Source organism: Clostridium moniliforme (assembly GCF_017873235.1).
Lineage (GTDB): Bacteria > Bacillota > Clostridia > Clostridiales > Clostridiaceae > Clostridium > Clostridium moniliforme.
Genome location: NZ_JAGGJZ010000002.1, coordinates 115343 through 519482, shown reverse-complemented (window position 1 = coordinate 519482; position 404140 = coordinate 115343). Strand labels below are relative to the sequence as shown.

At 26.5% G+C, this 404140-nt stretch carries 384 protein-coding genes, 2 other RNA genes, 1 pseudogene, 3 riboswitches and 4 other annotated features (1 of these 394 only partly in view); of the genes and pseudogenes, 72 read left to right on the top strand and 315 right to left on the bottom strand.

The window, feature by feature from the left end; translation table 11 throughout:
• From J2Z53_RS05805 to J2Z53_RS05745, 13 genes are all read right to left on the bottom strand, one after another.
• On the bottom strand, positions 1-189 hold a 189-nt coding region (locus J2Z53_RS05805; protein ID WP_209796342.1), incomplete at its 3' end, for an MBL fold metallo-hydrolase.
• A gap of 19 nt (positions 190-208) precedes the next feature.
• Positions 209-658, bottom strand: coding sequence for a D-aminoacyl-tRNA deacylase (gene dtd, locus J2Z53_RS05800; protein WP_209796340.1), 450 nt, complete (start codon positions 656-658; stop codon positions 209-211).
• A gap of 17 nt (positions 659-675) precedes the next feature.
• On the bottom strand, positions 676-2865 hold the full coding sequence (locus tag J2Z53_RS05795) for a RelA/SpoT family protein (RefSeq protein WP_209796339.1): 2190 nt from the start codon (positions 2863-2865) through the stop codon (positions 676-678).
• Positions 2866-2981: 116 nt separating this feature from the next.
• A complete protein-coding gene (locus J2Z53_RS05790) occupies positions 2982-3500 on the bottom strand; it encodes an adenine phosphoribosyltransferase (RefSeq protein ID WP_209796338.1) in 519 nt (172 codons plus the stop codon).
• A 45-nt stretch (positions 3501-3545) separates the two neighbouring features.
• The gene (locus J2Z53_RS05785; protein WP_209796337.1) at positions 3546-4403 is read right to left on the bottom strand and encodes a DHH family phosphoesterase; all 858 of its coding nucleotides are present in this window, start codon (positions 4401-4403) and stop codon (positions 3546-3548) included.
• Between the two features lie 143 nt (positions 4404-4546).
• Positions 4547-5416 carry a protein translocase subunit SecF gene (secF, locus tag J2Z53_RS05780; RefSeq protein WP_209796336.1) on the bottom strand — a complete coding sequence of 290 codons (870 nt, stop codon included), beginning with the start codon at positions 5414-5416 and terminating at the stop codon, positions 4547-4549.
• Positions 5417-5420: 4 nt separating this feature from the next.
• A complete protein-coding gene (gene secD / locus J2Z53_RS05775) occupies positions 5421-6671 on the bottom strand; it encodes a protein translocase subunit SecD (protein ID WP_209796335.1) in 1251 nt (416 codons plus the stop codon).
• Between the two features lie 290 nt (positions 6672-6961).
• On the bottom strand, positions 6962-7246 hold the full coding sequence (gene yajC, locus J2Z53_RS05770; protein ID WP_209796334.1) for a preprotein translocase subunit YajC: 285 nt from the start codon (positions 7244-7246) through the stop codon (positions 6962-6964).
• A gap of 151 nt (positions 7247-7397) precedes the next feature.
• On the bottom strand, positions 7398-8534 hold the full coding sequence (gene tgt, locus J2Z53_RS05765; RefSeq protein WP_209796333.1) for a tRNA guanosine(34) transglycosylase Tgt: 1137 nt from the start codon (positions 8532-8534) through the stop codon (positions 7398-7400).
• 30 nt (positions 8535-8564) lie between these two features.
• On the bottom strand, positions 8565-9590 hold the full coding sequence (gene queA / locus J2Z53_RS05760) for a tRNA preQ1(34) S-adenosylmethionine ribosyltransferase-isomerase QueA (RefSeq protein ID WP_209796332.1): 1026 nt from the start codon (positions 9588-9590) through the stop codon (positions 8565-8567).
• A gap of 19 nt (positions 9591-9609) precedes the next feature.
• A complete protein-coding gene (gene ruvB, locus J2Z53_RS05755; protein WP_209796331.1) occupies positions 9610-10638 on the bottom strand; it encodes a Holliday junction branch migration DNA helicase RuvB in 1029 nt (342 codons plus the stop codon).
• Positions 10639-10647: 9 nt separating this feature from the next.
• The gene (gene ruvA / locus J2Z53_RS05750; RefSeq protein ID WP_209796330.1) at positions 10648-11253 is read right to left on the bottom strand and encodes a Holliday junction branch migration protein RuvA; all 606 of its coding nucleotides are present in this window, start codon (positions 11251-11253) and stop codon (positions 10648-10650) included.
• Positions 11254-11423: 170 nt separating this feature from the next.
• The gene (locus tag J2Z53_RS05745) at positions 11424-11999 is read right to left on the bottom strand and encodes a hypothetical protein (RefSeq protein ID WP_209796329.1); all 576 of its coding nucleotides are present in this window, start codon (positions 11997-11999) and stop codon (positions 11424-11426) included.
• 252 nt (positions 12000-12251) lie between these two features.
• Here J2Z53_RS05745 and J2Z53_RS05740 point away from each other — a divergent pair, with 252 nt between their 5' ends.
• A complete protein-coding gene (locus tag J2Z53_RS05740; protein ID WP_209796328.1) occupies positions 12252-13757 on the top strand; it encodes an ABC transporter permease subunit in 1506 nt (501 codons plus the stop codon).
• Between the two features lie 13 nt (positions 13758-13770).
• Entirely contained in the window at positions 13771-14511 is a 741-nt protein-coding gene (locus J2Z53_RS05735; RefSeq protein ID WP_209796386.1) for an amino acid ABC transporter ATP-binding protein, read from the top strand.
• Positions 14512-14736: 225 nt separating this feature from the next.
• Here the strand turns inward: J2Z53_RS05735 and add are convergent, their stop codons facing one another.
• The 9 genes from add to hflX form a co-directional block, all read right to left on the bottom strand.
• Entirely contained in the window at positions 14737-15735 is a 999-nt protein-coding gene (gene add, locus J2Z53_RS05730; RefSeq protein WP_209796327.1) for an adenosine deaminase, read from the bottom strand.
• 57 nt (positions 15736-15792) lie between these two features.
• Positions 15793-15892, bottom strand: a riboswitch (purine riboswitch).
• A gap of 104 nt (positions 15893-15996) precedes the next feature.
• Positions 15997-16122 (bottom strand): hypothetical protein, encoded by a 126-nt coding sequence (locus J2Z53_RS12925; RefSeq protein ID WP_268835841.1) that lies wholly within the window; start codon positions 16120-16122, stop codon positions 15997-15999.
• 129 nt (positions 16123-16251) lie between these two features.
• Positions 16252-16389, bottom strand: coding sequence for a hypothetical protein (locus J2Z53_RS05725; RefSeq protein WP_209796325.1), 138 nt, complete (start codon positions 16387-16389; stop codon positions 16252-16254).
• A gap of 33 nt (positions 16390-16422) precedes the next feature.
• On the bottom strand, positions 16423-16590 hold the full coding sequence (locus tag J2Z53_RS05720) for a small, acid-soluble spore protein, alpha/beta type (protein ID WP_209796323.1): 168 nt from the start codon (positions 16588-16590) through the stop codon (positions 16423-16425).
• Between the two features lie 280 nt (positions 16591-16870).
• Positions 16871-17608, bottom strand: coding sequence for a YebC/PmpR family DNA-binding transcriptional regulator (locus J2Z53_RS05715; protein WP_209796321.1), 738 nt, complete (start codon positions 17606-17608; stop codon positions 16871-16873).
• Positions 17609-17723: 115 nt separating this feature from the next.
• A complete protein-coding gene (locus J2Z53_RS05710; RefSeq protein ID WP_209796319.1) occupies positions 17724-18371 on the bottom strand; it encodes a YigZ family protein in 648 nt (215 codons plus the stop codon).
• Entirely contained in the window at positions 18359-19771 is a 1413-nt protein-coding gene (locus J2Z53_RS05705; protein ID WP_209796317.1) for an aminotransferase-like domain-containing protein, read from the bottom strand. The genes J2Z53_RS05710 and J2Z53_RS05705 overlap by 13 nt, the downstream gene beginning before the upstream one ends.
• 13 nt (positions 19772-19784) lie before the next feature.
• Positions 19785-20678, bottom strand: coding sequence for a nucleotidyltransferase domain-containing protein (locus tag J2Z53_RS05700; RefSeq protein WP_209796316.1), 894 nt, complete (start codon positions 20676-20678; stop codon positions 19785-19787).
• Between the two features lie 164 nt (positions 20679-20842).
• Positions 20843-22642, bottom strand: coding sequence for a GTPase HflX (hflX, locus tag J2Z53_RS05695; RefSeq protein WP_209796314.1), 1800 nt, complete (start codon positions 22640-22642; stop codon positions 20843-20845).
• Positions 22643-22809: 167 nt separating this feature from the next.
• On the opposite strand from hflX, the gene hpt reads away from it, so the two are divergent.
• Positions 22810-23334, top strand: a complete 525-nt coding sequence (gene hpt, locus J2Z53_RS05690; RefSeq protein WP_209796311.1) for a hypoxanthine phosphoribosyltransferase — start codon at positions 22810-22812, stop codon at positions 23332-23334.
• A 54-nt stretch (positions 23335-23388) separates the two neighbouring features.
• Here the strand turns inward: hpt and yunB are convergent, their stop codons facing one another.
• Positions 23389-24033 (bottom strand): sporulation protein YunB, encoded by a 645-nt coding sequence (gene yunB / locus J2Z53_RS05685; protein WP_209796308.1) that lies wholly within the window; start codon positions 24031-24033, stop codon positions 23389-23391.
• Positions 24034-24133: 100 nt separating this feature from the next.
• Between yunB and J2Z53_RS05680 the strand changes: the two genes are divergently transcribed.
• Together J2Z53_RS05680 and J2Z53_RS05675 are read left to right on the top strand one after the other, a co-directional pair.
• Positions 24134-26590 carry a transglycosylase domain-containing protein gene (locus tag J2Z53_RS05680; protein ID WP_209796306.1) on the top strand — a complete coding sequence of 819 codons (2457 nt, stop codon included), beginning with the start codon at positions 24134-24136 and terminating at the stop codon, positions 26588-26590.
• A 224-nt stretch (positions 26591-26814) separates the two neighbouring features.
• Positions 26815-28218 carry an alanine/glycine:cation symporter family protein gene (locus tag J2Z53_RS05675; protein WP_209796304.1) on the top strand — a complete coding sequence of 468 codons (1404 nt, stop codon included), beginning with the start codon at positions 26815-26817 and terminating at the stop codon, positions 28216-28218.
• A 36-nt stretch (positions 28219-28254) separates the two neighbouring features.
• Here the strand turns inward: J2Z53_RS05675 and J2Z53_RS05670 are convergent, their stop codons facing one another.
• Together J2Z53_RS05670 and J2Z53_RS05665 are read right to left on the bottom strand one after the other, a co-directional pair.
• Complete coding sequence (locus J2Z53_RS05670) at positions 28255-28470, bottom strand: hypothetical protein (protein ID WP_209796302.1); 216 nt, start codon at positions 28468-28470, stop codon at positions 28255-28257.
• Between the two features lie 18 nt (positions 28471-28488).
• Entirely contained in the window at positions 28489-29079 is a 591-nt protein-coding gene (locus J2Z53_RS05665; protein ID WP_209796300.1) for a hypothetical protein, read from the bottom strand.
• Positions 29080-29305: 226 nt separating this feature from the next.
• Here J2Z53_RS05665 and J2Z53_RS05660 point away from each other — a divergent pair, with 226 nt between their 5' ends.
• A complete protein-coding gene (locus J2Z53_RS05660) occupies positions 29306-29695 on the top strand; it encodes a YtxH domain-containing protein (RefSeq protein ID WP_209796298.1) in 390 nt (129 codons plus the stop codon).
• Entirely contained in the window at positions 29695-30012 is a 318-nt protein-coding gene (locus J2Z53_RS05655; RefSeq protein ID WP_209796297.1) for a DUF948 domain-containing protein, read from the top strand. Before J2Z53_RS05660 ends, J2Z53_RS05655 begins: the two co-directional genes overlap by 1 nt.
• Before the next feature lie 22 nt (positions 30013-30034).
• Here J2Z53_RS05655 and J2Z53_RS05650 read toward each other — a convergent pair whose 3' ends face one another.
• Positions 30035-31120 carry a GNAT family N-acetyltransferase gene (locus J2Z53_RS05650; RefSeq protein WP_209796296.1) on the bottom strand — a complete coding sequence of 362 codons (1086 nt, stop codon included), beginning with the start codon at positions 31118-31120 and terminating at the stop codon, positions 30035-30037.
• 402 nt (positions 31121-31522) lie between these two features.
• Between J2Z53_RS05650 and J2Z53_RS05645 the strand changes: the two genes are divergently transcribed.
• The 5 genes from J2Z53_RS05645 to J2Z53_RS05625 are packed head-to-tail and all read left to right on the top strand — an operon-like array spanning position 31523 to position 35818.
• A complete protein-coding gene (locus J2Z53_RS05645; protein ID WP_209796295.1) occupies positions 31523-32062 on the top strand; it encodes a helix-turn-helix domain-containing protein in 540 nt (179 codons plus the stop codon).
• A gap of 33 nt (positions 32063-32095) precedes the next feature.
• The gene (potA, locus tag J2Z53_RS05640; protein WP_407927654.1) at positions 32096-33154 is read left to right on the top strand and encodes a spermidine/putrescine ABC transporter ATP-binding protein; all 1059 of its coding nucleotides are present in this window, start codon (positions 32096-32098) and stop codon (positions 33152-33154) included.
• Entirely contained in the window at positions 33147-33986 is an 840-nt protein-coding gene (locus tag J2Z53_RS05635) for an ABC transporter permease (protein ID WP_209796292.1), read from the top strand. The genes potA and J2Z53_RS05635 overlap by 8 nt, the downstream gene beginning before the upstream one ends.
• On the top strand, positions 33980-34762 hold the full coding sequence (locus J2Z53_RS05630; RefSeq protein WP_209796291.1) for an ABC transporter permease: 783 nt from the start codon (positions 33980-33982) through the stop codon (positions 34760-34762). The genes J2Z53_RS05635 and J2Z53_RS05630 overlap by 7 nt, the downstream gene beginning before the upstream one ends.
• Positions 34763-35818, top strand: coding sequence for an ABC transporter substrate-binding protein (locus J2Z53_RS05625; protein ID WP_209796290.1), 1056 nt, complete (start codon positions 34763-34765; stop codon positions 35816-35818). It abuts the gene before it with no gap.
• Between the two features lie 40 nt (positions 35819-35858).
• On the opposite strand, the gene ndk is transcribed toward J2Z53_RS05625, so the two are convergent.
• The gene (gene ndk / locus J2Z53_RS05620; protein ID WP_209796288.1) at positions 35859-36254 is read right to left on the bottom strand and encodes a nucleoside-diphosphate kinase; all 396 of its coding nucleotides are present in this window, start codon (positions 36252-36254) and stop codon (positions 35859-35861) included.
• A 153-nt stretch (positions 36255-36407) separates the two neighbouring features.
• Here ndk and J2Z53_RS05615 point away from each other — a divergent pair, with 153 nt between their 5' ends.
• Positions 36408-36680, top strand: a complete 273-nt coding sequence (locus J2Z53_RS05615) for an acylphosphatase (RefSeq protein WP_209796287.1) — start codon at positions 36408-36410, stop codon at positions 36678-36680.
• Positions 36681-36775: 95 nt separating this feature from the next.
• On the opposite strand, the gene J2Z53_RS05610 is transcribed toward J2Z53_RS05615, so the two are convergent.
• On the bottom strand, positions 36776-38143 hold the full coding sequence (locus tag J2Z53_RS05610; protein WP_209796284.1) for an alanine/glycine:cation symporter family protein: 1368 nt from the start codon (positions 38141-38143) through the stop codon (positions 36776-36778).
• 75 nt (positions 38144-38218) lie between these two features.
• Positions 38219-38312, bottom strand: a riboswitch (glycine riboswitch).
• Between the two features lie 2 nt (positions 38313-38314).
• Positions 38315-38399: riboswitch (glycine riboswitch) on the bottom strand.
• Between the two features lie 175 nt (positions 38400-38574).
• On the opposite strand from J2Z53_RS05610, the gene J2Z53_RS05605 reads away from it, so the two are divergent.
• From J2Z53_RS05605 to J2Z53_RS05590, 4 genes are all read left to right on the top strand, one after another.
• Positions 38575-39357 carry an HAD family hydrolase gene (locus J2Z53_RS05605; RefSeq protein ID WP_209796282.1) on the top strand — a complete coding sequence of 261 codons (783 nt, stop codon included), beginning with the start codon at positions 38575-38577 and terminating at the stop codon, positions 39355-39357.
• A gap of 193 nt (positions 39358-39550) precedes the next feature.
• Positions 39551-41056 carry a spore germination protein gene (locus tag J2Z53_RS05600; RefSeq protein WP_209796280.1) on the top strand — a complete coding sequence of 502 codons (1506 nt, stop codon included), beginning with the start codon at positions 39551-39553 and terminating at the stop codon, positions 41054-41056.
• Positions 41025-42116, top strand: coding sequence for a GerAB/ArcD/ProY family transporter (locus tag J2Z53_RS05595; RefSeq protein WP_209796278.1), 1092 nt, complete (start codon positions 41025-41027; stop codon positions 42114-42116). Before J2Z53_RS05600 ends, J2Z53_RS05595 begins: the two co-directional genes overlap by 32 nt.
• Positions 42094-43230 carry a Ger(x)C family spore germination C-terminal domain-containing protein gene (locus tag J2Z53_RS05590; RefSeq protein WP_209796276.1) on the top strand — a complete coding sequence of 379 codons (1137 nt, stop codon included), beginning with the start codon at positions 42094-42096 and terminating at the stop codon, positions 43228-43230. The genes J2Z53_RS05595 and J2Z53_RS05590 overlap by 23 nt, the downstream gene beginning before the upstream one ends.
• Before the next feature lie 168 nt (positions 43231-43398).
• Here J2Z53_RS05590 and J2Z53_RS05585 read toward each other — a convergent pair whose 3' ends face one another.
• Both J2Z53_RS05585 and J2Z53_RS05580 read right to left on the bottom strand, forming a co-directional pair.
• Positions 43399-44355 carry a D-2-hydroxyacid dehydrogenase gene (locus J2Z53_RS05585; protein WP_209796274.1) on the bottom strand — a complete coding sequence of 319 codons (957 nt, stop codon included), beginning with the start codon at positions 44353-44355 and terminating at the stop codon, positions 43399-43401.
• Between the two features lie 343 nt (positions 44356-44698).
• On the bottom strand, positions 44699-45562 hold the full coding sequence (locus tag J2Z53_RS05580) for a TraX family protein (protein ID WP_209796272.1): 864 nt from the start codon (positions 45560-45562) through the stop codon (positions 44699-44701).
• A 111-nt stretch (positions 45563-45673) separates the two neighbouring features.
• On the opposite strand from J2Z53_RS05580, the gene J2Z53_RS05575 reads away from it, so the two are divergent.
• Together J2Z53_RS05575 and J2Z53_RS05570 are read left to right on the top strand one after the other, a co-directional pair.
• Entirely contained in the window at positions 45674-46531 is an 858-nt protein-coding gene (locus J2Z53_RS05575) for a 50S ribosomal protein L11 methyltransferase (protein ID WP_209796270.1), read from the top strand.
• 274 nt (positions 46532-46805) lie between these two features.
• A complete protein-coding gene (locus J2Z53_RS05570; RefSeq protein ID WP_234925779.1) occupies positions 46806-47993 on the top strand; it encodes a 3D domain-containing protein in 1188 nt (395 codons plus the stop codon).
• Positions 47994-48134: 141 nt separating this feature from the next.
• On the opposite strand, the gene pdxT is transcribed toward J2Z53_RS05570, so the two are convergent.
• The 10 genes from pdxT to J2Z53_RS05520 all read right to left on the bottom strand — a co-directional run bounded on the left by pdxT (position 48135) and on the right by J2Z53_RS05520 (position 56713).
• A complete protein-coding gene (gene pdxT / locus J2Z53_RS05565; RefSeq protein WP_209796268.1) occupies positions 48135-48719 on the bottom strand; it encodes a pyridoxal 5'-phosphate synthase glutaminase subunit PdxT in 585 nt (194 codons plus the stop codon).
• A 1-nt stretch (position 48720) separates the two neighbouring features.
• A complete protein-coding gene (gene pdxS / locus J2Z53_RS05560) occupies positions 48721-49590 on the bottom strand; it encodes a pyridoxal 5'-phosphate synthase lyase subunit PdxS (RefSeq protein ID WP_209796266.1) in 870 nt (289 codons plus the stop codon).
• A gap of 195 nt (positions 49591-49785) precedes the next feature.
• A complete protein-coding gene (locus tag J2Z53_RS05555; RefSeq protein WP_209796264.1) occupies positions 49786-49986 on the bottom strand; it encodes a hypothetical protein in 201 nt (66 codons plus the stop codon).
• A gap of 277 nt (positions 49987-50263) precedes the next feature.
• Positions 50264-50606, bottom strand: an RNA gene (rnpB, locus tag J2Z53_RS05550) — RNase P RNA component class A.
• Positions 50607-50659: 53 nt separating this feature from the next.
• On the bottom strand, positions 50660-50893 hold the full coding sequence (locus tag J2Z53_RS05545) for a hypothetical protein (RefSeq protein WP_209796263.1): 234 nt from the start codon (positions 50891-50893) through the stop codon (positions 50660-50662).
• Between the two features lie 59 nt (positions 50894-50952).
• Positions 50953-51747, bottom strand: a complete 795-nt coding sequence (locus tag J2Z53_RS05540) for a Nif3-like dinuclear metal center hexameric protein (RefSeq protein WP_209796261.1) — start codon at positions 51745-51747, stop codon at positions 50953-50955.
• Positions 51748-51767: 20 nt separating this feature from the next.
• A complete protein-coding gene (locus J2Z53_RS05535; RefSeq protein WP_209796253.1) occupies positions 51768-52463 on the bottom strand; it encodes a tRNA (adenine(22)-N(1))-methyltransferase in 696 nt (231 codons plus the stop codon).
• Positions 52464-52571: 108 nt separating this feature from the next.
• Positions 52572-53696, bottom strand: a complete 1125-nt coding sequence (gene rpoD, locus J2Z53_RS05530) for an RNA polymerase sigma factor RpoD (protein ID WP_209796383.1) — start codon at positions 53694-53696, stop codon at positions 52572-52574.
• Between the two features lie 6 nt (positions 53697-53702).
• Positions 53703-55475 (bottom strand): DNA primase, encoded by a 1773-nt coding sequence (gene dnaG, locus J2Z53_RS05525; protein WP_209796251.1) that lies wholly within the window; start codon positions 55473-55475, stop codon positions 53703-53705.
• Positions 55476-55678: 203 nt separating this feature from the next.
• Complete coding sequence (locus tag J2Z53_RS05520; protein ID WP_209796242.1) at positions 55679-56713, bottom strand: deoxyguanosinetriphosphate triphosphohydrolase; 1035 nt, start codon at positions 56711-56713, stop codon at positions 55679-55681.
• A gap of 173 nt (positions 56714-56886) precedes the next feature.
• Between J2Z53_RS05520 and J2Z53_RS05515 the strand changes: the two genes are divergently transcribed.
• On the top strand, positions 56887-57951 hold the full coding sequence (locus tag J2Z53_RS05515) for a CotS family spore coat protein (RefSeq protein WP_234925777.1): 1065 nt from the start codon (positions 56887-56889) through the stop codon (positions 57949-57951).
• Between the two features lie 83 nt (positions 57952-58034).
• Here the strand turns inward: J2Z53_RS05515 and ppdK are convergent, their stop codons facing one another.
• The 25 genes from ppdK to J2Z53_RS05390 all read right to left on the bottom strand — a co-directional run bounded on the left by ppdK (position 58035) and on the right by J2Z53_RS05390 (position 84062).
• Positions 58035-60662 (bottom strand): pyruvate, phosphate dikinase, encoded by a 2628-nt coding sequence (gene ppdK / locus J2Z53_RS05510; protein WP_209796240.1) that lies wholly within the window; start codon positions 60660-60662, stop codon positions 58035-58037.
• A gap of 79 nt (positions 60663-60741) precedes the next feature.
• Complete coding sequence (locus tag J2Z53_RS05505) at positions 60742-61374, bottom strand: helix-turn-helix transcriptional regulator (RefSeq protein ID WP_209796238.1); 633 nt, start codon at positions 61372-61374, stop codon at positions 60742-60744.
• 314 nt (positions 61375-61688) lie between these two features.
• Positions 61689-62303 carry a DUF4342 domain-containing protein gene (locus tag J2Z53_RS05500; protein WP_209796236.1) on the bottom strand — a complete coding sequence of 205 codons (615 nt, stop codon included), beginning with the start codon at positions 62301-62303 and terminating at the stop codon, positions 61689-61691.
• A 6-nt stretch (positions 62304-62309) separates the two neighbouring features.
• The gene (gene recO / locus J2Z53_RS05495; protein ID WP_209796235.1) at positions 62310-63059 is read right to left on the bottom strand and encodes a DNA repair protein RecO; all 750 of its coding nucleotides are present in this window, start codon (positions 63057-63059) and stop codon (positions 62310-62312) included.
• Positions 63060-63068: 9 nt separating this feature from the next.
• Entirely contained in the window at positions 63069-63959 is an 891-nt protein-coding gene (gene era, locus J2Z53_RS05490) for a GTPase Era (protein WP_209796234.1), read from the bottom strand.
• A gap of 11 nt (positions 63960-63970) precedes the next feature.
• Positions 63971-64369 (bottom strand): cytidine deaminase, encoded by a 399-nt coding sequence (locus J2Z53_RS05485; protein ID WP_209796233.1) that lies wholly within the window; start codon positions 64367-64369, stop codon positions 63971-63973.
• Between the two features lie 99 nt (positions 64370-64468).
• Positions 64469-65170, bottom strand: a complete 702-nt coding sequence (locus tag J2Z53_RS05480) for a diacylglycerol kinase (protein WP_209796232.1) — start codon at positions 65168-65170, stop codon at positions 64469-64471.
• Positions 65171-65189: 19 nt separating this feature from the next.
• Positions 65190-65690 (bottom strand): rRNA maturation RNase YbeY, encoded by a 501-nt coding sequence (gene ybeY / locus J2Z53_RS05475; protein ID WP_209796231.1) that lies wholly within the window; start codon positions 65688-65690, stop codon positions 65190-65192.
• A 128-nt stretch (positions 65691-65818) separates the two neighbouring features.
• Complete coding sequence (locus J2Z53_RS05470) at positions 65819-67885, bottom strand: HD family phosphohydrolase (protein WP_209796230.1); 2067 nt, start codon at positions 67883-67885, stop codon at positions 65819-65821.
• Positions 67886-67925: 40 nt separating this feature from the next.
• On the bottom strand, positions 67926-69047 hold the full coding sequence (gene yqfD, locus J2Z53_RS05465) for a sporulation protein YqfD (RefSeq protein ID WP_209796228.1): 1122 nt from the start codon (positions 69045-69047) through the stop codon (positions 67926-67928).
• Positions 69044-69331, bottom strand: a complete 288-nt coding sequence (yqfC, locus tag J2Z53_RS05460) for a sporulation protein YqfC (protein WP_209796227.1) — start codon at positions 69329-69331, stop codon at positions 69044-69046. The genes yqfD and yqfC overlap by 4 nt, the downstream gene beginning before the upstream one ends.
• Positions 69332-69478: 147 nt before the next feature.
• Positions 69479-69934 carry a GatB/YqeY domain-containing protein gene (locus J2Z53_RS05455; protein WP_209796225.1) on the bottom strand — a complete coding sequence of 152 codons (456 nt, stop codon included), beginning with the start codon at positions 69932-69934 and terminating at the stop codon, positions 69479-69481.
• 23 nt (positions 69935-69957) lie between these two features.
• Positions 69958-70134 carry a 30S ribosomal protein S21 gene (rpsU, locus tag J2Z53_RS05450; protein WP_008429643.1) on the bottom strand — a complete coding sequence of 59 codons (177 nt, stop codon included), beginning with the start codon at positions 70132-70134 and terminating at the stop codon, positions 69958-69960.
• 117 nt (positions 70135-70251) lie between these two features.
• On the bottom strand, positions 70252-70596 hold the full coding sequence (locus J2Z53_RS05445; protein ID WP_209796223.1) for a histidine triad nucleotide-binding protein: 345 nt from the start codon (positions 70594-70596) through the stop codon (positions 70252-70254).
• Between the two features lie 35 nt (positions 70597-70631).
• Positions 70632-71939 (bottom strand): tRNA (N(6)-L-threonylcarbamoyladenosine(37)-C(2))-methylthiotransferase MtaB, encoded by a 1308-nt coding sequence (gene mtaB / locus J2Z53_RS05440; protein WP_209796221.1) that lies wholly within the window; start codon positions 71937-71939, stop codon positions 70632-70634.
• Positions 71939-72688, bottom strand: a complete 750-nt coding sequence (locus tag J2Z53_RS05435) for a 16S rRNA (uracil(1498)-N(3))-methyltransferase (protein WP_209796219.1) — start codon at positions 72686-72688, stop codon at positions 71939-71941. Before J2Z53_RS05435 ends, mtaB begins: the two co-directional genes overlap by 1 nt.
• 18 nt (positions 72689-72706) lie before the next feature.
• Positions 72707-73648: a 50S ribosomal protein L11 methyltransferase gene (gene prmA / locus J2Z53_RS05430; protein ID WP_209796218.1), complete on the bottom strand. Its 942-nt coding sequence runs from the start codon at positions 73646-73648 to the stop codon at positions 72707-72709.
• Between the two features lie 142 nt (positions 73649-73790).
• Positions 73791-74015, bottom strand: a complete 225-nt coding sequence (locus J2Z53_RS05425) for a hypothetical protein (RefSeq protein ID WP_209796217.1) — start codon at positions 74013-74015, stop codon at positions 73791-73793.
• 47 nt (positions 74016-74062) lie between these two features.
• The gene (locus J2Z53_RS05420; RefSeq protein WP_209796216.1) at positions 74063-74908 is read right to left on the bottom strand and encodes a carbohydrate ABC transporter permease; all 846 of its coding nucleotides are present in this window, start codon (positions 74906-74908) and stop codon (positions 74063-74065) included.
• A gap of 2 nt (positions 74909-74910) precedes the next feature.
• Positions 74911-75792 (bottom strand): carbohydrate ABC transporter permease, encoded by an 882-nt coding sequence (locus tag J2Z53_RS05415; RefSeq protein WP_209796215.1) that lies wholly within the window; start codon positions 75790-75792, stop codon positions 74911-74913.
• An 80-nt stretch (positions 75793-75872) separates the two neighbouring features.
• Positions 75873-77225: a carbohydrate ABC transporter substrate-binding protein gene (locus J2Z53_RS05410; RefSeq protein ID WP_209796214.1), complete on the bottom strand. Its 1353-nt coding sequence runs from the start codon at positions 77223-77225 to the stop codon at positions 75873-75875.
• A gap of 119 nt (positions 77226-77344) precedes the next feature.
• Positions 77345-78910 (bottom strand): response regulator transcription factor, encoded by a 1566-nt coding sequence (locus tag J2Z53_RS05405; RefSeq protein WP_209796213.1) that lies wholly within the window; start codon positions 78908-78910, stop codon positions 77345-77347.
• The gene (locus J2Z53_RS05400) at positions 78903-80627 is read right to left on the bottom strand and encodes a cache domain-containing sensor histidine kinase (protein ID WP_209796212.1); all 1725 of its coding nucleotides are present in this window, start codon (positions 80625-80627) and stop codon (positions 78903-78905) included. The genes J2Z53_RS05405 and J2Z53_RS05400 overlap by 8 nt, the downstream gene beginning before the upstream one ends.
• 142 nt (positions 80628-80769) lie before the next feature.
• The gene (gene gnpA, locus J2Z53_RS05395; RefSeq protein ID WP_209796211.1) at positions 80770-82926 is read right to left on the bottom strand and encodes a 1,3-beta-galactosyl-N-acetylhexosamine phosphorylase; all 2157 of its coding nucleotides are present in this window, start codon (positions 82924-82926) and stop codon (positions 80770-80772) included.
• 164 nt (positions 82927-83090) lie between these two features.
• Complete coding sequence (locus tag J2Z53_RS05390; RefSeq protein WP_209796210.1) at positions 83091-84062, bottom strand: N-acetylglucosamine kinase; 972 nt, start codon at positions 84060-84062, stop codon at positions 83091-83093.
• Positions 84063-84380: 318 nt separating this feature from the next.
• Here J2Z53_RS05390 and J2Z53_RS05385 point away from each other — a divergent pair, with 318 nt between their 5' ends.
• Positions 84381-85475, top strand: coding sequence for an ABC transporter ATP-binding protein (locus J2Z53_RS05385; protein WP_209796209.1), 1095 nt, complete (start codon positions 84381-84383; stop codon positions 85473-85475).
• Between the two features lie 114 nt (positions 85476-85589).
• Here J2Z53_RS05385 and dnaJ read toward each other — a convergent pair whose 3' ends face one another.
• The 10 genes from dnaJ to gpr all read right to left on the bottom strand — a co-directional run bounded on the left by dnaJ (position 85590) and on the right by gpr (position 96890).
• Positions 85590-86723, bottom strand: a complete 1134-nt coding sequence (gene dnaJ, locus J2Z53_RS05380) for a molecular chaperone DnaJ (protein ID WP_209796208.1) — start codon at positions 86721-86723, stop codon at positions 85590-85592.
• A 96-nt stretch (positions 86724-86819) separates the two neighbouring features.
• Entirely contained in the window at positions 86820-88685 is a 1866-nt protein-coding gene (gene dnaK, locus J2Z53_RS05375; protein ID WP_209796207.1) for a molecular chaperone DnaK, read from the bottom strand.
• Between the two features lie 64 nt (positions 88686-88749).
• Entirely contained in the window at positions 88750-89349 is a 600-nt protein-coding gene (gene grpE / locus J2Z53_RS05370; RefSeq protein WP_209796206.1) for a nucleotide exchange factor GrpE, read from the bottom strand.
• A 22-nt stretch (positions 89350-89371) separates the two neighbouring features.
• Complete coding sequence (gene hrcA, locus J2Z53_RS05365; protein WP_209796379.1) at positions 89372-90403, bottom strand: heat-inducible transcriptional repressor HrcA; 1032 nt, start codon at positions 90401-90403, stop codon at positions 89372-89374.
• Between the two features lie 173 nt (positions 90404-90576).
• Positions 90577-91704 carry a radical SAM family heme chaperone HemW gene (gene hemW, locus J2Z53_RS05360; protein ID WP_209796205.1) on the bottom strand — a complete coding sequence of 376 codons (1128 nt, stop codon included), beginning with the start codon at positions 91702-91704 and terminating at the stop codon, positions 90577-90579.
• A gap of 89 nt (positions 91705-91793) precedes the next feature.
• Positions 91794-92234, bottom strand: a complete 441-nt coding sequence (locus J2Z53_RS05355) for a hypothetical protein (protein WP_209796204.1) — start codon at positions 92232-92234, stop codon at positions 91794-91796.
• A 184-nt stretch (positions 92235-92418) separates the two neighbouring features.
• Entirely contained in the window at positions 92419-94224 is a 1806-nt protein-coding gene (gene lepA, locus J2Z53_RS05350) for a translation elongation factor 4 (protein ID WP_209796203.1), read from the bottom strand.
• 135 nt (positions 94225-94359) lie between these two features.
• Positions 94360-94731, bottom strand: coding sequence for a hypothetical protein (locus J2Z53_RS05345; protein WP_209796202.1), 372 nt, complete (start codon positions 94729-94731; stop codon positions 94360-94362).
• A gap of 60 nt (positions 94732-94791) precedes the next feature.
• The gene (locus J2Z53_RS05340) at positions 94792-95856 is read right to left on the bottom strand and encodes a stage II sporulation protein P (protein ID WP_209796201.1); all 1065 of its coding nucleotides are present in this window, start codon (positions 95854-95856) and stop codon (positions 94792-94794) included.
• A 59-nt stretch (positions 95857-95915) separates the two neighbouring features.
• A complete protein-coding gene (gene gpr, locus J2Z53_RS05335) occupies positions 95916-96890 on the bottom strand; it encodes a GPR endopeptidase (protein ID WP_209796200.1) in 975 nt (324 codons plus the stop codon).
• A 176-nt stretch (positions 96891-97066) separates the two neighbouring features.
• Here gpr and rpsT point away from each other — a divergent pair, with 176 nt between their 5' ends.
• Positions 97067-97330 (top strand): 30S ribosomal protein S20, encoded by a 264-nt coding sequence (rpsT, locus tag J2Z53_RS05330; RefSeq protein WP_209796199.1) that lies wholly within the window; start codon positions 97067-97069, stop codon positions 97328-97330.
• Positions 97331-97436: 106 nt separating this feature from the next.
• On the opposite strand, the gene holA is transcribed toward rpsT, so the two are convergent.
• The 12 genes from holA to J2Z53_RS05270 form a co-directional block, all read right to left on the bottom strand.
• A complete protein-coding gene (holA, locus tag J2Z53_RS05325; RefSeq protein WP_209796198.1) occupies positions 97437-98471 on the bottom strand; it encodes a DNA polymerase III subunit delta in 1035 nt (344 codons plus the stop codon).
• A 24-nt stretch (positions 98472-98495) separates the two neighbouring features.
• Complete coding sequence (locus J2Z53_RS05320) at positions 98496-100190, bottom strand: ComEC/Rec2 family competence protein (protein ID WP_209796197.1); 1695 nt, start codon at positions 100188-100190, stop codon at positions 98496-98498.
• A gap of 50 nt (positions 100191-100240) precedes the next feature.
• Positions 100241-100594 (bottom strand): stage V sporulation protein AE, encoded by a 354-nt coding sequence (gene spoVAE / locus J2Z53_RS05315; RefSeq protein WP_209796196.1) that lies wholly within the window; start codon positions 100592-100594, stop codon positions 100241-100243.
• A 19-nt stretch (positions 100595-100613) separates the two neighbouring features.
• Entirely contained in the window at positions 100614-101630 is a 1017-nt protein-coding gene (gene spoVAD, locus J2Z53_RS05310; RefSeq protein ID WP_234925776.1) for a stage V sporulation protein AD, read from the bottom strand.
• 19 nt (positions 101631-101649) lie between these two features.
• Positions 101650-102120 carry a stage V sporulation protein AC gene (spoVAC, locus tag J2Z53_RS05305; RefSeq protein ID WP_209796195.1) on the bottom strand — a complete coding sequence of 157 codons (471 nt, stop codon included), beginning with the start codon at positions 102118-102120 and terminating at the stop codon, positions 101650-101652.
• 112 nt (positions 102121-102232) lie between these two features.
• Positions 102233-102988: an RNA polymerase sporulation sigma factor SigF gene (sigF, locus tag J2Z53_RS05300; protein WP_209796194.1), complete on the bottom strand. Its 756-nt coding sequence runs from the start codon at positions 102986-102988 to the stop codon at positions 102233-102235.
• Positions 102989-102997: 9 nt separating this feature from the next.
• Complete coding sequence (gene spoIIAB, locus J2Z53_RS05295) at positions 102998-103432, bottom strand: anti-sigma F factor (RefSeq protein ID WP_209796193.1); 435 nt, start codon at positions 103430-103432, stop codon at positions 102998-103000.
• Between the two features lie 15 nt (positions 103433-103447).
• Complete coding sequence (gene spoIIAA / locus J2Z53_RS05290; RefSeq protein ID WP_209796192.1) at positions 103448-103783, bottom strand: anti-sigma F factor antagonist; 336 nt, start codon at positions 103781-103783, stop codon at positions 103448-103450.
• A 188-nt stretch (positions 103784-103971) separates the two neighbouring features.
• Positions 103972-106263 carry an AAA family ATPase gene (locus J2Z53_RS05285; protein WP_209796191.1) on the bottom strand — a complete coding sequence of 764 codons (2292 nt, stop codon included), beginning with the start codon at positions 106261-106263 and terminating at the stop codon, positions 103972-103974.
• Between the two features lie 195 nt (positions 106264-106458).
• Positions 106459-107133, bottom strand: a complete 675-nt coding sequence (deoC, locus tag J2Z53_RS05280; RefSeq protein ID WP_209796190.1) for a deoxyribose-phosphate aldolase — start codon at positions 107131-107133, stop codon at positions 106459-106461.
• A gap of 91 nt (positions 107134-107224) precedes the next feature.
• Positions 107225-108274: a DNA polymerase IV gene (locus tag J2Z53_RS05275; protein ID WP_209796189.1), complete on the bottom strand. Its 1050-nt coding sequence runs from the start codon at positions 108272-108274 to the stop codon at positions 107225-107227.
• A 10-nt stretch (positions 108275-108284) separates the two neighbouring features.
• Positions 108285-109256, bottom strand: coding sequence for a DUF4003 family protein (locus J2Z53_RS05270; protein WP_209796188.1), 972 nt, complete (start codon positions 109254-109256; stop codon positions 108285-108287).
• Positions 109257-109508: 252 nt separating this feature from the next.
• Between J2Z53_RS05270 and J2Z53_RS05265 the strand changes: the two genes are divergently transcribed.
• On the top strand, positions 109509-109928 hold the full coding sequence (locus tag J2Z53_RS05265; RefSeq protein ID WP_209796187.1) for a hypothetical protein: 420 nt from the start codon (positions 109509-109511) through the stop codon (positions 109926-109928).
• A gap of 35 nt (positions 109929-109963) precedes the next feature.
• Here J2Z53_RS05265 and J2Z53_RS05260 read toward each other — a convergent pair whose 3' ends face one another.
• Complete coding sequence (locus J2Z53_RS05260; RefSeq protein WP_209796186.1) at positions 109964-110254, bottom strand: Dabb family protein; 291 nt, start codon at positions 110252-110254, stop codon at positions 109964-109966.
• A 79-nt stretch (positions 110255-110333) separates the two neighbouring features.
• Entirely contained in the window at positions 110334-112871 is a 2538-nt protein-coding gene (locus J2Z53_RS05255) for a calcium-translocating P-type ATPase, SERCA-type (protein WP_234925788.1), read from the bottom strand.
• Positions 112872-113035: 164 nt separating this feature from the next.
• Between J2Z53_RS05255 and J2Z53_RS05250 the strand changes: the two genes are divergently transcribed.
• Positions 113036-114676, top strand: coding sequence for a putative manganese-dependent inorganic diphosphatase (locus J2Z53_RS05250; protein WP_209796184.1), 1641 nt, complete (start codon positions 113036-113038; stop codon positions 114674-114676).
• A 39-nt stretch (positions 114677-114715) separates the two neighbouring features.
• Here the strand turns inward: J2Z53_RS05250 and J2Z53_RS05245 are convergent, their stop codons facing one another.
• The 26 genes from J2Z53_RS05245 to gdhA all read right to left on the bottom strand — a co-directional run bounded on the left by J2Z53_RS05245 (position 114716) and on the right by gdhA (position 147111).
• Positions 114716-115354 carry an HAD-IB family hydrolase gene (locus J2Z53_RS05245; protein ID WP_209796183.1) on the bottom strand — a complete coding sequence of 213 codons (639 nt, stop codon included), beginning with the start codon at positions 115352-115354 and terminating at the stop codon, positions 114716-114718.
• A 140-nt stretch (positions 115355-115494) separates the two neighbouring features.
• Positions 115495-116688, bottom strand: coding sequence for a pyridoxal phosphate-dependent aminotransferase (locus J2Z53_RS05240; RefSeq protein ID WP_209796182.1), 1194 nt, complete (start codon positions 116686-116688; stop codon positions 115495-115497).
• A gap of 28 nt (positions 116689-116716) precedes the next feature.
• A complete protein-coding gene (locus tag J2Z53_RS05235; RefSeq protein ID WP_209796181.1) occupies positions 116717-117532 on the bottom strand; it encodes a PHP domain-containing protein in 816 nt (271 codons plus the stop codon).
• Between the two features lie 108 nt (positions 117533-117640).
• Positions 117641-117991 carry a DUF1292 domain-containing protein gene (locus J2Z53_RS05230; protein WP_209796180.1) on the bottom strand — a complete coding sequence of 117 codons (351 nt, stop codon included), beginning with the start codon at positions 117989-117991 and terminating at the stop codon, positions 117641-117643.
• Between the two features lie 142 nt (positions 117992-118133).
• Complete coding sequence (locus J2Z53_RS05225; protein WP_209796179.1) at positions 118134-118844, bottom strand: MIP/aquaporin family protein; 711 nt, start codon at positions 118842-118844, stop codon at positions 118134-118136.
• A gap of 100 nt (positions 118845-118944) precedes the next feature.
• On the bottom strand, positions 118945-120102 hold the full coding sequence (dhaT, locus tag J2Z53_RS05220; protein WP_209796178.1) for a 1,3-propanediol dehydrogenase: 1158 nt from the start codon (positions 120100-120102) through the stop codon (positions 118945-118947).
• A 76-nt stretch (positions 120103-120178) separates the two neighbouring features.
• Positions 120179-120604, bottom strand: coding sequence for a GlcG/HbpS family heme-binding protein (locus J2Z53_RS05215; protein WP_209796177.1), 426 nt, complete (start codon positions 120602-120604; stop codon positions 120179-120181).
• A 19-nt stretch (positions 120605-120623) separates the two neighbouring features.
• On the bottom strand, positions 120624-121142 hold the full coding sequence (locus tag J2Z53_RS05210; RefSeq protein WP_209796176.1) for a cob(I)yrinic acid a,c-diamide adenosyltransferase: 519 nt from the start codon (positions 121140-121142) through the stop codon (positions 120624-120626).
• Positions 121143-121163: 21 nt separating this feature from the next.
• Positions 121164-121526, bottom strand: a complete 363-nt coding sequence (locus tag J2Z53_RS05205) for a glycerol dehydratase reactivase beta/small subunit family protein (RefSeq protein ID WP_234925775.1) — start codon at positions 121524-121526, stop codon at positions 121164-121166.
• Positions 121527-121531: 5 nt separating this feature from the next.
• Positions 121532-123367, bottom strand: a complete 1836-nt coding sequence (locus J2Z53_RS05200) for a diol dehydratase reactivase subunit alpha (protein ID WP_209796175.1) — start codon at positions 123365-123367, stop codon at positions 121532-121534.
• A 25-nt stretch (positions 123368-123392) separates the two neighbouring features.
• Complete coding sequence (locus J2Z53_RS05195) at positions 123393-123812, bottom strand: diol dehydratase small subunit (RefSeq protein WP_209796174.1); 420 nt, start codon at positions 123810-123812, stop codon at positions 123393-123395.
• Between the two features lie 19 nt (positions 123813-123831).
• Positions 123832-124407 (bottom strand): propanediol/glycerol family dehydratase medium subunit, encoded by a 576-nt coding sequence (locus J2Z53_RS05190; protein WP_209796173.1) that lies wholly within the window; start codon positions 124405-124407, stop codon positions 123832-123834.
• A gap of 21 nt (positions 124408-124428) precedes the next feature.
• Positions 124429-126093, bottom strand: coding sequence for a propanediol/glycerol family dehydratase large subunit (locus tag J2Z53_RS05185; protein ID WP_209796172.1), 1665 nt, complete (start codon positions 126091-126093; stop codon positions 124429-124431).
• A gap of 364 nt (positions 126094-126457) precedes the next feature.
• Positions 126458-127204: a response regulator gene (locus J2Z53_RS05180; protein ID WP_209796171.1), complete on the bottom strand. Its 747-nt coding sequence runs from the start codon at positions 127202-127204 to the stop codon at positions 126458-126460.
• 28 nt (positions 127205-127232) lie between these two features.
• Positions 127233-128468 (bottom strand): sensor histidine kinase, encoded by a 1236-nt coding sequence (locus tag J2Z53_RS05175; protein WP_209796170.1) that lies wholly within the window; start codon positions 128466-128468, stop codon positions 127233-127235.
• Positions 128469-128639: 171 nt separating this feature from the next.
• Positions 128640-132152 (bottom strand): pyruvate:ferredoxin (flavodoxin) oxidoreductase, encoded by a 3513-nt coding sequence (nifJ, locus tag J2Z53_RS05170; protein WP_209796169.1) that lies wholly within the window; start codon positions 132150-132152, stop codon positions 128640-128642.
• Positions 132153-132452: 300 nt separating this feature from the next.
• Positions 132453-133532: an undecaprenyldiphospho-muramoylpentapeptide beta-N-acetylglucosaminyltransferase gene (locus J2Z53_RS05165; protein ID WP_209796168.1), complete on the bottom strand. Its 1080-nt coding sequence runs from the start codon at positions 133530-133532 to the stop codon at positions 132453-132455.
• A 91-nt stretch (positions 133533-133623) separates the two neighbouring features.
• Entirely contained in the window at positions 133624-135390 is a 1767-nt protein-coding gene (recJ, locus tag J2Z53_RS05160; protein WP_209796167.1) for a single-stranded-DNA-specific exonuclease RecJ, read from the bottom strand.
• 17 nt (positions 135391-135407) lie between these two features.
• Positions 135408-135956 carry a DJ-1 family glyoxalase III gene (locus J2Z53_RS05155; protein WP_209796166.1) on the bottom strand — a complete coding sequence of 183 codons (549 nt, stop codon included), beginning with the start codon at positions 135954-135956 and terminating at the stop codon, positions 135408-135410.
• A 15-nt stretch (positions 135957-135971) separates the two neighbouring features.
• Positions 135972-138881 carry a DNA topoisomerase IV subunit A gene (locus J2Z53_RS05150; protein WP_209796165.1) on the bottom strand — a complete coding sequence of 970 codons (2910 nt, stop codon included), beginning with the start codon at positions 138879-138881 and terminating at the stop codon, positions 135972-135974.
• A gap of 27 nt (positions 138882-138908) precedes the next feature.
• Positions 138909-140858 (bottom strand): DNA gyrase/topoisomerase IV subunit B, encoded by a 1950-nt coding sequence (locus J2Z53_RS05145; protein WP_209796164.1) that lies wholly within the window; start codon positions 140856-140858, stop codon positions 138909-138911.
• Positions 140859-140871: 13 nt separating this feature from the next.
• Positions 140872-141906, bottom strand: coding sequence for a tRNA 2-selenouridine(34) synthase MnmH (gene mnmH, locus J2Z53_RS05140; RefSeq protein ID WP_209796163.1), 1035 nt, complete (start codon positions 141904-141906; stop codon positions 140872-140874).
• A gap of 125 nt (positions 141907-142031) precedes the next feature.
• The gene (tpx, locus tag J2Z53_RS05135; RefSeq protein ID WP_209796162.1) at positions 142032-142517 is read right to left on the bottom strand and encodes a thiol peroxidase; all 486 of its coding nucleotides are present in this window, start codon (positions 142515-142517) and stop codon (positions 142032-142034) included.
• Positions 142518-142800: 283 nt separating this feature from the next.
• The gene (locus tag J2Z53_RS05130) at positions 142801-143967 is read right to left on the bottom strand and encodes an iron-containing alcohol dehydrogenase (RefSeq protein ID WP_209796161.1); all 1167 of its coding nucleotides are present in this window, start codon (positions 143965-143967) and stop codon (positions 142801-142803) included.
• A gap of 179 nt (positions 143968-144146) precedes the next feature.
• Entirely contained in the window at positions 144147-145535 is a 1389-nt protein-coding gene (locus J2Z53_RS05125) for a glycosyltransferase family 2 protein (protein WP_209796160.1), read from the bottom strand.
• A gap of 229 nt (positions 145536-145764) precedes the next feature.
• The gene (gene gdhA / locus J2Z53_RS05120; protein WP_209796159.1) at positions 145765-147111 is read right to left on the bottom strand and encodes an NADP-specific glutamate dehydrogenase; all 1347 of its coding nucleotides are present in this window, start codon (positions 147109-147111) and stop codon (positions 145765-145767) included.
• A 217-nt stretch (positions 147112-147328) separates the two neighbouring features.
• On the opposite strand from gdhA, the gene uvsE reads away from it, so the two are divergent.
• On the top strand, positions 147329-148567 hold the full coding sequence (uvsE, locus tag J2Z53_RS05115) for a UV DNA damage repair endonuclease UvsE (RefSeq protein WP_209796158.1): 1239 nt from the start codon (positions 147329-147331) through the stop codon (positions 148565-148567).
• 52 nt (positions 148568-148619) lie between these two features.
• Here uvsE and J2Z53_RS05110 read toward each other — a convergent pair whose 3' ends face one another.
• From J2Z53_RS05110 to J2Z53_RS05095, 4 genes are all read right to left on the bottom strand, one after another.
• A complete protein-coding gene (locus J2Z53_RS05110; protein ID WP_209796157.1) occupies positions 148620-149228 on the bottom strand; it encodes a hypothetical protein in 609 nt (202 codons plus the stop codon).
• A 23-nt stretch (positions 149229-149251) separates the two neighbouring features.
• Positions 149252-150229: a rhomboid family intramembrane serine protease gene (locus J2Z53_RS05105; protein WP_209796156.1), complete on the bottom strand. Its 978-nt coding sequence runs from the start codon at positions 150227-150229 to the stop codon at positions 149252-149254.
• A 146-nt stretch (positions 150230-150375) separates the two neighbouring features.
• Positions 150376-152172, bottom strand: a complete 1797-nt coding sequence (gene pepF / locus J2Z53_RS05100) for an oligoendopeptidase F (RefSeq protein WP_209796155.1) — start codon at positions 152170-152172, stop codon at positions 150376-150378.
• 48 nt (positions 152173-152220) lie between these two features.
• Positions 152221-152628 carry a DUF6762 family protein gene (locus J2Z53_RS05095; RefSeq protein WP_209796154.1) on the bottom strand — a complete coding sequence of 136 codons (408 nt, stop codon included), beginning with the start codon at positions 152626-152628 and terminating at the stop codon, positions 152221-152223.
• Positions 152629-152785: 157 nt separating this feature from the next.
• Between J2Z53_RS05095 and J2Z53_RS05090 the strand changes: the two genes are divergently transcribed.
• From J2Z53_RS05090 to J2Z53_RS05080, 3 genes are all read left to right on the top strand, one after another.
• Positions 152786-153169 carry a hypothetical protein gene (locus tag J2Z53_RS05090; protein ID WP_209796153.1) on the top strand — a complete coding sequence of 128 codons (384 nt, stop codon included), beginning with the start codon at positions 152786-152788 and terminating at the stop codon, positions 153167-153169.
• Positions 153170-153240: 71 nt separating this feature from the next.
• Positions 153241-153915 carry a metal ABC transporter ATP-binding protein gene (locus J2Z53_RS05085; RefSeq protein ID WP_209796152.1) on the top strand — a complete coding sequence of 225 codons (675 nt, stop codon included), beginning with the start codon at positions 153241-153243 and terminating at the stop codon, positions 153913-153915.
• Positions 153916-153929: 14 nt separating this feature from the next.
• Positions 153930-154724, top strand: a complete 795-nt coding sequence (locus tag J2Z53_RS05080) for a metal ABC transporter permease (RefSeq protein ID WP_209796151.1) — start codon at positions 153930-153932, stop codon at positions 154722-154724.
• 16 nt (positions 154725-154740) lie between these two features.
• Here J2Z53_RS05080 and J2Z53_RS05075 read toward each other — a convergent pair whose 3' ends face one another.
• Entirely contained in the window at positions 154741-155160 is a 420-nt protein-coding gene (locus tag J2Z53_RS05075; RefSeq protein WP_209796150.1) for a Fur family transcriptional regulator, read from the bottom strand.
• A 73-nt stretch (positions 155161-155233) separates the two neighbouring features.
• Entirely contained in the window at positions 155234-155779 is a 546-nt protein-coding gene (locus J2Z53_RS05070) for a manganese efflux pump MntP (protein WP_209796149.1), read from the bottom strand.
• 199 nt (positions 155780-155978) lie between these two features.
• On the opposite strand from J2Z53_RS05070, the gene J2Z53_RS05065 reads away from it, so the two are divergent.
• Positions 155979-157196, top strand: coding sequence for a 6-phosphofructokinase (locus J2Z53_RS05065; protein ID WP_209796148.1), 1218 nt, complete (start codon positions 155979-155981; stop codon positions 157194-157196).
• Positions 157197-157232: 36 nt separating this feature from the next.
• Here the strand turns inward: J2Z53_RS05065 and J2Z53_RS05060 are convergent, their stop codons facing one another.
• Positions 157233-157499, bottom strand: coding sequence for a hypothetical protein (locus J2Z53_RS05060; protein WP_209796147.1), 267 nt, complete (start codon positions 157497-157499; stop codon positions 157233-157235).
• Between the two features lie 24 nt (positions 157500-157523).
• Positions 157524-158825 carry an aminotransferase class V-fold PLP-dependent enzyme gene (locus J2Z53_RS05055; RefSeq protein ID WP_209796146.1) on the bottom strand — a complete coding sequence of 434 codons (1302 nt, stop codon included), beginning with the start codon at positions 158823-158825 and terminating at the stop codon, positions 157524-157526.
• A 147-nt stretch (positions 158826-158972) separates the two neighbouring features.
• On the opposite strand from J2Z53_RS05055, the gene J2Z53_RS05050 reads away from it, so the two are divergent.
• Together J2Z53_RS05050 and J2Z53_RS05045 are read left to right on the top strand one after the other, a co-directional pair.
• Positions 158973-159506, top strand: a complete 534-nt coding sequence (locus J2Z53_RS05050) for a hypothetical protein (protein ID WP_209796145.1) — start codon at positions 158973-158975, stop codon at positions 159504-159506.
• Positions 159507-159522: 16 nt separating this feature from the next.
• Positions 159523-160137: a DUF4397 domain-containing protein gene (locus J2Z53_RS05045; RefSeq protein ID WP_209796144.1), complete on the top strand. Its 615-nt coding sequence runs from the start codon at positions 159523-159525 to the stop codon at positions 160135-160137.
• A 34-nt stretch (positions 160138-160171) separates the two neighbouring features.
• Here the strand turns inward: J2Z53_RS05045 and J2Z53_RS05040 are convergent, their stop codons facing one another.
• Positions 160172-160780 (bottom strand): TetR/AcrR family transcriptional regulator, encoded by a 609-nt coding sequence (locus J2Z53_RS05040; protein ID WP_209796143.1) that lies wholly within the window; start codon positions 160778-160780, stop codon positions 160172-160174.
• A 154-nt stretch (positions 160781-160934) separates the two neighbouring features.
• On the opposite strand from J2Z53_RS05040, the gene J2Z53_RS05035 reads away from it, so the two are divergent.
• Positions 160935-162866: an ABC-F family ATP-binding cassette domain-containing protein gene (locus J2Z53_RS05035; RefSeq protein ID WP_209796142.1), complete on the top strand. Its 1932-nt coding sequence runs from the start codon at positions 160935-160937 to the stop codon at positions 162864-162866.
• Positions 162867-162951: 85 nt separating this feature from the next.
• Here J2Z53_RS05035 and dut read toward each other — a convergent pair whose 3' ends face one another.
• The 3 genes from dut to J2Z53_RS05020 form a co-directional block, all read right to left on the bottom strand.
• Entirely contained in the window at positions 162952-163389 is a 438-nt protein-coding gene (gene dut, locus J2Z53_RS05030; RefSeq protein ID WP_209796141.1) for a dUTP diphosphatase, read from the bottom strand.
• Positions 163390-163475: 86 nt separating this feature from the next.
• On the bottom strand, positions 163476-163850 hold the full coding sequence (locus J2Z53_RS05025) for a SpaA isopeptide-forming pilin-related protein (protein ID WP_209796140.1): 375 nt from the start codon (positions 163848-163850) through the stop codon (positions 163476-163478).
• A gap of 115 nt (positions 163851-163965) precedes the next feature.
• Positions 163966-165243, bottom strand: a complete 1278-nt coding sequence (locus J2Z53_RS05020; protein WP_209796139.1) for a uracil-xanthine permease family protein — start codon at positions 165241-165243, stop codon at positions 163966-163968.
• A gap of 355 nt (positions 165244-165598) precedes the next feature.
• Between J2Z53_RS05020 and J2Z53_RS05015 the strand changes: the two genes are divergently transcribed.
• Positions 165599-166309 carry a polysaccharide deacetylase family protein gene (locus J2Z53_RS05015; protein WP_209796138.1) on the top strand — a complete coding sequence of 237 codons (711 nt, stop codon included), beginning with the start codon at positions 165599-165601 and terminating at the stop codon, positions 166307-166309.
• Between the two features lie 96 nt (positions 166310-166405).
• Here the strand turns inward: J2Z53_RS05015 and J2Z53_RS05010 are convergent, their stop codons facing one another.
• Positions 166406-168166, bottom strand: a complete 1761-nt coding sequence (locus tag J2Z53_RS05010; RefSeq protein ID WP_209796137.1) for a putative bifunctional diguanylate cyclase/phosphodiesterase — start codon at positions 168164-168166, stop codon at positions 166406-166408.
• Between the two features lie 263 nt (positions 168167-168429).
• On the bottom strand, positions 168430-168624 hold the full coding sequence (locus tag J2Z53_RS05005; protein WP_209796136.1) for a DUF4250 domain-containing protein: 195 nt from the start codon (positions 168622-168624) through the stop codon (positions 168430-168432).
• A 241-nt stretch (positions 168625-168865) separates the two neighbouring features.
• Here J2Z53_RS05005 and J2Z53_RS05000 point away from each other — a divergent pair, with 241 nt between their 5' ends.
• Positions 168866-169735: a Cof-type HAD-IIB family hydrolase gene (locus J2Z53_RS05000; RefSeq protein ID WP_209796135.1), complete on the top strand. Its 870-nt coding sequence runs from the start codon at positions 168866-168868 to the stop codon at positions 169733-169735.
• Positions 169736-169792: 57 nt separating this feature from the next.
• On the opposite strand, the gene J2Z53_RS04995 is transcribed toward J2Z53_RS05000, so the two are convergent.
• Both J2Z53_RS04995 and J2Z53_RS04990 read right to left on the bottom strand, forming a co-directional pair.
• A complete protein-coding gene (locus tag J2Z53_RS04995) occupies positions 169793-170659 on the bottom strand; it encodes a tRNA 2-thiocytidine biosynthesis TtcA family protein (RefSeq protein WP_209796134.1) in 867 nt (288 codons plus the stop codon).
• A gap of 88 nt (positions 170660-170747) precedes the next feature.
• Positions 170748-171314, bottom strand: a complete 567-nt coding sequence (locus J2Z53_RS04990) for a DUF3867 domain-containing protein (RefSeq protein ID WP_209796133.1) — start codon at positions 171312-171314, stop codon at positions 170748-170750.
• Positions 171315-171561: 247 nt separating this feature from the next.
• Here J2Z53_RS04990 and J2Z53_RS04985 point away from each other — a divergent pair, with 247 nt between their 5' ends.
• The gene (locus J2Z53_RS04985; RefSeq protein WP_209796132.1) at positions 171562-171780 is read left to right on the top strand and encodes a hypothetical protein; all 219 of its coding nucleotides are present in this window, start codon (positions 171562-171564) and stop codon (positions 171778-171780) included.
• A gap of 95 nt (positions 171781-171875) precedes the next feature.
• Here J2Z53_RS04985 and J2Z53_RS04980 read toward each other — a convergent pair whose 3' ends face one another.
• The 3 genes from J2Z53_RS04980 to J2Z53_RS04970 form a co-directional block, all read right to left on the bottom strand.
• Entirely contained in the window at positions 171876-172934 is a 1059-nt protein-coding gene (locus tag J2Z53_RS04980) for an ABC transporter substrate-binding protein (protein ID WP_209796131.1), read from the bottom strand.
• A gap of 97 nt (positions 172935-173031) precedes the next feature.
• The gene (locus tag J2Z53_RS04975; RefSeq protein WP_327786699.1) at positions 173032-173673 is read right to left on the bottom strand and encodes a LysR family transcriptional regulator substrate-binding protein; all 642 of its coding nucleotides are present in this window, start codon (positions 173671-173673) and stop codon (positions 173032-173034) included.
• A gap of 89 nt (positions 173674-173762) precedes the next feature.
• Positions 173763-173954, bottom strand: a complete 192-nt coding sequence (locus J2Z53_RS04970) for a helix-turn-helix domain-containing protein (RefSeq protein WP_209796129.1) — start codon at positions 173952-173954, stop codon at positions 173763-173765.
• A 113-nt stretch (positions 173955-174067) separates the two neighbouring features.
• Here J2Z53_RS04970 and bsh point away from each other — a divergent pair, with 113 nt between their 5' ends.
• Complete coding sequence (gene bsh / locus J2Z53_RS04965; RefSeq protein WP_209796128.1) at positions 174068-175057, top strand: choloylglycine hydrolase; 990 nt, start codon at positions 174068-174070, stop codon at positions 175055-175057.
• 44 nt (positions 175058-175101) lie between these two features.
• Here the strand turns inward: bsh and J2Z53_RS04960 are convergent, their stop codons facing one another.
• The 17 genes from J2Z53_RS04960 to J2Z53_RS04880 form a co-directional block, all read right to left on the bottom strand.
• Positions 175102-175848, bottom strand: coding sequence for a sirohydrochlorin cobaltochelatase (locus J2Z53_RS04960; protein WP_209796127.1), 747 nt, complete (start codon positions 175846-175848; stop codon positions 175102-175104).
• On the bottom strand, positions 175849-177132 hold the full coding sequence (gene hemL, locus J2Z53_RS04955) for a glutamate-1-semialdehyde 2,1-aminomutase (RefSeq protein ID WP_209796126.1): 1284 nt from the start codon (positions 177130-177132) through the stop codon (positions 175849-175851).
• A 13-nt stretch (positions 177133-177145) separates the two neighbouring features.
• Positions 177146-178108 carry a porphobilinogen synthase gene (hemB, locus tag J2Z53_RS04950; RefSeq protein ID WP_209796373.1) on the bottom strand — a complete coding sequence of 321 codons (963 nt, stop codon included), beginning with the start codon at positions 178106-178108 and terminating at the stop codon, positions 177146-177148.
• A 5-nt stretch (positions 178109-178113) separates the two neighbouring features.
• On the bottom strand, positions 178114-179583 hold the full coding sequence (gene cobA / locus J2Z53_RS04945) for a uroporphyrinogen-III C-methyltransferase (RefSeq protein ID WP_209796125.1): 1470 nt from the start codon (positions 179581-179583) through the stop codon (positions 178114-178116).
• A 13-nt stretch (positions 179584-179596) separates the two neighbouring features.
• On the bottom strand, positions 179597-180466 hold the full coding sequence (gene hemC / locus J2Z53_RS04940) for a hydroxymethylbilane synthase (RefSeq protein WP_209796124.1): 870 nt from the start codon (positions 180464-180466) through the stop codon (positions 179597-179599).
• Positions 180467-180480: 14 nt separating this feature from the next.
• Positions 180481-181155: an NAD(P)-dependent oxidoreductase gene (locus J2Z53_RS04935; RefSeq protein WP_209796123.1), complete on the bottom strand. Its 675-nt coding sequence runs from the start codon at positions 181153-181155 to the stop codon at positions 180481-180483.
• A complete protein-coding gene (gene hemA / locus J2Z53_RS04930) occupies positions 181113-182312 on the bottom strand; it encodes a glutamyl-tRNA reductase (protein ID WP_209796122.1) in 1200 nt (399 codons plus the stop codon). Before hemA ends, J2Z53_RS04935 begins: the two co-directional genes overlap by 43 nt.
• Before the next feature lie 236 nt (positions 182313-182548).
• Positions 182549-183523 (bottom strand): sulfite reductase subunit C, encoded by a 975-nt coding sequence (gene asrC, locus J2Z53_RS04925; RefSeq protein ID WP_209796121.1) that lies wholly within the window; start codon positions 183521-183523, stop codon positions 182549-182551.
• A gap of 15 nt (positions 183524-183538) precedes the next feature.
• Complete coding sequence (gene asrB, locus J2Z53_RS04920) at positions 183539-184333, bottom strand: anaerobic sulfite reductase subunit AsrB (RefSeq protein WP_209796120.1); 795 nt, start codon at positions 184331-184333, stop codon at positions 183539-183541.
• The gene (asrA, locus tag J2Z53_RS04915) at positions 184323-185342 is read right to left on the bottom strand and encodes an anaerobic sulfite reductase subunit AsrA (protein ID WP_209796119.1); all 1020 of its coding nucleotides are present in this window, start codon (positions 185340-185342) and stop codon (positions 184323-184325) included. The genes asrB (J2Z53_RS04920) and asrA (J2Z53_RS04915) overlap by 11 nt, the downstream gene beginning before the upstream one ends.
• Positions 185343-185355: 13 nt before the next feature.
• Complete coding sequence (locus J2Z53_RS04910; protein ID WP_209796118.1) at positions 185356-186129, bottom strand: formate/nitrite transporter family protein; 774 nt, start codon at positions 186127-186129, stop codon at positions 185356-185358.
• Between the two features lie 53 nt (positions 186130-186182).
• On the bottom strand, positions 186183-186866 hold the full coding sequence (locus J2Z53_RS04905) for a Crp/Fnr family transcriptional regulator (protein ID WP_209796117.1): 684 nt from the start codon (positions 186864-186866) through the stop codon (positions 186183-186185).
• A gap of 262 nt (positions 186867-187128) precedes the next feature.
• Complete coding sequence (locus J2Z53_RS04900; protein ID WP_234925787.1) at positions 187129-188553, bottom strand: sensor histidine kinase; 1425 nt, start codon at positions 188551-188553, stop codon at positions 187129-187131.
• A complete protein-coding gene (locus J2Z53_RS04895; RefSeq protein WP_209796115.1) occupies positions 188540-189244 on the bottom strand; it encodes a response regulator transcription factor in 705 nt (234 codons plus the stop codon). Before J2Z53_RS04895 ends, J2Z53_RS04900 begins: the two co-directional genes overlap by 14 nt.
• A gap of 87 nt (positions 189245-189331) precedes the next feature.
• Positions 189332-190684: a sodium-dependent transporter gene (locus J2Z53_RS04890; protein ID WP_209796114.1), complete on the bottom strand. Its 1353-nt coding sequence runs from the start codon at positions 190682-190684 to the stop codon at positions 189332-189334.
• Between the two features lie 260 nt (positions 190685-190944).
• Entirely contained in the window at positions 190945-191760 is an 816-nt protein-coding gene (gene yidA / locus J2Z53_RS04885) for a sugar-phosphatase (protein WP_209796113.1), read from the bottom strand.
• A gap of 49 nt (positions 191761-191809) precedes the next feature.
• Entirely contained in the window at positions 191810-192298 is a 489-nt protein-coding gene (locus J2Z53_RS04880; protein WP_407927653.1) for a TVP38/TMEM64 family protein, read from the bottom strand.
• Between the two features lie 255 nt (positions 192299-192553).
• Between J2Z53_RS04880 and ytaF the strand changes: the two genes are divergently transcribed.
• Positions 192554-193174, top strand: coding sequence for a sporulation membrane protein YtaF (gene ytaF, locus J2Z53_RS04875; RefSeq protein ID WP_209796111.1), 621 nt, complete (start codon positions 192554-192556; stop codon positions 193172-193174).
• Positions 193175-193229: 55 nt separating this feature from the next.
• Here ytaF and J2Z53_RS04870 read toward each other — a convergent pair whose 3' ends face one another.
• The 9 genes from J2Z53_RS04870 to J2Z53_RS04830 all read right to left on the bottom strand — a co-directional run bounded on the left by J2Z53_RS04870 (position 193230) and on the right by J2Z53_RS04830 (position 202761).
• Positions 193230-193646, bottom strand: coding sequence for a DUF3785 family protein (locus J2Z53_RS04870; RefSeq protein WP_209796110.1), 417 nt, complete (start codon positions 193644-193646; stop codon positions 193230-193232).
• A 78-nt stretch (positions 193647-193724) separates the two neighbouring features.
• Positions 193725-194831 (bottom strand): iron-containing alcohol dehydrogenase family protein, encoded by a 1107-nt coding sequence (locus tag J2Z53_RS04865; protein ID WP_209796109.1) that lies wholly within the window; start codon positions 194829-194831, stop codon positions 193725-193727.
• A 208-nt stretch (positions 194832-195039) separates the two neighbouring features.
• A complete protein-coding gene (locus J2Z53_RS04860; protein WP_209796108.1) occupies positions 195040-196470 on the bottom strand; it encodes a DEAD/DEAH box helicase in 1431 nt (476 codons plus the stop codon).
• 178 nt (positions 196471-196648) lie between these two features.
• Positions 196649-197836 carry a [FeFe] hydrogenase H-cluster maturation GTPase HydF gene (hydF, locus tag J2Z53_RS04855; RefSeq protein WP_209796107.1) on the bottom strand — a complete coding sequence of 396 codons (1188 nt, stop codon included), beginning with the start codon at positions 197834-197836 and terminating at the stop codon, positions 196649-196651.
• A 15-nt stretch (positions 197837-197851) separates the two neighbouring features.
• Entirely contained in the window at positions 197852-199231 is a 1380-nt protein-coding gene (gene hydG / locus J2Z53_RS04850) for a [FeFe] hydrogenase H-cluster radical SAM maturase HydG (RefSeq protein WP_209796106.1), read from the bottom strand.
• Between the two features lie 41 nt (positions 199232-199272).
• On the bottom strand, positions 199273-200652 hold the full coding sequence (hydG, locus tag J2Z53_RS04845; RefSeq protein ID WP_209796105.1) for a [FeFe] hydrogenase H-cluster radical SAM maturase HydG: 1380 nt from the start codon (positions 200650-200652) through the stop codon (positions 199273-199275).
• Between the two features lie 10 nt (positions 200653-200662).
• Complete coding sequence (gene hydE / locus J2Z53_RS04840; protein ID WP_209796372.1) at positions 200663-201730, bottom strand: [FeFe] hydrogenase H-cluster radical SAM maturase HydE; 1068 nt, start codon at positions 201728-201730, stop codon at positions 200663-200665.
• A gap of 15 nt (positions 201731-201745) precedes the next feature.
• Positions 201746-201994, bottom strand: coding sequence for a TM1266 family iron-only hydrogenase system putative regulator (locus tag J2Z53_RS04835; RefSeq protein WP_209796104.1), 249 nt, complete (start codon positions 201992-201994; stop codon positions 201746-201748).
• A 254-nt stretch (positions 201995-202248) separates the two neighbouring features.
• Positions 202249-202761: a hypothetical protein gene (locus tag J2Z53_RS04830; protein ID WP_209796103.1), complete on the bottom strand. Its 513-nt coding sequence runs from the start codon at positions 202759-202761 to the stop codon at positions 202249-202251.
• A 189-nt stretch (positions 202762-202950) separates the two neighbouring features.
• Here J2Z53_RS04830 and J2Z53_RS04825 point away from each other — a divergent pair, with 189 nt between their 5' ends.
• Positions 202951-203838, top strand: coding sequence for a GGDEF domain-containing protein (locus J2Z53_RS04825; RefSeq protein ID WP_209796102.1), 888 nt, complete (start codon positions 202951-202953; stop codon positions 203836-203838).
• A 77-nt stretch (positions 203839-203915) separates the two neighbouring features.
• Here the strand turns inward: J2Z53_RS04825 and J2Z53_RS04820 are convergent, their stop codons facing one another.
• The 18 genes from J2Z53_RS04820 to J2Z53_RS04735 all read right to left on the bottom strand — a co-directional run bounded on the left by J2Z53_RS04820 (position 203916) and on the right by J2Z53_RS04735 (position 225566).
• A complete protein-coding gene (locus tag J2Z53_RS04820; RefSeq protein WP_209796101.1) occupies positions 203916-204812 on the bottom strand; it encodes a DUF368 domain-containing protein in 897 nt (298 codons plus the stop codon).
• Between the two features lie 152 nt (positions 204813-204964).
• Positions 204965-205969 (bottom strand): inorganic phosphate transporter, encoded by a 1005-nt coding sequence (locus J2Z53_RS04815; protein ID WP_209796100.1) that lies wholly within the window; start codon positions 205967-205969, stop codon positions 204965-204967.
• On the bottom strand, positions 205962-206588 hold the full coding sequence (locus J2Z53_RS04810; protein ID WP_209796099.1) for a DUF47 domain-containing protein: 627 nt from the start codon (positions 206586-206588) through the stop codon (positions 205962-205964). Before J2Z53_RS04810 ends, J2Z53_RS04815 begins: the two co-directional genes overlap by 8 nt.
• Before the next feature lie 273 nt (positions 206589-206861).
• Positions 206862-207404 (bottom strand): NADH peroxidase, encoded by a 543-nt coding sequence (locus tag J2Z53_RS04805; RefSeq protein WP_209795953.1) that lies wholly within the window; start codon positions 207402-207404, stop codon positions 206862-206864.
• A gap of 255 nt (positions 207405-207659) precedes the next feature.
• Complete coding sequence (locus J2Z53_RS04800; protein ID WP_209796098.1) at positions 207660-209459, bottom strand: aminopeptidase P family protein; 1800 nt, start codon at positions 209457-209459, stop codon at positions 207660-207662.
• A 166-nt stretch (positions 209460-209625) separates the two neighbouring features.
• Complete coding sequence (pepI, locus tag J2Z53_RS04795) at positions 209626-210507, bottom strand: proline iminopeptidase (RefSeq protein ID WP_209796097.1); 882 nt, start codon at positions 210505-210507, stop codon at positions 209626-209628.
• Between the two features lie 309 nt (positions 210508-210816).
• Positions 210817-212319, bottom strand: a complete 1503-nt coding sequence (locus tag J2Z53_RS04790) for a DUF1846 domain-containing protein (protein WP_209796096.1) — start codon at positions 212317-212319, stop codon at positions 210817-210819.
• Positions 212320-212472: 153 nt separating this feature from the next.
• The gene (locus J2Z53_RS04785) at positions 212473-213153 is read right to left on the bottom strand and encodes a response regulator (protein WP_209796095.1); all 681 of its coding nucleotides are present in this window, start codon (positions 213151-213153) and stop codon (positions 212473-212475) included.
• 4 nt (positions 213154-213157) lie between these two features.
• The gene (locus J2Z53_RS04780; RefSeq protein ID WP_209796094.1) at positions 213158-214693 is read right to left on the bottom strand and encodes an ATP-binding protein; all 1536 of its coding nucleotides are present in this window, start codon (positions 214691-214693) and stop codon (positions 213158-213160) included.
• Between the two features lie 120 nt (positions 214694-214813).
• A complete protein-coding gene (locus J2Z53_RS04775) occupies positions 214814-215812 on the bottom strand; it encodes a 2-hydroxyacid dehydrogenase (protein WP_209796093.1) in 999 nt (332 codons plus the stop codon).
• Positions 215813-215834: 22 nt separating this feature from the next.
• Positions 215835-216902, bottom strand: a complete 1068-nt coding sequence (locus J2Z53_RS04770; protein ID WP_234925774.1) for an AEC family transporter — start codon at positions 216900-216902, stop codon at positions 215835-215837.
• Positions 216903-217128: 226 nt separating this feature from the next.
• Entirely contained in the window at positions 217129-217821 is a 693-nt protein-coding gene (locus J2Z53_RS04765; protein WP_209796092.1) for a hypothetical protein, read from the bottom strand.
• A gap of 276 nt (positions 217822-218097) precedes the next feature.
• Entirely contained in the window at positions 218098-220644 is a 2547-nt protein-coding gene (locus J2Z53_RS04760; protein ID WP_209796091.1) for a leucine-rich repeat domain-containing protein, read from the bottom strand.
• 21 nt (positions 220645-220665) lie between these two features.
• A complete protein-coding gene (locus J2Z53_RS04755) occupies positions 220666-221448 on the bottom strand; it encodes an ABC transporter ATP-binding protein (RefSeq protein ID WP_209796090.1) in 783 nt (260 codons plus the stop codon).
• 1 nt (position 221449) lies between these two features.
• A complete protein-coding gene (locus J2Z53_RS04750) occupies positions 221450-222472 on the bottom strand; it encodes a FecCD family ABC transporter permease (RefSeq protein WP_234925773.1) in 1023 nt (340 codons plus the stop codon).
• Positions 222441-223328: a heme ABC transporter substrate-binding protein IsdE gene (gene isdE, locus J2Z53_RS04745; RefSeq protein WP_209796089.1), complete on the bottom strand. Its 888-nt coding sequence runs from the start codon at positions 223326-223328 to the stop codon at positions 222441-222443. The genes J2Z53_RS04750 and isdE overlap by 32 nt, the downstream gene beginning before the upstream one ends.
• Before the next feature lie 26 nt (positions 223329-223354).
• Complete coding sequence (locus tag J2Z53_RS04740; RefSeq protein ID WP_209796088.1) at positions 223355-224173, bottom strand: NEAT domain-containing protein; 819 nt, start codon at positions 224171-224173, stop codon at positions 223355-223357.
• A 22-nt stretch (positions 224174-224195) separates the two neighbouring features.
• Positions 224196-225566 (bottom strand): NEAT domain-containing protein, encoded by a 1371-nt coding sequence (locus J2Z53_RS04735; protein ID WP_209796087.1) that lies wholly within the window; start codon positions 225564-225566, stop codon positions 224196-224198.
• Between the two features lie 193 nt (positions 225567-225759).
• Here J2Z53_RS04735 and J2Z53_RS04730 point away from each other — a divergent pair, with 193 nt between their 5' ends.
• Positions 225760-226500: a helix-turn-helix domain-containing protein gene (locus J2Z53_RS04730; RefSeq protein ID WP_209796086.1), complete on the top strand. Its 741-nt coding sequence runs from the start codon at positions 225760-225762 to the stop codon at positions 226498-226500.
• Positions 226501-226589: 89 nt separating this feature from the next.
• Here J2Z53_RS04730 and J2Z53_RS04725 read toward each other — a convergent pair whose 3' ends face one another.
• From J2Z53_RS04725 to J2Z53_RS04665, 13 genes and pseudogenes are all read right to left on the bottom strand, one after another.
• On the bottom strand, positions 226590-227300 hold the full coding sequence (locus J2Z53_RS04725) for a phosphatase (RefSeq protein WP_209796085.1): 711 nt from the start codon (positions 227298-227300) through the stop codon (positions 226590-226592).
• An 85-nt stretch (positions 227301-227385) separates the two neighbouring features.
• A pseudogene (locus J2Z53_RS04720) lies at positions 227386-228764 on the bottom strand (MATE family efflux transporter).
• Positions 228765-228784: 20 nt separating this feature from the next.
• Positions 228785-229954 carry an aminotransferase class I/II-fold pyridoxal phosphate-dependent enzyme gene (locus J2Z53_RS04715; RefSeq protein WP_209796084.1) on the bottom strand — a complete coding sequence of 390 codons (1170 nt, stop codon included), beginning with the start codon at positions 229952-229954 and terminating at the stop codon, positions 228785-228787.
• Complete coding sequence (locus J2Z53_RS04710) at positions 229951-230433, bottom strand: Lrp/AsnC family transcriptional regulator (protein WP_209796083.1); 483 nt, start codon at positions 230431-230433, stop codon at positions 229951-229953. Before J2Z53_RS04710 ends, J2Z53_RS04715 begins: the two co-directional genes overlap by 4 nt.
• A 56-nt stretch (positions 230434-230489) precedes the next feature.
• Positions 230490-230759 (bottom strand) — a binding site (T-box leader).
• 64 nt (positions 230760-230823) lie between these two features.
• The gene (locus J2Z53_RS04705) at positions 230824-232137 is read right to left on the bottom strand and encodes a sodium-dependent transporter (protein WP_209796082.1); all 1314 of its coding nucleotides are present in this window, start codon (positions 232135-232137) and stop codon (positions 230824-230826) included.
• A gap of 441 nt (positions 232138-232578) precedes the next feature.
• Positions 232579-232968, bottom strand: a complete 390-nt coding sequence (locus J2Z53_RS04700; protein ID WP_209796081.1) for a hypothetical protein — start codon at positions 232966-232968, stop codon at positions 232579-232581.
• A 91-nt stretch (positions 232969-233059) separates the two neighbouring features.
• The gene (locus J2Z53_RS04695; protein WP_327786698.1) at positions 233060-234475 is read right to left on the bottom strand and encodes an aminotransferase class I/II-fold pyridoxal phosphate-dependent enzyme; all 1416 of its coding nucleotides are present in this window, start codon (positions 234473-234475) and stop codon (positions 233060-233062) included.
• Positions 234476-234539: 64 nt separating this feature from the next.
• Positions 234540-235751, bottom strand: coding sequence for a M16 family metallopeptidase (locus J2Z53_RS04690; protein ID WP_209796079.1), 1212 nt, complete (start codon positions 235749-235751; stop codon positions 234540-234542).
• Positions 235752-235788: 37 nt separating this feature from the next.
• Complete coding sequence (gene scfB, locus J2Z53_RS04685) at positions 235789-237144, bottom strand: thioether cross-link-forming SCIFF peptide maturase (protein ID WP_209796078.1); 1356 nt, start codon at positions 237142-237144, stop codon at positions 235789-235791.
• Positions 237145-237212: 68 nt separating this feature from the next.
• Positions 237213-237350, bottom strand: coding sequence for a six-cysteine ranthipeptide SCIFF (scfA, locus tag J2Z53_RS04680; RefSeq protein ID WP_035279055.1), 138 nt, complete (start codon positions 237348-237350; stop codon positions 237213-237215).
• Positions 237351-237436: 86 nt separating this feature from the next.
• Positions 237437-238477 carry a type 2 isopentenyl-diphosphate Delta-isomerase gene (fni, locus tag J2Z53_RS04675; RefSeq protein ID WP_209796077.1) on the bottom strand — a complete coding sequence of 347 codons (1041 nt, stop codon included), beginning with the start codon at positions 238475-238477 and terminating at the stop codon, positions 237437-237439.
• A gap of 371 nt (positions 238478-238848) precedes the next feature.
• Positions 238849-240180, bottom strand: coding sequence for an FAD-dependent oxidoreductase (locus J2Z53_RS04670; protein WP_209796076.1), 1332 nt, complete (start codon positions 240178-240180; stop codon positions 238849-238851).
• A gap of 219 nt (positions 240181-240399) precedes the next feature.
• Positions 240400-241308, bottom strand: coding sequence for a DMT family transporter (locus J2Z53_RS04665; RefSeq protein ID WP_209796075.1), 909 nt, complete (start codon positions 241306-241308; stop codon positions 240400-240402).
• A gap of 364 nt (positions 241309-241672) precedes the next feature.
• On the opposite strand from J2Z53_RS04665, the gene J2Z53_RS04660 reads away from it, so the two are divergent.
• On the top strand, positions 241673-243058 hold the full coding sequence (locus J2Z53_RS04660) for a tetratricopeptide repeat protein (RefSeq protein WP_209796074.1): 1386 nt from the start codon (positions 241673-241675) through the stop codon (positions 243056-243058).
• A 34-nt stretch (positions 243059-243092) separates the two neighbouring features.
• Here J2Z53_RS04660 and J2Z53_RS04655 read toward each other — a convergent pair whose 3' ends face one another.
• Complete coding sequence (locus J2Z53_RS04655; protein ID WP_234925772.1) at positions 243093-244142, bottom strand: polysaccharide deacetylase family protein; 1050 nt, start codon at positions 244140-244142, stop codon at positions 243093-243095.
• Positions 244143-244470: 328 nt separating this feature from the next.
• Here J2Z53_RS04655 and fba point away from each other — a divergent pair, with 328 nt between their 5' ends.
• On the top strand, positions 244471-245334 hold the full coding sequence (fba, locus tag J2Z53_RS04650; RefSeq protein WP_209796073.1) for a class II fructose-1,6-bisphosphate aldolase: 864 nt from the start codon (positions 244471-244473) through the stop codon (positions 245332-245334).
• Between the two features lie 72 nt (positions 245335-245406).
• Here the strand turns inward: fba and J2Z53_RS04645 are convergent, their stop codons facing one another.
• Positions 245407-245871: a L,D-transpeptidase gene (locus J2Z53_RS04645; protein WP_209796072.1), complete on the bottom strand. Its 465-nt coding sequence runs from the start codon at positions 245869-245871 to the stop codon at positions 245407-245409.
• Positions 245872-246003: 132 nt separating this feature from the next.
• Positions 246004-246327 carry a hypothetical protein gene (locus J2Z53_RS04640; RefSeq protein ID WP_209796071.1) on the bottom strand — a complete coding sequence of 108 codons (324 nt, stop codon included), beginning with the start codon at positions 246325-246327 and terminating at the stop codon, positions 246004-246006.
• A 202-nt stretch (positions 246328-246529) separates the two neighbouring features.
• On the opposite strand from J2Z53_RS04640, the gene J2Z53_RS04635 reads away from it, so the two are divergent.
• The 3 genes from J2Z53_RS04635 to J2Z53_RS04625 are packed head-to-tail and all read left to right on the top strand — an operon-like array spanning position 246530 to position 247577.
• The gene (locus tag J2Z53_RS04635) at positions 246530-246727 is read left to right on the top strand and encodes a spore coat associated protein CotJA (protein ID WP_209796070.1); all 198 of its coding nucleotides are present in this window, start codon (positions 246530-246532) and stop codon (positions 246725-246727) included.
• 21 nt (positions 246728-246748) lie between these two features.
• On the top strand, positions 246749-246997 hold the full coding sequence (locus J2Z53_RS04630; protein ID WP_209796069.1) for a spore coat protein CotJB: 249 nt from the start codon (positions 246749-246751) through the stop codon (positions 246995-246997).
• A 16-nt stretch (positions 246998-247013) separates the two neighbouring features.
• The gene (locus J2Z53_RS04625) at positions 247014-247577 is read left to right on the top strand and encodes a manganese catalase family protein (protein ID WP_209796068.1); all 564 of its coding nucleotides are present in this window, start codon (positions 247014-247016) and stop codon (positions 247575-247577) included.
• A gap of 61 nt (positions 247578-247638) precedes the next feature.
• Here the strand turns inward: J2Z53_RS04625 and J2Z53_RS04620 are convergent, their stop codons facing one another.
• Positions 247639-248847, bottom strand: coding sequence for a multidrug efflux MFS transporter (locus tag J2Z53_RS04620; RefSeq protein WP_209796067.1), 1209 nt, complete (start codon positions 248845-248847; stop codon positions 247639-247641).
• Between the two features lie 350 nt (positions 248848-249197).
• Here J2Z53_RS04620 and J2Z53_RS04615 point away from each other — a divergent pair, with 350 nt between their 5' ends.
• The gene (locus J2Z53_RS04615) at positions 249198-249353 is read left to right on the top strand and encodes a hypothetical protein (RefSeq protein WP_209796066.1); all 156 of its coding nucleotides are present in this window, start codon (positions 249198-249200) and stop codon (positions 249351-249353) included.
• Between the two features lie 65 nt (positions 249354-249418).
• Here the strand turns inward: J2Z53_RS04615 and J2Z53_RS04610 are convergent, their stop codons facing one another.
• The 7 genes from J2Z53_RS04610 to J2Z53_RS04580 form a co-directional block, all read right to left on the bottom strand.
• Complete coding sequence (locus tag J2Z53_RS04610) at positions 249419-249832, bottom strand: UDP-N-acetylglucosamine pyrophosphorylase (protein WP_209796065.1); 414 nt, start codon at positions 249830-249832, stop codon at positions 249419-249421.
• A gap of 127 nt (positions 249833-249959) precedes the next feature.
• Positions 249960-250763, bottom strand: coding sequence for a zinc transporter ZupT (zupT, locus tag J2Z53_RS04605; RefSeq protein WP_209796064.1), 804 nt, complete (start codon positions 250761-250763; stop codon positions 249960-249962).
• Positions 250764-250933: 170 nt separating this feature from the next.
• A complete protein-coding gene (brnQ, locus tag J2Z53_RS04600; RefSeq protein ID WP_209796063.1) occupies positions 250934-252283 on the bottom strand; it encodes a branched-chain amino acid transport system II carrier protein in 1350 nt (449 codons plus the stop codon).
• A gap of 105 nt (positions 252284-252388) precedes the next feature.
• Positions 252389-252651 (bottom strand) — a binding site (T-box leader).
• A 59-nt stretch (positions 252652-252710) separates the two neighbouring features.
• Positions 252711-255947: an MMPL family transporter gene (locus J2Z53_RS04595; protein WP_209796062.1), complete on the bottom strand. Its 3237-nt coding sequence runs from the start codon at positions 255945-255947 to the stop codon at positions 252711-252713.
• 413 nt (positions 255948-256360) lie between these two features.
• Positions 256361-258157, bottom strand: a complete 1797-nt coding sequence (locus J2Z53_RS04590; RefSeq protein WP_209796061.1) for an ABC transporter ATP-binding protein — start codon at positions 258155-258157, stop codon at positions 256361-256363.
• On the bottom strand, positions 258157-259884 hold the full coding sequence (locus J2Z53_RS04585; RefSeq protein WP_209796060.1) for an ABC transporter ATP-binding protein: 1728 nt from the start codon (positions 259882-259884) through the stop codon (positions 258157-258159). The genes J2Z53_RS04590 and J2Z53_RS04585 overlap by 1 nt, the downstream gene beginning before the upstream one ends.
• Positions 259885-260181: 297 nt before the next feature.
• Positions 260182-261345, bottom strand: a complete 1164-nt coding sequence (locus J2Z53_RS04580; RefSeq protein WP_209796059.1) for an AI-2E family transporter — start codon at positions 261343-261345, stop codon at positions 260182-260184.
• A gap of 314 nt (positions 261346-261659) precedes the next feature.
• Here J2Z53_RS04580 and J2Z53_RS04575 point away from each other — a divergent pair, with 314 nt between their 5' ends.
• On the top strand, positions 261660-262208 hold the full coding sequence (locus J2Z53_RS04575; protein WP_209796058.1) for a flavodoxin family protein: 549 nt from the start codon (positions 261660-261662) through the stop codon (positions 262206-262208).
• Between the two features lie 71 nt (positions 262209-262279).
• Positions 262280-262435 (top strand): hypothetical protein, encoded by a 156-nt coding sequence (locus J2Z53_RS04570; protein WP_209796057.1) that lies wholly within the window; start codon positions 262280-262282, stop codon positions 262433-262435.
• Positions 262436-262500: 65 nt separating this feature from the next.
• On the opposite strand, the gene J2Z53_RS04565 is transcribed toward J2Z53_RS04570, so the two are convergent.
• The 8 genes from J2Z53_RS04565 to J2Z53_RS04530 form a co-directional block, all read right to left on the bottom strand.
• Positions 262501-263883 (bottom strand): L,D-transpeptidase family protein, encoded by a 1383-nt coding sequence (locus J2Z53_RS04565; protein ID WP_209796056.1) that lies wholly within the window; start codon positions 263881-263883, stop codon positions 262501-262503.
• 229 nt (positions 263884-264112) lie between these two features.
• Positions 264113-264505 carry a DUF3887 domain-containing protein gene (locus tag J2Z53_RS04560; protein ID WP_209796055.1) on the bottom strand — a complete coding sequence of 131 codons (393 nt, stop codon included), beginning with the start codon at positions 264503-264505 and terminating at the stop codon, positions 264113-264115.
• Between the two features lie 99 nt (positions 264506-264604).
• The gene (locus J2Z53_RS04555; RefSeq protein WP_209796054.1) at positions 264605-265372 is read right to left on the bottom strand and encodes a YhfC family intramembrane metalloprotease; all 768 of its coding nucleotides are present in this window, start codon (positions 265370-265372) and stop codon (positions 264605-264607) included.
• Between the two features lie 12 nt (positions 265373-265384).
• On the bottom strand, positions 265385-266128 hold the full coding sequence (locus J2Z53_RS12835; RefSeq protein WP_234925771.1) for a sensor histidine kinase: 744 nt from the start codon (positions 266126-266128) through the stop codon (positions 265385-265387).
• A gap of 582 nt (positions 266129-266710) precedes the next feature.
• Entirely contained in the window at positions 266711-267418 is a 708-nt protein-coding gene (locus J2Z53_RS04545; protein WP_209796052.1) for a LytR/AlgR family response regulator transcription factor, read from the bottom strand.
• A gap of 190 nt (positions 267419-267608) precedes the next feature.
• Positions 267609-268112, bottom strand: coding sequence for a GNAT family N-acetyltransferase (locus J2Z53_RS04540; protein ID WP_209796051.1), 504 nt, complete (start codon positions 268110-268112; stop codon positions 267609-267611).
• Positions 268113-268338: 226 nt separating this feature from the next.
• On the bottom strand, positions 268339-269082 hold the full coding sequence (locus J2Z53_RS04535) for a hypothetical protein (protein WP_209796050.1): 744 nt from the start codon (positions 269080-269082) through the stop codon (positions 268339-268341).
• Positions 269075-269578 carry a hypothetical protein gene (locus J2Z53_RS04530; protein ID WP_209796049.1) on the bottom strand — a complete coding sequence of 168 codons (504 nt, stop codon included), beginning with the start codon at positions 269576-269578 and terminating at the stop codon, positions 269075-269077. Before J2Z53_RS04530 ends, J2Z53_RS04535 begins: the two co-directional genes overlap by 8 nt.
• A 183-nt stretch (positions 269579-269761) precedes the next feature.
• On the opposite strand from J2Z53_RS04530, the gene J2Z53_RS04525 reads away from it, so the two are divergent.
• Positions 269762-270226 (top strand): GreA/GreB family elongation factor, encoded by a 465-nt coding sequence (locus J2Z53_RS04525; RefSeq protein ID WP_209796048.1) that lies wholly within the window; start codon positions 269762-269764, stop codon positions 270224-270226.
• Between the two features lie 52 nt (positions 270227-270278).
• Here J2Z53_RS04525 and J2Z53_RS04520 read toward each other — a convergent pair whose 3' ends face one another.
• From J2Z53_RS04520 to J2Z53_RS04335, 39 genes are all read right to left on the bottom strand, one after another.
• Entirely contained in the window at positions 270279-271253 is a 975-nt protein-coding gene (locus J2Z53_RS04520; RefSeq protein WP_209796047.1) for a tRNA dihydrouridine synthase, read from the bottom strand.
• 151 nt (positions 271254-271404) lie between these two features.
• Positions 271405-273033, bottom strand: a complete 1629-nt coding sequence (locus tag J2Z53_RS04515; RefSeq protein WP_209796046.1) for a DUF2075 domain-containing protein — start codon at positions 273031-273033, stop codon at positions 271405-271407.
• Positions 273034-273044: 11 nt separating this feature from the next.
• Positions 273045-273359, bottom strand: a complete 315-nt coding sequence (locus J2Z53_RS04510; protein WP_209796045.1) for a nucleotide pyrophosphohydrolase — start codon at positions 273357-273359, stop codon at positions 273045-273047.
• 179 nt (positions 273360-273538) lie between these two features.
• A complete protein-coding gene (locus tag J2Z53_RS04505; protein WP_209796044.1) occupies positions 273539-274720 on the bottom strand; it encodes a NupC/NupG family nucleoside CNT transporter in 1182 nt (393 codons plus the stop codon).
• 545 nt (positions 274721-275265) lie between these two features.
• On the bottom strand, positions 275266-275619 hold the full coding sequence (locus J2Z53_RS04500; RefSeq protein WP_234925770.1) for a hypothetical protein: 354 nt from the start codon (positions 275617-275619) through the stop codon (positions 275266-275268).
• Between the two features lie 85 nt (positions 275620-275704).
• Positions 275705-275944 carry a DUF7662 domain-containing protein gene (locus J2Z53_RS04495; protein WP_209796043.1) on the bottom strand — a complete coding sequence of 80 codons (240 nt, stop codon included), beginning with the start codon at positions 275942-275944 and terminating at the stop codon, positions 275705-275707.
• A 102-nt stretch (positions 275945-276046) separates the two neighbouring features.
• On the bottom strand, positions 276047-277858 hold the full coding sequence (locus J2Z53_RS04490; RefSeq protein ID WP_209796042.1) for a DUF262 domain-containing protein: 1812 nt from the start codon (positions 277856-277858) through the stop codon (positions 276047-276049).
• Between the two features lie 3 nt (positions 277859-277861).
• A complete protein-coding gene (locus J2Z53_RS04485; RefSeq protein WP_327786697.1) occupies positions 277862-278950 on the bottom strand; it encodes a DUF262 domain-containing protein in 1089 nt (362 codons plus the stop codon).
• 9 nt (positions 278951-278959) lie between these two features.
• Positions 278960-279163: a DUF262 domain-containing protein gene (locus J2Z53_RS12830; protein WP_234925768.1), complete on the bottom strand. Its 204-nt coding sequence runs from the start codon at positions 279161-279163 to the stop codon at positions 278960-278962.
• Between the two features lie 333 nt (positions 279164-279496).
• Positions 279497-279857: a transfer-messenger RNA gene (gene ssrA / locus J2Z53_RS04480) on the bottom strand.
• A 333-nt stretch (positions 279858-280190) separates the two neighbouring features.
• Complete coding sequence (locus J2Z53_RS04475; RefSeq protein ID WP_209796041.1) at positions 280191-281912, bottom strand: N-acetylmuramoyl-L-alanine amidase; 1722 nt, start codon at positions 281910-281912, stop codon at positions 280191-280193.
• A gap of 177 nt (positions 281913-282089) precedes the next feature.
• Positions 282090-282638 (bottom strand): tryptophan transporter, encoded by a 549-nt coding sequence (locus J2Z53_RS04470; RefSeq protein WP_209796040.1) that lies wholly within the window; start codon positions 282636-282638, stop codon positions 282090-282092.
• A 118-nt stretch (positions 282639-282756) separates the two neighbouring features.
• Positions 282757-283018 (bottom strand) — a binding site (T-box leader).
• A 71-nt stretch (positions 283019-283089) separates the two neighbouring features.
• Positions 283090-284958: a glycerophosphodiester phosphodiesterase gene (locus J2Z53_RS04465; protein ID WP_209796039.1), complete on the bottom strand. Its 1869-nt coding sequence runs from the start codon at positions 284956-284958 to the stop codon at positions 283090-283092.
• Between the two features lie 172 nt (positions 284959-285130).
• The gene (locus tag J2Z53_RS04460; RefSeq protein ID WP_209796038.1) at positions 285131-286021 is read right to left on the bottom strand and encodes a DMT family transporter; all 891 of its coding nucleotides are present in this window, start codon (positions 286019-286021) and stop codon (positions 285131-285133) included.
• A gap of 257 nt (positions 286022-286278) precedes the next feature.
• Positions 286279-287673 carry an NADPH-dependent glutamate synthase gene (gene gltA / locus J2Z53_RS04455; protein WP_209796037.1) on the bottom strand — a complete coding sequence of 465 codons (1395 nt, stop codon included), beginning with the start codon at positions 287671-287673 and terminating at the stop codon, positions 286279-286281.
• 2 nt (positions 287674-287675) lie between these two features.
• The gene (locus J2Z53_RS04450; RefSeq protein ID WP_209796036.1) at positions 287676-288566 is read right to left on the bottom strand and encodes a sulfide/dihydroorotate dehydrogenase-like FAD/NAD-binding protein; all 891 of its coding nucleotides are present in this window, start codon (positions 288564-288566) and stop codon (positions 287676-287678) included.
• A 92-nt stretch (positions 288567-288658) separates the two neighbouring features.
• Positions 288659-289825, bottom strand: coding sequence for an iron-containing alcohol dehydrogenase (locus J2Z53_RS04445; RefSeq protein ID WP_209796035.1), 1167 nt, complete (start codon positions 289823-289825; stop codon positions 288659-288661).
• Between the two features lie 226 nt (positions 289826-290051).
• Positions 290052-291974 carry a sigma 54-interacting transcriptional regulator gene (locus J2Z53_RS04440; protein ID WP_209796034.1) on the bottom strand — a complete coding sequence of 641 codons (1923 nt, stop codon included), beginning with the start codon at positions 291972-291974 and terminating at the stop codon, positions 290052-290054.
• A 160-nt stretch (positions 291975-292134) separates the two neighbouring features.
• Positions 292135-292605 carry an SsrA-binding protein SmpB gene (gene smpB, locus J2Z53_RS04435; protein ID WP_209796033.1) on the bottom strand — a complete coding sequence of 157 codons (471 nt, stop codon included), beginning with the start codon at positions 292603-292605 and terminating at the stop codon, positions 292135-292137.
• A gap of 174 nt (positions 292606-292779) precedes the next feature.
• The gene (gene rnr, locus J2Z53_RS04430) at positions 292780-294999 is read right to left on the bottom strand and encodes a ribonuclease R (protein ID WP_209796032.1); all 2220 of its coding nucleotides are present in this window, start codon (positions 294997-294999) and stop codon (positions 292780-292782) included.
• 181 nt (positions 295000-295180) lie between these two features.
• Complete coding sequence (locus J2Z53_RS04425) at positions 295181-297193, bottom strand: sodium-translocating pyrophosphatase (protein WP_209796031.1); 2013 nt, start codon at positions 297191-297193, stop codon at positions 295181-295183.
• A gap of 164 nt (positions 297194-297357) precedes the next feature.
• Entirely contained in the window at positions 297358-297588 is a 231-nt protein-coding gene (gene secG / locus J2Z53_RS04420; RefSeq protein WP_209796030.1) for a preprotein translocase subunit SecG, read from the bottom strand.
• 115 nt (positions 297589-297703) lie between these two features.
• Positions 297704-298999, bottom strand: coding sequence for a phosphopyruvate hydratase (gene eno, locus J2Z53_RS04415; RefSeq protein WP_209796029.1), 1296 nt, complete (start codon positions 298997-298999; stop codon positions 297704-297706).
• A gap of 375 nt (positions 299000-299374) precedes the next feature.
• Positions 299375-299971, bottom strand: a complete 597-nt coding sequence (locus J2Z53_RS04410; RefSeq protein WP_209796028.1) for a serine/threonine protein kinase — start codon at positions 299969-299971, stop codon at positions 299375-299377.
• 207 nt (positions 299972-300178) lie between these two features.
• Positions 300179-301711: a 2,3-bisphosphoglycerate-independent phosphoglycerate mutase gene (gpmI, locus tag J2Z53_RS04405; RefSeq protein WP_209796027.1), complete on the bottom strand. Its 1533-nt coding sequence runs from the start codon at positions 301709-301711 to the stop codon at positions 300179-300181.
• A 167-nt stretch (positions 301712-301878) separates the two neighbouring features.
• A complete protein-coding gene (gene tpiA / locus J2Z53_RS04400) occupies positions 301879-302625 on the bottom strand; it encodes a triose-phosphate isomerase (RefSeq protein WP_209796026.1) in 747 nt (248 codons plus the stop codon).
• A gap of 103 nt (positions 302626-302728) precedes the next feature.
• The gene (locus tag J2Z53_RS04395; RefSeq protein WP_209796025.1) at positions 302729-303919 is read right to left on the bottom strand and encodes a phosphoglycerate kinase; all 1191 of its coding nucleotides are present in this window, start codon (positions 303917-303919) and stop codon (positions 302729-302731) included.
• Between the two features lie 110 nt (positions 303920-304029).
• Positions 304030-305031: a type I glyceraldehyde-3-phosphate dehydrogenase gene (gene gap / locus J2Z53_RS04390; RefSeq protein WP_209796024.1), complete on the bottom strand. Its 1002-nt coding sequence runs from the start codon at positions 305029-305031 to the stop codon at positions 304030-304032.
• A 55-nt stretch (positions 305032-305086) separates the two neighbouring features.
• A complete protein-coding gene (locus J2Z53_RS04385; protein WP_209796023.1) occupies positions 305087-306124 on the bottom strand; it encodes a sugar-binding transcriptional regulator in 1038 nt (345 codons plus the stop codon).
• 157 nt (positions 306125-306281) lie between these two features.
• On the bottom strand, positions 306282-307661 hold the full coding sequence (gene rpoN, locus J2Z53_RS04380; RefSeq protein WP_209796365.1) for an RNA polymerase factor sigma-54: 1380 nt from the start codon (positions 307659-307661) through the stop codon (positions 306282-306284).
• A gap of 124 nt (positions 307662-307785) precedes the next feature.
• Positions 307786-308856 (bottom strand): BMP family lipoprotein, encoded by a 1071-nt coding sequence (locus J2Z53_RS04375; RefSeq protein ID WP_209796022.1) that lies wholly within the window; start codon positions 308854-308856, stop codon positions 307786-307788.
• A 108-nt stretch (positions 308857-308964) separates the two neighbouring features.
• A complete protein-coding gene (locus tag J2Z53_RS04370; protein WP_209796021.1) occupies positions 308965-309810 on the bottom strand; it encodes a DegV family protein in 846 nt (281 codons plus the stop codon).
• 18 nt (positions 309811-309828) lie between these two features.
• The gene (locus J2Z53_RS04365; RefSeq protein ID WP_209796020.1) at positions 309829-310290 is read right to left on the bottom strand and encodes a tRNA (cytidine(34)-2'-O)-methyltransferase; all 462 of its coding nucleotides are present in this window, start codon (positions 310288-310290) and stop codon (positions 309829-309831) included.
• A 197-nt stretch (positions 310291-310487) separates the two neighbouring features.
• Positions 310488-311327 (bottom strand): Cof-type HAD-IIB family hydrolase, encoded by an 840-nt coding sequence (locus J2Z53_RS04360; RefSeq protein WP_209796019.1) that lies wholly within the window; start codon positions 311325-311327, stop codon positions 310488-310490.
• A gap of 135 nt (positions 311328-311462) precedes the next feature.
• Entirely contained in the window at positions 311463-312872 is a 1410-nt protein-coding gene (locus J2Z53_RS04355) for a VanW family protein (protein WP_209796018.1), read from the bottom strand.
• Positions 312873-313033: 161 nt separating this feature from the next.
• The gene (locus tag J2Z53_RS04350; protein WP_209796017.1) at positions 313034-313990 is read right to left on the bottom strand and encodes a glycoside hydrolase family 25 protein; all 957 of its coding nucleotides are present in this window, start codon (positions 313988-313990) and stop codon (positions 313034-313036) included.
• A gap of 113 nt (positions 313991-314103) precedes the next feature.
• Positions 314104-315627 carry a sensor histidine kinase gene (locus tag J2Z53_RS04345; RefSeq protein WP_209796016.1) on the bottom strand — a complete coding sequence of 508 codons (1524 nt, stop codon included), beginning with the start codon at positions 315625-315627 and terminating at the stop codon, positions 314104-314106.
• Positions 315617-316333 carry a response regulator transcription factor gene (locus tag J2Z53_RS04340; protein WP_209796015.1) on the bottom strand — a complete coding sequence of 239 codons (717 nt, stop codon included), beginning with the start codon at positions 316331-316333 and terminating at the stop codon, positions 315617-315619. The genes J2Z53_RS04345 and J2Z53_RS04340 overlap by 11 nt, the downstream gene beginning before the upstream one ends.
• A gap of 180 nt (positions 316334-316513) precedes the next feature.
• Positions 316514-317425 (bottom strand): D-alanine--D-alanine ligase, encoded by a 912-nt coding sequence (locus tag J2Z53_RS04335; RefSeq protein ID WP_209796014.1) that lies wholly within the window; start codon positions 317423-317425, stop codon positions 316514-316516.
• 177 nt (positions 317426-317602) lie between these two features.
• On the opposite strand from J2Z53_RS04335, the gene J2Z53_RS04330 reads away from it, so the two are divergent.
• On the top strand, positions 317603-318469 hold the full coding sequence (locus tag J2Z53_RS04330; RefSeq protein ID WP_209796013.1) for a DMT family transporter: 867 nt from the start codon (positions 317603-317605) through the stop codon (positions 318467-318469).
• Between the two features lie 218 nt (positions 318470-318687).
• Here J2Z53_RS04330 and nth read toward each other — a convergent pair whose 3' ends face one another.
• The 8 genes from nth to J2Z53_RS04290 all read right to left on the bottom strand — a co-directional run bounded on the left by nth (position 318688) and on the right by J2Z53_RS04290 (position 326350).
• Positions 318688-319323, bottom strand: coding sequence for an endonuclease III (nth, locus tag J2Z53_RS04325; RefSeq protein ID WP_209796012.1), 636 nt, complete (start codon positions 319321-319323; stop codon positions 318688-318690).
• Between the two features lie 10 nt (positions 319324-319333).
• Complete coding sequence (locus J2Z53_RS04320) at positions 319334-320041, bottom strand: lysophospholipid acyltransferase family protein (protein WP_209796011.1); 708 nt, start codon at positions 320039-320041, stop codon at positions 319334-319336.
• 56 nt (positions 320042-320097) lie between these two features.
• Positions 320098-321090: a tRNA epoxyqueuosine(34) reductase QueG gene (gene queG, locus J2Z53_RS04315; RefSeq protein ID WP_209796010.1), complete on the bottom strand. Its 993-nt coding sequence runs from the start codon at positions 321088-321090 to the stop codon at positions 320098-320100.
• A 31-nt stretch (positions 321091-321121) separates the two neighbouring features.
• On the bottom strand, positions 321122-321706 hold the full coding sequence (gene epsC, locus J2Z53_RS04310; RefSeq protein WP_209796009.1) for a serine O-acetyltransferase EpsC: 585 nt from the start codon (positions 321704-321706) through the stop codon (positions 321122-321124).
• A gap of 47 nt (positions 321707-321753) precedes the next feature.
• The gene (gene cysK / locus J2Z53_RS04305; protein WP_209796008.1) at positions 321754-322659 is read right to left on the bottom strand and encodes a cysteine synthase A; all 906 of its coding nucleotides are present in this window, start codon (positions 322657-322659) and stop codon (positions 321754-321756) included.
• A gap of 118 nt (positions 322660-322777) precedes the next feature.
• Positions 322778-323021, bottom strand: a binding site (T-box leader).
• A 165-nt stretch (positions 323022-323186) separates the two neighbouring features.
• A complete protein-coding gene (locus J2Z53_RS04300; protein ID WP_209796007.1) occupies positions 323187-323621 on the bottom strand; it encodes a methylglyoxal synthase in 435 nt (144 codons plus the stop codon).
• 192 nt (positions 323622-323813) lie between these two features.
• On the bottom strand, positions 323814-325082 hold the full coding sequence (locus tag J2Z53_RS04295) for a magnesium transporter (RefSeq protein ID WP_209796006.1): 1269 nt from the start codon (positions 325080-325082) through the stop codon (positions 323814-323816).
• A 386-nt stretch (positions 325083-325468) separates the two neighbouring features.
• Entirely contained in the window at positions 325469-326350 is an 882-nt protein-coding gene (locus J2Z53_RS04290) for a YegS/Rv2252/BmrU family lipid kinase (protein WP_209796005.1), read from the bottom strand.
• Positions 326351-326555: 205 nt separating this feature from the next.
• Here J2Z53_RS04290 and pssA point away from each other — a divergent pair, with 205 nt between their 5' ends.
• Entirely contained in the window at positions 326556-327092 is a 537-nt protein-coding gene (gene pssA / locus J2Z53_RS04285; RefSeq protein ID WP_209796004.1) for a CDP-diacylglycerol--serine O-phosphatidyltransferase, read from the top strand.
• 35 nt (positions 327093-327127) lie between these two features.
• Here pssA and J2Z53_RS04280 read toward each other — a convergent pair whose 3' ends face one another.
• The 8 genes from J2Z53_RS04280 to J2Z53_RS04245 all read right to left on the bottom strand — a co-directional run bounded on the left by J2Z53_RS04280 (position 327128) and on the right by J2Z53_RS04245 (position 334560).
• Entirely contained in the window at positions 327128-327508 is a 381-nt protein-coding gene (locus J2Z53_RS04280) for a hypothetical protein (RefSeq protein ID WP_209796003.1), read from the bottom strand.
• Between the two features lie 121 nt (positions 327509-327629).
• Positions 327630-327890 carry a hypothetical protein gene (locus J2Z53_RS04275; protein WP_209796002.1) on the bottom strand — a complete coding sequence of 87 codons (261 nt, stop codon included), beginning with the start codon at positions 327888-327890 and terminating at the stop codon, positions 327630-327632.
• A gap of 17 nt (positions 327891-327907) precedes the next feature.
• On the bottom strand, positions 327908-328444 hold the full coding sequence (locus tag J2Z53_RS04270) for a rubrerythrin family protein (protein WP_209796001.1): 537 nt from the start codon (positions 328442-328444) through the stop codon (positions 327908-327910).
• Positions 328445-328508: 64 nt separating this feature from the next.
• Positions 328509-329876: a SpoVR family protein gene (locus J2Z53_RS04265; RefSeq protein WP_209796000.1), complete on the bottom strand. Its 1368-nt coding sequence runs from the start codon at positions 329874-329876 to the stop codon at positions 328509-328511.
• Positions 329877-329882: 6 nt separating this feature from the next.
• Positions 329883-331064 (bottom strand): sporulation protein YhbH, encoded by a 1182-nt coding sequence (gene yhbH / locus J2Z53_RS04260; protein ID WP_209795999.1) that lies wholly within the window; start codon positions 331062-331064, stop codon positions 329883-329885.
• Between the two features lie 10 nt (positions 331065-331074).
• Complete coding sequence (locus tag J2Z53_RS04255; protein WP_209795998.1) at positions 331075-332997, bottom strand: PrkA family serine protein kinase; 1923 nt, start codon at positions 332995-332997, stop codon at positions 331075-331077.
• 247 nt (positions 332998-333244) lie between these two features.
• A complete protein-coding gene (locus tag J2Z53_RS04250) occupies positions 333245-333460 on the bottom strand; it encodes a hypothetical protein (RefSeq protein WP_209795997.1) in 216 nt (71 codons plus the stop codon).
• 212 nt (positions 333461-333672) lie between these two features.
• Positions 333673-334560: a LysR family transcriptional regulator gene (locus tag J2Z53_RS04245; protein ID WP_209795996.1), complete on the bottom strand. Its 888-nt coding sequence runs from the start codon at positions 334558-334560 to the stop codon at positions 333673-333675.
• A gap of 164 nt (positions 334561-334724) precedes the next feature.
• Between J2Z53_RS04245 and J2Z53_RS04240 the strand changes: the two genes are divergently transcribed.
• Complete coding sequence (locus tag J2Z53_RS04240; protein ID WP_209795995.1) at positions 334725-335543, top strand: nitroreductase family protein; 819 nt, start codon at positions 334725-334727, stop codon at positions 335541-335543.
• Between the two features lie 125 nt (positions 335544-335668).
• On the opposite strand, the gene J2Z53_RS04235 is transcribed toward J2Z53_RS04240, so the two are convergent.
• Together J2Z53_RS04235 and J2Z53_RS04230 are read right to left on the bottom strand one after the other, a co-directional pair.
• The gene (locus J2Z53_RS04235; protein ID WP_209795994.1) at positions 335669-337114 is read right to left on the bottom strand and encodes a PH domain-containing protein; all 1446 of its coding nucleotides are present in this window, start codon (positions 337112-337114) and stop codon (positions 335669-335671) included.
• Between the two features lie 2 nt (positions 337115-337116).
• Positions 337117-337626 (bottom strand): PH domain-containing protein, encoded by a 510-nt coding sequence (locus tag J2Z53_RS04230; RefSeq protein ID WP_234925767.1) that lies wholly within the window; start codon positions 337624-337626, stop codon positions 337117-337119.
• A gap of 686 nt (positions 337627-338312) precedes the next feature.
• Between J2Z53_RS04230 and J2Z53_RS04225 the strand changes: the two genes are divergently transcribed.
• Positions 338313-339716 (top strand): L,D-transpeptidase family protein, encoded by a 1404-nt coding sequence (locus J2Z53_RS04225; RefSeq protein ID WP_209795993.1) that lies wholly within the window; start codon positions 338313-338315, stop codon positions 339714-339716.
• 590 nt (positions 339717-340306) lie between these two features.
• Here J2Z53_RS04225 and J2Z53_RS04220 read toward each other — a convergent pair.
• The 3 genes from J2Z53_RS04220 to recQ form a co-directional block, all read right to left on the bottom strand.
• On the bottom strand, positions 340307-341542 hold the full coding sequence (locus tag J2Z53_RS04220) for an MDR family MFS transporter (protein WP_209795992.1): 1236 nt from the start codon (positions 341540-341542) through the stop codon (positions 340307-340309).
• Positions 341543-342027: 485 nt separating this feature from the next.
• Positions 342028-342378, bottom strand: a complete 351-nt coding sequence (locus J2Z53_RS04215; RefSeq protein ID WP_209795991.1) for a tRNA-binding protein — start codon at positions 342376-342378, stop codon at positions 342028-342030.
• Between the two features lie 114 nt (positions 342379-342492).
• Positions 342493-344256: a DNA helicase RecQ gene (gene recQ, locus J2Z53_RS04210; RefSeq protein ID WP_209795990.1), complete on the bottom strand. Its 1764-nt coding sequence runs from the start codon at positions 344254-344256 to the stop codon at positions 342493-342495.
• 269 nt (positions 344257-344525) lie between these two features.
• Between recQ and J2Z53_RS04205 the strand changes: the two genes are divergently transcribed.
• From J2Z53_RS04205 to J2Z53_RS04185, 5 genes are all read left to right on the top strand, one after another.
• On the top strand, positions 344526-344888 hold the full coding sequence (locus tag J2Z53_RS04205) for an SdpI family protein (protein ID WP_209795989.1): 363 nt from the start codon (positions 344526-344528) through the stop codon (positions 344886-344888).
• A gap of 164 nt (positions 344889-345052) precedes the next feature.
• A complete protein-coding gene (locus J2Z53_RS04200) occupies positions 345053-346012 on the top strand; it encodes a GTP-binding protein (protein WP_209795988.1) in 960 nt (319 codons plus the stop codon).
• Between the two features lie 3 nt (positions 346013-346015).
• Entirely contained in the window at positions 346016-346663 is a 648-nt protein-coding gene (locus tag J2Z53_RS04195) for a GTP-binding protein (RefSeq protein ID WP_209795987.1), read from the top strand.
• Positions 346660-347574: a permease gene (locus tag J2Z53_RS04190; protein WP_209795986.1), complete on the top strand. Its 915-nt coding sequence runs from the start codon at positions 346660-346662 to the stop codon at positions 347572-347574. The genes J2Z53_RS04195 and J2Z53_RS04190 overlap by 4 nt, the downstream gene beginning before the upstream one ends.
• Complete coding sequence (locus J2Z53_RS04185) at positions 347571-348320, top strand: TIGR03943 family putative permease subunit (RefSeq protein WP_268835802.1); 750 nt, start codon at positions 347571-347573, stop codon at positions 348318-348320. The genes J2Z53_RS04190 and J2Z53_RS04185 overlap by 4 nt, the downstream gene beginning before the upstream one ends.
• A gap of 82 nt (positions 348321-348402) precedes the next feature.
• Here the strand turns inward: J2Z53_RS04185 and asrC (J2Z53_RS04180) are convergent, their stop codons facing one another.
• The 4 genes from asrC (J2Z53_RS04180) to J2Z53_RS04165 all read right to left on the bottom strand — a co-directional run bounded on the left by asrC (J2Z53_RS04180) (position 348403) and on the right by J2Z53_RS04165 (position 352080).
• Positions 348403-349452 (bottom strand): sulfite reductase subunit C, encoded by a 1050-nt coding sequence (gene asrC, locus J2Z53_RS04180; RefSeq protein ID WP_209795984.1) that lies wholly within the window; start codon positions 349450-349452, stop codon positions 348403-348405.
• 15 nt (positions 349453-349467) lie between these two features.
• Positions 349468-350262 carry an anaerobic sulfite reductase subunit AsrB gene (asrB, locus tag J2Z53_RS04175; RefSeq protein ID WP_209795983.1) on the bottom strand — a complete coding sequence of 265 codons (795 nt, stop codon included), beginning with the start codon at positions 350260-350262 and terminating at the stop codon, positions 349468-349470.
• Positions 350255-351295 (bottom strand): anaerobic sulfite reductase subunit AsrA, encoded by a 1041-nt coding sequence (gene asrA / locus J2Z53_RS04170; protein ID WP_209795982.1) that lies wholly within the window; start codon positions 351293-351295, stop codon positions 350255-350257. Before asrA (J2Z53_RS04170) ends, asrB (J2Z53_RS04175) begins: the two co-directional genes overlap by 8 nt.
• 278 nt (positions 351296-351573) lie before the next feature.
• A complete protein-coding gene (locus tag J2Z53_RS04165; protein ID WP_209795981.1) occupies positions 351574-352080 on the bottom strand; it encodes a hypothetical protein in 507 nt (168 codons plus the stop codon).
• Between the two features lie 190 nt (positions 352081-352270).
• Here J2Z53_RS04165 and J2Z53_RS04160 point away from each other — a divergent pair, with 190 nt between their 5' ends.
• Positions 352271-352621, top strand: a complete 351-nt coding sequence (locus tag J2Z53_RS04160; RefSeq protein ID WP_209795980.1) for an SdpI family protein — start codon at positions 352271-352273, stop codon at positions 352619-352621.
• A gap of 103 nt (positions 352622-352724) precedes the next feature.
• On the opposite strand, the gene sdaAA is transcribed toward J2Z53_RS04160, so the two are convergent.
• Positions 352725-353603 carry an L-serine ammonia-lyase, iron-sulfur-dependent, subunit alpha gene (gene sdaAA / locus J2Z53_RS04155; protein ID WP_209795979.1) on the bottom strand — a complete coding sequence of 293 codons (879 nt, stop codon included), beginning with the start codon at positions 353601-353603 and terminating at the stop codon, positions 352725-352727.
• A complete protein-coding gene (sdaAB, locus tag J2Z53_RS04150) occupies positions 353603-354286 on the bottom strand; it encodes an L-serine ammonia-lyase, iron-sulfur-dependent subunit beta (protein ID WP_209795978.1) in 684 nt (227 codons plus the stop codon). Before sdaAB ends, sdaAA begins: the two co-directional genes overlap by 1 nt.
• Positions 354287-354547: 261 nt before the next feature.
• On the opposite strand from sdaAB, the gene J2Z53_RS04145 reads away from it, so the two are divergent.
• The gene (locus J2Z53_RS04145; RefSeq protein ID WP_209795977.1) at positions 354548-355030 is read left to right on the top strand and encodes a hypothetical protein; all 483 of its coding nucleotides are present in this window, start codon (positions 354548-354550) and stop codon (positions 355028-355030) included.
• 31 nt (positions 355031-355061) lie between these two features.
• Here the strand turns inward: J2Z53_RS04145 and J2Z53_RS04140 are convergent, their stop codons facing one another.
• Complete coding sequence (locus tag J2Z53_RS04140) at positions 355062-355403, bottom strand: hypothetical protein (RefSeq protein ID WP_209795976.1); 342 nt, start codon at positions 355401-355403, stop codon at positions 355062-355064.
• A 176-nt stretch (positions 355404-355579) separates the two neighbouring features.
• Here J2Z53_RS04140 and J2Z53_RS04135 point away from each other — a divergent pair, with 176 nt between their 5' ends.
• Together J2Z53_RS04135 and J2Z53_RS04130 are read left to right on the top strand one after the other, a co-directional pair.
• Complete coding sequence (locus J2Z53_RS04135; protein WP_209795975.1) at positions 355580-356065, top strand: DUF986 family protein; 486 nt, start codon at positions 355580-355582, stop codon at positions 356063-356065.
• Positions 356066-356189: 124 nt separating this feature from the next.
• Positions 356190-356687: a hypothetical protein gene (locus J2Z53_RS04130; RefSeq protein ID WP_209795974.1), complete on the top strand. Its 498-nt coding sequence runs from the start codon at positions 356190-356192 to the stop codon at positions 356685-356687.
• Between the two features lie 46 nt (positions 356688-356733).
• On the opposite strand, the gene J2Z53_RS04125 is transcribed toward J2Z53_RS04130, so the two are convergent.
• On the bottom strand, positions 356734-358392 hold the full coding sequence (locus J2Z53_RS04125; protein WP_209795973.1) for a nucleoside kinase: 1659 nt from the start codon (positions 358390-358392) through the stop codon (positions 356734-356736).
• Between the two features lie 177 nt (positions 358393-358569).
• Between J2Z53_RS04125 and J2Z53_RS04120 the strand changes: the two genes are divergently transcribed.
• Positions 358570-359343: a YetF domain-containing protein gene (locus J2Z53_RS04120; protein WP_209795972.1), complete on the top strand. Its 774-nt coding sequence runs from the start codon at positions 358570-358572 to the stop codon at positions 359341-359343.
• On the top strand, positions 359340-359720 hold the full coding sequence (locus tag J2Z53_RS04115) for a DUF4363 family protein (RefSeq protein ID WP_209795971.1): 381 nt from the start codon (positions 359340-359342) through the stop codon (positions 359718-359720). The genes J2Z53_RS04120 and J2Z53_RS04115 overlap by 4 nt, the downstream gene beginning before the upstream one ends.
• A gap of 63 nt (positions 359721-359783) precedes the next feature.
• Here J2Z53_RS04115 and J2Z53_RS04110 read toward each other — a convergent pair whose 3' ends face one another.
• Both J2Z53_RS04110 and J2Z53_RS04105 read right to left on the bottom strand, forming a co-directional pair.
• Positions 359784-360098 carry a DUF1540 domain-containing protein gene (locus J2Z53_RS04110; protein ID WP_209795970.1) on the bottom strand — a complete coding sequence of 105 codons (315 nt, stop codon included), beginning with the start codon at positions 360096-360098 and terminating at the stop codon, positions 359784-359786.
• Positions 360099-360212: 114 nt separating this feature from the next.
• Positions 360213-361250 carry a nucleoid-associated protein gene (locus J2Z53_RS04105; RefSeq protein WP_209795969.1) on the bottom strand — a complete coding sequence of 346 codons (1038 nt, stop codon included), beginning with the start codon at positions 361248-361250 and terminating at the stop codon, positions 360213-360215.
• Between the two features lie 186 nt (positions 361251-361436).
• On the opposite strand from J2Z53_RS04105, the gene J2Z53_RS04100 reads away from it, so the two are divergent.
• The 3 genes from J2Z53_RS04100 (at position 361437) to J2Z53_RS12915 (ending at position 362486) form a co-directional block, all read left to right on the top strand.
• Positions 361437-361682 (top strand): hypothetical protein, encoded by a 246-nt coding sequence (locus J2Z53_RS04100; protein ID WP_209795968.1) that lies wholly within the window; start codon positions 361437-361439, stop codon positions 361680-361682.
• Between the two features lie 411 nt (positions 361683-362093).
• Positions 362094-362219 carry a hypothetical protein gene (locus J2Z53_RS12920; protein WP_268835799.1) on the top strand — a complete coding sequence of 42 codons (126 nt, stop codon included), beginning with the start codon at positions 362094-362096 and terminating at the stop codon, positions 362217-362219.
• A 132-nt stretch (positions 362220-362351) separates the two neighbouring features.
• Complete coding sequence (locus J2Z53_RS12915) at positions 362352-362486, top strand: hypothetical protein (RefSeq protein ID WP_268835798.1); 135 nt, start codon at positions 362352-362354, stop codon at positions 362484-362486.
• Positions 362487-362565: 79 nt separating this feature from the next.
• On the opposite strand, the gene J2Z53_RS04095 is transcribed toward J2Z53_RS12915, so the two are convergent.
• Complete coding sequence (locus J2Z53_RS04095) at positions 362566-364170, bottom strand: Na/Pi cotransporter family protein (RefSeq protein ID WP_209795967.1); 1605 nt, start codon at positions 364168-364170, stop codon at positions 362566-362568.
• Between the two features lie 223 nt (positions 364171-364393).
• Here J2Z53_RS04095 and J2Z53_RS04090 point away from each other — a divergent pair, with 223 nt between their 5' ends.
• Positions 364394-364942 (top strand): class IV adenylate cyclase, encoded by a 549-nt coding sequence (locus tag J2Z53_RS04090; RefSeq protein ID WP_209795966.1) that lies wholly within the window; start codon positions 364394-364396, stop codon positions 364940-364942.
• 70 nt (positions 364943-365012) lie between these two features.
• On the opposite strand, the gene J2Z53_RS04085 is transcribed toward J2Z53_RS04090, so the two are convergent.
• The 18 genes from J2Z53_RS04085 to J2Z53_RS04000 all read right to left on the bottom strand — a co-directional run bounded on the left by J2Z53_RS04085 (position 365013) and on the right by J2Z53_RS04000 (position 385221).
• The gene (locus tag J2Z53_RS04085) at positions 365013-365756 is read right to left on the bottom strand and encodes an FAD-binding oxidoreductase (RefSeq protein ID WP_209795965.1); all 744 of its coding nucleotides are present in this window, start codon (positions 365754-365756) and stop codon (positions 365013-365015) included.
• 139 nt (positions 365757-365895) lie between these two features.
• Entirely contained in the window at positions 365896-367497 is a 1602-nt protein-coding gene (locus J2Z53_RS04080) for a Na/Pi cotransporter family protein (protein ID WP_209795964.1), read from the bottom strand.
• A 277-nt stretch (positions 367498-367774) separates the two neighbouring features.
• On the bottom strand, positions 367775-368788 hold the full coding sequence (gene aroF, locus J2Z53_RS04075) for a 3-deoxy-7-phosphoheptulonate synthase (protein WP_209795963.1): 1014 nt from the start codon (positions 368786-368788) through the stop codon (positions 367775-367777).
• Between the two features lie 70 nt (positions 368789-368858).
• A complete protein-coding gene (aroQ, locus tag J2Z53_RS04070) occupies positions 368859-369287 on the bottom strand; it encodes a type II 3-dehydroquinate dehydratase (RefSeq protein WP_209795962.1) in 429 nt (142 codons plus the stop codon).
• Positions 369288-369293: 6 nt separating this feature from the next.
• On the bottom strand, positions 369294-369806 hold the full coding sequence (locus tag J2Z53_RS04065; protein ID WP_209795961.1) for a shikimate kinase: 513 nt from the start codon (positions 369804-369806) through the stop codon (positions 369294-369296).
• On the bottom strand, positions 369790-370920 hold the full coding sequence (gene aroE, locus J2Z53_RS04060; RefSeq protein ID WP_209795960.1) for a shikimate dehydrogenase: 1131 nt from the start codon (positions 370918-370920) through the stop codon (positions 369790-369792). The genes J2Z53_RS04065 and aroE overlap by 17 nt, the downstream gene beginning before the upstream one ends.
• 2 nt (positions 370921-370922) lie before the next feature.
• Positions 370923-372002 carry a chorismate synthase gene (aroC, locus tag J2Z53_RS04055; protein WP_209795959.1) on the bottom strand — a complete coding sequence of 360 codons (1080 nt, stop codon included), beginning with the start codon at positions 372000-372002 and terminating at the stop codon, positions 370923-370925.
• The gene (gene aroA / locus J2Z53_RS04050; RefSeq protein ID WP_209795958.1) at positions 371980-373284 is read right to left on the bottom strand and encodes a 3-phosphoshikimate 1-carboxyvinyltransferase; all 1305 of its coding nucleotides are present in this window, start codon (positions 373282-373284) and stop codon (positions 371980-371982) included. Before aroA ends, aroC begins: the two co-directional genes overlap by 23 nt.
• Before the next feature lie 19 nt (positions 373285-373303).
• Positions 373304-374356 carry a 3-dehydroquinate synthase gene (gene aroB, locus J2Z53_RS04045; RefSeq protein ID WP_209795957.1) on the bottom strand — a complete coding sequence of 351 codons (1053 nt, stop codon included), beginning with the start codon at positions 374354-374356 and terminating at the stop codon, positions 373304-373306.
• Positions 374357-374371: 15 nt separating this feature from the next.
• Entirely contained in the window at positions 374372-375802 is a 1431-nt protein-coding gene (gene cls / locus J2Z53_RS04040; protein ID WP_209795956.1) for a cardiolipin synthase, read from the bottom strand.
• Between the two features lie 283 nt (positions 375803-376085).
• Positions 376086-378650: a DNRLRE domain-containing protein gene (locus J2Z53_RS04035; RefSeq protein WP_209795955.1), complete on the bottom strand. Its 2565-nt coding sequence runs from the start codon at positions 378648-378650 to the stop codon at positions 376086-376088.
• An 80-nt stretch (positions 378651-378730) separates the two neighbouring features.
• Complete coding sequence (locus J2Z53_RS04030; RefSeq protein ID WP_209795954.1) at positions 378731-379834, bottom strand: glycosyltransferase family 2 protein; 1104 nt, start codon at positions 379832-379834, stop codon at positions 378731-378733.
• Positions 379835-380075: 241 nt separating this feature from the next.
• A complete protein-coding gene (locus J2Z53_RS04025; protein WP_209795953.1) occupies positions 380076-380618 on the bottom strand; it encodes an NADH peroxidase in 543 nt (180 codons plus the stop codon).
• A gap of 211 nt (positions 380619-380829) precedes the next feature.
• Positions 380830-380982: a zinc-ribbon domain-containing protein gene (locus J2Z53_RS04020; protein WP_204596206.1), complete on the bottom strand. Its 153-nt coding sequence runs from the start codon at positions 380980-380982 to the stop codon at positions 380830-380832.
• 262 nt (positions 380983-381244) lie between these two features.
• Positions 381245-381787, bottom strand: coding sequence for an NADH peroxidase (locus tag J2Z53_RS04015; RefSeq protein WP_209795953.1), 543 nt, complete (start codon positions 381785-381787; stop codon positions 381245-381247).
• Positions 381788-382331: 544 nt separating this feature from the next.
• A complete protein-coding gene (locus tag J2Z53_RS04010) occupies positions 382332-382877 on the bottom strand; it encodes an NADH peroxidase (RefSeq protein WP_209795952.1) in 546 nt (181 codons plus the stop codon).
• Positions 382878-383324: 447 nt separating this feature from the next.
• Positions 383325-384278, bottom strand: coding sequence for a helix-turn-helix transcriptional regulator (locus tag J2Z53_RS04005; RefSeq protein ID WP_209795951.1), 954 nt, complete (start codon positions 384276-384278; stop codon positions 383325-383327).
• Between the two features lie 349 nt (positions 384279-384627).
• Positions 384628-385221 carry a hypothetical protein gene (locus J2Z53_RS04000; protein ID WP_209795950.1) on the bottom strand — a complete coding sequence of 198 codons (594 nt, stop codon included), beginning with the start codon at positions 385219-385221 and terminating at the stop codon, positions 384628-384630.
• A 412-nt stretch (positions 385222-385633) separates the two neighbouring features.
• Between J2Z53_RS04000 and J2Z53_RS03995 the strand changes: the two genes are divergently transcribed.
• Positions 385634-386560, top strand: coding sequence for a DMT family transporter (locus tag J2Z53_RS03995; protein WP_209795949.1), 927 nt, complete (start codon positions 385634-385636; stop codon positions 386558-386560).
• Between the two features lie 58 nt (positions 386561-386618).
• On the opposite strand, the gene J2Z53_RS03990 is transcribed toward J2Z53_RS03995, so the two are convergent.
• The 5 genes from J2Z53_RS03990 to J2Z53_RS03970 form a co-directional block, all read right to left on the bottom strand.
• The gene (locus J2Z53_RS03990; protein ID WP_209795948.1) at positions 386619-386840 is read right to left on the bottom strand and encodes a DUF2922 domain-containing protein; all 222 of its coding nucleotides are present in this window, start codon (positions 386838-386840) and stop codon (positions 386619-386621) included.
• A gap of 38 nt (positions 386841-386878) precedes the next feature.
• Positions 386879-387103 carry a DUF1659 domain-containing protein gene (locus J2Z53_RS03985; protein ID WP_209795947.1) on the bottom strand — a complete coding sequence of 75 codons (225 nt, stop codon included), beginning with the start codon at positions 387101-387103 and terminating at the stop codon, positions 386879-386881.
• Positions 387104-387496: 393 nt separating this feature from the next.
• Complete coding sequence (locus tag J2Z53_RS03980; RefSeq protein WP_209795946.1) at positions 387497-387706, bottom strand: hypothetical protein; 210 nt, start codon at positions 387704-387706, stop codon at positions 387497-387499.
• A gap of 189 nt (positions 387707-387895) precedes the next feature.
• The gene (locus J2Z53_RS03975; RefSeq protein ID WP_209795945.1) at positions 387896-388276 is read right to left on the bottom strand and encodes a hypothetical protein; all 381 of its coding nucleotides are present in this window, start codon (positions 388274-388276) and stop codon (positions 387896-387898) included.
• A 161-nt stretch (positions 388277-388437) separates the two neighbouring features.
• Positions 388438-388971: a hypothetical protein gene (locus tag J2Z53_RS03970; protein ID WP_209795944.1), complete on the bottom strand. Its 534-nt coding sequence runs from the start codon at positions 388969-388971 to the stop codon at positions 388438-388440.
• A gap of 203 nt (positions 388972-389174) precedes the next feature.
• Here J2Z53_RS03970 and J2Z53_RS03965 point away from each other — a divergent pair, with 203 nt between their 5' ends.
• Together J2Z53_RS03965 and J2Z53_RS03960 are read left to right on the top strand one after the other, a co-directional pair.
• Complete coding sequence (locus J2Z53_RS03965; RefSeq protein ID WP_209795943.1) at positions 389175-389978, top strand: MurR/RpiR family transcriptional regulator; 804 nt, start codon at positions 389175-389177, stop codon at positions 389976-389978.
• A 193-nt stretch (positions 389979-390171) separates the two neighbouring features.
• Positions 390172-390582 (top strand): universal stress protein, encoded by a 411-nt coding sequence (locus tag J2Z53_RS03960; protein ID WP_209795942.1) that lies wholly within the window; start codon positions 390172-390174, stop codon positions 390580-390582.
• Between the two features lie 50 nt (positions 390583-390632).
• On the opposite strand, the gene J2Z53_RS03955 is transcribed toward J2Z53_RS03960, so the two are convergent.
• The 7 genes from J2Z53_RS03955 to J2Z53_RS03925 form a co-directional block, all read right to left on the bottom strand.
• Entirely contained in the window at positions 390633-391721 is a 1089-nt protein-coding gene (locus tag J2Z53_RS03955) for a ribose-phosphate pyrophosphokinase (protein ID WP_209795941.1), read from the bottom strand.
• 340 nt (positions 391722-392061) lie between these two features.
• On the bottom strand, positions 392062-392580 hold the full coding sequence (locus J2Z53_RS03950) for a hypothetical protein (protein ID WP_209795940.1): 519 nt from the start codon (positions 392578-392580) through the stop codon (positions 392062-392064).
• Between the two features lie 88 nt (positions 392581-392668).
• Positions 392669-394507 carry a PRD domain-containing protein gene (locus J2Z53_RS12950; RefSeq protein ID WP_209795939.1) on the bottom strand — a complete coding sequence of 613 codons (1839 nt, stop codon included), beginning with the start codon at positions 394505-394507 and terminating at the stop codon, positions 392669-392671.
• Positions 394508-394586: 79 nt separating this feature from the next.
• Complete coding sequence (locus J2Z53_RS03940; protein ID WP_209795938.1) at positions 394587-395303, bottom strand: M48 family metallopeptidase; 717 nt, start codon at positions 395301-395303, stop codon at positions 394587-394589.
• Positions 395304-395439: 136 nt separating this feature from the next.
• The gene (gene fsa, locus J2Z53_RS03935) at positions 395440-396090 is read right to left on the bottom strand and encodes a fructose-6-phosphate aldolase (protein ID WP_209795937.1); all 651 of its coding nucleotides are present in this window, start codon (positions 396088-396090) and stop codon (positions 395440-395442) included.
• A 78-nt stretch (positions 396091-396168) separates the two neighbouring features.
• Positions 396169-398112: a KUP/HAK/KT family potassium transporter gene (locus J2Z53_RS03930; RefSeq protein WP_209795936.1), complete on the bottom strand. Its 1944-nt coding sequence runs from the start codon at positions 398110-398112 to the stop codon at positions 396169-396171.
• 177 nt (positions 398113-398289) lie between these two features.
• Positions 398290-398787, bottom strand: a complete 498-nt coding sequence (locus tag J2Z53_RS03925; protein WP_209795935.1) for a hypothetical protein — start codon at positions 398785-398787, stop codon at positions 398290-398292.
• Between the two features lie 626 nt (positions 398788-399413).
• On the opposite strand from J2Z53_RS03925, the gene J2Z53_RS03920 reads away from it, so the two are divergent.
• Positions 399414-399953 carry a hypothetical protein gene (locus tag J2Z53_RS03920; RefSeq protein WP_209795934.1) on the top strand — a complete coding sequence of 180 codons (540 nt, stop codon included), beginning with the start codon at positions 399414-399416 and terminating at the stop codon, positions 399951-399953.
• Positions 399954-399973: 20 nt separating this feature from the next.
• Complete coding sequence (locus J2Z53_RS03915; protein WP_209795933.1) at positions 399974-400222, top strand: hypothetical protein; 249 nt, start codon at positions 399974-399976, stop codon at positions 400220-400222.
• Between the two features lie 128 nt (positions 400223-400350).
• Here the strand turns inward: J2Z53_RS03915 and J2Z53_RS03910 are convergent, their stop codons facing one another.
• The 4 genes from J2Z53_RS03910 to J2Z53_RS03895 form a co-directional block, all read right to left on the bottom strand.
• The gene (locus tag J2Z53_RS03910; RefSeq protein WP_209795932.1) at positions 400351-401190 is read right to left on the bottom strand and encodes a MurR/RpiR family transcriptional regulator; all 840 of its coding nucleotides are present in this window, start codon (positions 401188-401190) and stop codon (positions 400351-400353) included.
• Between the two features lie 39 nt (positions 401191-401229).
• Positions 401230-402144: an N-acetylglucosamine kinase gene (locus J2Z53_RS03905; protein ID WP_209795931.1), complete on the bottom strand. Its 915-nt coding sequence runs from the start codon at positions 402142-402144 to the stop codon at positions 401230-401232.
• 12 nt (positions 402145-402156) lie between these two features.
• On the bottom strand, positions 402157-403311 hold the full coding sequence (locus tag J2Z53_RS03900; protein ID WP_209795930.1) for an exo-beta-N-acetylmuramidase NamZ family protein: 1155 nt from the start codon (positions 403309-403311) through the stop codon (positions 402157-402159).
• Between the two features lie 68 nt (positions 403312-403379).
• Positions 403380-404140, bottom strand: the 3' portion of a protein-coding gene (locus J2Z53_RS03895; protein ID WP_268835789.1) for a PTS sugar transporter subunit IIC. 529 nt of this gene lie beyond the right edge of the window; the window shows 761 of its 1290 coding nt (coding positions 530-1290); its start codon lies beyond the right edge, outside the window — the gene reads right to left on this strand; its stop codon occupies positions 403380-403382.

Sequence of the window (404140 nt, the reverse complement as noted above, 5' to 3'; positions counted from 1 at the left end):
TCCTACATGATCTAAATGTCCATGAGTTAATAAAATAAACTTTGGCTTTACATCTAAATCCTTTATTATTCCTTCAAGTCTTACATCATCTCCACCTGGATCTATTATGCAAGCTTCCTTTGTATCCTCATCAATTACTATATAACAGTTTGCATCATACATACCTGCTGGTATTGTCTTTATTATCATAAAAACATCTCCTTTAAGATTAAAATTGTTTAAAGCTATCAAGTAAAATTGTTACGGGTCCATCATTTTGTATATCTACTTTCATATCTGCACCAAATTCTCCCGTTTCAACCTTTAAATTTGTGTCTTTTAACATTTCTATAAATTTGTCATACAAAATTTTAGCTTCTTCTCCACCTTTTGCATTCATAAAATTAGGTCTTCTCCCTTTTCTACAATCACCATACAAAGTAAATTGGGAAATTGCTAAAATCTCTCCATTCACATCTAATAAAGATTTATTCATCTTGTCATTTTCATCTTCAAAAATTCTAAGATTTATTATTTTATCTTTTATATACTTTAAATCCTCTATTGTATCTTCTTTTGAAATTCCAATAAGAACATTTAATCCTAAATTTATTTTTCCTACTACTTCCCCATTAATTGTTACCTTTGAGGAAGAAACCCTCTGTACTACAGCTCTCAAACAGAACACTTCCTTTTTTAATTATTCATTCTATATACGTCCAATACCCCTTTAATCTTTCTTATAGCTTTCATAAATTCTTTTAATTGTTCAATTGAATTTATTTTAACTTTTACATTTATTAAAGCTACATTTCCCTTAGCCGAATTTGCATTTAATCCATTAAGAGGCAATCCTTTCTCATTTATAGTCATCATTATTTCAGATAAGATTCCCATTCTATCTTCTGTTTTTATTTGAATCTCAGCTAAATATCCTGAACCTTTAGCCTTGCCAAAGCTAGCTTCAACTATTTTTTCTGGTTCTGTTTCTATTAATGTTTTTAAATTACTACAGTCTTTCCTATGGATAGATACTCCTCTTCCTTTAGTTATGTATCCTAAAACCTCATCTCCTGGAACTGGATTACAACACTTAGCAAATCTAACCATAATGTTGTTTAATCCCTTAACTGTTATTCCATAATTTTTTTCTTCTTTATTTTTATCGCTTCTTTCGCTTTTTTGTATCTGTTCTTCAATATTTTTTTCTACAGTTTCTTTAGAATATTTTTCCTTTTCATCAGCATTATCTTCTTTAAGTCTTGCTACAAATGCTGATGGGCTTATCATTCCAATTCCTATGTTTGCATAAAGATCTTCTAACTGATGAATATTATATCTTTTAAGCATTTTTTCATAAACATCACCTTTAGCTATATCACTAAAAGTAACACATTGCTTTTTAAGTTCCTTCTCTAAAAGCTCCTTACCTTTATCAATGTTTTCTTCCTTCTTAACTCTTTTAAACCACTGCCTTATTTTGCTCTTTGCTTGATTGCTCTTAGCAATATTTAGCCAATCCATATTAGGACCTTTAGCTACCTTAGAAGTTATTATCTCTACTATTTCACCAGTTTTTAATTTATAATCCAAAGGTACTATCTTACCATTTACCTTTGCTCCAACACATCTATTTCCTATATCTGTATGAATTCTATAAGCAAAATCAATTGGAGTAGAACCGCTAGCTAAATTAATAACTACACCTTTTGGAGTAAATACAAATACTTCATCTGAAAAAAGATCTATTTTAAATCCTTCTATAAACTCCTCTGCATCTGAAGTATCTTTTTGCCATTCTAATATATCTCTAAGCCACGCAAGTTTAGTTTCAAAATCTAATCCTTTATCATCATCAGTACCTTCTTTATACTTCCAATGAGCTGCTATACCATATTCAGCAGTTTTATGCATTTCAAAGGTTCTAATTTGGATTTCAAATGTTTTTCCCTGCGGTCCAATTACTGTTGTATGTAAAGATTGATACATATTAGGCTTAGGCATTGCTATATAATCTTTAAATCTTCCTGGAATAGGTTTATATATTGTATGAACAATTCCAAGAACACCATAACAGTCTTTAACTGAATCAACTAAAATTCTTATAGCTGTCAAGTCAAAAATCTGCTCAATGCTTTTATGTTTTTTTACCATCTTTCTATATATACTATAAAAATGTTTTGGTCTTCCTTCAATGTCAGCATCTATACCTGAGTCCTCTAACTTTTTATGCAAATCTTTTATAACATCTGCAATATATTCTTCTCTCTCTCTTCTTTTTTCTGCAATTTTATAAACTAAATCATAATATTCCTCTTCATGTAAATATCTAAAAGCTAGGTCTTCAAGTTCCCACTTTATTTTAGACATACCTAGCCTATGAGCAAGAGGTGCATAGATATCTAAAGTTTCCTTTGCTTTTTCCTTTTGCTTTTCTTTCTTCATAAACTTTAATGTTCTCAAATTATGAAGTCTATCAGCTAATTTTATAATAATTACTCTAATATCCTTTGCCATTGCAAGAAGCATTTTTCTAACATTATCAGCCTGCTGTTCTTCCTTTGTTTTGTATTTTATTTTACCAAGTTTAGTTACACCTTCTACTAGATTTGCAATTTCATCATTAAATTCTCTTGCTATATCTTCATATGTATAATCTGTATCTTCGATTACATCATGTAAAAGTCCTGCTGCAATTGTACTAGTATCCATTCCAAGTTCAGCTAAAATACAAGCCACATCAATTGGATGTGTTATATAAGGCTCTCCTGATTCTCTACTTTGGTTTTTATGAGCTTCTTTTGCCAAATTATAGGCTTTTTTAATTATTTCAATGTCAACATTGTTACAATTTTCTTTTATAAGTTTAATTAAATCTTCTATCATTAGGATTACGCTCCCTTAAAATAGTTTTAAAACTATAATTACTAAAATCAAAGGCTGGTTTTTTAACCAGCCATTATCTAATATTATATAATATTGTCAAATCATTTTCAATAATTTTAAATATTGTATTTTGTTAGAGAATTAACGTCATACCCTTTTAGTTTATCTCTTCCATTTAAGTCTGTAAGTTCAATAACAAAATCTAATGATACAACTTCTCCGCCAGCTAATTCTACTAACTTAGCAACTGCTTCTATAGTTCCACCTGTTGCTAATAAATCATCAACTATTGCAACTCTTTGTCCTTTTTTTATAGCACCTTTGTGTAACTCTAAATTATCTGTACCATATTCTAAATCATAAGCTATTGATATAGTTTCTCCTGGTAATTTACCTGGTTTTCTAACTGGAATAAAACCTACGCCTAATGCATAAGCAACTGGAACACCAAATATAAATCCTCTAGCTTCTGGACCAACTACAACATCAACATTTTTATCCTTTAAATTTTCAACAATTTGGTTAACAGATTCTCTTAATCCTTCTCCCTCTCCTATTAGTGTAGTTATATCTTTAAAGCTTATTCCTTCTTTTGGAAAATTTTCAACTACTCTTATCTTATCTTTTAAATCCATATTAATTCCTCCAATATTTTAAGAATTTTAAATAATGATTATTTTTTATTTTTGACATATCTTTGTATTATATAAGTATTTTGATATTTGTTCCGCTCTGTCTTCATCATTTGTAGTAAGTAATTCTAAAACAATTCTTGCATTATTAATCATTCCAACAGCACTTGTAGTTGGAGTAATTAAATTTATCATCTTTTCTATATTATTATCATCAAGTTCTTCTATATCATTAAATTTAATTATTGCTCTAAGACCAATATTATTTGTATTATCTAAAAATTTCTTACCTTCTTTTAAGAAGACTGCATTTTCTCCATTAGTAGATACTCCTGCCCATTTTGTTCCAATTAAAATTAAATCTAGGTATTTATTAATACTTTTCATATTGTAATAAATAGCTATTGCTTGCATTAACTTGAAAGTTAAAGCACTAGTAGATAAATTTTTATATCTATACTGACAAATTTTTTGTCTAGGATTTATGTATATATAGTTTCTCTTTTCATCTGTTTTTTTATTTTCAAGAACAATTAAATCTATGCCAAGCCTTTCACATAATTCTACTTCTTCCTGTGAAAGAAGATCTAATCCTAATGTAATAAGCACTTCTCCACCCAAAAAATCTACCTTTGTTTTTATATCAAATGAATCTACTTTCTTACATTCTTCCAATCCATCGTGTATTAAATACTCTACATCTGCATTTAAGTATCTTAGCACTAAGCTTAAGGAAGCAATTGCACAAATACCATCAACAGTGTTTGTTCCATATATAATGATTTTTTCCCTATTATTAATAGCAGTAACAAGACGCTCAATAGATCTGTTCATATCTTTTAAAATAAAGGGATTATATCCTTTTATGTAATTAGGGCAATATATGCTCTCCCAAAACTTACGCATCACTTACTATCTCCTCCATAAAATTAGAAAACAATAATATTATAATTTAAAACAGTTAATTTGACAAATATTTATGAAAAAAACTTAAAAACCTTCAAAACAAAGTTTTGAAGGTTTTTTATTTTTCTATTAACTTAGTAAAATTATTCTCTTACTACCTTCTTTTTTGCTCCTCTTTTTTTAAGCCAAACCCACATTGGTGATGCTATAAATATTGATGAATATGCTCCAGTTGCTATACCAATTATAAGTGGAAATGAAAATTCCCTAACTGTTGGAACAAAAATATTAACTGCAACTATTGTAAATAATGTAGTAAGAGTAGTATTTATTGATCTTGACATAGTTTGAGTTAAACTCTTATCTGCTATTTCTGTTGGAGTACTTCTTCTCATAAATTTTGAATTTTCTCTTATTCTATCAAAAATAACTATAGTATCATTTATTGAATATCCTACAATAGTAAGTATTGCTGCAATAAATGGTGAATTAACTGTAATATTAAATATTGCATATACGCTTAATGTTATTAAAATATCATGAAATAATGCAGTTAATGCTGCTATACCAAATTTTATTTCAAATCTTATTGCTATATAGATAAGCATACATATAAAGGCTATTCCAAGAGCTAATAATGCTTTTTGAGTAAGTTCTTTTCCTATTGATGCTCCAATTTCATTTTGAGAAACTATAGCTTTATCACTTAAACCATAATCTTTCTTGAAAGTATTAAATATCTCATTAACTTTTTGAGAATCTAAATTTGCTGATTTAACTTCATACTCAGTTGTATTAACTGTATTTGTTACCGCATTAGGTGCATATGATTTAACAACCTTATCAACTGCTGTTTTATCAAATTCTTTACCAAAGTTAAAGACTACTTGTGTACCTCCCTTAAAGTCTATACCGAAATTAAGTCCTCTTGTAAACATGAAACCTAATCCAACAACTATAACTATAAGGGATAAAGTAATCCATATTTTTGCGTGCTCAATTATCTTTAGCATAGCTTTACCCCCTTTTCACTTTCACTCTAAAGTAAGATGGTTTATTTAATAATCCTGCATTTAAAGCTTGATTCATTAAGAATTTAGTAACAATAAGTGCTGTAAATAAACTTACAATTATACCTATCATTAATGTAATTGCAAACCCTTTAACAGATCCTGAACCTACAAAATAAAGAACTAAAGCTGCAATTATTGTTGTAACATTTGAATCAACAATTGATGAAAGTGCATTGTCAAATCCTCTTTTAACTGCTGCCTTTACTGAAACTCCATTTCTAAGTTCTTCCCTTATTCTTTCAAATATTAAAACATTAGCATCAACTGCCATACCTATTGTAAGTAAGAATCCTGCTATTCCTGGAAGTGTAAGAGTTGCTCCTATTTCTACAAATACTAATAAAACTAAAGTAGTATATAATGTTAGTGCTATACTAGCTATAAATCCTGGTACTCTATAATAAATAATCATAAATATGAATATTAAAGAAATACCTATTACTCCAGCTTTCATTGCATTAGGTAATGCTGTTTCTCCAAGCTGTGCTCCAACTGTTTGTTGTGAAAGTGCTTTTATTGTAACTGGAAGTGCACCTGAATTAATAAGTCCTGCTATATTCTTAGCCTCATCAACACTGCTCATACCAGTTATTACCGCTTCTCCATTAGTTATTTGACTTTGAACAGTAGGATTAGTTAGCTGTTGACCATCCATATTTATTGATATTTTTTGTCCTAAATATTTTTGTGTAGCTTCTGAAAACTTTTTAGTTCCTGTAGCATTTAATTCAAGAGAAACTACAGGTTTATTTGTTTGCTGATCAAGCACTGATGATGCTTTCTTAACATCTTTACCAGTTAATATAACATCTCCGTTTGGCGCTTTAAATGTAAGATCACCAGTTTTACTTAAGGCATCAACTATACCTTGAGAATTATATTCTCCTGGTATATCTACTCTTATTCTATCTTTACCTTCTGTTGTAACAACTGTTTCTGCAACACCAAGTTTATTAACTCTTAATTGGATTAAATCCTTTGTCTTTTGTAGGTCTTCATGACTTACATCCTTATCTTGAATTCCTAATAATACTGAAACTCCACCTTGTAAATCAAGCCCTTTCGTTATTGTTTCATTAAAGGATTTAACTTCCCATCCACCTATTTTAACACCTCTAAAACATACTACTGCAAGAAGTATAATTACAATAGTACAAAATGTAAAAATAAATGTACCTTTTGCTTTTCCTTTCATATTTATCCCCCTTCGGTATTTAATAAATTGATATATTATAATTTCTATATTCATATTATAAAAATTTCTCAAAGGTCCCCTTACAATTATTGGCATAAGCCTTTGTAAATCGTTTTTAATTATATCATATTATGAATTCTTAATAAAGTATTATGTAAACATACCATATAAATAAAAGGAATTTTATTACAATTTATTTCTTATAATTTATTTATTATAAGAATTATATTAAAAATCAAAAACCTTATAAAATAAAAAATATCCATCAACCTTGCTGATGGATATTTCTACTAAGCCTTTTTAACTTCTTCTTTATTTATTTTACTTGCTATGGAATTTCTTACTAACTTTATTTTTGTTCTATCTGAGCTAGTTTCTATAACTATATATTCATCATCCATTTGAACTATTTTACCAACAATTCCTCCTCTTGTCATAATTTCATCATTAACACCTAATGAATTCATCATTTGAGAATATTGTTTTTTTCTTTTCTTTTCAGGCATAATTATCATGAAAAAGAAAAGTACGAATATAGCTATTATAGGTAAAATTTGCATTAACATAGGTGACATTCTCATACTTCCTTTCGCTTTTAAGATTATTATTAATTGGAACTATATACTATTCCATAAAATGAGTTTACATTTTTTTCTTTTTGTTGTCAACAAACATTTTCTTATATATAAAATAGGCAACAACATATATAAATAATTAATTTTTTTATTATTTTATATTCCATTCTTTAAGTTTTTGCTCTTTAAACTCTTTATATCTATCTTCATCAATTGCTTTTCTTATGTCTTCCATAAGTTTATTATAGAAATAAAGATTATGAAGAACACAAAGTCTCATTGCAAGCATTTCCTTTGCTTTAAATAAATGTCTTATATAAGCTCTTGTATAATTTTTACATGCAGGACATTGACATCCTTCATCTATAGGTCTCTTATCTAATTCAAATTTCTTATTCATTAGATTGATTTTTCCTTCGCTATTAAAAACATGTCCATGTCTACCATTTCTTGCAGGAAGTACACAGTCAAAAAAGTCTACCCCTCTATCTACTGCTTCTAAAATATTTTCTGGCGTACCAACTCCCATTAAATATATTGGTTTATCCTCTGGAAGATATGGAACTACTGTATCAATAATTTCATACATTTCAGCATGAGTTTCTCCAACTGCAAGTCCTCCAATTGCATAACCATCTAAATCCATCTTTGCAATAGTCTTTGCATGTTCTATTCTAATATCTTTAAATGTTGCTCCTTGATTTATTCCAAAAAGCATTTGTTCTTTATTTATTGTATCAGGTAATGAATTTAATCTATCCATTTCCTTTTTACATCTTTCAAGCCATCTAGTTGTCCTTTCAACAGATTTTTCAACGTAAGGTCTTGGTGAAGGAATTTCTATACATTCATCAAAAGCCATAGCTATAGTAGATGCTAAATTACTTTGGATTTGCATACTTTCTTCTGGTCCCATAAATATTCTTTTTCCATCAATATGAGAGTTAAAGTATACTCCTTCTTCCTTTATCTTTCTAATTCCAGCTAGTGAAAATACTTGGAAACCACCTGAATCAGTAAGTATTGGTCTATCCCAATTCATAAATTCATGTAATCCACCAAGCTCTTTAACTACTTTATCTGAAGGTCTTAAATGTAAATGATATGTATTTGAAAGTTCAACTTGACATCCAATTTCCTTTAAATCCATACTTGAAACTGCTCCTTTAATTGCAGCTAAAGTTCCAACATTCATAAAAACTGGTGTTTCTATTGTTCCATGAGGCGTAACAAATCTTCCTCTTCTAGCCTTACCATCTTTTTTTAATAGGGTATATCTTTTGCTCAAAAATTTCACTCCTTAAAGTTTTATTAAATTTTATTTAATGAACATTGCATCTCCAAAGGAGAAAAATCTATATTTTTCCTTTACTGCTTCACTATAAGCATTTAATACATGTTCTTTTCCTGCAAGTGCAGATACTAGCATAATTAAAGTTGATTCTGGTAAATGGAAATTAGTAATTAAATTATCTACAACTTTAAACTTATATCCTGGATATATAAAAATATTAGTCCATCCATGACTTTCCTTTACCATTCCATTTTCATCACCAACAGTTTCTAGTGTTCTAGTAGATGTTGTTCCAACGGATATTATTCTTCCACCATTTTTCTTAGTGTTATTTATTATATCTGCTGTTTCCTTTGATATTTGATAAAATTCAGAATGCATTATATGATCATTAATATCTTCAACTTTAACTGGTCTAAATGTTCCAAGTCCTACATGAAGAGTAAGGTATGCGATATTTACTCCCTTATCCTTTATTTCTTTTAAAAGTTCTTCTGTAAAATGTAATCCTGCAGTAGGTGCAGCAGCTGAACCTTTTTCTTTTGAGTAAACTGTTTGATATCTTTCCTTATCTTCAAGTCTTTCATGAATATATGGAGGAAGTGGCATTTCTCCTAAAGAATCTAAAACTTCTTCAAAGATACCTTCATATTCAAATTCAACTATTCTATTTCCATTTTCTAAAACTTCTATAACTTCACATTTAAGTTTGCCATCACCAAACTCAAATCTTCTTCCTTCTCTTGCAGATTTACCTGGCTTTGCTAAGCATTCCCACTTATCTCCTTCTAATCTTTTAAGAAGTAAAAATTCTATTTTACCACCAGTTTTTTCTTTTGAACCTATAAGTCTTGCTGGCATAACTCTTGTATTATTTAAAACTAAAGTATCACCTTTATTTAAATATCCTATTATATCCTTAAAAATTTTGTGTTCTATTTCTCCAGTTTCTTTATCAAGAACCATAAGTCTTGATGTATCTCTTTTTTCTAATGGATGTTGTGCGATTAATTCTTCTGGTAAATAAAAATCAAAATCACTTACTTTCATGTCTTTTCCTCTCCTAACTTTAAAAAAAGCTCTTTTGTCTGCTTTCTTTATGCTTATTATTAAAATTTCTTCCTAAATGTTTATATGCTTTTTCTGTTGCAACTCTTCCCCTTGGAGTTCTAACTATAAAACCTCTTTGAAGGAGATAAGGTTCATATACATCTTCTAATGTTCCAAGTTCCTCTCCTATAAAATATGAAAGAGTTTCTATTCCAACAGGTCCACCTTTAAAATTATCAATTATAGCTTCTAATATTTTATTATCAACTCTATCAAAACCTTGACTGTCAACTTCTAATAGTTCTAAGGCCTCCCTAGCTTCTTTAAAACTAACTAAATTATCAGCCTTAACTTCTGAATAATCCCTTACTCTCTTTAAAAGCCTATTTGCAATTCTTGGAGTTCCCCTTGATCTTCTTGCAATTTCAGCTGCTCCTTCTTCAGTAATTGAACAACCTAAAACTAAAGCACTTCTTACTATAATATCTTTTAATTGCTCATCTGTATAATATTCCATAGAACATAATACTCCAAATCTATCACGAAGTGGAGATGTAAGCATACCAATTCTTGTAGTTGCTCCAATTAAAGTAAACTGTGGTAAATCTAATCTTATAGATTTTGCAGCAGCCCCTTTTCCAATAACTATATCAAGGGCATAATCTTCCATTGCAGGATAAAGAATTTCTTCTACATTTCTATTTAATCTGTGTATTTCATCAATAAATAAAACATCATTATCCTGAAGGGTTGTTAAAATAGCAGCTAAATCACCAGCCCTTTCTATGGCAGGTCCTGAAGTTACTTTTAAATTTCCACCCATTTCTGTTGCAATTATATTTGCAAGGGTAGTTTTGCCAAGTCCTGGTGGTCCATAAAGTAAAACGTGATCTAAAGCTTCTCCTCTATTTTTTGCAGCCTTAATAAAGATGTCTAATCTTTCTTTAACTTTATCTTGACCTATATATTCGCTTATTTTTTGAGGTCTTAAACTTAATTCTCCATTAAAGTCCTCATTTAGTTCATTTGGAGTAATAATTCTTTCCATTTAAATCACCTAACCCATTAATACTCTTAAACATTCTTTTATCATAAGCTCTACTGTATTATCTTTTTTAATATTTTTAATAGCCATATTAGCTTCTTTTTCACTATACCCTAAAGCTAAAAGTGCCCCTAATACTTCTGATATTTTAAGTGCATAATCATCATCTGAAGGAATTAACTTTGAAATATTTTCTTCTCCTTCTATTAATTCATCAGGTTTTAATTTATCTTTAAGTTCTAAAATAATTCTACCAGCTGTTTTTTTACCTATTCCTGGTGCTCTGCAAAGATGCTTTTCATCTCCAGTCATTATTGCATACTTTAAATTATTAATTCTACTTATAGATAATAAGGATAATGCTGCCTTAGCACCAACCCCATTTATACTAATTAGCATATTAAACATTTGCAATTCTTCCTTTGATAAAAAGCCATACAAACCTATAAAGTCTTCTCTAACAATTTGTTCCAAATAAAGTTTAACCTCTTCTCCAATTGAAGGCATTCCTGACATTGTAATACCTGAAGAAAATATTTTATATCCTATACCATTATTTTCAATAACAACATAATCCTTAATTATTCCTATGTAAATTCCTTTTATGTATTCATACATTAAGGGTTCCCCTCCTCTAAGCTTAGGTGAAAGTATGTTCCCATACAAGTCTACTTATTACTTTATCATTTTAATTGTAATCTTTCAAGAAATCCTATTATTTTTTAAAATATTTTAAGACCTAACAGATAAAAATGCTAGGCCTTAATTTTTTATTTATATATTATGTTTTAAGTAGTTAATTCAGTTATTTTATCTTCTACCTCTTGAAGATTACTACTATTAAAATATTTAAAATTTTTAAGTTTATTTATATCACTTTCTCTAAGCATATCAATTGTAATATCATCTGAATAAACTTTTTCTATACTTAAATTTTTCTTATCATCACTTTTATATATAGCTAAAAATCCATCACTTTCACCTATATAATAAGTATTTGGATTTAATGATTCCTCTTTTGTTCTCTTATATACAAAGGTATCATTAGATTTGTCAACTAATTTATAACCATTTTTATATACAGCTCTTGAAAGAACTTCTTCTGTTAAATTTCTTTGGATATTATACTCATTCATTAATTTACTTATTGTAACTGTTTTATCTCTATTTTTATCTGTATAAAAAGATACTTTAAGATCATCTCTAAGTTCCATTCCAGAATTATTAGTATAATTAATATCTTTATTGCTAGTACTATTATTTAAATTTCTACTTTTAATATCTTTTGAAACAAAATAATAGGTTATAGAAAACAAACAAATAATTGCAATAATCGAAAGAATAAAATATTTCTTTCTTCTCATAATCATCACTCCTTATTGGTTATTGTTTCCTTTTTTATGTTTTTTATGCAATAAAAATTTATTTTCTAGAAAAGAAATTTTTGTTTATACTACTATTATTCTTTTACCTTACTATTTAATTTTCTTTATATAGGTTATAAATTAATTTGAATAGAATTTAATATTCATTTAAATATTATTAATGTTGACAATTCAGATAGGAATTATATATAATCTAAAATAATTATTAATAAAGTTAAAGGAGAATGTTAAATGAAAAAAAGATTATTAATTATTATTACCTCATTAATGCTTATTGTTTTTGCATTTATAGGCTGTGAATCTAAAAAAAATATTAAAGAAGATAATATGAATACAAAAACAATTACTATTGGGACATCTGGTACATATTATCCTTTTACTTTCTTAAATAATGGAAAACTTGAAGGATTTGAAATTGATACATGGAATGAAATAGGAAAACATATTGGTTATAACATAGAATTTAAACCTGCATCCTTTAGTGGCTTGTTTGGAATGTTAGAAAGTGGAAAAGTAAATACAATAGCAAATCAAATAACTATTACTGATGAAAGAAAAGAAAAATATAATTTTACTAATCCTACTGTATATAGTGGTGCTCAGATAATAGTTAGAAAGGACAATAATTCAATAAAGTCCTTTAAAGATTTAAAAGGAAAAAAAGTTGGAGTTGACCTTGGTAGCAACTATGAGAATATAGTTAAAAGTAAAGATACTGATAAAAAAATAAATGTACTTACATATCAAAATACTGATGCAGCTTTTAATGAATTGCTTCTTGGAAGAATAGATGCTGTTGTTATAGATAAAGTTTCAGCTCTTGCTTCAATTAAAGAAAAGAACCTTAATTTAAAACTTGCTGGTAACCCTATTGATAAAATAGAAAATGCTTATCCATTTATTAAAAATAAAGAAAATACTGAACTTATAGCTAAAATAAATAAAGCTTTAGAAGATATGAAAGAAGATGGAACATTAAAGTCAATATCAGATAAATGGCTTGGAATGAATGTTACAGTTCCAAATAATAATGAAAATTACTCAAAGGCTAATGAATTAAAAAATAATTCTTCAACATATTTTGACTTTATGTATTCATTTAAACTTGTTCCTATGTTAATTAAAGCTTCTAAAACTACTCTTTCTCTATCTATTTTAGGTATGTTAATAGGACTTATAATTGGAACTTTTTTATCTATTGTAAGAATTTATAAATTCCCTATTTTAAAACAATTAGCTGAGATTTATATTTCATTTTTTAGAGGTACTCCCCTTTTAGTTCAATTGTTTTTATTATACTTTGGTATACCTCAAATAATACCTTCTCTCCAAAATATGAGTGCTTACACAGCAGCTCTTATTGGACTTGGATTAAATGCTTCAGCTTATATTGCTGAAATATTAAGATCAGCAGTAACTGCCATTGATAAAGGTCAAATGGAAGCTTGTCTATCTCTTGGTATGACAAAAGGAGAAGGTCTTAGACGAATTATTATGCCGCAGGCTTTTAGAATCGCAATTCCACCTCTTGGAAATATATTTGTAGATACTGTTAAAGGAACATCTTTAGCCTTTACTTTAGGAGTTGTAGAACTACTTGCTAAAGCACAAATGGCAGCTGCCTCTAGTTATAAATTTTTTGAAAGTTACATTATTGTAGCTATTATGTATTGGATTATAATAGAAATCTTTAATTATCTTCAAAAAATAATAGAGAAAAAACTTTCAGTATATTAAGGTAGGTGTTATGATGATAGAAATAAATGGACTTAAAAAAAGCTTTAAAAACTTACAAGTTTTAAAAGATATTAATATAAAAGTAAATACAGGAGAAGTTGTTGTTATTCTTGGACCTTCTGGCTCTGGAAAATCTACTCTTTTAAGGTGTTTAAACTATTTAGAAACTCCAGATGCTGGAGAAATACAAATTGGAGAAGTTAAAGTAAACACAAAAAATATTTCAAAAAAAGAAATATCAAATTTAAGAAAACAATCTGCTATGGTTTTTCAGCATTACAATTTATTTAATAATAAAACAGTTCTTGAAAATGTAACTGAAGCTTTAATAGTTGTAAAAAAACTAAATAAAGAAAAAGCAATAGAAATTGCAATGGAGGCATTAAAAAAAGTTGGAATGGAAGAAAAGATAAATTTCTATCCAAATACACTATCTGGAGGACAAAAACAGAGAGTTAGCATTGCTCGTGCTATTGCCATTAATCCAAATGTTATCCTTTTTGATGAGCCAACATCTGCTTTAGATCCAGAGCTTGTTACAGAAGTTTTATCTGTTATTAAAAACTTAGCAAAAGAACATAGAACTATGATTATAGTTACCCATGAAATGTCTTTTGCAAAAGAAGTAGGAGATAAAATAATATTTATGGCAGATGGAGTTGTTGTTGAAGATGGAACTCCAGATGAAATATTTAATTCTCCTAAAAATGAGAGAACAAAACAATTTTTAAATAGATTTGTAAGTGCCAATTAATTACTTATAAAATATAAAAACTATTTATATCCATTAAAAGAGAAAATTAAACTTATATTAAAGACTGTAGGAAAATTTGTGTAAAACATATTTTCTTACAGTCTTTTATTTAAATTTCTGTAATACTTTTATTTATTCTTTTTTGTTTAAATCTATATAATTTCCAACAGTTATTCCAAACTTTTTCCAAACATAATTATGAACTTCATCATATATTCCATAAATTTATACAATTTGTTTTAATAGCAACCTTTTTGTTTCTTCATTACAAAAAGCACCTTTTATACTATTTAAATATATTTTTTTAACATCTTTATAGGTTAATGAATGTACATCATTTATATTATTACATTCCTCTGTTAATGTTACATTAGAAACTGTTCTATTATCTGTACTTAAATTTACATATAAACCATCATTTAAAAATTTCTTTATTGGATGATTTTCATATCCTTTTACAGCCTTAGTTTGAACATTACTTTTAGGGCACATTTCTAAAATAATACTGTTATCCTTAACTAAGTTATAAACTTCTTTATTCTTTTCTATAGCAACTGCATGTCCTATTCTTTCTGCTCCTAAAATCTCTATTGCATCTTTTACATTACTTGAAAAACCAGTTTCTCCAGCATGAATTGTAACTTTATAACCATACTTTCTTGCAAGTTTAAAAGGTTCTTTAAACTTTTTTGCAAACCCTTCTTCTTCTTCTTCTCCTGCAAGGTCTAAAGCAACAACACCTCTTCCTATAAAATCTTTTCCATCTTCAATAACCTCATAGGTTGATTCAACTGACATATGTCTTAAAAGACTTAAAATCAAATTACTTTTAACTCCAAAATCTTCTTCTCCTTTTCTTAATCCTTCTAAAACGCTCTCTATTATTTCAGGAACTTCCATTCCCTTTTCCTTATGAAATAAAGGTGCAAATCTAATTTCAATATATTTTACATTCTCTTTACTTACATCTTCTATTAATTCATAAGCTATTCTTTTTAAATTTTCTTTATTTTGCATTAACTTTATAGGTAAGTCAAACCTTTTTAAATACACATCTAATGAAGGACAATCTTCTGGAACAATTAATGTACTTTTTATTTCTTCATATCCTTTATTATCTACTGCTATATTTTCTTTTTCTATTAAATCTAAAACTGTCTCTACTCTTAAACATCCATCTAAATGACAATGTAACTCAATCTTTGGTAACTTTTTAAAATTCATTATATTATCCCTCCTAAATTTTATAAAAAAAATCTTAACTACGAAGAAGGTATTTTGTACATTAAATATCTTCTTCGTAATCAAGATTTATTGGTTCTTGGTAGAAACTCCTTAACCTTATTTTAAGGATTATACGAATTGCTTTTTTTAAATTAAATCTATTTTAACACAATATTTTTATAAATCAATATTTTTTTAAATCTCAACAAAAAAATAAAAGCACCAAAATCTGATGCTTTTTAATAAAAATAATTGTTAAAATTAAATATTACTTTTTGCTTCTAGATTTCTAAGCTTTCTGTTAACCTTTGCAATCAATCTTGCATTATGAATACCTTTGTTCATTAATGATACTTTTCTAACTTCTAGTTCTAATATTTTATTCATTTAAAAATCCCCTCTCACCCATAAATATTTTAAATATGGTTTCTTCCATATTGATTACAATTCTACCATATTTTATAATTTATTCAAGATGATTGCATTTAGATTTTTAAATTTATCTCTTCTTATCTCTTAAACTTTAGATTTATCTCCTCTTTTGTCATAATTCTCATTTTTTCTATAATAATTTACTTCATTGGCTATTTGATACTCTAATTTATCTAATTGAGATAGTATATTTTTATTTTCGCTCTTCTTTTTTGAATTCATATATAATCCTCCTCTTTATAAAATAAAATTTATTTACTTTTTAAATGGATTTTTTCTCTCTTTATCTTTTCCAAGTTTTCTTGATTCCTTGGAATAACCTATTTCATTAGCTGTTTCCATTTTCATTTTTTCAACTTCTTTTCTAGTTTTTTGTCCTGATTTTTTGTTAGCTTTGCTATTTTTATTATTTTTATGTGACATAATATTCACTCCTTTAACTAAATGTATCATTTATATTATTTAGTTTTTAAGTGATATATATTCTATAAAAATCTTATATGCACTTGTAAATATTTTCTTCACATTTTTATATTTTGAACACAAAATATTGTTCCTATATAATAAATCACTTAACAAGAAAAAACACACTTTCAATACTTATATAATTTTATTATTATATATCAATATTAAAAGTGTGCTTTTTAAATTTTTTATGTAATTATCATTAATTTTTTTGATTTATAAGACTATTTAAAAAGTCCTATTCTTCCCAACCTTCAGGGAATTCAGCATTATGGTAAACCTCTTGAACATCGTCGTCATCTTCAAGTAAATCAAGCATCTTTTGAAATTTCTTAGCATCTGCTTCATTTAATTCTGATGTTGTATCTGGAATCATCTTAACTCCAGCATCTAGGAATTCTAATCCTTGTTCTTCTAAAGCTTCTCTAACTTCACCAAAATTTGCTGGATCTGTATAAATTACAAATACCTCATCTTCAGCTTGGAAATCTTCTGCTCCAGCATCTAATGCCATCATCATAACTTCTTCTTCGTCTAAATCGCCTTTTTCAATAACGATTTCTCCTCTTTCTTGGAACATGAATCCAACACAACCTGTTGTTCCCATATTTCCTCCACCTTTTGTAAAGGCACTTCTTACATTACCTGCTGATCTATTTTTATTATCTGTTAAAACTTCAACTATTACTGCAACTCCTGATGGACCATATCCTTCATAAACAATTTTTTCATAGTTTACTGCTGATAATTCTCCTGCTGCTTTTTTTATTGATCTTTGTATAGTGTCATTAGGCATATTAGCTGCCTTTGCTTTTGCTATTACGTCTCTAAGTTTAGCATTAGACTCAGGACTTGAACCACCATTCTTTACTGCAACAATTATTTCTTTACCGATTTTTGTAAAAATCTTTCCTCTTTTTGCATCCACTTTACTCTTTTTTGCTTGGATGTTATGCCATTTTGAGTGTCCTGACATGTCTATTCCTCCTTACATTTTTTTAAAACTATAAAAATTATACCATAAAATTATATCATATGGTTTTCACTTTATTCAACATATCCATTATTTATATTTTCTTTACAAATTTTAATTAAATCACTTTAAATAGTCTATTGTTCTCTTTAAAATATATTCCTTCTTCACCTTTTGAAATAATAGCTTTACCATTTGTAGCTTCTGTAACTTCTTTTTCAATTTTAGGTACTATACTTTTTTCTGCATATATATGCAAAATAACCTTATCTGTATATTCTGAATCTTCTATGTACCAGTTATTTTGTCCGCAAATATATTGTATCTTTCCAATTAAATCATAATCTATAGTAATTGAAACCTTAAAACCTAAAACTTTTTCTACAATTCCACTAGCCTTAATAGCTATACTAGCTCCCTTTGTATAAGCTCTTGTAAGACCACCTGCACCTAAAAGTATTCCACCAAAATATCTAGTAACAACTACAGCACAATCTGTGATACCTTGCTTTTTCATAACTTCTAATATAGGAATTCCTGCTGTACCTTGAGGTTCTCCATCATCTGAATATCTTTGAATACCATAATTTTCCCCAATAACATAAGCCCAACAATTATGTCTTGCTTGTTTGTGCATACTTTTTATTTCATTTACAAAAGCTTTAGCCTCTTCTTCACTTTCAACTCTCTTTGCATATCCTATAAATTCTGATTTTTTTTCTTCAAAACGGTCTTCCCCTATATCTCTAATGGTTATATATGCCATCTTTCAAATTCCTCCTTAATTATATCAAGTCCTTTTCTTATGTTATCACAATTTGTTTGAGAAAAACCTATCCTAAAAGACCTGTCCCCGTCTTTACTATCTCTAAAAAATAATACTCCTGGTGTTATATAAACTTTTCTCTTTTTTAATTTATAAAATAAATCTCTTGATGATATATTAATATCCTTAATTTTAAGATAATAGTTTAGTCCTCCATTTGGTTTATTACAATATACATAATCTGATAATTCTTCCCTTATTATTTTACCCATAAACTCATATCTTTTCTTATATTCAATAGATAAATTTTTAATATTACCTCTCCAATCCTTATTTGCAATATAATACTCAAGGGTTCTTTGCATAAGAGTTGAAGTTGTAATATCAGTATTAACCTTAGATCTTAAAAAATTATCTCTAAATTTTTCAGGTACTATAATGTATCCAAGTCTTATGCCTGGTATAAATATTTTTGAAAAACTTTTTATATATATTACTCTATCTTCTGTATCTAAATATTTGAAAGGAATATAATTAAAATCTTCATTGTAGATAAATTCTGATAAATAATCGTCTTCTATTATATAAAAATCATACTTATTAGCAAGTTCTAATATTTTCTTTTTTTTATCTAAACTATAAGAAATTCCAGTTGGATTTTGAAAATAACTCATTGCATAAAAAAGACTTATTTTATTCTTTTTTAATATTTCTTCAAAAACTTCAATGTTTATTCCATCATCCTCCATAGGAGCCTCAAAAAGATTTGCTCTTCTCCATTTAAATACTGATAAAGCACCTCCATAAGTTGGTTTTTCAATAATTACATTATCATTAATATTAAGAAGTGCTTTAGAAGCTATATCTATACCTTGTTGAGCTCCAGAAACAATAAGTATATCTTCTGTATTAATTTTACCATTCCAAAATACATCATTTATAGTTTCTCTTAGGGGATCATATCCAAATGTATTTTGAGAAAGTAACACTTCTTCACCATCTCTATCTAATACTTTGTTTACTATTTCTTTAAATTCCTTAATTGGGAAAAATATTTCTTTTGTTGTTTCTCCAGTAAAATCTATATATTCACAATCACTATTTTTAAGTATTTTAAATGTTTTAGAATAATCTCTTATAAATTGAGAATTCACTTCTTTTTTCTTTGCAAAAGTTCCACTTCCAACCTTTTGATAAGCAAATCCTTCATTCTCTAACTTTTTATAACAACTTACAATAGTTACTTTATTAACCCCAAGTTCTTTGCTAAGGCTTCTAATAGTAGGTAACTTTTCTCCATCAGCTATTTCTCCACTTTCTATTAACTTTTTAAACTTATTTGCAATTTGAATATACTTTGGTGTTTCATCTTCAAATTCAATTTTATTTATACTTTTCAAAATATATCACCTTTTATTCTATTCCATATACATTTTCATTAATTATAAAATTATTATCTTTATCAGTTACTTCCTTAATTTTATTTTTTATTATTCCTTTTAAAAGAAGTCTTTTTAATATTTGTTCTACTTTTATACTTTTGCCATCCATTCTTTTATCTTCACCTATTTCCGTAGAACTTAAGTAATCTTTTGTATTACTTAATATATCTATTATAACTTTTGATGCTATTAGTAAATTATCATCTACATATTTATCTATGTAATCAATTATTTCTACAATATCTTCTTCTTTAGTTACACTAAATAATTTATCATCAATTATCTTTTTAAATGAATCATTTAAATTAATAACCATTCTAATAGAATCTTTACTTATTGTATATCCATTTAAACTTAAATATAATTTAGAAAAGCTATCTAAACTTCTTATCATCATTTCATAAGCAGTATATATTCTATCTAATTGTATGTATTTTTTGCATATCTTTATATCTTTAATAACTTTACTTAAATATTCTAGGTTTTCTATATAATTTCCTTCTCCACCATATATAACTCTATTGTAAATTAAATTTATCTCATTATCTCTTGAAAAAACCAACTTTGAAAATTTTAATATTCCATTTAATATACCTTTACTTCCTTCCTTTTCATAGGAGTATAAAAAAGTCTTTTTACTTAATAGCTTAACATGAATTGGAATTCCATTAACTTCTGAATATAAATCTCTCATTTTATGAAAATCATCTTTGTATATAACAAAAAAATCAATATCAGATCCTCTCCAAATATCTCCTGATACCATACTACCAAAGGTAAATACTGAAATAACATTATCATTTCTTTTAAAATCTTTCATTATATCATTAAAGGCTTTTTGATACTCAATTATTACATTTTTCATTCAATTTTTTCCTCCACAATTTATTACTATCAATTATAACAAAACTGTTTTAATTGTTAAAATAGTATTTAAAATTAAAACTATTTTAAATAATATATAAAATAATAAAGATTCATAAAATATCATAAAGTCTATTTTACGAATCTTTATTTTGTTTCTATAATTTAGTTTAATATATTTATTATATATTCTTTTGTTCTGTTAAAGGCTTCATCATCAACTTCAACAGTTAATGCAGTTCCACTGTCTATATATTCTTCTTTTAATATTCTTCCATTTCTATGAAGGAAAGAAACCACATCACCTTTGTCATATGGAATTACATATTCAACTTTTTTTAAATTATAAGGTAACTTCTTTTCTATTTCATTTAACAGTTCCTCTAAATTTATTTCTTTCTTAGCAGAAATTTTAACTATATCATCATAATAGTTAATTTCTTCTTCTATTTTATTTAATTGTTCATCTGTTGCCTTATCAATTTTATTTAAAACAAGTATTGTTTCTTTGTCTATTGCACCAAGTTCTGATAAAACTTCTTCAACAGCTTTTATTTGTTCTAAAGCATCATCACTTGAAGCATCAACTACATGACATAAAAGGTCAGAATAAATAACTTCTTCTAATGTTGATTTAAATGCTTCTACTAAATCATGAGGAAGTTTTCTTACAAAACCAACTGTATCTGTTAAAGTTATAAGCCCTTTATTTTTAAGAATTATTGCCCTTGTTGTAATATCTAATGTAGCAAATAACATATCTGCTTCAAAAACTTCTTCTTTATTTCTATTATCCTTTGAAGCTGCAATATTACATAAAGCATTTCTTAAAGTTGATTTTCCTGCATTAGTGTATCCAACAAGTGAAACCTTAGGAATACTTTCTTTATTTCTTTTTTCTCTTTGAACTTCTCTTGTTTTCTTTATCTTTTTAAGTTCTTGATTTAAATCATAAATTGTTTCTCTTATATGTCTTCTGTCTGTCTCTAGTTTCTTTTCTCCAGGTCCTCTAGTTCCTATTCCTCCACCTGTTCTTGAAAGTATTGTACCAAGACCTTGAAGTCTACTTAACCTATATTTAAGCTGAGCTAACTCAACTTGAATTTTAGCTTCTTTACTCTTAGCTCTTCTTGCAAATATTTCTAGTATTAAAGTTGTTCTATCAATAACTTTAGCTCCTATTGCATTTTCAAGATTTCTAACTTGTGATCCTGATAATTCATCATCAAATATAATTACATTTGCTCTTTCTGTTTGTCTTAAATGAGCTATTTCAAGAACTTTTCCTTTTCCTATATAAAAGGCTGCATCTATTTTATTTCTTCCTTGATAAACCTTTGTTAAAACTGGAATATCACATGCCTTTGTAAGTTCTTCAAGTTCATCTAAACTTTCCCTTGTATCTGAACCAACTAATATTGCTTTTTCTCCATCATCTTCTACAACATCATTTTCTTTTACAAGATTTTCAATATATCTAATTTTATCTATTATGTTTATAGCCATTAATTCTTCAAAAGATAAATTATTAATTTCTTCATATACTAAACTGTTGTTATATACCATTAAATTAGCCATTGAAAAATCTATTATATTACCTTCATATATACCAATTGAAAATATTCCATCTAGTTTAAGCTTTAAAAGAGCAGTTAAATCTAAAGCTGAAAGATTACTTAATCCATTTGGATGAGTATGAATAACTCTAACTCCTGAAAGTCTTTTTTCATTAATATCTAAAACTGGAAGTTCTACTGATGTTGAATCTCCTATAGCAATTGATGTTACTTTTCCTTTTCTATCTATAGCAACACTTATTTCTCTCTCTATTTGAGAAGAAAGCCTAGTAATTGTTTCAATAATCTCCCTATTACAAACTTCTTGTTTTTGTGTTTTTACTCTATATAATTCATCTAATTCTGAAAGAACAGAATTTCTAATTCCATCTATATTGCCTTGTATCATTTAGTCACCCTCTTTTTTAATACTATTGTTAATTTGAATATAATTCTATACTAATAAAGATTAGTTGTAAACTATGATAAATTAAATTTGCACTTGATTTTTCTTTAATAATAAAGTATTTTATTTATTAAAGAATACGATCTAATTTTTACTTGGAGGTTTTATTAATGGAAGAAAAAAAACGTAATATTTTATTTTCAGAGGAACAAATTCAAAAGAGAATATCTGAATTAGGAAAAGAAATAACAAATGATTATAAAGATAAAAATCTTTATGTTCTATCCTTATTAAGAGGAAGTTTTATATATGCAGCTGATTTAGTTAGATACATAGATACAAAAGTTAAAATTGGTTTTATGACTACTTCAAGCTACGGAAATAATGAATCAAGTTCTGGAACAGTTAAAGTAGTAAATGACATTCCAGATAACATAGAAGGATATGATGTTCTAATAGTTGACGATATAGTCGATAGCGGCATAACTATGGACTTTGTTGTTAATCATGTAAAAAAATTAGGTGCTAAATCAGTTAAAACTTGTGTATTATTAGACAAACCTTCAAGAAGAAAAGTTGAAATTACTCCTAATTATTGTTGCTTTGAAATTGAAGATTTATTCGTGGTAGGATATGGTTTAAATTACGGAGACTACTATAGAAATGTTCCTTATGTTTTTAATTGGGAATGCTAAAATAAAAAATAATTTAAAAATAAGTAAAGTGACAAGGACTTAGTCCTTGTCACTTTACTTATTTTTAAAATCTATAGATGTGTCTGGTATATCTCCAACTACAATCGTTTCTGATAATGGAACTTTGGTATTTACTTCAATTTCCCTATTATACATTGGTATAATTATTTTAATTCTTCCATTTACATTTAAGTATATTTTATGTCTAGTCTGATTAATTCCCGCACTTTCAAAAGCAGTTTCATAACTAACTTCTATATTCCCAATAGGCTCTGCTTCTATAGTTACAGTAGGACCTAAATTATAATAAATACTTCTATCAGTCATCCATCCTAAAGGAACTTTAATTCCCTTTTCTCCAAGTTTATCTAATTCTTCGTTAGCTCTTATCGATATTTCACTAGCAATTTTATTTAATAAAAATGTATTTGCCTCTATTAGATTTATTTTGTTATTTTTATCTTTATTTATTATTATTAAATCATTATTTATTACTTCTTCATTAAAAACCTCTATGCTTATCTTATTTATTGTTTTTATAGTTTCTGTTCTCATATTGGTTTCAGCTATTGATAATACTGATGGCATAACCTTTTTATCAAAAACAATTATTAATAGATTAAAAAGAATAAATATGGTTATAATAACAATTAAAACAGATTTAGATCTTTTTTTTTGAAATTTTGTATAATAATCCATATATCACCTTTTTTATTGAGTTATTGCTTCACTCATATTATAATTATGCTATAATGGGTAAAAATATTATTCATTAATTTTAAAAGATTAGGAGGAAGAAATGGCAGATAAAAAAGAGTCAAAAAAAGATACAAACTTAAAAAATAGCCAAGCTTCAAAAACAAAAGAAAATAAACCTAAGAAGAAAAAAATATTAAAATGGGTTGGACTTAGCGTTTTATTTGCTTTTTTAGCAATAACTGTAATAGGCGTAGGTTACATAGTTGCTATAGTAAAAAACACACCGCCTATTGATGTAAATAAAGTAATTAATGTAGATCAAACACTTCAAGCTTACGACAATAAAGATCAATTTTTAGCGTCTCTTCATGGTAAAGAAGACACTCAAAAATCCACATCTGATAAAATACCTAAAAATTTAAAAAATGCAATAGTTTCTATAGAGGATGAAAGATTCTATGAGCATAATGGTATTGATATCAAAAGAATATTAGGTGCAGTAGCTAATGATGTTATATATGTAGTAACTGGAAAAGGTGGACTTCAAGGAGCTTCAACTATTACACAACAATTAGTAAAAAATACAATCTTAAATAACAAACAAACTATTGAAAGAAAAGTTAGTGAAATGTATCTTTCATTAGAACTTGAAAAAATGCTTACAAAAGATGAAATACTAACTGCTTACCTAAATCACTTTCCTGTAGGTGGAATTGCTTATGGTGCACAAGCAGGTGCTAGGATGTATTTTGGTACAGATGTTGAAAATTTAAATCTTATACAATGTGCTTATCTTGCAGGAGTTACTCAAGCACCTTCAACTTATAGTGCTTATAATCCTAATAATGAAAAGGATCCTAGTATTTATATAAATAGAACTAAAACTGTACTATCAAAAATGCTAGAACATAAATATATAACTCAAAATCAATATGATAAAGCTATAAAAGATTTAGATAACGGAAAACTTAAATTTAAAAAATCTATAAAAGATCATAAACTTCCATATGAAGATTTTATTTATGCAACTGTAGATCAAGTAAAAAAAGATTTAAAATCAAAATATAAATATAGTGATGAGCAAGTAGAAAATTTAATTTCAACTGGTGGACTTAAAGTTTATACAACAATGGATAAAAGCTTACAAGATTATACTCAAAAAGTATTAAATAATTATAATAATTTTAATATTCCAGGTGCTGATAAGCTAGATAAAGATGGTATTCCACTACTTCAAGCTTCAGCTACAGTTACAGATTATAGAAGTGGTAAAGTTTTAGCCTTAGTTGGTGGAAGAGGAAATCAAGGTGCCCGTTCTTTAAATAGAGCTTACGATTCTTTAAGGGCTACAGGTTCTTCAATAAAGCCATTTACTGTTTATGGTCCTGCTATAGATACTAAAAAGGCAACTGCAGCTACAGTTGTAGATGATGCTCCTATTCCAAAATCAATATCAACTTATAATCCAAAAAACTCACCAAATCATTATAGAGGATTAATATCCCTAAGAGAATCATTAAAATATTCAAGTAATGTTGGTTCAGTTTTAACTCAATTAAAAGTTGGAGATTCAACTTCTCTTTCCTATGGTGAAAAATTTGGACTTAAATTTGCTAATAAATCAAAAAATGTATCAACTTACGCATTAGGTCAATTTGAAAATGATCCTAAAGATCCAGATGGTGGTAATACTTTCATAATGGCTTCTGCTGTAGGAACATTTGGTAATGATGGTGTTTATGTAACTCCTAGATTATATACAAAAGTTGTAGATCAAAATGGAAAAGTAATTTTAGATAACACTAAACAAGATAAACGAATTCTTTCTCCTCAAGCAGCTTATATAGTATATGATATGATGAAAGGACCTATTTCATACAATGCTGGTCCTGCCAAATTTGGTGCTATGCCTGTTGCTGGTAAAACTGGTACTACTTCCTTTGGAAAAGATTATTGGTTTGTTGGATTAACACCTCATTTAAGTGGTGCTGTATGGGTTGGATATGATAATCAAAAACCAATTAAAGGTGGTGGATCTGGAATTACAACTGCTAACCTTTGGGGAAAAATAATGCAAAAAGCAAATGAAGGCTTAAGTACAACTGATATTAAAAAACCATCTGGTATAGTTGAAGTTCCTGTATGTATGGACTCAGGATTACTACCTACTGACTTATGTAAACACGATCCTAGAGGAAATAGAGTACGTACTGAAATGTTTATAGATGGTACACAGCCAACAAGTTACTGTGAAACTCATGTAAGTGCTGCTATTAATAGCTTAAATGGAAAACTTGCAACTGATAATACTCCTAAATCATTAATAGTAAATAGAGTATTTATTAAAAAAGACTATACAAATCCTCAAACAGAAGATTATAAATATGTTTTACCAACATCTACTGACAATATGACTTCAATACCAAACCTTGAAGAAAAAAAGGATAAAGACAAAGATAAGGATAAAGACAAAAATAATAATAAAGATAAGGATAAGCAAGAGGCTGACAATAATGAAAATACAAACAGCTCTAATGATGCAAAACCTAATGAATAAAATATAAAGAACCATTTTAATAAAATGGTTCTTTTCTTATAACTATGCATGAATTTTAATCATCTATTTCCTGCATATAATTTTATATATTACAATTTTTTCATTGTTTTAAACTATAAAATGTGTTTTTATGAATAAATTAAAATTAGTTCTTGCAATTTTTATTTTTCTATTATAAAATATAATAAATTGTTACATAGCGTAATTAAGGGAGGGGTAATATTTTGAAAGTATTAAATAATATAATTTTACAGTTTAATGATATATTGTGGACTTATATATTAATAGCAATGTTATTAATTTTAGGTGTTTATTTCAGTTTTAGAACAAAATTTGTACAGTTTAGATACATTAAAGAAATGTTTAGATTATTAGGTGATGGATTTTCATCAGAAAAAAAGAAGGGAAATATTTCTTCTTTCCAAGCATTTTGTATTAGTACAGCTTCAAGAGTTGGTACTGGAAACTTAGCTGGTATTGCTATTGCTATTTCAGTCGGTGGTCCTGGTGCAATATTTTGGATGTGGTTAATCGCACTCATAGGTGCTGCTTCAAGTTTTATAGAATCAACTTTAGCTCAAATCTATAAAGAAAAAAATGCAGATGGTTCTTTTAGGGGTGGACCTGCTTATTATATGGAAAAAGGATTAAACAAAAGATGGATGGGCGTTATTTTTTCAATACTTATTACAATAGCTTTTGGTTTAATTTTCAATTCAGTTCAATCAAATACAATAACATTAGCATTTAATGATGCTTTTGGAGTAGATAGATTAATAGTTGGTGTTATTCTAACTTTAATAACTCTTTTTGTAATATTTGGTGGAGTTCACAGAGTTGCAAAAGTTTCAGAAGTTATAGTGCCTATAATGGCATTAACTTATATTGCAGTTGCAGTATTTATATTATTAATAAATATTACTGAAGTTCCTTCAGTAATAAAATTAATATTTGAAAATGCCTTTGGATTTAAAGAAATTGCTGGTGGTACATTAGGTGGTGCTATGCTTATGGGAATTAAAAGAGGATTATTTTCAAATGAAGCTGGTATGGGTAGTGCTCCAAATGCTGCTGCTACTGCTACAGTATCTCACCCTGTTAAACAAGGACTTATTCAAACATTAGGAGTTTTCACAGATACAATAATAATTTGTAGCTGTACTGCTTTTATAATTCTATTATCAGGTGTTGATTATACTAACAATTCAATTACAGGCATACAACTTACTCAAAAAGCACTAAGTTCTCAAGTTGGATCTTGGGGTAATAGTTTCATAGCAATTTGTATTCTTCTATTTGCCTTTAGCTCTATAGTTGGTAATTATTATTATGGGGAATCAAATATTGAATTTCTAACTAAAAAGAAATCTTACGTATTTATATACAGAATTTTTGTTGTAGCTATGGTATTCTTCGGTTCAATTGCTGAGATTCAAATTGTTTGGAATTTAGCTGATGTATTTATGGGACTTATGGCTGTTGTAAATCTAATTGCAATAACATTACTTAGTAAACAAGCTTTTGCAGCATTAAAAGATTATAGTAATCAAAAAATGTCAGGTATAAAAGAGCCATTATTTAAAGCTTCATCAATACCAGAATTAAAAAATGTTTCAGAATGGAATTAATTATAAATAAAAAAGCAGATTTTTAATCTGCTTTTCTTATTCTACTTTTGTTTTCTTTACTGCATTACTAAATGCATTTATTAATTTTCCTGAATTAGAAGATATAAAATAAATCATATTTTCCTTACCATTTGAAACATTAACTACATAGGCAAGTTCTGATTTATATGCTGATTCTTTTTTATTACAAAATGCTAAATAAGACTTTCCTATAATTTTTCCATGACTACCAACATCTTTAAATAATTTCAATGCATTTTCTTCTGCATTTTATTTTGAAATATTTATTTTTATATCATTATGATTATCATCTTTAGTTTTATTTACATATCCTTGTAACTTACCATTATTTTTATTTATATTTATAATAACTTCTTCTGAATAATAAGGATATCCATCCTCATATTTTGAAAAAATAATTGAATAAAAAGGTGATTCATCTTTTAAATCATTTTTATTAACTTCTTTTACCCTATAGTCTCCATGACATATTTTTAATAAATATTCTTTTGCAATTGTTTCTCCTTCTTCTGGAGTTAAATTAATAACACTATTAGTTTTTATTTTATCTACAAAACTAATTACATCATAATTTTTATTTAAATCGATTCTATAATTATCACTTATCAAAGAGTAAATTTCATTATCTTTTTGTATTCCTGTTTTTTCTACAACCTGAAACTTTATATGCTTTCTATTTTTTTCAATAATATTTTCACTTTGTAATTTTTTTATAAAGTTATTTGCCGCAACAATTTGTTTTCTTCCTGGTCCATAGTAATTATATAAAATAATATGTATCGTTATCAAAAGCATTATTAAAATTAAGATACTTAAATATCTTTTCTTTCTGTTTTTCATATATCCCCTCCTATATTAAAAAATCACATATACTTATATATTAATTTTACACTATATATTTAATTTATCAAATATTATATTAAATGATTATGTACTTTTTACATAGTTTGATAAATATATTAATTTTGGTTTAATTACCCTTTTTTGGACTAGCCTTACTTTATACATTATAGTATAATTAAGCTAAGAAATTTATCAAATTTCCATATTATTAGGAGGTTATTGTATGAATTTATCAAGATTAATAGAACAAAAAAGAAGAGAAAAAGCTATACAAGCTAAAAAGAAAACTGCAAAAACATTAGCTACAGGTGCTACATTAGGTGTTATTGCTGGTGCTTTAAGTGGTTTACTACTTGCACCTAAATCTGGAAAAGAAACAATGAATGATTTAAAATATGCTACTAAAGATGCTCATAAAAAGTTTAAAAATAAAGCAAATATCGCTTCAACTAATTGTAAAAATAATATACTAGATGCTAAATCAAAAATTAAAGATTACTTAAATAATAAAAATATATCTAAAAAAACTGTTACAGAAGTTCCTGAAGAGATAAAAGAAGATATTAAAGAAACTATTGTAGAAGAAACAACTAATTCAGAGGACAACAAATAATGTATATTAGTGTTGTAGGTTTATTTTGGTTTATTGTAGGAATATTAGGAGCAGTTGCATTAGTATTTTTAATAATATGTTTAATCAAACTTTCAGGTGTATTAAGCAAAGTAGATAATCTTTTAGATGAAAACAAAAAAAATATTGATTCTACTTTATCAAATGTTAATGGTATAACAGAAAATGTTAAAGATATAAGTGATGTTGCAACAGAAGCAACTGCTGATGTTATAGTAGCAAAAGAAAATATAACAAATCAACTTAATACAATAAAAGATATAGTAACTATTATTGGAAATGTGTTTTTAAAAAAGTAAGTGGAAATATTAATATTTCCACTTACTTTTTTAATCCTATCTCATAAGCTAATTTTTCTTCTAAATCGTTACCACCTATTTTTTTAATTAAATTCAAATATAATTCTAAAGTTCCCATTATATTTGTACTTAACATCAGTTTACCATTATCAGTATAGTTCCTTTTTACTAATCTAAAATCATTTTTTTCAATATTTACTCCATCAATCCAATCTCCATAAGGAACTAATACTCCACTTAATTCACTACAACTTGCTAAATAATATATACCTTCATTAATAGCACATATAAAATCACAATCATTATAACAATTTAATACGCAATCGGTAATTTTTTTCTTACTCTCTTGAGATATCATATTTTTGCCACCAGGGATTATTAAAACATTAGGCTTCTCAACTTTATTATTATCTAATATTATAGAGATATTTTTACTTACCTTAAATTTATTATCAATATTTATTCCATAAATATTAAATAGAGTTTTTCCCAAAATAATGTTTGCTTTTTCAAAAAGTTCCTTAGCCATAGTATAATCATTCATATTCATATTTTTTATAATTAATATTCCTATGTTAGTTTTTGTTCCTTTATCAAAATTTAAAAATTCATCTTTTGTAATTCTAATAGTAGCTTTTCCACTAAACTTTCTTACTTCTTCAAAGCCTATTTTTTGAGCAACCTTTTCACCTTCAATAGTTAATACATTATCCATTAACATATCTCCACCAAACTCTAAAAAATAGTATTCAAGTAAAAGTCTTACTGCCTCTTCGCCATAACCTCTATTTCTATAATCCGAATGAATCTTAACATTAAATCTTGCAATTTTAGTAGCAGAATCATATCCATGAAAGCTAACTTCACCTATTGCTTTATCATTGTTATCATATACTAAACAATAAAAGTTTTTTCCATCTGTTGGATTGACCATTTTTTTATAAAACATTTCCCATTTATTTTGTGAAAAATTAAATACTCCCCCAATATCTTTCATTGTATCTTTATGGCTCCAAAGTTCTTGCACAAATTTTAATTCATCATACTCAGGCTGCTTTATATATACTTTTTTCCCATTCCTTCTATATAATCCTTCTCTCAGCTTCATTATAATCACCTTTTATTAAAATTTCACCCTTCTCTATTTTTGAGTTTTCTTTTATTATATCAAATTTTTATTACTTTTTATGTATTAAATCTTTTTTTATTGTTATAAAATTTTATTAATATTTCACAATTAATTCTTACCAACTTTTTCAATTTATTCACTTATTTTTTAAATATTTAATATTACTAAACTTTTTTTCAACTTTTATTAAACTCCTTTTATTATATTTCTCATAAAACTCTCTAATTGCAACGAAATTACATAATATTTTTTTTAATTTTTTTCATTAAATATATTGATTTTTTTCTATATACTTATTATAATTATTCTTGTTTGTTTAGTAATTTTAAACTTTGTGTTTAGTAAAAGTTATATTTATTGTAGAAATGGTGGTGTGAAGACATGGAAATCGGCGATAAGATTAGAAGTATTAGAATAGCTAAAGGACTTACCCAAGAAGAATTAGCCAATAGATGTGAATTATCTAAAGGTTTTATATCTCAAGTTGAAAATGATTTGACTTCCCCATCTATAGCTACTTTAGTAGATATTTTAGAAATTTTAGGAACTAACTTAACTGAATTTTTCAGTGAAAAAGGGGAAGAAAGAATAACATACAAAAATGATGATATGTTTGAAACTGAAGATGAAGATTTAGGATATAGTTTAAAATGGCTAGTACCTAGTGCTCAAAAGAATGATATGGAACCAATCATGTTAACATTAGAGCCTAATGGTAAATATATTGAGGAAGAGCCTCATGAGGGAGAAGAATTTGGATTTGTTTTAAATGGAAGTGTAATTCTTCATTTGGGTGATAAAAGCTACAAGGTAAAAAAAGGTGAAAGCTTTTATTTCAAGCCAAAATTAAACCATTACCTTTCAAATCCAGGCAAAACTATTGCTAAAGTTATATGGATAAGTTCTCCCCCATCATTTTAATATTTATTTTTAAATTCTAGAAAGAGGTGTTTTATTATGAACGATAATATTTTAATGCTAAAAGGTATAAGTAAAAAATATGGAGATAATGAAGTTTTAAAAGATCTTAATCTTAATATAAAGAAAAATGAATTTTTAACACTTTTAGGTCCAAGTGGTTGTGGTAAAACAACTACATTAAAAATTATTGCAGGATTTGAAACAGCTGATTCAGGTAAGGTAATTTTTGATGAAAAAGATATGGCAAGCCTTCCTTCTCATAAAAGACCTGTAAATACAGTTTTCCAAAAATATGCTTTATTCCCTCATATGAATGTATATGATAATATAGCTTTTGGACTAAAAATTAAAAAAACACCTAAAAATATAATTAAAGAAAAAGTAACTGAAATGCTTAAATTAGTTGCCCTTAGTGGATTTGAAAAAAGAAGCATTGATTCTTTAAGTGGTGGACAACAACAAAGAGTTGCAATCGCAAGAGCTCTAGTTAATGAACCTGAAGTTCTACTTTTAGATGAGCCTTTAGGAGCATTAGATTTAAAACTTAGAAAAGAAATGCAAATTGAACTTAAGAAAATACAACAAAGATTAGGAATAACATTTATATTTGTAACTCATGATCAAGAAGAAGCTTTAACTATGTCAGACACAATTGTTGTAATGAATAAAGGAGTTATTCAACAAATGGGTACTCCACAAGATATTTATAATGAACCTTCAAATGCATTTGTTGCAGACTTTATTGGAGAAAGTAATATAGTTGATGGTATTATGCATGATGATTTTAAAACTGAATTTTTAGGAAGAGTTTTTGAAAGTGTTGATAAAGGATTTGAAAAAAATGAAGCTGTTGATATAGTTATTAGACCAGAGGATATAAAAATGGTTAATGCAGATAGTGGAATGCTTAAAGCAAAGGTTATTTCCGTTATATTTAAAGGAGTCCATTATGAAATAGAAATTGAAATAGAAAATTGTCCTAAAAGATGGATTATTCATAATACAAAATCAGCAGAAATTGGATCTACTATAGGAATAGATATATATCCTGAAGATATTCATGTAATGAGAAAGGTGAATTGCTATGAATAATAAAAAAAGCAGTTTAGCTGCTTATCCATATATTGTATGGAGCGCTTTATTTATAATAGTTCCATTGTTAATGATTTTATTTTTTAGTTTAACAACAGATTCAGGATCAGGTTATCAATTTTCCCTTGAAAATTTTGAAAGACTTATAAACCCACAATATATAAAAATATTTGGTAGATCTATTTGTTTAGCACTTATTTCAACAGCTGTTTGTTTAATTATTGGCTATCCAGTTGCATATATTATTTCAAAAATGCCGGAAAATAAACGAAACTTACTTATTATGTTATTTATACTACCAATGTGGATGAATTTTCTACTAAGAACATATGCATGGTTGCCTATATTAGGTAAAAACGGATTAATAAACACTTTTTTAGGGAACTTCGGAATTTCACCAATTCAATTTCTTTATACAAATGGTGCAATACTACTTGGTATGATATATAACTTTTTACCATTTATGATATTACCAATTTATACTGTTTTATCTAAAATAGATAAAAACTTAATAAATGCAGCGTCTGATCTTGGTGCAAATAAAAAAGAAATTTTTATAAAAGTTATATTTCCACTAAGTGTTCCAGGAGTAATTTCTGGAATAACAATGGTATTTATGCCATCTGTTTCAACCTTTGTTATTTCTAGACTTTTAGGTGGTGGAAAGGAAATGTTAATTGGTAATGTTATAGAACAACAATTTACAACTATGAGTGATTGGCACTTTGGTTCAGCATTAGCAATAATATTAATGATTTTAATACTAATTTCTATGGCCTTAATGTCAAAATTTGATGAAGATATAAGCGAAGGTGGTGGAAACTTATGGTAAATAAATTTTATGAGTTTATTAAAAGATTTTATCTAGCAATAATTTTTATATTTTTATACGCTCCTATTGTTACTTTGATGATTTTTTCATTTAATAATTCAAAGTCAATGGGAAAATGGAACGGATTTACTTTTAAATGGTATGGTGAACTTATCCATAATGATACCTTAATGGAAGCTCTTTATTATACTATTTTAATAGCTATTATTGCTTCTGTTATTGCAACTATTGTAGGAACTATTACTGCAATTGGTATTGATAATATGAAAAAAAAGAGAAAAGCATTACTACTTAATATAAATAATTTACCTATTATTAATCCAGATATAGTTACTGGTATTGCCTTAATGAGTTTATTTATATTTTTAAAATTTGATTTTGGATTTAAAACAATGCTACTTGCACATATATCATTTGATATACCTTATGTAATACTTTCAGTACTGCCAAAACTTAGACAATTACCAGATAACACTATTGAAGCCGCTATGGATCTTGGAGCAACACCTTTTTATGCTTTAAGGAAAGTTATTATTCCTCAAATAAAACCAGGCATATTCGCAGGGTTTTTAATGGCTTTTACAATGTCAATTGATGATTTTGTAATTAGCTTCTTTACAACAGGACCTGGAGTAACAAATCTTTCAATTGAAATCTATTCTATGGCAAGACGTGGTATTAAACCTGAGATTAATGCACTTTCTACATTAATGTTTATAACAGTACTTGCACTACTATTAATAGTAAATAAAAAGAAGAAAGTAGAGGTGAACTAAATGAAAAAATTTAAAGTTTTAACTGCTATAGCTTTAAGTGTAGTTATAATAATGGGTTTTATTACAGGTTGTTCTAAAGACAAGGATAACGAAAAAACTACTTCAAAACAATTAAATGTTTATAATTGGGGAGATTACATTGATCCTAATTTAATTACTAAATTTGAAAAAGAAACTGGTATAAAAGTTAATTACAGCACTTATGATACTAACGAAACAATGTATTCAAAAATCAAAGATGGCTCTAGCAATTATGATATAGTAGTTCCATCTGATTACATGATAGAAAAAATGATAAAAGAAAATCTTCTTGAAAAAATAGATTATAAAGAAATACCAAATTATAAATATATAGGTAAGGAATTTAAGCATCTTCCTTATGATCCAAATGATGAATACTCTGTACCATATATGTGGGGAACTATTGGGATAGTTTATAATCCTGATATAGTAAAAAAACCTGTAGATAGTTGGAATATCCTTTGGGATAAAGATTATAAAGGACAAATTGCTATGTTTGACTCTGTTAGAGATGCTATGGCTATTTCATTAAAAAGACTTGGATATTCTATGAATTCAACAAATCCAGCTGAAATTAATAAAGCTGCTAATGAATTAATAAAAGAAAAACCTTTAGTTCAAGCTTATATGGTAGATGAAGTTAAAGATGCTATGGTAAGTGGCGAAATTGCAATTGCACCTGTTTGGTCAGGAGATGCTGTGTATATAATGGATGAAAATCCTAAAATAAAATATGTTGTTCCAAAGGAAGGTACAAATAAATGGTTTGATTGTCTAGCTATTCCAAAGGGAGCTAAACATAAAAAAGAAGCAGAACAATTTATAAACTTTTTATGTGATCCTGAAAATGCACTTACAAACGTTGAATATATAGGCTACCAAACTCCAAACACAAAAACTTTCGAAATGCTTCCAAAAGAAGTTCAAGAACAATATCCAACTAAAAAAGAACTAAAAAATGCAGAAGTATTTAAGGATTTAAATCATAAAGCACTACAAGAATATAATGATGCTTGGATTAAAATTCGTTCATAAAAAAAAAGCAATCAAGTATATTTACTTGATTGCTTTTTTATTAAAACCATAAACTTATTTCTCTTGCAGCACTTTCTTTTGAATCTGAAGCATGTACACAATTTTCTGTTAAATTTGTACCATATAAAGCCCTTATTGTTCCCTTCTCTGCTTTTTCTGGGTTTGTTGCTCCATTTATCTTTCTAATTTTATTAATAGCATCATCCCCTTCTAAAACAAGTGCACAAAGTGGTCCTCTAGTTATATAATTAATTAATTCGTTAAAAAATGGCTTTCCTATATGTTCACTATAATGTTTCATTGCAAATTCTTTATCTACTGTAAGCATTTTAAGTGATACTATTTTAAGCCCATTATCTTCATACATAGATAGTATCTTTCCTATAACATTTTGTTCTACTCCATCTGGTTTTATTAATACTAAACTTTTTTCCATATCCCTAAATAACCTCCATAAAATTCCTGTCCATATTATTTTATTATCTTTAAAATATAATTTCAACACTTTTCTTAATTTTCTGACTATTTATTCTTTTAATTTTATTTCTTATAATATATTTAATAATAATTATAAAAGGAGATGAGCTTTATGAATAGAATAGAAGTAATATTTTCTGGTCGTGTTCAAGGAGTAGGTTTTAGATATTTTGTTCAAATTAATGCAATAAATTATAATTTAACTGGTTGGGTAAAAAACCTCTCTAACGGAAATGTATTATTAGAAGTTCAAGGAAATAATGATACTATAAATAAATTTTTAAATATAATAAAAAAAGGAAATGGATTTTCTAAAGTTATAGATATGACTATAACTTCTCTTCCTGTAAATTTAAAAGAGAAAAAATTTAAAGTAGTCTATTAAATTAAAAAGCAAAATAATAAACATTTAAAATTCTATATAATTAATTTTTTAAAATTATATAGAATTATTTAGTTTATTATTTTGCCCTTTTATTTTTAATCTATTTCACAAATAATCTCTTTTATTTCTTCTTTACTTTCCTTATAAAACAATTTATCTGTTTCTTCAAAAATAATTTTTCTAAGTGCTATAATTGCAATCAGATTAGGTATTGCCATAAGTCCATTAACTATATCTGCTCCTATAAAAATAACATCTAAAGATATAAATCCACCTATTGCAACTAATGCAATATAAAGTATTTTAAAAGGAATAATAGCATTTTTACCAATTAAATATTCAACACATTTTTCTCCATAATAATTCCATCCAAGTATTGTTGTAAAAGCAAAAAATACTAATCCTATATTAACAACATATTTTCCAATTAAGGCTATTGGTAATCCAGCTTCAAAGGCTGCTGTTGTTAAGGCTGTTCCTTCTAGAGGAGAATTATACATTCCTGTAAGAACAATTACTATACCTGTCATTGTACAAATTACTATTGTATCAAAAAATGTACCTGTCATAGATATTAATCCTTGTCTTGCAGGTGAATTTGTCTTTGCAGCTGCTGCTGCAATTGGTGCACTTCCAAGTCCTGCTTCATTTGAAAAGACTCCTCTACTTACTCCTCTTTGTATTACCATAATTATAGATATTCCAGTAGCTCCTCCAAAAGCAGCCTCTGGATTAAAAGCACTTTGAACTATTAATTTTACTGCTTCTGGAACTTTATTAATATTAAATAAAATTACCATAACAACTCCAACAATATATAAAAGAGCCATAAATGGTACTATCATTTCTGAAACCTTAGAAATTCTTTGTATACCTCCAAGAGTTACCATAGCTACTAATATAGTAATTACAATAGCAGTTATAATTGTTGGAACATTAAAAGCTGTCTTTAAACCTTCTGAAATTGAATTAACCTGTGCAAAGGTTCCAATTCCAAATAAAGCAACTAAAACTCCACATAAAGCAAAAATCTTTGCAAGAAATTTATTTCCCATACCATTTTGTATGTAATACATAGGGCCACCCTTTACTACTCCATTTTCATCAAATTCTCTATATTTTATAGCAAGAACACCTTCTGCATATTTTGTTGCCATTCCAAAAAATGCTGCAATCCACATCCAAAACAAGGCTCCTGGTCCACCAGCTTTAATTGCAGTTGCAACTCCAACTATATTTCCAGTACCAATAGTGGCTGAAAGAGCTGTACATAAAGCACCAAAACTTGATACATCTCCCTTTGCTCCTTTTTCCTTCTTAAAAATAAAACTTAAAGCTTTAGAAAGTTTTCTAACTTGTAAAAATTTAAGTTTAAAAGTTAAATACACTCCTGTTCCTAAAAGAAGAATAAGAAGTGGCGGACCCCATACAATTGAGTCCATAGTTGTTAAAAATTTTTCCATAAAAAATTCCTCCTAAATTTTAAAATTATGGAGGAGATTAAATAAAGCTAAAAAATATATTTAACTTCAAAAAATCCCCTGTCCTTTTACCTGAGAGTTTCAGCATATAAAAATTTATATACCTTGCTCCTTCGGTGTTCAAAATAAAAATTTTGAATCTCTCCAGAGGCTCGTCCAATAGCGGTCCTATAACCTGAAAGATTTTCCCTCTTCGGTGGACTAACAAATAAGCTAATCACTCTCCCACTATCTTCATCCGAACACATATTATATTTTTATGATTTATTATATAATACAATCTTATTATAAATCAAGCTTATATTAATTTATTGTTCTCATTATCATTGTTATATAATTATCATTATTGTTAATAACATACTATTTGTGATATTATAATGTTTGTTAAAAACATTAAGAGAAAGGGTGATATTTTGATAAAATTAATCGCTTCAGATATGGATGGTACTTTATTAACGCCTAGTGGAGAAGTGCCTAAAGAATTTTTTGATATATTTAAAAAATTAAAAGAAAAAAATATAGAATTTATTGTTGCTAGTGGTCGTCCTTATAAAACTTTATATAGAGATTTTAAACCAATTTCTGATGAATTATCATATATTTCAGATAATGGAGCTATGGTTGTTGAAAATGGTAAGGTAACAGCCTTAGAGATTATTCCTAAAAATATAATAAAAAAAATTATTAATTCTTGCAATAAAGTCAAAAATATAACAGTTGTTTTTTGTGGAGTTAAAAGCTTCTATCATTTAAACTGTAATAAAAATACTTTAGAAGAAATTAATAAATATTATTTAGAAAAAACAATAATAGAATCTTATGATGACATAGATGATGACATATTTAAAATTTCTATTTGTGATATGGATAATGCATTAACTAATTCATATCCTATTATAGAAAAAGATTTAAAAAAATATTGTAAAGTTTCAGTAGCAGGAAGATTTTGGACTGATATAACTAATAAAAATGTTTCTAAAGGATCAGCTATTGCAAAAATACAAAAATTGCATTCTATTTCTAAAGAAGAAACTATGGTCTTTGGAGATTACTTCAATGATGTTGATATGCTAAAGCAAGCTTATTACAGCTATGTTATGGAGGACGCCCTAGATGAAGTAAAAGCCTATGGAAATTTCATAGCAAAAAGTAATAAGGAAAATGGAGTTCTTCAAGTAATAAAAAGTATACTTTAAAAAATTTTTAATTTAGGTTATCTTTTATTTTCGTGTTGATTTTAGATAGCCTTAATTTAATATATTAATACACATTTAAGCTATAAGTTTAGAAATTTAAAATTCTAACTTATAGCTTTATTAATTATTAGAATAAATCTAGTAATTTATGAGAAAAATATATTTATTAAAAATAATACTAGGAGAAAATATTATGGATGATAAATTTGTTAGTGAACTTATAAAAAGTGCAACCTCTACAGAATCCACTATTATAATTAAAGACTTATTAATAGATAAAAATAAATCTACACCTATAGTAATTATGTATTCAGATACAATGGTAAATAAGGAAATAATAAATAGGGATATTTTAACTCCCCTTATGTATAACTTTAATATTTTATTTCCTGATAATATTGATAAATGTGATTTTTTAACAAAAGTTGCTTTGCCAGTAAGTAATTGTTTGATAGAAGATTCTTTTTCAGAAATAGTTAACGCGTTGCGTTCTGGTAAAACTATATTAACTTTTTACGGATTAAGAAAAGCTATAATAATTGATACAATTTCAATTCAATATAGGAGTATTTCTACTCCAACTATAACTTCTACTATAGCTTCATCTAAGGAAGATCTTAATGAATCATTAGAAACTAATATTTCAATGTTTAAACGAAGAATAAAAGATAAAAATTTAATAATAAAAAGTATGAATTTAGGAAGAAGAAGCAAAACAAATATAAATATTTTATATCTTAAAGATGTTGCAAATGAAACTGTAGTTAAAAATGTAATAAAAGATATAGCATTATTAGATATAGATAATATTCAATCTCTTGGAGCTCTTCAGCAGTATATTGAAGAGTTTAGTTACTCAATGGTTCCTCAAAGTTACATAACAGACTCAGCAGAAAATGCAGTAGATAAATTAAGTGAAGGAAAAGTAGTAGTTCTTATGGAAGGCAGCCCTTATGCCCTATGTCTTCCAGCTTTATTAATTGAATTTTTTCATAGTCTTGATGATTACAATCAAAGAACTATAGTTGCATCATTTTCTAGATTACTTAGATTTATTGCAGTTTTAATAGTTATAACTCTTCCTTCATTGTATGTTATTTTAATCAAATTTAATCCAGAACTATTAATTGACAAATATGTTCAACCAATAGCTAATTCAAGACAAGGAATTCCTTTGTCTCCTTTTTTAGAAATATTCACTATGGACTTAGTTATAGAATTTTTAAGAGAAGGTGGTCTTCGTCTTCCAACAAAAGTAGGTCAAACTTTAAGTATAGTTAGCGGAATTATAATTGGTGATGCAGCTATTCAATCTAAAATTGTATCTCCATCTGCATTATTTATAGTTGGAATAAGTGTTGTTTGTACATTTCTAATACCAAATTATCAAATGGCACTTTCTATAAGACTTATGAAATTCCCATTTCTAATATTATCAAACTCCTTTGGAATATTAGGCTTTGTCATAGGCTCCTTCTTTTTATTATTATACCTTTTTAATTTAAATATATATGGAGTTGATTATGTATCTTTTTATTCTGATGACATGAAAGATACCTTTGCTAGAAGTAAACTTTCAAGTCTTATAAAAAGACCTATTATATCTAAAACAAAAGATAAAATTAGACTAGGTACTAATCATATAAAAAAGTGGAGTGAAAAATACAATGAAAAAAAATATTCAAATATCAACCAGTGAATTTATATGTATGCTTGTAGGATATTCTATAATTATAACTGAACTTAAATTTCCAGCTGTTATAAATACTTATGCAGCACAAGATGCATGGATAACTACAGCATTATCTGGTATATATCCAATTTTATTTTTTGCTATGTATGGATTTGTTTTTAAAACCTATCCTGATAAAAATATTTTTGAAATAAATAGAGAACTTCTCGGAAAAATTTTAGGAAATATTTTTAATATTTTTTTTATCATATATATTTTTTCATATAGCACTACTCACTTTGCAGGTTTTTCTATGATACTTGTAAATACAATACTTTGGTATTATACAACATATGAAACACTGATAATTATAATAATATCAGCAGCTATAGCTACATTTTTTAGATTTAAAGCTCAATTAAAATTAGGTCAATTTACTTTATATATTATTGTTGCAATATGTATTTTACTAGGTTTTTCTTTACTAAAGGGAAATAAACTAAATATAATGCCAATACTATCCATAAAATCTAATGAACTATTTAGAGCAATATATCATGGTATATATGTGTATGCAGGTTTTGAAATAATGTTGTTATATTTACCTTATTTAAAAAATAAAACAGATTACAAAAAAATAGCCATAACTACAACTTCTATATTAATATTAATAGTTACTTGGTTAGTATTTGTAGCAATTTTTCATTTTGGTCCTGATACTTTAAATTTATTTTATTTTCCAATGCTTGATATAATGGCTTCAATTAAAGTTCCACTTATTAATAGCTTTATATTAGTATTTATGTTTTGTTGGTCAATTCACTCTTTAAAAAATTCTGCATTATCAATTACAAATTTAATCAATATGTTACCACCTAACAAAAATACTAAATATAAAAAACTTTGGTTAATAGTTCTTATACCACTTTTTTATTTTGCATCAAAATTAATTAGTAATGTAATAGCTTTAATTTACTTTGTTAATTATATTTTCATTCCAATGATGATTTTACTATTATTTAATATATTTCTTTTATTTATATCTGTAATAAGGAGGAGAAAAAATGACCTGGAAAACCCTTCGTAGATATATTATATTATCAATTATAATTTTATGTTTCGCTGGAATATCAAATTTATATAAACATTTTCATTTTTCTAACATTGAAGATATTGATTTTGTTGCAGGCATAGGTTTTGATATAGAAACTTCTATGGATAAAAAAATTTTTTCAATACCTGTGTTGGTATATGATTTTACTAATACAAATGAAATAACTAGTCATATATTAGAATCAAAGGGAGTAACCTCAACTGAAGCTAGAATAGATAGACAATTTCATTCTGGTAGAAAATTCTCTCTTGGTTCTGAAAAAATATATCTTTTTTCAAAAAAGATATCAAAAGATGGAATAAATCCTTCTTTAGATGGTTTATTAAATAATACCCAAACAAATGGTTCAGCAATAGTTATTACAACATCAAATGACCCTAAAGATGTTTTAGAAATGAAAGTTCCAGGATATTCTACAGCCCCAGATTATATTGAAGGCCTAGTTAACTCTTTACAATCCTACTCTCATTTTTCTAATTTACAACAATTATATAATGCATATATTCAAAATAGTACAGAAGGACTTAAATTTATAACTCCTAATATAGATATAATAAATAATAAATTATACTTAACTTCTATGTCAGTATTTGATAAAGGAAAGTTCGTTGCTTCTATTCCTCAAGAACAATTTAGAAATCTTAATATGTTAAGAAATAACTTTAGTACTGGAATAACTACCTTTTTAGAAGATGATAATTCATATATATCTTTTAATACAATATGTAAAAGAAAAGTTGAATGCACTAAAAATAATGATAACACCTTTAATTTCGATATAAATTTAAAAATTAATGGTCAAATACTTAATAATAATAGTTCAAACAGATTAATAATTTCTCCATATGAACAAAAACAGCTTGAAAAAAGAATAAGTAATTATTTAAAAAAAATCCTTTCTGGATTCATATATACAATGAAATCCAATTATAAAATGGATTTATTAAATTTAGGATACATAGCTGCCACTAAATACGGAAGACATAAAATTACCAATTGGGATGAGGAGGTATTAAAATCTTCAATAAATGTTAATGTAGATTTTAATATAAATAAATTTGGAATAGGTAATTTATCTTTATACTAAATATATTTTTTAAATACTTAAATAAGTAAATTAATTTATTATTTAAAGTGTAATTTTAAAAACTAATTATAAATAAAAGGCAAAATAATAAAACTAAATTATACTTACCTATACAGTTTATTATTTTGCCCTTTATTAAAACTTAAAATATTACATTTTAATAAATTTTTATTCTATTCTATTTCTTCTTTCTCCTCTATTAAAAGCTCTTATATTTTCTAATAAATCAGTAAATAATCTATTTCTAGCCTCAACACTAGCCCATGCTATATGTGGTGTTAAAATTAATCTATCTTTATTTTTTACTGATAAAAGAGGATTATCTTCTTTTATTGGCTCAACTGAAAATACATCAATGGCTGCACCTAAAATCTTTTCTTCATCTATTGCTCTAGCTAAATCCTCATCTACGACAATTGGTCCTCTTCCCATATTTATTACAATTGCATTTTCTTTCATCTTACATAAATTTTCGTAATTTATTAAATTTTTAGTGTTATCATTTAAAGGAGCATGAATTGAAATTATATCTGATTCTTTTAAAAGTTCTTCTAAATTAACTCTTTTATACTCACTATTATTATTTTTTCCTGAAGTTGAATAATAAATTACATTAACTCCAAAAGCCTTACATACATTTGCAACGCCCCTACCTATAGCACCTAATCCAATTATTCCCCAAGTTTTTCCCATTAAATCATAGAAAGGCTTATCTAAACTTGTAAAAATATCTGCCTTTGAATATTCTCCTGATTTAACATAATTATCGTAATAACTTATTTTATCATACAAATTTAATGCTGTGGCAAATGTATGTTGTACAACTGTATTAGTTGAATATCCAGCAACATTAGTAACTGCTATTCCTCTTTCTTTTGCATATTCAACATCAATATTATTAAATCCTGTAGCCATTTCACATATAAGCTCTAAATTTTTTGCATTTTTTAAGTTATCTTCATTTAATATAACTTTATTAGTAAGAATTATATTAGCATCCTTTATTCTTTCTACAACTTCTTCCTTATTAGTAGTATCATATAATTTTAATTCTCCAAATTCCTTTAGTAAATTATAATCTACATTTCCTAAAGTTTTTCCATCTAAAACTACAATTTTTTTCATATTACTCTTCCCTTCTATTATATATCTCTTATTTTATTATAAAATCTTTTAAACTTTATTTCTATTATAATAAATATTTCTTATCAATTTATAATTAAAGAATATTTTTTTATTTATAAGCGTATAATTCTAATATAACAATACCTCTCTAAAAGTTAGAATTTCTATAACTATCTAATGATTTATCATTAAAGCCCAGTACAAAAAGCTACATTTTGTACTGGGCTTTTAATTAAGCTAAATTTTAAATAAGTTTAATTTTAGATAACCATTCATAATTTCAAAAAATGATCTTACAGTTCTATCTAAAATGAACAATAAATTAAAACATAGATATAAATTTTTATTTTATAAAATTAGTTAATAAGAAAAGTAGCCATATATGTACTGGATAAAATATGTAAAAGAACCATCTTAAATCTTTACCTTTATTTCCATTATATATCATAATTAAAGGTATTGAAAATACCATCATCCACTGTGGATAATTTAATAAAGATTCAACATTAAAACCTGAAAGAAATAATGCCGAAAAAACAACAATTGCAAGATACATATCCCGTCTATTATTAAAACATTTATAAAATATAAATGTAAGTGCTGGCCCTATTATTAAAGATTCTGTAAAGATTCCTATAGAAGCAGCAACTAAAACTTTAACAAAGGCTACTTTGAAGTTTTTAGTTCTAAATTGAACCATTCCATTTAACATAATAAATGCTGCAACCATTGAAAGGAATATATTATTTGATATTATATAAACCTTTGAATCAAATCCATAATTTAAAAGTAATTTACCTATTATCATTAAAAACGTAAATATAATTGCTTTCTTATCTGATATAATTTTTTGTTTAATGGTAATAACTATAAGTGCTACTGATAATATTATAGTACCTATTACAATTAAATAAGATAAAGGCTTAAAATCTCCATAAGATAAAGATTCTCCATTTATCCCCTTTAACATTCCAATGGAAATAATAATATTTCCTAAAAACATACTTTCTGCTGCCACTAATAATCTTTTTAAATAATTGTTTTTTGAAGATGTTTTAAAATACCCCTCAACTAAAAGATAAAAGAATATTGGCATAACTACTCTACCAACATAATTAAACCAAAATGGTGCTCCAGTAAAAAAAACTGCTATGTTGTTAAGTAGCATAAAAATAACCATTAGTATTTTAAGCTTAAATCTGTCCATTATTTTCTCCTTCTTATTTATTTTACATTTATAAATTATAACTCTTTAACCTTTACATTAAAAGCCTTTTGTAATACTATATCAAGTAGACAATTATAAAGAGGTGAAAATATGCATATTTTATCATACAAAGTAAAATATAATGAAGTAGAAGACATAATTACTAAATTACAAATAGAAGATATTTTTAATGTATTTTATGAAAATCCATTAGAAATTACAACTGATGAATTTGGTTATGGATATATTGAAAAGGAAGATGAACCAATAATATTAAAGGTAGCTTATGATGAAGATATAATAAATTTTGATTCTTTTAAAGAAAAAGTTTCAAATATTATTGGTAAAAAAGAAGGTTCAGTAGAAGAAATAAACTATGAATATGAAGAATTTTCAATGCCAGCTATACATATTAATGATGAATGGGTTCTAGCTTCACCTGATGAAGAAGTTAGTGATAAAAAAAAGATAAACTTTATATCACAAGGTGCTTTTGGAACAGGACTTCATGAAACAACTAGAGACTTATTATCTATAATACTTTCAAAAGACTTTTCAAATAAAAGAGTTTTAGATATTGGAACTGGTTCTGGAATTTTATCTTTAGCCACTGCTATAAAAGGTGCTAAGGAGGTTATTGCTTTAGATATTAGAGATGTAGAAGATGAAGTGTTACTTAATGCTTCTTTAAATGGAATTGAAACAATTAAAGTTTTAGTTGGAGATGCTCTATCTTCTGAAGTTGAAGTTAATGGAAAATTTGATTGGATATACATAAATATAGGTGGAGAAGAAACAGAAATGTTTATGGAATTTATAAAAGAACATTTAACAAACGATGGATATCTTTTAGTTTCTGGTTTAGTTGAATGGAGTTTTGACTCTGTAAAAGATATGATAGAATCTAACGGTTTTACTATGACTCAAAAATTCCAATCAGCTGAATGGTGTACTGCTATATTTAAATAAAAATAACTTACAAAATAAGGTATTGTATTTATAAATGTAGAAAATTTAAATACAGTGCCTTATTGTTTTTTATATTTTTCTATTTGAAAATAGTATTGTTTAAAACAAGTAAGATTATCTCAAATTTATTTATAATATGTTAATAAACAGTTATGTATGTATCATTTACATTAATATACTAATAAAAAATGCCCTTTTTTCTTTTCTCTTTTCTAACTGTTGTGCTATACTATTAGAAAATATCAATGTTTTTCTCTAACAAGGAGGTCTTTATATGAAAAAAATCTTGATATGTTTTTTTGTTTTTTTAGGTTTACTCCTAAATATTAGTTTTCCCGCTTTTGCTGATACTAAAGATGATATTCAAAAAAGCAAAGTACAATTTGATGAAATAAGCAATAAAATCCAAGATTTGGATAATAAAATATCAGCTTTAGATTCACAAATTAACTCACTTAACTCTAGTATACAAAATAATAAAGATAAAATGAATTCAATAGAAAAAGAAATTGACAATACAAAACTAAAAATAGAATCTACTAAAAAACAAGTAAATGAAGGACAAGCTATCTTAGCTAATAGATTAAGATCTGCTTATAAAAGTGGAACGTATTCATTATCCTCTTACATTGCTTTTGTATTTGAAGCTAAGGGATTAGGTGAATTTATTGGTAGAATTGAAGCTATAGGTAAAATTATAAACGCAGATAATGATATGATTAAAGAACTTAAACATAATGTAAGTTCACTACAAACTGATATAAAAAGTTTAAATACAAAAAAAGAAGATATAGTTAAACTTAATGATGAAAATGATAAAAATTTAAAAACTCTTGTATCTAAACAAAATGATTTAAAAGAGTCAAAATCTAAATTTGATTCTGAAAAATCACAAATTGAATCTGTTATTATAGAAAACGAAAAAAAACTTATAGCTCACCCTATTAAAGTAATTGATTCATCATCTTCAATTAGTAGTTTACAAGAGGCTGTTTCAACATTAAAACAATTATTACCTCAAATTTCAAACTCATCTGTTAAAGATATAGCTAATTCTTATATTTCAAAAGGTAATGATTTAATAAGTAAAAAACAATCTGAAGAGAAAAACAATTCTAACAAAAATAATAATTCTAATTCAAATAATAATCAAGGTAATGTTTCTGGTAAAAAAACTTTAACTATGGAAGCTACAGCCTATGCCGGACATACAATTACAGCAATGGGAACAAAGCCAGTTAGAGATCCTAATGGACTTAGTACAGTTGCTGTAGATAAAAATGTAATACCTTTAGGTAGTAAAGTTTATGTTTCAGGTTATGGATATGCAATAGCTTCTGATACGGGTGGAGATATAGTTGGTAATAGAATAGATTTATTTATGAATTCAGAACAAGATTGCTTAGCTTTTGGTAGAAGAACTGTAACAGTAAAAATTATAGCTTATCCTGATGAATGGTAATAAAAAAGAGTAACTTAAAAATTTTTAAGTTACTCTTTTTATAATTTATTTAAAAGATTATATGAAGCTTATTTAAAAATATTATATAATAAATACTTAATTTCAATAAATATTTATATTTTTTAAATTAAGTACTAAAGACTAATTATAATTCTTACTCTCTTTAATAAGGCTAATAAAATATTCTAAAAACCTTAAATCAGATGTTAATTCTGGATGAAAAGATGTAACTAACATATTTTTTTCTTTTGCTGCAACAATTTTATCATTTACTTTGCATATAACCTCTACATCTTTTCCTATATGCGTAATATAAGGTGCTCTTATAAATACTAGCTCCATTTTAGTATTTCCTATACATTCTATTTTTTCTAATGTTTTAAAACTATCTATTTGAGTTCCAAAGGCATTTCTTTTAACTGTAATATCCATGAGATTTAAATAATTTTTCTCATTATCTTCTATATTTTTTGCTAAAATAATCATTCCAGCACAAGTTCCCCATACAGGCAATCCATTTTTTATTCTTTCCCTTAAAGGGTTCATTAAACCTGTAATATTTAATAGCTTTCCAATTGTTGTACTCTCTCCACCTGGCAATATTATTCCATCAATATTCTCTAAGTCTTTTTTAGTTTTAACTAAAACCCCACAATGTCCAATCTTTTCTACACAATTTATATGCTCACAAACTCCTCCTTGAAAAGCTAAAACTCCTATTTTCATTTTACCAGCCTCTTTCTGCATACTTTGTTTCTATTTCTTCACAGGAACTTCCTTTCATTGCATCTCCTAAATTTTCAGAAACCTCAGCAAGCTTTACTGGATCATTATAAAATGTTGTTGCAAGTACTATTGCTCTAGCTCTTTTTTCTGGATTTTCTGATTTAAATATTCCAGAACCAACAAATACTCCTTCACTTCCAAGTTGCATCATCAAAGCTGCATCTGCTGGTGTTGCAATTCCACCTGCTGCAAAATTAACTACTGGTAACTTTCCATTTTCATGAACATATTTAACTAATTCATAAGGTGAATTAAAGTTTTTTGAAATAGTCATAAGTTCTTCCTCTTTAGCATTTTTTATTTCTCTAATTTGATCCATCATTGTTCTCATATGAGTTACAGCTTGGATAACATCCCCTGTTCCAGCTTCACCTTTTGTTCTTATCATTGAAGCTCCTTCTCCAATTCTTCTTAATGCCTCTCCAATATTTGTTGCCCCACATACAAAAGGTACTTTAAAATTATCCTTTTTTATATGATATTTATCATCTGCTGGTGTTAATACTTCACTTTCATCAATAAAATCAACATTTAAAGCTTCTAATATTTGAGCCTCTACAAAATGTCCTATTCTAACCTTTGCCATAACTGGTATTGAAACAGCTTCTTGAATTTCCTTAATCATTTTAGGGTCAGACATTCTAGCAACTCCACCTTCTTTTCTAATATCAGAAGGTACTCTCTCTAAAGCCATAACTGCACACGCTCCAGCTTTTTCTGCTATAATAGCCTCCTCTTTGTTAGTTACATCCATTATAACTCCACCTTTAAGCATTTGAGCAAGATTTTTATTTACTACTGATCTTTCCATATTAACATTCCTCCTAAAATTATATTCTTCTTGCTTTATATGGTAGTGCTATAAATTTTCTTTTGCAAATGTATGAGTACAATATAAGAATGCTTTTTTATAATTTTTTACATTTAATAATTTTTCATTTTTTAATTACGTTAAAATAAGGTAGCCAAAATTTATGGCTACCTTATAGCAAGTAATAAGCTATTATTAATTTTTATTTTCATCTTTATTTTTATATTTATTTAAGTAAATAGAACCAAAACATAAAGAAGCTGAACCTAGACATAAATAAACTACACCCATATGTTGGTTTTTATCAAAAAATCTAAGTATAGCCACAATATAAAATATAACTGAACTAAATAAATATAAAATTGATATTATTTTTGTCCCCTTTTCTTTTTTCATTATTCCTCCTATAAAATTTTAATTTGTATTTATAACATTTTTAATATTGTACCATTTTCAATTTGTTTTCCAAATATCCTAAGGATATCCTTTTTCATTATCTTACTATAAATAATAAAATAACTAATCTATTAAAATTTCAATTATAAAAAAATAAATTAGAATATGAAGAATAAATCGTAATTAAACTAACATTGTTGATAATATACTTAAAATAAAAAAAGTTGGCAAAATCTTGGCAAACGCCATTTCAATTTCACCAACCGTTAATTCAACTCACGCGAGATAAGCCATAAGCGGAGTTCTGTATTAAGCAATCATCTATCTAGGCTTACTATTGCTAGCAAGCTCAAGCGACACACCACGAAACGGAGCGGGCAACTCCAAAATGTTTCTATCTCGGTCTTGCTCCAGGTGGGGTTTACATAGCCATAATGTCTCCATTATGCTGGTGAGCTCTTACCTCGCCTTTCCATCCTTACCTAAAAACTTAGGCGGTATATTTCTGTTGCACTTTCCTTCGAGTCGCCTCGACTGGCCGTTAGCCAGCACCCTGCCCTATGGAGCTCCGACTTTCCTCTCCTAGCTCTAAGGCTAGCAGCGATTGCATGTCTTACTCGCAAGATTTATAATATCATATAAACTTTAATTTTACAAATATAAAATTTTCCATTTAGCAAACAAGTACAAATATTATAAGTAATAAAGCCATTATAATTATACCAGTAAATCCAACTCCTAAAAATAATAATGTTAAAAGCATTACTAATGCTACACAACATTTTGCAGGAGTAAGACTACTAAGAAAATTGGCTCTTCTTATAAAATCCCACGGAGAATTTCCTCTTCCTTTAAAATTTTTAAATCCATTAAAAAAGTTATTTCCCCTCACTCCTCTTTTACCCATAACACCATCCATTAAATATTATTATTACTTAATGTATGCAAAACTTTTAAATTTGTTAATTAAATAAATGTATATGGATCATCACTACAAGTTGAAGCTACAAACTCAATTTCTTTAAACTTTTCTTTAAGTGGTTTTATTGTTTCCAAAAAAACTAACCATTCTGTTTTAAAATGACCTGGATCAATTATGGTAATTCCTAATTCTTTATAATCTGAAGCAAAATGATAAGTTGTGTCACCAGTTATTATACAATCTGCTCCTAATTTTACAGCCTTGCTTATAAAATCTTGACCACTTCCATTTATTATAGCTAAAGTATTAACCTTATTTTTCCCAATAACAGTTCTTAAACTCTTAATATTAAGATTTTCCTTTATTAAAGAAACTAAATCTTTAACATCTATCTCTTCATTAAGTCTTACTATTCTTCCAAGTCCAGCTCCACTAAATCCATTTATTCTTGACTCTTCAATTATTTCATCTGATTTAAATCCTAACATTTTTACAATAGTATCATTTATCCCATTTTTTACAGAATCCAAATTTGTATGACTTGAATAAATTGAAATATCATTTTTTATAAGTTCTATTATTTTATCACCTAATAAATCTCCTTTTATAATTCTATTAGGTTTTCTAAAAATTAAAGGGTGATGAGTTATTATCATATCACAATGACTATTTTTAGCTTCTTCTATAACACTTTTTGTACAATCTAAAGCTAATAATACTTTCTTTACATTCCTTTCATAATCTCCTACCATAAGACCTACATTATCAAAGTCTTCCTTTAAAATCTCTGGTGCAATATTGTTCATAACCTTTGTAATATCTTTAACTTTTATACTCATATTTTCATCTCCAAATTAAATTATTTGCAGTAATTTTCTAAACTAGTTAATATATTTATTTTTTCTTCTAATTCTTTCTTTCTAATTAAAGCACTTTCTGTATCATCTTCTATAAAGCTTAAAATCTTTTCGTATTTCTCTTTTTTTGAATTTATATAATCTCCCATTAAATTATGCTTTTCTCTTAATAGCTTAGGACTTATTTCATAGTAAATAGGATCTAATTCTGTTTCTTCTCCATTTTTAACTCTAACTTTAAATAATTCATAATATTTATCTTCATCTATACATAAATCTTCTGCAATAACTTCATATCCAGTTGTATAAAGATATTCTCTTAAAACTTCTGGATTTTGCGCTGGTTGAAGTATCATGAATTTAAAGCTCTTTGCCTTGTCCTTGTCATTTTCTAGTATATCTCTTATTAAGTTTCCACCCATACCAGCTATAACTAATCCTTCTGCTTCTCCTTCTTCTATAGGTTCTAAGCCTCCACCTAGTCTTGTATCAATATTTTCGTCAACGCCTTCAAATATTGAATTTAATTTTGCCTTATCAAGGGGATCTTTGTTTATATCAGAAGCAATGGCATTTTTACATATTCCATTTTTAACAACATATATTGGAATATACCCATGATCTGTACCAACATCAACTAAAGTATCACATTCATCAATATGATCCACTATTAAACTTAATCTTTTACTTAATTCCATAACGTCTCTCCTATTTCTTAACTATGATTTTATTACATTTTTAAATATTTATTATATCATTATAATATTCAAAATAAAATAGCACCTTTTTAGGGTGCTATTTTAAGATTAATCTAAATAATCTTTAAGCTTCTTACTTCTTGATGGATGTCTTAATTTTCTTAAAGCTTTCGCTTCTATTTGTCTTATTCTTTCTCTAGTAACATTAAACTCTTTACCAACTTCTTCTAATGTTCTAGCTCTTCCATCATCTAATCCAAATCTTAATCTTAATACTTTTTCTTCTCTTGGAGTTAATGTATCTAAAACATTTATAAGTTGTTCTTTAAGCATTGTAAATGCAGCAGCTTCTGCTGGTGCTAGGGCATCATCATCTGGAATAAAATCTCCTAAATGACTATCTTCTTCTTCTCCAATAGGAGTTTCAAGTGAAACTGGCTCTTGGGCTATTTTTTGGATTTCTCTAACCTTTTCTACTGGTAAATCCATAACTTTTGATATTTCTTCTGGGAATGGATCTCTACCAAGTTCTTGAAGTAACTGTCTTTGAACTCTTATTAATTTATTAATAGTCTCTACCATATGAACAGGGATTCTTATAGTTCTTGCTTGGTCTGCAATAGCTCTTGTAATTGCCTGTCTTATCCACCATGTAGCATATGTTGAGAATTTATATCCTTTTCTGTAATCAAATTTCTCAACTGCTTTAATAAGACCTAAGTTTCCTTCTTGTATAAGATCTAAGAAAAGCATTCCTCTTCCAACATATCTTTTTGCAATACTTACAACAAGTCTAAGGTTAGCTTCTGCTAATTTTTTCTTAGCATATTGGCTACCTTCCTCTATTTTCTTTGCAAGTTCTATTTCATCTTCTGATGATAATAAAGGTACTTTTCCTATTTCCTTTAAGTACATTCTAACAGGATCATCTATTGCAATTCCTTCTGGAACGCTTAAATCTATTTTTTCCTCCTCTTCTTCTACTTCATGTGGTTCTCCACTAACTTCAATTCCCATTGATTCTAATACTTCATAAATTTTTTCTATTTGTTCTGGAGATAATTCAATATTGTCTATCTCATCCATTATTTCCTTATATGTTAAAGAACCATTTTTCTTTCCTTTTTCAATAAGAGTTTTAACAACATTCATCTTTTGATTTCTATCTTTCTTTTCATCTTTAACTTTCATCTTTGTTTTTCCTGCCATTATTTTGTTACCTCCTTCCGTCATGACCAATTAAACCCTCTCTCCCTTTTTAAGTGCATCATTTATTTTATTAAGTTCTAATGCAATTTTTATTGATTCTTCTATTAGTCCTTTTTGGGCCAAATCTTTTTGTTTATTTTTAAGTTCTTCTCGTCTCTGTATAAGTTTAAAACTTTTAATTTCTTTTATGTAATCCATTATTTGTCTTTCTTTATCTTGAGCCTTTAAAACTCTTAATTCTCTTATATTTACCCATTCTTTAGAAGAATTTACATCATCACACCCAGCCTCAACATGTAAATTAATATTCTTCAACCCTTTTTCCTTGCCATCTTTAATTAAATTAAAAATTTTCGCATGCGATTTAGAATTTAAGTCCTTTGATGAAATATTTGAATTTATATAATTATAACAATCATCTTCTAGCATTAATTTTATCAATGATTTTTCAGCTTTTATATAACCAGGTTCTACATATAATTTTGTTCCAATTTCTTCCTTTTTATTCATTAAATCATCACTTTTCGTATTTCTTGTCATAGCAATTAAGTCATATAATGACTGTTCTTTTATCCCAGTGTCTTCTGATATACTTTTTATATATACATCCTTCTCCACTGGATTTAAATTTGCTAATATTTCAGCAACCCTATTACCATACTTTATAAGTGATCCTTTATCATTAAAGTTTATTCCTTCTTTGGCTTTATTTAACCTATAAGATATTAAACTTTCTGCTTTATTTATTAATTTTAAAAAGGCATCTTTTCCATTACTTCTTACAAATTCATCTGGATCTTTTCCTTGTGGAATTTGTAATACTCTAACATCAAATCCTGCTTCTTTTAGTATTTCAAGTCCTCTAAGTGTTGCTGTTTGTCCTGCAATATCTGCATCATATGAAATAATAACTTTATCAGCATATCTTTTTAAAAGTCTTGCTTGATTAACTGTAAGTGCTGTACCTAAGGATGCTACAACATTTGTTATTCCATATTGATGAAGGGAAATTAAATCCATATATCCTTCAACAATTACAAAATATCTTTCTTCCATTTTGTTTTTTATAGCAAAATTTAAACCATATAAATTTGTTCCTTTTTGAAATACTAAAGTTTCTGGCGAATTTAAATATTTAGGTTTTGAGTCATCTAAAACTCTTCCTCCAAATCCTATAACATCCCCTTTAATATTAAAGACAGGGAAAATTACTCTATTTCTAAATCTATCATAAATTCTTCCCTTCTGGCTTCTTGATACAAGACCTGCTTCAAGCATTATGCTCTCGCTATATCCTCTTTTTTTAAGGTAGTTAATTAAATTTTGCCATCCATCCTTTGCATATCCAAGACCAAATCTCTTTATGGTTACTTCTTTAATTCCTCTATTAGTAAAATATTCTTTTGAAATTTTATCCCTTTGTAAATTTGAGAAAAAGTATCTTGCAGCCTCTACATTCACTTTATATAAAAGTTCTTTCTTTTTAACTAGTTTACTTTCTTCTCCATTTCCAAAGTCTAATGGAATATTTGCTCTTTCTGCTAAATATTTGCAAGCATCTATGAAATTCAAATTTTTTTGCTTCATTACAAATGTAAGTACATTTCCAGCTTCTCCACATCCAAAACATTTATATATTTGTTTATCTTGTGAAACACTAAAAGAAGGCGATTTTTCATTATGAAATGGACATAATCCCATATAATTTCGCCCTGATCTTTTAAGTCTTACTGTTTCTGAAATAACATCGACAATATCACTTTCTTGCTTAATTCTTTCAATAGTTTCCTCTGTAATACGCAAGGAGCTCTCTCCCTCCTCGGCTTTTTATGCAGCCTATATTATATTCGACATTTTTTTTGTTATTCCTTCTTTTATTTATATATAATTCTATAATAATATATTTTTATTGTTCTTTATAATACTATTCTTCTTAAATTCTTAAATTCCTTCTTTTTATCTAATAATTTTATGTTTCCTTATTTTGTATCTTTTTATTCCTATTTTTAATATATAACAAGCTTTGGTACATAAATTTCGTTAAACTTATTTAGACAATAATCGTCACTCATGCCTGCAATATAATCAGCTACTCCTCTAGGTAACCCCTCATTCTCAGCTATTTCTCTATAAAGTAATGGCATTTCTTCTGGATTCTTTACATAAAAATCTATAATTGACTCTAAAATAAATCTTGCTTTTTCTCTCTCAACTCTTAAAATTTCGCCTAAATAAATATTTTTAAACATAAACTTCCTAAGCTCTCTCATTGCTTCATCTTTTTCTTTACTTAAAGAAACTTTAAATACTCCATTATCTAAGTTTTTATTAGATTCACTTATAAAATCAAGAACTAATGTTTCTATTCTTTCAGAATGAGTTTTTCCAAGAACATTTCTAATTTCTTTTGGAATATCTTCTTCACTTAATAAATTTGCTCTTATTGAATCATCAATATCATGATTTAAGTAAGCTATTTTATCTGAATATTTAACAACTCTTCCCTCTAAAGTCATTGCTTCTCTATTTTCATTTTTAGAAAGTCCACTATGTTTTAGTATTCCATCAATGACTTCTTTTGTTAAGTTTAACCCTTTACCATCTTTTTCTAACTTTTCAACTACTCTTATACTTTGTTCATTATGTTTAAATCCTTCTTTAAGAAATGAATTTAAAACTTCTTCCCCATTATGTGCAAATGCAACATGACCTAAGTCGTGTCCTAATGCTATAGCTTCTATAAGGTATTCATTAAGGCCAATACCAACTCCAATAGTTCTAGCTATTTGAGATACCTCTAAGGTGTGAGTTAATCTATTTCTATAATGATCACCCTTTGTTCTTATATATACCTGTGTTTTATCTTTCAACCTTCTAAATGCTTTTGAATGTATTATTCTATCTCTATCAACCATAAAACAAGTTCTAATGTTCTCTTTTTTGCTTTCCTCTTTTTTTCGACCTAGACTCTCAAAGGAATGCTGCCCTTCATTTCTTAATGTCAATCTTTCAAAATTCTCAATTTTTTCTCTTATATTCATTTAAATTCACCTCATATGAAGCATTCTATATTTATCTTTAAAATCCTCTAATTATTACTCTAATTTATTATTTGCATTTTTTTTAATTTTATTATTTAAAACTATTATTATTCTATTTTATCTATCTAAATAATAGTATAGTAATAAGTAACTATTATAAGGAGGCATTCTTTTTGATTAAAAATAAGAATACTAAAAATTTCAACATATTCTCAGAAGAAAATATTAAAAAGTTTATATTAATTCATTATGGATTAGAAAAATCTTCTGTATCTATGGTAAAATTTAAAAACACAGATAAACAAAGAGCAGTATATAAAGTTCACTATAAAGATAAATATTATTGCTTAAAAAAAGTTTATTTTGATGAACAAAATTTACTTTTTGTATATTCTGCTTTAGAATGGCTTTCTAAAAATGGTATAAAAACACCTACTTTTTTAAATTCATTATCTGGAAATAAGTTTGTTAAATTTAATGATATGTATTTTGTTCTTACTATATGGATAGATGGTATAAAATGTGACTTTGATAATTTAGATCACATTATTACATCAATAAAACAACTTGCAGGTATTCACTCATGCTCAAAAAACTTTTCTCCAATAGAAGGTAGTTACATGCGAATAGGTTTTTCTGATTATTACATATCAATTTTAAAACATTTTAATCAGCTATTAACATGCTATAATACTGCCTTTAAAATTAAAGATAAATTTTCTAATGAATATATAAATAATTTTGATGATAATCTAGAACTTGCTAAATGGTCATTATATTTATCATCTAATATTGACAATAAAGAACTTTCATCCTCCTTGTGTCATGGAGATTATGTAAATAAAAATATTATATTTGATCTAAATTCAAAAATATGGGCAATAGATTTAGATAAATGCAAAATAGATTATTCAGCTCATGATTTAGGATATTTTCTAAGAAGACTTTTAAAACGAGGAAATACTAAATTTGATGTTGAACTTACATTAGATATATTAAGAACATATAATGAAATATCCCCTCTTACACCATCTGATATAAGATATGTTTTAGCTTATATATGTTTTCCCCAAAAATTTTGGAAATTATCAAGAGACTATTACAATAACATAAACAAATGTAATAAAGAAAGTTTTTTACATCTTTTAAAAAAGTCCAATGAAAAAACTTATTTTCAACTTAAATTTATTGAAGAAATTTATTTAAGAATAAAATCTGAATATAGTTTTAATCTATGAAAATAGAATAAACTAAAAATTCCCCTGCCAATTAGAAACAGGGGAATTTTAATTTTTAAATTATTTTTTATATTAAATTTTTACTATCTTTTATTTTTAACTTGTGCTTGAGCTGCTGCAAGTCTTGCAAGCGGTACTCTAAATGGTGAGCATGAAACATAGTCTAATCCTATGTTATGGAAAAATTCTACTGATGATGGATCTCCTCCATGTTCTCCACATATTCCAAGTTTAATATCATTTCTTGTAGATCTTCCTTTTTCTGCTGCCATTTTTACTAATTGACCAACACCTTTTTGATCAAGTTTTGCAAATGGATCTTGTTCATAAATTCCATTTTCATAATATGATGCTAAGAACTTAGATGCATCATCTCTTGAGAATCCAAAAGTCATTTGAGTTAAATCATTTGTTCCAAATGAGAAGAACTCAGCCTCCTCAGCTATTTCATCTGCTGTAAGTGCAGCCCTTGGAATTTCTATCATTGTACCAACTTTATAATCTATAGTAACTCCTTTTTCTGCCATTACTTCATTTGCTGTATTAACAACTATATTTTTAACAAATTTTAGCTCCTTAATTTCTCCAATAAGCGGAATCATTATTTCAGGTACTATATCATATCCTCTTTCTATCTTAACAGCTATTGCAGCTTCAATTATAGCTCTTGTTTGCATTTCTGCAATTTCAGGATAAGTAACCGCAAGACGACATCCTCTATGTCCCATCATTGGATTAAATTCATGTTTATCACAAACTGCTGCTTTTATATCTTCAATATCTACATTAAGTTCTTTAGCTAAAGATAGCATATCTTCTTCAGTATGAGGTAAGAATTCATGAAGTGGTGGATCTAAAAGTCTTATAGTTGCTGGCATTCCTCTAAGTGCTTCATATATTCCTATAAAGTCTGCCTTTTGCATTGGCAATATCTTATTAAGAGCAATTCTTCTATCTTCTTCTGTTTTAGCTATTATCATTTCTCTAACAGCTAATATTCTATCTTCTGCAAAGAACATATGCTCTGTTCTACAAAGTCCTATTCCTTCAGCTCCAAATTCAACTGCTTGTTTAGCATCTCTTGGAGTATCTGCATTAGTTCTAACCTTTAATTTTCTTATTCCATCTACCCATTCCATAAATGTAGCAAAATGTCCTGTTATTTCTGGAGTAACTGTTTTAATTTTTTCCCCATATATATTGCCTGTTGTTCCATCTATTGATATAAAATCTTTATCAGTATATACTTTTCCATTCACTTCTAAAGTTCTATTTTCTTCATTAACTTTTAACTCACCACATCCTGCAACACAGCAAGTTCCCATTCCTCTTGCTACTACTGCTGCATGAGAAGTCATACCGCCTCTTACAGTTAATATACCTTCTGATGCTACCATTCCTTCTATATCTTCTGGTGATGTTTCAAGTCTAACTAAAACTACCTTTTCTCCATTTGCTGCTCTATCTTTTGCTTCTTCTGCTGTAAATGCAATTTTACCGCAAGCAGCTCCTGGTGAAGCTGGTAATCCTTTTGCTATTGGATTTGCACTTTTTAAATCTTCATCATAAAAAGCTGGATGAAGTAATGTATCTAACTGTTTAGGCTCTACCTTAAGTATTGCCTCTTCTTTACTAATCATTCCTTCTTCAACTAAATCAACAGCTATTTTAAGTGCAGCTTGAGCAGTTCTTTTTCCATTTCTTGTTTGTAAAAAATACAGTTTACCTTCTTCTATAGTTATTTCCATATCTTGCATATCTTTGTAATGTTCTTCTAATTTATTAACAATATCAATAAATTCTTTATAAATCTTTGGGTTTTGTTCTTCTAACTTTCTTATTGGAAGTGGTGTTCTTATTCCCGCAACAACATCTTCACCTTGTGCATTCATTAAATATTCGCCATATATTTCTTTTTCTCCATTAGCTGGGTTTCTTGAAAATACTACTCCTGTTCCTGAAGTTTCTCCTTTATTTCCAAATACCATTTGTTGAACATTTACAGCTGTTCCCCATTCGCCTGGTATATCATTTAATCTTCTGTAAACTATAGCTCTTGGATTGTTCCATGATCTAAATACAGCTGTTACTGCTTCTATTAATTGTTCTCTTGGTTCTTGTGGAAATTCTTTTCCCATTTCTTTTTTGTATATCATCTTATATTGACTAACAAGCTCTTTTAAATCTTCTGTTGTTAACTCTGTATCAAATTCAACACCTTTTTTTGCTTTAATATCGTCAATTTTTGATTCAAATAATCTTTTTTCAATTCCCATAACAACATCTGAAAACATTTGAATAAATCTTCTATAAGAATCATAAGCGAATCTTGGGTTATTTGTAAGCTTTGCCATTGCTTCTACAGCTATATCATTTAACCCTAAATTTAATATTGTATCCATCATACCAGGCATTGAAACTCTTGCACCTGATCTTACTGAAACAAGTAACGGATTTTCTGTACTTCCAAATTCCTTTCCAGTTTCTTTTTCAAGTTCTCTCATGGCATTTTCTATCTCTTTTATAATTGAAGATGCTATAACCTTGCCATCTTCATAATACTTATTGCAAGCCTCTGTTGTAATAGTAAATCCATGTGGAACAGGAACTCCTAAGTTAGACATTTCAGCTAAATTAGCTCCTTTACCCCCTAAAAGATTTCTCATTGATGCATTTCCTTCTTTGAAAAGGTAAACGTATTTTTTATCCATTCAATACTCCTCCGTTCAATACTAATGTTATCTATAACTAACAGAGATTTTTAAAATTCCCTGAAGTCTACTAATTAAATTATTCATTTTCTCCAAGCTTAACAAATAATTTTGTAACGTTAGTTTTTGAAACCTTACCCACTATTTTGTATTGTTCTTTGTCATCTACTATAATCTTTTCTACGATTGGAATACTGTCTATTTCATGTTCTATAATTTTTTTTGCTATATCATAGGCAGGATCATCTGGAGTTCCGCATACAATGTTTGGCATTCTAGTCATTATTACTCCAACTGGAACTCTATGAATATCTGTTCCTCCAATTGCAATTTTAAGAAAATCTTTTCTTGAAACAGCTCCTGTTAAAAATCCAGAGTTTTCAACGAATAATGTGCCAACATCATTTAAGAACAGGTATACGATTGCATCGTATACTGTTGTTGATTCATTAACTATTGATGGTTTTGACATTATATTACAGACCTTAATTTCATTTATATACTCATGAACCAAACTACTTTTTGGTTTATTTGAATATACATATCCTACCTTTGGTCTTGCATCTAATGTACCTATCATTGTTAAAATTGCAAGATCTGCCCTAAGTGCAGCTCTGGTTACTCCAAGCTTTTCAGCCAAACATTCACTTGTAATTGGCTGTCCTTCCTTAACTAATCTAATTATTTCTTCTTGCCTATCTGACAATTTCAAAACTAATCCCTCTTTCCAAAACAAGGATAATTATTTGTTAAAGTTTCTCTTGACACGTTTATTATAGCACTTTTTTTATATACAGTATACCTTTTAATAAAATTTTTACATAAAGTATACTGTATATATTTATATGTGATATACTATTTCTACATATCATATTTTTTATTATTTAAACTATATTTTAATTATAAATACATATTAAATAATACGCTATATTGCATTTCTTCCATTTTTTAACAAATAATAAATTTATCTCTTGCTATATCATTTTATCTCTGCTACATATATGTTTTTCTTGATTTTTCTTCCATTTATTTCCTATCATCAAAATTCACAGTATATGTATATACAGTCTCATCACTACCATAAACTTTTTGCTTATTTGTTTTTTTATCTTTTAAATCATTTTTCTTATTGTTTATTTTTTCTTTTACTATTTCTGATACTTCTTGTGCTTTTCCTTTAACTCCATCTGCTGCCTTTTCAATATATTTATTTACTATCTCAACAGAACCATCACATTTAGTAATCTCTATAGTTACCTTTGTAGCAACTGCCGCAATAACTCCAAAAGCTAAAATAGGTGGCATAATAACTCCTATAACTGTTGCAGCTATTCCAGCATTTACTGGTACATCTACTAAAACAGAATTATCTTTTTTAATTTTTATTCTACTTATATTTCCTTTTTCTATTAATTCTTTAAGCCAAGCTTTAAATTGTGCTATTGTTTCTGTGGCTTTACATTCATTGCAATTTTTTGAAGATTCCTCTTCAGCAAATGGAACTACAACATTATTTTCTATATATATTAATGCCTCTAATAAGTCTCCATCATTAATTTCTAAAGCTTTTTTAGCCATTTCATAGCTAACTCCAGTTCTTTCTCTTATTTGATCAACCTTTTCTAAAGTAATTTCTTTCATAAATTATCACTCCTTTAAATAACTTAGCATTTCTAGACTCTTTGGTTTTTTTGAATAGTTTGAAGAAATTATAAATGTTATAACTCTTTCTATTTCTTTCTTTATATCTTTTGATAAATTAAGTCTAAATATTTTATCAGAACTTGTGTTAGTCAAAAATTTTAAAGCATTATAGGAACCTTTAGAAATATAAATTCCTTGTACTTTATTACAATCTTCACATACGCCTCCAAAATTAGATAAACTTATATAATTTGAAACATTAATCTTTTTATTGCAACTAACACAATGATCTAATATAAGACCATACCCAGTAGCTTTTAAAAGCTTTAGTTCAAAGGATCTAATAAGTAATTCATAATCTATAGCATCAGTATCTAAAAGATACAAAGTAGTAATAAATTCTTTATATAACCATTTATTACTTTCACCTTCTATTAATGCTATATCAATTAGCTCACATAAATAAGAAGAATATGTTAACTTATCTAAATTACTCATAAGACCTTGAAAAGAACTAATTATCTTACCCTCTTGAAGATTAGATAAATTTTTTCCTTTAAAAATCATATAATCTCCATAACAAAGAGGAAGGGTTATTGCAAATAGTTTACTCTTATTTCTTTTTGCTCCTCTTGCTATAGCTGTAATTTTGCCTAGTTTTTCTGTATACATCCAAACTAATTTATCATTTTCTTTATAGTCTTGTGTTTTAATAATTACACCATTTGTTTTTATTAAGGTCAATTTACACAACTCCCAAAACTATTTAAGCTTCTTATAACCTAAATCTTTTAATAATGTTTGGTTATCTCTCCATTCTTTTCTAACCTTAACCCATATTTTTATATTGACTTTACTTCTTAGGAATCTCTCTAATTCATATCGTGAAGCTTCACCTATTTTCTTTAAAGATTGACCATTTTTACCTATTATTATTCCTTTATGTGAATCTTTTTCACATATTAAATCAACTTCAATATGATATGTTCCATTTTCTTTTTGTTTCATTTGAATTACATCAACTGCAATTCCATGTGGAACTTCATCTCTTAAAGTTCTAAGTGCTTTTTCTCTAACTATTTCTGACACAACAAATCTTTCTTGAACATCTGTTATCATATCTTCTGGATAATATTTAGGTCCTTCTGGTAATTCTTTAACCATTAATTTTATTAATTCATCGACATTTTTTCCTTTTAATGCTGATATTGGAATTATTTCCTTAAAGTTAAATTCCTTTGAAAAATCCACAAGACTTTTTGCAACAATATCTTGAGTGAATTCATCTACTTTATTTAATACTAAAAATACTGGTGCATTTTTTGATTTTAATGATTCTAGTATAAATTTATCTCCTCTTCCTATTTCTTCTCCTGGATTAGTTAAGAAAAGAATTAAGTCAACATCATTAGTTGAATCCTTTGCTGAATTAACCATATACTCTCCTAATTTATGCTTTGGTTTGTGTATACCTGGTGTATCAACAAATATCATTTGATAGTCATTTGTAGTTAGTATAGTTTGAATATTATTTCTTGTTGTCTGAGGTTTATTAGAAACTATAGAAAGTTTTTCCCCCATTATATAATTCATTAATGTAGATTTTCCTACATTTGGTCTTCCTACTATTGATATAAATCCTGATTTAAACATTTTTCCTCCTATTACTCTAGATCCTTTTTTGTAAAGAATCCAGGCATTATTTCTCCTAAAGTTTTTTCTATATAGTCATTTTCATTTTTTATAATATAAATTTTCATGTCTTTACTTTCTGCAAATTCTGTAATTACTTGCCTACAAATGCCACATGGATAAGTGTAACCATTTGGATCTCCAATAAGTGCTAATTCTTTTAACACCCTATTACCATTTGATACTCCATTAAATATTGCTGTTCTTTCAGCGCAATTTGTTGCTCCAAAAGATGCATTTTCAATATTGCATCCAGTATATATATTATTGTCTTCAAAAAGTGCAGCTGCTCCAACTTTAAAATTTGAGTAAGGAGAATATGCCTTTTCCCTTGCATTAATTGCCGCTTTTATTAATTTATTATTTCCCATATATACATCCCCCATTTCGAAATTGTATAATCTATTTCTTATTGCGTGATATTTATTATAACACTAATAAATAATTTTCAAAAGTTATATATTAAAGCTTTAAATTTTAAGTAATACAAATATAAATAAAGTTATTAAAATTCCAAATAAAGCTCCTACAATAACTTCAAAAACAGAGTGAATTTCTGAATCAACTCTACTTTGTGCCGTAATTATAGCCATAATAAAACTTAGCATAATGCATATAGGTTCTTCTGTTATTAAAGATATTATTGTTGCTATTGAAAATGCAATGGCACTATGTCCACTTGGCATTCCGCCCTTTAGTGGTGTTCCTTCTCCAAATATTGCTTTTACTATTATTGTAGCTATAGATACAAAAACCAAAATAATAAATATAGTATGAGGCTCTGACATTCTTATTTTATGAATTAATATAAAGGATAACTCTGATAACTTATCCCAAAATATAATATACCCAACAACTACTGCATTTATAGCAGTTAAAAGAACTGCTCCTGCTGCAACATTTTTAGCTATTTTAGCTAATGGATGATAATGATTAGTATTCATATCTACAACAGCTTCTATAGCAGTATTTAGAAGTTCTGCACCAATTACCATAGTTATTGTTATAGCAAGAATTAAAAATTCACTTTTAGATACATTAAAGAAAAGGCACGCTATTAATACACCTAAGGTAACTACCATATGTATTTTCATGTTTCTTTGCGTTCTAACTGTATATATAATTCCATCTATAGCATTATTAAAACTATCAACCAATTTCTTTAACTTCATAAAAACCACCCTTATGTTTTTATCTTCTAATATTTAATTTAGAAAGTATATCCTCTTCTCTTTTTCTCATTATCTTTTTATCTAATTCTTCCATATGATCATACCCTAATAAATGTAATACTGAGTGAACAACTAAATAAGATGCTTCCCTCTCAAATGAATGATTATATTCTTTACTTTGTTCTAGTGCTCTTTCAAGAGATAATACTATATCACCTAAAACTAATTCTTCTCCATCCATGAAAGTTATATCAAAGTCTTTATCTTTATAAAGTTCCTTAAACACCTTTTTATCTTCATAATCAAGCATTGGAAAAGAAAGTACATCTGTAGCTCTATCTATTCCTCTTGTTTCATTATTTATTTCTCTTATTTCTTCATTATCAACAAAAATCATTGATATTTCAGAAGGAATTAAAACTTCTTCTTCTTTTAATGCAAATTCTATAACTTTTTCTAAATTTTCAATAAATTCTTTTGAAACTTCTATTTTATCTTGTCTATTATCTACGTAAATCATTAAAATTCTCCTAAATATTATTTTATTGTTAAACTGGTATTTTCTAATAAATATATAATAAAAATACCAATTTAAAGCATATGCTATTATTTAAATTAAATTATGGGGAGTTTCTCTCCCCATATAAATTATCCTTCTTTAACCTTCTTTTCCGTTGGATATTCTATTCTTTGATGATATATTCCAAGTAGTGCTTTAAGAAAGCATTTTCTTATTTTTTCTAAATCTTTTAATGTTAAATCACAATTATCAAGCTGTCCTGAATAAAGCTTATCTTTAATAATATTATTTACCATTTCCTCAATTTTGCCTTTAGTAGGTTCAGAAATTGATCTAACGGCGGCTTCAACACTATCTGCAAGCATTATAATTCCAGCTTCTTTGCTACTTGGTATTGGCCCTGGATATTTAAAATCTTCCTCTTTAACATCCTCTGGATTTTCTGCATTGTTTTTCATTGTATAATAAAAATATTTAACTAATGTTGTTCCATGATGTTGTTCTATAATGTCTTTAATTACTTCTGGTAAATTATATTCCTTTGCAAGTTCTACACCATCTTTAACATGTGATGTTATTATAAGTGTACTTAAGTTAGGACTTATTTTATCATGAGGATTTTCTTTTCCTATTTGATTTTCTCCAAAAAAGTATGGTCTTTTTGTTTTACCAACATCATGAAAATATGCTCCTACCCTTGCAATTACAGGACTTGCATTAATTTCTTCAGCTGCCATTTCTGCAAGATTTGCAACTAACATACTATGATGATAAGTTCCAGGTGCCTCCATTAAAAGTTTCTTTAATAGTGGATTATTTGGATTTGATATTTCAAGTAACTTTAATGTTGTTACAACATCAAAAGTAGATTCTAAAAACGGTAATATTCCAATTGCAAGAATTGCTGAAAAAATAACACCAACAGCTGCAAGTAAACTAACTATCATTATCTCTTTTAAATTATTTGAAAGTAAAACTCCTGTTGTAAAAGTTAAGAGAGCACTCATTACCATTAATGAAATAGATGAATAAAATATATCATTCCTCTGTTGCATTTTTCTAAGTCCTGTTGAACCAAGTATTGAATTTAATATTCCAACCATAATAATTTGTGGATTGAAATTAACTAAAGCACCTATTATAATTACGTTTATACTACATACAACAAGTGATAGCTTATAATCTATAAGAAGTGATATAAGTATTGGTGCACAAGCAAGAGGTATTGCAAAAGGTGACAATCCACCTATAACCCTTGCTAAAATAAAACTAAATATATTTATAATATTAATTAATATCATAAGCTTTGTATTTTTAAATACCTGTTTATGATTTTTTGCAATATAAATATATTGTGTAAAAAATACTATTAATGTAAATAAAGCAAGAACGGTATAAAGGATTAAAAATGAAGTTCCACCACTTTGATCTAACAGTCCTAAATCTTTAAGAATAGCTATTTGTTCTGCTGTGACTGGTTCTCCTTCACTTACAATAGTTTGATTCTTTTTAATTATTACTTTAGGTACATTTCTTTGTACTTCTTTAATAAGCTCCTCTGTTTTTTCTTTATCATAGAAAAAATTTGGTTTTATTTCTGGAATAACAAGCTTTTTAAGAACTTTCTTTGTATTAAATGAAGCATTAATGTCATCTATTCTTTTATCAGCTAAAGTAACAGCTTTTTTTAAACTACTATCATTTCCATCTTCTATGTTATTTTGATATACTTCTTTTATGATACCATTTATTTCAAATTTTATATCATTTAATGAATTTTGTGAAAGTGACAATAACTGTTTATAATCACTCTCAGTTAAATTTTTATTATTAAGCTTTGCAAGTTCCTTTAACTTTTCTTTATTATCTTCAACTGTAGTATTCAAATTTATTATTTTATTTAATACATCATCAACATTTTTTTCTACTTCATTTTCTACTTCACCCTTTAACGTATAGGGTTTATCTATTTTATCCGTGGCTTCTTTTATTCTCTCTTGAGTTGCAAGTTCATTAACAGTATCTCTTGGAGCCTTTATATCAATCCTTGCAATGTCACCCTCTTTTAAATCATATTGTTTAGGTGCTACTGCAGTTACAAGCAATATATATGTTATTAAAATAGTAATTGTATTAATTAAAAACCTTATATATTTTTCCTTAGGCTTAATATCTATCCGTTCCCTCTTTATCAAGTTTATCACCTTCTTATCAACTAATATCTAACTTCATGCTTTAAGATGCTATATTTTCTTCAACAGCAAATTGTGCAATCACTTTTATCTTTTCCTCGTTAACATCCAAAACATCATAGGTTTTACCTACAATCTTTGCTTCATTAGTTAAATCTTTCTTTAAAAACTCTTCAAGTTTTTTCATGGAATTTTCTACAGCCTTTTCTTTATTTAGATTTATTTTTTTACTCTTCATTTCATAATAATTAACAGATCTTAACATTCCGTCTTTATCTTCTATTTTATCATAGTTTTTAAAAGAATTTGTAGCCTTTTTTAAGTAAATTTTCTTGCCACCTAAATTTATATAAATATCACTATCCTTATTACCTGTTCTTTCTAATTTTTCTCCTTTTATTTGTATTTCTAAAGTTCTTTCATAAAATACTGTGGCAATTACTACTCCTTGTGGGTTAACTTCATACTTTTCATCCATATCTCCATCATAAGGATAAATCAAAGCATCTCCCTCTTTAACCATATCTCCTGGTACTACAGCAGGTGTTCCAAATTTAGTATAAATTCTTTTTACCTCACCATCTTTTCTAGCAACAACACCCTTGTTATAAGTATCTAATAATTTTGGTGGATTAACTTTTTCCTCTACTTTAATTTTTAAACTTGACCCTTCCATTCTAGCCCTAACCCATAATATTTCGGAACTATAATCTTCAATTTTCTTTTCTAAATCATAAACATTAATTTTTCTTTTACTCATTCCTTGATGAATTCCTAAATTATTAATCATTTTCCTAACTTCAAATGGTGAAACATTTTTTTCTGTTTCTATATCAATCGCCCATATAAACGTTGATAATAAAAATAATATTATTAAAAATATTCCGCCTCCAATTACAAATGATAATCTCTTTCTTATTTTAGATAATTTAACTATTGTTCCCTTTCTTTTTAATATTTTAATTTTTCCATTACATCTCTTAACTATCTTTTTTACATCCTCATAATCTTCCCCATATATGTTCATTGTAAGCGTAGCTGCATCAATTTTTCTTATATTATCAGCTCTTATATTATTTTTCCATAGTGCGTTTAACATCTGTTCTGTTTTTATAAGAGTTATTTTCACAGTTATTATTGTTAATTTTTTAGTATTAAAATTCATTTTTCTAAATCTCCATAATTAATTCCTAAAAATTTTCCTGAAACAACAATTGTTTCATCTGCTATATATAAAATTTCAAGGTTACTTCCTTCTACTTTAACTACGCCTTTTTTAGTTTTAATTTTTATATAATCATTATCAAAACTATGAATACCTTTATGATTTTCAATTGAAATCTCTCTATCTCCTATAACAGTTATTTTAGGTAAATCAAATATAACTTCCTTAGGCAAGTCTATTTTTTCTAAAAGCTTTTCTTTTTTTTCTGATAAATTCCCTTTCACTTCACATTCTCTCCCCCAATATTTCTATCATAGTAATTTATGATTTTTTTTAAATTTTAATACCAAAAAAAGAGTAACTTAATTAAAGTTACTCTTTGTATAAAATATAAACATAACAAAAAGGACTCTAAAAAGAGTCCTCTATTGCTATTTATTATTTATTAAATAATTTTTCACTATTTGACTTACAAGCTTGCCATCAGCTCTTCCAACAGTCTTTGGTCTAACTAATGCCATAACTTTACCCATGTCTTTTATGCTATTTGCACCCGCTTCTATAGCTGCTTCCTTAACGATTTGTACAATTTCTTCTTCGCTTAATTGCTGAGGAAGGTAATCTAGCAAGATCTTAATTTCAGCATTAGCTTCATCAACTAAATCTTGTCTGTTACCTTTTTCAAACTCAAGCACAGCTTCTCTTCTTTGCTTGACTTCTCTAGCTAATATTTCAATAACTTCACTATCTTCAACTTTTCTATTATCTGTTTTTTCAACTAATAAAATAGCTGATTTAGCAGTACTTAATACATTAGCTCTAAATTTGTCTTTTGCCTTTAAAGCAGTTTTCCAATCTTCTTGAAGTCTCTCTTTAATTGTTGGCATTTCCTATACCTTCTTTCAAAATACTACTTGAACTTTCTCTTTCTAGCAGCTTCTGATTTCTTTTTCTTCTTTACGCTTGGCTTTTCGTAATGTTCTCTCTTTCTAACTTCTGAAAGAACTCCAGCTCTAGCACATTTTCTCTTAAATCTTCTTAACGCACTTTCAAGTGTTTCGTTTTCTCCAACTTTTATTTCTGACATCTATTATCCCTCCCTCCGCTAGCTTAAATTATCAATTCAATCAGCTACGGGCTTAATAACACAAGCTATATTATACATTATTCACATTAATTGTGTCAATAATTTCTGGAAACATTTTTAGCCTGGTGGCCATTTTAGTTCTCTACCACCTAGAACATGGAAATGCATATGATCAACAGTTTGGCCTCCATCTACACCACAATTATTAACTATTCTATATCCATTTTCTGATATTCCTAGCTCTTTTGTAAGATTTCTTATAACTTCAAAAATATGTGAAATAACTTTTGAATTTTCTTCTGTAATTAAATTAACACTTTTTATATGCTCCTTAGGTATAACTAAAAAATGAACTGGTGCTTCTGGATTTATATCGTAAAAAGCATATACATATTCATCTTCATATATTTTCTTTGATGGAATTTCTCCATTAACTATTTTACAAAAAATACAATCTGACATAAATTCACCCCCTTTAAAGTAGAGTAATTACTATTTTATTTTATCACTTTTCCCTCTGCATAGTCACCCTTTGATTTTAAAAGTTTAACTTTAACTATATTTCCTATATCATTTTTTGATATTCCATCTACATGAACTTTAACAAAATTTCTAGTATATCCTTCATATATACCATTTTCACCTTTTACTTCTTGTTCAATTAAAACTCCCATTTCTCTTCCAATTAAACTTTCTGTAAAGCTTCTTTCATTTTTCTCATTAAGTTCAATTAAATTTTTACTTCTTTCTTCTTTCTTATTTCCATCAATTTGATCTTTCATATCTGCAGCTTTAGTTCCTGTTCTTGGACTAAATTTAAATATATGAGTTTTAGTTAATTTATTTCTTTTTAAGAATTCATATGTTTCATTAAATTCTTCATCTGTTTCTCCAGGGAAACCAACAATTACATCAGTTGTTATTGATGCATCCTTTAAGTTTTCTCTTAAAACATTAACTATTCTCTCATATTCAGCAGCTGTATATCTTCTATTCATTCTCTTTAAAGTAGCATCACATCCACTTTGAAGGGACAAATGGAATTGAGGACAAAGCTTTTTCATATTTTTAACCTTTTCTACTACATCATCTGAGAAAAAGGCTGGTTCAATAGAACCTATTCTAACTCTTTCTATTCCATCTATTTTTTCTATTTCTTCAAGAAGAGTTACTAAATTAACATTTCCTTCTAAATCAAGTCCATAAGATGCAGTATGTATTCCTGATAGTATTACTTCTTTAAATCCATGTTCTGCAAGCTTTCTTATTTCATCTAAAACGCTATTAAAATCCTTTGAACAAACTGCACCTCTAGTATAAGGAATTAAACAATATGCACAAAATCTATTACATCCATCTTGTATCTTTAAGAAGGCTCTTGTTTTATCTCTGTAATCTTCTATTTTTAATTCTTCAAAGTGTTTATTTCTAAGAACTCCACCAACTTGAATTTGAGGTTTTTTCTCATCTATTGCCTTATTTACATAATAAACAATATCTCCCTTATTTCTAGTTCCAAGTACAACATCAACGCCCTCAATTCCAGAAACTTCCTTAGGGGCAATTTGAGAATAACATCCTACAACTGCTATTATTGCATCAGGATTTAATCTTCTAGCTCTTCCTATAATCTGCCTTGATTTTTTATCTCCCATATTTGTCACTGAACATGTATTTACGACATAAACATCAGCAATTTCTGTAAAATCTACAACCTCATATCCTTCTCTTACAAATTTTTCAGTCATTGCTTCTGATTCATACATGTTTACTCTACATCCTAATGTAGCAAATGCAACTTTCATTAAATACTTCCTCCTAGATCTCCTAATTCATATTGAATTAATGAGGTAGCTACAAAACCTGCTGTTTCTGTTCTAAGAATTCTTTTCCCTAGAGTTATAATATAAGCTCCCCCATTCTTTAAATTTTTAATTTCACTCTCGCAAAATCCACCTTCTGGCCCTATAACTATACCAACTCTTTTTATATTTTCTATATTTATATCTTTCATAAGTCCTTTAATCCCATAGTCTTCTTTATTCTCATAAGGAACTATAACCAAATCAAAGGATTTTATTTCATTTATCAATTCCTCAAGCTTAATTGGATTCAAAACTTTTGGAATTATACTTCTCTTACTTTGTTTGCAAGCTTCAAGTGCTATTCTATTTAATCTATCTAGCTTTTTAAAATCACCTTTAAGTTTAACATCAACTCTCTCAGTTATTAAAGGTATAAATTTGCTAATTCCAAGTTCTGTTCCCTTTTGAACTATTAAATCCATTTTTTGAGCTTTAGGCATTCCTTGAAATAATACTATTTCAACATTGCTTTCATTATTTACATTTAATTTTTCAATTATATCTAAGGTAACTTCACTTTTTGTTATTTCTTTAATTTTTGCTAAATATTCTGTTCCTTCACAATTGTTTAAGACTACTTCTTCCCCTTCTGTTAATCTTAAAACTTTATAAATATGTTTAACATCTTCCCCTACTATTTTGCAAGTATCTTCAAATACATATTCTGATGGGGTAAAAAACTTATGCATCTAATTTTCACCTAACCTTTATTTTGCTTTTGCAATAATACAATTCCATTCTCCATCTTTATTAACTTTAATTACTTCAAAACCTGACTCTTCTAATTTGTCAGTAACCATTTTAACTCTTTCATGAATTATACCTGATGTTATAAACATTCCACCTGATTTTAAAACTCTCTTAACATCATCTATAAGAATACATATTACCTCGGCAATAATATTTGCAACAACTATATCAGCTTTTCCTTCTATTACTTCAACTAAATTTCCATAAAGAATTTCTATATTATCTAAGTTATTATATCTTACATTTTCTTTAGCTGATTCAACTGCTACTGGATCTAAATCTACTCCAACAGCTTTTTTAGCTCCAAGTTTAGCTGCTGCTATTGCAAGTATACCAGAACCTGTTCCTACATCAAATACTGTACTATCTTTTTCTACGTACTTTTCTAAAGCCTGAATACACATCTTTGTCGTTTCATGATCTCCTGTACCAAATGCCATACCTGGATCTAATTCAACAACTAAGTCTCCTTCATTTTCTTTATAGTCTTCCCATATTGGTTTAACAACTATATGTTCTCCAACCTTTGAAGGTTTATAATATTTTTTCCAATTGTTAGCCCAATCTTCTTCATGAGTTTTTGAAACTTCAACTTTTCCTTCTCCAACATCAAAGCCCATATTTTTTATTTCTTCTACTTTTTCTTTAACATATGTAATTACTTCATCTATATTATCTTCTTCTGAAAAATATCCTTTAACTACTGCATATTTACCTTTATGTTCTAAAACATTTATATCTGCAAAATCCCAAGTTAATGGTCCTTGTTCCCTTTCTAATATATCATTAGGATCTTCAACAGATACACCTTTACAATCTAATATATAAAAAATACCTTCTATAGGCTCAAGTGCCTCACTTTTAGTAATAACTTTTACTTCAATCCATGATCCTTCCATGAAATTCATTCCTTTCTTTTCATTAATTAATGAACTTAATAAATAATTTTAACCTTTTTAAATGAACTCTGTCAAGAAAAGACAAAATATTAAAGGCTTAGATGTATAAATCATCTAAGCCTTTAATATTGAAATTATAACTTTATTTTTTGTTGTCTTTTATACATTTATAAAAATTAAACAAAATTAGCATAACTAAAAAAACTAATATTATATAAATATAAGGTAATGAATTCATATAATAATCTATATTTATATTTTCAGGTAATCTAGAGTCATTATCTATTTTTATAGTAATACAAAAACTTATAAAAATTATTATTAATATTATAACATTAAATAAATGTGCTTTATTTATCCTTTTCATCCATCCTCCAATTATAAAGAATAATATATCAATCAACTACTATAAAATTAACCTTTTATTCCTCCTATATTAACACCTTCTGTTAATTTTTTATGGAACAATGTATAGACAATAATTGTTGGAACCATTACTATAACCATTCCAGCAAACATTGCACCCCAATCTGTTGCAAATTTATTTACTTCCATTAAATTTTGAAGTCCAACAGGTAAAGTTTTCTTTGAATTTGTTGTTATAAAAGTCATTGCCATTGCATATTCATTCCAAAATCCCATAAAATTAAATATTAAAACTGTAATTATTCCAGGCTTTGCAAGTGGAACTATAACACTTGTTAATGTTCTTGCATAACCACACCCATCTATCATTGCAGCTTCTTCATAGTCTTTAGGTATACTTTGCATAAATCCAATTAGTATATAAATTGAAAATGGTAACTGAAGTACTGCATAAACTAAACTTAAAGCTAATCTATTATTTAGCATATTTAAGTCATTCATTATTAAAAATAATGGAACTATTATATATACTGATTGAATAAATAGTCCTGCCATATAAGAATTTTTTAAGAAATTTGATCCTTTAAATTTATATCTAGAAAGTGCGTAGGCAGATGGAACTGCAAGTATCATTAAAAATGCTAAAGCTAATATTGTTACTATTATTGAGTTTAGAAAGTAATCTCCCATATTCGCCTTAGTAAATGCATTTACATAATTTTCAAACCTTAGTGTTTCTGGAAATGCCCAAGGTGCAGTTGTAAATTCTCTAGGTGATTTTAGAGAAGATAATACTGTCCAAATTAAAGGAATAATTACAAGAAGACTTCCAAAAATCAGTATTATTCTTAATATCCAAGTTTTAATTTTTTCTGCCTTATTTTCAACTCTCATATCTACTCCTCCTTAACCTTTGTTAATTTATTTAATAAAAGAGCTAGTCCGACTGCCATAATAAAAATTACAACTCCAATTGCCATTGCGTATCCATAATTTGAATTAACAAAAGCTTGTTTATACATATATGTTAATAATACTTCTGAATTTCCATCTGGTCCTCCATTAGTCATTACTTTTACAAATATAAAACTTAAATTAAATACTCCTGTTATAAAAAATACAAAGGTAACTCTTACTATTTCCCAAATCATTGGTAAAGTTACATATCTAAATTTTTGCCAAAATCCTGCTCCTTCTATATCTGCTACCTCATACAGTTCTGGTGGAATTCCATCTAAGCCTGCCATATAAATTACCATATAATAACCTACAGCTTGCCAAACCATAGCCATAGCTAAAGCCCATAATACTGTTTTAGGATTTCCAAGCCATACAAGTTGCAATCTATCAAGTCCTATACTTCCTAAAAAGGAATTAAGTATACCAATTGATGGATCATAAATGTATGTAAATAGAACTCCTATTACTACCATTGATAAAACATTTGGAAAAAAGAATATTAATCTATAAAAATTCTTTTCTTTTAATTTTCCCTGAGTTAAAAATATTGCAAGTAGCAACGAAAAAATTATTGTTACAACTGGAAAAACTACAAGTAAAAACGCTGTATTTTTGAGAGATTTAATAAAATATTCATCAGAAAATAAAGTCTTAAAATTATCAAATCCTATAAATTTAGCATTATTTGATAAACCTCCCCAACTATACATAGACATACTAAATCCCTTTATAATTGGATATACCATAAATAGAATAAATAATATTAGTGTTGGAATTATACACCATGCTATGAATATTTTCTTTTTATTATTTTTCATTCTATATCACTTCCATTACCCTATATTTAGTAATGGTTGGGAGTTATCCCAACCATTATCCATTGTTTTATAAATATTTATTATTTTGAAGCTGCTTCTCTTAATTTTGCATCTGCTTTTTCAAGTTTTTCAGCCCATTGTTTAGCTGTTAATTCTTTATTCATAATTGATGCTAATGGATTATATACTTCATCAGCTATATTAACTTCACTCTTAACTGTTTTAAAATCAACTGTTATTGGTTTTACACCCTCTTCAAAAATCTTAAAACATTCATAATTTGATTGATTTAGATTTTCTTTAGCAAGTTCTAAACCTTTCTTAATTGGAACAACTCCACCTGATAACTTAGAGTTTAACTTAACATTTTCATCTTCATATTGGAATGCTAAGAATTTCTTTGCTAAATCTTTATTTTTAGCTTCTTTTGGAATATACATTTGCTCTATCATAGTAGTTGCATATCTAGTATCCCCGCTCTTAAATACAGGAGGTGCCATAAATCCAAAGGAGAATCCTTCTTTTGGAATTGTTTCTTTCATTTCATCTTCAAACCAGTTACCATTTGGTATAAATAATGCTTTTCCATCTAAGAATGCTTGTTGAGCTAAAGTATGACTCATACCAACAGTTCCTTTTAATAAGTAACCATCTTTTCCAATCTTTTCAAATACTTCTAAAGCTTTTTTAGCTCCGTTGCTTTCCCAAGCTCCCTTGTCATAATTAAATATAGCTTTTAATTCTTTTTCTCCACCTGCTGATGCAATCATTGGCCATATTAAAGCTTCATTATATGATGGATTTAATCCTTGATAAGTAAATAAAGCTTTTCCATCTTTCTTTGCTTTATCTCCTAAAGCAAAGAATTGATCCCAAGTTTCTGGAGCTTTATATCCTTTCTTTTCAAAGTAAGTTTTGTTATACCACAGACCAGTTACATTGTAATAAAGTGGTGCTAAGAATACTTTTCCATCTCCATATGGAGCTGTAAGAGATGTATTTAAAAATCCATCTAAAATTTTATCCTTAAGCTTTCCTTCTCCATCTGGATTTTTTCCATCAAATACATCTGTTAAATCTTCTAGAGCATTATCTTTAATTAATGCATTTGCTAATCCTGATGGATCTGTTGATCCTAAGTATATAAAGTCGGGTGCATCTCCAGATGTTATTTTAGGTCTAATTATTTCACCAATCTTTGGATTAGCTTCTACATTTACCTTAACTCCTGGATTTTTTTCTTCAAATCTTTTACTAACCTCTTTCCAGTATTCTGATCCATGACCACCTTCAAATACTGCAATGTTTAGTACTTGCTCACCTTTTTTACCTGCATCACTTTCTTTAGGTTTACTTCCACAACCTGCAAATAATGAAACACCAATAGTTGTAGCAGCTAAAAGAGTTAGCATTTTAATACTTCTCTTTTTCATATTGTCTCCCCCTTTGAATACCTTAATTACTTATAATTAACTTACAATCTAATAGTAACATTAATCGTTTTCACTTAATATAAACGTAATTTACAATAATATAGAATATTTTTACGTAATTATTTGTAACATTTTTTCTTAAACTCACTTGGATTAATTCCATAGAATTTTTTAAACAATTTATTGAAATAAAATTGATCATCTATCCCTACCATAAGTGATGCTTCCTTAATCATAATAGATTTATCTGATAAAAGTTCTAATGCTTTATTCATTTTTCTTTCATTAATAAAATAGGTAATATTTTTACCTGTTTCATTTTTAAAGATTCTACTTAAATAGCTTTCATTCATATTAACTGTTTTTGAAAGCATTTTTAAAGATATTTTCTTTTCAATATTTTTGTCTATATAATTTATAATATCTTCCACTTCTTTTCTATATCTTCTATTATTTGCATCATTTATCCATGCTTCAATATTATTAAATTCTGAGTATAAGACAGATTCCAAAGTTTTAATATTATTAGTCTTTTCTATTTTTTCTCTAATTTCATCAAACTTGTCTACATTTTTAAAGCCCTTTTGTAACTCATTTCCTTCAATATTTGCAAATATAAATTGAAATAGTTCTTTAACATTTTTAGGATCTGATCTTTCCTTTATCATATACTCTATTATTTTATTTGATAATTCTCCATTATCACTAAATTTTCTCTCTTTTATATTTTTAATTATTTTCATTGAATATGGTATATCAGTATAATCTATATACTTAAATTCTTTAACATCATATCCATCTATAATAGATGCCTTTCCTAGATAAAAACTACATCTAAATAATTCCATAGTTTTATTAAATGCTAATTTAAAATTTTTCTTTTCTCTAAATTCCTTAGATACAGAAATTGATACTGTAATATTTAAATACTGATTTATATTTTTCATAATATTTTTATTTATATTTATTATATTTACATTACTACTTGCAAATATAATTATTCCACTATGATTTTTTATAAAAATAGTTTTATATTTTATATCTTTAGGAATACTTTCATCTATAATATTCTCAATATTTTTTTTTAAATTTGAATGTTCCTTTATTTTTTCTTTATATATTTTTTCTATATCATCAACTCTAAAATAGCTTACTCTATACTCATTATCTAATATTCTTAATTCATCATTATTTATACATTGCAAAAATTCCTCATCGTCTACTTCTTCATCTCTCATCATTAAAAGCAAATTATTTTTTAAATCACTTAAGTCAAATTTTTCTATATCTTTTTCAATTAATTTATAACTTTTTTTATTTTCTTTTATTTGATTTATTAAATCCTCAATATCTTTATCTTCAATTGTAACCTTTAATAAATAATCAAAAGCCCCCTCTTTCATAGCCATCCTAACTAACTCATAATCTCCATAATTGCTTAAGACTATTACTGTACTATTTAGCTTTCTTTTATTTATCTCTTTTATAAGTCCTATTCCATCTAAATTAGGCATTTTTAAATCAGTAATTATTACATCTGGAACATTTTTTTCAATTACTTTAAGTGCTTCTACTCCATCTTTTTCACATCCAATTACTTCACAATCCAATTCATTCCAATTAACTATATTTCTCATTGCAATTCTAATTAATTTTTCATCATCTACAATTAAAACTTTAAGCATTATTTTCATCATCCCCTTTATTATTTGTAGGAGTTAATATTCTAACTTCTGTACCATAGTCAATTATACTTTTTAAATCCATTTCGCAATCTGCTCCATAGGTTAGTTTAATTCTTTCAAAAACATTTTTATATCCAATTCCTGATAAATTTCCTTTATTCTTTTTTTTGCTTTCTTTAGAATCAAACCCCTTTCCATTATCTCTAATTATTATCTCTAAATATTTTTCCATTTTAGAAATGTATATATCTATTTTCTGATTATCTTTATCCTCATCAAACCCATGTAAAATACAATTTTCCACTATAGGTTGTAATATAAACTTTATTATTTTTAACTCATAAACGTCTTCTTTTATGTTATAATTAACATCAAAAGAATCTCCATATCTAAGCTTTTGTATAACTATATAGTTTTTTATGTTATCTATTTCTTCCCTAACAGTTATAAATTCCTTTGAATTTACTATTGTATCTCTTAAAAGCTTAGCTAATGCTCCAAGTCCATTTGAAACAGATGTATCTTCATTCATAACAGCTATCCATTTAAGAGTATTTAATGTATTAAATAAAAAATGTGGATTTATTTGCGCCTGAAGCATCTTTATTTCCGATTCTCGCTTTAAAATTTGCTCATGTTTAACTTCATTTAGAAGAGTGTTTATCTTATGTACTAATCCATTAAATTGTTTAGTTAATAAACTTATTTCATCATTTCCTTCATCCTTAACTTTAAAATCAAAGCATCCATCAACAACTTTATCCATTCCTCTAACTAGGTTATCTATAGGGTTGTATATACTTTTATAAATATATTTTGTAAATATAATTACAATTCCTATAGAAATTACAATATATATAGATAAAGTTAGTATTACATCTCCTATCTTGTCTAAAAAACTATTATAATTAACTAAATTAACAACTTTCCAATTTAATTTCTTTATTTCTTTATAAGATGCTATATACCTTGAACTATCTATAATAGTTTTATCGCCATTTAGTTTTATATGTTTTTTATAAGGAAAATCTTTTTGTCCAAATAAAAAATTATTATTTTCATCTAAAATTACAATAGATGTTGAATCTCCTAATGCTGCATTTAAAAAAGTTCCTCCAAAAGCATTTTCATTTAAAGCAACAAAAATATATCCATTAACTAACTTTGTTTCAGGATCTTTAATTGCTCTAGCCATAGATATAACACCTTGTCCATCTATTCTAGTATAAAACCAAATAGTTTTACCTGGAGTTTTTTTTGCAACATGTGAGTATCTTAAAACATCTGATTTTGAAAAATATTTAAATCCTTGAGTATATAATATAGATAAATCCTTTGTAAGTATTTCAACTTCACCAACACTAGATAGGAGATGTAACTTTGAATATAAAAAGTTATTTAAATTATTTGCAAATGTATATTCTTCTGTTTGATTCATTATTTTAGATTTTTGTAGACCTTCATAGATTAAATTAGACATTAGAACTTCATCTAACTGCTGTTCAAATTTTGCAATATTTAAATTTATATTTTCCTCTATAATATTTAACATTTCACTAGAATAGCTATCTATATTATCTTTTATTATATTTCTGCTTTGTTCCCAAGAAATAATAAAAATAAATATCATAGATATTATAGGTATAACTGCAAATCCTAGAATTAATCTTTTTTTAATTCCTATATTTCTAATCATATTTTTTTTTAGTTTTCTCATATTTTTCTCCTAAAACTAATTATAATAATATTTAAATTATATCATCTCTATAAAATATTTACAAAATTTACTTATTATTAATTTTCTATATTTAACAATAAAAGGGATAGTTATGTACTCCCCAAAACTATCCCTTTAATAATTATTTATATTCTATCCATTTCATTTCCATAGGTTTAAGTTCCAATTTTGAACTTAGTTTTCCATCTATAAACAATTCTGTATTTTGTATATCTCTTGTATTATTTATTACTGCTATTTTCCCTATATTTTCAAAAGCAGCACATTCTGTATTTACATTAGTAACATAATACTTTTTCATTTCATCTTCCTTATTTGCTGCAAAATAAATTGCCCTTAAAAGTAATCTACAATTTTGTGGAGTATATGGAAGTCCTGCAAAGTAAACACTTCTTCCCTTTCCAAAAGTATTTACAGCTAGCTGAGAATATTCTCTATCCATATTTAAAATTTGATAATTATCTCCTTTAGCATAAACTTTAGGCATTCCTTCGCCAAAATCTAATTCTTCTTTAATATCATAAAGTAAAAAATGCTCTTTATTTACTTCATTATATTTTCTTGTGCTAAGAGAAAATCCAATTTCTTTATCAACTCCTAATACATCATCTAATTGAAAATATCTTCCTTCATATTGGCATGCAGTAGGTTCTCCTACACCTATAAATCCTCCACCATTATAAACCCATTCTCTAATTGTAGTTACTAATTTTTCATCCTTCCAGTTGTCTCCTCCACTCCATGCTGTATATGCATCTCCTGCATTTATTAAAACTTTTATATCAGATGGAATTCCATTATCCTTTATATCATCAAAACTTATAAATTCTACATCTACTGGCATTCCACTTAAACATTCAATAACACCTACATAAGAATATATTTCTCTATACCAAAGAGCATGTGCTACTTGATTAGTTTGCCATGTTCTAAGTTTTCCCCAAGAATTTAGCACTCCAACCTTTAAAGATGTATAAGCCTTTTCACCTTTTATTGTTTCATGAATTTCTCTAAATTCATCACATATTTTAGAAACCTCATCTACAAACTCTGGAAACTCTTTAGTTAATCCTAAATATCCTCCATATCCTATTCTTTCAAGAGGTTTTCTAAGTATTGCACGTCTTGCTTGAAGCCAATTTTCTTGACCTTCTTTTACTGGATCTCCACCTTCTCTAAATACGTCTGGGAAAAAGTATGGTAAAAATCTTCCTTCTGTATATTTAACTCCAGGAATATCACTTATCATTCTCATTGTTGTTCCATTTCCAACTGAACCTACCACTGCATCTAACCCTATACTTTCAAAATATTTTCCATAAGGTTCTGTACCTATCCAGTTATCACCTAAAAACATCATTGCTTCTTTTCCTTTTTTGTGACACATATCTACCATTTTTTTTGCAAGACTTGCAACCCATTTAGATTGAAAATCTATATAATCCTTAAATGCCTTAGTTGGAACTCTAAAAGGAGAATTATAATACCCTTCATCTACAATATCTTCTGATCTTAATTTATAACCTTTATCTTTTTCAAAATCCTCCATAGCTTTAGGACTTACAGAAGAGCTATATCCAAACCAATCAACAAATTTCTCCTTACCTGTTTCATTAAAACACAAAGTAAAATGATGGAAAAATGTTGTAAATCTAACTACATCAATATCTTCATTCTCATCAAGCCATTTTTCTAAAAGTTCTAACATATGCTTTTGAGTTTTAGGTTGTCTACAATCATAAGGAATTTCATGAGGCTTATCCCCCCAATTGTTTGTAATATGATTGTACATTTCTGTAGGATCCCAAATCATATAAACTAAAAAATTAACTGTGTATTTATGCCAAGGATTCGCCTTACTTATTAAAACCTTTTCATTTCCCTTATCAAAACTCCAATTATTTATATTTAAAACCTCACCTGTTGTTCTATCTATAACTTCCCACCATTTTTTTTCATCATGGAATTTATCTATTATAAATTGCTCTTTAAAATATCCTTTTAATAAATCTATTTCAATATTATCTGAAGTTGCAACAACAGGCTCAGACATTAAATAAAGCTGTTGAACTTCATCCATATTTCTTTTAATAAATTCTTGGTCATTTCTTGTTGTTAGGTATGTACTATACTTTTTTACACCTAACCCATTTATTTCATTTCCAAGCTTAGTACCATCACAATCTCTAATAGCATCTGCTCCCCATTTTTCTATTATTTTCTTTATATAATCATTCATATTTTTATCAGTTGGTATTGTAACTCTTCCTTTTGTCATAAATCAAACCTCCCCAAAAATCATTAATTAAATTTTAATTTATAAAAATAATTTTTAGAATAGATGTTTTTTTTAGATATATATATTATTTTTACTTTTAAATAATATATAAGAAAACCTTTTAAAAATACGTAATAATAAGTTAATTACCAAATATAAATTATCTAATTTGTTACGCCTTTATTTAATCTTTCTTTATAATCTTCTGGTGGTATTTTTCCGCTTAAAGTATATGCCATAAGGGCTGCTCCATGCCATGGTTCTATTTCTGGTTCCTTAATTATACAATTAATGTTTTCTTCTTTAATCATTTTCTTTAAAGGCTCTAATATAAGATCACCTGCTTTAAAGACACCTCCTGTATATGAAACTATAAATTTATCATTAAATTTTAATTTTTCACTTAAAACTTTTATATGAAGAAATAATTCATAAGCTGCTTCTTCAAATATTTTTTTACATGCACTACATCCTTTTGATGCTGCAATAGATCCTATACTTGCAAAGGATGCTATTTCTGTTCTTGAAAACTTTAATTTATTAAATACAATATCAACAATTTCAAAATAATCTTTTATATTTAATTTTTCTTCTAAAGTATTAACTAAAACTGTCTCTTTACTTCTTCCATCCTTTTGTCTTGTATATTCATTTATAACCTTAAGTGCAATAAAATAGGCACTTCCATCATCACCAATTCCAGGACCCCAGCCTCCACAACGATCTTCTTCTCCTTCTTCATTTCTTCCATAAGCAATACTTCCAGTTCCAGCAACTATATTAATTCCATTAGTACATCCTGTACCAGCTGCCCATCCTGCAACACCATCATTTCCAATTGTATATGGTATTTCATTAAATATTTCTTCAACTAAATTATCTATTTTTCTTTTATCATTCTTACTTTCTCCATAACCTGGAACTCCTATAAATAAATATTTAATATCCTTCTTTTCTATTTTTACTTTTTTGCAAATTAATTGAAATGCTTCTTTTAATTCTTGTTTTAAATTTTCTTCCCCAATTTGATGAATATGAATAGTTCCTCTTTCCATATCAAAAACAACATTAAGATTTTCATCAATTAAAATATATATAGTTTTAGTTCCTCCACCATCTATTCCTAAATAATACATTTTATTTACCTCCTTATAATTTTTTGTAAACTTTATCATTTTTTATTAATTCTAACAATAGTTTCACTTTTAAGTCAACGTAAAAATAATTATTAAAAAAATAATATTATAAATTAAATTATTTATACATATTTATTAATGCATTAATTTAAATAAATTAATGATAACAAAAAAAGTAAATTATTTAATAATACTAGTAAAAATAATACATAGTGTTTAATCTAGTACACAATTATAATTAATTTATATTGAATTATAATTGTAAGATACTTAAAAGATTTAGTTAATAATATTAACTACATAAAGGAGAGTTTTGTTATGGCAGGATTAGTAATGAAAAATATTAACAAAGTTTATGAAAACGGTTTTAAAGCTGTTACTGATTTTAATTTAGATATTAAAGATAAAGAATTTATAGTTTTTGTTGGTCCTTCAGGATGTGGAAAATCTACAACTCTTAGAATGATAGCAGGGCTTGAAGAAATCAGTAGTGGAGAATTATACATTGGAGACACATTAGTTAATGATGTTGCTCCAAAGGATAGAGATATAGCTATGGTGTTTCAAAATTATGCCTTATATCCTCATATGACTGTTTATGAAAATATGTCTTTTGGTCTTAAATTAAGGAAATTACCTAAAGATGAAATTGATAAAAAAGTTAAAGAAGCTGCTAAAATATTAGATATTAGCCATCTATTAGATAGAAAGCCTAAGGCATTATCTGGTGGTCAAAGACAAAGAGTAGCTATGGGAAGAGCTATAGTTAGACATCCAAAAGTATTTTTAATGGATGAACCTTTATCAAATCTTGATGCAAAACTTAGAGTTCAAATGAGAATTGAAATATCAAAGTTATATAACGATCTTAAAACAACATTTATATATGTAACTCATGATCAAACTGAAGCAATGACTTTAGGTACAAGAATTGTTGTTATGAAAGATGGTATAGTTCAACAAGTTGCAACACCAAAAGAAATTTATGAAAATCCTGTTAATATGTTTGTTGCTGGATTTATAGGAAGCCCTCAAATGAATTTCTTATATGGAAATATTGATAAAAATCAAAATATAAAAGTATTTGATAAAACTATATCTATTCCTAATAATAAAGCATCTTTACTGAAAGAATCTAAAGATCCTAATGTAATATTAGGAATAAGACCTGAAAATATTTTTATAGATTATAATATTCCTAATGATGAAACTTTAATTAAATTTAATGGAATTGTTGAATTAATTGAAAATTTAGGTTCTGAAACTTATATTCATATAAAGAAAAACGACAGAAATATGATTATTAAAGCACCAGGTGCATTATCTTATGTAAATGGTGATAAAATAACTTTTGCTTTTAATACTGAAAAAATTCATGTTTTTGATAAAGAAACACAAAATACAATTTTTTAAATTATAGATTTTATCCCCCAAAATTATATTTAAATAGATAAAAACATAGGGTTTTATAAAAACTCTATGTTTTTTTATCAAAAATTAAAAGGCTACATTAAGTAGCCTTTTAATTTATTTAAATAAATCCTTAAATCCTTTTTTATGGTGCTTTTCAATTCCCTCAACATTTTCACCTGAAGCTTCCATAAACATTAATAAAGCTTCTTTTTGTTTTTCATTAAGTTTCTTTGGAATATCAACTATAACTTTAACATATTGATCTCCTCTTCCACCACCGTTAACTCTTGGGACACCTTTACCCTTTAACCTGAACAATGTTCCAGATTGAGTTCCTGCTGGAACTGTATATTTAACATTTCCATCAACTGTTTCAACTGTTATTTCAGTTCCAAGTGTAGCTTTACCCATTGAAATATGAGTATCTATATATATATCTACGCCTTTTCTTGTGAACTTTTTAGAAGGTGCAACAATTATATTTATATAAAGATCTCCAGCTGGACCTCCATTACTTCCATGTTCACCTTGTCCTCTAAGTGGCATAACATTTCCAGTATCTACTCCTGCAGGAATGTTTACTTTTATCTTTCTATTTTTTCTAACTTGACCTTTACCTTTACATGTTGAACATGGCTCTTCTATAACCTTACCAGTTCCTCCACATTTATTACAAGTTGTTGTACTTACAAAACTTCCAAGAGGAGTTTGTCTTTGTACTCTTATTTGACCTGTTCCATGACATGTTTGACATGTCTTAGGAGATGTTCCAGGTTTAGCTCCTGTTCCATGGCATGTTTCACATTCTTCACTTCTTGTAATTGATATTTCCTTTTCTACACCTTTAATAGCTTCTTCAAATGTTAGCCTTACTGTATATTCGATATCAGCTCCTCTTTTAGGTCCATTCCTTCTTGATGAACTGTTTCCACCGCCACCAAAGAATGTATCGAATATATCTCCAAAACCTCCCATATCTGAGAAGTCAAAGCCTCCAAATCCACCTGCTCCAAATCCGCTTCCGTCAAAATCAGCTGTTCCAAATTGGTCATATTTAGCTTTCTTATCTGGGTCTGAAAGTACTTGATATGCTTCATTAATTTCTTTAAACTTTTGTTCTGCTTCAGCATTTCCTTGATTTTTATCAGGATGGTATTTTATAGCTAGCTTTCTAAAGGCTTTTTTAATTTCAGCTTCACTTGCACCCTTCTCTAAACCAAGGATTTCATAATAGTCTTTTTGTGCCATCTATTTTCACCACCATACATTATAAAATTTACAAAAGGGAAGACGACATCTGCCTTCCCTCTTTGTATTATATAAGAAACATTAGTATTTTTACAACTATTTATCGTCTTCTACTTTGAAATCTGCATCTACAACATTATCATCATGTGGTGCTGATCCTTGATTTCCTTGTGCTCCACCCATGTTGTTTGGATCAAAGCCTTGACCTTGTGCTCCTTGTTGTGCTCCTGCTTCTTGATATATCTTTGATGATATTGCATAGAACTCTTGAGTTAATTCATCAATAGCCTTTTTAATACCTTCTAAATCATCGCTATCTTTTATCTTCTTAACTTCTTCTAATTTTGCTTGAACTTTTGCTTTATCATCAGCTGAAACCTTATCTCCAAGTTCTTCTAAAGTTTTTTCTGTTTGATATACAACTTGTTCAGCGTTATTCTTAACTTCTATTGATTCTTTTCTCTTCTTATCTTCTTCAGCAAACTTTTCTGCTTCTTTTACAGCCTTATCTACTTCTTCATCAGTTAAGTTAGTTGAAGCAGTAATTGTAATATTAGCTTCTTTACCAGTTCCCTTATCCATTGCAGATACCTTAACAATACCGTTAGCATCTATATCAAATGTTACTTCAATTTGAGGAATTCCTCTTGGAGCTGGTGCAATTCCTGATAATGTAAATCTTCCTAATGTCTTGTTATCAGCAGCCATTTGTCTTTCACCTTGAACTACATGAATTTCAACTGATGTTTGACCATCTGCAGCTGTTGAGAATATTTGACTCTTCTTAGCTGGGATTGTTGTATTTCTTTCTATAAGTGGAGTAGCAACTCCTCCTAAAGTTTCAATTCCAAGTGTTAATGGTGTAACATCTAGTAATAATACATCCTTAACTTCTCCAGTTAATACACCTGCTTGAATAGCTGCACCAATTGCAACACATTCATCTGGATTAACTCCCTTTGAAGGTTCTTTTCCTATAAAGTTTTTAACTGCTTCTTGAACAGCTGGTATTCTTGTTGATCCACCTACTAATAATATTTTATCAATTTCACTTAATGAAATTCCTGCATCAGATATTGCTTTCTTCATTGGTTCAATTGATCTTTGAACTAAATCATGAGTTAATTCATTGAATTTAGCTCTAGTTAAGTTCATATCTATATGTTTTGGACCATTTGCATCTGCTGTTATAAATGGTAAGTTAATATTTGTTTGAGTTGATGATGATAATTCTATCTTAGCTTTTTCTGCTGCTTCTTTTAATCTTTGAAGAGCCATCTTATCTTGTCTTAAATCAATTCCGTTTTGAGCTTTAAAATCTTCAGCTATATAGTCCATGATTTTATTATCAAAATCATCTCCACCTAATTTTGTATCACCATTTGTTGATAGTACTTCAAATACTCCATCTCCAAGTTCTAGTATAGATACATCAAAAGTACCACCACCTAGGTCATATACTAATACTTTTTCTTCTTTTTCTGTTTTATCTAATCCATATGCAAGTGATGCTGCTGTTGGTTCGTTTATTATTCTTAAAACTTCAAGTCCTGCTATTCTACCAGCATCTTTTGTTGCTTGTCTTTCAGCATCATTAAAATAAGCTGGAACTGTTATAACTGCTTGAGTTACTTTTTCTCCTAAATAGCTTTCAGCATCTGATTTTAATTTTTGAAGTATCATTGCTGATATTTCTTGTGGTGTATAATCTTTTCCTTCAACATTAACTTTGTAGTCAGTTCCCATATGTCTCTTTATTGAAATTATTGTTTTATCTGGATTTGTAATTGCTTGTCTTTTAGCAACTTGACCAACTAATCTTTCTCCATTATCTTGAAATGAAACAACTGATGGAGTAGTTCTTGAACCTTCTGAATTTGTAATTACAACAGGTTCTCCACCTTCCATTACTGCTACACATGAATTTGTAGTTCCTAAATCGATTCCTATAATTTTACTCATAATAATATATCCTCCTTACGCAAACTATCGTTTGTTATAAAATTCTAATTTATTTCAATATATTTTAATTTGCTACTTTAACAACAGAGTGTCTTATAACCTTGTCTCCTCTTTTATAGCCTTTCATAAAAACTTCAGCAACTGAATTTTTCCCAAAATTTTCATCTTCAATATGCATTACTGCTTGATGAATATTTGGATCAAATCCTTCTTCTGTTTCTATTTCTTCAACTCCTAACTTTTCTAAAGCTGATTTAAAGCCTTTAAGAGTCATTTCAACACCTTTTTTCATATCCTCAATGTTTCCTTCAGCTTCTAATGCTCTTTCTAAATTATCAAGGTTAGGCACAATTTCCTTTAATACATCTACACAAGCATCTGTATAAATTCCTTCTTTTTCCTTAGCTGTTCTCTTTCTGAAATTTTCATACTCAGCTGTTACTCTTAGAAGTCTGTCTTTTAATGCTTCAAGCTCATTGTTTAATTTTTTATTTTCTTCTTTGTATTTTTTAAACATGCTTAAATCATCCTCTTCTTTTTTTTCATTCTCATCAGCTTGAGGCTCATCTGAGGATTCTTCTAAATTTTCTTTTACATCATCATTTTCTTTAATTTCTTCCTCATTTTTAATTTCATTTTCTAAGTTATCTTTGTTATCTACCATCTTTTTAATACACCTCTTCTCTTTAACTTTTAGATTGTCCTTTTAAAGTTTTATTTAACTCTTTCATGACTTGTGCCATTATTGCGATTACTTTTGAATAGTTAATTCTTCTAGGACCTATTAATCCAATAGTGCCCTTTGCACTATCACCTAGAGAATACTCAGCTGATATAACACTACATTCTTTTGCTTCTGGGATATAATTTTCATCACCAATTTTTATTGTTATATCACTTTCAGGTTCTATAAGTTCAACAACACAATCCTTATTATGAAGAAGTGATAATATTTCTCTAGCTTTTCCTATATCATTATACTCTGGAAAGTTTAATATATTGGTAGCACCCTCCATAAAGACTCTTGATGTATCATCTTCTTTTAAACATTGATATAAGGCTGGAAGCATTGCATTAAATACTTCATCATAACCGTGTAAATCTACTTTTAAGTTGTTTATTACTTCTAAATTAATTTCATCTATTGAAAGATGTAATAATCTTCTGTTTAATGTTTCATTTATTTTACTTAAAACTTTAACTGGTGGTACTTTTTTGACTCTTATTATTTGATTTTTAATAAGACCTCCATCTGTAACTATTACTGCTAAAAGTGTTTTTTCATCAACATTAATTATTTGTATAGATTTTAAACAACTCATACTTATTGAAGGTGTTTTGACAACACATGTTAAATGTGTTAATTCTGAAAGTAATGTACTTGCATTTTTAACAATCTTACTAACTTCAAGCATTGCTGAATTAATAACATACTCTCTTATTTTCAAATCTTCTTCTTTACTTAAAATTGGTTTATCCATTAAACTATCTACATATAATCTATAGCCTTTACTTGATGGAATTCTACCAGCAGATGTATGAGGCTGTTCTAAATAACCCATATCTTCTAAATCCGCCATTTCATTTCTGATTGTAGCAGATCCAACTCCTAAGTCATGATTTTTTGCTATTGTTCTAGAACCTACTGGTTCTCCAGTTTTAATGTAATCATTGATAATAGCTTCTAAAATTTTTATTTTTCTATCATCAATAACCATATCATCACCTCTGCTTATTAGCACTCACTACTATCGAGTGCTAATGACTATAGTTAAATAATATTCTCGTTGAATATTTTTGTCAACGAGAATATTAAGTTTTTACTTATAATTAATTCATTTTAAACTTATTTATCTTCATTTTTCTTTAAATTGCTCTCAATTTATATTACTTATAATATAAATTCACTCATTACCCAATTAGATAATTCAATTCCTTTATCTGTAAGAAAAATTCTGCTATTAACATCTTTTAAAAGACCCTTATTTATATTATCCATTATTACTTTTCCATATACATCTTCTATATTTTTATTAAATCTTTTTTTAAATTCTTCTTTACTTATGCCTTTTATCATTCTAAGACCTAAAAACATAAACTCTTCCATATCTTCTTTTTCTGTATTATTAATTATACTCTCATAAACCTCTTCATTATTATTAATCTTTTTAATATAAGTTTTAATATCATCAATATTTTTTATTCTTTCCTCATTTATATAAGAACTTGCTGATACTCCTACCCCTAAATATTCTTTACATTCCCAATAAATTTTATTATGGATACACTCTTTATTTTTCTTTGAATAATTAGATATTTCATATTGATGATACCCGTTTTTCTCCAATATATTCTTAGTTACACTATACATATCTCTTTCTTCTTCTTCAGATGGAAGTTTAAGCAACCCTTTCTCAGACATATTATAAAAAGGAGTTCCTTCTTCTATTATTAAACTATAACAAGAAATATGATCAGGATCTAATTTTACAATATCCTCTAATGTTTCTTTGTAGTCACAAAAACTTTGATTTGGAAGTCCAAACATAATATCTATGTTTATATTTTTAAATCCTTCCTCTCTAGCTCTTTTATAATTTTCTTTAAATTCTTCTATAGTATGTATTCTACCTATTTTTTTCAACAATTCATTATTTGTTGTTTGAAGTCCCATACTAATTCTATTAATTCCATTTTCCCTCATTATTTGAAGCTTTTCTTTTGTTAATGTTCCAGGATTACACTCCATTGTTTTCTCTGCAAATTTATCTATATAATTTAATTTTTTTATAGTTTTTAGTAATTTTTCAATATTACTATCTTTTAAATATGATGGAGTTCCTCCTCCTATAAATAAACTTCTAATAACTTTATTTTTACACTTTCTATTAATCTCTTTAATTAACGCATCTATATAATCATCTTCTAAATTTTCTTTTCCTGCATAAGATGGGAAATCACAATATAAACATTTTTGCTTGCAAAAGGGAATATGAACATATAAACTAATCTCTTGCATTTATATCACCTTCTTTTAAATTATTTTTAATAATTATAACAAAAAAGAAGATTCTAATGTAAATTTACTTAGAATCTTCTTTTAATATTTTATAATAAAGCCTCTGCTTGTTCTTCTAAATGCTTTAATTCTTTTCCTTCTGTTTCTATAACTGAAAAATCATAGATTTCTTTAAAATTATAAAAGAAGTTTGCAAACGCAATTTTTTCTGATCTATTTATATCAAGGTCTATTGCAATTTTATCTAAATAATCAACTTCTTTATCTCCATAATTACCATCTACTAATGCTAGTCCAACTAATTCAAAGTAGGCTATTTTTTTTATTCTCTCTTTACTTTTCTTCAAAATATTTATAGATTTATCATAAGATAAATTATCTATTTCTATATTTTCTAAGCCAAGCTCTTTTATATAGTCCTTTATTAATCTTTTTTCTTCTTTTGCAAGTACATTATCTATATTTGCAAATCTATTTACTAAATTTATAAATGCAGTTGATTCTTCATTATTAAATTCTTTTAAAAACATAAAATACCCTCCTTTTCTTCTGTTTATTATACCTTAAATAAAAATTTTTTTCACTTCAATTAAAGAATTTTTAACTTTTTTCTAATAAGTCTATGTTAATTACATTATGGACTAATAAATTTCTTTGCAAAAAATAATTTTTATAAAAAAAGAAACCCTAAACTTAGGATTTCTTTAATATTCATTAATCTACTTTTAATATTGACATAAATGCTTCTTGAGGTACTTCAACTGATCCAACCTGTCTCATTCTCTTCTTACCTTCTTTTTGTTTTTCAAGAAGTTTTCTCTTTCTTGAAATATCTCCGCCATAACATTTAGCAAGTACATCTTTTCTCATAGCTTTTACAGTTTCTCTAGCTATTATTTTTGAACCTACCGCAGCTTGTATTGGCACTTCAAAAAGTTGTCTTGGAATAATTTCCTTAAGCTTTTCTGCAATTCCTCTTCCCTTATGATAAGCTCTCTCCTTTGGAACTATCATTGATAGAGCATCAACTATATCTCCATTTAAAAGAATATCAAGCTTGCAAAGATCTGCTCTTTCATATCCTTTAAATTCGTAATCTAAAGATGCATATCCTCTAGTTTTTGATTTTAATGTATCAAAGAAATCATAAACTATTTCATTTAATGGGATATCGTAATTTATTACCGCTCTAGTTTCCTCCATATATTGCATATCAATATAAGTTCCTCTTCTATCTTGGCAAAGCTCCATAACTGCTCCAACATATTCAGTTGGAGTTATAATTGCAGCCTTAACTACTGGCTCTTCCATATAATCTATCTCACTCATTTCTGGAAGATTAGTTGGATTTGTAATATCTAAAACTGTTCCATCTGTCTTTTTAATCTTATATATAACAGATGGTGCTGTTGTTATAATATCAAGATTAAATTCTCTCTCAATTCTTTCTTGTATTATTTCCATGTGTAATAAACCTAAGAATCCACATCTAAATCCAAATCCTAAAGCTACAGAAGTTTCTGGTTCAAAATTTAATGCCGCATCATTTATTTGAAGCTTTTCTAATGCTTCTTTTAATTCTTCATATTTTGCTCCATCGACTGGATATATTCCTGAATAAACCATAGGGATTGCTGGTTTGTATCCTGGAAGTGCTTCCTCTGTTTCTCTACCACTTTCTGTTATTGTATCTCCAACTCTAGCATCTTTAACATTTTTAATTGATGCTGTTATATAACCAACATCTCCAGCACTTAATTCATTAACTGGTAAAAAGCCTGGAGTAAACACTCCAACTTCAGTTACATCATAAACTTTATTAGTTGCCATAAATTTAATTTTTGTTCCTCTTTTTACTACACCATCTTTAACTCTTACGTAACTTACAACTCCTTTGTAAGAATCATAATATGAATCAAATACTAATGCTTTAAGAGGAGCTTTTTCATCACCACTTGGTGCTGGTATATCACGAACTACAGCTTCTAATACTTCCTCTACATTAAGTCCTGTTTTAGCTGATATCATTGGTGCTTCTTCTGCTGGGATTCCAATTACATCTTCTATCTCTTGTTTTACTTCATCAGGTCTTGCTGATGGTAAATCTACTTTGTTTATTACAGGAGTTATTTCTAAATCATTATCTAAAGCTAAATAACAATTTGCTAAAGTTTGTGCTTGAATACCTTGAGTTGCATCAACAACTAAAACAGCCCCTTCACAGGCAGCTAAACTTCTTGATACTTCATATGTAAAGTCTACGTGTCCTGGAGTATCTATAAGATTTAAAATATATTCTTCTCCATTTTCTCTCCTATAAATAAGTCTTGCTGCTTGAGATTTAATAGTAATTCCTCTTTCTCTTTCAAGCTCCATATTATCAAGTACTTGTTCTTCCATTTCTCTTTTAGTTAAAGTACCTGTAATTTCTAACAATCTATCTGCTAATGTTGATTTACCGTGATCTATATGTGCTACTATTGAAAAATTTCTAATAAATTTTTGTCTATCATTTTTCATATATAAAACTGCCCTTTCATTAATAAAAGCAGTTATTTCACCCCCATATATTAAAGTCAAGCTAAATTATATCACACTTTACACCTTAAGTGTCAATAATTTATGGGCTATTATAACTGCTCTTTATTATTTATTTTAAGGTACTATCTTCTGAAATAAACTTTCTATATTACTAATTAAATTATTAGTTATAGATTTTACTTTTAAAAGTACTTTTTTTGTTCCTTTTAATAAACTTGATTCTTCTTTAATTCTTATTTTGTTATCATTAATTGTAACTAAATATTCTCCGTTTGTTTCTTCATAAATTTTAATATTAGAATTATCTTGAATGAAACTTTTGAATTCATCACCAAATTCTGAATTAACTATTTTTTTATTATCATCTGTATTTCCAACAGGAGAAAGTGCTTTTGTATTTATAATATTTATCTTAACTAAATTAAAAATTGCAAATACTAAAACAAACACTGAAAATATTCCTAATAAGTATTTATTTTTTTTCATAAATGGTCACCTCTTTAGATTTCTATAATTATAATTTTGACCAATTTATGAAAAGCTTATTCAATTTTTGCCATTTATATATTCTGCTATTATTCTTCCTATATATTTTGCTGAATTCATAACTTCCTTTGATGTATTTATATTAGCACCTACTTCTATAAGTATTGAATTATTAAATATATCCTGATTAAAATGATTTATTCCATTAGGATATTCCACTGTACCTTTTAAAAAACTTGGATAAAGGGACTTAGTTATTTTATTTAATTCTTTTTCTACTTTTTTTGTAGACTTAGTATAATTTTTACTTCCCTTAGATACCACATAAGCTATTTTAGCTACATCTTCACCATTTATTTTTGTAGTAAATGCATTTTTAGTTCCTTGAGTAGCATTTTTACGATTAACGCCATCTCTATGAATATCAATTACAAGTTTAAATTTATCTCCTAATTTATCATAATACCTTTTTACAGTTTGCCTTGATCTATTATAACTATCATTATATGAATTATCATGAATAGTTTTATCATGTATTACTGATATTCCATACTTTTCAAGTTCTTTAGTTATTATATTTCCAACTCCTACTACATTATGATTAGGATCATTTGTGAAGTTTTTAGTTTCTGCATAGCCTTCACCTGTATGAGTATGATAAATTAAAACTTCTGGTTTTGACTTGTTAAGTTCTTTTTTTAGCTTAGGGTTATATAAATTACTTTTTTCTTCATCTGTATATTTTATTATTGAACTCTCATCTAACTCAAAAGGCTTATAATCTCCTATTTCATTATTTTTTGCTATTCTCTCATCTAATTTAAATATTGGATTTTCACTATTTACTAATTTTTGAGCACTTATATCATAAAGACCTACTGCTTGTAATGCTATATTTTTTAATGATAAATTATTTTCATAATATGCCCCTTCTTCATAAACTTGAGTTTCTACTAAAGGCATTGAAAAATTTAATAGCTCTACATATACAAGGCCTCCTCTTTCATTATTTTCTTTAAGAATATATATACACCTTCCAAAAAAAATAACTAAACATACTAATAATACTACTATTCCTATATCTAATGAATTACTTACACTTCTACCTTTAGTTTTTGATATCACTCCTAATCCCCTCCCTACTTTTTAATGTATATGAGGGAATTTACATAATTATTATATTTTTATCCTAGAAATTTATTTATATCTTCAAGTTCAAGATTTGGTTGAACTGCTATATTTATTCCATTTGCAATTATTTTTGATAAAGAATCTATTACTAAATCTACTTCTTTTGGTGTAACTATAAGATCTCCTACATAAGGATTTAATAATTCCTTTATAAGGATACTTTTTTCATTCTTATCTATACCTTTTATCATGTTGAAAAACTCTGAACCACTTTCTGATTTACGTATAAGTTCATCTATTACCAAATCTATACTATCATTTGCAATAGTTGAAGCATCTACAACTGTTGGAACTCCAATTGCTATAACCTTTACTCCCAATGTTTCTTCACTTATTTGCATTCTGTGATTTCCAACACCAGCTCCTGGTGATATTCCAGTATTACTTATTTGAATTGTTCTATTAACTCTTTCAATTCTTCTAGATGCTAATGCATCAATACATATTACTAAATCTGGTTTTATTTTTTCTACCAAAGCTTTTATTATTTCTACAGTTTCTATACCTGTAATTCCTAAAACTCCTGGTGCAATAGCACAAACTGGTATTATTGAATCATCAATAGCTTCTGGCATTACTTCCTTTAAATGTCTTGTAATCATTATTTTCTCAACTACTTTAGGTCCAAGAGCATCTGGAGTAACCTTCCAATTACCAAGACCTACTATAAGTGCAGTTTGTTCTTTTTTAATGTTAACTAATTTTTTTAATGTTTTGCCTACTGCCTTGGAAACATCATCCATAAGTTCACCATCATAAATTGTATGATCCTTAATATCTACTGTTATATAAGTACCAATTGGTTTTCCAAGTTTTTTTGCTCCATCTTCATTATTTATTGTTACTGTTGTAACTTTATTATTGTTTACAGTATTTTCATCTACAATTACTCCATCAATTTCATTTTTGTGAACTTTGGTATAATCCTCCTTAGCTTCTATTGCAAGATCCGTTCTAAAATTTAGCATACTCTCACCTCTTAACTTATTCTATCTTCATCATTATTTTTCCTTATTGTTTAAATTTAATACTTGAATATAATAAATTTCAATGCTATAATATGGTTTGTTGAATATAAACTCGTATGCAGATTCCCCAAAAAACTGCAATGAGGCCCTATAAAATTTAGAGGGGGTGAAAAGTAATGGCAAATATAAAATCAGCAAAGAAAAGAATTAAAGTTACTGAAACTAAAACTTTAAAAAATAGAATGATTAAATCAGCTTTAAAAACTGCTATAAAGAAGTTTGAAATGGCTATCGAAGCTAACAATGCTGAAGAAGCTAAAGCTTTATTCGTTAAGGCTACTAAGTCTTTAGATATGGCTGCTTCAAAAGGAGTTCTTCATAAGAACATGGTTGCTAGAAAGAAGTCAAGATTAGCTGCAAAGTTAAATGCTATGGCATAGTAACATAAACCGACCTTTTATGGTCGGTTATTTACTTTTTAAGATTATCTTAAATTACATAAAAAAGCATCTATTTTTAATAGGTGCTTTTTTATGTTATAAATATTTATCTTTTAACCATTGCTATACTAACTAAAAATAATTCAAGTTCAGACTTTTTATTACTTGAACTACTTTTTAAATTACCTTCTGTTTCTACACAAAACTTTAATATCTTTTCTAATTGTTTTAAGGTAAATTTTTTACTTTGAATAATTAATTTATCTAAAACAAATTGTGGAACTCTAAATTCACTAACAAAATCTTCTGCCCTTTTTCCTTTAAGAAGTCCAATCTTTAACTCGTAAAGTCTTTTAAATTGATTTTCTATTGTTGTAATTATAAGCATATGTTGATCTGCCTTAAATAAAAGTTCATTTAATATATCAAGGGCTCTTTCTATTTTTCTTTGAGATACTAAATCAACTAAATCAAATACATCATCTTCACTTTTATTTGGAATTAATAAGTCTATATCTTTTCTTTTAATTTCTCTATCCAAAGTATAATCTATTATTTTGGAAACTTCTTTGTTAGCTATATCCAAATTCATAGGAAGTTTCTCACAAAGATATCTAAGTTCAACCTTATTTATATTTTTACCACTTTTTTTAAATAAAGCTTCTACTCTCTTATAAAATCCATCCCTTTTAAGCTTATCAATTTGAACAACTGTTGTTATTTTATCTAATGCCATTATATTTTTATTTTTTCTTACAGTATCTCTTTTATCGCTAAGTACATGATATAAAACTAATATTGTATGCTCTGGAATATCTTTCAAATACTCTTTTATTCTATTATAAAAGCCTTTATTTTGAGCATCTAACTTTTCTTTTAAAAATGCACATCTATAAACTATAACAACCTTTTTTTCAGACATAAAAGGTAATGTTTCACAAGCATTTACAATTTCATCAAATGTACATTGTACTCCATCAAATTTAATAAAATTCAAATCTTTAAGTCCTTCATCAATATATGGATTAACTAATTTAGAAATAGCTTCTTTAATTAGCTCTTCGTCAGGACCTGAAAATACATAAGAATTTTTAATTTTATTAGATTTTATGTTTTTCTCTAACATTTCATAATTTATCAAAACTAATCACCTTTCAAATATAATTTACTTTATTAATAAATCATTATTTAATATAATAATCTCTCTTGCTTCATTCTCTTTGAAATTTATTATATCATATTTAATATCCTTTTTATTTAAACCATTTATATTTAAATAATAATTAGTTCCATTAAAATTTAATATATAATTTTTATCTTCTTTTATAATCCATGAATCCTCTTTTATTCTTATTTTTTCAAAATCTCTATATGCTCTAAAAGATAAAGTTTTGTTTTTTAATTTATTAATATTAATATTTTCGTTAGTTAAAGCTACTCTATCTCCTTTATGTGATATAACTAAACTACCTTCATTTCTATAAATTATTTTAGGATAAAAACTATATAAATCAATACATATATACATTATATAAAATATAGGTAAAAAAATAGCTTTAGCCATTCCATTTTTATATAAGTAGTAACAAAGTAATAAAACTATATAAAAATAAGCATAATACTCATTTATGCTAAAAATTTCTGGAATAAAATCTAATAAAAATTCAGTAACTTCATCTAAAGTATTTACTATGACTTTTAATACAAAACTAAAAAAATCAAATATTGAAGGAATTTTAACTATAAATATAGAAAAAACTCCAACAACTAATATTAAATTTATTAAAGGAATTAATATTATATTTCCTACAATAAATCCTAATGAAAATTCATTAAAAAATATTATTAATAATGGTAAGGTGAATATTTGAGCTGAAATAGATATACTAACAACACCCCTTAAAAAATTAGGTAGTTTATATAACTTACGATTTAAACCCTTGTTATAAAGTAATATTCCAAGAGTTGCTCCAAAAGATAATAAAAAACCTATATTAAATATACAGTATGGTGACATGAAAAATATTATTATTGAACTAACTGCAATACCTCCAATAGGATTGTATTTTTTTCTTAATATAAATCCTAAATTTGAGAAAAGTAACATTATAAAAGCTCTAATACTAGAAAAGGCCATTCCAGTCATAAAAACATATATTAATGTAAAACCTAATGATATTTTTTCATTAAATATTTTTTTGAAAATTAAAAAAATAATACCTATATGAAGACCTGAAACACTAAGTGCATGTATTATTCCAAATCTTTTCATATATTCTTCATCTTCATTTCCTAAGTTACTATCTCTTCCAAAAACTATTGATGTTATAAGACCAGATTTTCTATATCCAATATTTTCTTCAAGTTTTCTTTTAAATTCTTCTTTAATATTTGATAATTTTGTAAATATACTATTTTCTTTTATTTTTAACTTTTCAATCTTATACTCTCCAATAATTCCTTTTTCCTTATTTATATCTTTTTTAAATTTTCCTTTAGCTATTATTTCATAACCTTCTTTAAATCCCTGAAGCTTTCCTTTTAAATATATTTTTCTGTTATTTATTTTTCCAATTCCACCATAAGAATATATTCTTTCAATTATTATATTTTCATACTCTTTTACATTTAGATTATAATAATTAATATTAGTTAAAATTCCAATAAAAAATATAGATAATATAAATATAAAAAATTGAAATCCTTCTTTTAAAAATATCCATAAAAATAAAAGACTAACTAAAATAATAGCTAGCCAAAAATCTCTATCAAAATATCTATAATACAAACTACTAAAAAGAAATGTTATTGCTATATATACAATGGGTAATTTAACTTTACCTAGCTCAATTATTCTCATAAGTTTCCACCTCATAGATAATTATTGACAGGTTTATATTTTTTATTCTTTTACTTACTCTTTGGATTAAAAATAATAGCCATAATATATCCAAAAAATATTGAAGCTGTTATTCCAGCTGCAGTTCCTTTTATTCCTCCAGTAAATACTCCAAGTAATCCAATTTGATTTACTTCTTTTATTGCAGCTTTCGCAAGGGAATTTCCAAAGCTAGGTAATGGTATTGTAGCTCCTGCTCCTGAAAAAGCAATAAGTTTATCATATAATCCAAAAGCTCCAAGAACCGCTCCTAAAGTTACAAAAAGAACTAATATTCTAGCAGGAGTAAGTTTAGTTTTATCCATTAGTATTTGAGCTATAACACATATTAATCCTCCAACTATAAATGCTTTTACATACTCCATAAAAATTCTCCTTTCTTTGTTAATCCATCTCTATAGCAACTGCATGTGCTATACCTGGAATACTTTCTCCTTGAAGTGAAGATGTTGTACTCATAAGTGCACCAGTTGAAACAATCAATGCACTTTTAATTTCTCCCCTCATCATCTTTTTATATATGTATCCACAAGTAACTACAGCAGAACATCCACATCCACTTCCACCAGCTTCTGTTCCTTGAAGTTCATTATTAAATATCATCTCTCCACAATCTATATGATTTTCTCTTATATCATAACCATATTCTAATATTAAATCATCTAATATTTTTTTACCTACTTTACCTAAATCTCCAGTAGTAATTATGTCATAATCCTTTGGAGTTTTTCCTGTATCTTTGAAATGTTTATATATAGTATCTACAGCAGCAGGTGCCATTGCAGCTCCCATATTATTTGCATCTTTAATTCCATAATCTTTTACAACGCCTGTTGTAACATATGTAACTTTAGGAAAATTACCTTTTTTGCCAAGAATCATTGCTCCAGCACCTGTAACAGTCCATTGAGCAGTCTTACATCTTTGAGAACCATATTCTAAAGGAAATCTAAATTGTCTTTCTGCTGCACAAAAATGTGATGATGTTGATGCTACCACATTATTTGCAAAACCACCATCCATAATAAGGGCTGCAAGACCTAAAGATTCTGACATTGTAGAACATGCCCCATAAAGTCCAAAGAAAGGTATATTAAGTTTTCTTGCTGCAAAACCTGATGATATTATTTGATTTAATAAGTCTCCTGCAAACATATAGTCTATGTCTGTTTCTTTTAAATTAGCTCTTTTTATAGCTTCACTAATTGCTGTATACATCATTTCTGTTTCTGCTTTTTCAAAGCTTTCTTTCCCACAACTTTCATCAATTAGCACATCATCAAAATATTCTTTTAATGGCCCTTCTCCTTCTTTTGGACCAACTAAAGAAAATGTTGATATAATTGTTGGTGGATTTTTTAGTTTAATAGTTTGTCCTCCAATCTTTTTAATTTCACTCATTATTACACCTCCACTTTAATTAAAAAAGATCCTTTATATAATAAATTATTCCTATAATTACAGAACTACCAATTCCATATACTAAAACTGGTCCTGCTATTGTAAACATTTTTGCAGCAACTCCAAAAACAAACCCTTCTTTTTTAAATTCTATAGCAGGTGCAACAACAGCATTAGCAAATCCTGTTATTGGAACAACAGTTCCAGCTCCTCCGTAATTTGCAATTTTATCATATATACCAACACCTGTAAGAAGTGCTCCTATAAGAACCATTATTACAGATGTTATTGCTGAAACTTCATCTTTTGTAAATCCAAATCTCATAAGAATATTTGTTATTATTTGTCCTATCACACAAATAGCTCCACCAACTATAAATGCTCTTATACAATTTCTAGTAACTTGAGGTTTAGGTTCACTTTGTTCTGTAAGAGTTTTAAATCTTTTTTTTACAACTTCTTCTTTCTTCTTTAATTGATTTTTTTTCAATATAATTACCCCTTTCTATATTCATATAATTAGTATTTGTAAAATTTAAAATATAACACTGGAAAATAAAGTTAAATAAAAATAAGGAAAGAAATTATTTCTTTCCTTATTTTTATTCCTTTAATTTTTCTTTCATTTTTTTTAAAACTTTCTTTTCTATTCTTGAAACCTGCACCTGACTTATTCCAAGCATTTTGGCAACTTGAACTTGAGTTTTATCTTTAAAATACCTAAGCATTATAATCTGTCTTGATTTAGTATCTAGTGAACCAATAGCTTCTTTTAAAGCTATTCTATCAATCATTAAAGTATCATCTTCTCCCTTTTGGCTAATTTTATCTATAAGTAATACAGGAGCTCCATCATCTTGGTGAATAGTGTCATATAAATACTGCATACTTGAAGATGCTTCTATTGCCATAATTATTTCTTCTTTATCTATACTTGAATACTCTGCTAACTCATCAATTGTAGGCTCTCTATTAAGTTTTTTTGTAAGTTCTTCTTTACAATAATGAATTTTTTTAGCTAAGGTTTTAACATTACGACTTACTTTTATAATTCCGTCATCTCTTAAAAATCTTTTTATTTCTCCAATTATCATAGGTACTGCATATGTTGAAAATTTAACATTAAATGAATTATCAAAATTTTTAATAGCCTTAACAAGACCAATTGATCCTATCTGATAAATATCTTCATAATCATAACCTCTATTTAAAAATTTTTTACTAATTGAAGATACTAAAGGAAGATTCATTTCTATTAATCTATCTAAAGCTTTTTCATCACCATTTTTAGCTAAAGGTAAAAGCTCTGAATTATTATCATAATTAAATTCCTCTCTTTTACAATTCTCAATATTCATAATATTCCCCTACCATACTTCAATATCAAATTTTTTTTTCATAACCACCTTTGTCCCTTTTCCCTTTTCACTATAAACTTCTAAAGAATCCATAAAACTTTCCATAACAGTAAATCCCATCCCTGATCTTTCAAGATCTGGTCTTGATGTATATAATGGTTCTTTAGCTTTTTCTATATCCTCTATTCCTCTTCCAAAATCTGATATTACTATTTCAACTTCATTTTTTTCTATTAAAGCATCTATTTTAACTTTTCCATCTTCTCTATTTTCATAGCCATGAATAATAGAATTTGTTACCCCTTCTGAAACTGCAGTCTTTACATCTGTTAATTCTTCAATTGTTGGATCTAATTGGGAAACAAAGGCTGCAATTGCAACTCTTGCAAAAGCCTCATTTTGAGATTTGCTTAAAAATTCAATACTTATTTTATTATCATACATAACAAAACCCCTCCATTAAATGTACCTTACTGCCTCATCTACAGTATTAAATTTTTTTATAATTTTAAATAATCCTGATAATTCAAAAACTCTATTTACACTACTATTAACATTTGCCACACATATATTTCCGCCAACTGACAAAACCTTTTTATATCTTCCAACTACAACTCCAATTCCAGAACTATCCATAAAAGTTACTCCGCTAAAGTCTAATATAACTTTTCTTATGTTATCCCTTTCTATTCTATCATCAATTTTAACTCTAACTTCCTCTGCACTATGATGATCTAATTCCCCTATTAGATGAATAATTAAGCTTTTATCATTTTTTTTAAATTTAAGATACATATAAAGCTACCCTAAAAAATAATTTAGAGTAATTCACCTCCTAATATATATTTTCCCTTTATTTCTTCCATATTTTAACATATATTTATAATATAAGTCAATTCTATATTCATATTTTATAAACTTTTTGTTAAAATAAAATTATAAGCTATCATATATAATTTTATTTTATATACGATAGCTTATATTTACTTATTCTTATATTTATTTATTTCTTCCTTTATTAAATTATAAAAATCATCTAATTTTTCATTATCATCTAAAATTAAAGTCTCAATAGCATCATCTATTGTTTCCATTTCATATATATGAAAATCTCCATTTAATATTGCTTTTTCAACCTCTGGTTTTAATATTAATTCATCCTTATTAGAAGATGGTATTAATACACCTCTCCCTTTAACATCTCCAATTTCCTTACAAACATTAAAAAATCCTTCAATCTTTTCATTTACTCCTCCAATTGGTTGAACTTCTCCAAATTGATTTAAAGATCCTGTAACTGCAATATTTTGATTAACACCTTTTTTACTTATTGCAGATAGCATAGCAATCATTTCAGCAACTGAAGCGCTGTCCCCTTCAATCATTCCATAACTCTGTTCAAAGCTTAAGTGAATATTTATTGGAAGCTTCTCATAAGGTGATATCTTTTTATATAATAACCCTGTTAAAGTTTTAATAGATTTTTCATGAATTTTTCCACTTAACTTTGAATCCTTATGAATATCTATAATATGCCCTTCACCTTTTAAAACTAAACATGTTATTCTAAGTGGTTTTCCAAATCTATATATACCTGTATCTAATACAGCAAGACCATTTACATTTCCTATATTTTTTCCTTGAGTATTTATAAATATTTTATTTTCTTTATACATTGCCATATAATCATCTATTATATTATCTTTTTTATATATTATATTTTCAATACACTCTTTAGTTATTATATCTTCCTTATTTTCTTTTGCAATATTATCTGATCTAATCAATATATCACATATTTTATCTTCATCAATATTAATTTTTTTCCTATTTTCTGCTTCTCTAACTAGAAATCTTATTATTGATTTTATTCCATCTTCCTCTAAATTTAATAAATTATTTTTTTTAACTTTCTCTATAATAAATTGTTTTAATTTACTTGTTATATTTATATTATTTTGAATTTCATCTTTAAATTCACATCTTAATGGAAATAATTTTTTAAATTCATCATCATTATTATAAAGAATATTATAACTTTCATAATCTCCAATTATTATAACTTTAACATTTACAGGTATACCCTTAGGTTTTAATCCATTTATAGATAATAATTCTAAATAGTTTCTATTTCCTTCAAAAGTTAATTTTCCTGATAATAATACTTTCTTTAAATAATAATAACTATTAACATTTTGTATTAGCTTACTTAATCTTATAATTAAACATCCTTCATTTGCTTTTAAAAGTGACCCTGGAGTTATATAAGAAAGATTAGTAATATAATTACCATTTTGACTTTCATATTCAATATTTCCTAAAAGTTTTGTTAAATTTGGATCATCTTCATAAATAACTCTTGGATATTTATTATTAGAATTATCAATTAACACTTCTATATCATATTTTTCTAAAATTTCTTCTATTTTTCCTTCTTCATCTTCTAAATCAATATTATAATTTTCAATTAGATCTTCCTCTAAACTCTCATATAAATTTTGCAAATAATTATAAACATCATCATCATTTATAAATTCTAAAAGTAAATCATCTCTTACATCTTCCATTTTTTTATCTATATATTCTTTAAATATACTCTTTAATCTTCCAATAGAATTCATTTCTAAATCTTTAAGCTTTTCTAATATAACTTCTGCTTTTTGCTTAAGTTTAGTTGCCTTTTGAAGTATAGTTCCTCGCTCTTCAACACTCAAATCATCATATTCTTTTTCAGTCATTACTTCCCCATTATTTAAAGGAATAAATGCAAATCCTCCTGAAGTTGTTTTTACATCAAATCCGTCAACTTTAGAAGCATCAATAAGTTCTCCTATATACTTATTTCTCTTAAGATGTATATTATCTATAATGTTATCTTTTTCTTCTTCTGATGATGTATTAAAGAATTCTAAAAATGTTTCTGCATAGCTGTCCTTTAATTCTTCAATTTTCTTTTTTAATAAAGCTCCCTTTCCATTAGAAATAAATATAGGAAAAGGACTTTTATTATCTTTAATAGTAACATAACATATATCTAAAGGAGCATTTAATAATTTGTATTCATTATCTATAAAGTTAACTAATTCATCTATTTTCTCTTTTGAAAATGAATCTATTATATATAAGTTATAACCAGCTCTTTTTATATTAAGAGCTCTCTTTATTTCCTTATAAGGAGTTGTTATTTCTGGAATATCTTTAATAGTTACATTTTCCTTAGAATCTTTATATTCCACATTATAAATTATTTCTTTTAAATCTAATTCTTTTTTCATATAATGCATTTTCTCTAAATTTATTTTAAATAAATTTAGTTAATTCCTCCTAGTTTTATGGTTATATATTATATTAATATTCTATTTATTTTAATTTAGATATGGATTTTTAAATTTAATATAAATAATTTTATTTTAAAAGCAAAAAAAATTCCTAAAGATATTTAAATCCTTAGAAATTTTTTAAATTTAAAATTAATAATTACTATTTGATGTTTTACCTTCACAAATTGCAATTGATGCTGATGCTCCTATTCTTGTAGCACCATTTTCAATCATATCTTCAGCATCTTTTAATGATCTAACTCCACCTGATGCTTTAACTCCAAGGTCTGGACCTACAGTTTCTCTCATAAGCTTTATATCTTCCTTTGTTGCTCCACCTGTTGAAAAACCAGTTGAAGTTTTAACAAAATCTGCTCCAGCTTCTTTAGCTAACTTACATGCTATTACTTTTTCCTCATCTGTTAATAAACAAGTTTCTATAATAACTTTTGTTAATGCCTTTCCTTTTGCTGCTTCTACAACTGACTTTATATCTTCTTTTACAAAATCATAATCTTTATCTTTAAGTCTTCCAATATTTATAACCATATCAACTTCAGTTGCACCATTTGCTATTGCATCTTTAGTTTCAAATACCTTTGTATTTGTAGTTGTAGCTCCTAAAGGAAATCCTATAACAGTACAAACTTTAACTTCGCTACCTTTTAATATTTCGTAAGCTTCTTTAACTCTTGTAGGGTTTACACATACTGATGCAAACTTATATTCTAATGCTTCATCGCATATTTTTTTTACATCTTCACCTTTTGCTTCTGGCTTTAAAATAGTATGATCAATCATTCTTGCTAATTCATTTTTATTCATTCTCTGCACTCCTTTACATAAAACTCTGTAAAGTGATTATAGAACTATTTATTATTTATTGTCAAACATTATTATTTTTTGAAAAAATAATCTAAAATAATGATATCTGCTCCTCCTCTAATATTTCTTTAAAAGAAGATACACTTAACCCTATAAGTCTTATATTCTCCTTAAAGCTTTCTTCACTTAAAATTTCTTTTGCAATTTTAAATATATCATCCCATTTACTTATATAATCATTTAAAGTTCTACTTCTAGTATGACTTTCAAAGGAACTTGTTTTATATTTTAATGTTATTGTTCTTGCAATCTTTTCTTTTTCTAATAGTATACTAGATATACTTTTAGAAAAATCCTCTAAATATTCTAATAGTTCTTCCTTATCACTTGTATCTCTTTTAAGAGTTCTTTCTTTGCCTATAGATTTCCTATCTCTTAAAATGGTAACTTTTCTTCTATCTACTCCTCTTATTCTTTCATAAACTTCTATTCCTTGTTTTCCTAAATATTCATAGAAAAACTCTTTAGACAATGGATAAATATCCTCCACAGTAAAAAGTCCCATATTATTTAACTTCTTTACAGATTTATCTCCAAGTCCATATATTTTTGAAATAGATAAAGGAAATAATATTTCTGGAATCATATCTTTATTTATTATCATTATTCCATTTGGCTTATTCCAATCTGATGCTAGCTTTGCTAAAAATTTATTATAAGAAATTCCTATTGATAATGTTAATCCAAATTCTTTAAAAACTCTTTTTTTTATGTAGTAGGCTGCTTTTTTTCCATCCTTTATATTTCCTTCTGATAAATCTAAATAAGCTTCATCAATAGATAAAGGTTCTACTAAAGGAGTTACTTCTTTAAATATTTCAAATATCCTATTAGATATTTCCCTGTAACGAAAGTGTCTTACTTTAACAAATATTGCATTAGGACACTTTTGCCTTGCAATAAAGACAGGCATTGCAGAATGTATACCATATTTTCTAGCTTCATAAGAGCAGGTTGATACTACACCTCTTTCACTTACTCCACCTACAACAACAGGTTTTCCTTTTAAATTTTTATTATCCATTTGTTCTACAGATGCAAAAAAAGCATCCATATCAACATGTAAAATTACTTTTTCCATTAATTTTCTTTTAAGCTAATACCTCCTCAAAAAGTCCCTGTTTTTTACTAACAATAAAAGAATATATTGCAAAACATAAAAGTTCTTCTAAATATTCATTTTTAAAAGAGCTATTATTTCTTTCATAAATTTCTACTGTTACTATTGCTATTAAAGTTCTAAATGTTTTATCCATATAAAAAGTATATTCTCCTTCTTCATCACAAAGACATTTTATTACTTCTTTAACCTTTTTTATATACTTAAATATATTTTCTTCCCTAGCTACTGCTCCAATTAAAGGAAGAACTTCATCTCCTATTTTCATATCATTTTTATTAAAGTTTTTAATAAGTTCTTTTATTTCATAAGGAGCTGATGCACTATTATTTAGAAGAAGTGTACTAGCTACTCCTTGCAAATCATTTTTTGAATAATTATCTAAATCTGAAAGATAATCAAACATACTCTTTATAAATTTATTAATATCTCTTATCTCTGTTTTTGTTTTACTATTTTTTATAGCAAGAAGTGCACAAATTAAATAATCTTCTTCATCTGTTAAATCATTATATTCAATTTTTAATGATTTATATATTATTTTCATATCATTTAATATATTATCCATCTGACTTTTCTTTACATGTTTTGTTAAAGCATAAGATGAAAGTACTAAAAATGCACTATCTTTAAAACCATTATCCTTTAATATTTCGTTTGTTTCAATTAGTTTATCTGCAAAATTAATATAATCCTTTTCTTTACTAATAAGAATAGATATCATGTATAAAATATCCCCTCTAAAGCTTGACATTTTATTAGTATTTAATTTTATATACCTTCTAATTTCTTTAATTTTTTCTATATCAATATGTTCATCATCTTCTGCAAATATTAATGAAGCAAAATGATTTATATATTCCCCATCAAACCTTAAATTATTTTTTACTAGTTTATAGTTTTCTATTACATTGCTAGTAATTCCATATAATAGGCTATTCATTTGTTTTCCCCCTTAAAACTTTCTAATTATATTATAACTCATTTTTTACTTTAAACATTTAAATATTAATTACAAAACTTTGATTATTTTTATTATACTATTAGTTTATGTCAGTCATATGACTATAAAATTTTATAATATTTATGTTTATTAATTTCATATTTTACTAATTTTTTATTTATGTTATAATATTATTTGTTATACTGGACTTATCCATAAAAACGGACTTATATATATAAAGGAGATTTGTTTATGAGCTTTAGAGATAAATTTGATAAATATTTTAGAGACTCTTACTTTGAAAAATATGGCGATAGAATAACAAGTGCTGCAGGTACTATTATTTCAGTTAAAACTGAAGAAAAAAATTATATAATTTTTCATAAATTAATAGTTGACATAATACTTAAGCCAGATGCTGGTAGAGGTGCTGTTAAATGTAGATACAGAAAAAATAGATGGTTTAAAACTCCAGACTTTATACAATTAAATAAAGGTCATAAAGTTATGGTAATGGGACTTAAAGGTGTTAAAGGTAAGAAGGATTCAGAAGTAATCCAACTTCAAAATATTCTTAACTTAACTACTAAGAAAGATTTAATTCCAATAGATCATTCTCAAATTAAAAAGGCTAGACAAACAGCTTCAAGAATGAGACAAAGACAAATGTAATAAAAGCTACGTTTTTTAAACGTAGCTTTTATTATTTATGCTTCAAAATCAATTACTTTTCTATTTGTAGAAATATTTTTAACAAACTCCTTAACCTTTAAATGTTTTGGATGATTTTGATAAATATCCAAATCTTCTAAAGTATTAAATACTGAATATAAAACTACATCCATACTTGCATCACTATTATTTATATTTATCCCAACTTCTATTTCTTTTATTTCATTTATTTCTTCTTTTAGATTTTCTAATGATGCCTTTAATTTCTTTGCATTTTCTAATTTATTTTCATCTTTTAAATCCCACATAACTATATGTTTAATCATAAATATCACCTCATTTATTATTTACTATATATTATCATAAATTTATATAGTCTGTGGATTATACTTTAAATAAATATTTTTATTTTGACTTTATAAATAAATAAACACTATTTATAAATGCTATTACACCTGAGAAGAAAAGAACTAATGTCCAATGTTTAAGCATTAATGGAACTGTATGAAATATTCCACTTAAAAATGGAATGTATAATATTGAAATAAGCATACCTATAGATACTCCCACAGCCATAACCAAATAAGGATTAGTAAATAATTTTATTTCAAATATTGAATGTCTTTCTGATCTACACTCAAATACATGAAATAATTGAGACATTATAAGAGTTGCAAGAGCTATTGTTCTACAAGTTTTAAGATCCATTCCATAATATCTGCCAGCCATAAATGCAAGAAGTGTACATATACCTATTAAAGATCCTCTTATTAATATCTTTTCAGTAAGTCCTCTTGCAAATATACCTTCTTTTTTATCTCTAGGTTGTTGTCTCATAATATCATTATCTGGTGGATCAACTCCAAGTGCTATTGCTGGAAGTCCATCTGTTACTAAATTTACAAATAAAATTTGTATTGGAATAAGAGGATTTGGCATTGTAAATAATGTTGCTAGAAACATAGTTAATACTTCCCCTAAGTTACAAGATAAAAGATACCTTATAAACTTTCTAATATTATCATAAATTACTCTTCCCTCTTCTACTGCTGCTACTATTGTACTAAAGTTATCATCCATAAGAATCATAGAGGAAGCTTCCTTTGTTACATCTGTTCCTGAAAGCCCCATTGATATTCCAATATCCGCCTCCTTAATTGCAGGAGCATCATTTACTCCATCTCCTGTCATAGCCACTATATTCCCTCTTGATTTAAAAGCTCTCACAATTCTTAATTTATGATTAGGAGAAACCCTTGCAAATACTCTAATGTTATCTACTTTTTTATAAAGTTCTTTATCTGTCATATTTTCTATTTCTTTTCCAGTTAATACTTGATCTTCATTTTTGCATATGTTTAAAGATTTAGCTATAGAAAGAGCAGTATTTTTATGATCTCCTGTAATCATTACAGGTTTAATTCCTGCAAGCTTACATTTAAGTACAGCATCTCTTGCTTCCTTTCTAGGAGGATCTATACTTCCTGCAAAGCCTATAAAAATTAAATCATTTTCCAAGCTTTCACTTTTCACTAGATTATCAACTTTATATGCTGCACCAATACATCTTAATGCTCTAGAGGACATAGCTTCTAAGCCATTACTTATTAATTTTTTCTTTTGAAAAGTTAGTGGTTTTATAGATCCATCTTCATATATATAATTACTCTTTTCTAATATTTTCTCTGGTGCTCCTTTTACATAACATATTTCACTGCCATTTTCTTTAACTATTACTGACATCATCTTTCTTGTAGAATCAAAAGGTATGTCAAATATCCTCTCTACTTTATTACTAAATTCTTTTGCATCATTTACATTATTAAAAAACATTCTAACTAATGCTGTTTCAGTTGGATCTCCATATAAAGCTTTATCTAAATTTTTTAACTTTTTATCTATTTTACAATCATTGCAATGAACTAAAGCACTTTTTAATTTTTCTATGCCTTTTATTTTATTTAAATTATCTTTTTGTAGTTCAATTATTTTTCCATTTAAATAAATTTCCTTAACTGTCATTTTATTTTGAGTTAATGTTCCTGTTTTATCAGAACAAATTACAGAGGTACATCCTAAAGTTTCAACAGCTGGAAGTTTTCTAATTAAAGCATTTCTTTTTAGCATTTTAGATACACCAAGTGCTAGTGCTACTGTTACTATTGCAGCTAAACCTTCTGGAATGGCAGCAACTGCTAAAGAAACTCCAAGCATAAACATTTCTCCAATTTCATTACCTCTAATTATTCCAAAAACGGTTACTATAATACATATAATTATACAAAGTATAACTAGTATTTTTCCAAGTGAATCTAACTTTTCTTTTAAAGGTGATTTTTCATCATCAATATTTTGAAGAAGATTTGCAATCTTACCCATCTCTGTTTTCATGCCAATTTCTTTTACTCTAAAAAGACCTTTACCTTTTAAAACATTTGTACCCATAAAGCCTAGATTATTATCCTTATTGCAATCTTTATTTACACCAACTGATTCCCCAGTTAAAAGTGATTCATCAACAACAATTCCAGAGGCTTCCAAAAATTCTCCATCTGCTGGTATTCTATCTCCAGATTCTAATATTACAATATCTCCAATTGTTAAATATTTAGAATTTATAACTTTAATTCTTCCATCCCTATAAACTTTACAAGTTGGTGCTGCCATATCTTTTAAAGCTTCTAATGATTTCTCTGTCTTAAACTCCTGAAAAAATCCTAAAAAAGCATTTACTATAACTATAATAAGTATGGTTATTGCATCAGCTGTATCTCCCATAAATCCTGATATTATAGTTGCACCTATTAATACCCAAACCATAAAATCATTAAATTGAGATAGAAAAATTTTTATTGGAGATGATTTTTGTTTATGTTCAAGTTCATTTAATCCAAAACTTTTAATTCTTTTTTCTGCTTCTTTAGTTGTAAGTCCTGGAAGCATACTTTGTTCTTTTATCACTTAATAATCCCTCCTTTTTAATATTCTTATATATATATATTTAAAAGTTATTAACTTATGAAAAGTTTTGTTTAAAGTTAGCTTTACATTTTTTTATTTAGGACTTACAATTATACTATAATTTTATATATAAGGAGGTAATATATTTGAAGAACGTAATATATGTTACTGGTCATAGAAATCCTGATTCAGATTCAATATGTGCTGCTATTTCATATGCTGCATTAAAAAATAAAATAGGAGAAATACCAGCTATACCAGTTAGATTAGGAAACGTTAGTCGTGAAACTCAATTTATCTTAGACTACTTTAATGTTAAAGCACCTGAGTTTTTAGAGACAGTAAAATTAAAAGTTGAAGATTTAAAAATAGATAACATCAGTCCAATATCACCTGATATATCTTTAAAAATGGCTTGGAATATAATGAGAGACAAAAATGTTAAAACTATTCCAGTAGGAGATGCAAATGATCATCTTCTAGGAGTCTTATCAGTTTCAAATTTAACTTCATCTTATATGGATATATGGGATAATAAAATTTTAAGTAAAAGTGAAGCAACTATTGACAACATAATCGATACATTATCAGCAAAGGCTTTCTACATAAATAAAGATGTTAAAGTTTTCCCTGGTAAAATATGTGTTGCTGCTATGCAACCAAATTCATTAAAAGAACATATTGAAGCAGGTGACATAGTAATTGTTGGCGACAGACCAGAAATCCAAGAGGAAGTTATTAATGAAAATGTTTCTTTAATGATATTAATAGGTTCTACTACTTTAAGTGAAGAACTTTTAGAAAAAGCAAAGAAGGCTGGAATTACTGTAATTTCAACTCCTCACGATTCATTTACAGCAGCTAGACTTATAATTCAAAGTATCCCTGTAAGATACGTTATGATTAAAGATGATATAGTTTCATTCTCTACTGAAGATTTAGTTGAAGATGTTAAAGAAGCTATGCTTGAAAGTAGATACAGAAGTTATCCTGTAATTGATTCAGAAGGAAAAGTTATAGGAACTATTTCAAGATATCACCTTATTTCAAACTTTAAGAAAAAGGTTATTCAAGTTGACCATAATGAAAGAGCACAATCTGTTCCAGGTTTAGAGGAAGCTGAAGTTCTTGAAATCATCGACCATCACAGAGTTGCTGATATTCAAACAAACAATCCAATTTATTTTAGAAATGAACCAATTGGAAGTACTTCTTCAATAGTTTCTAAGTGCTATTTTGAAAATGGAATAAGACCATCAAAAGAAATTGCAGGAATTTTATGTGGTGCAATAATATCTGATACTTTATTATTCAGAAGTCCAACTTGCACTGAACAAGATAAATATCTTTGCAATAAACTTGCTGAAATAGCTGGAATAAATATAGAAGAATTTGCTAAAGAAATGTTTAAAGCAGGTACTTCACTACAAGGAAAAACAGTTGAACAAATATTCAACCAAGATTTCAAACCATTTACTATGGGAGATACTAAAATAGGTGTTGCTCAAGTAAATACAATGGATATTGAAGGATTTATGCCTTTAAAAGAAGAAATGTTAACATACATGAATAAGAAGGCAGACGAATCAGGATTTGATATGGTTATGTTATTATTAACTGACATATTAAATGAAGGTTCACAAATACTTGTAGCTGGAAAGAAACCTGAAATAGTTGAAGATGCATTCTCTATTAAATTAGAAGATTCAATGTCATTTTTACCTGGAGTTCTTTCTAGAAAGAAACAAGTAATACCACCACTAACAAGTTCAATAATGAGCAAATAGGAAAAATATTAAGCTGTGCTTTAAAAAAGCACAGCTTATTTATTTCCAGTTAAGTATTTCTATATCATTTTTCTTTTTAAAATTTATTAAATAAGGATGACCTACTAAGTCTAATAAAGGCTTATCTGACAATGAGTCTGAGAACATATAAGAATTTTTAAAATCTACCTCTATATTATCTTTTTTAAGTTCTTCCATTAATCTTTTTACTTTTTCCGCACCTTTACAATTATGTCCATCCATCTTTCTTAAAAATTTTCCATCTTTAAACTTAAATTTAGTTCCTATTATTTTATCTACTTCTTTATATTCATAAAATTCATTTAAGTAAAACTCTGGTGATGCTGATATTAAATATATTTTATATCCCTCTTTTTTTAAATCTCTCATCATTTTTATAGCATCATCATATAATATATTTTTTAAAACGTCTCTATAAAAATCTTTTACTATTTTAGTAAGCTTTTTTTCATCTACTCCATCTATAAATTTCAAAAAAGTTTCTTTAACCTTTTTCTCATCATAAATTCCTATGCTATACATAATTCCTGAAAATATAGCTCTTGGCAAAAATCTAATATTACTTTTATCCTTATACACCATATACTTAAAAAATTGCATTAAAGTTTCTTTTTTTGTTATTGTAAAATCTACGTCAAATATTGCTAGCTTTATCATTATTGCCTCCAAATATAATGTTTTATATAATATATATTATATAATATTTTTTATGTTAATTTCTATCTATACCTAAAAAAAGATGATTATCCCAAAATTTTGGTTAATCACCTTTTATAAATAAGGTTTCTTAATTTTTATTATTTAAGTTTTTTAAGAAACTCTTCTATTCTATTTAAACCTTTTTCTATATTTTCCATAGATGTTGCATAAGATAATCTTACATAATTATCTATTCCAAAGCCCACTCCTGGAACTACAGCAACTTTATTTTCTTCTAAAAGAAACTTTGAAAAACTTAAAGAATCTTTAATTAAGTTATTGTTTATACTTTTACCATAAAACTTGCTTACATCTATCATAATATAAAATGCACCATTTGGAAGTATATAATTAATATCTTTTATATTATCTAATCTATTTATCATATATTCTCTTCTCTTATTAAATTCTTTAAGCATTTTATCTGAACTTCCCTTAGAATTTTTAAGTGCCTCTATTGCTGCATATTGTGTTATTGAATTTATATTTGAAGTCATATGACTTTGAAGACTTGTCATAGCTTTAATTACTTCTTTATTTGAAGCTGCATATCCTATTCTCCATCCTGTCATTGCTGCTGATTTTGATAAACCATTTATTACAATTGTATTTTCATAAGCATAATCAGTTAAAGATGCTATACTTATATGCTTCTCATCATCATATATTAATTTTTCATACACTTCATCTGATATAATAATTAAGTTATGCTCTTTTGCAAATTCAGCTATTTTTAAAAGTTCTTCCTTTGAATATATTGTTCCAGTTGGATTATTGGGACTATTTAATATAATAGCCTTTGTTTTGTTAGATAGTTTATCTTCTAAAGATTTAATTGTGTACTTGTAATTATGCTCTTCCTTTGAATCTACAACTACAGGAACTCCTCCTGCTATTTTAACAAGTTCTGGATAACTTACCCAATATGGCATAGGTATAATTACTTCATCATCTTTATCTAATATTGCCATAAATGCATTAGCTAAACATTGTTTTGCTCCATTACTAACAATTATTTGATCTTTAGAATAATTTAAATTATTATCATCTTTAAATTTTCTACAAATTTCTTCTCTAAGTTCACTTATTCCAGATGTTTCTGTATATTTTGTCTTCCCTTCAATCATTGCTTTATATCCAGCTTCTATTATATTTGAAGGAGTATTAAAATCTGGTTCCCCAACTCCAAAACTAATTACATCTACTCCACTATTTTTTAATTCTTTAGCTTTTGCTGTAATCGCCAAAGTTATTGATGGTGATATTCCTGTTACTCTGCTAGATAAATTCATTTTTTTCGCCCCTTTAATTTTAACTTTATTATTTTTTATTACTTATTAAAATATTTAATAATTTTTCATTAATTCCTTGAAATCCTATTTTCATATCCTTATTAATATCATTATGAAAATCGCTTCCTCCAGTAATTAAAAGTTTATATTTTTTACTTAAATTATTAAATAAGTTTATTTGTTCTTTAGTATGACTTGGATGATAAACCTCAATGCCTCTTAATCCATAACATTTTAATTCTCTTATTATTTTTTCAACTGCCATACTCTTATATATCTTTCCAGGATGTGCAAGCACTGCAATACCATTAGCGTCATTTATTATCTTTAAAGCTTCTTTATAGTTTAATTTTTCACCCTTTACATATGCTGGTTTTCCTTTAAGTAAATACTTTAAAAATGCTGATTTATAATTTTTCTCATATCCACTTTTTACAATTTCATTTGCAATATGAGCTCTTCCAACTGAAGAATTATATTTTATAATATCATCTATATTCAAAATTATACCTTCATCTTTAAGTTTTTCAACAATTGATTTTACCCTGTTTATTCTTGATACTTTCACTTTATTTACTATTTCATTAAGATTCTTATTATTTATATCAATGAAATACCCCAATATATGAATTTCAAATTCATCAATTTCACTGCTTAGTTCAATTCCTGGTATTACTATAATATTACTACTATTATTTTCTATGATATATTGTGAATCAATTGAATCATGATCCGTTATAGAAATATATTTTATTCCTTTTTTTTCAGCATCTTTTAATATTTGTTCTGGTGTTAAATTGCCATCAGAAAAGGTAGAATGTATATGTAAATCTGCATATTTCATAATTTTAAACCTTCTTTACCTATATAATGACTATACCAATTTGATATTTTATAAATTTTAAAAGTTCTATATTATTTGCAAAAAAGAGTGGTAATACCACTCTCATTTTTATTCTTCTACTAATGTTTCATTATAATATGTTGAAACTCTTTCAAATTCATCTTCCTCTGGAACTACTAATTCTTCGCTTTCTTCTGAAGCTCTGAATAAATATACAGATTCATCATCCATATTCTTAGCTAAAACATATTCATTTCCTTCGAATTCAAAAGCATCTATAATTGGACATGATATAGTATTTCCTTCATCATCTACTAAATCTACAACAAAATGTTCGTTATGATCTTCACCACAACCGCATTCACATTCATGATCATGTCCGTGATCGTGTCCACCACATCCACATTCGTGATTATCTTCGTGATTTCCACATCCACATTTATTTAATTCTTTATCCATTTAAATTCCTCCTTATACTTAAGTTTCTTACTTAAACATTATATTCTATATTGTAACCTTATTTACTATAAAATAAAAGCAAAATTTAAAAGTTTTAAAGAAATGATTTTTTTTATTCCAAATATTAATTATAAATTATTAATTAAAATATTACTTTATAAACTAAAGCTCCTACTATAGCTCCTAATATAGGTGCTACAACTGGTATCCATGCATATCCCCAATTTGAACTTCCCTTACCTGGTACAGGTAATATAAAATGAGCAAGTCTTGGACCAAAATCTCTTATTGGGTTTATTGCATATCCTGTAGGTCCACCTAAACATAATCCAATTGCCCATATAAGAATACCTATTGCAAGTGGTTGTACTCCATCAACAAATGGATGAGCTGTAATTCCTATAATTCCAAATATTAATAAAAATGTTCCTATGAATTCAGTAACAAAGTTCCATTTTGGATTTCTTATTTCTGGAGCTGTACAAAATACTCCAAGTTTAGTAGACTTATCTTCTGTTGCTTCAAAATGATTATAATAAGATAATAAAACAAGAGTTGCTCCTATAAAAGCTCCTATAAGTTGAGCTAAAATATACATTGGAACTTGATTCCATGGAAATGCTCCAGTAACAGCTAAAGCTATTGTAACTGCTGGATTAAAATGTGCTCCACTTACACTTCCGAACATATATACTGGAATTGCAACAGCAAATGCCCATCCTGATGCTATAACCATCCATCCTGAATTAAATCCTTTAGATTTTTTAAGTACAACATTAGCTACAACACCATCACCTAATAAAACTAAAATCGCAGTTCCAATAAGTTCAGCCATAAAGTTTTGTAAATTCATATGTATTATTCCTCCTAGGTAAAGTAATATGTCCTCATTAAAAGCCCCTTTAAATTTAATAAAGGGGCTTTTGTTTTTAAATATATTTTTTTCTTATAATTTAGAATGCAGCTTTAAATATGTTAACTATGTCTTTTTCATTTCCTTTTCTTGGATTTGAGAAAGCATTTCCATCCTTTAATGCCATTTCTGCCATATATTCAAAGTCTTCTTCCTTTATTCCCATATCTCTAAGTCTTGCTGGAATTCCAATATCAGCTGAAAGTCTAAACATTGCATCAATTGCTTTTTGTGCAGCATCCATAACTGATAATCCTTCTATGTTTTCTCCCATAAATTCAGCTATATCTGCGAATTTTTGTGGATTTGAAATTAAGTTGTACTTTTCTACGTGAGGAAGTAGCATAGCATTTGCAACTCCATGAGGCATATCATATAATCCACCTAATTGGTGAGCCATAGCATGTACATATCCTAAGTTAGCATTATTAAATGCCATACCTGCTAATAATGAACCATATGCCATATTTTCTCTAGCTTCTAAGTTTTCTCCTAATGCAACTGCTTGTCTTAAGTTACTTGATATTAACTTAATTGCTTGAATAGCAGCAGCATCTGTTACAGGGTTAGCATCTTTTGATACATAAGCTTCTACTGCGTGAGTTAAAGCATCCATTCCTGTTGCAGCTGTAAGTCCAGCAGGCTTTTTAACCATTAATAGTGGATCATTAATTGATACAAGTGGTAAGTTTCTCCAGCTTACTATAACAAATTTAACTTTAGTTTTTGTATTTGTTATAACGCAGTGTCTTGTTACTTCACTTGCTGTTCCTGCTGTAGTATTAACTGCTACTATTGGAGGAAGTGCATTTGTTAATGTTTCTATTCCTGCATAGTCATAAAGATCTCCTTCATGAGTTGCTGCAATTCCTATTCCCTTACCACAGTCATGTGAGCTTCCGCCACCTACTGTAACTATCATGTCACAATTTTCATCTTTAAATATTTTTAATCCATCTTTTACATTTGTATCCTTTGGATTTGGTTCTACTCCATCATAGTAAGCTATTTCTATTCCAGCTTCTTGTAAGTATTTTGCAGTTAATTCTACTGCTCCACCTTCCATGCTTCTTAAAAATTTATCTGTAACTATTAGCGCTTTTTTTCCGCCTAATATTTTACATCTTTCTCCAACTACTGATATTGAGTTAGCTCCCATAAAATTAACACTTGGTACTAAATAATCGTACATTCTCATTTTTAAGTCCTCCTAAAATAATATTTTATATTTAATTAATTTCAAAAATATTTTTTGATTTTAATATTTAACTTTTTTATTTATTAAAAGCATCTACTGCAGCTTGTGCAATTGCCATATCTTCTTCTACAGTTCCACCACTTACTCCAACTGCTCCTATAACTTTTCCATCAACCATTATTGGGAATCCTCCACCAAATGGTACTATTCTACAGTTATTAGTAAGTTGTAATCCATAAAGACTTTCTCCTGGCTTAACAACATCTGCAACTTCATGGCTTCCTTGTTTTAAACATGCTGCTGTAAAAGCTTTATTTATTGCTATATCAATGCTTGTTATAAAAGCTTCTTCCATTCTGTGCATTAACATTAAGTTAGCACCCTTATCAACTGCTGCAAATACAACTGGAACATTCATTTCTAAAGCTTTATTTTCTGCAGCTTTAGCCATTTCCTTTACCATTTCTAAACTTAATTCTTTTACTTCATTAAATTTTTTCATAATAATTTAAACCTCCCATTTATAATTTTTCTTCTTCAAATCTTGCCATTGCAAATAAAGCATCTGACAAACGATTTATATACATTCTAACTTCTTCTCTTATATTTTCTTCCCTAGCAAGAGTTGATACTCTTCTTTCAGCTCTTCTAACTACAGTTCTTGCTATATGAAGAATTGATGATGTTTCATTTTTACCTGGAATAACAAATTCATTTATTGGACCTGTTATTTCCATATATTTATCTGTTAATCCTTCTAAAACTTCTACATCCTCTTTACTTATTAAATCTTTTAAATATTCCATTCCTTTGCTATCACTTGCAAGTTCTGCTCCTAAAACAAATAATCTCTTTTGAATATTTTTAATTTCATCTTTTAAAGAATCAGAATTTAATTTAGAATAAGCAAGTCCCATAATTGAAACAACTTCATCTACAGTTCCATAAGCTTCTACTCTTAAACTGTCTTTATCAACCCTACTTCCACCAAATAAAGAAGTAGTTCCTTTATCTCCAGTTTGTGTGTAAATCTTATACATAACTTATTTGCTCCTTAAAATTTATTTAAAGGCTATACCCTTAACTAATCTGCCTCCATTACATCCTAAATCTCTTAAAATATTAGAATTATCATCTAAGTATGCAGTAAAAAGTGGTTTATTTTTAGGTAATTTATTAAAGGTTAAATTTATCTTTCCCTCTTTACTAATTCCTATACCTACTGCTAATTTAGATTTAATAGAGGCTAAATGGCTAAGTTCCTCTGAATCATTACAATCTATTTTTTTTACATCATAAGGTATTCCTTCTTCTTCTATACCCAATAATATCTCATCAAATTTAGATGTATCTTCTAACATAGATGAATAATATACGTATATACAAGGTATTTCGTATTCATATCCTTTAACTACCATTGCCATAATAATTACTCCATTCCATTACAAGCTAATATAAGTCCAGTTGCAACAGCATTTCTTGGTCCTTCTGTTCCTCTAATGTTTCCACGACCAGCTACTACACCATATTGTGATAATGAGTCTGTAACTAATTGAGGTACTTCAAAATCTAATGAAGATCCTCCAACTAATACAACAAATTCAATATCTCTTATATTTCCTGTTGGTGAAACTATACTTAAAGCTCTTAAACAATTAGTTACAAAGACTTTCTCTTTTGCACCTCTCCTTATACTTCTTATCTTTTCTATTGAAGTTTGTCCATCTATTGGCACAAGCATTCCATCTTTTATTATTACAACCTTAGCAAAAACTGATGGATCTAAAGGCTCTTTAAAAAATTCAACTGTTCCATCTTCATGTCTTATATGGAATAAACTTTCAACTTTAGCTAATGGATATTTTTTAATATCTTCTGCTAAATTAAAAGATTCAAGTCCAAGTTCAGATTTTATAAGCATAGTTACCATGTTACCAGCACCAGCTAAGTGAATTGATGATATTTTACCTTGCTTATTTATTATTGAAGCGTCAGTAGAACCTGCTCCCATATCAAGTATTGCAAGAGGTGTACTACTTCCTGGAGTTGTAAGTGCACCACGAATTGCCATGTCAGCTTCTACTCCACCAACTTCTACTGGAACTTTAAGTTCTTCTTGAAGCTTATCTGCTATCATTTGCATTTGAAGCTTATCTGCTTTAACCATAGCTGCAATTCCTACTGCATTTTCAAGAGAAAACTCTTCTGCAAGACCACCTTTAACCTTTTGAGGAATAAAAGTATCAACTGCTAGCAAATCTTGTATTTTTATGTCACTAATTTTTTGCTTAGTAAGGTTTGCCATAACCTGTCTTACTCTTTCAAGCATTCCACCTGCATTAGTTCCAGCTTCTCCTTTAACGTCTTGTATTGGTACACATAATCTTACAGCATCCATTATTTTTTCTGCACCATGTTCAACATCAACACTTTCTTTTCTCTTTAATCCATCTATATTAATACAACCAGCTGGTATTTTCTTTTCCTTTACATCTCCCTTTGGAGTTTTAATAACTACAGCTGATCTATTTCCAATAAGTGCTCTAGATATAGGTACTATCATCTTAGTTTCCTCTGATGATAAGTTAAATACTGTTGCTATTCCATAAGGATTTGCTAAATTTTCAACTACATCTCCCTGTGCTGCAACTTCTACTGCAGCTTTCATTCCTACAGGAACTTTTTCTAAAAGCATAACTTCATCAACTATTGGAATCTTTATATCTAATCTATTATTTATAAGTACTCCATCATCTCTTTGAACTATTGCTGCTGTAATTTTAATTCCTCTTCTTGTAGCATGATTTATTCTAGCTGCTGCCTCTAAAAAATTAACTCTACTTAATATAAGTGGTATAAAAGCTTCATCCTCTTCTAAATCTTCACTATTTATATTTTCTAAATCTTCTATATATATAGTTTTTCCAGTTCCAATTCCTATTCCACCAGGAGTTTTAGGGTTGTGACCTATCATAGTAGATTCAGTTATTATTGTTTCTGTTATAGTTTCCATTGCAACATCACCAATAACTGGTGCAGCTTCATTTATTCTAACTAAATCTAAATCCTTAAGTTCTAAAGATACTTTTTTTAGTGCTTGTTTTAAAGAATCAAAAACACCATCTATATTTTCTTCAGTACCTTTTATTCCTGTTGTAGGAACTATACCACTTGAAATAAATTCAATTTCTTTATTATTGTTAACTCTTGATAATGCTACTTCCGTAGTAGCATTACCAATATCAACACCTGCAATTATTTTCATATTATCCTCCCAAAATTCGGGTAAATTAATCTTGTTTTAGCTTATTTCTTTTTTCGTATATTTCAACTGCTTCTCTTACAAAGTCTGCATTAACCTTTGCACCATATACATTTTCAAGTTCTTCTGCTATAGCTAAAAGTTCTTCTTTAGTTGAACGGAAAGGTCTTAGTGCATTATATATTTCAAGTATTCTATCATCTGGAACTTTTATAAGTTCTGCTGCTCTTCTAAAGTTTCTAGCAATAGCTTCTCTATTCATTCCTTCAGCTATTTGAGCTTGCATCTCTAAAGTTTCAGGTGATATTCTAACGTCTTCTGGTTTAATATCTCCACTTAAAATATTTTCTAAAGTTATATCCTTAAAATTCTTTCCTGTTGGTGTTTTTATATCATCAGATCTTTTTATTGCTAAAGGATAATCCTTAGGGCTCATTTTTTGTTCCATAACTTCTTCTCCTTACAAATTAGAATTTAACTTCTATTTCTATTGGTTTTGCGCCAACTTCTACGTGCTTAGTTTCTTTTATGTGGAATAATGCTGCTATTGCCATAAATTTAGGTCTAACCATTTGATCGTTCTTTGTTGGAACTGGAGTTGGTGATTCTCCCTTTGCATACTTTGCTGCATTTTTTCCTATTAATCTATATGTTTCTAATGTTAATAGTGGTGCTTGTGGAAATAGTTCTAAGTTATTTAATGGAAGTAAATCTTTTTGGTGTATTACTGTTGTTCCCTTTGATTGAATTCCTATTCCAATTCCTGATCCACTAAGTTTTGCTGCATCATTTGCTATGAAAGAAACATCTGAAGTTCTTACTATTCTAACAACTCTTGCATGTAATCCTTCTTCTTCTATTCCCGCTATAATTTCTCTTAAAATATCCGTATGCTTTACATTAACTAATGTTTTATGTTGAAATTTTTCAAATGCTGGTGCAAGTCCAATTACAACCTCATCTACTCTTGTTCCAACCTTTGCTTCTCCTACTTCTTTAAGAGTAAGTTCTGGCATAACAAATTTATTCTCTGTATTCTCCATTATTTTCACCTCTTCTAAGCCTTATTCAATATCTTCTGGTTTAATTACGTTAGGAATATCTTTAATTTCTTCCCATCTTTCTTTGCTAAGTCTATATCCAGTTCCTGGTCCTTTATAATCATTTATATCGTTAACAGCACTTATAACATCAAAGTCTTTATCAAGAATTGCTGATGTTTGAAGATAATCTCCAGTAACTCTTTGTTTAAGCATGTTTAATATATTGTTTGCAACATCATCAAATCCATTTATACTTAATGCTTTAACTATATCTAATCCTGATACTCTCTTTTTAAGCATTTCTTCTGCTGCCTTTAAGTCTTCAACTACATTTCTTTCTGGCATGTCCTTGCTTCCATGTGCATAAGTTGCAGCTTCTACTTCTTCATCAGTTATTTTAGGGAATCCTAATTCTCTAAATACTGCTTGTATAGCTTTTGCTGCTTTATTTCTAATTGCTATTGTTTCTTCCTCTGATACTGGTCTTAGACCTCCGTCTACCATTAAGTCTCTTTGTAAAACATTGTAGTCATCAAAGTCTTCAGCATCAAAATTTGAACCTGCAAACATGTTATCATAATTTGGAACTGCGCTATATCCTGAGAATATAAAATCTGTTCCTGGAAGCATTTGCATTAATGTTCTTGCTGTTCTTCTTATATCTGAGTGTGAGAATGTTTGGTCATTAGCTGATGCAACTTCTAAATCAAGCATTGCTGCTATTAAGTTTTCTCCAAGTACTGCTCTTATTCCTGATGGAACAGCTCCTGTCATACCAATACAACTAACAGCTCCATTTTGAAGTCCTTGAACTCCAGCTCCCTTTGTTATGAATATACATCTTGACTCTAGATAAAGCATTGACTTTCCTTCTGCATATCCCATTAATGCTTCTGAACCTGTTCCTGATGTATATCTCATCTTAAGTCCTCTTGAAGCATAAGCTGATGCTAAAAATGCTTTTGACCATGGAGTATCATCTCCATCTGTAAATACTGATTCAGTACCATATACTGAAACTGTTTCTGCATAGCTTGTAAGTCCTCTCATTCCAAGATCAAGTTCTGTAGCTTCTTCAACTGAACATTGTGTTAATACTCCACCTCTTCCAACTTGTGATCCTATAAGGATTGAAAGTGCATTAAAAGGTGCATATCTAACTATACCTACTGTAGTTTCTTGTTCTGAGAAACCTCTAATTGCAGCTTCTGCCGCATCTGCTGCAATTTGTACTGGATTATCCTTAAGATTTGTTACGTGACATTGATTTGATGGAGTTTTTCTAGCTCTCATTTTTTGTAGCGCCATCATCATTTCAACAACATTCATATGTGTCATAACTTCTACTGCCTTTGCAGGAGTTATTGCTGTTGTTATCTTTATAATTTCATCTCTGCTTACATTTATATCTACTAACTTCTTTGCTATTTCAACAGAATCTAACTTCATAGCCTCTTCTGCATTATCTAAATTTATTGCATAGTCTGCTATAAATTTATCTATCATATCAAAGTCTTCTCTTTTTTTGCTATCTAATTCTACTACAATACCATTTTCTATTTTTATAGATGATTTTGGATCATTAGGACTTTCTAATGCAATTAATCCCTCTTCTGGCCATTCACCAATTAAACCATCTTGATTTACAGGACGCTTTGCTAAAACCTCGAATCTTTTTGATTTCATCTTAAGTTTCCTCCCTTAAAATACTTTATACTTATTATTTTTACTTACTCTTTGATTGTTATTTTTTTATCTATGTATACATTTTAATTCAAAGTTCCTTCAAATCCATCAAAAATTCTTGTCTTTCTCTGTAACTATATTGCCTAATTTTTATCATATTAAAATACTATTTTTTTAACTTAATTAAATTAAAATATAAAATTTTAGTCATGTTTTTAATATTTAATCTAAAAATATTAAATTATTGTCTTGCTAATACAAAATTAAAACAATAGTTTCTCATTTTTAACTATTGTTTTAATTTCAAGCAAAAAAAATTCTCCTTCAACAAATATATTTTTGTTAAAGGAGCATCATTTTTTCTTTATTCATTTTTCTCTCTATACTTTTTAGGAGTAATTCCTTCTATATTTTTAAATACCCTTATAAAATATCCACAATCTTCAAATCCTAAATCTATAGCTATATTTAAAATAGGTATTTCAGTAGTTTTTAATAGTTTCTTTGCATGTTGAATTTTTTTATTTTTCAAATATTGACTAAAATTAACTCCTACCTCTCTTTTAAATAATTTACTAAAATAACATGAACTTAAATTGCATTTGTCTGCTATAGTATTTAAGTTAATATTATCCTTAAAATTTTCATCTATATACTTTAACGCCTTATCAATTGGACTAATTTCTTCTTTATATTCTTCTACAATAGATTTATTATCTGTATTTTCACCTTTATTGTTAATTTTATAATTAACAATAATATTATTAACTATATTAATTATTTCTCTAGGCCTTACTGGTTTTAAAATATAATCATTAACTCCTAATACTAATGCTTTTCTCACAAGTTCAAAGTCATCATGTGCAGTTACCATTATTATTATTCTTTCTTTGTTATTTGCTTTTATTATCTCAGCAGCTTTACATCCATCAAAACCTGGCATTTTTACATCCATTATTATTAAATCAGGATTATATTTTTTATCAAACTCTATTGCTTCTCTTCCATTACAAGCTTCTGCTATTATATTAACTTCTTTTAATTCTTTTAATATTACCTTTAAAGCTTTCCTTTCCAATTCTTCATCGTCAACAATCATTATATTAAACATTCAACTTCTCCTTTTAGTCATATAGCTTCTACTTTTTTAAAATAATTTTAACTAAAGTACCTTCTCTAACCTTGCTTTGAATTTCTATATTATAATCATCCCCATAATAATGGGCCATTCTTTTGTTAACGTTATTTATTCCAATTTTATCTAAATTATTATCATATTTATATTTTAAATCTTCTCTTATTTCATTTAATTTATCTCTTGTTATTCCAGTTCCATTATCTTTAATACATAAAATTAAACTGTCTTCATTTTCCTCTGAATATATATCTACCCTTCCTCCATCTTCCTTTAATTCTAATCCATGAACTATAGCATTTTCTACAAATGTTTGTATAGTCATAAATGGAATTTTTTTATCTTTTAACTCATTATCAATATCAATTTTATAATCTAATCTTTCTCCAAACCTAACTTTTTGTAGACTTAAATAAGATTCTATATAATCCAATTCTTCTTCAATTGGAAGAATCTTATCTACTTTTTTAAGTGTATATCTAAGTAGATTAGATAAATCATATATTACCTCTTGTGTTTTTGGTGCCTCTTCTATTATAGCAAGGGAAGATATACTATTTAATACATTAAACAAAAAGTGAGGATTAATTTGAGATTGAAGTGCTTTTAATCTACATGCTTCAAACTCCTTTTCAAGCTCTGCCTTTTCTTTTTTAGCTTCTATAAACTTTATATTTTTTTCATTTAATTCATTTTGAGCCATTTTAAGAACAGCTTCCTCTACTATGTAATTACTTATATGAAACATCATATTTGCTATAGATTTTATTCTCTCAAATTCAACTATAGGCAATTTTTTATATGCCTCTATTAACTCACTATTTTCATCACTATCTTCATTAAGTTCTATATTTTCTCTAGTTACAATATCCTCGAGTTCTATATCTTTTTCTTTAGGTAATATTTGTCCTGCCATAACCGATCCTAAATATTGTCCATTAACTATAATAGGAGTTGCAAAATCAATTAATCCTTTATGACATCTATAAATATAAGGTTTTTCTAATCTTGCTGCTTCTAGTCCTCCTCTTGAATCACATTTTTCACAAAGCTCAGCATACTTAGTTTTCTTTCTCATAAGAGTACAAAATTCACTACACTTACTATGTTTCGTTTCTGGCTTTCCTTTATAATCAACAGTTATAATGGAAACCCCTGTTGCCTCTGCAATATCATCTTGTATTTTTTGAAATACATCTATATCTATTACATCATTTAAATATAAAAATTTTTTAGGCATATTTATCTCCTTGATTCTACAATTTAAATATAAAATATTTAATTAGATTAAATATTTAATTTAATTATACTTTGTAAACTTTATAAAAAGCAATACTAGTTTTTAATATAACTTAAAGTAAAAAACTCAGATGAATAATATCATCTGAGTTCTTTTATTTAATGAACTATATTATTTTCCAGCTAATTTTTTGTAACCTTCTAATCTTTCCATAGCATCATTATAAGTTTTTTCAAATAAAGCATCTGCAGCTTCTGGGAATGCTTTAGCAAGAGATGCATATCTAACTTCTCCCATTAAGAATTCCTTAAAGTCAGCTGTTGGCTCTTTTGAATCTAGAACAAATGGGTTCTTTCCTGTTCCTCTTAATTGTGGGTTGTATCTGTACATTCCCCAATATCCACAGTCAACTGCCTTCTTAGCTTCTAATTGACTGTTACCCATTCCTATTCTTATACCATGGTTGATACATGGAGCATAAGCAATTATTAATGATGGACCTGGATAAGCTTCAGCTTCTGCTATAGCTTTAAGAGTTTGGTTCTTATCTGCTCCCATTGAAATTTGTGCAACATATACGTATCCGTAAGTCATTGCTATCATTCCAAGGTCTTTCTTCTTAGTCTTCTTACCTGAAGCAGCAAATTTAGCTATTGCAGCTGTTGGAGTTGCCTTTGATGATTGACCACCAGTATTTGAGTAAACTTCTGTATCAAATACAAATATGTTTACATCTTCTCCTGATGCAAGTACGTGATCTACTCCACCAAATCCGATATCGTATGACCATCCGTCTCCACCAAATATCCATTGTGATGGTTTTACTAAGAAGTCTTTTTCTTTTAATATTTCTTTTGCAATGTTGTTATCTAAACCTTCTAAAGCAGCTACTACTCTATCTGCTCTATCTCTAGTTCCTTCTCCAAGTTCAACATTTTCAACCCAAGCCTTAAGAGCTTCTTTAGCTTCTCCTTCTTCTAATGAAGTAATTGCTTCATTAGCTTTATCAACTAATCTTTCTCTTATAGCTTTTGCTCCTAAGAACATACCTAATCCGAATTCAGCATTATCTTCGAATAATGAGTTAGCCCAAGCAGGTCCGAATCCTTTATGATTAGTTGTGTATGGAGTTGAAGGAGCTGATCCTCCCCATATTGATGAACATCCAGTAGCGTTAGCTATCATCATTCTATCTCCAAATAATTGAGTTATAAGCTTAGCATATGGAGTTTCTCCACATCCAGCACAAGCTCCTGAGAACTCAAATAATGGTTGTTCGAATTGGCTACCTTTAACTGTGTTTTTGTTCATTGGGTTTTTCTTTGGTGAAACTTCATGAGTTACATAATCCCAGTTAGCTATTTCAGCTTCTTGAGTGTAAGCTGGCTTCATAACTAAAGCCTTTCCTGGTGCTGGACAAACTTGAGCACAGTTTCCACATCCAGTACAATCAAGTGGGCTTATTGACATTGAGTAGCTCATTGGTTCTTCAGTTTTTAATGCTTTAGCAGGAACTAATTTTAATCCTTCTGGAGCATTGTTCTTTTCTTCTTCATTTAATAAGAATGGTCTTATTACAGCATGTGGACATACATATGAACATTGGTTACATTGTATACATTTATCCTTATCCCATTCTGGTACATTTATAGCTATTCCTCTCTTTTCGAAAGCAGCTGTTCCTTGTTCAAAAGTACCATCTTCCATTCCGTTAAATGCTGATACTGGAAGGTCAAATCCTTCTTGTCTATTCATTGGTTCAACTATCTTAGTAACGAATTCAGGTTTTTGTCTTCCTTCTACCTTAGCTTCGTCCTTAGCTGTTTTCCATGATTCTGGAACATTAATTTCAACTATTGATTCTATTCCCTTGTCAATAGCAGCGTTGTTCATATCAACAACTTTTTGTCCCTTCTTACCGTATGAAGTTACAACAGCTTCTTTTAAGTACTTAACAGCATCTTCTACTGGAATAATGCTAGCTAATTTAAAGAATGCTGATTGCATTATCATGTTAATTCTTCCACCAAGTCCGATATCTTGAGCTATCTTAACAGCATTTAAAGTGTAGAACTTAATGTTGTTTTCAGCTATATATCTCTTGTATGAAGCTGGTAAATGTTCTTCTACTTCTTCTGGGCTCCAGATAGTATTTAATAAGAATGTACCATTCTTCTTTAATCCTTCTAAAACATTGTATTTATATACATATGATTGGTTGTGACAAGCAACGAAATCAGCCTTGTTTATTAAGTAAGGTGATTTTATTGGTCTCTTACCAAATCTTAAGTGTGATACTGTTATACCACCTGATTTTTTAGAGTCATATGAGAAATATCCTTGAGCATACATATCTGTATGGTCTCCGATAATCTTGATAGCACTCTTGTTAGCACCAACAGTACCATCTGATCCAAGTCCCCAGAACTTACAAGCTGTAGTTCCTTCTGGAGTTGCATCTATATCTTCATGAACTTCTAATGAAGTGTTAGTTACATCATCAACTATACCAATAGTAAATCCGTTCTTTGGTTCATCTTTAGTTAAGTTTTCATATACAGCAGCAATATGACCTGGGTTTGGATCCTTTGATCCTAATCCATATCTTCCACCGATAATTGCAGGAGCATTCTTATCTCCATTAAATGCACTCATAACATCTAAGTATAATGGTTCTCCATTACTTCCTGGTTCCTTAGTTTTATCTAATACAGCTATCTTCTTAACTGTAGCTGGAATAGCTTTCTTTAATCTTTCAACATCAAATGGTCTGTAAAGTCTTACTTTAACAACACCAACTTTTTGTCCGTTTGCATTTAAGTAATCTACTGTTTCTTCACATACATCTGTACATGATCCCATAGCAATAATAATTCTATCTGCATCTTTTGCACCATAGTAATCGAAGCAGTGATATTCTCTTCCAGTTAATTTTGTGATTTCAGCCATGTAACCTTCAACAATATCTGGTACAGCATTGTAGAATTTATTTACAGCTTCTCTTTCTTGGAAGTAAATATCTGGGTTTTGAGCAGTACCTCTAGTTACAGGATGACTTGGGTTTAATGCTCTATCTCTGAATGCTTGTAAAGCTTCCATATCAACTAATGGTTTTAAATCTTCTTGATCTAAAACTTCAATCTTTTGTATTTCATGTGAAGTTCTAAATCCATCAAAGAAGTTACAGAATGGAATTCTTGACTTAATAGCTGATAAGTGAGCTACAGCTGATAAATCCATTACTTCTTGAACTGATCCTTCAGCAAGCATTGCAAATCCAGTTTGTCTTGCAGCCATAACGTCTTGGTGATCTCCAAAGATATTTAATGCTGAAGTAGCTAATGATCTAGCTGATACGTGGAATACTCCTGGAAGTAATTCACCAGCAATTTTATACATATTAGGAATCATTAATAATAAACCTTGTGATGCAGTATAAGTTGTTGTTAATGCACCAGCTTGTAGTGATCCATGAACTGCTCCAGCAGCTCCTCCTTCTGATTGCATTTCCATAATCTTAACTGGTTGACCGAATATATTTTTTCTTCCTTGTGCTGCCCATTCATCAACGTGCTCAGCCATTGGTGATGATGGTGTTATAGGATAGATTGCTGCAACTTCAGTAAACTCATAAGATATATGAGCTGCTGCAGTGTTACCATCCATAGTTTTCATTTTTCTCATCGCGTGACCCCTCTTTCATTATAAAAACTAAAAATATAAATTTTTAAATTTTATTAATCATAAAAAACCTGAGAAAGTTTTTTATGTCTATATATAAAATAAAATTATATCTTGAGTAAACAACGTAAAATACAATTTTATTTAATATCTAAAATTACAAAATATATTAACTTTAAAAACTTTTTTTATACATAAAAAAAATCATCTCTTTTATTATATAACACAATTTTAAATTTGCAAGTTGTTAACTTTAATTAATATATATAAAATTTTCCTTTGTTATTATACATTTTTAAAAACCTACTTTTTTCTCTGAATGCTACTTTTTATCACATTTATAATTTCTTTAACGCCATCATTCATCTTGCTTTCATTCATATTTTTAATCAATTGCTGTTTACTTTCTTTTAACATTTTTATTCCTTTTAAAATACCTTCATTTTCAAGTTCTTCTTCTTGCATTACAAGTGAAAATCCTTCTTTTTTAAATGAGTTTGCATTTAAAATTTGATCTCCTCTACTTGCATTTTTTGAAAGTGGAATTAATAAAGTTGGCTTTTTTAATGCTAGAAATTCAAAAATAGAATTAGCTCCTGCTCTTGAAATTATATAATCAGCTGCATGCATTAAATGAGTTAATTCATCACTTACATACTCAAATTGTTTGTATCCATCAATATTTTTTAAGCTTTCATCTAAATTGCCCTTTCCACATATGTGAATAATATTATTACTTTTCAGAATATTATATATATTCTTTCTTATGGCGTCATTAATAACTTTAGACCCCAAACTTCCTCCCATGATAAGTATTATATCTTTATCATCAGTAAATCCACATATTTCTTTTCCTTTAAGTTTTGAACCTGTTAAAATTTCCTTTCTAATAGGGCTTCCAGTTAAAATTCCTTTATTATTTTTAACAAACTGTAAACTTTCTCTGAACGTAACACATAATTTATTGCAAAAAGGAGATGCTAACTTATTTGCAAGACCTGGAGTAATATCTGATTCATGAGCTACTACAGGAATCTTTTTCATTGATGCTGCTATAACAACTGGAACTGTTACAAAACCTCCTTTTGAAAATATAATATCAGGCTTTTCCTTTGATATAATTTTTTTTGCTTCATGAATACCCTTTAATACCTTAAATGGATCTGTAAAATTCTTTATATCAAAATATCTTCTAAGCTTTCCTGATGATATTCCGTAATACGGAATATTGTTGCTTGTTATAATATCTTTTTCTATTCCATCTTTGCTTCCTATGTATTTCACTTCAAAGCCTTCTTCTTTTAGTGAAGGAACTAATGCTAAATTAGGAGTAACATGACCTGCAGTTCCCCCTCCAGTCATTATTATTTTATATTTGCTCAAAAATATCCTCTCCTTAATATTTCTATTTTAAATTTTTCGTATTATACATTTTTATAATATATATTTTATTTTAAATTACAACTATTTTTAACTACAATCTAAAACTTTTTAAAGATAATTGTATGTTTTGTTTTCCATTAAATTCATTAATCTCAGGGTAATAAAGTATGTCCATCTTAAAATTACAATAACCTCTATCCTGTAAATTCATAAATTCTTCTTCTCCATATTTTTCAGAAAATAATTCTTTGAAATAATCATATTTATTAAAATTAACTCCATCTATAGTTTTGCCATCTTTCATTTGAATTTTAAATCTTAAAAAATTCTTTTCTTTTCCCATAAATATAACTCTTTTTACAAGTACATCTTTAACTGCAAATAAAGGGCTTCCATTTCCCTTTCCAAAAGGTTTCATTTCATTTAATTTATTAACTAAATCAAAATCAATATATTCTAAAGATAACTTTGCATCTATAATTACTTTTGGAATTATATCATTATCAGTTAATGTACAGTTATCATTTAGAGCTTTCCTTAATAAAGGTATATTTTCTTCCTTTAATGAAAGTCCAGCTGCCATAGGATGTCCTCCAAACTTCTCCATAAGATTTTTACACTTTGATAATTCAAGAAACATATTATATTCTTCAATAGATCTTCCAGAACCCTTTGGCATTTCTTTTCCTTTAGTTATAACTATAGTTGGTAAATTATATCTTTCCCTTACACGACCTGCAACTATACCTGCAATACTTTCATGAATATCTTCTTGATATACTAAAATAACTTTTTCATTAGTCTTTAAAGTACTTTCTACCTTTTCTACTACTTTTTCTGTACTGTCCATTGTTAATTCTTGTCTTTTTTCATTAAGTTCATTTAATCTAATTGCAAGTTCTTTAGCTTTTTCTTCATCTTCTGTAATTAAAAGTTCTACTGATATATCTGCAATTTCAAGTCGTCCTGTTGCATTAATACATGGTCCTAGTACAAATCCAAAGTGATATTCAGATATTTTCTTATCTTTTAAATTTTTAACGTTTATAAGTTCTTTTAATCCTTTAGTTTTTGTATTATTTATAAGTTCTAAACCCTTTTTAACTATTATTCTATTTTCATCTAATAAATCAACTACATCACAAACAGTTGCAATAGCAGCATATTCTAATAAATTTAGATTTTCTTCATTATTAATATTAAATTCTCTATATAACCCTTGAACAAATTTAAAGGCAACTCCGGCACCACAAAGACTTTTAAATGGGTATTTGCAGTCTTCCCTTTTAGGATTTATAACTGCATCTCCTTTAGGAAATACTTTTTTTCTTACACCATTTTCTTCAACATAAGGAATATCATGATGATCTGTTATTATAACAGTAAGTCCAAGACTTTTTGCATACTCGACTTCTTCAAAAGCTGATATTCCGTTATCACAGGTTAAAAGTATTTCTGCTCCTTCATCTTTTAAAATCTTTATTCTCTCTGAATTCATACCATATCCTTCACTTTCCCTATTTGGAATATGATACTCAAAATTAGCATTAAGTCTTTTTAAGCCTTTATATAAAATAGCAGTACTACAAACCCCATCACAATCATAGTCACCATATATAACTATCTTCTTCCCCTTTTCAATTGCATCTTTTATGATATCTACACCAAGCTTTAAGTCTTTCATTAAAAAACTATCATGCATATCATTTACTGTGCCATTTAGAAAAAGAGAAGCAGACTTTTTATCAGAAATTCCTCGGTTTGCTAATAATCTTAATATAAGACTATTTTCATCCATATCTTTAGCTAAACTTTGAAACTCATCTTTTTTATTTCTTATAAGCCACTTCTCTTTCATTTAATTCACCTTTCTATTTACTTTTTTATCATATAATATAGCATTCCATCTCTAACATCAATTTCTTTTGTAGGATTTAATTCTTTAACTATTGTATATGCAAATTCTAAAGCTGTTGCAGGACCTCTACTTGTTATTATATTATTGCTTACAACAACTGCATCTTCCTTATAGTTTGCACCTTTAAGTTCCTCTTCAAAACCTGGATATGAAGTTATATCTTCTCCCTCTATAACTCCTGCCTTTGCAAGGACAATAGGTGCTGCACATATTGCTCCTACCTTCTTGTTATCTTTAATAAGTTCTTGTATTAATTTTATAACTTTTTTATTATCTCTTAAATTTGTAGCACCTGGCATTCCTCCTGGTAAAACTACCATATCTATATCTTTAACTTCATCTATTAAAATATCTGCACTAACCTTTATGTTATGAGCTCCTATTACATCTTTTTTGTTAATTGAAACCATATCACATTGTATGTTTGCCCTTCTTAAAACATCTACTACTGTTAATGCTTCAATTTCTTCAAAGCCTTCTGCTAATAACACTGCAACTTTTTTCATAAAATCTCTTCCTTTCTAATTATATTGTACGTCACTTATTTCATCATCTAATGAAACCATCATTATATAAGTTCCTCTACCAGCTCTATTTTGAAGCTTAATATCAGTAACTTTAACTTTTTCTATGTTTTTCTTTAATGATGTTAATATAAATATTTTATCACTTTCACAAGTTATTGCTATTTCATCTTCATTCTTTTTTGATATATATTTTCCATATATAACTTCATCATCTTCTTTTAAACTTATTCCAGTAACTCCTGAAGCAATTTTCCCCATTGGATTTATATTAGAGGCTAAAAAGCGAATTGCCATTCCTTTTTTAGTTATCATTACTATTTCACCATTATTGTTATCATTTATTTCTACTGACATTACTTTATCATCTTTAAATTTTAATTTGTAATATTGAGTTAATGCAAAATCATTAGAAAATTCCTTTAAATTTGTTTTCTTTATTAAACCACTTTTAGTAATTGCATATACAGCTAAATTTTCCTCATAGTTTTTTAAAGATGTAATCTTTATTATTTTCTCATCTTTCATTAATCCATCAACAATATTTTCTATTTTAATATCATTTTTAACTACACCTTCTAATAAAAATGACTTTATTTTAATTACATTTCCCTTATCAGTAAATAATAAAATATCACTTAATGTATCTGTATGAGTTTTTAAATCATCATTTTTAGCAACCCTTGAAAATGCCTTTAAATTATTTTTTGCCGTTACACCAAGGGCAAATTCTTTATATTCTAAATTATTTACATACTCACACTCTGTGATTTTATCTCTATCTGTTATAGTGAATAATTGTGTACCAATTATGTTTCTTGGAGTGTCTAAAATTTCTGGTATTTCTAAATTAAATTCTAAACCTAATTTAGTTTTTACTTTTAAGAAATCTTTAGTTTCATTTTCATCTAATAATATAACATTTATTACTTTTTCATTATCCTTTAATTTTATAGCTTGTATTCTACTATATGAAGTTTTAAATTTATCTAATGAACTTTTCTTGATTATTCCTTTGTCAGTAATAAATTGAATATATTTATTAGGGTGTAGAGTTGTTACTGACATTGCATTAATTATATTTTCCTCATCTAAATTTAATGTTTTAATTAATGTATCTATTCTTTCACCTTTGTCCTTCCATTTACCTTCTGGAATATTTATTCCCTTTAACTGATACATATTTCCTTTATCAGTGAAAATTAAAATATTATCTCTAGTATTTGATTCAAATAAGAATTTAAGAGAATCTCCTTCTCTATATTCAATAGCATTAACATCTTGATTTGATCTAACATAATTTTTAGTTGGAATTCTTTTTATAAATCCATCCTTTGATAATGTAACCATAACATCTTCAATAACTATAAGTTCTTCTACATCAATTTTAGCTTCACTATCATCTTCTATTATACTTGTTCTTCTAGGATTTTTATATTTTTCAGTTACTTCTAAGAGTTCTTTTTTAATTACCTTTAAGAGTTCTCTTTCCTGTGATAATATTTTTTCTAAAGCTTTAATTTGCTTTTTAAGTTCATTATATTCTTTTTGGAATACTTTAATTTCAAGACCAGTAAGTCTATAAAGCATAAGTTCCAAAATTGCACCTGCTTGAATTTCTGTAAATCCAAAGTTATTAATTAAATTATCTGATGCATCTTTTTTTGATTTTGATGCTCTAATTGTTTTTATAACATCATCCATAATATCAATTGCTTTTATAAAGCCTTCAACAATATGGAATCTTTTCTTTGCAATTTCAAGTTCTTTTTTAGTTCTTCTAGTTACTATATCCTTTTGATGATTAACATAGTGCATTATTATAGTCTTAAGTCCCATAGTTTCTGGCTTACCATCTGCTAATGCTACCATATTAAAACTCAAGTTGCATTGAAGATCTGTTTTCTTAAATAAATATTTTAAAACCTTCTCTACTTCTTTATTATCACAAGATTTTTTAAATTCAATAACGGCTCTTATTCCATTTCTATCTGATTCATCTCTTATATCTGTTATTCCTTCTAAAACTTTTGCATGTTTTTTATCTGCTGTCATCTCTGATATAGTTTGAAGAAGTTTTGATTTATTTCTTCTATAAGGAAATTCATTAATTACAATTCCAAGTCTTCCATTTTCTAAAGTTTCTATATTAGTTTTAGCTCTATAAGAAACCTTTCCTTCTCCTGTTTCATAGGCAGACTTTAAGGAATTTTTTCCTATAAGAACTCCCCCTGTTGGAAGGTCTGGTCCTTTTATATATTCCATTAATCCATCCGTTGTAATTTCTGGATTATCAATATATGCTAAAACTCCTTCTGTAACTTCTTCTAAGTTATGTGGTGGTATATTAGTTGCAAGACCAACTGCAATACCAAATGTTCCATTTACTAAAAGATTTGGATATCTACTTGGAAGTACTGTAGGTTCCATTTCACTATCTGAATAGTTAGGTACCATATTAACAGTATCTTTATCAATATCTCTAATCATTTCCATAGCAATTGGAGCAAGTCTTGCCTCTGTATATCTCATTGCGGCTGCCCCATCACCATCCATTGAACCCCAGTTTCCGTGTCCATCTATAAGAGGTTCTCTAGTTGAAAAGTTTTGTGCCAAAATTACCATAGCATCATAAACTGATGTATCACCGTGTGGGTGAAATTTACCTAAAATATCTCCAACTATTCTTGCTGATTTATAGTAAGGCCTATCTGGAAAAGCTTTTAAAAGATAGGCTCCATAAAGTATTCTCCTATGAACTGGTTTTAATCCATCTCTTACATCCGGAAGTGCCCTATCCTTTGCAACTTCAATTGCATAAGGAAGATAATTATCTGGCATTGCTTCCTCCAGTGGAACTCTTATTATATTTTTATCCACTGGTATATTATTAACTTTCTTAGCCATAACCTTAATTACTCCAATCTTTTCTTTTTAAAATTCTCCGTATTTATACATATATTTTCTTCTAGGTTCAACAATATCCCCCATAAGAAGTGATACCATTTTTTCTGCTTTAGCTGCATCTTCTATTGTAACTTGAAGTAATATTCTACTTTCTGGATTTAAAGTAGTATCCCATAACTGATCTGGATTCATTTCCCCAAGTCCTTTATATCTTTGTATTAATGCACCTTTTCCTATTTTTTTCTTAACCTCTTCTAACTGTTCATCACTATATGCATAGCTACTTACTTCTTTTCCTTTTACCTTTTTATAAACTTTATAAAGAGGTGGCTGAGCTAAATACAAGTGTCCGTTTGCTATAAGTGGTCTCATATATCTATAAATATAAGTCATCCATAATGTTCTTATATGATATCCATCTACATCAGCATCACTCATTATTATTATTTTATTATATTTTAAATCTTCTTCATTGTAATTATCTAAAGTTCCTGTTCCAACTGCTGTATTAAATATTTTAAGTTCTTCTGAAGCTAGTACATTTTCAAGTTTTTGTTTTTCAGTATTCATTATTTTACCCTTTGAAGGCATTATACTTTGAAATCTTCTATCCCTTGCTTGTTTTACTGAACCACCAGCTGAATCTCCCTCAACTACAATAAATTCATTGTAACTTTTATCTCTTCCAGTACAAACTGCTACTTTTCCTGCAAGTGGTGCAGCACCTTTTCCTATTTTTTTCTTTTCAGCTTCATTTATCTTTTTTATTTTTTCTCTTCTTTGTGCCGCAGATAATGCGTTATTTATAATTTTACTTGCTAGTTCTTTATTATCTTCTATCCATTCTGAAAGCTTAGTATATGCAAGTTCATTCATCATAGTGTAAGCTTCATTATTGCCAAGTTTAGTTTTTGTTTGTCCTTCAAAAACAGGATTAGAAATTCTAATTCTAACTATTGCAGTCATTCCTTCTCTTAAGTCATCACCTTCAAATTCCTTATCCTTTTCTTTTACAAGTCCAAGTTTTCTTGACCATTCTTTAAATGCTCTTGTCATTCCTGTTTTAAATCCAGTTTCATGTGTTCCAGCTTCTGTTGTTGGAATATTATTTACATAACTTGCAATATTATCAGTAGTTGAATCTGTAAATTGCATACAAACTTCACCAATCATTGTAACTCCTGATATTTCCTTTTCGCCTTCAAATAAAATAGGATCTTTGTGTAAAGGTACTTTACTTTCATTTAAATATTCTATAAAGTCTAAAAGACCTCTTTCTGAATAATACTCTTTTTTAATTTGTTCTTCTTTTCTATTATCAATAAGCTCAAGTCTCATTCCTTTATTTTGGAAAGCTAACTCTTGAAGTCTTTCATCTATAATATCAAATTTAAATTCAGTTGTTGAAAATATTTCTTTATCTGGTAAAAATGTTACCTTTGTTCCTGTTTCTTTAGATTTTCCTACTACTTCAAGAGGTGTTACAGGAGTTCCTGGCATATTCTTTTTAAGTTCTTTATCGTAAGCATATTCAAATCTTTGTCTATATAGCTTTCCATTTTGACTTACATAAACTTCTACCCATTTTGATAAAGCATTTACAACAGCTGCTCCAACACCATGAAGTCCACCTGAAGTTTTATAGTTTTTATTATTAAACTTTCCTCCTGTGTGAAGTTCAGTATATACCATTTCTACTCCACTTTTTTTCTTTATAGGATGAATTCCTGTAGGAATACCTCTTCCATCATCAATTATTGTTACACTTTTATCTTTATTTAATATAACAGTAGCTTTTGTACCATACCCATTTGAAATTTCATCAATTGAGTTATCAAGAATTTCCCAAACACAATGGTGTAGGCCCTTACTTCCTGTAGAACCTATGTACATACCAGGTCTGATTCTTACTGGTTCTAATTTTTCTAAGGATGTTAAATCCGTAACATTATATGATGTATTACTTTCTTTTACCATTTTTACCTCCACCTTAAGCATTTTTGTTGTAAATATCTATTAATTTATTAATTGTTTCTTCTCTATTTTTGTTTGTTATTTTCTCATAAAAATTACTTACTTTAAAACTATTAGAATATAACGGATCATAATATTTAACCATAAGTTCTTCACAAACAGTTTTATAATTTCCTTCTTTTAAAAGAGTTTTATATTGTTCAATTCTATTATTATTTAAATATCTCTTTAGACTTTCTATACAGTTAATTAATTCATTAACACTATCTTTGCCTTTTATGTACTCTTTTATTAGTATTTCACTTCTATTTTCAATTGAATCTTCAATATAAATATTAATCCCTTTATTCATAGATTCAAAAATATATCCTGGAATTATTATATTCCCTATTCTTTTGCTTTCTCCTTCTACAAATACAAGATTACTTTTTCTATTTTTAAGTTCTTCAAAAATTTTAGTTTCAAACTTTTTTTGACTATTAGCATTGCCAAGAGATACTCCTCCTAAAAGAGAACCTCTATGGTTTGCCGCTCCTTCTAAATCTAATATATCAAAACCTTTTTCTTTTAAAGCTTTTAAATATTCAGTCTTTCCAACTCCAGTCTTGCCATGTAAAACTATATATTTAACATCTTTATTTACTTTTTCAAGATTTTCATTTATATATTTTCTATAAGATTTGTATCCTCCCTTTAATTTATAAACCTTAATTCCTAAGGAATGCAAAAGAAAATGTAAACTTCCACTTCTCATTCCACCTCTTGCACAAAAAAGAACTATTTTTTTATTTTTAGGATCATACATATCTTGTATTTTATTAAATATTTCTGGAAGCCTTTTAGAAATAAACTCTATTCCTTTACTTTTAGCTTTCTCAACACTTTCTTGTACATACAATGTTCCAACAATTTCTCTTTCATCATCTAAAAGTACTGGTATATTTATAGCCCCTTCTATAGTTGCTTCATTAAATTCTTTTGGCGTCCTAACATCAATTAAAATGCAATTTTTATCTTTTTCTATTTCTTCGTATTCTACTATATTAAACATATTTAAGACCTCTATATAATTTATTAACCATTCTATTCTAACACATTTTATTAAAATAAAAAAAGAAAAAAATCGTACATATGTTTGTACGATTTTTTCTAACTTATTTTTATTATAATATTAAACTACTTTTTTAAAACTTCTAAAACTTTATCGTAATCTGGGTGATCACTAATATCTTTACAATATTCTGTATAAATTACTTTGTTATTTTCATCTACAACAAATACTGCTCTAGCTAGGAAACCAACTTCTTCTATATATACTCCGTAATTTTCTCCAAAGCTTCTGTCCTTATAGTCTGATAAAGTAACTACATTATCTACATCTTCAGCTCCGCACCATCTTGCTTGTGCAAATGGTAAATCAACTGAAATTACATATATAGTTGTATCTCCAAGCTTTTCAGCTTCCTTATTAAATCTTTTAACTTCCATATCACATACTGGTGTATCTAATGATGGAACTGTTAAAAATACTCTTTTACCTGCTGTATCCTTTAATGTAACTGGTTTTAATTCAGTATTATATACAACAAAGTCAGGAGCCTCTTCTCCAACTCTTACTTCGCTTCCTCTAATTGTTACCTTTTCACCATTCATTGTAATCATAGTATCCACTCCTTAATTAAAATCTATTTATTTTTCAATAACTATTTTCTATTACTAACATTTATCTTTTGATAGTTATATTTTATACTTTTTAAAATTATTTTCAATAGCTTATATTTGAATATTTTATTAACTTACTACTATTATGTACATTTTATCTCTATTTAATTAATTTATTTTTAGTTAATTTATGATTTATATAAATAATTATTTTAAAAAATTTCTATCAAATAAACTAAAAAAGATAGCAAAGTTTATTTGCTATCTTTTTTTAAATATTATTTTATAGTGAAGCTTCAAATATTTTAACTACATCATCACTATTTAATGGAACATATCCATTTTTTAATCCACCAAATTTAACAGCCTTATCAGCCATAACTTTAAATTTTGAATCATCAATTCCAATATCCCTTAATCTTTGTGGAATTCCAAGAGTTTTAAAATAATCACTAGTTCTTTTTATAGCTAATTCAGCCACTTCTTTTTTATCTAAATTTCTATCTATATCCCAAACATTAACTCCAAACTCATAAAATTTTTCTAATGTATCTTCATTTAAAACATATCTCATCCAATGAGGAGTTAAAATTGCAAGACCAACGCCATGAGTTATATCATAAAAAGCACTTAATTCATGTTCTATAGGGTGAACTGTCCATACATCCTTTTTACCACATGATAGTATTCCATTTATAGCTAAACTTGATGCCCACATTAAATTTGCTCTAGCCTCATAATTATCTGGATCATTGTAAGCTATTTCTCCATATTTTATACAAGTTTTTAAAAGTCCTTCTGCCATTTTATCTTGAAGATATGCATCCTTTGTCCTACTAAAGTAAACTTCAAAAATATGGCTCATTATATCAGCTGTACCAGCTGCAGTTTGATTTTTAGGTACTGAATAAGTGTATTCTGGATCTAATATTGATGCTTTAGGTCTTAACATTTCATTACCTAAGCCAAGTTTTTCATTTGTATTCATATTTGATATTACTGCAAATGGATCCATTTCTGAGCCTGTTGCTGATAATGTTAATACTGTTACTATAGGAAGTACCTTTTTTATTTTTGAAGAATCTTTAACTATATCCCATGGATTTCCTTCATAAAAACTAGCTCCTGATATTGCTTTTGCACAATCTATTGTACTTCCTCCACCAACAGGTAAAATAACATCAATATTATTTTCTCTAACAAGTTTAACTCCTTTATCTACAGATTCTATTCTTGGATTAGGATCAACTCCACTAAGTTCTACACATTCTATATTATTTTTCTTTAAAATATTTTTTATATTATCATATAATCCAATTTTCTTAATACTTCCTCCGCCATAAACTAATAAAACTTTATTACCATATTTTAATAAAATTTCACCTAATTTGCTTATTTGTCCTTTTCCAAAATAAATTTCTGTTTTAATTGAATAATCAAAATTCTCCATCTAACTCCCTCCTAATATTTTATAAATTAATTTATACTTTTACTTTAAGTATACACCTTTAAATTATTTATTATCAATTAATCTAATTTTTAAAAATATTTTTATTATTAAAGTCTATAACTCAAAACTAATTATAAAAAAGGATTTAAGACTAAATGTTAGTCTTAAATCCTTAAACTTTATAAATCACATATTTCAACGTTTCTTACGTGTTTAGTGTGACTCCATTCTTTATTATTCTTATTTAATATACCTTGAATTGTAATTGGAATCCAAGTTATTGTATATAATCCATATAATAAGAATCTTATAAACAATAAAGTTCCACTTTTACCTAATGCTATAAATGCTACTAATAACATTATTAAATTAAATGCAAGTGTTACAATCCAAAAACCATAGTTGCTATCTATTTTAGCAGCTAATATTGGTAATATAAATACATTCATAGAATATATGAATATTATTGCAAAAAATCCCGTAGAAACCTTCTTTTCAAGTTTTAATACTAAAGGTGTAATTAGAAATTGACATATAATAAATACTTTCCATCCTATATCACTAAATGCACTACTTAGTACAAATATATCTGGTGTTCCAAAATTACCTTGAATTAAAGTTAAAAGTGCTGATGCACCAAGTAATAATGTTACAAAAGGTTGCATTACATATAAAGCACAATCAAACATGTACCATTTTCTTTGCTTTATTGATTCTTTTAATAATTTAAAGAAATACCTTGATGCAACATCTGTAAATCCTTGCATCCATCTTTTTCTTTGTGACCAAGATTGTTTTAAAGTTAGTGGCTTTTCATCAAATATTCTAGCATCATGTGCCCAACCAACTTTTTCTCCATTAGATACAAGCTTACATGTAAACTCTAAATCTTCTGTAAGGCAAGTTGCACCCCATCCTAATTCTTGTAACATTCCTGTATCAATTGCAAAACCTGTTCCACCTAATTGATTTGAAAATCCAACATTATTTCTAGCTAATTGGAACATTCTATTTTGTGACCAAAAGGCTATTGAATAAGATGTTGCAATCCAAGAATCATTTGGATTTTTGCTATCTATATATCCTTGTACAACTTTATATCCTTCTAGCATCTTTGAGTTTATTTCCTTCAAGAAATCTTCATGTACTAAATTATCTGCATCAAATATACATATTGCATCATATTTTTTATCCATTTTAAAAAGTTTATCAAACATCCACTCAAGAGCATAACCTTTTCCTCTTTTTTCCTTGTTGGAACGTTCAAAAACATTTACTCCATAACTTCTTGATATTTCTGCAGTTTTATCAGTACAATTATCTGCTATTACGAAAACATCGTATAATTCCTTTGGATAATTAAGTTTTGCCATGCTCTCAATAAGTTTACCTATAACTACCTCTTCATTATGAGCAGCTACAATCATTGCAAACTTCTTAACTGGCGTATAATCTTTCTTTTCTTTTTTTCTATATAATCCGAAGAAACCTAGTATTAAATAATACATAGTTATAAAAAATACGAAAAATTGAAACGCTGCTGTTACGGCATAAATTAAGTTTCCCATTAAATTCACTCCTAATGACAAATGGAAATTCTTCCCCATTTATTTTCTATTTTCTCTAAAAGTACGTCCTTTTAAATATAATTCAATAGCAGTTAAAAATCAAGTATATAAAAATTAAAAATATTTAAGAATTTCTAAATATACTCCCTTATATAATGTTTTATTTACAAATTTATATAAAATTTATTAAAGAGTAGACATAAAATTAAGTCTACTCTAATAATAAAATTTAAACTATTCCTTGAGCCATCATTGCATCTGCAACCTTTAAGAACCCTGAAATATTTGCTCCCATTAAAATATTTCCTTCTTCTCCATATTCTTTAGCTGCTTCACTTGAGTTTTTGTATATATTAACCATTATATTTTTAAGCTTTTGTAAAACTTCATCTTCTCCCCAAGATAATCTCATACTATTTTGTGACATTTCAAGAGCAGAACATGCAACTCCTCCAGCATTTGCAGCCTTTGCAGGACCAAACATAATATTATTTTCTTTAAATACTTTAATTGCTTCTAATGTTGAAGGCATATTAGCTCCTTCTGATACAGCTAAAACTCCATTATTTACAAGAACTTTAGCAGCTTCTTCATCTATTTCTCCTTGAGTTGCACAAGGAAGAGCTATATCACATTTAATCTTCCAAATATTTTTGCAACCCTCTTCATATTTGGCAGTATTTTTATATTGTAAATACTCTTTTATTCTTCCTCTTTTAACTTCCTTTATATCTTTAACTATATTTAAATCAATTCCATTTTCATCATATATATATCCATTTGAATCACTAAGTGCAATAACTTTGCCTCCAAGTTCACTTGCTTTTTCCGCTGCATATATTGCAACATTTCCTGATCCTGATATAACAACTTTCTTTCCTTTAAAGCTAGTTCCATTATCCTTAAGCATTTCTTCTGTAAAAAATACTAAACCATAGCCAGTAGCTTCTTTTCTTCCAAGACTACCTCCATAAGTTAAGCCTTTTCCAGTTAAAACACCTTGTTCGCTTGTATTTCTTAACTTCTTATAGTATCCATACATGTATCCTATCTCTCTAGCACCTACCCCAATATCGCCAGCTGGAACATCTATATCACTTCCAATATGTTTGCAAAGTTCTGCCATAAAACTTTGACAAAATCTCATTACTTCATTATCAGATTTTCCCTTAGGATCAAAATCTGAACCACCTTTACCTCCGCCTATTGGTAAACCTGTAAGAGAATTTTTAAACACTTGCTCAAATCCTAAAAATTTTATAATACTTTGATTAACTGATGGATGAAATCTAAGTCCTCCCTTATAAGGTCCTATAGCACTATTAAATTGAATTCTAAATCCTCTATTTACTTGAACTTTTCCATTATCATCAACCCATGGAACTCTAAAAAATATTTGTCTCTCAGGTTCAACCATTCTCTCTAAAAGTCCAGCTTCTATAAACTTTGGATTTTTATCAAAAACAGGTATTAATGAAGTTGTAACTTCTGTTACTGCATCTATAAATTCCTTTTCTCCTGCATTTCTTATTTTTACTTTTTCTAATACATTTTCAACATATTGTTTTCCATTCATAATTTAACGCCCCTTTATAATTAATTGCTAATTTAATTATATAATACAACTTTCTAATTAATTTTACTATTAAATTTAGTATTTTTTATATTTTTACTAGAATTCAAAATTTAATTTAAATAGACATATAGAATACAAATTTAAAATTTAATTATTTTATGTATTATTAAAATAATATTTTGTAAAACTAATAATACATATATTTAGGAGGTGTGTTATGAAAATAGGCTATGCATGTACGCCATTAAAACTTAATAATAGAACTACTAGAACTTTCACCTTAAAAAATTATTCAGAAGAAACATTAATTAATTGTATAAATTTGAACCTAAAAGATCTTATAAAAATATTAGAATATAATATTTCTAAAGGTATATTATTATTTAGAATAAGCTCTGATATAATTCCTTTTGGAAGTCATACAATTAACAATTTTAATTGGAATAAATATTTTAAAGATGATTTAAATAAAATTGAAAATTTAATAAAGACTAATTCTATAAGAGTGTCTATGCACCCTGGACAATATACAGTTATAAATAGTACAAATGCTAAAACAGTTTCAAAATCTATAATGGATTTAAATTACCACTGCTTATTTTTAGATAGCTTAAATTTAGATTTCTCATCTAAAATAATTCTTCATATAGGAGGAGTATATAATGATAAAGCTAAAGCTATAAATAATTTTATTTATAACTATAATCATCTTTCAAATAACATAAAAAATAGACTAGTAATTGAAAATGATGAAAAAAACTATGGAATTAATGATTTACTTTATATTAGTGAAAAGTGTTCAATTCCAATTATTTATGATAACCTTCATTATATTTGTTACGAAAATTCACAATCTGATAATTATTCTATATTAAATTTAATTAAACACACTTGGGGAAAAGATGATGGTGCAATTAAAGTTCATTTTAGTGAGCAGAACAAACTAAAAAAGAAAGGTTCTCACTCTAAAACTATAAGTTGTAATAAATTTTTAGATTATATTAATTCACTTAAAGACTTAGATATAGATATAATGACTGAAGTTAAAGATAAAGATTTTTCTGCTATTAAATGTATTAATTCTATAAAAGAACTTAATAATTCATTAAGCTACAACAATAAATTAAATGAATTATTATCATACAAATATTATTTAAAAGAAAAAGGAACTTATATTTTTGAAAAAGCAGAAGATATTTTAAACAGTAAAGGCATAATTGAATTTTATAAATTTATTGATCCCCTTATATATAAAGAACCTACTGAAGAAAATTATATTAAAGCCCTTAAAAGTGTCTATTATATTTTAGAAGATTCACTATGTAAAAGTGAAAAAAATCATTTTAATAAACTTTATAAAGATAAAAAATTTACTAACTGTAAAGATTATTTGCATAAAATCATAATAAAAAAAGATATTAAAGATATGATTTCAATGTATTATTTTTACAATTAAATATATAAATAAAAAACGATTAATATAATTATATTAATCGTTTTTCTATGTTCTATTCTTGTATTTCACTTATTATTTTATCTAGTAATTTATTCTTCTTTCCTTTTGAATATCTATATATAAAAATTGTCATAAGGATTCCTCCTAATGTCCCAAATATTATATCATACATAGTATCTTCTAATCCATTTTGAGCAGTTAATCCAAATAAACTATCTGTTGTAAATTCCCATATTTCCCATGCTCCTGCACAAGCTATACAAAACATTATTGTAAATATAACCATTGCCATAGGTTTTATATCTTTATTATTTTTTCCTCCAAATAAATAAGTATATATTACAAAGCCAAAAATTCCTATTAAAAATCCTGATGCAAAATGTAAAACTTTATCATACAACTCTATAGCATAAAAATTTAATACATTTGCTAAATACATTGAGAAAAATATAAATATCTCTATTGCTACATACATCACTTTTGATTTTTTTAAAAATGTATGTTTGAATATTAATTTTAGTATTATAAGAGTTACAAGAATTAATATTATTCTAGGGATTTTTTCTCCTCCTCTATAAATAATATCCCAAACAGTTGTAATAGCTAATACAATTAGAAATAAATAAGTTACAACTCTATCATAAGTCATATTTCTTTCCATATATCCAGTCCTCCGATGAAAATTTATCTTTTTTTATATAGCATTACAGAAAGTGTAAATCCTCCTATAAATCCTCCTATATGACCTAGATTATCAATATTAGATGATGTTAATCCTATAAAAAGATTTAATACTATAACTGCTATTATATTTCCCAAAACACCCTTTTGAAGATTTTCCTTTTCTTTTATTGCAAACCATAAAAATGCTCCTAAAACTCCAAAAATAGCTCCTGATGCACCTATTGAAATCATTTCTGGTCCTAAAAGATATCCTAAAAGACTTGATGTTATACTAGATAAAAAATATATTCCTAAATACTTTTTCCATCCATATATTTTTTCAACTACTGTTCCTACAATAAATAAGGAATACATATTAAGTGCTATATGTATAAGTCCACCATGTAAAAAGGCGCATGTAAGAAGTCTCCATATTTGACCTTTATTTATTAAATAATTTACTTTAGCTCCACATTCAATTAATACCATTGTATTAATATCCATTATACTTCTAGACATTATAGCAGTTATTATAAATATTATAATATTTATAATTATTAATGTACTAGTTACTGGACTTTCTTTAATTATATTTTTAATATTATAATAAATATTGGAAGAGCTTTTTTCTTCATATATTATCCTTAAACATTCCATTAATGGTTTGCAAGGTTCATCGCAATATATAACTTTATCTAATTTATTATTATAAACAAGCTTACTTTTATAATTATCTGTTCCTTTTATGTATTCCCCATTTGTTATTACTACACTATTTAATAAAAATCTTTTTTCTAAAGTACTTAAGTACTCATACCCTTCTTTAAAATCAATATCTTCTTCAGATTCTTTTGATATTATTACAGCATATATTCCATCTTCTAAATCTTTAATAGCAATCCATCTTTCTTCTTTATGAAATTTACTAAAATATTGCTGCATATAAAATCCTTGGTTATTTGAAAGAAAACCAAAAAGTCTCTCATTAAAATTATTCATATATCCTCCCACAAATTTTATATTTAAATACATTATAAAATATAGATTTAATCTTTTCAAAGAAAATGCAATTTTTAAAATAAAAAAGAAATTTAATGTTCTATTTAAATTAGAACATTAAATTTCTTTATACTTATTGTAATTTTTTATAATGTTTCTTCTAACATATCTAATAATTCATTAAATCTCTTAATTGTAGCTTCAAGAGGTTTAGAAGTTGTCATATCAACACCTGAATTTTTTAATATGTTTATTGGATAATCGCTTCCACCACTCTTTAAGAATAATTTATATTTCTCTACAGCATTTTCTTCATTATTTAAAATTGAATTTGCAAAAGCTGATGCAGCTGCATATCCAGTAGCATATTGATAAACATAAAAATCTGAATAGAAATGTGGAATTCTTGCCCATTCTATATCTATTTCTTTGTCTATTATTATATCATTACCAAAATATTTTTCATTTAATTCATGCCATTTTCTTGAATAATCAGATGCTGTAAGTGGATTACCATTTTCTACATTTTCATGACTATATAATTCAAATTCAGCAAACATTAATTGTCTAAATACTGTTGTTCTTATTTGTTCAAGTTCTTGATTTATTAAATATAACTTTCTGTTTTTATCAGTTTCTTTATCTATTAAATAGTGAATAAGTAATGCTTCGTTTGTTGTTGAAGCAACTTCTGCACAGAATAATGTATATCCTGCATAAAAATATGGCTGATTTTTATTTGAGTAATAACTATGAATTGAGTGTCCCATTTCATGTGCTAATGTAGATACATCATTTAATTCATAATTATAATTTAACAAAACATAAGGCATTGTATCGTAAGAACCCCAAGAGTAAGCTCCTCCCTTTTTACCCTTGTTTTCATATTTATCTATCCATCCTGATTTTATTCCTTCTTTAAATATGTTAAGGTATTCATCCCCTAATGGTTTTAATCCTTCAAGTACAATTTTTACACCTTCATCAAATTCTATATGTTCCTTTGGAGTTTCAACTACAGGTACATATAAATCATACATATGAATTTCATCTAGTCCAAGCATTTTTTTCTTTAATGAAACATACCTATGAAGAGATGATAAGTTGTTATCTATTGTTTTTACAGCTTCTTTATAAACTTCAACTGGAATGTTATTGGGTTTAAGTGAAGCTTCTAAACAAGATTTATACTTTCTAACCTTAGCATCAAAATAAAAGTTTTTAATTGATGAACTTAATGTTGTTGAAAAAGTATTTCTTAATTTATTGTATGTTTCAAATAAAGCTTTAAAAGCATCTTCTCTAACTCTTCTATCTTTAGATTTTATAAATGATGAATAATTTCCTTCTGTAAGTTCAACTAATTCTCCATTTTCATTTTTTATTTTTGGGAAAGTCATATCTGCATTACTAAGAATAGTATAAATTGAAGATGGTCCTTCTAAACAGTCTGAAACCTGTGCCATTAACTCTTCCATTTCTTTGGTTAACACATGTTCCTTTTCCTTTAATATGTTATCAAAAGTAAATTTATAAGCTTTAAGTTCTGGAACTTCTTCCATAGCTTTATTTATATATTCTTCTCCAAGTTCTAATATTTCTGGTACAAAATATGCAGAATAACTTGATACTTCAGCCATATATGCATCTATTTTACTCATTCTAGCTTGATTTTCATTGTTTCCTGTATCTTCATCACTCTTTAAATGAGCGTATATAAAAAGCCTTTCTAATAAACGTGAAACTCTTTCTGATTCTTTTAAATACTCCAAAACAACCTTTGGCTCATTTAATTTTCCCATAAAGTTTTTAAGAACTGGTGCCTCTTCTTTTAATTTATCAAGGTCTTTTTCCCATTCTTCTTTTGATGAATAAATTTTTTCTATTTTCCATTTGTCATCAGCTTTAATGTCACTTCTGTTTTTCAATATGTTTTCAGCCATTTTTTATCCTCCTTTTAAATTTTATTTATGTATATTTTTTAATATGTTCTAAATTTCTTCCTTATATTCTTCTTCTTTTCCATCTATATTTTTAAATACATTTTCCATTTCTAATTTTATTAATGAAATTATTTCGTTAACCTTTTCTTGCATTAAATTATGATCGTTTAAATAATCAAATTTTAAAATAAATGTTGGATTATATTCTTCTAAGTCTTCTTCAAGTATATATCCTTTTTCTCTAAATACATCTTCGTTAAATAAATCATATATTGCTGAATATTCCCATTCTAAAACATCCTTGTTTGTATCAAAATATACGTTAACCACTCCATCTTCTACATAAAACTTTTTAACAAATAAAGCTCCTTCATCTACGCTAAAGCTTCCTAATTCTTTTGAAATAAATCCTGTATTTTTATCTTTTTCCATTAAAACTAAACTTGAAAAATCCATATTAATCTTCCTTCCTAACTGTCCTTAAATTATCCTTTATTCTTATTATAAACCATAGTTACTATTTTATAAAATATTATTACCAAATATTATTTTAATTTTATTTTATGGTAAAATATGGTAATATTTTATTATAAAATTTTTAGGAGTGATTTTTTTGGTCAATAATAAAAATAAAAATCTTAATAGAAAAATTAGTAGAAAAAAACTTTTTAAAATTAATCAAAGAAAGAGAAGACGAATATCATTATGTATAATTTTATTATTAATATTATCATCTATATTTATAGCAAAAAAAACTTTTACTTATTTTAAATGCAAAAATATATCAACAGCAGTTGAATACATTATGACTACTAATGTAGACAATGCTTTTTTAAGAGTTAAGAATATGGAACTTAAATTTTCAGATGGCTCTTATGCAGTAGTTGAAGCTTTTGGTCTTTCAAAAGAAAAGCCTCATACTTCTCAGAAAGTTGAATGTCATTTAATTAAGAAAAATAATATTTGGAAATTAAATAATTCTTATCTGTTAAAATAAATTTATTAATCTTGCAAATCATTTGCACAAAAGTGTATAATAAATGGTAACTATTTTTAGGAGATGATAATTTGATTAATATAAAAGATCTTACATTTTCATATACAAATAAACCTCCTTATCTTATAGAAAATGTTAATTTAAATATACCAAAAGGAATTTACCTTTCTATAATCGGAGAAAATGGAAGTGCAAAGACTACACTCGTTAAATTAATACTTGGACTACTTAAACCTACTTCTGGAACTATTACTGTAAATGCTAAAGGAATAGCTTATGTCCCTCAAAAAGTTGAAAGTTTTAATTCTCAATTTCCTATTTCGGTTTATGAAATTTTAAAAACTCATGGCAATTCAATAGGTATTAAAAATAAAAGTGAAATTGAAAAAGCCTTAGACAAAGTAAACATGCTTGAATTTACTAACAAATTAATAGGGAGTCTTTCAGGGGGACAACAACAAAGAGTTTTTATAGGAAGAGCTCTTATGGGAAACCCAGAACTTATTATTTTAGATGAACCTTCAACTGGAGTAGATTTTAAAAATCAAGTTTCAATTTACTCACTACTTAGCAAGCTAAATAAAGAAAATGGAAAAACTATAATTTCTGTTGAACATAACGTTAATATGGCTTTAAAATATTCAACTCATATACTTGAAGTTATAGAAGGAAATCCAACTCTTTATACAATTGATGAATACTTAAAGCATAAAGATTCATTAAACAAAAAAATTCTTAATTTATAGAAAGGTTATATTTTATGTTTGAACTAGATTTTATGAGAAATGCTTTTATTGCTGGAGGAATAATATCAATATTATGCCCTTTTATAGGACTTTTTTTGGTTCTTAGAAGATATTCAATGATTGGAGATACTCTTTCACATTCTTCCTTTGCTGGAGTTGCCATTGGTCTTGTAATGGGAATAAATCCTATTATAACAGCTTTTTTATTTACTACACTTTGTGCTCTTATTATTGAATTTTTAAGAGATTATTATAAACGTTATGCAGAACTTGTAATGTCTATTGTACTTACACTAAGTTTAGGTATTGCAATAATATTAATAAGTAGTGGAAAAGCTTCTGCAAATGTTAATTCCTATTTATTTGGTAACATACTTACTGTAACAAAGGATGATATAATTTTAATACTTATAACAGGAATTGTATGTTTAATAACATTACTTTTTATTTATAATAAACTTGTATATGTTACTTTTGATGAAGAAGGTGCAAAAACAACTGGAATAAAAGTAAAATTAATAAATTATATTTTTACTATGTTAATTGGTGCAACAATATCAATGTCTATTCGTATAATGGGTATACTTGTTATATCTTCTATAATTGTTGTTCCTGTTGCAACAGCAATACAACTTAATAAAAACTTCAATAAAACTCTTATTTTTTCAATACTATTTGGTTTTATTGATATAATGCTTGGATTGGTTCTATCTTATTATGGAGATAGTGCACCTGGTGGAACAATTGCAATTGTTTCTGTAGTAACATTACTTTTAACTATAATAGTGAAAAAATTTATTCATAAATAAAAAAACATCTCAAAAATTATTTTTGAGATGTTTTTTTACATTCCTCACACACACCTTTTATTTCAATATTATGCTCAGTTAGTGTAAAACCAGTTTGTCTCTTAATTAACTCTTCTATTTGACCAATAGGACATGGTACTTCAACTTCCTTATGACATATATCACATTCTAATATATATTTGTGGGTGCTTTTGTGAAGTTTGTAAGAAGATACGCCATCTTCTAATATAAATTTATCAATTATTTTATGTTCATAAAAGGCATCTAATGTTCTATAAACTGTACTTAAATTTATATTTATTTGACTTTCTCTACATATGTCAAAAATCTCTTCTGCTGTCATTCCATCTTTATTATTAAGTAATATTGTTAGAATATTCATTCTAGCTTTTGTTACTTTCATATTTTTATCTTTTAATATATTTTGTACGTTCATTACTACTCCTACCCTATGTTCTAAAAGATTTTTATATAATAATATTAACACTTATCCTATTAATTTTAAATGGTTAAAAGAAAATCATTTTTAATGACATTATTATTAAAATTATCCCTCCAAAAAAGTTTGCATATTTTTCTACAAAATATATTTTCTTTATATAATCGCATACAATAATACCAATATAGCATATCATAAATGTTATTAGTCCTACTAAGATCGAATTAACAAATAAACATAGTAAATTTATATTACTCATTAATGTAAATCCTATAACCAAGGCATCTATACTTACAGATATTCCCAAAAATATGTTCATTGATTTTTTTAGTAATATAGAATTTTCTTTTTTATTAATTGCATCAATTATCATTATTATCCCAATTACACCGATTACCATTCCTCCTAGTGATTCTGGTATACTAATTAACATATTAAATAAATTTCCTATAAACCCACCTAAAAACATTAAAGCAAACTGAAAAAAACCAAAGGAAAATATATAAATATATTTACTTTTATTGTTTACATTAGGTAAAACTCCTATACTAAAAGTTACTCCTAATGCATCCATTGACAACGCAACCCCAATTAATATTATTAGTATTACACTCATTCTAAAACATTATCCTTCCTATAAAATACTTTACTATTAATTAATAGTTGTAACTTTAATAATTTATGCTATTTTTAAAATTTTTTTAAAAAAGTCTTTATTTTATATATTTTTTGTTGTATAGTATTAAATAGAGTAGATTAATATTAAAATAGTATAACACATATGCTAAATAAACACGTTCTAAAGGAGAGTATTTATGTCAAATTGTATTATTGCACAATCAGGTGGACCAACTTCAGTAATTAATTCAAGTGTTGTTGGTTTAGTCAAAGCAAACGAAGAACTAAAATTATATGATAAGGTCTATAGTGGATTAAACGGAATAGAAGGTATACTAAATAGAAAAATAATTGAATTATCCGCTATATCTGAGGAAGAATTAAATACATTCAAATATACTCCATCATCAGGATTAGGTTCTTGTAGATATAAATTAAAATCAAGTGAAGAATCTAAAGAAGAATATAATAAATTATTTAATATATTAAAAGAATACAACATTGAAGCATTTTTCTATATAGGTGGAAATGATTCAATGGATACTATTGCAAAATTATCAAAATACGGAAAAGAAATTAGATCAAATATTCAATTTATAGGAATTCCAAAAACAATAGATAATGATTTAATGTATACAGATCATACACCAGGCTTTGGAAGTGCTGCTAAGTTTATTTCAACTGTTGTACTTGAAACTTATCTTGACTCATCAGTTTATACTAACAACGGAATTTTTATAATTGAAACAATGGGTAGAGATACAGGATGGCTTGCAGCTTCTGCATGTTGTGCAAGAATGAATGGAAAACAAGTTGCAGACTTTATATATTTACCTGAAAAAGCATTTGATAAAGAAAAATTCTTATTAGATGTAAGAAAAAAATTTAATGAACAAAATCAAGTTTACATAGTAGCTTCAGAAGGACTAAGAGATGCTTCTGGAAAATTTATAACTGAATTTGAATGTGTTTCACAGGATACATTTGGACATACTCAATTAGGTGGTGTTGGTCAATACCTAAGAGAGCTTATATTAAAAGCTGGTATATCAACTAGAGTTAAGGCTTTAGAACTTGGTGTGCTTCAAAGATGTGCTATGCATTGTGCATCAAATGTAGATATTGAAGAAGCTTATCTTGCTGGATTTGAGGCATTAAAATATTCAAAAGAAAATAAAAATGGTTCTATGGTTTGCATTAAAAGAGAAAGTAGTTTCCCTTATAAGACTTCTTTCTTTGAAGTTGAAGCCTCAAAGGTTGCAAATAATGTTAAATATTTTCCAAAAGAATGGATTAATGAAGAAGGAAATAATTTAACTGAAGAAGCTTATAATTATTTTGCTCCACTTTTTGAAGGAACTCCTACTTTGTACTTTGAAAATAATATTCCAAAATACAAAGTTTTCAATAAATAATATGACCCAATAAAAGCACAGCTTAAAGCTGTGCTTTTATTCATATACATATAATAAAGGTCTAAATACTTTACTTGATAAATAAATCCATATAAAAATATATATTATTTTTACATTGTATTTAAATGGTAATATACTTATTAATGAAATTCCTAAAATAAGTAAAGAAATACTTAATAATTTAGATATTTTATTCACTTTTAATTTTTTTGAACAATATGGACATTTTATATTATCTAAATTTATTTCTTTAAATAAATACTTAATTGGAATTTCTCTATTACAATAAATACATTTTTTCATCTTTATCACTTCAAATTAATTATTTTACTTTCCACTATATTTTTTACATATATACTCAATCTCATTCAATAGTTCATATATTTCATATTTTGTATTATAAGATGCTAAACTCACTCTTACCATTCCTGGCATTTTGTCATTTTTATATTTTAAATATTCATCCAATTTATTTTCATCTATATTAATTAGTCTTCTACAATAAGGGTGTGCACAAAACATTCCATGTCTCACAGCTATCCCTTTATCTAAAGCAAGCATGGTTGCAACATCTTTGTGATATAAGTTTTTTATATTAAATACAGATATGCCTAATCTGTCATTTATATTTTCTGTATCTCCATAATTTATTACATTTGGTATACTATTTAATCCTTTATTTAAAATCTCAAATAGCATTTTCTCTCTATTTATTAATTTGTCAAATCCAATTTGATCTAAAGATTTTAATGCTTTTACCATAGCCATAACTCCAAAAAAGTTTGGAGTACCTGCCTCATTTCTCTCTGGAGTTTCTAAATATTTTACTTCGAAGTCCTTTACTAATTCTACAATTCCGCCTCCCTCTCTATCTGGAAAATTTTTATTAAAATCTTCTTTTCTTCCAATAATTACTCCACTTCCAAAAGGTGCATATAATTTATGAGCTGAAAACACTAAGAAATCAATATCTTCATTAGAAGACTTTCCTTTCATATCTACTTTAATGTGAGGAACCAATTGGGCACCATCTACAATTATTTTTCCACCATGGTTATGCACTAAAGCACTTATTCTATGAATATCATTTATATATCCTGTAACATTTGATGCTCCAGCTATACTTAAGAATTTAAATTTTCCACTATATTTATTTAATTTTTCATTTAATGAATCATAATCTAGCCTTCCCATCATATCTACTTCAACATAGTCTACCATACAATTAACTCTCCAAGGTAAATCATTTGAATGATGTTCCATTCTAGTTGTAAGAACTAAATCATCTTTACTAAGAAGTGTTTGTGCTATTTTATTTATACCATCTGTTGTGTTATTAACAAATATAACTGTATAATCATCTTTATTTCTAACATTAAAAAAATCTAATAAATATTCCTTTGAATCATTATAAAGTTCTGTTGTTTTAGTAGATTTTTGTCCTGTTCCCCTTCCAATTGATCCATAATATTTAATTAACTCATTTATATAACAAACTACACTTCTTAATGGAGGAGTTGTTGCAGCGTTATCAAAATTTATTTGACAAACCTTTTTTCCATTTCTCAATTTAATTTTACTTTCTATACCTAAAAGTTCCTTCCTTAAAATATTTTTATCCTTTCCCATTGTATATCCCTCCACTATATAATATTCATTTAAATTTCTATTGTTATATTTATTGTTCTATACATAAACTATTATGAATATTCATAGAAGTAACAAGACTATTTAGACTTCATATATTTAATACTATAGTATTCTTTGGAGGTAAAAATGAAACCAGATAAAAAATATATGTCTATTATTGATGAAGAAAATAATTTTGAGACTTTTAATGTAGCCTACCCTTTTAATAATTTAAATTCAGGATGGAACCCTACATTAAATTTTGACAATTTTAATCTTAATAATTCGAGAAATTCAGATTCTTTTATTAATCTTTCATCAACTATTACAGAAAATGAGATTGATTTAAGAAAACAAGTTATTAATGATGTTTTAGAAAAATCTACTGAATTATATTCATATAATAAAGGAGCTAATGAAGATTTAGATTATAATTATTCAGTTCCTACTCCAACTGATGTTTTAAGAGATTTTGATATGGATTTAAATGAAGATGAACTTTTAGGAAATTTAGAAAGATATCCTTATAAATGTAATCCTGAAGCAATATTTCAAAAAATAAGAAGAAATAATCCAATGATTTTAAAAACCTTAGAATCTTATAGAATTCCTTTTCCAATTGCTAAGACTTTAATTAAACGTATTATTGTTTTAACTAATAATTACTGTAATAGAGAGTAGGTGATTTACATTGTTTATGTTAAGAGATAGCCTTCCTGATTTAAAAGGCAAAATTAGATTTATTCATGCAGTTCCTAATACTCCTTCAGTTGATATATATGGTAACGGAACTTTACTTGCTTCAAATTGTAAATTTGGTGATTTAACAGATTATGTTGAATTGGCACCTTTAGAATATTTAATAGAAATTTATCCTACAGGAACATATGATACTCCTATTTTTACTGAAAATTTAACACTACTGCCTGGAAATGCATTAACTGTAAGTATAGTTACTAATAATTCTAGACTTTCTTTATTTAAACTAAAAGATAGTGCTTCAAAGGCTGGTACTAATATCTCTTTTTTAAGATTTATTCATCTTTCTCCAAATACTCCTTTAATTTCTCTTTCTACAAAAAATGGAGAAATGTTATTTAACCAAGTTGAATATTTAGAAACAACAGGATATTATCCTTTATCTCCTGGGTCTTATAATTTTGTTCTTTCCCTTTCAGGTGCAAACGCTATTAACAAAACAATTTCTAACCTTTCTATTGCACCTGGTGAGTTTCAAACTATATATGTACTTGGACTTTTAAATGGGGAACCTCAACTTGGATTTTTACTATCTAAAGATGGACGACAATAAAATAAAACCAAGCAATATATTGCTTGGTTTTATTTTATTTAAGCATAGCTTTTACTTTCTTAAATAATATTGGTTTTATTTCTTCAATATCTGCTGGTTCTTTTAATATTATAGAACTATAACATACGCTTCCTACTAGTTCAATTATCATAAATAAAGTTATATGACCTTCCTCTTCTGATAATCCTCTTTCTACTAATTTATTTACAAATGTATCTATAATCTCCTCTACTTCTTCACTCTTATCTAAAAGCTTTGTTTTAGTATGTATAACATAAGAAAAATTTTTATTTACTATTTTTAATAGAAGTTTATTTTCTTTAAAATAATCTATTATATATTCAGTAAAATAAAGCACCATATCTTCAAGTTCTTCAAAATTTTTTTCTTTAGTGGCCTTATACGCTTCTTTTATAAGTGTTGTACTCTTTAATAATATTAATTTATTTACCACATCATATTTATCTTTAAAATATAAGTAAAATGTTCCCTTTGCAACTCCTGCTCTCTTTACTATCTCATCAATAGATGTATAGTTTATTCCCTTTTCCTTAAAAAGTTCATAAGCAGAGCTATACAAACTAAATTCTTTTTTCTTTTTCTTTAAGGATACTTTCTCCTTTTTATCTTCGCTATACTTCATTCTACCCTCCAAATTATAATGCTTATATATTAATCTTATCACCTATTTAAAAATAATAAAACCTTTTACTATTCATAAAATTGATATAAACCCTTATAAATAGTATAATTAAACAATATGATAATTATTAAAATATATAAGGTGAGGATATATTATGATTGTTTTAAGTTGCAGAAATATTAAAAAAAGTTATGGTATTCAAGATGTATTAAAGGATGTGACAATATCAATTAACGAAGGTGATAAAGTTGGCATTATTGGCCCAAATGGAGAAGGTAAGTCAACCTTATTTAAAATTTTATCAAAAAATATTTCTCCAGACTCTGGAGACATTTTTATTGATAAAAATAAAACAGTAGGATATCTTTCACAACATTTAAATCTTGATTTAAATAGAACTATTTACGAAGAGGCTTGTAATGTTTTTAAAAATTTAATAGATTTAGAAAATAAAATTGCTTCTTTAGAAATAAAAATGAAAGAACCTTATGATGAGAATAATGCAGCATATCATGAAAAATTAATAAAGGATTATACTACATGCCAAGAACTTTATACTAACAGAGGTGGTTATACTTATAAGGGTGAAATAGCAAGAGTATTAAAAGGACTTGGATTTTTAGAAGATGACTTTAATAATGTAATAAGCACATTAAGTGGCGGTCAAAAAACCCGTGTTGCCCTTTGTAAGCTTTTACTTCAATCCCCAGACATATTACTTTTAGATGAGCCTACAAACCATCTTGATTTAGAAGCTATTGAATGGCTTGAGGAGTTTTTAAATACATATAAAGGCACTTTACTTGTTATATCCCATGATAGATATTTTTTAGATGCTGTTACTAACAAAACATTTCAAGTTATAAATGGTCATGTTAATTGTTATAATGCTCCTTATACTAAGTATTTAGAACTTAGAAAAAAAGATTATGACTCTCAACTTAAGGCCTACAACCTTCAACAAGCTGAAATTAAAAGACAAGAAGAAATTATTCAAAGATTTAGGTCTTTTAATAGAGAAAAAAGTATAAGAAAAGCTGAAAGTAGAGAAAAAGCTTTAGAGAAGATGGATAAATTAGATGTTCCTGATAAAGAAAAAGGTGCTTCTAAAATATCTTTTGAAACACTAGTTAAAAGCGGCTATGACGTACTTCATGTTGAGAATCTTTCAAAATCTTATGGAGATACAAAACTTTTTAGTAATGTTTCCTTTGACTTAAAAAGAGGAGAAAAAATTGCTCTAATAGGTGAAAATGGAAGAGGAAAAACTACTTTATTAAATATTATAATGGGAAAAGTTAAAAGTGATTCTGGTAAAGCAATTTTAGGTGCTAATGTTAATATTGGATATTATGATCAAGAACAATCTGATTTAGATTATAATAAAACAATATTAGATGAAGTTTGGGATTCCTTTCCAGAACTAACTACAACTAAAATACGTACTGCTTTAGGATCATTCCTATTTACTGGTGATGATGTATTTAAAAAAATCGAAACATTAAGTGGTGGAGAGAGATGTAGAATAAACATTTTAAAACTTATGCTTTCAAAAGCTAATTTTCTTCTTCTAGATGAGCCTACTAACCACTTAGATATTCCTTCAAGAGAAGCACTAGAAGACGCTATATTAAATTATGATGGAAGTATGCTTATAGTATCCCATGATAGATACTTCTTAAATAAAGTTATAAATAAGATAGTTGAACTTAAAGAAAATGAAATGGATGAATATTTAGGAAACTATAGCTATTATATAGAAAAGAAAAAAAATCCAACTCGCTTTGAAGAATATGAAGAAATACAAAACGGCAAAACTAAAACTAAAATAAAAGAAGAAAAGAAAAAAGTTAAACTTGCTCAAAAAGAAATAAGAAGTAAAAAAGCAAGACTTAGAGAAGTTGAAAATGAAATCTCCTCCTCTGAGGAACTTTTAGAAAAACTTAATAATGATTTATGTTTAGAGGAAATTTATTCAAATCCTAAAGAAGCTGAAAGAGTTAATAAAGAAATTTCACAAACAGAATCTAAAATAGAATCCTTGTATGAAGAATGGGAAATTCTAAGTGAGGAATTAAATAACTAAAAAGACTCCAATTATTTGGAGTCTTTCTTTTATAAATTAATATAATTATTTTTTAAATATTTAATTTAAATTAAACTTTCAAATTTTATAGTCCTGTTGAACCAAATCCATTTTCTCCTCTTTCACTATTTGAAAGACTTGAAACTTCCTCTACATCAACTCTCCAAACTGGCTTAACAACCATTTGAGCAATTTTCATACCTTCCTCAACTACAAATTCTTTTTTACTATGATTTATTAATATTATATTTATTTCTCCTCTATATCCTTCGTCTACAGTTCCTGGAGTATTTAATACTGTAATACCATGTTTTAAAGCTAATCCACTTCTAGGTCTTACTTGAGCCTCTGTATTTTTAGGTAACTCTATTTTAATACCAGTATGTACAAATCCACTTTCTCCAGGTTTTAATATAAGCTCTTCAATAGAATATAAATCTAATCCTGCATCTCCTTCATGTGCATAATTAGGTAGTTTTGCTTTTTCATTTATTCTTTCAACTTTAAGTTTAAATCTTTCCATTTAAAATTCTCCTTATCTATAAACTAATAAATTAAATTATATCAAAAATAAATAGACGAATCCATTTATTTTGGATTCGTTTATTTTTAGCTTTTATATAAATTTTTCTTTTTATTTATAACATATATTGTTTCTTCTTTACAATAATTTGAAATATTTATTTCATTCCATCTTATATAATTTGGTTTTTCATATATTTTTTTATCTATAATCTCGATTACTCTATAATTTCCATCCTCTATGTTTAAAAATTCAACTTTACCATTTTTATCGCTAAATTTACTCATTACTAAAAAAGGTGATACTCCGTTTATTATATATAAATTAACCTTTATTCCTTTTAACTTTTCTCCATTTAAATTATCCATTAATGTATAGACAGTTATTTTCCCTTTTTCTTTTTTAGATGTACTCTTCAAATTTCTTGAATATTCATTTTTACCTCTAATTTCCTTTTTCAAAGAAAAACCCCCTAAAATAATTTATAATATAAATTATGATTAATAGGTTAGAGTTGTGATTATTAATACAAAAACTAGAGAAAAATATTATAAATTTCTCTAGTTTAATAAAATTTTATTTACTTTCTTTTTTGTTAAATCCATTTAATAGTAAGTTTAAAATAACTCCAACTATAGCTGCAAAACTTAATCCAGATACTGTAACAGTCTCACTTACCTTTATTCCTATTATAAATCCAAAATTTTGCTCTAACATTGGGTTTATATATGGTGCTACTAATCCTACAAATAATATAGAACCTATAACTAAAGTATTTTTCCAATTAAATTTAATATTACCAGTCTTTATTGTTTTACATCCTATAAAAGTTATCATACTAAATAACATTATACTAATTCCGCCCATTACTGATTGTGGTATTGTTCTAATAGCCACTCCAAATTTTGATATAAAGCCAAGACATATTGCAAATATTGATGTTAATCTAAGTAGTGATGGATCATAATTTTTAGTTATTGCTAAAACCCCTGTATTTTCTCCATATGTTGTTTCTGCAGGTCCTCCAAGTAAAGCTGCTACCATTGTTGCTAGTCCATCTCCTAAAAATGTTCTATTTAAGCCTGGATCTTCAATAAAGTTTTTCCCTACTACAGTTCCATTTGTTGTTATATCTCCTATATGTTCCATAAATACTGCAAGAACAACTGGTGATATTATTGCAATTGCTCCTATATTAAATTTTGGTAATGTAAAGTTTGGTATTGAAAAAAATGCTGCATCCTTTATTGCATTAACATCTACAACCCCACTATATAATGCTACTGTATATCCTACTATTACTCCAACTAATATTGCTATTTGTTTAAAAAATCCTCTTCCAAAAAATCTTACTAATAAAGTTGTACCTAAAGTTACAACTGCTAAAACAACATTTTCACTTCCCATTTTTAATGCTGTTGGTATTAAAGTAAGTCCAATTACCATAATCATAGGCCCAACAACTTGAGCTGGTAATAATTTTTTTACTTTATCTGCACCAATTTTTTTAATTATAATTGATGCTAATATGTACATAAATCCAGCTACAAATATTCCTCCTTGAGCATATCTTAAATCTCCATATTGTGCCTTTACTACATTTATTACTGCAATGAAGGCAAAGGATGATCCTAGAAATACTGGAACCTTACCTTTAGTACATAAGTGAAATATTAAAGTTCCAAATCCTGCTGTAAACAAAGCTACTGAAGGATCTAACCCTGTAAGCATTGGTACTAATATTGTTGCTCCAAACATTGCTATTAAATGTTGAAGTGCCAAAATACATCTTGTAGCCCTAACTTTTAAACTCTTCTTTTCTACTCTTACATCATATGTTTCAAATAATTGCATAAAAATATCACTCCCTACTATTTGTTAGGAGAAATCTATTAAACCTCTCCCTTTTTCAGCCTCTCTGAACTGCCTTTAAAAGGTAAAAAAAACTTCTTACAAATACTGTAAGAAGATTTAATATCTCTAAATACTACTACATAAACCTAGCATATGTAGTTTTAAAATTATTTGCTTCTTACTAGTATCTCTGTACTAATTTAAAGATTACTTTTTTATTTATTAAATTATAACACAATTTAATTTTTTTTCAAAGCTTTATTGAGTTTTTTTATAAATTATCTAAATTTGTATAGATTTAAATATTTATGCTTAATATATATTTATTGATTAATTTTTAAAGAGGGTGATATAAATGAAAAAATTAGTTCTAAATACTTTAATTTTAATATTATTAATGTCTATTATGCCATCATTTAAAGCCTTTGCTGCTAAAAATTGCGAAAACAACGAAGAAAAAATAATTTATTTGACTTTTGATGATGGTCCTTCAACTAAAGTACTTCCTGATATTTTAGATACCTTAGAAAAAGAAGATGTTAAAGGAACTTTTTTTATAATAGGTAATGAAATAAAAGGGCGAGAAGACATACTAAAAAGAATACATAAAGATGGTCATTCTATAGGACTTCATAGCTTTACTCATGAAAAGAAAAAACTTTATTCTTCAAATGAGGAATTTTTAAATGAGATGCTTAAAACTCAATCTCTTATAAATGATATAGTTCATATAAAACCAACAATTTTAAGATTTCCATTTGGATGTAATAATACATACTATAAGCTTAATCCATCTTTAATTAATTTACTTCATAAAAATAATCTTAAAGTTTATGATTGGAATGTTGATAGTGGTGATGGTGCAAATCATAAAGCAAGTCCAAATACTTACGTAAAAAATTCTAAAAGTAATAAAAATTCAATAATACTTTTAATGCATTGCGGAACAATAAATAAAAATTCTGCTAAAGCCCTTCCTGAAATAATCTCCTATTATAAATCTAAAGGATATGTATTTAAAAAAATTACACCATCCTCACCAGAATATTTTAATTATATAAAATAAAAAAATTTATACCTCTATTTAAAACCTTACTAAATAGGTTTTAAATAGAGGTATATTTATCATATAATTATATTAAAATTTATTATTTAATAATAATTACTCAATTAAAAATTCCTTATTAAATAGATTTTTAATATTTGAAAATTCATCTGGTTCACTAAAATAATATCCTTGTATACTATCACAATTTATACTCTTTAAGTAATTTACTTGTTCTAATTCTTCTACACCTTCAGCAACTACACTTATTCCTAATTTGTGAGAAAGATTTATAATATTTTCAACTATACATCTGCTTTTAAAATTTTTCATCAAGTCTACCACAAAGCTTCTATCAATTTTTAAAACATCAATAGGTAACTTAGTTAAATAATTTAGAGAAGAATATCCTGTTCCAAAATCATCTAATGCAACACTTACTCCTAAATCTCTTATTTGATTTAGTATTTTAACATTTTTATCAAAGGATTTCATTAAAATACTCTCTGTAATTTCTACTTCTATGTATTTAGGAGGTATATTATATTTTTTTATAAGGTACTCAAAATCATTAATTACAGTATTATACCTTAATTGCATTTCTGATAAATTAATTGCAATTTTAAAATTTTCATATCCATCTATTAACAATTGTTTTGCTTTTTTAAATATTTCTTCGAGAATAAAAGTTCCAATAGGTAAGATTAACCTAGTAGATTCAGCTACTGGTATTATTTCATTTGGATGTACAAGTCCAAGCTCCTTGCTATTCCATCTTAGAAGTGCTTCCATTCCATGCATTTTTGAATCTTTTAAAGATATATTTGGTTGAAAAAGTAAGAATAATTCATCATTTGATATAGCATTTTTTAAATACCTTTGAATGCTATAAAACCTTTCTAGTTCGATTGAAAGATTACTATTAAACATTTTATACCAATTCTTTCCATTTCTTTTAGCACAATAAACTGCTGTATCTGCCGATTTTAAAAGTTCATTAAAGTTTATTCCATTGTGTGGATATATTGAAATCCCGATACTTGCAGTTATATTTAACTGATTTCCCCTAACTATTAGTTGTTCGTCAAATATATTTATAATTTCTTTAGCAAAACTTTCTGCTTCATCTACTGATTTAATATTAGGCTTAAATATTATAAATTCGTCTCCACTATATCTACATATAATATCGTATTCATTTAAAATTGATGTTAATTTATCAGCTATTAAAAATAATAATATATCTCCTACTTCATGGTCAAAGATATCATTTATAAGTTTAAAATTATCTAAATCTATTAATAAAAATGCTCCTATTTCTTCGTTTTTTTCAAATTCTAAAAGATAATTATCTACAACATCCTTCATAAAATACTTATTTGGAACTTTAGTTGTCATATCATATTCAATTATTCTATTATATTCTCTATTTTTTAGTATTTCCTCTGTCATATCATTTAATACTCCAATATATGAAAAATCCTCTCCATTTTCAATCACCTTTTGTAAAATACATCTAATCCAAATTGTATCATTATCCTTATTTTTTCCTATTAAGATCAATTCATTAATATCATAATTATCTTCATCATTAATTATATTTTCAAGTGCAATCTTACTAATTTCATCTAAACTTGATAAAAATTCATTTATATCTATTTCATTTAAGCCATTTTTCAAATTAAATATATTTCTAATTGGTCCACCTAATAATTGAATTGTATTTTCTTTTAAATTTATTTTTATAAAGGTGTCCTTTGTATAATTTGAAAGTTCCTTTATACAATCTAAGTTTTCCATAAAGAACTTTTTGTACATAGATAGCTTCTTATCAGAAACTATATTTGTATTTTTGATATCTTTATCATGATTTTTCATTGTGTATACCCTTAAGCTAAATTATTAAATTTTATCATTATTTAAGCTTTCCTCTTTTCTTTTTTTATCATTTACTAAAGTTGCAATTAAACTTGTTGTTGCTATAATAAAAACTGCTAGTTTACCTGTCTTTTTCATATTCATAAAAAATCCTCCTTTCTTTCCATTAAATTCTTTACTATATTATACCCTATACTAATACATCTATTCTATAAAAATAGAAATTTTAAATGCAAAAGATTATCATACTTACTGTAAATAAATTATAAACTCTTAAATTGATTTATTGATAAATCATACTTATAGTTTTTCTTTTGCAACCTTTCTATTAATATGTCTTTATTAATATCTAAATCATAACATAGCTCATCTAAATTATTATAAAAGTCTCTAAGTTTTAAATTTATTATACTTAAAAGTATATTTACATCCATATCTTTTATTTCTTCTGTAGTCATAAGCTCCACTCCTCTTTTTTCTAATATTTAATAATTATTTTTTTAATCTTTTTATTACTTACATATCTCTTATGTGTTAATTATTTATATTTTAATTTTTAATATATTTTGATTATATCACTATATTAATTTATCATTCAATTTTTTAACTAAAAACAACTAATATTAAATATTAATTGTACTTTTGAAAATTTTCTTAGTAAAATAATATTAGTTAAATATTTATTTTTAGGAGGATCTTATGAAATTAATTGCAACAGATTTAGATGGAACTTTACTAAATTCAAATCGTACTATAAGTAAAGAAAATATTTTAGCAATACTTGAAGCTCAAAAACAAGGAATAGAAGTAATTATTTCAACTGGAAGAACATTTAATAGTGCAAAAAATATAATAAAAACTGCTGGTATAAACACTCCTTATATTATTTCAAGTAATGGTTCTCAAATTCATAAAACTTGTGGAAAGGAACTTAAATCTTTCTCTATAAATATATCTGCTATTAATAAGATTTTACCTTATTTACATTATAATAATTTTTATTATGTTATCTCAACTGACGGACATATGATTGAACCTATAGATGGAAAAGAAAGATTAATTGCAGACTTTTATAAAGCTAAAGAAACTAATGGTTCTCTAAAAGAAAAAATATTAGATGATATTCTTGAAATGTTTTATAATTCTCATGATTCAGCAGATATAAAAAGAATAAACTCAATAAATGAAATAGCTAACTATCCTTGCTACAATATTGCTGTTGTATCACATGATAAGGACAAGCTAATGAAGGGAAGGTATGCTCTTAAGGATATTAATGATATATCTATTGTTTCATCCCATGAGAATAATTTTGAAATAGTAAGTAAATTTTCCTCAAAAGGAAATGCAGTTGAATATATTGCTAATTCCCTTAATATTTCATTAGACGAAGTTATGGCTATAGGGGACAACTTCAATGACCTTTCAATGTTTAAAAAAGTAAAATATAGCGTTGCTATGGGTAATGCAGATGATAAAATTAAAAAGATGTGCAACTTTGTAACTTTAAAAAATGATGAAAATGGAGTTGCCTATGCTATAAAAGAACATATTGAAAACTTAGCATAAAAAAATAACCCAAAATGTTGTTATTAACTAACATTTTGGGTTTGAATTATTTAATTTTTATTCTTCATCATAAAAATCTAAATAAGAATGTTTAACTCCATCCTTTTCCCATCCTAATATAGAATCCATATTTACATTTTCAGCTGCTTTAAATATTGACTTATCTACGCCATCAAAATTTTTCTTAAGATTTTCTATTAAATCCTTAATTTCATATCTCTTATTACCAATTTTTTTTGCCGCAACCATACATGCACAGTTAAGAGGCCATATTCCACTATAATTAATAAACCTTTTTATATAATCCTCTTCTATAAAATACATTGGTCTTATAAGTTCAAGGCCTTCAAAATTTGTTGACTTAAGTTTTGGAAGCATTGTTTTAAAATTTCCTGAATAAAGGATATTTAAAAGAGTTGTTTCTATAACATCATTATAGTGATGGCCTAATGCTAACTTGTTACATCCCATTGACTGAGCCTTTGCATATAATGATCCTCTTCTCATTCTCGCACAAAGATAGCAAGGATACTCGCTAGCTTTCTCATCTATAACTTTAAAAATTCCTGACTCATAAATATGTACTGGTATATTTAAATAATTACAGTTATCTATTAAAAGTTCTCTTATTTGCTTATGATATCCTGGATCCATGGCGATAAATTCTAAATCAAACTTTATTTGACCATGTTTTTGGAGTTCTTGAAATAATTTTGCCATAAGAAGGGAATCCTTTCCTCCTGAAATTGCAACAGCAATCTTATCTCCTTCTTCAACTAAGTTATATTTTTTAATAGCCTTAACAAATTTAGACCAAATATGTTTTCTATATCTTTTTACTATACTTCTCTCTATGTCTTTTAAAGGTTTTTTATCCCCTTCTGGGATTATTCTTTCACAACCTTGTCCTGCTATACCGCTCATTTCATCACCTCATTCATCAAAATATTATATCATTTTTCTAATAAAATTAAAATAAAAAAAGCCAAAGCTTAAAGCTCTAGCCTTAATTTTAATAATCATATACATTGCTATTTTTACAAATAGTAATTTTTAATACATCTCCATCTACCATTTTCTTATAAGAACACAAAAACTCATTTAATTCATTATCATTTAGGTCTATATTCCCTTCACTTATTAATACGACCTTTTCTTTATCCAAAATAATTTTAACCTTATTATTAGCATTTTCTATAAAATATTCATCAACAGGCTTTGTTACAACCTTTTTATTATATTTTTCTTGAAATGATGCTTTTTTTCTTAACATTTCATAATCACTATCTAAATCTACTGAATCTAAATCAATTCCCATACCCTTTAAACTTTCTTCCATTCCAGATGGATCAAAACCATACCTTTCCATAACTTTCTTTTGAATTTCAAAAAGTTTCTTTTGTGATATGTTATTCTCTACCATATATTTTGAAAGATTAGCAGAAAAATCCCCTAAAGTCATTTGACCAGTTTGTGTTTTATAAAGTAAATCATACATATATTCTTCAAATTTATCTATATCTTTTTCATTAACTCTATTTTTTAATTCATTAAAATCAATTACTCTTTTATCGCTCATAAATTTCAGCTCCTTTAATTAATTTTTTATCCTCTTATTAACATATTATATCATAATACTATTATCAATAATAATACTAAACATTTCAATTAAAATAGTAGTATTTTCACTAAATTAAAACTTTATTTTGATTTTTACAATATTATAACAAATATTATATCCATAGTTCTTAATTTTAATAAAAAGGAATATAAGTAAAAATATAGAATTAAGTATAAAATGAATCTTTTAACTTAAGGAGTAATTTATGTATAAAAAATTAGGTATTTTATTAATTAGCATTTCTTTATTAATTATCCCAATTGTTATTTCAATAAACAAAATTTCATTTACTTTAAAAGAAGTTGCTTCTGGAAATTTTGGTATTTCCTCCATTGTAACTGAAATACCATGGCTTAGTTATATGCCTATTCCTATAGTAATTATATTTGGAATAATATTAATTACAAAAGAAACTAATACTTAATATAAAAATGCACCTCCAAATGTAATTTATTTTGTTTAACATTTGTGGTGCATTTTATAATATTTATATTTAATTATTCTAAATAAATTTTATATTTATCTATTTTTAACCTTTGTAAATGCCTCATCATAAAGTTTTAACTTATCACCTAAATACTCATATGTCTCACATTTATCCATTACACTTTTAGGCATATATGCATTAGGATTATTTTTAACATGATCTGACTGTTCTTCTCTAGCTTCTTTTTGAGGAGTTGTATATCCAATTTTATCAGCAATTTTAAATGCAGGATCTTTTGAACATAAATAATTTATAAACATCTCTGCTTCTTTTTTATGTTTAGCTGCTTTTGGTATTACTAAAGAATCTACCCAAAAATCTGCCCCTTCTTTCGGTACAACAAAAGCTAAATTTTTATGCTCATCAGCTAAGTGAAGTCCCTCACCAGACCATAAAACACAAAGAGCAGCCTCCCCTGCAACCATCTTATCTAATAAATCATCATCTCCATAAGCTAAAAGATTTCCATTTTTATTAAGATTTATTAATTCATTAGCAGCCTTATTTATTTCCTTTGGATTAGTTGAATTAATTGAATATCCAAGCCTTTTTAATGAAACTCCTAAAGCATCCCTCATATCATCTAACATGAATACACTCTTTTTATATTTTGGATCCCATAAATTATTCCAGCTATCAATTTTACCCTTAACTAAATCCTTATTATATAAAATACCTATTGTTCCTGACATATATGGAACTGAATATTCATTTTTAGGATCAATGGATTTACCTTTAAAATTATCATCTATCTTACTAAAATTAGGAATATTTTTAAAGTTTATCTTTTCTAATCTTCCCTCTTTTCTAAGTCTATCAACCATATAATCAGATGGAACAGCTAAATCATATTGAACTGACCCAGATGTTAATTTAGCATACATTTCTCCCATATTTGCATAAGTATCTTGAACTACCTTTATTCCAGTTTCTTTTTCAAAATCTTTTATTACATCATCTGGAATATTTTCTGCCCAATTAAAGAAGTTTATAGTTACTTCTTCTTTTTTATTATTGCCACAACCTACAAGTAAAGTTCCAACAAACAATACTGAGATTATTATAGCAATAATATTTTTTCTCTTTTTCATTAAAATTTATCCTCCTATATTAATATAAAACAAATTCTATTCTATTATATATCTTTTATTATCTTTTTAAAACAAAATTTATTAATATATAATTTAACTAAAGTTTACATATGGTAGATAATTTAATATTTTCTTTTATAAAATTTAATAACTCTTCTCCTATTTCATTTAAAGATTTATTTTTACTCTTTAAAAACCATAAAGATGGACTTATTACTTCTTTATCTTCTACTATGGATATTAATTTTATATGTTCTGAAATATTATTAAAATCATTTATTATAGTATAGGATGGACAAAATGTTATTGCTATATTTTGCTCTATGCTATTTATAATTGACATAGAATTATTAGTTTTAAATAATATTCTTCCCTTCTTCTTTGTTTTACTTTCTATATGACTTAAATAATTCATTAAAAACTTATCTTTATATAAAGCTAAAGGTTCCTTTATTATAGTTTCATAATCTAATATATTATACTTTGCCAAATGAGATTTTTTATTTACTGCTATATAAAATGATCCATCTACAATTTTATCAATATGATAATTTAAATTATGGTTTACTATGTTTTCAGAAAAAGCAATTAATGCAAAATCACATTTATCCTCCTTTAATAAATTTAAAAGATTTTGAGTATTTTCTTCAGTAATAGATACTTCAAGAAATGGATATTCCCTTTCTAATAATTGAATTCCCTTTATCAAAATATAATTAATCCCTGGAATGCAACCTATATTTAATTTTAATTTAGGAAAATTAGATTTATTAGATGTGTAAGTATATATATCTTGCTTTTTTTCTAATATTATGTAAGCTTTTTTTATTATATATTGTCCTTTAATTGTAGGAAATGCTCCTTTTTTGATCTTTCAAATAATTTTGTATCTAACTCCTTCTCTAAAACTGAAACAGCTTGACTAACTGCAGATGTAGTTAAATGTAATCTATTTGCTGTTTTAGAAAAACTTTTTTCTTCTGATAAAGTTGTTATTATATTAAGTTGTTCAAAATTCATCTTATTCTCCTATCTTAAGTTTTACTTAATAATATATTTATTTATTTTAATTTTACTTAAATAACTTTCCATTGTAAACTTAAAATATAAATTAATAAGAAGGTGCTTAAATTATGTGTACAAGTTTAACATTAAGAACAAAAAATGATTATCACTTTTTAGGTAGAACAATGGATTTTTCAGTGGACATTAATAAAAGTGTGCATTTAATTCCTAGAAACTATAAAATATTAAATTCTGTAAACAACAAATACTTTAAAACTAAATATGCACTACTTGGAATGTCTACAATTTTAGATAGCCATCCTATATTTGCTGATGGATTAAATGAATATGGCTTATGTTGTAGTGCTCTTTATTTTCCTGGATATGCAAAATATGAAAATAGTATAAATAAAACTAAAGAAAATTTAGCTCCCTATGATTTAGTATTGTGGATATTATGTAATTTTAAAAATTTAGAGGAAGTAAAAACTAATATTAAAAATATTAATATTATAGATAAGCCTCTTTCTCTTCTAAAATTAACTCCTCCACTTCACTGGATTGTAAGTGATAAATCTGGAAATAGTATTGTTATTGAAAAAACAAAAAATGGAATAGATGTTCTTGATAATCCTATTGGAGTTATGACAAATAGCCCTAATTTAAATTGGCATCTAACTAACTTAAATCAATATATTAGTCTAAATCCTAATCAATATAACAACACTAAATGGGAAAACTTTAATTTATCTCCATTTGGTCAAGGTTCTGGTACATTTGGATTACCAGGAGATTTTACACCTCCATCACGTTTTGTTAGATGTGCTTTTTTAAAAAATAATTTAACTAATTTAAATTGTGAAATAGATGGAGTAAATGGTATTTTTCAAGTATTATCAAGCTGCAACATTCCAAAGGGTGCAGTTTTAAAAATGGATAAATCTGAAGATAAAACTCTTTATACAGCAGTAATGTGTAGTGAATCTTTAAAATATTATTATAGTACATATAATAATAGACAAATTACATGTATAGATTTATCAAATGAAGACTTAAATATGAAAGAAATTAAATCCTATCCTTACAGAGATACACAATCTATTTTATTTGAAAATTAAAATATTTAATATATAAAAAAGAAGTGGTTTTAATTCCACTTCTTTTAATTAATTATTTTACTTAAATTTTTAAGTACTAATCTTCTAAAAAAATTATTTTCTGCTAATACTTTATCAACTATTTCTACCGTAATACCTTCTTCCTTTAATAAATAAGTTAAACTATAACTATTATTTGAAATTATATCATTATTAAAATGATATCCTTTAGTAATAAGAATAGGTATTATAGTTACCTTAGGAATCTTATCCCCTTTAATAGTATTTACAAGATTTTTATAATTATCTTTTTTATTTATTAAGGCAACATAATTTTGTTTTTTATTATTTTTTTCCATTGCTTTTTTTATATAATCTTCTTCTATAGATTTATTTGAACCATGAATTCCATGACATATAAAAATTATATTATTATAGCTTTTAAAGTACTCATCTATTAAAGCTTCATTTTCTTCAAAAACAGGTTTTGTTATTTTAATCTTTTTAAAATAATCTTTATATTTTTTTGTTATAGTTTCAATCTTTGAATATTCCTTACCTCTTGAAAAATATAGTGATTCAACATAAACTTCTTCATATTTTAAAGAAATTAAATTTCTTAAAGTATCTTCATAATTATTTATGACTAACTTTAATTTTTCTATCATTTTATCACTAGTTAATGAAATAAATATATCAAAATCTTCACCATATTTATCTTTGGCATCCTTTTTAAAGGGAAGAAGATATTTGTTAAAATCTTCTTCCTTCCCAGTTCCAAAAGCTACTATAACAATAGCCTTATTACTCATTTACTTTGTTTCCTTCTTTGCAAATCTTTCAAAGGCTTCTAAAAATTTATCAATATGTTCTTCTGTATGCTTAGTTGATAAAAATACAGCTTCAAATTGTGATGGTGCTATATTAAATCCTTCTTCTAACATATGACTAAAATATCTTTTAAATCTTTCTAGATTACACTTTTTAACATCTTCATAAGATTCAATTTTAGAATCATCTGTAAAAAATAAAGTCATCATTCCACCTACTCTATTTACAACTGTTCCAATTCCATATTTCTTTGAAATTTCTTCTATTCCTTCTTCAAATTTCTTTCCTAAAGTTTCTATATGATCATATACAGATAAATCACTCTTTAATTTCTTTAATGTTGCAAGCCCAGCTGCCATTACAATTGGATTTCCTGACATTGTTCCTGCTTGATATACTCCGCCAAGTGGAGAAAGTTCTTTCATAATTTCTTTCTTACCACCGTATGCACCACATGGAAGTCCACCACCCATAATCTTAGCATAAGTTACAAGGTCTGGCTTTTCATTAAATAAACTTTGTGCTCCTTTAAAGGCAGCTCTAAATCCACTCATAACCTCATCAAAAATTAAAAGTGCTCCATATTCATCACATAATCTTCTAAGAGTTTTTATAAAGCTATCCTTTGCCTTTATTACTCCCATATTTCCTGCAACTGGTTCTATTATTACACAGGCAATATCATCTCCATATTTTTTAAATAATTCTTCCATATTTTTTTCATCATTATATATTCCAATTAAAGTATTTTTTATGCTATCTTCTGGAACTCCAAGGGAACCTGCTATTCCTTCTGTTAAAACTCCAGAACCTGCCTCAACTAAAAATCCATCAAAATGTCCATGATAACATCCTGCAAACTTAACTATTTTATCTTTTTTAGTATATCCTCTAGCAAGTTTTATAGCACTCATTGTAGCTTCTGTACCTGAGTTAACCATTCTTATCATATCTACAGTTTCTAAGTTTTCGCACATAAATTTACTTAAATCAAGTTCAAGTTTTGTTGGTGCACCAAAGGCTAAAGCAATTTCTGATTCATCCTTTATAGCTTTAACTACATCTTTATCGCAGTGTCCAAGTATTAATGGACCCCAAGCTAAAACAAAATCTATATATTCATTTCCATCTTCGTCTTTTATTATTACGCCATTTCCTTCTTTTATTACTGGAGGATTTATTCCTATATCTTTAAATGACCTAACAGGACTATTAACTCCTCCTGGCATATATATTTTTGATTCTTCAAATATTTCTTTATTCATAGTAAGCTTCCTCCTATTTTCTTAAAAGTTTTGCAGCTTCTAATGCATGATAAGTAATTATTATATCTGCTCCTGCTCTTTTCATTGATGTTAAACTTTCTAAAATTATTCTATCTTCATCAATTAATCCCATTTTGCTAGCAGCCTTAACCATTGCATATTCTCCACTTACATTATAAACACATACAGGAGTATTTACTGAATTTCTAACTTCTCTTATTATATCTAAATATGAAAGAGCAGGTTTAACCATAACAATATCTGCACCTTCTTCAATATCATATAAAACTTCCTTTAAAGCTTCCCTTCTATTTGCAGGATCCATTTGATATGTTTTTCTATTACCAAAGGATGGTGCTGAATTTGCTGCTGCTCTAAATGGTCCATAAAATGCTGAACAATATTTTGCTGAATAACTCATTATTGGCACATTTTTAAATCCAGCTTCATCTAAAGCTTCTCTTATTCTATATACTCTTCCATCCATCATATCTGATGGTGCTATCATTTGAGAACCTGCCTTTGCATGAGATACTGCTATTTTACATAAATAATCTAATGTTTCATCATTATCAACATCTCCATCATGAATAATTCCACAATGTCCATGATCTGTATATTCACACATACAAACATCAGTAACAACTAAAAGATCATCAGTTAATTCTCTTATTCTTCTTACAGCCTTTTGAACTATTCCATTTTCAGCATAAGCTTCACTACCGCAACAATCCTTATGATTTGGTATTCCAAATAACATTACACCTTTAATTCCAAGGTCTACAGTTTCTTTAATTACTTCATCTAGCATATCAACTGAATAATGATATATTCCTGCTAATGATTCAATTTCATGCTTTATGCCTTCTCCTTCAACAACAAATATTGGGAAAATAAAATCTTCTGGGTTTAATATAGTTTCCCTAACTAAACTCCTAACATTTTCATCTGTTCTTAATCTTCTTCCTCTTCTCATTGTTATTACACTTCCTTTAACATATTTTCTATCTCTTTTAAAAAGCCATCTTCTGAATGTTCTTTGCAAACAAAAGCATTTATTCCGTCCTTTTCTAATGCCTTATTAGTTATAGGTCCAATTGCAATACATATCTTTTCCTTTATTTTATCAAGTCCAACTATTTCTTTCATGTTTTCAAAAGTTGATGGTGATGTAAATAATACTGCGTCTACCTCATCAAATATTTTTTCATTTTTCACATTTCCTACTATAACATCATATATATTAACTCTTGTAACTTCTGCTCCCATTTTTGAAAGCTCATCATTTAAAAGATTTCTTCCTTTTGATGATGATAATATAAGAACTTTATCGTCTTTTTTAACATAAGGTTTTATTTCTTTTAAAAGCCCTTCTCCTAAAAACTCCTTTGCCATTTTAAATGGAATAATTCCTTTACTTTCTAAAGCCCTTTTAGTTGCTTTTCCAACTACTGAACACTTTCCTTTTATTCTTCTTACATCAATCTTTTCTCTAATTAAATAATCAAAAAATATATTGACTCCATTTACTGATGTAAAAAGAATATGATCATATTCTTTAAGATTATTTTTATAATTATCTAAATTATTACTTGTATCTTTTATGGCAATAGAATTTATTTCAGTAACTTCAGCACCTAAATCTTTTAATCTTATTTTTAGGTTTTTAGATTGAGATTTTGAACGAGTAATACATATATTTTTTCCAAATAGGGGTTTATTATCATACCATGATAATTCTTTTTCTAATGAAACTACCTCTCCAACTACTATTATACATGGGGATTTTAAATTTGCTTCCTTTGCTTTATCTGAAATATTCTCCAAAGTTCCAATAACCTTTTTTTGCTTTGATGAGGTTCCTCTCATTACTACGGCCGCTTTTGTATTTTTATCTTTTCCATATTTAATAAGTTCTTCTACAATAAAATCTATATTAGCAAGTCCCATCATAAAAACTAATGTTCCATTTTCTTTAGCTAATGCTTCAAAGTTTACATTTAAATTTTTAGCTGACATTCCAGTAACTATATGAAAACTTTGAGCTATTCCTCTATGTGTTATAGGGATACCTGCATAATTTAAAACTGCAATTGGTGAAGTTACTCCTGGAATTACTTCAAATTCTATTCCAGCTTCTTTAAGAGCTAATACTTCCTCTCCACCTCTTCCAAATACATAAGGATCTCCACCTTTTACTCTACCAACTATGTGACCTTTCTTTGCTAAAGCTACAATCATTTCATTTATTTCTTCTTGTGTTTTATAATGAGCACCTGGCTCCTTTCCACAATAATATATTTCACAATTATCATTTAAATAATTTAATATATTATTTGATACTAATCTATCATAAAGTACTGCTGTACATTCACCTAAAACTCTCTTACCCTTAAGTGTTAAAAGTTCTTCATCTCCAGGACCTGTTCCAATAATGTATGCTTTGCTCATTTTCTACCTCCTACTATTTACCTAGTATTTTATAAGCTAATCTTCTTCCTAATTCTTCACTATCATATTTACTTCCAACTATGTCTTTTCTTATTACTTTTCCATCAACTAAAAATGTTCCTATCATATAAATATCATCATCATTTATTTCAGAGTAAATCCCTATCATACTATGACAATCTCCACCTAAAGCTTTCATAAAACTTCTTTCACCTAATACCTCTATTCTTGTTTTTTCATCATTAAGAGATTTTAGAATGTTTTTATGTTTAAAAGATTTTAAACATTCTATTCCTAAAGCACCTTGCCCTACAGCTGGAAGAAAAATCTTAGGATCAAAATAATCAGTTATTATATGTTCCATATTTAATCTTTTAAGTCCAGCTGCCGCAAGAATTATTCCATCCATATTTTCTTCTTTCATCTTTTTAAGTCTAGTTTGAACATTACCCCTAATTGGAACTATTTTTAAATCACTTCTAATTTCTTTAAGCATAGCTACTCTTCTCATACTACTAGTTCCAATAACTGCACCTTTTTTCAAATCATTAAAATGAATATTGTTAGCTGATATAAAAACATCTCTAATATCTTCTCTTTCAGGAGTACATATAAGTTCAAACTCATATAGCAATTCATGAGGAACATCCTTCATACTATGAACTGCAAGGTCTGCCTCTCCCTCTAACATTTTTTGTTCAATCTCTTTAACAAATAGTCCTTTTCCACCAATCTTACTTAGTGTTATATCAAGTCTTCTATCTCCCTCTGTTACAACTAAAAGTTTTTCTGATTCTATATTTTTTTCTTTTAAAAGTTCCATAACTCTTTCAGCTTGAACTTGAGCTAATTTAGATTTTCTTGTTGCTACAATAAACTTCATTATTTCACCTTAACTTAATCTTTAGATAATAATTTATTTACTAATTTTTTTTCATAAAATAATCTTAAGATAAGCTCTTCCTTTCCTTTACTTACAAAATATTTAAAATCATCATTTATTATAAAGTCTAATACTTCCTGCTTTTTATCCTTAATGTTTTTTACGTTATTTCTTATAATAGATGTAACTTTTATAAAATCATCCCATACTTTAGCTTCATTTAAAATATTGTTTCCAAGCATTTTTAAAGCTCTTGGATTTCCTCTTAAAGTATTAATTCCAATAATAGTTTCCTTACTTTTAATATTCATTGGAAGAACACATAATCCTTCCTTAGGAGTTTTACAATTTATATATAACTTATCTAAAGCTTCACAATCACAAATTATATCTTCTATAATTTTATTATCATCAATTGCAATAATAATAATGTGTTTCTTTAATAAAAAACTTTTATTATATTCGCTCTTTGTTAGTTTTAAATTACTACATTTTAAATCAAAAATATCTTTTTTTATATCTTTTGCTACAATTTCTACATTACACCCATTACTTAAAAATGTCTTTGCTTTAATAAAAGCTGCATTTCCTCCACCTATTATTAAAACATTTATTTTATTTGAAAAAAGAGAAAGCATAATGTAATCTAATTCTTCTCTATAAATATCTTTTCTAGAATTCTCATACATTCCTTACCACAACCCCTTATAGTTTCCTCTTTTAAAGTTTCTATGGCTCTATTTATGTAAGCATCTGAGGTACTTTTCATAAGCATTTTTACAAGCTTATCCTCTTTACCTTCTTTATTTTTAAAAGTCTCATATCTTTTTTTGTATATTTCTTCACCATGTTTTTTAAATTCTCTTATATAAGGCGTAACTTCTCTAAGACTTCTCCACTTATTATAGCCTTCTAAATATTCCTCTATTAAATAATAATATTCATACATTCTATCTCTTCTAAGATCTTTATTTTCATCATCAATTTTACTAATTTCATCTATATTATAAACGCAAACTCTATTAATATATTTAACATCTTCACTAACATCCCTTGGAAGAGCTAAATCAAAAATTAATAATTCTTTTCCTTCCTCTTCTATCTCATCTTTAGTGATTACAGTGTGAGGCGCTGATGTACAAGATATTATTGAATCTACTCTATTGATATATTCTTTTCTTTCATTAAAACCAATAACTTTAATATTTTCATATTCTTTATAATCTAAAGCTTCCTTATTTCTAACAGCAATAATTATTTTTTCAATGTTATGTGATAATAAATGTTTAACTACAAGCTTTCCAACCTCGCCATGACCAAGAACCATAAAACTTCTACATCCACTACTAATTCCCTTATTAACTGCTATTGAAGCTGATGATACTGGTATTTCATAAAGCTTAGCTTCATTTCTAAACTTTTTCCCACAAGTTATTGCTTCTTGAAATAATCTTTGAAGTTCTAAATTAACTGTTTCAAGTTTTATTGCTTCCATATATGCATCTTTAACTTGACCTAAAATTTGATCTTCTCCTAATATTTTTGAATGAAATCCGCAAATAACTTTAAATAAATGCTTTGCTGCACTATCTCCTGTTATGTAAAAAATATATTCTCTTAAATTTTCATCCCAACCTAAAACATCAAAAATTTTTTTTAATGCTTCTTCTTCTTTTAAAGAATGATTAAAATAAATTTCTGTTCTATTGCAAGTATTCAAAATAACTATTTCATCTAATATATTTTTTAATTCCTTCATAGATTTTTCTTTTAATTTTGGTTTTATAGAAAATTTTTCTCTTATTTGCAACGGAATATTCTTTTGTATTCCTAAAACTGCTATCATCTTCTCACTCCATTAAAAAATTATATAAAAAGGCCGTAAGATTTTTTATTTACTCACGACCCTCCATTTTATTATTATACAACTATTTCTTCTTATCTTCTATTATTTTATATAATAAAAATATCACTAGAAATATAACACTTTCAAATTAAATTGTAAATGAAATTCTAGTGATATTCAAATAATATTATATTATATTTAATATAGGTTATTATCTATATTAAAAATTGGATTATTTAAACATTTGGATACTTTATTCCGTTTCCCCAATAAATATTATCTTTTATAATGACTTTATCTGAAAGATCTACTCCTTCTAAGGCCCATTTCTTCCATTCCATAAAACCAGTTCTATCTATAATATATCCAATATGTTCTTTTCCACCTGGTGCATTTTTATCAATATATTCTTCAACATACTTATAAGTATTTAATATAATTTTTAATATGCTATCTTCATCAGCCCATATTAAAAAATCTTCTCCAAGTCTTGGATTTTTCTTACCTGTTCTTCCCATAAGTGTAAGTCTATAATATTTCTTTTCGCTTCTAGTCCAAGCTCTTGTAGGACATGCCATTACACATTCTCCACATCCTATACACTTACTTGCATCTCTTTTTACTTTATAGTTTTCAAAAGTTAATGCTCCAGTTGCTTTTTTCTTACAAGCTTTAACACAAGCCTGACAGCTTACACATCTATATGAATCATATTGTGGTTCTGTCATACCCATTATTCCAAAATCATGCATTCTTACCTTTGCACAATCATTTGGACATCCTGTAAGAGCAATTTTAAAATGAAGATCATTTGGGAAAATAGCATCTTCTATTTTTTTTGCAAAATTAGTTGTGTTATAGTTTGCAAATGGACAAAAATTATTTCCAACACATGATGTAACATTTCTTGTTCCTGCTGCTGTATATCCTTTTCCAGGAACTTCTTGATTTATTCCAAGACCTTCAATTATTGGTTGAAGCATTTTATTTACATTATCTATATCTTCCATTTTTATATCTGGAATTTCAAAGCCTTGTCTAGTTGTAATATTAACTACTCCGCTACCGTATTTATCTGCAATCTCTTGAATCATTCCTAAATATTTAGCATTCAATCTTCCTCCAGGAACTCTTACTCTTGATGCAGTGTATCCTCTTCTTTTAGTTACTCTAAATGCATTTTTCTTAAGCTTTTTTGTATTTATATCCATATAAGTTTTCCCCTCCTAATCCCTTAAAAGTTTACCTTTTGTATAATTAAAAACTGGTCCATCTAAACAAATATATGTATCATCAATTTTACAATGTCCACATTTTCCAAGTCCACAACACATCTTTCTTTCTTGTGAAATCCATATATTTTCTTCTTTTATTCCAAGTTTTAAAAATTCCATAACAGTAAACTTCATCATCATAGGTGGTCCTACAACTATTATTTGAACATTTTCTTTATCTTTAATTTCAAGTTCAGGAATAAATTTAGTTACAAGTCCTGTATGTCCTTTGTATCCTTCTTCTGCTGAATCAACTGTAACTATTAAATTTATTTTTTCATCCCACTTTTTTAAATCTTCTTTAAAAAGCATATCTTTAGGGCTCTTAAATCCTGTAATTAAAGTTGTTCCCTTATTTTCAGAAGTATTTTCTGCAAAATAATCTACAACTCCTCTAACTGGTGATAAACCTGTTCCTCCAGCAACAACTACTAGTTCTTTACCTTTATAAATATCTACGTCAAAACCATTTCCATATGGTCCTCTCATAAATAATCTATCTCCAACATAATTTTTGAATATTTCATTAGTAACTTTACCAACTCTTCTTATAGTTAAGTCAACAAAGTTTTCTCCAATACCACTTACTGAAATTGGAGCTTCACCATATCTTGGAATTGAAACTTCAAAAAATTGTCCAGGTTTTACATCACCTTTAAATTCCATTCTAAATGTATATTCTATATCTGTATGTTCAATTACTTCTAATATCTTTGAAGAAAATGGTATATAATCATTATTTGTCATTTAAAGTCACCTCATCCATTGCATCTTGTAATTTATTTATACATCCTGGTACGCTTATATATTCTGGGCATATATCATCACATCTTCCACAACCAACGCACATATGATATCCAAATCTTTTCTTATAGTCATAAACTTTATGCATGATTTTAAATCTCATCTTTTGACCATTAGGTTTTCTAAATTCATGACCACCTGCCATTGTTGTATATTCTGGAACTTGACATGATGCCCAAACTCTTCTTCTCTCTCCTACGTTTTCATTATCACTGTAGTATATATCTTGCATTGTATTACAAGTACAAGTTGGACAAACAAATGTACATCTTCCACAAGCTATACATCTTTCTGAGTATTCATCCCACATTTTAGAATCTATAATATCTAAACTTAAGTTATTTGGTATATTAACTTTGACTTTATTTTCTGTAACAAAATCTGGTTTAACTTCCATTTCCATTTTTGGAGCTTCATTAAAGTATTCTTTTAATTCTTCATCTTTAATATCTAAATAAACATAACCATCTTCCATTTTTAAGTAAGCATCATAATTATCAGACTTATTGCTTCCCATACTTACACAAAAACAGTTATCAAAACCTTTTTCACATCCAATAAGAATAAACTTAACCTTTTCTCTTATTTTTTTATAATAAGGATCCTCAAAGCCATTTCTTAAATATATATCATCAATTCTTTTTACTCCATGTAAATCACAACTTCTTACAAATATTATTTGAGGCTTTTCTGAAACTTTTGGTTCTGTGTATTCATCTTCAGTAAAGAAAAATAATGTTTGAGTAATAGGAAGTATAGCTTCCTTGTATGAGTAATCTGATTTTTTATTAAATTCTATTTCCTCTAACTTTTTAACTTCCTCATATCTTACAATATCTGTTTCTGAGGATCTCCCTATACCTTTTACCAAAACTGGAGCTACTATTTTGTAGCTACTTGATATTTTTTCAAAAACACTATCCACATCTTTAGTTCTAATTTTAAATCCCATAATAAACTCCTTCCTAATGAGCTTTTTTAATTCTTGAAATCATATAATATGGGATTGCAACAAAACATACTCCCCCTACAATATTTCCTAATGTTACTATAAATAGGTTGTACAAAATTCCAACTAAAGTAACATTACCATAAGGAACAAGATATCCTATTATTAATAATGTCATATTAGCAATGCTATGTTCAAAACCAACAGCTACAAACACATATATACAAAGTGACATTAATAATATTTTTCCAGACTCTTCTTTCATTCTATAGGAACACCAAACTGCTAAACATACTAAGGTGTTACAAAGAATTCCCCTTATAAATAATTCATTAGGTAAAACATTAATTTTTGACATAGCAGTAGTTGCTATATATTCTCCTGAAGTTCCTCTCCAAAGTCCAGATGCATAATAAAGAAAAGCTGCTAAAATCGATCCAAGAAAATTTCCTAAATAACTTATAATCCACACTCTTAAAACACCTTTGATTTTAACCTCTTCCCCTAAATAGCCTGAAGCCATAACTAAATTATTTCCTGTAAAGAGCTCAGCCCCTGCAAAAATAATTAATGATAATGCAACTGAAAATGATAGTCCCATAACTACTTTAGTAAATGGTGATTGAACTTCATTTAATGTTCCACCCACTGTAAAAGCGAGCATTATTCCAAATCCCACAAAAAGACCTGCAAGTACAGCACTTATTAAATATCCCTTTTTATTATTATTTAAAAAGTTTAATTTATTTTTTGATAATGCCAATAACTTACTAAAATCTTCTCCATACATTTTAAATTCCTCCTTATTATATTCCCTTTCATTTTTTATATCTGTGATAATTATCACAAACTTTTGAAATAATTTGATAATTTATCCCTATCTATTACAATAAATTTTTTCCTTTCTCTTCTTATTAACCCTTCCTTTTCTAAAATTTTAAGTGCCCTTGAAATTGTTTCCCTTGGCATTCCAAACATATCTGAAAGATATGTTATGCTTATATTTAAATTTATTATAGTTTCAGTACCACTTTCTACACCATAATCTTTGGATAGTTTCCATAGCTTAGCTGCAAGTCTTTTATCTATTTTTAATGGAGTAGAATTTTTCATTTGTCTATATAATCTTCTTACCTTTAAAGAAAGAGAATCCATTACTCTTTTAGTTAGTTCAAAGTCTTTACTCATAATGTTAATAAAATTCTTTCTATTAAAAACAAAGATTTCTCCATCGTCAAACATTTCACAGCTTATAGATGCCTTTTTTTCATCTAAAATCACTTCGTTAAGTATGTTACCTTCACCTAAAATAAATATAATTTTTTTATGAGCTGCTTCATTTAATTTATATAAAGATGCTTTACCACTAAAAACAATATAAATGCTTTCAATTAAATCCTTATCTCTAAAGACATGATCTCCTTTTTTAAAATGTGTTTTTTCTCCTATTAAAGATAATTCCTCTAAAGTTTTATCTGATAATCCTTGAAAAGACTTACACTTTTTTAATTCATTTAAATTTATCATAGTACCCACCTTACACACATCCATTTCTTATTAATATACTATACTTTACATTATATCTTTATTTCAACTCCTTTTTACAATTTGTCGTAGGATAATTTTTTTTACAATGTAAATACTAATAATAATTAAATTTTTATGAGGAAAAAAGTATGAGACTTCCAAATCATATTGGAGTAATTCCTTACGGAAATTTTAAACTTGTATAACAAGAAAGACATTACCCTTGGTGGATAATAATGCAAAAAAATTAAATAGCAATGAATTATTCATTGCTATTTAATGTAATCTTAAAAACGGCACCTTTAATTGTATTTAAAAGTCTAATTTCTCCATTATGTTTTTCTATTCCTTTTTTTGCTATGGCAAGACCAAGCCCTGTTCCTCCATTAGTTCCTCGACTTTTATCCCCTCTAACAAATTCATCAAAAACTATTTCTTTAATTTCTTGTGGAATTCCAACACCATTATCTCCAATTATAATTTCAACAGAATTTTTAGTTTTAAATAATTCTACTTTTATATATGTTGCAGTTTTATTATATTTAAGAGAATTTTCTAATATATTACTTATTCCTCTTCTTATAAGCTTCATATCTAAATCTAAAAATATTGGCCCCTCTGGTATATCTATTATAAGCTCTAAACCTTCTTTTTCAATTTCTTCATAAAACTCTAAAACAGTAATTCTAAGTTCTTCTGTTATGTCTACCTTTGATAAGTTAATTTTTGATTTAGGATTATCAAGTTTAACAAGTTCAAAAAGTTCTTCTATTAATTCACTAACTCTCTCTGATTTTTTATATAAAGTTTTATAGTATTCTTTTCTCTTTTCTTCATCATCAATCATATCTTCATAAAGAGCCATAGAATAACTTTTTATTGTTGTCATTGGAGTTTTTATATCATGAGCTAAATCAAGCATAAGTTTATTTTTACTCTCTTCTAACCTTTTATTCTCTTCTTCACTTTTTTTAAGTTTTGTTATTAAAAAATTTAGAGTTTCTTTTACAACTTCAAATTCTTCTTCACCTTTTAAATTTAAAGTTTCATCATAATTACCATTTATAATATCTAAAAGTGTATCATCAATTTTCTTTAAAGGTCTACTTATTCTTCTTGCAGTCCATGTACTATATAAAATTACACAAAATAATGCTAATCCTATTGCTACTAAAAACACCTTACCATACTCTTTATAAAATGGTTTACCTACACTAAAAGGCATCTGAAGTAATTTCACATTAAAAATAAATTTATCCTTTGGAAGCCTTAATATATATATATATTCTTCACCATTTTTATCTTTAACACTATTTAAAAATACTTGATAATTTTTCCATTGTTTTCTACTTGCAAGATTTAAAAGTTCTTTTTCCGTATAATGTTTCTTTTTAGCAGATATATTTCCAACTCTTTTTTTTACATTACCTGAAGTATCTAAAATTTCAATTTCACCATTTAACTTTTTTAATTCATTCACATTAATTTTATTATAATCTATGTACTTACCATTTATTATATCTATAACAGGTATACTATTTTTATCTATAACCTTAGTTAAACCTATTCCTAAATATATATAAGATAATAAATAAATGCATCCAATAATTAGTACAAAACTTACATATCTTTTGAAAACAGTTACTAAGAGTTTATCTCTTTTTTTTCTTTTCCTAAATATCCACATTTTTTTCAAATTTATATCCTAGACCTCTTACTGTTTTTAAATATTTAGGATTTCTAGAATTGTCCTCTAATTTTTCTCTAAGTCTACTTATATGTACCATTATTGTATTATCTCCACCTAAAAACACCTCATTCCACACTTCTTCGAATATCTGATTCTTAGTTAATATTCTTCCTGCATTTTCCATTAAATATTTTAATATTTTATATTCTATTGATGTAAGTTCAAGCTCCTTATTTTTAAAATGTACCTTTATATTATATCTATCTAATTCAACTTCACCAATTTTGATAATTTCTTTTTCTTCTTTTTCCTCATATATTAACTTATATACTCTTCTAAATTGTGCTTTAACTCGTGCAACCACTTCTAATGGATTAAATGGTTTTGCTATATAATCATCTGCTCCTATATTTAATCCTAAAATCTTATCCTCATCACTACTTTTAGCTGAAAGCATAATTATAGGAATATTAGAACTTTTTCTAAGCTCTTTAACCACTCTTATTCCATCTATATTGGGCATCATTATATCAACTATAGCAAGATTTATTTCATTGTTTTTATAAAATTTTAAGGCTTCAACTCCATCTTTAGCTTTAAATATATTATAACCTTCTTTAGATAAGTATAGCTCTAAAACATCTAATATCTCTTTTTCATCATCACACAATAAAATATTATATTTCAAACTTATCCTCCCTTTTAATAAAATATAAAATAAATAAAGAAGTCCAATATACTATTGGACTTCTTTATTATACCATATTTTTTCCTTTTAAATGAAAGATTTAACAAATACTATTAATATTAAAGCTGGTGTAATATATCTTACTAAAAAAGTAATAATTTTAACAACTGCTTCATTTTTTAATGTTCCATCATTATTTAACTGAGAAACATATATTTTATTACTTACTACATGCCCCATAAGTATTGTTACTAAGAAACCATTAATAGGTAATAAAACTCTTGATACTGCTGCATCAAAGAAATTAAAAAATGTTAATCCAAATATTTTTACATTCGCTAATAAACCTTCTGGGCTTGCTGATAATGCAGCAAGAGATCCAAATATCATAATTACACATATTATAATTAAAATTACAACTTTTGTGTTTAATTTAAATTGCTCTGAGAATGTTGCAATTAAAACTTGCATTATAGAAATCATAGCCATTGTTGCTGCCATAGCAGTCAATAAGAAAAATACTACTGCAAGTATTGTTCCCCCAGGCATTTTTGAAAATATTAAAGGTACTGTATTAAATAATAATCCTGGTCCACTTTTAGGTGTTTGACCAAAAGAAAATACTGCTGGAAATATTGCCGTACCTGCAAGTAATGAAACAAATGTATCTGCAAGAGCAACCTTAGTTCCTGTTGCTGCTAAGTTATTATCGTCTGTAAAATAACTACTATATGTAACCATTGAACCAGTACCAACTGATAGTTTAAAGAAAGCTAATCCTAATGCTGATAAAAATACAGCAAATGTTAATTTACTAAAATCAGGTTTAAATAAAAAATTTACTCCTGCCATTGCATTTGGTAATGTTAAACTTCTTATTGCACAAACTGCAAGTAATACTATAAGTACTGGCATTAAAGTTTTTGTTAATTTTTCTATACCACTTTTAACTCCCATTGTAAGAATTATTCCACCTACAACTAATGCTAAAAGCTGCCATAAAATTGGACTTACTGGTGCTGCACTTGTATGAATAAACATTTCAGAAACTCCTTGTGCACTAATTCCATTAAAATCTCCTGTTAAAGCTTTATATACATATGAATATACCCAACCAGTAACTACTGTATAGAAGAATAACATACAGAAGGAAGCAGTAATACCTATTATTCCTATTATTCTAAACATCTTCTTATCTGTTATACTTGATACAGCTCCGTAAATATTCTTTTTAGTTCTTCTTCCTAGAGCAAATTCACTAATAAGTGTTGGAAGTCCTATTATTAAAACGCAAGCTAAATACACAATTATAAATGCAGCTCCACCATTCTCTCCAACAACATAAGGAAACATCCATATATTTCCTAACCCCACACATGAACTTAATGTTGCAAAAAATATTGCTAATCCAGATGAGAACTTCTCTCTATTTTCTTCCACGCTATCCTCTCCATCTTTCTAAATTTGTCACTTATTGATTATATACACATAGTTATTATGTTTTCAATATTTTTATATTATTATTTAATGTTTATTCATTTTTTTAGAGTTTTTATCCAATTTATTAGTAAAATAAAAAATAATATAGTTGTTTTTTACAAATATTATAATTTCATATCATTTTTTACAATTTATTCTTTTAAAGCTTTACACTAAAAAAAGGATCCTAATAATAGAATCCTTAACTTATTTTACTATCACTAAATTCTTTCTTTAATTATAAATTCTTCTACAACTTTAGCTATTCCATCATTATCATTTGTATCAGTTGTATAATTTGCAATTTTTTTAATTTCATTACAAGCATTTCCCATAGCAACTCCAAGACCTGCATATTGAATCATTGGAAAATCATTCATTTCATCTCCTGCTGCAATTATTTCTTCTTTTTTAATTCCTAAATATTCTGCTAAAAGTTTTAAACCTTCACCTTTGTTTGCTTTTTTATTAAAAAACTCTAAGAAAAATGGTGCACTCTTGGCTACACTATATTTTTCATATACTTCTTTTGGTAATTTCTTTATTCCCTCATCTAATATTTCTGGTTCATCAATCATCATTGCTTTCATTATATCTTCATTATCATCTATATTTTTAAAATCATTTATATGAACTTCCATATTATTATGATGAGCTTCATAAGCAGTATATTTACTATTTTTAGGAGTAATAAGTCCCTTCTCCTTTGAAAAAGCATGTATATTTACATTTAAATTATCTGCTATATTTTTTAAATATTTTATATCTTTTCCTTTAATGGTAGAACTACAAACAACATCTTTATTTTTAGTTTTTTGTACTAAACATCCATTATAGCTAAGTACGTAATCATCTTCTCCTAAAAGATCTAATTCTTCTAAATATTTTAATAGTCCATCTATTGGTCTACCTGAAGCTAATACAACATAAACTCCAAGTTCTTTTGCCTTTTTTAAAGCTTCTTTATTTTTTTCTGATACTTTTTTATCTGAATTTAAAAGAGTTCCATCCATATCTAATGCTATTAATTTGTACATTTAATTTCTCTCCTAACCTTATTGCTAAATTTCAAGTATTCTAATTATATCATACTTTAATTTTTTTAATAGTTTTGTAAATAAAATATACACCTAAAAAAGTAAATATAATTTCAATAGCAATTTTCCCCTGGGCTATAATTCCATAACTAATAAAAACTTCTAATAATATAGATGGAATTTTTCCAATTAATGTTGCTATTGTATACCTTAAATCATCTATTTCTCCAAGTGATGCAGCTAATGTTACAAAACCTGAAGGTATAAAGGGAATAATTCTTCCTTGAAGTATTAAAAAAGCAGCCTCATTTCCTTTACTTTTAGATATCTTTTTTAAAAGACTATGTTTTTCAGTAATATTATCAAATCCTTTTTTAAAACCCTTTCTATATAACTTAAAAGTAATCCAACCTCCAAATACTTCTCCAAAAAGAGAAATTAAAAAACCACCTATTGGACCAAAGAAAAGTATATTTCCACCAGTTACAAAAACTGAAGGTACAATTCCCAATATAGAAATAATAATACTTAAAATTATACTTATAATTATTGCAAACTCACCATAACTACTTAATAAATTTACTATATAATCTACACTAAACATTCCTTTTCCCTTTCATTTTTCTTTATTATAAAACAAATTATAATATATAACTATTAAAACTTTATTGTGATTTGTATTTTTTATTTTATATTAATATTATAATTTTTATAATAAAAAATCTTTTATAACTTCATCACTTTTGTATATATTTGTCATAAAATAATATAACAAAGATTTTGAGGTGACTTTATGGAAGCTTTAATATTAGTTTTTTCCCTTGTAATAGATTCATTTGTTGCAAGTATCTCTTACAGTGCAAATAAAATAAAAATTCCTAATATATATATAATCATAATGAATATAGTATCATGTTTAATATTAGCAACATCTTTAATTCTAGGAAATTATCTAGAAGTAATTTTACCTGCCTATTTGCCCAAATATATAAGTTTTTTCATATTTACATCTTTAGGTATATATAAATTATTTGAAGGTTTCTTAAAAAAATATATGAGTAAATTTTCCAAACTCAAAATACCTTTAACTATTAAATTATTTGATTTTAAACTTGTCTTTCAAGTATATATAGATGAAACTAAAGCAGACTTTGATAAATCAAAGAATATATCATTAAAAGAATCCATTTATTTAGCTATAGCTCTTTCTTTAGATAGTCTTGCTGTAGGGTTTGGAGCTAGCTTTATTAATATAAATTCTTTATTTATGATACTTTTTTGCTTTATTTTCGGAATACTTTCCATTAAAATTGGATCTTATTTAGGCGAAAAATTTTTACCATCAAATTCTAATAGTAATTTATCTTGGATTTCTGGAATATGCTTATTATTAATTGCATTTTTAAAACTCTAAAAATAAAAAGTTATCTTTTTGAACTAAATAAAGTTCATTAAGATAACTTTTTATTCTAAACTAATAGTTCTTCTATTTGTACTAAATATTTAAAGCAGTTTGCACAAACTATAACTGTAACTATATAACTATCATCTACTTTACCTTCTAACTTTAATCTATTAAAGGTTAAATTTTCATACTCCTTAGAAATATTACTTATTACATACTTACCATCTTTACTGTAAATATAAAAGTAATATTCTAGATACTCACTAATGCTCTTTTTCTCTTTAAAATTACTATTACATTCCTCACATGGAGTATCATAATATGCCTTTTCAAATGAAACATTCTCTCCTTCATTTAGTAATCTTAAAATTTCTTCTATTTCTATTCCTTCTAATTTATTTTCTTCATCATTAATTATTTCTATAAGATTTTCTTTATTCAAATTATATTCTTTATCTTCATATTTTAAAATATAGTTCATTAATTATCTCCTTTTCCAAAATTTAAAATAATAAATATTAACTTTATATTTTGATTATATCATAATAATAATTATTTATTATAAATTATTTACTACTAAGCTTTTATAATATATATTATATAAATCATTATAACTTATATCTTCTGGATGATTTTTTAATTTCTCTTTGTTACTCCAAATTTCTTCTGTATACTCCTTAGCTTCTTCTTCTGTAATTGATATATTATTTTCTATTAACCTATTTATTGCTTTTTTTAAATCTTTAAGTGATGAAAAACCTAATATGTTTATTATATTATTAACCTTTTTTCTATCTTTAAATAAATCTAAATACTCACAAAACAAACAACTATTTGCTAATCCATGAGGAACTCCTTTATTATAAGTAAGTGGATATCCCATTCCATGAGGAATAGAGGTACCATTATGAGCTATTATTACTCCTCCTAAGGTAGATGCCATCATAAGATTTTCTCTATCTTTTTTAGTAATATTTCCTTTTAAAAGACTATCTAAAGTTTCTCCCCATATTTTTAATCCTTCATGTGAAAGGTTATCTGTATAATCAGTTGAATTACTATTTAAATATCCTTCAACTATATGAGAAAAAGCATCCATTGCTGTATTTCTTGTTACTTCTAAGTTTAGTTTATTAGTATATTTATAATCTATAAAGGCAACTTTAGGATATATACTTTGCCCTAAATTCTTTTTTTTCTTTATAGAATGATCTGTAACAATTGCATATTGAGTAACTTCACTTCCTGTTCCTGCCGTAGTTGGTATTGCAACAACTGGAACACCTATAAGATTATTTTCATTAAAAATACTCTTTTTATCTATATTAGAATTTTTAATAAATAATGATATTACTTTAGCAGCATCTAAAGCAGAACCGCCTCCTATACCTATTACAAAATCAGCCTTCACTTTTCTTCCTAGTTTTCCACCAATTTCAATTGTTTCTAAAGATGGATTTTCCTCGATTTTATCAAAAATATAATAATCCTTATTTTCATTATCTAATGCAAACAGAACATCACTTAATGCCCCATTTAATTTAGCTGATTTTTTTCCAGTTACAATTAAGGCTGTTTGCCCTAAGTTACTTAATTTATTATAATTACTTTTTATTATATCTTCCCCAAATAATACTTCTGTAGGAACTTTTAACTTAACTTTCAAAGTGATACCTCCATATAATATTTACAAAATACTCCTATTAATATATTTTTATATTTTTGATACTATAACCAAGACTCTATATATTTTATAATAATTATTAATATGATAAAATATTCCAATTTTTATTTAATATTTTTATATTTAGAAAACTTTAAAAATTATAGAAAAAGCTATAGAAATATAAAAATTTATTTCTATAGCTTTTTTATTATTTTTTTGCTATTTCAACTCTAAGCTTTTTACCTTTTATTGTTTTTTCTTTTAATTCCTTTAAAACTTTTTTACCTTTATTATTAAGTATTTCAACAGTTGAACCTGTATCATTAACTTCAATAATACCTATATCTTCTTTTTCTATACCATCAATACTCATTATAGTTCCAACAATATCAATAACTCTTATTTTCTTTTTCTTTCCACCATTTAAATATAGTTTAGTTATATTTTTTGTAATTTTTTTAGTTTGTTTTTTAATTGTAGGTTTGCTTTTTAATAATTTTATTCTCTCTTCTTTATTAAATTCTTTGTTATCTTCTTTATAATCTTCTATTTTAAATCCAATATATTCTTCAATTCTATCTAAATATTTATCTTCATAAGGTGTCATTAATGTTATTGATTTACCCTTTGTTCCTGCTCTTCCTGTTCTTCCTATTCTGTGTACATAACTTTCCTTTTCAACTGGAATATCAATATTTATTACATGAGTAATATTATGAACATCAATTCCTCTTGCTGCAATATCAGTAGCTATAAGAATTCTAAATTTTCCTTCCTTAAATTCATTCATTTTTTTAGTTCTATCCTTTTGAAGCATATCGCCATGAATTTTATCTACTGAATATCCTTTATCTTTAAAATAATTAAAATAATTTTCTACATTCTCTTTTGTCCTACAAAACATTATTGCAGTTTCCGGCCCTTCCTTTAATAATATTTCATTAACCTTTTCAAATTTATCCTTTTGAGAAACTTTAATTAATCCATGAGTTATTCTATCTGTAATTAAACTTTCTTCTTTAACTTTAATTACTACTGGTCTGTCCATATGTTTTTTTGTTAATTCATTAATTTTCTCTGGCATAGTTGCTGAAAAAAGCATTGTAACTCTCTTTCTAGTTACTCTTCTACAAACTCCTTCAACTTGACCTATAAATCCCATATTAAACATTTCATCCGCTTCATCTATAACTAAATATTTAAAAGCTTTACCATTTAAATTTCCATTATCTAAATGATCTAATACTCTTCCTGGAGTTCCAACAACTATGTGAACTTTTCCCTTTAAGCTTCTTTCTTGATCTTTAAAAGATTCCTTTCCAACTAAAGATACAACTTTAATCCTTTTATATCTTCCAATGTTTGTGATGTCATCTTTTATTTGCATTGCAAGTTCTCTAGTTGGTGCAAGTATAAGAACCTGTGGAATATTTTCTTCCCAATCTATCTTTTCACATAAAGGAATACCAAAGGCTGCTGTTTTACCACTACCAGTTTGTGCTTTAACAATTAAATCTTTATTAAATAATGCTTCCTTAATTACAAGTTTCTGAACTTCACTTGGTTTAATATATCCTAAATCATTTAATGAGTTAATTATTTCTTTACTTAAATTATACTTTTCAAATTCGTTTTTCATATTTTTCTCCATTACTTTTTATTTTACTTATTTACTATACCATAAATTTTTATTCATAAACAAAAAAAGCAATCTTAAAAGATTACTTTTTTTAATTATTTTTATATTTTAATCTATAATTTAAGTAAATTTTTGTTTTAGATAACTATTAAAACTTACTTAATTATATAGATATCTTCTATATTAAATTGTTTGTGGACCTATCTAATATTCCAGTTAAAAATGCAAGTACAACTCCATAGTTAGTTATTGGAACTTCCTTTTCATAACATTGTTTAACTCTATTTAAAACTGTTTTTCTATTAATCATGCAAGCTCCACAATGAATTATTAAATCATATTTTTCTATATTTTCTGGGAAATCATGACCTACTCTAAAAGTAAAATTAAGTTTTCCTCCAACATACTTTTCTAAAAGCTTTGGAATTTTAACTCTTCCTATATCTTCATGAGAAACATTATGTGTACAACTTTCTGAAATTAAAATATTATCATTAGGTTTTAAATTTCTTATTTTATTAACACCTTCAATAAATTTATTTAAATCTCCCTTTTGTCTTGCAAAAAGAATTGAAAAGCTTGTAAGTTTAATATCTTTAGGTACTATTTCACTTACTCTTTTAAAGGCTTGTGAATCTGTAATTACTAAATCTATATCTTTTAAATCTTTTAAAGCACCTTCAAGTTCTGTGTCTCTTACAACATAACTTTTAATTCCATTATCTAAACAATCTCTTATAAGTTGAACTTGTGGAAGTATAAGCCTTCCTTTTGGAGCCTCTGAATCAACTGGAACTACTAATACTACCTTTCCATTATAAGGAACTAAATCTCCAATTAAAGATTTTTCATCTTCTTCTTTTTCTAAAATTTCAACTAAATTTTTCTTTAATTCTTCTATTCCTGTATTAGTAACAGTTGATGTACAAATAACATCTTCATACTTATCTTTTAAAGTTTCAACAATTTCTTTATTTGCAACTTCTGCTTTATTTGCAACAATAATAAATGGAATATTATATCTTAAAGCTTCAATTTTCCATTTATTAAATGATTCAAAATCTGGACTTGATGCATCAAGAACAAAAACTGCAACATCTGTCTTTTTTAGAACTTCCATAGTCTTTTTAATTCTAAGAGTTCCAAGTTCTGATGTGTCTTCAAGTCCTGCAGTATCTATTAAAAGAATAGGACCAACTGGAATAAGTTCCATAGCTTTTTGTACTGGATCAGTTGTTGTTCCCATAACCTCAGATACTAAAGACATTTCTTGTCCAAGTATCTTGTTCATTAATGAAGATTTACCACTATTTGTATTACCAAAAATAGCAATATGCTTTCTATTTGCATTAGGTGTATTATTCATAAATTTCATCTCCTATTATAGGAAAAGGTCTCTTTTGCCTTCCTTTAGTTTTTTAATGTTATTTAAAACTATATTTTTTGTTTTTTCATTAGAAATTTCATTTGCAACCTTTTGGGCAGTTTTTAAAGCCTTTTCCTTAAATTCTTCATCACCATAATCTAAGGCATATTCTACAAGTGTTGTTATAGCATTAGGCTCACATACATTTTGTATCTCTCCACTCTTTGCAAGAGACATAAATCTGTCACCAGTTCTTCCTTTTCTATAACAAGCTGTACAATAGCTTGGTATATATCCATCATCTAACAATTCTTTAATAATTTCAAGTGGTGTTCTTTCATCTGATGTTTCAAATTGCTTATCATCATGACCTTTTTCTTCTCTTTCCTTATAGCCACCAACTCCTGTACTTGATCCTGCTGAAACTTGTGATACTCCATATCTTAGTACTTCTCTTCTCATATCAGCACTTTCTCTTGTTGAAAGTATTATTCCTGTAAATGGAACTGCTATTCTAAGAACTGCAACTACTCTTTTAAACATTTCATCTGTTAAAAGATGTGGAAAGTTTTCCATTGTAACTCCCTTTGCCTTTCTAAGTCTTGGAACAGAAATTGTATGAAAGCCAACTCCAAACTTTTCTTCTAAATGAGCATTATGCATCATAAGTCCTAAAACTTCAAACTTAGGATCATAAAGGCCAAATAAAGCTCCAGCACCAACATCATCAATTCCAGCTTCCATAGCTCTATCAAAAGCTGTTAAATGATATTCATAACTACTTTTTAATGACTTTGGATGCATTTTATCATATGTTGGTTTATGATAAGTTTCTTGGAATAATATATAAGTTCCAATTCCTGCTTCTTTAAGCATTTTATATTCAGAAACTTTAGTTGCTGCAATATTCACATTAACTCTTCTAATTTCTCCATTTTCATTTTGAGTACTATAAATTGTTTTTAAACAATCAAGAACATATTCTATTGGTGCATTTACTGGATCTTCTCCAAGTTCTAATGCAAGTCTTTTATGTCCCATCTTTTCTAAAATTCTAACTTCCTGTGCAACTTCTTCTTGAGTTAATTTTCTTCTTTTAAATGGGTTGCATCTTTGATAACCACAGTAAACACAGTTATTTACGCAATAATCACTTACATAAAGAGGAGCAAACATTACTATTCTCTTTCCGTATATGCTTAATTTTATCTCTCCAGCTAAGTTATATATTTCTTTTTCAATATCCTTATCTTCTATTGACAAAAGAATTGCTATATCTTTATAACTTAATTTTTCTTTATTTTTTGCTTTTTTTAGTACTTCTCTTGCTTCTTCTTTAGTTGGATTTTTTGTTTCTTCTAATATTTCATTAATTAATTCATGATTTATAAACATACTTTATTTGCTCCTCCAAAAGTGTTATTAAGATTTTTTAATTATAAAAATAAATCTCTTTCTCCATTTTTTAATCTTTCAATATTTTTTAATGTTATAGCTCTAGTTTTTTCATTTTTAATTTCACTAGCTATTTTAACAGCTGTTTTTAGTGCCTTTTCTTTAAGGTCTTCATCTCCATAATCTAGTGCGAATTCTACAAGGGTAGATATGGCGTTAGGCTCACATACATTTTGTATTTCTCCACTCTTTGCAAGAGACATAAACCTATCTCCAGTTCTACCCTTTCTGTAACATGCAGTACAATAACTTGGTATATAACCATCTTCTAATAAATCTTTTATTATTTGAATTGATGAATCTGCATCAAATAATTTAAATTGCTCATCATCATTTAAATTTAATGCTCTCTTCTTATAACCACCAACAACTGTACTTGATCCTGAAGAAATTTGAGATATACCATATTTTAGTGCCTCTCTTCTTATTTCAGCAGGTTCTCTTTCAGTAATTATCATACCTGTAAATGGTACTGCTATTCTAATAACTGCAACTACTCTTTTAAACATTTCATCTGTTAAAAGATATGGGAATTCTTCCATTGTAACTCCCTTTGCTTTTCTAAGTCTTGGAACTGATATTGTATGGAATCCAACTCCATATTTTTCTTCTAAATGAGCATTATGCATCATAAGTCCTAAAACTTCAAATCTTGGATCTGCAAGTCCAAATAAAACACCAGCTCCAACATCTTCAATTCCAGCATCCATTGCTCTATCAAAAGATGTTAAGTGATATTCATAATCACCTTTTATTGAATTTGGATGTACTTTTTCATAAATTGGTTTATTGTAAGTTTCTTGGAATAATACATATGTTCCTATTCCAACATCCTTTAACTTTTTATAATTTTCTTCTGTTGTTGCTGCTATATTTACATTAACTCTTCTAATTTCACCATTATCTTGTTGAGTGTTATATATTGTTTTTAAAGAATCTACAACATATTCAATTGGTGCATTTTCTGGATCTTCTCCAAGTTCTAATGCAAGTCTCTTATGTCCCATCTTCTCTAAAAATCTAACTTCTTCTGCAATTTCATCTTGAGTTAATTTCTTTCTTTTAAAATTATTACATTTGTGATATCCACAGTATATACAATTATTTACACAATAATCACTTATGTAAAGAGGTGCAAATAAAACTATTCTCTTTCCATATATACTTTCTTTAATCTCTCCAGCAAGTTTAAAGATTTCTTTTTCAACTTCTTTATCCTTTGTAGCTAAAAGTATTGCTATGTCTTTATAACTTAAAGTTTCTCTTCTTTTTGCCTTTTCAATTACTTCTCTTGCTTCCTCTTTACTTGGATTTTTTGTTTCTTCTAAAATTCCGTTTATTAACTCGTGATCTATAAACATTTTTCTCCTCCTAGTACTTTTTTAAATTATTTTTTTCCCAGGTTACGTTATCTCCTCTTGCTACTTCAACTTCATATCCAAATCTTTTCATTCTATTTGCTATACACATTCTACATTCAGCTGCCTCATCTCCAGTACAGATTTTCCCATCATATAAAGCATATTTATCCCTTACATCTGTTGGTGATAGATTTGGCATAACAACATTTGCTCCAGCTTTTATTCCCTTTTCCCTTCCTATAGGATCTATAGTGCCAAGTGCTGTAGTTGCAGGTAATAATAAATCTGGAAGTAAAAGTCTAACTAATGAAAGCATTATAACAGTTTTTTCAAGAGTTCCTCCTTTTTCATGTCCAAGTGGAGTATCTTTTTGAGGAATAAATGGTCCTATACCACACATATGAGGTTTTAATTCTTTTACATACATTAAGTCATTTACTAAATCCTCATTTGTTTGATCTGGTAATCCTACCATAAATCCTGCACCTATTTGATATCCTATTTCCTTTAAATTATTTAAACATTCTCTCCTATTTTCAAAAGAAGCACCTGGGTGAAGTTTCTCATATAATTTTTTTGTTGCAGTTTCATGTCTTAAAAGATATCTATCTGCTCCTGCTTCAAACATTTTTTTATAAGATTCATAACTTCTTTCCCCAATAGAAAGTGTAATTGCATTTTCTGGATGTCTTCTCTTTATTTCTTTTATTATTTCAACCATTTTATCATCTGTAAAATAACTGTCTTCTCCCCCTTGAAGTACAAATGTTTTATATCCCAATTTATCTCCAAGGTCAGTACAAGAAATTATTTCATCAAAAGTTAATCTATATCTGTCAGCATTTTTATTATCTCTTCTTATTCCACAATAACAGCAATTCATTTTGCAGTAATTTGTAAATTCAATAAGCCCTCTCATATAAACTTTATTCCCATAATTTTGAGTACGAATTTCATTAGCCTTTTTAGCTAAATATTGTTCTTCCTCTTCTGTAATATTATCTAAAAGATATAACAATTCTTCTCTTTTAGCATTATGCTCCTTATAAAGCTTATCAATAATATTTATTACTTTCATAACTTTTCCTTTCACCTAAATCTCCTTTTTTGCTATTGCAGTTTTAACTGTAACTCCATTTATATTGCCAAGTTTTCCTGTTAAACTATTTATTTCATTTAATTCCCCTGTAACAGTTATACAAATAACTGAAATTCCTTCTTCAAAAGGTATTCCCATTCTTCCTCTTACACTTCCTCTGAAGTTTGAAACTATTTTATTAAATTCCTCTTGACAAATTTCTGGAGATTCAAGTATAGCACTAATTACAGCAATTTTTTTCATAAATAAACCCTCCTGAATAAATAAAAAAGCTAACTTCCTTAAAATTAAAGAAAATTAGCTAAAATTGCATTACTAATAAGGATAATACTTAAACCTATCCCTACTATATTAAATATACATTTTGAATTAACTTTCTTTCAGATTAGACATCTCTTTTCTGTTAGATTTTAATTATAGATTTAAAGGAACAAATAGAAAAAGATTCCTCTCTTAATATTTGAACATTAATTATTATAATATATTTTTATTAAAATTTATATACCTAAATTCATTAAAACACTATCTATTATTTGTTTTTTCTTTTCTGTTAAATATTCTCCATAATAATTTTTATTTTCATCTAAATTATCTATATACATTAAGAAAAAGTTATCAAATTCCCATTTATATCTATCTTCTATTTCATCTACTATCTCTCTAAACTCTTCAATAGAATTACTTTTTTTGAATTTTCTTATTTTACTCTCAAGTAATGTATTGTATTCTTTTATTTTAGAACATATTCTTCCTATAACTTTTCTCTTATTTTTTAAGAAATACTTTTCAAATTCAGTTTTTAATGTGCAAAGCTCATCTATTGTATACCCTCTTCTTCCTATATACAGAATAGCTTGTCCTTTTAAAAATACATTATTTATTATGTCTTCAATAAATTCTGAGTCATTATTGAAATTATCTAAATATTCTTTTCCACCTACTATTTCTATAGCTTTCTTTAAATGTTTAACTGATTCTTCTATTCTTTTATCTTTTAATTCAATAATCATACATATCTCCTTCTTTTATTTGCACATACTAATTATATATATTATAATTGGTAAAAAAAATATTGTCTATGTTATAATAAAACATATTATTATTTACATAATTAATTATATCCTTATATTTTTAAGGATTTTTTATGTTAATCTCATACTTATACTAAATTGATAAAAATGATTATTGCGAGGTTTATTATGAACTTACTTAATGAGATAAAAGAAAGATTAAAGCCCTTTAAAAATTTATATGATTTTATACGAATAGTAGATCCAATTAACAATAAAGTAATTAACTCAGATAACGAAAAATTAGGATTAAAATTTAAAGATTTCTCTTGTTATAAATTTTGGGGTAAGAATAAAAAATGTGAAAATTGCATTTCTTATAATGCTTACTTAGAGAATAATACATTTGTAAAATTAGAAGTATTTGATTCTAAAATATTTTTAGTTATAGCTTCTCCATTTATTTCTAATGATAAAACTTATATTGTTGAATTATTAAAAGATATATCCAAAACAAGTTTCTTTAATACTGGTGAATCAAATCAAACTATTGATAGTTTAATGAAAAGTATAGAAACATCTTTATATAAAGATGAATTAACAGGTATTTATAATAAACGCGTTATATATGAAAAATTAGAAAAGCTTATTTCTTTAAATATTTCCCCTATATCTTTAATCATGTTAGATATTGATTTATTTAAATCTATAAATGACAATTATGGTCACATTATTGGAGATAAAGTTTTAAAATTCTTTGCATCTGTTATTGATTCTTGTATTAAAAATAAAAATCATTATTTAGGCCGATTTGGCGGTGAAGAATTTATCATTGTTTTAGCAAATTCTAACATGAAAGATGGAACTATTCTAGCTGAAAAAATTAGAAAAACAGTGGAAAAATCTACTTATGATAAAGATAATTTAAATATTAAATTATCTTGCAGTTTGGGTGGCTATACTATAAAGCATAATAATAATATATCTACTGAAGATTTTATAAACTTAGCAGATAGAAACTTATATATAGCAAAAAGAAATGGTAGAAATACTACTATTTTTTCAGAGGAAACATAAATAATAATATACCCCAAAATACATATTCCTTGTTATTTAAAAAAGGACTTTTCTATTAAAGAAAAATCCTTTTATTATTATCTTTTATTTCTTTTTTCTAAATTAACTTTAAGTCTTTCAAGTCCAATAATTATAGCTCCACCAATTATAAAATAAATTATACTAAAAGAACTAATATTCATAGGTGCTTGTGGAACTTTTAAAGAAGTTGGTCCCATAACTACTGCATATAATGAACCTATCATTAATCCTATAATACAATATATTGTTTGTGATCTATAATTAGCTAAAGCATATTTTACTCCCTTTATAGTAACTGCTATTCCAGTTAACACCCCAAGACCAAATATAATAACTATTGGTAAATAATCAAAATTAAACTTTATAACTTCCTTAACTGCTCCAAGAACTGGTGCATAAAGTCCAAATATTAAAAGAATAGTTGAACCTGATATTCCAGGCAAAACCATTGCTGATATAGCAACCATTGCAGCAAAGAATATATAAACTATAATTCCAAAATTTAAGTGATCAGTTGAAACTATTACACCGTTCCCCCCTGAAGAAGCTGGATTAAAATATGTAATTCCTACAACAATGAGTATTCCTATAATTAAGAAGATTATATTTTTATATTTACCAATGATGCTATTTCTTTCCTCTTTAAATATTATTGGAATTGCAACAATAATAAATCCTATAAAAAGTGAACTTATTTCATAAATATGACTTTCAAAAACTGATGTTATAAATAACACAGATAATATAAAACCTGTTACCCAACCTATTCCAAGTTTAATTAAAAATTTTATTGCATCTATTCTTTTTTCTTTTGTTCCAACAACGATATCATTTAACGAATTTATAAATTTATCATAAAATCCTAAAATAAAGGCAATGGTTCCTCCAGAAACTCCTGGAACACTATCAGCTAATGCCATACAGAAACCTCTTATGAAATTAATAATGTACATTACATCTCTCCTTTTAAACTAAATTTATTTACTAAATTACTTTATTAGTATCAGACTATATTTTACAATTTTTTCTTATAAAAAGCTACCTTTTTATTATTCTTTATAATAATTAAGGAGATAAAATTATTATAAAATTTATCTCCTTACATTTATACTATAAATAATTTTAATATTTCTACTGTTATACCAGAAATTATTGCACTTAGTGGAACTGTTAAAATCCAAGTCCATATAATATTTTTTGCAACTCCCCATTTAACTGATTTTATATTTTTTGATGCCCCAACTCCCATTATTGTAGTTGTAATAACTTGTGTAGTACTTACAGGTGCATCAAAAAGAGTAGCTCCAAGTATTGATGTAGCTGCACCAACTTGAGCTGCAAATCCACTTACTGGTGTAAGCTTTGCCATTCCACTTCCCATAGTTTTTATTATTTTCTTTCCTCCAATTGATGTTCCAAGGGCCATTGCCATAGCACAGGCTGCTATTACCCAAATAGGTACATCAAATGTACTTATAAATCCTCCACTTAATAAAGCCAAAGTAATTATACCCATTGATTTTTGTGCATCATTTCCTCCATGATTAAGAGCCATAAATGCTGATGCTATAATTTGAAGTTTTTGAAATAATCTATTTACCATTCTAGGTTTTAATGGTCTTAATATCCAATTTAAAGCTACCATTATTATATATCCTAATACAAATCCTGTTGCAGGTCCAAGAACTAACCATATTATTACATGATTAAATACATTTCCCCATTGAACAACGCTAAAAGCTCTATTAAACGCTATTCCTCCTCCTATTAAAGAACCAATTAAAGCATGGGAGGAACTACTAGGTATTCCAAAATACCAAGTTATTATATTCCATATTATACAAGCAATTAATACTCCAATTAAAACCCATTGAGGCATATATTTATGACTTACTATATCGTCCCCAACAGTTTTAGCAACTGCTGTTCCAGTAAAAGCTCCAATAAAATTAAATACAGCACAAAGTATTATTGCAGTTTTAGGTTTTAAAGCTCTAGTTGTAATTGTTGTTGCAACTGCTGTTGCTGTATCATTAAATCCATTTATAAAATCGAATGTTAAACATAAAATTACTATTGCTATAGTAATTATAATGGCTGTACTATGCATTCTTCATTACAACTCCTTCAACTATCGCTGCAATTTTTTCACAATCATCCAATGAAATTTCTAGAAGTGAATATATTTCTTTCCATTTTATTATTTCTAATACGTCATCTCCACTTTTAAATAACTTTGTAATTGTTTCTCTATAAAGATTATCGCCTTTATGTTCTATTTCATTAATTTTTTTAATTTTTTCTATTATTCTATTATTTTTCTTTCCTATCTTTTTAAGTTCTTCCATTAAATTTACAACTTCTTCAGTTATTTGAACAATCATATTACACATTTTTACAGCTTCTTCTCTAGACTCTTTTAAATCATACATAATAAGTCTACTTCCTGCTGAATCAATTGTATCTAAAATATTGTCCATCATTTTAATTAATTCATATACATCTTCTCTATCTAAAGGTGTTATAAAAGCTCTTTCAAGTTCCACTATACTATCATGAACTATCTTATCTCCCTTATGTTCTAAATCACCAATAGCCTTAGAATTTTCTTCTTTATTTTCTAATTCAACAAATCCCTTCTTTAATAATTTACCTGCTTCATGAATATTCTTTGCTTGCTCAACAAATAATACAAAAAATTTATCTTCTTTTGGATTTAAATTGAACATTTTTTTCACTCCTTAAATTAATAGCTAACAGTATTTAAACTGTTCCTTTCTTAGTATAAGCGTTAGTTTTTTTTATTTAAATGGTTTATGTATTTTGTTTACTTATTGTTTTATTAATTAACTTAAATTTAATATTAAAGGAAATTTTTTAAAATTTAAAAAGGTTTACAAATTGTTATCAAATTAAAATAATACCTAATCTTTTATAACAAAATAAAAAGACCTAGAGAAAAATCTCTCTAGGTCCTTTTGTTTTGTTATATTTTTATGATCTTAAGCGAAATATCTATCTAATAATCCTTTGAATGCTTGACCATGTCTTGCTTCGTCTTTACACATTTCATGTACTGTATCATGAATTGCATCTAAGTTTAATTGTTTTGCTAATGTTGCTAAATCTTTCTTTCCTTGGCAAGCTCCAAATTCTGCATCTACTCTTGCTTGTAAGTTTTTCTTAGTGTCTGCTTCTAAAACTTCTCCTAATAACTCTGCAAACTTAGCTGCATGTTCTGCTTCTTCAAATGCTGCTCTCTTATATGTTTCTGCTACTTCTGGGAATCCTTCTCTGTCTGCTTGTCTTGACATTGCAAGATACATTCCTACTTCTGTACATTCCCCTACAAAGTTTGCTCTTAATCCTTCTATTACTCTTTCATCAACGCCTTTTGCTACTCCGATTCTATGCTCGTCAGCCCAAGCCATTTCTCCTTTTTGTTCTACAAATTTATCTGCTCCTACTCCACATACTGGGCACTTTTCTGGTGCAGCTTCTCCTTCATAAACATATCCACATACTTGACATACAAATTTTTTCATAATTTTCTTCCTCCTCATTATTTAAAACACACATATATATAATTTATTTTTTAATCTTTACTAAATTCAAAGGTTCTTATTTTTTATTGTTCCCTTTGACAGTTATTATTATATAATAATTATTATCCGTTGTAAAGTTATTTTATAATTTTTTTTACTTACATTAAATAATAATAATTTTAATTATATATCTATTTTTAGCTATAAAAAAATCTGCTACACTATTTTATTAATGTAGCAGAAATTATTTATTGCTTAAATTTCTCTTGTATAAATTTTAAGCCATTCTTTTTCTTTCTCAGTTAAATAAGGAGATATTTTTTCATAAACTAATTTATGATAATTATTTAAATATATTTTTTCATCATTACTAAGATCTTCAGGATATATTGCATCTAAATCAATTGGTGCATATGTTACAGGTTCAAAATACATAAATTGACCAAATTCATTTTTATTTCCTTTTCTAACAATAAGTTCATTTTCTGTACGAATTCCATAAGCTCCATCTATATAAATTCCTGGTTCATCAGTTATAACCATTCCTTCTTCTAACTGATGAGTTTCATGTTTAGATGGAACAGCATACCATCTAAAACCAGCTGGTGCTTCATGAATATTTAATAAATATCCAACTCCATGTCCTGTTCCACATTTAAAGTCTGTTTCTATATTCCACATAGGTTCTCTAGCTAATACGTCTAGATTATATCCTTTGCATCCATATAAAAATTTTGCCTTTGCCAAATTCATCATAGACCTAGCCACAGCAGTAAAATGATGTTTAAGTTTTTCATCTACCTCTCCAAGGACTATTGTTCTTGTAATGTCTGTTGAACCTTCATAATAATTTCCACCAGTATCCATTAAAATAAAGCTACCTTTTTTAAGTTCTACATCTGTTTCTGGTGTAGATGTGTAATGCATCATAGCAGCGTGTTCTCCAAAAGCACAAATTGGATCAAAACTTTGCCATAAATAATTATCTTGCATTTTTCTAAATTCCTCTAATTTATTACAAGCACTAATTTCTGTAATTTTTATTTTACCTATATTCTCCTTTAACCAATACATAAACTTTGTAATGGCAACTCCGTCTTTTACATGTGCTTTTCTAATATTTTCAAGTTCTATAGAATTTTTAATAGCTTTAAATAATACAGTTGGATTATCCATTTCAACTTTCTTTGTATGTTCTGGAATATCTTTATATAATGCATAATTTATACGATCTGGATCTATAAGCACTACATCTTCAGCTTTAAATCCTTTAACATATTCATAAATATCATTATAAGGTTTTAAAACTACATTATCCTTATATAAAACTTTTCTAATATTCTCATTAATCTTTTTCTCTTCAATAAATAAATATACCTTATCCAAAGAAACAATTGCATAACAAAGAATTAATGGTGAATATTTAACATCATTTCCGCGAATATTTAAAAGCCATGCCACATCATCTAAAGTTGCAATAATATGATAATTAGCTCCTACTTCTTTCATTACATTTCTTAATCTTTCAAGTTTTGACGCTGTACTTTCACCAGAATATTTTTCTTCAAGAAGGAAAACAGGTTCATTTGCTAAAGCAGGACGATCTTTCCATACTTTCTCAACAAGATCACAATCATATTTTACTGTAACATTTTTACTTTTAAGATTTTGAACAAACTCTTCCCCTTCCTTCATTGCAATAAGACGTCCGTCAAAACCTAAACTACCACCATTTGGAATATTTTTTTCTAAATATTCTAATATAGTAGGAACACCTTCATTACCCATTTTAAAAAGCTTAATTCCACTATCTTCAAGCTGATAAGTAGCTTGTAAGAAAAACCTACCATCAGTCCAAAGTCCTGCTTCATCTTGTGTAATTACAATAGTTCCTGCATCACCTGTAAATCCTGATACATATTCTCTAGCCTTAAAAAATTCTCCTACATACTCACTTTGATGATTATCAGAAGAAGGAATAATATAAGCATATAATCCCTTTTCCTTCATAATCTCTCTAAGTTTTGAAATTATTTCTTTTTTACTTTTACTCATGTTAATTCCTCTCTTTCATAATTTATTAAATTTATTTATTTACTAAAGAATTATTAAACATTAGCAACAAGATTTTTATTTCTAAGAAGTTTTATGAGAATACTAGTTGTATATTAATCCTGTAAGCTTTTTATTTTATCAAAATAATAATTTTATACTAAAATTATTATTCATTTTCATTTAGCCATTTATTAAGAACTCTTATATACTTATTATTTTCTTCTACAAAAGCCATATGACGACTAAATTCAAATAACTCCCATTTTGAATTTGGAATTCTGTCATACATTGTTTTTGCAATAAGTGGTGAACAAAGATCAAGTAAACCACTTATAATTAAACAAGGTTCTTTAATATTTTTTATTTCATCTAAAAAGTCAAAATTTTTTAATGTTCCAGATGGTGTAAATTCATTTTCTCCCCATGCAGTTACATAAGCCTCTGTACCTGAAAATTTTGGTCTTTTTAAGCATTCTGGTGAATTTTCATCTATTGGACCTGAGCAATAACGAAGCATAAATTCATCTTCAGCTTCCTTATATTCCTTTGATGAATAATCATTATTTTCTTCTGCTTTTCTAATTGCTTCTTGCATTTGTTTTGGTAAATACTTAATTCTCCTTCGTTGCTCTTTTTCCCATAGTGCTGCTGATGGTAATGTGCTTGATAAAATATAACTTTTAATTCCCTTTGGTTTATATTCACATGCATATTGAATTGCTTGCATTCCTCCCCATGATTGTCCTAATAAATGAATTTCATCTAATCCTAAATATTTACGTAACTGAATTAGTTCTTCAATCCATGTTTTTGCACACCATAAATCTCGTCTAGAAGGAGTTCTTGATAAACCACATCCTAGTTGGTCATACATAATAACAGAACGTCCATCTTCTGCAATTTTATCAAGGACTTCAAAATAATTATGAGTAGAACCTGGTCCTCCATGTAATAAAAGTAATGGTTTTTTATTTCCTGTACATTCTCCAACTATACGATAATAAGTTTTATATCCTAAATATGGCATATACCCTTCAGAAATCTTCATATTTAATCCCTCCTATTTATATTCAGTTACATAACTTTTTATAAATTTCTAATTATAATCATAAAAAATTATTATATATTATTAACAAACTAAATCTATTAATTAAATTATATCACTTTTAAAATTTTGTATATTTTTTCAATTATTTAAAAATTCAATTAATTTATATTTAAATTCCATAAAAATATAAATAAGTGCTAAAATCTTAACACTCAATATAATTTAAAATATAAATTAATAAAAATAAGCATAAAACCTATAAATTATAAATAGATTTTATGCTTACTTTATTTAAATTACTTTATGCTTTTAGTAGAATAAATTTTCTGTTGGATATTCTGGATCACAAGTTATATCTATTCCAAGTTTTCTAAATGTTTGCTCATCATTATTACTAATTATTGTAGTTGAATGAGCTTGTGCTCCATTTAACATTGGAAGTTTTTCTAAAGCAACTTGGGCCATAGGGTTTGTAGCTGCACAAATACTTAATGCCATAAGAACTTCATCACAAGAAAGTGCTGGTCTTTTTGAAGCTAAAGTTTCTCTTTTTAAATTTATTATAGGATTTAATATTACTGGTGAAATTAAGTGAATATTGTCATCTATATTAGCAAAATGTTTTATTGTATTAATTATAACAGCTGCTGTTCCTTCCATAACTTCTGAAGTTTTTCCTGTTAAAATTGTTCCATCTTCAAGTTCAATTGCTACAGCTGGACAAATTTCTTTATTATCTTGAATCTTTTTAAGTTGTTCAGATTTTTCTCTAGCCTTAATAACAACCTTTCTATCATCTTCCTTTAAGTTTAACTCACTCATTATTAGTGAAACTCTTTGGAATGTTTCCTTATCAACATATCCTTTTTTATATTCACAAGCTGTTTTAAAATATCTTCTTATAATTTCTTGTCTTGATGCTTCTTTTACAACTTCATCATCTATAATTCCAAAACCAACTCTATTAACACCCATATCTGTTGGTGATTTATAAATAGATTCTTCTCCTGTTATTTTTTCTATTATTCTTTTTAAAACTGGGAAGCTTTCAATATCTCTATTATAATTTACAGCAACTTTATTATAAGCATCAAAATGGAATGAATCTATCATATTAACATCTTTTAAATCTGCAGTTGCAGCTTCATATGCAATATTAAGAGGATGCTTTAATGGAACATTCCATACTGGGAAAGTTTCAAATTTTGAATATCCAGCAACATTTCCTCTCTTATTTTCATGATAAAGTTGACTTAAACACGTTGCAAGCTTTCCACTTCCAGGTCCTGGTGCAGTAACTACAACTATTGGTTTACTTGTTTCTATGTAAGGATTTTTTCCATATCCTTCATCACTTACTATAGTATCAACATCTGTTGGATATCCTTTAGTTGCTCTATGCTTATATACTTTAATTCCTCTTCTTTCAAGTTTATTTATAAATATTTTAGTAGCAGGTTGATCATCATATCTTGTTATAACAACACTATTAACATCTAAATCATATGCTCTTAATTCATCAATTAGTCTTAAAACATCAGCATCATATGTAATACCAAAGTCTCCTCTTATTTTATTTCTTTCTATATCCCCTGCATAAACACAAATTACTATTTCAGCTTTTTCTCTTAATTTATGTAATAATTTTATTTTAGCATTTTCATCAAAGCCTGGTAATACTCTTTTAGCATGAAGGTCTTGAAGTAACTTTCCACCAAATTCTAAATATAACTTATCATAATTATTAACTCTCTCTAGTATGTACTTAGATTGTTCTTCTAAATATTTTTTGTGATCAAATCCTATCTTCATAATATCTCCTTTATTTAACCTAAATTTATATTCTTTTACAACAAATTATATTATTGCACAAATCAATTCTATTGTAAATTTGTATATTATTAAAAATATCTTTTAATTTTTAATAATATTGTATACATATTAACGCAATATTTCTATAATTTATTACTTTTGTTTAAATGTATATTTATATTCTGGTCTTCCAATATTTCCATAATCTATTGTAACTATAGCCTCATCTATACTTTCCAAATAATCTATATATTTTTTTATTGTTACATTACTTACTCCAGTTAAATTAGATATTTGTCTTATAGTCCAAAATTCCTTATTATCACTTTTTATAACATCATATATTTTATTTAATGTATTTCTATTTATTCCCTTTGGTAATTCATTTATTTTATCATCATTAGAATTAGTATCATTATATATTCTATCTACTGTACTTTGATCTAATTTATCTTCTCCTAAAAGCTTTCTCTTTTTATTATATTTATCAATAGCTTTCTTAAATCTATCAAATTCAAAAGGCTTTATAAGATAATCTATTACACCATATGCAAAAGCTGTTTTTATTTCCTCTGAATTATCTGCTGCAGTCATCATAATTACTTCAGTCAATATTCCCATATTTCTAATATATCTTAAAATTTGTATTCCATTCTCCTTTGGTAAGTAAACATCCATTAAAATTAGTGATACATCATTTTCATTTAAAATTTTTATAAGATCTTCTTTATTAGAAACTGTTCCTATTACTTTAAATCCATCAATCATTTCAACATACTTTTTATTTATAAGAGCTACCATTGGATCATCTTCAACAATGACAACTTTCTTCATATTATCACATCCTTTTTATTATAATCTTAAATTTCTTATGCTTTCTATATTCTTTAATCTCTATAGTTCCACCATATAAATCTACCCTTCCCTTAACAGTTGATAAACCTATTCCACGTCCCTGCCCTTTAGAACTTACACCATTTTCAAATAGCCTATCTTTAATATATTTATTTATTTTATTTCCATTGTCACTTACTTCTATTTCTATCTCTTTGTCATTTTCATCTATAAATACTTTTACCGTACTTTCTTCTTCATTTTCACTACAAGCATCAAAAGCATTTTCTATAAGATTTCCAAGAATAGTTATTAAATCAATTGAAGAAATATTTCCATGCTTTTCTTCCATATATGAATTTTTATCGATTATAAAATCTATATTTCTTTCCTTTGCAATTAATTTTTTACTAATAAGTACTGCACTTATTAAATTATCCTTTATATTTGCTACATTAGTTGAATTTTCTAAAACTTCCTTTTGACAATTAGCAATATATTTTTTTGCCTCTTCGTACTCTTCTAAATTTATTAATCCAAGTATTACATGAAGCTTATTCTTAAACTCATGAACATTTGCTCTAACATTTTTTAATACACCATCAATTCCTGTTATTTCTCTTGCTATTCTATTTATATTTTCACTTTTTACTAATGTTATTACAGCTCCTAAATATTTTTCTTTTTCCTTTATAAAGCTTAAACTTGTAAATACCTTTTCACCTGATAAAGTTATTTCCTTCATCTTTACCGCTTCATGTTTATCTATATATGAAGATAACTTTTCTATAAGTTCATCTATATTTAAGTTATCAAACATTTTAAGGCAATTATCATTTATTTCTAGAATTTTATTTTCAATATCTATTGCAATAACTCCCTCTTCTATTGAATCTAATATTATTTTCTTTTCACTATAAAGTCTTGCAATTTCATCAGGTTCCATCCCTAACATTTCTCTTTTTATTTTTCTTGCAAAATTTTCTGATAAAAAAATAGTTATAATCATTACTACAATAAAAAGTAATAATGCAACAAGAAGACTTTTTCTAGTTACTGCTTCAACATCTTTTAAATATTTTCCAACCATTACAAATCCAACTTGATGTCCATTATAATAAACAGGTTCAAAATACCTAAATGTAACGCCCATAGATCCTTTCATAGTTGAATAATAACTGCTGCCATATTTTATTACATCTTTATTATCTGGATTTACAAACTTTTTACCTATCTGACTTTTATCTAAATGTGAATATTTTTCTCCAGTCATATCACCAACAACAATAATATCAACATTATCGAATTTATTCACGTAATTCTCCACATATTTTTCAATTGAAAAATCATTTTCTTTTTTATATAATTTTTCTTCTACTAAAGGAGTATTTGATACAACATAAGCAATTTCTTTTAAATCTTTTTTTATTTGATTATTCATATCTTCAACTCTCAGATTCATAAAAAAAGCAAAGGTTAATATTAACGGTATTGCAGCTATTAATATACTTCGCTTTCTAACTCTTGTTTTAAAACTCATGTTTAATTCTCCTTAAATACAGTTTAATATATTAAATTATACATATTAATATTAATTTCTACAAACAATAAAAAAGTAGCCTCACTAGTTAATTATTAACAAGTGAGACTATTTATTATACTAAGCTATTGCATTTTTGCATTTATTTTCTGTTAAATACTCATTTAAATTATCATATGAAATACTAATCATATTTGTTAAGGCTTCATCTGTATATGATCCCATATGAGGAGTAAGTAATACTTTAGGGAACATTCCAATAAGTTTTTCTACATTCTTATCTTCAACTTCTTGTCCATTAAGATTTTTAAAGAATACCTTACTTTCTCCTTCAAGTACATCTGATCCAAATCCACCGATTTTTCCACTTTCAATACCTTTAATTACTGCTTCTAAATCTTGAAGTTCTCCTCTTGCTGTATTTATAAGAATTGCTCCATCTTTCATTTTTGAAATGAATTCATCATTTACAAAATGATAGTTAACTCCTTTAATGTATGGCATATGAATTGATATAACATCTGATCTTTGAATTAATTCATCTTCGCTTACAAATTCAACTATTTCCTTTGCCGCATCACTTTGGAATACATCATAAGCTATAACTTTAGCTCCTAATCCTTTAAAAAGTTTAGCAGTTGTAAGACCTATTCTACCTGCTCCTATTATTCCTACTGTACAATTTCTAATTTCTTTACTAAACATAGTTGCATCAATTGTAAAGTCTTTATCTTTAGTTCTATTAACTGTATATGCAGTATGTCTTAAAAGCATCATTGCAAGAGTTACAGCAAGTTCTGATATTGCATTTGGTGAATATCCAGGAACTCTTGCAGATTTTAATCCAAGTTCCTTAACTGCTTCTAAATCTACATGATCAAATCCTACTGTTCTTGTAAGTACATATTTTAAACCGTGTTTACTTAATAATTCTAAATTTTGTCTATCAGCCATACAGTTACCTCTAACCATAATAGCTTCAGCCCCAATTGCTTCTTTTACATTTTCATGATTTAATCCTTTATTTATAAGTTTTAAATCATATCCGTAATTATTTAATTTGTGGAAAAATTCTACTTCTGTTTCTCTAACTCCAAAACAAACTAATTTAATTGACATATAAGCCATCTCCTTTTATATATTAAACAAATAATCCTAAGTTTTTAATTACTTCTAATACAACAATCCAACATGGCATTGCAAATACTGCAACTATTGTTGATAATAATGAACAATTTGATGAAAGAAGTGATTCTTTATCAAAGCTTATAGCATATGCTGCTGCAACTGTAGCAGTTGGTGCTGCCATCATAATTACTATAGTAGCTAGTCCTACATATGAAACTGGTAATATTCCTGTTACATTTAATATATATAGTAATACAATATTTATTAATGGTACTATTATTACCTTTTGAATGCTGTATAACCATGAGTCCTTTGAAGCCATTGCTTCTTTAAATGGAATAGTTGCAAGTTTAGCTCCTATTGCAAGCCAAGCAAGTGGTGAACATAATGCACTTAAATAAGTTAATGGTTTATAAAGCCATGGTAATGTTTGGTCAATTCTTAAGAATGCATAGTTTTTAACTCCTGCCTTTGTAGCTACTGCAACTTGTGGTAGTGACTCTTGGAATAACCAAATAAATAATCCTAAAAATGTTGCAATAATAACTGGATTTAAGAACATAGTCTTTAAATTTTTCTTCATATTGTTCTTGTCCATTTTTACTCCAGACATTTTAATATATCCATATGAATAAAGGAATACTCTATAAGCTATGTTAAATATTGATGAGTACATAACTCCTATTGGTCCATAAACAGCTTGTACTATTGGTGTTCCAAAAAATGTTGTTGAACCAAATACTGTTAATACTCTTAATGCGTCTTGTTTATCACCTTTATATTTTGAGTAAATTAATTTAGTAATAATTATAAGTAATATGTAAATTACAAATCCCCATATTAAAATATTAATTCCTTCTTGCATGCTCTTCTTGTTTATATCTACAAGGAATGATTTTAATGCAAGAGCAGGGATTGCTACTGATAGAACTACCTTTGTTAATATTTTTGATGCTCCATCATTTATTATGTTTTTCTTTCTTAAATAAAATCCTAAGAAAATAATTGCTATTGATGAAAAAATTGCTCCGATAATTGCGTTATCCGTTAATGTTTTTCCTAAAATGCTTAAGATGTCCATTAATAAATTCCTCCTTTTATTTCTATTCAAATTTAAAATTTATTTTTGTTATTAATTTCACACTTATGTTATAACATTAACAATTAAACAACAATTATATTTAATTTTCTAAAGAATTATTTAAGTTAATTAAGTTAACAAGCATATATTTTGCACTTAATTAAATTAAATAATTAATTTTCTCGTTAATTTATCATCAATATATTTTTTAAAATAAAAAAGAGTTCTATTGAACTCCTAATATATTTACTATAAAATTTTCTTCTAATTCTTTTAAAACTATATTTTTAATTTTAAATTTTGCTTTAGCATTTGTATATTCTAATATAGGATCTGTTATATACGAGATATCGTCAAGGTATAATTTTCTTCCACTAAAAATATTAATTACTACTTCCTTTTGCGAATACAATGTTTTTAATTCACTTAAAATTTTATATACCCCCACTCCACAATCTTTAATAGGATTTTTTAAAGATAAATAAATCATTCCTTTAAAATTTATAGAAGGTTTATTTAACGAATCAATAAAAAATTTTAATATTTCACTTAATAATATATTTTGTTCCAAATCATCAATTCTATTTATTAGTTCTTTATCTATGAATACATCTATACATTTATTCTTTTTACTAATTAAACTATTTATAATTTTATCTCCAAAATTATTAGAAATTATAATTAAATTATCTTTTTCCCCTATCTCCTTATTAAAAATTCTCTCTATAAAATTTTCATTAGTATTTGATATATCTATTATTTCTAAATTATATTTATGAAAATTAATTTTAATTAAATTATAAAAACATATTATACTGTCTTTTAATATTATCTTTTTTTCACACTTATTATTTTTATTAATATATTTTCTTATATTAAGTTTACCTTTAAGATTATATAATATTTTTATATCATTCATAGCTAGCCCCTTTTTATTTAATAAGAGTATTTTACCATAAATTAGTTTTTTTAACACTTAATTTAAGGCAATTAATACTATAAATCACCTTATAATTACACTAAAAATATTTAGTTTTATTTAATCAAATCTCTATCTTAATAATTGCACTATATTAAAACGACACTAAAAATATTTGGTTTTATTTAATCTAAAATAAAATATGTACAAGTAAAGAAATACTTGTACATATTTATTAATCAAGGCATTTTATTTATTTTTATTTTTTTATTTTATTTACTTTCTTTTCTTTCTTAATAACACTCCACCAATAGTTGCAAGGCCAGCTCCTAAAGACAATCCTATACCTTCAAAACCTGTTTTAGGTAATTGATTATTAGAATTTTCTATTAAACTATTACTTTCCTTTGCTTCTAATTTATTAGTTTCTAAATCTTTCTTATTATTTACTTCATTATTATTTAATTTTTCTTCTTTAGCATTTTGGTCTTTATTTTTTTCTTTATTGTTATTTCCATTAGAATCTATTTTATTATTCTCATTAGGTTTAACATTAAGATTATTATCTTTTTCTAAGTCCTTCTTTGGTTCTTCTTTCTTTAATGCTATAGCATTTGATCTATCTCTAAATGCAATACTTTTATCCATAACTGATCTTGTATATAATGTTTTAACTACCCTATACTCATCACCATTTTTCATAGTTTTATCTTCATACTTACCATTTTCATCTGATTTATCATCAACTGAAGTAGTCATTAAAGTTACAAAGTTTCCATTTTTATCTTTCTTTTGTAATTCTGTCTTTATAGTCCAATCATAATTTTTTCCATTTAAAAAGTCCTCAACACTTTTTCCTTTTAAAAATTCTTTGTATTCAGAAATATTAGTTATTTTTTCATTAATAGGTCCTCTATACCAAGCTAAAAGATCTAACATTGATAAATCTTCTTTCCAAGTTATAATATTATCCTTTGCTGTTACCTCTAAATTTGATATAGTTTTTTGTGGATCCTTTTCCAAAGTTTTGTTCCAGTCACTTGGTACATTTGGAAATTTATCTATTTTGTTTAAAGCAATTTCTAACACTCTTAAATTAGGGTGAGTTTCAATTATGTTACTTGGTATTTCTTTAAGTTCATTGTCTGTTAATCTTACGCTTTCTAAATTTTTAAGTGAATCATAAACTTTACTTGGTATTTCTTTTATGTAATTTCCTGATAAATCTAACTCTTTTATGTTTTTTAAGTTTTCAAATCCTTCTGGAAGTTTTTCTAATTCATTCTTTTGTACACTTAAATATTTTAATTCCTTTAAATCTACTATGCTCTTTGGTAATTCTTTTAAATTATTTTCATATAAATATAATCCTTTTAATGAATTTAGATTTTTAAATATATTATCTGGAAGTTTTTTGATTCCGTTATTTGTTATTCCTATAGAATTTAATTTATCCAATCCACTAAAAGTATCCTCTTGGATTTCCTTTAGTTTATTGCTAGATAATACAATTTCTTCAATATTTTTTAAATTTTTAAATACTCCATTAGGTAAAATATCTATTCTATTTCCATCTAAGTATAGTACCTTTAAATTTGTTAACTTATCAAATACTCCTTTTGGAATTTCTTTTATTTTATTTCCATTTAAATATAACTCTGTTACTTCACTTCCTAAATTAGATAGTCTTGAAATATCTCTAATTTTTTTACCTGATAAATCAATTTCACCTTTAGCTTTACTTAATTCTTCATTTGTAACTATACCATCATAATTTGTATCTAATCCTAAACTACGTAATGCATCATTAAAATTCTTTTCATCATCTATTTTAATTCTATCCTCATCAAAACCTTCCCAACCTTTTTTAATTTCCTTGTTAAAGACTAAATCTAATTTTGTATATTTATCAAAATTACCTATATCAGTAGATTGTCCACCCATTGCACTAACTAATACCCCTGCTTTATGTGGATTTAAATTATCTATTTCAAGTTCAAAAAGTTTTTTAGTTGGGTTTCCTTCATTATCTAATTCTCCATATGGTTTCATAACATTTTTTGTATATTTATTATTTATTCCAATTGTAAAATCATATAAAAAATTTGATAATGCAATATTTAAAAAGCTTAATTTATATTTACCATCTTTAACTGTAAGTTTTATATTCTTATCAAAAGCTCCTTGAAGCATAGAGGTTTCTGTTTTGTCATTTTCCTTATATGCTCTAAATCCTAATGTATATTCTCCATTTTCTAATTTATCATTAATTGTAAGATTACTTTCTTTATTTAAATTTTCTCCACCATTATTATTTTCTGATGGTTTTACAGGAGCTTCTTCCTTTGGTTTTTCTTTTTCTACTTTAGTTTCTAAAGCTTTTTCACTAACAAGTTCTCCACTTTTTTTAATTTTTAAAAGGACATCTTTATAACCTTTAGATTTTATAATTATTTCATTTTCTTCTTTTGTTAATAATTTAGATTCTATACTTACTCCATAATAATGAGTTCCAATATCATTAAATTCTTTATCCCCTTCTTTAATTGATCTGCCATTTATAACTACTTCTTTTATATTTTTCATATAATCTTTCATAGCTTTATCTGAAGCCTCTGTAGCTGTATCATAATTTATTCTATATTCTACTGTTCCATATGCATCTTTTAATTCAGTTTCCATAATTTTTGGTGAATTACTTAACTCAATATTATTTACCTCTGTATTATTCTTATTCATAGGTGCTGCATAAGTGCTTACACTTAATAAATTCCCACTTACTGCTGACACAACTAATGCCATTGCTATTGTTTTCTTTAACATTTATAATCCCCCTTGTTTTTCTTATTTATATAAGCCTTTTGGCATAAAATAAATCTCATTTGTTTCTTTATTTTTGTTTAAAATTCCTTGAACTTTATAAACAGATTTTATTAAATCTTCATCTATTATTTCTTCTGTTTTTCCACTTCTTATTATTTTTCCTTCTTTCATTACCACTACATTGTGGCTGTATTTTATTGCTTGATTTATATCATGTAAAACCATTACTACTGTTAACTTATTCTTCTTATTTAATTCTTTAATAGTTTCTAATATTTCGATTTGATGAAATATATCTAAATAAGTTGTAGGTTCATCTAAAAATAATATTTTAGGCTTTTGAGCTAAAGCCATTGCAATAAAAGTTCTTTGCCTTTCACCCCCTGATAAACTCATAACCATATTTTCTTTTTTTTCTAAAAGCCCTGATTTTAAAATTGCCCAATTTATAATTTTAAAATCTTCTTCATTTAAACCTTCAAAATATCCCTTATGTGGCAATCTTCCATAACTAACAAGTTTTTCTACTGTAATATCATTTGGTACAGAATTATGTTGATAAACTGTAGCTATCTTTCTTGCAATTTCTTTATTATTTAAATTACTAATATTTTTATCTTCTAAAAAAATTTCTCCACATTTTGGTTTATTCAAATTACAAAGTACACTTAGTAAAGTTGATTTACCACTTCCATTTGGACCTATTATTGTAGTAATTTCTCCTTTTTTTATTTGTAGACTTATATTTTTAAGTATTTCTTTATTACCTTCGTAGCAAAAACTTATGTTATTAGCTCTCATCATTTTAAATATCACTCCTTTTTAGAAGATATAGGAAAAATGGAGCTCCAATTACAGCCATTACTATTCCAACTGGTATTTCATAAGGTTTAATTATACTTCGCCCTAAAGTATCAGCTAAAAGTAATAATACTGAACCTAAAACTCCACTAAATGGAATTAAATATTTATGATCTGAGCCTATAATAATTCTACAAATATGTGGTACTACAAGTCCTACAAAAGATATTATTCCTGCTATAGCAGTTGATATTCCAGCTAAAAAAACTGCTACAATTGTTATAAGTATAATTTGAAAGGTTGAATTATATCCTAAGCTACTTGCATTTTTATTTCCTAATACTATAACGTTACAAGACTTACTTAAAAGTATAGAAACTATTATCCCAACAACTGAATATCCAATTAATATTTTAAAATCTAGCCAAGATATTTTGGCTAAACTTCCTGCAAGCCACATTTGCATACTAGAAGCCCCAGGTCCTGCACATAATGTTACAATTACAGTTAATCCTCCAAGTAATGCATTTACAGCAGCTCCAGCTAAAACAATTCTAATTGGTGATAATCCATTTTTATAAGCCATTCCATATACAATTAAGCAGGAAATTGCTCCTCCTAAAAGACCAAATATAGGTCCAAGTTTAATTAATTTTGGTGCAAAAACTATTACTGAAACTACAACTAATGATGCACCTGAAGAAATTCCTGTTATATATGGATCTGCTAGCGGATTTTTTATTACTGATTGTAAAAGTACACCTGATATAGCTAAATTTGCTCCAACTAATACAGCTACAAAAACTCTTGGCATTCTAAGATCCTTAATTATTTCAACATTTCCACTTGGATTATCAGAAAATAATCCAAAAATAAGTTCTTTATAACTAATCTTTATACTTCCAATTTTTAAAGATATTAATACAGATAAAACTAAAAGTATTATGGCTATTGAAATATATATAAGTTTTGTTCTATTTTTAACTAATCTCATTTTATTTGTTCTCTCCATATAATATTTTGCCAAGAGTATTTAATGCTTCCATTACATTTAAATTTGCACTCATTCCAAAATATTCACTATCTAAATAAGTAACTTTTCCATTTTTTGTAGCCTTTATATTTTTCCATGTTGGATCATTTTTAAATTTTTCTTTTGCTAAGTTTTTAGCCTCTTCTGGATTTCCATGAGTCATAACTAACACTAAATCTGGTTTAAGTTTTGTAATTTCTTCATTGTTATAAGTATAAAATGGTAACTTATCTTCCTTAACTACATTTTCTCCACCTGAAATTTTTACTAAGTCACCTACATAGGACTTTGGACTTGCAACCATCATACTTCCTGGTGCTGAAAATACTATCATTACCTTCTTTTTACTTTTACCATCACTTAATTTTTTCATTTCTTTTTCTTTATTTTCTAAATCCTTTAATATCTTTTCACCTTCAGCTTTTTTAGAAAATTTATCACTTAGCTTAATTATGCTATTTTTTAATCCATCTAAACTAGTTAAAGTTACAAATTCACTGGGGATATTATTGTCCTTAAAAATATTTTTATAATCCTCTCCTAATGTATCAACAGATACAACAACACTAGGATTTAATGATTTTATTATTTCTAAATCTGGATTCATTGGATTACCAACTTTAACAGCATCTTTTGTACTTTCTGGTAATTTATAACTAGTAGTTGGAACTCCCTTTAACTTTACCCCTAGCTTATCTAGTATTTGAGTTACAGCAACAGATGTTGCTACTACATTTTCACCATTATCCTTATCTTTTCCTTTACTATCCTCAGCGTCACCTGAACAACCTACAAAAGCACAGGTCATTATTGCTACTAAAGATAATAAAAAATATCTTTTTATTTTCATAAATTATTCCCCTTAACCTTTAAATGTTATTTTTTTAATTTCCTTATAAATATTCCCCCTATAATTCCAGCAACTATAATGCCTCCAAAAACAGCTCCATATTTAACTTTGTTATTTGATTCATTAGCTTTTGGATCTTCACTTTTTGCTGCTTCCTTTTTATCCATACTATTTTCTACCTTTTTTTCTTCATTATTTTCATCATTATCTGATTTATTTTCAGATTTCTTCTTTTCATTCTTATCTGCTTTATTTTCAGATTTCTTTTTTTCTTCCTTAGTCTTATTTTTATTTCTTTCATTGTCTTGCTTTTTATTATCACTTAATTCTTTTTTTTCTTCCTTTGAATCCTTTTTATTATTCTTTGACTTCGGTTCATCTATTTTTTTTATTAGTTTCATTGTTTTCAAATTAGGAACAACTCCAAATCTAACATCCCTTCCCATAGGTTCAACATAGATTTTAGTTTCAATTTTAGAATTTATATCAGGTCCTTGAACTTTTAATGTTACTGTATTATTCTTTTTATCTTTTTTCATACTCTTTATAGGAACCTCTTTCCCATTTATAAGAATTCTAAAGTTTTTCATATATTCAGCTCCTGAAAATCCTATAGTAAAATCTACTTTGTCTTTATAAACTTCTACCTTCATTTTTTTATTTGTATAAGTTCTTGCCATGGACATTCCAACCTCTGAATCATGTTTTACATTATTTTCACATTCATAAATTCCAGAGGATATATTTTTATTAGCTGCATTAGCAACAGTAAAGCCGCTAATTCCTCCTATAAAGGAAAATATAAATACTAAAAATCCTACAATTAAATGTTTTATATTCTTCACAAAAAATTCTCCTTTTATATTTTTATTTTCTCTTTGAAATAATAGATAATGCACCTACTCCTAGAGCTCCTAATCCAGCCAAAACACTTCCTGCAAAATTCATTCCAGTATCAGGTAGTTTATTACTCATTTCTTTATTGCTATTTATTTTATTACCATTACCATTATCTGCTTTAGTTGAAGATGATTTATTTTCTGTTTTGTTATTTTGTTTATTTTCATTTTTTGAAGTGTTGTCCTTATTTTCTTCTGGCTTATTTGTAGAACCTTCTGATAAATTTACTTTTTTCAATGTATCTTCTTTTAATATTGTTTGGAAACTAACATCTTTATTCATAGCTGTTACAAAAGCTGATACAACAATTTTTGAATCTAAACTAGGAACCTCAAATTTAATTTTTCTATTATTTTCAGTAAAGTTTACATTTTTTCCGTTTACATTTATTTTTATATTCTTTAAAAATTCATATTGAACTTTATCAAATTCTAAGGTTGTATAAATTTTCCCATTGTTTATGTTAACTCCACTAGTTTTCTTTAAAACTCTTCTCGCCATACTATTTCCTATTTCAGCATTTCCGTTTCCTATGTATTTAACATCATTTTGTATTAAGTAATCTCCATCCTTTTGCTTTTTATTTTCAGTATTATCTTTATTAGTTTCTGATTTATCCTTTACAGTAACCTTTATATCTTTAGTTGAAACAAGTCCACCTTTATCTTCTGCTTTATATTTAACTTTGTATGTTCCACTCTTTACTGCTACTCCATTTTTTATAAAGCTTGTATCACCTAAAACTTTAACTTTAATCTTTCCATCTTCCTTATCTAACGCTGTTGCATTAGATAATAAATCTATCTTATCTCCCTTTGAAACAGTTATGTCTTTTGCATTTATTATTGGCATTTCATTTATTGTTTTTAAGGTACTCATATCATTAACTACAAACATTTCAACATCTCTTCCCATTGCAGTTATAAACATTCCTATATGAATTTTAGATTCTGGTGATGGAACTTCAAACTCTATACTTTTATCATCTTTATTTTCTTTTATTTTTATATCTTTTCCATCAATGCTCACCTTGATATTTTGCATAAAAGAATATAATGCTTTATTGAAATTTAATTTCATATATGTTTTTCCATTTTTTATTGTTAACTTTGTAGTTTTTTCTAAAGCTCTTCTAGCCATACTTTCCCCAGTTTCATTTCCTGGAGTTATGTAAGATGTTTTATTTTCAACTTCATAAATACCACCCCTAAGTTGCTCTACTATCTCCTTGTTATGATTTAATTCTGAAGCAAATGCACGTACTCCTGTTCCACCACCTATAAATACTGATGTAACTAATGCAACTGCAATTAACATACTTGCTTTTCTCTTTATCATAAAAATAAATCCCCCTATCTTTTTTTCTTATTTGACATATTAGAAATAATAGTCAATAATATTATTGATAATGATAATCATTTATGTTTTTATGTTACCACATTATTTATTTTTAGTTTTTATCTATATATAGTTTTTTTTAACTATATTTTATTTTTTAATAAATTTTAAAATTTTATTGAAAGGAGTTTCTATGATTTTTATAAATTCTCTAATAAATGATTTTTATAGTTGCTGTTATTTACCTATATGCGTATTAGATGAAAATCTTAATACTCTTTGCAAATGTGGATATACTAGTGAATTAGAAGATATTCTTAAAGAAATTGATATACTAAAAAAATTAAAAAACTTAAATTTTGATTCTTTAAAAAATGCTAATGATATTACATTTTTAGATTATCCTAAAGAAATAAAATTTGTAGTAACACCTTATTTTAAACATAATGACAAATCTATATGTTTTTTATTAGGCCCATTTACATTTAAAGAAAGTTCTTGTAAATGTAAAATATCAACTAAAAATTTAACTTGTATAAAATATATATATGAATTGCTAAATTTGATATTTAAAGAAACCGTTAAAGTAACTACTACAAAAAACTATTCTCCATATGTAAGAAGAGCTTTAAGTTATATAAATGAAAATTATCAAAATCCAATAACAATAGATTCTATTTGTAATAAATTTAATATAAATAAGAGTTATTTTTGTAACATCTTTAAGAAAGAAACTAATTATACATTTACTAATTATTTGAATTATTTTCGGATTGAAAAAAGTAAAGAACTTCTTTCAAATACAGACTTATCTATATTAGATATTGCTTTAATGGTAGGCTATACAAATCAAAGTTACTATAGTACTATGTTTAAAAAATTTACTACAATAACTCCTGTATATTATAGAAATAGATCATTACATATTGTATAAAATTTAATTAATATAAACTACATACAAAAAAGGCAAAATAATAAGACTTAAATAAAGCTATAAAACTTTATTAAAGTCTATTATTTTGCCTATATATTAAATATTTTCTTTATATCTTCTTCATTATAGTTAACTATTAATTCCTCTGGAAAATCTAATTCTTTTACTAGCTTTATACAGTTATCAAACTTACCAATATCATAACATATATGAGAATCACTTCCAAAAATAATTTTTGCCTTCATTTTTCTACATACATTTAACATTTCAATATCATTTTTCAAAGCACCAACTCTTGCTCCATTAGGCTTTAATGATGAATTATTAAGTTCTAATAAAATCCCCTTTTCCTTAGCTTTTTTAATTACCATTTCATAATGTACAGGATATCTTGCATCATCTAAATGCCCAATTATTTTAACTTTATTATTATTCATTGCATTTATTACAGCCATAGTATTTTCTTCCCTATTACCTGGATTTATGCAAGGAATATGAAGGCTTGCTATTGCATAATCTAATTTATTTAAATCATATTCAGATAAATCTAAATTTCCTTCAAAATCTAAAATATTAACCTCAGCACCACGCAATACTCTAACTCCACTTATTTCCTTTGGTATAACTTTTAAATTATGAAAATGAAATATATGTGGACTTCCTGGCATCTTTGGTCCATGATCTGAAATACCTAAATATTTTAATTTTTTTAAACTTGCACTATCTATATTTTCCTTTACTGTGCTATATGCATGCCCACTTGAAATAGTATGAGTATGCAAATCTATTAACTCTCTCACTTAAAATTCCTCCTATGCTTCTGTGTAAATATATTTTACCACAAAAGATATTTTCAATAAAAAAGAGTTTTAAGTTTTTATTTAATTAACTTTTCTCTAAAGTTTTATTTTTATCATTTACAGATAAATCTTTTTTATAAAATCTTATAAAAAAGATTCCAGTAATAGTTGCTGCTAAAACATCTGCAAATGGCTCTGAAAGTAATACTCCCTTTAACTTATCTTCAACAATCATTGGTAATATAAGTGCTAATGGTATAAGTAATATTATTTTTCTAAGAAGAGCTAAAAATAATGATATCTTTGCTTGTCCAAGAGCTAAAAATGTTTGTTGACATGCAACTTGAATTCCAAACATTAAAATTCCTGCAAAATATATTTTTATACTCCATGATGTTATCTTTATAAGATCTTCATTATTATTAAATATCATTACAAAAAATTGTGGTACTGTTAAAAGTAAAATCCACATAATACCTACATAAAATAAACAGCTTTTTATTAAAATTTTAAATGCATTTTTAACCCTATCTAACTTTTCTGCTCCATAATTATAACTCATAATAGGTTGTGCTCCTTGTGAAAGTCCAAGTAATGGTAATAATACTATTTGCATTATACTGCTCATTATAGTCATTGCTCCAATTGCAAGGTCTCCACCAAATTTTGAAAGCTGATTATTCATTATAATTATTACTAAACTTTCTGTAGCTTGCATAATAAATGGAGATACTCCAAGGGCCATAACTCTCAATAATATTTTTAATTCAGGAATTATATATTGTTTTTTTATTTTTAAAACACTTGTTTTTCCAAATAAAAATTTCAAAACCCATAATACAGAAATAAATTGACCAAAAACTGTTGCAAGAGCTGCTCCTTTAACTCCCATATTAAATCCAAATATAAATATTGGATCTAATATTATATTTATTACTGCTCCAACCATAACTGTTACCATACCAGTCTTAGCAAAACCTTGAGTATTTATAAATGGATTCATTCCTAAAGCAATTTGAACAAATATTGTTCCTATTAAGTAAAATCCTAAATATTCATTAGCATATCCTATTGTAGCCCTGCTAGCTCCAAAAGCCCAAAGTATAGGTTCTTTAAAAATTAAAAATCCTACAGTCATTAAAACTCCAATAATTATTAAAGCTCCAAAACTATTACCCATTATTTTTTCAGCTTCTTCATTATTTGATTCTCCCATTTTTATAGCTGCAGAGGAGCACCACCAGCACCAATTAATGCACTAAAAGCTGAAATAATCATTATAATTGGAAAGGCTACTCCAACTCCTGCCATAGCGATTTCTCCATTTGGAATTCTACCAATAAATATTCTATCAACAATATTGTATAGAACATTTACAATCTGAGCCATAATTGATGGAAAAGCTAACCTAAATAATAATTTTTTTACATTTCCCTCTCCTAAATCTTTAACCACATTCCCCATAAATTCTCATCCCTTTATAATTATTTTTTATATTTATAAACAAATTTTGTTATTCTCTTTACAGCCTCCATTAAATCTTCCATAGATGAAGCATAACATGCTCTTATAAAACCTTCCCCACAATCTCCAAAAGCATTTCCTGGAACTACTAAAACTTTCTCTTCCATTAAAAGTTTTTCACAAAATTCATCTGAAGTCATACCTGTTTTTTTAATACATGGAAAAACATAAAGTGCTCCTAAAGGTTCAAAACAATCTAAACCCATTTTTCTAAAGCCATTAACTAAAACTCTTCTTCTTCTATTATAATCATTTGCCATTTCTTTAACACTATCATCTCCATGTTTAAGTGCTTCAATTGCAGCATATTGAGCTGTAGTTGGTGAGCACATAATTCCATATTGATGAATTTTTTTCATAGCATCTATTAAAACTTTATTTCCACAAGCATATCCAAGTCTCCACCCTGTCATTGCATAAGCTTTAGAAAATCCATTTATTATAAGGGTTTTGTCTTTAACCTCTTCAAATTCTGCTATTGATACATGCTCTTTATCATAAGATAATTCTGAATATATTTCATCAGATAGAATAACTATATCCTTATCCTTTAATACATCAACTATTTTTGAAAGTTCTTCCCTTGTCATTATTGCTCCTGTTGGATTATTAGGAAAAGGTAGTATTACAACTTTAGTTTTTTCTGTAATTGCATTTTCAAGCATTTCTGGTTTAAGTTTAAAATCATCCTCTGCTTTTAAATTAATTACCTTTGATGTTGCTCCAGTAAAAGCAGTGCATCCTTTATAAGCTACAAAGCTTGGTTCTGGTATTATAACTTCATCTCCAGGACCTACTAAAGCTCTAAGGGCTAAATCTATTCCTTCACTTCCACCAACAGTTACTAAAATTTCATCTTTTGCTCTATATGAAACTCCTATTTTTCTCTTCATATAATTTGAAATTTCTTCTCTAAGTTCAATAAATCCAGCATTTGAAGAATAATGAGTATGCCCCTTTTCTAAAGAGTAAATTCCAGCCTCTACTACATTCCAAGGTGTTACAAAATCTGGCTCTCCAACCCCTAAAGATATAACATCTTCCATTTCATTTATCATATCAAAATATTTTCTTATGCCTGAAGGGGGCATATTTTTTACATTATCTAAAATCATATTTTCCATTATCATATAAATATAGCCTCCCTATCTTCTATCTTCTTATCCTTAAATATTGTTCCATGGTCTTTATATTTTTTAAGAACAAAATGTGTTGCAGTTCCTTGAACATATTCTTGTACAGCAAGTTTTTCTGATACAAACATTGCAACTTCCTTCATAGTTTTTCCTTCAACAATTACTGTTAAATCAAAACCTCCTGAACTCATTAAATAACATGCATTAACATTTTTAAATTTATATATTCTTTCAGCAACTTTATCAAAGCCTTGACCTCTTTGAGGAGTTATTTTAACTTCTATTAAAGCTGTAACTGTTTCTTTACCTGTATTTTCCCAATTAATTAAAGTAGTATATCCTGCAATTATATTTTTTTCTTCATAGTCTCTTATAGCATCTCTAACTTCTTCAACTGTTTTGCCAGTCATTATAGCTATTTCTTCATCACTATATCTACTATTTTTTTCTAAAACCTCTAGAATCTCTTCCATTTTTCATCCTCCCATAACCTTAATTTAATTAAATAATAAAAAAAATCTCCATCCCAGAAAGGGACGAAGATTATTAACAATTTCGCGGTACCACCCTAATAAGTAACTATATCACTATAAATACTCACTTAGTAAGAATACAAACATATTCTTTCCTCGTTAACGGGAGGTTACGGCTCTACTTAATTAAGTATATTTAAATACTTATTTCTCAATAGGCAATTCCAAGGCTGCTTCAGTTAGGAATAACTTACTAAAGTTACAGCAAAATCTTTAGCTCTCTTAAAGTATTCTTCTAACGTACTATTCCTCTTCATAATTTTTTAACATTTATTTTTTTTATATATTATATGACTATATTTTTATAATTTCAATAGTTTTTTATTAAATTTATCCTATTCCTCCTAGAATAATTCCTAAAATAATAATTATAATAGTTATTAAAATAAATCCATATTTTGCAAAATAATAAAATTTATTTTCTAATTTTTTATAAGAACCTCTATTTATTTCTATTAAAACCTCATCTTTATTTAACACATAATAAAATACTATCATAGTTAATAAAGCTCCTATTGGAGACAGTATTATAGTAATAAAGTTTGTAAAATTATTAAAAGTTACCATATTTAAATCTAATGGAATTGACAATAAAAATCCAATTAAAGCAACTAAAATTACTGCCTTTTTTCTATTTATTTTTATTTGAGACATTAAAGCTTCGCAAGGACCTTCAAGCATTGCTATTGAAGAACTTATTGCAGCTAAGAATACACTAAAAAAGAAAAATGCAGCTAATATTTGTCCCCCTGGTATTTTAGTGAAAATTGTTGGTACTGTAATAAATAAAAGTGGTGGACCTGCTAATGGATCAAGTCCACAAGCAAATACTGCTGGCATTATTACAAAACCAGAAAGTAATGCTGCAAGTGTATCAAAAATTGCTGTATAAATAGCAGTTCTTGGTATATTAAAACTTTTCGGAGTATAACTTCCATAAACAACTAGACAGCACCCAGTTAAAGAAACTGTAAAGAATGCTTGTCCTAATGCATTTACCCAAGTTTCTAATCTTAATAAATATTCCCATTTTGGTACTAATAAAAATTTTACTCCTTCTATTGCTCCTGGTAATGTTAATGATCTTATTGAAAGCAATAAAAGTATGACAAACATCATAGGCATAATTATTTTATTTATTTTTTCTATTCCTTTTACAACTCCAAAACAAACAATTAGTAATGTTATAAAAACAGCTAAACCATTCCATATAATTGTTTCAGGACTTCCAGCAAAGCCTTCAAAATATTTAGGTAAATCAACATTTTTGAATTCTCCTGATGCACTAATAAAGAAATATTTTAATATCCATCCTACTACTACATTGTAAAACATAAAAATTCCAAATAAACCAAGTACAGGTATAATACCAATTAATTTTCCTCCAACTAATCCTCTTTTCTTAAAAGCTATTTTTGTACTTTCTAAATTTCCTCTTCCAAACATTCTCCCAAAAGAAAATTCAGTTATAAGCCCTGTTGTTCCAAGTACTAATACAAAGAAAAGGTATGGTATTAAAAATACTGCTCCACCATTGCTGCCCATCCTATAAGGAAACATCCATATGTTACCTAAACCTATTGCTGCACCTACACAGGATAAAATAAATCCTCTACTACTTTTAAAATTTTCTCTTTTACTCATTCTAATCCCCCCAAAATACAAAAATGCCACATAGATTATTCTATGTGGCAAAACAAAAGCCACATAGTATTCCTATGTGGCTTAATTATTACTTAATTTAGAAACTTAGCCACCATAGATACATCTCCCTTATATTAAGGTCTGTATCTATGATGATTCACAAATACAAACCCTATCTAAAGTAGCTAAAGAAATTTATATTATTTAATTTTGCTATATTTTTAGATATTGTATTCATAATCATCCTCCTAAGTTTTTTTATGATTATATCACTTAAAATACTAAATGTCTATATAAATAATATAATTTAATTGTATTTATTAATATTTTTTTATTTTTTAAGGTTTTATTTTATTATTTTTTAATTTAATAAAATTTTGTACAAAACTAAAGACTATAAAGTTAAAAACTTTATAGTCTTTATAATAGATAAATGATCAATTATCTACAGTTCCAAAAATCACTGCAGTCCCATTCATCCCTGTCATCATCTCTATGACATTCTATTGTTTTGTCACAAACACAATTAGTTTTTTCTAACATTTCTCTAAGTTTTCTAATTAAACATTCAACTTCTTTAGTTCTTTCTTCAACTTGTTCATCTAAAAATTCAGCTTTTTCTTTAAACTTTTCAGATTCTTCTTGAAGACAAATTATTTCTCTTATCTTTTTTATAATGCAATCTAAGAATTTTAAATCTCTTTCTGACATTTCATCTAAGCATTTTTCTAATTTTTTGCATTTATTTTCTTTTTTAGGCTCACAGCAACACTTATTATTTACAAACCCACATCTATTTGCTCCGCAACAACCTCTAATATTTCTAGCCATAACACAAACTCCTCTCTTTTGTATACCTAATTTTTATCCTTAATATACTATATGAGAATCTAGTATTATTGTTACAGCTTAATTTGTCTATTTAATCTAGTTTTATAACCTTAGTGTTTCCATCCTGTACTCCTATTACGTCTTTATTATTTTCTATATAATCTTTTACTATATTAACTACTTCTTCTGTTATTATTTCTCCTGGAGAAACTAAAGGAATACCTGGTGGATAAGGTACTATACTCTCCTTTGCTATACATCCAATTGAATCTTCCATTTTTAAAGTTTTCTCTTTCTTTTTAAATACTTCATAAGGTTCAAAAACTTTTTCAGGAGTTATTTTTGAAAATTTTGAGTATGTTTTTTCCTTTAACTCTTCCATATTTAAATTTTCTATAACAGAGTATATTTTTTCAAAATCTGAATCTTTATTAAAGGTTGAAAAAATTAAAACTTCCCCTCTTGAAAAACTCATCTCACCTTGAATTTTTTTACTTCTTAAATAATCATGGAGTTTATGTCCACTATATCCCTTTGGAAGTAATATTAAATATCTACTTAAATCTATTTCATAACCTTCTTTTAAATCCTCTGGTAAAAGTATATGAACCTTTCCTAAAGAATTAATTTTATCCCTCCATATTTTAGCTCTATTAATTAATTTATTATAATCAGTTTCTCCATAATTATCCAAATAATGTCTTCCATAATCTAAAGATGCCATTAATAAATAAGATGGGGATGTTGTTAAAAATGCATTAAAGTAAAATTCCACATCACTTTCTAAATCATTTACTATTAAATATCCTCCTTGAGTTAAAGAAGGTATTGTTTTATGTGCACTTAAAATTATGTAATCTGCTATATCTGTTACTCTTTTAGGTAATTTTTCACTTATTCCAAAGTGTGCCCCATGGGCTCCATCAATTATTATTTTAAGTCCCTTTTTCTTTAAATCTTTAATTATATTTTCAATATTATAGCTTATTCCAAAATAATTAGGATAAGTTAATATTATTCCCTTTGGATTTTTAGAAGCTTTAATTGCTTCATAAATATTTTTTTCATCTGGTGGAAGAAATATCTCTCTATCTTCATCTATTACAGGCTCTATATATGTTACTTTAAGTTTTCTTAATATAAGTCCATTATAAATAGATTTATGGCAGTTTCTTTCAACTATTACTTCATCACCTTCATTAAAAGCACTAAAAATTGAAATAAGATTACCACCAGAACTTCCATTAACCATAAAAAATGCCTTTTTACCTCCATAGGTTTTTGCTAAAAGCTCCTGGCTCTCTTTAATTACCCCCTCTGGATGATGGAGATTATCTAAAGGATCATTTTCTGTAATATCTAAAAATCCCATATTATTTGCAAATTCTTTTCCTAAATCATCTTTTAAAAATCCAATGCCACATTTATTTCCTGGCATTGAAAGTATTAAATTTTCTTCTTTATGATATTTTAATAAAGCTTCAAGTAATGGTGCTTTTTTCATAATATTTCTCCTTAATATACCTTATCTAAAAAAGGCTGCCTTAAATTTTATTAAGGCAACCTATATATTATTTAATTATTTCTATTAAAGGTTTTTGTAATACCTTTTTAGCTGTTTTTAGAATAAATTCTAAATTAATATCATTTATATCTTCTGTTTCAGAAATATATATTTTATAATCCTTAAACATAGTATCATAAGTTGATAATTCTTTAGCTAAAACTATACTTTGCTCTTCTCTAAATAATCTTTTAAGTTTAAAACTCTTTTTCCATGTTAAAACATCATCTTCCTTAAGAGTTTCCTTTAAATTTTCTATATCCGAAATACATTTATCTATTAAATCTAAAGCTTTATAAATATTATCCTTTGAAGTACTAAGAGTTACCTTATAAAATTTAATTCCATTTTCATGACAAACTCTAGTTAAAACATCATAAACTAAGCCATTTTGAGTTCTTAAAACATCAAAAAGTCTTGAATTAATTCCTTCTCCAAAGTATTCATTAAATATTCTAAGTGCTTGTACTTCTTTTTCTGTTAATTTATTAATTGGATACATAATCTGAATTTTAGAAGTTTTAATATCTTCCCTTAAATCTTCAAAAGTTCCACTTACTCCATCTTCATAATAAACTTCATCTATAATATTTTTTTCCTTATTCCAATTACCAAAATATTTTTCAATAATATTTACTACACTTTCAAATTCTAGTGAAGTAACAATAGCAATTGAAGTATTACTTGGGAAATATACTTTATTATAAAATTCTTTTATATCTTCTAAAGTTAATGATTTTAATGAATCAAATGTTCCTATTATAGGATATTTTATTCTCCTTTTATTAAAGGCATTTAAAAATAATTTATCCTCTAAATATTGTTCTATATCCTCGTCCCATTCCTTAAGTTCTTCAACTATTACATCCATTTCTTCTTTAAATCCCTCTTTGGGAAATGTTGGATTTATAATAATATCTGAAAAAACATCTATTCCTTTTTCAAAATCCTCCCCTAAAAGAGTTCCATAATATATTACATAAGGATAGTTTGTCATGGCATTATGAAAACCAAAAATTCCACTTAACTCCTTATTAATATCCCCTTCACTTCTTTTATTAGTTCCTTTGAAAACCATATGTTCAGTGGCATGGGCTACTCCATACTTTTCTCCTTCACTTAATGCTCCTCCCTCTAGAGAAACACATATTGAAGTAAGGTCTGAAGTACTTTTTTGGTATATTAATTTAACTCCATTTTTTAAAATATAATCCTTCAAAGCTATTCAACTCCAAAATTTTTCTAATATTTAAAATTTATTCTGCTGCCTTTAATGCAATTGCACATTCAATTCTCTTCTTTTGCATTTTACATCCTATTTCATAAGGAATAGTTATATCATTATTAAAGTTTAAGTTATTTGCTTGGCAGCCTCCACTACAATAAAATCTAGCCCAGCAGTCTCTACATTTTGGCTTATTGTATATATGTGCATTCTTAAATTTTTTAGCTAATTCTGTATTATAAGTATCATCATATATTGTTCCAAGTTTATATTCTTCTCTACCAACAAATTGATGACATGGGTAAACTTCTCCTTGAGGAGTTATTGCAACATATTCAAAACCTGCTCCACAACCAGAAATTCTCTTATATACACAAGGTCCTCCATTTAGATCTATATTAAAGTGATAGAATCTAAATTCATCTCCCTCTTTCTTTCTTCTAACCATTTCATTATATAATTTATCATAATTTTCAAATATTGTAGGTAAATCTTCTTCTCTTAATGAAAGTGGATGTTCATCTGGTAATACAACTGGTTCTATTGATATTTCTCTAAAGCCTTCGTTTGCCATAGCCATAACATCTTCATAAAAATCTGTATTAGCTCTTGTAAATGTTCCTCTTACATAGAACATTTTATTCTTATTTCTCTTTTCAACCATCTTTTTGATATTTGGAAGAATATCATCATATGAACCTGAACCGTCAACTTTAATTCTTACATTATCATTTACTTCTTTTCTTCCGTCTAATGAAAGAATTATATTTCCCATTTCTTTATCCATATAATCCATCATTTCTTCATTTAAAAGAGTGGCATTTGTTGTCATTGTAAATCTTATATTTTTGTTCCACTTCTTTTCATTTTCTCTTGCATATTTAATTATTTCTTTAATAGTGTCCATTATAAGAGTTGGTTCTCCACCAAAAAGATCTATTTCTATATTTTTTCTAGGACCACTTCTCTTAATAACATAATCAATTGCTTTTTTTGCAGTTTCTATATCCATAACACCTTTGTGTCCATGATATTCTCCTTCATCTGCAAAACAATATTTACATCTTAAATTACAACCATGAATTATATTTAAACATACTGCCTTTATATAATCTCTATCATCCATTGAACTATGAGCTATATCTTCATACATATCTTTTGTATAAAGCATTCCCTCATCTACTAACTCTTTTATTTCATCATAAGCTTCACTAGCTTCAGCTTCATCATACTTATTTTTTAATTCATTTATAACTAAATTTTTATCTCTTAAACCATTATCATCAACTAAATCATATACTAGTTCATCAACAACGTGAACTGCTCCAGTATTTACATCCAAAACAAAATAATTTTCACCTTGTTTAAATTTATGTATTAATGCCATTTTAAACTCCTCCTGAAATTACATTAATAATTAAGCAGTAACTTAATAACTAAGTTACTGCTTATTTATTAGTTTTCGCATTCTAAGTTTGCAACTGTGCATGAAGTCTTACATGCTGATTGGCATGAGTTTGCACATTCTTTGCATCCTGGTTTCTTTAAACTATTTTTGATATTTGTTTTATTGATTGTCTTTATATGTTTCATATACATACTCCTCCACTACTAACGAATAACATACAAATTATATCACAATTAGTCATTATCTTCTATAATATTTACTATTATCCTAATTAGTTTTTATAATTACTAATATACTTTTTAATAATATGTTCATCTTTATAGAAATATTTTACTTTATTAAGGTCATTTAAAGTTTCACAACCTAAAGATCCCATAAGAATTTTTGTGCTTTCATTTAAATTTTTTATATATTCTCTTACTTTATCTATTCCACCTTCTAAATACATTTGAAGTATAGGTCCTGCAATCGCTGTGAGTTTACTACCTAAAATTAAAGACTTAATTATTTGACTTCCTTTATTAATTCCTCCAGATGATATTATATTTATATTTTTACTAGCTAATTTACAAAAAATTATAGATTCAGGAGTTGGTATTTCTATCTCTTGTATATCCTCTAAAAATTTATTTTTACTTCTTAAAGCTTCAATTTTAATAAAACTTGTTCCACCTTTTCCACCTACATCTATATATTTTGCACCTACACTTTCAAGTTTCTTGCAAGTTTCAAAACTTATTCCACTTCCAACTTCTTTTAAAATAACAGGAACATTTACATTACTAATTATATTTTCTATATTTTTTAATATTCCCTTAAAATTTCTATCTCCCTCTCTCATAACTAATTCTTGAGAGGAATTTAAATGAAGTTGTATTCCATCTGCTTCTATTACATCTATTGCTCTTTTTACCTTTTCTAATGAACTTAAAGCACTTAAATTAGAAAGAATAACACCATCTTTATTATTATCTCTAACTATTTTAAAAGTTTTTTCTAAAGTTTTATCTTTAAACATTATAGACTGAGAACCTACAGCCATTGGTATATTAAATTCTTTTGATAATTTACTTAAATCCCTATTTATATTAAAACTTAAGTCACAGCCTCCAGTCATTGCATTAATCATTATTGGCATATCTATTTCTTTTCCTAAGAAATTTGTTTTAAGGGATATGTCTTCATAATTTATTTCAGGCAAAGAGTTATTAAAAATTCTTATATCTTTAAAATAATCCTTATTCAAATATGCTTCCTTTGCAAACTTTATATGATCAATTTTTCTATCTTTACTCTTTTTTAAATCATCCATATAATCTCCTTTTAAATAACCTTAAAGTTATTTTCTTTAATCAATACTTATTATAACTAACAATATGTATTTTAAAATACAATTCTAAAAACCTATTGTAAACCCTATTATATTACCTTACCTATTATATTAAAATTTAATCAAAATAAAATTTACTAATAGAGGCTTACAAAACAATGAATAAACTATCAGTTATAACATTAAAATTTAATTATAATAATTTTACAAAATATTGAAATTATTTATATAAAGAGATAAAAAATATATCTTCTTATTACACAAATTTATCTACATAAAAAAGGGATTTCATAAATAGAAATCCCTTTTTTTTTATATATTAAAATTTATTTTTTCTCTTTTATACTTTAATTTTATAGTGCCTTAAGTGCTACTGAATTTAATAAGCTCCAAGGTTTATTAAAGTGTGGTTGGAAGAAGAAATCTGTCATTGCAAGTTCTTCAACTGTCATATCATTTTGAATTACTACTGATAAAGTATTCATAAATTGTGTTAAATCAACTTTTGAAATAATTTGTCCACCTAAAACTCTTCTTGTATCTTTATCAAACACTATTTTAACCATTGCTTTTTCATATGTTGGCATAAATTCTGGTCTATAATTTTCTTCAATAGTAGAACTTCCTACATTTATTCCTTTAACAAGTTTTGCTCCTTCTTCAGTTAAACCTGTTGATGCTATAGAATTTTCATATATTTTAATTCCTGATGTACCTTGAGTTCCCATATATTTAATTGTAGGTCCATTAATATTTCTTGCAACTAAAGTTCCCATTCTTACTGCATTTGTAGCAAGTGGAATATATCTATCCTCTTTAGTTGGATTAAATTTAACAACACAACAATCTCCTGCTGCAAAAACATCTTCTCTGCTTGTTCTCATATATTCATCTATTATTATAGCTCCATTTGGAAGAGTATCTAACTTTCCATTTACTAAAGTTGTATTTGGTCTAAATCCGATACATAATACAACTAAATCTCCTTCATAAGATCCCTTTTCAGTTATAACTTTTTTAACTTTTCCATTTTCCCCTTCAAAACTTTGAACCTTTTCTCCAAGTGCTAATTTTACTCCATGTTCTTTAAATGAAGCTTCTGCAATATCTGTAAATTCTTTATCTAAATATTTTGCCATAATTCTTTCTTCTGCATCAATTAAAGTAACATTTTTACCTAAAATTTCAAAGGCTTCTGCAAGTTCAACTCCAATATATCCAGCTCCAATTATAACTACATTTTTAGCTGATTTTCCTTTTTCAGTTATATCTTTTGCTTGATTATAATTTTTGCAAAGAACTATATTTTCTAAGTCTCCACCTTCAAATTTTGGAACTATTGGCCATGATCCAACTGTTAAAACAAGTTTATCATAACTATCCTCAAAAATTTCTTCTGTAACTAAGTTTTTAACCTTAACTTTTTTATTATCAAAATCTATATCTAAAACATCATGTTTCATATTTGTCTTAACACCAAGTTTAGCTAAACCTTCTGGTGAATTATAAAACATATCATTTAAATCCTTAACAACATTTCCAACATGAAGTGCTATACCACATGATAAAAATGAAACATTATCATTTCTTTCATAAACTGTAACTTCTGATTCTGGATATAACTCCTTTAAATTTACTACTGTTGCAGTACCTGCATGTGTACATCCTATAACAATAACCTTCATAATTTAATTCCTCCTAAAATCATATAACATTTATTACTATCTAATAATCTTTATTAATATCTTTGAATAAATAATACTTCTTTAAAGCTTATTTGTAAATAGTTTTTTGTTAAATTTTATACAAATATATTAATATAACTATAAAAAAAAGAGATACATAAAAATAATGTATCCTTTTTAAATAAATTTTATTATATTATTAAATAATTGATTATTAATTTATACTTGTAATTGTTCTACTACAACTTTATTTTTTTCCTTAACCTTTTTATTTACTAAAAATGCACTTACTATTATACAAGCACTTCCTAAAAATTGTAGACTATTAATTTTTTGTCCAAGCAAAATACAAGCTGCTATAACTCCAACTACAGGCTGAAAATTAACATAAGTTGTAATAATTGTTGGTCCAAGTCTTTGAAGGCATCTTATATATAAAACAAAAGCTATTATTGTACAAAATATTGAAAGATATATAATATTAAATATTGTTAATGGTGAAACCATTTTAGGTTTATCTAATAAAAGAGTTGGTGATAAAAATAATGCTCCCCATAATGATTGGTAAGCTGTTATAGTTATAGCACTATATGTTCCTTTAAGCTTACCTATAACTATATTATAAACAATCCAACTAAATACAGCACAAATTGTCATAACATCTCCAATTGAACCTTCTGAAAAGAGACTTATTTTTCCTTTTGATGCAACTATTAAAAATATACCAAAAACACTAATTATAACTCCACTACTTTTATATACATTAAGTTTTTCCTTAAAAAATATTCTTTGAACTAATAATGTAAATACAGGAGTAATTGCTATTAAAACAGAAACATTTAAAGAAGATGTATAATATACTGCAAAATTTTGAAGTGAAAAATATAGTGCAACACCAAATATTCCACCTAAAATTAAATATTTCATATCTCCTTTTATAATTTTATCTTTTTTAAATTTCCATCTTTTTATTAAATATAAAACTCCACCAGCTATTAAAAATCTATAAAAAGCTAATAGTGATGGAGGAACTTCTCTCATTGCTATTTCAGAACTTAAATATGATAATCCCCAAACTATCATTGTTAATAATGCAAGAATATGAAACACTAAATTTCTTTCTTTCATATATCTATCCCCTTTCTCTAAATTAAAATACAGATTTCAGTTTAACATAAATTTTTTCTTTGTCCATATAAATTTTAAATATTTATATAGTATATTTTTCTAAATATTTATTGTTATATATAAGTGAAATTATTTTTGTAAATTTTTTATTAAATTATTAACATCATGTTATTTTGTTAACATTTACACAAAACTTAGTGATATCATTAATAATGTTTATTTAAATATATTTTCTTTAATTACTAAAATTTACAATATAATTATATTTTTTTTATAATTTTATATAAAAGAAATACTTTTGCAATAAATTCATTGACAATATGTATTAAAATAAAATAAAGGGTGGATTAACTAAGGAGGAACTATGGCTAATTTTGAAAAAAAATTAAACAAAGCAAATAAATATTTTAAAGATAAAAATTATAAGGAAGCTTTAAAAATTTGCGACAAAATTTTAACTAAAGATTATAATAATGAAAAAGCCTTAGAACTTGAAGGTGAAATTTTATTTAAATTAGATAGAATTGATGAAGCAATATTAAATTGGAAAATTAATTCTGAATACAATAATAATCCTACAGCTAAAATGCGTCTTGCGGATATAGATAAAGAAACTAAAGAGAAAGCTTTAAGTTATGATAATCTAAATACTATAAGTAGTACACCAGAAAGTGAAATAGAGGATATAATAAATCCTAACGAAACATCAAAAGAAGGATATCCTTCACCAAACGAAGAAACTCCTAATGCTCCTGATGAAATGTGTGAAGAAAATAATAAAATTAAAGAAGAGCCTGCCCTTTCAGAGGATAAAGTAAAAGAAGATCCTGAAAATTTAGTTAAAGATAATACTGAAGAAGTAGTTAATAAACAAAATGAAAAAGTATCTGAAATGCTAGAAGAAAAGGCAACTGAACAAGCAACGGAAAAGATAGATGAATCTTCTGAAAATGTAAGTTTAAATACATCTTCTGTTAATGAAGAAGAAACTTTAAATAAAAATAATGATATCGATTCACCCAAAGAAGAAGTAATCAATGATGATTCCTCTAATACTGAGGAAACTTCTAAAAATACTAAAACTTCATTAAGTAAAGGCAAAAAATCTGCAATAATTGCTGTTTGTGCAATTATAGTAGTCGCTGCTTCCTGTGTAGCTGTAAAACAATTTAATAATTCTTCTACGAATAATACTGAACAAAGTCAAGCTATTAAAGAGGAACAATTAGAAAAAAATCTTAAAACTAATCTTGATAAAGCAATTAAAGATAAAGATATGAATGCTATTTATACTTTATTAAATGAAGTTCCTAAAGATAAAGTACCTTCAGATGCTAAAGATTCATATAATCAAGCTATTGATATAATGAAGAAAGATGGAGTAGAAAAATTCTACAATGAAGGACTAGACAGTTATAAAAATAAAAAGTATGATGTTGCATTAGATAGTTTTTCAAAAGCTTATAAATTCTGTGATGGAAGCTACTTAGAACCTCATATATTATACTTTATGGGTTCAACATATAACGCATTAGATAAGAAGGATGATGGTGTTAAATATTTTGAAGACTATTTAAATAAATACCCACATTCAGATTTATATACTGCTGAAGTATTATACAATCTATGCTTATATTATAATGATAAAGGTGATAAATCTAAAGCTAAAAAATATGCTCAGCATTTAGAAGATTCTTATCCAAGTTCACCATATTATAATGATACATCAAGAAAAATATTATATAACTAAATAAAAAAGGCAAGAAATTAATTCTTGCCTTTTTTTATTTATTGCTACTTGTTGAATTTCCTGTTTGATTATTATTTGATGTTTTATTGCTATTTTCTGTATTATTGTTAGATTGTTCAAAATAACTCATAGGAGCATTTTTTATTACCTTAAATTTGTATCCTTTATCTTTAAACATTTTTATAATTTGTGGTAATGCTTTAACTGTTGATTTTTTTGCAGCTGCATCATGCATTAGTAAGACTATATGATCTTCTCTCTCCATATAAAACCTAGCTCTAGAAACTAAATGATCTACTGAATAAGTGTTTGATTCTGCATCTCCAGTTTCTGCATCCCAGTCAATAGACATTATACCTTCTTTTCTTAATGCTTCATTTAATTGTTTTAAATGAGGATCATGATAATATACTCTTGACATATATCCACCTGGCATTCTTAAAACTCTTGCATTAAAGTTTGGTCCTAAAATATTTTTCATTTGCTCATTATTTTCATTTATTTCATTCATAAATACTTTTACATTAACACTATTTCCTGGATATAATTTATGATAATCGTGACTAAAAGTATGGTTAGCTATTGCATTTCCACTATCAATTTCATCCTTTAATAATTTTTGATTTTCAGGATTATTTTTAAGTTGTGAACCTAATACAAAAAATGTAGCATGTACATTTTCTTCCTTTAATATTTTTAAAATATTACTTGTATTTTCGCTTGGTCCATCATCAAATGTTAAGAAAACTTCTTTTTCATTATTTATAGGCTTTTTAGATTTCATCATTTTTAGGACGTCATTTGCAGGTACAGCATAACTGTTAGCTGAATTTATTATATTTTGATCCTTCATTATGTCTGTTGGCTTTGGTGCTTCTTCTGCTACATTATTTGTTGATGCACCTGATTTTTGTTTAGAACTTTCCTCTGTAACTGCTTTATTATCACTACTTTGATGATGAGCATAAGCATAAATTCCAACTCCGGATGCTAATAAAGCAACTATTATAATACCAGTTATCATTGCTCTTTTTCTTGCTTTTCTTTTTTTAAATCTTCTTCCATTTTTTCTGTTCATTTCCATTTAAATCGTTCCTCTACTTTGTTATCTTTTGCTCAAGATTTATTTATAATTTCTAATTATATTATATGTTTATATATTACTATTTATTTAAGTAAAAAAGATTAACATTTGGAAACAAAATGATTAATTAATAAAAGTTTAATAAATTTTCTATATATTTATATATATAGAGATATAAGCTACTATATATTATCTAATAGATTAATTTTATATATTTTACTATTTTCATAATTATAATTTTAGGTTATACTACTAGGTAGAGAGAACTATATGTTATAGCATTTAATTCTCAAAATAATAATTATATAAATATATGGAGGTTTTGCACATGTTAGTTTCAGCAAAAGAAATGCTAAATAAAGCTAGAGAAGGCAAATATGCAGTTGGACAATTCAACATCAATAATTTAGAATGGACTAAAGCTATATTATTAACTGCAGAAGAAAACAGATCACCAGTAATACTAGGAGTATCAGAAGGTGCTGCAAAATATATGTGTGGCTATAAGACAGTAGTTGGAATGGTTAACGGAATGTTAGATGAATTAAACATATCAGTTCCTGTTGCTTTACACCTAGACCACGGTAGCTACGAAGGAGCTCACAAGGCTATTGAAGCTGGATTCTCATCAATTATGTTTGATGGATCACACTATCCATTAGCTGAAAATATAGAAAAAACTTCAGAATTAGTTAAATTAACTTCAGGAAAAGGTTTATCATTAGAAGCTGAAGTTGGTTCAATTGGTGGAGAAGAAGACGGAGTTATCGGAGCTGGAGAAATAGCAGATCCTCAAGAATGTAAACAAATAGCTGACTTAGGAGTTACAATGCTAGCAGCTGGAATCGGAAATATTCACGGAAAATACCCATCAAACTGGAAAGGACTTAACTTTGATGCTTTAGCTGCTATAGAAGGTGCTACTGCTCCAATGCCATTAGTTCTTCACGGTGGTACAGGAATTCCTGATGATATGATTAAAAAAGCTATATCACTTGGAGTTTCAAAGATTAATGTTAATACAGAATGTCAATTAGCATTCCAAGAAGCTACTAGAAAGTACGTTGAAGAAGGAAAGGATCTAGAAGGAAAGGGATTTGACCCAAGAAAACTTCTTGCTCCAGGATTTGAAGCTATTAAAGCTTTAGTAAAAGAAAAAATGGAAATGTTCGGTTCAGTTAACAGAGCTTAATATTTATAAAAACCACCTTTTTAGGTGGTTTTTTATTTAAAGTTTTTTATAAAAATTATATATAAAAAGGTATTATGAAATTATAACAGTAGTTCCATCTGGTATATTTTCATATATCCATTTTGCATTATTTACTTTTAATCTTATACATCCATGACTTAATGCCATACCAAGTCTTCCATCTATTATATATTTACCTGTTTTATCATAAAGAATTGAATGATAATAATATCTTCCAATAATTCTTGTGGCATATTTAACACTATATAATTCAGTTCCAAACCCTCTCTTTCTTCCAGTTATTTTAAACATTCCTTTTACAGTTGGAGTTAACTGTTTACCTACTGTGCATATCCATTTATATAATTGAATCCAAGAATCGCCTTTCCTTTGAAAAATATAAGTATATTTATTTTGTAGTGATGTTACTATTAAATAATTGGTTTTGCTATTCAATTTATTTTCATTCACAAATTCTGTCATATTAATATTAAAATTTTTATAATTTAAAGATCTAAATTGTTCAGTTAAATTCATATTTACTTTTCCTTTATTTTAATTACTATATTTATATTAATATGTTTATATAAGCAGATTTATAAAAAAATAAAGAAACATTATTAATAAATAAATTTATTAATAGTGTTTCCTTACTATATTATTTTATATTTATTTCATTTTAAGAATTTTTAATCCATTATCAAAATATTCACTAATAGATGAATCAGTTAAAATACTATTTATTTCTGTTTCTTTATCTTTCCAGCCCCTTAATATGTCAAAAGAATTCATTGTTTTCTTATATAATTCATGTGGTGTATGAATACAATTATCTTTTTCATTTTTTCCTATATGTAAAACTACTTTTATAGCTTTAATTAACTGCATATCTAATCTACTTAAATAATCTATAACCTCATCTTTTTCTTCAGTACAGTGCTCATTAAAAATCTGTGAGATATTCTTAAAATCTACGTAATAATCACTTAACATTAACCATTTCCCCTTACTTATATTTTGTAATAATATGATTATACTATCAAAAAAAATAATTACAATATCTTTTTAAACTAAAATTTTTTTGTATACATTTACTTTTATTTTTTTATTTATTATATAATCACAATCGTCACAAAACTTATTTATTCGTCATAATATGATTGTAAAGTGTTGTTTTTTGAAAGGAGTTTTTTTAATGCACAAATACGATTATGAAAGTTTAATTTGTGATTGTGATGTTTTCCATGATTGCAAATCAGAAAAATACTGTTATGCCAAAGCATTTATTTTGCCTCAAAAATATGAACATTTATATTCTCTTGATGAGGCTATAAAAAAAGGAACTATTTTTAAAGACCTTTATAAGCCCTATTATAAAGATGAAAAATGTTAAAAATTTTATGAGGTGATATTTATGTATGAAAAGGATTTATTAAAAGATATAAGAAAATATCTATTTTATGCTGTAGAACTTAACCTATATCTAGATAATTTCCCTAATAATAGAAAAGCCATAGAGGACTATGAAGAAATATCAACTAATCTAAGTTGTTTAATTAGTGAATATGAAAAAAAATATGGACCATTAACAAACTTTGGTTCAGCTTTTGTAGAAAATCCAAAGGCTTGGGTAAATAATCCATGGCCTTGGGAAAATTGTTAGGTAGGAGGCTTTTTTTATGTGGTATTATACAAAGACATTAGAATATCCAATAAATCTTAAGTGTAAAGATCTTAAAATGGCAAAATTTCTTGTATCACAATATGGTGGTCCAGATGGAGAACTAAGTGCTGCTCTTAGATATTTAAACCAACGTTATACAATGCCTACTGGAAAATCTAAAGGTTTATTAACTGACATAGGAACTGAAGAACTTGCTCACGTTGAAATGATTGCAACTATGATATATCAACTTATGGAAAATGCAACTGTTGATGAACTTAAAGCTGCTGGTTTAGGTGAACATTACACAGACCATGGTAAAGCCCTATACTATACTGATGCAAGTGGAAATCCATGGACAGCAACTTATATACAAGCTAAAGGTGATGTAATTGCTGACCTTCATGAAAATATGGCAGCTGAGCAAAAAGCTAGAGCCACTTATGAATGGTTAATTAATTTAACTGATGACTATCAAATTAAAGAAATATTAAAGTTTTTAAGAGAAAGAGAAGTTGTTCACTTCCAAAGATTTGGAGAGGCTTTAATGGATGTTCAAGAACACATCTGCAAAAAATAACTTAAAATAACTTTTAAAATACCGTAAAGTTATTAATAGAATAATCTTACGGTATTTTATTTTAAATGTAATTTTTAAGTTCAATATTATTCATTCTTTTATAAACTGTTTTATATACCCAAAGTGAATTTAATAAAAGCAATGCACTTGTTATAAAAAATATATATTTTATCCCAAAGTTTGCTGAGATTTGTCCTCCTAAAACAGAACCACAAAATGTTCCCAAATATAATGCAGACATATTAAATCCAAAGGCTCTACCTGTAATAGCATCAGGAGTTATCTTTTTAATAATTGTATTTATTGAAGGTGTAAGTCCTGCTGCTGCTAATCCTAATATGAAACGAAGTCCCATTAACTGCCAAGGATTTTTTACAAAAGCTTGTGGAATAAATATAATTCCAGCAACTATAAGTGCCACTAGCATAACTTTATGTGCACCAATCCTATCAGATAATCTTCCAAGATGTCTCGCTGCTAATATGTTAGCTAAACCAGATGTTGAAAAAACTAATCCTGAAATAAAAGCAACATTTGTTGCATTTTTAGATAAGCTTGTTACATACACAGTTATAATAGGCTCTATTGAATAAAATGCTAATTGTAACATAAATGATGTTATAAACATAGAAATTACTAACATTTTATCTGGAATAATATTCCATACCTCTTTAAAGTTGAGTACTTTTACTTCTGAAGGTTTAAAATCCTCTTTCACAAAAATTAAGGATGCTATAAATGCAATAGATAACAAAGTACCTATTATAAAAAATTCATTTCTAATTCCTACAATCTGCTCTAAATATCCACCAATTACTGGTCCAAATAAAGATCCAGCTATCCCAGCTGTTGATAATGTACCAAGTGCTACTCCAGCATGTTCTTTATCTGTTTGTGTAGCTATTAAAGTTGTACACGCAGTACTATACCCTGATATAGTTCCCTGTAAAAGTCTAAGAATTATAAGTAATCTTATACTATGTGCAAATCCCATAGAAATAACTACTATTGACATCCCAAGGCTTGCTCTTAAAAGCATTGGCTTTCTTCCATATTTATCTGCAAGCTTTCCCCATATTGGAGAAAATATAGCTGATGTTACAAAAGTTAAACCAAAGGCTATTCCTGAAATTTGTTCAACTAACTTTATACTTGTAACTCCAAGCTCCTTAACATAAATGGGTAAAATAGGTGCTATTTGGCTCATCCCAATCATAGTAACAAAAGTTCCAAACCAACAAACAATCAAATTTCTTTTCCATTTTTCCATAAGCATATCTCCTATTTTGTAATATTAAACATTATATAAACTTAATAAATTTAAAATATTAATATATATTTTCTATTCAAATATAATAATTAAATTATAACACAGTGATTTCTTGGAATTATTAAGTATAAGGATTACATCTTTAAATTAATCCATAATTCCAAAATAAATCCTTCTAGATTTTATTGATATTTTTATAATTTAAACTTATTTTTTTATCAATTTATTATTTTATCCTTATTTATAAACAATATTTTTATTAATTTATAAAAATTTAACCAAATTCCCTATTGATTTTAATTTAAATAAGGATTATATATAATATGTAGATTAACAAAGGAGTGATATTTATGCGTTTTTTTGGTAAGAGTAAAAAATTTAGTTTTAAGGATGTTCAAAAATTAGAAGAGGTCAAATTATATAAGGATGAGGCCTATGACTATAAAGAAATCAAAAACGAAAGTGCCGATTTATTAATACTCAAGTCAAAAGCCATAAATATATAACTTTAAAATTAAATTTAGAAACTAAGCAAAGAGGTAGATATAAATTATATCTACCTCTCTTTTAATTATATAAATTTTTTAACTTCATCTACTGAAGCATTTATTTTAAATATTAAATCTTCATCTATTCTTAACTTACACTCTTCATTATTTATTTTTATTGTATCAAGATTTAATTTTCTAAAATTTACTTCCTTATATCTTGTTGCTGATAAATCTATATTAAACTTTGAATCTTTAGCTCCAGTAATTTTAATTGGAGCTCCTTCTTCATTATCAGACTTAACTCTTATAGTTATAATATTATTACCTTTAATTTTATTTAATCCTTCTACTGGGACTTGTTCTATTATAGCTTCTCCATTAAGAGTCATCCATCCACCGCTTAATTTTATTTTAGCTAATAAATCTAATTTATATTCTTCTCCTAATTTTTTTAAAAGTTTACCTAATTCATTTATAGTTAATTCAAATTTCATATTAAAATTACCTTTATAACCTTTCTTATTAAATTTCTATATATTAATTATACAATTTATATTTTATAAATCCATAATTTTATTTAAAATATATATTTAACAAAAAGGCTATTTTAACAAAATATTATTACATAAATAACAGTAAACTTATTGCCATAACAGCCATACCAGCTACTAAGCCATAAATAGACAAATGATGTTCTCCATATTTTCTAGCAGTAGGTAATAATTCATCTATAGATATAAATACCATAATACCTGCAACTGCTGCAAGAAGTACTCCTAATGTCACATCATTAAAAATATTTCTAAGTAAAAGATATCCAATTATTGCACCTACAGGTTCAGACATTCCTGAAAGAAATGAATATATAAATGCCTTTTTCTTATCTCCTGTTGCATAATAAATAGGAACTGAAACTGATATACCTTCTGGTATATTATGAATAGCTATTGCAATAGTTATTGGTATTGCTACACTTGCATTATCTAAAGCTGATACAAATGTAGCTAGCCCTTCTGGAAAACTATGTATTGCTATTGCTAGAGCTGTAAATATTCCAGTTCTTAAAAGATTTTTATTTTTATTAACCTCCTCATCATTTACATCCTCCATTGACTTTACTTCATGAGGATTTTCTTTATTTGGCACTAATTTATCTATAATAGCTATAACTGCTATTCCACCAAAAAATGAAAGAACAGTTATAAAGCTTCCAAGCTTCATTCCCATTACACCTATTAATGATTCTCTTGCTTCTTGAAATATTTCTATCATAGAAACATAAATCATTACTCCAGCTGAAAAACCTAAACTTACAGAAAGAAATTTTGTATTAGTTTTCTTAGCAAAAAATGCTATGCAACTACCTATTCCAGTTGCTAAACCTGCAAGCAAAGTTAATAAAAATGCTATTGTTACATTACTCATACTTATCTCCTTTCAACTGATAATTATTTTCATTTAATTATAAGTTATTTTTTGGAATTTGTCCATAGTAAAATTAATACTAAAAAACTTGTAAAAATATAAAACTGATTTATGATTGTCACAAAATCAGCTTTATATTTTTAATTTGAATATATATTTTTAATTACCCTTTATTCACTAACGTTATCTATATTTATATTTTTCTCTAAAGACTTTTCTTTAATAAATTTTAAAAATAATCCTAATATAAAACCTACAATTGATGGAATAACCCATCCAAGTCCCTGTGAATAAAGTGGTAATTTGTGTACTAAATCATTTATAAAACTTAAAGAAATTCCTGTATCACTTAATGCATAAATAACACTTATAACTCCTGTAAAAACAATTGTAAAAGAATATACAATTGAACTACTATTTAAAAATTTATCAAGAATAGCTAACAATATAAGAACTATAGCAATTGGATAAATTGCATTTAATACTGGAACAGATACTGCAAGAATTTTTGTAAGCCCCATGTTAGCTAAAACCATACTTGAAAGAGTAAGTACTCTTACAAAAGTTTTATAACCTACCTTTGGCATTAAAGTTTCAAAATATTGACTACATGAAGTTATAAGTCCAACAGATGTTGTTAAACAAGCAAGGGTAAATGTAAATGCAAGTAAAACGACTCCAGGTTTTCCAAAAATATATAACATTATATTAGCTAAAGTTTGAGCTCCATTTGCTGTTTCTCCAAATCTTCCACCACTTGCTGCTCCTAAATGAGAAAGAATAGAATAAATAACTATTAATAAAGTCCCTGCTATTAGTCCTGCTTTAATTGAACTTGAAACAACTTGTTTTTCCTCTTTAACACCTTTTGCTTTTATAGCTAGCGAAATTACTATTCCAAAATTTAATGCTGCAATTGTATCCATAGTTAAATATCCATCTAAAAATCCTTTAACAAAGGGTGAAGTTATATATTCCCCTGTTGCTTTTCCATATTCTCCAACTGGATTAATTAAACTTGCAATAAAAATACTTGATATTAAAATCAATAATGTTGGAGTTAAAACCTTTCCCATACGATTTACTAACTTAGATGGTGTTAAGCATAGCCAATAAGCTACTGAAAAAAATATTAAAGTATATATAAATAATGCTAATGTATTTGAAATTAATCCCTTTGGAAGAAATGGTGCTACTGCCATCTCAAAAGGAAGACTTCCTGCCCTTGGTATTCCAAGGCAAGGTCCTATTGAAAGATAAATTAAAACTGTAAATATAATTGCGAAGGTAGGATTTACTCTCTTTGCTAAAGATTGAAGTCCTCCTGATTTTGCTACAGCAATTACTCCAAGTACTGGAAATCCAACTGCCGTAATAAAAAATCCTAACATAGCAATCCAAGTTGATTCACCAGCTTGTTGTCCTAAAAATGGTGGAAATATTAAATTACCAGCCCCAAAAAATAATGAAAAAAGCATTAAGCTTACAAGTAATAAATCTTTTTTTGATAAATTGTTCATTTTAGTCGCCCCCAATTTTTTATTTAACTTTTTCAATTCATAATAATGTCTCCTTCTATGTCCATAAAAATTCCCCCTTAAATATAAAAATACCCCGTCCCTAAAATAAGGGACGAGGTTTAATCGCGTTACCACCCTAATTCTATAAAAATATAATAGAATATAAATATATCTTTATAGCTCTTAAGTTACGTACTAAATAATACGCTTTTCTTTTAACGGTGAAATGTCCGATAAAGCTTACTAAAACTTTCAGCCTTACTTCTCAGAGATGATTTTCAAATATATATTGAACATTGGCTTTCACCAAAATGCCAACTCTCTTTGGAACAATATTATAATTTACTTTTTCTCTTCACAGAATTTATTTAAAAAATTTATTTATCTAATATTATATTATTTAAAATTATTTGTCAATATGATTTTTTTATTTAATATTCTCTTTATTAATTTCATTATCTTTACTATCTTTTTCTATAATAACTCTAAATGGCCACCAATTTGCTTTACCAAATATTCTTACCATTGCTGGAATAAATAAAGGTAATATAACTACAACATAAAGTAATATACCAGTTAAAACAACCATTGATATTTCAACTAAAGATAATACTCCTGATGGAATTAGTGCTGCAAATGTTCCACTTAATATAATTACAGCAGATAATATTACTCCTCCCATCATCCTCATTGTTGTTATTATACGTTCTCTTATATCACTATTATCATCTTGATTAAATCTTGTCATTATAAATATTGAGTAATCTATTCCAAGAGCCATAAGGACAACAAATCCAAAGAAAGATGTTATCCATGATATTCCTGGATAGCCCATTATTTTTTCTACAACAAATTGTATTATACTTAATGATGTAAAATAAGTTAATATAAGTGATACCATTAAATAAATTGGCATTACTAAAGATCTTAATATTATAACTAAAGCTATTGATACCCCAATTATTACAAAAATCAATGCCTTATTATAATCTTTTTGTGCCATCATTTTAGTTTCATAAGTTGTACTTGCAATTCCTCCAACACCAATATTTGCATTTTCTAAATTAGTTCCTTTTATACTTTCATTTACAACACTTTCTAGCTGTGGAATTTCATTTACAGCTTCATTAGAGTATGGATTCTTATCTGTTATTACATTAATAACTGCAAGCTTACCATTAGAACTTACATATTGATTTAATGATTGTTGGAATTCACTATTATTAAATATTTGTACTGGAACACATATTCCTGAAATATTATAAGAAAGATTAGACCAATCATTAATAAAACCATTAGCGTATTTAAGTCCATTTTGTATTTCTTCTATACCATTAGAACCTGATTTTAATCCTTCTGATAATTCATTTACTTCACTTGAAAATTTTTTAAACCCATCTTCTATCTGTTCTTGTCCATTTGCTATCTTAGATAAAGCATCTGAAATTTCAGGTACCTTTCCAAGTATTTCTTCTCCACCCTTTGAGGATTTACCAAGTCCTGAATCTAAAGCATTTAATCCACTTTCAACTTGTGAAATTCCTGAATTAAATTTATTTAAATCATTCATTATCTGATCCTTTTTATTATTTAATTCTTTCATTGAATTATTTAGAAATTCAATATCTCCATTTAAATCTTTTATTTGATCAAATACATTTTTATTTAATTTTCCTTGTATATTATTTGTGTTATTTGATAAAGTATTTATATCATTAACAAACTTTTTGAAATTTTTATCTTTAGCTGCTTCAGGATGCATTGCTAAATATGCATTTAAGTCTTTTTTTACTGATGATAAAACATCCTTAAATTGACTGCTATCAACATTTACAATTCCTGAGCTATTAGCTATATTATTAAATTTATTTACCTTATCTAATATATTGCTTACCCTACCAGTTATATCATTATAAGCACTTTCTATTTCACTTTTACTTAATTTTAATTTATTTAATTTCTTTTGTGCCTTATCAACTCCATCTTTTAATTCTGTTGCACCATTATGTTCTAAATTAATGCTATTTTCTAATTCTTTTAAAGCATCTTGGAGTTCATTTACACCACTTTTAGTTTTTAATGTTCCATTTTCTAGTGTTTCTGTTCCCTTTTCTGCAGTCTTTAATTTTGATTTGGAACTGTCTATTTTATTTCCTGCTTTATTTAATCCATCTTTAATTTCATTTAATCCACCATTTGCTTTTTTTATTCCTTTATAAACATCTCCTGCTTGATTGTTTACGTATATTTGATCTAGTCTATCACCTGTTGGTCTTGTAACACTTAAAACAGAATTAACATCTTTATTAGAATTTTTTAGGTTGTTTGATATTTTCTCTATTAGTGCTATATATTCTGGCTTTTTCATGTCATCCGCATTTTGAATATATATAGATACAGGTGAAGCTTTTCCTATTCCAAAATCATCTGCTACAATATTAAACCCTTTTTTAGATGAATAATTATCTCCTATTTCATTTAAATTATTAAATGATTCATTCCAATTATTAAATAATATTGGGACTATAAGAATTATTACTATAATTATTAAAGTTTGTACTGGCTTACTAAAGGCAAAACTTCCAAGTTTTCCCCATAACTTATTTTCTTCAACTGAAATTTTCTTTCTAACTGGCCAAAAAATATTTTTGCCAAGAAGCATCATAACAGATGGAAATATTGTAAATAATGCAATTATTAAAAATACTATTCCTATAGCAACAGCCACTGCACTTCTGTATAAATTAAATCCTATAAAATTTAATGAAGCAAATACTACAAATACAGGAGTAGCACTAGATAATACAGTTTTACCTGCTGTTTTATATGTAATCTTTACAGCCTGAAATTTATCTTTTCCATTTGCAAGTTCTCTTTTAAATCTATTTAAAAGTAAAATAGAATAATCTGTTCCTATTCCAAACATTATACAAATCATAAATATTTGCGTATAATTTGAAAGAGGAAAATTATATTTAAAAGCTAAAATTGATACAACTGACTGTGATGCAAGATAGCTAATACCTACAGTTAATAAAGGTATAAATGGGGTTACAATTGATCTAAATAATATTATTAATACAATAAATATAAATGCAACTGTTATATTTTGTGTTTTATTAAGACCACTTTGTGCTGCTAAATTAACATCAGATTCTATTAATTTTTCTCCTGTAAGATATGTTTCAACCCCTGGTGTTTTTAATTTACTATCTATTGCTTTCTTTATAGTATTAGTTTGTGCCCCATTAGGATCTATTGTAATTAGTGCAATTATTGTTTTATTATTTTCTGATACTAACTGAGATTTTAGCTGTGGAGTATCAAAACTATCAACTACACTCTTTATATAAATACTTGATTTATCCTTTTTTAAGGTTTCAATAGTATTCTTAATATTTTCTTTATCACTTTCATTTAATCCATTATTAGAATGAAATACAGCTATATAACTATCATTACTATTAAATTTATTATTCTCCTTTAAAAGAGTAGAAATTTTTGATGAATAGTCGTCTGGTAATTGTATTCCACCTTTTTTAGTAACTAACTTACTAAGAGACGGAGAATTAAATAATAATATTAAAACTACTACACACCATAATATTAATGTTATAAAGCTAAAGAATTTCTTTAATCTCTTCTTACTTTTACCTTCTTCCATATATAATACCCCCTTTTCATTTTATTATTAGGTATATAAAGAAATATATCACTTTAGAGAAATTTTTTAAAAATAAAGATAAGTTTTAAATTTAGCTTTATTAAAATAGTTTATAATTTAATTATTTTATATATAAATTTTTAATATATTTTAATAAGGTATTGGTTCTTTTAATTGTAATTTATATGTAAATAACTTAATTTCAAAGTAATTCTATTATAATTTATAAAAATTTATATTATTTTATAGTAATTATTAATTTAAAAATTAAATTTATAATCATATTTCATATAAATAATATAATTTACTGTAAATATATTATTAATAATTTTTTATACAAAAAAGCTGTAGTTTCTCTACAGCTTTTTAATACTTCAAAAATTATTTTTTACTTTATCAATTAATTGTTAATATTAATTGATATTTTCTTCTATATCTGAAAATTGACTATTATAAAGTTTTGCATAAAAGCCATCCTTTTCCATAAGTTCTTCATGATTTCCTTGCTCTATAATACTACCTTCATTCATAACTAAGATTAAATCGGCACTACGAATTGTTGAAAGTCTATGAGCTATAACAAAACTTGTTCTTCCTTTCATTATATTTTCCATAGCTTTTTGAAGTAATATTTCAAGTCTAGTATCAACAGAACTAGTTGCCTCATCTAATATAAGAATAGAAGGATTTGATATTATTGCTCTTGCTATAGTTAATAATTGTTTTTCTCCTTGTGATATATTTGATGCTTCTTCATTTAAGAACATATTATAACCATCTGGAAGAGTTTTAATAAAGTGATGTACATTTGCTATTTTAGCGGCTTTAATAATTTCTTCTTTTGATGCTCCAAATCTACCATATTCAATATTTTCATAAATTGTTCCATTAAATAACCATGTATCTTGAAGAACCATTCCAAACATTGAACGTAAATCTTCACGTTTCATATCCCTAATATCTATTCCATCTATCTTTATAGCTCCACCTTTAACATCATAAAATCTCATTAATAAATTAATTAAGGTTGTTTTACCAGCTCCAGTTGGTCCAACAATTGCAACCATTTTCCCACTTTTAATTTCTGCATTTAAATCTTCTATAAGAATTTTATCATCATTATATCCAAAGTTAACATGTTCAAATGTAACATCTCCACGTAATTTTTTTATTTTAATTGGATGCTCTGGATCCTTACTCTCTTCCTTTTCATCTAATATTTCAAATACACGCTCTATTGCTGCAAAGGCTGCCTGTATACTTGAAGATAACTGAGTTATTTGAGATAAAGGTTGATTTATTTGCCATATATATCTAATAAAAGCTTGAAGATTACCAACTGTAATTATTCCCTTTATAGCATATATAGGTCCTATAATTGCCATAACTGCTATTCCTAAATATGTTACAAGGGAAACTAAAGGAGACATCATACTAGATACAAACTGCGCCTTAAATCCATTATTACAAAGTTCATTATTAATTTCTTTAAACTCTCTTATTGAATCTTCTTCTTTTCCATATAACTTTATTTCATTAAATCCAGTATACATTTCTTGAACTTTACCATTTAATTTACCTAAAGCATTTTGCTGTCCTTCAAATAATTTTTGTGATTTATTTACAATAAATTTTGAAACAAAATAACTTATAGGAATTATAAGTATTGCTATAAGTGTCATAGTTATATTAATTGTAAACATCATTGAAACTGCAAGCACAACAGCTAATATAGAATTAATTACTTGGCTAAAACTTTGTTGAAATGCATTAGAAATTGTATCAACATCATTAGAGATTCTACTTAATACATCCCCATAACTGTTGCTATCAAAATAACTTATAGGAAGTTTTCTAATTTTATTTTGAACAGCATTTCTTAAATCTCTCATAGTATTTTGAATTGCATTTGTTAATAAAAATGTTGCAGCATATGTGAAAAGTGTATATGAAATATAAAAGCAAGCTAATATAACAAGTATTTTAAAAATATAATTAAAATTTACACTAACTCCAGGTATTCCTTTTGCTATTTCAATTACATCATCTGTAAGTCTAGTAATTATAAGACCTTCAACCTTTGGAGAAATTGCACTTATTATAGCTGCTATAACTATAAATAAAATAGCAGATAAAAATCCTCTTTTATATTTTTTTACATAAGGAGAAAACTTTTTTAAATTAGTTTTTATTTTTTCAAATCTATTCATTATGCTAATTCCTCCTTTGTAAGTTGAGATGTAGCAATTTCATAATAAATATTACAATTTTTAAGTAACTCTTTATGAGTACCAATTCCTATAACTTCACCTTCATTAAGAACTATAATTTTATCTGCATTTAAAATTGAACTAATTCTTTGTGCAACTATTAAAACTACTGATTCCTTTGTTTCTGCCTTTAATTTTTCTCTAACCATTGCATCTGTTTTAAAATCTAAGGCTGAAAAACTATCATCAAAAATATATATTTCTGGTTTTCTAACTACTGCCCTTGCTATAGATAATCTTTGTTTTTGACCACCAGAAACATTTGATCCACCTTCACTTATCTCTTCATCAAATTTATGAGGTTTCCTTGAAATAAATTCATAAGCCTCAGCAACCTTAGCTGAGTATTCAACTTCTCCTGTCTTAGCATTCTTCTTACCAAATTTAATATTTTCTCCTATACTTCCTGTAAATAGTAATGTCTTTTGAGGTATAAATCCGATTTTTTTTCTTAAAGCTTTTAAATCATAATCTCTAACATCTACCCCATCTATTTTAATACTACCTTCTGTAACATCATAAAATCTTGGAATTAAATTAATTAATGTACTTTTTCCACTACCAGTACTTCCTATAAATGCTATTGTTTCTCCCTTTTTAGCTTTAAAAGAAATATTTTTAAGTACAGCTTCCTCTCCATAAGGATAAGTAAAAGTAACATTATCAAACTCTATACATCCTTTTTCCTTTGTATCTTTTACTCCATTTTTAGGATTCTTAATAAGAGGTTTTTCATCTAATAACTCTTGAATTCTGCTAGCTGAAACCTCTGCTCTTGGATACATTACAAAAACTAAAGAAAATAACATAATAGAAAACATTGCATGAAATAAATATTCTATAAATGCAACTAATTGACCAACTTCTAATGTTCCTGAATTTATCATTTTACTTGAAATCCAAAAAATTGCAATTATAGCTAGATTTAATAATAAGAAAAAAGTAGGTTGAGTAATTAACATAAGTTTGTTTAACTTTTTAGAAATATTTGTATAACTTTCATTAGTATCTTTAAATCTTTCTGCTTCATGATTATCATTACCAAAAGCTCTAATAACCCTAATTCCAGTTAGATTTTCCCTAGATATACGATTTAATTTATCTAAACTCTTTTGTTGACTAATTGACATTGGATGAGATATTTTAGCTACAATTATTACTCCCAATACTATAAATGGAATTGTTATAGCCAAAACTAAAGATAGTGGTAAGCTTGTTTTTATTATCATAACTAAGCTTATAGTAAACATTACTGGTGTTATAAATGCTACTCTTAAAATTGTATTTACAAACTGTTGTAGTTGAAAAGCATCATTTGTTGTTCTAGTAATCATAGAGGATATTCCAAATTTATCATATTCACTATGTGAAAATTCCTGTGACTTCTCAAATATATCATTTCTAATATCCCTAGTCATACTTGTAGAAATTTTAGCAGAACAATATCCAAGTAATATAGTTCCAAGAACACCTATTATAGAAATTATTATAATTACAGTTCCCATCTTTTTAATGTAGGAAACATCATTATGAACTATCCCAACATCAATAACTTTTGCTATTATTGTTGGTATTCCAAGTTCAACTAATGCAAATCCAAATACCGACAGAATATCTAGTGCAATTAATGCTTTATATCTTTTTAAATAATTTAAAATTAATTTCATTATCTAATCTCCTCCCTCTTTAAACTATATTTTAAATAAATATTTACTTAATATTTTACACAATGAATATAATTTTTTCTAATGTTTTTTGCAAAAATTGCAATTAATTTAAAAACTGTTTAAGATATATTTTATTTCTTAAACAGTCTTTTAGCAAAATAATATTATATAAAATTAAATAATAATTATATTAATTTATAATATAAAAATAAATATAAAAAAGTCACTACATTTTTTAGTAGTAACTTTTTATATTTTAATTTAATCTATTAATTTATTATTAGACTAATATAATATTTACATATAGTCCTTAGTTTCAAATTTTAATCCTTTTTTCTTTAATTTACCCTCTATAATTTCTTTAATTATAGAATAAATAATTGCAAATAAAGGAACTCCTATAATCATTCCTACTACTCCAAGGAACTTTCCAGCTACTAATATTGAAAATAAAATCCAGAAAGCTGATATACCAATTGAGTCTCCAAGTATTTTAGGTCCTATAATATTTCCATCTATTTGTTGAATTATAAATATTATAATTATAAGCCAAAATGCTTTAACTGGTGAAACAAATAAAACTATTATAACTGATGGTATTGCTCCAATAAATGGTCCAAAGAAAGGAATTATGTTTGTTATACCTATTATTACTGATAATAAAAGTGAATATGGCATTTTAACAACTGTTAATGTTAAAAAAGTTATTATACCAATAATAAATGAATCTAATATTTTACCAATTAAAAATTTACCAAAAGTATCATTGCTTCTATGAGTTAACTCTATAGTTTTATCTGCTACATTTCTAGGTAAAATTGCATAAGTCATTTTTTTATTTAAAGCAAAAAACTTTTCCTTTTCTATTAAAAGGTAAATAGATACTATAAGTCCTAATATTATATTCCAAATACTTGATAAAAACGCAGTTAAAATTGATCCAAACATAGGAATTAAATTTGTTGAAGTCTTTATAATATAATCTATTAAGCCATTAAATCTTTCATTTATTAAAGTTAAATAATGCTCTGGTATATCAAGATTACCTATTGTTTCATTAATAAAATTATTTGCATCTTTTATATATACTGGTACATCATTAACAAGTCCAACAATACTATCAATTAATTGTGGAAGTACAAATTGTATAAACAGTCCAATAAATACAAAGGCAGTAACATATGTAAATAATAATCCTAAGCCCCTTTTTGATTTCATCTTAATCTTTTTAAAAGTTTTTGTTTCAAATACTTTATTTTCATAAAACTTTAAAACAAAATTTAAAATATAAGCCATAGCAAATCCTAAAATAAATGGCTTAAGTATAGATATTACATTTCCTATTTTGCTCATTAAAGAACCCATTTGTGATATTGCTAAATAAAAAACAATACTTGCACAAATTACAATAAATGCATAAACAGCTATTGTATTATATTTTTTGTTCCAATCGATCTTCATTTTTCACCTCTTATTTTACTTCAAATGACACATTTATTTTTACCATTATTGGTAATTTTATTTATATTTCTATCTTTGTTAATTATAGCATATATTTTATAAAAATTTAATTTTTGATGTAATTATATAAAAACTAATTTAAGATTAAAAATCAAAAAGGATTAAAAGAAAAAATTGATTCTGATTTTTAATAAAAAATATAAAATAATTACTTACTTAAACATTAACCTTTAATTATTGACATAAAAATTTTAAAGGATTACCATTTAAATATAGAAAAATTTGCAAATATTAATAATTAAGGTGATGTTAAAATGAAAAAGGTAATATTATTAAGTGGAAGTCCAAATGCTAATGGAAATACTGTAACAACTCTAAAAAGATGTGCAGATGTTATAAGAAAAAATGGAGTAGAAGCAGAAGTTGTTTCTATAGCAGGATTAGATGTAAAAGATTGTATGAGTAATAGTGATAAATCTACTGATGGATTTGATGAAATAATTGAAAAAATTAAAAATGCACAAGGACTTATAGTTGGAGGTCCTGTATACTGGGGAACTGTAAGAGGCGAACTTATGGTTGCACTTCAAAGAATAGCAATGGCATCTAAAGATAATGGAAGGTTCTTGTCAAGAATGGTTGGAGGACCAATAGCAGTTGCTAGACGTGGAGGACTTACATCATCTATTGAAGAAATGATGATGTTCTATCTTACAAATGATATGATAGTTCCAGGTTCAACTTATTGGAATATTGTATTTGCTGGAAAGGAAGGAACTGCTTTAGAAGATGAAGAGGGCATTTCTACTGTTGAAAGATTCTCTGAAAATGTAGCTTTCTTAATAAATAAAATTAATGACTAATATTATTTTATAATGTATTTTTTTATTCTTTTCTAGAAATACTAAGTTTAATACTTAGTGGAGGTGAAAAGATGACAAAGGATAGTCAGCCAGATAATAAAAGTTCTAGAATGGAAAAATGTAATTATCAAACTCCTATAACTAGTGAAGAAGGAAAAAATCATAATAGAACTAATAAAAAACATTCAGTTAAACGTGAAGGTTTTCAAAGTCAACATATAAATTAATCAAAATAAAAGGCCTTACTTTATATTTTAAGTAAAGCCTTTTTATTTTAATAATTTTATACAAACTAAAAATAACAAATTACAGGAGTTCCATCTTGAATATTATTAAATATTATTTGTGCTACATTATATGGAGTATTTATACAACCGTGAGATCCATTTGTTTTATAAATATTGCCTCCAAAACTTCTTCTCCATGTAGCATCATGAATTCCTATTCCTCCATTAAATGGCATCCAAAATGTAACAGGAGTTGCATAATTTTCACCTCTTAATATTGCATTTTTTTGTTTATAAGTTAATCTATAAACTCCAGCTGGAGTTCCATAATTTTTACTTATATCTCCTGTAACTATTGGACCATCAGTCATAAGCTTACCATTTTTATAAAACCACATATGTTGTTTAGTTAAATTTATTTCTACATAAGTATCTCCAATATCATTAGCATTAGTTGATAGAGCTGTTTGTAGATAATTAGGTTCTTTAGTTATAGATTCACCTTTTTTTATATTTTCTATTAAGTCTTTAACTTCTTCTGAAGTATCAATTGCAAAACCATAGTTTCCTCCACTAACTTGTATAGTTGAGCCTAGTGAAGTTTTAAAATCTCTAGGTTTTCCAAAAGTATTATGTTTTTTTGCAAGAGAATCTACATATTCTTTAACTTTATCTTTATCAAAACTTATCTTTAAACTTTTATCAACTTTAATCCATTTATTTATTACATCACCATCTATAGTTTCTTTTCCTTTTGGAAATGTATAAGTAACTACCGTTGATACATATTTATCAAGATTTTCTTTTGTTTTCTTAGCCTCATCTGAATCTGCTTTATATTTTGGAGAATCATAACAATTAATTTCTTCTAAATTTATTTTTTTATCACCATTTATAATTGCATTAGATACATTTTTATATAAAATTTCTTTATTTACTTTATTTCCTGATACTTCATCTATAATTTCATAACTTTTATTATTGTAATTAAATTTAGGCTCCTTTGGCTTAACTATATTATCTTCATTAAAAAAACTTAGATTGTTTAATGATTTTTTCAGTAAATTTTCATTATAAGAAACTATATTAGATAGATTATAATTCTTTGGAGTAAAAATTTTAATTATCCAAGCAAAGGGATTTTCATTATCCTTTATTTTATAAAGTTCATCATTTAAATTATATTTTAAATCAATATTAAAAGCATTAATTTCTCCTTTCATATCTTCTCTACCTTCTAATTCAAGCTTGTACAAATTCGCTTCTGATAATATCTTATTTTTTGCCTCTTCCACAGTTTTACCAGACACACTAATAGAATTTATTTTTGTTCCAAAATAAAAATGACTTTTAAAATATATGGACATACCAAAATATATGACAGTTAAAATACAAAAAGAAACTATAAATCCTATCATAATTTTTCTATTTCTATTCTTTTTTCTCATAATGACTAATCCCCCTGAACACACATATACATTAACCTTTAAGAATATTTTCACCGCAAAATATTCTTGTAATATTATCCCATATAATACTTATTTTATCATATTTTTAAATAAAAATGCTAACACATTTTATAATATGTTTTATATATTAAATTTATTAATAATATTTATAAAAATAGGAGATTGCAAATTTTACAATCTCCCCATATATTTATACTTTATAAAATTTTTATTTCATATAAATTCCTACTAGTTTCATATCCTTATCATAAGATAATGTAAACTGAACCTTTCCATTTTCATATTTAGCTATTGCTATAACTACAGCAACACCATCCTTTTCTTGAAAGGACATCTTTTCTATACTTTCATACTTACCAACTTTATTTTTTACGCCTTCAAAGGCTTCTTTTAGTTTTGCCTCTGGTAATTGTTTCTTTAATTCATCACTACCAATATTAATTACATCTTTATATTTTCCATTGTTTAAATTAGTTATTACCTTTTCTGATGCTGATTTTAACTTATCTTCACTATAATTAGAACTTAACTTTGAAGCACCGCACCCTACAAATAAACTTACACAAAAAAGTATTGCTAAAATAGATACAAATTTTTTCATTATTAATACACTCCTTTAATATTCATTTAAGGCTATTTAAAATTAATACTTACATAAAACATAGCCTTATTTAAAATTTCATATAAAATCGCAGTTTTTTTAAAACATTTTTAAATTTTTAAATAACTTTCTAGACTTAATTGTAAAAATTAATAGACCTAAGTCAAAAGTTCCAATTAAAAGTTCACTAAAGACTATACTCATTCCACTCATTACAAATATTCCTGACATAAAGTCTATAGCACCATGTATTATTATTGCTAATATTAAATATCTAATTTGCTTTTTATTAATTCCATATAAAACTATAAGTGTTAATCCTATATGAATTATAATTGCTGATATTCTTTCAATTCCTCCAAATAATACATTTATATTGCTTAATTCTAAATATAATGATTTTAAACTTTCAGCATTTCCCCCTAAGTAAGCTCCATTATTTAAAGATATTAATGTAATTAAATTTTTTATACTAGATAATCCAACAATAAGTATAGATTCTATTCCTCCATGTCCAAATCCAAAAGCAATCCCATCTATCCATCTTCTATTATTTTTTAAAGCTAGTTTAAATCCTAAATATCTGCCACCTTCTTCAAAAATCCCTGCTGTAATACCTAAAAATAAAGCATATAAAACAGGATAAAAAACGGATAAATTATTATACCAATCCATATTTATTAAAACATTTTGAAGTAGTGGTATTCTTAAAAATACTTGTGTAATTAAAAATACTATTATCCCTACAATAAATGGCTTTATACATCTTTTCCTCTTTACTATAAAATATATAAATGCGCCTATAGGAATTCCAAAACTTATAATTATATTTATAAAAAAACATATCATTAAAGCTGTAAATTTCATAATATTAAACTCCTAATTATTAATTGGAATAATTATATTTACTTTAAACTTATCTTCATCATAATTAATTCTCATATTACCTTCATACTTCTCTAATGTAATACTCACATTTTCAAGTCCAAATCCTTTGTGATCTTTTTTAGTTGTCTTAAAAAACTTCTTTCCTTTTATAGGTTTACTATTTAATGAATTAATTATATTAATTACAATAAACTCATTAAACTTGTCTATTTTTAATGTTATGTTCTTACTATCTTTTATTTCTTTAGTTTCATCTATAGCATTATCTAAAAGATTTGCAAAAATTGTAGTTAAATCTATATCCTTTATAAAATCTAAATTTACATTACCTATTTTACAAATAAATTCTATATTATAATCTTTAGCCTTTAAAAACTTATCATTTATAATAACATTTAAAACTTTATTATTTGTATATTTCTTTTTGGAAAACTTTTCTAAAAGTAAATACATATCTTTTGTATATTCTTTCCCCTTTTCATATTCATTTGTCCTATACAAATTCTCTATTGTTTGTAAATGATTTTTTATATCATGAATTGTTTTTCTAGAACTTCTATACTTACTTTCTAGTGAATTATAATATTCATATTGCATTTTAGACTGCTCTTCATATAACATTATTTTATTTTTAAGTTCATTATTCTTTGATATAGATTCAAAAATATTAGTAATAAAAAGATTTAAAACTACAATAGATAAAATATTTATTAATAATAAAATCAAATCCTCCATAGACATATAAGTTTGAATGTACATCATTAAAGTACTAATATAAATTATGCTAAACAAAGGCAGTACAAAGAAATTTAAGTATTGTATTTTGGTTATTCTTTTTATATTTTTATTCTTAAAACATATTATAAAAAACCTTGAAACACTTAAATAAGTAAATTGAATTATTATAGAAAGTGTAATTCCATAAATCTCTATGTTATAAAAATTAATATTAAAATAATAACAAGCTATATTAAAAACTACAGACACTATAATTTGGAGGGAAAATAAAACCATTACATATATGCTGTAATATAAAATATATATTTTTTCATTATTATAAAGAAAATGTCCTATTATAACTGTTCCTAATAAACTTAAAATTAAATTTATTGTTCCAGTAAAAAATATATTACTTATAAAAAGAATTGCTGTAAATATTATATAAGCTAGTATGTAAACATACCTTTTATGATATATATTTCTTTTAAATCTTTTCATAAAATCAAATATTATATAAGTAGAAAAGAATCCTAATAAAATAGCTATTATTTGTTCTAAAATTTGTATAGAATTATTTAACATAAATTTACCCTACCTTTAAAACAAAATACAATTTTCTAAAAATATATTTAGTTTTTCTCTAAATTCTACTGACTTCTTTTGAGATAATGGAATTATATTTCCATCCATCATAAAAATATCATAACCTTTTATGGATTTTACATAAAATAAGTTAACAGTGAAACTTTTATGAGGCATTAAAAAATTGTATTTACTCATAGTTTCCGCAATTTTTGTTATCCTTTCCTTTAAAACATAAACTTTATCCTTTGTTTTAATATTTACTTTTCTATTTGTATATTCAAAATAATATATATCCTTTGGTCTTAATCTTAAAACCCCTTCTGTAGTAACAAACTCAATAAATTCTTCCTCTTTCTTTTCATTTAAATAAGAAATAACTTCATCTAATTGCTTATGTATATCCTCTTCATTAATAGGTTTATTTAAATATCCAAAAGCATGTACTCCAAAGGCCAAATTAACATATTCAGTAAAACTTGTTACATAAATTATTTTTACATTTTTATCATATTTTCTTATAAATTTTGCTGTTTCAATACCATTTATCTTAGGCATATCAATATCTAAAAATATTACGTCAAGATACCTTTTTTCCTTTAAAAGCTCTTCTCCACTATTATAAGTAATTATATTAAATGTTTTATCTTTATAATTATTTATATAACTTTCTATTCTATCTACAATATTTTTTTCATCATCACATATTCCAATTTTTATCATTTATATTCTCCACCAGTGTAATTTCTAAATTTTGTATCCTAGGTTATTTAAATTATATATTTAAAGAATTTTAATTACAATATGGATTGCATAAGGTATGGTTTTTCTTACATAAAATACAGAAAAAAATAAACCTACATTTAATGTAAGTTTATTAAAAACAATTAAACTCTATATTACAACCTATTTTCTAAAAAACTTTCTCAAAAGCTATTCTCTTGCTATTATCTTCTAAGTAAATTACGCCACAGTATTTAAAATCATTTTTCTTAAGTAACTTTTGCATAGGTATATTTTTTTCATGAGTATCTATTTTAATACTATGAATATTATTATCTAAACAAATCTCATAAACCTTTTGTAAAATATAAGATGATACACCAGTTCCTCTATATTCATTATCTATAGCAATTCTATGAATAACAGCATACTTTCCATTACTTAGCCATTTTCCATCATAAATAACATCATAAGTTTTCTCTCCATCAAAGGAAATTGCTAAAGTAGCTACAATATTATTATCCTTTAATACTACATAACTATCATTATTTAAAATATCACTCTCTATTGTTTCATTATTAGGATAACCATCTTGCCATTGATCTACCCCATTTTCTTTTAAAAACTCTTTAGCTCTATTAATAATTTTCATTATATCTTTAACATCTTCTTTTAAAGATTTTCTAATTATCATCTCATTCTCCTTTTTAAATATTTTTATTACTCTTAATTATTTTATACCAAATCTTGTTACCCTTAGTAAACTCTTTTATTAAAACTTTAATTTTTTATTATTTCTATATTTAATTACTTATATTAATTTTCAATTTATAATTATTGCTAAAATCAATAAAAAAATATACTACTTTAAAATTACGTAGTATATTTTCATTACTTTATTTTATTTAATCTTTATAAAGTTAAATATTATAATAATTTTTATATCTATTGTACCAATCTATATTCCATCCTTCATCTAAACAAAGATTATAAAGTTCTACTTCATCACAAATAGATTTATTTGTAATGATTTTATGTGTTTCTTTATTTACTATTAAACCATTTTCTATATCTGCTCCAATTTCAGTATATATAGCAAAGCTTCTAATATGAGAAAATTCTGCTGTTTTTTTAATTAATCTTTCTCCTGTTAATTCATCATACTCTATATTGTATTTTTTAATTCTCTTGTGTTTTAATTTCTTTCTAGCATCTTCTAATTTTTCATTATGTCTTGTTCTTAAAACTTCAGCACTATCACAATCTCTTATTGCCATATATATTTGCTCTGAATATTTCAAGTAATCTTTTCTTTTACACACCTTTTCATTTTGAATAAATTTATCAATTATATTTCTTATTTCATAGGCTCTAATATATATTTTATTTCCACTTCTTAAAATATCTTTATCATCTATATTTACAACTGTATGCTTAGCTATAGCTTTGCTTGTTCTTAATATATCAGATAGCCTTTCTGCATCTACCCACACATTCCCCTTGTCATCCATGTGTGAAAAGTTTACCCAAGCATTTTTCACCCTTGTACATGTTCCTTTATGGGCACTTTCAGGTTTATCTGGTATTTCAACTTTCATATCTATTACATGATTTTCAAATAAAACTATCTCTTTTGAATTGCTATCATTATCCTTATTACTCATTATTTATCATGTCCTCATATAATTGATTTAATTTAGATATAGCCTTATTTGCCTGTTTATTTTTGCACTTATCTGGATGAATTACTTTAGCAATAGAATCTCTCCATTTCTTTGCTTCTTTTTTATTTGAATAATGTTTTAATTGTATATTTAATTTATCAGCCCTAGCTTTTCCACTTAACTCTAACAAATAAAAAATATACTCTGATGCTTTATCATTAAAATATTCATTACAATCATTATTATTTTCTATAGCTGTATTTTTTAAAATAATAGTATCATTTACATAAGAAATTACTTCTCTTAATGCTACTACTTTCTCATAGAGACTTGTCCAACTTCTACTTTTTATAACAATCATTGATACTATATTTTTTTCTTTGCATTTTTTATCTTTAAATAAATTTTCTATATCTTTTTTTATTAAAGACATAACATTTTTCATTTTCCCAAATTTCTTTAATTCATCAACTGAACTTACATTTAACCATTCCATATATTAACCTCAAACAATTATTACATGTTAATATATGATATATAGTTAAGTTTTCATGACTCTTAATTTATTATTTTTTATAATAAATTTATTTATTGATCCCTTCCCTTTGTTGTCATCTATCATTTTATTATATATACTTTATATATATTGATATATTATATTTAAGGGAGATTTTGCTTTATGAATAATAAATTAACAGAAGAAAACATAAAAAAATTAAGAGAAGAGTTAGAATATAGACTAACTGTAAAAAGAGCAGAAATCGCAAAAGAAAAATTAGTTGCAGCTGCCCATGGTGATAGATCAGAAAATGCTGAATATAAAGAAGCTTGTGCAAATTATAGAGAAAATGACAATAGAATACAATACTTAATGACTATGATTTCTACAGCTACTGTAATAGATGAAGATACTATAGATAAATCAGTTCTTGGAATTAATAGTAAAGCTAAAATTAAATTTGTTGAAGATGATTATGAAGCTATTGTAACTCTTGTAACTACAATGGATTTAGACCCTGAAAATATGCTTATAAGTATCGAATCAGATTTAGGAAAAGCTTTATCTGGAAAAAAGGTTGGAGATGTAGTTGAAGTTAATGCACCTGGTGAAAATTACACTGTTGAAGTTTTAGAAATATTATAATTTTATAAAAAAGCTAACATAATTGTTTATGTTAGCTTTTTTATGTAACTATTTATAAATTTTCTTTAATATTACTAAATAGCCCAGCCCCTTTTATAATTTCTTGTTCTAAAAAAAGACTTGAAACAGCTTGATTATACTCAATTAAATTTTTAGACTTTTTAATCTTCTTCGCATACTTTTTATTGTTTGAAAATATGTAAATCATATATCCCCATAATTCTTTCATTCTAAAAATCGCATTTTTATCTTCATTAAATACTTCTCTGTATTTATTAAAAAGTTCATCGTGAAATTCTTTTAATGTTTTTTTATCTATAAATTTATCCTCTTTAATTTCATTCATTAAACCAGGATTAGCTAATATTCCCCTGCCAATCATTATTTTATCTACTTCTTCAAAATTCTTTATTAACTTATCATTATCTTCTTTAGTAAAAATATCTCCATTATAGCATACTGAATTTTTGCTTAAAGATAATGCATCCCTAAATACTTCTAAATTAGGTTTATTGCCATAAAAATCTTGTCTTGTTCTTGGGTGAATTATTAATTCTTCTAAAGGATATTTATTATAAATTTTTATAAGATCATAAAATTCATCCGGATTATCTTTTCCTATTCTAGTTTTTATAGAAATTTTCATATCATCTATTTTAAATATTTCCTCTAAAAATATATCAAGTTCTTCTCTTTTAGCTAAAAATCCTGACCCCCTATTTTTTGAGACAACTGTTCCAGATGGACAACCTAAATTTAAATTAATTTCATTATATCCTAATTGTTGTAACTTTCTAGCTGTATTAATAAAACCTTCTGAATCATTTGTAAGTATTTGAGGTACTATATTAATATCTTTATTATTTTCTGGTAATATATCTCTTAATTCTTTTGTTTTAAGACTTCTACTTTCATTTGGAACAATAAAAGGTGTAAAATATTTATCAATGTTACCAAAAAACTTTTTATAATAATTTCTATATATATGTCCTGTAATTCCTTCCATTGGCGCTAAATAGTATTTCATTTAATGTCTCCTTTGTACATATTCTAAAAAATATTATATCAATGTTTTTTATTGCTATCTACATTAAATTATTCTATTTATCATAGTAAAAATTTATTAAAAAAGTTTTTAACAAATAAATGGATAAAAATTCCATCCTTTATTTTATATTTTAGTATCTTACTTTAATAATATTATCTTCTACAATCTCTTTTTCCATAACTTTAACTTTTGATTTAAATCTAGGTATATAATTCTCTAAATATGTCTTTAATTCCTCATCACAAACATAAATATATGTTCCTCTAATTCCTCTAGTTAATAGAGTCTTATATATATTAAGAATATATCTTTTCAATTCATCCTTATCATTTATTGTACGCTTACCATTTTTATCATAATAATTATCTTTAATAATATCTATTTTGTTATTTCTATAAACTATTTCATTTCCAAGTATTACACCTGCATAATTTATATCATAACCTTGCGTTGTATGAATACATCCAATCTCCTGTAAAGATTTATCTGAATTTATCCAATCTTTGGTTTGAGAATTCCATCTAAACTTCTCTTTTCCTATTATTATGTCATAGTCATTAGGATTCTTTTGACTTTTCCATTCCCAGCTATATCCAGCAATCATACGGCAAAGCCCATATTCTCTATCTTTAACTACTATTTTTTTATACATTTCACCTAAATCGTCAAAAATATATACCTCATATTTTCCAAACCTTTTAGATTCTTCTTGCCTTTCATTAAGTATATTTTCAATATAGTTTATATAATCTTCTCCAGCCAAAACTCTCATTTGAGAAGTAATTTTATGCTTTTCAAAATTTATTTCTTCAAATTTTTCAGGCCTTACATCTGAAGGTTTTATTGATTGATTTCTATCATAACATAAAATCATATGTTTAGTTGAAAGCCTTATCCAATCAAGTTGATCACTCTCTTTACTAAGACCAAGCTTTTTATTGCAATCATCAAAGGATTTCATATTAGTTATATTTACTCTTCTATTTAATCTATGAGCTTCATCTACAATTAATATATCATAATCTTTACCAACAACTTCTGAAGGTCCTAAAACCATATTTGCTTTTAAATTCTTAATATTTTTAAATACTTTCTTTAAAGTTGATCTTAAAGATGTCATTGGAATTACTAATCCAATTTTTAAATTTTTTGTTTCCTTTTTCTCTATTAGATATTTTAATAGATAAATTGCAACAATAGTCTTTCCAGTTCCAGGTTCTCCTTGAATTAAATGATTACTTTTTTTATTATTAATTATACTTTTTACTATATCTTGTACAACTTCATATTGCTCCTCTGTTAATGATTTGTAAGGAGAATATTTAAATAAATCACTATTTCTAATTTCAAATAAACCTCTTTTTACAATATGTTTTTCCTTTAATTCCTTCCAAATAGAATCAAATTTTTTAACATATCTCTCCTTCTCATAATAATTATGTTTACTTAGTCCTCCATTACCATTTTGCAATAAATATTTTCCGTCAGCTGACATATATTCAATTAATAATGATTCAAATTCTAAAGTTACAGATTTATTAAAATCTTCATCTGCAATAATATCAATTATATTTAACTTAACTCTATCATCATTTTTCAAATGTTCTAAACTTCTATTATAAACTCTAGTAGACTCTCCAACGTAAGCTTCTTTTGAATTTCTTATAATATATACAACTGGCCAATTCAAACCATATTTATATTTTTTAATATTATCTAATAATTCTTCCTTATAATCAAAAGTTTTTATTAATCCCATAATTGCCTCTTTTATAACTCAGTATATTTTTTACTTGTACCTTTACACTTTTCAACTGGATATTTCTTTTCATTCTTATCCATTTTTTTATTTATTATATCCTCTATATTTACACCTAAAGAATCTGCCATATGCATACAATAAATAATTACATCTGCTAATTCATCACAAACTTCATCTTTATTAAAATTATCATCCCACAAAAAATGTTCTAATAATTCTCCAGATTCTATACTTATTGCCTTAGATAAGTTTTCTGGTGTATGAAACTTTGACCAATCTCTATCATTTCTAAACTTTCTTATTCTTTCTATTGTTTTATCCATATATATAATCCTCACCTTTATTCCCTTTTATTTGTATATAAATCAAATATTAGTGTTATTTCTAAATATAATTATATTACAATTAAAAACTTTGTCCAAATTATATTTCCATAAAAAAACAGCAGTAATATTTTGAAATATTACTGCTATTTTTTGTGATATTATGTATTATTCTAATTTTATATAATTAATCCAACAATAGTTGCTGTTAATATACTTACTAATGTTGCACCATATAATAATTTTAATCCAAAACGCGCAACTACATTTCCTTGTTCTGCATGAAGCCCCTTTACTGCTCCTGATATAATTCCAATTGATGAAAAGTTTGCAAAAGAAATTAAGAATACAGAAACAATACCAATTGATCTTGCTGATAAATGTATACTTCCAGTTTTTAATAAATTCATAGCAACAAACTCATTAGATACTAATTTAGTAGCCATTACACTTGCAGCTTGTATTGATTCATTTAAAGGTACACCCATTAAAAATGCAAATGGAGAGAAAACATATCCTAATATTTCTTGGAAGCTAATACCAAATATCCACTTAAATATCATATTAATCATAGCAATTATTGCTACAAAACCAACTAACATAGCAGCTACTATAACAGCTACTTTAAATCCATCTAATATATATTCCCCAAGAACTTCAAAAAATGTTTGCTTCTTTTCTTCGTCAACTACTAAAATATCTTCTTCTTCTGTTACAGTGTAAGGATTTATAATTGATGCTATAATAAATCCACCAAATAAATTTAAAACAAGTGCTGTTACAACATATCTAGGTTCTAAAAGAACCATATAAGAACCAACAATTGACATAGATACTGTTGACATAGCTGATGCACAAAGAGTGTATAATCTATGTTTAGGTAACAATCCAAGTTGTTTTTTTACTGAAATAAATACTTCAGATTGACCAAGTATTGCTGATGCTACTGCATTATAAGATTCTAACTTACCCATTCCATTAATTTTACTTAAAACTAATCCTATAGCTTTTACCACAAAAGGTAATATTTTTAAATATTGTAAAATACCAATTAAAGCTGAAATAAATATTATTGGTAAAAGAACACTAATAAAAAATGAAAATTGATTATTATTAACTAATCCACCAAATACAAAATTTACTCCTTCCCCAGCACATTTAAGCAATGAATCAAAACCATTTGCTATACCACCTACTAAATAATTTCCAACTCCAGTATTTAATAAAACAAAACCAAAAACAAATTGCAAAATAAGCATTATGATAATAGGCTTGATTTTTATATTTTTCTTACCACTGCTTGCAATCCAGGCAAGTGCTAAAACAACAATTAGTCCTATAATTCCAATAATATACTTCATTTTTTTACTCCTTCTTAAATACAATATTTTAACATTATTATGTTCTATATAAGATGTAATAAATACATTTTATTTCAGTAAATTTTTTATATTATTTTATTTTAATTTATGATTATATTTTAAAAATTTAAAATATTTTTATCATTTTCGATTTTTTTCGCCATAAGCACAAACATACCTATTATAATTTTCTATTTAATATTTGTAAAGAACTATTTCAAATTTTGTTCATATAGTACTTAAGTAAAAGTATATATTTTAATGGATATTTATTTTAAAGAACAAATTTGAAAATAATTACAAGCTAACATATTAATAAATTTTATATAAATAATTTTTAAAATATTAAAAAGCACTTTTTTATAATCGTTTTCCTTAAACAATTGTAAAAAAGTGCTTATATGTAAATTTATACAAAAATATTTTTTATATAATTTGTTTATCAATTTCTTTTGAATTATCCTTAACCTACTACAAAATATAAAAAATTTATATAAACATATAATTATCTCCATCATAATTATCTATTTGCTCAATTAATTTTTTTAAATATCTATCCTTAGCCTCATTATTTTTTTCATTTGCAAACCAAACATTAGCTTGTCCAAAGCCATATGATGGACCATTTTTCTTTGAAACTCTTGGCACCCTAAGTTATTATCAATCTTTTCTATATGAAGTTGGTTTTTACAACTTCCATTAGTTGATTTAGTTTCAAAAAAGCCTAAACAGTAATTAATTTCCTCTTCTTCATCAAATCTTACAGAATCAAAGTTATAAGCTTCATGTGCATCCTGCGTTGTATCTAAATAACTTCCTCCATTAACAGGAATATCATCATCAGTAACCCCTTTATATTTTTCCATCCATGCTATATTGCAAAATAATATTCTTCTCATATATCCTCCTTATAATCAAGCTTAAAACTATTAATTAAAATTTATAATTATAACTAAGTAAAGATTCTATATAAATTTTTAATTTCTATATCTTTATAAATGTAACACTCTCACCTAATTTAATGTCTTTTGTATTATAACCACTTTGTAACCAACTTTTTGCTTGAACGTGTCTATTATCATTATTTCCCCACCAAGCATTTTTGGTATAAGCTGTATTTGGTAATTTAAACCCTAATATATCCTCAATTTGCTTTATTGTTAATGTTAATTTTTCTTTTCTGCAATTACTTAAATATTCATTTAATAAATCATACTTACTCATCTTAAATCCCCTCCTATAGCATTTCTTTAATTATCTAAAGATACTCTTATTTCATCTGACATAAGTTTTGGTAATAATATGTCTCTTAAATTTTTTAATCTGTTACATATAATCACCTAAAGTGTTGTCCATATCATTTTCCAAAATGTTGAACATTTCTGCTCTATGTCTCCTTGACTTTTCTTCTGTCCACTTTCCATCATCAAACCTTGTAACTATTTCCATAACTTTTAATTTAAGACTTTGATTAATTATACTTGGATATGAATTTATTTTTCCAACAGGTGGCAAATTAGAAAACTTAGAGTTCCCAGAAATCGTTATTAAAGCTAAATTACCAAATCCGTCCAAGTCATCTTTAGCCCAACATTCCCCTTCTAATGGATGTTGTGGTTGGAAATGCTCAATGGAATTTCTAAATTGAAATTGCCAATCATCTTGAAGTGGTGATATAATTTCTTTTCCCTCATATGAATAACCATCTCTATAAATTAAATAATCAAGATAAGAAAATACAATTCTTTCAATTCCAAAACCACTTCTATTTTTATAATCAGAATCAGAAACCTTCTTCTTACAATATCCTTCTAACAATGCAATAATATCAACTTTCTCATTATCTAACAAGTTAGATAGAACAACAGAAATCCAATGCATAGTTTTGGGTGATGTATAAGTAATACGTAAACATGATTGAAGTGTTCGTAGCTTCTTATTATCATTACCCTCCTCTCCCAATGTACCAACATATTTAGGTTTATCGTTATTTTTCTTGTTATCCTGGTATTTCTCTAAACGCTGTAGTGACCATTTACCACTTTCTTTATAGTCTCTAGCAAACTCACGTTTTAAAATATATTTATCAAATAATACTCTACACTTCAATAAATGGAATAAAAACTCTTTTGCTTTTTCAGATGATGACCATGCCCAAGATATATTATCAAGAAAGTGTTTATCATCAAGACTTACATCTTCTTCTCCCAAATTTCTTATAACAGCATTAACTTGTAGTAGAAAGTTTGGAAATGAAATAGTTGATTCAAAACGTTCATTTTCATATTCTGATTGTGTAGTTGATACATTAAGCCTTTTATTTTCTTTTAATATTTCAATCAAAGATTTTTTATCTGTTAATTCATTTCCTGTTGAGATTTTACTTTTTATAGAATCAAAATCTTTAATTGATTTATCTAAACTGCTCCAGTTCTCTGTAAAAATATTTTTTCTTACATCAATATCAAAATTCATCTGAACATATGAATTCATATCAGAACAATTTTCCCAAATCAAATTTCCTATATTTTTATCCTGTTCACTTTCAAGAACTTCTAATAGCTTAGCTTTAGCAATTTCATGAAGTTCCAATTGTTCTCCACGGGTATTCATAACTTCAAAGTAATGGTTTAGGTCAATATTTTTTGGAACTTGAATTCGAACAATAAATACTTGTTTTAGCTTTTTGACAAAACTACTTTTATCCATATTTTTATTTTTGAAATAGTTTTTAATAATTTTAAAACCATTCAAGATTTCTGCTGATGATAGTTCCTCAATTAATTCAATATTATTACTGTTACTAAGATACGAAAGAGTGCTATTTGATTTTTCACGAGCCTCAAAACGTAATGCTTCTTTATCAAATACCATCTCTAAATACTTCTCAATAATGTATAAAGTCGTTAATCTTTGCTGTCCATCAATCACTTCATAAACATTATTATCAGTTTCATTAACAATTAAATTTCCTAAAAAATAGTTTTTATTATAACCATCAATATAACTTTCAATATCTTCAATTAATTGTACTATTTGAGTTTCACTCCAAGCATAATTTCGTTGGTAAATTGGCACTATGTATCTAATATTATCAAATATCTGTGCTACTGATATTATTTTTAAATCATTACTCATTTACTACCACCTATTCCATTCACTAAGTAATTTATATACTGCTTTATATTTTTCTTTATTATTATCAGAAATATCTGGTTTCTTAAGCACAAGTAACTTCAATTCTTCTGGATCTGACATTTCACTAATTTCAGAAAACATATTAATTCCATAATTTGCTCGCTCATGTTGACCTTTTGCATATTTATTAATAGTTTGAGGATATACTGCATTCATTGCTAATCTTAATGAATAACTCCATGAATAAAGTTGCTGTATCACATATTTTGTTAAGCTCTCAATACCAAACCTATCTGCAAAAAATAATAATGAACATTCATAAAGCTGCTTAATATAAATATCACCAGAACGCTTATCTGGAATTTCATCTTTTTTATAAATTCCATTAATCTGTTTTTGTATTTTTTCTAATAAAATTCCGTAATGAATTGTATAATTAAAAAATCGTCTTCCTGCTATTAATGGTTGTGTCAATTGAAATTGATTTAACTGTTTAAAAGCAATAAATTCATTGCTAACATTAGCATTGAATTGTTCTACATACAAATTACTAGCCTTATGATAAATTGCATAATCATATATATTTGTTACCTTAATTCCTTTAAAATAATCAATTTTACTTGAATTATAACCTAAACCATCTTTTCCCTTATACCATTGAATCAATGGATACAAATAACTTTTAAATAAATTATCTAAATCATCTTGGTCCATATTTTCCCACTTACTTATAATTTTAACTTTTTGATTTTCATCTTCACTTCTCATTTCCCGCAAATGGTATGATTTTAATAGATCATGTGGTGCTAACTCTTTACCACGAGAATTTTGTGAATCAAAAAACTGAAATGCCTCTTGCTCACTATCTGTTACAATTTGAACCATAGTACATTGATTTAAAAGATAATTTTTATATTTTTCACCTTCATCGTGATTTAATTCGTTAACTCTTTTAGAAAGAACCCCAAAGTTTGTTAAAATAACATCATTGGATAATTTACTATATTTTTCTTTCAATAAACTTTGGTTACAATAATCTAAACAATAAAGCAAAATTGATAATGTGGTAAGCCTTTGTTGCCCATCAACTATATTATATTTTTAAGAACATTCTTTGTGTAATATTACTGAGCCAAGACGATATTCATTAATTTCATCTTTAAAAGCTTCATATGTATCAATAAATAAAGTATTAGCTGACTTCACACTCCAACTATATGGTCTCTGATATGAAGGTAATACTAATTTCATATTAAGCAAGTCTTTTAATTTTGTTATTTTTAATTCATCTTGAATTAATGCCATAATTTATCTCCTAATATTTTTTACTTAATTCTAAATTTCTAATTATTAATTTTTTAATACCATTCCTCTGTTGATACCTCTTTTTATTTTACCATCCTTATATGATGACCTCAATTTATCAATTAATAAAGATCTATCTCTTTTATGCATAAAAAAATACACACCTAATAGTTAAAATTTCACTAAGAGTGTACGCAAATACCCAAAACACATAAAAAGAAATACAATATATATTAAAATCAATTTAAATTTTATCTCTAAAAAATAAAAACACAATGGAAAAGTATTGATTCCTCAATATTTTACCATTGTGTTTTTATTTAAGTTCTTATTTGGTGGAGGCGACGGGTGTCGAACCCGTGTCCGAAAGTAGATCCGTCTAGCTTTCTACGAGCGTAGTCTGTATATTAAATTTCGCTTACAAGAGTGCCTACAGACAGGCGCCTTGCTCGCTAGCTTCATAAGTTCCGTTCATAGCTCAAAGCTTTGCTAAGCTCGGTTCCCCACTAATTATGACACCAGTATCCTAAGCCGTGGGCAACCTAGGGCTGATGAGTAGCTTATATTAAGCTGCTAATGCAAAATTATTATCTTCTGCGTTTATCTTTAATGCATACTTTATTAACGAGGCACCATGCTTCCCTCGGCCCGCTTACCAAACCTCACTTACCCCCGTCGAAGCCAAAACGCCCCCATGTTAATAAATTTAGTTTTGTAAAACGCAAATAAACAATATTTAATTTTATTTCGTGTTTTAATTATATAGCACATAAACTTTACTGTCAACTTAACGAATTTATAAAACTATTTCACATTATGTTAAGTATTTTATAAATTATAAAAAATTTTTAAATTAACTTTTTTCTTCTAATTATTTTGAAATAATAGAATCTCTCTAAATATTAATTACATATAAAGAACTATCGAAAATCAACACTTCCTAAAATATAATCTTTTATTTTAAATAAAGACTGTTGCAAGTTTTAATACTAATTATTATCTATTACAACAGTCTCATTATAAAAATTTAAAATCTTATATAATCTGTTGAAACGTATCCATATCCATTTTTATATTTTATTTTATGCCAACCCTTTGACGTTGATACTATTTCTACTTTGCTTCCTCTTTTTAAACTTCCTATAATAGTATTTTTTGTTGATGGTCCTTTTCTTATATTTAAAGCACTTGCTGTTACTGTTCCTTTCCTTGTTACACTTTCTGGTTTTTCTTGTGGTTTACTATTTGAATTGCTTGAAGAGTTACTTGATGTACTATTTATTTTCACATAATCTGCTGATACGTATCCATATCCATTTTTATATTTTATTTTATGCCAACCATTTGATGTTGATATTATTTCTACTTTACTTCCTTTTTTTAAGCTTCCTATAATAGTATTTTTTGTTGATGGTCCTTTTCTTATATTTAAAGCACTTGCTGTTACTGTTCCTTTCCTTGTTACACTTTCTGGTTTTTCTTGTGGTTTACTATTTGAATTGCTTGAAGAGTTACTTGATGTACTATTTATTTTTACATAATCTGCTGATACGTATCCATATCCATTTTTATATTTTATTTTATGCCAACCATTTGATGTTGATATTATTTCTACTTTACTTCCTTTTTTTAAGCTTCCTATAATAGTATTTTTTGTTGATGGTCCTTTTCTTATATTTAAAGCACTTGCTGTTACTGTTCCTATCTTTGTTACACTTTCTGGTTTTTCTTGTGGTTTTTCTACCGGCTTATTGCCAGGAGCTTCTGGTTTACTATCAGGTTTAGATTCTGTAGTATTATCATTTCCATTTAACTTTATATTATCTTTTAAATATTTTTCTATACCATCTGCAACTGCCTTTGCAAGTTTGTCTTGATATTTATCATCCTTTAATTTTTCTGATTCAGCCTTATTTGATATAAATCCTCCTTCAAATAAAGAAGATGGCATTTCACTTTCTCTAAGTACTGCAAAATTTTCATTTTTAACTCCTCTATTATACGCACCAGTTTCCTTTATTGAATTATTTTGAATATTATCACTTAAAGGCTTATGATTTGATTTTTTACTATGATAATAAGTTTCTATACCATGTGCTGATCCTGAATCAAAGGAATTTATATGATTAGATACAAAAAGATCTGCTCCATATTCATTTGCCATTTTAGCTCTATCAATTAAAGAAATATATTTATCTGAACTTCTGCTCATTTTAACTTCTATTCCCTTGCTCTCCAGTCTTTTCTGTATCTTTAATCCTATTTTAAGATTTAGCTCATCCTCTTTAAGACCAAAAGCTGAACTTCCATCATCATGCCCCCCATGTCCTGGATCTATAAATACTTTATAATAATTTCTATCTACCTCATTACTTTTTGAATAAACTTTACCTTTATCATTTGAAACATAAACTTCTATTACATGAAGCTTGTCTCCTTTTTTTTGACTTAAATAAACAGTTCCTTCATTTTTAGGAGTAACTATTCCATTATTAATAGTTACTGTATGTTCATTTGACATTTTAAAATCATTATATTTTGATAAATCTAGTATTTCACCAAATTTCAAAGATATACCGTTTTCAACTATAATTTTTTCTCTATCATGTCCATTTGTTACTGACAAAAATTCATTTTCTAAGCCTAATTTAGAATCTGCATCTGTTATTTTACCTCCAATAGGTATTAAAGATATAGCCAACATAAATAAAGTTGTTTTAATTATTCTTTTTAGTTTTTCTCTTCTCAATTAAATCCCACCTTTAATTATATTTTATTTACATTATTCATACTTTAGTAACATTTTTATTATAAAATATTCTTCCTTTTTATTCAATATTTTACAATTAATTTATAGTTTAAAAATATACAAAGCTGATATCATATTAATCCTTTATATGAATTTAATATAATATCAGCTTTTAATTTATACAGTTACTCTTTTCATTGAAGTACTTATTATTTTAAAAATCATTGATCCTACAATTAAATTTATAACCATAGATGGAAGAACTATTAATATAAATAATGAAGTAAAACCTGCTGGAAGCCCAACTAAAATATTTGCAGATAACAAAAATGTTACCCCACTAATTAATGTTCCAATAGGAAATACTATTATACTTTCTACTACCCTTCTTTTACTTTCTGTCATATTCTTTAAACCTTTAATTTTATTAATAAAAATCATCATAAAAAATACTACATTTACGGTAATAATTTTATCTATCATATTAGGAAGTTGTCCCCCTGGAAACTTTGTTGTCATACCTGTAAATATTCCAGTTATTATTCCTGCAATTAAAGATGTCTTATAATCTCCCCTATTTAAAATCATAATTATAAATAACATTACAAGAGCAAAATCTGGCTGCATAGGTAATCCAAGTGCTGGTGTAATTTGATGAAGTATTGCTCCAATTCCAAGTAATAAGGCATTAGTTATCATTTTTTTAGTTTTTTCATTTTTTTTCATAATATCTTCTCCTTTAAAATAATTATTATTTTTTTGCCACTCTCCTAAACTTTCATCATTTCATAACACTTTGATCACCTCCTTTAATTTCATATAAAAAAACCGTCCTATTCTAAAAACATAGGACGGATAAATCTTCCGCGTTGCCACCTAAATTGTGTTTAATATATGTATAAATTAAACACCACCTTAATTTCAAGTACTAACATACTCTATCTGCTATAAGGTGCAGCCCACCATAAATGCTACTTTCTAAAAATTAGATTTCGTTTTATTCCTCCAAGGTCCATTCACTAAATCTCTTCTTGCTAGGATCTCACCACCCCTAACTCTCTTTATTAAAGCTTAATTTAACTACTCTTCCTTTTCATTGGATTATAATTATTAAGTTATCTTATACTATATAATATCAGATTATCAGTTTTTTGTAACTTATTTTTATAAATTTATTTTAAATTTTTGCATATTTTATTATATTTAAAACTGATTCATAAAAGAAACTTACATAATTATGCTTATCTTCTTCTTTAAATTCTTTTTTTACATCCTCTATCATAGGTACATCATCTGTAATTATATTATCTACCCCTAAGTAAATCATTTTTTCTGCAAGTTCTCTATTATCTATAGTAAATACATGAACTTCCTTTCCTAATGCATGAAGGGCATAAACTGTTTTAGGATTTACAAGTGATGATTCTAAACTAAAGAAATCTACATTAAGTTTTTCAAATTCTCCTATAGCTGCAATTACAATATATCCAACCTTTAGTTTTGGATTAATATTTTTCATCTCTTGAAGTGCCTCAAAATTATTTGATGATATTACAACTTCATCTTCCATATTATATTTTTTAATTATTTTATTTACATTTTTAACTAAAGGATCATCTTTTCCCTTTGGTTTAAGTTCAATATTTATTTTAATTTTTCCCTTTGCTTCTTTTAATACTTCATCTAAAGTAGGAACTTTTTCACCTTTATACTTTGTAGAGTAAAAAGAGCCGTTATCAAGCTGTTTTATTTGATTTAATGTTAATTCTCTAACTGTTTTATTTACTCCAGCTGTTCTTTTAAATGTTCCATCATGAAGAAGTATAGTTTTATTGTCCTTTGTTGTTTGTACATCAATTTCAGCAAAATTAGCTCCTTCTTTTTCTGCAAGTTTTATTGCTGATAATGTATTCTCTGGTGCTTTAACACTTGCTCCTCTATGAGCAGTTACAGCTACTTCATCATTAATTACTCTATGAAACACTACTCCATATCCAACAATACTGCTAAATATTACAAAAGCCAATGTTAATATACCTACAAATATATTGGAATATTTTTTAGAGATTTTATATAAAACATTTTTCTTATAATCTTCATAAGACTTAAATTCTCTTTCTTTTACATTATCTTCCCTTAAGTCATAATAAAGCTCTACTAAAAATGAAACAAAAAGAGGTGTTGATATAATGGATGCTAATACAAATATTCCATAAAATAGTATTAAAAGTCCACCTAAAAATATTTTACTTGAAAAAGATGTAGCACCTAATACATAACCTCCAACCAAAAATCCAATTCCAAGAATTAATACTATTAAAATTATAGATATTATAGATATTACAACTGCCCAAAGTGCTATTGCTCTAAATAACTTCCATCTATTTTTCTTATATATAACATAACTCTTTTTTACAGCATCTTTCCCTTTTATCTTTTCTATAACTACTATTGGAATAGATAAAATCCATCTAAGCAATAAAATTGCTAATCCAATTATTATAAATCCATATAGAATCTTTCCACCTATAGTTTTTGAAAGTTCTATTGTTATAAATGGAGGAATTGAATAATCTTTAATTAATGAACTACAAAGTCCTATTCCTGTTAAAGGTCCTATTACACCTGTAATTATTATAAGTGGAATTATCCCCCTATTTAATGTATCTTTTAATATTCCTATTACATTAAATATTCCATCTATCGCCTTAATTTTCTCACCTCTATGAGATTTTACTCCTATGTATGTTAAAACACCTATTTCTATAAATATTGTACAAAAAGCCATAATTAATAATATTAATATGCATATTATTCCTTGCAAACTTAATCCAAATTTTATGAAATCCTTATTTGTAAGTGTAAATAATCCTTCAGTTCCTATAAAGTATTTAAATATTAAATATAATATTGGAACAAATATAAAAGCTGTTAAAATCCTATAACACATTTCAAAATAAGTACATGCAAAAAAATTAAATTTAAAATTATTAAAGGTATTCTTAATTAGAGAAAGAATTCCTGTATCTTTATATGTATTTTTCAATATTCTCCCTCCTTTATTCTCATATTATTATCCTACTTATTTATAAAAAAAGCTACTTTATATAATTGTCTTCAATATAATTAATTAATTTTTATAAATTATTTTTTAAAATAAAAAATTAAAAGCTACTAGAAATTAAATTTCTAATAGCTTTTACATATTTCTTATATATTTAATCTGATGTTCTTGCAAGCCATATAGCTGCTATAATAATTAATAGTCCTCCAATTAATTGAAGTCCTGTTAATGTTTCTCCATAAACTAAATAAGCAAATAAACTTCCAAGTACAGGTTCTAATGCAACAAGTACTGATGCAACACCAGTCTCAATATAATCTGTAGCTTTGACATAAGAAATATTTGCTATAAATGTACTTAATACACCTATTGATAAAATATTAAGTACTACAAATATTGGTGATGCACTAGAAGTTATTGCATTGTCTATTCCAGTAAAGTTTGTAAAGAATGCTAAAACTATGGCACTTGCTATAAATCCATATATTAACATACTATCTTTAGTATATTTTCCTTCAAAAAATCTTGGTATTACAAGTTGAAGTGCAAATAAAACCCCTGTTGAAAGACCAACTAATAATCCAACTATATCAAGATTTTCAAATCCAACTCCAAAAATATTTGAAATTAAAAAGCAACCTGTTATTGCAAGAATAATTACAATTGCTTTCTTTCCAGTTATTTTTTCTTTAAAAAATATTGCATTAAATATTGTTACCCAAATTGGATTTGTAAACATAAGAACTGTTGCAACAGCAATAGGTACCCTTTCTACAGCAATATTAAATGTAGTAAAAGATAATCCAAAAGTTACAATTCCATAAATACTACTTATTATAATTCCTTTTAAATCTACCTTAAAGGCATCTTTGTTAAAAATAAATAGAAATATACCAAATCCTATTGAAGCTATTAAGCATCTAAAAAATGATATACTCATTGAATCAATACCTGCATTACCTAGTGTTCTACTAGTTACTCCCATCATTCCCCAGAATAATGTTGCAATTAATACAAGTATAATTCCTTTTTTCTTATTATTCATTTTTTTCTCCTTTCATAATTTAATTATGTCATCTAAAATCTGCTAAGGTTTACAAAATACTTTTATATTTTACTATAAACTATTACACATTTTTTTATTTTACAACATTGTTTACTGTTTGTACATATTTATATTTTAAATAAACAAAATAAAAATCCCCAATTCTATAACCAGACCGTGTACATTATAGATAAGGGGATTTTTTATTAATTTATAAACAGCCAAACTTATTTAAAGTGGCATAAGTTTATTATTAACTATTGTTCTTTTAAATATTCATCAATTGCTTTTGCAGCATCTTTTCCAGCTCCCATAGCTAGTATTACTGTAGCTGCACCTGTTACTGCATCTCCACCAGCATAAACTTTCTCTCTTGTTGTCTTACCTGAATGTTCTTCTGCTATTATACATTTTCTCTTATTTATATCAAGACCTTTTGTTGTAGAAGATATAAGAGGATTTGGAGATGTTCCAAGAGACATTATTACTGTGTCTACATCCATTACAAATTCTGAACCTTTAATTTCAACTGGTTTTCTTCTTCCTGACTCATCAGGCTCTCCAAGTTCCATTCTTACACACTTCATTCCTTTAACCCATCCATTTTCGTCAGTTAATATTTCTACTGGATTTGTTAAAAGATCAAAAATTATTCCTTCTTCTTTAGCGTGATGTACTTCCTCTACTCTAGCTGGAAGCTCTTCTTCACTTCTTCTATATACTATATGTGATTCAGCTCCAAGTCTAAGAGCAGTTCTTGCAGCATCCATAGCAACGTTTCCTCCACCTACTACTGCAACTTTATTACCTGTTCTTACTGGAGTTTCATAATCCTCTTTAAAAGCTTTCATTAAATTAACTCTAGTTAAAAATTCATTAGCTGATAATACTCCATTTGCATTTTCTCCCTTTATTCCCATAAATCTTGGAAGTCCTGCACCTGATCCTATAAATACAGCATCAAAATCTTCATCTTCTAATAATTCATCAATAGTTATAGTTCTACCTATGATTACATTAGTTTCAACTTTAACACCTAACTTTTTAATGTTTTCTATTTCACTTTTAACTACAGTATCTTTTGGAAGTCTAAATTCTGGAATACCGTAAACTAAAACTCCCCCTGCTTCATGAAGTGCTTCAAAAATAGTTACATCATATCCCATTTTAGCTAAGTCACCTGCACAAGTAAGTCCTGCAGGACCACTACCTATAACAGCAACTCTTTTACCATTACTTTCTTCTTTCTCTGAAAGATCAACTTTATGTTCTCTTGACCAGTCAGCTACAAATCTCTCAAGTTTTCCAATAGAAACTGGTTCCCCTTTTATTCCAAGTACACACTTTCCTTCACATTGATTTTCTTGTGGACAAACTCTACCACAAACTGCTGGAAGAGCACTATACTTTGCAATAACCTTTGCTGCTTCTTCAAATTTTTCTTCTGAAACCATTTTTATAAATCCTGGTATATCTATTGATACTGGACATCCTGTAACACATCTTGGATTTTTACATTGAAGGCATCTTTTAGCTTCTTTTACAGCTTCTTCTTCATTATATCCTAAACAAACTTCTTTAAAGTTTTTTGCTCTTTCTTTAGGATCTTGTTCTCTAACTGGTACTCTTTTCATTCTATCTTTCATATCCATAATTATTCATCTCCTCCACAATGTCCGCATCCACCATGATGAGTGTCGCCTTCCTCTTCTTTAAGGATTGCTCTTCCTTCTTCAGTCTTATACATAGCTTGTCTTCTCATAGCTTCATCAAAATTTATTAAATGTCCATCAAATTCTGGTCCATCAACACATGCAAATTTAACTTCATTTCCAACTGTTACTCTACAAGCTCCACACATTCCTGTTCCATCAACCATTATAGGGTTTAAACTTACTATTGTAGGAATGTTAAGTTCTTTAGTTAACATACACATGAATTTCATCATTATCATAGGTCCTATAACAATTGCTTCATCATAATGTTTTCCTTTATTTTTAACTAAATCTGTTAAACAATCTGTAACTCTTCCATTGAAACCATAAGATCCATCATCTGTTGCAATATAAAGATTTTTAGCAACAGCTTTCATTTCATCTTCTAATATTAATAATTCCTTATTTCTACTACCAACTATAACATCTACATCTATTCCATGTTCTTTCATCCATTTTACTTGTGGATATACAGGTGCTGCACCAACTCCACCTGCTACGAATATAAATTTTTTCTTTTTAAGATCCTCTATATTTTGTGATACAAATTCACTTGGTCTTCCAAGGGGTCCAACAAAATCAGCCACAGAATCTCCTACATTAAATTCAGCTAATTTCATTGTTCCATGTCCAACTGCTTGAAAAACTATAGTTACAGTTCCTTTTTCCCTATCAAAATCTGCAATAGTTAATGGAATTCTTTCTCCTTTTTCATCATTTTTTAATATTATAAATTGTCCTGGATTTGCGGATTTTGCAACTCTTTTAGCTTCTATATCCATTAAGTATATATTTTTTGCAAGTTCTCTTTTTGAAACTATTTTATACATATAACTAACTCCTCTTTTTTAATTTATATATTTCACCACCAAAAGCTCCCATGATATTTTGGGAGCTTTTGGACATTTATAATCTTTACTCTTTAAAAATCTACGTCTTCTCCATAGTATGCAGCATTGTAAATCTTTTCTATTAATTCAGTATTTACCTTTCTTGGATTAGTTGCTGTACATGCATCAAGTACTGCGTTTTCTGACATGTATTTTAAGTTTGCTTTAAACTCTTCTTCATCTACTCCATATTCTTTAAATGTTTTTGGTATATTTAATTCTGCATTTAAGTCTCTTATTAATTTAACTAATGATTTTGTTAATTCTTTATCATTATTTCCTTCTAATTCTAACATTTTAGCTATTTTTGCATATCTATCAGCACATTCAACTGAATTAAATTCTATTACTGATGGAAGTAATATAGCATTTGCACATCCATGAGGTACATGGAATACTCCTCCAATCTTGTGAGCCATTGAATGAACTATTCCAAGAGAAACATTACTAAATGCCATTCCTGCTAAACATTGTGCATCATGCATTTCTGATCTAGCATCTTTATCTCCATCATAAGATTTCTTTATGTTATCTCTAACCATTTCAATTGCTTTAAGTGCTAAAGGATCTGTAAAATTATCTGCAATTGTTGAAACATAAGCTTCTACTGCATGAGTCATTGCATCCATTCCTGTATGAGCAACTAATTTTTGTGGCATAGTTTCTGCAAGTTCTGGATCTACTATAGCAATATCAGGTGTAATATTAAAGTCAGCTAAAGGATACTTAATTTTTGCTGCATAATCAGTAATTACTGAGAATGCTGTTACTTCTGTAGCTGTACCACTTGTTGAAGCTATTGCTATAAATTTAGCTTTGTTTCTTAGCTTTGGTAATCCAAATGGAACTATTGCTTCTTTAAAAGTGAATTCTGGATGCTCATAGAATATCCACATAGCCTTAGCTGCATCTATTGGTGATCCACCACCTAAACCAACAATCCAATCAGGCTCAAATTCTTTCATTGCTTCTGCGCCTTTCATAACTGTTTCTACTGATGGATCTGATTCAACTCCATCAAATACTTTAACTTCAAGTCCTGCTTCCTTTAAGTTGTCCTCTATTCTTTGTAAGAAACCAAATCTTTTCATTGAGCCTCCGCCCATAACGATCATTGCTTTCTTTCCTTCAATATTTTTTAATACATCAATTGAACCTTTTCCATGATAAATATCTCTTGGTAATGTAAAACGTGCCATAATAAAACTCCCCCTAAAAATCTTTATTTATTATAATTTTTTATTTTTAAATTTTACATAATTTATATAAGCAAATTTTATGCCAAAAAATAAATTTGATAAATATCTCACAGTTACGTCATTTTTTTAACAAACTCTTTTATCTATTAATTTTTTAATGTACTAAAATATTACATAATTTTATTTTTGATGTCATATTTTAGTACATTGTTATATTTTAGTACACTTAATAAATCTTATATTTATCTAATTTATAATATAAAGTATTTCTACTTATACCTAACGATTTTGCTGTTTTACTCATATTACAATCATTAACTTTAAGTGCCTTTTTAATTAATATCTTTTCTATATCTTTTATATTAAAACTATTTCCTATTTCAATATATATTCCGTTTTCTTTTGAATCATTACTTATATCAATTGTTTTTTCTTCTATTTTTTTATTTTTGCATTCTTTCTCTAAGTTATCCGTAAATTGATAAGATATATTTCCATCTAAATTAACTATATTTTCTATACAATTTTCAAGTTCTCTGATGTTTCCTGGCCAAGAATAATTTAAAAGTTTATTATATAAATCATAACTAATTTTAGGTACTTCTTTATCTAATTTAAATGCTTTTATTCTTAAAAAATGTTTTATAAGCTTTTCTACATCACCTTTTCTCTCTCTAAGAGGTGGTAAATGTATTGGAATAACACTTAGCCTATAATATAAATCCTCTCTAAAATTGCCTTTTTTTATTTCTTCTTTTAAATCTTTATTTGTAGCTGCAATTATTCTAACATCTATTGGAATTTCTTTGCTACTTCCTACTCTACTTACCATTCCTTCTTGTATAACTCTAAGAAGATGTACCTGCATTTCTAAAGGCATTTCACCAATCTCATCTAAAAATATAGTTCCACCATTTGCTAATTCAAATTTACCAACTTTTCCACCTTTCTTAGCTCCAGTAAAGGCACCTTCCTCATATCCAAATAGCTCACTTTCAATTAAGTTTTTTGGTATAGCCCCACAATTTATTGCAACAAAATTCTTACCTTTTCTATAGCTAAAGTTATGAATAGCTTGTGCTAAAACTTCTTTACCTGTTCCACTTTCACCTTCTATTAAAACTGTGGAGGGACTATTAGCTATAATTTTGCAATTAGTAATAACGTTTAAAATAGCATCACTTTCTCCTAAAATATCATCAAATGTTTTATAAGCTCCAAAGGATTTCAAACTCTTATTTTCTCTTTCCTTGCACATTATAATTACAGATCCAACTACCTTATCATTTAATCTTATTGGTTTTATAGTTATTAGTGTCCTATAATTTGTATCATTTAAAAATTTTATCTCTTTTACATAAGTTTTATAATTAGATTCTTTAAATTTTAAATTAATAGTTTTCCAACCAGGTATTATAGTATCTATATTTTTATTTAGTAAATTTTCTGTATGTAGTCCTATTATTTCGCAAGCTAATTCATTAACATTATTTATATCTCCATCTGAATTTATAATTAAAATTCCTTTTCCTACGTTATTTATTACACTTCCTACATATTTATAAGTTTCTTCTAAAACTTCACTTACATGAACTCTTTCAAGATCATTTTCAATAGCTTTCACTCCAAATAAAACTAACCCTAATGTATGTGGATGCTTATTTACCCACCCGGAAGTTAAATTTAATGTTCCTATTATATCTCCATTTTTCCCATGAATAGGTGCTGCTGAGCAAGTTAATGTTTTAAAAATATTGATATAATGCTCATCTGCTGTAACTTGTACAGCTCTATTTTCTTCAATTGCAATTGCCATGGCATTAGTTCCTATATTTTTTTCATCCATATACATTCCAGGATATATATTTAATTTCTTATATTCTTTAATAATATTGTCCTTTCCAGATACATATAATATACATCCATCTTTATCTGTAAGAACTATTATAAATTTTTCATCTTTAAGTACATCTTTAAACATATTCATATATATTTTAGAAATTCTAATTAACTCTGAATTGTCAATTAAAATTTTATTTAATTCATCATCTTTTAGCTTTTTGTTAGACTCTTTATTATCTTTTTTTATGCCATATGCTTTGCTTCTTTCATGAGAACTTATAATTGTATTTTTTTTGTCAAAATCCATTTGAACTTCCTCCTAATACAATTTATTAAATATTACACTTCTATTATAATACTAAATTTGGCCATTTTTAACCAATTTACAAAGTATTTGCATTTATTTGAAATTAATTTTATTACATAAAAAAAGAGTATTCCTGTTATTAAAATACTCTTTTCCAAAACTAATATCTATTTCTATTTTTAAGTTCTCTTGCCATTTCTCTATTATGAGCTTTTTCAAGTAATGAATCTCTTTTGTCATAATTTTTCTTACCCTTACAAACTCCAAGGGCAACCTTAACCCTTCCATTTTTAAGATAAAGAGATAATGGTATAAGTGTTAAACCTTCTCTTGATACAAGACCTGCAAGTCTTCCTATCTCTCCTTTATGAAGAAGTAATTTTCTATCTCTTAGTGGGTCCTCGTTAAATATATTTCCTTGTTCATATGGACTTACATGCATTCCTCTAATAAATATTTCTCCATTTCTAACTTCTGCATAACAATCTTTAAGATTAGCTCTACCATTTCTTATAGATTTAACTTCTGTTCCAACTAAAACTATTCCACATTCAATTGTTTCTTGTATAAAATAATCATGTCTTGCTTTTCTATTTTCTGCTAAAGAATTTGAATTTTTCTTTCTTGCCATTTTGTTTTCACCTACTTTTTCTTTAAGCCTATATAATTTAATAAAATTATATTATATATTTAAATTATTATCAATTATATAACTTGTTAGTTAACTAAGAATAAAAATATTTAAATATTATTTTATAAATAAAAGGGCTATATTTAAATAAAATAATAGCCCTTTACTTTAATTTTACTCTTCTATATCTTCAACTTTTGCTAGTGCCTCTTTTACTTCTTTCTTTAAATGAGGTATTTTTTCATTAAATTCTTTTAATGATTCTTCATCATCTTCTTCATTCTTTATTAAATCAAAATATACTTCTCTATTTGCAATATCAACTCTACTACATTTAACCCTAACTTCATCACCTAATCTATATATATTCTTTGTTCTTTCTCCAATTAAAGCTAAATGATTTTCATCATATACATAGTAGTCATCTTCTAAAGAATTAATGTGAACTAATCCTTCTATTGTGCTTGGAAGTTCAACAAACATTCCAAATGATGTAACAGAAGATACAATTCCATCAAATTCCTCCCCAATTCTATCTTGCATATATTCTGCCTTCTTTAAATCATCAACTTCTCTTTCTGCTTCTTGTGCTACTCTTTCAGTTTCTGATGATTGCTTTGAAGCATAATCTACTATTCCAATTAACTTTTTAACTCTTTTTCCATCAATTTTACCATTTAGTTGCTCTTTTATAATTCTATGAATTTGAAGGTCTGGATATCTTCTAATTGGTGAAGTAAAATGACAGTAATATCTTGCTGCTAATCCAAAGTGACCAAGACTTTCTGGTGAATACCTAGCCTTCATCATTGATCTTAAAAGAAGTGTACTTACTACAGTTTCTTCCTTCTTACCTTTAACTTTTTCTAAAACTTCTTGAAGAGTTCTTGGATGAATATCTTGACTCCATTTCATTGTATAGCCTAAGTTATATATAAACTCTCTAAACTTTGCAAGTTTTTCTTCATCTGGATTTTCATGAACTCTATAAACAAATGGCAAGTTAGTCCAGTACATATATTCAGCTATTGTTTCATTACATACAAGCATAAATTCTTCTATTATTCTATTTGAAATTTCCCTTGGATATGGTTTAATTTCAATTGGCTTTCCTAAAGAATTTAGTGTTATTTTTGCTTCTTCAAAGTCAAAATCTATAGCTCCTCTTTTCATTCTTCTTTCATTTAAGATTTTTGCAAGTTCTTCCATTGCTAAGAAATCTTCATAAAGATAGTCATATCTTTTAATTAATTCTTCATCTTTATCCACAAGAATTTTAGTTACATCTGTATAAGTCATTCTCTCATTTGTTCTTATTATTCCTTCATGTATTTCATGATCTAATACTTTACCTTTTCTATCAATTGTCATAATACAACTTAATGTTAATCTATCAACATTTGGATTAAGAGAACAAATACCATTTGAAAGTTTTCTAGGAAGCATTGGAATAACTCTATCTATAAGATATACTGAGGTTCCTCTCTTTAAAGCCTCTCTATCTAAAGGATTATTTTCTTTTACATAGTGAGTAACATCAGCTATATGAACTCCTAATTTAAAGTTTCCATTAGGTAACCTTTCTATTGAAACGGCATCATCTAAATCTTTAGCATCTTCTCCATCTATAGTTACCATTTTAAGATCTCTAAAATCTGTTCTTCTCTTATATTCTTTAGGATCTATTTCTTCTTCTATTCCTTCTGCAAAATTTAATACTTTAGTTGGAAATTCTTCTGGAAGGGAAAACTTCTTAATTATTGTAAGTATATCAAGACCCTTATCACCTTTTTTTCCTAATACTTCTTTTATGATACCTTCTGGACTTCTTCTCTTTTCTGGCCATTTTGTAATTTCTACTATTACAACATCACCATCATTTGCTCCATTTTTATCTTTTTTAGATACAAATATATCTTGGTTTAATCTTGTATCTTCTGGAACAACAAATCCAAAATTTTTACTATTTTCATATACTCCTATAATTGTTTTGTTAGCCCTTTCTATTACCTCAACAACTTCTCCTTCTCTTTTCTTACCGTTTCTGTCATCTCTAGTAACTTGAACTAAAACCCTGTCTCCATTCATGGCACTATTCATACAAGATGAAGGAATGAACACGTCCTTTTCCCCTTCATTTTCTGGTATTAAAAAGCCAAAACCTCTTGAATGTCCTTGAAGTTTTCCAGCTATTAAACCTAATCTTTCCGCAGCTGCAAATTTATCTTTTTTTGTTTTTACTATTAGTCCTTCCTTTTCCATTGTTTTTAATACTTTTTTAAAAGCTCTATATTCATCTGATTTTATATCAAATACTGATGTAAGCTCCGATAAATCCATTGGTTTATATGCATCTTCACGCATAAAATCTAATAATGTATTTTTTATTCCCATTTTATTCCTCCGTTATTTATATCTATATTCTTAATATATGATAACCTTTCTTTTTCTATATTATACTATCTCTATATTAACACATTATGTCCTATAATTCCTCTTTTAGTAAATTGTCCTCCTAATTCCATCTATATACTTTGTTTTTCTAACAATAAATATAATTTTTTTATAAATCTATTTAAAATAAAATACCTCCAAATTTTATTATAATAGGTGCAAAAACTACTGACACTATTGTCATAAGTTTAATTAATATATTCATAGCTGGTCCTGATGTATCTTTAAAAGGATCTCCAACTGTATCTCCAACTACTCCTGCTTTATGAGCTTCACTTCCTTTTCCACCATGAGCTCCACCTTCAATATATTTTTTAGCATTATCCCATGCACCACCTGCATTTGACATAAGTATTGCCATCATAACTCCAGTTACAACTCCTCCTGCAATAAGTCCTGCAAGTGCCTCTTTTCCAAAAAGTAACCCTACAATTATTGGAGATAAAACTGCTATTATTCCAGGCATTATCATTTCTTTTAAAGCTGCTCTAGCTGATATTTCAATACAAGTTGAATAATTTGGTTTATCCTTCCCCTTTAATATTCCAGGTTTTTCTTTAAATTGCCTTCTAACTTCCTCAACCATTTCACCAGAAGCCCTACCAACCGATTCCATTGTAAGAGCACCAAATAAAAATGGAAGCATTCCTCCTATTAAAACTCCAACTAATGTTAATGGATTTAATAAATTTATTGATTTAAGATTTACTGCTTGAGTATAGGATGCAAATAAAGCTAATGATGTAAGGGCAGCTGACCCTATAGCAAATCCTTTTCCTATAGCTGCTGTAGTATTTCCAACAGAATCTAACTTATCGGTAACTTCTCTAACCTCTTCGTCTAATCCACTCATTTCAGCTATTCCACCTGCATTATCTGCAATTGGACCATATGCATCAACAGCAACTGTAATAGCTGTTGTAGCTAACATTCCAACTGCTGAAAGAGAAATTCCATACAATCCTATAAGAGGATCAACACCTCCTCCAGATTTAAAAAATGCAATTAATATTCCAACTATAATTAAAATTATTGGAATAACTATTGATTTCATACCAACAGCAAGACCCTCTATTATATTTGTTGCCGCTCCAGTTTCACATTCCTTTGCTATAAGTCTTACTGATTTATAATCTGAAGATGTATATACTTCTGTAATTTTCCCTATTAAAAGTCCAACAAAAACTCCAACTACAACAGGAATAAATAATTTTAAATCTTTAAATAAATATACACAAAATACTCCACTTAATAAAAGTGCAATAACTCCTGATAATAGACTTCCTATATTTAAAGCTTTTTGTGGATTTTCTCCATTATACATTTTAACAGAAATTATTCCAATAAGAGATGCTACTATTCCAATAGCTGCAATTATAAGTGGATATATTTGTGCTGACTTCCCAATATTTAATGAAACAAATCCTCCAAGAGTTATTGCAGAAATTATTGAACCTACATAAGATTCAAATAAATCTGCCCCCATACCACAAACATCTCCAACATTATCTCCAACATTGTCTGCAATTACAGCAGGATTTCTTGGATCATCTTCTGGAATACCAGCTTCAACTTTTCCAACTAAATCTGCACCAACATCAGCTGCCTTTGTATAAATTCCACCTCCAACTCTTGCAAAAAGAGCTATAGATGAAGCACCAAGTCCAAATCCTGTTATATATTCTGCATTTAAATCAAATATAAAAGAAAATATAGTTAAACCAATAACTCCAAGTCCTACAACAGAAAGCCCCATAACAGCCCCACCTGAAAAAGCAACACCTAATGCATCTTTTATTCCATGTTGAGCCGCTCTTGCTGTTCTTACATTTGCTTTAACAGCTATTTTCATTCCAACAAAACCTGCAATCATTGAAAATATGGCTCCAACTAAAAAGGCTATTGATGTTTTATTACTTAAAAATATTCCTATTAAAATAAAAATAAATGCTACAAATATAGAAAGATATTTATACTCTTTTTTTATAAAAGCCATTGCACCTTCTTCTATATATTTTGAAATTTCTTGCATTTTTTCATTTCCTGAATCTTTTTTTAAAATCCCTTTAGCAAGGAAAACTAAAACTATTAATGAAATAATTCCACAAACTAAAGGTAATATTAATAATTCCATAATTACACCTCTCACAATTATTTTTGTAAAAAATATTACATTATATAATTATGAGATTATCTTTAACATTAGAATTATTTTTTAATTTAAGATGTATTCTAAAAAAATAAAGCCAGTTTTTAAAAAACTGGCTTTTAAAATTTAACTTGTGATTCCCACACTATTTATATTAAATTTAAAACAATTGTATTGATAGCAAATAATAACATTCCTATTACTGTTACTCTCTCTAACATAACTTCTCTTGTTCTTGATTTATTTCTTGAGAAAAATGTATCATTATTGCTACCTTGAATCAATCCACTTAAAGCATCTGATTTGCTTGGTTGCATAAGTATTGAAACTACTATAATTATGCCAAGTAATACTTCAAGTACTAATAAAGCTGTTTGCATGGGAACACCTCCTAATATTTAAACGCTTATTTATACTATTTAACTCAATTAGTATATCATAAAGGATAGTTTATTTCCACACTAATTTCCAAAAATTATATAATCACTATAAATATTATTTTTTAATATTAAAGAATGCTTTCATTCCTCTGTATTCTGCTACATCGTCTAATTCTTCTGCAATTCTTAATAATTGATTATACTTAGCAACTCTTTCTGATCTTCCTGGAGCACCAGTCTTTATTTGTCCTGCATTTACAGCAACAACTAAATCAGAAATTGTTGTATCTTCTGTTTCACCTGATCTATGTGAAATTACTGCTGTATATCCTGCTCTGTTTGCCATTTCAATAGCATTTAAAGTTTCTGTTAATGTACCTATTTGGTTAAGTTTAATAAGAATTGAATTTGCAATTCCCATTTTAATTCCATTTTCTAATCTTTCAGTATTTGTTACAAATAAATCATCACCAACTAATTGGATTTTGTTTCCTAACTTTTCAGTCATTATCTTCCATCCTTCATAGTCTTCTTCTGCCATACCATCTTCAATTGATATTATTGGATATTTATTTACTAAGTTTTCATAGAATTCAACCATTTCACTTGGTGATAATGTTTTTCCTTCATGTTTTAATACATATTTACCATCTTCAAAGAATTCTGATGAAGCAGGATCTAAAGCAATAAACATATCTTTTCCTGGCTCAAATCCAGCTTTCTTAATTGCTTCAATTATAACTTCAATAGCTTCTTCATTTGATTTTAAATCTGGTGCAAATCCACCTTCATCACCAACACCTGTTGAATATCCCTTTTCGTTTAATAACTTCTTAAGAGCATGATATACTTCTGAACACATTCTTAATGCTTCTCTAAAAGTATCAGCTCCAACTGGCATAATCATAAATTCTTGAAGGTCAACTGAGTTATCAGCATGTTCTCCACCATTTATAATATTCATCATTGGTACTGGTAATACCTTTGCATTTACTCCACCAACATATTGATATAAAGGTAAACCTAAATAATTTGCAGCAGCTCTTGCAACAGCTAAAGATACTCCAAGTATTGCATTTGCTCCTAATTTTCCTTTATTTTTAGTTCCATCTAATTCTATTAATGTTTTATCTATAAATGTTTGATCTAAAGCATTTAATCCAACAAGTTCATCTGCAATAATTTCATTAACATTTTTTACTGCATTTAAAACTCCCTTTCCATTAAATCTTTCTTTATCTCCATCACGAAGTTCTACAGCTTCAAACATACCTGTTGATGCACCAGAAGGTACTGCTGCTCTTCCTACTGTTCCATCCTCTAAATAAACCTCAACCTCTACTGTTGGGAATGATCTTGAATCTAAAATCTCTCTTGCTAAAACATCTACTATTTCTGCATATTGTTTCATTTTTAATATCCTCCTTAACAATAAAATACATTAAATATTATTTACAATATTTATTTATTTTATTAAATATTTCATTTCTTTTTATTTATCTATATTATAATTCATTTTGTTGATATTTGCAATCAATTGATATTTGATTTCACTTTTAATGCACACAAATTTTCACTACTATTATAAAATTTTTCTTCATTAATAATATTGTTCTTGACTACATATTATCTTATATGTTAATCATATTCCAAATAAAAAACTATTTCAAAATAATTAATTGTAAAAATATTAAAGATAAAGTTAAAAATAATCCAAATATCAGATAATTTTTGTACTTATAAAATATTTTTTAAAAATTTTTGAAATAGTTTTAAAATTCAAATATTAATTATACTCAATATTATTTTTTTCAAAATATCTTTTAGCCTTTCTTTCCCATTCCCTTGCTAATTTAGGATTTTCACTTTCAATATGACTTAAAAATAAATTTAAAACATTAAGTGAATTTAATTTTTTCATTAAATGTCTTGGAAAGTCAACTTTTCTAGTATAAAAACCTTTTGGATCTATCATCATAAGTTCAAATTTATCTGTTACATAAATGTCCTTACATCTTGTATCTAATTTTACAAATCCCAATTTTTTAAATTCTTTAAGGAGCCTATATATTTTCATTGACATTTCTTTACTCAATCCATTTTTCTTTATGTATTTATCTAATTGTATCCCACATACTTTTTCTCTTACTATATATAAATCTCCATGGGTATATATCCTTGGAAAATATTTAGACTTTCTAGTTTTCTTTAAAATATTACCTTCTGATTTACAAACCTTCTCTTTTAAAAATATTTTTATAACCTTATTATTTGGAAGTTCATACACTATTCCATTATTACCTTGTCCTAGATACTTAGCTTTCTTAAATAATTTCTCAGTTTTTCTATCAAAACAGGCAGAATAAGCATAATTGGATTTCATATTATCATCTCATATATTATTCTTCTCACTATATATAGTATTAAATTTCTTCTTTATTGTGATAACACTTATGAGACTTATTATAAATATTAAATTAAAAAAACTATTAAAATCGTATATATATTAATCTATATTTTAAAGAAAATGTTCTTATATAAAAAAGGAACCTTCGTAAATTACGAAAGTTCCTTATAATAAATGTTTGAATTATTTTGTTAAAACGCTACCTGTCATTTCTTTTGGTGCTTCAAGTCCCATTTCTTTAAGCATTGTTGGTGCTATATCTGATAGCTTACCATCTTTTAATTCTTTTCCTTTTGAATGATTTGATACCCATACAAATGGAACTGGATCAGTTGTATGAGCTGTAAATGGAGTTTTTGTTTCAGGGTCTATCATAGTTTCAGCATTTCCATGGTCAGCTGTTATAAATACTGAACCATCTTTTTCTAATACTTTATCTACAATTTTTCCTAAACATTCATCTACTGCTTCAATTGCTTTAACAGCTGCTGGTATTACCCCAGTGTGTCCTACCATATCTGGATTAGCAAAGTTTAATATTATCATATCATATTTTTCACTATCTAATCTCTTTAGTAACTCTTCTGTTACTTCGTAAGCACTCATTTCTGGTTTTAAATCATAAGTTGCAACCTTAGGAGATGCAATTAATGCTCTATCTTCATTTTCATTTGGTTTTTCTACTCCACCATTAAAGAAGAATGTTACGTGAGCATATTTTTCAGTTTCAGCAATTCTTAATTGATTTAATCCCTTATTTGCAACAAATTCACCTAAAGTATTTTCTAATGTTTGAGCTTTAAATGCTACATTAACTCCATTAAATGTTTTATCATATTGAGTCATTGTTACAAATACTAAGTCTAAATCTTCAGCCTTAAATCCATCAAAATCTTTTTGAGTTAAAGCTCTTGTAAGTTCTCTTGCTCTATCTGGTCTAAAATTAAAGAATACTACTGAATCCCCACTCTTAACTGTTCCAGTTGGTTCATCATTTTCTAATATTACTGTTGGAACTACGAATTCATCTGTCTTATCATTTTTATATGATTCTTCCATAGCTTCTACTGCACTATTTGATGTATTTCCAGTTCCTCTAACTATTGAATTATATGCAAGTTCAACTCTTTCCCATCTATTATCTCTATCCATTGCATAGTATCTACCACTTACAGTGGCAATTTTACCTACGCCAACTTCTTTCATCATAGCTTCTAATTGTTCTATAAATGCTTTTCCTGATGAAGGTGCAACATCTCTACCATCCATAAATGCATGAACATAAACCTTTGAAATTCCTTCTTTTTTTGCAAATTCTAAAAGTCCTTTTAAATGATTTATATGTGAATGAACTCCACCATCTGATAATAATCCCATTAAGTGTAATGCTGAATTATTTTCTTTAGCATTTTTCATAGCTTTTAAGATTTCTTCGTTATTAAAGAATTCTCCATCTTCTATTGCCTTAGTTATTCTTGTAAGTTCTTGGTATACAATTCTTCCTGCTCCAATATTTAAATGACCAACTTCTGAGTTACCCATTTGTCCTTCTGGAAGACCTACAGCCATTCCTGAAGCTTGTAACATTGAATTAGGATATTCCTTTATTAATTTATCAAAATTTGGTTTTTTAGCTAATGAAACAGCATTTCCTTTTGAAGGTTCTGCTATTCCAAAACCATCTAATATCATTAGCATTACTGGTTTTTTTGCCATAATTCTACCTCCGAATTTATTTACATTTTAATTTATTTCTTTAATTATTATTTGCTTTTTTTATTTTATATTATACTATAACAAAATACGTTAAACAATAAAAGCAATAGTATGAAAGAATTTTTATTATCCAATCATGACTATTGCTTATAGACTAATACTATATTTTAGTAATTAACTATTGCAGCAAAATCTGAAGGTACTAAACTAGCTCCACCAACTAATGCTCCATCGATGTCTGATTGAGCCATTTGTTCTTTTATAGTAGCTGGCTTAACTGATCCACCGTATTGTATTCTAACTTTATCTGCAACTTCTTTTCCAAACATTTCAGCTACAACATTTCTTATAGCAGCTATTGTTTCATTTGCTTGTTCTGATGTAGCAGTTTTTCCTGTTCCAATAGCCCAGATTGGTTCATAAGCTATAACAACTTTTTCTGCTAATTCTTTATCTAATCCTTCTAAATCAGCTTTAATTTGTCCTTCTAAAACTTCTACAAACTTTCCTGATTCTCTTTGTTCTAAAGTTTCTCCACAGCAAAGAATTGGAGTTATGTTATGTTTAAATGCAGCCTTAACTTTTTTGTTGCAAGTTTCATCTGTTTCATTAAAGTATTCTCTTCTTTCACTATGTCCAATTATTACATAATCAATTCCCATAGCTTCAAGCATTGCTGGTGAAACTTCTCCTGTAAATGCTCCGCTTTCTTCAAAGTGCATATTTTGTGCAGCTATTTTAACATTTGATCCCTTAGCAGCTTTAACAGCAGCATCTAAACATACAAATGTTGGACAAAGAACTACATCACATGTAGCATCTTTAACTAATGGTTTAAATTCATTTATAAAGTTTACTGCTTCTTCAACAGTTTTATTCATTTTCCAGTTTCCTGCGATTATTGCTTTTCTCATTTAAAATCACCTCTAATTTTTTTCTCATAAAATAAAATCTATAGCCACCCTTTAAAATAAGCGTGGCTAATATTTACTTGTAGTATATTTAATAATTCGAAACTTAGTTGTTTAAAGCATCTATTCCTGGTAATACTTTACCTTCTAAGAATTCAAGTGATGCTCCACCACCTGTTGAGATATGAGTCATCTTATCTCCGAATCCTAATATATTTACAGCAGCAGCTGAATCTCCTCCACCAATTATAGTAGTTGCATTTGAATCAGCCATAGCCTTAGCTACTGCAATAGTACCTTTATTGAAGTTTTCAAATTCGAATACTCCCATTGGTCCATTCCAAACAACTGTTTTAGCGTCTTTGATTGCATCTGCATATAATTTTTCAGTTTTTGGTCCGATATCTAATCCCATACTTCCAGCTGGAATATTTTGATCTTCAGTTACAGTTGCTTCAACATCTTTAAACTCTGTAGCTACTCTATGATCTACTGGTAATAAGAAATTAACACCCTTAGCTTTAGCTTTTTCTATCATTTCTTTTGCATAGTCAAGTCTATCTTCTTCAACTAATGAAGTTCCAATTTCATATCCTTGTGCTTTTAAGAATGTATAAGCCATTCCTCCACCAATTATTAAAGTATCAACTTTATCTAAAAGGTTATTTATAACAGCTATTTTATCAGAAACTTTAGCTCCTCCTAAAATTGCTACAAATGGTCTTTCTGGAGTTTCAACTGCATTTCCTAAGAACTTTAATTCTTTTTGAATTAAATATCCACATACTGCAGTATCAATAAATTCAGTAACTCCAACTGTTGAGCAGTGAGCTCTATGAGCTGAACCAAAAGCATCATTTACAAATATTTCAGCAAGTGAAGCTAATTCTTTTGAGAATTCTTCTCCATTTTTAGTTTCTTCTTTTCTATATCTAGTATTTTCTAATAATACGATATCTCCATCTTTCATTTCTGCTACTGCTTTTTTAGCATTTTCTCCAACAACATTATTGTCTGCTGCAAAAACTACTTCTTTTCCAAGCATTTCACTTAATCTCTTAGCAACTGGTGCTAAAGATAATTCTGGCTTTGGTTCTCCCTTTGGTTTACCCATATGTGAGCAAAGTATTACTTTCGCACCATTGTCTACTAAATATTTAATAGTTGGAAGTGCTCCATTTAATCTATTTTCATCAGTTATAACACCATCTTTTAATGGAACGTTAAAGTCACATCTTACTAAAACTTTTTTGCCGTTAACATTTATATCTTCTATAGTCTTTTTATTGAAGTTCATTCTTTTCACCTCTAAAAAATTATATTTATATTTTAAAATAGTCTGGCCTTATAGCCTTATACTACAAAACCAGACTTATAAAACTTTTTATTTACTATCTAATTAATAGATTACTTTAAGTTAGCGAAGTATCCTAAAGTTCTGATTAATTGGTTAGTGTATGACATTTCATTGTCGTACCATGAAGCAACTTTAACTAATTGTTCTCCGTTAACTTCCATTATCTTTGTTTGAGTTGCATCGAATAATGATCCGAAGCTGATTCCGATAACATCTGATGATACTATTGGATCTTCAGTGTATCCGAATGATTCGTTAGCAGCAGCTTTCATTGCAGCGTTTACTTCTTCAACTGTAACTTTCTTGTCAAGTACACATACTAATTCAGTTAATGAACCTGTAATTACTGGAACTCTTTGAGCATTTCCGTCTAATTTACCAGCTAATTCTGGAATAACTAATCCGATTGCTTTAGCAGCTCCTGTTGAGTTAGGGATTATTGATCCTGCAGCAGCTCTAGCTCTTCTTAAATCTCCTTTTCTGTGTGGAGCATCTAAAGTATTTTGGTCATTTGTGTAAGCATGGATTGTAGTCATGAATCCTTCTTTTAATCCGAATGAGTCATTTAATACTTTAGCCATTGGAGCTAAACAGTTAGTTGTACATGAAGCACCTGATATAACTGTATCTTCTGCCTTTAAGATTTCGTTGTTTACGTTGAATACAACTGTTGGAAGGTCGTTTCCAGCTGGAGCTGAAATAACAACTTTCTTAGCACCTGCTTGTAAGTGAGCTGAAGCCTTTTCTTTTGAAGCAAAGAATCCAGTACATTCTAAAACGATGTCTACATTTAATTCTCCCCATGGTAATTCAGCTGGGTTAGCATTTGCAGTAACTTTAATTTCTTTTCCGTTTACTACGAAAGCTCCTTCTTTAACTTCGATTTCTCCATCGAATCTTCCTTGTGCTGAATCATATTTGAATAAGTGAGCTAACATTTTAGCATCTGTTAAGTCGTTGATTGCTACAACATTAAATTCAGGGTTGTTAATCATTAGTCTTAATGCTAATCTACCTATTCTTCCAAAACCGTTAATTGCTACATTTACCATATTGTAAATACCTCCTAAAAATAGCTTTTATAAAATAAAAATTTTTATAAACAATTTAATTATTTTGACTGCTTAATATTTTAAATATTTCTCTACCAGCAGCTTCATCGGTGATTAATACACCATTTTTGTTATTTCGCTGAGTAGCTATAATTGCTTCTACTTTATTTTTTCCACCAGCTACAACAATATGTGTTTTTATTTTTCTGGCTTCATCAACAGTTAATTCAACTGTAGTTGTATTTAAAACTACATTTGAATCCTTATCGAAATAACATCCAAATGCTTCTCCTATAGCATTAAGCTCTGCCAACTTAGAAATTCTTTCATCTGAAAGCTCTCTTTTTTTAGCCATTACAAAAGCATTTCCAACACCATATATAAATATATCTGCGTTATGTATGCTTTTAATAACTTCTTTTATAGATTCTTCATGTTTTAAAGAATTTAAAAGTTCTAAGCTAGCACTTTCAGGAACATGAAGCATTTTATAAGTTCCATTAACTTTTTTTGCAAGAGAAGCAACTAAAGTGTTTGCTTGTATTTCTACTGTTCTTCCAAGTCCACCTCTCGCTGGAACTACTAATACATTAGAGACATTTCTAATTGGTCCAAAAGATTCTACAACTTCTTTAACTGAACTTCCTCCAGTTAATGCAATAATTGAATTGCTTTTAATTACTTTTTTTAAATAATTAGAAGCTGCCTTTCCTATATCTTTAAGTACTGATGGATTACTATCTACATCTCCTGGAACTATTATTACTTTCTTTAAAGAAAGTAATTTTTTTATTCCATTTTCTATATCTGATAACCCTCTAAGTTCATGGATAAACATACTTAACTTATCAACTATTTCTTCTCCACTCTTAGTTACATTCATACCAGATGTATTTATTTCTATTAATCCTTGACCTTTAAGAAAACTTACTTCTGTTCTAACTACTCTCTCACTTAAAGAAAGTTCATTTGCTAAAACTCTTCTTCCTATAGGTTGATTTAAAAATATAGTTCTTAAAATAATGTACCTTTTTTCGAGTATCTCTACAAGCTCAGGAACTATTTTCTTTTGCAAACTTAATATTTCCTGCAACTTTCACCACTCCTTTGGTCACAAATCGTCCCACTCTCTTTGTATCCGTCCCACAATTATATTATAAGTTATATTGGTTAATTTTTAAAGTATAAATTTTAATTTTTTTTATTTTCTATAATATTACATATAATAAATTATTATTAAAAAAATTTAATTATAACCTTTTTCTTTTGCTTGAGGACTTAATTCCAAGTTCCTCTCTATATTTTGCCACAGTTCTTCTTGATATATTCATGTTTTCTTCTTTCAATTTATCTGATATAAATTGGTCAGAATATGGCTTTTTCTTGTTTTCTGAATCAAAAAGTTCCTTTATTCTATTTTTAATTTTTATAACTCCTAAATCTTCATTATCTGAAGATATTGAAGTAGTAAATAAACTTTTTATTTTTATTGTTCCCCTATCAAGTAAAATATATTTGTCTTTAATAGCTCTACTTACTGTAGACTCATGTACTTCTAATTCATTTGCTATTTCTTTTAAAGTCATTGGTTTTAAATAATTATTTCCATTTTTCAAATACTGTTTTTGTTTTTCAATTATCTTTTCCAAAACTCTATATAAAGTATTTCTTCTTTGTTCTATACTTTTAATCAAAAATATTGCTTTATTAAGTTTTTCTTTAACATACTCAGAATCTTTAGAGTTATAATCTTTACCTATAACTTCTTTATATGTTTTGTTTATTGATAATCTTGGAATTACACTATCGTTCATAATTATTATAAACTCATTATCAATCTCTCTAATTGTAGCGTCAGGTATTATAAACTTTACTTCTTCACCAGTATAAAATCCTCTTGAAGGTTTAGGCTCTAATTTTTTTATTACATCTCCATAACGTTGAGCTTCTCTTGGTGATATATTTAATGATTTACCTAATTGTACATATTTATTATCAGCTATATCTTCTAAATGATTATTTACTATTTCAACCATAATCTCATCATCCAAAGCTAACTTTTCTAGCTGTATTAATAAACATTCTTTTATATCTCTTGCACCAATTCCGTATGGTTCAAGATCTTGTACAATTTTTAAAACTTCTTCTCCCTTTTCAAGAGTAATGTTTAACTCCTCACAAATATCTTTTAAATCACATTCTAAATAACCTCTATGATCTAAGTTTTCTATAATATAATCCCCTATTTCCTTTGTGTATTTGTCTATTGAAAATTCTAATAATTGCTCATGTAAATATTCCTTTAATGATTTTTTTTCTGAAATAAAATTAAAGGGAGACACTTCTTCTTCATCATATGAACCATAGCTTTGAGCTCCATAATTATCAAATTCAAAATATTTTATCATTTCTTTATAATCATATTTATCCATTACTTTTTCTTCAATAATTGATGACTTTTCTTGATTATTGTCTTTAATATCTAATATAGGATTTTCTTCGTATTCTTTATCTATATATTGTCTTAAATCATTTACAGACATTTGAAGCATTTTTATAGACATTTGCATTTCTTGGGTCATTACTAGTTTTTGCTCTTGAGTTAAATTTATAGAATACTCCATTTTCATAATATCACTCATTCCCACTCATTTCTTAATTTATACCTTTATAAATTTATAATATATTATATCATACAAGCCTCTACTAATAAATATGTAAAGGCTTTCTATAAATATTCCTATTTTTTTATTATTATCCTTTAAATTCTATAACTTCAAATTCTTTTGTTGGTACTTTTATAGCTTTAATTGCTATTTTTTCTTTATATTTTTTTAAGTCTTCCATAGTTTTTTTAGAGACAGTTTCTTCTGTTGATGGAGCATAATCTATAATATTATCTTTCACTCCCAATACTTCCATATTTTCAATACCACTTTTAAAACTACCTTCTTTAACTTCTTTACAAGTGTCTAATACAGCTTTATCAACTTTCTTAATCATAGATGAAATTATTTGATCTTTATATTGTGGTATTTCTACTCTTTGATCAGTATCTACTCCAATTACGAATTTTCCTCTCTCTTTAGCAGCTTTAAAAACACCCATTCCAGCTTTTCCACAGGTTTGAAATATTATGTCACAACCTTCATCATAAAGTTCAATTGCCTTTTCATAAGCTTTATTTTCATCTAAAAAACTTTGAGTAAATCTCACATAAGTGCCCTCTATTATTGATTCTGACGCTTTTTCATTTACAGTTTTTACTCCTGAACAATATCCATTATAAAATTCTAAACCTATTTTATCATTTATTCCTCCAACAAATCCCACTTTATTAGTTTTTGTTTCATTTCCTGCAATAACTCCCATTAAAAATGACCCTTCTTCATGATGAAATGTAATAGACTTAACATTTGCTTCATTTACTTCAGTATCAAAGATTGCAAAATTTTTATCTCTTCTCTCCCTTGATACTTTTTCAATAGATTCTTTCATCTCTCTTCCCATTGCAATTGTAATTTTTGATGTTTCTGCAAGCTTTCTAAGGGCTTTTGTTATATTGTCTGTATTTTTTTTATCATCTTTTACTTCCATATATTTAGGAACAATGCCTATCTTCTCCTTTGCTTCCTCAGCTCCTCTTTTTGCTAACTGACCAAAGGATTTATCTTTAAAATTTTGTGACAAAACTCCCACATTTATTTTTTTGTTTGTAAAATCTTTAAAACCTGGACTACATCCTTCAATAAACGTAAATAAATATATACAAAATAATAAAACCAAAAAAAATGAAATTTCTTTATTATTAACTATTTTTTTCATATAAGCCACCTCAATAAATTTATATGGTTTTATTTTTTCCAATTTATATTTTTTAATGCAAAAATAAAAGAACATCAAAATTGATGTTCTTTTAAAATTTATAATTCCTTATTGTAACTTTTCACTTACAAAAAATAATCCAACTGCTTTATCTCCTGAATGTATACCTACTGAGCAGCCTACTGGACCTTCAATATAATTAATATTATTGCTTTCTAAATATTCCTTTAGTGGAATAGCTATCTCATCATTATTTACATTTACTATAATTACGGGTAAATCTTTTCTTGGAATTAATGTTTCCATATCATTTATAATTCTTTTAGCTGCTTTTTTACTTCCTCTAACTTTTCCCTTTACTGACATAACCCCATCTTTAACTTCTAAAATAAGTTTAATTCCAAGCATCCCAGTAACAACACTTACTGCTTTTGGAAGTCTACCACCTTTAACTAAATTATCTAAAGAATCAAAGCTTAAAGAGCTATTTATATATGGTTTAATTTCTTCTAATTCTTTAACTATTTCTTCTATAGGAAGACCTTTATCTATAAGCTGAGCAGCTTTTATTACTAAAAGTCCAAGTCCTGAGGTTATAGTTTGAGAATCAACAACATAAACATCATCTGTCTCTAACATTTGCTTTGCAATACATGCTGATTGATATGTTCCACTCATTCCAGAGGACATCATTACTGCTAAAACTTTATAACCTTCATCAATATATTTTTTAAATGCTTCTACAAATCTATTTGGAGTAATCTGTGCTGTAGTTGGAAAAACATCCCCACTATCTATTCTCTTAAAAACTTCATCTAAAGTTATTTCAATTCCATCTAAGTAACTCTTTTCTCCAAAATTTATAAGCACTGGTAAGACATCTACATTTAATTCTTTTAAAAGTTCCTTTGGTAAATCTACAGTACTATCTGTTATAATTTTTATTTTTTGCATTTTCTCACTCCCTTCTAATTACTTCATATTAGGAAATCCAAATTGTCTTAAGGCTTCATATGCAATAATTGCAACTGTATTTGAAAGGTTTAAGCTTCTTGTACTTGTTTTAATCATAGGAACTCTTATTCCTTCATGAGCTTTGTGTACACTTTCTGGCACACCACAAGTTTCCCTTCCAAACATAATGAAATCCCCTTCTTTAAATTTAACTTCATCATAATGTTCTCCACCATGTGTTGTAGCTAAATATATTTTTTTATCTCCATATTTCTCCATGAATTCTTCGTAGCTTTCATGTACTTCAAGATCTAATTCACTCCAATAATCAAGTCCTGCTCTTTTTAGTTGTTTTGAACTTATATCAAAACCTAAAGGCTTTATTAAGTGTAGCTTTGATCCTGTTAATACACAAGTTCTTGCTATATTTCCTGTATTTTGTGGTATCTCAGGTTGATACATAACTATATTTAAATTCAAAAAAATCACCTTCCATAATCAAATAAAAAGAAAAAAGAAGATGAATTCAACATTCATCTTAAGTTTCTCATAGTCTTGCTTAATAGGCTATAATAAAAATAATACTACATCACTTCTTTTTAGTCAAAAATTTATATTATAGAATTTTATACAATTTCTAAATTTAATATAAATAAAATTATACTTATTTTAATAATTTATCTTACTTTGAGTATAAACTTTTCAAGAGCTTTTTTTACTCCATCATTGTTATTTGTATCTGTAATATAGTCTGCTTTTTCTTTAAGTTCTTTAATTCCATTACCCATAGCAATTCCAAGTCCTGCATATTCAATCATAGATACATCATTTTCATTATCTCCTATGCAAATTATTTCTTCTCTACTAATTCCGTAATAGTCTGCTAAAGCCTTAACCCCATTACCTTTCGAAACTCCTTTACTGTTTATTTCTATACTCCTATCTCCTGAACAATAATATACTACTTCTTTTATATTATCTAACTCTTTTCTAAACATTTCTGTCTTTTTAGCAGAAGTTGAAAAGGTTATACATTTTATTATTTTTCCTTTATAATTTTTGAGTTTATTATTCCAATTATCTTCACTTTTAATTGTTGTTATCTTTATTGGGAAATCACTATCTTTAATTCCTGGCAAAACTATTCTTGCAATAATATTACTAAAATAACTATTTGTAAGAATCTCATTAATAGTATGTATATGTAATATAATTCCGCATTTTTGTGCTATCAAAATTAATTTTTTACAAATATTTATATCTATATCTTTTTTAAATATAATTTCATCACTATTTTTATTTCTAATTATAGCTCCATTACCAGCTATAACTGAATCAGATGCACCTATAAGTTTTGAGTAGTATGCTGCATTATTATAAAGTCTTCCAGTTGTTACAACAACTTTAATTCCTTTATCATTAATCTCTTTTATTACTCTTTTACTTTCATCAGAAATAGTCTTTCTTTTGCTAAGTAAAGTTCCATCCATATCTATACATACCATTTTATAATTCATATGTTAGCTCACACCCCCTAAATTAACTATTATAAAAAGCAAGTTATAAATTTATAACTTGCTTTATTATATAATTTTTTATAACTATATTCTATGAAAAATACTAATTTTTTATTTATTTAAATTATTATTAACTTATCTAGTTCCAACTAATACCTTTCTAGGTACCATTGCATAAGTATCTGTTGAAACTAATTCTTTATTTATAACTTTTCCATTTTTATAAGTTACTATATATCCTTTTGCTACATATCCTACTTGTCCTTGATTTTCCACTACTCTTCTTCCTCTTGGAAGACTTGGATCATTAACTATTTCTTCTGTAGTTGGAATTTCTTTTACTATTTCATTTACCATATCATAAGTTTTTCCACCTAATCCTTTAACATCTCCATATACTTTAAAACTAATAATTTTATTATGTGTAGTTCCTTGTATATAAATTGGAAAATCATATGGGTTTTTAAACTTATAATCTAAATATCCCCATGCTACTGTGGCATCAAGCCCTGGTTTTTCATACCCAACTGTTAATGAATGATTATGTCTTTCAGTAGGTCTTATATTAGCTCTCATTACAGCTCTATAAAGTGCTGAAGATACTTGACATATGCCACCACCAATATCTTTTTCTACCTTATTATTTATATATACATTACCTTCTTTATATTTACTCTTATCTTTTTGACTTGCTTTACTATAACTAAAAGTTTCTCCTGGCATTAAAACTGTTCCGTTTACAAATTCAGTAGCTACTTTTATATTATTTGATCTATTTTCATCTGATGATTGAAATGAAGAAGTAAATGAACCTATAACACCATTTATTTTACTTAAATCTTTTTTAGTTATTTTAGGCTTTTTTTCCTTTGCTTCTATTTCAATCTTTGTTTCTTCATTTAAGTTTCCATTTATTTTTTCTTTAAGTTGTTTATCTAGTTCTTCTTTACTTATTAAATAACCTGTCTTTTCTGATTCTATGTTTATACTTCCATTATCTGATATTATTAAAGTAGCATTTTTTGAAGGAAGATTAAATTTTTCCATTATATTATTTTCTAAAGCATCTAACTTTTTATTATTATAAGTAAATTCCATTTTAATATTATGTTCTTCTTGATTTTTACTATTTATTAAATAATTCTTTTTAAAAATATTTAAATCTTTTCCATAATCGAAAGCTTTGTTTATAGTATTATCAATATTATATTTAGGTTCAATTTGTAAGTAATTTGCTTTAAATTCCTTATCTGTATTATTCAAAACAACTATTATTTTTTTCTTATCAATATTTGTCTTAAATTTATTTTTAAGAATTTTTTTGGCTTCTTCTTTACTCATGCCTCCAATATTTATTCCTTGTACCATAACATTTGGATAAATTTTATTTTCCCACTTTTCTACTAATTTATTAATATATGAAATATAACCCCCTATGCTAATTAATAAAATTATAAAAAAAACAGATATACCAATTAATATACTCTTTTTATTACTGATTAGTTTATTTTTATCCATATCAGATTTATCAAAAATATTTCTCACTATATCTCCTCCTTTTACAGCAATTTATAAATTCTCTATATAACAAATTATATTATATATTATTAATTTGTAAATTTTAAGTCTATTTTGTTAATTTTATAAATTAATAATAAATTAATAGCCTTATAATTTAAAATTATAAGACTATTAAAAATTTTATATTATTTAATTCTACCATCTAGTCTATACTTACTTCTAATTTGGGATGTTTCTCCATCATAATCAAAAGCTTCTATAGTTATATCTAAAACTCTACTATTAGGTTTATAAATCTTGCTTAGTGGTATTCTAAATGTAGTATCATCCTTATCTACAGTTCCTACCCAATAATTATCAACAAATATATTATATCCAAGTAAATCTAAATCGCTATTTTTGTTCCACGAAACATATATATATTCATTGTCCATCCAAGCATTTAATCCTGAAACCTGTCTTGGTTGCATTAAAAGAGCTAAATTATTTGGACCCCAATTTGCATCTACAGGATTATCTACTCCAGATATAACTTGATTTTCACTATATTGCCATATTCTCCATCTAGTCCATCCTCCTATATCTGGTGGTATTTTAGGATTATTAGGAATATTTGTGTACATTGCAATCCATAAAGGCATATTTTTTAATGGATAAGTTCCATTACTTGACTTAAAATTATTATAAATTTGAATGAAAAATAATCCAGTATAAAGCATAAGCCTTCTTCTAGTTTTTTTCTCAAATCTTTTTCTAAATCTGTCCACCCAATTTAAAAGCGCATCTGTATCAATTTTAGGATTATATGGAGTTTCTACATCTATTACTGGAAATAAATCTCCATAATTTTTATTTCCAAAAGCTTTTTGTAAAACATTAATAAAATCATCACATTGAGAATCTGCTGTTAAAAGATTATAGGATGGAACAGCATAATGATATGCTCCAACTGGAATACCATAATTTCTACTTTCCCTTACAAACTCAACAAACCTTCTATCTTCTCTAAATCTGCCTGTTGCAGATCCAGAAGCTCTTAAATATAAAAAATCAATATTAGTTGCTAAAGTTCTAAAATTTACTCCCCTACTATATTCATTTAAGTCTATACCAAAAGTACTTCTAGCATTTTTATCTTGCATAGCTCCTCCAAGGAAAAATACTTATTCCTTAATAGAATATTAGTTTATAACATATAAGGTTACAGTAAAAAATTCTATTATAATTTTTTTATTTTTTATAGAGTATAAAAAAATTAAATCTTAAGCCTTATATAAAAGCTTATATCATTACCATAACATTCTCCCCATATCTTTCCTCCATGCATCTTAACTATATTCTTAGAAATTGCAAGACCAAGCCCTGACCCTCCAAGTTCTGCACTTCTTGATTCATCTAACCTATAAAATCTATCAAATAACTTATCAAGTTTTACTTGTGGAATATGCTCCCCTCTATTTTTAACTGCTATTGTTGCATATCCATCCTTTGCATATACTCCTATAATAACTTTTCCTGGTTTATAAGAATATTTAACTGCATTAGTTAACAAGTTCTCAACAACTCTAACCATCTTTGCAGGATCAATACTTACAATTATTTTTTGGTCTGTTAATGTTTTTACTTGTTCTATATTTGAACTTTCAAAATAAGGTTTCATCTCCTCAGAAACTTGGGATACAAAATCTACAAGATTAACTTCTGCTTTATTAAGCTTCATTCCATTATTGTTAAGCTTTGTATATTCAAATAAATCTTCTATTAAAACTTTAAGTTTTTCAGATTTATTATATGCAATGTCTAAATACTCATCCATAGTTTTTTCATCTTCATATTTTTTATCTTTTACAAGTTCTATATATCCCATTATTGAAGTAAGTGGAGTTCTTAAATCATGAGAAACATTTGTAATTAAATCAGCTTTAGTTTTTTCTGAAACTTCCTGTGCCTTAATTCTTCTATTTATTTCATCTGCCATATTATTTACATTTAATGCTATATTAGATATTTCATCATTTCCATCCTCTGGTATCCTATGGCTTAAATCTCCATCTGCAATATATTTAATTCCCTTTGCAATTTGGTCTAAATATTTAGTTTTCTTATTTGTTACAATTAAAAATAAAACAACAAATACTATTATCGAAAGCATTAAAGCTAAATAAGAATTGGTAACTTCATAGTCTACGTAGTTAATCCTTGCTGATGGAATACCACTATATATTAAGTAGTATCTCCCATTTCCTATACTAAGAGGATATAAAACTGTATATTCATTAGCCTCATGTTCATTTTTAGAAAATTTTGATATGTTTTTAAGTACATTAAATATATCTATTTTTTCTTCTGAAGCATTTGAATTTCTGTAAATAACCTTTCCATCAATATCTGATATATATACTTTATCTGAATTATTTGAATCACTTTTAATTATATTTTCAAAAAGCTTACTATCATTAATTTTTATTTTTCCAGCATGCTTCTCTCTTTCAATTTCATCAACTATATTTTGAGCATTATGATCAATAATACTATAATCATATTTTATTTGTGCATTAGTTTTAACACTTCTAAACATATCATTCATAATGCCATAGGATATTATAGCTATTAAAAAGCAAGCTCCAAAAACTAATACAAGTTCAAATCTAATACTCTTTTTTATTTTCTTATCAATATATTTAATTAACTCTTTTACTTTCCCAAATATTTTTAAATTTGAAAACTTATTTATTAATCTTCTTATAAATCCTTTCTTTTCCTCATTTTTATTTTTCAATTTTATATCCTACCCCCCAAACAGTTTTAATAAATCTTGGATTTCTCGGATTTTCTTCTATCTTCTCTCTAATTTTTCTAATATGAACCATTACTGTATTATCTGATTCCATATATTCCTGATTCCATACACTTTCATATATATTTACCATTGAAAAAACTTTTCCTCTGTTTTTTGCAAGTAAAACTAATATATCAAATTCTGTTGGTGTAAATTTAATTGATTTTTCTCCTAAAAATACTTCATGAGTATCTAGTTTTATTAATAAATCATCTATTGTTAATTCATTATCTTCTTTAACATGATAATTATTAAATTTTTTATATCTTCTAAGTTGTGATTTAACTCTTGCTATAAGTTCCAATGTATTAAATGGTTTACTTAAGTAATCATCAGCACCCATATTAAGTCCTAATATTTTATCTATATCCTCTGATTTTGCTGAAAGCATTATTATTGGCATTTCACTTTCTTCTCTTATTTTTAAACAAGTTTCTATTCCATTTAGTTTTGGCATCATAACATCTAATATAACTAAGTCAATGTCATTTCCTTTTAATAAATATAAAGCTTCTTCACCATCTTTAGCTTTTAATGTTTCATATCCTTCGCCTTTTAAATATATTTCAATTAAATCTCTTATTTCTTTTTCATCATCTACAATTAAAATCTTTTCTTTTTTCAATTTAATACTCCTCCTATGCATAAGTATTATTTTATAAATATATATTAATTTTAAAAATTACTTCTTAAATAATTATCTCATAAAATCTTAATAAATTCTTAAAGTATTTCATTTAAAGTAATATAAAAAATGGACTCTTTATAGTTAACACAAAAAGTGTATGTCTATAAAGAATCCATTTTAATTATCTTAACTTTTTATTTATCTTTTTTCTTTTAATGATTCTTCAATAATATTATCAATTAATTGGCTATAAGAAATATTTATTCCTGCAGCACTTTTTGGAAATAAACTATTTTTAGTCATTCCTGGTAAAGTATTTACTTCTAGAACATATGGAATAGAATCTTCTGTAACTATCATATCTACTCTTGCATAAACTGAACATTTTAATACTCTGTATGTTAAAAGAGCCATTTCTTCAACTTCTTTATGAAGTTTTTCATTTAATGTTACAATAAATTCATCTGCTCCTCCATCATTATATTTAGATTCAAAATCAAAAAATTCTGATTTTGGTTTTATAGCTAAAACTGGATACATTTCATTATTAAATATTGGGCAAGTTATTTCTTCACCTTTAATGAATTTTTCAATCATAACTTCACTGTCCCACTTAAAGCCTTCATTTACTGCATTTAAAACTTCCGACTTATCTTTTATTATAAATGTAGCTACACTTGAACCTCCATGAGTTGGTTTAATAACTACTGGATATCCAAGTTCTTCAATTTTATCAAAATTTAATTCTGATACATCTCTTAAATTTATCCAAGGAGCTGTTCTAATTCCAGCTGCTTTTAAAAGATTTTTAGTCATATCTTTGTCCATACATGTAGCACTACTTAATGGACCACATCCTGAATATGGTATTCCTAATGATTGTAATACTGATTGAACAGTTCCATCTTCTCCAAATTGACCATGAAGGGCTAGTAATGCAAAATCTATATTTTCTTTTTTTACTTTATTAATTATATCATCCTTTTTATCTATTACAATTTTAACAACATCATATTTATTAGTATCTATATTTTGTAGAATAGATTCACCACTATCTAAAGATATCTCTCTTTCTGATGAGATACCTCCCATTATAATTCCGACTTTCATAATTGTACCTCCAAATATATATTATATTTAAAATTACTTATTATAACCATTATATTAATTTAACCCTTAATATTATATCACTACTTTTAATTAAAATATATAACTTTAGTAATCAATTTGCATTTATATTAAGAATAGTATATTGTAGACATATAAAAATATAAGGAGATAAATCATATGAAGGAAAAAAATAAAGCAATTATATTATTAATAATTTCAGCTCTTTCTTTTGCTATTATGAGCACTTTCGTTAAGCTTTCAGGAAATATTCCATCAATAGAGAAAAGCTTTTTTAGAAACTTAGTAAGTTGCTTTGTAGCTTTTTATATTATAAAGAAAAGTGGAGATAGTTTTTTTGGCAAAAAAGAAAATAGAAAATATTTAATTGGAAGATCATTACTTGGAACACTAGGAATAATAGCTAACTTTTATGCAATTGAACATTTAATTTTAGCTGATGCCAATATGCTTAATCAACTTTCACCATTTTTTGTAATTATATTTTCTAGTCTTTTCTTAAAGGAGAAGATTACAAAAAATCAAATAATAATTTTATTAGTTGCTTTCATAGGAAGTTTATTTATAATAAGACCTTCTTTTAGTTTAGAAATAATACCTGCATTAATAGGTGTTTCATCTGCAATTTGTGCTGGAGGGGCTTATACATTTGTTAGATTTTTAGGTGGAAAAGAAAAAGGTCCTACAATAGTATTCTTTTTCTCATTCTTCTCAATAGTATCTACATTACCTTTTGTTTTAATAGACTTTAAGCCATTTTCTTATATACAACTAATATATTTATTAATGGCAGGTGTTGCAGCTTCTGTTGCTCAATTTGCTATAACAGCAGCTTACAAACATGCACCAGCTAAAGATATTTCAATTTATTCTTATACTCAAATAATATTTACTGCTTTTATAGGATTTATATTATTTGGTCAAGTTCCTACAACTTTTAGTTTTATAGGATATGCAATAGTTATTGCAGCATCTATTTCAATGTTTATATACAATAACAGATTAGCTAAAAAATCTGCTAATTAATTTTTATTTATAAAATTATAGTTTTAATAATTATCTAAAAAAAGTCAAAATAATAAAATTATTATTTTGACTTTTTTAATTATTATATTTGACTCTTATTTAAAGTAGTGTTGATTTTAGATAAAACTGTAAAACTATCTTATAAACAATTATAGTAAGCCTTAAGAGCTATCAAAAATCAACATTCACCTAAAACAGATATTAACTCCTAACTAAGTTTAAATATATTTTTTCTTATCTTCCCACTTACAAATATGATTTAATGGACATTCAAAACATTTTGGTCTTTGTGATGTACAACATCTTCTCCCATGAAATATTAAAAGATGATGAGTAAGAGACCATTCTTTTTTAGGTAATTCCTTTTGAAGTTGCTTTTCTACTTCTAAAACATTATTTGAATTTGCAAGTGCTAATCTATTTGAAACTCTAAAAACATGAGTATCAACTGCAATTGAAGGTACTCCAAAGGCATTAGATAAAACTACATTTGCTGTTTTTCTACCAGCCCCTGCTAAAGACATTATTCCTTCCATTGTTTTTGGTACTTCCCCATTAAAATTTTCTTTAAGCTGTCTGCACATAAGAACTAAATTTTTAGCTTTATTTCTATATAATCCGATTTGTTTTATTCTCTTTTCTAACTCCTCATTTGTAAGAGTTAAAAAAGAATCTAAATCTGGATAATCCTTAAATAAAGTTTCTGTAACTTCATTTACTTTTTTATCTGTTGTTTGAGCTGATAAAATTGTAGCAACTAAAAGTTGAAATGGTGAATTATAATTTAATTCACATTTAGCATCTGGATATGTTTCCTTAAGTATTTCAAGTATCTCTTTAGTTCGCTTTTTCATATTTACACCTCTAATCTTTATAAACACCTCTATAATTTTCAGGTAAAAGATTTGCTATAGACTTCATAAGTACATTAAGACATCTATCATCATACTCATGTTTAGTTTCTTCTTTTTCCTTCTTTGGAAGAACAACTGGATTTCCAAACTTAACTGTTACATTAGCATTGTGCCATACCTCTCCCCCCATATCTCCATTAGAACATATAGGTAAAAGTTTTTCTGTTCCACTCATCCCAATTGGAACTACTGTTGCATTTTTAATTTTTGCAAGAAGTAATACACCTTTTTTTCCTTCAATTAACGCTCCTGTTCTACTTCTTGTACCTTCTGGGAAAATTAAAATATTTTCTCCAGACCTTACTGACTTAACCATCTTAGTCATTGCATCTTTATCAGCAGTATTAGGTTTTATAGTTATATTCTTAACCATTTTTATTCCTATATTTGTTATTGGATCATTTGATAATTTAATTCCTGCAACAAAATATGGATCAAAATCCTTTTTTAAAATTTTATTTAAAACTAATCCATCTGAATTACTTAAATGATTGCATATAAATACTATTGGCTTATCTATATTCTTTAAATTTTCATATCCTGTAATTTTTATATTTGCATATTTCTTTATGTATCTATCTGTTATTTTTTTGCCAGCAAATACTACTAAATTTTCTGGTAATACTCCTATAATTTTCGCCATAAATGGTGATAACATAAGATATTCCACCTACTTCCTAAATATTAATCTAAAATATATTATATTCTAGTTATTTATAAAAGTCTATCTATATAACCCTTAATATAAGGAGACTCACTTTTTATATTACTTATGTCTTCTTTTTTAAATTTTTTCTTTCTTATTATGGCATTTCTTATTAAAGTATTTTTTCCTCTCCACCCACAAGAAGTTATTTTATAAGTATTTTTAAATTCTGCATTTTTAAGATTTATTATAAAATCTTCATTATCATCTCTCATAAATTTTTTTATTTTAAATTCTTCTAAATTAGTAAATTCAACATCTTTATTATAAGGACATTTCATTTGACAGCTATCACACCCAAAAATTCTTCCATTTAACAAATTAATTTCCTTATCACTTAAATCTTTCTTTTGAGTTAAGTAAGACAAACAAATATTTGGATTTTTTCTAAATGAATTTATTGATTTTGTTGGACATTCCTTAAAACAAATATTACATTCCTTACATTCATAATAATTGTTTATAGAACTAAAGTTAGCTTTATCTTCTTCATAAATTTCTAAATCAGTTATTATTTCTCCTAAAAAAACGTAGGAACCATACTTTTTTGTAATAAGCATATTATTTTTACCAATAAAACCTATTCCAGAAAGTACTCCAATATATCTTTCAGGTAAACTATTGCTATCTACTAATGCAACTGAATCTCCACCTAACTCCTTAATAAATTCACATATTTTTTCTAAATAAAAGTGTACAACTTTATGATAATCTAAACCTTTTGTATATATTGAAAATCCATTATCATAAAAACTTTCAGAAGTAGCATAAGGGAAAGCTATAGAAATTATAGTCTTTCCCTTTTCCATATAAATATTTGGTTTTATTCTTTTATCTATATCTTTCTCTTCAAATTCATTTTCTAGAGAAAACTTTTTTCTATTATTATAAAACTCCCTAAGTTCTTCAAAATCTCTACATTTTATAAAACCAATTAAATCTAAATTTAAGGTTTTGCAAAATTCTAATATTTTTTCTCTCTTTTCTATGCCTTTGCTCATTATATTTTATTGTCTCCTAAAATAATTGATTTTAAATAACCATATCATTATATATTCTTTTGCTTTCACCTTTAATATCTTTTATCTCTATTATTTTTGCTTCTGTCTTTTTTATAACTTTAGCTGGTATTCCTACAGCAGTAGAATTATTATTAATATCTTTTAATACAACTGAATTAGCTCCAATTTTTACATTATCTCCTATATAAATTGGACCTAAAACTTTAGATCCAGCTCCTATTATAACATTATTTCCTACAGTTGGATGTCTCTTTCCTTTATCCTTTCCAGTTCCACCTAATGTTACTCCATGATAAATCGTAACATTATCTCCAACTTCTGCTGTTTCCCCAATTACAACACCCATTCCATGATCAATAAATAATCCTCTTCCTATTTTTGCTCCTGGATGTATTTCTATTCCTGTAAAAAACCTACTTAATTGAGATATTAATCTTGCTAGGAAAAATAATTTGTGATTGTATAATTTATGAGCTAGTCTATAAGCTATTAAAGCATTAACAGACGGATATAGAAGAAATACTTCTATTTTACTCCTAGCTGCTGGATCTTCTTCTAATATTCTATTTAAATCATATTTTAAATTTTTAAACACAGCGATCCCCCTTTTTATTAAAACTTATTTTTTAGCTAAATTTTATTTTAATCGTATAATCCCATTGATATATATTTTTCTCCACCATCTGGTGCAACTAATAATACTTTCTTTCCTTTTCCAATTTCTTTTGCAACTTCAATAGCTACATGTAATGCACTTCCTGATGATATACCAATTAAAACACCTTCATTTACTGCAAACTCTTTAGCTGCTTTGAAAGCTTCATCATCAGTTACGCTTCTAACTTCATCTACATATTCACTTTTGTATATTGAAGGAATAAATCCTGCCCCAATACCTTGTATCTTATGTGGTCCTGGTTTTCCACCTTGTAAAACTTCTGAATTTTTTGGTTCTACTGCAATTGTCTTAAGTCCTTTTATATTTTCTTTTAATTTTTTGGATATTCCTGTAATAGTTCCACCAGTTCCAACACTTGCAACAAATACATCTAAATCAGGTATATCCTTCAAAATTTCTTCTGCAGTAGTTTCATAATGCTTTTCTGGATTTGCTATATTTTCAAATTGTTGAGGAATAAAATATCCATCATTTTTTGAAAGTTCCTCTGCCTTTTCAATTGCACCTTTCATTCCTTTAACTCCATCTGTTAAAATAAGCTGAGCTCCATAAGCCTTTATAAGTGCTCTTCTTTCTGCACTCATTGTATCTGGCATAACTATTATAACTTTATATCCTTTTAATCTTCCTATCATTGCAAGAGCAATTCCTGTATTTCCACTTGTTGGTTCTACTATAACTGATCCTTCTTTTAATAGTCCTAATTTTTCAGCTTTTTCAATCATTCCAAGAGCAGCCCTATCTTTAACACTTCCTCCAACATTAAACTTCTCAAGTTTTACATAAATATCCGCCATATTATCTTCAGTATTTTTAATTTTAAGAATTGGTGTATTTCCAATCATTTCTAAACTACTATTATAAATCATTTTAAGTTCCTCCATTTTTTTAATTTATTTTTAAATTTCAAATTTTATTTACTAGTAAAATTAACAATTAATAATTTTTATATTATTTTTAAATATAAAAAAACTCCCTCTCTAAAATTATAGAGACGAAGTAAAATCCGCGGTTCCACTCTAATTAAATTAGTAAAAACTAATTCCAACTCAATTCAAGTACATTAATATACTTTATCACTATAACGGGTGATTCCGGATAACCTTACTATAACTTTTAGGGTTTTCAACTCTAAAGGGCACTTCATATAAATTCTTGATAAAAAGTTCTCAGCAGTCCTTTTCTCTCTGTAATCTTCCTTTATATTACTCTCCTTTTTCTTAGTTTTTAATTCCGAGTATTCTGATATGTTTTATATTTATTATTATATTCCTTCTTTTTTTATTGTCAACACTTTTTTTTAATTTATAAAATAAAAAACTTAAAAAAAAGACTAAATATTTGAATTTAGTCTTTTTTAGAAAAATCCTTATTTTAATGTAAAGTAGTATAAATTTTAAAATGTTATTTCTTCTTCCATTGTGTTTCTTATATAATCTTCATCTATAAGAGAAGATTTAAGTAAAAAATCTGATGTAGCTCTATTCATTGCCACTGGTATATCATATAATACTCCTATTCTAAATAAAGCCTTAACATCTGGATCATGAGGCATTGCTGTAAGTGGATCCCAGAAAAATATCATAAAATCAACTTCTCCATTTATTATTGCAGCACCTATTTGCTGGTCCCCCCCAATTGGTCCACTTTTATATGGATGAACTTTTAATCCTGTTTCATTAGAAATAAGTTTTGCGGTAGTCCCTGTACCACAAAGATTATGTTCTTTTAATATTTCCTTATGCTCATTTGCCCATTCTATTAACTCTTTCTTTTTATTATCATGAGCTATTAAAGCTATGTTTTTCTTTTTTTTAATTGTTAGTTTCAATATTATTTTCTCCCCTCAAATTATTTTTTGTTTAAACAATATCAAACTATTTTGCTAATCAATACTGCATTTAAACATTTACATAATTATACCATATAATTTACTATTATTGAATATTTATGAAATTTAAATAAAAACTTTTTATGATTAAGATTTTTAAATGAGCTTAATCATAAAAAGTTATCAAAACTATTACTTCTCTTTTGCTTTTTTATTTTTCTTTTTCCATAATGGATATAAATATTCATCTATAATATCATGAATTATAACTATACCAACTAACCTCTCCTCTTCATCTACAACAGGCACTGATAAAAGATCATATTTGTTTGCAAGTTCAATGGCTTCTTCAATATCATCTTCATGTTTTAATACATTAAAATCATCTTCCATTATTTCTTTTAATTTTTTATCTCCAGCACTTAAAATTAAATCTCTTAAAGAAATTATTCCTTGAAGCTTATCTTCTTTATCTGTTATATAAATATAATACATAACTTCTTCATCTGGTTCCATTTCCTTTAATATATCAATTGTTTCTTTAACTGTTATATCTAAATTAAGGGAAATAAAATCCTTCGCCATTATACTACCGACTGTTTCATCTTCATATTCTAGAAGTTCTTTTACTTCATCAGCATCTTCTTTTTCAAGATTAACTAATATTTTTTCTCTTTCTTCCTCATCAAGTTCATCTAAAAGATCAGCAATTTCATCACTTGGCATGTTTTCCAAAAGCTCTGCTGCTTTAATTTCTGATAATTCTTTGATTATTTTACCTTTATATTCCTGTTCCAATTCTTCCAACGCATCCGCTGCTAAATCTTCGTCTAAAGATTCAAACACTTGCTTTCTTGATTTACTATCTAATTCTTCCAATATATCTGCAAGATCTGCTGGATGAAGTTTTGAAAGTTTTTTATATGGTACTTGAAGTTTTAAATTATTATTTATCATTTCTAATGACTCAACATCATCCCACATTAAAACTGTGTCATCATAGCTTTTGCCTAATATTTTATAAATAAATTTTGCAAGCCATCCAATTCCCATTCTTCTATATTTAGCAAGAGGTCCTGTTTCAACTGCAACAACCCTATATTCTCCTGCAATTTTTGCTATTCTTAAATCATCAACTCGAACAACTTGTTTTCCATTTATATCTACTATCTTCTTATCTAAAAGGTGTCTAGACAAAAGATAACTATAAGTTCTTGGAAGTATTTCTTTACTTCCTTTTGTTTTTATAACTACTTTTCCATCATTATCATAAAAATTGATATCTCTAAATTCATAATGATAAATAGAACCATCTCTTTTAACTTTATATCCTATTATTCTTGGATATCCATCTTCAGTAGTTACATAAACATCCTTTAATGCTCCAATAACATCATTGAATTCATCATATATTTTATTTCCTAATATATTAGTATATAAGAAAACTGTTAATTGTTTCATAAAATAGTTCATCTCCCCTCTATTATCTTAGAGAAACCTAATAAAACTATTTCCTAATTAACAAAATCTATCTATAGCTTAAAAATTAAATAGAGGTTTACCCTAAGACATATTATTGAGTTTTGGTTTATCTCCCAACTGAGGTCCAGCCTCCATTTAAAAACACCATCCTTATTTATTGAAATTTATAAATTATTGCACAATAAAAAATGGTTTTGCACATAACAAAACCTTAGTTAATTTTTAATAATAAAAATAATCTATATTTTTATTATATTATATTCGTTTAAAAAGGCAACATTTTTTCAAAATTAATATATAATTAATCTAATATTTATCTATTAATAAATATTATAAAAACCCTCATAATTTATGAGAGTTTATATTTATTCCTTTAATCCTAGAATTTCTATTCCACCCTTTATGCACTGAACTCTTAATGGAAATTCAGGTCCCTTCTCTCCATCAATATCAGTAACTATATCCTCATCACACTCAATTAAAATATCATCTGTCTTAAAATAAACTACCTTTTCCGAGTCTAAATGATCTCCTCTTAAAACCTTCAAGAAAAGAGGTAAAAGTTCAATTAATGGCACAGCCTTAAATAAGATTAAATCAAGCATACCATCTTGAGCATCTGCCTTTGTTGCTAGATTTAAATTTCCTGCCGTTTTTCCATTAAATAATAATAATAAGTACATTTCTCCATCATAATTATATTGTTTTGATTTTAAATTAACTTTAAGTTTTCTAAAATTAGGTAATTCTTCTAATCCTTTAATATAATAAGCTAGCTTTCCTATTGCATTTTTAAGATGTAAATCAGTCTTTTGTGATATATCAGTGAAAAGCCCTGTACTTGCAACATTTATAAAATATTTATCATTTATTTTACCAATATCCACCTTTTGTGGTTTTGAATTAATTATTCTTTTACATGCCTCTTTTACATTACTAGGCATATCTAAAAATTTACCAAAGTCATTTGCTGTTCCAACTGGAAGTATTGCTATTGGAAGTTTTATATTTCTCTTCATCATTGCATTTAAAACAGTATCCACTGTTCCATCGCCTCCCGCTATAAGAACATATGAATAACTTTCATCAATACAATCTAATGCTTCAATTATATCTCGTCCTCTTTCTATTCTATATGGAATTATTTGATATCCTGCATTATGATGAATTTTTATAACATTATCTAATTCATTTACTATTGCATTTTCTCCAGAATAGGGATTATAAATGAAACGTACTTTTTTCATTTTTTTCTTCCTCCTTGTTATAGCATTAATTTATATTATACCTGTCACTTTTTACATTGTCTACTAATTTAAAAACAGTATAAATTTATTAAAAATCAACACTACCTAAATTTTTTCTTAAATCTTCTTTTATACTTAGTAATATAATAATTTGTATGATATAATTATTTATTGTAAGTTATTTATGATTTTTAGGAGTGGTTATATGAAAAAAAGTTGTATTCCTAATATATTTACCTTTATTAATTTATCATGTGGAGTTTTATCAATTTTATCAACCTTCACTGATGGAGGAAAATATATTCAAGCTGCTATCCTTATATTATTAGCAGGTTTAGTAGACAGGTATGACGGAAGGATTGCCAGATACTTACAAGTATCAAGTGAAGTTGGTAAGGAATTAGATTCTTTAGCTGATCTTGTATCATTTGGAGTTGCACCTTCACTTTTAATATATTCTTTATTTAATTTAAATTCATTTGGTCCGCTAGGATTATTAGGTTACATAATTCTTTTAGCTTTCCCAATTTGTGGAGCTTTTAGGCTAGCTAGATACAACATATCTACATTTAATGGTGTATTTACAGGAATACCTATTACAATTGCAGGTTGTTTCATGGCACTTTTCGCAATTATAGCATGTTATATTAAAATACAAAATATTAATACAATAATACCAGTCATACTAATGATTTTAGGATCTTATTTAATGGTAAGTAATTTAAAATTAAAGAAATTATAATTTTTATATCCCAGGTTTTTATTACCTGGGATATTTTATTTTTCATCTTCTCTTTTTTCATAAGAAGCATTAAAAAAATTAAGTTCATTATTTATTTCTGTCTGAATTACTTCTGTAAGTCCATTTTTTATTTTCCCTTTTTCATAATTTGAAATAACTATATCATTTTTAAATTTACTATATCTTAAATAACCTTCTTGATATTTTTCTATTATATTAATTAGATCATCAATAACTCCACCTATTTCATTAACTCTATCTATAGCCCTTTCAACTTCCTTTGTTCTTCTTTCAGATATAGTGTTAAGTTCTGCTGCACTTGAAACTAAAAGCCTATAAGAATCTACATATCTTTTTAATAAATCTGTAAGCTTCACAAGATCATCAAAATGTGATGCCATTACCTTTTCATGCATAATATTCCTTCCCTTTAAATAAAATGGTACATCTTATATTATTAATAAATTATTTATTTTATTACATTTTCAAATTACATTCTAAAAAAAATAGTTGGTACTAATAAAAGTACCAACTATTTTATTTAGAAGTAATATCATTTGCATATTCATCATCTGTTTTAAGCCATTTTTTTAGATCAATTGGATATTCTTTATTTAATTTAATATGCTTTTCACAACTAATATTTTTATTGTAATTACAATATTTTTTATCCTTGTCTCTATAATTTTCATCAAAATCAATTAATTCTTCAAAATCTACTAATTCTTCAAAATTAATTATTTCACTTTCATCTATTTCAAAAAAGAAATCCCCTCCATCTGGATACCTACAATACATATGCTTTCCTCCTAAGCTTACTTAACCTTACAATAAGGCTTAAAATATTCTCTTTCATATTTACATAAAGGACATACAGCTGGAGCTTCCATTCCTTCATGAATATATCCACAATTCATACATTGCCAGTAAGTTACTTTATCAGATTTAAACATAGTATCTGTTTTTATTTTTTCGCAAAGAGCTAAAAATCTTTTTTTATGATTTTCCTCAACTTCTTGAAGTTCTTTATAAAAATCTGCAATTTCTTCAAAGCCTTCTTCCCTTGCTATATCTTCAAAATTTTTATATATACTTTCACTTTCTTCATTTTCAAAATAAGCTGCATCCATTAAATTATTTTCAGTACTATCTATTTTCCTAAGATATCTATCAAATACTTCTCTTGAGTGGGCATATTCATTTTCAGCTGTTTCATCAAATATTTCTCCAACCCACCTATATCCTTCTTTTCTTGCTTTTTCTGCATAAAGATTATATTTTCCTCTAGCTCTTGATTCTCCTGAAAAAGTTTTATAAAGGTTTTTTTCTGTTTTACTTCCTTTTAGATTCAAAATATATCTCCTAAGTAATCATTATTATAGTTTAAACTATTCACAATTAATGAAATTTGTTACTTTAAGAAATCGCAACTTTTCCATTATCACAAATTAATGTAAATTCTTCTCCTTCCCTATCTTTTGTATTTAACCTAACTCTATAACCCCAAAGTTTTCCTAAATATCTTAATGTTTCTTTGGCATAAGATAATTCTAATTCTCTTCCATCAAATACATGTTCTAAAGTTAATGTGTAATTTTTCTTATTTAAATCTATAACTCTTATATGAGGTATTCCTCCAACTCCTAATGATAAAGCTAAATTATCCCTAATAATTTTCCATCCTATATCATCAGAAACTTCTTCAACTACAAAATCAAAATTTCTCTTTCCATATTGGAATAAATTAAGTTCTTCGCAGAGTTCCTTTGTTAAATATCTTCTTATAAATGAAGAATCTCTATCTAAAGCTCTCACTTCAAAAATCTTTTCTCTACCATATCTTTTTTCTAAATCCATAAATATTTTAAAGCCAATATAATAAGGGTTAAGTCCACCTTCTATTGGAGCAACAACATCATTATGTCTTTTTAAAAATTCAAGATAAAGATCTTCTGAAAGTCCAAGTTCTTTTAAAATTGTATAATGGCAAAAACATGCCCATCCTTCATTCATTGTTTTTGTTTCAATTTGTGGTAAAAAATATTCTGTTTCCTTTTTAACTATTTTTAAAATATTTTTTTCCCATTCCTCTAATTTTCCATATTCAATTATAAATCCAAAAACATCATCCCTTGGCTCTAATGGAATTTTATCTATTTCTGGTTCAGAAATTTCTTTATCCATATCTAAAAATTCTCTATTTGCTATTTTTTCTTTATAAGCATTAATCCTTCTAAGTTTTATTTCTGAATCATTTAATTCCTTAACTCCAATACTTCTCCCTATACTATATCTAATGGCATGAGCTGCATCTAAAATTTTTTCTACTTTGTCATATCCAATAGAAGGATTATTTATATATCCTCTAATTATTTCTGAATCTAATTTAAACATTTCAAGAGCCATATTTGCTCTTGTCCCTTCTTTAAATAATCTATTATTTTTAAAAAAATCGTTATGTCCATAAACATGAGCCATTGTTAAAATCTGAAGTAATAATGTATTATCTTTCATCAGATAAGCTAAACAAGGATTTGAATTTATTACCATCTCATAAGGTAATCCTGTTAAATTTAATGAATATAATGTTTTATTTTTTTCATAAGCTTTTCCATAACTCCAATGTGGGTATTTAGAAGGCATACCTACATATGCTTCATATCCTATCATTTCATTAAATCCTATTACTTCAAATTCTTGAGGGTAATAATCTAATCCTAGTTCTTTAGCTTTCTTTTCTATTTTTTCATTCCATTTTTCTAAATCCTTTAAATTATATTCCAAAGTAACTTAATCCTCCTTAAGCTCTTCGTTAAGCATAAATTTTATAGCTTCCCATAAGTCTTTCTTTTCTTTAACAACAATAGGAATAAAATTTTCATTTTCAATTTCTTTATTAAATCTATAATACATTGTTGTTGAATAAGTTGATGGTAGTAACTCTGCGTATCCAAATCTATTACTTACGTCACATAATTCTCTAACTGCTCTCATTGCCTTTTCATTATCTTCAGTCCAGTTATCACCATCACTTGCATATACAGGATAAATGTTCCACATATCCTTTGGATAATCTTTCTTTATAACCTCTAAAGCTAAATTAATTCCACTTGATATATAAGTTCCTCCTGATTCTGCTTTATGGAAAAATTCATATTCATTAACTCTCTTTGCAACTGTAGTATGAGATATAAATTCAAAAGCTAAATTATCATATTTTCTTTTTAAAAATCTAGATAATACAAAAAATAATGATCTTGCTAAATATTTTTTTGTGCTATCCATGGATCCTGAAACATCCATTATAAATATCATAACTGCATTACTTTCTCTTTTAGGCTTTTGTTTAACTCTATAAAATCTTAAATCTTCTTCCCTAAAAGGAAATCTATCAATTTTAGCTTCTTCTTTTGGCACTCCTGCCTCAATTAATGCACGTTTTTTCCCTTGCTTTCTTGCAATCTTTGACATTACAGTTTTCTTTTTAGCAAGTCTTGGTCTTATACCATATCTTTGATATCCACTTCTTTTTCCTGAACTTTCTGATATTATTTCAGAATATTTTTTTTTATCTAAATTTGGAAGATTAATTTCCTCTGCTATATACTCAAGTAATTCTTCTAAAGTTATTTCTGTATCATAAATATCATCTCCAGGAGAATTTCCTGCTCCCTTATTACCTTTTCCTTGTCCTGGTTTTCCAGAACCTATTTTATCTCCACGCTTTTCTTCTCCAGTTCCTGTTACAACTCCCTTAGAATTTCTACCATAAACAAATTGATATTCTTTTATTCCCCTTATAGGAATTTTAAATTTTTTATTTTTTCCTTCTCCAATAATGCTTTCTTCTGATAAAATATCTCCTAAATTTTCTTTAATTGACTTTTCCACTAATTGCCTATGTCTTCTTCTATCTTCAATAGACCTATCATGTTCTACAGGATTTATTGTATTATCTCTAAAAATAGCCATAAACTTTTAACTAATCCTTCCAAAGATTATTAGCAGCATACTTTAAAATAACATCACAACAATGTAGGCAATAACCATTCTTTTGCATTTCATCTACCATAGCATTATATTTTTCAGTTTGTTCTTTATCCCTAACTCTTGATTTTGTAATTATTCTTGAAAGGTCTTTTACAGATGCCATAAGTTTCTTTTCAATTGCCTCTTTAATAGGTTCATAAGATGTATAATCTATCATTCCACCATTTCTAACTAAATAAAACATATAAGATGTAACATCTGCCCTAAATCCTTTTGCTGATGACTCTGAAATTCCAATTTGCTCCTCTATGCTTCTCATAAATTCTTCATCTGGATTCAATTCCTCTCCTGTTGAAGAATCTTTTATCTTACTCTTATTTACAAATGCTTCAGCATTATCAATATAATTATTAAAAAGACTTTCTGCCTGTTCTCTAAAAGAATGAATAAATGCCTTTGTAATTTCTTTTTCTAAAATTTTGTTGTACTCTTTTCTAATTGTATCTTGAATAAATCCTAAATAACGTTTTTTATCATCAGAACCAATATCCATTTCCTTAACTGATTTAATTATACTTTCCATTATGCTTAAAGGATTAATACAATTATACTCTGAATTTGAAAGGGCATTATCAATTGCTTTAATTATAAATCTTGTTGATATTCCCTTCATACCTTCATAAGAACCTGCCTCTTCCCTAAGTTCTCCTATATCAATTCTCTTTGTTGATCCCTTTTCAACTATTTCCTCTCCATTATAAATTTTAAGTTTAGTAATTGGATCAACTTTATTTGAAGGAGTAATTCTTGAAAGTATTGCAAACATTGCAGCTATATCAATTGTATGAGGTGCAATGTGAGCATTAAAACTGCTCTTTTTTAATATTTTTTTATAGATTTTAACTTCCTCATCAAGTTCTAAACAATAAGGAACTTCTATTTTAACTATTCTATCTAAAATAGCTTCATTTGTATGGTCTGCTTTAAATTTATTCCATTCAGCCTCATTTGAATGAGCAACAATTACTCCATCAAAATAAATCATAGAACCTTTACCTGGTGATGGAACTGACTTTTCTTGAGTTGCTGTAATAATTGTATGAAGATATTCAACATCATTTTTAAATACTTCTATAAATTCAACCATTCCTCTGTTACCTACATTAAAAGCTCCATTTAATGAAAATATTCTAGGGTCATCCTCTGGATACATATCCATTTTTGAAATATCAATTGATCCTGTAAGAATGGAAGTATCTTGGTTATTTGGATCAACTGGAGGTACAACTCCAATTCCCTTTCTTGATCTTATTGAAAAACCTTTCTTTTCAATTGGCATCTCTTCATATCTTCCACCATATTCATGAATAAGTCTGTATTTACATACTGGACAAAGATCCCCCTCAATTTTAACTCCTAAGAGATTTTCAAATTCTGGTCTTAAATGTTTAGGAATTAAATGAAGTGGTTCTTCATGCATTGGACAACCTTTTATACTATATATTGGTTCACATTCTTCTAATGCTTTCTTTAAAGATTCAACTAAAGATGATTTACCAGCACCAACTGGTCCAACTAAATATAAAACTTGTCTTGCTTCCTCACCTTTCATTGCAGCTGAATGAAAATAATTAACTAATTTCATTAATACTTTATCAATTCCAAAAAAATCGTCCTTAAAAAATCCATATTTTCTTATAACATCATTTCCATAAATTCTTTTTACCTTATAGTTTTCTTCTCCTTTTAATGTTTCAACACCATCTTTTCTTATAATGTCATATAATCTCTTATGAGAAAGTTTAGCTATATCTGGATTTTTCTTTACTATTTCTAAGTAATCTAAAAAGTTACCATTAAATTTTTCCTTTTCCCTGCTTTCTCTATCATTTTGAATAAATTCTTTAAAGTCCATATTCTACCCCTCCCTTTAATAAAATATATTCATCTAATTTACTAATCTATGACAAAAAAAAGAATTAGAAGTGTAAACTTTCTAATTCTTTTCCCCTTACTATTATTAATTTTTTCTTATTATAATTATAAAAAAAATGCATCTGATTAAACCTACAAATAATATAAATTTATAAGCTTAACTAAATGCATTTATAAATAAATTAAAACTAAAATTTCTAATTATAAAAATATTTTTTATATAGTACTTATTTCATACTATCTTTTAATTCTTTTGCAAATTCTTTTGCTTCTGCTGCTTCTTCCTTTAATTCATTATCTAATTCTTTATTTATAGCTTTTCCTAATTTATTAGCTTCCTTTTCATCTTCTTTATAAGCTTTACTATTTTCATTTACTACTTTTAAGTCTTCTTCGGCTTTGTTTTTAATTTCTTCTTTTAAATCCTTTATATCTTTTTTCATTTTAAAAACCTCCCCAAACTTCTAATCTTCAAAAGTTTATTAATTTGTATGTGTTTATTATAACAACTATTTTTACTAAAGAATCACTTTTGAATTAATTTTAATTTAAAAGAATAAAATTGTTTACAATTCAAATTTTTTATTCATTTTTATAAATATAACTATTATTTTCTAAAAATATATTATGTATAAGTAATATATTTTTATATCTTTTATAAATTTAAAAATTTCTTATTTATTATATAATCTCTAAAATCTTTAATATTATTATTTTTGCATTTTTCTTTATTCCAAGCCATATATATTTTTTTGTATCCAATATCTTCTTTTATGTTAACTATAGATATTTTGCTTGTACTTATGCTTGGAGTATATGGAACTATTGCAATTCCAGCACCTGCAGCTACTAATCCCATTAACATACTTGCTTTATTAGGCTCTACTGATATTTTTGGTGTATATCCAATAAGTTCAGAGTAAGAAATTTTTTTATTTTTTAAATTGTTATTAAGTATGATAAAAGATTCCTCTTTTAATTCTTTTAGTGAAACCTCCATTTTGTTAGAAAGATTATGTCCCTTTGGAACAATTAAAACATACTTTTCTTTTTTTACAAGTACAGCTTTAAGTTCTGGATAACTATTAATAAAATTGATATCATCTATAAATCCTAAATCTATTTCATTACTATTTAAACTATTTAATATTTCTAAAACAGAACCATTATTAAATTGAAATTTTATATCTGGATTTTCATTTAAAAAATCACTTAATATAAATGGAATAAATGTTGAACCTATACATTCAGTAGATGAGATTATTATTTTTTTCTCATCAATACTTTGTATATTATTTATTTCTTCAATTCCCTTTTCAATATTAAACAAAGCTAACTCAACATATTTTAAAAATATCTCCCCACCTTTAGTAATTTTAATATTACGTCCTTCTCTTTCAAATAAATCTACTCTTAATTCTTTTTCAAGTTTTAATATTGATTTACTTAATGCAGGTTGTGTTATTAATAATTTATTAGAAGCAACTGTAAAATTTTTAGTTTCTGCTAATACCTTAAAATATTCTAACTGTTGTAAATTCATAAATATCTCCTTCTTAAATTTCCATAACTTAAATTCATAGTTTTATGAATATTAGTAATTAGACTATACTAATTATATAGTGATATAATATCAATAAATTAATTTTAAATCTAGTATATAGTATGAATTTTATTCATATAAAGAACTTAAGGAGATGTTTATTAATGTTTAAAGTATCTAGTGAAAAATGTATAGGATGTACAAAATGTATCCAAGATTGCCCTGCAAATGATATATTTCTTAATAATGGTAAAGCTACTATTAAAAATGAAAATTGCTTAAAATGTGGACATTGTATTGCTATATGTCCAGTTAATGCTGTATCAACAGATGAATATAATATGGATGAAGTAAAAGAATATAATGAAGAAAGTTTTAAAATAGATTCTAATAACCTATTAAATTTCATCAAATTTAGAAGAAGTGTAAGAAAATTTAAAAATAAAGAAGTAGAAAAAGAAAAAATAGAAAAAATAATAGAAGCAGGAAGATTTACTCAAACTGCCAAAAATGATCAGGATGTATCCTATATAGTTGTTGATAAAAATCTTAAAAAATTAAAGGAATTAACTTATAAAAGCTTAAAAGAAAAAGGAGAATATTTATTAAACAATTTAACTCCTGAAACAGAACATTTAAAAAGATATGCCCTAATGTGGAGTAAAATGTATGAAAACTATAAATTAGATCCTGTAAATAATGATAAACTATTTTTCAATGCTCCGGTTTTAATAATAGTTACATCTACAAATCCACTAGATGGAGGACTAGCTTCTTCAAATATGGAACTTATGACTGATTCATTAGGTTTAGGAACTTTCTTTAGTGGATTCTTCCAAACTGCAGCAAAAGACAATAAAGAAATTTTAGATTTTCTTAAAATTAAAGATACAAATATAGCTTCATGTATGGTAATTGGATATCCTAATGTTAAATATCAAAGAACAGCTCCAAGAAAAGAAGCAAATATTTATTGGTGCTAAAATAAAATTTTTAATATAATAATTAACTTTAAAAAGTGTTCCATTTAATTTTGGAACACTTTTTATTATTGTATATAAACATTAGAACTACTTTATATAATTAATTAAATTTATATTTTTTAAATTCAATTAATTATTTTTTGAACATATTCCTTTTTCATATAATTTAAAGTAATTACTTCCCCTATTTCACTATAATAATTAATTAATATTTTACCTAAATTATATTTTTTTTGAAAAGGTGTTGTTTCAAATTGTACAGCTTGTATATCTTTTTTGTCTAAAATATATTTATTTCTTACAAAACCACCATTAACTGCCTTTATTTTATTATTAGAAATTTTTAAATTTAAATTTTTTCCTTTTAATATTGATGATGGTATTACTATTATCAATAGAATATTTAGTAAAAATACATAGTTAGTCCTAAAAATTAAATAGCCTATTAAAGATATTAAAATAACTATAATAGATGGCTTTAAAACTAACATTAATTTTCCTCTATTTATTCCTTCTCCATCTCCTTCTATTATCCAATCTGGTAACAGTTTTTTTAATAAATTAAAAAGTTCCTTTTCTTTGCCTATTGGATATAAAACTATATTTTCATCTCCAACTCCTGTATAACCTTTAACAACTACACTAAGTTCATTAATTTTAAATATTTGTCTTAAGAAATTTGATTTTAATCTTACCATTTTTACATTGTTTATGTTAAAAGAAAATTCTCTACTGTTTATAAGACCATATTTTACTTTTATAGTATTTAAATCTTTTGAAACAGTGAAATTATAATATTTAATCATATAATAAATAACTGCTATACCTTTAAGAATAATAAGTAAAATTATTATTCCTACTATACCAATAAATAAGGAAACATTTTCTGATAAATATAAAGTAGAACTTGAAATAACATCATTTACCTTTTCCCCTTCAACAAAATTTTCTAAAACACTATATCCTTTAAATATAAGAGCTATAATTATTAATATATTAAATGTAGTTAATCCATATATTAATAATTCTTTATTACTTACTTTTTTAACATATGTATTCTCTTTAATATTTTCTTCCATATCTAAAGCTTCTATATTTTCTAAACTTTCATTATAAGTATTTTTTGAAAAGGCAAAATCTTTTAATGTATCTATTTTTTCATTTGATAAATACATTTTTATCTCATCTAAATCTGCATCTTTAACTGGACTTTCTATTTTCACCTTGCTATATCTTAGAAGTTTCTCTAATAAATTTACAGATATATCCATAGATTTTATATTATTTTTAGGTATTATTATTGTATTTTTAGAAAAAATCCCGTAATGATACCTAGCATCTTCTTCACTTAATAAAAAATACTGGTTAAACCACTTCAAAATAATATAACCTATATCTAATATTAATACTACTGGTACTATTAAGTAAGCTAGTTTTTTCATGAATACAATTGCAAAAATAATTAAAAAAATATTTTCTTTAAGACTTAAAATAAATTTATATAATATACTTTTTATATCATTTCTAATTTTTTTATTTAATGAGGATTTATTATTAACTTTACTTTCCATATCTAAGATAACAACTCCTCCTTAATATTTTCATTAATCTTTTTTCTTAGAAATTCAACTATTTTATCTACTTCTTGTTTATCTAAATTTGGTATTTCAAAATCTCCACCGGCTGTTCCAATTTTTACAGAAGCAAGATTATACATTCTATTTATAGGACCTTCATTTAATTTTATATTTTGAATTCTAACTATTGGAATTGTTACACTTCTAGTAAAAAAGATTCCTTCTTTAAAATAAACTTCATTTTCATTAATTTTATAGCTCCATTGTTTATATTCAAAAAATGGTTCAATATAAGCCTCAATAACCGTTAATCCTATTATTATAAAAGAAATTATATTTATTGCTTTTATATGATTAGAAACAAAATTACTTACCCATGGAATACTCAGATTAGGTGTTATAAATCTTATTAAAATATAAATAAGTATAATAATTAATAAAAAAATTGTTCTTGAAAATATCCATGATTTTACTGCATTATTACTTAACTTTTTTTCTATATTCATTTTTCTCCCCCCTAAAATTCTTTTCATTTATGAAATTATCATAAAATATACTATTTAGTCAATTTTCATAATTTTTATAACATTTCTACTTAAAAAAAATAAAAAATGTATGAAATTACATAATTTCATACATTTTTTTATTAAATTAATAATGTAAAATTTTATAAGTGGAGCTTCTAACTTTGTAGTAAATCAACTTATTCCATTAATCCAAATTATTTTGAATTATATTACAATTTAACATTTACACTTGAAATTTTGGGAAATTGGAAGTATATTAACTATGCTACATATTTTATACTATAATTTGTTAACTTAATATTAACAAATTTTAATATTATTAAAATACATTATTTTCCTAATCAAACCTTAGTTTTTATTTGTTTTATCAAATTAAAATCTGCAAGAATTTATCATGGAAAACTATTTAATATTTAACAAATAAAAAACAATTGTATTTTTACGGGAATTTTTTTAAGTAATGAAGTAAAATTATAATGTAACTTTAATAACTCTTAAAAATTTATTACATTATGATAATTATAATATATATTTTTTTAAATAATAAAATTAATTTTTTAAAATCACTATATAATTTAAGATTTAATTTTTATTTAAATGAAAGGAGTAAATTATAAAATGAAATTAAATATTAAATTTCGTAGTAGGGGGAGATATTAATCATTATGAAAAGAAGGCAACACGATAAGCATTATACTAAAAACAAAAAAATTATTATAGGTATTATTATTTCTTTTTGCATTTTACTTGCCATATATATAGGAACATCACTATATTTTATCAATCATTTTTATTTTGGAACTGTCATAAATAATGTTAATGCATCATGTAAAACAGTTGATGAAGTAACTAAAGAAATATCATCCGGAATTAATACATATTCATTAGAATTAGTAGGACGAAACAATGTAAAGGAAAAAATCACTTCATCTGATATTGATTTAAAATACAATAAAAATGATAAAATCAAACAATTGAAAGATGATCAAAATCCTTTTGGATGGATTGTTTCAATATTTAAGAAAAATAATCATGAAGTACCTGGAATTATCTCTTATAACAAAGAGAAATTAGATAAATGCTTTAATAATTTAGCTTATTTTGATAAAAAAAATATAGTTAACCCTAAAAATGCTAGTTTAAAGTATACAGATAATGGTTATAAAATTGTTGATGAAGTTTATGGAAATAAAGTAAATTCATCTATTTTATATAAAGACATTGAAATAGCTTTAATTAATAGAGAAAAAACTTTAAACTTAGAAAATATTAATTGCTATGAAAATCCAAAGTATACTTCTAAATCACAAGAAGTTATGGATGCTAAAAAGACTCTTGATAAATATGTATCAGCAAAAGTAACTTATAAAATTGGTGATAATACAGAAGTAGTTAATGGATCATTAATTCATAATTGGGTTGGTGTTAATAATAACATGAAACCTTTTATTGATGAATCTAAAGTTAGAAATTATATAAGTGGACTAGCTAACACTTATGACACTCGTGGAAAAACAAGGAATTTTGCTTCCTCTACTGGAAAAACTGTTAAAGTTAGTGGTGGTACTTATGGTTGGGCAATTAATATTCCCGAAGAAACTAGCAGTCTAATTTCAATAATAAAAAAAGGTGAAACTGTAACAAAAGAACCAAAATATTCACAAACAGCAGTATCACATGGAGCTAATGACATAGGAAACACTTATGTTGAAATTGATCTAACAAGACAACATCTATGGTTCTATAAAAATGGTTCACTTGTTGTTCAAGGAGACGTTGTTACTGGAAATGAAAGTAATAAGCATGGAACTCCTCCAGGTGTTTATAGCTTATATTACAAAGAAAGAAATGCTACATTAAAAGGTCAAAATTATAGTACTCCAGTTGATTATTGGATGCCATTTAATAATGGTATTGGTATACATGATGCAAAATGGAGAAATAAATTTGGTGGAGATATTTATAAAACAAGTGGTTCTCACGGTTGTATAAATTCACCACATGAATTAGCTGAAACAATATTTAATAATATTTCAGCAGGTACTCCAATTGTATGTTACTTTGAATAATAAAAAATAAGTAAGACTTCTAAAGGTCTTACTTATTTTTTTAATTTAATCATATCAATTTTCATGAAAATTAACTAATTATTTTATCTTTCCTTCACTAGTTTACTATAAAGCTTAAGAAAGTCTTATTTTTATAAATATTCCTTATTACTTCTTAAAATGTTATAATTACAATAATTAGATATTAAGAAAGAAGGACTTATTAATGAATTTAATTCTTATAAATCTATTTTTATTATTTTTGATTATTGCTTTTACAATATATGCATTTATAACAAAAAAATCTTTAAACTATAAGTTAGTAGGTTTATTATTAATTGCATACTATATTGATAAAGATGTTAAGCTTATAGCACCAAATTATATTTATGATTCTTTAAAACCTTTTCTTTACTTTTTAGAAGCTACATTATTGATAATTCTACTAATTCGATTTTTTATTAATTTTTTTAAATCTAGAAAAAAATCAAAAAATACAAATTCTATAAAATAAAACTTTAATATATTATTTAAAGTTACAAAAAGGCAAAATGATAAATTTCTACTAGGTGATAAAATTTCACTAAGAATTTATTATTTTGCCTCTTTTATTATTTATTTTTATAACTTCTAATATAAATTTTTCTTATATATACAACAAATATTGTGGACAATAACACAATAACACTTAAAATATTCCATGTTTTCATATCATCCAAATATGATAAAACCTTTCCTACCATAATAGGACCTATATAATATCCTGCTCCCATTAAAATTGGAAGTATACCATTCATCCTTCCTCTGTGGGATGCTGGTGTATTATTAGCTATAAATGTATTAACATTTGTTGCTAAAATTATTTCTCCTAATGTAAATATAAATACTGATATAAATACCATAAAAATAGAATTAAAAAATCCAAGAAGTCCAAAACCTAATGTATAAAATAATCCACCATAGAATATATTTTTTAAATTTTCTACTTTATAAAATAACTTTGTTATTATTGGAGTCATAAGTATTACAACCACTCCATTAAAACTTGAAACATACCCGTAATATTTTGCTCCTAAACTACCATATACATTTGATAATTCAATAGGCAATAAAAATCCCCACTGACCATAAACTAAATCGTATCCAAATATAACAATTCCAAAATACAATAATATCTTTCTACCCCATAGAATTTTAAATATACTTCCTTCCTCATCCTTTTCTAAAACTCTATCTTCAGAAACTATTTCGCTTTTCTCTCTTCCTTTAGTTTCCCTTACAAATAAGCCGATTAATATTAATGCTATTGCTGTAGTACATGCATCTCCTATAAATAAAATATTTAAATATTTCTCAAATAAAAGTCCACCAACAAATGGACCTATTGCAAACCCTAAATTCCACCCCATATAAGTAAGTGCATAGGATGCATTTCTATTTTTAGGTTCAGTTAAATCACCAACCATAGAATTTATAGCAGGTGATACAAATCCTGAAGCCGCCCCAGCTAACATTATTAAATATATAGTTATCATACTTGGCTTTACAAATCCACAGGCTCCATAAAGAATGCAAGCTATTCCTTGAAATATAATAATAATTTTTTTCCTTCCAAACATATCAGTAAGTTTTCCACCTATAAGTCCAGTTGGTAAATAAATCACCCCAAATATACTAATATAAATCCCTGCAAGTTCTGATGATAGCCCTATTTTTTTAGTTAATATAAGAGTCATTAATGGTGCAATAAATGATCCTGCTGCATTTATAATATTTCCTATAAATAATATGTATATTTCTTTAGGAAGACCTTTGTATGGCTCTATTAATTTCTTTATGTAATTCATAAATTAAGCCCCCTTTTTATCTTATAATTACTTATTTTTATCCTATTAATCATCTCCTTATCTTTAGTAGACCTTTATTCATTTATTATATTTATAAATTTATCTATTATTTATAATACTTAACAAGCGGTTACGTAAGTCTCTGAATGACTATCTAAAATTAAAACTTACTTATCTACAGCCAATTTTTAATAAATTTATACTTATTATTAACATAATATACAATTTTGTAATTATATTCAAATATTTTTTAAATTTTATATTGTAAATATAAATTTAAAACAAAAAAAATAAAGGCAATATAATATTAAATTAAATAACCTTTATTTAATAATAATCTACTATTTGGGATAAAGTATTATATTTTGAAAAATAACTTTACTTTTACTTGTATTTTCAAAGTCCTCTTTAAAAACTACTTAAAACTAACTCATTAAAGTTATAAGTTTATTATTTTGCCTAATATATATTATTTTTAAAAATTTTTATCCAACTCTTGTTCCATTTGGTACAGGCTTTTCAGGTTGAGCTAACACCGGAATAATTCCATCTTGATATCCTATATCAAAAAGCATTCCTTCTGATATTTCACCAGCCATCTTTTTAGGTGGTAAATTTACAATAAATAAAGCTTGCTGTCCTTCAATTTCTTTAGGATTATCTCTCTCACCTTTCATACCTACTAATATAGTTCTAGTAAAACTTCCAAAATCAACAGTAAGTTTAACTAATTTCTTTGATTTTGCAATATCCTCTACTAATTTAATAGTCCCTACCCTTATGTCAATTTTATCAAGTATGTCTAAACTAATATTTTCTTTAACTTCAGCTCCCATAATAATTCCTCCTTAATTTTAATATTTATAATTAATTATTACCTTTTCTTTTTATTTGTAAACAATTTCCTATTGATTATACCATATTTTGTAAATTAAGACTATTATTATATTTTAAAATGATTGTACTATTTTTAAAATTTCATCCCCATATCTTTCAAGTTTCTTTTCCCCCATCCCTCTTATATTCATAAGTTCTTCTTTTGTATTTGGTTTTTTATTTGCAATTTCAATTAAGCTAGAATCTGAAAATATTATATAAGGTCTTATGTTTTCTTTTGTCGCCTTTATTTTTCTCCAAGACTTTAAGGCATTATAAACATCTTTATTTAATATTTCATCTTCCATTTTTTCAATTTTCATAAAGACCTTCTCTTCTGATTTTAAAACCTTCATTGATCTATTATTTAAAATAAGCATTGAATAAGTTCCTGGCTTTAATTCAACATACCCTAAATTCAATAAATTTTTAATAAAATCTCTAATAAATTTAGAACTAAACTCTTTCATAAGGGAAAATGTAGTAACCTTATCTAATTTATATTGAATTATCTTTGGTCCCTTTACTCCCCTTAAAATATCAATTAGAACAGAAATTCCAAACTTTTCTCTAGTTCTAAATACTGTAGATAAAATTATTTGTGCTTCCCTTGTAAAATCCTGAATTTCATCATTATTTAAACATATTGAACAGTTATTGCAAAAACTACTTATATATTTATTGCCAAAATATTTTAATAAAAATTCTCTATAACAACTATTACTTTCTGCATAATCAACCATAGCTTGAAGCTTTCTAAGGGCTATTTCTCGTCTGTTTATTCCACTGCTTTTATTTATTAAAAACTCAACTCTCCTTATATCATCTCTAGAATAAAAAAGATAGCAATCACAGTTTTCAGAATCTCTTCCCCCTCTACCAATTTCTTGGTAATAACATTCTAAATTTTTTGGAATAGTTGTATGTACTATAAATCTTATATTTGATTTATCAATTCCCATTCCAAAAGCATTAGTTGCTATCATTACATCCTTTTTCTCAAATAGAAACTCTTCTTGTGATTGTTCTTTTTCAGAATCCTTCATTCCTCCATGATATTTTAAAACACTATATCCTAAATCCTTTAACCTAGCATAAATTATTTCAACTTCTTTTCTTGAAATACAATAAACAATTCCTGATTCCCCTTCATGGGATCTTATTATATCTTTAAGTTCCTCTTCTTTATCCACCTCTTTAAGTACATTTATATTTAAGTTACTTCTATTTATATCTCCTAAAAATATATAAGGCTCCTTAAGTCCTAAAAGATTTATTGAATCTTTCCTTACTTCTTCTGTTGCAGTAGCTGTAAAAGAAGATATAATGGGTCTAGTATTTAAGCTTTCATAAAAGGGTTTTATATATCTATAGCTTTTTCTAAAATCATGTCCCCATTCTGAAACACAATGGGCTTCATCTATGACAATTTGAGAAATATTTAAACCTTTAATCATATTTTTAAAATAATCTGATTCTAATCTTTCTGGTGCTATATATATAAGTTTATAAAGACCTAAAGTTGCATCCTTTAAAATTTCTTTTATTTCTTCATTTTTTAAAGTGCTATTTATATAAACTGAAGGTATACCATTTTCTTTTAAGGAGTCTACTTGATCCTTCATAAGAGAAATAAGAGGTGAAATAACTAATGTTATACCATTAAATATAATTGCAGGTATCTGGTAACATATAGACTTGCCTCCACCTGTTGGCATAAGGCAAAAAACATCTCTTTTATTTAAAATTGTATTTATAATATCTAGTTGTCCTTCTCTAAAACTTTCATACCCATAAAACTTTTTAAGGGCATAATAAGCTCTTTGAGTATTATTCATATAACTTTACTCTCTTTCCTTTTTTCTTAATATTATTATACATTATTTTTATTTATATTTTCTTTTATGCTTATATAATTATTTCCACTTAATCTCTATAAAACTCTATTATTAAAAAAATTTTTTAAATAATAAATCAAAATTTATAATTATAAAAAAGTAAAAAACACTAACATATTGATTTAATATTATAAACCTTTCTTACTATTTAATGGTATAATATAAATATAATAGAAAACGATTTCTTGTTAGCTGAGGGGGGAAATTTTATGAATATTATAAGCAATTTAATTGACATTTTAATTCCTTTATCAATGATAATTTTTGGATTAATATTAATTTTTGATCCACCAAAAAAAATTAATGAATTTTACGGTTATAGAACATCACTCTCAATGAAAACAAAAGAAACTTGGGATTTTGCAAATAACCATCTTGGTAAGCTTTGGTTAATATTTGGAACATTTTCTTTTGCTTTTACATTTGCATTAAAGAGTGCTTTAACCTTTAATAATGAATTAGTTTCAATTATATGTTTAATTGTTTCACTTACATGTATGTTTATTCCTTTAGTAGTTGTAGATAAAGAACTTAAAGAAAATTTTGATGACTTAGGTAAATTTAAATCATAGATAAAATATTTTTAGAGCTATCTTAAATTTTAGGGTAGCTCTTTTTATATTAAATTATTTTAATATTTTTGTAATTGCACCTTATTTGCATTTATGGTATATATATTTTATGTTAATGCAAATGAATTGCATTTATATTTTATATGAAAAGGAGATTTAAATATATGAAAACCAAAATAGATATATTTTCTGGATTTTTAGGAGCTGGTAAAACTACATTAATCAATAAACTATTAAATAATAAAAATTATAATAAGGAAAAAATTGTTCTTATAGAAAATGAATTTGGAGATATTGGTATTGATGGAGATATGTTAAAGGATTCATCTATAAAGATAAAAGAAATTAATGCAGGGTGCATATGCTGTAGTGTTTCTAGTGATTTTACTAAAGCTATTAAAGATATAATTGATATGTACAAGCCTAACAGAATATTAATAGAGCCTTCTGGAGTTGCAAAACTTTCTGAAATAATAGAGATATATAAAAAGGATGATTTAAAGGACTTAGTTGAATTAAATTTGATTATAACAGTAGTAAATCCCCTTAAATTTAATGTTTACTTAAATAATTTTAGTGATTTTTATGTAAATCAAATAGCCAATGCAAAGATAATATTAATAAGTAGAAGTGACTTTTTAAATAAAAAAGAATTAGCTGACATTAAAGAAAAAATTATAAATTTAAATAAAAAGATAAAAATTATTACATCTTTAGATGAGTTAGATTTAAATAATATCTCCCCTATCACATTAAATGCTAACAATAAAAATTTTAAACCTATAAATCAACCTATTAAATTTAGTAATTTTAAAATTACTAAAAAATCATTAACAAAGAAAACATTATCCTCTTTTCAAACATTAAGTTTAAGCACTTCAAGAATATTTACTGAAGAAAACATAACTGCTATAATTTCTAAACTAAAAGATAAAAATTATGGAACTGTATTAATAGCTAAAGGCTTTTTAAAGTGTACTAACAACCATTTTATGCAATTTAATTTTATTCCAGATGAACTATCTATACAGAAGGCTAATTACGAAAAAGAGGGTAAAATTTGCATTATAGGATGCAAATTAAATAAAGATAAATTAAAAGAATTATTTTTAGGAGAATCTTAATTTATGTTTAATAAAACTAACATTGAACTGGTTACAGGCTTTTTAGATTGTGGAAAAACTACATTTATAAATTCTTTACTCTCTAAAACTTTAATAAAAAGTGAAAAAATAGTAATTCTTCTTTTTGAAAATGGAGAAGGAAAAATAGATGAAAAATATTCATTAGATTCTAATATTGCAATTGAATACTTTCCTCCAACAAAAGAAATTAATTTTAAATTATTAAATTATTTTAGGAGAAAGTATCATCCTAATAGAATAATTATAGAGTTTAATGGAAGTAGGGATTTAAACGAACTTTTAACTATGGTAAATTCAAAAGATTTTAAAAGGGTTTTTAAAATAAAAGAAATCGTAAATATTATTGATAGTAAATTATTTCCTATATATCTTAATAATATGGGAAGTATTATAATTTCACCTATAAAGCATGGAAATATAATTTTAATTAATAATAAATCTAAAGTTAGTTATGAAAGCTTAAATAATATAAAGAAAACTATTAAATTATTAAATAGAAAAGCTTATATTATAGACTTTGAATCAGTATCTAACTTAAATTCTAAAATACAAAAATCTTCTTTATTTTATAAAGATTTTTTTACTATTTTACAAATACTAACTAAAGATTCAAAGGAGATACAAAGATGATATTTAATAATATTATGACTATTTTTATTGGGATATTATTAGAAGCAATCCCCTTTATATTACTTGGCTCATTAATATCTTCTTTTATACAATTATTTATTTCAGAAAACTTTATTGCAAAAATTATTCCAAAAAATATTTTTTTAGCATTATTTTTCACTTCACTATTAGGAATTATTTTTCCAGTATGTGAATGTGCAATTATTCCAATAACTAAAAAATTAATAAATAAAGGTGTCCCTTTATCAATTGCAATTACTTTTATGCTTTCTGTTCCAATTGTTAATCCAATAGTAATTATGTCAACTTACTATGCTTTTGCAACTAATCACAGCATTTTTATATTTAGAACTCTTTTTGGAATATTAAATTCCATAATTATTGGCTTAATAATACATAAAACTCAAAAAAATTATCCATTACCTATTAGAGATAAAGAAGTTTCATATTATGAAAAATGTACTTGTGGTTGCGACGAAGTTACTTTTAATAATTTTTCTAAAATTAGATTAGTATTAAATCATACAACAATAGAATTATTTAGCGTATCTAAATACTTAATATTTGGTGCCTTTATTTCAACTTTATTTAAAGTTCTTATACCAAAAGAAATTCTTACATCTTTTGGAGGAAGTCCCTTCCTTTCAATAATAGTTATGATTTTCTTAGCCTTTACATTATCCGTATGTTCAGAGGCAGATGCATTTATTGCAAGTACTTTCATAGGTAAATTTACAACAGGTTCTATATTATCTTTCTTAGTACTTGGTCCAATGCTAGATATAAAAAATCTTTTAATGCTGTTAGGTAACTTTAAAGTTAAATTTGTTATAAAGCTTTCACTTTATATTTTAATAACAACCATTATTACAACATTCCTATTTAATATTATTGGAGGATTACAGCTTTGAAAAGATTTAATATATTAAATTTTATAGGTTTTATAATTTTACTGATTATTTCAATTTTCTTTTTCTATTTGTTATATACTGATAATATTTCATTATTTCTAAATCCTAGGATGAATAAATATGTTATTTTTGCATTAGTTACTTTTATTGCCCTTACTATTAATGAATTTCTTAATATTTTTGATGTATATATCAGAAAAGGAATTTTTAAGGGAATTTTAGTATTTTTTATTTTAATTACTGCATTTTCAATCTATTCTTTAAATAAATGGTTAACAGTTAAAAGAAACGATAAAATAATACAAGATTCCTATAACTATGAAAATAAAAATTTTGATAAAATTTATAGATTAGATAATGAAGCTATTTCAAACAATGCAGATTCTAATACATTAAAGTTAAATGATTCTAATTACCTTGATATTTTAGGAAAAATATTTGCAAATCCTGATTCTTATAAAGATAAAAATATCTCTATTGATGGTTTTATATATAGGGATAAAACTTTATCAAAAAATGAATTTGTTTTAGGTCGAGAGATTATGACTTGCTGTGTTGCAGATCTTCAAGTTGCTGGACCAAAATGTGAATTTAAAGATTCTTATAAATTAAAGGCAAATCATTGGTTTAATGTACATGGAAAAATAACATTAGGAAAAGATGGTGAACCAATAATAATTGTAAAAGAAATAACGCCAATAGCAAAACCTAAAAATGCTTATCTTTATCCTGGCGCCTTGAGATAATATTTATATAAATAGAAAACCCTACAGAGTAATCTTTTCATTAAAGTTTTACTCTATAGGGTATATTTTTTCCATAATATTTTTATTCTCTAATTTTTCTAGTTGTTTCTATACTTTTATGCATTCCAATTGGTTTAACATTAAAGTTTGATCTATATTCTGTTTCTGCCCAGAATATATTTTCAGCAACTAAAGCTTCTGGATTTAATTTTACTCCATCTAAAATTATTTCTTTAAACTTATGGTATCCAGCTCTATCTATTAAATGTCCACCGTGTAAATATTCTGGTTTATAATCTAGTGCCCATGCAGAGAACTTTTGCCAGTTAGCAAATATTCCAAGAACTACTTCTTCTGTAGCAAAATTAATGAATGTTTTCCCCATTCTTGGAGTTTGCTTTCCTGTTCTTCCACCTATAACTATTCTGTAGAATTTTTCTGGTTTTCTTGTCCAAGCACTTGCTGGACATGCAAGAACACATTCTCCGCAACCAACACAACAGCAAGCATCCTTATCAATTGTTCCTCTACTATTTAAGCTTAGTACTCTAGTAGCATGATGTTCACAAGCTCTAACACAAGCTCCACAACCAATACATCTTTCTGGATGGTATTCCATTCTTGCTTGTCCAATTACTCCAAAGTCTTGGAAGTGACCTTTTCCGCAATCATTTGGACATCCAGATACAGATACTTTTATATGATATGGTGAAGGAAAAATTAAATTTTCTATCTTCTTTGCCAATTCTTTTGTATTTACATTTCCTTTTATACAATGAGTATTACCTATACAAGCCATAATATTTCTTGCACCAATTGTTGGATATCCATTATCATCAACTTCCATATCACAATTACATTCTTCAACTTCAACTTCTTTTAAATACCCTTTAACAAAAGCATTTACTTTATCTATATTTTCATACTTAATTCCAGGAATATTAAAAGTTTGTCTCATTCCTATATGAAATGTTCCATTTCCCCATTTTTCTGCTATTTCTTGAACAGTTCCTAAATACTTAGCATTTGTTGTTCCACCAGGTACACGCATTTGAAACATAAATTCTCCAGGAACCTTAGATTGACGGAAGCAATTAGTTCTTACCTTTTTAATATCTATATCATGATTCATATATAACACTCCTTTTTAATCTAACAATGTTTTTGCCTTAGTATAATTAAATACAGGTCCTTCAAGACAAACATAAGTTTCATCTATTCTGCAGTGTCCACATTTTCCAACTGCACAAGACATTTTTCTTTCAAATGAAACCCAAATTTTTTCTTCTAAAACTCCAAGTTTTAAGAAACCTAGTGCTGTAAAATGCATCATTACTGGAGGTCCAACTATAATTACTTCATAGTTATCTCCAAAATCTTTAATAGGTAATTTGTCTAAATGAGTAGTAACTAATCCAGTTTCCCATCCTTCTTTTTCTCCAGAATCTAAAGTATAGATTGTATTAAATCTTTCTTTCCATTTTTCTAGTTCTTGCTTAAATAATATTCCATCTTCATTTTTAAATCCAAATATTAAATTTAAACTTTCTATGTAATTTGGTTCATTATAGAATTTATTTATTATACTTCTAACTGGTGCAACTCCTGTACCACCAGCAACTATAATAACATTTTTTCCTTTAAATTGTTCTACAGGCCAACCTACTCCATATGGTCCTCTTAAAAATAATGTATCACCTGGTTCTAATTTAAATATTTCATCTGTAACCTTACCAACAGCACGAATAGTAAAATCTAAATAACCTTCTCCAATGCCACTAACTGATATTGGAGCTTCTCCAAACTTTGGTATTGATAATTGTAAGAACTGACCATGTTCTGGAACTATATCAGTTTCTACTCTGAAAGTATATTCTAAATTGCTTTCTTTTGTTACATTAAGAATTTTACATGGCTTTGGTGTTAATATATTATTACTCATTACTATCCCCTCCACAAATTTCTTCAACAGCCTTTGCTACTTTACCAATTGTTGCTGTAATTGAAATATTTTCAGGACATCTATCTGTGCATCTTCCACAGCCAACACACATATGATTATCTCCAAAAGTTTCTTTATAATCATGAATCTTATGAAGTACTTTATATCTCATCTTGTCTCCTAAAGTATTTCTGAAAGTATGTCCTCCAGCCATTTCATCAAATCCATTTACGTGACATGATGCTGCAACTCTTCTTCTTTCACCAACTTTTCCATTTTCGCTATAAGCTATGTCAACAGTTGTAAAACAAGTACATGTACTACAAGCAATTGTACAACTTCCACATCCTATACATCTCTTATTGAATTCTTCCCACATAGGATGTTTCTTTAATTTTTCAAGTACTTCTTTATCCTTTATTTCGGGAATAGTAACTTTTGTCTTATTTTCTTTTATAAATTCAAAAGTAAAATCTTCCTTTTCTGATCCATTAAAGTAATCCTTAAACTCCTCATCGTTTACATTGAATAATACTGAATCATTTGAGAATCTAACGGCTAAACTATAATTATCTGTTTTATTGCTTCCCATAGATGTGCAAAAACATGTATCCCACCCTTCAACACATTCCATGCATACAAATTTAACTCTATCTCTCATTCTCTTATAAAATTCATCTTGAAAGTTTCCATTTTCTAGATACACTTTATCTTGTCTCTCTTGTGCATTTATATCACAAGGTCTTGCAAATATTAATATTTTTTTACTGTGAGGAATTTTACTTTCTCTGAATTCATCTTCTGTAAAATAATATAATGTTTGATTTATTGGAGTAACTACTTCCTTAGCAGGATATGTTGACTTTTCATCATACACTATTTCATCAACTGTGTTTATTTCAGCATACTTTATTATGTCAGTATCTGAATATCTTCCCTGCTTACTAAATCTTTTTGGTGCATAAATTTTGTATTCTTTTTTTAGCTCTTTAAACAACTCATTAACTTCTTGGATTTTTAACCTATATCCCATGCTACTACCTCCAAATTATTAAACCATATTAATTTAATTAATTGTGTTTTTTTTAACACTCTATATTTTGATACTACTACTATATTTTATATAATACAAATAGTATTTTTTTATAATTTTAATAGGTATTCAATTATATATTTTTAGATAAAAAAATATTAACTTACTCTATAAAACCTTATTTAAGTAGATTTACTAAATTTCTTTATATAACTAATAATAATTTTTCTATTTTATACAAATAATAAAGGTATACTAAGTTTTTAATTAGCATACCTCTACTTTCCTGTTTTAATATCTTCTATTTCATCTTTTAAATATTCTATTTCATTTATTAGTAAATTTATTTTATCTTTTAAGTCCTTTAATTCAGAATCATAATTAATACATTCTTCTCCATAGTCACTTGCATTATCTGTAGATGGGGCAGTTGTACAAAATGGATTACCTACATTTTTATATTTTCTATTATAGTATCTTCCAGGACCATTTTGAAAATACTGTTGCTGAGCACTATATGTTAATATAACTTGTCCTAGTAATTCAAACCAATTTCCTATTGAATTTTGTACATTAAATGGCATATTTCCTGCCATTATCTGCCCCATAACCTCACATATAACTACAAATAACTGAGGATGTAAATCTTGAAATCCTCCAGGTATATCATTACATCCTGGATTTTTATCATGTCCTTTTGAATTAGCATTTTTGTTATATTCATCAAAAGGTATCCCGCATTTTTTTAAAATATCTTCAAAACAATTAAATTCAAAAGAATCCATTTAATCTCCTAAAATTAAGTAATTCAATTATTATAATATTCATTTATATTAATCTTATTACATTATCATCTATTTAAATTTAGTAATAATTATAATTTTTATTTTTAAAATCGTTTTCAAAAAGACTATTATTTATGTTATATTATAATTATATTAAGAATATAATTTAACATAAAATGGAGGGGATTTTATGAACTTTTTAAGATATTCTGTTGACTATTTCATTCCAATTATTATGATTATTTTAGGAGGATTATTTATAATTAATCCACCAGATAAAATTAATGAACATTGTGGATATAGGACTAAACGTTCAATGAGATCAGTTAAAGCTTGGATTTTTGCTAATACTAATCTTGGCAAGCTTTGGGTTGGATTTGGTATCATTTCTATTATAATTATTTTTATATTAAAAACAACTTTAATAGTAAAACCTCAAATAATATCAATTATAGGAATATTACTTCCAATAATTTCAGTTTTTTTATCTCTTGAAATTGTTGAAGAAGAACTTAAATTTAATTTAGATAAAGAAAATTAAATTCATTATAGAATAAAAGCCTATTTCATAATTATTTAAATCATGAAATAGGCTTTTTTATAAAAATTAATATTTTAATTTTAAATAATTTTATATAAATGTACTATTTATCTCCAAAAACTTGTTTTTTTAGCTTAAGACCTGTCTTTGTTACTGCAACTCCCCCCATAGCAGTTTCTCTTAAAGATGGTGGAAGTTGTCTTCCAACTTTATACATTGCTGAAACAGTATCATCAAAAGGAATCTTAGATTCAACTCCTGCCATTATTAAATCAGCTGTGCAAAGAGCACTTACAGCCCCTGCTGCATTTCTTTTTGCACAAGGTATTTCAACAAGACCTGCCACTGGATCACAAACTAATCCTAATATGTTTTTAATAACTATTGCAGCTCCATCTAAACTCATTTTTGGAGTTCCTCCCATCATTGAGATTACAGCTGCACATCCCATTGCTGCTGCTGATCCACATTCAGCCTGGCATCCTCCTTCTGCTCCTGAAACTGTTGCATTCATTGCAATTATTGTTCCAACTGCTGCTGATGCAAAAAGTCCCATTACAAGTTCATCTTCTGTTTTATCAAGTTTAGCTCCTGCTGATAATATTACAGCTGGAAGTATTCCACAAGAACCTGCAGTTGGACACGCTACTATTCTTCCCATTGAAGCATTTACTTCTGAAGATGAAAGTGCCATTGCCATTGCCATAACAGTTGTTGTTCCAGTTAAAGTTTCTCCTTTTTTTAGATACTCATTAACTCTGTATCCATCTCCTCCAATTAATCCACTAACTGAATAAACTTCATTCTCCATTCCTTCAGTTGCAGAATCAATCATAACTTTCAAGGTATTTCTCATTTTATTTATTACTTTTTCCCTTGAATCACCTGACTTTTCCATTTCGCTTTCTATTGCATATTCACTTAAAGATATCCCTTTATCTTCGCATATTCTTAAAAGTTCTTCACCACTTCTTGCAATCATTATTCTTCACCTTCCTTTACAGGATTAATCATAATAACTCTACTTATATGTTCTATTTTCTTAATCTCTTCTATAATATCTTCACTTACACCATAATCTAGCTCAAATATCATATTTGCGCCTTGTCCTCTTTGTCTTCTAAAAACACTCATAAATGCAATATTTATTCCTTCATCATAAAGAAGTTTAGTTACTTTAGAAACAACACCAGGTACATCTTTTTGTCCTATTATAAGAGTTGGATAATCTCCTGTAAATTCCACTTTATTTCCATTAACCTCATTAATTTTAATGCTTCCACCACCAATAGATGATCCAACAACTTCTCTTGTTTTTCCTGACTTTGTTAACATAACAAATTTAACAGTATTAGGATGTACATCTCCTAAATCACTTTCTACAAAAGAAAATTTAAGCCCTTTATCTCTTGCAATTTCTAGTGAATTTCTTAATCTTTTATCACTTGGTTCCATACCAAGTATTCCAGCAACCAATGCTCTATCTGTTCCATGTCCTTTATATGTTTTTGCAAAGGATCCATGCAAATAAAATGTTACTTCTAAAATTTCATCACCAGCAACTGCCCTTGCAACCTTTCCAAGTCTTGCTGCTCCAGCTGTATGTGAACTTGATGGCCCAATCATTATCGGTCCTAAAATATCAAAAATACCTACATTATTCATGTTATTTCACCTTATTTCATTTATAAATTTTATTCAATTATAGTTTATCTATGAATGTATACTTTTTCAATAAATATTTTTTTAATTTTATCTCAATTTAATTTTTATCTTTGAATTTATAGGGTACAATAATAATATAATTTTTACTAGTCTAAAGAGTTTAGTTTTAATTTAATTTTAAATACTGTTAATTTTTTATTCATACAATGATGTTATATTTAATTTGCTATTAATACTAATTTTAAAAAGGAGGTAAGTTTTATGAATTTATTCTTAATTATAGAAATAGCCTTCATAATTATATATTCTTCTGCTATTTTAAAAAATTATTTTAAAAGATCTTCTTTAAAAAAAGATGGTCATTACGTAATAATTAAAAATCATAATTTATCATTTACAATAACTTTAATAGTTTTAGTTATTATGGCTTGTATTTATATAATTTGTGTTGACAAAAGTTCAATGATTGAAAAAAGTTTATCAGTTATAATTATTTTACTTTTAATACTAAATACATTCATAAACTCAGGAATATTACTTACACATAATTCATTATATTATATGTACTATAATGTTCCTTACAATGATATACAATCTGTTATATTTAAGAAAAAATCAGAAAATAGATATTTATTAAAATTAAAGTTTGAAAAAACAGCCTTTAATTTTTCAATAAATAAATCGTCTGCAGATGACTTCTATGAGTTATTAAAAGATAGAAAAGTTAAAGTTGAAAAACTTTAGAAAAAGAACTCGCAAAATTTTGCGAGTTCTTTTATTTAAATTTAATTCCTGACTTACTTACATTTGGATTAAATAAACTATTATAAAAATTATCAAATCCATCATCATTCATTTCTATTTTTGAATGATCATTTACATAAAACTTATTCATTGTTGATGTTATTAAGTCAAATTTTTTAACATTACCTTCCTCTAATAAAACATTATAAAGATATGCTAGATGATTTTGAAGATATTCCTGAATATCTTTAATTTCTTCATCTGTTAATTTTCCTTCTTCATATAACTTTTTAACTGGACCATTCCTAAATATAAAATAAGCTGATGCTTTAGTTATTTCCTTTATGTAATCTTTAGCTTCTTTATTTACCACAGATAAAACACCTCTTTTTCTAAATTATATATTAATTTAACTACATTTAGATAGTTTGTACAAGGTTCATTTATAAGTTAAATTCTATTATTTTAAGTATATTTAACATTTTATTCACACATTTATTCTCTTTTAGCTTTAAAATCTTATATGTATATATTTTAAGGAGGATTAATATGAAATATTTTTCTATTGTTTTAAATATAGTCATTGTTTTAACTTTATTATTTTTGGTAGGTAAAGCAATATATATTGAACACATATGCAGTAAAAAATCAGAAAAAACTACCTTTATAATATTTTCTGGGGTAGCTTTAATAAACATAGGTTTAATAATTATTCCTTTAACTTATATAAAAGCTAATAATATTAACCTATTCTCAATTAAATACATATTTATACTTTTAATATTAATATTATTTGTATTCCAAGGAATTCAAGCTTCAAGATTAGTTTTATTTAATCATGGCTTACTTTGTATGGGGCAATATATTGATTATAAAAAGATAACTAAATTAAGTATTGGTAAAAAACGTTCTTCTTCTATAATTTTAATAGAAGTTAATAAAGATTCTATTACTTTTAGAATAAGTAATAAAAAAATGGAACTTTTAGCAAAGAAATTAAGGGAAAATCGTGTTAATGTAAAAATATACGAATAAAATTAAATTAATAAATGGTTATAAATATCCATTTATTAATTTTTAATTATTGATTTAATTGTTTACATACTGTAAAAATCTGATATTATATAAATATCTATATATGTATAAGGAGGGGGATTTTATGAAAAATATGCCTATATTAGAAATACTATTATTTTTAGCTGTTGCTTTTTTTATAGGAAGAAGTCTTACAATTGAAAACCGTCATAAGAAAAAAGGACCATTTATAACTGTTAGAGTATTTTCAAATGTTGCAATTTTTAATATAGTTCTTATAATTTTTATATTAATATCATCATTTATAGCATTTAATAGTGCTACAAAATATTCTATTAATAACGTTATGAATTTATATATTTTGTTACCTGTAATATTTATAATTTATCAAACAGTGTTTTCTCTAAAATTTACACTTTGTCAAGATGGAATATGTTATATAGGACAATTTATAGATTATAAGTACATAAAAAGTGTCCAAATATCTAAAAGCAAAAACAAGTATAATATTGTTATTTTCACACAAAAATCAACACTTACTTTTAAAGTAAGTGAAAATAATAAATTTCTTATTGAAGAAGCTTTTAAAAAATATAAAATTAAACTATCAAAAATAAATTAATTAGCTAATGGGGTATCTTTAAAGATACCCCATTAATTTATTAATATTAATATTTATAAAAACAACTTCCTCCAATAAATTCACGTAATATTGAATTTTCTGGTACTTTATTCATTGGTATTTCTCTAAAAAAATTCAAAAATGATATTAATCTTTGAGCTTCATTAAATACAGTACTGTCTTTACTTATTTTCTTTAATTCCTTTAAAGCATATGGTTTTAATACACATAATTCATATACAAGAGTTGAATTAAACATATCATCTGCTTCCTCTTGATATGGGAATATATTCTTTTTCTCCCCTTTTTTAATTGAAGGCCACATTTTTAATGTTTCTTCTCCACCATATCCTCTTGATAGAAAATCTCTAACAATTCTTCTTATTTTTCTAACATCTGTTGTGTGTATTCTATTATGATTATCTAAATTTAATTGAGTTAAAGCTGATATATAAATTTTATGCTTATATTCTTCCCCAATTGCCTCAGTAAGCATAGGGTTTAGTGCATGTATTCCCTCAACTATTAAAACTCCATTTTGAGGAAGTTTCACCTTATGTCCATGCCACTCTCTTTTTCCTTTCAGAAAATTATAGGTTGGTATTTCAACTTCTTTTCCGTCTAACATTTTTTCTAAATGGTCATTTAAAGTTTTTAAATCTAATGAATGTATTGATTCAAAATCATAATCTCCATTTTCATCTCTAGGACTAAGTTCCCTATCAATAAAATAATCATCTAAACTAAGTGGCACTGGAACAAAACCATTAACCCTTAGCTGTATACTTAATCTATTTGCAAAGGTTGTTTTACCTGATGAAGATGGCCCTGCAATTAAGACTATTTTAACTCCACTTTTTTGTGATATCCTATCTGCAATATATGCAATTTTCTTTTCATGAAGAGCTTCTGACACAAGTATTAAATCTTTAAGATCATTATTTTCAATTTTTTCATTTAAACTTCCAACTTCACCAACACCTAATATATTTAACCATTTTTCTGTTTCATAAAATATTTTTGCAAGTCTTTTTTGTTCCTTATATGGTGGAAGGTTATCTAAATCTTCTTTATTAGGACTTCTTAATATAAATCCTGGCTCATAAAACATTAAATCCCATGCTCTTATAATTCCAGTCTCATATGCCATCTTGCCATAAAAATAATCATATCTACCTTCAAGTTCATAAAGCTTTACTTTATTGAAACTCATATGACTTAATAGTTTAACCTTATCTTCCATTCCATATTTATTAAAAATTTCTATAGCTTCCTGTCTTGATACTTCAATTTTATTTATTTTTACATTATCTTTTATTATTTTTTGCATTCTTTCTTTAATCTTTTTAACATCATCTTCATTAAGAACTTCTTCCTTATGAATTTCTCCAAAAATTCCTTTGCTTATAGAGTGTTCTATGGTTATTTTTGAATCTTTAAAAACATCAAGAGCTGCTTTAATAAATACAAACTGAAGTGTTCTAGTATATACATTCATTCCTTCTTCAGTGTTGAATCTAATTACTTCTAAATTTCCTCCATTATTTATTTCTTGAACTAACTCATAATATTCATTATTCAATTTACATAGTGCAATATTTTTTATTTCATCTTTATAATATTTATCTATTAAATCTTTAAATCTAATTCCCCTTTTAACTTTTATTATTCTTCCATCTTCAAGAGTTAAATTTATATTAGTCATTACATTTATCCTCCTTTAAATCTTTTCTATGATTATGTTAAAAGCTCAATTAAAGCATAGATTTTTCTATATATTAATACCATTATATTACATTTTGTTTCCTGTGAAAACTTATAAAATTTTATCTTTTGTATATAAAAATAAAATCTACAAATAATATTTTTGAGGTGTTTATTTATGTTTATTGTTTTTATAAGAACTGCAATTTTATATGTTTTAGTTATATTAGCAATGAGACTTATGGGAAAACGTCAAATTGGTGAACTTCAACCTTATGAATTTGTAATAACTATTATGATTTCAGATTTAGCATCAATTCCTATGCAAGATAGCAGATTGCCATTAATTTTAGGAATTATTCCTATAATTACATTAATGCTACTTAAAGTGCTTATTTCTCAACTACAACTTAAATGTCAATTTGCAAGAAAACTTATAGAAGGGGAACCTTCCATATTAATTTATAATGGGAAAATTCAATATAAAGCATTAAAGAGTCAACAAATTAATTTAGATGAACTTTTAGAAGAACTTAGGCTTTTAGAATATTTTGATTTAGACCAAATAAAATATGCAATACTTGAAAATAATGGGCATATATCCGTTCTTCCAACTGATTTCAATAATTCTTCAGGTAGTGGTGGAAATACATCTAGTGGTATATCTCAAGGTCAAAGTCAAAATCAATCTGAAAATAAGTCTAAAAATAAAAAGAAATCTAAATCTCAAGATCAAGCTAATAATATACTGCTTCCTAAAGTATTAGTAGCTGATGGAAAAATAAATAAAAATCCACTTACAAAAGTTAACAATGATAAGGATTGGATTAAAAAAGAATTAAAAAAACATGGTATTAACGATATAAAAAAAGTACTTATAGCTTTATATGATACTAATGGTAACTTTAAATATCAACTCTTTAACGAATATGAAAAGGAGAAAAGAAAATGAAAAATACAATAATTTCTCTTATTTTATTTTTTATAGTTGTTGGATTTGTTATTTTTGCAAATAATGAACTTATAAAACTTTGTGATGAAATTTCAAAAGAAAGCTCTCAAATTGAAGAATTACTAGATAGTGGTAACTGGAATGAATCCTATAAAAAAAGTGTTAAGCTTTTAGAACTTTTAAAAACTGATGGATTTGTATCATCTATTTATATAAATCATACTGATATAGATGAACTTATAAATAATACTGTTAGAGCTACTGTTCTTATAAAATGTCATGATAAAGCTGAATCATTATCAACTTTGCATCTAATTAAATATAATGCAGATAGAATCAAACAACTTCAATATCCAACTCTAAACAATATACTTTAATTTTTTCCTTTAATAAAATATAAATGTCCTCTTAAAACATTAAGAGGACATTTATTTTTATATTTAATATTTTTCTACAAAAGTTTCACATTTAGTATCACTTTCATCTTTACAATTATCACCAGATATATCAACATAATTTGCTATACATCTTTGTCTATCATTATACATACAATTTTTTGCATTACATTCTATTTCCATATTAGGATTAGGTCTTTGTTCCATACTCATAATAGAATAACTCATTTCTTCGAAATCCTTACACATTGTTTGTGATGAAGACATTGCTTCTCTTCCACTAACAGCTATTGATTCATTACAACAATAACTATCTTTATTGTGAATACATTCTCTAACTTGACATCTTAATGTAGCCATAAATATACAACTCCTTTTTTATTAATATACCCTATTATTATTTGTAAATTTTTATTTTTAATTCTTAATTTTACATCATAAGTATATTTTTATAGCTACACCTAATATTTAACCTTATTTTTCTATATAATTTTTAACATGTTTAATTACCATGTTTATACTTCCATCACCATTTCTTACAATTTCAAATTTACTTGAATCATTATAAGCTTCTTCATCTATATAAAGATCTATTTCTTTATCTATCTTTAATCTAACTCTTTTTAGTTTCTTCTCTACCCAAGTTTTATCTACGGAAACTTCATCTAAGCCTTGGGACTTTACAAAAGTATTAAAATTTTCTTTTTTAATTTCTTGATCCTTAAATAATTCTTCTGAAAATTCATCTATATTAATAACTTCCTCATTTTTAAGTTTATTTTTAACTTTACTTCTAACCTTTTCAGCCTGATCTGCATCCTCTGGAAAATTTTCTCTTGTCCAAGCTTCAGTAGCCTTTAAGAAAGTTTTTGTCATATCCCTTTCATTTGCAATTATAGTACATCCTAAAAAATTATTTATAAAATAATTTGCTCCATACTCATCTTCATTTTTGCTTTTCCTTTGTTTATCTAAAACCATCAAATTATAATTTTCGTCTTCTCTTATTGGTTTTATAAAAGCTGCCTTTTGAATCTTTTGAGAACTACCAGGAAGTCCTGCTGATTGTGGTACAATTCCAATTCCAATTTTATTATCTAAAAACTCAACATGATGAGTAAAATTTTTTATATAATCCATTTTTAAAATAGCAATCATAGGTCCTTGATCTGTTGTTATAGATGCAACTATAAGGTCACAAGAAGGAATATTAACATTCCCATTCATTATTGCAAACATCTGTCTTGCAAGTTCCTTTGAAAGATTAATTAAATCACTATCTACACCATTTAAATAATCTTGTGTTACTTCCTTTACAATACTTCTTCCTTCATTAAACTTAGCATATTTTAATTCTTCATCCTTAAAACACTTTTCTATATGCTTAAAAACAAATTTATATATATCCTCATTTAAATCTAAAAAATATTCATTTAAAACTGGCTCTCCCCCATTGCTATCTAAAATATGTATAATAGCCTCATTTATATTAATATCATTTATATATTCCATTTTTTAAATTTCCTCCAACTAAAAATCATTAACATTTTATATTGTATCATATATGAAATATAATTCATCTGGCAAGATTGTTTTCAATTAGTTTTATTATTTGGTAAATTTTGCTATAATATTTATAAACCTATTTCTATTTAATTAATTTAAAATTTTATAATGAATTTAAGGGGATTTTAAAATATGAAAGTAAAAAAAGTTATTATTGTTTATTCGATAATAGTAGCAGTTGTTATTATTTCTATTTTTTATCGTTATACATATAAAAATTTTGATTCTATACTTTTTGTTAATCATAATTCTAATTACTATTATGCTCTTAATCATAAAAATCTTAAAGAAACAGGTGATTATAGAATTAAATTTTTTAACTTAATTACATATAACAAACAAACTAAAAAAGAAAAAAATATAATTTTGAAAACTTAGGAGATACTAAAGATATAATTATAGATCCATCTAACATACAATCTTCTGATGATTGGATAATATTTAAAAGTTATAGTTAATATTTAGTAACTACTTCTATGATACAAATAATAATCAATTATATATTAGAAAGTTACACAAAACTTCCTATAAAACTTTAAGGCTTATACTTGGAGATTATATATTTGATGGAAATTCTAAATATGAAAAATTAAAAGAAAATAAAAATTATATTAAAGCTTCATCAGAAAATGAAATATACTAATCACTAATATTAATAAAATCCTCTTTTAATTAATATTTTCTATAACATATTAATTAATAAAATTAATATATTTTATTAATTATGATTTTAGTTAAAAATTATAAAACTAAAGTCAATATTAATATGAAAATTATAGGAGGATATTTATGGATAAAATTTCTACTTGTTCTATTAATTTTTATGATAAAAGTAATCTAATGTTATTTTTAGTTATTTCATTTATAAGCGTATTTATACTTTATAAAATAGTTAAAGGAAGACGACTTAAATGATTTTAATAAAAATTTTCTTATAAACAAAAACTTTCTATTGATAATTGTTATTATTAGATATAAAATATACTTAATAGAAAAATATTGAAATTTTTAAAGATTGGAGATGCTTAAATGAAAGATAAAGATAAAGTGACTAAAGACGATTTTTACGATCAAATTTTAGAGGAAGATAAAAAAGTTGATCCAACAGATCCTTGTGATCCATCACATCCAGATTATCCTTGGGTACCATGTGGACTAAAAAAAGATAATACTAATAAATAAATATTATAAAAAGAGGTTACAAAAAATATTTTGATAACCTCTTAATTATTTTTAATATACTATTTTTGTTATTCTAAACTTACCCTTCTACTGAACCTGCTATATTTACTGCATGATCTCCTATTCTTTCTAGATTACTTATTATATCTAAAAAGATTACACTTCCATAAGCAGTTGTTCTTCCGTTGCTAAGTCTTTTTATATGACTACTTCTTAACTCTTTTTCCATTACATCAATAGCATTTTCTAATTCTTTAAGAAGACCTGAATTTTTAATACTTCTATTTTCATAAGCTTTTATAGCCATTTCAATAGCTTCTAGAGTATTATTATACATAACCTTTAAATCATGTACATCTTCTTCATCATATTTAACTTTTTCATATATCTTTTCTCTTGCAAGATCTGATATATTTTTTGCATGATCTCCAATTCTTTCTATATCATTTATTATATTAAAAGCTGATGTAACATCTTTTGTTATATCATCTGATAATTGAGCTTCAGATAATTTAACTAAATAATCTGCAATTTCTCTCTCTAATGTATTTATAATTCTTTCGTTTTTTATAACTTTATCAGATAGCCCTTCATTTCCTTCAATAAAAGCATTCATAGCAAGTTCAAAATTTTCTTTAGCTTTATATGCCATTCTTACAGTTTCTTTTTCTGCCTGTATTGCAGCTATTACTGGTGTTTCAAGTAATTTTTCATCTAAGTATAGCACTCCATTTTTTTCAATATTATCTTCCCCTGGAAGTATTTTATCTGCAATAAAAACTAATACATTTGCAAAAGGTATTAAAATAATAGTAACTATAATATTAAATATTGTATGAGCATTTGCTATTTGTCTTACAACATTTCCTGAACTTATTACTTGAACAATTTCAATTAGCCAACCTATAAATGGTAAGAAAATAATAGTTCCTATAATATTAAATAATAAATGTATAATTGCTGCTTTTTTTGCTGTTTTATTTGTTCCTACTGCTGAAAGTAATGCAGTTACACAAGTTCCTATGTTACATCCTAAAATTATTGGAATGGCAACATAAAGATCTATTGCACCTGTTGTTGCAAGGGCTATAAGAATTCCTGTTGTTGCTGATGAACTTTGTACTACTGCTGTCATAACTAATCCAGTTATAAGTCCTAAAAACATATTATTTCCAACTAAAAATACAAAATCCTTAAACATATCTGATTCTGCAACTGGCTTCATAGAACCTGACATTAACCCCATTCCTAAAAATAATAAACCAAATCCTAATAAAATATTTGCAATATCTCTTCTCTTTTTGCTCTTGGCTACAAGAGAAATAAATACCCCAACTCCAATTATAAATGGAGCTATACTTTCTAAATCAAGCGAAACCATTTGAGCTGTTATTGTTGTACCAACATTAGCCCCCATTATTACTCCTGTTGCTTGAATTAAATTCATAATTCCTGCATTAACAAAGCTTACAACCATTACAGTTGTAGCACTTGAACTTTGAATAATTGCCGTAACTAATGCTCCTACTGCAACTCCAACAAATCTATTGCTTGTAAATTTCTCAACTATAGACTTTAGTTTTTCACCTGCTGCATTTTCAAGGCCATCTCCCATTAGCTTCATACCATAAAGAAATAAACCTAATCCTCCAACTAGACCTGAAATTATTCCTAATATATTCAATTATATTTTCCTCCAACTCTTTTTCTTTTGATGCACATCTAATTTTATCTACTATTGTTCATAAAGTTAATAGTATTATATAATTATTAAATATTTATTTACATTTATATATTATAATATTTAATTATTTGCTTTAATTTAAGTTTGTATTCATTTGATATAATATTAAAATAAGACTATTATTTTAAATAAAATTATAAAATCTATTTAGGAGGTTTGAATAATGGGAAAAGAATTAGAAACTAGAATTATAAATATAGATGTAGATAAAATTAGAGAAAAATTAGTTAATTTAAAAGCAGAAAAAGTAAAGTCTGAAAATCAAATAAATGATATATATGATTTTGAAGATGGAAGACTTTTAAAAGCAAAAGGATATGCAAGAATTAGAACAGTTAATGATCTTATCAATAATAAAGAAATAATATTTATGACAACAAAAAAAATGCTATCTCAAGGTGAGTTTAAAGAAATGGAAGAGAATGAAGTTATAGTAGATAATAAAACTATGGCTGAAGGAATATTTAAATCTTTAGGTCTTGTACTTCATCAATCTATAAAAAAATATAGAGAAAGTTATAAAGTTTTAGATGGCTTAGTAGAAATTGATATAAATGATAAGGACTTTTGTCCATTCCCTTATATTGAAATTGAAACCTCTTCTTTAGAGTCTTTAAATAAAATTTTATCTTTACTTGGATATACTATAAAAGATACAACTTCAAAAACTATTTATGAATTAATTGATGAATATAATAAAAATCATAAATAAAAAAATGGCTGGGCAAAGTTTATACTAAGTCCAGCCATAATTTTTATATCTAATATATTATATTCTACCATTATAATTTTGATAAATCTTTTGAAGGTCCAAACATTTCATAATGTATTGAATCATTGCTTATTCCCATTTCCTTTAAAGTATCATATATATGCTTCATAAATCCTAAAGGTCCACAGAAATAAAAGTCTCCATCTTTAGGTAAATTTTCTTCAATCCATTCTTTAGTAATGAATCCGACTTCATCATAATCTTCACCTAATATGTCTGCTTCTAATGGAGATTGATAGAATACTCCTGTTTTCATATATTTATTATTTTTCTTTAATTCTTTAAGTTCATTTTTAAAAGTATGTTGAGTTGAATTTAGAACTGCTTGAACAAATGTAACATCTCTTTTATCTTCTAAAGCCTTATATAACATAGACATAGTTGGAGTTACTCCAATACCTCCACTTATTAAAACTAATGGTTTATTGCTATCTTTTAATGTGAATTTTCCAAGTGGATCAGTTATAAATATTGTATCTCCTATTTTTACTTCATCATGCATATATCTAGATACTAATCCGTGTTCTTCTCTTTTAACACTAATTCTATAGAAATCTAAACCTGGTTTCATTGATAAACTATATTGCCTTATAGCTCCTTTATTTTCTCCTTCTTTAATTGGATTTACTGATATAAATTGTCCTGGCATATTCTTCTTTAATTTTTCACCACTTTTAGGTCTCATATAAAAAGATGTAACTACATCATTTTCTTTTACTTTATTAAATATTTCTACTTCTTTCATATTAATCATAATATATTCCCTCCTTTAAATTTTGAATAATTGTATTGTAATATATTATAAATAATAATTGTTAATTAATAAACTATTTTATCATATTTCTTTAATCTATGTATTATTTTTAAAAATATTTATTTAAACAATTTAAAATTTAAACAGATTCTGCAATATTTACTGAATGGTCTCCTATTCTTTCTAAGTTGCTTATTATATCTAAAAATACTACACTTCCATAAGCATTGGTTGTTTTCCCTGTACTAAGCCTTTTTATATGATTATTTCTTAATTGTTTTTCCATGTTATCTATATTATTTTCAATTCTATTTAAAAGTTCTCTATCCTTTACAATATTATCTTTATAAGCATCTATTGCCATTTCCATAATATTTAATGCACTTTTATACATCATATTTAATTCTTTTAAATCCTCATCATCATATTTAATTTTTTCATATATCTTTTCCAATGCAAGTTCAGAAATGTTTTTAGCATGATCTCCTATTCTTTCAATATCATTTATTATATTGAAAGCTGAAGTTATATCATTTATTAAATCATCAGATAATGTTTCTTCAGACAAACTAATTAAATAGTCTGCAATTTCTCTCTCTAATGAATTTATATCCTTTTCATTTTCCATTACTTTTTGTATTAACTTTTCATTATTTTCATTAAATGCTTTCATTGCATTTTCAAAATTGGTTTTTGCTTTATATGCCATAGTAATAGTTGCCTTCTGTGCTTGAACTGTTGCTATAACTGGTGTATCTAATAATTTTTTATCTAAGTATACTTCTTTTCCAGATTCAACACTTTTCTTATCTGGTAATATTTTATTTGCAAGTAATACTAATCCACTAACAAAAGGTAATAAAATAAGAGTTACTGTAACATTAAATATAGTATGTGCATTTGCAACTTGTCTTGGTATATCATTAGGACTTATATATTGAACTATTTTTATTAATATTCCAATAAAAGGTATAAAGATAATTGTTCCAATTATATTAAATAATAAATGAATAATAGCTGCTTTTTTTGCTGTTCTATTAGCTCCTATTGCTGAAAGTAAAGCAGTTACACATGTACCTATATTACAACCTAATATTATTGGAAGTGCAACATAAAGATTTATAGAGCCTGTCATTGACAAAGCTATAAGTATTCCAGTTGTAGCAGATGAACTTTGCACAATTGCAGTCATAACCAATCCTGTTAATATACCTAAAAATACATTGTTTCCAACTAAAAATACAAAATCCTTAAAAAATTCAGATTTTGCAATAGGAGCCATAGAATTTGACATTAGTTCCATTCCTAAAAATAATATCCCAAACCCTAATAAAATATTTGCAATTTCTTTTCTCTTATTATTTTTAGAAATAAACAATATAAATACACCAAGTCCAATTACAAATGGTGCCACATTCTCTAATTTAAACGATACCATTTGAGCCGTTATTGTTGTTCCAATATTAGCTCCCATTATTACTCCAGTTGCTTGAACTAAATTCATAATTCCTGCATTTACAAAACTAACTACCATTACAGTCGTTGCACTTGAACTTTGAATAATAGCAGTAACTATTGCACCTACTAAAACACCTATAAACCTGTTACTTGTAAATCTCTCAACTATTCCTTTTAATTTTTCACCAGCTGCATTTTCAAGCCCATCTCCCATTAACTTCATTCCATAAAGGAATAATCCTAATCCACCTATAACTCCTGAAAGTATACCTAGAATTTCCAAAACATTATCCCTCCAACCTTTTATTTTATAAACTAATCTAAAGTTTTTTTAATATTTTAAAAAATAATATTTTTATATTATCTTTTTTTCATTTCAAGTAAAGTCTATCATAAAAAATTTTTAATTAAATAAATTTAACATAACATTAATATTAATTAATATAGTTTTAATAATAAATATATTAAACAATTTATAAATAATATATTAATTTTAAAATTTACCTTTAATAAAAAAGAAGTTCTTTAAATGTTTATAGCCATTTAAAGAACTTCTTTTATTAAAGTATTTTTCCTTCGAACTCACTTATTCTTTTTACTTCTTTCATAAGTCTTTTAAAGCTTTCAGGCTTTATTGACTGTTGTCCATCACTTAATGCATTTTCTGGATCATTATGAACTTCTATCATAAGCCCATCAGCACCTGCCATTATTGCAGCCTTTGCTAAAGGTTCAACTAAATACCAATATCCTGTAGCATGACTTGGATCAACTATAACAGGTAAATGACTAAGTCTTTTAACAACTGGAATAGCACTTAAGTCTAATGTATTTCTTGTAGCTGTTTCAAAAGTTCTAATTCCTCTTTCACAAAGAATTACATTATCATTTCCACCAGCCATTATGTATTCAGCTGCCATAAGCCATTCTTCAATAGTTGCAGCTATACCTCTTTTTAAAAGTATTGGAGTTTTTGTTCTTCCAACTTGTTTTAAAAGATCAAAGTTTTGCATATTTCTTGCTCCAATTTGTATAACATCAACATTTTCAACAAAATCATCAATGTAGTCTGTTGACATAAGCTCTGTAACTATTGGAAGTCCTGTAACTTCCTTTGCCTTTTTTAAAAGTTTAAGTCCATCAAGTTCTAAACCTTGAAAGCTATATGGTGATGTTCTTGGTTTAAATGCTCCACCCCTTAAAAAAGTTGCTCCAGACTCCTTAACACTTTTTGCAATACTAATAATTTGTTCTTCACTTTCAACTGAACAAGGACCTGCCATAACACCAATGTGTCCTCCACCAATTTTATTTCCAAGAACATCAACTATTGTATCCTCTGGCTTAAATAATCTATTTGCCTTTTTAAAAGGTTCTTGTACGTTAACAACCTTTTCTACCCCATCAAATCTTAAAAGTTTATTTGGATCTATTATTGAAGTATCTCCCATAACTCCAACTATTAAATATGATCCCCCTCTTGATAGGTTTGTTCTAAGTCCTAACTTTTCTACACATTTACTAACTTTATTTATATCATCTGAATTAGCATCTGTATTCATAACAATTATCATAAAATATCCTCCTAAAATACTTCTTAGAAACACCTACTATACTTTCTATCCTAACTTTTTCTAAATTATATTATCTATTTAATAATGCTTCCATTGCAAGTACATATCCAAATTCACCAAAACCTGAAATCTGACCAATACATGCTGCTGCTGTAACTGATTTTTTTCTAAATTCATCCCTATTTTGTACATTTGATAAATGTACTTCTACTGTATCTATACTTACACTTTTTATTGCATCATAAATTGCATAACTATAGTGAGTATAAGCTCCTGGATTTATTATAATACCATCAAAATTTTCAAAATAAGCTCTTTGAATGGCATTTATTATTTCTCCTTCAATATTACTTTGAAAAAGAGTTATATCTACTTTTCTCTTTTCCCCTTCATTTTTAATATATTCTTCAACCTCTTTAAAACTTTTAGCTCCATAAATTTTCTTTTCTCTTATACCAAGCATGTTTAAGTTAGGACCATTTATAACCATTAATTTCATAATTAATTACTCCTTAATCTTTCCCTTTAACTTTAATTTAGTTAAATCAATTGTATCTCTTAAAAATCCTTCGTTAATAACTTCTATATTAGAACAATTTTTGTATTTTTCAAATCTTTCCTCATAAAGGCTATATAATTTATCTTTTCCTGATTTAAGTAAAGGTCTTTTTGAAATATCAATATCATTTAAAATTTTTTCAATTGGTCTATTTATAAATACAATGATACCATGTTCCTTTAAAATATTTATGTTAATATCTTTTTTAATTACTCCTCCACCAGTTGAAATTACACATCTATTTTTTTTTGTAAGTTCTAAACAAGCTTTAGTTTCTAATTTTCTAAAGGCATCTTCTGACTTTTTAAATATATCTTTTATTTGTATTCCTTCATTTTTTTCAATATATTCATCCATGTCATAAAAATTGTATTTTAACTCCTTAGCTAAAATTCTTCCTATTGTAGTTTTCCCACATCCTGGCATACCAATAAGGATAATTTTATCTCTCTTTTTCATAACTTCTCCTTGATTTAAACTCTTTAATAAGTTTGTTATATATATCTATTATAACCTTTTTATCAATAGTTTTATCTTGCCAAATCTCCTCTGCTTTAACGGCTTGCCCTACAAGCATCATAAGTCCACTACAAGTTATTTTATTATTTTCCTTACCTAATTTAATAAACTCTGTTTCTAATGGATTATATATTAAATCAACTAATACATCATAATTTTTTATTATTTCTAAAGTAACTGGTGAATCCTTCATTTTAGGATACATACCTACAGGAGTAGTATTAATAATAATATCCCCTAAAACTCCCTTTAAATCTTTGTATTCTATTACTTTTATTTTTTCTTCATTTTTGTATACATCTTTTTTCTTTCTACTAACTAATAGTATTTCTGATACATGAGAGTCTAAAAGATAAGTAATTACTGCCTTACTTGCACCACCAGTTCCAAGTACAGTAACTTTTTTCCCTGTTACATTAATATTTTTATCCTCTAACATATATTTAAATCCATAATAATCAGTGTTATAACCTATAAGTTTTCCTGATTTATTAAAAATTGTATTAACAGCTCCAATATTTTTAGCTTCTTTAGATATTTCATCTAAATATTCAATGACCTTTTCTTTATATGGAATTGTAACATTTACTCCTCTAATAGTTAAAGTTTTTAATGCCTCTCTTAAGTTTCCTATATTTTCTTTAGGTATTTCAAATAACCTATAACTATCATTAACATTAAGAGTTTCAAAAATCATATTATGTATTTTAGGTGAAATAGAATGAGAAAGTTTTTCTCCTATAAGTCCATAAAAATTAACTTGATTATCACTTTTTTCTTCTACTCTACCTAATTTTCTTTTTTGTAAATCCTTAGATACTTTCATTAAATTTATAAAAAATTCTTCAATTTCTTTAGTGTAATCTTTATTTTCTAATCTATCAACATTTTTTTTAATTACTTTTTCTTCTCTTTCTTCATTAAATATTGGAAGATTGTTTTCTTTTTTATATTCCGCTACCTTTAATACCACATTCATTCTTTTTTCAAATAACTTTGTTATTTCATTATCTATTTTATCTATTTCTTTTCTGTAGCTCTCTAAAGATTTCATTGTTATCTTCCTTTCAAAAGTTCTAAAATTCCAATAGCAGCAACACTTTCTATAACTGGAAGTGCCCTTTGAACTATACAAGGATCATGTCTTCCTTCTATTTTTAGTTCTTCTTCCTTTTTGCTTTGTAAATTTATTGTATGTTGAGGTTTTGAAATAGAAGCTGTAGGCTTAATTGCTACTTTAAATATTACTGGCATTCCATTTGTAATTCCTCCAAGTACTCCTCCATTATGATTTGTCTTTGTTCTAATCTCGTCTCCATCATAATAAAATTCATCATTTGCTTCTGAACCTTTAAGTTTTGAAATATTAAATCCATCTCCAAACTCTACCCCTTTAACTGCTGGAACAGAAAATAAAAGATGTGATAAGGTAGATTCTACAGAATCAAAAAATGGATTTCCAATACCTGCATTTATGTTAACTACCGCACATTCAATAACTCCACCAACAGAGTCTCCAGAAATTTTAGCATTTAATATTTCATTTCTCATATCATCTTCTAAAGATGAATTTACAAGAGGTAACTCCATATTTGGAAGATTTTTAATTAAATCTCCCTGTATATTTGTAGGGTTAAAAGAATCATCACAAACAGAACCTATACTTTTAATATGAGCTACTATCCTTATTCCCTTACTTTCTAATATTTGCTTACATATTGCCCCTGCAAATACTAAAGGTGCTGTAATTCTTCCAGAGAAATGTCCTCCACCTCTATAATCATTAAATCCTTCATATCTAATATTACCAGTATAATCTGCATGACCTGGTCTCATTAAATCTTTAAGTTTACTATAATCCTTTGATCTTCTATCACTATTTTTTATTATTCCACAAAGAGGTGTTCCTGTTGTCCTTCCATTAAATATTCCACTTAAAATTTCAATTTTATCTCCTTCTTTTCTTGCAGTTGAAATAGAGCTTCTTCCTGGTGCTCTTCTTTCCATTTCAAAATTTATTCTATCTATATCTAATAAAAATCCAGAAGGAAGACCATCTATTGTAATTCCAATGCCTTCTCCATGGGATTCACCAAAAATTGATAATTTTATGTTATTTCCCCACATTCCACTCATTAAATTGTCCTCCTAGCCTTTTAAAATCTTCAAAAAATTTAGGGTAAGATTTAGAAACACACTTATAATCTTCTAGTATTATTGGATTTTTACATCTTGTAGCTGCAATAGATAGCATCATAGCTATTCTATGATCTTTATGGCTCCAAACAGAAACGCCACCCTTAAATTCTTTAATTCCTTCAATTATTAATCCATCTTCTGTTTCTTTTATTTTGCCACCAAGCTTTGAAAGTTCTAAATTAATAGCTGAAAGTCTATCACATTCTTTTATTCTAAGTCTTTTAGCATTTATAATTTTTGTTTTTCCTTCTGAAAGACAAGCAACTACTGAAAGTATAGGAATTATATCTGGACAACTTGAAGCATCAATAATAGTTCCTTTAAGCTTATTTGAAACTCCAATTATTCCAGAATTACTTAAACTTAACTTTTCATTATTAAATAATACTCCCATTTTCTCTAATATTTCAATAACTTCCTTATCTCCTTGAAGGGATTCTCTATCTAATCCTTCACATATAACTTCATTACCTAAGGCATCTCCACATAAGAAAAAAGCTCCTTGGGAGTAATCTCCCTCTACTTTATACTCTCTTCCCTTATATTTTTGATTTCCTTTAATATTAAATTCCCTATAATTATTATTTTCTACAATAACTCCAAAATCTTTAAGAGCTTTAATAGTTAAATCTATATATCCCTTTGATTCAAGTGGTCCCTCAATAATTATTTTTGAGTTTCCATCTAAAAGTGGAAGAGTAAACATAAGTCCTGTTATAAACTGTGAGCTTATATCTCCTCTAACATGAAATTCTCCATTTTTTAACTTTCCTTCTGTTTTAAGAATTACTTCGCCTTCATTATGTAAATATTTAATTCCCTGCTCATTAAAAATATTATAATAAACATTAAGAGGTCTCTTACCTAAGTTTCCTCTTCCAATAAATTTATTTTTTCCATTATCTAAAGATGCAATTGGAATTAAAAATCTAAGGGTTGAACCAGATTCATTACAATCTATAATTCTTTCTCCCCTTTTCATATTCTTTATGTTTATACCTTTAACAATTAATCTTTTATCATCTAATTTAATTTCTGCACCTAAGGCTTTCATTCCATTTATTGTTGCAATTATATCATCTGATAAATCTATATTTTTTATTATACTTTCATCTTCACTAAGAGATGCACAAATTACTGCCCTGTGAGCCATACTTTTTGAAGGAGGAATAATTACTTCTCCCTTAAGTTTATTATTATATATTTTAAGACTTTCCATACTCTTAAAATTTCTCCTCCTATCTAAAGAAATCTACTGTTGTATTATAAATTTTTGCATTTCCTATTTCTTTCATAATTATTATCTTTAAGGTACTCCCCATATTCTTTTTATCTAAAGATATAGTTTCAATTATATCTTCCATATCATTAATTTCTACATTATAAGGAAGACCATATCTTATTAAAATTTCTTTAACCTTATCTGATAGATTTTCATTTGTTAATCCCTTTTTCTCTGCAAGTCTTGTAATTAAATACATTCCAATACTTACACCTTCACCATGAGTAAACTTTGAAAAACCATAATGCTTTTCAATAGCATGACCTAATGTATGTCCAAAATTTAAAACCATTCTTTCTCCAAGGTCTTTTTCATCTTTTTCTACAATTTCTCTCTTAATATTACAACAAGTATAAATTATCTCCTCAATATGTTTCATTACATCTTCTCTGCTATTTAAACTATTTAAAAGAAGATATAAATTTTTATCTTTTATAAAGCCATATTTTATAACTTCACCCATTCCATCTCTATAAAATTTATCTTCTAAAGTATTTAAAACATTAGGATCAATTAAAACTCTCTTAGGTTGATAAAAACTTCCAATCAAGTTTTTGCCTCTATCTAAATCAACTCCAACTTTCCCTCCAACACTACTATCAACTTGTGAAAGTAGTGTTGTTGGTATTTGAATAAAGGAAACTCCCCTTAAAAACGTTGCAGCAATAAATCCTCCAAGGTCTCCAACAACACCTCCCCCTAAAGTAATTATTAAATCCTTCCTTGTTAATTTAAAATCTAATAATTTATCATATATTAAGGGTAATGTATTAAATGATTTACTTTCTTCCCCTGGTTCTACTGCATATTTATCTACATTAAATCCATCTTTTTTTAAAGAATTTAAAACTATATCTCCATAAAATTTATCTACATTTTTATCTGTAATAATAAATATTTTTTCTCCATTAAAAACCTTTCTTACACTTTTAGAAACATCTTTAATTAATCCTTTTTGTATTTCTATATTGTAGGAGTTTTCTCCTAAATCCACTAATAATTCTTTCATAAAATACCTCTTACTTTATAAAATAGGAGCTAATAATCTAATAATAGACTCCATAATTCTTTGTCCTCTTGGTCTGTTAACAAATTCATCTAAGATAACCTCAGTTGAATCTTCTAAGTCCTTCATAAATTGCTCTTCACAAACCTTTGCTTCATGCTCATCAAATATAAAGGCATTAACCTCAAAATTTAAACTAAAGCTTCTTATATCCATATTAGCAGTTCCAATACTTACAACAGCACTATCAACTACTAAAGTTTTTGCATGAATAAATCCATTTTCATAATAATAAACTCTAGCCCCAGCCTTTAATAATGCTCCTATATAAGAATCTGCTGCCCATTTCATAAATTTATGATCTGGATTTCCTGGAATAAGTATTCTAACATCTACTCCTGACAGAGCTGATATTCTTATTGCCTCTAAAATAGGTTCATCTGGTACAAAGTAAGGTGATGTTAAATATATATTTTTCTTTGCATTATTAATCATTTTAAGATAAGCATTTTTAATGTATTCCTCATTATGATCTGGTCCACTTGTTACTATTTGTATTCCAACTTCACCATCTTCATAATCTTTATGAGGCATAAATTTACTAAAATCTTCAATATCTTCTCCTGATGCATAACACCAATCTAAAAGAAATCTTTCATTTAAATCATTAACGGCATTTCCTCTTATTCTTACATGAGTATCTCTCCAAAATCCTATTTTTTTATCTAAGTTTATATATTCATCTCCAACATTAAAACCACCAACATAACCATAAATTCCATCAATTACAACTATTTTTCTGTGATTTCTATAATTAACACGTGTATTTATATGAGGAAGTATTCCTGGAAAAAATATTGCAAACTTTCCACCTAACTCTAAAAATAACTTTAATTTTCTTTTAGTTATTGTATAAGATCCCATACTATCAACTAAAAGTCTTACTTCAACACCTTCAGCTAATTTTTCTTCTAATGCTTTAATTATTTTTGCTCCTATTTTATCTTTTCTAAATATATAATACTCAATGTGTATATATTTTTTTGCATTTCTTATATCTTCTAAAAGTTGCTTAAATTTATCTTCTCCATTTACATATATATCAATGTCATTTCCTACTGTATATCTTGCTCCGCTATTATTGTAATTCATCTTTCTAAGGTCTAAAAACTGTTCTCCACCATCATGACCACTATTGTCATTTAATAGTTCATTTAGTTCCTTTTTCTTATTTACATCTCTTATTATTTTATTCTTAAAGAGCTTTTGCCTACTAAAATTCTGTCCAAGGATTATGTAGATTAGAAAACCTAATCCTGGTAGCAATATAAATATTAAAAGCCAAGCCCAAGTTGTTGTAGGGTCTTTTCTTTCAATAAATATTAATGAAAATGCTAATACAACATTTAGAAATAATATTACTCCAATAACAGTTATATGAACGCTCACTCTCGCTTCCTCCTATAAATTATATTTATCTCTCATAAATACTCCGTTTATTTTAAAGTTTATCCTTTTTAATAGTTTTTATTTATTTATTTATTATAGCCTTTTTCAAAAGTCCAATCAAACATAAAGATTTAAATATTTATATATTTGTAACAATAAAATATTTTACTTCTTTAATAAGAAAGCAAAATAATAAATTAATAATTAAAATGAATTATTATTGAAATTAAATCATTTTTAAATTTACTATTTTGCTTTTTATTTTATAGGTTATATTTTAAAATTATGATAATTTTACTATAGTTATCCTTGTCAATAAATAACTTAAACAATTTTTACTTCCATTTATAAGTTTTATTTCTCCACAATTACATATATCTTCATATATATTTATTATAGCCGAACTAGCTAAATTTATAAGCATTCCTTTTCTACCGATTTCTCCTACCGCAATACTAAATATTTCTCCATTTACGCAAAGTCTTAATTCTGCAATAACACCTGAATCCCCTGTTACTGATGATGAAAAGTTTATTAAATAGCAACCTTTAGTAACCTCTATACATGAAGAACCTTCTTCATGATTTATAGAATCTCCACAAATAATCATATTATTATCTAATGGAATAGAGCATTGTCCAGAAATCATCTGGCACTTATTTGAAGTTATATATGCATTTTCACAAGTACATGAATTTCCGCAATCTCCCTTTGGTCCTATTGGTCCTCTTATACCTCTAGGTCCTATTGGCCCAATTTCTCCTTTTGGCCCTGGCTTACCTTGAGGACCTTCTGGTCCTTCAATTCCTCTAGGCCCCATTGGTCCTACAGGTCCTATTGGTCCCATTTCTCCTTTTTCTCCTTTTGGCCCTTCAAAACCTCTTGGACCTTGTGGTCCTATTGGTCCTGGAATTCCTTGTGGGCCTATCGGTCCTTCTTTTCCTTCCATTCCTTCTGGACCTATTGGTCCTACTTCTCCTCTTTCTCCTTGAAATCCTCTTGGACCTCTCTCTCCAATAGGTCCTCTTGGTCCTTCTGGTCCTACAGGACCCATTTCTCCTTCTTCTCCTTTTTCTCCTCTTAAACCTCTTTCTCCTATTGGGCCTTGTGGTCCTGTTGGTCCTATTTTACCTTCTGGTCCTATTGGCCCCTCTAACCCTCTTGGTCCTTCTGGTCCAATCGGTCCTACTTCTCCTCTTTCTCCCCTTTCTCCTTGAAATCCTCTTGGACCTCTTGGTCCTTCTGGCCCTTGCGGTCCTGTTTCACCTCTAGGACCTACTTCTCCTTTTTCTCCTCTTGGTCCTATTTCTCCTTTCTCTCCTTCTGGCCCTATCGGTCCTACTTCCCCCTGTTCTCCTGGATCCCCTTTTATTCCTTGCACTCCTTGAGGTCCTCTTGGTCCTTGTGGACCTGTTGCACCTATTTTCCCTTGTGGTCCAACTAATCCTTGTGGTCCTCTTTCTCCTCTCGGCCCTGTCGGCCCCATTATTCCTTGTGGTCCTATTGGCCCTTCTTCTCCTTGTTCGCCCGGATCTCCTTTTATTCCTTGTACTCCCTGTGCTCCTCTTGGTCCTTGTGGACCTGTTGCTCCTGTTGGACCTGTTGGTCCCACTTCTCCTATTTCACCTTTAGGTCCTTGTTCTCCTGTTGGTCCCATTATTCCTTGCGGTCCTATTGGCCCTTCTTCTCCTTGTTCGCCCGGATCTCCTTTTATTCCTTGTACTCCTTGTTCACCTTTTGGTCCTTGTGGTCCTGTTGCTCCTGTTGGACCTGTTGGTCCAATTTCCCCTTGTATCCCTTGTATTCCTTCTGGTCCTTGTATTCCTTTTGGTCCTTCAGGTCCTTCTGGTCCTATTTGTCCTGTTACCCCTTTGATTCCTTGAGGCCCCTTTTCTCCTTGTGGTCCTACTGGTCCTTCTTCTCCTCTTGGTCCCTCTATTCCTCTTGGTCCTTGCATACCTTCAGGCCCTATTGGTCCCATTTCCCCTGGAGGTCCCATTGGTCCTTGTGGCCCTCTTACTCCTTCTTTTCCTTGTATTCCTCTTTCTCCTTCTTCACCTTGTATTCCCATAGGTCCTATTGGGACTCTTTCCCCTATTGGTCCTGCTGGTCCTTGGCATCCTCTTTCTCCCTGTATTCCCCTTGGTCCTACTGGTCCTATTGGTCCTATTTCTCCCATAGGTCCTATTGGACCTTCTTCTCCTCTTGGCCCTTCTGGTCCTATTGGTCCAACAGGCCCAACTTCTCCTCTACATCCCATTGGTCCCTGTGGTCCCCTTGGTCCTTCCATTCCTAAAATTCCTTCTGTACACATATTACAATCATTTTTATAAAAAACATTCAATATAGGTCCAACATTACAAGTTGAAGATTCAAATACTAATTCACCTAAATTATTATTAGATATAGTTAATGTAATTCCATTATTATCAATTTTTTCTTCAATCCATTCTATTACAAGTTCAGTTACATCAATAGTTATATATTTATTTTCACATTTATTATCAATTAAAATATCCTTTCTAAAAACTTTAGTTAAAGGAGCAGTTAAATAATTAACTTGTTTATAATCATAACTTGATAAATTATATAAAATATCAATGCAAACTCCATCTTCATTGCAAGAATTAATTTCTTTTACATAAAATCTAAGTTCTGCATGTTTAATATCATACTCAAACAAATTTTTTGGTAAATCAAATTTAATTAATATATTGTTATTTTCTAATGTAGCATCACAATTTTCATATCTTGATACCAATAAAAGCCTTTCTCTTGAAAAATTTTTATTTGGACAACTTGAAGAAATAAAAGTATCATTTTTTGTTCTTATATTTTTGCTACTCAAAAAATCACCACCTTTAAATAATCACTACATTATATTCTTTATTTTTAACTTTGTTATTCTAAAGATGTTTTATTATTAAGTTATATATCCCAAACTAATATCTTTTTTAAATTTCTTTCCTTTATATTGTTTGATTTCATTTCATTTTTTAAAAACTTCCTATTATATTCAATTTTCTCTTTAGGTGCTGAGTATAAACTTGCAAGTTCATTATAATAATAAGCCTTTTCAATATTTCCTATTAATGAGTAACACACACACAGTTCTATAGCAGGAACCCATGTTGAATAAATTTTATTATTAAATCCTAAACTATTTTTATCTTCATCTAAATTAAGAGCACCTTTAAAATAAATTATTGCTTCATTAATAATATTTTTAGAAACAAAACATTCTCCAAGTAAACATAACATTTCACTATTTGGAGAATATTTTTTTAAACAATTAAAAATAAAATCTATTCTTTCATCAATTGGACTTTGTAAAAACTCAAGACATCTTACTAAATTAATAGTTGCCCTCTTTGAATCTTCAATCCAAATATCTTTTTTACTCAAAACTTCCTTATATTTTTCTAAAGCTTCATAGTATAAACTATTATCATAAAGTTCATTTGCATAATAAAATAAATCTCTTGTAGTAAAAGTTTCTCCTTTTTCTTCCATTCCCTTAAATATTAAAAGATTTCTATTTGTTCTAATTTTCTTTTTATCATGGTTTATTGTTATATCACTTTGAATTATATTTCCAAAGACATTTAGACATTCATGAACATGCCCTTCCCATTTAAAATTTTTATTTCTTTTAATAAGTCTATTACGTTTAAGTGAATATATCGTTTTTCCTTCTTCATCTCTAACTAATGAATAATTCATCATAACAGAATCTACACTTTTATCTAATTCTCCCTTTAATACAATTAACTTTTTAATATTTTCTGAATCAATATAATCATCACCATCAAGCCAAAGTATATAATCTTTAGTTCCTTTGCTAAAAGAATAATTTCTTGCCTTTGAAAAATTATCTTCCCAATTAAAATCATAAAGTTTTGCACCAAAGGATTTTGCTATTTCCTTAGTATTATCTGTTGATCCTGTATCTACAATTATTATTTCATCAACTAAATCACTAACAGAACCTAAACATCGTCCTAATGTTTTTTCTTCATCTTTTACAATCATGCATAAACTTATTGTTATCAAATAAATTTCACCTCTTTAAACATAGATATAATTCCACATACTATATTTTATAAATTTCCCTCTATAATGTGTTCAAACTTTAAAATAATATATTTTTTATAATTATTGTATTATTACTTTTTCATTTAAAAATTTAAAATATTGAATATATTAGTAACAAAACAAAAGGACCTAGAGAAAAATTTCTCTAGGTCCTTTTGTTTTGTTATATTTTATGATCTTAAGCGAAATATCTATCTAATAATCCTTTGAATGCTTGACCATGTCTTGCTTCGTCTTTACACATTTCATGTACTGTGTCATGAATTGCATCTAAGTTTAATTGTTTTGCTAATGTTGCTAAATCTTTCTTTCCTTGGCAAGCTCCAAATTCTGCATCTACTCTTGCTTGTAAGTTTTTCTTAGTGTCTGCTTCTAAAACTTCTCCTAATAACTCTGCAAATTTTGCTGCATGTTCTGCTTCTTCAAATGCTGCTCTCTTATATGTTTCTGCTACTTCTGGAAATCCTTCTCTGTCTGCTTGTCTTGACATTGCAAGATACATTCCTACTTCTGTACACTCTCCTACAAAGTTTGCTCTTAATCCTTCTATTACTCTTTCATCAACGCCTTTTGCTACTCCGATTCTATGCTCGTCAGCCCAAGCCATTTCTCCTTTTTGTTCTACAAATTTATCTGCTCCTACTCCACATACTGGGCACTTTTCTGGTGCAGCTTCTCCTTCATAAACATATCCACATACTTGACATACAAATTTTTTCATAATTTTCTTCCTCCTCATTATTTAAAACACACATATATATAATTTATTTTTTAATCTTTACTAAACTCAAAGGTTATTATTTTTTATTTTCCCTTTGATGGTTATTATTATATAATAATTATTATTCATTGTAAAGTTATTTTATAAATTTTTTAATATAATAAAAAAAGAGACTATAGATTAGTCTATAGTCTTTTCTTTATAATATAAATTATCTATTATTTCTTTGTTGCTTTCTTGCTCTTCTGCAATCTGGGCATCTTACTGGTTCGTTATCGAATCCTTTTTCTTTATAAAATGCTTGTTCTCCTTCTGAGAAGATGAACTCCTTACCGCAATCTTTACATACTATTGTTTTATCCATTCTAATTCCTCCTGTTTAAAGATTTAATTAAAATTTATAAATTCTCTAAAAGGAGAAAGTTATAATCTAATTTATTCTTTAAAAAAAATATTTGTATCTCTACCCTACTAACCTTAACACAGTGCAATAGAATATGCAAGAAGTTTTTATTATATAATCTTATTTATTCTTATTATTTTATTTAACTATGTTTTCTTTTATAAATAAAAATAAGACCTAAGAATTTTCCTAAGTCTTATTTTTATTTAATATAATTTTAATCTTAAGCAAAATATCTATCTAATAATCCCTTGAATGCTTGACCATGTCTTGCTTCGTCTTTACACATTTCATGTACTGTATCATGAATTGCATCTAAGTTTAATTGTTTTGCTAATGTTGCTAAATCTTTCTTTCCTTGGCAAGCTCCAAATTCTGCATCTACTCTTGCTTGTAAGTTTTTCTTAGTGTCTGCTTCTAAAACTTCTCCTAATAATTCTGCAAACTTAGCTGCATGTTCTGCTTCTTCAAATGCTGCTCTCTTATATGTTTCTGCTACTTCTGGAAATCCTTCTCTGTCTGCTTGTCTTGACATTGCAAGATACATTCCTACTTCTGTACACTCTCCTACAAAGTTTGCTCTTAATCCTTCTATTACTCTTTCATCAACGCCTTTTGCTACTCCGATTCTATGCTCGTCAGCCCAAGCCATTTCTCCTTTTTGTTCTACAAATTTATCTGCTCCTACTCCACATACTGGGCACTTTTCTGGTGCAGCTTCTCCTTCATAAACATATCCACATACTTGACATACAAATTTTTTCATAATTTTCTTCCTCCTCATTATTTAAAACACACATATATATAATTTATTTTTTAATCTTTACTAAACTCAAAGGTTCTTATTTTTTTATTGTTCCCTTTGACAGTTATTATTATATAATAATTATTATCCATTGTAAAGTATTTTTGTATCTTTTATTAATTAATAATAAAAATGTATTAACTACCATTTCTAAAAAAAACTTTTTACTAATAATTTAATTATACATTTTATGTGCAAAAATTACCACTTAATTAATTTATAAATAAAAAACTTATATATTTATTAATAAATTCTTTTTTAAAAGAATTTATTAATAATTTTGATATTTTTAGAATTTAAAAAGAAATTTGAATACATATAATAATTATTAAAATAATTAAAGTTCTAATTAAATCTTTTTATTTAGTATTTTAAACTTAAAATTTTCTTATAATAATATACTTCAAGTTAAATAATTTATTAATTAATATATATAAAAATAGAACTAGGATATTTAAATATCCTAGTTCTATTTTTATATATATTTTAAGGGGTAGTGTACTAATTATTTTTCAAAGTATCTATCTAATAATCCTTTGAATGCTTGACCATGTCTTGCTTCATCTTTACACATTTCATGTACTGTGTCGTGAATTGCATCTAAGTTTAATTGTTTTGCTAATGTTGCTAAATCTTTCTTTCCTTGGCAAGCTCCAAATTCTGCATCCACCCTTGCTTGTAAATTCTTCTTAGTATCTGCTTCTAAAACTTCTCCTAATAATTCTGCAAATTTTGATGCATGTTCTGCTTCTTCAAATGCTGCTCTTCTGTACATTTCTCCAACTTCTGCATATCCTTCTCTATAAGCTTGTCTTGACATTGCAAGATACATTCCTACTTCTGTACATTCTCCAGTAAAGTTAGCTCTTAATCCTTCTATTACTCTTTCATCAACGCCTTTAGCTACTCCAACTCTATGTTCATCTGCCCAAGCCATTTCTGCTTCTTGTTCTACAAACTTGCTTTTTGGTGCTCCACAAACTGGACATTTTTCTGGAGCTTCTTCTCCTTCAAAAACATATCCACATACTGTACACATAAATCTCTTCATAACTAATTCCTCCTTAAGTCATCTTATAACTTTAATTAATTTTTTAAGTTTAAATTTACCATATAAGGTTTGTTTAGTTATATTTCATAGCTATAAAATTAACAAATTTAAGCTTATATTTTATATTTTTACTCTTTTGTATTTTAAATTAATTTTCTTTTGTACAAATTACTTTTATTTTATATAATTATCTTCTGTGTATCATATTTTTATCTTTTGTTAATCAAAACTTTTTTTCTTCTGATACTATCTAAGAAGGCCTTCTATGGTTCTTATAATACACTTATTTTTTTATAATAAAAGGTTTTTTTCTTACATTTTACTCTTTGTTTAATCATAATTAAAATATAATATTTATTATTAATATATTCATATTATTTCTGTATTTAACTTCCTGTTTTTTATTTTTTTATATTATAATATTAAAATTCAACTATATTTTTATACTTAATTATTATATAATTCTAATATTTTTTTACATTCATTTATTATTTCATCTTTAATTTCTTTTGGTTCTAAAACTTCAACAAATCTTCCCATTTCAATTATCCATTTAACAACATCAGTTTTGCCTTCAATAATTCCTTCATATATAAGATAACCTTTATCACTATAATCTTCTATACTTTCATAAACTACCCATCTATGTTCTTTAAAACACTTTGCATAAGGATAGTATATTTTTAATTTTACTTTTACTTTTTCTCCATCATTATATATTCCTATTCTACTATTTAAATATTCTTTAACATTAAAACTTCCTTTATCAAATGTTTCATCTAATTTCTCAAGCTTTTCTATTCTTACAAGTTTAAAGTTTCTAATTTCTTTCCTAACTTCACAATAAGCAAGCATATAATTTGCTTCTTGATATAAATATATTGCATAAGGCCAAACTATTCTTGTCATAGATACATCATTTAAATTTGAATATAATATTTTAATTTTTTTAGAATTTACTATACATTCATTTATGATAAACCATTTTTCTTTTAAATTTTTATTATATTTATTTTTCCTTTTAACTTGAAAAGTAGGATTTTTGTTCCAAAATCTTTTTCCATTTACCTTTTTATAATTAGATAAAATCTTCATAACACCAGAATTAAATTCTTTTTTAAGTGGAAATGTTCCTTCTTGTACACAATTAATTGCAAGTTCTAAAGCTCTTATTTCATCATTAGTTAAATTTGCATTAAATGAAATATTTTCTTTTATACGATATCCACCATATCTTCCCCGCTCTTCTTCTATAATTATACCTGCCATACAAAGATCATCTTTATATCTGCTTATTTGTCTTATATCAACCTCTAATTCTTCTGCAATTTCTTTTCTAGTCATCTTTTCCCTGCTTTTAAGGAGCATTAACATATTTAAAGCATTATTTACCTTACCCAATATTCATTTACCTCCTCTTATTTTTAAATTATTTAGTTGATAGTAATTTCAAAATAAAAGTGGGATTTTGCCCCCTAGCAAAATCCCACTTAAAATAATTTCCACCTTTTGTCTTTTGTAATAAATGATAATTATAATATCTGTTTATTATTAATTCTTGAGAAAACTTTTAATAAATTATGACAAAAGTAATTATTTAGATAACTTAATAATACACTTTAATGATGACATATAAATGTAACAATAATATTTTATATTTTACGTAATATTCTATATATCATATTTAAAAGTAAAATAAATAATAAAATAAATATTTTAATTAAACTATACTTTTAAACATTAATTAAATTTATTTTGATATTAAATTTAATCCATATATAACATACTTATCTTTCCATCCACTAAAAATATATAGTACATAATTTCCTTTTCTATCAGGAACCTTTATTTGATTACTTGTTTTCCCTATTGATTCGAAGAGTTTTTCATCTAACTCAACATCCTTATCTCCATCTAATAAACAAACCCCTATATATTCTTGATTAGCTTTAGTAAAATTCATATTTATGTATTGTCCTGATTTTGCTATAACTTTAGGCAAACCATTTCCTTTTATAACATCTTCTTTTTCTTTTTTTACTATATTGGTATTGTCCTTTTTTAATGAATATAAAATTATCCTTCCTTTTTTAAAAACATTATCATATTTTATTGTTAATTCTGGAATACTACTTTTTTCTTCTTTAGAAATTCCTTTTTTAATATCCTCATTTTTTTCTTTACATTTACTAGAATAACTTTGTAAGTATGATTCCAATTCAGACACTTCTGTATCTTCTGTGAATGAATTAATTCTTTTTTCCCCTATTATACATCCAGATAATAATATCGAAACTCCTAAGGTAATAGTTAGTATTAAATACTTTTTAAAATTTTTATTCATTATTATTTCCTCCATGTAAGTCTATTAAAAATGTAACTATATTTACATTTTTATTTTATCATTTATAGATAAATATTCCAGTAGCCTTATAAATTTAAAACCACATAAATTTTTACTAATAACTAATATGAATAATACAAAGCTTTAAAGCATAATTTTCCAAGAAACTACTTTAGATTTTAAATTTAACATTGTTAACCTATTTATTAATAATATTAAGTTTAAAAGAATTAACTCTAATATGTAAAAACTTATTTTTAATAATTGATTAAATGACTTTATATGTATTTTCTCCTTTGATATTATAAATGTCATAAATATTTATGTTTATAAAAAATTATTAAAGGAGGTTAATAAAAAACTTATATCAATTACATCATAATTTATGAAAATTTAAAAGGAGGTGCTTTGTATGACAAAGTACAAAGGTTATATATACATTTTCCTAACTGCTCTATGTTTTAGTACTCAAGAAATAACTGGTAAATACTTAGCTTTAGATCATCTTAATGCATATCAAATAAATTCAATAACTTTTTTAATTGGCGCTATTATTCTATTGCCAATGGCTTTAAAGGATATAAAGCAAAATCACCTTAAACTTACAGCAAAAGACTGGGGATATCTTTTAATCTTAGGTCTTGTACAAGTTACTATAGGTATGTCACTTTTACAAGAAGCTTTATTATTTACTACTCCAGCTATTGTTGCTATAATTGTTTGTTCAAATGCAATGATAACTATTCCAATTGCAAGAGTTATCTTGAAAGAAAAAATAGATAAAAGATGTTGGATTCCTATAATAATGGCTGCAATTGGAATAATTATTATATTTAATCCATTATCAGGAGGATCATCTGGAAAAGGATTATCTGATCATATAATTGGTGTTACACTAGCACTTTTAGGAGCAATTTCAATATCATTCTTTAATGTATTAGCTACAAAAACAATAAACAAATATGGTAAAGCTGTAACAAATAGTTTTTCCTTCTTTCTTGGTGTAGCAGTAATGTTTATATGTATGCTAGTTCTTAATATTCCAATTGTAAAAGGTATACATCTACATGACTTAGCATTATTACTATATGTAGGTATAGTTGTTAAAGGATTAGGCTTCCTATTCTTTGTTAGTGCTATGAAAGAAACATCAGCAATAACTGCAACAAGTGTATTTTATATAAAACCAATTTTAGTTCCTATATTAATGTTTTTAATTATGGGACAAATGATTCAAACAAATGTTCTAATTGGAACAATTGTAATAGTTTGCTCATCACTTATACTTTACAAAATTAAAAAGACAAATGAATCACATAAACTAAGTCCTTCTCATTAAACTTATATATAAAAAAAGGATTATCTTTTATCACTAAAAGATAATCCTTTTTATTATACTAAACTAATTCTATTTCAGTAACTTCCTTACTTATTATTGCTGCTGAAACCTTTTTGACTAATGAGCCTCCAGATGTTACAAAAATATCACTTGAAATTATTAAATCCATTAATGAATTAACAGTTGTGTTATTTACATCATCCTTTATATCCTTAATAGTTATATTACTCTTTTTTCCTAGATCATTTTCAAATCCTATTACTAATGATTTTTCTAACATATTTATTCCCCCTTAATATTTATTTTTATCTTAAATTCTTACTCAGTTTTTGATAAAATGCTATCTTCTTCCCTTTCTATTGAAACTACTGGATACTTTACAATATTTGATAACGCCTCTCCTAAATTATATAAATTTTCATCTGTTGCGTTTAAGTTTATATTATTAAATCTTTGATATTTAATAATATCCTTTCCATTACCATCCTTCCCTCTTTTATAGCTAAATTTTAAAGCTATTTGATCAACTGTTTTTGTTATCATTCTTACCAACTCCTTTCACCTAAAATATATGCATATATAGAAAAAAACTAAAAAGGATATTAGAAGATTTAAAAAAATCTTCTAATATCCTTTTGTGATAGTTAAATTATTAGTTCATTTCACTAATAATCCACATTTTTATAAGTTTTTCATCTCTGAAAACACTATTACTCTTTTCCCTAAAAAAAACTCCCCTATTGCACATATCTTTTAACCATTTAACCATAATTTCTCCCCCTTTACACCTAGTAAACATTTTCATACTTAAACATATTATACCATATTATTCTTTTTTTTATAATATTTATATATAATAGAATAAATTTTTAATCAATAAAAAAGTTTTGTCTAAGTGGAACAAAAAATTTTATATTTTGTTTCACTTAGACAAAACTAATTTAATTTATCTTTTATTTCCTGTAAATTTATTTCAGTAATTACATCTTTGTCAGATTTAATATCTTGTTCTGTTCTCTTTCTTCCATTTGTAGTTTCAATTTTTTCTTTTCTTCTAGTAAAAAATCTTAAAGAACATCCACCTAATGATAATATTGAAACTGAAACTAAAATAGTCAACAAAACTGCTAACTTTTTCTTCTTCATTATTGCCTCCAATGTTTATTTTTATTTTTTACTTACATGAGTTTACATAATATTAATAAACATTATAATTTTATAATATTATTAAAATTTTTTCAATAAAAAAATAATCTTAAAGTATTTTATATAAATTTTAAAATTAAACTTATACGAAAATACTTTAAGATTATACTAAAATTCAATACTTACAGTTTATTTTTTCTTTTTAAAAATATTAAATATTGTAGCTCCTATTGCAACTGTAGCAACTCCTACTGCTAACTTTTTCTTATGTGGAATTTTAAACTTTTTAGGCTTCTTTGATTCTACTACAACTAAACTACTATCTCCTTGATTATTATAATTTCTATAAAGTTCTTTAAGTATTAAATACTTTTCCATAGAAAAATTAGTCATTAATTCAGTAGTATATCTATCAATATAACTTCCTAAACTTTCTTTATTCTTTCTTTTAATTTTTTTGCCATTATCTTCATCAAACACATCATTTTTTATTGCTTCTTCTTCTAATCTTTTAATTATAGCTTCATTCTCATTCCATAATAATGCATTTATTAATTGTTCCTTAATCATACCAATCCCCTCCGTTTACTAACTCTCTTTAATTTAATTATAATATTTTTATATAAATATTTCTCCTACAAACTTATTAAAATTGATTACAAATATATTACTTTTAATTAATAAAAAATGCTTACCACAAATAAAGTATATTTGTAGTAAGCATTTTTTTATTAGTTATTTTTATTTATTGCTTTATTTAATTCAATAACACTGTCTCTTTGATCTTTATTTAAAGTTTTCATATTAATTTTATTAAGTTCATTTTGTGCAGCCTTATATTTATTTGCTTTTATAAGCTTTTGTACTTTTTTTATATATTCATCATTTAATTTTTTCTTATTTTCCATTTCTGTAATTTTACTCTTTAAATTATCTATATCATCTTTAATTGCTAGATCCTTATAATCTACTGGTATTTCATTTAGCTCTTTCTCTGCTTTTTTATATTCTCCATCTTTAAAATTAACTACAGCATCTAAATAATTACTAACTATATTCATTAATGTATTGGCTTCTTTATTATTACTATCTTGATCTAATGCATTATCCAAAGCATCTTGTGCTTTCATATATTGCTTGTTATTTATATAATCTTTTCCTTGCTCAATTGATTTTGTAACCATTGAATTTTGACAACCTACTAAAGATAATCCTAAAAATACTATTGCAACAATTCCACTTATTTTTCTATTTAATTTTTTCATATTTTTTCCTCCCTTATTGAAGAATTTTATATTCTAATTATATAATAATTTCTATTAAATTAATTAAACTTAAAAATAAATTTTTTTAAAAATATATAATTTATTTTTATTCCTTTTAGTAAATATCAATTTTGTCTAGTGATTAAAATATATGGTATGTTATTATATTACTGTATATAAATAACTATATTGGAGGACTTTTAGTGGATATTTTGTGTGAAATCCAAAAAATATATAATGATTTTTCTGATAAAGAAAAGTGCATTGCAGATTATATTATAAAAAATAGTAATATGATTAAAAATATTAACATTAAAGAATTAGCTAAAAATACTGGAACTTCTGGAGCTACTATTACAAGATTTTCAAAAAAAATTGGTTGTGATAGCTTTGTTGATATGAAGATTAAAATAAATGCTAATAATGTAGAAAAACAAACAAATAATGATATGGATATGTTTTCATATGTATATCAATATTATAATGAAGTTATTAAAAAAACTAAATATTTAATAGATAAAGAATCAATATTTAATATAGTAACTGAAATTAAAAATGCCAATAAAATTTATATTTATGGTGTAGGTAGTTCTGGTCTTACTGGTGCTGAAATGATGCAAAGATTATTAAGAATGGGATTTAATGTTCATTGCATATCTGATTCTCATATGATGATAATAAATAGTTCAATAGCTTCAAAAGATGATTTAGTTATTGGTATTTCAATTTCAGGAGAAACATCAGAAGTTGTAAATGCACTTAGAATATCTAAAAAAAATGGAGCTAAAGTTGTTTCAATTACAAGTTTTGAAAATAGTTCTATAACAAAATATTCTGATATTAATTTTACAGTATATAATGCTAAATTTGTTGATAAAGAAAGATTTATAAATTCTCAATTTTCAATTATGTATCTTTTTGATTTAATTTCTATGGTATTACTTAGAGATGAAACATTAAGTAATAAGATGCAAATAACTATTGATGCAATATTAAAAGGTGTATAATATTATACACCTTTTAATATTTATAAATATTCATCTTAGATATAATAATGATTTAAAACATTAATTTGACTTTTATAATTATTTTATACTTATATTAACTAATGAACTTTTAGTAAACATTTACAAAACGTGAATAATTTAAAAGGATTTTTAATTATTTGTATAGAAGTAATAATAAAGGAAGGTGGTTATTATGAAAAAAAGATTATTATTACCCTTAGATGGAAGTGATAGAGACTTAATAGCCCTTAATTATGTAAGACATAATTTTAATCCAAAGGAAACAGATGTAGTATTACTAAATGTAGGAGAAATAGTATTTATTAATGGTATCGTAGTTCCCGAAATACTTACTGAAAATAAAAACTCAGGAAATGATATATTAAATAAAGCTTATATAGAATTAAGTGAATTTAATTGTGAAAAAGAATTTGCATTTGGATATGTAGATAAAGAAATTTTAGATTGTGCTCAAAGTAAAAACATTGATGCAATTGTTATGTCAAAGAACACAAAGAAAAAATTTGTAGCAATTGTTGGTTCTGTTACTGCTAAAGTAATAAAAAAAGCAAAATGTACTGTAATTGTACTTCCTCAATCTTAAAAAATAGTCCCTGTATTTTTACAGGGACTTTATCATATATAATAACTATATTATTTTAATAGTTTTCCTATTATTTCTGTTGCATCCATATATTTTGCAATAGATTTATCATAATTTAATCTATCAATTATTCTAGCTAAGAATTCTGACATGTCAACACCTTTAAACCATTTAGAATCCATTAATTCTTGTGGAATATATGTTAAATTAGTGCAATAAACTCTTGATATTACTCCATCTTCATAATATTTCTTAAACTTTTCTAAACCTTCTGTAAAGAATCCAAATGTTGTAGCTACATATACATTTCTAACATTTCTATCCTTTAATTCTTTTGCAATATCAAGAACTGATTCTCCTGATGCTATCATATCATCAACTATTAAAACGTCTTTTCCTGAAATTTCTCTTCCCATATATTCATGTTGAACAATAGGATTTTTACCATTAACAACTAAAGAATGATCTCTTCTCTTATAGAATAAACCAACATCAACACCTAAAACACTTGAATAGTATATAGCTCTATCCATTGCTCCAGTATCTGGACTAATTACAAGTAATTTTTCCTTGTCTAATTCTAATGAAGATTCATTACTTATAAGTGCTTTTACTATATCATATGTTGGGTATATATTTTCAAAGGATAGTAAAGGACAAGCATTTTGAACATTAGGATCATGTACATCAAAAGTAAGAACTTCATCAACTCCTAATCTCTCAAGTTCTTGAAGTGCTAATGCACAGTCTAAAGATTCTCTACCTTTACGTCTATGTTGTCTTGATTCATATAAAAGTGGCATTATTACAGTTATTCTTGCAGCTTTTCCTTTAATAGCTGATATAGTTCTCTTTATATCTTGGAAATGCTCATCTGGACCTTTGTGATTTATAAATCCAAACATCTTATATGTACAACTATAATTTCCAATATCACATAAAATATAAATATCCTTTCCTCTAACACTTTGAGAAATTTTAACTTTTCCTTCTCCATTAGAAAATCTTATTTCTTCAGTTGGTATTAGGAATGATTTATCAGAATATCTCTTCTCTTGAATATACTTATCAACGGCGTTACCTAATTCTGTGCAACTTTCTAACGCTATTATTCCTAATTCATGGTTTAATTCAGTCATTTATCTATCTCCTTTTTTATATTTTAAAATATAGTATATCATTTTGTTATATATAGTATATCATTTTTATTCTATTTTTCATATTAATTGTTTTGATTTTTATAAATTTTTTATTTGAATTATTTCTGTAATTTATTATTTATATAATATAGCATATCTCATTATGAAATAATAAAATTAATTTTAAATATTATACATAAAATATTTATACTATTTTTACTCAATTCTAATTATAATATGACCTATTTTATTTTCAAGTTATTTTTTATAAATATATATTATTATAAAAAAAAGAAAGCTAAAGTTTTTTAAACTTTAACTCTCTTCTTTATAATTTTAATTAACTAAATAATGTTCTTTCAAAATCTCTTATTTTTTCTTTATTTCCATAATCTACTTTAACTTCATAAAGACTTATTTCATTATCACTTATATCATATTCTTCAATGTCTACTGGATTTGATCCTGTTGCATAATCTTCTAATATATCTAGTAAAGCTGAAATAGGTGCCATAGCATCTTTTTCATAGAATCCTCCACTAATTAAATCTATATTTATACTCAACAATGAATCTAATGCTGTAGTTAATGTTTCATTATCAAGTCTCATATAATATTTAAGTATTAAATATAAAGCTGTATTTAATTTTTTACAATCTACATTTGGAAGTTTTTTAATTTCTTCTTCACTAAGTATAATACCATAATTTAATATTCCTTCTATTATTTTTAATCCTTGTAGACTTGTAACTTCTCTATAACTAATTTGTTTAATTAAACTTTCTTTATCACTATCATTTATGTTATTATCTATCATAATTATCTTTTTTAATAATTCATTAATATCAAATTTTTTCATTTCTATCATCTCTTTTCTCAATAAAATTTATCTATAATGTTATTTTAACAAAATTATTAGTACAGAAAATTAATCAATAATTATTTTTTTATAAATATTTTTTAACTTTTATTAATTTACCAATACTATTTTCAATTATCTCTTGAATTATTTCTATTTCTTTTATAGTAAGACTAAAATTATATTCTTCCTCTATCTCTATAAAACTATCTTCTATAGATTTTATAATATCTTTATTATTTTTTATATATTCTTTCTCTTTAGAAGGATCTCCATTAATTCCATGATTTAATATTAACCTTTCTATCATAACACTTATATGAATATATAGAAGCATTCTAAGATAAGATGAAAAAACTACATTAAACGAATTTTCAAGTTTTAATATTATTTTCTCAACATCATTTATAATTTTATTTGGATTAAGTATACTTAATTGATTCATTACATTTTGAAGAGAAAATATTTTAGTAAGATCTTTTTTTATATATTCTATTTTATCTTCTTCCAAAAACTCTAACAATACTTTATCTAAAATATAATCATTATTTGATGAAACTAAATCTTCTAATAAGATACAATTTATACCATCTATTTTTAAATCTGTTGTGCTTATTATGAGTTTAATATCATATTCTTTAAATATTTCATCATCAATTCCCCTATTTGCTAAATTTCCATATTCATAAGGAATTATATCAATGCCAGCATCTCCAAGAACTTTTGATAAAAGTTCTTTTATCTTAACAGATGTACCAAGTCCTGAAATACAAGTTGTAAGTATTGCCCTCTTCTTATTTTTGAATTTTATAAATTCATATTCAGTTTTAGAATTGTCATTGATAAAATTTCTAATGTTATTAAAGCTCTCTCCTTCTATTATCTTCTTTGAAATATTAATAACAAACTCTGTTGTAATATTATTTACAACTAAAATATTCCCCTTTATTAATTCTTTTAATTTCTCACCTATTGGTAATAAACTCTTCATATCAACTAATATAATTGTATCTTTATTATTATTTCCTTTGTCAATGTAACTTTTTATTAATTTTATTGTTTCTTCTAATGAGGTACCCATAGGCATATCAATAGCATCAAATATAAAATCACCAAAATATTTGTTTACTGCACTTGCAATACTGCTTCCTGTTGAATATCCATTTGAAATTATTATTCCACTTATTTCTGTGTTTTTATTTCCTATTAATGTGAAAATATATAAAGTAATGAACAATTTTATACTAAAATCTTCATGAAATCCTAAGTTATTACTAACATTTCTAAGTATTTTTTCCGTAATTATATATTCTCTTGAAAAATCTTTTATTTCTATATCTTCTAGTTTATTTTTAAGCTCTTCTTTTAGATTTAAATGTAATCTATTACATCCAGAGAAAAATAATAATATTCTACTAAGCACCTTTGAAGTACTTCCATAATATCTAATTCCATAACTTTCATTTATTATTTTTAATGTATTAGTTACTGTATTTAAATATATACTTTCTAAAATATCATTATTATATTTTTCGTTATACACTATATGACTTAAACATGTATTCATAATAATAGTAATTTTATGCCTTAATTCTTTCATTGATAATTGTTTTTCATTATATTTTAAGAGAATATCTATAAAATTTTTATATTCATCTTCTATATACTTTTCAAGAGTTCCCTCTCTCTTTTTTTCTTCTTCATAGTTTTCAACCACTTCTTTATGTAAAAAATAAACTGGTCTACTCTTTATCTTTATAACCTTATCCTCTGTTACTAAAAGGTTTAAATAATGACTAACAACATTTCTTCTTAAATTTAATTTTTCTGCAATTCTAAGCGCTTGTATTCCTTTAAAATCTTCATACTTAATTAGTTCTAAAGTTAATTCTTTTAAACATTTTTCTATTTTATCTTTATTGTTCACTTATTCTTCCCCTTAAGTTTAATTTAATCCTTTTCAAAAAAATTATATCATCTCCATAAAAAATGATACAGTATTTGTGCTATACTAAATAAAATTTATTTAGTTTTTCCTTTCTCTTTTTCCATTCTGGCATTACATCTTCTAAAATTTTATAAAAATTTTTACTATGATTTGCTTCAACTAAATGAGATAATTCATGACACATAACAAATTCAATTTCATAAATAGAAGCTTTTATAAGTTCACTATTTAATGTTATTATTCTTTTAGTAGGATTACATGAACCCCACCTGCTTTTCATTTTCCTTATTTTTATTTCCACATGAGGAATTTTATAATATTCGAATTTTTTTAGCATTCTAAAATAAACATCATTGAAAATTTCTTCACACTTATTTCTATACCATTTATTTAAAAGAGTATCTTTTCTTTTTTCATTATTATTGTCTTTTAAAAAAATATATATTTCATCTTTTTCTTGTTTTATACTTTCTTTATCACCTTTTGCAATTCGTACCTTATAAATATTTCCTAAATATTTAATTCTATCTTGTTTTATATTTTCTGCTTCTTCTAATGACTTTTGCCTTATTTCATAAAATTTTTCTTTATGCTTTAAAATCCAATCCATTTTTGTTCTTACAAAATCTATAATATAGTTTTCATTTATTTTATTATTTGCAGTTACAATAATATCCCCATTTAATTTAACCCTTAAATTTATATTTTTTACATTTTTTCTTATAAGAATAAAGGAAAAACTTTTTTCATTATAAGTTATATTAATCTTTTTCATAAATTTCTCCTAGTATTTTTAATATATAGTTTATATATTATAACTTTAATAAATAATTTACAACAAAATATAAGAAGGTATATACATTAAAGTCATATACCTTCTTATTAGGGTTATATTTCAAAAGAAACAAGTTTTAATTATTTCTTTTGGAGGATTCATAATCTTTAGTAAATTTCTCTATTCCTATATCAGTTAATGGATGTTTTATCATTTGAATTATTACTTTATATGGAATAGTTGCAATATTTGCTCCTGCCATTGCTACATCTAATACATGCATTGGATTTCTTATACTTGCTGCTATTATTTCTGTTTCTATTCCATGTATTGCAAATAGTTCTGCTATTTCACTTACAACATCTATTCCTGGATTTCCTATATCATCTAGCCTTCCTAGGAATGGACTTACAAAACTTGCTCCAGCTCTTGCTGCAAGTAATGCTTGAAGTGGAGAGAAGATTAATGTTACATTTGTTCTTATTCCTTCTTTTGAAAGTACACTAACTGCCTTAAGTCCTTCTTCACACATTGGTATTTTTATTACTATATTTTTATGAAGTTTAGCTAACTCCCTACCTTCTTCAATCATTTTATCGCTTTCAAGACTTATAACTTCCGCACTTATTGGTCCATCTACTATACTGCAAATTTCTTCGATAACTTCTTTTAAATCTCTTCCTTCTTTTGCTATTAGTGATGGATTTGTTGTTACTCCTGATAAAATTCCAAGCTTACTTGCTTTTCTTATGTCTTCTACATTAGCAGTATCTATGAATATTTTCATAAAAACTCACTCCTTTTAAATATTAAACCTTAATTTAATTATATACCATATATATCTTTTTAAATTTAAAAAACCATTTTATTTCACTCTAACTAATTTATTTGTTTTATATTTTTTTCCTATAATTATAGGTGATTTTTCAACTTCAACTATACTCGTATCTATTCCAAACCATTTTTCTGGTGATACTGTTATTTTTTTTACAAATAACTTAAAAGTTAATATAAAGCTATCCCAAGATGAAAGTTTGCTTTCATTAGACAATGTTTCTTCTAAAAGAACAAATTTAAAATCACCTACTGTAGGTCTATTATCATCATTTATCATATATTCCTTTGGTACAAATTCTAATTCTCCACTTGCTACTAAATCCTGTACAACTTGACCTAATAAACAGTTTATTCCTTGATCTACTCTAAATCCAAGCTTAAATCTTACACTAAAAATTTGATTTTTCACAATTGTTTTTACTCTATACTTTTCAGTATATGGTTCATCTGTAACATTAATATTTACAAACCAATAATATTTAGAACGCTTTGGTAATTTATTGAAAATTGAATATAATATTTTATTTTCAACTTCATTCCATTTATATGATTTTGTTAAATAAACCAAATTAGTTGAGTATAAAGGAATTTCTTTATCCTCTTCTATTGCTTTAAACTTATTTTTATACTTTAAAAGATCATCAAACTCGCTATATCTCTTTTTGATTTTTCCACCGTATATCCAAACATACATTATAAATATTAAAGCTCCTGCAATAACTAATGTTATATATCCACCACTTACTATTTTAAATATGTTTGCATATAAAAAACTTCCCTCTATTGTTCCAAAGACAATCAAAACTATTATTGAAATAATTGGTCTATTTTTAATAAATCTCATATATTGAGATAATAATATTGTTGTCATAAGCATTGTAACTGTAATTGCTAATCCATATGCTGATTCCATATTTTCTGATTTCTTAAAGTATAATACAAGTGATACACATCCAATACATAATAATAAATTTATAGCTGGAATATATAATTGTCCTTTTTTATCATTTGGATATCTAACATGTAATCTTGGAAAAAGATTTAATTTTATAGCCTCTGATACTAATGTAAATGATCCAGAAATTAAAGCCTGACTTGCTATAATAGCTGCAAGTGTTGCAATTATTACTCCAATTATAATAAACCAATCTGGCATTATTAAGAAAAATGGATTTTTTGATATTATCTTTCCATTATTCATTAAAAGGTATGCCCCTTGTCCAAAATAATTAAGTAAAAGACATATCTTAACTAATATCCAAGTATAATAAATATTTTTTCTTCCACAATGCCCAAGATCTGAATAAAGGGCTTCAGCTCCTGTTGTGCAAAGAAATACTGCACCAAGTACATATACACATCTATTATCTGCTGTAAGTAAATGTATTGCATAATATGGATTTATTGCTTTAAGTATTAATGGACAATGTATTAATTTCATAACTCCTAATGTTGCAAGCATTAAAAACCATATAAGCATTATAGGTCCAAAAACTTTTCCTATCTTTTCAGTACCAAATCTTTGAAATAAAAATAAACCTACTAATATAGTTATTACTATTAAAATTATTGTATCTCTTTCAAGAGGAAGAATAATATTTAACCCCTCAATTGATGATGTAACAGTAACTGGTGGTGTAAGTATTCCATCTGCTAAAAGTGCTGCTCCTCCTATAATAGCTGGTATTATAAGCCACCTAGAATGCTTTCTAACTAATGTATATAATGCAAATATACCACCTTCACCATTATTGTCAGCTTTTAATGTTAATATTACATACTTTATTGTTGTTTGTAATGTCAATGTCCAAAAAACTAATGAAACTCCTCCTAAAACAATACTTTCAGTTGAATAAAAATTATTTGTTGAAAGAATTGCTTGCATTACATAAAGAGGTGATGTACCAATATCTCCATAAACAATTCCAAGAGCTACAAGTAAGGATCCTATTGTAACTACATTCTTTTTCATCCCCCTATTTTTCCTCCTTTGTTTAAATATAATATTAGCATTTTATTTTCTTTAAAATTAATTGTCAACCTAACTAAAATATCTAAATTTCTATAATTTATAATTATTTATGCATATTTTTTAAATACAATAATAAAAAGCTAGTAAATTATTAATTTACTAGCCTTTAAATATTAATTATTTTGATTGATTATAAACTTCATAACCGCAATCTCTTAAAGCTTCTTCTATACCTTCAACATTTTTATTTTGAGTTCTTATTTTCTTTTCTCTATTATCATTAAAAACTAAAGTAAACTCTGCATAATCAATAGTTCTCTCTATTTGAATATATTCTACGCCTTCTGTATCTTCTAATTTTAGTATTTTCCCAATTTTTTTAGAACCTACATAAAATCCCCTATCATTAATAATCATAATTGATATATACATTATAAGTATTACGTATAGATTTTCTTCTTTTAAATAAGCAATAAGAACTAATCCTACTTGCAATAAAGTAAGTAAAAGTAAAAAATATGTAGAATTTGTTCTGCTCTTCCAACCTTTTTTAAGTAAGTCAATAAACTCAACACTATTATCTTTTAGATATCTTCTATTTTTCATGAAAGCAATAAATAATGAACAATTAAATACAGTAAGAACTGTAACTAAACATATATTAAAAACTTCCAAAATAACATCTCCTTCTTAACTTATAATAAACTTCATATGTTATTAATTTATATCTTTTTAATTAAATTTCTCTCTTAATTATTTTTATTGAATTTTTAAATTCTTTTTATATAAGAAATTTACTAATTCAAAATTATCACAATATTGATTATACAATCCTTTTCTAAAGATATTCTTAAATTTATCTTTATAATGTCTTATTTTAGTAATAAATTTATTAAATTATAAAATTTTATTAATGTTTTCTTTATTTAAAGCCTAATAATTTATATTTATTATTATTTTTCAATATAAATTCTAAGAAATAATTATTTTTTAAATAATATATTTTATTTCGCTTTGTGTAAAATATCCACTTATTTTCGCTGTAAATAATTCTTTTATTTCAAATAATATTAGTATTAAATACTACTGTTATTCCCAATTTCCAAACATAAAATTATAATTTAATAATTTTATTGTTAAATTATTTTGTTTACTTAATATTTAATTTACTTGTTAGTTTATCAGTTCCATTATATCTAATATTTAAATTAATTGTTAATATTATACATAGTTTTTATTTATATACTTCTCTATTGCTATAATTAAAATAATGACTTTTATTTAAAAAAGGGGGAATTAAAATGAAATTAAAGTCATTTTTCTCAAATCACAAAAAAGCTATAATAGCCTGTGTAATCGTATTATTTATAGGAATCTTTATTGGAAAAGTTAGCTCACATTCAGATAAAGATATAAGTGATATTAAATCTAGAAATATAGCATTAGCATCTGAAATTTCACAAAAAGACAGCTTATTAACTACTAAAAAAGCTGAAGTTTCTTCTTTGCAAGAAAAATCTAAAAACTTAGAAAGTAAAAAAGAAGATATTGAAAAAGAAATTAAAGATAAGAAAGAAGCTAATGCAAAGAAAGAGGCAGAGCTTAAAGCAAAAGAAGAAGCTAATGCAACTAGTAAATCAACCTCTTCTAAACCTAAGAAAGCTTCATCTGAAAACAAACAAAATAACCATGAAGTTGGAACTATGGTTTGGATAACTAAAACAGGACACAAATACCACAGAACTAATCATTGTGGAAATACTAACCCAAACACTGCAACAGAAGTTACTTTAAAGGAAGCTGAATCTATGGGGTTATCACCTTGTTCTAAATGTTTTTAATTTAAGGAGGTTTTTATTTTATGAAAAAAGTTATTGGTAAAATACTTTCTGTTTTTGTAATATTTATTTTCTTTTTTGTAGGTGTTGGAATTGGTTCAAATGATACAAATGCTTCAGCTAAAGAATCTTTAGAAAAAGAATATACAGAAGAACAAAATTCTCTTAATGAAAAAAATTCTGAATTATCTAAGGTAGATGAAGATATTACAACTTTAAACGATCATATCTCTGAATTGAACGATTATATAAAAAATAATTCTAAAAATTAATTCTTAAAGTAATATACTAATTTAATATATTATTTTAAAGCTTAATTTACATAATTATAAAATATAAAAAGGACTTTTAAAATGAAAAGTCCTTTTTTATTTTACAAATCAAAACTAACACATTATTTTTATTTAATTTTTTCTATAACTCGTCTAGTTTCTTTAATGTAATTTTTTGTTTTAGATATATTTTTCTTTGCAATTCCAAGATAAAGAATATCAATTAATGTTAATGCTGACATCCTAGAAGCTATTGCCCCAAGTCTAAGTGGCTTTTCTTCATTTGGTATGTAAAGTGATATATCTGAAATTTTTGATAAAATGCTACTGTTATTGTATCTAGTTATTGCAATAGTTTTTGCACCTCTTTCTTTAGCTTCACTCATTGCAACACTTATTTCTTTAGTTTCTCCACTATAACTTATTCCTATAGCTACATCATCTTTATCTATATGACATGCAGTTGAAAGCTGTATATGAGAGTCATGACTATACACAGCAGCTTTCTTTATTCTAAGAAGTTTATATTGAAAATCTAAAGCAACAAGTCCAGAGGCTCCAACGCCGTAAAGATACACTCTTTTAGCCTTACTTATAATATTTATAGCCTCTTCTACAGTATCTAAGTTCAATAAATTATATGTTTGCTCTAAAGTATTAATATTAGACTTTATAGCTTTTTTTATCATTGTTTTTGTATCATCATTTTGATTTATAATTTCTCCAAACTCAACTACTTCATCACCATTTTCCTTTGCAAGTTCAACCTTAAGTGCCATAAAACCCTTAAATCCTATCTTTTTTGCAAATCTTACAACTCCCGCTGGTGATACAGAAACTTTATCTGCTAATTCTTGAGCTGAAAAATTTATTACTTCATCTTTATTTGCTAAAATATACTTTGCTATTTTCTTTTCACTATCAGTAAAACTGTTCATTCCTTGTTTTATAATATATAAACAACTCATATCTTTTTCTCCTAAAAATCAGTTTTTAAATCAATAAAATTATAACATATTTTTGCTAGCTTTAATTGCTAGTATTGCCCCGCCTATATCTGCTGTATACTTAGGAGAACTTATTCTTCCTTTTTTGTTTAGATTATTTTTTAAAGGTTCTAATATATAATTTCCAGAATTAAAAACTCCACCAATATAAGAAACCTTTACGCTATTATTTTCAAAATCATTCAGTAGATAATTTCCCATTTGTGAAAGTTCAAATGCTGCATCATTAAATATTTTAATAGCATTTTCATCTCCTAAACTTGCCCCTTCATAGCAAGTTTTAGAAAACTCAGCTATTTTTAATCTATCACCTTTTATTTCTTCATTTATATATTTTATTAAATCATAATCATTTACAATAGATAATTTTTCTCTAATTAAATGGTAGATAGAAGTTTTTTCTTTCCTTCCATCTGCTTCTTTACTAAAAGTTTCAATAATCTTTTTGCCAATCCAATAAGCAGATCCTTCATCTCCAATTGAAAATCCCCATCCACCACATCTTTTATACTTTTCTCCTATTTTAGATAATGCTATTGATCCTGTTCCAGATACAATTACAATACCGTCTTCTCCATTTAAAGCTCCTAAAAGAGCTATTTGAACATCATTTTTTAATATATAATTAAAATCTTTAAATACTTCTTCTACACTGTTTTTAAGGTTTACCCTATGCTCTTTTATATTTCCATATCCAGCAAGTCCAATACCTACACCACAAATATCTCCTTTAGATATTTTACCTTTATTTATAATTTCTTCTAGTCCATCCTTTAAAACATTTCTAACTCCATTAAATCCTATTTGTTTAAAATGAGATGTTCCTTTTTTTACAGAACAAATAACTTCTAATTTTTCATTTACTAATGTAAATTGTGTTTTTGTTCCACCACCATCAATTCCTAAGTAATACAAGTTACATCCCCCTTAATATAAAATATAATTAGCTATTGATTTCTTAAACCATTTTCTATCCTCTTCAAATCTTTTATAAACATATTCTAATGAATTATTTAAAATATAATCACAACCTGTTAAATGATTAAAAAAATTATATTTAAAATCTACAGATTGTACATTATATTTAAAATCCTTTGGATAAAGTTTCTTAATTGCATATAAAATATTTATTGCTGTTTTAACAGGCAAAAATTTTTCATAATCTTTAATATGAATTTGAACTCCGCTACAAAGTTCTTTTTCATATTTTGAAAATGTTGGTATAAAATACACTGGCCTAAAATAAACTGCTTCTAAATTATTACTTTCATTTAAATATTTACTTAATTTATGACACTCTATCCAAGGTGCACCTATAATTTCAAAAGGTTTTGTTGTTCCTCTTCCTTCTGAAACATTAGTCCCTTCAAAAAGACATGTCCCACCATATATTAGGGCCGAATTTAAAGTTGGTATATTAGGTGATGGAGGAATCCAAGGTAAATCTGTTTCATAAAATGCAACCCCTCTCTTCCACCCTTTTACTGGAATTACATTTAAATCACACTTTATATTTTCAGTATCATTAATGTAGCTTGCTAGCTCTCCAACAGTTAAACTATATACATTAGGTATAGGAAGCATACCTACAAAAGAATCATATTTATGGTCTAATATATTTCCTTCTATTAATTTTCCCCCTAAAGGATTTATTCTGTCTAAAATAACAAATTTTACTTTATTATAGCTACATACTTTCATACATAAATACATTGTGTAAATATAAGTATAATATCTTATTCCTAAATCCTGAATATCATAAATGAGAATATCTATATTTCTAAGAGTATCATTGCTTGGAACTTTTTTATCACCATAAAGACTTATTACAGTTTTTCCTGTGATATCATCAATATAATTTTCAACTTCTTCTCCAGCTTGATATTCTCCTCTTAATCCATGCTCTGGAGCAAATAAAATTTCTAAATTATATAAATTATTAATTACATCAACAGTTGAATTATAATTCTTATCTACACCTGTTATATTAGTTACTAAACCTATCTTCTTGTTTTCAAATAAATAGTTATAATCTTTAATATTATCTATACCGCTTTTTACACATATTTTATTTATTTTCATTATATCCTCACTTTTAATTAAGGAACCAGAATAATCTGATTCCTTAATCTTTATTAATTAAAATAATATTATGCTAACTCCTCTTTTGATTTTTCTTCTGAAAGTAATTGACCTTCATAAGCTTTAAAAAATGGATAGTAAACAATTACATAAATTGCAAAGTTAATTATTACTAATACAACTGCTCTCCAATCATTTGTAGAAAGAAAAGCTTTAATTGGTGATGGTAAAGTCCATGGCGCCATAACTGATACTTTTGCGACTAATCCCCAAGCCATAGCAAAATATGTTACACAAGTTGTTATTATTGGTCCTATTATAAAAGGTATTGCAAGTATTGGGTTTACTGCAACAGGAGCACCATACATTATTGGTTCACTAATATTAAATAATCCTGGTATTATTGAGAATTTACCAACTTCTTTTAGATAAGCTGATTTAGATGTTAGTAATAATACACATAAAGCTAATGTACCTCCTGTACCTCCTATCCATAAAAATAAATCTAAGAATCCTTCTACTCCTATATTTTGAGCTTGTCCTCCAGCTGCAACAGCTGCCATATTTTGATCCATAAGTACTAACCAAATTGGTCTAACTATTGAACCTATAACAGAGTCTCCACTAATACCTGTTGTCCATAATAAGCACATTAATATTACTGGTATTAATAATCCAATTAAACTATTTCCTGCTATACCCATTAAAGGTTCAAACAAATTCATTAAGAAAACATTTATATCAAATCCTAATAAAACTCTAATTACCCATACTAAAACAATAATAAATAATCCTGGTATTAATGCTTCAAAAGATCTAGCAACTGAAG

Excerpts from the sequence above, each read along its gene's own strand:
- J2Z53_RS04535 (WP_209796050.1), bottom strand. The coding sequence starts at position 269,082 with ATGAGTAATAAGGATAATGATAGCAATTCAAAAGAGATAGTTTTATTT.
- J2Z53_RS04540 (WP_209796051.1), bottom strand. The coding sequence starts at position 268,112 with ATGATAATTAGAAAATCTTTAAAAGAAGATGTTAAAGATATAATGAAA.
- hydG (WP_209796105.1), bottom strand. The coding sequence starts at position 200,652 with ATGTTTATAGATCACGAGTTAATAAACGGAATTTTAGAAGAAACAAAA.
- J2Z53_RS05555 (WP_209796264.1), bottom strand. The coding sequence starts at position 49,986 with ATGAAAAAAGAAAAGGGGACAAAAATAATATCAATTTTATATTTATTT.
- J2Z53_RS04620 (WP_209796067.1), bottom strand. The coding sequence starts at position 248,847 with ATGGAAAAATGGAAAAGAAATTTGATTGTTTGTTGGTTTGGAACTTTT.
- aroC (WP_209795959.1), bottom strand. The coding sequence starts at position 372,002 with ATGAGTGGAATGTGGGGAAATAACATAAAATTATCAATTTTTGGTGAA.
- J2Z53_RS05105 (WP_209796156.1), bottom strand. The coding sequence starts at position 150,229 with ATGAATAATTTTAATGAGAGACTTTTTGGTTTTCTTTCAAATAACCAA.
- J2Z53_RS04290 (WP_209796005.1), bottom strand. The coding sequence starts at position 326,350 with ATGAAAAAAGTACGTTTCATTTATAATCCCTATTCTGGAGAAAATGCA.
- J2Z53_RS04530 (WP_209796049.1), bottom strand. The coding sequence starts at position 269,578 with ATGGAATGGTTAAATGTAAGTTCAGTTGATGAATTAAAGAAATTTGGG.
- J2Z53_RS04295 (WP_209796006.1), bottom strand. The coding sequence starts at position 325,082 with ATGAAACAATTAACAGTTTTCTTATATACTAATATATTAGGAAATAAA.
- J2Z53_RS05625 (WP_209796290.1), top strand. The coding sequence starts at position 34,763 with ATGAAAAAATTTAAAGTTTTAACTGCTATAGCTTTAAGTGTAGTTATA.
- J2Z53_RS04710 (WP_209796083.1), bottom strand. The coding sequence starts at position 230,433 with ATGGAAGAGATTCTAGAGGTTTTAGAAAAAAATAGTAGATATAGTGAT.
- hemL (WP_209796126.1), bottom strand. The coding sequence starts at position 177,132 with ATGAATAAAGAAATATTTGAAGAATCAAAAATATATATGCCAGGAGGA.
- J2Z53_RS05580 (WP_209796272.1), bottom strand. The coding sequence starts at position 45,562 with ATGGACAGATTTAAGCTTAAAATACTAATGGTTATTTTTATGCTACTT.
- J2Z53_RS05070 (WP_209796149.1), bottom strand. The coding sequence starts at position 155,779 with ATGAGTGTAATACTAATAATATTAATTGGGGTTGCGTTGTCAATGGAT.
- spoIIAA (WP_209796192.1), bottom strand. The coding sequence starts at position 103,783 with ATGTATCTTAAATTTAAAAAAAATGATAAAAGCTTAATTATTCATCTA.
- pepI (WP_209796097.1), bottom strand. The coding sequence starts at position 210,507 with ATGAAGATTTCTGAAGGGTATATGCCATATTTAGGATATAAAACTTAT.
- J2Z53_RS12920 (WP_268835799.1), top strand. The coding sequence starts at position 362,094 with ATGGATAAAATTTCTACTTGTTCTATTAATTTTTATGATAAAAGTAAT.
- J2Z53_RS05585 (WP_209796274.1), bottom strand. The coding sequence starts at position 44,355 with ATGAAAAAAATTGTAGTTTTAGATGGAAAAACTTTAGGAAATGTAGAT.
- J2Z53_RS04165 (WP_209795981.1), bottom strand. The coding sequence starts at position 352,080 with ATGGATTCTTTTGAATTTAATTGTTTTGAAGATATTTTAAAAAAATGC.
- asrC (WP_209795984.1), bottom strand. The coding sequence starts at position 349,452 with ATGAATCATGATATAGATATTAAAAAGGTAAGAACTAATTGCTTCCGT.
- sigF (WP_209796194.1), bottom strand. The coding sequence starts at position 102,988 with ATGAATATTGAGAATTGTAAAAGAGAGGAATTTAATTATGATAATAAT.
- secF (WP_209796336.1), bottom strand. The coding sequence starts at position 5,416 with ATGCTAAAGATAATTGAGCACGCAAAAATATGGATTACTTTATCCCTT.
- dnaJ (WP_209796208.1), bottom strand. The coding sequence starts at position 86,723 with ATGGCACAAAAAGACTATTATGAAATCCTTGGTTTAGAGAAGGGTGCA.
- ruvA (WP_209796330.1), bottom strand. The coding sequence starts at position 11,253 with ATGTATGAATACATAAAAGGAATTTACATAGGAATAATTAAGGATTAT.
- J2Z53_RS04860 (WP_209796108.1), bottom strand. The coding sequence starts at position 196,470 with ATGAAAAACGAATTTGAAAAGTATAATTTAAGTAAAGAAATAATTAAC.
- pdxS (WP_209796266.1), bottom strand. The coding sequence starts at position 49,590 with ATGGAAAGATCAGTAGTAAATAAAAATCTTGCTCAAATGCTTAAAGGT.
- J2Z53_RS04775 (WP_209796093.1), bottom strand. The coding sequence starts at position 215,812 with ATGTCAATTAAATTAGTTTGTTTTGGAGTTAGAGAAACAGAAGTAGAA.
- J2Z53_RS04205 (WP_209795989.1), top strand. The coding sequence starts at position 344,526 with ATGAATATTATAAGCAATTTAATTGACATTTTAATTCCTTTATCAATG.
- J2Z53_RS05255 (WP_234925788.1), bottom strand. The coding sequence starts at position 112,871 with ATGCTTCCAGGACTTACAACTAAAGAAGCAGAAAAAAGAATTAAAAGT.
- J2Z53_RS04015 (WP_209795953.1), bottom strand. The coding sequence starts at position 381,787 with ATGAAAAAATTTGTATGTCAAGTATGTGGATATGTTTATGAAGGAGAA.
- J2Z53_RS04760 (WP_209796091.1), bottom strand. The coding sequence starts at position 220,644 with ATGTTAAAGAAAACAATAGCAATGGCATTAGTTGTGTCAGCAGTAAGT.
- J2Z53_RS05275 (WP_209796189.1), bottom strand. The coding sequence starts at position 108,274 with ATGGAAAAAGTAATTTTACATGTTGATATGGATGCTTTTTTTGCATCT.
- J2Z53_RS05285 (WP_209796191.1), bottom strand. The coding sequence starts at position 106,263 with ATGAAAAAAGAATTAGATTTAAAAGAAATAATTTATAATGTGGAATAT.
- J2Z53_RS05230 (WP_209796180.1), bottom strand. The coding sequence starts at position 117,991 with ATGGATAAAGAATTAAATAAATGTGGATGTGGAAATCACGAAGATAAT.
- J2Z53_RS03960 (WP_209795942.1), top strand. The coding sequence starts at position 390,172 with ATGAAAAAAAGATTATTATTACCCTTAGATGGAAGTGATAGAGACTTA.
- pepF (WP_209796155.1), bottom strand. The coding sequence starts at position 152,172 with ATGGCTGAAAACATATTGAAAAACAGAAGTGACATTAAAGCTGATGAC.
- J2Z53_RS04130 (WP_209795974.1), top strand. The coding sequence starts at position 356,190 with ATGAAAAATATGCCTATATTAGAAATACTATTATTTTTAGCTGTTGCT.
- J2Z53_RS04820 (WP_209796101.1), bottom strand. The coding sequence starts at position 204,812 with ATGTACATTATTAATTTCATAAGAGGTTTCTGTATGGCATTAGCTGAT.
- J2Z53_RS04790 (WP_209796096.1), bottom strand. The coding sequence starts at position 212,319 with ATGAAGATAGGATTTGATCACAAAAAATATTTAGAAGAACAATCTAAG.
- asrB (WP_209795983.1), bottom strand. The coding sequence starts at position 350,262 with ATGAGTAATAATATATTAACACCAAAGCCATGTAAAATTCTTAATGTA.
- J2Z53_RS05040 (WP_209796143.1), bottom strand. The coding sequence starts at position 160,780 with ATGAAGTATAGCGAAGATAAAAAGGAGAAAGTATCCTTAAAGAAAAAG.
- J2Z53_RS05635 (WP_209796292.1), top strand. The coding sequence starts at position 33,147 with ATGAATAATAAAAAAAGCAGTTTAGCTGCTTATCCATATATTGTATGG.
- ppdK (WP_209796240.1), bottom strand. The coding sequence starts at position 60,662 with ATGGATAAAAAATACGTTTACCTTTTCAAAGAAGGAAATGCATCAATG.
- J2Z53_RS04090 (WP_209795966.1), top strand. The coding sequence starts at position 364,394 with ATGGGAAAAGAATTAGAAACTAGAATTATAAATATAGATGTAGATAAA.
- J2Z53_RS05190 (WP_209796173.1), bottom strand. The coding sequence starts at position 124,407 with ATGGAGAATACAGAGAATAAATTTGTTATGCCAGAACTTACTCTTAAA.
- J2Z53_RS04240 (WP_209795995.1), top strand. The coding sequence starts at position 334,725 with ATGTTTAAAGTATCTAGTGAAAAATGTATAGGATGTACAAAATGTATC.
- J2Z53_RS05785 (WP_209796337.1), bottom strand. The coding sequence starts at position 4,403 with ATGCGTAAGTTTTGGGAGAGCATATATTGCCCTAATTACATAAAAGGA.
- J2Z53_RS04665 (WP_209796075.1), bottom strand. The coding sequence starts at position 241,308 with ATGAAAGAAAGAAATTTAGTGTTTCATATTCTTGCATTATTAACAATG.
- yhbH (WP_209795999.1), bottom strand. The coding sequence starts at position 331,064 with ATGGCTATTTTTAGAGATAATACAATAAATCCTGTAGAACATGATAGG.
- J2Z53_RS05700 (WP_209796316.1), bottom strand. The coding sequence starts at position 20,678 with ATGAAAAATGTAATAATTGAGTATCAAAAAGCCTTTAATGATATAATG.
- aroF (WP_209795963.1), bottom strand. The coding sequence starts at position 368,788 with ATGATAATTGTTATGAATACAGATGCTAATTCAGATGATATAAATAAA.
- J2Z53_RS05265 (WP_209796187.1), top strand. The coding sequence starts at position 109,509 with ATGAGCTTTAGAGATAAATTTGATAAATATTTTAGAGACTCTTACTTT.
- hemW (WP_209796205.1), bottom strand. The coding sequence starts at position 91,704 with ATGCAAGAGATTAGTTTATATGTTCATATTCCCTTTTGCAAGCAAAAA.
- J2Z53_RS04335 (WP_209796014.1), bottom strand. The coding sequence starts at position 317,425 with ATGAAAGTCGGAATTATAATGGGAGGTATCTCATCAGAAAGAGAGATA.
- J2Z53_RS04715 (WP_209796084.1), bottom strand. The coding sequence starts at position 229,954 with ATGATAATGGAAAATATGATTTTAGATAATGTAAAAAATATGCCCCCT.
- J2Z53_RS05205 (WP_234925775.1), bottom strand. The coding sequence starts at position 121,526 with ATGGCAATGGTAGTTAAAGGATATGAATACGAAATACCTTGTATATAC.
- secG (WP_209796030.1), bottom strand. The coding sequence starts at position 297,588 with ATGCAAACAGCTTTATTAGTACTTGAAGTATTACTTGGCATAATTATA.
- rpsT (WP_209796199.1), top strand. The coding sequence starts at position 97,067 with ATGGCAAATATAAAATCAGCAAAGAAAAGAATTAAAGTTACTGAAACT.
- tpiA (WP_209796026.1), bottom strand. The coding sequence starts at position 302,625 with ATGAGAAAAGCAATAATCGCAGGAAACTGGAAAATGAATAAAACTGTT.
- J2Z53_RS04495 (WP_209796043.1), bottom strand. The coding sequence starts at position 275,944 with ATGAGTAAGTATGATTTATTAAATGAATATTTAAGTAATTGCAGAAAA.
- uvsE (WP_209796158.1), top strand. The coding sequence starts at position 147,329 with ATGAAAATAGGCTATGCATGTACGCCATTAAAACTTAATAATAGAACT.
- J2Z53_RS05175 (WP_209796170.1), bottom strand. The coding sequence starts at position 128,468 with ATGCCTAAAAAATTTTTATATTTAAATGATGTAATAGATATAGATGTA.
- gltA (WP_209796037.1), bottom strand. The coding sequence starts at position 287,673 with ATGGATATGAAAGATAGAATGAAAAGAGTACCAGTTAGAGAACAAGAT.
- J2Z53_RS04370 (WP_209796021.1), bottom strand. The coding sequence starts at position 309,810 with ATGCAAAAAATAAAAATTATAACAGATAGTACTGTAGATTTACCAAAG.
- J2Z53_RS03980 (WP_209795946.1), bottom strand. The coding sequence starts at position 387,706 with ATGAAGAAGAAAAAGTTAGCAGTTTTGTTGACTATTTTAGTTTCAGTT.
- J2Z53_RS04910 (WP_209796118.1), bottom strand. The coding sequence starts at position 186,129 with ATGTATGGAGAAGATTTTAGTAAGTTATTGGCATTATCAAAAAATAAA.
- J2Z53_RS04190 (WP_209795986.1), top strand. The coding sequence starts at position 346,660 with ATGATATTTAATAATATTATGACTATTTTTATTGGGATATTATTAGAA.
- J2Z53_RS03910 (WP_209795932.1), bottom strand. The coding sequence starts at position 401,190 with ATGAGTTGTTTATATATTATAAAACAAGGAATGAACAGTTTTACTGAT.
- yidA (WP_209796113.1), bottom strand. The coding sequence starts at position 191,760 with ATGTACAAATTAATAGCATTAGATATGGATGGAACTCTTTTAAATTCA.
- J2Z53_RS04425 (WP_209796031.1), bottom strand. The coding sequence starts at position 297,193 with ATGGAATTATTAATATTACCTTTAGTTTGTGGAATTATTTCATTAATA.
- eno (WP_209796029.1), bottom strand. The coding sequence starts at position 298,999 with ATGAAACAATATGCAGAAATAGTAGATGTTTTAGCAAGAGAGATTTTA.
- dut (WP_209796141.1), bottom strand. The coding sequence starts at position 163,389 with ATGGAAAGATTTAAACTTAAAGTTGAAAGAATAAATGAAAAAGCAAAA.
- J2Z53_RS04570 (WP_209796057.1), top strand. The coding sequence starts at position 262,280 with ATGACAAAGGATAGTCAGCCAGATAATAAAAGTTCTAGAATGGAAAAA.
- J2Z53_RS05045 (WP_209796144.1), top strand. The coding sequence starts at position 159,523 with ATGTTAAGAGATAGCCTTCCTGATTTAAAAGGCAAAATTAGATTTATT.
- J2Z53_RS04870 (WP_209796110.1), bottom strand. The coding sequence starts at position 193,646 with ATGAACTATATTTTAAAATATGAAGATAAAGAATATAATTTGAATAAA.
- J2Z53_RS05215 (WP_209796177.1), bottom strand. The coding sequence starts at position 120,604 with ATGAAAAAATTTAATGAAGTAAAAGAATTAAGTTTAGAAATGGTAAAG.
- J2Z53_RS05660 (WP_209796298.1), top strand. The coding sequence starts at position 29,306 with ATGAATTTATCAAGATTAATAGAACAAAAAAGAAGAGAAAAAGCTATA.
- J2Z53_RS05665 (WP_209796300.1), bottom strand. The coding sequence starts at position 29,079 with ATGAAAAACAGAAAGAAAAGATATTTAAGTATCTTAATTTTAATAATG.
- J2Z53_RS05005 (WP_209796136.1), bottom strand. The coding sequence starts at position 168,624 with ATGACTACAGAAGAAATAAAAGATATGGATGTAAATATACTTTTAAGT.
- rpoN (WP_209796365.1), bottom strand. The coding sequence starts at position 307,661 with ATGAAAATGGAGTATTCTATAAATTTAACTCAAGAGCAAAAACTAGTA.
- ruvB (WP_209796331.1), bottom strand. The coding sequence starts at position 10,638 with ATGGAAAGAATTATTACTCCAAATGAACTAAATGAGGACTTTAATGGA.
- J2Z53_RS05680 (WP_209796306.1), top strand. The coding sequence starts at position 24,134 with ATGGCAGATAAAAAAGAGTCAAAAAAAGATACAAACTTAAAAAATAGC.
- J2Z53_RS05055 (WP_209796146.1), bottom strand. The coding sequence starts at position 158,825 with ATGGGAAAGGATAAAAATATTTTAAGGAAGGAACTTTTAGGTATAGAA.
- J2Z53_RS04320 (WP_209796011.1), bottom strand. The coding sequence starts at position 320,041 with ATGTTATCACCATTTATGGCGAAAATTATAGGAGTATTACCAGAAAAT.
- asrA (WP_209795982.1), bottom strand. The coding sequence starts at position 351,295 with ATGGGATATAGGTTAAAAATCCAAGAAGTTAATGAGTTGTTTAAAGAG.
- J2Z53_RS04800 (WP_209796098.1), bottom strand. The coding sequence starts at position 209,459 with ATGAGTAAAAGTAAAAAAGAAATAATTTCAAAACTTAGAGAGATTATG.
- bsh (WP_209796128.1), top strand. The coding sequence starts at position 174,068 with ATGTGTACAAGTTTAACATTAAGAACAAAAAATGATTATCACTTTTTA.
- J2Z53_RS05595 (WP_209796278.1), top strand. The coding sequence starts at position 41,025 with ATGAAAAAAAATATTCAAATATCAACCAGTGAATTTATATGTATGCTT.
- J2Z53_RS04660 (WP_209796074.1), top strand. The coding sequence starts at position 241,673 with ATGGCTAATTTTGAAAAAAAATTAAACAAAGCAAATAAATATTTTAAA.
- J2Z53_RS04440 (WP_209796034.1), bottom strand. The coding sequence starts at position 291,974 with ATGGATTTTGACAAAAAAAATACAATTATAAGTTCTCATGAAAGAAGC.
- J2Z53_RS04585 (WP_209796060.1), bottom strand. The coding sequence starts at position 259,884 with ATGAAATTAATTTTAAATTATTTAAAAAGATATAAAGCATTAATTGCA.
- J2Z53_RS03985 (WP_209795947.1), bottom strand. The coding sequence starts at position 387,103 with ATGATAACAAAAACAGTTGATCAAATAGCTTTAAAATTTAGCTATAAA.
- J2Z53_RS04275 (WP_209796002.1), bottom strand. The coding sequence starts at position 327,890 with ATGTATTGTAGGTATCCAGATGGAGGGGATTTCTTTTTTGAAATAGAT.
- J2Z53_RS04460 (WP_209796038.1), bottom strand. The coding sequence starts at position 286,021 with ATGAATAATAAGAAAAAAGGAATTATACTTGTATTAATTGCAACATTA.
- J2Z53_RS05060 (WP_209796147.1), bottom strand. The coding sequence starts at position 157,499 with ATGAAAAAATGTATTTATTGTAATAGAGAAATTCCAATTAAGTATTTA.
- J2Z53_RS04560 (WP_209796055.1), bottom strand. The coding sequence starts at position 264,505 with ATGAAAAAATTTGTATCTATTTTAGCAATACTTTTTTGTGTAAGTTTA.
- J2Z53_RS04030 (WP_209795954.1), bottom strand. The coding sequence starts at position 379,834 with ATGATTGTAAAAGATGAAGAAAAAACATTAGGACGATGTTTAGGTTCT.
- J2Z53_RS04595 (WP_209796062.1), bottom strand. The coding sequence starts at position 255,947 with ATGGAAGAAGGTAAAAGTAAGAAGAGATTAAAGAAATTCTTTAGCTTT.
- J2Z53_RS04450 (WP_209796036.1), bottom strand. The coding sequence starts at position 288,566 with ATGTATAAAATAGTTTCAAAAAGAGAACTTGCAAAAAATATATACTTA.
- J2Z53_RS04635 (WP_209796070.1), top strand. The coding sequence starts at position 246,530 with ATGCACAAATACGATTATGAAAGTTTAATTTGTGATTGTGATGTTTTC.
- nifJ (WP_209796169.1), bottom strand. The coding sequence starts at position 132,152 with ATGAGAAAAATGAAAACTATGGATGGTAACACTGCAGCAGCTCATATA.
- zupT (WP_209796064.1), bottom strand. The coding sequence starts at position 250,763 with ATGAGTAATGTAACAATAGCATTTTTATTAACTTTGCTTGCAGGTTTA.
- ybeY (WP_209796231.1), bottom strand. The coding sequence starts at position 65,690 with ATGATTTACGTAGATAATAGACAAGATAAAATAGAAGTTTCAAAAGAA.
- J2Z53_RS04630 (WP_209796069.1), top strand. The coding sequence starts at position 246,749 with ATGTATGAAAAGGATTTATTAAAAGATATAAGAAAATATCTATTTTAT.
- J2Z53_RS05355 (WP_209796204.1), bottom strand. The coding sequence starts at position 92,234 with ATGTTTTTAAAAGAATTTAATAATGAAGAATCAACTGCATTTATAAAT.
- J2Z53_RS05455 (WP_209796225.1), bottom strand. The coding sequence starts at position 69,934 with ATGCCAACAATTAAAGAGAGACTTCAAGAAGATTGGAAAACTGCTTTA.
- yqfD (WP_209796228.1), bottom strand. The coding sequence starts at position 69,047 with ATGAATTTTAATACTAAAAAATTAACAATAATAACTGTGAAAATAACT.
- pssA (WP_209796004.1), top strand. The coding sequence starts at position 326,556 with ATGAAAAAAAGTTGTATTCCTAATATATTTACCTTTATTAATTTATCA.
- recQ (WP_209795990.1), bottom strand. The coding sequence starts at position 344,256 with ATGAATAATACTCAAAGAGCTTATTATGCCCTTAAAAAGTTTTATGGG.
- J2Z53_RS05145 (WP_209796164.1), bottom strand. The coding sequence starts at position 140,858 with ATGGTAAAAGAAAGTAATACATCATATAATGTTACGGATTTAACATCC.
- sdaAB (WP_209795978.1), bottom strand. The coding sequence starts at position 354,286 with ATGAATAATGTAGGTATTTTTGATATTTTAGGACCGATAATGATTGGG.
- lepA (WP_209796203.1), bottom strand. The coding sequence starts at position 94,224 with ATGAAAAATGATAGACAAAAATTTATTAGAAATTTTTCAATAGTAGCA.
- J2Z53_RS04730 (WP_209796086.1), top strand. The coding sequence starts at position 225,760 with ATGATTTTTATAAATTCTCTAATAAATGATTTTTATAGTTGCTGTTAT.
- J2Z53_RS04125 (WP_209795973.1), bottom strand. The coding sequence starts at position 358,392 with ATGACTAATATAAATTTAACTCTTGAAGATGGAAGAATAATAAAAGTT.
- J2Z53_RS12925 (WP_268835841.1), bottom strand. The coding sequence starts at position 16,122 with ATGAATAAAATATTAGAACTAGAAGTTAGAAAAGTATCATTAATGAAC.
- tpx (WP_209796162.1), bottom strand. The coding sequence starts at position 142,517 with ATGATTACAATGAATGGTGAAAAGGTAACAATTAGAGGAAGCGAAGTA.
- J2Z53_RS04025 (WP_209795953.1), bottom strand. The coding sequence starts at position 380,618 with ATGAAAAAATTTGTATGTCAAGTATGTGGATATGTTTATGAAGGAGAA.
- J2Z53_RS04490 (WP_209796042.1), bottom strand. The coding sequence starts at position 277,858 with ATGAGTAATGATTTAAAAATAATATCAGTAGCACAGATATTTGATAAT.
- J2Z53_RS05200 (WP_209796175.1), bottom strand. The coding sequence starts at position 123,367 with ATGAAAATAATTGCAGGTGTTGATATTGGTAATGCTACTACGGAAGTA.
- J2Z53_RS05590 (WP_209796276.1), top strand. The coding sequence starts at position 42,094 with ATGACCTGGAAAACCCTTCGTAGATATATTATATTATCAATTATAATT.
- J2Z53_RS04110 (WP_209795970.1), bottom strand. The coding sequence starts at position 360,098 with ATGGCTACATTAAGATGTCAAGTTAGAGAATGTATTCACAATAAAGAT.
- J2Z53_RS04835 (WP_209796104.1), bottom strand. The coding sequence starts at position 201,994 with ATGAAAAAAATTGCTGTAATTAGTGCTATACTTGAATCTCCAGAAATT.
- J2Z53_RS03950 (WP_209795940.1), bottom strand. The coding sequence starts at position 392,580 with ATGAAAAAATTTGATATTAATGAATTATTAAAAAAGATAATTATGATA.
- J2Z53_RS05345 (WP_209796202.1), bottom strand. The coding sequence starts at position 94,731 with ATGAAAAAAAATAAATACTTATTAGGAATATTTTCAGTGTTTGTTTTA.
- ytaF (WP_209796111.1), top strand. The coding sequence starts at position 192,554 with ATGGAAGCTTTAATATTAGTTTTTTCCCTTGTAATAGATTCATTTGTT.
- asrC (WP_209796121.1), bottom strand. The coding sequence starts at position 183,523 with ATGGATATAAATACAAAAAAGCTTAAGAAAAATGCATTTAGAGTAACT.
- hydE (WP_209796372.1), bottom strand. The coding sequence starts at position 201,730 with ATGAAAGTAATAAATATTATTGATAAGCTTTATAAGGAGCATAATGCT.
- J2Z53_RS05415 (WP_209796215.1), bottom strand. The coding sequence starts at position 75,792 with ATGAAAAATAATAAAAAGAAAATATTCATAGCATGGTGTATAATTCCA.
- J2Z53_RS04470 (WP_209796040.1), bottom strand. The coding sequence starts at position 282,638 with ATGAAAAAAAATGAAAAAACTAAAAAAATGATAACTAATGCCTTATTA.
- J2Z53_RS05425 (WP_209796217.1), bottom strand. The coding sequence starts at position 74,015 with ATGAAAAGGATAAATAAAGCACATTTATTTAATGTTATAATATTAATA.
- J2Z53_RS04610 (WP_209796065.1), bottom strand. The coding sequence starts at position 249,832 with ATGAAATTTGAATTAACTATAAATGAATTAGGTAAACTTTTAAAAAAA.
- J2Z53_RS04900 (WP_234925787.1), bottom strand. The coding sequence starts at position 188,553 with ATGTGGATATTTAGGAAAAGAAAAAAAAGAGATAAACTCTTAGTAACT.
- J2Z53_RS04970 (WP_209796129.1), bottom strand. The coding sequence starts at position 173,954 with ATGAATTTTGAACAACTTAATATAATAACAACTTTATCAGAAGAAAAA.
- J2Z53_RS05235 (WP_209796181.1), bottom strand. The coding sequence starts at position 117,532 with ATGAAATATGCAGATTTACATATACATTCTACCTTTTCTGATGGCAAT.
- J2Z53_RS04215 (WP_209795991.1), bottom strand. The coding sequence starts at position 342,378 with ATGGGAGCTGAAGTTAAAGAAAATATTAGTTTAGACATACTTGATAAA.
- grpE (WP_209796206.1), bottom strand. The coding sequence starts at position 89,349 with ATGGTAGATAACAAAGATAACTTAGAAAATGAAATTAAAAATGAGGAA.
- J2Z53_RS04555 (WP_209796054.1), bottom strand. The coding sequence starts at position 265,372 with ATGAAATTTACAGCTTTAATGATATGTTTTTTTATAAATATAATTATA.
- J2Z53_RS04020 (WP_204596206.1), bottom strand. The coding sequence starts at position 380,982 with ATGGATAAAACAATAGTATGTAAAGATTGCGGTAAGGAGTTCATCTTC.
- yunB (WP_209796308.1), bottom strand. The coding sequence starts at position 24,033 with ATGGATTATTATACAAAATTTCAAAAAAAAAGATCTAAATCTGTTTTA.
- J2Z53_RS05500 (WP_209796236.1), bottom strand. The coding sequence starts at position 62,303 with ATGAAAGAAATTACTTTAGAAAAGGTTGATCAAATAAGAGAAAGAACT.
- hemA (WP_209796122.1), bottom strand. The coding sequence starts at position 182,312 with ATGATAGCAGTTTTAGGAATACAAAAGAATATTCCGTTGCAAATAAGA.
- J2Z53_RS04340 (WP_209796015.1), bottom strand. The coding sequence starts at position 316,333 with ATGCATAGGAGGAGTATTAAATTGAAAAAAGAAAAGATTTTAATTGTA.
- J2Z53_RS04935 (WP_209796123.1), bottom strand. The coding sequence starts at position 181,155 with ATGTATGAGAATTCTAGAAAAGATATTTATAGAGAAGAATTAGATTAC.
- gpr (WP_209796200.1), bottom strand. The coding sequence starts at position 96,890 with ATGCTAAATTTTAGAACGGATCTTGCAATAGAAGCTAAGGAGGATTAT.
- pdxT (WP_209796268.1), bottom strand. The coding sequence starts at position 48,719 with ATGAAAATAGGAGTTTTAGCTTTTCAAGGAGGAGTTTGTGAGCATATA.
- J2Z53_RS05630 (WP_209796291.1), top strand. The coding sequence starts at position 33,980 with ATGGTAAATAAATTTTATGAGTTTATTAAAAGATTTTATCTAGCAATA.
- J2Z53_RS05125 (WP_209796160.1), bottom strand. The coding sequence starts at position 145,535 with ATGGGAAACTTAATTTATGCCGTAACAGCAGCGTTTCAATTTTTCGTA.
- J2Z53_RS03920 (WP_209795934.1), top strand. The coding sequence starts at position 399,414 with ATGAAATTAAAGTCATTTTTCTCAAATCACAAAAAAGCTATAATAGCC.
- J2Z53_RS05445 (WP_209796223.1), bottom strand. The coding sequence starts at position 70,596 with ATGTCAGATTGTATTTTTTGTAAAATAGTTAATGGAGAAATTCCATCA.
- J2Z53_RS05435 (WP_209796219.1), bottom strand. The coding sequence starts at position 72,688 with ATGCATAAGTTTTTTACCCCATCAGAATATGTATTTGAAGATACTTGC.
- J2Z53_RS04615 (WP_209796066.1), top strand. The coding sequence starts at position 249,198 with ATGCGTTTTTTTGGTAAGAGTAAAAAATTTAGTTTTAAGGATGTTCAA.
- J2Z53_RS05320 (WP_209796197.1), bottom strand. The coding sequence starts at position 100,190 with ATGAGAATAATTGAGCTAGGTAAAGTTAAATTACCCATTGTATATATA.
- J2Z53_RS05020 (WP_209796139.1), bottom strand. The coding sequence starts at position 165,243 with ATGCAATTATTTGAAACATATGATGTAAGAGTAGAAAAGAAGAGTTTA.
- J2Z53_RS03970 (WP_209795944.1), bottom strand. The coding sequence starts at position 388,971 with ATGAAAAAATTAAATAGAAAAATAAGTGGAATTGTTGCAATAGTATTT.
- J2Z53_RS05130 (WP_209796161.1), bottom strand. The coding sequence starts at position 143,967 with ATGGAGAATTTTGATTATTCAATTAAAACAGAAATTTATTTTGGAAAA.
- aroQ (WP_209795962.1), bottom strand. The coding sequence starts at position 369,287 with ATGAAATTAATGGTTATAAATGGTCCTAACTTAAACATGCTTGGTATA.
- rnr (WP_209796032.1), bottom strand. The coding sequence starts at position 294,999 with ATGGGAATAAAAAATACATTATTAGATTTTATGCGTGAAGATGCATAT.
- J2Z53_RS03955 (WP_209795941.1), bottom strand. The coding sequence starts at position 391,721 with ATGACTGAATTAAACCATGAATTAGGAATAATAGCGTTAGAAAGTTGC.
- J2Z53_RS05225 (WP_209796179.1), bottom strand. The coding sequence starts at position 118,844 with ATGAATTTACAAAACTTTATGGCTGAACTTATTGGAACTGCGATTTTA.
- J2Z53_RS04580 (WP_209796059.1), bottom strand. The coding sequence starts at position 261,345 with ATGAAGATCGATTGGAACAAAAAATATAATACAATAGCTGTTTATGCA.
- J2Z53_RS05410 (WP_209796214.1), bottom strand. The coding sequence starts at position 77,225 with ATGAAAAAGAGAAGTATTAAAATGCTAACTCTTTTAGCTGCTACAACT.
- rpsU (WP_008429643.1), bottom strand. The coding sequence starts at position 70,134 with ATGTCAGAAATAAAAGTTGGAGAAAACGAAACACTTGAAAGTGCGTTA.
- mtaB (WP_209796221.1), bottom strand. The coding sequence starts at position 71,939 with ATGAAAGTTGCATTTGCTACATTAGGATGTAGAGTAAACATGTATGAA.
- J2Z53_RS04780 (WP_209796094.1), bottom strand. The coding sequence starts at position 214,693 with ATGAGTTTTAAAACAAGAGTTAGAAAGCGAAGTATATTAATAGCTGCA.
- J2Z53_RS04645 (WP_209796072.1), bottom strand. The coding sequence starts at position 245,871 with ATGAATTTAACTGAACAATTTAGATCTTTAAATTATAAAAATTTTAAT.
- J2Z53_RS05095 (WP_209796154.1), bottom strand. The coding sequence starts at position 152,628 with ATGGATTTTTCAAGTTTAGTTTTAATGGAAAAAGATAAAAATACAGGA.
- J2Z53_RS05210 (WP_209796176.1), bottom strand. The coding sequence starts at position 121,142 with ATGTATAAGATTTACACACAAACTGGAGATAAAGGAACTACTTCTTTA.
- aroB (WP_209795957.1), bottom strand. The coding sequence starts at position 374,356 with ATGAAAGAATTATTAGTGGATTTAGGAGAAAACTCCTACAATATAGAA.
- isdE (WP_209796089.1), bottom strand. The coding sequence starts at position 223,328 with ATGAAAATAAAAAGATATTTTTTATTATCTTTAGTAGCAATAATGACC.
- J2Z53_RS04625 (WP_209796068.1), top strand. The coding sequence starts at position 247,014 with ATGTGGTATTATACAAAGACATTAGAATATCCAATAAATCTTAAGTGT.
- J2Z53_RS05610 (WP_209796284.1), bottom strand. The coding sequence starts at position 38,143 with ATGGAAAAATTTTTAACAACTATGGACTCAATTGTATGGGGTCCGCCA.
- hrcA (WP_209796379.1), bottom strand. The coding sequence starts at position 90,403 with ATGGTTATTGATGATAGAAAAATAAAAATTTTAGAAGCTATTATCAAT.
- aroE (WP_209795960.1), bottom strand. The coding sequence starts at position 370,920 with ATGAAATCTTTAGAGAGCTACAGAAAAGAAATAGATAAAATAGATAAT.
- gap (WP_209796024.1), bottom strand. The coding sequence starts at position 305,031 with ATGGTAAATGTAGCAATTAACGGTTTTGGAAGAATAGGTAGATTAGCA.
- J2Z53_RS04810 (WP_209796099.1), bottom strand. The coding sequence starts at position 206,588 with ATGTTCAATTTAAATCCAAAAGAAGATAAATTTTTTGTATTATTTGTT.
- J2Z53_RS05545 (WP_209796263.1), bottom strand. The coding sequence starts at position 50,893 with ATGGGTAAAAGAGGAGTGAGGGGAAATAACTTTTTTAATGGATTTAAA.
- J2Z53_RS04735 (WP_209796087.1), bottom strand. The coding sequence starts at position 225,566 with ATGATAAAGAGAAAAGCAAGTATGTTAATTGCAGTTGCATTAGTTACA.
- J2Z53_RS05150 (WP_209796165.1), bottom strand. The coding sequence starts at position 138,881 with ATGGCTAAGAAAGTTAATAATATACCAGTGGATAAAAATATAATAAGA.
- J2Z53_RS05645 (WP_209796295.1), top strand. The coding sequence starts at position 31,523 with ATGGAAATCGGCGATAAGATTAGAAGTATTAGAATAGCTAAAGGACTT.
- J2Z53_RS03975 (WP_209795945.1), bottom strand. The coding sequence starts at position 388,276 with ATGATTAAGGAACAATTAATAAATGCATTATTATGGAATGAGAATGAA.
- J2Z53_RS05520 (WP_209796242.1), bottom strand. The coding sequence starts at position 56,713 with ATGAATATAAGAGAAAAAATTGAGAATTTTGAAAGATTGACATTAAGA.
- J2Z53_RS12835 (WP_234925771.1), bottom strand. The coding sequence starts at position 266,128 with ATGGAGGATTTGATTTTATTATTAATAAATATTTTATCTATTGTAGTT.
- yajC (WP_209796334.1), bottom strand. The coding sequence starts at position 7,246 with ATGTCACCTATGTTAATGCAAATTTTACCTATAATAGCTATATTCGTA.
- sdaAA (WP_209795979.1), bottom strand. The coding sequence starts at position 353,603 with ATGATTGCAAGAAGTGGTGAAGAACTTTTAAGAATATGCGAAGATAAA.
- dhaT (WP_209796178.1), bottom strand. The coding sequence starts at position 120,102 with ATGAGAATGTACGATTATTTAGTACCAAGTGTTAATTTTATGGGAGCT.
- J2Z53_RS05615 (WP_209796287.1), top strand. The coding sequence starts at position 36,408 with ATGAATAGAATAGAAGTAATATTTTCTGGTCGTGTTCAAGGAGTAGGT.
- dnaK (WP_209796207.1), bottom strand. The coding sequence starts at position 88,685 with ATGAGTAAAATTATAGGAATCGATTTAGGAACTACAAATTCATGTGTA.
- J2Z53_RS04225 (WP_209795993.1), top strand. The coding sequence starts at position 338,313 with ATGAAAAGAAGGCAACACGATAAGCATTATACTAAAAACAAAAAAATT.
- J2Z53_RS04590 (WP_209796061.1), bottom strand. The coding sequence starts at position 258,157 with ATGAATAGATTTGAAAAAATAAAAACTAATTTAAAAAAGTTTTCTCCT.
- J2Z53_RS05650 (WP_209796296.1), bottom strand. The coding sequence starts at position 31,120 with ATGAAGCTGAGAGAAGGATTATATAGAAGGAATGGGAAAAAAGTATAT.
- fsa (WP_209795937.1), bottom strand. The coding sequence starts at position 396,090 with ATGAAAATATTCATAGATACTGCTAATGTAGAAGACATAAGAAAAGCA.
- asrA (WP_209796119.1), bottom strand. The coding sequence starts at position 185,342 with ATGGGATTTAAAATTAGAACTAAAGATGTGGATAGTGTTTTTGAAAAA.
- cobA (WP_209796125.1), bottom strand. The coding sequence starts at position 179,583 with ATGAGCAAAGCATACATTATTGGAACAGGTCCTGGAGATGAAGAACTT.
- J2Z53_RS05405 (WP_209796213.1), bottom strand. The coding sequence starts at position 78,910 with ATGCTTAAAGTTTTAATTGTAGATGATGAAAAATTAATTAGAATTGCA.
- spoVAE (WP_209796196.1), bottom strand. The coding sequence starts at position 100,594 with ATGGAGTATGTAAAAGCATTTATAGTTGGAGGATTAATATGTGTTATA.
- J2Z53_RS05725 (WP_209796325.1), bottom strand. The coding sequence starts at position 16,389 with ATGAATTCAAAAAAGAAGAGCGAAAATAAAAATATACTATCTCAATTA.
- J2Z53_RS04640 (WP_209796071.1), bottom strand. The coding sequence starts at position 246,327 with ATGTTAAGTGATTATTACGTAGATTTTAAGAATATCTCACAGATTTTT.
- J2Z53_RS03940 (WP_209795938.1), bottom strand. The coding sequence starts at position 395,303 with ATGAAAAAGATTAATATAACTTATAATGAAAAAAGTTTTTCCTTTATT.
- J2Z53_RS04830 (WP_209796103.1), bottom strand. The coding sequence starts at position 202,761 with ATGATTATTGAATTAAAAGATAAAAGAATAGAAGAATCAGTTAAACAT.
- J2Z53_RS04280 (WP_209796003.1), bottom strand. The coding sequence starts at position 327,508 with ATGCATGAAAAGGTAATGGCATCACATTTTGATGATCTTGTGAAGCTT.
- hemC (WP_209796124.1), bottom strand. The coding sequence starts at position 180,466 with ATGAAGTTTATTGTAGCAACAAGAAAATCTAAATTAGCTCAAGTTCAA.
- J2Z53_RS05035 (WP_209796142.1), top strand. The coding sequence starts at position 160,935 with ATGATTGTTTTAAGTTGCAGAAATATTAAAAAAAGTTATGGTATTCAA.
- J2Z53_RS04255 (WP_209795998.1), bottom strand. The coding sequence starts at position 332,997 with ATGGACTTTAAAGAATTTATTCAAAATGATAGAGAAAGCAGGGAAAAG.
- add (WP_209796327.1), bottom strand. The coding sequence starts at position 15,735 with ATGAATTTTAAAAAGTTACCAAAGATTGAGTTACATTGTCATTTAGAT.
- J2Z53_RS04575 (WP_209796058.1), top strand. The coding sequence starts at position 261,660 with ATGAAAAAGGTAATATTATTAAGTGGAAGTCCAAATGCTAATGGAAAT.
- J2Z53_RS04505 (WP_209796044.1), bottom strand. The coding sequence starts at position 274,720 with ATGAAGTATATTATTGGAATTATAGGACTAATTGTTGTTTTAGCACTT.
- J2Z53_RS04985 (WP_209796132.1), top strand. The coding sequence starts at position 171,562 with ATGTATAAAAAATTAGGTATTTTATTAATTAGCATTTCTTTATTAATT.
- J2Z53_RS04565 (WP_209796056.1), bottom strand. The coding sequence starts at position 263,883 with ATGAGAAAAAAGAATAGAAATAGAAAAATTATGATAGGATTTATAGTT.
- J2Z53_RS04010 (WP_209795952.1), bottom strand. The coding sequence starts at position 382,877 with ATGAAGAGATTTATGTGTACAGTATGTGGATATGTTTTTGAAGGAGAA.
- J2Z53_RS04980 (WP_209796131.1), bottom strand. The coding sequence starts at position 172,934 with ATGAAAAAGAGAAAAAATATTATTGCTATAATAATCTCAGTATTGTTT.
- spoVAD (WP_234925776.1), bottom strand. The coding sequence starts at position 101,630 with ATGAGTGAAATTAAAAAGATTGGAGGACAAACTATTAAACTAAAAAAT.
- J2Z53_RS04250 (WP_209795997.1), bottom strand. The coding sequence starts at position 333,460 with ATGAAAAAAGATATAAAGGATTTAAAAGAAGAAATTAAAAACAAAGCC.
- J2Z53_RS03900 (WP_209795930.1), bottom strand. The coding sequence starts at position 403,311 with ATGAAAATAAATAAAATATGTGTAAAAAGCGGTATAGATAATATTAAA.
- J2Z53_RS04770 (WP_234925774.1), bottom strand. The coding sequence starts at position 216,902 with ATGGACATCTTAAGCATTTTAGGAAAAACATTAACGGATAACGCAATT.
- J2Z53_RS03995 (WP_209795949.1), top strand. The coding sequence starts at position 385,634 with ATGACAAAGTACAAAGGTTATATATACATTTTCCTAACTGCTCTATGT.
- secD (WP_209796335.1), bottom strand. The coding sequence starts at position 6,671 with ATGAAAGGAAAAGCAAAAGGTACATTTATTTTTACATTTTGTACTATT.
- J2Z53_RS05270 (WP_209796188.1), bottom strand. The coding sequence starts at position 109,256 with ATGAATAGCCTATTATATGGAATTACTAGCAATGTAATAGAAAACTAT.
- J2Z53_RS05000 (WP_209796135.1), top strand. The coding sequence starts at position 168,866 with ATGAAATTAATTGCAACAGATTTAGATGGAACTTTACTAAATTCAAAT.
- J2Z53_RS04375 (WP_209796022.1), bottom strand. The coding sequence starts at position 308,856 with ATGAAAAAAATAGTTAATAATAAAGAAATTTCATTTTTTTTGGTTTTA.
- gnpA (WP_209796211.1), bottom strand. The coding sequence starts at position 82,926 with ATGACAAAAGGAAGAGTTACAATACCAACTGATAAAAATATGAATGAT.
- J2Z53_RS05575 (WP_209796270.1), top strand. The coding sequence starts at position 45,674 with ATGCATATTTTATCATACAAAGTAAAATATAATGAAGTAGAAGACATA.
- J2Z53_RS05795 (WP_209796339.1), bottom strand. The coding sequence starts at position 2,865 with ATGATAGAAGATTTAATTAAACTTATAAAAGAAAATTGTAACAATGTT.
- J2Z53_RS04120 (WP_209795972.1), top strand. The coding sequence starts at position 358,570 with ATGTTTATTGTTTTTATAAGAACTGCAATTTTATATGTTTTAGTTATA.
- J2Z53_RS04815 (WP_209796100.1), bottom strand. The coding sequence starts at position 205,969 with ATGCATAGTACAGCCATTATAATTACTATAGCAATAGTAATTTTATGT.
- nth (WP_209796012.1), bottom strand. The coding sequence starts at position 319,323 with ATGAAAAAGCGAACTAAAGAGATACTTGAAATACTTAAGGAAACATAT.
- queG (WP_209796010.1), bottom strand. The coding sequence starts at position 321,090 with ATGAGCAAAGGCATAGAAAAGAGAGAAAAAATATTAGAATTTTGCAAA.
- J2Z53_RS05400 (WP_209796212.1), bottom strand. The coding sequence starts at position 80,627 with ATGAGAAAACTAAAAAAAAATATGATTAGAAATATAGGAATTAAAAAA.
- J2Z53_RS05240 (WP_209796182.1), bottom strand. The coding sequence starts at position 116,688 with ATGAATTTATCTAGCAGAGTAACAGGAATATCACCATCAATAACTTTG.
- J2Z53_RS05535 (WP_209796253.1), bottom strand. The coding sequence starts at position 52,463 with ATGGAATTAAGTAAAAGATTAAGTTTAATAGTGGATCATATTGATGAA.
- hydG (WP_209796106.1), bottom strand. The coding sequence starts at position 199,231 with ATGTTTATAAATCATGAATTAATTAATGAAATATTAGAAGAAACAAAA.
- asrB (WP_209796120.1), bottom strand. The coding sequence starts at position 184,333 with ATGACAAATAATGATTATATACCATTTTCTTCAAAGATATTAGAAGTA.
- mnmH (WP_209796163.1), bottom strand. The coding sequence starts at position 141,906 with ATGTTTAATATAGTAGAATACGAAGAAATAGAAAAAGATAAAAATTGC.
- J2Z53_RS04805 (WP_209795953.1), bottom strand. The coding sequence starts at position 207,404 with ATGAAAAAATTTGTATGTCAAGTATGTGGATATGTTTATGAAGGAGAA.
- J2Z53_RS05065 (WP_209796148.1), top strand. The coding sequence starts at position 155,979 with ATGTCAAATTGTATTATTGCACAATCAGGTGGACCAACTTCAGTAATT.
- recJ (WP_209796167.1), bottom strand. The coding sequence starts at position 135,390 with ATGAAAGAGAAGTGGCTTATAAGAAATAAAAAAGATGAGTTTCAAAGT.
- J2Z53_RS04135 (WP_209795975.1), top strand. The coding sequence starts at position 355,580 with ATGAAATATTTTTCTATTGTTTTAAATATAGTCATTGTTTTAACTTTA.
- fni (WP_209796077.1), bottom strand. The coding sequence starts at position 238,477 with ATGGATGATTTAAAAAAGAGTAAAGATAGAAAAATTGATCATATAAAG.
- J2Z53_RS05655 (WP_209796297.1), top strand. The coding sequence starts at position 29,695 with ATGTATATTAGTGTTGTAGGTTTATTTTGGTTTATTGTAGGAATATTA.
- J2Z53_RS04825 (WP_209796102.1), top strand. The coding sequence starts at position 202,951 with ATGAACTTACTTAATGAGATAAAAGAAAGATTAAAGCCCTTTAAAAAT.
- J2Z53_RS04785 (WP_209796095.1), bottom strand. The coding sequence starts at position 213,153 with ATGAAGAAAGTTGTCATTGTTGAAGATGATCCAATGGTAGCTCTTATA.
- J2Z53_RS04245 (WP_209795996.1), bottom strand. The coding sequence starts at position 334,560 with ATGAATTTACAACAGTTAGAATATTTTAAGGTATTAGCAGAAACTAAA.
- J2Z53_RS04705 (WP_209796082.1), bottom strand. The coding sequence starts at position 232,137 with ATGAGTAAAAGAGAAAATTTTAAAAGTAGTAGAGGATTTATTTTATCC.
- J2Z53_RS05710 (WP_209796319.1), bottom strand. The coding sequence starts at position 18,371 with ATGGCATATATAACCATTAGAGATATAGGGGAAGACCGTTTTGAAGAA.
- J2Z53_RS04905 (WP_209796117.1), bottom strand. The coding sequence starts at position 186,866 with ATGATAAATTTAAATGAATTAAAAAAGTGTAAGTCTTTTCAAGGATTA.
- J2Z53_RS12830 (WP_234925768.1), bottom strand. The coding sequence starts at position 279,163 with ATGGCATTAATTCAAGATGAATTAAAAATAACAAAATTAAAAGACTTG.
- fba (WP_209796073.1), top strand. The coding sequence starts at position 244,471 with ATGTTAGTTTCAGCAAAAGAAATGCTAAATAAAGCTAGAGAAGGCAAA.
- J2Z53_RS05720 (WP_209796323.1), bottom strand. The coding sequence starts at position 16,590 with ATGTCACATAAAAATAATAAAAATAGCAAAGCTAACAAAAAATCAGGA.
- cysK (WP_209796008.1), bottom strand. The coding sequence starts at position 322,659 with ATGATTTATAATAGTAGTTTAGAAATGATTGGAAATACACCAATTCTT.
- J2Z53_RS04085 (WP_209795965.1), bottom strand. The coding sequence starts at position 365,756 with ATGATTAATATGAAAGAAGTAGAAATATTTAATAAAGTAAAAGAAAAT.
- J2Z53_RS04220 (WP_209795992.1), bottom strand. The coding sequence starts at position 341,542 with ATGAATTACATAAAGAAATTAATAGAGCCATACAAAGGTCTTCCTAAA.
- J2Z53_RS04105 (WP_209795969.1), bottom strand. The coding sequence starts at position 361,250 with ATGGAATATATAAATGATATTAATATAAATGAGGCTATTATACATATT.
- J2Z53_RS05015 (WP_209796138.1), top strand. The coding sequence starts at position 165,599 with ATGAAAAAATTAGTTCTAAATACTTTAATTTTAATATTATTAATGTCT.
- prmA (WP_209796218.1), bottom strand. The coding sequence starts at position 73,648 with ATGGAAGGATCATGGATTGAAGTAAAAGTTATTACTAAAAGTGAGGCA.
- J2Z53_RS04990 (WP_209796133.1), bottom strand. The coding sequence starts at position 171,314 with ATGAGCGATAAAAGAGTAATTGATTTTAATGAATTAAAAAATAGAGTT.
- hydF (WP_209796107.1), bottom strand. The coding sequence starts at position 197,836 with ATGAATAATACACCTAATGCAAATAGAAAGCATATTGCTATTTTTGGT.
- J2Z53_RS05420 (WP_209796216.1), bottom strand. The coding sequence starts at position 74,908 with ATGAGAGTTGAAAATAAGGCAGAAAAAATTAAAACTTGGATATTAAGA.
- brnQ (WP_209796063.1), bottom strand. The coding sequence starts at position 252,283 with ATGAACAATTTATCAAAAAAAGATTTATTACTTGTAAGCTTAATGCTT.
- J2Z53_RS05080 (WP_209796151.1), top strand. The coding sequence starts at position 153,930 with ATGTTTGAACTAGATTTTATGAGAAATGCTTTTATTGCTGGAGGAATA.
- aroA (WP_209795958.1), bottom strand. The coding sequence starts at position 373,284 with ATGGAAAGTCTTAAAATATATAATAATAAACTTAAGGGAGAAGTAATT.
- smpB (WP_209796033.1), bottom strand. The coding sequence starts at position 292,605 with ATGGCAAGAAAGAAAAATTCAAATTCTTTAGCAGAAAATAGAAAAGCA.
- J2Z53_RS05110 (WP_209796157.1), bottom strand. The coding sequence starts at position 149,228 with ATGGAAAGAAATATGACTTATGATAGAGTTGTAACTTATTTATTTCTA.
- J2Z53_RS05155 (WP_209796166.1), bottom strand. The coding sequence starts at position 135,956 with ATGAAAAAAGTTGCAGTGTTATTAGCAGAAGGCTTTGAAGAAATTGAA.
- J2Z53_RS05195 (WP_209796174.1), bottom strand. The coding sequence starts at position 123,812 with ATGGAACAAAAAATGAGCCCTAAGGATTATCCTTTAGCAATAAAAAGA.
- J2Z53_RS04395 (WP_209796025.1), bottom strand. The coding sequence starts at position 303,919 with ATGAACTTCAATAAAAAGACTATAGAAGATATAAATGTTAACGGCAAA.
- J2Z53_RS05485 (WP_209796233.1), bottom strand. The coding sequence starts at position 64,369 with ATGGGAAATAATAAATTAATAAAAGCGGCAATTAATGCAAGGGAAAAG.
- J2Z53_RS04235 (WP_209795994.1), bottom strand. The coding sequence starts at position 337,114 with ATGGAAAGTAAAGTTAATAATAAATCCTCATTAAATAAAAAAATTAGA.
- hpt (WP_209796311.1), top strand. The coding sequence starts at position 22,810 with ATGGAAGAAAAAAAACGTAATATTTTATTTTCAGAGGAACAAATTCAA.
- J2Z53_RS05790 (WP_209796338.1), bottom strand. The coding sequence starts at position 3,500 with ATGGATTTAAAAGATAAGATAAGAGTAGTTGAAAATTTTCCAAAAGAA.
- J2Z53_RS05075 (WP_209796150.1), bottom strand. The coding sequence starts at position 155,160 with ATGAACGTACAAAATATATTAAAAGATAAAAATATGAAAGTAACAAAA.
- J2Z53_RS05570 (WP_234925779.1), top strand. The coding sequence starts at position 46,806 with ATGAAAAAAATCTTGATATGTTTTTTTGTTTTTTTAGGTTTACTCCTA.
- J2Z53_RS04410 (WP_209796028.1), bottom strand. The coding sequence starts at position 299,971 with ATGAAATCCAATTATGCTTATTCTGCCTGTTTTGATAGAAAAACTGAG.
- J2Z53_RS05180 (WP_209796171.1), bottom strand. The coding sequence starts at position 127,204 with ATGTTTAATATAATGATTGTTGACGATGAAGAATTGGAAAGGAAAGCT.
- J2Z53_RS05740 (WP_209796328.1), top strand. The coding sequence starts at position 12,252 with ATGAAAAAAAGATTATTAATTATTATTACCTCATTAATGCTTATTGTT.
- J2Z53_RS04230 (WP_234925767.1), bottom strand. The coding sequence starts at position 337,626 with ATGAATATAGAAAAAAAGTTAAGTAATAATGCAGTAAAATCATGGATA.
- J2Z53_RS04655 (WP_234925772.1), bottom strand. The coding sequence starts at position 244,142 with ATGGAAATGAACAGAAAAAATGGAAGAAGATTTAAAAAAAGAAAAGCA.
- J2Z53_RS05715 (WP_209796321.1), bottom strand. The coding sequence starts at position 17,608 with ATGTCAGGACACTCAAAATGGCATAACATCCAAGCAAAAAAGAGTAAA.
- rpoD (WP_209796383.1), bottom strand. The coding sequence starts at position 53,696 with ATGACGGAAGGAGGTAACAAAATAATGGCAGGAAAAACAAAGATGAAA.
- J2Z53_RS04515 (WP_209796046.1), bottom strand. The coding sequence starts at position 273,033 with ATGGGATTAATAAAAACTTTTGATTATAAGGAAGAATTATTAGATAAT.
- J2Z53_RS05385 (WP_209796209.1), top strand. The coding sequence starts at position 84,381 with ATGGCAGGATTAGTAATGAAAAATATTAACAAAGTTTATGAAAACGGT.
- J2Z53_RS05745 (WP_209796329.1), bottom strand. The coding sequence starts at position 11,999 with ATGAGAAGAAAGAAATATTTTATTCTTTCGATTATTGCAATTATTTGT.
- J2Z53_RS04765 (WP_209796092.1), bottom strand. The coding sequence starts at position 217,821 with ATGAATGATATAAAAATATTATATAATCTTAAAGGTAAACTTAATATA.
- J2Z53_RS04065 (WP_209795961.1), bottom strand. The coding sequence starts at position 369,806 with ATGAAAAAGAGAGATAAAATTATCCTTATTGGTATGCCAGGATGTGGG.
- J2Z53_RS05735 (WP_209796386.1), top strand. The coding sequence starts at position 13,771 with ATGATAGAAATAAATGGACTTAAAAAAAGCTTTAAAAACTTACAAGTT.
- ndk (WP_209796288.1), bottom strand. The coding sequence starts at position 36,254 with ATGGAAAAAAGTTTAGTATTAATAAAACCAGATGGAGTAGAACAAAAT.
- J2Z53_RS05480 (WP_209796232.1), bottom strand. The coding sequence starts at position 65,170 with ATGAAGTTAAAGAAATTGGTTGATAGTTTTAATAATGCTATAGATGGA.
- gpmI (WP_209796027.1), bottom strand. The coding sequence starts at position 301,711 with ATGGCAAAAAAACCAGTAATGCTAATGATATTAGATGGTTTTGGAATA.
- J2Z53_RS04960 (WP_209796127.1), bottom strand. The coding sequence starts at position 175,848 with ATGAGTAATAAGGCTATTGTTATAGTAGCTTTTGGAACTGGGAAGGAA.
- J2Z53_RS05185 (WP_209796172.1), bottom strand. The coding sequence starts at position 126,093 with ATGAAATCAAAAAGATTCGAGGTTTTAGCAAAGCGTCCTGTAAATCAA.
- J2Z53_RS05010 (WP_209796137.1), bottom strand. The coding sequence starts at position 168,166 with ATGAAAAATCATGATAAAGATATCAAAAATACAAATATAGTTTCTGAT.
- era (WP_209796234.1), bottom strand. The coding sequence starts at position 63,959 with ATGTTTAAATCAGGATTTATATCAATAGTAGGAAGACCAAATGTAGGA.
- hflX (WP_209796314.1), bottom strand. The coding sequence starts at position 22,642 with ATGATACAAGGCAATATAGATGGAATTAGAAATTCTGTTCTTTCAGAA.
- J2Z53_RS04995 (WP_209796134.1), bottom strand. The coding sequence starts at position 170,659 with ATGAGCGGTATAGCAGGACAAGGTTGTGAAAGAATAATCCCAGAAGGG.
- J2Z53_RS04160 (WP_209795980.1), top strand. The coding sequence starts at position 352,271 with ATGAACTTTTTAAGATATTCTGTTGACTATTTCATTCCAATTATTATG.
- J2Z53_RS04100 (WP_209795968.1), top strand. The coding sequence starts at position 361,437 with ATGAAAGTAAAAAAAGTTATTATTGTTTATTCGATAATAGTAGCAGTT.
- J2Z53_RS04755 (WP_209796090.1), bottom strand. The coding sequence starts at position 221,448 with ATGATGAGAGCTAATAACATAAGTTTTTGCTACGAAGGTAATAAAGAA.
- deoC (WP_209796190.1), bottom strand. The coding sequence starts at position 107,133 with ATGAATAAAAATGAATTAGCAAGAATGATTGATCATACTATTTTAAAG.
- J2Z53_RS03915 (WP_209795933.1), top strand. The coding sequence starts at position 399,974 with ATGAAAAAAGTTATTGGTAAAATACTTTCTGTTTTTGTAATATTTATT.
- queA (WP_209796332.1), bottom strand. The coding sequence starts at position 9,590 with ATGAAAGTAAGTGATTTTGATTTTTATTTACCAGAAGAATTAATCGCA.
- J2Z53_RS04330 (WP_209796013.1), top strand. The coding sequence starts at position 317,603 with ATGAAGGAAAAAAATAAAGCAATTATATTATTAATAATTTCAGCTCTT.
- J2Z53_RS04000 (WP_209795950.1), bottom strand. The coding sequence starts at position 385,221 with ATGAATAAAAATTTTAAAAAGTATTTAATACTAACTATTACCTTAGGA.
- scfA (WP_035279055.1), bottom strand. The coding sequence starts at position 237,350 with ATGAAACATATAAAGACAATCAATAAAACAAATATCAAAAATAGTTTA.
- J2Z53_RS05260 (WP_209796186.1), bottom strand. The coding sequence starts at position 110,254 with ATGATTAAACATATAGTTATGTGGGATTTAAAAGATGAAAATAAATTA.
- J2Z53_RS04145 (WP_209795977.1), top strand. The coding sequence starts at position 354,548 with ATGAATTTATTCTTAATTATAGAAATAGCCTTCATAATTATATATTCT.
- scfB (WP_209796078.1), bottom strand. The coding sequence starts at position 237,144 with ATGGCATTAATACATAAATTTAAACAAGGTGAAAATTATTTTGTTTTG.
- J2Z53_RS04520 (WP_209796047.1), bottom strand. The coding sequence starts at position 271,253 with ATGAAATACTATTTAGCGCCAATGGAAGGAATTACAGGACATATATAT.
- J2Z53_RS05245 (WP_209796183.1), bottom strand. The coding sequence starts at position 115,354 with ATGATAAAGCTAGCAATATTTGACGTAGATTTTACAATAACAAAAAAA.
- J2Z53_RS04500 (WP_234925770.1), bottom strand. The coding sequence starts at position 275,619 with ATGAGAAGAATATTATTTTGCAATATAGCATGGATGGAAAAATATAAA.
- J2Z53_RS03990 (WP_209795948.1), bottom strand. The coding sequence starts at position 386,840 with ATGTTAGAAAAATCATTAGTAATAGGATTTGAAAATGATCTAGGAAAA.
- spoIIAB (WP_209796193.1), bottom strand. The coding sequence starts at position 103,432 with ATGTATGATAATAAAATAAGTATTGAATTTTTAAGCAAATCTCAAAAT.
- J2Z53_RS05050 (WP_209796145.1), top strand. The coding sequence starts at position 158,973 with ATGAAACCAGATAAAAAATATATGTCTATTATTGATGAAGAAAATAAT.
- J2Z53_RS04700 (WP_209796081.1), bottom strand. The coding sequence starts at position 232,968 with ATGGCTAGAAATATTAGAGGTTGTTGCGGAGCAAATAGATGTGGGTTT.
- hemB (WP_209796373.1), bottom strand. The coding sequence starts at position 178,108 with ATGAGAAGAGGAAGAAGATTAAGAACAGATGAAAATGTTAGGAGTTTA.
- J2Z53_RS04350 (WP_209796017.1), bottom strand. The coding sequence starts at position 313,990 with ATGCAAGATAAAAATGCTAGAAGTACTTTTGGTATAGACTTAAATGAA.
- J2Z53_RS04445 (WP_209796035.1), bottom strand. The coding sequence starts at position 289,825 with ATGGCACGTTTTACATTACCAAGAGATATTTATCATGGAAAAGGTTCA.
- J2Z53_RS05600 (WP_209796280.1), top strand. The coding sequence starts at position 39,551 with ATGGATGATAAATTTGTTAGTGAACTTATAAAAAGTGCAACCTCTACA.
- J2Z53_RS04525 (WP_209796048.1), top strand. The coding sequence starts at position 269,762 with ATGAATAATAAATTAACAGAAGAAAACATAAAAAAATTAAGAGAAGAG.
- J2Z53_RS04670 (WP_209796076.1), bottom strand. The coding sequence starts at position 240,180 with ATGAAGGTTATTGTTATAGGATGTACACATGCAGGTACTGCAACAGTA.
- J2Z53_RS04195 (WP_209795987.1), top strand. The coding sequence starts at position 346,016 with ATGTTTAATAAAACTAACATTGAACTGGTTACAGGCTTTTTAGATTGT.
- J2Z53_RS05390 (WP_209796210.1), bottom strand. The coding sequence starts at position 84,062 with ATGTATTATTTAGGAATAGATGGTGGAGGAACTAAAACTATATATATT.
- J2Z53_RS04115 (WP_209795971.1), top strand. The coding sequence starts at position 359,340 with ATGAAAAATACAATAATTTCTCTTATTTTATTTTTTATAGTTGTTGGA.
- J2Z53_RS04510 (WP_209796045.1), bottom strand. The coding sequence starts at position 273,359 with ATGGATAAAACAATAGAAAGAATAAGAAAGTTTAGAAATGATAGAGAT.
- J2Z53_RS05540 (WP_209796261.1), bottom strand. The coding sequence starts at position 51,747 with ATGAGTATAAAAGTTAAAGATATTACAAAGGTTATGAACAATATTGCA.
- gdhA (WP_209796159.1), bottom strand. The coding sequence starts at position 147,111 with ATGAATGGAAAACAATATGTTGAAAATGTATTAGAAAAAGTAAAAATA.
- J2Z53_RS04200 (WP_209795988.1), top strand. The coding sequence starts at position 345,053 with ATGAAAACCAAAATAGATATATTTTCTGGATTTTTAGGAGCTGGTAAA.
- J2Z53_RS04545 (WP_209796052.1), bottom strand. The coding sequence starts at position 267,418 with ATGATAAAAATTGGAATATGTGATGATGAAAAAAATATTGTAGATAGA.
- J2Z53_RS04360 (WP_209796019.1), bottom strand. The coding sequence starts at position 311,327 with ATGAATTATAAAATGGTATGTATAGATATGGATGGAACTTTACTTAGC.
- J2Z53_RS03930 (WP_209795936.1), bottom strand. The coding sequence starts at position 398,112 with ATGAAAAAGAATGTAGTTACAATAGGATCCTTACTTGTAGCTCTTGGA.